This window comes from Enterobacter cloacae complex sp. CARB60, from assembly GCF_036487345.1.
Taxonomy (GTDB): domain Bacteria; phylum Pseudomonadota; class Gammaproteobacteria; order Enterobacterales; family Enterobacteriaceae; genus Enterobacter; species Enterobacter asburiae_D.
In genome coordinates, this window is record NZ_JAZKLC010000002.1 from 3,608,180 (window position 1) to 4,069,552 (window position 461,373).

Annotated in this window: 420 protein-coding genes, 8 tRNA genes, 3 rRNA genes, 1 other RNA gene, 1 pseudogene, 1 riboswitch and 1 other annotated feature (2 of these 435 only partly in view); of the genes and pseudogenes, 179 read left to right on the plus strand and 254 right to left on the minus strand. The window is 55.3% G+C overall.

The genetic code is table 11. The features are described from left to right. From acrA to V4835_RS18425, 6 genes are all read left to right on the plus strand, one after another. Positions 1 to 1,078, plus strand: the 3' portion of a protein-coding gene (gene acrA, locus V4835_RS18400) for a multidrug efflux RND transporter periplasmic adaptor subunit AcrA (protein ID WP_023310601.1). 116 nt of this gene lie to the left of the window's left edge; only the last 1,078 of its 1,194 coding nucleotides appear in the window; the start codon falls outside the window, past its left edge; it ends in the stop codon at positions 1,076 to 1,078. A gap of 22 nt (positions 1,079 to 1,100) precedes the next feature. Beyond that, complete coding sequence (gene acrB / locus V4835_RS18405) at positions 1,101 to 4,247, plus strand: multidrug efflux RND transporter permease subunit AcrB (protein WP_063145542.1); 3,147 nt, start codon at positions 1,101 to 1,103, stop codon at positions 4,245 to 4,247. Positions 4,248 to 4,757: 510 nt separating this feature from the next. Then, positions 4,758 to 5,132 carry an Hha toxicity modulator TomB gene (gene tomB, locus V4835_RS18410; protein ID WP_008499288.1) on the plus strand — a complete coding sequence of 125 codons (375 nt, stop codon included), beginning with the start codon at positions 4,758 to 4,760 and terminating at the stop codon, positions 5,130 to 5,132. Between the two features lie 27 nt (positions 5,133 to 5,159). Then, complete coding sequence (locus V4835_RS18415) at positions 5,160 to 5,378, plus strand: HHA domain-containing protein (RefSeq protein WP_008499287.1); 219 nt, start codon at positions 5,160 to 5,162, stop codon at positions 5,376 to 5,378. 207 nt (positions 5,379 to 5,585) lie between these two features. Next, a complete protein-coding gene (gene maa, locus V4835_RS18420) occupies positions 5,586 to 6,137 on the plus strand; it encodes a maltose O-acetyltransferase (RefSeq protein ID WP_024906845.1) in 552 nt (183 codons plus the stop codon). Between the two features lie 117 nt (positions 6,138 to 6,254). Then, positions 6,255 to 6,722, plus strand: coding sequence for a YlaC family protein (locus tag V4835_RS18425; RefSeq protein WP_063144745.1), 468 nt, complete (start codon positions 6,255 to 6,257; stop codon positions 6,720 to 6,722). On the opposite strand, the gene pdxR is transcribed toward V4835_RS18425, so the two are convergent. After that, the gene (gene pdxR, locus V4835_RS18430) at positions 6,694 to 8,154 is read right to left on the minus strand and encodes a MocR-like pyridoxine biosynthesis transcription factor PdxR (protein WP_331413159.1); all 1,461 of its coding nucleotides are present in this window, start codon (positions 8,152 to 8,154) and stop codon (positions 6,694 to 6,696) included. The two genes, V4835_RS18425 and pdxR, sit on opposite strands and share 29 nt — an antisense overlap. Positions 8,155 to 8,255: 101 nt before the next feature. Here pdxR and V4835_RS18435 point away from each other — a divergent pair, with 101 nt between their 5' ends. After that, the gene (locus tag V4835_RS18435; RefSeq protein ID WP_331413161.1) at positions 8,256 to 8,966 is read left to right on the plus strand and encodes a GNAT family N-acetyltransferase; all 711 of its coding nucleotides are present in this window, start codon (positions 8,256 to 8,258) and stop codon (positions 8,964 to 8,966) included. Here V4835_RS18435 and ykgO read toward each other — a convergent pair. Then, positions 8,963 to 9,103, minus strand: coding sequence for a type B 50S ribosomal protein L36 (gene ykgO / locus V4835_RS18440; RefSeq protein WP_003859006.1), 141 nt, complete (start codon positions 9,101 to 9,103; stop codon positions 8,963 to 8,965). The genes V4835_RS18435 and ykgO overlap by 4 nt on opposite strands. Before the next feature lie 2 nt (positions 9,104 to 9,105). Beyond that, positions 9,106 to 9,366, minus strand: a complete 261-nt coding sequence (locus V4835_RS18445; protein WP_331413163.1) for a type B 50S ribosomal protein L31 — start codon at positions 9,364 to 9,366, stop codon at positions 9,106 to 9,108. 219 nt (positions 9,367 to 9,585) lie between these two features. On the opposite strand from V4835_RS18445, the gene V4835_RS18450 reads away from it, so the two are divergent. Beyond that, the gene (locus V4835_RS18450; RefSeq protein WP_331413164.1) at positions 9,586 to 11,151 is read left to right on the plus strand and encodes an EAL domain-containing protein; all 1,566 of its coding nucleotides are present in this window, start codon (positions 9,586 to 9,588) and stop codon (positions 11,149 to 11,151) included. Here V4835_RS18450 and V4835_RS18455 read toward each other — a convergent pair. Beyond that, the gene (locus tag V4835_RS18455; RefSeq protein WP_024906840.1) at positions 11,144 to 11,416 is read right to left on the minus strand and encodes a metal/formaldehyde-sensitive transcriptional repressor; all 273 of its coding nucleotides are present in this window, start codon (positions 11,414 to 11,416) and stop codon (positions 11,144 to 11,146) included. The genes V4835_RS18450 and V4835_RS18455 overlap by 8 nt on opposite strands. A 133-nt stretch (positions 11,417 to 11,549) precedes the next feature. Here V4835_RS18455 and V4835_RS18460 point away from each other — a divergent pair, with 133 nt between their 5' ends. Continuing rightward, on the plus strand, positions 11,550 to 12,353 hold the full coding sequence (locus V4835_RS18460) for a nickel/cobalt efflux protein RcnA (protein WP_331413165.1): 804 nt from the start codon (positions 11,550 to 11,552) through the stop codon (positions 12,351 to 12,353). Positions 12,354 to 12,391: 38 nt separating this feature from the next. Here V4835_RS18460 and V4835_RS18465 read toward each other — a convergent pair whose 3' ends face one another. The 3 genes from V4835_RS18465 to yczE form a co-directional block, all read right to left on the minus strand. After that, the gene (locus V4835_RS18465; RefSeq protein ID WP_331413166.1) at positions 12,392 to 15,481 is read right to left on the minus strand and encodes a beta-galactosidase; all 3,090 of its coding nucleotides are present in this window, start codon (positions 15,479 to 15,481) and stop codon (positions 12,392 to 12,394) included. 103 nt (positions 15,482 to 15,584) lie between these two features. Further along, positions 15,585 to 16,655, minus strand: coding sequence for a LacI family DNA-binding transcriptional regulator (locus V4835_RS18470; protein WP_331413167.1), 1,071 nt, complete (start codon positions 16,653 to 16,655; stop codon positions 15,585 to 15,587). 76 nt (positions 16,656 to 16,731) lie between these two features. Continuing rightward, positions 16,732 to 17,343 carry a membrane protein YczE gene (gene yczE / locus V4835_RS18475; RefSeq protein ID WP_331413169.1) on the minus strand — a complete coding sequence of 204 codons (612 nt, stop codon included), beginning with the start codon at positions 17,341 to 17,343 and terminating at the stop codon, positions 16,732 to 16,734. Between the two features lie 86 nt (positions 17,344 to 17,429). Here yczE and yczR point away from each other — a divergent pair, with 86 nt between their 5' ends. Further along, positions 17,430 to 18,851 (plus strand): MocR-like transcription factor YczR, encoded by a 1,422-nt coding sequence (gene yczR, locus V4835_RS18480; protein ID WP_331413171.1) that lies wholly within the window; start codon positions 17,430 to 17,432, stop codon positions 18,849 to 18,851. Positions 18,852 to 18,934: 83 nt separating this feature from the next. On the opposite strand, the gene V4835_RS18485 is transcribed toward yczR, so the two are convergent. The 3 genes from V4835_RS18485 to ffs form a co-directional block, all read right to left on the minus strand. Further along, a complete protein-coding gene (locus tag V4835_RS18485; RefSeq protein WP_023334722.1) occupies positions 18,935 to 19,150 on the minus strand; it encodes a hypothetical protein in 216 nt (71 codons plus the stop codon). Further along, entirely contained in the window at positions 19,147 to 19,398 is a 252-nt protein-coding gene (locus V4835_RS18490; protein WP_063144756.1) for a hypothetical protein, read from the minus strand. Before V4835_RS18490 ends, V4835_RS18485 begins: the two co-directional genes overlap by 4 nt. A gap of 261 nt (positions 19,399 to 19,659) precedes the next feature. Further along, an RNA gene (ffs, locus tag V4835_RS18495) (signal recognition particle sRNA small type) lies at positions 19,660 to 19,756 on the minus strand. 118 nt (positions 19,757 to 19,874) lie between these two features. On the opposite strand from ffs, the gene V4835_RS18500 reads away from it, so the two are divergent. Next, the gene (locus V4835_RS18500) at positions 19,875 to 20,237 is read left to right on the plus strand and encodes an MGMT family protein (RefSeq protein WP_442877319.1); all 363 of its coding nucleotides are present in this window, start codon (positions 19,875 to 19,877) and stop codon (positions 20,235 to 20,237) included. A gap of 33 nt (positions 20,238 to 20,270) precedes the next feature. Here V4835_RS18500 and V4835_RS18505 read toward each other — a convergent pair whose 3' ends face one another. Beyond that, positions 20,271 to 20,798, minus strand: a complete 528-nt coding sequence (locus tag V4835_RS18505) for a YbaY family lipoprotein (protein WP_029741632.1) — start codon at positions 20,796 to 20,798, stop codon at positions 20,271 to 20,273. 200 nt (positions 20,799 to 20,998) lie between these two features. Here V4835_RS18505 and tesB point away from each other — a divergent pair, with 200 nt between their 5' ends. Beyond that, complete coding sequence (gene tesB, locus V4835_RS18510) at positions 20,999 to 21,859, plus strand: acyl-CoA thioesterase II (protein ID WP_331413173.1); 861 nt, start codon at positions 20,999 to 21,001, stop codon at positions 21,857 to 21,859. Between the two features lie 191 nt (positions 21,860 to 22,050). Here tesB and amtB read toward each other — a convergent pair whose 3' ends face one another. From amtB to V4835_RS18535, 5 genes are all read right to left on the minus strand, one after another. Next, positions 22,051 to 23,340, minus strand: a complete 1,290-nt coding sequence (gene amtB, locus V4835_RS18515) for an ammonium transporter AmtB (protein WP_063144758.1) — start codon at positions 23,338 to 23,340, stop codon at positions 22,051 to 22,053. Positions 23,341 to 23,375: 35 nt separating this feature from the next. Continuing rightward, entirely contained in the window at positions 23,376 to 23,714 is a 339-nt protein-coding gene (gene glnK, locus V4835_RS18520) for a P-II family nitrogen regulator (protein ID WP_008503304.1), read from the minus strand. Between the two features lie 220 nt (positions 23,715 to 23,934). After that, positions 23,935 to 25,716: a SmdB family multidrug efflux ABC transporter permease/ATP-binding protein gene (locus V4835_RS18525; RefSeq protein ID WP_331413175.1), complete on the minus strand. Its 1,782-nt coding sequence runs from the start codon at positions 25,714 to 25,716 to the stop codon at positions 23,935 to 23,937. Further along, positions 25,709 to 27,481, minus strand: coding sequence for a SmdA family multidrug ABC transporter permease/ATP-binding protein (locus V4835_RS18530; protein ID WP_331413177.1), 1,773 nt, complete (start codon positions 27,479 to 27,481; stop codon positions 25,709 to 25,711). The genes V4835_RS18525 and V4835_RS18530 overlap by 8 nt, the downstream gene beginning before the upstream one ends. Before the next feature lie 30 nt (positions 27,482 to 27,511). Continuing rightward, complete coding sequence (locus tag V4835_RS18535) at positions 27,512 to 27,970, minus strand: Lrp/AsnC family transcriptional regulator (RefSeq protein ID WP_029739897.1); 459 nt, start codon at positions 27,968 to 27,970, stop codon at positions 27,512 to 27,514. Between the two features lie 115 nt (positions 27,971 to 28,085). Between V4835_RS18535 and V4835_RS18540 the strand changes: the two genes are divergently transcribed. Then, on the plus strand, positions 28,086 to 29,132 hold the full coding sequence (locus tag V4835_RS18540; protein WP_331413179.1) for a PLP-dependent cysteine synthase family protein: 1,047 nt from the start codon (positions 28,086 to 28,088) through the stop codon (positions 29,130 to 29,132). A gap of 41 nt (positions 29,133 to 29,173) precedes the next feature. Here V4835_RS18540 and cof read toward each other — a convergent pair whose 3' ends face one another. Next, positions 29,174 to 29,992, minus strand: a complete 819-nt coding sequence (gene cof / locus V4835_RS18545; protein ID WP_331413181.1) for an HMP-PP phosphatase — start codon at positions 29,990 to 29,992, stop codon at positions 29,174 to 29,176. Positions 29,993 to 30,093: 101 nt separating this feature from the next. Between cof and V4835_RS18550 the strand changes: the two genes are divergently transcribed. Both V4835_RS18550 and queC read left to right on the plus strand, forming a co-directional pair. Beyond that, positions 30,094 to 31,794 carry an SgrR family transcriptional regulator gene (locus tag V4835_RS18550; protein WP_331413183.1) on the plus strand — a complete coding sequence of 567 codons (1,701 nt, stop codon included), beginning with the start codon at positions 30,094 to 30,096 and terminating at the stop codon, positions 31,792 to 31,794. Between the two features lie 66 nt (positions 31,795 to 31,860). Further along, complete coding sequence (gene queC, locus V4835_RS18555; RefSeq protein WP_032646166.1) at positions 31,861 to 32,556, plus strand: 7-cyano-7-deazaguanine synthase QueC; 696 nt, start codon at positions 31,861 to 31,863, stop codon at positions 32,554 to 32,556. A gap of 2 nt (positions 32,557 to 32,558) precedes the next feature. Here the strand turns inward: queC and V4835_RS18560 are convergent, their stop codons facing one another. The 11 genes from V4835_RS18560 to bolA all read right to left on the minus strand — a co-directional run bounded on the left by V4835_RS18560 (position 32,559) and on the right by bolA (position 43,639). Further along, positions 32,559 to 32,888 carry an addiction module antidote protein gene (locus tag V4835_RS18560; RefSeq protein WP_024906824.1) on the minus strand — a complete coding sequence of 110 codons (330 nt, stop codon included), beginning with the start codon at positions 32,886 to 32,888 and terminating at the stop codon, positions 32,559 to 32,561. Further along, positions 32,875 to 33,228 carry a type II toxin-antitoxin system RelE/ParE family toxin gene (locus V4835_RS18565; RefSeq protein ID WP_331413185.1) on the minus strand — a complete coding sequence of 118 codons (354 nt, stop codon included), beginning with the start codon at positions 33,226 to 33,228 and terminating at the stop codon, positions 32,875 to 32,877. The genes V4835_RS18560 and V4835_RS18565 overlap by 14 nt, the downstream gene beginning before the upstream one ends. Before the next feature lie 48 nt (positions 33,229 to 33,276). Continuing rightward, positions 33,277 to 33,675 (minus strand): YbgC/FadM family acyl-CoA thioesterase, encoded by a 399-nt coding sequence (locus tag V4835_RS18570; protein WP_024906822.1) that lies wholly within the window; start codon positions 33,673 to 33,675, stop codon positions 33,277 to 33,279. Positions 33,676 to 33,774: 99 nt separating this feature from the next. Further along, positions 33,775 to 34,155, minus strand: a complete 381-nt coding sequence (locus V4835_RS18575) for a helix-hairpin-helix domain-containing protein (protein ID WP_063144767.1) — start codon at positions 34,153 to 34,155, stop codon at positions 33,775 to 33,777. 148 nt (positions 34,156 to 34,303) lie between these two features. Then, complete coding sequence (ppiD, locus tag V4835_RS18580; protein WP_331413187.1) at positions 34,304 to 36,175, minus strand: peptidylprolyl isomerase; 1,872 nt, start codon at positions 36,173 to 36,175, stop codon at positions 34,304 to 34,306. A 212-nt stretch (positions 36,176 to 36,387) separates the two neighbouring features. Beyond that, positions 36,388 to 36,660: a nucleoid-associated protein HU-beta gene (gene hupB / locus V4835_RS18585; RefSeq protein ID WP_002444653.1), complete on the minus strand. Its 273-nt coding sequence runs from the start codon at positions 36,658 to 36,660 to the stop codon at positions 36,388 to 36,390. A gap of 210 nt (positions 36,661 to 36,870) precedes the next feature. Next, positions 36,871 to 39,225 carry an endopeptidase La gene (gene lon / locus V4835_RS18590; RefSeq protein WP_063144769.1) on the minus strand — a complete coding sequence of 785 codons (2,355 nt, stop codon included), beginning with the start codon at positions 39,223 to 39,225 and terminating at the stop codon, positions 36,871 to 36,873. Positions 39,226 to 39,407: 182 nt separating this feature from the next. Further along, positions 39,408 to 40,682: an ATP-dependent protease ATP-binding subunit ClpX gene (gene clpX / locus V4835_RS18595; protein ID WP_023334705.1), complete on the minus strand. Its 1,275-nt coding sequence runs from the start codon at positions 40,680 to 40,682 to the stop codon at positions 39,408 to 39,410. 126 nt (positions 40,683 to 40,808) lie between these two features. Continuing rightward, positions 40,809 to 41,432 (minus strand): ATP-dependent Clp endopeptidase proteolytic subunit ClpP, encoded by a 624-nt coding sequence (clpP, locus tag V4835_RS18600; RefSeq protein ID WP_010428105.1) that lies wholly within the window; start codon positions 41,430 to 41,432, stop codon positions 40,809 to 40,811. Between the two features lie 260 nt (positions 41,433 to 41,692). Next, entirely contained in the window at positions 41,693 to 42,991 is a 1,299-nt protein-coding gene (gene tig, locus V4835_RS18605) for a trigger factor (RefSeq protein ID WP_063144770.1), read from the minus strand. 330 nt (positions 42,992 to 43,321) lie between these two features. Then, positions 43,322 to 43,639: a transcriptional regulator BolA gene (gene bolA, locus V4835_RS18610; protein WP_021241655.1), complete on the minus strand. Its 318-nt coding sequence runs from the start codon at positions 43,637 to 43,639 to the stop codon at positions 43,322 to 43,324. Between the two features lie 305 nt (positions 43,640 to 43,944). Between bolA and V4835_RS18615 the strand changes: the two genes are divergently transcribed. The 8 genes from V4835_RS18615 (at position 43,945) to V4835_RS18650 (ending at position 52,883) form a co-directional block, all read left to right on the plus strand. Continuing rightward, the gene (locus tag V4835_RS18615) at positions 43,945 to 44,523 is read left to right on the plus strand and encodes a lipoprotein (RefSeq protein WP_063144771.1); all 579 of its coding nucleotides are present in this window, start codon (positions 43,945 to 43,947) and stop codon (positions 44,521 to 44,523) included. Between the two features lie 46 nt (positions 44,524 to 44,569). Further along, complete coding sequence (gene ampG / locus V4835_RS18620; RefSeq protein WP_331413190.1) at positions 44,570 to 46,045, plus strand: muropeptide MFS transporter AmpG; 1,476 nt, start codon at positions 44,570 to 44,572, stop codon at positions 46,043 to 46,045. A 478-nt stretch (positions 46,046 to 46,523) separates the two neighbouring features. Continuing rightward, complete coding sequence (gene cyoA, locus V4835_RS18625; RefSeq protein WP_063144773.1) at positions 46,524 to 47,471, plus strand: cytochrome o ubiquinol oxidase subunit II; 948 nt, start codon at positions 46,524 to 46,526, stop codon at positions 47,469 to 47,471. A 16-nt stretch (positions 47,472 to 47,487) separates the two neighbouring features. After that, entirely contained in the window at positions 47,488 to 49,479 is a 1,992-nt protein-coding gene (cyoB, locus tag V4835_RS18630) for a cytochrome o ubiquinol oxidase subunit I (protein ID WP_063144774.1), read from the plus strand. Next, positions 49,469 to 50,083, plus strand: a complete 615-nt coding sequence (locus V4835_RS18635; protein ID WP_023334703.1) for a cytochrome o ubiquinol oxidase subunit III — start codon at positions 49,469 to 49,471, stop codon at positions 50,081 to 50,083. Before cyoB ends, V4835_RS18635 begins: the two co-directional genes overlap by 11 nt. Then, on the plus strand, positions 50,083 to 50,409 hold the full coding sequence (locus V4835_RS18640; protein ID WP_006176899.1) for a cytochrome o ubiquinol oxidase subunit IV: 327 nt from the start codon (positions 50,083 to 50,085) through the stop codon (positions 50,407 to 50,409). The genes V4835_RS18635 and V4835_RS18640 overlap by 1 nt, the downstream gene beginning before the upstream one ends. A gap of 11 nt (positions 50,410 to 50,420) precedes the next feature. Then, positions 50,421 to 51,308 carry a heme o synthase gene (gene cyoE / locus V4835_RS18645; RefSeq protein WP_013095848.1) on the plus strand — a complete coding sequence of 296 codons (888 nt, stop codon included), beginning with the start codon at positions 50,421 to 50,423 and terminating at the stop codon, positions 51,306 to 51,308. A 213-nt stretch (positions 51,309 to 51,521) separates the two neighbouring features. Beyond that, on the plus strand, positions 51,522 to 52,883 hold the full coding sequence (locus V4835_RS18650; protein WP_331413192.1) for an MFS transporter: 1,362 nt from the start codon (positions 51,522 to 51,524) through the stop codon (positions 52,881 to 52,883). Positions 52,884 to 52,914: 31 nt separating this feature from the next. Here the strand turns inward: V4835_RS18650 and V4835_RS18655 are convergent, their stop codons facing one another. Then, entirely contained in the window at positions 52,915 to 53,406 is a 492-nt protein-coding gene (locus V4835_RS18655; protein WP_063144776.1) for a YajQ family cyclic di-GMP-binding protein, read from the minus strand. 121 nt (positions 53,407 to 53,527) lie between these two features. On the opposite strand from V4835_RS18655, the gene panE reads away from it, so the two are divergent. Further along, on the plus strand, positions 53,528 to 54,439 hold the full coding sequence (gene panE / locus V4835_RS18660) for a 2-dehydropantoate 2-reductase (protein WP_063144777.1): 912 nt from the start codon (positions 53,528 to 53,530) through the stop codon (positions 54,437 to 54,439). Continuing rightward, complete coding sequence (gene yajL / locus V4835_RS18665; RefSeq protein ID WP_331413193.1) at positions 54,402 to 54,995, plus strand: protein deglycase YajL; 594 nt, start codon at positions 54,402 to 54,404, stop codon at positions 54,993 to 54,995. Before panE ends, yajL begins: the two co-directional genes overlap by 38 nt. Before the next feature lie 132 nt (positions 54,996 to 55,127). Here yajL and thiI read toward each other — a convergent pair whose 3' ends face one another. Further along, the gene (gene thiI / locus V4835_RS18670) at positions 55,128 to 56,576 is read right to left on the minus strand and encodes a tRNA uracil 4-sulfurtransferase ThiI (RefSeq protein ID WP_198886362.1); all 1,449 of its coding nucleotides are present in this window, start codon (positions 56,574 to 56,576) and stop codon (positions 55,128 to 55,130) included. Between the two features lie 191 nt (positions 56,577 to 56,767). On the opposite strand from thiI, the gene xseB reads away from it, so the two are divergent. The 4 genes from xseB (at position 56,768) to V4835_RS18690 (ending at position 60,836) form a co-directional block, all read left to right on the plus strand. Next, complete coding sequence (gene xseB / locus V4835_RS18675; RefSeq protein WP_008503331.1) at positions 56,768 to 57,010, plus strand: exodeoxyribonuclease VII small subunit; 243 nt, start codon at positions 56,768 to 56,770, stop codon at positions 57,008 to 57,010. Continuing rightward, entirely contained in the window at positions 57,011 to 57,910 is a 900-nt protein-coding gene (ispA, locus tag V4835_RS18680; RefSeq protein WP_045909784.1) for a (2E,6E)-farnesyl diphosphate synthase, read from the plus strand. It abuts the gene before it with no gap. A 24-nt stretch (positions 57,911 to 57,934) separates the two neighbouring features. Continuing rightward, the gene (dxs, locus tag V4835_RS18685; protein WP_331413195.1) at positions 57,935 to 59,797 is read left to right on the plus strand and encodes a 1-deoxy-D-xylulose-5-phosphate synthase; all 1,863 of its coding nucleotides are present in this window, start codon (positions 57,935 to 57,937) and stop codon (positions 59,795 to 59,797) included. Positions 59,798 to 59,861: 64 nt separating this feature from the next. Beyond that, the gene (locus V4835_RS18690) at positions 59,862 to 60,836 is read left to right on the plus strand and encodes an aldo/keto reductase (RefSeq protein ID WP_331413196.1); all 975 of its coding nucleotides are present in this window, start codon (positions 59,862 to 59,864) and stop codon (positions 60,834 to 60,836) included. 101 nt (positions 60,837 to 60,937) lie between these two features. Here V4835_RS18690 and thiL read toward each other — a convergent pair whose 3' ends face one another. From thiL to nrdR, 5 genes are all read right to left on the minus strand, one after another. Then, the gene (thiL, locus tag V4835_RS18695) at positions 60,938 to 61,909 is read right to left on the minus strand and encodes a thiamine-phosphate kinase (RefSeq protein WP_331413197.1); all 972 of its coding nucleotides are present in this window, start codon (positions 61,907 to 61,909) and stop codon (positions 60,938 to 60,940) included. A gap of 77 nt (positions 61,910 to 61,986) precedes the next feature. After that, on the minus strand, positions 61,987 to 62,406 hold the full coding sequence (gene nusB, locus V4835_RS18700; protein ID WP_006809908.1) for a transcription antitermination factor NusB: 420 nt from the start codon (positions 62,404 to 62,406) through the stop codon (positions 61,987 to 61,989). A gap of 21 nt (positions 62,407 to 62,427) precedes the next feature. Beyond that, a complete protein-coding gene (ribH, locus tag V4835_RS18705; protein WP_006176874.1) occupies positions 62,428 to 62,898 on the minus strand; it encodes a 6,7-dimethyl-8-ribityllumazine synthase in 471 nt (156 codons plus the stop codon). An 87-nt stretch (positions 62,899 to 62,985) separates the two neighbouring features. Beyond that, entirely contained in the window at positions 62,986 to 64,089 is a 1,104-nt protein-coding gene (gene ribD / locus V4835_RS18710; protein ID WP_331413199.1) for a bifunctional diaminohydroxyphosphoribosylaminopyrimidine deaminase/5-amino-6-(5-phosphoribosylamino)uracil reductase RibD, read from the minus strand. 4 nt (positions 64,090 to 64,093) lie between these two features. Further along, complete coding sequence (gene nrdR, locus V4835_RS18715) at positions 64,094 to 64,543, minus strand: transcriptional regulator NrdR (RefSeq protein ID WP_014069105.1); 450 nt, start codon at positions 64,541 to 64,543, stop codon at positions 64,094 to 64,096. A 152-nt stretch (positions 64,544 to 64,695) separates the two neighbouring features. On the opposite strand from nrdR, the gene V4835_RS18720 reads away from it, so the two are divergent. Together V4835_RS18720 and V4835_RS18725 are read left to right on the plus strand one after the other, a co-directional pair. Beyond that, complete coding sequence (locus V4835_RS18720; protein ID WP_331413201.1) at positions 64,696 to 65,235, plus strand: DUF3251 domain-containing protein; 540 nt, start codon at positions 64,696 to 64,698, stop codon at positions 65,233 to 65,235. Between the two features lie 267 nt (positions 65,236 to 65,502). Further along, positions 65,503 to 66,387, plus strand: coding sequence for a nucleoside-specific channel-forming protein Tsx (locus tag V4835_RS18725; RefSeq protein WP_025756198.1), 885 nt, complete (start codon positions 65,503 to 65,505; stop codon positions 66,385 to 66,387). A gap of 110 nt (positions 66,388 to 66,497) precedes the next feature. On the opposite strand, the gene V4835_RS18730 is transcribed toward V4835_RS18725, so the two are convergent. The 7 genes from V4835_RS18730 to queA all read right to left on the minus strand — a co-directional run bounded on the left by V4835_RS18730 (position 66,498) and on the right by queA (position 73,164). After that, entirely contained in the window at positions 66,498 to 67,178 is a 681-nt protein-coding gene (locus V4835_RS18730) for a helix-turn-helix transcriptional regulator (RefSeq protein ID WP_047061231.1), read from the minus strand. A 14-nt stretch (positions 67,179 to 67,192) separates the two neighbouring features. Further along, positions 67,193 to 67,558 carry a VOC family protein gene (locus V4835_RS18735; RefSeq protein ID WP_331413203.1) on the minus strand — a complete coding sequence of 122 codons (366 nt, stop codon included), beginning with the start codon at positions 67,556 to 67,558 and terminating at the stop codon, positions 67,193 to 67,195. Between the two features lie 142 nt (positions 67,559 to 67,700). Then, entirely contained in the window at positions 67,701 to 68,672 is a 972-nt protein-coding gene (gene secF, locus V4835_RS18740; protein WP_331413205.1) for a protein translocase subunit SecF, read from the minus strand. A 10-nt stretch (positions 68,673 to 68,682) separates the two neighbouring features. Continuing rightward, the gene (gene secD / locus V4835_RS18745; RefSeq protein WP_072250572.1) at positions 68,683 to 70,530 is read right to left on the minus strand and encodes a protein translocase subunit SecD; all 1,848 of its coding nucleotides are present in this window, start codon (positions 70,528 to 70,530) and stop codon (positions 68,683 to 68,685) included. Between the two features lie 27 nt (positions 70,531 to 70,557). Beyond that, a complete protein-coding gene (gene yajC / locus V4835_RS18750) occupies positions 70,558 to 70,890 on the minus strand; it encodes a preprotein translocase subunit YajC (protein WP_042320789.1) in 333 nt (110 codons plus the stop codon). Positions 70,891 to 70,912: 22 nt separating this feature from the next. Beyond that, on the minus strand, positions 70,913 to 72,040 hold the full coding sequence (tgt, locus tag V4835_RS18755; protein WP_331413208.1) for a tRNA guanosine(34) transglycosylase Tgt: 1,128 nt from the start codon (positions 72,038 to 72,040) through the stop codon (positions 70,913 to 70,915). A 53-nt stretch (positions 72,041 to 72,093) separates the two neighbouring features. Then, a complete protein-coding gene (gene queA / locus V4835_RS18760; RefSeq protein ID WP_063144786.1) occupies positions 72,094 to 73,164 on the minus strand; it encodes a tRNA preQ1(34) S-adenosylmethionine ribosyltransferase-isomerase QueA in 1,071 nt (356 codons plus the stop codon). A gap of 92 nt (positions 73,165 to 73,256) precedes the next feature. On the opposite strand from queA, the gene acpH reads away from it, so the two are divergent. After that, the gene (acpH, locus tag V4835_RS18765) at positions 73,257 to 73,838 is read left to right on the plus strand and encodes an ACP phosphodiesterase (RefSeq protein ID WP_331413209.1); all 582 of its coding nucleotides are present in this window, start codon (positions 73,257 to 73,259) and stop codon (positions 73,836 to 73,838) included. Between the two features lie 127 nt (positions 73,839 to 73,965). Further along, entirely contained in the window at positions 73,966 to 74,568 is a 603-nt protein-coding gene (locus V4835_RS18770; protein ID WP_014168840.1) for a peroxiredoxin, read from the plus strand. A 43-nt stretch (positions 74,569 to 74,611) separates the two neighbouring features. On the opposite strand, the gene V4835_RS18775 is transcribed toward V4835_RS18770, so the two are convergent. The 7 genes from V4835_RS18775 to phoB all read right to left on the minus strand — a co-directional run bounded on the left by V4835_RS18775 (position 74,612) and on the right by phoB (position 85,868). Next, complete coding sequence (locus tag V4835_RS18775; RefSeq protein ID WP_331413210.1) at positions 74,612 to 75,997, minus strand: DUF3999 domain-containing protein; 1,386 nt, start codon at positions 75,995 to 75,997, stop codon at positions 74,612 to 74,614. Continuing rightward, a complete protein-coding gene (locus V4835_RS18780) occupies positions 75,994 to 78,609 on the minus strand; it encodes a DUF2339 domain-containing protein (protein ID WP_331413212.1) in 2,616 nt (871 codons plus the stop codon). Before V4835_RS18780 ends, V4835_RS18775 begins: the two co-directional genes overlap by 4 nt. Before the next feature lie 88 nt (positions 78,610 to 78,697). Next, on the minus strand, positions 78,698 to 80,515 hold the full coding sequence (gene malZ / locus V4835_RS18785; protein ID WP_331413213.1) for a maltodextrin glucosidase: 1,818 nt from the start codon (positions 80,513 to 80,515) through the stop codon (positions 78,698 to 78,700). Between the two features lie 162 nt (positions 80,516 to 80,677). Then, on the minus strand, positions 80,678 to 82,051 hold the full coding sequence (gene proY, locus V4835_RS18790) for a proline-specific permease ProY (RefSeq protein WP_063144791.1): 1,374 nt from the start codon (positions 82,049 to 82,051) through the stop codon (positions 80,678 to 80,680). 81 nt (positions 82,052 to 82,132) lie between these two features. Continuing rightward, positions 82,133 to 83,452 (minus strand): branched-chain amino acid transporter carrier protein BrnQ, encoded by a 1,320-nt coding sequence (gene brnQ, locus V4835_RS18795; RefSeq protein WP_024906795.1) that lies wholly within the window; start codon positions 83,450 to 83,452, stop codon positions 82,133 to 82,135. Positions 83,453 to 83,861: 409 nt separating this feature from the next. Beyond that, entirely contained in the window at positions 83,862 to 85,157 is a 1,296-nt protein-coding gene (phoR, locus tag V4835_RS18800) for a phosphate regulon sensor histidine kinase PhoR (RefSeq protein ID WP_063144792.1), read from the minus strand. Positions 85,158 to 85,178: 21 nt separating this feature from the next. After that, the gene (gene phoB / locus V4835_RS18805; RefSeq protein ID WP_008503265.1) at positions 85,179 to 85,868 is read right to left on the minus strand and encodes a phosphate response regulator transcription factor PhoB; all 690 of its coding nucleotides are present in this window, start codon (positions 85,866 to 85,868) and stop codon (positions 85,179 to 85,181) included. Positions 85,869 to 86,055: 187 nt separating this feature from the next. Here phoB and sbcD point away from each other — a divergent pair, with 187 nt between their 5' ends. Both sbcD and sbcC read left to right on the plus strand, forming a co-directional pair. Further along, positions 86,056 to 87,261, plus strand: coding sequence for an exonuclease subunit SbcD (gene sbcD / locus V4835_RS18810; RefSeq protein ID WP_331413215.1), 1,206 nt, complete (start codon positions 86,056 to 86,058; stop codon positions 87,259 to 87,261). Then, the gene (gene sbcC / locus V4835_RS18815) at positions 87,258 to 90,389 is read left to right on the plus strand and encodes an exonuclease subunit SbcC (protein WP_331413216.1); all 3,132 of its coding nucleotides are present in this window, start codon (positions 87,258 to 87,260) and stop codon (positions 90,387 to 90,389) included. The genes sbcD and sbcC overlap by 4 nt, the downstream gene beginning before the upstream one ends. Before the next feature lie 97 nt (positions 90,390 to 90,486). On the opposite strand, the gene mak is transcribed toward sbcC, so the two are convergent. Then, on the minus strand, positions 90,487 to 91,392 hold the full coding sequence (gene mak, locus V4835_RS18820; RefSeq protein ID WP_331413218.1) for a fructokinase: 906 nt from the start codon (positions 91,390 to 91,392) through the stop codon (positions 90,487 to 90,489). Between the two features lie 123 nt (positions 91,393 to 91,515). Between mak and rdgC the strand changes: the two genes are divergently transcribed. After that, a complete protein-coding gene (gene rdgC, locus V4835_RS18825; protein WP_023310540.1) occupies positions 91,516 to 92,430 on the plus strand; it encodes a recombination-associated protein RdgC in 915 nt (304 codons plus the stop codon). A gap of 49 nt (positions 92,431 to 92,479) precedes the next feature. On the opposite strand, the gene ppnP is transcribed toward rdgC, so the two are convergent. From ppnP to V4835_RS18850, 5 genes are all read right to left on the minus strand, one after another. After that, positions 92,480 to 92,767: a pyrimidine/purine nucleoside phosphorylase gene (ppnP, locus tag V4835_RS18830; protein WP_008503270.1), complete on the minus strand. Its 288-nt coding sequence runs from the start codon at positions 92,765 to 92,767 to the stop codon at positions 92,480 to 92,482. 71 nt (positions 92,768 to 92,838) lie between these two features. Continuing rightward, the gene (locus V4835_RS18835) at positions 92,839 to 93,516 is read right to left on the minus strand and encodes an AroM family protein (protein WP_023334676.1); all 678 of its coding nucleotides are present in this window, start codon (positions 93,514 to 93,516) and stop codon (positions 92,839 to 92,841) included. 237 nt (positions 93,517 to 93,753) lie between these two features. Next, positions 93,754 to 93,945: a protein YaiA gene (yaiA, locus tag V4835_RS18840; RefSeq protein ID WP_023334675.1), complete on the minus strand. Its 192-nt coding sequence runs from the start codon at positions 93,943 to 93,945 to the stop codon at positions 93,754 to 93,756. Positions 93,946 to 93,989: 44 nt separating this feature from the next. Then, positions 93,990 to 94,514, minus strand: coding sequence for a shikimate kinase AroL (gene aroL / locus V4835_RS18845; RefSeq protein WP_032639634.1), 525 nt, complete (start codon positions 94,512 to 94,514; stop codon positions 93,990 to 93,992). A 143-nt stretch (positions 94,515 to 94,657) separates the two neighbouring features. Then, positions 94,658 to 95,116: a YaiI/YqxD family protein gene (locus V4835_RS18850; protein ID WP_010428006.1), complete on the minus strand. Its 459-nt coding sequence runs from the start codon at positions 95,114 to 95,116 to the stop codon at positions 94,658 to 94,660. A gap of 97 nt (positions 95,117 to 95,213) precedes the next feature. Here V4835_RS18850 and proC point away from each other — a divergent pair, with 97 nt between their 5' ends. Further along, the gene (gene proC, locus V4835_RS18855) at positions 95,214 to 96,023 is read left to right on the plus strand and encodes a pyrroline-5-carboxylate reductase (RefSeq protein WP_024906789.1); all 810 of its coding nucleotides are present in this window, start codon (positions 95,214 to 95,216) and stop codon (positions 96,021 to 96,023) included. A 16-nt stretch (positions 96,024 to 96,039) separates the two neighbouring features. Here proC and adrA read toward each other — a convergent pair whose 3' ends face one another. The 6 genes from adrA to V4835_RS18885 all read right to left on the minus strand — a co-directional run bounded on the left by adrA (position 96,040) and on the right by V4835_RS18885 (position 101,707). Beyond that, a complete protein-coding gene (adrA, locus tag V4835_RS18860; RefSeq protein WP_331413221.1) occupies positions 96,040 to 97,143 on the minus strand; it encodes a diguanylate cyclase AdrA in 1,104 nt (367 codons plus the stop codon). 102 nt (positions 97,144 to 97,245) lie between these two features. Further along, on the minus strand, positions 97,246 to 97,566 hold the full coding sequence (psiF, locus tag V4835_RS18865) for a phosphate starvation-inducible protein PsiF (RefSeq protein WP_331413223.1): 321 nt from the start codon (positions 97,564 to 97,566) through the stop codon (positions 97,246 to 97,248). A gap of 89 nt (positions 97,567 to 97,655) precedes the next feature. Beyond that, on the minus strand, positions 97,656 to 99,071 hold the full coding sequence (phoA, locus tag V4835_RS18870) for an alkaline phosphatase (RefSeq protein WP_331413224.1): 1,416 nt from the start codon (positions 99,069 to 99,071) through the stop codon (positions 97,656 to 97,658). A gap of 99 nt (positions 99,072 to 99,170) precedes the next feature. After that, a complete protein-coding gene (gene iraP / locus V4835_RS18875; RefSeq protein ID WP_023293178.1) occupies positions 99,171 to 99,431 on the minus strand; it encodes an anti-adapter protein IraP in 261 nt (86 codons plus the stop codon). Between the two features lie 209 nt (positions 99,432 to 99,640). Continuing rightward, positions 99,641 to 100,855, minus strand: coding sequence for a multidrug efflux MFS transporter (locus V4835_RS18880; protein WP_063144804.1), 1,215 nt, complete (start codon positions 100,853 to 100,855; stop codon positions 99,641 to 99,643). 168 nt (positions 100,856 to 101,023) lie between these two features. Then, positions 101,024 to 101,707, minus strand: coding sequence for an extensin-like domain-containing protein (locus V4835_RS18885; RefSeq protein ID WP_331413226.1), 684 nt, complete (start codon positions 101,705 to 101,707; stop codon positions 101,024 to 101,026). Positions 101,708 to 101,810: 103 nt separating this feature from the next. On the opposite strand from V4835_RS18885, the gene ddlA reads away from it, so the two are divergent. Continuing rightward, positions 101,811 to 102,911, plus strand: coding sequence for a D-alanine--D-alanine ligase (ddlA, locus tag V4835_RS18890; RefSeq protein ID WP_331413228.1), 1,101 nt, complete (start codon positions 101,811 to 101,813; stop codon positions 102,909 to 102,911). Here ddlA and V4835_RS18895 read toward each other — a convergent pair. After that, positions 102,908 to 103,144: a DUF2754 domain-containing protein gene (locus V4835_RS18895; protein WP_252034384.1), complete on the minus strand. Its 237-nt coding sequence runs from the start codon at positions 103,142 to 103,144 to the stop codon at positions 102,908 to 102,910. The two genes, ddlA and V4835_RS18895, sit on opposite strands and share 4 nt — an antisense overlap. Before the next feature lie 249 nt (positions 103,145 to 103,393). Here V4835_RS18895 and V4835_RS18900 point away from each other — a divergent pair, with 249 nt between their 5' ends. Then, a complete protein-coding gene (locus V4835_RS18900) occupies positions 103,394 to 103,693 on the plus strand; it encodes a DUF2755 family protein (RefSeq protein ID WP_008503287.1) in 300 nt (99 codons plus the stop codon). Here V4835_RS18900 and V4835_RS18905 read toward each other — a convergent pair. From V4835_RS18905 to V4835_RS18915, 3 genes are all read right to left on the minus strand, one after another. Next, on the minus strand, positions 103,690 to 104,787 hold the full coding sequence (locus V4835_RS18905; protein WP_331413233.1) for a DUF1615 domain-containing protein: 1,098 nt from the start codon (positions 104,785 to 104,787) through the stop codon (positions 103,690 to 103,692). The genes V4835_RS18900 and V4835_RS18905 overlap by 4 nt on opposite strands. Before the next feature lie 14 nt (positions 104,788 to 104,801). Then, on the minus strand, positions 104,802 to 106,022 hold the full coding sequence (gene sbmA / locus V4835_RS18910; RefSeq protein ID WP_063144808.1) for a peptide antibiotic transporter SbmA: 1,221 nt from the start codon (positions 106,020 to 106,022) through the stop codon (positions 104,802 to 104,804). Between the two features lie 115 nt (positions 106,023 to 106,137). After that, positions 106,138 to 106,671: an isochorismatase family protein gene (locus V4835_RS18915; RefSeq protein ID WP_331413235.1), complete on the minus strand. Its 534-nt coding sequence runs from the start codon at positions 106,669 to 106,671 to the stop codon at positions 106,138 to 106,140. A 203-nt stretch (positions 106,672 to 106,874) separates the two neighbouring features. On the opposite strand from V4835_RS18915, the gene ampH reads away from it, so the two are divergent. Next, positions 106,875 to 108,035, plus strand: coding sequence for a D-alanyl-D-alanine-carboxypeptidase/endopeptidase AmpH (gene ampH, locus V4835_RS18920; protein WP_331413237.1), 1,161 nt, complete (start codon positions 106,875 to 106,877; stop codon positions 108,033 to 108,035). Between the two features lie 2 nt (positions 108,036 to 108,037). Here the strand turns inward: ampH and V4835_RS18925 are convergent, their stop codons facing one another. After that, positions 108,038 to 108,661: a helix-turn-helix domain-containing protein gene (locus V4835_RS18925; RefSeq protein WP_331413239.1), complete on the minus strand. Its 624-nt coding sequence runs from the start codon at positions 108,659 to 108,661 to the stop codon at positions 108,038 to 108,040. A gap of 89 nt (positions 108,662 to 108,750) precedes the next feature. Continuing rightward, the gene (locus tag V4835_RS18930; RefSeq protein WP_331413240.1) at positions 108,751 to 111,525 is read right to left on the minus strand and encodes an autotransporter outer membrane beta-barrel domain-containing protein; all 2,775 of its coding nucleotides are present in this window, start codon (positions 111,523 to 111,525) and stop codon (positions 108,751 to 108,753) included. A 452-nt stretch (positions 111,526 to 111,977) separates the two neighbouring features. Here V4835_RS18930 and hemB point away from each other — a divergent pair, with 452 nt between their 5' ends. Together hemB and V4835_RS18940 are read left to right on the plus strand one after the other, a co-directional pair. Continuing rightward, on the plus strand, positions 111,978 to 112,952 hold the full coding sequence (gene hemB, locus V4835_RS18935; protein WP_024906774.1) for a porphobilinogen synthase: 975 nt from the start codon (positions 111,978 to 111,980) through the stop codon (positions 112,950 to 112,952). Positions 112,953 to 113,079: 127 nt separating this feature from the next. After that, positions 113,080 to 114,780, plus strand: coding sequence for a lysophospholipid acyltransferase family protein (locus tag V4835_RS18940; protein ID WP_331413242.1), 1,701 nt, complete (start codon positions 113,080 to 113,082; stop codon positions 114,778 to 114,780). Between the two features lie 79 nt (positions 114,781 to 114,859). Here the strand turns inward: V4835_RS18940 and tauD are convergent, their stop codons facing one another. The 6 genes from tauD to mmuP form a co-directional block, all read right to left on the minus strand. Further along, positions 114,860 to 115,711 carry a taurine dioxygenase gene (tauD, locus tag V4835_RS18945; RefSeq protein ID WP_331413244.1) on the minus strand — a complete coding sequence of 284 codons (852 nt, stop codon included), beginning with the start codon at positions 115,709 to 115,711 and terminating at the stop codon, positions 114,860 to 114,862. Next, entirely contained in the window at positions 115,708 to 116,535 is an 828-nt protein-coding gene (gene tauC, locus V4835_RS18950; RefSeq protein ID WP_032661617.1) for a taurine ABC transporter permease TauC, read from the minus strand. The genes tauD and tauC overlap by 4 nt, the downstream gene beginning before the upstream one ends. Next, entirely contained in the window at positions 116,532 to 117,299 is a 768-nt protein-coding gene (tauB, locus tag V4835_RS18955) for a taurine ABC transporter ATP-binding subunit (protein WP_029739736.1), read from the minus strand. The genes tauC and tauB overlap by 4 nt, the downstream gene beginning before the upstream one ends. Positions 117,300 to 117,309: 10 nt before the next feature. Beyond that, positions 117,310 to 118,272 carry a taurine ABC transporter substrate-binding protein gene (gene tauA / locus V4835_RS18960; RefSeq protein WP_023293188.1) on the minus strand — a complete coding sequence of 321 codons (963 nt, stop codon included), beginning with the start codon at positions 118,270 to 118,272 and terminating at the stop codon, positions 117,310 to 117,312. A gap of 212 nt (positions 118,273 to 118,484) precedes the next feature. Continuing rightward, positions 118,485 to 119,417 carry a homocysteine S-methyltransferase gene (gene mmuM, locus V4835_RS18965; RefSeq protein WP_331413246.1) on the minus strand — a complete coding sequence of 311 codons (933 nt, stop codon included), beginning with the start codon at positions 119,415 to 119,417 and terminating at the stop codon, positions 118,485 to 118,487. After that, a complete protein-coding gene (mmuP, locus tag V4835_RS18970) occupies positions 119,404 to 120,804 on the minus strand; it encodes an S-methylmethionine permease (protein ID WP_032661626.1) in 1,401 nt (466 codons plus the stop codon). Before mmuP ends, mmuM begins: the two co-directional genes overlap by 14 nt. A 364-nt stretch (positions 120,805 to 121,168) precedes the next feature. Between mmuP and V4835_RS18975 the strand changes: the two genes are divergently transcribed. Next, the gene (locus V4835_RS18975; RefSeq protein WP_029739734.1) at positions 121,169 to 122,278 is read left to right on the plus strand and encodes an AI-2E family transporter; all 1,110 of its coding nucleotides are present in this window, start codon (positions 121,169 to 121,171) and stop codon (positions 122,276 to 122,278) included. 119 nt (positions 122,279 to 122,397) lie between these two features. Then, positions 122,398 to 124,182, plus strand: a complete 1,785-nt coding sequence (locus V4835_RS18980; RefSeq protein WP_331413249.1) for a diguanylate cyclase — start codon at positions 122,398 to 122,400, stop codon at positions 124,180 to 124,182. A gap of 12 nt (positions 124,183 to 124,194) precedes the next feature. On the opposite strand, the gene V4835_RS18985 is transcribed toward V4835_RS18980, so the two are convergent. Continuing rightward, on the minus strand, positions 124,195 to 124,599 hold the full coding sequence (locus V4835_RS18985) for a helix-turn-helix domain-containing protein (RefSeq protein ID WP_331413251.1): 405 nt from the start codon (positions 124,597 to 124,599) through the stop codon (positions 124,195 to 124,197). 123 nt (positions 124,600 to 124,722) lie between these two features. Continuing rightward, the gene (locus V4835_RS18990; protein WP_148245052.1) at positions 124,723 to 125,367 is read right to left on the minus strand and encodes a TetR/AcrR family transcriptional regulator; all 645 of its coding nucleotides are present in this window, start codon (positions 125,365 to 125,367) and stop codon (positions 124,723 to 124,725) included. A 179-nt stretch (positions 125,368 to 125,546) separates the two neighbouring features. On the opposite strand from V4835_RS18990, the gene V4835_RS18995 reads away from it, so the two are divergent. From V4835_RS18995 to catA, 8 genes are all read left to right on the plus strand, one after another. Continuing rightward, on the plus strand, positions 125,547 to 127,043 hold the full coding sequence (locus V4835_RS18995) for an efflux transporter outer membrane subunit (protein ID WP_331413252.1): 1,497 nt from the start codon (positions 125,547 to 125,549) through the stop codon (positions 127,041 to 127,043). Positions 127,044 to 127,092: 49 nt separating this feature from the next. Beyond that, positions 127,093 to 128,235, plus strand: coding sequence for an HlyD family secretion protein (locus V4835_RS19000; protein ID WP_063145266.1), 1,143 nt, complete (start codon positions 127,093 to 127,095; stop codon positions 128,233 to 128,235). A gap of 13 nt (positions 128,236 to 128,248) precedes the next feature. Further along, the gene (locus V4835_RS19005) at positions 128,249 to 129,793 is read left to right on the plus strand and encodes a DHA2 family efflux MFS transporter permease subunit (RefSeq protein ID WP_063145267.1); all 1,545 of its coding nucleotides are present in this window, start codon (positions 128,249 to 128,251) and stop codon (positions 129,791 to 129,793) included. Positions 129,794 to 129,842: 49 nt separating this feature from the next. Beyond that, positions 129,843 to 130,139, plus strand: coding sequence for a hypothetical protein (locus V4835_RS19010; RefSeq protein ID WP_331413253.1), 297 nt, complete (start codon positions 129,843 to 129,845; stop codon positions 130,137 to 130,139). Between the two features lie 99 nt (positions 130,140 to 130,238). Continuing rightward, a complete protein-coding gene (locus tag V4835_RS19015; RefSeq protein ID WP_331413255.1) occupies positions 130,239 to 130,934 on the plus strand; it encodes a potassium channel family protein in 696 nt (231 codons plus the stop codon). A 686-nt stretch (positions 130,935 to 131,620) separates the two neighbouring features. Continuing rightward, positions 131,621 to 132,115, plus strand: a complete 495-nt coding sequence (locus V4835_RS19020; protein WP_063145269.1) for a molybdopterin-dependent oxidoreductase — start codon at positions 131,621 to 131,623, stop codon at positions 132,113 to 132,115. 17 nt (positions 132,116 to 132,132) lie between these two features. After that, complete coding sequence (locus tag V4835_RS19025) at positions 132,133 to 134,064, plus strand: putative bifunctional diguanylate cyclase/phosphodiesterase (RefSeq protein ID WP_331413256.1); 1,932 nt, start codon at positions 132,133 to 132,135, stop codon at positions 134,062 to 134,064. A gap of 63 nt (positions 134,065 to 134,127) precedes the next feature. Next, positions 134,128 to 134,805, plus strand: a complete 678-nt coding sequence (gene catA / locus V4835_RS19030; RefSeq protein WP_331413257.1) for a type A chloramphenicol O-acetyltransferase — start codon at positions 134,128 to 134,130, stop codon at positions 134,803 to 134,805. A 69-nt stretch (positions 134,806 to 134,874) separates the two neighbouring features. Here the strand turns inward: catA and V4835_RS19035 are convergent. The 3 genes from V4835_RS19035 to proB all read right to left on the minus strand — a co-directional run bounded on the left by V4835_RS19035 (position 134,875) and on the right by proB (position 137,430). Beyond that, positions 134,875 to 134,950: transfer RNA gene (locus V4835_RS19035), tRNA-Thr, on the minus strand. 111 nt (positions 134,951 to 135,061) lie between these two features. Beyond that, a complete protein-coding gene (proA, locus tag V4835_RS19040) occupies positions 135,062 to 136,315 on the minus strand; it encodes a glutamate-5-semialdehyde dehydrogenase (RefSeq protein ID WP_331413259.1) in 1,254 nt (417 codons plus the stop codon). 11 nt (positions 136,316 to 136,326) lie between these two features. After that, complete coding sequence (gene proB / locus V4835_RS19045; protein ID WP_008501877.1) at positions 136,327 to 137,430, minus strand: glutamate 5-kinase; 1,104 nt, start codon at positions 137,428 to 137,430, stop codon at positions 136,327 to 136,329. 305 nt (positions 137,431 to 137,735) lie between these two features. Here proB and phoE point away from each other — a divergent pair, with 305 nt between their 5' ends. Beyond that, positions 137,736 to 138,788, plus strand: a complete 1,053-nt coding sequence (gene phoE / locus V4835_RS19050; protein WP_063145510.1) for a phosphoporin PhoE — start codon at positions 137,736 to 137,738, stop codon at positions 138,786 to 138,788. Between the two features lie 141 nt (positions 138,789 to 138,929). Here phoE and V4835_RS19055 read toward each other — a convergent pair whose 3' ends face one another. The 9 genes from V4835_RS19055 to V4835_RS19095 all read right to left on the minus strand — a co-directional run bounded on the left by V4835_RS19055 (position 138,930) and on the right by V4835_RS19095 (position 147,426). Then, positions 138,930 to 140,072, minus strand: coding sequence for an IS481 family transposase (locus tag V4835_RS19055; protein ID WP_442877305.1), 1,143 nt, complete (start codon positions 140,070 to 140,072; stop codon positions 138,930 to 138,932). Positions 140,073 to 140,219: 147 nt separating this feature from the next. Then, the gene (dinB, locus tag V4835_RS19060) at positions 140,220 to 141,278 is read right to left on the minus strand and encodes a DNA polymerase IV (RefSeq protein WP_331413261.1); all 1,059 of its coding nucleotides are present in this window, start codon (positions 141,276 to 141,278) and stop codon (positions 140,220 to 140,222) included. Positions 141,279 to 141,385: 107 nt separating this feature from the next. Next, a complete protein-coding gene (nqrM, locus tag V4835_RS19065) occupies positions 141,386 to 141,589 on the minus strand; it encodes a (Na+)-NQR maturation NqrM (RefSeq protein WP_023615899.1) in 204 nt (67 codons plus the stop codon). Beyond that, on the minus strand, positions 141,589 to 142,812 hold the full coding sequence (gene nqrF / locus V4835_RS19070) for an NADH:ubiquinone reductase (Na(+)-transporting) subunit F (protein ID WP_331413262.1): 1,224 nt from the start codon (positions 142,810 to 142,812) through the stop codon (positions 141,589 to 141,591). The genes nqrM and nqrF overlap by 1 nt, the downstream gene beginning before the upstream one ends. A gap of 10 nt (positions 142,813 to 142,822) precedes the next feature. Continuing rightward, the gene (nqrE, locus tag V4835_RS19075; protein WP_023334613.1) at positions 142,823 to 143,419 is read right to left on the minus strand and encodes an NADH:ubiquinone reductase (Na(+)-transporting) subunit E; all 597 of its coding nucleotides are present in this window, start codon (positions 143,417 to 143,419) and stop codon (positions 142,823 to 142,825) included. Between the two features lie 6 nt (positions 143,420 to 143,425). Next, entirely contained in the window at positions 143,426 to 144,064 is a 639-nt protein-coding gene (locus tag V4835_RS19080; protein ID WP_024909466.1) for an NADH:ubiquinone reductase (Na(+)-transporting) subunit D, read from the minus strand. After that, positions 144,057 to 144,851: a Na(+)-translocating NADH-quinone reductase subunit C gene (locus tag V4835_RS19085; RefSeq protein ID WP_063145504.1), complete on the minus strand. Its 795-nt coding sequence runs from the start codon at positions 144,849 to 144,851 to the stop codon at positions 144,057 to 144,059. Before V4835_RS19085 ends, V4835_RS19080 begins: the two co-directional genes overlap by 8 nt. Next, positions 144,844 to 146,079 carry an NADH:ubiquinone reductase (Na(+)-transporting) subunit B gene (locus V4835_RS19090; protein ID WP_331413265.1) on the minus strand — a complete coding sequence of 412 codons (1,236 nt, stop codon included), beginning with the start codon at positions 146,077 to 146,079 and terminating at the stop codon, positions 144,844 to 144,846. The genes V4835_RS19085 and V4835_RS19090 overlap by 8 nt, the downstream gene beginning before the upstream one ends. A 3-nt stretch (positions 146,080 to 146,082) precedes the next feature. After that, positions 146,083 to 147,426, minus strand: a complete 1,344-nt coding sequence (locus V4835_RS19095; RefSeq protein WP_331413266.1) for a Na(+)-translocating NADH-quinone reductase subunit A — start codon at positions 147,424 to 147,426, stop codon at positions 146,083 to 146,085. A gap of 298 nt (positions 147,427 to 147,724) precedes the next feature. Between V4835_RS19095 and dpaA the strand changes: the two genes are divergently transcribed. Next, on the plus strand, positions 147,725 to 148,465 hold the full coding sequence (dpaA, locus tag V4835_RS19100) for a peptidoglycan meso-diaminopimelic acid protein amidase (RefSeq protein WP_047347357.1): 741 nt from the start codon (positions 147,725 to 147,727) through the stop codon (positions 148,463 to 148,465). On the opposite strand, the gene V4835_RS19105 is transcribed toward dpaA, so the two are convergent. Both V4835_RS19105 and lpcA read right to left on the minus strand, forming a co-directional pair. Further along, positions 148,436 to 149,203: a class II glutamine amidotransferase gene (locus tag V4835_RS19105; protein ID WP_010427885.1), complete on the minus strand. Its 768-nt coding sequence runs from the start codon at positions 149,201 to 149,203 to the stop codon at positions 148,436 to 148,438. The two genes, dpaA and V4835_RS19105, sit on opposite strands and share 30 nt — an antisense overlap. 46 nt (positions 149,204 to 149,249) lie before the next feature. Next, complete coding sequence (gene lpcA / locus V4835_RS19110) at positions 149,250 to 149,828, minus strand: D-sedoheptulose 7-phosphate isomerase (RefSeq protein WP_010427884.1); 579 nt, start codon at positions 149,826 to 149,828, stop codon at positions 149,250 to 149,252. A 239-nt stretch (positions 149,829 to 150,067) separates the two neighbouring features. On the opposite strand from lpcA, the gene fadE reads away from it, so the two are divergent. Next, a complete protein-coding gene (gene fadE, locus V4835_RS19115) occupies positions 150,068 to 152,512 on the plus strand; it encodes an acyl-CoA dehydrogenase FadE (protein WP_029739697.1) in 2,445 nt (814 codons plus the stop codon). Positions 152,513 to 152,620: 108 nt separating this feature from the next. Then, complete coding sequence (locus tag V4835_RS19120) at positions 152,621 to 153,391, plus strand: amidohydrolase (RefSeq protein WP_331413267.1); 771 nt, start codon at positions 152,621 to 152,623, stop codon at positions 153,389 to 153,391. A gap of 69 nt (positions 153,392 to 153,460) precedes the next feature. Here V4835_RS19120 and V4835_RS19125 read toward each other — a convergent pair whose 3' ends face one another. The 9 genes from V4835_RS19125 to dnaQ form a co-directional block, all read right to left on the minus strand. Continuing rightward, positions 153,461 to 155,062 (minus strand): gamma-glutamyltransferase family protein, encoded by a 1,602-nt coding sequence (locus V4835_RS19125; protein WP_331413269.1) that lies wholly within the window; start codon positions 155,060 to 155,062, stop codon positions 153,461 to 153,463. 9 nt (positions 155,063 to 155,071) lie between these two features. Continuing rightward, on the minus strand, positions 155,072 to 155,947 hold the full coding sequence (locus V4835_RS19130) for an ABC transporter permease (RefSeq protein WP_032639545.1): 876 nt from the start codon (positions 155,945 to 155,947) through the stop codon (positions 155,072 to 155,074). 2 nt (positions 155,948 to 155,949) lie between these two features. Beyond that, positions 155,950 to 156,891, minus strand: a complete 942-nt coding sequence (locus V4835_RS19135; RefSeq protein ID WP_015571382.1) for an ABC transporter permease — start codon at positions 156,889 to 156,891, stop codon at positions 155,950 to 155,952. 18 nt (positions 156,892 to 156,909) lie between these two features. Then, positions 156,910 to 158,424, minus strand: coding sequence for an ABC transporter substrate-binding protein (locus tag V4835_RS19140; protein ID WP_029739693.1), 1,515 nt, complete (start codon positions 158,422 to 158,424; stop codon positions 156,910 to 156,912). Positions 158,425 to 158,426: 2 nt separating this feature from the next. Then, positions 158,427 to 159,509, minus strand: coding sequence for an ABC transporter ATP-binding protein (locus V4835_RS19145; protein WP_331413272.1), 1,083 nt, complete (start codon positions 159,507 to 159,509; stop codon positions 158,427 to 158,429). Continuing rightward, positions 159,506 to 160,519, minus strand: a complete 1,014-nt coding sequence (locus tag V4835_RS19150) for an ABC transporter ATP-binding protein (protein ID WP_331413274.1) — start codon at positions 160,517 to 160,519, stop codon at positions 159,506 to 159,508. The genes V4835_RS19145 and V4835_RS19150 overlap by 4 nt, the downstream gene beginning before the upstream one ends. Next, a complete protein-coding gene (locus tag V4835_RS19155) occupies positions 160,516 to 161,235 on the minus strand; it encodes a FadR/GntR family transcriptional regulator (RefSeq protein WP_023334601.1) in 720 nt (239 codons plus the stop codon). The genes V4835_RS19150 and V4835_RS19155 overlap by 4 nt, the downstream gene beginning before the upstream one ends. A 379-nt stretch (positions 161,236 to 161,614) precedes the next feature. Continuing rightward, a tRNA-Asp gene (locus tag V4835_RS19160) sits at positions 161,615 to 161,691 on the minus strand. 132 nt (positions 161,692 to 161,823) lie between these two features. Further along, entirely contained in the window at positions 161,824 to 162,555 is a 732-nt protein-coding gene (gene dnaQ, locus V4835_RS19165) for a DNA polymerase III subunit epsilon (protein WP_029739690.1), read from the minus strand. Positions 162,556 to 162,619: 64 nt separating this feature from the next. Here dnaQ and rnhA point away from each other — a divergent pair, with 64 nt between their 5' ends. Beyond that, positions 162,620 to 163,087 carry a ribonuclease HI gene (gene rnhA, locus V4835_RS19170; protein ID WP_023310485.1) on the plus strand — a complete coding sequence of 156 codons (468 nt, stop codon included), beginning with the start codon at positions 162,620 to 162,622 and terminating at the stop codon, positions 163,085 to 163,087. Here the strand turns inward: rnhA and V4835_RS19175 are convergent. Beyond that, positions 163,084 to 163,803, minus strand: coding sequence for a class I SAM-dependent methyltransferase (locus tag V4835_RS19175; RefSeq protein WP_063145497.1), 720 nt, complete (start codon positions 163,801 to 163,803; stop codon positions 163,084 to 163,086). The genes rnhA and V4835_RS19175 overlap by 4 nt on opposite strands. A gap of 32 nt (positions 163,804 to 163,835) precedes the next feature. On the opposite strand from V4835_RS19175, the gene gloB reads away from it, so the two are divergent. Together gloB and mltD are read left to right on the plus strand one after the other, a co-directional pair. After that, positions 163,836 to 164,594 (plus strand): hydroxyacylglutathione hydrolase, encoded by a 759-nt coding sequence (gloB, locus tag V4835_RS19180; protein WP_331413277.1) that lies wholly within the window; start codon positions 163,836 to 163,838, stop codon positions 164,592 to 164,594. Positions 164,595 to 164,662: 68 nt separating this feature from the next. Continuing rightward, positions 164,663 to 166,027: a murein transglycosylase D gene (mltD, locus tag V4835_RS19185; RefSeq protein WP_063145495.1), complete on the plus strand. Its 1,365-nt coding sequence runs from the start codon at positions 164,663 to 164,665 to the stop codon at positions 166,025 to 166,027. A gap of 52 nt (positions 166,028 to 166,079) precedes the next feature. Here mltD and V4835_RS19190 read toward each other — a convergent pair whose 3' ends face one another. The 3 genes from V4835_RS19190 to V4835_RS19200 form a co-directional block, all read right to left on the minus strand. Then, entirely contained in the window at positions 166,080 to 166,853 is a 774-nt protein-coding gene (locus tag V4835_RS19190) for a class I SAM-dependent methyltransferase (protein WP_331413280.1), read from the minus strand. Between the two features lie 75 nt (positions 166,854 to 166,928). Continuing rightward, on the minus strand, positions 166,929 to 167,729 hold the full coding sequence (locus V4835_RS19195) for an endonuclease/exonuclease/phosphatase family protein (RefSeq protein ID WP_024909448.1): 801 nt from the start codon (positions 167,727 to 167,729) through the stop codon (positions 166,929 to 166,931). 136 nt (positions 167,730 to 167,865) lie between these two features. After that, the gene (locus tag V4835_RS19200) at positions 167,866 to 169,041 is read right to left on the minus strand and encodes an MFS transporter (RefSeq protein WP_331413281.1); all 1,176 of its coding nucleotides are present in this window, start codon (positions 169,039 to 169,041) and stop codon (positions 167,866 to 167,868) included. Between the two features lie 104 nt (positions 169,042 to 169,145). On the opposite strand from V4835_RS19200, the gene yafC reads away from it, so the two are divergent. After that, positions 169,146 to 170,051 carry a DNA-binding transcriptional regulator YafC gene (gene yafC, locus V4835_RS19205; protein WP_063145492.1) on the plus strand — a complete coding sequence of 302 codons (906 nt, stop codon included), beginning with the start codon at positions 169,146 to 169,148 and terminating at the stop codon, positions 170,049 to 170,051. Positions 170,052 to 170,079: 28 nt separating this feature from the next. Here yafC and dkgB read toward each other — a convergent pair whose 3' ends face one another. The 8 genes from dkgB to gmhB form a co-directional block, all read right to left on the minus strand. Beyond that, positions 170,080 to 170,883, minus strand: coding sequence for a 2,5-didehydrogluconate reductase DkgB (gene dkgB / locus V4835_RS19210; RefSeq protein ID WP_331413284.1), 804 nt, complete (start codon positions 170,881 to 170,883; stop codon positions 170,080 to 170,082). Positions 170,884 to 171,043: 160 nt separating this feature from the next. Continuing rightward, positions 171,044 to 171,120: transfer RNA gene (locus tag V4835_RS19215), tRNA-Asp, on the minus strand. Between the two features lie 55 nt (positions 171,121 to 171,175). After that, positions 171,176 to 171,291: ribosomal RNA gene (gene rrf / locus V4835_RS19220) — 5S ribosomal RNA — on the minus strand. 74 nt (positions 171,292 to 171,365) lie between these two features. Beyond that, positions 171,366 to 174,272, minus strand: a 23S ribosomal RNA gene (locus tag V4835_RS19225). A 180-nt stretch (positions 174,273 to 174,452) separates the two neighbouring features. Beyond that, positions 174,453 to 174,528: transfer RNA gene (locus V4835_RS19230), tRNA-Ala, on the minus strand. A gap of 42 nt (positions 174,529 to 174,570) precedes the next feature. Then, positions 174,571 to 174,647, minus strand: a tRNA-Ile gene (locus V4835_RS19235). Between the two features lie 69 nt (positions 174,648 to 174,716). Further along, a 16S ribosomal RNA gene (locus V4835_RS19240) occupies positions 174,717 to 176,256 on the minus strand. Together the 16S, 23S and 5S rRNA genes with 3 tRNA genes alongside form the textbook arrangement of a ribosomal RNA operon. Before the next feature lie 368 nt (positions 176,257 to 176,624). Further along, on the minus strand, positions 176,625 to 177,191 hold the full coding sequence (gene gmhB / locus V4835_RS19245) for a D-glycero-beta-D-manno-heptose 1,7-bisphosphate 7-phosphatase (protein ID WP_063145202.1): 567 nt from the start codon (positions 177,189 to 177,191) through the stop codon (positions 176,625 to 176,627). A 188-nt stretch (positions 177,192 to 177,379) separates the two neighbouring features. Here gmhB and metN point away from each other — a divergent pair, with 188 nt between their 5' ends. From metN to proS, 6 genes are all read left to right on the plus strand, one after another. After that, complete coding sequence (metN, locus tag V4835_RS19250; RefSeq protein WP_023334590.1) at positions 177,380 to 178,411, plus strand: methionine ABC transporter ATP-binding protein MetN; 1,032 nt, start codon at positions 177,380 to 177,382, stop codon at positions 178,409 to 178,411. Then, positions 178,404 to 179,057 carry a methionine ABC transporter permease MetI gene (locus tag V4835_RS19255; RefSeq protein WP_014168730.1) on the plus strand — a complete coding sequence of 218 codons (654 nt, stop codon included), beginning with the start codon at positions 178,404 to 178,406 and terminating at the stop codon, positions 179,055 to 179,057. The genes metN and V4835_RS19255 overlap by 8 nt, the downstream gene beginning before the upstream one ends. A 40-nt stretch (positions 179,058 to 179,097) precedes the next feature. Continuing rightward, positions 179,098 to 179,913, plus strand: coding sequence for a methionine ABC transporter substrate-binding lipoprotein MetQ (gene metQ, locus V4835_RS19260; protein WP_063145201.1), 816 nt, complete (start codon positions 179,098 to 179,100; stop codon positions 179,911 to 179,913). Positions 179,914 to 180,019: 106 nt separating this feature from the next. Continuing rightward, entirely contained in the window at positions 180,020 to 180,424 is a 405-nt protein-coding gene (gene rcsF, locus V4835_RS19265) for an Rcs stress response system protein RcsF (protein WP_008501883.1), read from the plus strand. Continuing rightward, positions 180,421 to 181,128, plus strand: a complete 708-nt coding sequence (gene tsaA, locus V4835_RS19270; RefSeq protein ID WP_063145200.1) for a tRNA (N6-threonylcarbamoyladenosine(37)-N6)-methyltransferase TrmO — start codon at positions 180,421 to 180,423, stop codon at positions 181,126 to 181,128. The genes rcsF and tsaA overlap by 4 nt, the downstream gene beginning before the upstream one ends. 112 nt (positions 181,129 to 181,240) lie before the next feature. After that, positions 181,241 to 182,959, plus strand: a complete 1,719-nt coding sequence (proS, locus tag V4835_RS19275; protein WP_033144681.1) for a proline--tRNA ligase — start codon at positions 181,241 to 181,243, stop codon at positions 182,957 to 182,959. Between the two features lie 47 nt (positions 182,960 to 183,006). On the opposite strand, the gene nlpE is transcribed toward proS, so the two are convergent. Genes nlpE through V4835_RS19290 form a run of 3 tightly spaced genes read right to left on the minus strand, consistent with a single transcriptional unit; the run spans position 183,007 to position 184,704 of the window. Then, the gene (gene nlpE / locus V4835_RS19280; RefSeq protein WP_331413289.1) at positions 183,007 to 183,705 is read right to left on the minus strand and encodes an envelope stress response activation lipoprotein NlpE; all 699 of its coding nucleotides are present in this window, start codon (positions 183,703 to 183,705) and stop codon (positions 183,007 to 183,009) included. Between the two features lie 34 nt (positions 183,706 to 183,739). Then, positions 183,740 to 184,162 carry an alternative ribosome rescue aminoacyl-tRNA hydrolase ArfB gene (gene arfB / locus V4835_RS19285; RefSeq protein WP_032649720.1) on the minus strand — a complete coding sequence of 141 codons (423 nt, stop codon included), beginning with the start codon at positions 184,160 to 184,162 and terminating at the stop codon, positions 183,740 to 183,742. After that, positions 184,159 to 184,704, minus strand: coding sequence for a YaeQ family protein (locus V4835_RS19290; RefSeq protein ID WP_331413291.1), 546 nt, complete (start codon positions 184,702 to 184,704; stop codon positions 184,159 to 184,161). Before V4835_RS19290 ends, arfB begins: the two co-directional genes overlap by 4 nt. 196 nt (positions 184,705 to 184,900) lie before the next feature. Between V4835_RS19290 and V4835_RS19295 the strand changes: the two genes are divergently transcribed. Together V4835_RS19295 and rof are read left to right on the plus strand one after the other, a co-directional pair. Beyond that, positions 184,901 to 185,101: a YaeP family protein gene (locus V4835_RS19295; protein ID WP_032667327.1), complete on the plus strand. Its 201-nt coding sequence runs from the start codon at positions 184,901 to 184,903 to the stop codon at positions 185,099 to 185,101. Then, on the plus strand, positions 185,088 to 185,348 hold the full coding sequence (gene rof / locus V4835_RS19300; RefSeq protein ID WP_047346425.1) for a Rho-binding antiterminator: 261 nt from the start codon (positions 185,088 to 185,090) through the stop codon (positions 185,346 to 185,348). Before V4835_RS19295 ends, rof begins: the two co-directional genes overlap by 14 nt. Before the next feature lie 28 nt (positions 185,349 to 185,376). Here rof and tilS read toward each other — a convergent pair whose 3' ends face one another. From tilS to rpsB, 20 genes are all read right to left on the minus strand, one after another. Further along, positions 185,377 to 186,666: a tRNA lysidine(34) synthetase TilS gene (tilS, locus tag V4835_RS19305; RefSeq protein WP_331413297.1), complete on the minus strand. Its 1,290-nt coding sequence runs from the start codon at positions 186,664 to 186,666 to the stop codon at positions 185,377 to 185,379. Between the two features lie 58 nt (positions 186,667 to 186,724). Further along, positions 186,725 to 187,114 (minus strand): VOC family protein, encoded by a 390-nt coding sequence (locus V4835_RS19310; protein WP_023334583.1) that lies wholly within the window; start codon positions 187,112 to 187,114, stop codon positions 186,725 to 186,727. 65 nt (positions 187,115 to 187,179) lie between these two features. Then, complete coding sequence (locus V4835_RS19315; protein ID WP_331413299.1) at positions 187,180 to 189,312, minus strand: lysine decarboxylase LdcC; 2,133 nt, start codon at positions 189,310 to 189,312, stop codon at positions 187,180 to 187,182. Positions 189,313 to 189,412: 100 nt separating this feature from the next. Next, positions 189,413 to 190,372, minus strand: a complete 960-nt coding sequence (gene accA / locus V4835_RS19320) for an acetyl-CoA carboxylase carboxyl transferase subunit alpha (protein ID WP_008501895.1) — start codon at positions 190,370 to 190,372, stop codon at positions 189,413 to 189,415. A gap of 12 nt (positions 190,373 to 190,384) precedes the next feature. Then, positions 190,385 to 193,867: a DNA polymerase III subunit alpha gene (gene dnaE, locus V4835_RS19325; RefSeq protein ID WP_331413301.1), complete on the minus strand. Its 3,483-nt coding sequence runs from the start codon at positions 193,865 to 193,867 to the stop codon at positions 190,385 to 190,387. Between the two features lie 38 nt (positions 193,868 to 193,905). After that, on the minus strand, positions 193,906 to 194,502 hold the full coding sequence (rnhB, locus tag V4835_RS19330; protein WP_331413302.1) for a ribonuclease HII: 597 nt from the start codon (positions 194,500 to 194,502) through the stop codon (positions 193,906 to 193,908). Continuing rightward, the gene (lpxB, locus tag V4835_RS19335; RefSeq protein WP_121425064.1) at positions 194,499 to 195,647 is read right to left on the minus strand and encodes a lipid-A-disaccharide synthase; all 1,149 of its coding nucleotides are present in this window, start codon (positions 195,645 to 195,647) and stop codon (positions 194,499 to 194,501) included. The genes rnhB and lpxB overlap by 4 nt, the downstream gene beginning before the upstream one ends. Beyond that, positions 195,647 to 196,435 carry an acyl-ACP--UDP-N-acetylglucosamine O-acyltransferase gene (lpxA, locus tag V4835_RS19340; RefSeq protein ID WP_063145192.1) on the minus strand — a complete coding sequence of 263 codons (789 nt, stop codon included), beginning with the start codon at positions 196,433 to 196,435 and terminating at the stop codon, positions 195,647 to 195,649. Before lpxA ends, lpxB begins: the two co-directional genes overlap by 1 nt. A gap of 3 nt (positions 196,436 to 196,438) precedes the next feature. Continuing rightward, positions 196,439 to 196,894: a 3-hydroxyacyl-ACP dehydratase FabZ gene (gene fabZ, locus V4835_RS19345; protein ID WP_010426706.1), complete on the minus strand. Its 456-nt coding sequence runs from the start codon at positions 196,892 to 196,894 to the stop codon at positions 196,439 to 196,441. 102 nt (positions 196,895 to 196,996) lie between these two features. Continuing rightward, complete coding sequence (gene lpxD, locus V4835_RS19350) at positions 196,997 to 198,022, minus strand: UDP-3-O-(3-hydroxymyristoyl)glucosamine N-acyltransferase (RefSeq protein WP_063145191.1); 1,026 nt, start codon at positions 198,020 to 198,022, stop codon at positions 196,997 to 196,999. A 3-nt stretch (positions 198,023 to 198,025) separates the two neighbouring features. Beyond that, entirely contained in the window at positions 198,026 to 198,520 is a 495-nt protein-coding gene (gene skp / locus V4835_RS19355; RefSeq protein WP_331413306.1) for a molecular chaperone Skp, read from the minus strand. Between the two features lie 122 nt (positions 198,521 to 198,642). Beyond that, positions 198,643 to 201,060, minus strand: a complete 2,418-nt coding sequence (gene bamA / locus V4835_RS19360; RefSeq protein WP_331413307.1) for an outer membrane protein assembly factor BamA — start codon at positions 201,058 to 201,060, stop codon at positions 198,643 to 198,645. A gap of 29 nt (positions 201,061 to 201,089) precedes the next feature. Next, complete coding sequence (gene rseP / locus V4835_RS19365; RefSeq protein ID WP_331413308.1) at positions 201,090 to 202,442, minus strand: sigma E protease regulator RseP; 1,353 nt, start codon at positions 202,440 to 202,442, stop codon at positions 201,090 to 201,092. Positions 202,443 to 202,453: 11 nt separating this feature from the next. Continuing rightward, on the minus strand, positions 202,454 to 203,311 hold the full coding sequence (gene cdsA / locus V4835_RS19370) for a phosphatidate cytidylyltransferase (RefSeq protein WP_023310457.1): 858 nt from the start codon (positions 203,309 to 203,311) through the stop codon (positions 202,454 to 202,456). A gap of 12 nt (positions 203,312 to 203,323) precedes the next feature. After that, positions 203,324 to 204,082 carry a (2E,6E)-farnesyl-diphosphate-specific ditrans,polycis-undecaprenyl-diphosphate synthase gene (ispU, locus tag V4835_RS19375; RefSeq protein WP_024907522.1) on the minus strand — a complete coding sequence of 253 codons (759 nt, stop codon included), beginning with the start codon at positions 204,080 to 204,082 and terminating at the stop codon, positions 203,324 to 203,326. 186 nt (positions 204,083 to 204,268) lie between these two features. Beyond that, on the minus strand, positions 204,269 to 205,468 hold the full coding sequence (gene ispC, locus V4835_RS19380; protein WP_331413310.1) for a 1-deoxy-D-xylulose-5-phosphate reductoisomerase: 1,200 nt from the start codon (positions 205,466 to 205,468) through the stop codon (positions 204,269 to 204,271). 95 nt (positions 205,469 to 205,563) lie between these two features. Continuing rightward, entirely contained in the window at positions 205,564 to 206,121 is a 558-nt protein-coding gene (gene frr / locus V4835_RS19385; RefSeq protein ID WP_023334573.1) for a ribosome recycling factor, read from the minus strand. Positions 206,122 to 206,288: 167 nt separating this feature from the next. After that, on the minus strand, positions 206,289 to 207,014 hold the full coding sequence (gene pyrH, locus V4835_RS19390; RefSeq protein WP_047346409.1) for a UMP kinase: 726 nt from the start codon (positions 207,012 to 207,014) through the stop codon (positions 206,289 to 206,291). 150 nt (positions 207,015 to 207,164) lie between these two features. Continuing rightward, entirely contained in the window at positions 207,165 to 208,016 is an 852-nt protein-coding gene (tsf, locus tag V4835_RS19395) for a translation elongation factor Ts (protein ID WP_014882627.1), read from the minus strand. Positions 208,017 to 208,133: 117 nt separating this feature from the next. Beyond that, positions 208,134 to 208,859 carry a 30S ribosomal protein S2 gene (rpsB, locus tag V4835_RS19400; RefSeq protein ID WP_003856207.1) on the minus strand — a complete coding sequence of 242 codons (726 nt, stop codon included), beginning with the start codon at positions 208,857 to 208,859 and terminating at the stop codon, positions 208,134 to 208,136. A 321-nt stretch (positions 208,860 to 209,180) separates the two neighbouring features. Between rpsB and map the strand changes: the two genes are divergently transcribed. The 4 genes from map to V4835_RS19420 all read left to right on the plus strand — a co-directional run bounded on the left by map (position 209,181) and on the right by V4835_RS19420 (position 214,069). Then, entirely contained in the window at positions 209,181 to 209,975 is a 795-nt protein-coding gene (gene map / locus V4835_RS19405; protein ID WP_023310454.1) for a type I methionyl aminopeptidase, read from the plus strand. A 63-nt stretch (positions 209,976 to 210,038) separates the two neighbouring features. Beyond that, entirely contained in the window at positions 210,039 to 212,714 is a 2,676-nt protein-coding gene (gene glnD, locus V4835_RS19410; protein WP_063145186.1) for a bifunctional uridylyltransferase/uridylyl-removing protein GlnD, read from the plus strand. Positions 212,715 to 212,746: 32 nt separating this feature from the next. Next, entirely contained in the window at positions 212,747 to 213,571 is an 825-nt protein-coding gene (gene dapD / locus V4835_RS19415) for a 2,3,4,5-tetrahydropyridine-2,6-dicarboxylate N-succinyltransferase (protein WP_008501915.1), read from the plus strand. Positions 213,572 to 213,682: 111 nt separating this feature from the next. Beyond that, positions 213,683 to 214,069, plus strand: coding sequence for a DUF3461 family protein (locus V4835_RS19420; protein WP_014168696.1), 387 nt, complete (start codon positions 213,683 to 213,685; stop codon positions 214,067 to 214,069). 135 nt (positions 214,070 to 214,204) lie between these two features. Here V4835_RS19420 and cdaR read toward each other — a convergent pair whose 3' ends face one another. From cdaR to dgt, 3 genes are all read right to left on the minus strand, one after another. After that, positions 214,205 to 215,362 carry a DNA-binding transcriptional regulator CdaR gene (gene cdaR, locus V4835_RS19425; RefSeq protein WP_331413313.1) on the minus strand — a complete coding sequence of 386 codons (1,158 nt, stop codon included), beginning with the start codon at positions 215,360 to 215,362 and terminating at the stop codon, positions 214,205 to 214,207. Positions 215,363 to 215,508: 146 nt separating this feature from the next. Further along, positions 215,509 to 216,945: a serine endoprotease DegP gene (gene degP / locus V4835_RS19430; RefSeq protein ID WP_331413314.1), complete on the minus strand. Its 1,437-nt coding sequence runs from the start codon at positions 216,943 to 216,945 to the stop codon at positions 215,509 to 215,511. Positions 216,946 to 217,076: 131 nt separating this feature from the next. Beyond that, complete coding sequence (gene dgt / locus V4835_RS19435; protein ID WP_331413316.1) at positions 217,077 to 218,591, minus strand: dGTPase; 1,515 nt, start codon at positions 218,589 to 218,591, stop codon at positions 217,077 to 217,079. 82 nt (positions 218,592 to 218,673) lie between these two features. Between dgt and mtnN the strand changes: the two genes are divergently transcribed. Genes mtnN through V4835_RS19450 form a run of 3 tightly spaced genes read left to right on the plus strand, consistent with a single transcriptional unit; the run spans position 218,674 to position 220,816 of the window. Further along, positions 218,674 to 219,372 carry a 5'-methylthioadenosine/S-adenosylhomocysteine nucleosidase gene (gene mtnN, locus V4835_RS19440; protein ID WP_014882620.1) on the plus strand — a complete coding sequence of 233 codons (699 nt, stop codon included), beginning with the start codon at positions 218,674 to 218,676 and terminating at the stop codon, positions 219,370 to 219,372. Then, complete coding sequence (gene btuF, locus V4835_RS19445; protein ID WP_331413317.1) at positions 219,365 to 220,165, plus strand: vitamin B12 ABC transporter substrate-binding protein BtuF; 801 nt, start codon at positions 219,365 to 219,367, stop codon at positions 220,163 to 220,165. The genes mtnN and btuF overlap by 8 nt, the downstream gene beginning before the upstream one ends. 27 nt (positions 220,166 to 220,192) lie before the next feature. Beyond that, positions 220,193 to 220,816, plus strand: a complete 624-nt coding sequence (locus tag V4835_RS19450; RefSeq protein ID WP_023334566.1) for a TRIC cation channel family protein — start codon at positions 220,193 to 220,195, stop codon at positions 220,814 to 220,816. A 71-nt stretch (positions 220,817 to 220,887) separates the two neighbouring features. On the opposite strand, the gene erpA is transcribed toward V4835_RS19450, so the two are convergent. Continuing rightward, positions 220,888 to 221,235, minus strand: a complete 348-nt coding sequence (erpA, locus tag V4835_RS19455; protein ID WP_063145182.1) for an iron-sulfur cluster insertion protein ErpA — start codon at positions 221,233 to 221,235, stop codon at positions 220,888 to 220,890. Between the two features lie 79 nt (positions 221,236 to 221,314). After that, positions 221,315 to 222,715 carry a H(+)/Cl(-) exchange transporter ClcA gene (clcA, locus tag V4835_RS19460; RefSeq protein ID WP_331413320.1) on the minus strand — a complete coding sequence of 467 codons (1,401 nt, stop codon included), beginning with the start codon at positions 222,713 to 222,715 and terminating at the stop codon, positions 221,315 to 221,317. A gap of 177 nt (positions 222,716 to 222,892) precedes the next feature. On the opposite strand from clcA, the gene hemL reads away from it, so the two are divergent. Continuing rightward, positions 222,893 to 224,173: a glutamate-1-semialdehyde 2,1-aminomutase gene (gene hemL / locus V4835_RS19465; RefSeq protein ID WP_331413322.1), complete on the plus strand. Its 1,281-nt coding sequence runs from the start codon at positions 222,893 to 222,895 to the stop codon at positions 224,171 to 224,173. Between the two features lie 84 nt (positions 224,174 to 224,257). Here the strand turns inward: hemL and fhuB are convergent, their stop codons facing one another. The 11 genes from fhuB to hrpB form a co-directional block, all read right to left on the minus strand. Then, a complete protein-coding gene (fhuB, locus tag V4835_RS19470) occupies positions 224,258 to 226,240 on the minus strand; it encodes a Fe(3+)-hydroxamate ABC transporter permease FhuB (protein ID WP_331413323.1) in 1,983 nt (660 codons plus the stop codon). Then, positions 226,237 to 227,127 carry a Fe(3+)-hydroxamate ABC transporter substrate-binding protein FhuD gene (gene fhuD, locus V4835_RS19475; protein WP_331413325.1) on the minus strand — a complete coding sequence of 297 codons (891 nt, stop codon included), beginning with the start codon at positions 227,125 to 227,127 and terminating at the stop codon, positions 226,237 to 226,239. Before fhuD ends, fhuB begins: the two co-directional genes overlap by 4 nt. Continuing rightward, entirely contained in the window at positions 227,127 to 227,924 is a 798-nt protein-coding gene (gene fhuC, locus V4835_RS19480) for a Fe3+-hydroxamate ABC transporter ATP-binding protein FhuC (protein WP_063145178.1), read from the minus strand. Before fhuC ends, fhuD begins: the two co-directional genes overlap by 1 nt. A gap of 50 nt (positions 227,925 to 227,974) precedes the next feature. Next, the gene (fhuA, locus tag V4835_RS19485; RefSeq protein ID WP_063145177.1) at positions 227,975 to 230,230 is read right to left on the minus strand and encodes a ferrichrome porin FhuA; all 2,256 of its coding nucleotides are present in this window, start codon (positions 230,228 to 230,230) and stop codon (positions 227,975 to 227,977) included. Between the two features lie 204 nt (positions 230,231 to 230,434). Further along, positions 230,435 to 230,866 (minus strand): fimbrial protein, encoded by a 432-nt coding sequence (locus V4835_RS19490; RefSeq protein ID WP_331413327.1) that lies wholly within the window; start codon positions 230,864 to 230,866, stop codon positions 230,435 to 230,437. Next, positions 230,841 to 231,440, minus strand: a complete 600-nt coding sequence (locus V4835_RS19495; RefSeq protein ID WP_331413328.1) for a hypothetical protein — start codon at positions 231,438 to 231,440, stop codon at positions 230,841 to 230,843. Before V4835_RS19495 ends, V4835_RS19490 begins: the two co-directional genes overlap by 26 nt. A 12-nt stretch (positions 231,441 to 231,452) precedes the next feature. After that, positions 231,453 to 233,930 carry a fimbria/pilus outer membrane usher protein gene (locus V4835_RS19500; protein ID WP_331413329.1) on the minus strand — a complete coding sequence of 826 codons (2,478 nt, stop codon included), beginning with the start codon at positions 233,928 to 233,930 and terminating at the stop codon, positions 231,453 to 231,455. Positions 233,931 to 233,950: 20 nt separating this feature from the next. After that, positions 233,951 to 234,664: a fimbrial biogenesis chaperone gene (locus V4835_RS19505; protein WP_331413330.1), complete on the minus strand. Its 714-nt coding sequence runs from the start codon at positions 234,662 to 234,664 to the stop codon at positions 233,951 to 233,953. A gap of 42 nt (positions 234,665 to 234,706) precedes the next feature. Continuing rightward, a complete protein-coding gene (locus V4835_RS19510; protein WP_331413331.1) occupies positions 234,707 to 235,279 on the minus strand; it encodes a fimbrial protein in 573 nt (190 codons plus the stop codon). A 348-nt stretch (positions 235,280 to 235,627) separates the two neighbouring features. Then, positions 235,628 to 238,153: a bifunctional glycosyl transferase/transpeptidase gene (gene mrcB, locus V4835_RS19515; RefSeq protein ID WP_063145173.1), complete on the minus strand. Its 2,526-nt coding sequence runs from the start codon at positions 238,151 to 238,153 to the stop codon at positions 235,628 to 235,630. 178 nt (positions 238,154 to 238,331) lie between these two features. Further along, positions 238,332 to 240,761 (minus strand): ATP-dependent helicase HrpB, encoded by a 2,430-nt coding sequence (hrpB, locus tag V4835_RS19520; protein WP_331413333.1) that lies wholly within the window; start codon positions 240,759 to 240,761, stop codon positions 238,332 to 238,334. 73 nt (positions 240,762 to 240,834) lie between these two features. On the opposite strand from hrpB, the gene thpR reads away from it, so the two are divergent. From thpR to V4835_RS19600, 16 genes are all read left to right on the plus strand, one after another. Continuing rightward, positions 240,835 to 241,389: an RNA 2',3'-cyclic phosphodiesterase gene (gene thpR / locus V4835_RS19525; protein ID WP_032649754.1), complete on the plus strand. Its 555-nt coding sequence runs from the start codon at positions 240,835 to 240,837 to the stop codon at positions 241,387 to 241,389. Beyond that, positions 241,379 to 242,083: a DNA/RNA nuclease SfsA gene (gene sfsA, locus V4835_RS19530; protein ID WP_193941163.1), complete on the plus strand. Its 705-nt coding sequence runs from the start codon at positions 241,379 to 241,381 to the stop codon at positions 242,081 to 242,083. The genes thpR and sfsA overlap by 11 nt, the downstream gene beginning before the upstream one ends. A gap of 176 nt (positions 242,084 to 242,259) precedes the next feature. Further along, a complete protein-coding gene (gene dksA / locus V4835_RS19535; RefSeq protein ID WP_001155232.1) occupies positions 242,260 to 242,715 on the plus strand; it encodes an RNA polymerase-binding protein DksA in 456 nt (151 codons plus the stop codon). 59 nt (positions 242,716 to 242,774) lie between these two features. Next, the gene (gene gluQRS / locus V4835_RS19540; RefSeq protein ID WP_331413338.1) at positions 242,775 to 243,665 is read left to right on the plus strand and encodes a tRNA glutamyl-Q(34) synthetase GluQRS; all 891 of its coding nucleotides are present in this window, start codon (positions 242,775 to 242,777) and stop codon (positions 243,663 to 243,665) included. Between the two features lie 42 nt (positions 243,666 to 243,707). Beyond that, entirely contained in the window at positions 243,708 to 245,105 is a 1,398-nt protein-coding gene (gene pcnB, locus V4835_RS19545) for a polynucleotide adenylyltransferase PcnB (RefSeq protein WP_074147334.1), read from the plus strand. Next, positions 245,102 to 245,581: a 2-amino-4-hydroxy-6-hydroxymethyldihydropteridine diphosphokinase gene (gene folK / locus V4835_RS19550; protein WP_331413340.1), complete on the plus strand. Its 480-nt coding sequence runs from the start codon at positions 245,102 to 245,104 to the stop codon at positions 245,579 to 245,581. The genes pcnB and folK overlap by 4 nt, the downstream gene beginning before the upstream one ends. Positions 245,582 to 245,704: 123 nt before the next feature. Then, complete coding sequence (gene panB / locus V4835_RS19555; RefSeq protein WP_014882600.1) at positions 245,705 to 246,496, plus strand: 3-methyl-2-oxobutanoate hydroxymethyltransferase; 792 nt, start codon at positions 245,705 to 245,707, stop codon at positions 246,494 to 246,496. Positions 246,497 to 246,507: 11 nt separating this feature from the next. Continuing rightward, positions 246,508 to 247,359: a pantoate--beta-alanine ligase gene (gene panC / locus V4835_RS19560; protein WP_331413341.1), complete on the plus strand. Its 852-nt coding sequence runs from the start codon at positions 246,508 to 246,510 to the stop codon at positions 247,357 to 247,359. Between the two features lie 59 nt (positions 247,360 to 247,418). Then, a complete protein-coding gene (gene panD / locus V4835_RS19565) occupies positions 247,419 to 247,799 on the plus strand; it encodes an aspartate 1-decarboxylase (protein ID WP_063145164.1) in 381 nt (126 codons plus the stop codon). A gap of 327 nt (positions 247,800 to 248,126) precedes the next feature. Beyond that, positions 248,127 to 248,741 carry a fimbrial protein gene (locus tag V4835_RS19570; protein ID WP_331413343.1) on the plus strand — a complete coding sequence of 205 codons (615 nt, stop codon included), beginning with the start codon at positions 248,127 to 248,129 and terminating at the stop codon, positions 248,739 to 248,741. 83 nt (positions 248,742 to 248,824) lie between these two features. Beyond that, on the plus strand, positions 248,825 to 249,568 hold the full coding sequence (locus V4835_RS19575; protein WP_331413345.1) for a fimbrial chaperone: 744 nt from the start codon (positions 248,825 to 248,827) through the stop codon (positions 249,566 to 249,568). An 81-nt stretch (positions 249,569 to 249,649) separates the two neighbouring features. Then, positions 249,650 to 252,244: an outer membrane usher protein gene (locus tag V4835_RS19580; protein ID WP_331413347.1), complete on the plus strand. Its 2,595-nt coding sequence runs from the start codon at positions 249,650 to 249,652 to the stop codon at positions 252,242 to 252,244. 27 nt (positions 252,245 to 252,271) lie between these two features. Next, a complete protein-coding gene (locus V4835_RS19585; RefSeq protein WP_331413348.1) occupies positions 252,272 to 252,856 on the plus strand; it encodes a fimbrial protein in 585 nt (194 codons plus the stop codon). Positions 252,857 to 252,882: 26 nt separating this feature from the next. After that, a complete protein-coding gene (locus V4835_RS19590; protein WP_331413350.1) occupies positions 252,883 to 253,446 on the plus strand; it encodes a fimbrial protein in 564 nt (187 codons plus the stop codon). A 24-nt stretch (positions 253,447 to 253,470) separates the two neighbouring features. Next, a complete protein-coding gene (locus V4835_RS19595) occupies positions 253,471 to 254,076 on the plus strand; it encodes a fimbrial-like protein (protein WP_331413351.1) in 606 nt (201 codons plus the stop codon). Between the two features lie 25 nt (positions 254,077 to 254,101). Further along, positions 254,102 to 255,181: a fimbrial protein gene (locus V4835_RS19600; RefSeq protein ID WP_331413353.1), complete on the plus strand. Its 1,080-nt coding sequence runs from the start codon at positions 254,102 to 254,104 to the stop codon at positions 255,179 to 255,181. 3 nt (positions 255,182 to 255,184) lie between these two features. Here V4835_RS19600 and V4835_RS19605 read toward each other — a convergent pair whose 3' ends face one another. The 4 genes from V4835_RS19605 to V4835_RS19620 all read right to left on the minus strand — a co-directional run bounded on the left by V4835_RS19605 (position 255,185) and on the right by V4835_RS19620 (position 258,733). Further along, on the minus strand, positions 255,185 to 256,432 hold the full coding sequence (locus V4835_RS19605) for a polysaccharide deacetylase family protein (RefSeq protein ID WP_331413354.1): 1,248 nt from the start codon (positions 256,430 to 256,432) through the stop codon (positions 255,185 to 255,187). 62 nt (positions 256,433 to 256,494) lie between these two features. Continuing rightward, entirely contained in the window at positions 256,495 to 256,935 is a 441-nt protein-coding gene (locus V4835_RS19610; protein ID WP_063143373.1) for a PTS sugar transporter subunit IIA, read from the minus strand. A 104-nt stretch (positions 256,936 to 257,039) separates the two neighbouring features. Continuing rightward, positions 257,040 to 257,810, minus strand: coding sequence for an ABC transporter permease (locus V4835_RS19615; protein WP_023334536.1), 771 nt, complete (start codon positions 257,808 to 257,810; stop codon positions 257,040 to 257,042). Next, positions 257,807 to 258,733, minus strand: coding sequence for an ABC transporter ATP-binding protein (locus tag V4835_RS19620; protein ID WP_048974999.1), 927 nt, complete (start codon positions 258,731 to 258,733; stop codon positions 257,807 to 257,809). The genes V4835_RS19615 and V4835_RS19620 overlap by 4 nt, the downstream gene beginning before the upstream one ends. A 107-nt stretch (positions 258,734 to 258,840) precedes the next feature. Between V4835_RS19620 and can the strand changes: the two genes are divergently transcribed. Continuing rightward, the gene (gene can / locus V4835_RS19625; RefSeq protein WP_008501947.1) at positions 258,841 to 259,503 is read left to right on the plus strand and encodes a carbonate dehydratase; all 663 of its coding nucleotides are present in this window, start codon (positions 258,841 to 258,843) and stop codon (positions 259,501 to 259,503) included. Positions 259,504 to 259,603: 100 nt separating this feature from the next. On the opposite strand, the gene hpt is transcribed toward can, so the two are convergent. After that, a complete protein-coding gene (gene hpt / locus V4835_RS19630; protein ID WP_008501948.1) occupies positions 259,604 to 260,140 on the minus strand; it encodes a hypoxanthine phosphoribosyltransferase in 537 nt (178 codons plus the stop codon). A gap of 208 nt (positions 260,141 to 260,348) precedes the next feature. Here hpt and V4835_RS19635 point away from each other — a divergent pair, with 208 nt between their 5' ends. Next, the gene (locus V4835_RS19635; protein ID WP_331413355.1) at positions 260,349 to 262,739 is read left to right on the plus strand and encodes a glucose/quinate/shikimate family membrane-bound PQQ-dependent dehydrogenase; all 2,391 of its coding nucleotides are present in this window, start codon (positions 260,349 to 260,351) and stop codon (positions 262,737 to 262,739) included. Between the two features lie 136 nt (positions 262,740 to 262,875). Here the strand turns inward: V4835_RS19635 and cueO are convergent, their stop codons facing one another. Then, positions 262,876 to 264,444, minus strand: a complete 1,569-nt coding sequence (gene cueO, locus V4835_RS19640) for a multicopper oxidase CueO (protein ID WP_331413356.1) — start codon at positions 264,442 to 264,444, stop codon at positions 262,876 to 262,878. Between the two features lie 145 nt (positions 264,445 to 264,589). Here cueO and V4835_RS19645 point away from each other — a divergent pair, with 145 nt between their 5' ends. The 3 genes from V4835_RS19645 (at position 264,590) to speD (ending at position 266,731) form a co-directional block, all read left to right on the plus strand. After that, positions 264,590 to 264,937, plus strand: coding sequence for a YacC family pilotin-like protein (locus V4835_RS19645; RefSeq protein WP_063143386.1), 348 nt, complete (start codon positions 264,590 to 264,592; stop codon positions 264,935 to 264,937). Positions 264,938 to 265,051: 114 nt separating this feature from the next. Continuing rightward, positions 265,052 to 265,936, plus strand: a complete 885-nt coding sequence (speE, locus tag V4835_RS19650) for a polyamine aminopropyltransferase (RefSeq protein WP_331413357.1) — start codon at positions 265,052 to 265,054, stop codon at positions 265,934 to 265,936. Beyond that, a complete protein-coding gene (gene speD / locus V4835_RS19655) occupies positions 265,937 to 266,731 on the plus strand; it encodes an adenosylmethionine decarboxylase (protein WP_023334531.1) in 795 nt (264 codons plus the stop codon). It abuts the gene before it with no gap. Between the two features lie 31 nt (positions 266,732 to 266,762). On the opposite strand, the gene yacL is transcribed toward speD, so the two are convergent. After that, on the minus strand, positions 266,763 to 267,125 hold the full coding sequence (gene yacL, locus V4835_RS19660) for a protein YacL (protein WP_331413358.1): 363 nt from the start codon (positions 267,123 to 267,125) through the stop codon (positions 266,763 to 266,765). 246 nt (positions 267,126 to 267,371) lie between these two features. After that, entirely contained in the window at positions 267,372 to 269,969 is a 2,598-nt protein-coding gene (gene acnB, locus V4835_RS19665) for a bifunctional aconitate hydratase 2/2-methylisocitrate dehydratase (RefSeq protein WP_331413360.1), read from the minus strand. A gap of 398 nt (positions 269,970 to 270,367) precedes the next feature. Here acnB and V4835_RS19670 point away from each other — a divergent pair, with 398 nt between their 5' ends. Together V4835_RS19670 and V4835_RS19675 are read left to right on the plus strand one after the other, a co-directional pair. Next, a complete protein-coding gene (locus tag V4835_RS19670) occupies positions 270,368 to 271,924 on the plus strand; it encodes a DUF3300 domain-containing protein (RefSeq protein ID WP_331413362.1) in 1,557 nt (518 codons plus the stop codon). A gap of 10 nt (positions 271,925 to 271,934) precedes the next feature. Further along, positions 271,935 to 272,726: a DUF2950 family protein gene (locus tag V4835_RS19675; RefSeq protein WP_331413363.1), complete on the plus strand. Its 792-nt coding sequence runs from the start codon at positions 271,935 to 271,937 to the stop codon at positions 272,724 to 272,726. Between the two features lie 53 nt (positions 272,727 to 272,779). Here V4835_RS19675 and lpdA read toward each other — a convergent pair whose 3' ends face one another. The 4 genes from lpdA to pdhR form a co-directional block, all read right to left on the minus strand. Beyond that, entirely contained in the window at positions 272,780 to 274,204 is a 1,425-nt protein-coding gene (gene lpdA, locus V4835_RS19680) for a dihydrolipoyl dehydrogenase (protein ID WP_003856313.1), read from the minus strand. Positions 274,205 to 274,379: 175 nt separating this feature from the next. Further along, entirely contained in the window at positions 274,380 to 276,269 is a 1,890-nt protein-coding gene (gene aceF, locus V4835_RS19685; protein WP_331413364.1) for a pyruvate dehydrogenase complex dihydrolipoyllysine-residue acetyltransferase, read from the minus strand. Positions 276,270 to 276,283: 14 nt separating this feature from the next. Next, positions 276,284 to 278,947: a pyruvate dehydrogenase (acetyl-transferring), homodimeric type gene (gene aceE, locus V4835_RS19690; RefSeq protein ID WP_331413365.1), complete on the minus strand. Its 2,664-nt coding sequence runs from the start codon at positions 278,945 to 278,947 to the stop codon at positions 276,284 to 276,286. 123 nt (positions 278,948 to 279,070) lie between these two features. Then, entirely contained in the window at positions 279,071 to 279,835 is a 765-nt protein-coding gene (pdhR, locus tag V4835_RS19695; RefSeq protein ID WP_008501960.1) for a pyruvate dehydrogenase complex transcriptional repressor PdhR, read from the minus strand. A gap of 537 nt (positions 279,836 to 280,372) precedes the next feature. Between pdhR and aroP the strand changes: the two genes are divergently transcribed. From aroP to V4835_RS19710, 3 genes are all read left to right on the plus strand, one after another. Beyond that, positions 280,373 to 281,743, plus strand: coding sequence for an aromatic amino acid transporter AroP (gene aroP / locus V4835_RS19700; protein ID WP_063143363.1), 1,371 nt, complete (start codon positions 280,373 to 280,375; stop codon positions 281,741 to 281,743). A gap of 164 nt (positions 281,744 to 281,907) precedes the next feature. Then, positions 281,908 to 283,305, plus strand: a complete 1,398-nt coding sequence (locus tag V4835_RS19705; protein WP_331413366.1) for an MFS transporter — start codon at positions 281,908 to 281,910, stop codon at positions 283,303 to 283,305. 10 nt (positions 283,306 to 283,315) lie between these two features. Beyond that, the gene (locus V4835_RS19710; protein ID WP_063143361.1) at positions 283,316 to 284,266 is read left to right on the plus strand and encodes a glycoside hydrolase family 43 protein; all 951 of its coding nucleotides are present in this window, start codon (positions 283,316 to 283,318) and stop codon (positions 284,264 to 284,266) included. A gap of 18 nt (positions 284,267 to 284,284) precedes the next feature. Here the strand turns inward: V4835_RS19710 and ampE are convergent, their stop codons facing one another. Both ampE and ampD read right to left on the minus strand, forming a co-directional pair. Next, the gene (ampE, locus tag V4835_RS19715; RefSeq protein ID WP_219324507.1) at positions 284,285 to 285,139 is read right to left on the minus strand and encodes a beta-lactamase regulator AmpE; all 855 of its coding nucleotides are present in this window, start codon (positions 285,137 to 285,139) and stop codon (positions 284,285 to 284,287) included. Between the two features lie 9 nt (positions 285,140 to 285,148). Then, complete coding sequence (gene ampD, locus V4835_RS19720) at positions 285,149 to 285,700, minus strand: 1,6-anhydro-N-acetylmuramyl-L-alanine amidase AmpD (RefSeq protein ID WP_331413369.1); 552 nt, start codon at positions 285,698 to 285,700, stop codon at positions 285,149 to 285,151. A gap of 87 nt (positions 285,701 to 285,787) precedes the next feature. Here ampD and nadC point away from each other — a divergent pair, with 87 nt between their 5' ends. Both nadC and V4835_RS24435 read left to right on the plus strand, forming a co-directional pair. Further along, on the plus strand, positions 285,788 to 286,681 hold the full coding sequence (nadC, locus tag V4835_RS19725) for a carboxylating nicotinate-nucleotide diphosphorylase (protein ID WP_331413371.1): 894 nt from the start codon (positions 285,788 to 285,790) through the stop codon (positions 286,679 to 286,681). A gap of 173 nt (positions 286,682 to 286,854) precedes the next feature. Continuing rightward, the gene (locus V4835_RS24435; RefSeq protein ID WP_096150682.1) at positions 286,855 to 286,920 is read left to right on the plus strand and encodes a prepilin-type N-terminal cleavage/methylation domain-containing protein; all 66 of its coding nucleotides are present in this window, start codon (positions 286,855 to 286,857) and stop codon (positions 286,918 to 286,920) included. Between the two features lie 199 nt (positions 286,921 to 287,119). Here the strand turns inward: V4835_RS24435 and V4835_RS19730 are convergent, their stop codons facing one another. Then, positions 287,120 to 287,740: a recombinase family protein gene (locus V4835_RS19730; protein WP_032664618.1), complete on the minus strand. Its 621-nt coding sequence runs from the start codon at positions 287,738 to 287,740 to the stop codon at positions 287,120 to 287,122. 393 nt (positions 287,741 to 288,133) lie between these two features. Here V4835_RS19730 and V4835_RS19735 point away from each other — a divergent pair, with 393 nt between their 5' ends. From V4835_RS19735 to V4835_RS19750, 4 genes are all read left to right on the plus strand, one after another. Continuing rightward, entirely contained in the window at positions 288,134 to 288,937 is an 804-nt protein-coding gene (locus V4835_RS19735) for a hypothetical protein (RefSeq protein WP_094543310.1), read from the plus strand. Further along, positions 288,934 to 289,803: a hypothetical protein gene (locus V4835_RS19740; RefSeq protein ID WP_054176454.1), complete on the plus strand. Its 870-nt coding sequence runs from the start codon at positions 288,934 to 288,936 to the stop codon at positions 289,801 to 289,803. The genes V4835_RS19735 and V4835_RS19740 overlap by 4 nt, the downstream gene beginning before the upstream one ends. A gap of 455 nt (positions 289,804 to 290,258) precedes the next feature. Further along, positions 290,259 to 291,137, plus strand: coding sequence for a retron St85 family effector protein (locus tag V4835_RS19745; RefSeq protein ID WP_046624277.1), 879 nt, complete (start codon positions 290,259 to 290,261; stop codon positions 291,135 to 291,137). Positions 291,138 to 291,445: 308 nt separating this feature from the next. Next, the gene (locus V4835_RS19750; RefSeq protein ID WP_279654422.1) at positions 291,446 to 292,375 is read left to right on the plus strand and encodes a retron St85 family RNA-directed DNA polymerase; all 930 of its coding nucleotides are present in this window, start codon (positions 291,446 to 291,448) and stop codon (positions 292,373 to 292,375) included. A gap of 38 nt (positions 292,376 to 292,413) precedes the next feature. Here the strand turns inward: V4835_RS19750 and V4835_RS19755 are convergent, their stop codons facing one another. The 3 genes from V4835_RS19755 to V4835_RS19765 are packed head-to-tail and all read right to left on the minus strand — an operon-like array spanning position 292,414 to position 293,635. Further along, positions 292,414 to 292,770 carry a hypothetical protein gene (locus tag V4835_RS19755; protein WP_331413377.1) on the minus strand — a complete coding sequence of 119 codons (357 nt, stop codon included), beginning with the start codon at positions 292,768 to 292,770 and terminating at the stop codon, positions 292,414 to 292,416. A 22-nt stretch (positions 292,771 to 292,792) separates the two neighbouring features. Next, the gene (locus V4835_RS19760; RefSeq protein WP_331413378.1) at positions 292,793 to 293,353 is read right to left on the minus strand and encodes a hypothetical protein; all 561 of its coding nucleotides are present in this window, start codon (positions 293,351 to 293,353) and stop codon (positions 292,793 to 292,795) included. 9 nt (positions 293,354 to 293,362) lie between these two features. Further along, positions 293,363 to 293,635 (minus strand): helix-turn-helix domain-containing protein, encoded by a 273-nt coding sequence (locus V4835_RS19765; protein ID WP_331413380.1) that lies wholly within the window; start codon positions 293,633 to 293,635, stop codon positions 293,363 to 293,365. Between the two features lie 102 nt (positions 293,636 to 293,737). Here V4835_RS19765 and V4835_RS19770 point away from each other — a divergent pair, with 102 nt between their 5' ends. After that, the gene (locus V4835_RS19770; RefSeq protein ID WP_052746233.1) at positions 293,738 to 294,352 is read left to right on the plus strand and encodes an XRE family transcriptional regulator; all 615 of its coding nucleotides are present in this window, start codon (positions 293,738 to 293,740) and stop codon (positions 294,350 to 294,352) included. 237 nt (positions 294,353 to 294,589) lie between these two features. On the opposite strand, the gene V4835_RS19775 is transcribed toward V4835_RS19770, so the two are convergent. Together V4835_RS19775 and V4835_RS19780 are read right to left on the minus strand one after the other, a co-directional pair. Further along, positions 294,590 to 295,087: a hypothetical protein gene (locus V4835_RS19775; RefSeq protein ID WP_046624240.1), complete on the minus strand. Its 498-nt coding sequence runs from the start codon at positions 295,085 to 295,087 to the stop codon at positions 294,590 to 294,592. Positions 295,088 to 296,017: 930 nt separating this feature from the next. Further along, a complete protein-coding gene (locus V4835_RS19780; protein WP_199986287.1) occupies positions 296,018 to 297,580 on the minus strand; it encodes a recombinase family protein in 1,563 nt (520 codons plus the stop codon). 40 nt (positions 297,581 to 297,620) lie between these two features. On the opposite strand from V4835_RS19780, the gene ppdD reads away from it, so the two are divergent. The 3 genes from ppdD to hofC are packed head-to-tail and all read left to right on the plus strand — an operon-like array spanning position 297,621 to position 300,589. After that, on the plus strand, positions 297,621 to 298,022 hold the full coding sequence (gene ppdD, locus V4835_RS19785; protein ID WP_331413385.1) for a prepilin peptidase-dependent pilin: 402 nt from the start codon (positions 297,621 to 297,623) through the stop codon (positions 298,020 to 298,022). A gap of 10 nt (positions 298,023 to 298,032) precedes the next feature. Next, positions 298,033 to 299,415: a type II secretion system protein GspE gene (gspE, locus tag V4835_RS19790; protein WP_331413386.1), complete on the plus strand. Its 1,383-nt coding sequence runs from the start codon at positions 298,033 to 298,035 to the stop codon at positions 299,413 to 299,415. Beyond that, positions 299,405 to 300,589, plus strand: coding sequence for a protein transport protein HofC (hofC, locus tag V4835_RS19795; protein ID WP_331413388.1), 1,185 nt, complete (start codon positions 299,405 to 299,407; stop codon positions 300,587 to 300,589). The genes gspE and hofC overlap by 11 nt, the downstream gene beginning before the upstream one ends. 43 nt (positions 300,590 to 300,632) lie before the next feature. On the opposite strand, the gene V4835_RS19800 is transcribed toward hofC, so the two are convergent. Then, positions 300,633 to 301,676, minus strand: a complete 1,044-nt coding sequence (locus V4835_RS19800) for a GMP reductase (protein ID WP_063143355.1) — start codon at positions 301,674 to 301,676, stop codon at positions 300,633 to 300,635. A gap of 228 nt (positions 301,677 to 301,904) precedes the next feature. On the opposite strand from V4835_RS19800, the gene coaE reads away from it, so the two are divergent. The 3 genes from coaE to yacG are packed head-to-tail and all read left to right on the plus strand — an operon-like array spanning position 301,905 to position 303,472. Beyond that, positions 301,905 to 302,525, plus strand: a complete 621-nt coding sequence (coaE, locus tag V4835_RS19805; RefSeq protein WP_331413391.1) for a dephospho-CoA kinase — start codon at positions 301,905 to 301,907, stop codon at positions 302,523 to 302,525. Then, positions 302,525 to 303,268: a cell division protein ZapD gene (zapD, locus tag V4835_RS19810; RefSeq protein ID WP_331413393.1), complete on the plus strand. Its 744-nt coding sequence runs from the start codon at positions 302,525 to 302,527 to the stop codon at positions 303,266 to 303,268. Before coaE ends, zapD begins: the two co-directional genes overlap by 1 nt. Positions 303,269 to 303,277: 9 nt before the next feature. After that, positions 303,278 to 303,472 carry a DNA gyrase inhibitor YacG gene (gene yacG / locus V4835_RS19815; RefSeq protein ID WP_023310404.1) on the plus strand — a complete coding sequence of 65 codons (195 nt, stop codon included), beginning with the start codon at positions 303,278 to 303,280 and terminating at the stop codon, positions 303,470 to 303,472. 34 nt (positions 303,473 to 303,506) lie between these two features. On the opposite strand, the gene mutT is transcribed toward yacG, so the two are convergent. The 23 genes from mutT to leuO form a co-directional block, all read right to left on the minus strand. Beyond that, positions 303,507 to 303,899: an 8-oxo-dGTP diphosphatase MutT gene (mutT, locus tag V4835_RS19820; protein ID WP_023310403.1), complete on the minus strand. Its 393-nt coding sequence runs from the start codon at positions 303,897 to 303,899 to the stop codon at positions 303,507 to 303,509. 57 nt (positions 303,900 to 303,956) lie between these two features. Further along, positions 303,957 to 306,662: a preprotein translocase subunit SecA gene (secA, locus tag V4835_RS19825; protein WP_063143352.1), complete on the minus strand. Its 2,706-nt coding sequence runs from the start codon at positions 306,660 to 306,662 to the stop codon at positions 303,957 to 303,959. 58 nt (positions 306,663 to 306,720) lie between these two features. Continuing rightward, positions 306,721 to 307,224 (minus strand): secA translation cis-regulator SecM, encoded by a 504-nt coding sequence (gene secM, locus V4835_RS19830; protein ID WP_074147218.1) that lies wholly within the window; start codon positions 307,222 to 307,224, stop codon positions 306,721 to 306,723. Between the two features lie 279 nt (positions 307,225 to 307,503). Continuing rightward, positions 307,504 to 308,421 carry a UDP-3-O-acyl-N-acetylglucosamine deacetylase gene (lpxC, locus tag V4835_RS19835; RefSeq protein WP_008501977.1) on the minus strand — a complete coding sequence of 306 codons (918 nt, stop codon included), beginning with the start codon at positions 308,419 to 308,421 and terminating at the stop codon, positions 307,504 to 307,506. Positions 308,422 to 308,522: 101 nt separating this feature from the next. Continuing rightward, complete coding sequence (gene ftsZ, locus V4835_RS19840) at positions 308,523 to 309,674, minus strand: cell division protein FtsZ (RefSeq protein ID WP_008501978.1); 1,152 nt, start codon at positions 309,672 to 309,674, stop codon at positions 308,523 to 308,525. A gap of 63 nt (positions 309,675 to 309,737) precedes the next feature. Then, on the minus strand, positions 309,738 to 310,994 hold the full coding sequence (gene ftsA / locus V4835_RS19845; protein ID WP_023334508.1) for a cell division protein FtsA: 1,257 nt from the start codon (positions 310,992 to 310,994) through the stop codon (positions 309,738 to 309,740). Then, positions 310,991 to 311,833: a cell division protein FtsQ gene (gene ftsQ, locus V4835_RS19850; protein ID WP_023334507.1), complete on the minus strand. Its 843-nt coding sequence runs from the start codon at positions 311,831 to 311,833 to the stop codon at positions 310,991 to 310,993. Before ftsQ ends, ftsA begins: the two co-directional genes overlap by 4 nt. Position 311,834: 1 nt before the next feature. Further along, positions 311,835 to 312,755, minus strand: coding sequence for a D-alanine--D-alanine ligase (locus V4835_RS19855; RefSeq protein ID WP_331413395.1), 921 nt, complete (start codon positions 312,753 to 312,755; stop codon positions 311,835 to 311,837). Further along, complete coding sequence (gene murC / locus V4835_RS19860) at positions 312,748 to 314,223, minus strand: UDP-N-acetylmuramate--L-alanine ligase (protein WP_033144631.1); 1,476 nt, start codon at positions 314,221 to 314,223, stop codon at positions 312,748 to 312,750. Before murC ends, V4835_RS19855 begins: the two co-directional genes overlap by 8 nt. Positions 314,224 to 314,279: 56 nt before the next feature. Next, on the minus strand, positions 314,280 to 315,344 hold the full coding sequence (murG, locus tag V4835_RS19865) for an undecaprenyldiphospho-muramoylpentapeptide beta-N-acetylglucosaminyltransferase (protein WP_023334504.1): 1,065 nt from the start codon (positions 315,342 to 315,344) through the stop codon (positions 314,280 to 314,282). After that, entirely contained in the window at positions 315,341 to 316,585 is a 1,245-nt protein-coding gene (gene ftsW, locus V4835_RS19870; protein WP_023310395.1) for a cell division protein FtsW, read from the minus strand. The genes murG and ftsW overlap by 4 nt, the downstream gene beginning before the upstream one ends. Continuing rightward, positions 316,585 to 317,901, minus strand: coding sequence for a UDP-N-acetylmuramoyl-L-alanine--D-glutamate ligase (gene murD / locus V4835_RS19875; protein ID WP_063143347.1), 1,317 nt, complete (start codon positions 317,899 to 317,901; stop codon positions 316,585 to 316,587). Before murD ends, ftsW begins: the two co-directional genes overlap by 1 nt. A 2-nt stretch (positions 317,902 to 317,903) precedes the next feature. Next, entirely contained in the window at positions 317,904 to 318,986 is a 1,083-nt protein-coding gene (mraY, locus tag V4835_RS19880; RefSeq protein ID WP_008501985.1) for a phospho-N-acetylmuramoyl-pentapeptide-transferase, read from the minus strand. Next, positions 318,980 to 320,338 carry a UDP-N-acetylmuramoyl-tripeptide--D-alanyl-D-alanine ligase gene (gene murF / locus V4835_RS19885; RefSeq protein WP_331413397.1) on the minus strand — a complete coding sequence of 453 codons (1,359 nt, stop codon included), beginning with the start codon at positions 320,336 to 320,338 and terminating at the stop codon, positions 318,980 to 318,982. The genes mraY and murF overlap by 7 nt, the downstream gene beginning before the upstream one ends. Further along, positions 320,335 to 321,822 (minus strand): UDP-N-acetylmuramoyl-L-alanyl-D-glutamate--2,6-diaminopimelate ligase, encoded by a 1,488-nt coding sequence (murE, locus tag V4835_RS19890; RefSeq protein ID WP_331413399.1) that lies wholly within the window; start codon positions 321,820 to 321,822, stop codon positions 320,335 to 320,337. The genes murF and murE overlap by 4 nt, the downstream gene beginning before the upstream one ends. Beyond that, the gene (locus V4835_RS19895) at positions 321,809 to 323,575 is read right to left on the minus strand and encodes a peptidoglycan glycosyltransferase FtsI (protein ID WP_063143344.1); all 1,767 of its coding nucleotides are present in this window, start codon (positions 323,573 to 323,575) and stop codon (positions 321,809 to 321,811) included. Before V4835_RS19895 ends, murE begins: the two co-directional genes overlap by 14 nt. A gap of 15 nt (positions 323,576 to 323,590) precedes the next feature. Next, positions 323,591 to 323,956: a cell division protein FtsL gene (gene ftsL, locus V4835_RS19900; RefSeq protein ID WP_008501989.1), complete on the minus strand. Its 366-nt coding sequence runs from the start codon at positions 323,954 to 323,956 to the stop codon at positions 323,591 to 323,593. Then, positions 323,953 to 324,894: a 16S rRNA (cytosine(1402)-N(4))-methyltransferase RsmH gene (gene rsmH, locus V4835_RS19905; RefSeq protein ID WP_023310390.1), complete on the minus strand. Its 942-nt coding sequence runs from the start codon at positions 324,892 to 324,894 to the stop codon at positions 323,953 to 323,955. The genes ftsL and rsmH overlap by 4 nt, the downstream gene beginning before the upstream one ends. A gap of 2 nt (positions 324,895 to 324,896) precedes the next feature. Next, a complete protein-coding gene (mraZ, locus tag V4835_RS19910; protein WP_021240528.1) occupies positions 324,897 to 325,355 on the minus strand; it encodes a division/cell wall cluster transcriptional repressor MraZ in 459 nt (152 codons plus the stop codon). 600 nt (positions 325,356 to 325,955) lie between these two features. Continuing rightward, complete coding sequence (gene cra, locus V4835_RS19915; RefSeq protein ID WP_008501993.1) at positions 325,956 to 326,963, minus strand: catabolite repressor/activator; 1,008 nt, start codon at positions 326,961 to 326,963, stop codon at positions 325,956 to 325,958. A gap of 179 nt (positions 326,964 to 327,142) precedes the next feature. Next, positions 327,143 to 327,634 (minus strand): acetolactate synthase small subunit, encoded by a 492-nt coding sequence (gene ilvN / locus V4835_RS19920; protein WP_008501994.1) that lies wholly within the window; start codon positions 327,632 to 327,634, stop codon positions 327,143 to 327,145. 1 nt (position 327,635) lies between these two features. Next, positions 327,636 to 329,360 (minus strand): acetolactate synthase 3 large subunit, encoded by a 1,725-nt coding sequence (ilvI, locus tag V4835_RS19925; protein ID WP_331413402.1) that lies wholly within the window; start codon positions 329,358 to 329,360, stop codon positions 327,636 to 327,638. A 380-nt stretch (positions 329,361 to 329,740) separates the two neighbouring features. Further along, on the minus strand, positions 329,741 to 330,703 hold the full coding sequence (gene leuO, locus V4835_RS19930) for a transcriptional regulator LeuO (protein WP_321220992.1): 963 nt from the start codon (positions 330,701 to 330,703) through the stop codon (positions 329,741 to 329,743). Between the two features lie 589 nt (positions 330,704 to 331,292). Here leuO and leuL point away from each other — a divergent pair. The 6 genes from leuL (at position 331,293) to V4835_RS19955 (ending at position 337,207) form a co-directional block, all read left to right on the plus strand. Continuing rightward, positions 331,293 to 331,379, plus strand: a complete 87-nt coding sequence (gene leuL, locus V4835_RS24440) for a leu operon leader peptide (RefSeq protein ID WP_074147213.1) — start codon at positions 331,293 to 331,295, stop codon at positions 331,377 to 331,379. A gap of 91 nt (positions 331,380 to 331,470) precedes the next feature. After that, positions 331,471 to 333,042, plus strand: coding sequence for a 2-isopropylmalate synthase (gene leuA, locus V4835_RS19935; RefSeq protein ID WP_331413403.1), 1,572 nt, complete (start codon positions 331,471 to 331,473; stop codon positions 333,040 to 333,042). Then, positions 333,042 to 334,133 (plus strand): 3-isopropylmalate dehydrogenase, encoded by a 1,092-nt coding sequence (gene leuB / locus V4835_RS19940; RefSeq protein WP_063143340.1) that lies wholly within the window; start codon positions 333,042 to 333,044, stop codon positions 334,131 to 334,133. The genes leuA and leuB overlap by 1 nt, the downstream gene beginning before the upstream one ends. 2 nt (positions 334,134 to 334,135) lie before the next feature. Beyond that, entirely contained in the window at positions 334,136 to 335,536 is a 1,401-nt protein-coding gene (gene leuC / locus V4835_RS19945) for a 3-isopropylmalate dehydratase large subunit (protein WP_331413404.1), read from the plus strand. A gap of 10 nt (positions 335,537 to 335,546) precedes the next feature. Next, the gene (leuD, locus tag V4835_RS19950; protein WP_048989656.1) at positions 335,547 to 336,152 is read left to right on the plus strand and encodes a 3-isopropylmalate dehydratase small subunit; all 606 of its coding nucleotides are present in this window, start codon (positions 335,547 to 335,549) and stop codon (positions 336,150 to 336,152) included. Between the two features lie 164 nt (positions 336,153 to 336,316). After that, complete coding sequence (locus V4835_RS19955; protein ID WP_331413405.1) at positions 336,317 to 337,207, plus strand: cation diffusion facilitator family transporter; 891 nt, start codon at positions 336,317 to 336,319, stop codon at positions 337,205 to 337,207. Between the two features lie 235 nt (positions 337,208 to 337,442). On the opposite strand, the gene V4835_RS19960 is transcribed toward V4835_RS19955, so the two are convergent. Both V4835_RS19960 and sgrT read right to left on the minus strand, forming a co-directional pair. After that, entirely contained in the window at positions 337,443 to 338,621 is a 1,179-nt protein-coding gene (locus tag V4835_RS19960) for a sugar efflux transporter (protein ID WP_331413406.1), read from the minus strand. A 120-nt stretch (positions 338,622 to 338,741) separates the two neighbouring features. Next, entirely contained in the window at positions 338,742 to 338,894 is a 153-nt protein-coding gene (sgrT, locus tag V4835_RS19965; protein WP_023334488.1) for a glucose uptake inhibitor SgrT, read from the minus strand. A gap of 88 nt (positions 338,895 to 338,982) precedes the next feature. On the opposite strand from sgrT, the gene sgrR reads away from it, so the two are divergent. The 4 genes from sgrR (at position 338,983) to thiQ (ending at position 344,061) form a co-directional block, all read left to right on the plus strand. Next, a complete protein-coding gene (gene sgrR, locus V4835_RS19970) occupies positions 338,983 to 340,638 on the plus strand; it encodes an HTH-type transcriptional regulator SgrR (protein ID WP_331413407.1) in 1,656 nt (551 codons plus the stop codon). Positions 340,639 to 340,674: 36 nt separating this feature from the next. Next, positions 340,675 to 340,775, plus strand: a riboswitch (TPP riboswitch). Between the two features lie 31 nt (positions 340,776 to 340,806). Then, a complete protein-coding gene (gene thiB / locus V4835_RS19975; protein WP_331413408.1) occupies positions 340,807 to 341,790 on the plus strand; it encodes a thiamine ABC transporter substrate binding subunit in 984 nt (327 codons plus the stop codon). Beyond that, complete coding sequence (thiP, locus tag V4835_RS19980) at positions 341,766 to 343,376, plus strand: thiamine/thiamine pyrophosphate ABC transporter permease ThiP (RefSeq protein ID WP_331413409.1); 1,611 nt, start codon at positions 341,766 to 341,768, stop codon at positions 343,374 to 343,376. The genes thiB and thiP overlap by 25 nt, the downstream gene beginning before the upstream one ends. Continuing rightward, positions 343,360 to 344,061, plus strand: coding sequence for a thiamine ABC transporter ATP-binding protein ThiQ (gene thiQ, locus V4835_RS19985; protein WP_331413411.1), 702 nt, complete (start codon positions 343,360 to 343,362; stop codon positions 344,059 to 344,061). The genes thiP and thiQ overlap by 17 nt, the downstream gene beginning before the upstream one ends. 138 nt (positions 344,062 to 344,199) lie before the next feature. On the opposite strand, the gene V4835_RS19990 is transcribed toward thiQ, so the two are convergent. Continuing rightward, complete coding sequence (locus V4835_RS19990; protein ID WP_023310374.1) at positions 344,200 to 344,967, minus strand: DedA family protein; 768 nt, start codon at positions 344,965 to 344,967, stop codon at positions 344,200 to 344,202. Between the two features lie 118 nt (positions 344,968 to 345,085). Beyond that, positions 345,086 to 345,931, minus strand: a complete 846-nt coding sequence (araC, locus tag V4835_RS19995) for an arabinose operon transcriptional regulator AraC (protein ID WP_023310373.1) — start codon at positions 345,929 to 345,931, stop codon at positions 345,086 to 345,088. 337 nt (positions 345,932 to 346,268) lie between these two features. Here araC and araB point away from each other — a divergent pair, with 337 nt between their 5' ends. The 6 genes from araB to rluA all read left to right on the plus strand — a co-directional run bounded on the left by araB (position 346,269) and on the right by rluA (position 356,494). Further along, positions 346,269 to 347,978: a ribulokinase gene (gene araB, locus V4835_RS20000; RefSeq protein WP_331413413.1), complete on the plus strand. Its 1,710-nt coding sequence runs from the start codon at positions 346,269 to 346,271 to the stop codon at positions 347,976 to 347,978. Between the two features lie 10 nt (positions 347,979 to 347,988). Beyond that, positions 347,989 to 349,491, plus strand: a complete 1,503-nt coding sequence (gene araA, locus V4835_RS20005; RefSeq protein WP_023310371.1) for an L-arabinose isomerase — start codon at positions 347,989 to 347,991, stop codon at positions 349,489 to 349,491. Positions 349,492 to 349,577: 86 nt separating this feature from the next. Continuing rightward, positions 349,578 to 350,273, plus strand: a complete 696-nt coding sequence (gene araD, locus V4835_RS20010) for an L-ribulose-5-phosphate 4-epimerase (RefSeq protein WP_331413415.1) — start codon at positions 349,578 to 349,580, stop codon at positions 350,271 to 350,273. A gap of 156 nt (positions 350,274 to 350,429) precedes the next feature. Continuing rightward, positions 350,430 to 352,787 (plus strand): DNA polymerase II, encoded by a 2,358-nt coding sequence (gene polB, locus V4835_RS20015; RefSeq protein ID WP_331413417.1) that lies wholly within the window; start codon positions 350,430 to 350,432, stop codon positions 352,785 to 352,787. Between the two features lie 128 nt (positions 352,788 to 352,915). Further along, positions 352,916 to 355,822: an RNA polymerase-associated protein RapA gene (rapA, locus tag V4835_RS20020; RefSeq protein ID WP_331413419.1), complete on the plus strand. Its 2,907-nt coding sequence runs from the start codon at positions 352,916 to 352,918 to the stop codon at positions 355,820 to 355,822. Between the two features lie 12 nt (positions 355,823 to 355,834). Beyond that, positions 355,835 to 356,494: a bifunctional tRNA pseudouridine(32) synthase/23S rRNA pseudouridine(746) synthase RluA gene (gene rluA, locus V4835_RS20025; protein ID WP_008502014.1), complete on the plus strand. Its 660-nt coding sequence runs from the start codon at positions 355,835 to 355,837 to the stop codon at positions 356,492 to 356,494. Positions 356,495 to 356,524: 30 nt separating this feature from the next. On the opposite strand, the gene djlA is transcribed toward rluA, so the two are convergent. Continuing rightward, on the minus strand, positions 356,525 to 357,340 hold the full coding sequence (gene djlA / locus V4835_RS20030; RefSeq protein WP_063143325.1) for a co-chaperone DjlA: 816 nt from the start codon (positions 357,338 to 357,340) through the stop codon (positions 356,525 to 356,527). A gap of 239 nt (positions 357,341 to 357,579) precedes the next feature. Between djlA and lptD the strand changes: the two genes are divergently transcribed. The 6 genes from lptD to apaH are packed head-to-tail and all read left to right on the plus strand — an operon-like array spanning position 357,580 to position 364,309. Beyond that, positions 357,580 to 359,931, plus strand: a complete 2,352-nt coding sequence (gene lptD, locus V4835_RS20035; protein ID WP_331413421.1) for an LPS assembly protein LptD — start codon at positions 357,580 to 357,582, stop codon at positions 359,929 to 359,931. A gap of 53 nt (positions 359,932 to 359,984) precedes the next feature. After that, positions 359,985 to 361,271, plus strand: a complete 1,287-nt coding sequence (gene surA / locus V4835_RS20040) for a peptidylprolyl isomerase SurA (protein ID WP_063143323.1) — start codon at positions 359,985 to 359,987, stop codon at positions 361,269 to 361,271. Then, positions 361,271 to 362,257 (plus strand): 4-hydroxythreonine-4-phosphate dehydrogenase PdxA, encoded by a 987-nt coding sequence (pdxA, locus tag V4835_RS20045; protein ID WP_331413422.1) that lies wholly within the window; start codon positions 361,271 to 361,273, stop codon positions 362,255 to 362,257. The genes surA and pdxA overlap by 1 nt, the downstream gene beginning before the upstream one ends. Beyond that, positions 362,254 to 363,075: a 16S rRNA (adenine(1518)-N(6)/adenine(1519)-N(6))-dimethyltransferase RsmA gene (rsmA, locus tag V4835_RS20050; RefSeq protein WP_023310362.1), complete on the plus strand. Its 822-nt coding sequence runs from the start codon at positions 362,254 to 362,256 to the stop codon at positions 363,073 to 363,075. The genes pdxA and rsmA overlap by 4 nt, the downstream gene beginning before the upstream one ends. Before the next feature lie 3 nt (positions 363,076 to 363,078). Beyond that, a complete protein-coding gene (gene apaG, locus V4835_RS20055) occupies positions 363,079 to 363,456 on the plus strand; it encodes a Co2+/Mg2+ efflux protein ApaG (protein WP_023310361.1) in 378 nt (125 codons plus the stop codon). A 4-nt stretch (positions 363,457 to 363,460) separates the two neighbouring features. Beyond that, positions 363,461 to 364,309, plus strand: a complete 849-nt coding sequence (gene apaH / locus V4835_RS20060) for a bis(5'-nucleosyl)-tetraphosphatase (symmetrical) ApaH (protein ID WP_223562397.1) — start codon at positions 363,461 to 363,463, stop codon at positions 364,307 to 364,309. Positions 364,310 to 364,348: 39 nt separating this feature from the next. Here the strand turns inward: apaH and folA are convergent, their stop codons facing one another. From folA to V4835_RS20125, 13 genes and pseudogenes are all read right to left on the minus strand, one after another. Next, positions 364,349 to 364,828 carry a type 3 dihydrofolate reductase gene (gene folA, locus V4835_RS20065; protein ID WP_008502023.1) on the minus strand — a complete coding sequence of 160 codons (480 nt, stop codon included), beginning with the start codon at positions 364,826 to 364,828 and terminating at the stop codon, positions 364,349 to 364,351. A 114-nt stretch (positions 364,829 to 364,942) separates the two neighbouring features. Then, on the minus strand, positions 364,943 to 366,808 hold the full coding sequence (kefC, locus tag V4835_RS20070) for a glutathione-regulated potassium-efflux system protein KefC (RefSeq protein WP_063143320.1): 1,866 nt from the start codon (positions 366,806 to 366,808) through the stop codon (positions 364,943 to 364,945). After that, the gene (gene kefF / locus V4835_RS20075) at positions 366,801 to 367,331 is read right to left on the minus strand and encodes a glutathione-regulated potassium-efflux system oxidoreductase KefF (RefSeq protein WP_024907429.1); all 531 of its coding nucleotides are present in this window, start codon (positions 367,329 to 367,331) and stop codon (positions 366,801 to 366,803) included. The genes kefC and kefF overlap by 8 nt, the downstream gene beginning before the upstream one ends. Positions 367,332 to 367,434: 103 nt before the next feature. After that, entirely contained in the window at positions 367,435 to 367,668 is a 234-nt protein-coding gene (locus tag V4835_RS20080; RefSeq protein ID WP_023310357.1) for a YgdI/YgdR family lipoprotein, read from the minus strand. Positions 367,669 to 367,807: 139 nt separating this feature from the next. Then, positions 367,808 to 371,032, minus strand: a complete 3,225-nt coding sequence (carB, locus tag V4835_RS20085) for a carbamoyl-phosphate synthase large subunit (protein WP_063143319.1) — start codon at positions 371,030 to 371,032, stop codon at positions 367,808 to 367,810. A gap of 18 nt (positions 371,033 to 371,050) precedes the next feature. Further along, the gene (carA, locus tag V4835_RS20090) at positions 371,051 to 372,199 is read right to left on the minus strand and encodes a glutamine-hydrolyzing carbamoyl-phosphate synthase small subunit (protein ID WP_010427050.1); all 1,149 of its coding nucleotides are present in this window, start codon (positions 372,197 to 372,199) and stop codon (positions 371,051 to 371,053) included. Between the two features lie 453 nt (positions 372,200 to 372,652). Beyond that, entirely contained in the window at positions 372,653 to 373,474 is an 822-nt protein-coding gene (gene dapB / locus V4835_RS20095; protein ID WP_331413424.1) for a 4-hydroxy-tetrahydrodipicolinate reductase, read from the minus strand. 205 nt (positions 373,475 to 373,679) lie between these two features. Beyond that, the gene (ispH, locus tag V4835_RS20100; protein WP_063143317.1) at positions 373,680 to 374,630 is read right to left on the minus strand and encodes a 4-hydroxy-3-methylbut-2-enyl diphosphate reductase; all 951 of its coding nucleotides are present in this window, start codon (positions 374,628 to 374,630) and stop codon (positions 373,680 to 373,682) included. Between the two features lies 1 nt (position 374,631). Then, the gene (gene fkpB, locus V4835_RS20105) at positions 374,632 to 375,081 is read right to left on the minus strand and encodes an FKBP-type peptidyl-prolyl cis-trans isomerase (protein WP_003856450.1); all 450 of its coding nucleotides are present in this window, start codon (positions 375,079 to 375,081) and stop codon (positions 374,632 to 374,634) included. A 117-nt stretch (positions 375,082 to 375,198) separates the two neighbouring features. Beyond that, positions 375,199 to 375,699, minus strand: a complete 501-nt coding sequence (gene lspA, locus V4835_RS20110; RefSeq protein WP_063143316.1) for a signal peptidase II — start codon at positions 375,697 to 375,699, stop codon at positions 375,199 to 375,201. Further along, the gene (gene ileS, locus V4835_RS20115) at positions 375,699 to 378,515 is read right to left on the minus strand and encodes an isoleucine--tRNA ligase (protein ID WP_331413425.1); all 2,817 of its coding nucleotides are present in this window, start codon (positions 378,513 to 378,515) and stop codon (positions 375,699 to 375,701) included. The genes lspA and ileS overlap by 1 nt, the downstream gene beginning before the upstream one ends. Before the next feature lie 45 nt (positions 378,516 to 378,560). Next, positions 378,561 to 379,487, minus strand: a complete 927-nt coding sequence (gene ribF / locus V4835_RS20120; protein WP_032644021.1) for a bifunctional riboflavin kinase/FAD synthetase — start codon at positions 379,485 to 379,487, stop codon at positions 378,561 to 378,563. Positions 379,488 to 379,494: 7 nt separating this feature from the next. Beyond that, positions 379,495 to 379,713 (minus strand): annotated as a pseudogene (locus tag V4835_RS20125) (DUF2575 domain-containing protein). A gap of 101 nt (positions 379,714 to 379,814) precedes the next feature. On the opposite strand from V4835_RS20125, the gene rpsT reads away from it, so the two are divergent. Next, positions 379,815 to 380,078 carry a 30S ribosomal protein S20 gene (gene rpsT / locus V4835_RS20130; RefSeq protein ID WP_003856458.1) on the plus strand — a complete coding sequence of 88 codons (264 nt, stop codon included), beginning with the start codon at positions 379,815 to 379,817 and terminating at the stop codon, positions 380,076 to 380,078. Positions 380,079 to 380,135: 57 nt separating this feature from the next. Here the strand turns inward: rpsT and nhaR are convergent, their stop codons facing one another. The 4 genes from nhaR to dnaK form a co-directional block, all read right to left on the minus strand. Next, the gene (gene nhaR, locus V4835_RS20135; RefSeq protein WP_331413428.1) at positions 380,136 to 381,035 is read right to left on the minus strand and encodes a transcriptional activator NhaR; all 900 of its coding nucleotides are present in this window, start codon (positions 381,033 to 381,035) and stop codon (positions 380,136 to 380,138) included. Positions 381,036 to 381,093: 58 nt separating this feature from the next. Continuing rightward, positions 381,094 to 382,269 (minus strand): Na+/H+ antiporter NhaA, encoded by a 1,176-nt coding sequence (gene nhaA / locus V4835_RS20140; protein WP_331413430.1) that lies wholly within the window; start codon positions 382,267 to 382,269, stop codon positions 381,094 to 381,096. Between the two features lie 172 nt (positions 382,270 to 382,441). Beyond that, on the minus strand, positions 382,442 to 383,587 hold the full coding sequence (dnaJ, locus tag V4835_RS20145) for a molecular chaperone DnaJ (protein WP_023310347.1): 1,146 nt from the start codon (positions 383,585 to 383,587) through the stop codon (positions 382,442 to 382,444). Between the two features lie 87 nt (positions 383,588 to 383,674). Beyond that, the gene (gene dnaK, locus V4835_RS20150) at positions 383,675 to 385,588 is read right to left on the minus strand and encodes a molecular chaperone DnaK (protein ID WP_331413431.1); all 1,914 of its coding nucleotides are present in this window, start codon (positions 385,586 to 385,588) and stop codon (positions 383,675 to 383,677) included. 296 nt (positions 385,589 to 385,884) lie between these two features. Between dnaK and satP the strand changes: the two genes are divergently transcribed. Next, entirely contained in the window at positions 385,885 to 386,451 is a 567-nt protein-coding gene (gene satP / locus V4835_RS20155) for an acetate uptake transporter (protein ID WP_331413433.1), read from the plus strand. Here the strand turns inward: satP and V4835_RS20160 are convergent. From V4835_RS20160 to tal, 3 genes are all read right to left on the minus strand, one after another. Beyond that, complete coding sequence (locus tag V4835_RS20160) at positions 386,428 to 387,750, minus strand: MFS transporter (protein WP_331413435.1); 1,323 nt, start codon at positions 387,748 to 387,750, stop codon at positions 386,428 to 386,430. The two genes, satP and V4835_RS20160, sit on opposite strands and share 24 nt — an antisense overlap. Positions 387,751 to 387,872: 122 nt before the next feature. Further along, positions 387,873 to 388,460 carry a molybdopterin adenylyltransferase gene (gene mog / locus V4835_RS20165; protein ID WP_023310343.1) on the minus strand — a complete coding sequence of 196 codons (588 nt, stop codon included), beginning with the start codon at positions 388,458 to 388,460 and terminating at the stop codon, positions 387,873 to 387,875. A gap of 110 nt (positions 388,461 to 388,570) precedes the next feature. After that, the gene (gene tal, locus V4835_RS20170) at positions 388,571 to 389,524 is read right to left on the minus strand and encodes a transaldolase (RefSeq protein ID WP_023334458.1); all 954 of its coding nucleotides are present in this window, start codon (positions 389,522 to 389,524) and stop codon (positions 388,571 to 388,573) included. A 262-nt stretch (positions 389,525 to 389,786) separates the two neighbouring features. On the opposite strand from tal, the gene V4835_RS20175 reads away from it, so the two are divergent. After that, positions 389,787 to 391,217: an alanine/glycine:cation symporter family protein gene (locus V4835_RS20175; protein ID WP_121932470.1), complete on the plus strand. Its 1,431-nt coding sequence runs from the start codon at positions 389,787 to 389,789 to the stop codon at positions 391,215 to 391,217. Between the two features lie 66 nt (positions 391,218 to 391,283). Beyond that, a complete protein-coding gene (gene yaaA / locus V4835_RS20180) occupies positions 391,284 to 392,054 on the plus strand; it encodes a peroxide stress protein YaaA (RefSeq protein ID WP_331413440.1) in 771 nt (256 codons plus the stop codon). Positions 392,055 to 392,086: 32 nt separating this feature from the next. Here yaaA and V4835_RS20185 read toward each other — a convergent pair whose 3' ends face one another. The 7 genes from V4835_RS20185 to yjjY form a co-directional block, all read right to left on the minus strand. Beyond that, positions 392,087 to 392,389: a DUF2502 domain-containing protein gene (locus tag V4835_RS20185; RefSeq protein WP_331413442.1), complete on the minus strand. Its 303-nt coding sequence runs from the start codon at positions 392,387 to 392,389 to the stop codon at positions 392,087 to 392,089. Positions 392,390 to 392,685: 296 nt separating this feature from the next. Beyond that, on the minus strand, positions 392,686 to 393,972 hold the full coding sequence (gene thrC, locus V4835_RS20190; protein WP_159515485.1) for a threonine synthase: 1,287 nt from the start codon (positions 393,970 to 393,972) through the stop codon (positions 392,686 to 392,688). A gap of 3 nt (positions 393,973 to 393,975) precedes the next feature. Continuing rightward, positions 393,976 to 394,905, minus strand: a complete 930-nt coding sequence (thrB, locus tag V4835_RS20195) for a homoserine kinase (protein ID WP_063143304.1) — start codon at positions 394,903 to 394,905, stop codon at positions 393,976 to 393,978. Position 394,906: 1 nt separating this feature from the next. Then, positions 394,907 to 397,369, minus strand: coding sequence for a bifunctional aspartate kinase/homoserine dehydrogenase I (gene thrA, locus V4835_RS20200; RefSeq protein ID WP_063143303.1), 2,463 nt, complete (start codon positions 397,367 to 397,369; stop codon positions 394,907 to 394,909). A 24-nt stretch (positions 397,370 to 397,393) separates the two neighbouring features. Then, positions 397,394 to 397,511 (minus strand) — a sequence feature (Thr leader region). Further along, positions 397,450 to 397,518 carry a thr operon leader peptide gene (thrL, locus tag V4835_RS20205; RefSeq protein WP_015572623.1) on the minus strand — a complete coding sequence of 23 codons (69 nt, stop codon included), beginning with the start codon at positions 397,516 to 397,518 and terminating at the stop codon, positions 397,450 to 397,452. It overlaps the preceding feature by 62 nt. Positions 397,519 to 397,729: 211 nt before the next feature. Further along, positions 397,730 to 398,416 carry a tRNA/rRNA methyltransferase gene (locus V4835_RS20210; RefSeq protein ID WP_331413446.1) on the minus strand — a complete coding sequence of 229 codons (687 nt, stop codon included), beginning with the start codon at positions 398,414 to 398,416 and terminating at the stop codon, positions 397,730 to 397,732. Positions 398,417 to 398,815: 399 nt separating this feature from the next. After that, positions 398,816 to 398,956 (minus strand): protein YjjY, encoded by a 141-nt coding sequence (gene yjjY / locus V4835_RS20215; protein WP_085928893.1) that lies wholly within the window; start codon positions 398,954 to 398,956, stop codon positions 398,816 to 398,818. A 95-nt stretch (positions 398,957 to 399,051) separates the two neighbouring features. On the opposite strand from yjjY, the gene arcA reads away from it, so the two are divergent. Then, complete coding sequence (arcA, locus tag V4835_RS20220) at positions 399,052 to 399,768, plus strand: two-component system response regulator ArcA (protein ID WP_003856501.1); 717 nt, start codon at positions 399,052 to 399,054, stop codon at positions 399,766 to 399,768. Positions 399,769 to 399,814: 46 nt separating this feature from the next. On the opposite strand, the gene creD is transcribed toward arcA, so the two are convergent. From creD to creA, 4 genes are read right to left on the minus strand one after another with little or no spacing between them, the layout of a single operon-like run. After that, the gene (gene creD, locus V4835_RS20225; RefSeq protein ID WP_331413447.1) at positions 399,815 to 401,167 is read right to left on the minus strand and encodes a cell envelope integrity protein CreD; all 1,353 of its coding nucleotides are present in this window, start codon (positions 401,165 to 401,167) and stop codon (positions 399,815 to 399,817) included. A 56-nt stretch (positions 401,168 to 401,223) separates the two neighbouring features. Further along, positions 401,224 to 402,648, minus strand: coding sequence for a two-component system sensor histidine kinase CreC (creC, locus tag V4835_RS20230; protein ID WP_331413448.1), 1,425 nt, complete (start codon positions 402,646 to 402,648; stop codon positions 401,224 to 401,226). Further along, complete coding sequence (gene creB, locus V4835_RS20235; protein ID WP_024907408.1) at positions 402,648 to 403,337, minus strand: two-component system response regulator CreB; 690 nt, start codon at positions 403,335 to 403,337, stop codon at positions 402,648 to 402,650. The genes creC and creB overlap by 1 nt, the downstream gene beginning before the upstream one ends. Before the next feature lie 14 nt (positions 403,338 to 403,351). Then, the gene (gene creA / locus V4835_RS20240) at positions 403,352 to 403,822 is read right to left on the minus strand and encodes a protein CreA (protein ID WP_032642647.1); all 471 of its coding nucleotides are present in this window, start codon (positions 403,820 to 403,822) and stop codon (positions 403,352 to 403,354) included. A gap of 211 nt (positions 403,823 to 404,033) precedes the next feature. Here creA and robA point away from each other — a divergent pair, with 211 nt between their 5' ends. Beyond that, a complete protein-coding gene (robA, locus tag V4835_RS20245; protein ID WP_063143299.1) occupies positions 404,034 to 404,903 on the plus strand; it encodes an MDR efflux pump AcrAB transcriptional activator RobA in 870 nt (289 codons plus the stop codon). Here robA and gpmB read toward each other — a convergent pair. Next, the gene (gpmB, locus tag V4835_RS20250) at positions 404,900 to 405,547 is read right to left on the minus strand and encodes a 2,3-diphosphoglycerate-dependent phosphoglycerate mutase GpmB (protein ID WP_248227263.1); all 648 of its coding nucleotides are present in this window, start codon (positions 405,545 to 405,547) and stop codon (positions 404,900 to 404,902) included. The genes robA and gpmB overlap by 4 nt on opposite strands. 51 nt (positions 405,548 to 405,598) lie before the next feature. Here gpmB and yjjX point away from each other — a divergent pair, with 51 nt between their 5' ends. Beyond that, complete coding sequence (gene yjjX, locus V4835_RS20255; RefSeq protein ID WP_023334447.1) at positions 405,599 to 406,114, plus strand: inosine/xanthosine triphosphatase; 516 nt, start codon at positions 405,599 to 405,601, stop codon at positions 406,112 to 406,114. Positions 406,115 to 406,141: 27 nt separating this feature from the next. Here yjjX and trpR read toward each other — a convergent pair whose 3' ends face one another. After that, the gene (gene trpR, locus V4835_RS20260) at positions 406,142 to 406,471 is read right to left on the minus strand and encodes a trp operon repressor (RefSeq protein WP_010427104.1); all 330 of its coding nucleotides are present in this window, start codon (positions 406,469 to 406,471) and stop codon (positions 406,142 to 406,144) included. Between the two features lie 55 nt (positions 406,472 to 406,526). After that, a complete protein-coding gene (sltY, locus tag V4835_RS20265) occupies positions 406,527 to 408,464 on the minus strand; it encodes a murein transglycosylase (RefSeq protein WP_331413453.1) in 1,938 nt (645 codons plus the stop codon). 227 nt (positions 408,465 to 408,691) lie between these two features. On the opposite strand from sltY, the gene ettA reads away from it, so the two are divergent. Then, positions 408,692 to 410,359, plus strand: a complete 1,668-nt coding sequence (gene ettA / locus V4835_RS20270; RefSeq protein ID WP_063143296.1) for an energy-dependent translational throttle protein EttA — start codon at positions 408,692 to 408,694, stop codon at positions 410,357 to 410,359. Positions 410,360 to 410,488: 129 nt separating this feature from the next. Here ettA and V4835_RS20275 read toward each other — a convergent pair whose 3' ends face one another. Continuing rightward, the gene (locus V4835_RS20275) at positions 410,489 to 411,388 is read right to left on the minus strand and encodes a LysR family transcriptional regulator (protein ID WP_331413454.1); all 900 of its coding nucleotides are present in this window, start codon (positions 411,386 to 411,388) and stop codon (positions 410,489 to 410,491) included. A 108-nt stretch (positions 411,389 to 411,496) separates the two neighbouring features. Between V4835_RS20275 and V4835_RS20280 the strand changes: the two genes are divergently transcribed. Then, on the plus strand, positions 411,497 to 412,498 hold the full coding sequence (locus V4835_RS20280; RefSeq protein ID WP_331413455.1) for a zinc-binding alcohol dehydrogenase family protein: 1,002 nt from the start codon (positions 411,497 to 411,499) through the stop codon (positions 412,496 to 412,498). 42 nt (positions 412,499 to 412,540) lie between these two features. On the opposite strand, the gene nadR is transcribed toward V4835_RS20280, so the two are convergent. From nadR to serB, 3 genes are all read right to left on the minus strand, one after another. Beyond that, on the minus strand, positions 412,541 to 413,773 hold the full coding sequence (gene nadR, locus V4835_RS20285; RefSeq protein ID WP_015572616.1) for a multifunctional transcriptional regulator/nicotinamide-nucleotide adenylyltransferase/ribosylnicotinamide kinase NadR: 1,233 nt from the start codon (positions 413,771 to 413,773) through the stop codon (positions 412,541 to 412,543). A gap of 37 nt (positions 413,774 to 413,810) precedes the next feature. After that, positions 413,811 to 415,196 carry a DNA repair protein RadA gene (radA, locus tag V4835_RS20290; protein WP_014068810.1) on the minus strand — a complete coding sequence of 462 codons (1,386 nt, stop codon included), beginning with the start codon at positions 415,194 to 415,196 and terminating at the stop codon, positions 413,811 to 413,813. A 74-nt stretch (positions 415,197 to 415,270) separates the two neighbouring features. After that, positions 415,271 to 416,239 (minus strand): phosphoserine phosphatase, encoded by a 969-nt coding sequence (gene serB / locus V4835_RS20295; protein WP_023310325.1) that lies wholly within the window; start codon positions 416,237 to 416,239, stop codon positions 415,271 to 415,273. A 117-nt stretch (positions 416,240 to 416,356) separates the two neighbouring features. Here serB and V4835_RS20300 point away from each other — a divergent pair, with 117 nt between their 5' ends. Together V4835_RS20300 and lplA are read left to right on the plus strand one after the other, a co-directional pair. After that, positions 416,357 to 417,001, plus strand: coding sequence for a YtjB family periplasmic protein (locus V4835_RS20300; protein ID WP_032643995.1), 645 nt, complete (start codon positions 416,357 to 416,359; stop codon positions 416,999 to 417,001). Between the two features lie 39 nt (positions 417,002 to 417,040). After that, on the plus strand, positions 417,041 to 418,057 hold the full coding sequence (gene lplA / locus V4835_RS20305) for a lipoate--protein ligase LplA (protein WP_033144580.1): 1,017 nt from the start codon (positions 417,041 to 417,043) through the stop codon (positions 418,055 to 418,057). Between the two features lie 85 nt (positions 418,058 to 418,142). On the opposite strand, the gene deoD is transcribed toward lplA, so the two are convergent. The 4 genes from deoD to deoC all read right to left on the minus strand — a co-directional run bounded on the left by deoD (position 418,143) and on the right by deoC (position 422,456). Beyond that, positions 418,143 to 418,865: a purine-nucleoside phosphorylase gene (gene deoD / locus V4835_RS20310; protein ID WP_010427122.1), complete on the minus strand. Its 723-nt coding sequence runs from the start codon at positions 418,863 to 418,865 to the stop codon at positions 418,143 to 418,145. 103 nt (positions 418,866 to 418,968) lie between these two features. Beyond that, a complete protein-coding gene (gene deoB / locus V4835_RS20315; protein ID WP_331413457.1) occupies positions 418,969 to 420,192 on the minus strand; it encodes a phosphopentomutase in 1,224 nt (407 codons plus the stop codon). 52 nt (positions 420,193 to 420,244) lie between these two features. Then, entirely contained in the window at positions 420,245 to 421,567 is a 1,323-nt protein-coding gene (gene deoA, locus V4835_RS20320; protein ID WP_063143383.1) for a thymidine phosphorylase, read from the minus strand. A 109-nt stretch (positions 421,568 to 421,676) separates the two neighbouring features. Next, entirely contained in the window at positions 421,677 to 422,456 is a 780-nt protein-coding gene (gene deoC / locus V4835_RS20325; protein ID WP_023310320.1) for a deoxyribose-phosphate aldolase, read from the minus strand. A 262-nt stretch (positions 422,457 to 422,718) separates the two neighbouring features. Between deoC and V4835_RS20330 the strand changes: the two genes are divergently transcribed. Together V4835_RS20330 and V4835_RS20335 are read left to right on the plus strand one after the other, a co-directional pair. Then, positions 422,719 to 424,266, plus strand: coding sequence for a YjjI family glycine radical enzyme (locus tag V4835_RS20330; RefSeq protein ID WP_331413460.1), 1,548 nt, complete (start codon positions 422,719 to 422,721; stop codon positions 424,264 to 424,266). Then, positions 424,241 to 425,101: a YjjW family glycine radical enzyme activase gene (locus tag V4835_RS20335; RefSeq protein ID WP_331413462.1), complete on the plus strand. Its 861-nt coding sequence runs from the start codon at positions 424,241 to 424,243 to the stop codon at positions 425,099 to 425,101. Before V4835_RS20330 ends, V4835_RS20335 begins: the two co-directional genes overlap by 26 nt. Here the strand turns inward: V4835_RS20335 and V4835_RS20340 are convergent. From V4835_RS20340 to V4835_RS20375, 8 genes are all read right to left on the minus strand, one after another. Then, entirely contained in the window at positions 425,096 to 425,878 is a 783-nt protein-coding gene (locus tag V4835_RS20340) for a TatD family hydrolase (protein WP_331413463.1), read from the minus strand. The genes V4835_RS20335 and V4835_RS20340 overlap by 6 nt on opposite strands. Further along, positions 425,875 to 426,927, minus strand: a complete 1,053-nt coding sequence (locus V4835_RS20345) for a patatin-like phospholipase family protein (protein ID WP_331413464.1) — start codon at positions 426,925 to 426,927, stop codon at positions 425,875 to 425,877. The genes V4835_RS20340 and V4835_RS20345 overlap by 4 nt, the downstream gene beginning before the upstream one ends. Positions 426,928 to 427,047: 120 nt before the next feature. Continuing rightward, positions 427,048 to 427,209, minus strand: a complete 162-nt coding sequence (locus tag V4835_RS20350; RefSeq protein ID WP_003856556.1) for a DUF1328 domain-containing protein — start codon at positions 427,207 to 427,209, stop codon at positions 427,048 to 427,050. A gap of 127 nt (positions 427,210 to 427,336) precedes the next feature. Beyond that, positions 427,337 to 427,954, minus strand: a complete 618-nt coding sequence (gene osmY, locus V4835_RS20355; protein WP_039260909.1) for a molecular chaperone OsmY — start codon at positions 427,952 to 427,954, stop codon at positions 427,337 to 427,339. A 299-nt stretch (positions 427,955 to 428,253) separates the two neighbouring features. Then, a complete protein-coding gene (prfC, locus tag V4835_RS20360; RefSeq protein ID WP_063143286.1) occupies positions 428,254 to 429,843 on the minus strand; it encodes a peptide chain release factor 3 in 1,590 nt (529 codons plus the stop codon). 91 nt (positions 429,844 to 429,934) lie between these two features. Beyond that, positions 429,935 to 430,612, minus strand: coding sequence for a pyrimidine 5'-nucleotidase (gene yjjG / locus V4835_RS20365; RefSeq protein WP_331413465.1), 678 nt, complete (start codon positions 430,610 to 430,612; stop codon positions 429,935 to 429,937). Between the two features lie 20 nt (positions 430,613 to 430,632). Beyond that, positions 430,633 to 431,076, minus strand: a complete 444-nt coding sequence (gene rimI, locus V4835_RS20370) for a ribosomal protein S18-alanine N-acetyltransferase (RefSeq protein ID WP_023334424.1) — start codon at positions 431,074 to 431,076, stop codon at positions 430,633 to 430,635. Beyond that, entirely contained in the window at positions 431,045 to 431,458 is a 414-nt protein-coding gene (locus V4835_RS20375) for a DNA polymerase III subunit psi (RefSeq protein WP_331413467.1), read from the minus strand. Before V4835_RS20375 ends, rimI begins: the two co-directional genes overlap by 32 nt. Before the next feature lie 102 nt (positions 431,459 to 431,560). Here V4835_RS20375 and rsmC point away from each other — a divergent pair, with 102 nt between their 5' ends. The 4 genes from rsmC to V4835_RS20395 all read left to right on the plus strand — a co-directional run bounded on the left by rsmC (position 431,561) and on the right by V4835_RS20395 (position 433,082). Further along, positions 431,561 to 432,589 carry a 16S rRNA (guanine(1207)-N(2))-methyltransferase RsmC gene (rsmC, locus tag V4835_RS20380; RefSeq protein WP_029740018.1) on the plus strand — a complete coding sequence of 343 codons (1,029 nt, stop codon included), beginning with the start codon at positions 431,561 to 431,563 and terminating at the stop codon, positions 432,587 to 432,589. Between the two features lie 172 nt (positions 432,590 to 432,761). Then, positions 432,762 to 432,848: transfer RNA gene (locus tag V4835_RS20385), tRNA-Leu, on the plus strand. Positions 432,849 to 432,876: 28 nt separating this feature from the next. Next, positions 432,877 to 432,963, plus strand: a tRNA-Leu gene (locus V4835_RS20390). Positions 432,964 to 432,996: 33 nt separating this feature from the next. Beyond that, positions 432,997 to 433,082: transfer RNA gene (locus tag V4835_RS20395), tRNA-Leu, on the plus strand. Between the two features lie 41 nt (positions 433,083 to 433,123). On the opposite strand, the gene V4835_RS20400 is transcribed toward V4835_RS20395, so the two are convergent. Next, positions 433,124 to 433,393 carry a DUF1435 domain-containing protein gene (locus tag V4835_RS20400; RefSeq protein WP_032660829.1) on the minus strand — a complete coding sequence of 90 codons (270 nt, stop codon included), beginning with the start codon at positions 433,391 to 433,393 and terminating at the stop codon, positions 433,124 to 433,126. 215 nt (positions 433,394 to 433,608) lie between these two features. Between V4835_RS20400 and V4835_RS20405 the strand changes: the two genes are divergently transcribed. After that, complete coding sequence (locus V4835_RS20405) at positions 433,609 to 434,673, plus strand: GGDEF domain-containing protein (RefSeq protein ID WP_331413469.1); 1,065 nt, start codon at positions 433,609 to 433,611, stop codon at positions 434,671 to 434,673. A gap of 94 nt (positions 434,674 to 434,767) precedes the next feature. Next, entirely contained in the window at positions 434,768 to 435,556 is a 789-nt protein-coding gene (gene fhuF, locus V4835_RS20410; protein ID WP_331413470.1) for a siderophore-iron reductase FhuF, read from the plus strand. Positions 435,557 to 435,696: 140 nt separating this feature from the next. Here the strand turns inward: fhuF and V4835_RS20415 are convergent, their stop codons facing one another. Then, positions 435,697 to 437,043, minus strand: coding sequence for a PTS sugar transporter subunit IIC (locus tag V4835_RS20415; protein ID WP_331413471.1), 1,347 nt, complete (start codon positions 437,041 to 437,043; stop codon positions 435,697 to 435,699). A gap of 328 nt (positions 437,044 to 437,371) precedes the next feature. Between V4835_RS20415 and V4835_RS20420 the strand changes: the two genes are divergently transcribed. Continuing rightward, a complete protein-coding gene (locus tag V4835_RS20420) occupies positions 437,372 to 437,830 on the plus strand; it encodes a YbaK/EbsC family protein (protein ID WP_008502085.1) in 459 nt (152 codons plus the stop codon). A gap of 38 nt (positions 437,831 to 437,868) precedes the next feature. Here V4835_RS20420 and bglJ read toward each other — a convergent pair whose 3' ends face one another. Together bglJ and V4835_RS20430 are read right to left on the minus strand one after the other, a co-directional pair. Beyond that, positions 437,869 to 438,504, minus strand: a complete 636-nt coding sequence (gene bglJ / locus V4835_RS20425) for a DNA-binding transcriptional activator BglJ (RefSeq protein WP_331414151.1) — start codon at positions 438,502 to 438,504, stop codon at positions 437,869 to 437,871. Next, entirely contained in the window at positions 438,501 to 439,238 is a 738-nt protein-coding gene (locus V4835_RS20430) for a helix-turn-helix transcriptional regulator (RefSeq protein WP_063143279.1), read from the minus strand. Before V4835_RS20430 ends, bglJ begins: the two co-directional genes overlap by 4 nt. Positions 439,239 to 439,647: 409 nt before the next feature. Here V4835_RS20430 and V4835_RS20435 point away from each other — a divergent pair, with 409 nt between their 5' ends. From V4835_RS20435 to V4835_RS20520, 18 genes are all read left to right on the plus strand, one after another. After that, positions 439,648 to 440,424, plus strand: coding sequence for a threonine/serine ThrE exporter family protein (locus V4835_RS20435; protein WP_121424960.1), 777 nt, complete (start codon positions 439,648 to 439,650; stop codon positions 440,422 to 440,424). Next, positions 440,415 to 440,888 carry a threonine/serine exporter gene (locus tag V4835_RS20440; protein WP_331413472.1) on the plus strand — a complete coding sequence of 158 codons (474 nt, stop codon included), beginning with the start codon at positions 440,415 to 440,417 and terminating at the stop codon, positions 440,886 to 440,888. Before V4835_RS20435 ends, V4835_RS20440 begins: the two co-directional genes overlap by 10 nt. A 68-nt stretch (positions 440,889 to 440,956) precedes the next feature. After that, positions 440,957 to 441,598 (plus strand): TetR family transcriptional regulator, encoded by a 642-nt coding sequence (locus V4835_RS20445; RefSeq protein ID WP_023334413.1) that lies wholly within the window; start codon positions 440,957 to 440,959, stop codon positions 441,596 to 441,598. Between the two features lie 41 nt (positions 441,599 to 441,639). Next, the gene (locus V4835_RS20450; protein WP_121425078.1) at positions 441,640 to 442,092 is read left to right on the plus strand and encodes a MarR family winged helix-turn-helix transcriptional regulator; all 453 of its coding nucleotides are present in this window, start codon (positions 441,640 to 441,642) and stop codon (positions 442,090 to 442,092) included. Between the two features lie 83 nt (positions 442,093 to 442,175). Further along, entirely contained in the window at positions 442,176 to 442,604 is a 429-nt protein-coding gene (locus V4835_RS20455; RefSeq protein WP_010427173.1) for an organic hydroperoxide resistance protein, read from the plus strand. 148 nt (positions 442,605 to 442,752) lie between these two features. Then, positions 442,753 to 443,298 (plus strand): primosomal protein DnaT, encoded by a 546-nt coding sequence (dnaT, locus tag V4835_RS20460; RefSeq protein WP_063143277.1) that lies wholly within the window; start codon positions 442,753 to 442,755, stop codon positions 443,296 to 443,298. Next, complete coding sequence (dnaC, locus tag V4835_RS20465; RefSeq protein WP_023334409.1) at positions 443,295 to 444,032, plus strand: DNA replication protein DnaC; 738 nt, start codon at positions 443,295 to 443,297, stop codon at positions 444,030 to 444,032. The genes dnaT and dnaC overlap by 4 nt, the downstream gene beginning before the upstream one ends. An 84-nt stretch (positions 444,033 to 444,116) precedes the next feature. Further along, a complete protein-coding gene (locus V4835_RS20470) occupies positions 444,117 to 444,599 on the plus strand; it encodes a DUF2501 domain-containing protein (protein WP_121425077.1) in 483 nt (160 codons plus the stop codon). Positions 444,600 to 444,869: 270 nt separating this feature from the next. Then, positions 444,870 to 447,161 (plus strand): phosphatidylglycerol--membrane-oligosaccharide glycerophosphotransferase, encoded by a 2,292-nt coding sequence (opgB, locus tag V4835_RS20475; RefSeq protein ID WP_331413476.1) that lies wholly within the window; start codon positions 444,870 to 444,872, stop codon positions 447,159 to 447,161. 179 nt (positions 447,162 to 447,340) lie between these two features. Then, positions 447,341 to 447,979, plus strand: coding sequence for an EAL domain-containing protein (locus V4835_RS20480; protein WP_063143275.1), 639 nt, complete (start codon positions 447,341 to 447,343; stop codon positions 447,977 to 447,979). After that, entirely contained in the window at positions 447,976 to 448,518 is a 543-nt protein-coding gene (locus V4835_RS20485) for a helix-turn-helix transcriptional regulator (RefSeq protein WP_331413478.1), read from the plus strand. The genes V4835_RS20480 and V4835_RS20485 overlap by 4 nt, the downstream gene beginning before the upstream one ends. 32 nt (positions 448,519 to 448,550) lie before the next feature. Continuing rightward, entirely contained in the window at positions 448,551 to 449,048 is a 498-nt protein-coding gene (locus V4835_RS20490) for a Csu type fimbrial protein (RefSeq protein ID WP_331413479.1), read from the plus strand. Positions 449,049 to 449,050: 2 nt separating this feature from the next. Beyond that, positions 449,051 to 449,827 carry a fimbrial biogenesis chaperone gene (locus tag V4835_RS20495; protein WP_063143272.1) on the plus strand — a complete coding sequence of 259 codons (777 nt, stop codon included), beginning with the start codon at positions 449,051 to 449,053 and terminating at the stop codon, positions 449,825 to 449,827. Continuing rightward, entirely contained in the window at positions 449,748 to 452,039 is a 2,292-nt protein-coding gene (locus tag V4835_RS20500; protein WP_331413481.1) for a fimbria/pilus outer membrane usher protein, read from the plus strand. The genes V4835_RS20495 and V4835_RS20500 overlap by 80 nt, the downstream gene beginning before the upstream one ends. Next, positions 452,030 to 452,986 (plus strand): Csu type fimbrial protein, encoded by a 957-nt coding sequence (locus V4835_RS20505; RefSeq protein ID WP_331413482.1) that lies wholly within the window; start codon positions 452,030 to 452,032, stop codon positions 452,984 to 452,986. The genes V4835_RS20500 and V4835_RS20505 overlap by 10 nt, the downstream gene beginning before the upstream one ends. A gap of 126 nt (positions 452,987 to 453,112) precedes the next feature. Then, positions 453,113 to 453,853, plus strand: a complete 741-nt coding sequence (locus V4835_RS20510) for a winged helix-turn-helix domain-containing protein (protein ID WP_331413483.1) — start codon at positions 453,113 to 453,115, stop codon at positions 453,851 to 453,853. 1 nt (position 453,854) lies between these two features. Further along, entirely contained in the window at positions 453,855 to 454,328 is a 474-nt protein-coding gene (locus V4835_RS20515; protein WP_032660867.1) for a hypothetical protein, read from the plus strand. Positions 454,329 to 454,357: 29 nt separating this feature from the next. Beyond that, positions 454,358 to 454,864: a GNAT family N-acetyltransferase gene (locus tag V4835_RS20520; protein WP_331413484.1), complete on the plus strand. Its 507-nt coding sequence runs from the start codon at positions 454,358 to 454,360 to the stop codon at positions 454,862 to 454,864. 230 nt (positions 454,865 to 455,094) lie between these two features. Here the strand turns inward: V4835_RS20520 and tsr are convergent, their stop codons facing one another. Further along, positions 455,095 to 456,759, minus strand: a complete 1,665-nt coding sequence (gene tsr / locus V4835_RS20525) for a methyl-accepting chemotaxis protein (protein WP_063143380.1) — start codon at positions 456,757 to 456,759, stop codon at positions 455,095 to 455,097. An 83-nt stretch (positions 456,760 to 456,842) separates the two neighbouring features. Then, entirely contained in the window at positions 456,843 to 457,283 is a 441-nt protein-coding gene (gene hpaR, locus V4835_RS20530; protein WP_023334396.1) for a homoprotocatechuate degradation operon regulator HpaR, read from the minus strand. A 271-nt stretch (positions 457,284 to 457,554) separates the two neighbouring features. Here hpaR and hpaG point away from each other — a divergent pair, with 271 nt between their 5' ends. The 4 genes in view from hpaG to V4835_RS20550 are tightly spaced (at most 9 nt apart) and all read left to right on the plus strand, a layout consistent with a single transcriptional unit that may run on beyond the window. Next, positions 457,555 to 458,832, plus strand: a complete 1,278-nt coding sequence (gene hpaG, locus V4835_RS20535) for a 4-hydroxyphenylacetate degradation bifunctional isomerase/decarboxylase (RefSeq protein WP_331413486.1) — start codon at positions 457,555 to 457,557, stop codon at positions 458,830 to 458,832. Beyond that, positions 458,829 to 460,295, plus strand: a complete 1,467-nt coding sequence (gene hpaE / locus V4835_RS20540) for a 5-carboxymethyl-2-hydroxymuconate semialdehyde dehydrogenase (protein ID WP_047367279.1) — start codon at positions 458,829 to 458,831, stop codon at positions 460,293 to 460,295. The genes hpaG and hpaE overlap by 4 nt, the downstream gene beginning before the upstream one ends. A gap of 2 nt (positions 460,296 to 460,297) precedes the next feature. Beyond that, positions 460,298 to 461,149: a 3,4-dihydroxyphenylacetate 2,3-dioxygenase gene (hpaD, locus tag V4835_RS20545; RefSeq protein WP_331413489.1), complete on the plus strand. Its 852-nt coding sequence runs from the start codon at positions 460,298 to 460,300 to the stop codon at positions 461,147 to 461,149. A 9-nt stretch (positions 461,150 to 461,158) separates the two neighbouring features. Continuing rightward, positions 461,159 to 461,373 carry the 5' portion of a 5-carboxymethyl-2-hydroxymuconate Delta-isomerase gene (locus V4835_RS20550; RefSeq protein WP_331413491.1) on the plus strand. The gene runs 166 nt beyond the window's last position, so 215 of the gene's 381 nt are visible here — the first part of the coding sequence; it begins with the start codon at positions 461,159 to 461,161; its stop codon lies beyond the right edge, outside the window.

The window sequence follows — 461,373 nt, forward strand, 5'->3', positions numbered from 1 at the left end:
AGTAGGCGTCGTGACGCTCAAATCTGAACCTCTACAAATCACCACCGAATTACCAGGCCGTACAAATGCTTATCGCATTGCGGAAGTGCGTCCTCAGGTTAGCGGCATTATCCTGAAGCGTAACTTCACCGAAGGTGGTGATGTGAAAGCCGGTGAGTCTCTGTATCAGATTGATCCAGCAACCTATCAGGCATCCTATGAAAGCGCGAAAGGCGACCTGGCAAAAGCGCAAGCCGCCGCCAAAATCGCCCAGCTGACGCTGAACCGCTACCAAAAACTGCTCGGCACTAAGTACATCAGCCAACAGGATTACGATACTGCCCTGGCAGATGCACAGCAGGCTAACGCGGCCGTGGTGGCAGCCAAAGCGGCTGTCGAAACCGCGCGCATTAACCTGGCCTATACCAAAGTGACCTCCCCTATCAGCGGTCGTATTGGTAAGTCTTCCGTCACGGAAGGGGCGCTGGTGCAGAACGGTCAGACCACTGCGCTGGCGACCGTGCAGCAGCTCGATCCGATCTACGTTGACGTGACGCAGTCCAGCAATGATTTCCTGCGCCTGAAACAGGAGCTGGCTAACGGCACCCTGAAACAGGAAAACGGCAAAGCCAAAGTGGAGCTGATTACCAACGACGGTATCAAGTTCCCGCAGGAAGGTACGCTGGAATTCTCTGACGTGACGGTCGACCAGACCACCGGTTCCATCACCTTACGTGCGATTTTCCCGAACCCTGACAAAAATCTGCTGCCAGGTATGTTCGTTCGCGCACGTCTGGAAGAAGGAACGAATCCAACCGCACTTCTGGTTCCACAGCAGGGTGTGACCCGTACGCCACGCGGCGATGCGAGCGCGCTGGTTGTTGGGGCTGATGACAAAGTCGAAACGCGCAATATCACCGCCACCCAGGCGATTGGCGATAAATGGCTGGTGACGGAAGGTCTGAAAGATGGCGATCGCGTGATTGTTACTGGTTTGCAAAAAGTTCGTCCTGGCGCGCAGGTTAAAGCACAGGAAGTGAAATCTGACGATAAACAACAAGCTTCGGCCGCTGGCCAGTCAGAACAAACCAAGTCTTAACTTAAACAGGAGCCGTTAAGACATGCCTAATTTCTTTATCGATCGCCCCATATTTGCGTGGGTGATCGCCATTATCATCATGCTGGCCGGGGGACTTGCGATCCTGAAGCTGCCTGTCGCGCAATATCCAACGATTGCGCCACCGGCGGTGACAATTTCCGCAACCTACCCGGGGGCTGATGCAAAAACGGTGCAGGACACCGTCACCCAGGTTATCGAACAGAACATGAACGGTATCGATAACCTGATGTACATGTCCTCAAACAGTGACTCCACCGGTACAGTGCAGATCACCCTGACCTTCCAGTCAGGTACGGATGCTGACATTGCGCAGGTTCAGGTGCAGAACAAACTGCAGCTGGCAATGCCTTTGCTGCCGCAGGAAGTACAACAGCAGGGTGTGAGCGTCGAGAAATCGTCCAGTAGCTTCCTGATGGTTGTCGGCGTTATCAACACCAACGGCACCATGACGCAGGAGGATATTTCCGACTACGTGGGCGCCAACATGAAGGACGCCATCAGTCGTACTTCCGGTGTGGGTGACGTGCAGCTGTTCGGTTCCCAGTACGCGATGCGTATCTGGATGGATCCGAACAAGCTGAACAACTTCCAGCTGACCCCGGTTGACGTGATCAGCGCGATTAAAGCGCAGAACGCCCAGGTAGCGGCCGGTCAGTTAGGCGGTACACCGCCGGTGAAAGGCCAGCAGCTTAACGCCTCGATCATCGCGCAGACCCGTCTGACCTCTGCCGATGAGTTCAGCAAAATTCTGCTGAAAGTGAATCAGGACGGTTCGCAGGTTCGCCTGCGCGACGTGGCGAAAGTGGAGCTGGGCGGTGAGAACTACGACATCATCGCAAAGTTCAACGGTAAACCGGCTTCCGGTCTGGGTATCAAACTGGCGACAGGCGCTAACGCCCTGGACACCGCCACGGCGATCCGCGCAGAGCTGAAGAAGATGGAACCGTTCTTCCCGTCAGGTCTGAAAATCGTTTACCCATACGACACCACGCCGTTCGTAAAAATCTCGATTCACGAAGTGGTTAAAACGCTGGTTGAGGCGATCATCCTGGTCTTCCTGGTGATGTACCTGTTCCTGCAAAACTTCCGCGCGACGCTTATCCCAACGATTGCCGTGCCGGTTGTTCTGCTCGGGACCTTTGCGATCCTGTCGATATTTGGCTACTCGATAAACACCCTGACGATGTTCGGGATGGTGCTCGCCATCGGCCTGCTGGTGGATGACGCCATCGTGGTCGTGGAGAACGTCGAGCGCGTCATGGCGGAAGAAGGTCTGCCGCCGAAGGAAGCGACCCGTAAATCAATGGGGCAAATCCAGGGCGCGCTGGTCGGTATCGCGATGGTGCTGTCTGCGGTATTTATCCCGATGGCCTTCTTCGGGGGCTCTACCGGTGCGATTTACCGTCAGTTCTCAATTACCATCGTTTCCGCGATGGCGCTGTCGGTGCTGGTGGCGTTGATCCTGACCCCTGCCCTGTGTGCCACCATGCTGAAGCCAATTCAGAAAGGCGGTCACGGCGAGCATAAAGGGTTCTTCGGCTGGTTTAACCGCATGTTTGATAAGAGCACGCACCACTACACCGACAGCGTGGGTAACATCCTGCGCAGCACCGGTCGTTACCTGCTGCTCTATATCATCATCGTGGTGGGCATGGCTTTCCTGTTCGTTCGTCTGCCAAGCTCGTTCCTGCCAGATGAAGACCAGGGCGTGTTCCTGACGATGGCACAGCTTCCGGCGGGTGCCTCGCAAGAGCGTACCCAGAAAGTACTGGATGAAGTGACGGACTACTATCTCACCAAAGAGAAAGACAACGTTGAATCCGTGTTTGCGGTTAACGGCTTTGGCTTTGCGGGTCGTGGTCAGAACACCGGTATTGCCTTCGTTTCTCTGAAAGACTGGTCTGAACGTCCGGGCGAAAAGAACAAGGTTGAAGCCATCACCGGCCGTGCAATGGGCACCTTCTCGCAGATTAAAGATGCGATGGTCTTCGCCTTTAACCTGCCAGCGATTGTTGAACTGGGTACCGCGACCGGCTTCGACTTCCAGCTGATTGACCAGGGCGGCCTGGGCCACGAGAAACTGACGCAGGCGCGTAACCAGCTGTTTGGTGAAGTCGCTAAACACCCTGACCTGCTGGTCGGCGTGCGTCCAAACGGCCTGGAAGATACGCCGCAGTACAAAATCGATATCGATCAGGAGAAAGCCCAGGCGCTGGGCGTATCCATCAGTGACATCAACACCACGCTGGGTGCAGCCTGGGGCGGTAGCTACGTTAACGACTTCATCGACCGCGGTCGCGTGAAGAAAGTGTACGTGATGTCAGAGGCGCAGTACCGTATGTTGCCGAACGATATCAACAACTGGTTCGTGCGCGGCAGCAATGGTCAGATGGTTCCGTTCTCGGCGTTCTCAACGTCACGCTGGGAATACGGTTCACCGCGTCTGGAACGCTATAACGGTCTGCCGTCTATGGAGATCCTGGGTCAGGCAGCGCCGGGCCGAAGCACCGGTGAAGCCATGAACCTGATGGAAGAGCTGGCAAGCAAACTGCCTGCGGGTATCGGCTATGACTGGACCGGTATGTCCTATCAGGAACGTCTGTCCGGTAACCAGGCCCCTGCTCTGTACGCCATTTCACTGATTGTGGTCTTCCTGTGTCTGGCGGCACTGTACGAGAGCTGGTCGATTCCGTTCTCCGTTATGCTGGTGGTTCCACTCGGGGTTATCGGTGCGCTGCTTGCGGCAACGTTCCGTGGACTGACCAACGACGTTTACTTCCAGGTAGGCCTGCTGACAACCATTGGCTTGTCGGCGAAGAACGCGATACTTATCGTTGAATTCGCCAAAGATCTAATGGAGAAAGAAGGCAAAGGCCTTATTGAGGCGACACTTGAGGCGGTTCGTATGCGTCTGCGCCCAATCCTGATGACGTCACTGGCGTTTATCCTCGGCGTACTGCCGCTGGTTATCAGCTCCGGTGCAGGCTCCGGCGCGCAGAACGCAGTAGGTACAGGTGTAATGGGCGGTATGGTTACCGCGACCGTACTGGCTATCTTCTTCGTACCGGTGTTCTTCGTGGTGGTTCGCCGCCGCTTTAGCCGAAAGAATGAAGATGTTGAACACAGTCATTCGGTAGAACCTCACTGATACCGGTTTCACATGATAAAAAGGCCGCATTAGCGGCCTTTTTCATTTTCAGAAAAAATCATAAATTACGCTTATTGTGGTTCTATTTATTTTCTGCCATCTTAAATAGACATATCATAATTAACTGATAACTTAATCGGTGAATTCAGGATTTTTTTAATTTCATTTCCCCGCTTAAGTTATTAGGAATATTCCTAATAAGAACTTCTTACAAAGAGAAGTCTGAATCTGAACTTTTCTCATCATTTTTGCTAAGCCAATGAAACGTAAGGAAGCGATAAAACACCCTTGTTAATTTGGATAAAAAAGTTGAGTCCAGGATGACCCTTTGCGTACATGCTCGCAGTCTGCGGTTTTATTTGTAATTTTTCGTAATAGCGCGATGAAATCCAGCAAGGAGTGGCTTATAGTTAGGTTATCAGGAACACAGCACTCATGTAGCTAAGTCAGTTGTATCCATCCCGACAATGATGTTCGGTGAGTAAGAAATCACTCAGAAGGGGATGCGCTATGGACGAGTACTCGCCAAAAAGGCATGATATCGCGCAGTTGAAATTTCTCTGCGAATCCTTGTACCATGACTGCCTTGCCAACCTTGATGAAAGCAACCATGGCTGGGTAAACGACCCAACGTCTGCCATCAATTTACAGTTGAATGAGCTGATAGAGCATATCGCAACCTTCGCACTTAATTATAAAATTAAGTACAATGAAGATAATAAGCTCATTGAGCAAATTGATGAATACCTGGACGACACCTTTATGTTGTTCAGCAGTTACGGCATTAACGCCCAGGATTTGCAAAAATGGCGTAAATCGGGAAACCGGCTATTCCGCTGTTTCGTCAACGTGAGCAGAGCTAACCCGGTTAGTCTTTCCTGTTAAAATTATTACAATTACTAAGGTGAATTTATGTCTGATAAACCACTCACAAAGATCGATTATTTGATGCGCTTACGACGCTGTCAGTCAATTGACACGCTTGAGCGCGTCATTGAAAAGAATAAATACGAGCTTTCGGATAATGAACTGGCGGTATTTTATTCAGCCGCTGACCATCGTCTTGCTGAGCTAACAATGAATAAACTGTATGACAAGATCCCTACTTCTGTATGGAAATTTGTCCGTTAATCTTTGAAGGGTGTCTGTAGAGTTCTACGCCACGTTTTAAACTGTTTTTACCTATCCCGTTATACTCCCTGCGCCCAGGCCAGGTCTCCGTGTAAACGTGTTTATCAGCAACAATGTTGTGACGCCAGTCACATCGGCTTTTCGGGAACGTTCCCCTTCTGGCCTGTTCCGATTACCCTGCGGTAATCACATCCAGCGAGGTTTCCAATGAGCTTAGAAAAACAGAAAATGATTGCCGGTGAACATTACCGCCCCGGCGATGAGACGTTACGGGCCGACCGACTGCGCGCCCGCCATCTGGTTTACCGCTATAACCACACCGCGCCTGATGAAAAAACAGAACGCCAGAACATTCTGGCGGAACTTCTGGGACAAAGTGAAGGCGCTTATATAGAACCAAGCTTCCGCTGCGACTACGGGTATAACATTTATCTGGGCAAAAACTTTTACGCTAACTTCGACTGCGTAATGCTGGATGTCTGCCCTGTTCATATTGGCGATAACTGTATGCTCGCGCCGGGCGTTCATATTTATACGGCTACCCATCCCCTGGACGCAGAAGAACGGAATAGCGGCGTAGAGTTTGGAAAACCCGTCAGCATTGGCAATAACGTCTGGATTGGTGGCCGGGCGGTCATTAACCCTGGCGTCACCATTGGTGATAATGTGGTGGTGGCCTCCGGCGCCGTCGTGACGAAAGACGTCCCGGCTAACGTCGTGGTTGGCGGCAACCCGGCAAAAATCATTAAAACGCTGTGAGGCTCCGGGGAGCCAACTGTTATGGTCTTTTAGCGCCAGACTGTTACTTCTTTCAGCCTGATGGCTCCCCTAAAATTGGCAGACCCCCTGTATTGTCAACTCTTATGAAGGCAAAAAATGACCGAGATACAGCGCCTGCTTACCGCCACCATCGACGATCTTAATCTCCGCGAAAAGCGCGATAATCGCCCGCGCTTTAGCATTAGTTTTATTCGCAAACATCCTGGACTGTTTGTCGCCATGTATGCCGCCTGGCTGGCGACGCTTATTGTGATGCTGACATCCGAAACGCTGGCGGACTCCGTCTGGCTGCTGGTTGTACTGTTTGTCGTCTTCAACGCCTTTTTCTTTTTCGACGTGAATCCGCGCTACCGTTACGAAGATATCGACGTGCTCGATTTCCGGGTCTGCTACAACGGCGAATGGTACAACACGCGTTACGTGCCAGAGGAGCTGATCGAAAACATCATGCACTCTCCGGCGGTTGAAGCCGGGCAAAAAGAGAAGCTGCAGAAAATGGTCTCCACCAAAGGTCAGCTCTCTTTCTATGACGTCTTTACCCTTTCCCGCCCTGCTGCTGCGTAATTAACGCCTGCAGACGCCGGATCCCCGGCGTAAACTGAGAAGCAGAGGTATTGCCGTAACCTAAAACCAGACCGGTTTGCCCCTGCTTCGCCTCCAGGTAGTACCCGCTCAGTGCAGTGGGTGCCAGCTGAAACGCCCTCGCCTGCTCCACCAGCCTCTGGTCGTCAATACCGTCTATCGCCAGCGTCAGATGCATCCCGCCTTCACCGGCCAGAATACGGTGCGGAGTATGAAGCTCTGCGTCCAGCACTTCCCGCAGCTGGCGGTAGCGCTTACGATAGAGCCGACGCATGGCGGCAAGATGGCGGGCGTAATGACCTTCTTCAATGAACAGCGCCAGGGTACGCTGCTCCGCACGATGCCCACCGCGCAACAGCGAGCCGATGGCCGGGCGAGCCGCTTTCGCCAGCGCTGGCGGTAACACCATGAACCCCATTCTGAGCGACGGAAACAGCGTTTTACTGAACGTCCCCAGATACACAACGGGCGCATTGTTGACCATTCCCAGCATCGCCGGTACGGGCTCACCGGCATAGCGGAACTCGCTGTCGTAATCATCTTCAATGATCCACGCGCTGTGCTGCCGGGCCAGCTCAAGCAGCGCCAGCCGCCGCCGCGCGCTGAGCACGCTCCCGTAAGGGAACTGGTGCGAAGGTGAGGTAAAAATCAGTGAGGGTGCAGGCGCATCCAGACCTTCCCAGCACATTCCCTCGTCATCAACCGGTATTCCCGTCATTGCCAGGCCGGTTTTAACAAACGCACTCTTTGCCCCGCTATAGCCGGGGTTTTCCACCCAGGCGACATCGCCAGGCTCGCTTAACAGCATCGTGCAGAGGTTGACGCCCTCAAGCGCGCCTTCCGTGATAACAATCTGGCTGGCGTCGCAGTCAATACCGCGGGACAGGGCGAGATGCCGGGCAATAGCGGCCCGCAGCGACGGCTCGCCGGCCGGGTCACCATACCCTAGCAGAGCATTTCCCTCCTCCCGCATCACGCGGTCGTACAATCGCCGCCACAGCGGCAGAGGAAAATAGTTGATGGCCGGCGTGCCTGGGGTAAACGCCAGAACAGGTGTGTCCCGGGGCACTGGCGCGGGCAGCAGCCCGACCCGTTTTGCGAGCGTGACGGCTGGGCCCGGCAATGCCCGAGAGACAGAACGATGAGCTAACTGCGCCACCCGCGCTCCCTGGCGATTACGCTGCAAATACCCTTCGAGGGTGAGCTGGTCCAGCGCCGCATTGACGGTATTCCGGGAAAGGGAGAGCTGCCGGGCAAGCGTTCTCGAACCGGAAAGCTGGCTGCCGGATCGTAGCTTTCCGCACAGTATGGCCTCCCGCAAAGCAAGGTAGAGCGCACGCTGGAGCGTCTCTTCCCCGCGTGTTTTCAGGGCTGCATTGAGCAAGGTATAAAATTCATCACCCGGTATATTCATCTCGCCTCCTCGTGGAACCATAAAAACATAGCGCAGTGGTTCTTTTTAAGGAACCAGCAATTCACTAGTCTGAAGCTCTTTTCAACGTCACGGAAATTAAGATGAAGACATTCAATCAGTTCGGACAGCCGGTGGGCGAAGCGCTTACCGACTGGCAACCCCGTCAGCACCCGTCCCGGGTGGTCCTTCAGGGTCACTATTGTCGGCTTGAGCCGCTGCGCGTGGAGCATGCCGACGCGCTGTTCTCAGCGTATTCCCTGGCCGAAGATACCCGCAGCTGGACGTGGCTGCTGCGTGAACCCGATGCCACCGCGGAGGAGTTTGCCGAATGGGTGGCAAGCGTAAGTGAATTATCCGATCCCATCCACTTTACCGTTATGGATAACCGGACCCAGTCCCCCGTCGGGACGCTGTCCCTGATGCGGATCGATCCTAAAAACGGGGTCGTGGAAGTGGGGCACGTTCACTTCTCTCCTCTTTTAAGCCGCACGCCCATGTCGACAGAAGCGCAGTATCTGCTGATGCGTTACGTGTTCGATACCCTGGGCTATCGACGTTATGAATGGAAGTGCAATAGCCTGAACGAACCTTCCCGCAAGGCGGCACTGCGTCTGGGTTTTCAGTTTGAGGGGCGCTTTCGCCAGGCGCTGGTCATAAAAGGCCACAACCGGGATACCGACTGGTTTTCGATACTCGACAAAGAGTGGCCGGCGCTGGCGGGCGCCTTTGAAAGCTGGCTTGCCACCGACAATTTTACTGGCGATGGCAAACAGAAAAGAGCCCTGGAAAGCTGGCGAGAAACGCGCGTCTAGCGTCTTTTTTTACGTCCCTGAACCGCCTTAAAGCGCGGATTGGATTTGCAAATCACGTATAAGCGTCCCTTGCGTTTGACTATCTGGCAATCCGGGTGACGCTGCTTTGCACTGCGTAATGAGTTAAGTACCTGCATGGTTAGCCCCGCTTCGCATTGAGAAAACCGCCAAAACGCTTGCGGAAGCGCGCTGTGCTGCCGTCCGTGGAGAACGTTTTCTGCTTACCGGTATAAAACGGGTGCGATTTTGACGAGACATCAAGGGTGATGTACGGATACGTTTCGCCGTCGAGTTCAATTTCGCGGTCGGTTTTTATGGTTGAGCCAATTTTAAAATATTCATTGGCGCTGGTGTCGTGGAACACCACGGTGCGATAGGTGGGATGGATATCGGGTTTCATCGTAAATCCTTTATGTTTTGTTATAACATAACAAAATAATATCCAGGCCAGGTTGAAAAAAAAACCCCTCTCTTCTGCCGATATTTTCTGGTTTGCCTTAGATAAAATGTAAACCGTGGCACCCACGTGCTATAACTATATCATTTCGCGGTAAAATCTTTCTCTTCAGGCAGGGAACTCAGCGCCCAGGAACGGGCATACGAGGAAGGACACGACAGCATGAAAACCCGACATCTGGTCAGTCTGGTGACTGGCGTACTTATCTTTTCTGTGCTGGTCCCCATTTGCCTGAGCATCTGGCTGGCCCATCGCCAGGCGGAAGATAAATTTGTCGATGCGCTGGAAAACTATGCCTCACGCGTGCTGGTACGAACCGACCGGGTTGTGGATCAGGCAAAAGAAGCGCTCGATCATCTGCAGGCCTTTGAGGGCGTGCCGTGTAGCCCATTGCAATTAAGGGAGATGCGACGCGTCGCTTTCTCGTGGCGATATGTCCAGGAAGTGATTTACATCGACAATCTTCGACCGCTCTGCTCCTCCCTGGAGCAAACCAGTCATGCGGCCCCTTTCCCCCCTCCGATGCGCATTACCGAAGATGGCTACAGCGCCTGGCTGACCACCCAGAACGATCTTGGGTTTAACCGCTACATGGCGGTGCTGGGTAAAGGCCACTACCTTGTCATGGTCGATCCTGCCTCGCTGGTGGACGTGATCCCTTTCGGTGAGATAGCGATTGATGCCGCCCTGGTAGGAAGCACGACGCACCGCATATTCGCCAGCAGCAATAAGCTCGATTCCCACATTCGCGACATGATTCAGGAGCGGGGTGTGAAAACCGTGCAGTACAACGGTTCAATGTACGTCATGAAGTCTGTACCTGAGCTGGGGTTTACCGTCGTCGCGTGGGCAACGCTCAAACCGCTGGCTGAAACCTGGCACCGGCAGCTTCTGTTCTGGTTACCGTTCGGCATGTTGATAAGCCTGCTCGCCGCGCTCTTTGTCCTGCGGATACTGCGCCGTATCCAGTCGCCGCGCAATCGCCTGCTGGACGCCATTAACAGCCGCGATTTTGTGGTTCACTATCAGCCCATCGTGGCGCTGTGTAGCGGAAAAATCGTAGGCGCAGAAGCGCTGACGCGCTGGCCCCAGCCGGACGGAAGCAGTCTGTCGCCTGATATCTTTGTTCCTCTTGCCGAGCAAACGGGGCTCATCTCGCAGCTCACGCAGCTCGTCATCGAAAAGGTGTTTGAAGATATGGGCCACTGGCTGCAACGCCATCCGGATAAGCATATCTCCATTAACCTCGCGCCTGCCGATTTAACCTCCGGCATCCTGCCGCCTCTGCTGAGTCAGCTCCTGAATAAGTGGCAAATCCATCCCCGACAGATCGCCCTTGAGCTCACCGAGCGCGGCTTTGCCGATCCCAAAATTAGCGCACCGGCTATCGCGGCATTCCGGCGCTCGGGCCACCCTGTCTATATTGATGATTTTGGCACGGGCTATTCCAGCCTGAGCTATCTGCAGGATCTGGACGTCGACACGCTAAAAATCGATAAGTCGTTCGTGGATGCGCTGGAATATAAAAACGTGACGCCACATATCATTGAAATAGCGAAGTCGCTGAAGCTGGCGATGGTGGCGGAGGGAGTCGAGACCGCAGGGCAGCTCGCCTGGCTGCACCAACACGGCGTGCAGTACGGGCAGGGGTGGTACTACAGCAAAGCGCTGCCAAAAGCGGAATTTATTCTTTGGGCAGAAAACAACCTCGGCACGCACGCTACTTGAGATAGGATTTGATCACCTGCAACACCACGCCAAGATCGGCTTCACGCTGCGCTTCTTCAGGCTCTTTCACCACATGATCGGTTAAATGCCCTTCGATCACCTGCATCATCATGCCATTTACCGCCCCGCGGATCGCCGCCAGCTGCTGTAACACCTCGGCGCATTCGTGATCGCTGTTGAGCATTTTTTCCAGAGCATTACTCTGCCCCTGAATTTTCTTCAGGCGAGTCAGTAACATTTTCTTGTCGCGAACGGTATGTGACATCTCTGTATCCCTTGTTTTTAGCTTTTAAAGCATATCACGCTCTACTCCCCCTGAGTATTTTCCTACTGGGGGGTAGTATTAGTCTACTGGGGGGGAGTAGTATTTCCGCACGCTTTCCACTCCGGAATTTCCCATGACCGATTTTGCTTCACTCCTTCAGCAGGGCAATGCCTGGCTGTTTGTTCCCAGCGCTATCCTGCTCGGTGCGCTACATGGCCTGGAGCCGGGCCACTCAAAAACAATGATGGCCGCCTTTATCGTGGCCATCCGCGGCACGCTGAAACAGGCGGTACTGCTCGGCCTGGCGGCCACGCTCTCCCATACGGCGGTGGTCTGGCTCGTTGCGATGGCGGGACTGTGGTTTGGTCGGGGCTGGGATGCGCATACGTCCGAACCCTGGTTCCAGCTGATCTCCGGGGTGTTGATCGTTGCGATCGCCCTGTGGATGGCGTGGCGAACCTGGAAAGAGAGCCAACCGCACGATCATCATCACGACCATGACCATGACCACCATCATGATCATCATCACCACGAACACACGCTGATTGAAGAAGAGTGGCAGGACGCCCACCAGCGCGCGCACGCGCAGGATATTAACCGCCGCTTCAGCGGTCAAAATGTCACCACCGGGCAGATCGTGGTGTTTGGCCTGACCGGCGGGCTTATCCCCTGCCCGGCGTCCATCACCGTTCTGCTGATCTGCCTGCAGCTAAAGCATTTCGCCCTCGGCGCGACGCTGGTATTCAGCTTCAGCATCGGTCTGGCGTTAACGCTGGTCGCGTCCGGCGCGATTGCCGCCTTAAGCCTCAAACATGCGACAAAACGCTGGCCCGGGTTTAGCGAATTTTCCCGTAAAGCGCCGTGGATCTCCGCAGCGCTGATTACCGTGGTGGGGATTTACATGAGCCTGCACGGCCTGAACGGCATTCTGGGGTAAGCGTGCGGCCACGCCGTGTGGCCGCATCTCCTGGGCAGTTAAGGGTTCTGCTGCCAGCTGAAGGTATAGCGAAGCTGACGTTTTTGCAGGATGAATTCCGGCGAGACGCTGGGGCTCCAGGAGTCGTCGCCGCCCACGCCCATATGGAATGCATCGAGGTTGAGCCAGCATCCCGGCTCTTCCCGCAGCAGGTGATGATGGGTTGTCTCCCGCAGCTGCTGCTGGCTATAGCGGCTTACCGAGAAATGGAAATGGCCGTTCAGCTGATGCGTTCCCAGCACGAGTTTGCGGGTATCGCAGCGCAAACCATTTTCCGTCGGGAAGATGTACGGCGTGTGCATGGCCCCGAGAGGTAATGTCCAGCGCCCCTGCTGCGCCGCCAGCTTTCTGTCCGGGTAGTTCTCATGCGGCCCCAGCCCCAGCCAGTGAACGTTTTCCGGCGTTTCGGCGAGATGAACGCTCAGGCCAATCCGCGCAGGTTCAGGGATATCAGACGCGATATCGACCTGAATATCGCCATGCAGAACCCCCCGATCGTCCACCCGCCAGACTTTACGACTCAGGAACAGCGCCTTGCCGCGATACTCAAGGACATGCCGGGTTGTGACCACCACCTCGCCTGCGTGCTGCTCAGCCTCACAGTGCAGCACGCGCGAGGTGAGATCGTACATGCCCGCCGCTTTCCAGCGTTCAACCCAGGCATTCGGATCGATCTGCGTCGCTTCACTCACGCCAATGTCGTTGTCCAGCGGCGCGCGGCTGACGTTATCCGTCAGAGGTGAAAGCAGCGTGTCAACGCCATTTCGCCACCATTGGGTCAGGTTTCCGGATGCGCGCTCGAACTGCCAGCGCTGTTGACGATGGGCGATCTCCAGCATGCGATCGCTTTGCGTTAACACCGGCGGCTCGCCAGCCGGGGCTGGCGGAGCAATAAAGAGCGGAGCCGGAAGCGGCCACTGCTCCCACGCGCAGCGATGGTCTGCCGGTGACCACGGCGTTGCCCGCGGCTGGCGCACTTCAACGTTCAGCCAGATCTCACCCGGCCCGGCGTTCAGCTCCGGCAGGGCGATCTCCAGACGCTGAGTGCCTTCAGGCGCCATCGCCAGCGTCACCTCACCCGCAGCGAGCACCTCCCCGTCCCGGGCAACCGTCCAGTTCAGCACTTCGTTATCGGTGTGGCGGAACAGGTAGCCGCTTTGCACCTCAATCACCAGCGGAGAGGTGCTGACCCGCGTAAAGGTAAAGAACTGCTGGGCGCGCTGAGCTTCGTACAGCGCCGGGTGCGGCGTGCGATCGGGGAACACCAGCCCGTTAAGACAGAACTGCCGATCGTTCGGCTTATCGCCGAAGTCTCCGCCGTAGGCCCAGAACGTATTGCCATCTTCGTCCCGTTTCGTCAGGGCCTGATCGACCCAGTCCCAGACAAACCCACCCTGCAGGCGAGGATGGCTGCGAAACGCCTGCCAGTATTTTGCAAACCCGCCGAAGCTATTTCCCATCGCATGAGCGTATTCACAGAGGATCAGCGGACGCGTTTCGTCCGGCATGCCGATCCATTTCTTGATTGACCATTTAGGCACGGCCGGGAACGGCTGATCCCGATCGACCCGGGCGTACATCGGACAAACGATATCGGTCGCCGCCGTGTTCGCGCCGCCGCCTTCATACTGCACCGGACGCGTCGGGTCGGTGGTTTTCAGCCAGCGGTACAGCGCATCGTGAGTCGCGCCGTGGCCCGACTCATTGCCCAGGGACCAGATGATAATCGAGGGATGATTACGATCGCGCTGCACCATGCGGGTCACGCGCTCGCTCATGGCGGGCAGCCAGCGCGGATCGTCAGCAAGGCGGCTCATCGGCACCATGCCGTGCGTTTCGATATTGGCTTCGTCAACGACGTACAGCCCGTAGCGATCGCAAAGCCGGTACCACAGCGGATGGTTCGGGTAGTGCGAACAGCGCACGGCGTTGAAGCTGTGCTGCTTCATGATTTCGATATCGCGACGCATGGTCGCTTCGTCCATCACCTGGCCGTTTTCCGGGTGATGCTCGTGCCGGTTAACTCCGCGGATCAGCAGCGGTTTACCGTTAAGCTTCAGCAGGCCGTTGCTGATTTCAACGCGGCGGAAGCCCACGTCACACGCCTCTATCTCAAGCACCTCACCCTGCGGGTTAAGAAGCGCCATCGTCAGGCGATACAGCTCTGGCGTTTCAGCGCTCCAGAGTGCGGGCTGGTCGACGGGGATCGCTGCCGTTAGCCGCTCGGCCCAGCTGCCGCGCTCGTCAACAATGGCAGACCCCGGCCGTAGGGAAACGCTGGCGCATTTCTCCCCCTTGCGCCACAGGGTAAAGACCACCTCGCCGTCCGCAAAACCATGGCCTGCCAGCGTGACATCAACCTTCAGCACCGCACGGTCCAGCTCCGCATTCAGATCCGTCACGACGTGATAATCGGCAATCTGCGTCTCGGGCTTATGCAGCAAGGTCACATCGCGGAAGATGCCGCTCATGCGCCACATGTCCTGATCTTCCAGATAGCTGCCGTCGCACCAGCGCAATACCATAACCGCCAGGCGGTTCTGTCCGGGGCGTAGTGCCGCCGAGAGGTCAAATTCGACGGGCAACCGGCTGTCCTGGGAATAGCCTATCCACTGCCCGTTGCACCAGAGATGGAACGCCGAGTTCACGCCGTCAAAGATGATGCGGGTCTGCCCGCTCTGAAGCCAGGCGTCATTCACCTCAAATGTGAGCGAGTAACAGCCGGTCGGGTTTTCCTGCGGCACAAAAGGTGGGTTAACGGGGATGGGATAGGTGACATTGGTGTAGACGGGCGTGTCGAATCCCTGCATCTGCCAGTTAGACGGCACGGGCATCGCAACGGCATCCGCGCAATCTTCGGTTACCCATGCCTGAGGAACCTGCTCCGGCGCGGTAAAGTAGCTAAACCGCCATAGTCCGTTGAGAACGTGCCTGCTGACGGATCCGGCGTCATCTCTGGCCGAAGGCTCATTGCGCCAGCTGTGCAGCGGCGCGTGTGCGGCAAGGCGGTTCCACTGGGTAACTACGGGGTTTTCCCAGTCCCGACGGGCCAGGAGGGCGCTGAGGGTCAGCGAGGGGGTGTTAGACATATCAACCTCTTTGCGAAGCGCTCACAATTTTAGTTAACATGCCCTGGCACCCTGCGACGGTAAAGCGCTCAATCGCAGGGTAGCGAGTCAGATCACAAAAGTCTTATTTGCGGGCAAGCTGCTCGGCCAGGAGTGCCAGGCTTCTGAGCTGCTGCGCCAGATCCTCGCGTTCGGCCTGCTGCGGCGCGCGGCGCGCGCTGGAATGACGGGTAACCAGCGTCACCGGCAGCTGAAGCTGCCAGCACGCCTCGTCCCCGGAGGGGGCCAGCAGCCACTCCACGCTGCGTTCGCCCGCCTCGCGAAACGACTGGCGAATGGTCGTCAGCGGCGGAGAAAACCAGGCGCTGTCAGCCGTATCGTCGAACCCAACCACCGATATCTGGCCCGGAACCGCTACCCCTTTTTCCGCGCAGGCGCGCATCACCCCGAGCGCCATTTGATCATTCGCCACCAGAATCGCGTCCGGCAATGTCGACGCAGACAACAGCATATGTCCCTTCTCATATCCGCTGGCCGCGCTCCAGTCACCGCAGGCCACCGCAGCGGCTTCAAGCCCCGCGAATGCCAGAGCGGCTTTCCATCCCGCCAGGCGCGCCCGTGCAGAGACCGAGCTTTCCGGCCCGCTCAGCAGAGCAATGCGCTGATGCCCCAGCGAAAGCAGATGCTCAACGCCCAGATGCGCCCCCTGCTCTGCGTTAAACACGAGGCTGTGTACCTGCGCTGAGGGTGATACATCGAGAAACAGCACCGGAACTGGCGACGCCAGCGCGCTGAGCTCTTCGGCGTGCGGATCGTCCAGCGGCACATTCACCAGCAGCGCCTCCACCCGCTGTGCCAGCAGCGCCTGAAGCGCGGCCTGACACTGCTGGGGTTGCTCCACCATGGAGATAAGGACGCTCGCCCCCTGTTCCGCCGCGCGCGTTTTTACCGCCGACACAATTTGTGAAGGCGCGTGCAGGGCCAGGTCGGTCGTGATGAGACCCAGCGTACGGGTGCGTTTACCCGCCAGCTGCTGTGCCCGAAGGTTTGGAACGTAGTGCAGCTCCGCCATCGCCTGCTGCACCTTTTCTCGCGTGCGGGCAGACACATGTTCCGCGTTGTTAATGACGCGGGAAACGGTCTGATAAGAAACCCCCGCAAGGAGGGCGACATCATAGAGAGTGATAGCTTTCATGCATTCTGGCATCGCGTTTATCGTGCCCCTATTCTGGCACAGCGACGCCGTTAAAACATGTGAGCGCTTCGCAAAATTAAACAACCCGCTCCGGCTGGGGTATTTCCTCAATGCGCGGCTTCTGGCGGAACCAGGGCAGACAGAGCTGAATAAGCGGGCCAATGGTCAGGGCATACAGTACGGTTCCCACCCCAAACGTCCCGCCAAGCACGCACCCAATCAGCAGGACGGAGACTTCAATTGAGGTGCGCACGCTGCGAATGGACCACCCCAGACGGGCATGAATGCCTGTCATCAGGCCGTCGCGCGGGCCAGGCCCGAAGCCGGCGCCGATGTACATGCTGGTCGCAATCGCGTTCATCACGATGCCCGATACCAGGAAAGCGATTCGAACGGGTAACGAATCCAGTTCCGGGATAAGCGCCATGCTGGCGTCCGCCGCCAGACCGATACAAATCACGTTGCTGATCGTGCCAAGGCCCGGCATCTGACGCAGTGGGATCCACAGCAGCAGCACCGCCGCACCGACTAAAATGATTACCGTCCCGATAGTCATCCCCAGCTGCATCCCCACCCCAAGGTGAAAAACATCCCAGGGATCGACACCCAAATCGGAGCGAATAAACATTGCGGTGGAAAGGCCATACAGTCCTAAACCGACATAGAGTTGTAGCAGACGACGTATCATTTTTATCTTCTCCAGTGAACCAGGCTTTCATCCTGACCTAAAATGGCACTATGATTAATGTCCAGTTTTCAAATAGTGGACTGCATATGTCATCACGCCGCTTCGGAAGCCAGTCTCTGGTACGCCTTTTAGGCCACTGGCAGCAAGCCTCATCCCGCACCCCGCTCTGGCGACAGCTGGCCGACGCGCTGCGTCTGTTAATCCTTGATGGACGTCTGGCACTGAATACGCGTCTACCGGGCGAGCGTGAGCTGGCCTCCGCGCTGGACGTAAGCCGGACCACCATCAGCAGCGCCCTCGCCCACCTGCGCGAGGAGGGTTACCTTGAAAGCCGCCACGGCAGCGGGTCACGCGTGCTCCTCCCGGATACGCGCGCCGTTCCCACCCTTTCAGCGGCAAGTGCCGCACTGGATCTCTCTACTGCCGCACTCAATGCCGGACCCGAGATCCACCAGGCTTATGCCCATGCGCTCACGGCCATTACGCAGCATCTCTCGCTGACGGGCTACGATCAGCTTGGGCTGCCGACGCTGCGGGAGGCCATCGCGGCGCGCTATACCGCGCGGGGTCTTCCCACCCGCGCAGACGAAGTGATGGTGGTCAATGGTGCCGTCAGCGGCTTTGCGCTGGTACTGAGGATGATGACCGGGCCGGGGGATCGCGTCGTGGTCGATCACCCCACCTATCCGCTGGCGATTGCCGCCATTCAGGGAGCGCAGTGTCGGCCCGTGGGGGTATCGCTACCGGAAACCGGCTGGGATACGGATGGCTTCGCGGCAACGCTTGCCCAGACGGCGCCGCGCCTGGCGTATCTGATGCCTGATTTTCATAACCCCACCGGGCGCTGTATGGATGTCGCCACCCGTCGGGCCATCACGGATATCGCGGCCCAAACCCGCACGGCGCTGGTGGTGGATGAAACGATGGTGGATCTCTGGTTTGACGCGCCTCCCCCGCCACCGCTGGCCGCCTTTAACCCGCAGGCTACCGTCATCACCTTAGGCTCTGCCGGAAAAAGCTTCTGGGGAGGGCTGCGTCTGGGCTGGATCCGCGCCTCCTCGCGCACTATCGCTACGCTAGCCCAGACGCGGGATACCCTGGATTTAGGCTCGCCGCTGCTGGAACAGCTGGCGATGGAGTGGCTCATTAACAACAGCGAGACGTTTCTGCCCGCACGCCGGAAGATGCTGGCGGAACGACGCGATCGATGCGGTGAACTGTTGCGCGAACATTTTCCGGACTGGAAATTCCATGAAGCGGAAGGCGGGCTCTCTTACTGGATAGAACTCCCGGGCATGCTGGCGACACAGCTTGCCGCGCGGGCTGAGATTCTGGGGATCAATCTGGGGACCGGCACGCGGTTTGGTTTATCTGGCGCGTTTGACCGCTATTTACGGATGCCCTTCTCGCTCGAATCGACAGAGCTTGAACAGGCGTTGCTGAGGATCAAACCGCTATGGCTCGCTCTGAATAAAAACGTGCCATCATTAAAGCGCAGCGTGATCTAATATTAAAATATTTGAAACAGATCATAAAAAATAAAAACTGCTGACTGTCACGGATACAGTCAGCAGTTTTCACCAGTCAGGAGCTAATGCTGAGCAGGAATGGGAAATCCTTTCAGTGAAATAACGAAGCTTTCACCGTCTTTCTTTATTTTCGCGCCGGTATCACACCAGTCAGACGCAATACGAAAGAACTCATCACTTCCGACATTCCAGCCAAGACGTACATGCTTCACGTAGCCTGAACGCAACAGATCGCAGGCCTCTTTGTAGTCACTGGCAGTTGACAGTTGTTGTTTCATTTTCTCTTCTTCAGAAGTTTGCGTAGAGCTTTGATTTCTTTAGGAGTAAAAGGAGAAACACTCTCTTCTTCCGTATGCTGATTATCAATATCCTCTTCCGATACTCCCGCCTCTTCTACTGCTTCGAACGCCAGCAGCAGCAGTTTCTCTGTCGTCACGCTTAAATTCTCGTTATTGTCTTCCGCATAGTGGCGAAGCCTTTCTTTTAGCGCGTCATCAATCTTAACGTTTAATACCGCTGTAGCCATGTTTGTCACTTCCCTTCGGAATAAGTACTTTATTTAATACACGAAGTTAACAATGTTATCCAGATATATATATTTTTGAGACATGGGAGAAAATAACCGTCCAATTATAAAATGACAGTCTATTATTACAGGTTGATGACAATAATATTTCAGTACAATGAAATATATATTGCAGGATATAGGCACAATATTATTGTGGGATAACGGTTTAAGGGGAGAGGTGAAGCTGAAGGATCTTATGAGGCTACAAATGGGTGAGGGCCCTGCCAGCTACATCCCGGCACACACGTCGTCTGCCCTGGCTGCTTCCTTCCGGACCTGACCTGGTGAACAGAGTAGCGTTGCGGGAGAACCAACAGAGCCCCCATTGAGAGCGTTGATAACCAACGCGCTGGCGCATTATCCCTGTGCTAACGCCCAATTGCAAGCGACCAGGAACCGGATGCTGGTTTCTTGCGCAAACAGGCGCAGCAATCATGAAGATCTTCGTTTACCATAGCTTCCAGAAACTCCCCACAGGTGAAGGTATGGACGAACACGACTCCTTTCCACAGCGCGTATGGCAAATCGTGGCCTCAATTCCGGAAGGCTACGTCACCACCTATGGTGATGTCGCACGCCTGGCAGGTTCCCCGCGCGCGGCGCGACAGGTTGGCGGCGTCCTGAAACGGCTGCCGGAAGGAAGTACGTTGCCCTGGCATCGGGTGGTAAATCGTCATGGTGCCATTTCGCTCACCGGGCCGGATCTCCAGCGTCAGCGTCAGGCATTACTTTCAGAAGGGGTGCAGGTGTCAGGGTCGGGTCAGATCGATTTGCAGACGTTTCGCTGGGTATATTGACCCCTCTCCCGGAGGAGAGGGGCAATGCAGACATTACATCTGCGTCGGTGGGGTTGGCAGGGACGGCTGATTGGTCTGCGGTGCGACCGGTACTTCGGTCTGCTGCACCGGCACCAGGTTCAGGTCGACTTTGGTCCCACCGTTGTTAATCGCTTCCTGGACCGTATCGGTGATAAAGACCAGCTTACCGTTGATGGTTACCGCTGCGCTCAGCAGGATACGGGCGTTAGGCTGCACGTCTGACGGGTTATACGGCAACACGAAGCTAAACGGCGCCTGCTTGCCTTCAGTACGAACGGCGCGCTGAGCCACGACTTTCGACGGCGCGTCGGCCAGAGAAGCATCAGACAACGTCACGGTTAATACCGCATCCGGCGGCAACGCAACTTTCTGTTTAATCCAGATGGTACCGGAAACGTTAGGCTGCTGAATGGATTGCTGCGAAAGGGTGTTAATCCCGTTCGGGTCTGCTGCTGGTACCGGCACCTGGGCGCTCTTACCGGCACAGGCGGACAGCGCAACCGCAATAGCTACACCACTTAGCATGGGCACGAGTTTCATCGAAGTCTCCTTATCAATGCACCAGCGGGATCGATCCCATCCGATGTCGTTTCAATCACATAACGTATTCAAGTGTGGCACAGATCACCGATTTATGCCTGAAAACGTGCCGATATTCAGATTATTCTACCCATCGGACCACTTTCATTTCTGCGTTATACTCTGCCTATCTTTCGCTACGGCGTTTATTGAGGACAACTATGAGTCAGGCACTGAACAATCTGCTGACATTACTGAATCTGGAAAAAATTGAGGAAGGACTCTTTCGCGGACAGAGCGAAGATCTCGGCTTACGCCAGGTCTTCGGGGGGCAAGTCGTTGGACAAGCGCTGTACGCAGCAAAGGAGACCGTCCCGGCAGACCGTCTGGTGCATTCGTTCCACAGCTATTTCTTACGCCCTGGCGATAGCGCGAAACCGATCGTGTATGACGTTGAGGTCCTGAGAGACGGCAACAGCTTCAGCGCACGCCGCGTAGCGGCCATTCAGAACGGTAAGCCGATCTTTTATATGACCGCCTCTTTCCAGGCGCCGGAACCCGGCTACGAGCATCAAAAAGTGATGCCGTCGGCACCTGCGCCAGACGATCTCAAATCAGAGACCGATATCGCCCGTGCGCTGGCGCATCTGCTTCCGCCGCAGGTCAAAGAGAAGTTTCTCTGCGATAAACCGCTGGAGATCCGCCCGGTTGAGTTCCATAACCCGATGAAAGGTCACCCCGCCGAGCCGAAGCGCCAGGTCTGGATCCGGGCTAACGGCACCGTGCCTGAGGACTTCCGCGTTCATCAGTATCTGCTGGGCTATGCGTCAGATTTCAACTTCCTGCCGGTGGCGCTGCAGCCGCACGGCGTCGGGTTCCTTGAAAAAGGGATGCAGGTCGCGACGATCGATCACTCCATGTGGTTCCACCGCCCCTTCAATATGAATGAGTGGCTGCTCTACAGCGTGGAGAGTACGTCAGCGTCGAGCGCTCGCGGGTTTGTGCGCGGGGAGTTTTATACCCAGGACGGCGTGCTGGTGGCTTCTACGGTGCAGGAAGGGGTGATGCGTAACAGAGGTTGATGTTGTGCGGCCTGATGCCCTCACCCTGACCCTCTCCCACGGGGAGAGGGAATACACACTAAAAACGGCAACCTAAGGTTGCCGTTTTGCTTTTACCGTGTGCGGCCTGATGCCCTCACCCTGGCCCTCTCCCACGGGGAGAGGGAACAAACACTAAAAACGGCAACCTAAGGTTGCCGTTTTGCTGTTTATTACGCGTTATACGCATTCTCGCCGTGGCTGTTGACGTCCAGACCTTCGCGTTCCTGCTCTTCAGGGACACGCAGACCGACCGTCATGTCCGCCAGTTTGTAGCCAATGAAAGCGACAACGGCAGACCACACAACGGTGAGAGCAATACTTTCCAGCTGAACCAGCAGCTGATGAACCATGGTGACGCCTTCAGCGTAGCCCACACCGCCCAGCGATTTGGCCGCGAAGATACCGGTCATGATACAGCCGACGATGCCGCACACGCCGTGCACGCCAAACACATCACACGGGTCGTCAACGCGCAGCACGCGTTTCAGTGCGGTAACGCCCCACAGACCCGCCAGACCGGACACCAGCCCGACCAGCAGCGCGCCGCCTACGCCGACATAACCACACGCCGGGGTGATGCCAACCAGACCGGCAATGGCACCCGAACAGGCACCCAGCAGAGAAGGTTTACCGCGTACCGCCCACTCGCCAAACACCCAGGAGAGGATTGCACCCGCCGTGGCCACAACGGTGTTCACGAAGGCCAGCGCGGCGATTTCGTTTGCTGCACTCGCTGAGCCGGCGTTGAAGCCAAACCAGCCAAAGTAGAGGATAGCCGTACCGGTAAACACCATCGGCAGGTTGTGCGGTTTAAACGCTTCTTTACCGAAGCCCACGCGTTTGCCAATCAGATAGGCACCCACCAGACCCGCTACCGCGGCGTTGATGTGTACAACGGTACCGCCCGCGAAGTCCAGCGCACCGTGCGTTGCCAGCAGACCGCCACCCCAGACCATGTGGGCAATCGGCACATAGGAGAGCGTCAGCCAGACCACCACGAAGATCAGGACGGCAGAGAAACGAATACGCTCGGCCAGCGCGCCCACAATCAGCCCGACGGTGATACAGGCGAAGGAGCCCTGGAACGCAACATGGATATACTGATAGAAACTGCCCATCAGCGCGGTCAGCTCAATATTTTTCAGCATCACCCAGTCGAAGTTACCAAAGAACGCGTTGCCCGTGCCGAACGCCAGCGAGTAACCGTAAACCACCCACAGCACGCAGACCAGTGCGAACGTCACGGCAACCTGCGTCAGCATGGAGAGAACGTTTTTGCCACGGATCAGGCCGCCGTAGAACAGCGCAATGCCCGGAATGGACATGAACAGCACCAGCGCGGTGCTGATCATCATAAAGGCGTTATCGGCTTTGTCGACCACCGCAGGGGTAGCAGCCAGCGCCAGGCCCGGCAGCAGTGCCAGCGAACCCAGACCCGTTTTGAGTGTTGCTATCTTCATTTTCTCGATCCCTATCACTGTGTGCCAGGAGTTACTTACAGAGCCGCTTCGTCAGATTCGCCGGTACGAATGCGAATGACGCGCTGCAGTTCGGCAACGAAAATTTTGCCGTCGCCAATTTTGCCGGTATAGGCCGCTTTGCTAATGACATCAATGACTTCATCAAGCTGATCGTCAGCAATCGCGACATCAATTTTTACTTTTGGCAGAAAGTTAACGCTGTATTCCGCCCCGCGATAAAGCTCGGCATGACCCTTCTGACGACCAAAGCCTTTCACTTCGGTGACAGTCAGTCCCTGAATACCCATTGAAGACAACGCTTCACGCACGTCTTCGAGTTTGAATGGTTTGATTACAACCGTAACCAGCTTCATAGATCCCCTCCAGTCAGAATTCGGTAATGGCCGCAGCTTACGCAGAAGGTATTGCAAGGGGTGTGCCAGAAATGAAAACGAGGGGGAACAGCGGTGCGATGAGCGTTACGCGGTTCTGCTAAACGCGCAGGTGAAAAAAAACGCACCATGCCGGTGCAGGGTGCGTTTCAGTTTTGCACCAACAGGAATGACTGTTAGCGCGTCGCCTCATTTTAGTGCATCAGGCGCTAAGCGACTCTTCATCGCGCACGCTGGCCGCCAGCTCTTCGCCCGCCAGCTGCAGCTGATACATCTGCCAGTAGCGCCCTTTTGCTTCCAGCAGCTCGCGGTGCGTACCGCGTTCAACGGCCTGCCCGCGATGTAGCACCAGAATGGTGTCCGCCTCGACGATGGTCGAAAGTCGGTGGGCAATCACCACCAGCGTCGTATGGTCGCGTACCGCGTCCAGCGCCTGCTGGATGGCCTGCTCGGTGCCGGAGTCAATACTGGCGGTCGCTTCATCCAGAATCAGTATCTGCGGCGTTTCAATCAGCACCCGCGCCAGCGCCAGGAGCTGCTTTTGCCCGACGGAGAGATTGTTCCCCTGCTCGCCCAGTTTGGTATTGATCCCCTCGCTAAACCCGCGCGCCAGCTCTGCCAGCTGCACTTTTTCCAGCACGTCCCAGACCTGCTCCTGGGTGTAGTCTCGCCCCAGGGTCACGTTGGCGTAGAAGGTATCGGCCATCACGACCGGATCCTGCTGCACCATCGCAACGCCTTTGCGTAACACCGTATGGCTGAGAGACGCGAGCGGGCGTCCGTCGAGGCGGATTTCACCTTGCGTGACCGGGTAATAGCCCATCAACAGGCTGGCAAGCGTGCTCTTACCGCTGCCGGTATGCCCCACCAGCGCCACGAAGCCGCGCGATGGAACGTCGAGCGTGATGTCCTGCAACACCAGCCGGTCTTCGCGATAGGCAAACGAGACGTTATCAAAGGCAATAGTCCCGCTTTGCAGAGGTCGCTCGTCATTGCCGTAGGCCTGGCGCGGCCTGTCCATCAGCTCAAACACGCGCTCACCGGCGACAACCGCCTGTTGCAGCATCGATTGCTGGGTGGTGAGTTCGATCAGCGGCTCGTTAAGGCGTCCCAGGTAGCTAATAAAGGCGTACAGCACGCCCACTTCAATCGTACCGTCTGAGCTCAGGCCAAAGAGCATCAGCAGCCCGCAAAGCACCAGCGCAGAGAAAAGGCTCAGCAGCGGACGCAGCAGAAAACCGTCGAGGCGCAGCGTCTGCATACGCGCCATATAGTGCGAACGGCTGGCTTCGCCCATGCGCTCGCCAAAGCGCGCCTGCTGGCGGAATTGCTGGATGACGCTCATGCCGTTGATCACTTCGTTAAAGCCATCATTGATGTCGGCCAGGTAAGCACGCACCCGACGCACGATTGGCGTGCTGTAGCGCTGATAGATGACCATGACAATCAGCACCGCCGGGAAGATGGTTATTGCCACCAGCGCCATGCGCCAGTTGAGGCTGAACATCGCGACCAGCATTGCGCCAATCAGCGCCGCGCTGCGCAGTACGGTTGCCACCACGGTGACGTACAGATCGCGGATCACCTCGGTATCGTTGGTCACGCGCGAAATCACCTGTCCGACCGGCTGGATATCAAACTCGCTGAGCGGCTGGCGAAGCGCCGCGTCCATCACATCCGTACGCAGCTGCTGAACGACGCCCACGGCTGCACGGTTAAACAGCAGCGACTGAGCATAGTGCAACCCTGCTGCCGTCAGCTGTAAGCCAACGTAGGCCACGCCTAAGCCCGCCACCAGCCCCAGCGGAAGGTAGCTTTTGGCGACCATGTTGTCGATAAAATAGCTGATAAGCAGCGGACCGCTCACCTCAGCAATCGCCGCTATCCAGAGCAAAAGCACGGCCACGGAGAGCGGTTTACGCCACGGCGAGCCGTAGGCCAGCAGACGTTTGAGCGTCGGCCACATCGTTCCGAGCTTACGCATTGGCGGCCTCCTCATTCTGCTCCGGCGCATCGTCCAGCGCCGCTTCAAGCTGCTGATAACGGTACATATCGCGATACCAGCCCGGCTGCTCGGCAAGCGTTTCATGCTGTCCGCGCTGGGCAATGTGCCCGTGCTGCAAGACCAGAATTTCGCTGGCTTCAGTGAGCGCTGACAAACGGTGGGCGCTGATAATCACCGTGCGTCCGTCGCCCCACTGGCGCAGGTTATGCAGAATTTGATGCTCGGTACGGCCGTCCACGGCGGAAAGCGCATCGTCCAGGATCAGGATTTCAGCATTCAGCAGCAGGGCGCGGGCAATAGAGATACGCTGCTTTTGCCCCCCGGACAGCATGACGCCGCGTTCCCCAACTTCCGTGTCGTAGCCCTGCGGCAGACGCAAAATGTCATCATGAACGCTGGCCAAACGCGCCACATGTTCAATCTCTTCCTGCGTCGCCGCAGGGCGTCCCAGGGCAATGTTGTTCGCCACGGTGTCCGAAAATAAGAACGGCGTCTGGCTGACGACCGCCAGACGGCCGCGCCACTCATCCAGCAGCAGTCTGGTCAGGGGAATATCGTGAAAGCGGATATCGCCTTCGGTGACGTCAAAGTGTCGCTGGAGCAGAGAGAGCACGGTACTTTTGCCGGCGCCCGTCGGGCCACAGATGCCGAGCATCTGACCTGGCTGAAGCGTAAAGCTGACGTTCTCCAGTACCGGATGCTCCGTATGCGGATAGATAAACTGCCGGACGTCGACGGTCATGACGCCGCGCCCTTCCGGTACGGCTTCGCTACCGTCAATGACCACCGGCGCTTCGGACAGCATGGCGCGAATGCGGCTATAGGCGGCGCTGCCGCGCTCCACGATGTTAAACATCCAGGCCAGCGCCAGCATCGGCCAGATCATCAGCCCCAGATACATCGCAAAGCTGGTCAATTGCCCCAGGGTCAACGCGCCCTGCACCACCATCCAGCTTCCGCCGCCAATCGCCAGCAGGTTTGCCATGCCAATCGCGATATAAATCGTTGGGTCAAACCGGGCGTCGATACGCGCGACGCGCATATTCTTCGCCCCCGTGTCCGCCGCATCGGCCGCAAACAGTGCAGACTGTCGGTCTTCCAGGCCAAACGCTTTGATCATGCGGATGCTGGTCATGCTCTCCTGGGTGCGATCGTTCAGAGACGAAAACGCCGCCTGCGCCAGCTTAAAGCGCTCGTGCAGCTGTTCACCATAGCGATTGATCGCCAGCGCCATGATCGGCATCGGCAACAGGGCGAGCAGGGTCAACTGCCAGCTGATCTGCGTGGACATCACGATCAGCACCGCACAGCCCATCACCAGCGAGTCCACCAGCGTCAGCACCCCTTCCCCGGCGGCAAAGACCACGCGATCGACGTCATTAGTCGCTCGGGCGATGAGATCCCCTGTGCGATGGCGCAGATAAAATTCGGGATGCTGTCGGCTCAGCTGGCGGTAAAAATCTTCACGCAGCTCAACGGCCAGCTGATAGGACGCACCAAACAGCAGCACGCGCCAGACGTAGCGCAGCAGATAAACAATGACGGCCGTCAGCACCAGCGTGCCGACCCACATCAACACCCGTGCGGTGGTGTAATGCTGTTCGGTGACGCCATCCACGACGTACCCCACCACTTTCGGCGGGATCAGCTGCAGGATGGCAATGATAATAAGCAGGCATACTGCGCCGAGGTAGCGTTGCCACTCCCGACGAAAGTACCAGCTTAGTTGGGCAAATAATCGCACGCGGTTTGTTCCTGAAGGTATTTTACGAAGTTATTCAATTGGTAATGCTGTGGTGTATTTAATCTGTTCCATGGCGAAGCTTGAGGTGACGTCCGACAAACCCGGTACGCTGTTCACCAGCCGCTTGTAGAAATCATCATAGCGCTTCATGTCGGCCACCTGGACGCGCATCAGGTAATCGTACTCTCCGGCCATACGCCAGAAACCGAGCACCTCGGGCATCTCCGACACCTGAGTGACGAAGCGGCAATACCAGTCGCTGCTGTGATGCTGGGTTTTTATCAGCACAAATGCCGTCAGCCCAAGCCCCAGCTTTTCGGGATCTAACAACGCGACGCGCCCCAGAAGAATACCGTCATCTTCCAGCTTCTTAAGGCGCTTCCAGCACGGGGTGGTGGTCAGATTAACGGCATCTGCCAGCGCCTGCAAAGAGAGGGTACAGTCATTTTGCAGCAATGAAAGGAGCTTGCGGTCAATTTTATCTAGCATACCCACCTCACAGAGAAAATTTTTCTCCCTTCATTCTATTTTAAAGGCCAGATAGCAACAATTTTTCCTGTGCTTTTCGCTATGCTAGGCACAAAATGACAAACGGATAACGACGATGAATAGCACCTGGGTTAAACATGCGATCAGCGAAATCAATGCCGACTATCAGCGCTCGGCGGATACGCACCTGATTCGCCTTTCCCTGCCGGGATTTGACGGCATTCAGCTCTATTTGAAAGACGAAAGCACCCATCCTACCGGTAGCCTGAAGCATCGCCTGGCGCGCTCGCTGTTTTTATACGGTTTGTGTAACGGCTGGATCAAAGAAGGCACCACCATCATAGAATCCTCATCCGGTTCAACGGCGGTATCCGAAGCCTATTTTGCCCGCCTGCTGGGCCTGCCGTTTATCGCGGTGATGCCGTCCTGCACCGCAAAACGTAAAATCGAGCAGATCGCATTTTACGGCGGCCGCTGCCACTTTGTGGAAAGCGCCTGCGAAATCTACGCCGCCTCTGAAATGCTGGCCCGTGAGCTGAACGGCCACTATATGGACCAGTTCACCTTCGCCGAGCGCGCGACGGACTGGCGCGGCAATAACAACATTGCCGACAGTATTTTCCGCCAGATGACCCACGAACCGCATCCGGTTCCGTCGTACATCGTCATGAGCGCCGGTACCGGCGGCACGTCAGCCACGATTGGACGCTACATCCGCTGTCAGGGCTACGATACCCAACTGATGGTGGTTGACCCGCAGAACTCCGTGTTTCTCGACTACTGGCAAAACCGCGATGCCGGTCTGCGCAGCCCGGTGGGCAGTAAAATTGAAGGGATTGGCCGCCCGCGCGTGGAGCCCTCTTTCATCCCAGACGTTGTGGATGAGATGATGCGCGTGCCGGATGCCGCCAGCGTGGCAACGGCGCACTGGCTGGAAACGCAGCTGGGCCGCAAAGTGGGCGCATCGACGGGCACCAATATGTGGGGCGCACTGCAGCTTGCCGCACGTATGCGCGAAGAGGGCCGCACCGGGTCCATCGTCACGCTGCTGTGCGACAGCGGCGAGCGTTATCTTGAGACCTACTACAACGCGGAGTGGGTACAGGCCAACATCGGCGATATCGCCCCGTGGAAAGCGCAGATTGCACAGCTTGTGAAATAAAAAAAAGCCAGACCGAAGTCTGGCTTGCTGGAAGGGTCTCACTATTCGGGGGAATACGGGAGGTTGTTGTTGTCCAGCCAATGCGTCAAAAAATGGGACACTGCTTCATTGCGGCAGTGGCCAATAACCGGCAGATGGGGAAGTTCTGCTTTCAGCTGCGCCATCGCATTCCCCATTATCAGACCGCGACCTACGCTACCCAGCATTTCGCGGTCGTTCATGGCGTCACCAAACGCCATACACTCCTGCAGCGTTAAGCCCAGGTGGTCGCTCAATACCGCCAGCGCGGAACCTTTGTTACAGCCCACCGGCAGCACTTCCAGACAATCCACCGCCGAGAAGGTCAGGTGCGCCCGGTCACCCAGCGCCTCATTCAGTTGAATCCTTAAGCGGCACAGATCGTCATGATCGCCGCAGAAGCAAATCTTAGTTACCGCATGGGCGGGGATCCGACGCAGATCGATAAGCTGGTATTTAAAGCCGCTGTAAACATGCGCGTGCAGTAATTCCGGGATTTCGCTTCCGGTAAACCAGCCCCGATCGTTAAAGACGTGGACGCTGGCCTGCGTGTCCCAGGTGCTGTGCAGCACGATATCCGCCACTTCCGGGTTGAGATCCTGCCGGTGCAGCACATCGCCTTCTACGGAGTGAATTCGCGTCCCGTTGCCGGTGATCAGAAAAGCGTCGAGGGAAAATGCCCCCAGCAAATGGCGCATTTCCAGCACATGACGCCCGGTGGCAAACGTCAGGGTGACATTACGCTCGTGCAGGCGCTTCAGCGTGTTCAGGGTTTTTTCCCCTAAACGGTGATTCGGCATTAACAGCGTACCGTCCATATCAAATGCAGCGAGCCGAGCCATGATTACTCCCGAAATGTGATGCGGTTAACTTGTGCATCAGTATCGTGTGAGATATACGGAAGTAATAGTGAATAGATGATAATTATTGTTCCGGGTTTCTTATGCGCCAGCTCAATCGACTCAACCAATATCACCGCCTGTGGCAGCCTTCCCTGGGTGCAACGCAGCAGGTCACCATCAGCGAGCTGGCCGCCCGCTGTTTTTGCAGCGAGCGGCATGTCCGAACGCTGCTGCGTCAGGCCCAGGAGGCGGGCTGGCTGAGCTGGCGAGCGCAGTCTGGCCGCGGTAAGCGGGGTGAGCTGACGTTCCATGTCGCGCCGGAGTCACTGCGCAATGCGATGATGGAGGAGGCGCTGAAGAGCGGGCAGCAGCATAACGCGCTTGAACTGGCCCAGCTTGCCCCCGCAGAATTACGATCGTTGCTGCATCCGTTTTTGGGCGGGCAGTGGCAAAACGACACGCCGACGCTGCGCATCCCCTATTACCGCTCGCTGGATCCGCTTCAGCCGGGTTTTTTACCGGGCCGGGCAGAGCAGCATCTGGCGGGACAGGTATTCTCAGGTTTAACGCGTTTTCACGGCAACAGCAGTGAACCCACGGGCGATCTCGCTCATCACTGGGAGGTATCGCAGGACGGTTTGCGCTGGCATTTCTACATTCGCTCCACGCTGCACTGGCATAACGGCGATAAAATCGAAACCGGACAGCTTCAGCAAAGCCTGGGCGCGCTTTTCGCCTTGCCGGCCCTGCGTAAACTGTTCCAGAGCGTCTTACGCGTTGACGTTACCCATCCTCAGTGTCTGACCTTTACGCTGCACCAGCCGGATTACTGGCTGGCGCACCGCCTGGCCACCTACTGTAGTCGGCTTGCACATCCCGAACAGCCCATGACGGGCAGCGGCCCCTTCAGAGTCAGCGTGTATGAACCGGATCTGGTTCGTCTGGAAAGCCACGAACAGTACCATCTCAGCCATCCGCTGCTTAAGGCCATCGAATACTGGATCACACCGTCGCTGTTTGACTATGGGCTAGGCACCAGCTGTCGCCATCCGGTTCAGATCGCCATTGGCGAGCCGGATGAACTGGAGAGCCTGCGCCTGGTGACAAACAGCACCAGTCTGGGCTTTTGTTATCTCACCCTGAAGCAAAGCCCGCGCCTGAGCGAAATGCAGGCTCGACGACTCATCAACATCATTCATCTCTCGACACTTCTGCACACGCTTCCGCTCAATGAAGGGCTGATTACCCCGACAGAGGAGTTACTCCCCGGCTGGGCGATCCCTCAGTGGCCGGATTTAACACATGTCCCTCTGCCGAAGACATTAACCCTGATTTATCATTTACCGGTTGAGTTACACACGATGGCGCGCCAGCTAAAACAGTACCTTGCACAACACGGCTGCGAGCTTACGGCGATCTTTTACGATGCGAAAACCTGGGACGGGTGCCAGCAACTGGCGGACGCGGACATCATGATGGGCGACAGGCTGATTGGCGAAGCGCCGGAATATACGCTTGAACAGTGGCTGCGCTGTGATGCCCTCTGGCCACACGTTTTAAGTGCGCCGCAATATGCTCATCTGCAGGCCACCCTGGATGCGGTACAGACCCAGGCCGACGAACAGGCCAGACGTGCCGGGCTGAGGGCCATTTTCTCCCGGCTCATGGAAAAGGCGGTGATAACGCCCCTGTTCAATTATCAATACCAGATCAGCGCCCCGCCGGGGGTCAACGGTATACGCCTCAACACCCGCGGCTGGTTTGATTTTACCGAAGCCTGGCTGCCCGCCCCGAAATCGTGAAGAAGCTGGTCGCCGTCGTGGTCAGACGGTAACATAACGTTTTTACCGTAACAGTCGAGATGATTTATGAAACGTGCCGTCGTCGTGTTCAGCGGAGGACAAGACTCTACTACCTGCCTGGTCCAGGCCCTTCATCAGTACGATGAAGTTCACTGTGTCACTTTCGATTATGGCCAGCGTCACCGTGCAGAAATCGACGTTGCCCGTGAACTTGCCCTGAAACTGGGCGCACGCGCGCACAAGGTGCTGGACGTTACGCTGTTAAATGAACTGGCCGTGAGCAGCCTCACCCGGGACAGTATTCCCGTCCCGGACTACGAACCCGATGCCAGCGGCATTCCGAATACCTTCGTGCCGGGCCGTAATATCCTCTTCCTGACCCTGACGGCGATCTACGCCTATCAGGTAAAGGCCGAAGCGGTGATCACGGGCGTGTGCGAGACCGACTTCTCCGGCTACCCGGACTGTCGTGATGAGTTCGTTAAAGCGTTAAACCACGCCGTCAATCTGGGGATGGCGAAAGAGACGCGCTTTGAAACCCCGCTCATGTGGCTGGATAAAGCCGAAACCTGGGCGCTGGCGGACTACTGGGGCAAGCTGGACCTTGTCCGCAGCGAAACGCTCACCTGCTATAACGGTATCAAAGGCGACGGTTGCGGCCAGTGCGCAGCCTGTAATCTTCGCGCTAACGGGCTGAACCACTATCTTGCCGATAAAGTCGGCGTGATGGCCGCGATGCAGAAAAAGACCGGGCTTAAATAAGGCTACTTGACCGTGCTGTCGAACAGTTTCACACCGGCAGCACGGGTGACTTTCATCAGCGTTGTCAGCGTTGGGTTGCCGTTGTCTGATAAGGTTCGGTATAGCTGCTGACGGGACAAACCTGCTTTGGTAGAAATTTCTCCGATACCGCCTCGCGCTTCGATGACCTGACGGAGTGCAATGAGATAGGCAGGGATCCCCTGGTCTTCATAGATCTCTTCCAGTGCTGTTTGCAGATAACGCTGAGCGTAGGAAGGATTCTCTCGCAGCATTTTCACAACAGCATCATGGTGGTTAACGGAGCTCGAATATTTTCGTTCAGCGGCGCTCATTGGAATGTCCTTTTGCTTGATGATCTTTCCAGTAATCTATTGCCAGTTTGATATCTGCTTTTTGGCTCTTTTTGTCGCCACCAATCAGTAACAATAAAACCTGCCGATTCTCTACTGAAAAATAGATTCTGTAGCCGGGGCCACTGTCGACTCGCATCTCCCAAACACCTTCCCTGAGATACCTGTAATCGCCAAAATTACGTTTTATCGCACGGTTAATCCGCATAAGGATCCGGAAAACCATATCCGGATCCTTTCGATTCATTCTGGCAACCCACTCCTCAAACGGTACTTTCCCGTCACGGGTCCGGTAACGTTCAACAACGTAGTCCCTGTCCATTATTCTATCCCTGAAAAATCCTTTTGTCTTTTATAAAAGACAAACTTTCTAAGCGATCATCAACTCCAGCTTTTCCCGCAGCTCCCCTTCCAGCGGCAGCGCTTTCTGCGTTTTCAGATCGATACAGACAAAGGTGATCAGCGCATCAGCCACTACCTGCCCTTCTGGATCGAGCGTCACCACCTGGCTTAACACCCCGCTTTTGCCATTGATCTGTTGCACCTGGCTGGTCACCGTGAGCACATCACCCAGCACGGCCGGACGGCGGTAGTTGATGTTGATATTGACGACCACGAACGCGATGTTGTGCGCGGTCAGCCACTGAAAGCTTTCGCTATTTTCCAGCCCGTCCCAGCGCGCTTCTTCAAGAAACTCAAGATAGCGAGCGTTGTTCACGTGCTGGTAAACGTCGAGATGAAAACCGCGTACTTTGATTTTTGTCTGCATAGCGCAATAGCCTTTACTGTTATTGTAGGATGTGAGGTCATAACTGGTATGACCTCTTTATCCTGGCAAAATTTTGCCGCAGTGCAAGAAATTGCGTAATTACAACGTCAGGTGTGAGAGGTTGCGCTCAACCAGCGCGCTGCCCATGCCCGGCACCTGTTTGAGATCGTCGACCGTTTTGAAAGGACCATACTCTTCGCGGTAGCTGACGATGGCCTGCGCTTTTTTCAGCCCGACACCATTCATCGCGCGTGCCAGATCTTCCGCAGAGGCGGAATTGATACTGACCCGCGTACCATCATCATCCGCATTTTTACCGGCGTCAGTCGCTTTGGTTTGCCCTTGCACCGGCGCTGCCGCGTCGGACTTGCTCTGCGTAGCCTGTGGTTTGGCGGCGGTGGCCGACGCCATCACACCCGCGCTCATCCCGGTGGTGGCAATAGCCAGCGTAATTAACAGTGCTTTGATTCCACATTTCATGCTGTTATCTCCTTGTTTGTTGACAGCCACGTCACGATAGCCGCCAGATAAAACCGGCACAAACAGCAGATTGCAGAAATGGAAAAGGCCGCGAAAGCGGCCTTTAGTTATTGCAGAGCGTTACGAAAATATGCGAGCAGACACGTAATTACTGCTGCTGAGTCATCACATCACCCAGCTTGATTTTGGCTTCTTTACGCAGGTTGCTCATCATGGCTTCGAAGGCAATCTGAGCATTGTTCTGGGTAATCCCCTGAACCATCGCTTTCTTCTGCGCTTCCGGCAGGGTGCCGGCTTTCACTTCATCCAGCGCCAGCAGAACGACGTTACCCTGCGTATCGGTGGTGGTACCGAAGCTTGGCTTGTCCTTCGCAGGCAGAGTCAGACCAAACGCGGCCTGGCTGATTGGATCCTGGCCGGTACGGCTCAGCGTTTTCGCTTCACCGAAGCTCAGGCCAGCCGCTTTCAGCGCGTCTTCTTTACCCGCTTTCAGGTCAGACAGAATCTTCTCAGCATCCAGTTTCGCCTGCTGTTCCGCTTTGTTGTGCTTAACCTGCGCGACAACCTGATCCTTCACTTCCGCCAGCGGTTTGACCGCTTCTGGCTTGTGCTCGCTGACGCGCAACACAAACGCACGATCGCCGTCGACGGTAATGATGTCAGAGTTACTGCCCGGCGTGCCGTTCTCGCCCACCAGACCACCGTTGAAGATGGCATCAGAAACCGGCTTGAAGTTCAGCTCTTCCGGCAGGTTGTCACGACCAAACCAGCCCGTCTCAACCGCCTTCACACCCGCCGCCTGCTCTGCACCTGCCAGAGATTCGTTATCGTTGCTGGCAGCATCGCTCACCTTCTGCTGCAGCGCGTAGTAGGCATCCAGCGCTTTTTCCTGTTTCACTTTCGCCGCGATATCTTCGCGAACGTCAGCCAGCGGCTTGGTTTTCGCCGCGGTGATGTCGTCCAGACGCACGACCAGGAAACCAACGGAAGACTTAATGACGCCTGAAAGCTGGCCTTTCTCTTTCAGACCGGCATTTTTCAGCTCGTCCGGCGTGGTCGCGTCTTCCAGCCAGCCCATATCACCGCCGTTTTTCGCAGAGATAATATCGGTGGATTTGGCTTTCGCAACGGTCGCGAAATCAGCGCCTTTGTTCAGCTCATCCAGTACCGCTTTGGCATCAGCCTCGGTCTTCGTCTGAATTACGCTGTAGCGGTTACGCTGCGGCTGAGTGAACTGATCCTGATGCTGATCGTAGTAAGACTGGATTTCCGCATCAGACGCGTTTTCCTGCAGCGCGGCCGCATCCAGCTTGATGTAGCTCACACGGTACTGCTCTGGAGAAACAAAGGAATTCTTGTTCTGCTCGTACCAGGCGTTAACGTCAGCGTCGCTCACCTGCTGTTTCGCCGCCAGGGCGTTCACATCAATGGTCGCTTCGCGTACAACGCGCTGCTGTGCCACCAGCGCGGCCAGTTCGTCCGTTTCACCTTTGAGCATGAAATCGGTGCCCACAACGGCATTGATGAGCTGCTGGGTGGTCAGCTGGTTACGCAGTGCCTGAGCGTACTGATCGGCCGTCATCCCCATCTGGTTGACGATACTGTTGTAACGCGCGTTGTCGAATTTACCGTTAGACTGGAAGGCCTGAGTGGAGAAGATGGCTTTTTTCACCTGCTCATCACTGATGCCAAGGCCCAGTTTTTTGGCGTACTGATCCAGCAGCGCTTCGTCGATAAGACGGTTCAGTGTCTGTTGGCGCAGGGTCTTCATGTACCCTTCGTTCGCCGCCAGTTCAGAGAATTGGTCGCCCAGCTGTTGCTGCATACGGTTACGTTCACCGGCAAAAGCATTCTCGAACTGACCACGGCTGATTTCCTGGCCATTCACTTTTGCGGCATAGTTTGCGCCACCGCCAATAAGGTAACTGCTCACGCCGGTCAATATGAACGACACGATAATGATACCGAAAATAATCTTGAGCACGAGACTGTTAGCAGCCGTGCGTAAGCTGTCCATCATGGTGTAACAACACTCCGCTGTAGGTGACTGGTTACCTGACGCTGACGGAAAATCCTGCCCGTCGCGCGTGAAGCCGTATTGTGACAAGAAAACGGGGCGATTGTCAGCCCACAACTCGCATAAACTCGCACAAATCAGGTCTGGACAAACAAAAAAGGCACATCAAATGATGCGCCCTTGTACTTTCCGGCTTCCCTGAAACGGGAAAGCAATCAGTTTACTGCGTCTTTCAGCGCTTTACCTGCACGGAAACCCGGCACTTTAGCAGCAGCAATGGTGATCTCTTTACCGGTCTGAGGGTTGCGGCCAGTACGGGCAGCACGCTCTTTAACAGCAAAAGTACCGAAGCCTACCAGTGCAACGTCGTCCCCAGCCTGCAGAGATTCAGTAACAGAAGCAATTAATGCATCTAACGCACGTCCAGCTGCAGCTTTAGAAATATCAGCACCAGCAGCAATTTTGTCAATCAGTTGAGATTTATTCACTGTTCTCTTCCTCTCTTTATAATTTATATCGCGCCTGAATCCTTCACAACGCGACCGCGCAGCAGTTATATCAGGCCTGCCATGACCTTACAACACCCGTTGTTGATGGCTGACCTAATCAGCAATCTAAATTAGCTATACAAAAAAAGGCTGGCAAGTGCGAAATGACTTACCAGCCTTGTTTTTATTGACGCTCTTTGCGCGAGGTCACTATTTTGCGGTTACAACCTGCATTCCGGAGGGTTCATTCTGCAATGCGAGACTGAGAACTTCCTCAATTCGCTTCACAGGATGGATCTGCAGATCGGCAATCACGTTGTCCGGAATCTCTTCCAGATCGCGTTTATTTTCGTAAGGGATCAATACGGTTTTGATCCCACCGCGGTGTGCCGCCAGCAGTTTTTCTTTTAAACCACCGATCGGCAGAACCTGACCACGCAGCGTGATTTCACCGGTCATTGCCACATCGGCACGCACCGGGTTCCCTGTCAGGCAGGAAACCAGAGCGGTACACATGGCAATACCCGCGCTTGGGCCATCTTTCGGCGTCGCCCCTTCCGGAACGTGCACGTGGATGTCGCGTTTTTCGTAGAAGTCAGTGTTGATACCCAGTTTCTCCGCGCGCGCGCGCACCACGGTCAGCGCCGCCTGGATGGATTCCTGCATCACTTCACCCAGCGAGCCGGTGTAGGTCAGCTTGCCTTTGCCCGGCACACAGGCGGTTTCGATGGTCAGCAGATCGCCGCCCACTTCCGTCCATGCCAGGCCGGTCACCTGACCAACGCGGTTTTCATTGTCCGCACGACCGTAGTCAAAGCGCTGAACGCCCAGGTACGCATGCAGATTGTCGCCGTTAATCACAATGTGTTTCAGGCTCTTATCCAGCAGCAGCTGTTTCACCGCTTTACGACACAGTTTGGAGATTTCACGCTCAAGGCTACGCACGCCCGCTTCACGGGTGTAGTAGCGAATGATGCCGATAATCGCGCTGTCCTCGACGGTCAGCTCGTTGGCTTTCAGCGCGTTACGCTCAATCTGTTTCGGCAGAAGGTGCTGCTTAGCGATGTTCAGCTTCTCGTCTTCGGTATAACCGGAGAGACGGATCACTTCCATACGGTCCAGCAGCGGAGCCGGAATGTTCATGGAGTTGGAGGTCGCCACGAACATCACGTCGCTCAGGTCGTAGTCCACTTCCAGATAGTGATCGCTGAACGCCACGTTCTGTTCTGGATCAAGCACTTCCAGCAGTGCAGACGCAGGGTCGCCACGCATGTCCGACGACATCTTGTCGATCTCATCGAGCAGGAACAGCGGGTTTTTAACCCCCACTTTCGCCATCTTCTGGATCAGTTTACCCGGCATAGAACCGATGTAGGTACGGCGGTGACCGCGGATTTCCGCTTCATCGCGTACGCCACCCAGGGCCATACGGATATACTTACGTCCGGTCGCTTTGGCGATGGACTGACCCAGAGAGGTTTTACCCACCCCCGGCGGTCCTACCAGGCACAGAATTGGGCCTTTGATTTTGTTTACACGGCTTTGTACCGCGAGGTACTCAAGAATGCGGTCTTTCACGCGTTCCAGGCCGTAGTGGTCGGTATCCAGGATTTCCTGGGCCTGACGCAGGTCTTTTTTGACCTTGCTGCGGGCGTTCCACGGAACCTGCACCATCCACTCAATGTAGCCGCGTACAACGGTCGCTTCAGCCGACATTGGAGACATCATTTTCAGCTTCTGCAGTTCTGCTTCGGCTTTCTCTTTCGCCTCTTTCGGCATCTTCGCCGCGTCGATCTTACGCTTCAGCGCTTCGTTTTCGTCCGGCGCATCGTCCATCTCGCCCAGTTCTTTCTGAATGGCCTTCATTTGCTCATTCAGATAGTACTCACGCTGAGATTTCTCCATCTGCTTTTTCACGCGGTTGCGAATACGCTTCTCAACCTGCAGCAGATCGATTTCAGACTCCATCATCGCCATCAGGTATTCCAGACGTTCGTTAACGTCGGACATTTCCAGCACGGACTGTTTGTCAGCCAGCTTCAGCGGCATATGTGCAGCGATGGTGTCCGCCAGACGCGCAGGATCGTCGATGCTGTTCAGCGACGTCAGCACTTCTGGTGGGATTTTCTTGTTCAGCTTGATATAGCCTTCAAACTGGCTAATCGCGGTGCGCACCAGCACTTCCTGCTCGCGCTCGTCAAGCTCAGGCGAATCAAGGTACTCTGCCTTCGCAGAGAAGTGCTCGCCATCGTCTGACAGAGTGGTAATACGCGCACGCTGCAGGCCTTCTACCAGCACCTTCACGGTGCCGTCAGGCAGCTTCAGCATCTGCAAAATAGAGGCCACGGTCCCGACGGTGAAAAGATCGTTTACACCCGGCTCATCCGTTGATGCTTCTTTCTGCGCCACCAGCATGATTTTTTTATCATGATCCATGGCGGCTTCGAGGCAACGGATAGATTTTTCCCGCCCTACAAATAAGGGTATGACCATGTGCGGATAAACCACCACATCGCGCAACGGCAATACGGGGATTTCAATGCGTTCAGAACGCTCAGGATTCATAGAGCTCTCTCTTAGTTAGTGTCCGCCAGGTAAGCTGGTCATGTCGCTGTGCTTCACATAACCATTAACATGTATCCAGTATATGGGGATGTTTGCCACACATTCAACGCTATGAATACGGAAAAAGTAAAGGGGAGATAAAATCCCCCCTTTTTGATTAACTGCTTGTATGGTTTGGTGAATTATTCGCCAGATGCCTGCTGTGCTTCCGGTTTGCCGTAAATCAGCAGCGGCTTGGTTTGGCCGCTAATGACGGACTCGTCAATCACCACTTTCTCAACGTCTTCCATCGACGGCAGATCGTACATGGTGTCGAGCAGTGCCGCTTCAACAATGGAACGCAGACCACGGGCACCGGTTTTACGAATCATCGCTTTCTTGGCAATGGCATCCAGCGCTTCGTCGCGGAATTCCAGATCAACACCTTCCAGATTGAACAGCGCCTGATACTGCTTGGTCAGCGCATTTTTCGGCTCTTTCAGGATCTGGATCAGCGCGTCTTCGCTCAGTTCATTCAGCGTTGCCACAACCGGCAGACGGCCGATGAATTCAGGGATCAGACCGAATTTGATCAGATCTTCCGGTTCAACCTGAGACAGCAGTTCGCCTTCGTTCGGTTTTTCGGACGTTGCTTTCACCGTTGCGCCAAAACCAATGCCGGAGCCGGTTTCAACACGATGGGAGATAACTTTATCCAGACCAGCAAACGCACCGCCACAGATGAACAGGATCTTGGAGGTATCAACCTGCAGGAACTCCTGCTGCGGATGCTTACGACCACCCTGTGGCGGAACGGCGGCAACCGTACCTTCGATCAGCTTCAGCAGTGCCTGCTGTACGCCTTCACCGGATACGTCACGGGTAATGGACGGGTTGTCTGATTTACGGGAGATCTTGTCGATCTCATCGATGTAAACAATCCCGCGCTGGGCTTTCTGTACGTCGTAATCGCACTTCTGCAGCAGTTTCTGGATGATGTTTTCGACGTCCTCACCCACATAACCGGCCTCGGTCAGGGTGGTGGCATCCGCCATCGTGAACGGAACATCAAGCAGGCGCGCCAGGGTTTCAGCCAGCAGCGTTTTACCGGAACCGGTTGGGCCGATCAGCAGAATGTTACTTTTACCCAGTTCTACGCCATTGCTGGTGTCGCCGTTACGCAGACGTTTGTAGTGGTTATAAACCGCTACCGCCAGCACTTTCTTGGCCTGCTCCTGTCCGATGACGTAGTCGTCAAGGTGATGACGAATTTCATGCGGCGTTGGCAGCGCGCTGCGCTCACGGTGCGGTGCGACTTCTTTAATCTCTTCGCGGATGATGTCGTTACATAAATCGACACATTCGTCGCAGATATACACGGACGGCCCGGCAATCAGTTTACGCACTTCATGCTGGCTTTTGCCGCAAAAAGAGCAGTACAGCAGTTTGCCCGAACCATCTTTGCGTTTATCTGTCATGAGTCCAAACCTCTTTTTAAGTTCTTTGTGCCGCACATGACGACGCAAATGCCATTCTAAGACGCAAGCTGCAATCAGCAGCGTGCCGCCCTACCTTAGTATAGCGGCACCCTCGCGTCGCGGGCATCAATTACGATGGGTCAACACGGAGTCGACTAAGCCGTACTCAACTGCCTCTGGAGCAGAGAGGAAGCGATCGCGCTCGGTATCGCGCTCGATCTGCTCGAGTGGTTGACCCGTATGCTGCGCCATAAGTTCATTCATGCGCGCTTTTACTTTCAGAATTTCGCGGGCGTGGATTTCGATATCCGTCGCCTGCCCCTGGTAACCGCCCAGCGGCTGGTGAATCATCACGCGGGAATTTGGCAAGCAGAAACGCTTACCTTTCGCGCCTGCTGTTAACAGGAACGCGCCCATTGATGCAGCCTGACCCATACAGATAGTGCTTACATCAGGCTTGATGAATTGCATGGTGTCATAAATGGACATTCCTGCTGTAATCACGCCACCCGGGGAGTTAATGTACAGGTAAATGTCTTTTTCCGGGTTTTCCGCTTCCAGAAACAGCATCTGCGCCACGATCAGGTTAGCCATGTGGTCTTCCACCTGGCCGGTCAGAAAGATAACGCGTTCCTTGAGCAGACGGGAATAGATATCAAAAGAACGCTCACCACGTGAGGTCTGTTCAATAACCATTGGCACCAGAGCCATATGGGGTGCAAAGTTATCTCGTTCGCCACTGTATGACATTTCCGTCTCCTGGATCAAAATTGAAAACACCTGCTGTACTGATTGTAACCTTACGGACGGATTATCAGCCAGTCTCATTCATCATGATTACGTACTTATGGGGTTCACAGTGCCCTATTTCAAGCATAACAACCTTTTGTTGTTACGCTAACACCGAAAGGGCGTTTTAGCACTCTTCCTGGGCTATCGCTGCGATAAAAAAAACCCGCTGCCGCAAGGCAACGGGTTTTCTGTTCAAACTTTAAACCTTTGGGGCGAAATTACGCCTGCTGGTTCATCAGTTCGTTGAAAGAGGTCGCTTTTTCGGTCACTTTCGCTTTCGCCAGTACCGCTTCAACAGCCTGCTCTTCCAGGGCAACGTTGCGCATGTTGTCCATCAGCTCTTTGTTCTTACCGTAGAACTCAACAACTTCTGATGGATCTTCGTATGCAGAAGCCATCTCTTCGATCAGGCCTTTCACACGCTCTTCGTCAGCTTTCAGCTCGTGGGTACGAATCACTTCACCCAGCAGCAGGCCAACAACAACGCGGCGTTTCGCTTGCTCTTCGAACAGCTCGCGTGGCAGTTCCATCGCTTGCTGCTGGTTGCCACCGAAACGCTGTGCAGCCTGACGGCGCAGAACGTCGATTTCGCTGTCGATCAGGGCAGCAGGCACGTCGATTTCGTTGGCTTTCACCAGACCTTCGATCGCCTGAGATTTCACACGGTTACGCACCGCGCCGTTCAGTTCGCGTTCCATATTCTTACGCACTTCGGTACGCAGACCCGCTACGGAACCATCTTCCACGCCGAAACGCTTGATGAATTCTTCAGTCAGTTCTGGCAGTTCGCGCTCTTCAACTTTCTTCAGGTTGATAGCGAACTTCGCTGCTTTCCCTTTCAGGTTTTCAGCGTGGTACTCTTCCGGGAAGGTCACGTCGATGGTGAACTCTTCGCCAGCCTTGTGGCCTTTGATACCGTCTTCGAAGCCTGGGATCATACGACCCTGGCCCATTGCCAGTACGAAGTCAGACGCTTTGCCGCCTTCGAACTCTTCGCCGTCTACAGAACCGGTGAAGTCGATGGTGACACGGTCTTCAGCGTCAACAGCGCCTTCTTTCTCTTTCCAGTTCGCCTGCTGCTTACGCAGGGTATCCAGCATGCCGTCAACGTCTTCGTCAGTCACGGAAACAACTGGTTTTTCAACTTCGATAGATTCCAGACCTTTCAGCTCAACTTCCGGGTACACTTCGAACTCTACGGAGTAGGTGAAGTCTTCGCCCAGTTTGTATTCGCCTGGAACGTAGTTCGGCGCGCCGGCTGGATTGATTTTTTCTTTGATGATCGCATCAATAAAGTTACGGCTCATCAGTTCACCCAGCACATCCTGACGCACGGAAGCGCCATAACGCTGAGCAACAACATTCATTGGTACTTTGCCCTTGCGGAAGCCGTCAATACGTACTTTTTTTGCTACGTTGACCAGCTCGCTTTTCACAGCAGTTTCGATGCTGTCAGCAGCGATAGTAATCGTTACACGGCGGCCAAGGCCTTGAGTGGTTTCAACTGAAACTTGCATCTTGTTACCTCAAAAAAATCACAGTGCTCGGTCAACTCTGAATCTGTCTGTTATACCGGGATGCTCTCTTAGTGCAGATTCACATTCCCTGTCGCCAGAATCATCCCGAAGACATTCAATAAGACGCGGCATTATAGCGGCATCACTTAGGTGAGTCGAGAACGGTTGGGGCATGTTGCTGCGGCTTTTTTCACACTTTAAAGCTATTTTTAGCCTTAAAATCGCACCATCCGCTCAAAACTCAGACAAAACAAAACGGCCCGGAGGCCGTTTTGAGGAAATCTGTAAGCAACATACTGGAAAAGCTCCAGCCGTTGCAAATCCGATTTATCAGGCGATAGTGCCTGCACCGCGACAGGGCGGCGATGCGAAAACCGTATCCTGCAGGCCTTCCCATTCCTTAATGGTGTAGGTATGCAGTGCCAGCGCATGCACGGTCGTGGAGAGTTCTTCCGTCAAGGTGCTGTAGATCAAGCGGTGTCGATTCAGGAAACGTTCTCCCGTGAAGCGATCGCTAACCAGAACCACTTTAAAGTGGCTTTCAGAACCTGCCGGCACGTTATGACGATAGCTTTCGTCGACGACTTCGAGGAACACAGGGTTGAACGCTGCCCTTAATTTATCTTCTATATGCTCACGTATCATCATGAAATTACTCCTCCGACAACGCCAGGATGTCACCCATCCCTTTAAATGTTAGCCGCTTTTACCGTTTCCATTACACCTTGACAACAAATATTTAGCTTTCGTCTGATTTTCTCATTCAAACGAATGAAGTTCACTGTGAGACTCATACGTTTTGTCATACACGGATTGGGAAAAACGGAGAACTGGTCAGTTTTCGGACAAGGCGATGAATTTACATGCGTTGACCACTTCCCCTCGCCGTTGGCGATGTTATGATGGCGACAATTTTTCTCTTTATATGCTTACGATTCGTTGAGAACCCGAAAATGTTAAAAAAACTCTTCTTTCCGTTGGTAGCCCTTTTTATGCTGGCAGGCTGCGCTACCCCGCCAACCACTATTGATGTCTCACCAAAAATCACCCTGCCTCAGCAGGACCCAAGCCTGATGGGCGTCACCGTGAGCATTAACGGTGCCGATCAGCGTCAGGACCAGGCGCTGGCAAAAGTGACCCGCGATAACCAGCAGGTTACCCTCACCGCGTCCCGCGACCTGCGCTTCCTGCTCCAGGAAGTGCTGGAGAAACAGATGACCGCTCGCGGCTACATGATTGGCCCAAGCGGCGCGGTTGATCTGCAGATCATCGTGAACAACCTGTACGCCGACGTGTCTCAGGGCAACGTGCGCTACAACATCGCGACCAAAGCGGATATCGCCATCATTGCCACCGCGAAGAATGGCAACAAGATGAACAAAAACTACCGCGCCAGCTATTCTGTTGAAGGTGCGTTCCAAGCCTCCAACCAGAACATTGCTAACGCCGTTAATAGCGTGCTGACCGACACCATCGCCGATATGGCGCAGGACACCAGCATTCACGACTTCATCAAGCAGAACGCGCGTTAATCCCGCTCGTTGACCCGGTGTATCACCGGGTCAACTTTATAAAAACATGTCCAGCCATTACTTACGCATTTTCCAGCAACCGAAATCAGCGATTCTGCTGATCCTCGGCTTCGCCTCGGGTTTACCCCTCGCACTCACTTCCGGCACGCTTCAGGCGTGGATGACGGTTGAGAACATCGATCTTAAAACGATTGGTTTCTTCTCGCTTGTGGGACAGGCCTATGTCTTTAAGTTCCTGTGGTCTCCGGTCATGGATCGCTATACGCCGCCTTTCCTCGGGCGTCGGCGCGGCTGGTTAGTGATGACGCAGATCCTGCTGCTGCTGGCCATTGCGGCGATGGGTTTTCTTGAACCCACCACGCAGCTTCGCTGGATGGCCGCGCTTGCGGTGGTGATTGCCTTCTGCTCCGCCTCTCAGGATATCGTGTTCGACGCCTGGAAGACGGACGTGTTACCCGCGGAAGAGCGCGGTGCCGGAGCGGCAATCAGCGTGCTGGGCTATCGCCTCGGGATGCTGGTTTCCGGCGGGCTGGCGCTGTGGCTCGCCGACCGTTACCTCGGCTGGCAGGGCATGTACTGGCTAATGGCCGCCCTGCTGATCCCCTGCATTATCGCGACGCTGTTCGCGCCCGAACCGAGTGACATTATCCCGGTTCCCCGCTCGCTGGAGCAGGCCGTCGCCGAACCGCTTCGTGACTTCTTTGGCCGCAACAACGCCTGGCTGATCCTGTTGCTTATCGTCCTTTATAAGCTGGGCGATGCCTTTGCCATGAGCCTGACCACCACCTTCCTGATCCGGGGTGTCGGTTTCGACGCCGGTGAAGTGGGTGTGGTGAATAAAACGCTGGGGCTGTTTGCGACCATCGTCGGCGCGCTTTATGGCGGCGTACTAATGCAGCGCCTGACGCTGTTTCGCGCGCTGCTGATTTTTGGCATCCTTCAGGGCGCCTCTAACGCAGGCTACTGGCTGCTGTCGATTACCGACAAACATACGATCAGCATGGCCGCGGCGGTGTTCTTCGAAAACCTCTGCGGCGGCATGGGCACAGCGGCGTTTGTCGCCCTGCTGATGACCCTGTGCAACAAGTCGTTTTCCGCCACCCAGTTCGCTTTGCTCTCGGCGCTCTCCGCCGTTGGCCGGGTGTACGTTGGCCCGATTGCCGGCTGGTTTGTGGAAGCCCACGGCTGGCCAACATTTTATCTCTTCTCGGTCGTGGCTGCCGTGCCGGGAATTTTATTGCTGCTGGTCTGCCGTCAGACGCTGGAATATACCCAGCGGACAGAACACTTTATGCCGCGCACCGAATATCACCGCGCCTACCGTTTTGCGTTACGTCTGTTAATGGTGGGCTGCGCTGCGCTCGCACTCTGGCTGGTGGTGCTCATTATTAATGCCAGCACGTCACTGGCACTCCCCTTCGAAGCCCTTCTGCTGGACGCTGGTGCCCTGCTGGCTATCGCCGGGATCCTGACCGGGGGTCTGCTCGATTTCATGGCATTGCGTAAAACGCAGATGACCTGAAGAAAAATGCGAAAGGTTATTTCCCGTTGTAATCACTAACCGAAATTATAACGGCGAAATAGCCACCAAGCGCTAAAAAAAATATTTGTTGTTTTGTGCGGGATAGGATTTGGAAATTATTGGCTCCCATTCCAAAACGCTATTTTTCATTAAACGATTCAGCAGGCGAGAGTTTGATTTTTCGTTTTTCAGATGTCTTTTTATTGATAATTAATTGTTAATTTTTTGTTTATTTTCAACAATGGTTATACCAATTGTCCCTTTTAGGGTATGCTTGGGGGTCCTTTCGTTATAAAGCCCACGCCATGCGGCTTCGCTCATAAAAACCGACATAATTTGCAACACTTGTGACACGTGCGGCAGAACCCGGTAACACCTTCCTGACACAGGCCTAATGATGTTTACAGTAATGTAACCTTCCCGTAAAATGCCCGCACACTTTAAACGCCACCAGACTCCGTGGAATTGAGGTCGTTAAATGAGACTCGGGAAATACAATAAAAGTTTGGGATGGTTGTCATTATTCGCGGGCACTGTATTACTCAGTGGCTGCGATTCTGCACTACTAGACCCCAAAGGACAGATTGGACTGGAACAACGTTCACTGATATTGACGGCTTTTGGCCTGATGTTGATTGTGGTTATTCCTGCCATTTTGATGGCTGTTGGTTTCGCCTGGAAGTATCGTGCGAGCAATAAAGATGCGAAGTATAGCCCTAACTGGTCACACTCCAATAAAGTGGAAGCTGTGGTCTGGACGGTACCTATTCTGATCATCCTGTTCCTTGCCGTACTGACCTGGAAAACCACTCACGCACTTGAGCCAAGCAAACCGCTGGTTCACGATGAGAAACCTATTACCATTGAAGTGGTCTCCATGGACTGGAAATGGTTCTTCATCTATCCAGAGCAGGGTATTGCTACCGTGAATGAAATCGCCTTCCCGGCGAACACTCCGGTTCAGTTCAAAGTGACCTCCAACTCCGTAATGAACTCCTTCTTCATCCCACGTCTGGGTAGCCAGATTTACGCGATGGCCGGTATGCAGACCAACCTGCACCTGATCGCGAATGAAGCAGGCACCTATGATGGTATCTCCGCCAGCTATAGCGGCCCGGGCTTCTCAGGTATGAAGTTCAAAGCTATTGCGACGCCGGACCGTGCCGCTTTCGACCAGTGGGTTGAAAAAGCGAAGCAGTCTCCAAACACCATGTCTGACATGGCGGCGTTCGATAAAGTGGCTGCACCTAGCGAATACAACAAGGTGGAGTACTTCTCTAACGTGAAACCCGATTTGTTCAAAGAGGTTGTTGGCAAATTTATGGATCACGGTAAGAGCATGGACATGACCCAGCCTGAAGGCGAGCACAGCGCGCATGAAGGTATGGAAGGCATGGACATGAGCCACGCGGAAACCGCTCACTAAGGGGCCGAGGAAGAAAATGTTCGGAAAATTGACACTGGATGCAGTGCCGTATCACGAACCGATTATCGTGATTACGGTGGCTGCAATTATCATTGGTGGCGCGGCCTTACTGGCCCTGATCACTTACTTCGGTAAGTGGAGCTACCTGTGGAACGAGTGGCTGACTTCGGTTGACCACAAAAAACTCGGTATCATGTACTGCATCGTCGGTATCGTCATGTTAATTCGTGGCTTTGCGGATGCAATCATGATGCGTAGCCAGCAGGCTCTCGCTTCTGCGGGTGAGGCCGGCTTCCTGCCGCCGCACCACTACGATCAGATCTTTACCGCCCACGGCGTTATCATGATCTTCTTCGTGGCGATGCCGCTGGTTATCGGTCTGATGAACGTTGTCGTTCCGCTGCAAATCGGCGCGCGCGACGTGGCGTTCCCGTTCCTGAACAACCTGAGCTTCTGGTTCACGGTTGTCGGCGTTATCCTGGTTAACCTGTCACTGGGTGTGGGCGAATTCGCGCAGACCGGCTGGCTGGCTTACCCGCCGCTGTCAGGAATTGAGTACAGTCCGGGCGTTGGCGTCGACTACTGGATTTGGGCGCTTCAGCTCTCCGGTGTCGGTACTACCCTGACCGGTATCAACTTCTTCGTGACCATTATCAAGATGCGTGCCCCTGGCATGACCATGTTCAAGATGCCGGTATTTACCTGGGCATCTCTGTGCGCCAACATCCTGATTATTGCCTCCTTCCCAATTCTGACCGTCACCGTCGCGCTGCTGACCCTGGACCGCTACCTGGGCACCCATTTCTTCACGAATGATATGGGTGGCAACATGATGATGTACATCAACCTGATTTGGGCCTGGGGTCACCCGGAAGTGTACATTCTGGTTCTGCCTGTATTCGGTGTGTTCTCCGAAATCGCGGCAACCTTCTCGCGTAAACGTCTGTTTGGTTACACCTCTCTGGTGTGGGCAACCGTGTGTATTACCGTTCTGTCGTTCATCGTTTGGCTGCACCACTTCTTCACCATGGGTGCGGGCGCGAACGTAAACGCCTTCTTCGGTATCACCACCATGATTATCGCCATCCCTACCGGGGTGAAGATCTTCAACTGGCTGTTCACCATGTATCAGGGCCGTATCGTGTTCCACTCAGCGATGCTGTGGACCATCGGCTTCATCGTGACCTTCTCCGTAGGTGGGATGACCGGCGTACTGCTGGCGGTACCAGGTGCTGACTTCGTTCTGCACAACAGCCTGTTCCTGATTGCGCACTTCCATAACGTTATCATCGGTGGCGTGGTCTTCGGCTGCTTCGCTGGCGTAACCTACTGGTGGCCAAAAGCGTTCGGCTTCACGCTGAACGAGAAATGGGGTAAACGCGCGTTCTGGTTCTGGATCATCGGCTTCTTCGTCGCATTTATGCCGCTGTACGTGCTGGGCTTCATGGGTATGACCCGTCGTCTGAGCCAGCAGATCGATCCGCAGTTCCACCCAATGCTGATGGTTGCAGCGGGCGGCGCCGTGCTGATTGCCTGTGGTATCGCGTCTCAGCTGATTCAGTTCTACGTGTCTATTCGCGACCGCGACCAGAACCGTGACCTGACCGGTGACCCATGGGGTGGCCGTACGCTGGAGTGGGCAACCTCTTCTCCACCTCCTTTCTATAACTTTGCCATCGTGCCGCAGGTTCATGAACGCGACGCATTCTGGGAAATGAAAGAGAAAGGTGAAGCGTACAAGCAACCTGCTCATTACGAAGAGATCCACATGCCGAAAAACAGCGGTGCGGGCATTGTGATTGCCGCCTTCGCAACGGTATTTGGTTTCGCAATGATCTGGCACATCTGGTGGATGGCGATTGTTGGCTTCGCCGGCATCGTAATCAGCTGGATTGTGAAGAGCTTTGACGAGGACGTGGACTACTACGTACCAGTCCGTGAAGTTGAGAAGCTGGAAAACCAGCATTTCGACGAGATTTCTAAAGCGGGGCTGAAAAATGGCAACTGATACTCTGGCGCACTCAACTGCCCACGCGCATGAACATGCGCACCACGATACAGGACCGACCAAAGTCTTCGGTTTCTGGATCTACCTGATGAGCGACTGCATTCTGTTCTGCTGTCTGTTCGCGACCTATGCCGTTCTGGTGAACGGCACGGCGGGCGGCCCGGCTGGCAAGGACATCTTTGAACTGCCGTTCGTTCTGGTTGAAACCGCACTGCTGTTATTCAGCTCCATCACCTACGGCATGGCGGCTATCGCCATGTACAAAAACAACAAGAGCCAGGTTGTTTCCTGGCTGGCGTTGACCTGGCTGTTTGGTGCTGGATTTATCGGGATGGAAATCTATGAATTCCATCACCTGATTCTGGAAGGTTTCGGTCCGGATCGCAGTGGCTTCCTGTCAGCGTTCTTCGCGCTGGTCGGCACTCACGGTCTGCACGTTACCTCTGGTCTGATCTGGATGGCGGTACTGATGTTCCAGGTATCCCGTCGCGGCCTGACCAGCACTAACCGTACCCGTATCATGTGCCTGAGCCTGTTCTGGCACTTCCTGGACGTGGTATGGATCTGTGTGTTCTCTGTTGTATATCTGATGGGGGCGATGTAATGAGTCATTCAAACGATCATGGCGCTTCCCACGGTAGCGTAAAAACCTACATGACAGGTTTCATCCTGTCGATCATCCTGACGGTGATCCCGTTCTGGATGGTGATGAGCGGTTCTGCGTCTAAGCCGGTTATTCTGGGTGCAATCCTGGTGACCGCGGTGATTCAGATTCTGGTGCATCTGGTTTGCTTCCTGCACATGAACACCAAGTCCGATGAAGGCTGGAATATGACCGCCTTTATCTTTACCGTGATTATCATCGCTATCCTGGTAGTCGGTTCCATCTGGATTATGTGGAACCTCAACTACAACATGATGGTTCACTAAGAGCGGCGAGTATGTTTAAGCAATACCTGCAAGTAACGAAACCAGGCATCATCTTTGGCAACCTGATCTCCGTGATCGGAGGGTTCCTGCTGGCCTCGAAGGGCAGCATTGATTACACCCTCTTTATCTACACGCTGGTCGGTGTGTCACTGGTTGTTGCGTCCGGTTGTGTATTTAACAACTACATCGACATGGATATCGACAAGAAGATGGAAAGGACCAAAAATCGGGTGCTGGTGAAAGGCCTGATCGCCCCTTCCGTCTCGCTGGTGTACGCCACCTTGCTGGGTATTGCTGGCTTTATGCTGCTGTGGTTTGGTGCTAACCCGCTGGCCTGCTGGCTGGGGGTGATGGGGTTCGTGGTGTATGTGGGCGTCTACAGCCTGTATATGAAACGCCACTCCGTCTACGGCACGCTGATTGGTTCTCTCTCCGGCGCTGCGCCGCCGGTGATTGGCTACTGCGCGGTCACGAACGAGTTCGACAGCGGTGCGCTGATCCTGCTGGCTATCTTTAGCCTGTGGCAGATGCCGCACTCCTATGCCATCGCGATTTTCCGCTTTAAGGATTATCAGGCAGCGAACATCCCGGTTCTGCCGGTCGTGAAGGGCATTTCGGTTGCCAAGAACCACATCACGCTGTACATCATCGCCTTTGCTGTAGCAACGCTGATGCTCTCTCTGGGTGGTTACGCCGGGTATAAATATCTGGCGGTAGCGGCCGCGGTGAGCGTCTGGTGGCTCGGTATGGCGCTGCGCGGTTACAAAGTGGAAGATGACAAAGTCTGGGCGCGCAAACTGTTTGTGTTCTCGATTGTTGCCATCACCTCGCTGTCCGTGATGATGTCCGTGGACTTCATGGTGCCAGATTCACACAACCTGCTGACTTACGTCTGGTAAGCGTGCTGAATTGAAAAAGCCAGGTTAATCACCTGGCTTTTTTTTTGCCCGGCGGCGCTACGCTTGCACGGGCCTACGGGATCGGTAGGTCGGGTAAGGCATCGCCGCCACCCGACGCGGTTTTGCACGATGGTAATATCTCTTAAACAAACACCTATTTACCGCAATTAACACCCCGCCTAAACTAGTGCCTGCTTTTGAACTGAGGTGGTAATGAACGATTATAAAATGACGCCAGGCGAGCTACGCGCGACCTGGGGCTTAGGGACTGTCTTCTCGCTACGGATGCTTGGCATGTTTATGGTCCTGCCTGTTCTGACCACGTACGGTATGGCGCTGCAGGGAGCCAGCGAGGCGCTGATTGGGCTCGCGATCGGCATCTACGGTCTGGCGCAGGCGGTATTCCAGATCCCGTTTGGCCTGCTCTCTGACCGGGTGGGTCGAAAGCCGCTGATCGTCGGCGGGCTGCTGGTCTTTGTGCTCGGAAGCGTTATTGCCGCCCTCTCCCACTCCATCTGGGGGATTATTCTCGGCCGCGCCCTGCAGGGTTCCGGCGCGATTGCCGCCGCGGTGATGGCGCTGCTGTCAGACTTAACCCGCGAGCAGAACCGCACCAAAGCGATGGCGTTTATCGGCGTGAGCTTTGGCGTGACGTTTGCGATTGCGATGGTGCTGGGCCCCATCATTACGCACAGGCTGGGTCTGCACGCCCTGTTCTGGATGATTGCCGTGCTGGCGACCCTCGGTATTGCCTTAACCCTGTGGGTCGTGCCGGACAGCAAGAACCACGTTCTGAACCGTGAATCGGGGATGGTAAAAGGCTGCTTCAGCAAAGTGATTGTCGAGCCGCGCCTGCTGAAGCTCAATTTTGGCATTATGTGTCTGCACATCCTGCTAATGTCGACCTTTGTCGCCCTGCCCGGCCAGCTTGCCGCAGCGGGTTTCCCGGCGGCCGAGCACTGGAAAATCTATCTGGTCACGATGCTGATTTCGTTTGTCTCCGTCGTGCCGTTCATCATCTACGCCGAAGTGAAGCGCAAAATGAAGCGCGTCTTCGTGGGCTGCGTGGCGGTACTGCTGGTCGCCGAAATTGTGCTCTGGGGTGCCGGCCCGCACTTCTGGGAACTGATTGCCGGCGTACAGCTGTTCTTCCTGGCCTTTAACCTGATGGAAGCGCTGCTCCCGTCGCTGATCAGCAAAGAGTCCCCCGCCGGGTATAAAGGTACGGCGATGGGCATCTACTCCACCAGCCAGTTTCTCGGCGTGGCGATCGGCGGCTCGCTCGGCGGCTGGGTGGACGGCCTGTTTGATTCACAAACCGTGTTTCTCGCCGGTGCGCTATTGGCGACAGTCTGGCTGCTGGTCGCCAGCACCATGAAAGAGCCGCGCTACGTGAGCAGCCTGCGCGTAGAAATCCCGGATGATGTGGAGATTAGCGATGCGCTGAAACAGCGTCTGGAAGCCAAAGAGGGCGTGACGGACGTGCTCATTGTCCCGGAAGAGCGCAGCGCTTACGTCAAAATAGACAGTAAAATGACCAACCGCTTCGAAGTCGAGCAGGCGCTCAAAGCGTAAAAAAAAGCCCGGTTAAACCGGGCTTTTTATATTAATCGCGGAAGTTTTTAAACTGGAACGGTTGTCCCAGATCGCCGCCGCGGATCAGCGCCATCACGCCCTGCAGGTCGTCACGGGATTTACCCGTCACGCGAATCTCTTCGCCCTGGATCTGCGCCTGCACCTTCAGCTTGCTGTCTTTAATGAGCTTAACGATCTTCTTCTGCACCGCGCTCTCGATGCCCTGCTTCAGCTTGGCTTCAACAAACCAGTTCTTACCGCTGTGCACAAACTCTTCCGGCACGTCCAGAGACGTCCCTTCAATGCCGCGCTTTAACAGCTTGGCGCGCAGAATGTCGAGCAGCTGATTCACCTGGAAATCAGACTCGCTCAGCACCTTAATGGTCTTATTTGCGTCGTTCAGCTCAAACGACGCCTCAACGCCACGAAAATCGAAACGTGACTCAACTTCGCGGGTTGCGTTCTCAACGCCGTTGCGAACTTCCTGGATATCAACTTCGGAAACAATATCGAAAGATGGCATCTTTTCTTCTCCCTTCACTTTTGTTGCGTTGCATAATACCCGCTACGAGGCATAACTCAACAGAAGCTTAGCTGTATAATTAAGCTGTAACACCTGGCGCAGTTGCAGGTGAGGAGGAACAATGAAAATTACGGTGCTCGGATGCGGAGCGCTTGGTCAGCTGTGGCTGACCGCGCTGTGCAAGCACGGACATGAGGTTCAGGGCTGGCTGCGCGTGCCCCAGCCCTATTGCAGTGTAAACCTGATTGGTGAAGACGGAAGCATCTTTAACGAATCCCTCACCGCGAACGATCCTGATTTCCTGGCGCAAAGCGACCTTTTACTGGTGACGCTCAAAGCGTGGCAGGTCTCAGATGCGGTAAAAACGCTGGCCGCGCAGCTCCCCCCCACTTCGCCCATACTGCTGCTGCATAACGGCATGGGGACCCTTGATGAGCTGAAAAGCGTCCCGCAGCCCCTGCTGATGGCGACAACCACGCACGCTGCACGTCGCGACGGCAACATCATCGTGCATGTCGCCAGCGGCGTAACGCATATCGGCCCCGCCAGAACGCAGGATGGCGACTACAGCTATCTGGCCGATGTGCTGCAAAAGGTGCTGCCGGACGTGGCCTGGCACAACAATATTCGCCCTCAGCTGTGGCGTAAGCTTGCGGTAAACTGCGTGATCAATCCGCTGACGGCGCTGTGGGACTGCCCGAACGGGGAGCTGAAAAATCATCCGCAGGACGTTGCGATTTTGTGTGCGGAAGTCGCGGCGGTCGTTGAGCGGGAAGGCCTGCATACCTCGGCAGACGATTTGCGCTGCTATGTCGAGCAGGTCATTGAGAGTACAGCACAAAACATCTCCTCGATGCTGCAGGATGTGCGGGCATTACGCCACACGGAGATCGACTACATCACCGGCTATCTGCTTAAACGCGCCCGCGCGCACGGCATCGCCGTGCCGGAAAACGCCCGTCTGTATGACCTGGTTAAACGTAAGGAGAGTGAATATGAGCGCGTCAGCACTGATCTGTCTCGCCCCTGGTAGCGAAGAGATGGAAGCGGTCACCACCATTGATTTGATGGTGCGCGGCGGCATTAAGGTCACCACCGCCAGCGTCGCCAGCGACGGCAATCTGGAAATCACCTGTTCACGCGGGGTGAAAATCCTCGCGGATGCCCCCCTTGTTCAGGTGGCAGACGGCGATTACGACATCATCGTGCTGCCCGGCGGCTTAAAAGGCGCGGAATGTTTTCGCGACAGCCCGCTACTGGTCGAGACCGTGCGTCAGTTTCATTTATCCGGCCGCATCGTCGCGGCAATCTGTGCCGCCGCCGGAACGGTTCTGATTCCGCACGATATCTTCCCCATCGGCAACATGACCGGCTTCCCGGGGCTGAAAGAGACCATTCCTGAAGAGCATTGGGTGGATAAACGCGTCGTCTGGGACCCGCGCGTCAACCTCCTGACCAGCCAGGGGCCAGGCACCGCGATTGATTTTGGCTTAAAGATTATTGACCTGCTGGTAGGGCGCGAGAAGGCGTACGAAGTGGCGTCATCGCTGGTGATGCCGGCGGGGATTTATAATTACTATGAAGAGTAGTGCATAGAAAAGCCGGGTGGCGCGAGGTAAAAGCAAAACGGCAACCAAAGGTTGCCGTTTTTAATGTTTGCGCCCTCTCCCCGTGGGAGAGGGTCGGGGTGAGGGCATCAGGCCGCACTCCCCGACAAAACGCTACGGGCGATACACCTTCACATTCGCAAAGCCCTGCTCGCGCAGATACAGCGCCTGCAGGCGGCTCATCACTCCTCGCTCGCACCACAGCAGATACGTTTTGCTCTTGTCGAGATCGCCAAATTTCGTGCTCAGCTTGTAGAACGGCAGAGAAACCACCTCAACGCCTTCGACGTTAAGCGGGCTGGCGTCCTGTTCATCAATCGAACGAATATCCACAATCACATCGCTGGCGCCAAAACCGCTGACGGTTTCAACTTCAACGACTTCCTGCTCGGTCTGCTGGGCAATCTCGCGGATATCAATGTTGGAGGCTTCCTCCACCACTTTGTCCAGGATGGCAAAATCGAAGTTCTCTTCTTCCGCTTCGATCTTCGCCTTCACCGCTTTCACCGTTGGGCTTTTTGAGATCACGCCGCAGTATTCCGGCATGGTGCGGGCAAAATCTTCGGTACCGATTTCGCGCGCCAGGTCGATGATGTGCTCTTTGTCGTGGGAGATCAGCGGACGCAGGATCAGGGTATCAGACACGTTGTCGATCAGACGCAGGTTGGTCAGCGTCTGGCTGGAGACCTGGCCCAGCGCTTCGCCGGTGACCAGAGCCTGCACGCCGTAGCGTTCAGCCACTTTGGACGCCGCGCGCACCATCATGCGCTTCAGCACCACGCCCATCTGGCCGTCGTCCACTTTTTCAAGGATTTCGCCGACCACAGGTTCGAAGTTGATCGCCACAAAACGCACGCGGTGGGAGCTGCCGAAGCGGTTCCACAGGTAATGCGCGACCTGACGAACGCCGATTTCGTGCGCCGCGCCGCCCAGATTGAAGAAGCAGTAATGCACGCGGCAGCCGCGACGCATCAGCATATAGCTGGAGACGCCGGAGTCGAAGCCGCCGGAGATCAGGGACAGAACATCTTCCTGAGTCCCGATCGGGAAGCCGCCGATACCTTCATAGCGGCCTTTCACCAGCAGCAGGCGATCGTTTTCGATCTCCAGATTGACGGTCACGTCCGGGTTGGTCAGACGCACGCGCGCAGACTCGACGTGCTGGTTCAAACCGCCGCCAACGTAACGTTCCACTTCAATGGAGCTGAATTCGTGCTTGCCGCGACGCTTCACGCGTACGCAGAAGGTTTTGCCTTCGATCTGGTCGCGATACTGAACCAGCGCTTTCTCGAAGATGTCGTGCATATCGCTGAACGGAACATCTTCCACTTCCAGGATATGGTGGATGCCCGGAATACGGGTCAGGGCGTCGCGAATATCCTGACGTTTGTTTTCGTCTTTCGCACGGACCTCAACGTGGTCCCAGTGGCGCACTACGGCGAGGGTCTCGTCGTAGTGCTTTAATACGTTACGAATGTTCCCGGTGAGAATTTTAATAAAGCGCAAACGCACAGATTGGCTTTTGATGGTGATTTCAGGGAACAATTTAATGATAAACTTCATGGCGGCAATGTTTCTTAGGCAAGCGTATTAAGGCTTGTAATGGAAAAGAGTACAGCAGCCCACACCCGTGGCTGCATCCAGGCGCGCAAGTATACCACCATCGCGCCGCTCCTGTGCACATTGCGCGTTATTTGATAATTGCCCTGAGTCCGTTACCATGTCGGGGCTGAGAATATAAGAGTCAATTCACTATGCCGAAGAAGAACGACGCACCGGCCAGTTTCGAAACTGCGCTGAGTGAACTGGAGCAAATCGTTACCCGTCTTGAGAGCGGCGATCTCCCGCTGGAAGAGGCGCTCAACGAATTCGAGCGCGGCGTGCAGCTGGCGCGCCAGGGGCAGGTCAAACTGCAACAGGCCGAGCAGCGCGTGCAGATCCTGCTTTCCGACAGCGAAGACGCGAAAACCACGCCTTTCACACCGGACGCCGAGTAAATGGATTTTGCCAATGAGCTTCAGGCGCGTGTCGTACGCGCCAACGACGCCCTGCGCCGTTTTATTGCGCCACAGCCTTTTCAGAACACTCCACTGGTTGAAGCCATGCACTATGGCGCACTCTTGGGTGGAAAGCGCCTGCGCCCGTTCCTGGTGTACGCCACGGGCAATATGTTTGGTATCAGCGATAACACGCTGGACGCCCCGGCAGCCGCCGTGGAGTGTATCCACGCCTACTCGCTGATCCACGACGATCTCCCTGCCATGGACGACGACGATTTGCGTCGGGGTCAACCGACCTGCCATATCAAGTTTGGCGAGGCGAATGCCATTCTGGCGGGTGATGCCCTGCAAACGCTGGCGTTCTCAATTCTGAGCGACGCGCCGATGGCGGAAGTGGCTGACCGCGACCGCCTGGCGATGATCTCCGAGCTGGCAATGGCCAGCGGCGTGGCCGGAATGTGCGGCGGACAGGCGCTGGATCTTGAAGCGGAAGGACGTCAGGTTAATCTGGAACAGCTCGAGCGTATTCATCGCCACAAGACAGGGGCGTTGATTCGTTCCGCCGTTCGCCTGGGCGCGCTGAGCGCCGGTGAACAAGGGCGCAAAGCCCTGCCGATTCTGGACAGATACGCAGAAAGTATCGGTCTGGCGTTCCAGGTTCAGGATGACATTCTGGATGTGGTGGGCGATACTGCAACATTGGGTAAACGTCAGGGTGCGGACCAGCAGCTTGGCAAAAGTACCTACCCCGCCCTGCTGGGCCTTGAGCAAGCCCAACGTAAAGCCCGGGATCTTATTGACGATGCCCGCCAGTCGCTAAATCAACTGGCCGCGCAATCGCTGGATACCTCGGCACTGGAAGCGCTAGCGGACTATATAATCCAGCGTGATAAATAAACTATATATCTCGATGAGCCTTTGATGAGTTTTGATATTGCCAAATACCCGACACTGGCGTTAGTTGACTCCACCCAGGAGTTACGTCTGCTGCCGAAAGAGAGCCTGCCGAAGCTGTGCGACGAGCTGCGTCGCTACCTGCTCGACAGCGTAAGCCGCTCCAGCGGCCATTTCGCCTCCGGGCTTGGCACGGTTGAGCTGACCGTGGCGCTGCACTATGTCTATAACACGCCGTTCGATCAGCTCATCTGGGACGTGGGCCACCAGGCCTATCCGCACAAAATTCTGACCGGACGTCGCGATAAAATTGGCACCATTCGCCAGAAAGGCGGCCTGCACCCGTTCCCGTGGCGCGGTGAGAGCGAGTATGACGTGCTGAGCGTCGGTCACTCGTCCACCTCCATTTCTGCGGGCATCGGTATTGCCGTTGCCGCCGAAAAAGAGAACAAGCAGCGCCGCACCGTCTGCGTGATTGGCGACGGTGCCATCACCGCAGGGATGGCCTTCGAAGCCATGAACCATGCGGGCGACATCAAGCCGGACATGCTGGTTATTCTTAACGATAACGAAATGTCGATCTCCGAGAACGTCGGCGCGCTGAACAACCATCTGGCCCAGCTGCTCTCCGGCAAGCTTTACTCCTCGCTGCGTGAAGGCGGCAAGAAAGTCTTCTCCGGCGTACCGCCGATCAAAGAGCTGCTCAAGCGTACCGAAGAACACATCAAAGGCATGGTCGTGCCGGGCACCCTGTTTGAGGAGCTGGGCTTTAACTATATTGGCCCGGTTGACGGCCATGACGTGCTGGGTCTGGTGACCACGCTCAAGAACATGCGCGACCTGAAAGGCCCGCAGTTCCTGCACATCATGACCAAAAAAGGACGTGGCTACGAACCGGCGGAAAAAGATCCGATCACCTTCCACGCGGTACCGAAATTTGACCCGTCCAGCGGCTGTCTGCCAAAAAGCAGCGGCGGCATGCCGAGCTATTCAAAAATCTTCGGCGACTGGCTGTGCGAAACCGCAGCGAAAGACAACAAGCTGATGGCGGTCACCCCGGCCATGCGTGAAGGCTCCGGCATGGTGGAGTTCTCTAAAAAATACCCTGACCAGTATTTTGACGTTGCCATAGCCGAGCAACATGCGGTGACGTTTGCAGCGGGCCTGGCCATTGGCGGCTACAAGCCGGTTGTGGCTATCTATTCCACCTTCCTGCAGCGCGCCTACGATCAGGTGATCCACGACGTGGCGATTCAGAAGCTACCGGTGCTGTTTGCTATCGATCGTGCGGGCATCGTCGGCGCCGACGGCCAGACGCACCAGGGCGCGTTTGACCTGTCGTTCCTGCGCTGTATTCCGGATATGGTTATCATGACGCCAAGCGACGAGAACGAATGTCGTCAGATGCTGTTTACCGGCTACCACTATCAGGATGGCCCAAGCGCCGTTCGCTACCCGCGCGGCAATGCGGTAGGCGTTGAGCTCCAGCCGCTGGAAAAACTGCCGATAGGCAAAGGTCTGGTGAAGCGCCGCGGTGAAAAAGTGGCGATCCTGAACTTCGGCACGCTGATGCCAGAGGCGGCGAAAGCGGCAGAAGCGCTGAATGCCACCCTGGTGGACATGCGCTTTGTGAAACCGCTCGACGACTCTCTGATCCTGAGTATGGCTGAGACGCATGACGTTCTGGTCACGCTGGAAGAAAACGCCATCATGGGCGGCGCGGGCAGCGGCGTGAACGAGGTGCTGATGGCAAATCGTAAAGCCGTGCCGGTGCTGAACCTCGGCCTGCCGGATCATTTCATTCCTCAGGGTACCCAGGATGAAGCCCGTGCGGCTATTGGCCTGGACGCCGCCGGTATCGAAGCCAAAATCCGCGCCTGGCTGGACTGACCCCTTCCCCCTTTTCCGCTCCTGCTATGCTTAAACCTGGTGTTTAAACAGCAGGAGCGGAACCGTGCAATACACAACATTAGGAAAAACGGACCTTAAGGTTTCCCGACTTTGTCTGGGATGCATGACCTTTGGCGAGCCCGATCGGGGAAACCACGCCTGGACCCTGCCGGAAGAGAGCAGCCGTCCGATCATCAAACGCGCCATCGAGGGCGGCATTAAATTCTTTGACACCGCCAACAGCTACTCCGACGGCAGCAGCGAGGAGATTGTCGGTCGCGCCCTGCGCGATTTTGCCCGTCGTGATGACATTGTCGTCGCCACCAAGGTCTACTATCCGGTTGGCGACCTCGCTGAGGGCCTTTCTCGCGCGCAGATCCTGCGCTCCATTGATGACAGCCTCAGACGCCTGAACATGGATTACGTCGACCTGCTGCAAATTCACCGCTGGGATTACAACACGCCAGTCGAGGAGACGCTTGAAGCGCTGAACGACGTGGTCAAAGCCGGTAAAGCACGCTACATCGGCGCGTCGTCTATGCACGCGTCGCAGTTTGCCCAGGCGCTGGATCTCCAGGCGCAGCACGGCTGGGCGCGCTTTGTCACCATGCAGGATCACTACAATCTGATCTATCGTGAAGAAGAGCGCGAGATGCTGCCGCTGTGCCATCAGGAGGGCGTGGCGGTGATCCCGTGGAGCCCGCTGGCGCGCGGCCGCCTGACCCGTCCATGGGGGGAAACCACGGCCCGCCTGGTATCGGATGAAGTGGGAAAAAATCTGTACGAAGGAACAGAGGCCAGCGATGCGCTGATTGCCGAACGCTTAGCCGGGATCGCCGACGATACCGGTGCAACCCGCGCCCAGGTAGCGCTGGCGTGGCTGCTGGGCAAGCGTGGGGTCGCGTCGCCGATTATTGGAACGTCGCGGGAAGAACAGCTGGACGAACTGCTGAATGCGGTGGATATCACGCTGACGCCGGAGCAGATTGCCGAGCTGGAGACGCCGTATCAGCAGCATCCGGTGGTGGGGTTTAAGTAAATACTTGCCGGGTGGCGGCTTCGCCTTACCCGGCCTACGATCGCACCCTATTTGTAGGCCGGGTAAGCGCAGCGCCACCCGGCAATACAGAGCGCACACACTTAGGCGAAGTGATCGTACCCCTTCCAGTCCAGCGTAACGGGCGCACCGTCTTTCACAAACTTCAGCCCTTCGCTTTCCGGCATGATCTGACCGATGCAGGTAAACTTCGCGCCGAGATGCGCTAACGCCACGTCCAGCGTCCCACGGTTGAGCTCAGGCACCGTGAAGCACAGTTCGTAGTCTTCACCGCCGGAGAGCGCCCAGCGCAGCGCCTGCTCAGGCTCCACATGGCGAAGCAGCTGCTCAGACAGCGGGAAAAGATCCAGGTCAACGCGCGCGCCGACGCCGCTGGCCTTCAGGATATGGCCAAGATCGGAGATCAGCCCGTCAGAGAGATCGATAGCCGAGCTTGCCCGCTCGCGCAGCGCCTGGCCGTGCAAAATACGCGGTGTCGGCCGCAGATGGCGCTTCACCAGATACGCCGCATCATCAGCATCTTCAACCGTTAAACGGTTCTGAAGGATTGCCAGCCCTGCCGCGCTGTCGCCCGGCGTACCGGTCACGTAGATCCAGTCACCCGGTTTTGCGCCCGAGCGCTTCAGCGCGCGGCCGAGCGGCACGTAGCCGTGGATCGCCAGCGTCATCGACAGCGGTCCGGCAGTGGTATCACCGCCAATCAGCTGCATATCGTAATAATTCAGCTGTTCAAACAGCGCGTCGCTAAAGGCTTCCAGCCAGGCTTCATCCACCTCTGGCAGGGTCAAAGCCAGCGTCAGCCATGCAGGATCGGCGCCCATTGCCGCCAGATCGCTGACGTTCACCGCCAGCGCTTTATACGCCAGATCGGCAGGATCGATATCGGGCAGGAAATGACGTCCGCACACCAGGGTGTCGGTGCTGATTGCCAGCGTCTGTTTTTCGGGAATATTGAGAAGTGCACAGTCATCGCCAATGCCGGTTTCAACATCAAGACGAGAGGTTCTGACACGGTCGAAATAACGGGCAATCAGGGAAAATTCGCCGCATGCCATACGTTATGCCTCAGCAAATAAAAGAAAAAACCGGAGCCGCACTGCCCGTCAGGCAATGCAGAACTCCGGTTTGCGGATCACTTTTTGTGGGGACGGATCGCAGGTGCTGCTTTATCAAGTACGCCGTTTACAAACTTGTGGCTGTCTTCAGCGCCGAAGGTTTTCGCCAGTTCGATCGCTTCGTTGATGGCCACTTTGTACGGCACATCATCACGTTTAGACAGCTCAAACAGCGCAATACGCAACACTGCTTTTTCTACCTGGCCCAGCTCTTCGAGCAGACGGGACAGATAAGGCTTCATCAGACCATCGAGATACGCGCTATTAGTCGCCACTCCCGACAGCAGTTCACGGAAGTACAGAACGTCAACGTCTTTCACGTCCTGTTCTGACAAGAACTGGTATTCAACATCAGCGATGTCGTTCTGGGACAACTGCCAGGAGTAAAGCGCCTGAACGGCACATTCACGGGCGCGGCGACGAGCAGCAGGTTTCACGGAATTCCCCTTACAAAAAAATCAGGCCTTGATGGCTTTCAATACATTGATCATTTCAAGCGCGGTCAGTGCAGCTTCTGCACCTTTGTTACCGGCTTTGGTGCCAGCACGTTCGATGGCTTGTTCAATACTTTCGGTGGTCAGCACGCCGAACGCGACAGGAATTTCAGCATCCTGCGCAACGTGTGCCAGACCGTTGCTTGCACCGCCCGCAACGTATTCGAAGTGCGCAGTGCCGCCACGAATAACGGTACCCAGCGCAATCACCGCGTCGTATTTACCGGTTTTCGCCAGCGCGCCCGCCGCCAGTGGCAGTTCGTAAGCGCCTGGAACCCAAACAACGGTAATGTTGTCATCTTTAACCTGGCCGATGCGTTTCAGGGCGTCAATCGCACCTTCCAGCAGGCTGTCGTTGATGAAGTTGTTGAAACGCGCAATGGTGATGGCGACGCGAGCGTCCGGGGTAGCTACAGCAGCTTCAATAATGTTCATACTCTTCCTTTACGGGTTCATTTAGCCCCGCAGGGGGGCGGATTTTATCATAATACTTTGCGCACTGCTTCCCTATTTCAGGAGCAATTACGCTGTCGTTAAGTGGAGGCAGACATCCGGACCAACCGGACGAATCTCGCTAAATTTGAGTTGCGGTGCGTCGGCCAGTTTTTCAAGGCCGGGCAGCACAAACAGGCCGCGCGCGTCGTGGCCTAACAGTTTAGGCGCAACGTAGACAATCAGTTCATCCACCAGCCCGGCCTGTAAGAGCGCACCGGCGAGCGTTGGCCCCGCTTCCACCCAGATGCTGTTCACCTGCTGCTTGCCGAGCAGCATCATCAGCACCACCAGATCCAGATGACCGTTATGCTCCGGCACCATAATGCTGCGCACGCCTTCCGGCCATTCGCGCGTATCTTCTTTGGTGCGGGCAATCCAGGTTTCACCCGGCTGCTGGACGATGCGGTGCTCCGGCGTCACCCGGTTCTGGCTATCAATGACAATACGCAGCGGCTGACGCAGGTTCTCCTGCGGGTAAAGCGCCTGGGTATCGGCATTCAGCTCGTCCCAGCGCACGGTCATGGCCGGATCGTCAGCCAGAACGGTTTCACTGCTGGTGAGGATAGCATGGCTTTGCGCGCGCAGACGTTGCACATCGCGCCTTGCCTGTGGAGACGTGATCCACTGGCTTTCGCCGTTTGCCATTGCCGTACGGCCGTCCAGCGAGGCGCCCAGCTTGAGCTGAATATACGGGAACCCTGTGCGCATGCGCTTCAGAAAGCCTTTGTTGATCGCTTCCGCGTCCTGCATCATCAGCCCGTGGCTGACGTCAATGCCTTCCTGCTGCAGGCGATACAGACCGCGTCCGGCCACCTGCGGATTCGGGTCCTGCATTGATGCGACCACGCGTGAAACGCCTGCCGCGATCAGCGCTTCGCAGCACGGCGGCGTACGCCCGTGATGGCTGCAGGGCTCCAGCGTGACGTAGGCTGTGGCACCGCGCGCCTTCTCACCGGCCATGCGCAGCGCATGAACCTCGGCATGCGGCTCGCCGGCGCGATAGTGAAAACCCTCCCCCACGATCTCGCCATCTTTAACGATAACGCACCCGACGTTCGGGTTGGGATGGGTAGTAAAACGACCGCGCTGCGCCAGCTTCATGGCTCTCGCCATGTAAATCTCATCCTGCATGAGCTTAATCCTGTAAGCGGGCGATCTCTTCGCCAAACTCTTTGATGTCTTCGAAGCTGCGGTAGACCGAGGCGAAGCGGATATAGGCGACCTTATCGAGCTTTTTCAGCTGCTCCATTACCAGGTTGCCGATCATTTTGCTTGGCACTTCACGCTCACCCAGGCCACGAAGGTAAGATTTTATGTGGTTTAACGCCGTCTCAACGTCGTCCGCGCTGACGGGACGTTTTTCGAGGGCTTTCAGCATCCCGCTGCGCAGTTTCTCTTCGTTAAACGGCTCGCGCACGTCGTTACTTTTTACCACGCGCGGCATTACCAGCTCTGCAACCTCAAAGGTCGTGAAACGCTCGTTGCACACCAGACACTGCCGACGACGGCGTACGGATGACCCTTCGCCCACAAGACGAGAGTCGATGACTTTGGTATCCACAGCGGAGCAGAATGGGCAATGCATACGGTATCCCTGTTATCCGGTTAACTGATTTTCATTTTACCCTGATCTGGCCTGACAACAAAGGAAGAGCTTTTTGAGACAAAGGATCTATGTCTGACACGATGATGATGGCTACCATTAGGACGATCCGTTATTTCAAGGAAATAAACGCAATGACAAGACGTTACCTGAAAATTTTGCTGGTGGGGAGCCTCTTCACCCTTAGCGCCTGTGCACAGCAAACCGAAGTCCGTCAGATGAAGCAGAGCGTGAATACGCTCAATACGGCGCTGGACAAGCTGAATAAAGAAACGGTGAAGATCACCCAGCAAAACGCGCTGAATGCTAAATCCAGCAGCGGGGTTTATCTCCTGCCAGGCGCGAATACGCCTGCGCGCCTCAATAGTCAGATTGGCACGCTAAAAATGTCCCTGGTGAATGTGGCGGCGAATGCAGATGGTACTCGCGCAACATTACGCATTCAGGGCGAGTCCAACGATCCGCTGCCCGCTTTCAGCGGCACCGTCGAATGGGGCCAGATCCAGGGCACCACTGAGAGCTACCAGGAAGTGAATGTTAACAGTCAGCTGTTCACCGCACCGGCCAGCGTGCTGGCTCCGAGCGATGTTGACATTCCGCTGCAGCTTAACGGACTCACTCCGGAGCAGTTAGGTTTCATCCGCATTCACGATATCCAGCCCGCCGCGCAGTAACCCCTCTTTTAGCGGAGTGCAATGTCACTCCGCTAACATTTACATTTCGTATGGATTGGCAACATAAATGATTGCCGCTACAATCCCGGCCGTTTAAAGTACGCAAACGTGAACGCAATCGATTACGCATGTGAGAGATATGTGAAACAACACATATTTTTGTGAGCAGGGATTCCTATAATAGGCTCCGCAGAAACACGAAATATTTTGATACGCAAATCGCGCATTTTTCACTCCCGGAAGGGAATTTCAATCAGTGGCATGATTATGAAAAAAACATTACTCGCAGCCGGTGCTGTACTGGCACTTTCCTCCTCTTTCACTGTTAACGCAGCGGAAAACGATAAACCACAATACCTCTCCGACTGGTGGCACCAGAGCGTTAACGTGGTTGGCAGCTACCACACGCGCTTCGGACCACAGATCCGCAACGATACCTACCTGGAGTACGAAGCATTCGCCAAGAAAGACTGGTTCGATTTCTACGGCTATATGGATGCCCCGGTATTCTTCGGTGGTAACACCGACGCGAAAGGTATCTGGAACCACGGTTCCCCACTGTTCATGGAAATTGAACCACGCTTCTCTATTGATAAACTGACCGGTACCAGCCTGGCGTTTGGTCCGTTCAAAGAGTGGTACTTCGCGAACAACTACATCTACGACATGGGCCGCAACAAGTCCGGTCGCCAGAGCACCTGGTACATGGGTCTGGGTACGGACATCGATACCGGCCTGCCAATGAGCCTATCTCTGAACGTGTATGCTAAGTACCAGTGGCAGAACTACGGTGCCGCGAACGAAAACGAGTGGGATGGCTACCGTTTCAAAGTGAAATACTTTGTGCCAATTACCCAGCTGTGGGGCGGCAACCTGAGCTATATCGGCTTCACCAACTTTGACTGGGGTTCAGATCTGGGCGACAACGACTTCCGCGACCTGAACGGTAAGAAAGCGCGCACCAACGACTCTATCGCCTCCAGCCACATCCTGGCGCTGAACTACGATCACTGGCACTACTCTGTTGTTGCGCGTTACTGGCACAACGGTGGTCAGTGGAACGACGACGCGAGCCTGAACTTCGGCAACGGCGACTTCAGCGTCCGCTCTACCGGCTGGGGTGGTTACCTGGTTGTGGGTTATAACTTCTAACCTTGTGGTTGATGCCGGGTGGCGGCTACGCCTTACCCGGCCTACAAAACCTGTTGGCCCGTGCAAGCGCAGCGCCGCCGGGCAAAAAAGCCAGCTCAAGAGCTGGCTTTTTACTGCTTAACCTTCCGCAAAAAATCTGCCAGAGACCTGTCCGCACTCTCACTAAACCGCCTCTCCGTTTGCACAATATTGAGGCATCGGTCGAGCCGGAAACAGCGATAATCATCGCGCCGTTCACACCAGGCAGCCAGCAGCCAGCGCTCCCCCCAGAAGAACAGCCCCAGCGGTTGAACCTCACGTTTAGAAAGCTGCCCGGCTTCATCACGATAATGCAGCGCCAGCACGCGCTGGGCGGAAATAGCCTGATGAATCATGTCAAAATCGCTGCGGGAGTGGCTTTGCATGCAAAAGTCCGGGGCGTAGATCCGCGTCTGCTCCGCCTTGCGACGACTCTCCTCGGGCAGGATAGCCAGCACCTTCTCCTGAGCCGACTCCAGCTCGCGCGACAGCGATTCCCCTCCCCAGGTTTTGAGCAGGCGAATCGCGACGATCAGCGCCTCTGACTCCTTATTTGTCAGCATCAGCGGCGGCAGGTCAAAACCCGACATCAGCCGATATCCGCTCCCCGCCTCACCTTCCACCGGCACGCCGGAAAGCGACAGGTCGCGGATATCGCGGTAGACCGTGCGCTCGGACACGCCAAGCCGGTCCGCCAGATGCGCTGCCGTTGTCAGACGCCTGCCCCGCAGGATCTGCACAATCTGAAACAAACGGTCAGCGCGTCGGGTCATATCTTATTCCGCTCTCAGGCAGGTTGATGGAGGCCGACGCGGTTACCCTCGCTGTCGGTAAACAATGCGATCGTGCCAATGCCATGCGGCAGTTCCAGCGGGCCAAACACGCACTCGCCGCCGGCAGAGGCTATGCGATCGAGCGTGGCCGTCAGATTGTCAGTATGCAGGTAAATAATAGCGCCCTGCAAAGACGGTGTAACGCCGTCAAATTTTGCCAGCGCCCCGCCGGTACCCGGATCCTCATGCGGGAAAACGGCCAGCTCCGCGCAGTCCATTTTCTCGCGACGCAGCGCGAGCTGCATCACCGGCTCATAAAATTTGATGGCGCGATCCATATCCGCGACCGGGATTTCAAACCAGTTGATTACGCTTTTCATACATCCTCCTGACTGTTGTTTGGGTTCGAAAAGAGTCTACGACAGGGCTCCTGACAGCATACTGTCAGGAGTGTTTGTCAGGAGCAGATAAAAAAAATCCCGGTCAACAGACCGGGATTTCGATAACGCGCTAAACGTCGCCTTACGGCAGAATGGACGGCTGATCCGCCCCTTCTTTCTCGACTTTCTGCTGGAGCAGGTGCTCGCGCTTCATGCCGAGTTTCAGTGCCAGTGCGGACGCGACGTAGATAGAAGACGCCGTACCGATGGTGACACCAATCAGCATGGTCAGCGAGAAGCCTTCCAGTACCGGGCCACCGAAGAGATAGAGCATCAGGATAACCATTAAGGTCGTTCCGGATGTGATCAAGGTACGGTGCAGCGTCTGGGTCAACGACACGTTAAAGATTTCGTACGGCGTACCGCGACGGATCTTACGGAAGTTTTCACGAATACGGTCAGATACCACGATACTGTCGTTCAGTGAGTAACCGATAACGGACATCAGGGATGCCACAATCGTCAGGTCAATCTCAATATGGAACAGCGACAGTACGCCCATGGTGATCACCACGTCGTGCGCAAGAGCGATAACCACACCAGCCGCCAGGCGCCACTCGAAGCGGAAACCGACGTACACCAGGATGGAGATCAGCGCCACCATCAGCGCCATCGCACCGGTTTGCGCCAGATCCGCGCCCACACTCGGGCCGACGAACTCAATACGCTTCACCGCCGCATTCTGGCTGGTCGATTCGTTGATGACCTTCAGAACCTTGCTACCCAGCTCCTGGCTGCCGTTGGCATCGTGTACCGGCGGCATACGTACCATGATATCGCGGCTGCTGCCGAAGTTCTGCAGCAGCGGCTCTTCAAAGCCCGCTTTCTGCAGCGATTCGCGCATCTGGTCCATATCGATCGGTTTTTCCAGGGAGATTTCAATTACCGTACCACCGGTAAAATCGAGACCCCAGTTAAAGCCTTTCACGCCCATAATGGCGATGGACAGAATCAGCAGAAAACCTGAAATGCCGAAGGCCCAGTAGTCCCAGCGCATAAAGTCCCAGACTTTACGGCCATGGTTTAATTGTTCAACAGTATATTCCTGTGCCACAACGCACTCCTCAGATAGACAGCTTTTTGACGCGCTTGCCGCCATACAGCAGGTTCACGATAGCACGGGTGCCGACAATAGCGGTAAACATCGACGTTGCAACACCGATACCGGTTGTAATCGCAAAGCCTTTGATAGCGCCAGTACCCACTGCATACAGGATAAGAACCTTAATCAGTGTTGTTACGTTCGCATCGAAGATGGAGCTGAACGCCCCTTTGTAGCCTTCTTCAATCGCCTGTTGCACAGAGCGACCGTTGCTCAACTCTTCTTTGATACGTTCGTTTATCAGTACGTTGGCGTCGACCGCCACCGCAAGGGTCAGAACGATACCCGCAATACCCGGCATGGTCAGCGTCGCGCCCGGCAGCAGGGACATGATGCCGATGATCAGCACCAGGTTAGCCAGCAGCGCGGACGTCGCAATCAGACCAAACTTCTTATAGAAGAAGATCATGAAGAGGATGGAGACAACCAGACCGGCCAGACACGCTTCCAGACCCTGCTGGATATTTTGCATACCCAGAGTAGGACCAATGGTACGTTCTTCAACAATCTGAATTGGCGCAATCAGCGCACCGGCACGCAGCAGCAGAGAGAGCTGACGCGCTTCGTTCGGGTTGTTAATACCGGTAATACGGAAGCTGTTACCCAGACGAGACTGGATATTGGCGATGTTAATCACCTCTTCCTCTTTCACCAGTACCGCACGACCGTTTGCATCTTTCTTACCGCTGTCTTTGTACTCCACGAACAGGGTTGCCATCGGTTTGCCGATGTTGTCCTTCGTGAAGTTGGACATGATGTTACCACCCGCGCTGTCGAGCGAGATGTTAACCTGCGGCTGGTTGTATTCGTCCTGGCTGGAAGTGGAGTCGGTGATATGGTCACCGGTCAGGATCACGCGTTTGTACAGCACAACCGGCTGACCTTCGCGGGTCTGTTTCACTTCGGAGTCACCCGGAATACGGCCTGCGGCAGCAGCGGACTGATCGACGTTGGAGTTAACCAGACGGAATTCCAGAGTCGCGGTCGCACCCAGAATCTCTTTCGCACGCGCAGTGTCCTGGATACCCGGCAGTTCTACCACGATACGGTCAGCACCCTGACGCTGTACCAGCGGCTCAGCCACACCCAGCTGGTTTACACGGTTACGCAGAATATTGATGTTCTGCTGAACGGCGTATTCACGCGCTTCGCTCAGACGTGCATCGGTCATTACCGCACGCAGCTGGTTGCTGCCCTGAGAGGTAATCACCAGATCGCGGTGACGCTGAGACAGGTAAGTTACAGCCTGGTCGCGTGCCGCGCTGTCGCGGAACGTGATGCTCAAGCCGTAGTTATCTTCTTTACGCACGGTGGTATAGGCGATGCCTTTCTCACGCAGATCGCTGCGCAGGCTGTCGATATTCTGTTCCTGCAGCTTGCCGAGCGCGGTATCCATATCCACTTCCATCAGGAAGTGAACGCCGCCACGCAGGTCAAGACCCAGTTTCATTGGCTCTGCATTCAGAGCAGCCAGCCAACGCGGAGTTGCAGGAGCAAGGTTAAGCGCCACGACGTATTTATCACCCAGCACGCCCATCAGCGCTTCGCGAGCGCGGAGCTGCGTGTCGGTGGTGTCGAAGCGAGCAAGAATAGCGCCCTCTTCCAGTGCCACAGACTTAGCGGTAATTTTTTCTTCTTGTAACGTTTTCTGGACCTGGATCAGCGTTTGCTCACTGGCGGCGACACCGCGCGCGCCAGTGATTTGAACGGCCGGATCCTCACCATACAGGTTGGGAAGTGCGTACAGCAGGCCGACGATAATCACGACGACCAGCATGATGTACTTCCACAAAGGATAACGGTTTAACACGGCAGTTCCCTTTGGGAAAAGTTGGGATTACAGCGCCTTCATGGTGCCTTTCGGCAGAACGGCAGCTACGAAGTCACGTTTGATAACCACTTCAGTGGTGTCATTCAGGGCGATAGCAATGTAGCCGCTTTCCGCTACTTTGGTCACGCGACCCACCAGGCCACCGTTGGTCAGCACTTCATCGCCTTTCGCGATAGAGTTCATCAGGTTTTTGTGCTCTTTGGTGCGCTTCTGCTGTGGACGCAGGATCATGAAGTAGAAGATCAGACCGAACACAACCAGCATCAGAATCAGAGACATCGGGCTGCCCTGAGAAGGCGCGCCAGTTGCTGCTACCGCATCAGAAATAAAAAAGCTCATTCAAATTCCCTCATTATTAAAATTAATCAACGTTCAAAGGTGGGACATCCCGGCCCTGACGTTGGTAGAAATCGGTCACGAAGCCCTCTAATTTACCCTCTTCGATAGCCTTACGTAAACCAGCCATTAAGCGCTGATAATAACGAAGATTATGAATGGTATTGAGACGCGCACCTAAAATCTCGTTGCAACGATCGAGATGATGCAGATACGCGCGAGAATAATTGCGACAGGTATAGCAATCGCACTCGGCATCAAGCGGACTGGTGTCACTTTTATGCTTCGCGTTACGGATTTTCACCACGCCATCGGTAACAAACAGATGACCGTTACGCGCGTTGCGGGTTGGCATGACGCAGTCGAACATATCGATGCCGCGGCGTACGCCTTCAACCAGATCTTCTGGTTTACCCACGCCCATCAGGTAACGGGGTTTATCCGCCGGGATTTGCGGGCAGACATGTTCCAGAATGCGGTGCATGTCTTCCTTCGGTTCACCCACAGCCAAACCGCCGACAGCGTAGCCATCAAAACCTATCTCTACCAGACCTTTAACAGAGATATCGCGTAAATCTTCGTAAACGCTGCCCTGGATAATGCCGAACAGCGCATTTTTGTTCTGCAGGGAGTCAAAACGGTCGCGGCTACGCTTCGCCCAGCGCAGAGACATCTCCATGGAGCGTTTCGCGTAGTCCCAGTCCGCCGGGTACGGCGTACATTCGTCGAAGATCATTACGATGTCGGAGCCGAGGTCATACTGGATTTCCATCGATTTTTCGGGATCGAGGAAAATAGGATCGCCGTTGATCGGGTTACGGAAGTGTACGCCCTGCTCGGTGATCTTGCGGATATCGCCCAGGCTGAAGACCTGGAAACCGCCGGAATCGGTGAGGATTGGACCTTTCCACTGCATGAAATCATGGAGATCGCCGTGAAGCTTCATGATCTCCTGACCCGGGCGCAGCCACAGGTGGAAGGTGTTGCCGAGGATAATCTGTGCGCCAGTGGCTTCTACTTCTTCCGGCGTCATCCCTTTTACGGTGCCGTACGTGCCCACAGGCATAAACGCGGGGGTTTCCACCACGCCGCGATCAAACACCAGGCGACCGCGACGCGCGCGGCCATCGGTGGTATCGAGTTCAAATTTCATTTTTTCTCCGACGTCAGAAAAACAGTCCAACGTTGTAAAACGGTGCCGCGGACTTATTCCCCGACACGCTCATTCAAAGCCAGCGGATTGTACGTGATAAACATCGCGTCCCCGTAGCTAAAAAAGCGATATTTTTGTTCTACCGCAGACTTGTAGGCGTTCATCGTATGCTGATAACCGGCAAACGCGGAAACCAGCATAATCAGCGTCGATTCAGGCAGATGGAAGTTGGTCACCAGCGCGTCAATCACCTTGTACTGATAGCCCGGGTAGATAAAGATCTGCGTATCGCCAAAGAACGGCTCGATAAGACCGTTTTTCGCCGCCTGCGCGGCGCTCTCGAGTGAGCGCACGGACGTCGTACCGACCGCCACGACGCGGCTACCGCGCGCTTTCGCCGCCAGCACCGCGTCCACCACATCCTGAGGCACTTCGGCATACTCAGAGTGCATGATGTGATCTTCAATGCTATCCACGCGCACCGGCTGGAAGGTCCCCGCGCCGACGTGCAGCGTCACGAACGCCATCTCCACGCCCTTCGCACGCAGTTTTTCCAGCAGCGGCTCATCAAAATGCAGGCCCGCGGTCGGCGCAGCGACGGCCCCCGGCTTCTGGCTGTAGACGGTCTGGTACAGCTCGCGGTCGGCCTCTTCGTCCGGACGCTCAATATACGGCGGCAGCGGCATGTGGCCGATGGCGTTCAGGATATCGAGCACCGTGCGCTCGTCATCAAACTCCACCTCGAACAGCGCGTCGTGGCGCGCGGTCATGGTCGCTTTGATGCTCTCATCATCGCCCAGCAGCAGTTCAGCGCCCGGCTTCGGTGCCTTAGACGCGCGAATATGTGCCAGAATACGTTTATCATCGAGCATACGTTCGACCAGCACTTCAATCTTACCGCCGCTGGCTTTACGGCCAAACAGGCGCGCCGGGATCACGCGGGTATTGTTAAAGACCAGCAGATCGCCAGGGTTGAGCTTGTCGAGCAAATCGGTGAAAGTACCGTGCGTCAGCTCGCCCGTTGGCCCATCCAGTGACAGTAAGCGACAGCTGCTGCGCTCAGGCATGGGATAGTGAGCAATCAGGGATTCAGGTAGTTCAAAAGAGAAATCGGCGACGCGCATGACGTATACTCGTGACTTAAAAACAGGCGGCATAGTCTAGTGCTCACACCCTTTTGCTGCAACAACTAGCCGCCCCCGGACAAATAAAACGCATGAATTTTCTCGCTCACCTGCATCTCGCTCACCTCGCTGACAGCTCCCTGTCCGGCAATTTGCTGGCCGATTTCGTACGCGGCAACCCCGCTGAGGACTACTCCCCTGAGGTTGTCGACGGCATTTTCATGCATCGCCGCATCGACGTGCTGACGGATAAGCTGCCGGAAGTGACGGAAGCCAAAGCGTGGTTTCGCCCTGAAACGCGCCGCGTTGCGCCGATCACGCTCGACGTGATGTGGGACCACTTTCTGTCGCGCCACTGGGAACAGCTGTCGCCGGAGATGCCCTTGCCGGATTTTGTGCGCTATGCCCGCCAGCAGGTGTCGATCATCCTGCCCAACTCGCCGCCGCGCTTTGTGAATCTGAATAACTACCTGTGGTCGGAACGCTGGCTGGAGCGCTATCGCGAGATGGACTTCATCCAGAACGTGCTGAACGGGATGGCGAGCCGTCGCCCGCGCCTGGATGCGCTGCGGGATTCCTGGTATGACCTGGATGAACATTATGATGCGCTGGAAACGCGTTTCTGGCAGTTTTACCCGCGCATGATGACCCAGGCGAAAAGTAAACAGCTCTGACAGATTTCTCATTGATAGGTAAAAGCTGGCGGAACGATTGTCACCACCTCTTTGTCTTATCCCTGAACACTCTCTATACTGGCTCGCGTTGCGTTCCAAATAACCTTAGTATCTACAGGAGAATCATATGGTTCTGGTAACTCGTCCGGCTCCGGATTTTACAGCTGCAGCAGTTCTGGGCAACGGTGAAATCGTTGAAAACTTCAACTTCAAACAGCACACCAACGGTAAAGCGACCGTTCTGTTCTTCTGGCCAATGGACTTCACTTTCGTTTGCCCATCTGAGCTGATCGCATTCGACAAACGTTATGAAGAATTCCAGAAGCGTGGCGTAGAAGTTGTTGGCGTCTCCTTCGACTCTGAATTTGTACACAACGCATGGCGTAACACCCCTGTCGACAAAGGCGGCATCGGTGCTGTGAAATACGCAATGGTTGCGGACATCAAACGCGAAATCCAGCAGGCTTACGGTATCGAACATCCGGACGCTGGCGTTGCGCTGCGTGGTTCCTTCCTGATCGACGCAAACGGCATCGTTCGTCACCAGGTTGTGAACGATCTGCCGCTGGGTCGTAACATCGACGAAATGCTGCGCATGGTTGACGCGCTGCAGTTCCACGAAGAGCACGGCGAAGTGTGCCCGGCTCAGTGGGAAAAAGGTAAAGAAGGCATGAACGCGTCTCCGGACGGCGTGGCTAAATACCTGTCTGAGAACGTATCCAGCCTGTAATCGGCACGGTTTACGAAAAAGGCCCGCTTATGCGGGCCTTTTTTTATGCCTTACGCTGCGTCTCTCGCCAGATACGCCAGGCCATGCCCGCCAGCAGAACCACGCCCGCAATCAGCACGCCCCACACCAGCAGCGTGTTCATCCTGCTCTCCCGCTCGGCCGCAGAGGTGGCCGTCAGACGCCCCTCGCCGCCTAATGCGACATCATCCAGAATGTTGGCCTGCGGCAGGGTCGCCATATCATAGGTTTTACGCAGGTCGGCCGGGATCAGCATGCCGGGCTCCACGCTGGCAGGCTTTGCGGCACCGTTGCCCCAGGCGAGCACGTACGGCGCTTTCCCCTGCGCGTTGAACACCAGATCGTAGCGGTCGCGATGTCCCGTCACGCTCGGCAGGTATTCTGGCAGACGCGCATTCAGCGTCGTGATTTTCACCGCCTGCACCAGGCCCCCGTTAAGCGAAACCGGCGGCGACGTTTTTCCCTCAAGACGGTAAAGGACCTCTTTTTTCAGGGGGTGCCATGCGTCTTTTTCCGTACTCCGCCACGCTATCTCCACGGGAAGGACGCCATCGCCATTCAGCGAGATGCTGACAGCACTCAGCGGCTGCGGGCGCGCCCAGTGCCACTGCGCTTCGCTTGTCGATAGCTGCTCCCCTTCCCCCTCAAGGTCGACCGCTTCCGGGGCCGCCTGGGCAGGTGCGCTAATTGCGTTTACGCCGGTCAAGGTTATCCCCTGGCTCTGCGCGTTCAGCACCACCATGAGATAGCGATTCGCATCGGGAGATAAAACCGTATCGGTATCGATCCGATCGAGCTTAAGACGATCCTGGCCGCTGACGGCGTCCAGCAATGGCATATCCTCGCGCAGCGTATACCAGCGCTTAAGATCCTCGCTGTAATAGACCGACGCCGTTCCCTGCCACGGCGTCTGAGGGGTATTCCAGAGCAGCTGCAGCTGGGATATGGCGATCTCTCCCGTCGCCTGCTCCGGCAGGGTCAGCAGATAATGTTGCCCGGCTGCGGCGGCTTTTTGCCCCTCCAGCACAATTTCAACGCCGTTTCGGGAACGGAGCAGGATCTTATCGCTATCACCGGCATCTGAGGCAGCCGCAAGCGGCGAGGCGTCCAGCGGGAAGAGGCGCAGCGCGGTGGATTGCACTGGCGCCTGCGGGCGCGCCGCGCTGACCAGGCTGAAGGGAACCGGCTCGCCCGACTGGTTAAAAACGCGGACATCATGCAGATCTGGCGACGTGCTTTGCTCATAGACGGCGAGCGGCAGCATCACCCGATACCACTGGGAAGGAACAGACGTATCGAGTGAAAGACCAAAAGCATAGTCCCGGGGCGATTCCGTTTGTCCCTCGTCGCAGAACGCCGGGCCGGAAAGCGCCAGCAGCGCGGTACACGCTACCGCTTTCATCCATTTCATTTTTCATCTCCTGTTTTGGGCGGTAGCGGTGAGAAATACCCCACGATCAGAACCAGTATCGCCACGCCGATAAACGCCACCGCGCGGGACAAACCGCCTCCGCCCGCGCTGTCCACCAGCATCAGTTTAACCATCACCACGCCCAGCAGCGCGGCACCGCAGAGCCACTCCTGCCGGGAAGCCCGACGGGTGGCATGGATCATGACCACCAGCGCGATCAGCATCCAGAACAGGGCAAAACTGGTCTGGATAAGCCGCGAATCCCACAGCGATGCCACATTCCAGGCCACGTCGCCGTACCAGGCCAGGGCGCGCATCAGCGCACCGTTCAGCCACCAGAAGCCAAACGCCATCATCGCGACGGCAGGCCACGGTCGGGCCTGCGAGAGCCACGCCGGGTAGTAGCGATCCACAGCCCGATAAAAGACGACCAGCCCCAGCAGCGCGAACGCCGCGCCTTCCTCAAGCGGGTTTACCAGCGGCAGCCAGGTCTGACGATAGACCACGCCGTCCTGGAAATTGGTCACCACCAGCAATACCAGCAGCGCCACGACTACGGGGATCGGTGCCAGGCAGGCGTAGAGCGCAGGCCACTCCCGGAACGGCCACCCGCGACGCCGTACGGCTGCAGAGAGCGCCATAATTACCCCGCCGCCTGCAGCCATCGCTAATCCGCTGCCCCAGGCCGCCATGCCCCACGGCAACGACCGGGAAAACCAGTAAAGCTCAGCGGCCAGCGCCAGCAAAATCATCCAGAACAGCGACAAATGCAGCCCCATCGCGATGCGCGGCAGGAGTTTTTCACCGTCGCGCCGCAACAGCATCAGCGCGGCAGGAAGCGCAACGCACCAGGCCAGATTTGACCACCCGGCGGCAACAATCTGCTGGTGCCAGAGCTGATAACCCACCATCAGCAGCATAACCGGCCACAGCAGCCATTTGCTGGCATCCAGCTCCCGCCACGCCAGACGAGCAGCCACCTGCCGCCAGCCCCAGACCGACGCCGCCGTCAGCGCCAGCACGCCCGCCAGAATGGGTAATTCCTTCGTCAGCACCAGCCGCGATGCGCCCAATAGCGCCACGAGCCAGAACAGCAGCCCGCCTGCCAGCAGCGCCCGGCTGACCGGCAGAAAGAGAGTCCGCCACAGCCAGGCCGCAGCCAGCCAGCAAAGGCTGAGAATGGAGAAGATCAGCAGCAGGCTCAGCGACGTAACGCCGTTCGTTTGCGCCCACAACGCGCTGCCGAGCGCCAGCACCAGCAGCGCCGTGCCGCTATAGCTCATGCGACGCTGCTGCTGCTGCACGCCCAGCCAGAGGATACCCAGCCCCTCCAGCGCCCAGGCCATCGCCGTCCAGCGCGCCGACAGCGCCAGCGGAATGGCGAGCGTAGCGAACCCGCCGCCGATGGCCAGCGCCGCCAGGACCAGCGGTCGTCCGAGGGAGGGATAGCGCCGCAGCGCAAGGAACGCGAGGGTAAGATAAAATGCGCCGTATCCCAGCGCGCTCAGGGCCGGGCCATATTCCCAGTGCCGGGTCATGCCGTACTGCATTCCGAAACCGATCAGCGGCGGGGCAAACAGCAGCACGCCGTCAATAATCTGCTTCCCTTTCTCCTGCGCCCGCAGCGACAGCGCCACGCTCAGGACGCCGAATATCAGCGTATTGGCAATCAGGAACAGCTGACAGACCCAATAGTCTTCAGTCTGGTAGTCATTCAGCCCCCACAGGCCGCCCACGCCGAACGTAAACAGCAGCCCGAGCAGATTCAACTCGCGCCAGTGCTGCCAGATGCTGATAGCGAGAATGCCGATGGAAAGCAGGAGATAGAAAGAGAACAGCGCCACAAAGCTGCCGCCCCCGGTGGACAACAGCAGCGGCGCAAGATACCCGCCGAGGCTCGCCAGCATGGCGAGGCTCAGCGCCTTCTGCAGCACCGCCAGCCCGACGCTCGCCGCGCATATCACCACCAGAAGCGCAAAGGCCAGCGTCATCGGCAGCATTTGCCAGAGCCGAAATGCGCCAAATACCGTGAGGTAGAGTACGCCGGTCGCCCCGCCCTGGAGGATCAGCGCATAGACACGCTGCCTGTGCCGCAGCCGCCACCCGACCGCCAGCAGAACGATGGCAAACAGCGCCGTTGCCACGAGGCGCAGCTCAAGCGGGAACAGGGAGTGTTCAACGGTATAACGCAGCAGGAATGAAAGACCGAGGAAGAGCAGCAGGATCCCAAGCTTCGCCAGCGGATTACCCTGCATGAACCAGCGCATCAGCGACGTCAGTATGCCGCCAAAGGCAGAAGGCTGTTTTGCCGCAGGCACCATGGCCGGGGCGGGTTCTGCCACGGCAGCGGGGGTATCGGGGCGCCAGGGGTCGACAGGCGCGGGAGCGTCCTCAACCGCAGGCGCGGTCACAGCCACCGGTGCGGTGGCCTGCACCGGCTCCGGCGCGCTTTCAGGCACGCCGCGCTGCTCAAGCGCCTCAATGCGCTGGCGTAGCCGGGCGATCTCCTGTCGCGCCGCCGTACTTCGATTAAAGCCTATAACCGCAAGCACGGGTGCCACCACCAGCGCAAAAACCAGGAACAAACAGCCAAGGATGTAAAGCTCGTCCATGTTTCCACCTTCACCGTAAACGATCCGTTAAGATTGACACAAATAGTTGCATTTGCGCCATCTTAAAAGGTGGAAACATTAGCAGGTCTTAGCTGCCGGACCAGATCGTCGCGGATACCGCAGGCAGCGCCAGCACGCCGTCCTGTACCGTTGCCTTGCCCTCTTTATTCTTCCACATAGCCACTTTAAGCAGCGGTGAATCATCCAGCACCACTTCGCAGGCTTCACCCCGGTTAATCGCCACCAGCACGCGCTGCTGGTTATAGACGCGAGCAAACACCACCACGTTATCGTGGGCGTACACCACCTGACAGCCGCCGTAGCGCAGGGCGAGACTCTGCTTGCGCAGCTTCGCCAGCCGCTGATACAGGCTGAACAGCACCTTGTCATGTTTCGCAGGCTCCCACGGGAAGGTTTTGCGGCAGAACGGATCGTTGTTGCCGTCCAGCCCCACTTCGTCGCCATAATAGATGCACGGCACGCCCGGCCAGGTGAAGAGCCAGGTCACCGCCAGCGGCAGACGCGCCACATCCTTGCCGAGCAGGGATTTAAAGCGGGCGGTATCGTGGCTATCGAGCTGGTTAAACATCCGCAGCTGCTGCTGATGAGACAGACCGGCGCGATAGTTCTCCATCCACGCCATGCAGGTTTCAGCGTCGATATGATTCGGATCGTAGGAGATATCGGTGTTAGCGAGGAATCCCCACAGCGGGAAGGTAAAGCCGCGATAGTTCATCGCCGCATCTTCCGCATCGTTCTGCAGCCACTGGCGCGCGTCGCCAAAGTGTTCGCCAAAGACGAACGCCTCCGGCTGGGCGACTTTTGCCGAGCGCGCGATCCCGGCGACGTGCTGAAGGTTATTCCGCGCCCCGCCCGCTTCGCCGAGCATATGCACCACGTCCAGGCGCCAGCCGTCCATATTCCACGGCGCCTTCAGCCAGTGGCGCACGATGCTGTCTTCGCCGCCGTAGATTTCATTCACGAGCGTTGGCGACTGGAAATCCAGCTTCGGCAGGCTGGCGTAACCCAGCCAGTCCAGCGCGCGGCCCTCTTCGTTAAAGCTGTACCAGTCGCGCTGCGGCGAGTCCGGGTTATGACATGCCCCGCCCATCGACTGATTATGGCGGTCAAACCAGGCGTGGGAATCCCCGCTGTGGTTGAACACGCCGTCAAGAATCAGGCGCATGCCTTCGTTTTGGGTATTCTTACGCAGGCGCAGCAGCGCCTCGTCACCGCCAAACTGCGCGTCAACGTGGCGATAATCTTCGGTATCGTATTTGTGCACACTCGGGGCTTTAAACACCGGGTTGAGATACAGCGCCGTCACGCCGAGATTTTTCAGGTACGGCAGCTTTTCGCTGATGCCGTCGAGATCGCCGCCGTAAAACGTCGAGCCGCCCGCCTGCGCGGTTAACGGATCGTCCCACGCTTTCAGGATAATGTCATGGCCCGCCGCATGGTGGTGATAGATCTTATCCTGGTCAGCGGTGCGCTTTTCGCTGCGCGCAAAACGGTCCGGGAAAATCTGGTAAAAGACCTGATCGTTAACCCACTGCGGGCCGTTATCCGGGTAATCGACCGCAAACTGCTCCAGCCGTGCGGGTGGGAAACGGCTAAACCCCTGCGGGGTAAACCACAGCTGGCGGTTATTCCACAGCAGTTTGAAGCTATATCGGCGGCGCGGCTGTCCGCTGCTCAGGTCGATATTCGCACGCCACGCCGTGATCCCCGGCTGCGGCTGGCTGCGCAGCTTGTGCATTTTCAGCCCGGTCTCTTCGTTATCTATTTCGGCGCGGAGCGTCACGCGTTCAGGCTGATTTTCCCCCGCCAGCCAGAGCGTAATCACAAGGTTGTCTTTGTTTTGCTTAACAAATGGGGCAACCGGAAGGTGCCAGGCATTTAACATCACGAATCCCCTTTGATGAAATTGACGTCACCTTGCCACAGGGTGGTTAAGGATAGCTCATCACGTTCGGGATTATTGGGGGAGGAGAAAGGAGGAGTAGGCATCAGTGCGGCCTGATGCCCTCACCCCAACCCTCTCCCACAGGGAGAGGGAGAAAAAAGATTACTGTGCTTCCGCCAGCTGACGGTCACGGCGGCATTTAAACACCCAGCCCACCAGCAGCAGGACGATCCACGCGCAGCCCACGTACAGGGAAATGCGGGTATCCGGATGGTAGCCAATCAGGCCAATGATAAACACCAGGAAGATCAGCCCGACGACGGTGGTTGCCACCCCGCCCGGTACTTTGAACTTCAGCGCTTTCGCCTCGTCCGGCGACAGACGGCGGCGGAAGGCAATCTGCGACAGCAGGATCATAATCCACACCCACACCGTCGCGAAGGTCGCCAGCGATGCAATCACCAGGAAGACGTTTTCCGGCATGATGTAGTTCAGGTAAACCGAGAACAGCAGCGCCACGGTCATGACCACGACGGTCACCCACGGCGTGCCGCGGCGTGAGGTTTTGGCGAACACCTTCGGCGCGCTGCCCTGCTCCGCCATGCCGTGGAGCATACGGCCCACGCCAAACACGTCACTGTTAATCGCGGAAAGCGACGCGGTGAGCACCACAAAGTTCAAAATGCTGGCCGCAAACGCAATGCCCATATGCTGGAAGGTCAGCACAAACGGGCTACCGTTGGTGCCCACCTGATTCCACGGGTAGATGGACATAATCACGAACAGCGTACCCACGTAGAACACCAGAATACGCATCGGCACCGAGTTGATGGCGCGCGGAATGGACTTCTCCGGATCTTTCGCTTCCCCGGCGGTGATACCGATAATCTCGATACCGCCGTAGGCGAACATCACCATCTGCAGCGACATGACCATCCCAAGCCAGCCGTTGCTGAAGAAGCCACCATTGCTCCAGAGGTTATGGATGCCGGTCGGCTGACCGCCGTTACCGATACCCCAGATGATGATGCCGAAACCGGCGAGGATCATGATGATGATGGTGGCGACCTTGAAGAAGGAGAACCAGAATTCCAGCTCGCCGAACACCTTCACGCTCATCAGGTTAACGGCGCAGATGATCAGCACCACGCTCAGCACCCATATCCAGTGCGGCACCGCCGGGAACCAGACGCCCATATAGATGCCAAAGGCCGTCACGTCGGCAATCGCCACAATCAGGATTTCAAAGCAGTAGGTCCAGCCGGTGATAAACCCGGCCAGCGGGCCGAGGTTTTCCTGCGCGTAGCGGGAGAATGAGCTGGCGGACGGGTTGTGAACCGACATTTCGCCGAGAGCGCGCATGATGATATACGCCGCCACGCCGCCGATGATGTACGCCAGCAGAACGCTGGGACCGGCCATTTTGATGGCATCTGCCGAGCCATAAAAAAGACCGGTGCCGATAGCAGAGCCCAGCGCCATAAAGCGGATGTGGCGCGTGCTCAATCCACGTTTAAGTTTGTTAGTGCTTTCCATTTAAATCTTGCCATTCAACACGAAAAAAACAAAAAACCACGGGGCCTTAAGCCCCGTGGTTAAACAGTTTGTTGCCGTTGATTAATGAGCGTTCGATGCGACCTGACGCCCTGCAGCACGGTCCCAGATAATGGCCAGAACCAGTGCAACAACGGTAGGCATCAGCCAGGCCAGACCCTGCTCAGACAGCGGCAGACGCTGTGTCCATGCCGGCAGTATGTGCGCGAAAGCTGATGCTTTAATCCCGTCAAGGATACCAAAAATCAGGCTGATAAACATGGCTGGCGCAATAATTCGTGAAGAGTTGTTCCACCACGGGCGAGTAAAGCTCAGCACCACCAGCACGATACACGGCGGATAAATCGCCGTCAGCACCGGAATAGAGACCTGAATCAGGTGGCTCAGACCGAGGTTTGACACCGCCATAGAGAAGATGCCGAGGATAAACACCAGGGTGCGGTAAGAGAGCGGCAGATACTGTGCAAAGAACTCTGCGCAGGCGCAGGTCAGGCCAACCGCGGTGACCAGACAGGCCAGGAAGATGAGTGCCGCCAGCAGCATACTGCCCGCACCGCCGAAGGTGTGCTGAACGTAGGCGTGCAGGATAGCCGCACCGTTAGCGTTCTGATCGACCAGCATGGCGCTGTCGGAGCCCAGACGGAACAGCGCCAGATACAGCAGCGTCAGACCCACGCCGGCCATCAGGCCAGCCCAGATGGTATAGCGGGTCAGCAGACGCGCTTCGGTCACACCGCGGGAACGCGCGGCGTTAACGATAACGATACCAAACACCATCGCGCCCAGCGTATCCATCGTCAGGTAGCCGTTCACAAAGCCGTTAGAGAAGGCGGCGTTTTTATAGGCATCCATCGCGTCGCTAATCGGGCCTGCGGGCCAGACGATGGCCGCTACCGCCAGAACAATCAGCGCCACAATTTTCAGCGGAGCCAGGAAGTTACCCACGGTATCCAGCAGCTTGCCCGGATAGAGGGAAACCAGAATCACGATCGCGAAGTAGATCAGGCTGTAAATAAACAGCGGCATCGCACCGTCACCGGTCAGGGGAGCAATACCCACTTCGAAGGACACGGTTGCCGTACGCGGGGTCGCAAACAGCGGGCCAACGGCCAGATAGCAGACGGTTGCCAGCAGAACGCCCGCCACTTTGCCAATCGGGGTGCTGAGGCTATCCACGCCGCCGCCGACTTTCGCCAGCGCGACGACGGTCAGTACCGGTAGACCCACGGCAGTAATCAGGAAACCAAACGCGGCGGTCCAGACGTGTTCACCCGCCTGTAAGCCAACCATTGGAGGAAAAATGATGTTGCCTGCGCCAACGAACAGCGCAAATGTCATAAAGCCCAGCGCGATGATGTCACGCGATTTTAAGTGATGGGTCATAAAAACTTACTGCCTGTGGATGTGGTGTTGAAAACATTGAGATTTTCGATATCCCTCACGGGACGATACAGCCGAAAATTTACTCAATTTCAGCGGGAAATGCTCCCGTCCTGGCGTGGAGAAGAATAGTTTTTCGATTTACCACGCAAATACAGTCGGTCTGACAGTATCTGGGGGGCAATTTAAACGCTTATAACGTTTAAAGGCAAGGTGGGATCGCAAAACCAGAACAATATGCCATCATGAAAATACGCACTAGCACAATACGCTATTTATAAGAAAAACCCATGGCTAATCATGCGAACAAAAAACAGCCAGCCGTATAAAATTCATCCGCGTTTCGCTTGACTGCAAAGCAAACGGGCCAGCAGACGCTGACCCGTGGAAAGGTAAAATGACACACCTGCCGTCAGGCGATCTTTTTGGCAATTAATCGTTCCGGGATCACGAAACTGAAGCGGGTTCCTTTACCCAGCGTACTCTGGATATCGAGACGGCTTTCATGGTGATTTACCGCGTGTTTAACAATCGCCAGCCCCAGGCCGCTTCCCCCGGTCTGCCGGGATCGCGCTTTATCCACACGGTAAAAACGCTCGGTCAGACGCGGAATATGCTCAGGCGCGATCCCCGGACCGTTGTCTTCCACGCTAAACTCCGCCCCCGTTGGGGTATGGTGCCAGCGCACCACGATATCCGTCCCCTCCGGCGTATGATTTACCGCGTTATACACCAGGTTGGAAATGGCGCTACGCAGTTGATCTTCGCTGCCCAGCACCTTCAGCGTGTTGTCGACCTCAAAGGTCAGGTGATGCTTTTTGTGGCTTAACGTCTGCGCTTCACGCTCAACGACCCGCAGCATCATCGGGACATCAATGGTCTCATTTAGCGCAAGCGTTGGCGCCGCTTCAATCTTCGATAGCGTCAGCAGCTGCTTCACCAGCCCTTCCATCCTGTGCGTTTGCTCGCGCATGGTGTGCAGCGCTTTTTCACGCGGCGCGCCTTCAAGCGTTTGCTCCTGCATCATCTCCAGGTAGCCCTGAAGCACGGTCAACGGGGTACGCAGTTCGTGACTAACGTTGGCGAAGAAGTTGCGACGCGCCCCTTCCAGCTGGTGCATCTGGGTGACATCGCGCGCCACCATCAGCCACTGCTTATCGCTGTAGGGCATCACGCGAATTTCCAGATGGCGACCATTGTTGAGCTTCAGATTATGCGGGCGGGTAAAATCACGCGTTTTCAGATACTGCGTGAACTCGGGATAGCGCAGAAGGTTGAGGATATTCTGACCATTATCGTCGGGCCAGCGCAGGCCCAGCAGCTGTTGTGCAAGGCCGTTACACCAGAAAATTGTCCCTTCTTCGGTCGTCAGAATAACGGCATCCGGCAGCGACTCTGCACCGCTGCGAAAACGCTTAATCAGGCTTCCCAGCTCGCGGCGACGCTTTTTATTACGCATCTGCATCTGATGCAGACCGTACAGCAGCGGCTCCCAGCTGCCGCTTCCCGGCGGCGGCGTCATGCTTCGGTCAACCCACAGCCACCAGGAGAGGCGCAGCAGGTTCCAGAAGTGCCAGATCAGCAGCCCGGTGACCGACGCCAGCAGAAACCACGGCAGGTGTCCAAGAAAGGCCCCCAGAAGGAAGGCCGGAATACAGCATAAGATCAGTTCAAAGACGAGCCTTTTCCATGACAGACGTTCCAGCACGCGTCACACTCCTGTCATTGTTCAGAAACGGGTAGAAAAACGATAACCCGTGCCGCGGACCGTCTGCACCATGCGATCGTGGCCGCTCAGTTCCAGCGCTTTTCGCAGGCGGCGAATATGTACGTCAACCGTCCGGTCTTCGACATACACGTTAGTTCCCCAGACGTTATTCAGCAACTGCTCGCGGCTGTACACGCGTTCCGGGTGGGTCATAAAGAAGTGCAGGAGTTTAAATTCGGTAGGCCCCATGTCGAGGGGATTTTCACCGGTCATCACGCGGTGTGAGGTGGGGTCAAGGCTCAGCCCCTGCATCTCTATCACCTCTTCCACCGCCATCGGCGAAATACGGCGCATCACGGCTTTAATGCGGGCAACCAGCTCTTTTGGGGAGAACGGTTTAGTAATGTAATCGTCCGCGCCGGTCTCCAGACCGCGAACGCGATCCTCTTCTTCTCCGCGCGCCGTGAGCATCACAACCGGGATGTCGCGGGTCAGCGCCTCGCGCTTCAGGTGTTTGATAAACTGCAGTCCGGAGCCGCCGGGCAACATCCAGTCCAGCAGAATCAGATCGGGCCAGGGTTCATTCAGCTGGTTCACTGCGCTGTCATAATCTTCCGCTTCAACCGGCTGGAAGCCGTTTTGCTCGAGCACGAAGCACACCATTTCACGAATTGGAGCTTCATCTTCTACGACCAGAATACGTCTCGCCATACTTTGCCCTGTCTTATCTTATTTAAGTTACAAGTTTGTAATTCGGCGCCATTATGCGTCAGATTTATGACAGATTTATGAAAAACAGTACCATGATAACGGGCAAACCGTTGTTTTATTACAGCGGTTATTTTCCCGTCTCTGAAGGTTTATAATCCTGCTTTCTCTTTTTTGCCACGGATCAGCTATGCGCATACTTCACACCTCGGACTGGCATCTGGGTCAAAATTTTTACAGCAAAAGCCGTGCGGCTGAACATGAAGCCTTCCTGAACTGGCTGCTGGAAACGGCCCGGACGCACGAGGTGGACGCGATTATTGTGGCGGGTGACATCTTTGATACCGGCTCGCCCCCCAGCTATGCGCGTGAACTGTATAACCGCTTCGTGGTGAATCTGCAGCAAACCGGCTGTCATCTGGTGATTGTCGCCGGTAACCACGATTCCGTCGCGACGCTCAATGAATCCCGCGACATCCTGGCATTTCTCAATACCACCGTCGTCGCCAGCGCCGGGCACGCCCCGCAGATCCTAAAAAAACGCGACGGCACGCCGGGGGCGGTGCTGTGTCCCATTCCGTTTTTGCGTCCGCGCGATATTGTGCAAAGCCAGGCGGGACTTTCCGGCGGCGAAAAGCAACAGCATCTGTTACAGGCCATCACCGACTATTATCACCAGCAGCATGCCGATGCCTGCGCCCTGCGCGGCGACCGGCCGATTCCGGTGATTGCGACCGGGCATCTCACCACCGTCGGGGCCAGTAAAAGTGACGCCGTACGTGACATCTATATCGGTACGCTGGATGCTTTCCCGGCTCCGAACTTCCCGCCAGCCGACTACATTGCGCTCGGACACATTCACCGGGCGCAGATCGTCGGCGGCAGCGAGCACATCCGCTACTGCGGCTCGCCTGTTTCGCTCAGCTTTGACGAGACGGGCAAGGCCAAATCCGTCCATCTGGTGAGCTTCTCCGAGGGAAAACTCTGCGCCGTCGAAACGCTGGAGGTGCCCGTCACCCAGCCGCTGGCGGTGCTAAAGGGCGATCTCGACGCCATTACCGCCCAGCTTGAGCAGTGGCGCGGCGCGGCGCTTAACCCGCCCGTCTGGCTGGATATCGAAATCACCACCGATGACTACCTGCACGATATGCAGCGTAAAATTCAGGCGCTGACGGAAGATTTGCCTGTCGAAGTCTTACTGGTACGCCGCTGTCGCGAGCAGCGCGAGAAAATTCTGTTAAGCGCTCAACGGGAAACGCTCAGTGAGCTGCGGGTTGAAGAGGTGTTTGAACGCAGGCTCTCGCAGGAGGAAATTGACGACGCGAAGCGCGCAAGGCTCAGCGAACTGTTCAGCCATACCCTGCATGCGCTCAATGATGAGGAAGAAAACGCATGAAAATTTTGAGCCTGCGCCTGAAAAATCTCAACTCCCTCAAGGGCGAGTGGAAAATTGACTTTACCTCGGAGCCGTTTGCCAGCAACGGTCTGTTTGCCATCACCGGCGCGACCGGGGCAGGTAAAACCACCCTGCTTGACGCCATCTGTCTGGCGCTTTATCACGAAACGCCGCGACTGCAGAAGGTTTCTCAGGCGCAAAACGACCTGATGACGCGCGACACCGCCGAGTGCCTGGCGGAAGTGGAGTTCGAGGTAAAAGGCACCGCCTATCGCGCCTTCTGGAGCCAGAACCGCGCGCGCAACCAGCCGGACGGGAACCTGCAGGCGCCGCGCGTGGAGCTGGCGCGCTGCGAAGATGGCAAAATCCTCGCCGACAAAGTGACGGATAAACTGGAGCAAACCGCTGCGCTCACCGGGCTGGACTATGGCCGCTTTACCCGCTCCATGCTGCTCTCACAGGGGCAGTTTGCCGCCTTCCTTAATGCCAAACCGAGCGATCGCGCCGAGCTGCTGGAAGAGCTGACCGGCACCGAGATCTACGGCCAGATTTCCGCCATGGTGTTTGAAAAACACAAAGCCGCCCGCAGCGTGCTTGAAAAATGCGAGGCGCAGGCGGCGGGCGTCGTGCTGTTGAGCGAAGAGCAACAGCAGCAGTTGCAGCAAAGTTTGCAGGCACTTACTGACGAAGAGAAAACCCTGCTGGTTCAGCAGCAAAGCCAGCAGAAAGATTTTCAGTGGCTTACGCGCCATGACGAGCTCGTGCTTGAGCAACAGCGCGTCACCACGATGCAGCAGCAGGCGCAGCAGGCGCTGACAAACGCTGCGCCAGAGCTGGCAAAGCTCCAGCTCGCTCTGCCCGCCGCCCAGCTTCGACCGCTTTGGGAGCACCAGCAGGAGCAGACCGCCCGTCTGACGCAAACCCAGCAGCGAATTATCGAAGTAAATACTCGCTTACAAGCCAAAACCGCACTGCGCGCGCGGATCCGTCATACCGCCCAGCGGAATCATGAGCAGCTTCAGACCGAACTGACGGCGCTGGCGCAGTGGCTGGCGGAGCACGAGCGCTATCGCCTGCTGGGGCAGGAGATTGCCGGCTGGCGTGCCCAGCTCTCGCAGCTTAACCGCGATAAAACGCAGTTAGCCTCGCTTGCTGCGAAGATGAGTGAATTACGCAACAGGCTGGCTGAGATGCCGGAAAATGCGCTGACCCTGACGGCGGATGAGGTCAGCGCGGCCATGGAGCAACAGTCCCGGTCACGCACGCTGCGCCAGCGGCTAACGTCGCTGCATGCCCGCTATCAGCCGCTGCAAAAGCGCCTGCACCAGAGCGTTGAAAGCGTGCAGAAGGCCCAGGCCGATCAACATAAACTCAATGAAACGCTGACGCTCCGCCGCCAGCAGTACAAAGAGAAACACCAGCACTTTCTGGACCTGAAGGCCCTGTGCGAACGTGAAGCGACGATTAAAGACCTGGAAAGCTATCGTTCCCGGCTTGAGGCAGGCAAACCCTGTCCGCTGTGCGGCTCCAGCGAGCACCCCGCCGTTGAGCAATACCTGTCGCTTGAGTTGACGGATAACCAGCGCCGCCGCGATGCCCTGGAAAAAGAGGTCGCCGCGCTTAAAGAGGAAGGCCTGCTGGTACTGGGACAGGTTAATGCCCTGACTCAGCAGATCCAGCGCGAGACGGACGAAGCGCAGACTCTCTCTCAGGAAGAGCAAGCACTCACTAAAGAGTGGCAGGAAGCCTGCGCGTCCCTGAACATCGCGTTGAATATTCAGGAAGATATCACGCCATGGATGAACGAGCAGGAACAGTACGAGCGCCAGCTTTATCAGCTCAGCCAGCGTCTGACCCTGCAAAACCAGCTGAACGAGCAGGAAGTGCAGGAGCGGCAGTATCAGCAGCAGTTGACGGCCGCACGCCAGGCGCTGGAACACACCCTGCTCTCGCTATCGCTTAACGTACCTGAAGACGGTAATGAAGCCGCCTGGCTCCACGCCCGCGAAGCGGAATTCGCGCAGTGGCAGGAGAAACAAACCCAGCACGGCGTGCTTCTGGAACGCATAAACGCTCTCAAGCCGCTGCTCGACACGCTTCCGGAAACGCACAGCGAAGAGGCCGAACCGGCCATTCCGGACGGCTGGCGCGACGTGCACGACGAATGCGTGTCGCTACAGAGCCAGCTCACCGCGCAGCAGCAGCAGGAAACGCTGGAGCAAGAGCGCCTGCAGCAGTCGCAGACGCAGTTCACCGCGGCGCTCTCAGCGAGCTGCTTTGCCGATCGGGAGGCGTTCCTTGCCGCGCTGCTGGATGACGACGCTATTCGCCACCTCGAACAGCTGAAACAGTCGCTGGAAAGCCAGATACAGCAGGCCGCGGCCCTTTCCGGACAGGCTAACCAGCAGCTGCAGGCTCATCTGGCGCTGCGGCCGGAAGGGCTCGACGCCGATGCTCCTGCGCTGCAAAGCCAGCTGCAGCAGCTGGCGCAACGGCTTCGCGAGAACACGACGCATCAGGGCGAGATCCGCCAGCAGCTCAAGCAGGACAGCGATAACCGTCAGCACCAGCTGGCGTTGATGCAGCAAATTGAAGAGGCCGCGCGCCAGGCGGACGACTGGGGTTATCTGAACGCGCTGATCGGCTCCAGCACCGGCGACAAGTTCCGTAAGTTCGCGCAGGGGCTGACGCTGGACAATCTTGTCTGGCTTGCTAACCAGCAGCTTAACCGTCTGCACGGGCGCTATTTGTTACAGCGCAAGGCCAGCGACGCGCTGGAGCTGGAAGTGGTCGATACGTGGCAGGCGGACGCGGTTCGCGACACCCGCACGCTCTCGGGCGGTGAGAGCTTCCTGGTCAGCCTGGCGCTGGCGCTGGCGCTTTCCGACCTGGTGAGTCATAAGACGCGGATCGACTCCCTGTTCCTGGATGAAGGGTTCGGCACGCTCGACAGTGAAACGCTGGATACCGCGCTGGATGCGCTCGACGCGCTGAACGCCACCGGGAAAACCATCGGCGTGATCAGCCACGTAGAGGCGATGAAAGAGCGCATTCCGGTGCAGATCAAGGTGAAGAAGATCAACGGGCTGGGGTACAGCAGGCTGGACAAGGTATTTGCGGTGGAATAAATGGGGGTGGGTGCGGTCTGATGCCCTCACCCTAGCCCTCTCCCACAGGGAGAGGGTAAAAACATCAAAAACGGCAACGCAAGTTGCCGTTTTGCGTTTATTCCGGCCACAGCCACGCCGCGCCGCGCACGCCGCTGGAGTCACCGTGGACGGCTTTGCGGATCGGGGTTTCACACTCGCCGCCGAAGACCCACTGTTTCACCAGGTTCGGTACCGTGGCGTACAGCCGGTCAACGTTGCTCATGCCGCCGCCGAGCACAATCACGTCCGGATCGAGAATATTCACCACGTGCGCCAGGGATTTCGCCAGCCGCATTTCGTAGCGGCTAAGGGCCAGTTCGGCGACAGGATCCTGCTCGTCGACCAGACGCATAATCTCGTTGCCCTTGAGCGGCTGGCCGCTCAGACGGTGGTAGTCGGTCGCGAAACCGGTGCCGGAGATAAACGTCTCAATACAGCCTTGCTTTCCGCAGTAGCACGGCACCTCAGCGCGGTATTTAAGCTCATCTTCATCCATCCACGGCAGCGGGTTGTGTCCCCATTCGCCCGCCGTGCCGTTGCCGCCGATATGGGCGCGCCCGCCGAGCGCCACGCCCGCGCCGCAGCCGGTACCGACGATCACGGCAAACACGGTCTGGGCACCGGCCGCCGCGCCGTCGATGGCCTCAGAGACCGCCAGGCAGTTGGCGTCGTTGGCCAGACGCACTTCCCGGTTCAGACGCTGGCTCAAATCTTTATCAAACGGCTGACCGTTGAGCCAGGTGGAGTTCGCATTTTTAACCACCCCGGTATACGGCGAGATCGACCCTGGGATCCCCATCCCGACGCTGCCGGTTTGCCCTGTCGCCTGCTCGGCCATCTCAACCAGTCTGGCAATCGTCTCGATAGTCTGGTGATAATCATCACGCGGCGTCGGCAGACGATGACGAAACAGCTGCTCCCCCTGCTCGCTCAGTGCGATGACTTCTGTTTTGGTGCCGCCCAAATCGATCCCAATACGCACAAGACTCTCCTCATTATTTTGATTATCAACAGAGTAGAAGCACGCTTCCCGATTAGCAATGCAAGCGATGCGACAATTCGTTATCATGCCCGCTGATTTAACGACAAGGCCGTGGAAATTATCATGCTGTGGTTCAAAAATTTGATGGTTTACCGTCTCAGCCGCGACGTTTCGCTGCGTGCAGAAGAGATGGAAAAACAGTTAGCCGCTTATACCTTTTCCCCTTGCGGTAGCCAGGATATGGCGAAAACCGGTTGGGTTCCGCCAATGGGTTCACAAAGCGATGCACTGACCCACGCCAGCAGCACGGGTCAAATCATCGTCTGCGCCCGTAAAGAAGAGAAAATCCTGCCGACGCCGGTGGTTAAGCAGGCGCTCGAAGCGAAAATTTTCAAGCTGGAAGCCGAACAGGGACGCAAGCTGAAAAAGACCGAAAAAGATTCGCTGAAAGACGAAGTGCTGCACTCCCTGCTGCCGCGCGCCTTCAGCCGCTTCAGCCAGACCATGATGTGGATCGACACCGTCAACGGGCTGATCATGGTGGACTGCGCCAGCGCCAAGAAAGCAGAAGATACGCTGGCCCTGCTGCGCAAAAGCATCGGCTCTTTACCGGTCGTTCCGCTGGCGCTTGAAACGCCGATCGAGCTGACGCTGACAGAATGGGTACGCAGCGGCGCAGCGGCGCAGGGTTTCCAGATCCTTGATGAAGCCGAGCTGAAAGCCCTGCTGGAAGATGGCGGCGTGATCCGCGCGAAGAAGCAGGATCTGGTGAGCGACGAGATCGCCGTACACATCGAAGCGGGTAAAGTGGTCACTAAACTGGCGCTCGACTGGCAGCAGCGTATTCAGTTCGTGATGTGCGACGACGGCTCCGTGAAGCGGCTGAAGTTCTGCGACGAGCTGCGCGATCAGAACGAAGATATCGACAGGGAAGATTACGCCCAGCGTTTTGACGCGGACTTCATCCTGATGACCGGCGAGCTGGCCGCGTTGATTCAGAATCTGGTGGAAGGTCTCGGCGGCGAAGCGCAGAGATAACAGGCAAAACGCAGGCCGGGTAAGCGTTAGCGCCACCCGGCTTATTTTTTTATTTCAGGTAGCGGCACAGATATGAGGTGGGTTCAGCCACCTGCAAATGAAATTCGCTGTGGCCAGGGACATTGAAAACTTGCCCGGCAGCGTAAACTTTCCATTCCGTTTCACCCGGCAGTAAGACGTTCAGCGCCCCGCTGACGACCGTCATTTCTTCAGCTTCCGCCGTGCCAAAGGTGTATTCCCCTTCCGCCATTACGCCGACACTGGCGCGACCAGTGCTGCTGCTGGTAAAACCAATGGATTTCACTTTACCGGAAAAGTATTCGTTACTTTGAAGCATGAACTGGCCCTTATATTTATAGATAAAAATTCACTATAGGGGCCATGCTCATCACCTGTCACGCAAAATCATTACATGAGGAGTTCCGAGGCCAGACGAGCCATCAGAACGTTGGATAACAGCACGGGCACATCCAGCGCTTTTTGCAGCAAGTCACGATGATGCTGATGGAAACCCAGGCAGTCCAGGATCAAGACGTCCGCCCCTCTCTCAAGCAGTTCCTTCCCGGCAGCAATGAGCTTGGCCTCACTGTCCCAGAACGGATTTGCCAGCGCATACAAGGGCACTTTTTCCAGCACCTGCCATTTTGCCTCCTGGTTATCCATGAGTTCCTCAATGGGAACAATCACCCCCACCTGATGACCGTCAACAATAGAGGCCACCAGCGGTGGAATGATTCGCATCGGCTCCAGCAAAATCGCATTACGCGCCGTAAGCCCCTTAATGGGTGCGGTACTCATCAGCAAAATAACGTCGTAACCTTGATTATCGAGCACTTCTATCACGCCCTGCAGCGAGCGCTCGATTTTCTGGCGTGAAACGTGCGCCAGTTTACCGTCACTTAATAACGTCGCCAGGGGATCCTCCCCCGCCTCGACAGCGTAGTCTTCCATGACCTCTTCCCGACTCATCTTCCCCAGCAGGCTGAGATGCGTTATCTGTTGTTCAGATACATGCTCGGTTAAGAGCGGTAACACTTCGCTTACAGGGACCACACCAATAGTGAGGATCGCCAACGTTGCCTTCATTTTTATCGCCTTCCATTACTCCACCATCGTGTACACAGGTACAGGCTCACTACGCTGCACAGTTCATTTTTTCAACAAAACAGCACCAAGCGTAGCAGGTGATCCCGACATCGAAATGTAAAGATCGCCTGCCGATACCGGAGTTACTTGTAATAACTAAATATTAACTCCTGCTTAACTTTCTCGATGAGTAAAAAGTGTGATTCAGGCACGATATTGGAGCGTTTAGGAAAACATTCAGGTTATATCGGGATCTTCGTAGCGCCGTTTTGCGTCCAGCGCTTCCTGTTCAGTCTCGTGTTCACTGATCAGCGAGTCCGGTTTGGGGTGATCGGCACGCAGTTGATACCAGGTCACGGTATGGCCCGTATGGCCTTTTTCGACGGTAACAATGCGCGCTTCACGCGGATAGGGGGGTCTGGTTGGCATAGCTCATCCTTTTTTTATGTCTGAGCTATAAGTATAGACGCCGGTTAGCTGGCACAAGCCAAACGCAGGGCGGTAATAATCTGAATCACAACGTCTTCGGGAGAGGCTGACGCATCCACCACGTGGTGAGCCGCTTCGCGGTATAACGCATCGCGTTCGGCCAGCACTTCACTCACCTCTTCGTTGAGCGGCCTGGAGGTCAGCGCAGGACGCTGCCCCTCTTCTGGAAAAGCTTCCAGACGCCCTACCAGAGCCGACACCGGCGCGCTGAGGTAAATCACAATCCCCTTTTCGCGCATAAAGTGACGATTACATTCCGCCAGAACAATGCCACCTCCGGTCGCGATCACGGCAGAAGGGGTAGTGACCGCCTTCAGCGCGGCGGTTTCGCGTGCGCGAAAGCTCTCCCATCCCTCTTGCTCAACGATCTCAGCGATGGTTTTTCCGGCCTCGGTTTGCAGCCAGTGGTCGGTATCAACAAACTGGCGATGACACACGCGTGCCAGCTCCAGGCCAACGGTGGTTTTCCCACAGCCGCGGGGGCCAACTAAAAAGATGGGTTGGGTCATGCCAGGTGTTCCCCTTGATGCCGAATGGCTGAAGAGTGTAAAGAAATAATTGCAGAAGATGTTGCGATTACTTTACTGCAAAGCGGTACGGGATGACAACCCTGTGGAGGCCACACTGTACCACAAATTGACAATAATTATCATTACGCTGTGCGGCGCTTCACTTCCAGCAGCCATTTATCCAGCTCGGCAGCAAACTGCTGGCGATCGCGCTGGGACAGGCTGTCCGGTCCACCGGTCTGCACGCCGCTGGCCCGCATCGTATCCATAAAATCGCGCATGGTGAGCTTCTCGCGAATGGTCGAAGGCGAGTAACGCTCCCCGCGCGGATTGAGCGCCGCCGCCCCTTTCTCCAGCACTTCAGCGGCCAGCGGAATATCCGCCGTGATCACCAGATCCTCTGCGCTACACAGGCGAACAATTTCGTTATCCGCCACGTCGAATCCGGCCGGCACGCGCAAGGAGCGGATGAACCGCGAAGGCGGTACGCGAATATTCTGGTTCGCCACCAGCGTCAGCGGCATCTGAACGCGCTCGGCGGCGCGAAATAAAATCTCTTTAATCACATTCGGACACGCGTCCGCATCTACCCAAATCGCCATATTGTCTCCCCATAATGACTCTGTCGACTATTGTCGCCTGCATTTCGTTGTTAAGCTATCAATCAGAGAAAACAACGCATAATGACGGAGAATCGTGATGGACAAGAAAATCGGGTTTATCGGCTGCGGTAACATGGGCAAAGCCATCCTGGGCGGTCTGATCGCCAGCGGGCAGGTGCTGCCGGGTCAGATCTGGGTCTATACCCCGTCACCGGACAAGGTCGCCGCGTTGCGCGATCAATACGGGATCAACGCTGCCGAAAGCGCGCAGGAAGTGGCCCAGGTCGCCGATATCGTCTTTGGCGCCGTCAAGCCGAACATCATGATCAAAGTGCTGAGCGATATTACCTCCAGCCTGAATAAAGAGACGCTGGTCGTGTCGATTGCCGCGGGCGTTACGCTCGACCAGCTGGCGCGCGCGCTGGGTCACGATCGTAAAATCGTCCGCGCGATGCCGAACACTCCGTCGCTGGTCAACGCCGGCATGACCTCCGTCACGCCTAACGCGCTGGTGACCACGGAAGAAGTGGCCGATGTGCTGAACATTTTCCGCTGCTTCGGTGAAGCTGAAGTGATTGCCGAATCCATGATCCATCCGGTGGTCGGCGTGAGTGGCTCAGCCCCTGCCTATGTTTTCATGTTTTTAGAAGCGATGGCGGATGCCGCCGTGCTTGGCGGAATGCCGCGCGCGCAGGCGTATAAGTTCGCCGCGCAGGCCGTTATGGGCTCCGCCAAAATGGTGCTGGAAACCGGCAAACACCCGGGTGAACTGAAAGACATGGTCTGCTCCCCGGGCGGTACCACCATCGAAGCGGTACGGGTGCTGGAAGAGCGCGGATTCCGCTCGGCGGTCATTGAAGCGATGGCAAAATGCATGGAAAAATCAGAGAAGCTGAGTAAATCCTGATCCTCGCCGTCGGGCGTCAGGCCGCCACTTCGGTGCGGCCGCGCCCGGCATTTTTCGCCTTGTACAGCGCCACGTCAGCCGCCTTCAGCCATTCCCGATAGTGTCCAAACTGCGGTCCCCAGGGGGCAACGCCGACGCTGATGCGCAGCGCTTCTTTTGGCGCGCATGGTAACGTCAGCTTTTCCAGCCGCTCATGCAAACGCGACATCACGGCGATGGCGCTTTCCGCCGCTGTCTGCGACATAATCACCGCAAACTCATCCCCACCAAACCGTCCGATCGCATCGCCTGACCGTACTGACCGCTGGAGCTGACGCGTAATGGCAACGATCGCCTCGTCGCCCACGTCGTGCCCCCAGGTGTCGTTGATGTTTTTAAAGTGGTCGATATCAATCAGCAGTATCGTGGCGGTGCCGTGGTCGCGCCGACAGTGCTCAAATTCATTTCGCAGCAGCATTTCCCAGTGTCGGCGGTTAAAGACCCCGGTCATGCCGTCGCGGGTGCTCATCATTTCCAGCCGCCGCTTGTGCTCCGCAAGCCTGACGGCGGTGCGGTGGCTAAGCCAGGCAAACAGCATGGGATAAAGCATGAGTACGGGCAGCGTTAGGCCCCACTCCACAGGGTCGGGGTTGAAGACGGCCACCTTCCCGACGAGTGGCAGGGTCACCAGCGCAGACAGCAGCGTCAACGCTATCCCCGGAATAAACAGACGACAGCCGCCGGAGCCCATCATATTCATCCCCACCATCATCACCAGCGCTGCCGTGGGTAGCGCATTCATCCCCATCACGCCGATCCAGAGCCCGGCAATAATGGCATCGATTTTAAGATTGAAAATTTCCTGCTGATGAGGTGAAGCGGCACGGCAGGATAGCTGCCAGGCGAAATGGGGCCAGACGAACGACCACCCCACCAGTAAAAGCCACCAGCCGCCGGGTAAAAAATGGGTGACCAGCATCCCTGCAATCGGAAAAAACATCGCCGCCAGCCCGACGGCGCGCGCCAGCCGAACTCGCCGGGAAAACTGAATGCCGGCGCGGTAAGGGTCATCCTGAGAAAGGGTTAAATTCCACTCTTCCCGAATGCGCTTTTTGTTGTAATACGTTTCATCATTCATCATTTTTGGGAATATTCTGAAACAATTTCCCAAATTATAGAGAGGAGGTCTGCGGGGAAAGTATGAAATTTCGGGTGAGCCGCCGAAGCCGCTCACCCGTTAGAACTACACTTTTTTCTTCAGGCAGGCACTCATGAACTTGTTGCGGTCGTCCCCTTTCAGGGACTGCTCGGTCGCTTTCGCATTACACTCGCGCATTTTTTGCTGCTGCGGCGTCAGGCTTTTTTCAGCGGGCTTCGAGGCGCCGTTTTTAAGGCAGTCGCTCATGTAGGTCTTGCGGGCATCTCCCTTCAGACTCTGAGACGTCGCCTGTTGATTACAGGTGGTCATACGCTGTTGTTGCGGCGTTAGCGTCTTCTCTTCCGCGTTCGCCGATGCGACCAGGAACAGGCCGGAGAGCAGAGTAACCAGTAATGTTGTTTTCATTGCACCATCCTTTTGTGAACATTCCCTGTAAGTCTGGTTCGTGACGGGAAAAAAACCACCCGGCAGATGTGATTTCCGCCGGGGTTTTATCATTTAAGACCCAGCGCCGCCTTCATGGTGTAGAACAGATCGGTTTGATCGGTCAGGCCTACCACGTTTGCCGCGTGCGGGCCGTAGGCTGCAATGCGCAGCTGGGTGCCGGTGTGCTCCATGGACTCTTCTTCAGAGTTGCCGTAGCTCAACACCATAACGGCGCCATCTTTGGTATTCAGCGCCTGCGTCAGGCCCGGGGCTTTGGTATCTGCCGGGATGATCTGGCTGGCGTGGGCATGGTCCGCGGTGACGATCACCAGGGTGTTGCCGTCTTTTTTCGCGAACTCAAGCGCCTTCTGCACCGCTTCGTCCAGATCGACGGTTTCGCCAATCTGGCCGCACGGATTCGCCGCATGATCCTGCTTATCGATCGATGCGCCTTCCACCTGCAGGAAGAACCCTTTTTCGCTCTTGCTCAGCAGAGAGATCGCTTTATCGGTCATCGCCGCCAGCGTCGGTACGCTGTCAGTGCGTTTCGGGTTAGGCGTACAGGTTACGGCAGGTTTATCAATATTGCCGTGATATGAGGCTTTTGGTCCTTCCCAGCGCACGGGCATGTTGCCGTCGGAGAACAGCCCCAGCAGCGGTTTGTCCTGGCTCGCCTCGGTTATCGCCGCCAGAGAACTGGCATCACTCACCAGCTGATAGCCGCGAGCCTGCGCCTGCTCGCGCAGCGTTTTGCCCTGCCACTCGCCCGCCGTCGCGGTTTCGGCGAAGGTTTTCGCGCCGCCGCCCAGGGTCACGTCAGGACGCGCGTTCAGCAGCTGTTCCGTAATCGAACCTTTGCCGCCTTTTTCCAGCGCGTTCGTTGGGCATTTTTCGCTGGTCACTGACGGGCCGTAGCATTTACGCGAGGTCACGTGCGCCACCAGTGCCGCAGGCGTTGCGTCCTGAAGCTCAGCGGTAGAGACGTTGCCGGTCGCCAGGCCTGCCGCTTTCGCCATCTCCAGAAGGGTTTGATGATCTTGTTCGTGAATATCCACACCCAGCGCGCCATTATAGGTTTTCACGCCGGTGGACCACGCCGTGGCAGAGGCCGCGGAGTCCGTCACGTAATCGGGTTTGCCGGTTTTTTTATCCAGCGCGTAATGGGTATATTGTCCGGTCAGCGGTAATGCGTCGATACCTTTAAAAAAACCGCCCGCCCCCTCGGCGTAATTTCGCGCCGCCGTGATTTCGGAATCGCCCATTCCATCGCCAATAAGCAGAATAATATTTTTCGCTGGCTTATCATTCAGCGAAGCGCGAATAGCGGCGGTTTGATCTTCTGATAAACGGCGTGCGCCGCCGGGCTGGGTGATATCCCCTTTTGCCGCGCGATTATCCAGCACGCTGGTATGAGCAGTATCGGCATAAATGGCGGGGGTAATTAACAGGGGAAGTAATGCGATGAAAAGTGCGCTCTGTTTCAATTTATTTTCTCCATGTACAAATACATAAAAATAAAAACAGAGCGACTATAGGCATCCTGCATGACAATTCTATGACACGTCGTTACGTCCTGTGACGGTTTAGCTGCGCGGATGCCTTAACAGCTTCTTTACGTACTGGTGGAGCATCTCGGCATCCTCAACCGGGACCTGCGATTCAGGCCTGACGCTCTCCAGCGCGCCTTCCACGCTCTCAATCAACGCCTGTTGATCGGTTTTCGCCATTTGTCGCAGCAGCGCGGTGACCACAATTTCCAGCGCTTCGACCTGGGCAACCAGCTCTTTTGACTCTTCTTCCTTTTGTGCCAGCTTGACCAGCAATTCAGCAATGAGATTTTTCATCGTGCCAGTTCCTTTTTCAGTTTTGTCTGAAGTTAGCATTCTGAATCCATAATGCAAAGAGAAGAAATTTATTACGGTATGCAAAAGTGACGCAGGAATGAAAATAAAGGTCCGTCGCGGTGAGCGAAACGTTTTTCTATAAAAAACGCCGCATTTTGTTATATAAAAATGCGGCTACTATAAGAATATATAATACATCAGCGAAACGATTATCTCGCCGACTTAGCCTCCGCCATTTGTCTGCGGCGGCGCAGCGCAATAGCCAGTTGGATAATATTGATTAAAACGACAATCGCCGTAGCCGCAAATACCCAACGAAAACCGGCCATCGCGGAAACGGATGCGCCAATAAGCGGACCGGCAACATTCCCCAGATACATAAATGACTGGTTATATCCAAAAATACGCCCCGTCACCTGGTCGCTGGAATATTTAACCAGCAGGGTCTGTACCGCAGGCAGCATTGCGCCATCAGCAAACCCGAGCAGAAATCGCAATACGCCAAGCTGAAGCGGAGAGGTGACAAACGACATCGCGAAGAAGAGCACGACCGCAAAGATCAGCGTCGCCATCAGGATGCGCGCCGTACCGATCCTGTCACCCAGTTTTCCCAGACGCGGCGCGGAAATCAGGGCGGATACGCCAGGCACGGCGGCAATCATGCCGCTCAGAAAAGCGATATTTGTGCTCTCCGGCTCCATCGACTTGATAAACAGCGCCAGAATCGGACCGACCGAACCGTTACAGAGCTGGATCACCATGGTGGTCACAAACAGGCTGATCATCAGTCCCGGATAGGGCAGCGAGGCGAAGACGGCCCTGCCGCTCAGGCGTTCAGATTTACCGATCACCGGGCGACCTCCCTCTTTGATAAGAAAGAGCGTGACCAGAAAGCTGACCACCAGCAGGATCGCGGTGATGATAAATACCGCGCGCAGCCCGACGTGGTCCGCCAGAAAGCCGCCCAGCAGCGGACCGCCGATGACGCCGCTGATCTGCGCCGTGGAGAGCGTACTCAGCGCCCAGCCGCTACGCTCGCGCGGCACCTGAGAGGCGACCAGCGCCATGGCATTCGGAATGTACCCGGACGTCAGCCCCATCACCGCGCGCAGGAAAAACAGCTGCCAGACGTTGGTGGCGAAGGCCTGCAGCAGAATGGCGATTGCCATCCCGAGCGAGGCGCGCAGCAGCATCAGTTTTCGGCCTTTTCGATCCGCCAGGCTGCCCCACATTGGTGACACGATGGCAGAGACCAGGAACGTGACGCTGAACGTCAGACCGGACCACATGGAGAGCGCTTCATGCGAAGTCACCCCCAGCTGCGAGACGTACAGCGGCAGAAACGGCAGGATCTGGCTAATGGCCAGCCCGGTGAAGAAGCAGCCGAACCAGACCGAGATGAGATTAACTTTCCAGGATTCCATAAAGAAATAGTCTTCATTTTTAGGCGAATTCGCCTACAGATTAGCAAGTTACGCGTTTTGACGTCGCACCAGAGATGCGGCCTGCCTGACTTTGGTGTTTTATCTTCCCAGTCATCATATCTGTGAAATAAGTCACAATTCATCCATTTTCTGGCGGAATATTATGCTTCAGCGGCAGAGCCCAAAACCGCGCATCCCCAGATGAAAGTGGTTGGCATGCGCCGCGTTATACTCCGGCCCCAAGCCGTTCCCGTAGTAGCCGCAGCTTGCCGCCAGCAGTACCTTCAGCCATGGCTGCGTTGTTGCCGCCTTCCAGCCGTTCAGTACCGTGACGCGTTCCCCGTTCGCCAGCCGAAAAGCGGCGATATCCAGCGCTTCCGCCGTGGCATGTTCACTGCGTCGCGCGTCAGGGCGGTGGTAAATATTGCGGCAGGCATAGCTGCCGAGGTGATCGATGCGCGCCAGGTCGCTGCCCGTATAGCGTTTTGTCAGCGGCCGGGCCTGCTGGCTGATGAACAGCGCAGAGCCGAGCGCCAGCGGGCAGCTGGCAAGAAAGCTGCTGTTGAGGCCGACCGGGCCGAAGTCACGCACGCGCACAACGTTGTTAAGCGGACACGCGCCGCCGCTGTCAGCCACCGGCTGGGTGCGGATGAGATCTCTTTGGTTAGCCTGCGACAGCAGGCTCGCGCACGCCTCGGGGGTTAAGCGCCGAAGCTTATACTGGGTGATTCGGCCCGGCGGGTCGTCAAGGGTAAGCGGCATGAAAGGGTTGTAGTAAGACGGCAACCAGCGGTAACCCGCCGTTGCAACGGCCACAATAATCAAAACGGTCAGCAGCGTTTTTCCTTTCACTCTCCCCCCTCAACATTCCCCAAAACATTATGGCAGAAGGCCGCGAAACCCGCCGGGCATCGTGGTATGTTATTGGCTTTTCGTCAGACTGGAAGAGAGTGAGATGGCTAAGCAGCGCGTAGGTATTGTCTTTGGGGGAAAATCAGCGGAACACGAAGTGTCATTGCAATCGGCCAAAAATATCGTTGATGCGATCGATAAAAGCCGTTTCGACGTGGTGCTGCTGGGCATTGATAAACAGGGTCAGTGGCACGTTAACGATGCCAGCCAGTATCTGCTGAATGCTCACGATCCGGCACACATCGCCCTAAATCCTTCAGAAGTGAGCGTCGCCACCGTACCCGGCGTCGTGAAGGGACAGCTTATCGACGCCGGCAACGCGCAGGCACTCGCCCAGATCGACGTTGTCTTCCCCATCGTTCACGGCACTCTGGGGGAAGATGGTTCCCTGCAGGGAATGCTGCGCATGGCCAACCTGCCGTTCGTCGGCTCGGACGTCCTCGGCTCTGCCGCGTGCATGGACAAAGACGTCACCAAACGCCTGCTGCGCGATGCCGGGCTGAACATTGCGCCATTCGTGACCCTCACCCGCGCCAACCGCGACACACACAGCTTCGCGCAGGTTAGCGGAGAGCTGGGTCTGCCGCTGTTTGTGAAGCCTGCAAACCAGGGCTCCTCCGTGGGCGTCAGCAAGGTCACCAGCGAAGCAGAGTTCACGCAGGCCGTCCGTCTGGCGTTTGAGTTTGACCATAAAGTGGTGGTTGAGCAGGGCATCAAAGGCCGTGAAATTGAGTGCGCCGTGCTGGGCAACGATTTCCCACAGGCGAGCACCTGCGGCGAAGTGGTGTTAAACAGCGACTTCTACTCGTACGACACCAAATACATTGATGACAAAGGCGCGCAGGTTGTCGTTCCTGCGGATATCGATCCGGCGATTAACGATAAGATCCGGGCGATCGCCATTCGCGCTTATCAGACGCTCGGCTGCTGCGGCATGGCGCGCGTGGATGTGTTCCTGACGCCGGAAAACGAGGTGGTGATCAATGAAATCAACACGCTGCCGGGGTTCACTAACATCAGCATGTATCCGAAACTGTGGCAGGCGAGCGGCCTGAGCTACCCGGAATTGATCACCCGCCTGATCGAACTGGCGCTGGAGCGTCACGCCGCCGACAGCGCGCTTAAAAGTTCCGTAAACGGTTAATCGGCGCGCTTCGCCGGTTCCGCCTCATCCGCTGTCGTCTCTTCAGGACGACGGCGGATAATCAACCCCGCCAGCCAGAAGCTTATCACCCAGGTCACCAGCCCGACGGCATACGTTTGCCACCCTTTTGCTTCAAATCCCAGCAGGCCCACGACACCGTTAAGAATAAAGATAAGCCCAATAGCAAAGGCGTAGTAGTGCCAGTCACGGCGTAGTTTGGACGTGAGCTTCATAGCAACTCCGGCAGGAAAAAAAGACATCCTCTCACAGTTTTTCGGCCAGGTCTGTGGCAGATACGGAAATTCTGAAACGCGACGCAATTTCACTTAAGCGATCAAATTGTGACGTGCTGCAGAAATCGACAATCCAGGAGGAATCCGGCGCGTAAATTACCACGATTCTGATATTGACAAATGCGATGACCTGTCAAACTCACCCTGTAAGACGCGTATTAAAACAGAGTGATACCACGGGAGGTCAACATGGCTGACTTTACATTGTCGAAACCGATTTTTGGCGGCAAACCAAAAACCTCCACGGCAGGTAATATTGCTTATGCCCTGTTTGTCCTGTTCTGCTTCTGGGCTGGCTCACAGCTGCTCAATATGCTGGTCCATGCGCCAGGCGTTTATGAACACCTGATGCAGGTACAGGATAACGGACGCCCGCGAGTTGAGATTGGCTTTGGTGTCAGCACCCTGTTCGGCCTGATTCCCTTCCTCGCGGGATGTATGATTCTGGGCGTTGTAGCGTTAGTGCTGCGCTTTCGCCGTCGCCGTTAAAGCCCCATACAGCGAGCCCGGCGATCGTCCACGCGTTTTGCGAACCATGCGGTGGTCAGGTTACGCGTGATCTTCGGGCTTTCCAGCTGGATCCCCGGCAGGATAGCCCTCGGTAACGCTTTCCCACTCTTTTTCTCTGCAAGCGCAAACACCTTCTTGTACAGATCCGTTTTCTCGAATGCCAGGCTGTCGCCTTTCTCAAGCTGACTGCGAATGTCGCTGTTGCTCAAGCCAAGCGTGGTCGATAATTTCCGGACTGCCAGCTCGGTGCTTCCCGCCTCGCTGCTGCCGTAAGCGATGAGATCCCCGTCCAGCGCCAGCTTGACGCCGCTTGCGCGGCTGACCGCACTCTGGAATGCCGCATTACGGCTGGCATACCAGCCCGCGTTAAAGTCGGCAAAACGGTACAGCGGCTCACTGTAGTTCGCCGGATAGTTCAGCAGATGATAGGTGCCGAACCACAGCCCGCCGCGCAGGGAGAAGACCTCCTGGCGCACCGTACCGTCGATTTTCCACGGGTAGCCGTCGGTATGCTTCTCCGCGAACGCAATGCTCACCTGAATCGGGCCACCGGTGTGTACCGGGTTCAGTGAGCCAAACAGCTTCTGCCCCATCGGGACCATACTGATGAAATCATCAAAGATGGCGCTAAGCTGTTTTTCGGTTTTTACCGCATCCAGCCGTTCGCTGTAGCTTTTGCCGTTCGGCGAGGTGATTTTAAGCGCGGTATGCACGAGGAACACCGGGATATGCATGGATTCCGCGCGGCGGTCGATCTCTTTCCAGGCAATTTTGTTCAGACCCGGCACCACCGGGTCTGACTGGTACATCGACTCCTGCTGCGCGACCGCCAGCACCGAGCAGATGTTCTCCTCGGTCGGCGCGATCTTTTGGCTTTCAAAGGTTTTTGCCAGCGCATCTGCCCACGCGTTGCGATCCTTCACGCTGGCGGGCATTTTCTGCCGCACAACGCTTGCCACATCGACGGGCTTCTCCCCCTTTTTGAGCGGAGCGGCCCCTTTTTCGGCACAGCCTGCCAGCACAAGAGCGGCCAGCAAGGACAACGGTAACGCGCGCGGTACGGCAAAAGACATAGCAACTTCCTGTATTAGCTAAATGTGTTGGTGACTTCCTGCAGGTCACGATCGTCCAGCTCACGTTCAAAACTGCGTAAACGTTTATAGATAGACATCAGTTCTACCAGGGTGGTCCAGGAGCTGATCAGGTACTGGAACGACCCACGGACCTGACCGAAAACGTTGGTGATCTGCGTCATCAGACCAAGCGTAATCGTACCCGCAACAATCGACGGGAACAGCAGGAACAAACCGAAAACATTATCCACCTGCAGATACAAAATACGGGCAATGTTGAAATACATATAGTGGAAGTAGAGTCGGAAGTAGTTACGACGCACGGCGCCAAACAGCTCGCGGACGGTCGGCGGCGAGGCGCGGTTGGCATCATCTTCGCCATAAACCAGCTCTTTACGGTAAGCGGCTTCCACGCGTTGATTTTTAAACTCCAGACCCGGCAGCTTGATCCCCACCACCGCCAGCAGGCCCGTCCCCATCAGCGACCAGACGATCGCGGCAATCACCAGACCATACGGAAGATGACCAACAATCGGCAGATCCGGCACGTGCGCAGAGAGCGTCACCAGCACGGGCAGGAAGGCGATCAGCGTCATGATGGCGTTGATAAAGCTTACGCCCATGTCTTCAAGGGTGGAGGCAAAACGCATGGTGTCTTCCTGCACACGCTGCGCGGCGCCTTCGATATGGCGCAGGTGCTGCCAGTGCGCCATATAATGTTCGTTCATTGCGGTACGCCAGCGGAAAACGTAGTGGCTGACGAAGAAGTTGTTCATCACGCCGATAATCACCGCAATCAGGGCGATACCGAGGAAGATCCCGACTTCATGGTAGAACTGGTTGATGGTGACCTTATGCGGCGAGCTCAGCGCGGTCTGGATCAGATCGTAGAACGGCGCATACCAGGCGTTAACCGCCACGCCCACCTCCACGAGGAACCAGGTCACAAAGATAATCAGCGATGTGCCGAGGATAGACCAGTACTGCCAGCGGTGCGGAGAATAAACAAACCAGAACAGCGCAAACAGCCCCACGCATACCATGTAGTAGGCATAAAACAGCAGATAGCTCAGCGACCAGAAGCGCGCGGCGCTAATCGGTACATCGCCCGTTGCCCCCATGATGCGCGTCAGCCATGCGCCGCCGCCCGCCTGCCAGAAAATGACAGCGATGAGTGCCCAAATAAATGCCGACAGGAAAAAAGGCCCCGGCTTTGGGAAAAAAGACTTAAACATAATGCTTCCTTCTTGTTGTTATGGCTGTTGCTGTGCACAACACGTTACCACACGAAAAACCTGCCCGAGCCAGCCTCCCGGCTCGGGCAAAAAGGTCAGACCCGAGGGTTGATTATTAGTTCGCTTTCCAGTTTTCGAGAATTGTTTCGGTGCGTTTCACTGCGAGAGGATTCGCCGGCGCGATGAAGTTACGCCAGACGTCGTTATGGTGGTTAATCACGATCTGCGCATCTGCCGCCGGGCGATTGGCGGTAGTATGGGCATCTTCCGCCACGGTGATGTGATACCCCCGGCTGACGCCGTTCTTAACCGTCGCGTCAACGCAGTAATCGGTGGCGCAGCCGCAGATAACAAACTCGCGAATGCCCCGCTCACGCAGCAGCGCCTCAAGCGCGGTGTTATAGAAGGCATCGCAGGCGGTTTTGGTCACGTAAAGCGCGTCAGCAGGCTGATGGAGTTCAGGCAGTAGCGCAAACCCTTCACTTCCCTCTTCCAGGCCCCCGGCCTCGGTATGCTGAATAAAAATCACCTTGTCGGCTGCCTGCGTAAGCTGGTTGATCAGAGAGACACACTTTTCGCGCTGATGACGAGGGGTTTCAAATACCCCGTTCTGCATATCGACAACCATAACCACACGCTTCTCAGACATACCGTTCTCCGTAAGATTGAGTGACACTGGTGCCTATCATAAGCCCGATGTCACAAAATGGGAGATGGCTCGTAAGTAAATTGTTTATATTTACCCATGGTTACGTTTTTCTCGCTATCGTTATGCAATCGGAGCATTGCGCGGTACCGATTAGTAGTATAAATACCCATTACTTTCCTCATTCACTTCATGGATGCTTTTCGTTGAAACGTTGTCTGCTCTCTTTTGCCGCGCTGTGTGCGGTGAGCTTTTCTACCGCCCAGGCAGCCCAACCGCTGACGGCGCCCGTTTTAGCTTCAGATATTGCCGATCGCTACGCGAACCTTATCTATTACGGCAGCGGCGCGACCGGGATGGCGATGGTCGTCATCGACGGCAACCAGCGTGTGTTCCGCAGCTTTGGCGAAACGCGCCCGGGAAGTAACATTCACCCGCAGCTGGATTCCGTTATCCGCATTGCATCCTTAACCAAGCTAATGACCAGCGAAATGCTGGTGAAACTGCTTGACCAGGGCGTGGTAAAACTCGACGACCCGCTCAGCAAATATGCGCCGCCGGGCGCCCGGGTTCCGACCTACCAGGGAACGCCGATCCGGCTTGTGAACCTTGCTACCCACACCAGCGCCCTGCCGCGCGAGCAGCCAGGCGGGGCGGCGCATCGTGACGTATTTGTCTGGCCAACGCGGGACCAGCGCTGGAGCTATCTGAGCACCGCCACGCTGAAGGCGGCTCCGGGTTCGCAGGCCTCTTATTCAAACCTGGCCTTTGACCTGCTGGCGGACGCCCTTTCAACGGCGTCTGGTAAACCCTACACGCAGCTGTTTGAAGAGCAGATAACCCGTCCGCTTGGTATGAAAGACACCACTTTTACCCCGTCCCCGGATCAGTGCCGTCGCCTGATGGTGGCGGAGAAAGGCGCTAGCCCCTGTAATAACACGCTCGCGGCCGTGGGCAGCGGCGGGGTCTATTCCACGCCTGGCGACATGATGCGCTGGATGCAGCAGTTCCTTTCCTCAGATTTCTACGCTCGCACCAGCCAGGCCGATCGCATGCAGACTCTGATTTATCAGCGTACTCAGCTGCACCGCGTCATCGGCATGGACGTGCCGGGTAAAGCCGATGCGCTCGGCATGGGGTGGGTCTATATGGCGCCGAAAAATGGCCGTCCGGGTATTATTCAGAAAACCGGCGGCGGCGGTGGATTCATCACCTATATAGCCATGATCCCGCAGTCAAACGTGGGCGCGTTTGTGGTGGTCACCCGCTCCCCGCATACGCGTTTCGTCAATATGAGTGATGGGATTAATAACCTGGTGGCAGAACTGAGCGCCAATAAAGCCCAGGTGCTCACCGCGTCTAACTGATCTTAATATTCCGTGGGCAAGCGGTTGATGCTGACCAGCTTGCCCCGGCTCATATTGATGTAGTTACCTTGCCGCAGGGCAGCGAGAACCTCAGCAACCACTGAACGCGAAATACGCGTGCTTTGTTGAATATGATTCATCACACCAATTTTTGAGCGCAGCGTTTCATCCCACTCCGCCATATTCAGCAGCATGGCGCGGATCTGGTGATAGGAATTATTCCCCACCAGCTGCATATCGCGTTTCTCAAGGATGTAGTTTATCCAGGATAACCAACCGAAGGCCTCTTTCCATAGCGCGTTCTGCTGTATAAGTTGACGGGTGGTTTCAGTGGACAAATAAAAGCCCGTACAGGATGTTTTAGCTACCACCCTATATTCCTGACTATGATTAATCATCACGGTGGACAGCCCCAAAATAAAAGGCGCTGTTGCGATACCCACAAGCAGTTCATCTGAACAACGATAGATTTCGATTATACCGGTTTGTAATACGGTCGTGCGGGGATCATGACACTCACCTGATGTAATTAATTGTTGTGGAGCAGATTTAAAAGGGGTACTGGCTGATTTCAAACACTGTTCGAGCCGGCTTAATTCAGAAAGCGGTTTCGCATTAACGTTCATGCAGACCTCAAGGCATCCGTATTTGTCGGTTCAATATTATTTTTACTTACGTATATAAAAAGCGGGGGATATACCCCCCGCTTTATTCATTACCAGGTATATTTCACACCCAGGTTTGCGCCCCAGTTCTGGTCAACGTCGCCGCCGCCCAGATAAGTGGCATCAGTATACGCACTGAAGTTCTTCGTGAAGCTGAACTGGGTGCCCAGCCCTACCCGCACAGCGGAGCCTTTCACACCGTTATCAATGCTGTCACCGTTAATGTCGGCATTGTTATCGGCATCGTCATAAACGTAGGCCAGTTTGAAGTAAGGCGTCAGAGCCTGATCGCCGCCGTAGTTGAAGGTGTAACCCGCATCAACACCGAGTTCATAACGCAGGCTATCGTAAGATTGCCCATCCATGCGCATGTCATTGCTGAGACGATAATCATCGCCAGACTGGAACAGGCCAGACACGGCTGCGTATGGTGTGACATAGCCGGACAGGTTTGGTTTCCAGTCATAGCCCAGCTTCAGCCCAAAACCAACTGCGTCATTGGTGGTGTTGCCGTCAACATACTGACCGTTGCTCATGTTAGCAGAGAGATCGCTGTTGAAGCGGGTGTAGCTCAGGGAGCTGTCGAGGAACAGATCGTTCATGAACTTCGCCGACGCGTAGATCATCGCCGTCTGGCTGTCCTGATCGACCTGACCGGTACGATCGCTGATATCACCCTTCGCGAAACCTGCTGCACCACCGACGAGCCACTTCGCATTATTACCGTCAATCTGCGTATCCAGACCAACCATAATGCCGCTCACGTCCTGATCGTAGCTAATAACGCCATTGTCGCCGTCGAAGTTACCGCCGAAGTAGCTCACCCACGCTCCGCCGTTATCCGCCAGGCCGTGACGGCTGTTGGTCAGACGCGTACCTACGGTATCCTGCTGCAGATTCCAGATGTTGGTGTTGGCAGATGGGATGCTCAGCGCCATATTGGCGTAGTCGGTCAGCGTTTTCTGCTGGAGGACTACGGCGTCACCCTGCTGCTGCGCCTGGTAGGTGTAAGCACCTAAGTCGGCTTTGTTTGCGGCAGTAAAGCTGGCTGTGGTATCCGCGTTATTGTCATAGATGCGGACGATCTCTTTGTTTTTGTAATCGGCGACGGAACCGGCACCGGTCGCATCATCGATGCGCACCTTGTAGTTACCTGCAACGTCACCGTTCACTGACAGATGGCCATCAGAATTAATCGCCACAACGCCGTAGTCGTAATCGGTATTGTACTTATCGTTGGTGATATAGCGTGCGTTGTTCAGATCGCTGTTCAGCACGTAATCACGGCTTGCCACGTTCAGCACGCCGCCGTCGGTCAGCACCATGTTGTGCGTATCAACCTGACCCAGCCCCAGCGCCAGCTCGGCACCGTTGTCTACGGTAATAGTGTTGGCATACAGTCCGGCCGTTTCTTCCGTCAGTGCCGCACGGCTATAGCTGTCCAGATACAGATGGTCGGTCGCCACACCACCGCTGTCACCGATATTCAATGATGAGGCATTGGTCAGGGTGATGGTATCCGCCAGCAGGCCAGAGTTTTCAACATTGACCTGCGACTGATTATTCACCGTCAGCGCGTCGATGTTGGAGACTTTACGGGTATCCCACTCGGAACCGTTATCCAGCGCCACGTTGAACAGACCGCTCTGATAAACCTCTTCGCCCGCAACGTGACCGTTGGTGTCGAAGGTAGAATCAGGCCAGATGCTATTCGGGGACAATGAGCGCCAGTCTACGTTGCTGTAGCCCTGGCCATACATCTGCGCAGTGCTGATAGCTTCAACGCTGGACTGCGCTGCACCGACCCACTTACTTCCATTGGTCAGTGTGACATCCAGTTTATCAGTGCCATCCCAGCCGTTGGTGGTCGGGTTATAGACACCGTCTTCTGTGGTGTCCGTTGCCGGGTCGCCATTCTCGAAGAAGTTGTTATCAAAAGTGCTGGAGAAAAGAATGTCACCCGTTACGGTGGAGTGATCGAAGGTGGCGGTGGTCTGCATGGCGTTATCAGACGCGCTGGCAGCCACGATCAGCGCCGCGTCATCCGCAGCCGTGGCGTTGGTTTCACCGTAGTCGCTCGGCCTGGCTGTTTGACCATAGAAACCGCTGGTGCCCAGATCGCTGTATGCGCCGGAGGTCAGCACGGAGTCTTTCACCACCAGAGTATCGGTAAAGATGTTGCTGTTATTGGCAACGCCTTCAACACCGTCATACGGGGTATTATCCCGCTCCTGGTAACCCTGCGTCAGCGTGATACCGGCAACGTGGGCGTTATTCTGAATCACGATATCAGACTCGACATCCAGCGTAATGGCGTTACCCAGAGCGTAGGTATCCTGATAATGGGTTTCGGTAGTGTCACCATTCACAACGTCATAAGCATAATGCTCGTAGGTGTCATTGATGGTGCTGTTATCTACCGTCAGGCTGAAACGGTCATACTGCGTATGTGCAGTACCATCCGTCTCCGTGCCATCTGCACACGTCGTGGCCATACACTTAGACGTGATCATGCCGTTGATGGTGCTGTTGGAAATACTCAACGCATTCGCCCGACCATTAACGCCATCATCCAGATAGTATGTTGAAATAACACCGTTTACCGTGGATTTGTTAATCACCGGATAAATATCACCATCATGGGTGGCATCCGAGTAATCCCAGTCTGCATAACCATAATACCAGGGGGTAGAGGCGGTATTATCATATCCAAACGTATTATACGTCGTGCCGGAAATATCCTTCGCATTAGCCTGAGAAGCGATAGCCAGGGTGCAGGCTAATGCAAGTTGAGATACAACCAGTTTCTTTTTCCATGTTTGCATTGGGTCATCCCTCCTCAGGGACGTAAGCAAGTTTGTCCATCAAATCATTTTGCAATGTTTAATTGCGGAGGGAATTATGCAGTTTCATTTCGAAAAGGTTCAATGAATGATTCTATTAAGTCCGAATCCAGACAACTCGCGTTCAAAAAACGAAACAATAGCATTCACTGAGAACTAATATTATAAAATCAGCGCATTGCAATATTATTTTCACTGCCCTTCGAAATATAATTAAAAATAATAGATCATTTATAATGATAGATTCCATTCAATTCAAAACCGCCGCCAATATTTCACGCCATCTAAAAAGCCACCATTAATTCTATAATATAGACATTTTATGCGGCTTGTTTTGGCGTAATTCGCAAAATCAAAATGCCCAATTTCGTAAAACACCCCTCTTCACTTTCATGTACACTAGTCCTCTTTGTTCCACAAACATCAGGCATACCATGACCGATTTAATTGCACGTCCCCGCCGCCTGCGCAAGTCACCTGCACTGCGCGCTATGTTTGAAGAGACAACCCTGACCTTAAACGATCTGGTGTTGCCGATTTTTGTCGAAGAAGAGATCGATGACTACAAAGCCATCGAAGCCATGCCGGGCGTCATGCGCATTCCGGAGAAGTATCTGGCGCGTGAAATTGAACGCATCGCCAACGCGGGCATCCGCTCGGTGATGACCTTCGGCATCTCTCACCATACCGACGCCACCGGCAGCGACGCGTGGAAAGAAGATGGCCTCGTCGCACGCATGTCCCGCATCTGCAAAGAAACCGTGCCGGAAATGATCGTCATGTCCGATACCTGCTTCTGCGAATACACCTCACACGGTCACTGCGGCGTGCTGTGCGATCACGGCGTGGATAACGATGCCACCCTGCTGAACCTTGGCAAGCAGGCTGTGGTCGCTGCCGCTGCGGGTGCGGACTTCATCGCGCCTTCTGCCGCGATGGACGGACAGGTTCAGGCGATTCGTCAGGCGCTGGACGCGGCGGGCTTTACCGACACCGCCATCATGTCTTACTCCACCAAATTCGCCTCCTCCTTCTACGGCCCGTTCCGTGAAGCGGCGGGCACGGCGCTGAAAGGCGATCGTAAAACCTATCAGATGAACCCGCTTAACCGTCGGGAAGCGATTCGTGAATCACTGCTTGATGAAGCCCAGGGCGCAGACTGCCTGATGGTAAAACCAGCGGGCGCGTATCTTGATATCCTGCGCGACATCCGCGAGCGCACCGAGCTGCCGCTGGGCGCTTACCAGGTCAGCGGCGAGTACGCGATGATCAAATTTGCCGCGCTGGCCGGTGCTATTGACGAAGAGAAAGTGGTCCTCGAAAGCCTTGGCGCCATCAAACGCGCAGGCGCGGATCTGATCTTCAGCTACTTCGCGCTGGATCTGGCCGAGAAGAAAATTCTGCGTTAATCCGCTTTTGCGCCGGGTGGCGGCTTCGCCTTACCCGGCCTGCTCTCTGCGCTAATCTTCACCAAACTGCAATACAACCGACATCTGCTCCTTCTACTGTCTTCGCAAGACGGCAGGAGGAGTAACCATGTTTAGCCTCGATAGCGTTCTCGACGATCTTTGGCCTCAGGCGAGGCCTGCACCCTGGCAAAAAAGTCTGTTAAAAAGACTGTTTTACGAAGACGAATTTCAGCAATTTGCCGCAGCACACCGCCACCTGAAAGGACTGGATATGGTGGAGCAAGTTCTGGAACACCTTGATATTCTCTGCACCGTTTCCGCCCGCGATCTCGAACAAATCCCCGAACATGGCCCGCTGGTCATTATTGCTAACCACCCGACGGGTACGCTGGACGGGCTGGCGCTGATGTACGCCGTCTCCCGCGTGCGGCGCGACGTTAAAGTCGTCACCAACCGGATGCTGACCCACCTTGAGCCCCTCAGCTCGCTGTTTATTCCGGTGGACAATATGGGCGGCAGGACGGCGAAATCGTCGCTGGTGCAGATGGAACAGCATCTGCAAAACTCGGGCGTGCTGATCTTCTTCCCGGCTGGAGAAGTTTCCCGCCCCACGCGCAAGGGCATTCGCGACAAAAAGTGGCACTCTGGCTTTATCAAACTCGCCAGCAAGCTGCGCGCCCCGCTGCTGCCGGTACATATTCAGGCGCATAACAGCCTGCTCTTCTATGCCAGCACGCTGGTCTCCCCGACGCTGTCGATGCTGTTGCTCATGCAGCAGATGTTCCGCCGCCGCCATAGCCAGCTGCCGATTAAAATCGGCCAGCAGATTGCGTGGCATCACTGGCATAGCGCCACCCTTTCGTCGCGTGAGATGGCCGAGCAGTGTCGTCAGCACGTGATGCGTCTTGGCAAGGGTGTGCCTGGCGTCTTTAAAACCCAGTGCGCCATTGCCCGTCCGGAAGACCGGGCCACCCTGAAACGCGCGCTGGCGCAGGCCGAATGTCTGGGCAATACCAGCGACGGTAAATCCATCTATCTTTGGCAGCGCAACGGTCAGGAAGACGCTCCGCTGCTGCGCGAGCTGGGCCGCCTGCGCGAGATTGCCTTTCGTGCGGTGGAGGAAGGGAGCGGCAAGCGCCGGGACACCGACTGCTACGATGATGATTATCTGCACCTGATCCTGTGGGATGATGAGGATCTGGAGATCGTCGGTGCGTATCGCTTTATGCCGACAGCAAAACAGATTGAACGTCGCGGTCTGGAAGGGCTGTACAGCTATAGCCTGTTCCACTACGACGACAAAATGCAGGACGTGCTGGAACACGGTATTGAACTGGGGCGCAGCTTTATTCAGCCGCGCTACTGGGGACGTCGCGGCCTGGATTATTTATGGTCTGGGATTGGTGCGTATCTCGCCCGCTATCCGCACTACCGCTACCTGTTTGGCCCGGTCTCGATTTCCGGCGGCTTACCGCCTGCCGCGCGGGATCTGCTGGTGGCCTTTTACCGCCTGTGGTTCCCGGCGACGCATCCGCTGGCCGCGTCACGTCAGCCGTATCCCGCATCGCTGCCGGACGTGCTCGCGCAGTTTGGCGGCGTGGATTACGTGGACGATCTGACAAAGCTGAAATCCCTGCTCGGCAATCTGGGCTGCGGCATTCCGCCGCTCTACAAGCAGTATTCCGAGCTTTGCGAGCCCGGCGGCGTACAGTTTATTGATTTTGGCAGCGACCCGGCGTTTAACGACTGCGTCGACGGGCTGGTGCTGGTGGATTTGTGTTACCTGAAGACGAACCGCTATCAGCGGTATATTGAGGCGCACCTTTAACCCCGTTGCCCGGTGGCGCTACGCTTACCGGGCCTACAATGGAACGTAGGCCGGGTAAGGCAACGCCGCCACCCGGCAATCAAGGCGCACGGTAAAACGGTTTATCCCCCAAAATCGTCGCCCGCTGCATAATCCGGCGCTGCGGCAGATAGTCCGCATTGGCATAGTGCTGCGTTACGCGGTTATCCCAAATCGCCAGGTCATTCTCCTGCCAGCACCAGCGCACCTGAAACTCTGGCTTAGTGATATGCGCGAACAGGAATCCCAGCAGCGCCTCACTCTCTTTCTCGGACACGTCCACAATGCGCGTCGTGAACCCTTCGTTTACGAACAGCGCCTGCTTGCCCGTGACCGGATGGGTGCGCACCACCGGGTGCAGCAGCGGAGGATGCTTCGCAACCGCCTCCTGCCAGCGCTGATGCTCCTCTTCACTCTTGCGGTACTTGTACTCCTGGAACGATTTTTTGAAGTCGTGCTCCGCCCGCAGCCCGCTCAGCAGCGTCCGGAACGGCGCGGAGAGCGCTTCATACGCCGCAATCCCGCTGGTCCACAGCGTATCGCCTCCGGTTTCCGGCAGCAGCTTCGCCGCCAGAATCGCCCCGGCGGGCGGCGTCTCGATAAAGGTCACGTCGGTGTGCCAGTTGTCGTTATCCGGCGGGTTATCGTTGTGGGTGTCCAGAACGATGATCTCCTCCACCCCTTCCGCATGCGGATAGACGGGGTGGATATGCAGATCGCCAAAGCGCAGGGCCAGCGCGCGCTGCTGCTGCGGGGTGATCGCCTGTTCGCGCAGGAATACGACCTGATGGCGCAGCACCGCGTGGTACAGCTGCTCGAACTGGTTATCGCTCAGCGGACGGGTCACATCCAGGCCCGACACCTGCGCGCCAATGTACGGCCCCAGCGGGGTAATGGTCAGACGTTCACTCATTGTATTTCTCCATGCCAGGGCGTCAGGCGGCGCTGTAACGCGCGCAGCCCCAGTTCTAATCCAAAGGCGATCGCGGCGATCACCGCGATCCCTGCCAGCACCACGTCAGTCGCCAGGAACTCTCCCGCCGACTGCACCATAAATCCAAGGCCGCGCGTGGCTGCAATCAGCTCTGCCGCCACCAGCGTGGACCAGCCCACGCCGAGGCCGATGCGCAGGCCGGTTAAAATCTCCGGCAGTGCGCCCGGTAAAATCACGAACAGCAGCACCTGCGTGCGGCTGGCTCCCAGCGACTGCGCCGCGCGGATCCGCACCTGCTGGGCGCTCTTCACGCCCGCCAGCGCCGACATGGCAACCGGGGCGAAAATCGCCAGATAAATCAGCAGGATTTTTGACGTTTCGCCGATGCCGAACCAGATCACCATCAGCGGCAGATAGGCCAGCGGCGGCACCGGACGGTAAAGCTCAATCAGCGGGTCGAGGATGCCGCGCACCGTCGGGCTCAGCCCCATCGCAATGCCCACGGGAATGCCGATGATGACGGCAGCCAGAAGCGCCACCAGAATACGCGCCAGACTTGCACCTAAGTGCTGCCAGAGCGTGGCATCCATAAAGCCCTGCGGCCCGGCGATGGTAATGAGTTTGGCCAGCACCTGTCCCGGCGGCGGCAGAAACAGCGGGCTGACCCACTGCTGGGCGGCAACCGCCCACCACACCGCCAGCAGCACCAGCAGCGTGCCGACGCTCAAGGTGATTTGGCGCGAGAAAGGCCAGCGCAGCGCCAGACGCGCGCGGCGCGTTTTTTCACTGAAGACGATGCTCATGAGAAAGCCTCCCGTTGTTCAAACACGCGGCTTAAGACGTATTCACGCTGTTCGATAAACAGCGGATCGGATTTAATGCTGCGCACGGGTTCTCCCGCGACGTAGCGGCGGGCGAAATCCAGCGGCAAACGCTCCAGCACGCGGCCCGGCCCCGGCGAGAGCAGTACCAGCTCCGTCGCCATAAACACCGCCTCTTCGATATCGTGGGTAATCAACAGCACCTGCTTGCCCGTCTCATGCCACAGGCGCAGCAGCAGGGTTTGCATCTGCTCGCGGGTGAAGGCATCCAGCGCCCCGAACGGCTCGTCCAGCAGCAACAGCTGCGGATTCGCTGCCAGCGCGCGGGCAATACCTACGCGCTGCCGCTGGCCGCCGGAGAGCTGCCAGATAAAGCGTTTTTCCGCCCCTTCCAGCCCCACTTTTTTCAGCATCGTTCGCGCCGTTTCCAGCCGCTGTTCGCGATTGATGCCCGCAAGCTGCAGTCCAAACGCCACGTTTTCCTGCACGTTGCGCCAGGGGAGCAATCCTTCGTTCTGGAAGACCACGCCGCGCTCGGCGCCCGGGCCTTCCACCTTTTTGCCTTCCAGTTGAATGGTGCCATGCTGATAAGGGACAAACCCGGCGATCAGATTCAGCAGCGTGGTTTTTCCGCACCCGGACGGGCCCAGCACCACCAGCAGTTCACCGCTGTCCAGCGTCAGGTTGATGTCCTCCAGCGCGGGCTTACCACCGTAATCGGCGTACAGGTTCGTAATATTCAGCATGGCGGACTCCTTATTTCACAAAACGATCGGTCACGTACTGGCTGTAATCCGCTGCCACCGCAGGCACTTTGCCCTGCTCTTTCAGGAAGGTGGCGGTATCCACAATCGCTTTGTTCACCGGGCCGGTCAGCTGCTGCACCTGCTGCGCGGGCGTCAGATAGGTATTGCCTTTCACCAGCCCCGGCACGTCCGCTTCCGGCACGCCGCTCAGGCGGGAGAGTTTTTCCAGGTTGGCGGGCTGCTTCAGCCATTCATCCGGGTTAGAGATGTACGGCTGCTGGGCGTCAATCGCGCTTTTCGCGAAGGCTTTCACCACCTCAGGATGTTTCTCGGCAAAGTCTTTGCGCACGACCCACACGTCGAGGGTTGGCGCGCCCCACTGGCCCACTTTTTCAGAGTCGGTCAGCACGGTGCCGTCTTTTTCCAGCTCGTTCACTGCCGGTGCCCACACATAGGCCCCGTCAATATCCCCGCGCTGCCAGGCGGCGATAATCGCCGGCGGCTGCAGGTTGATAATTTGTACCTGACCCGGCTTGATGCCCCAGTGCTTCAGCGCCGCCAGCAGGCTGTAGTGGGTGGTGGAGATAAACGGTACGGCGATACGTTTGCCGATCAGGTCTTCCGGTTTGGTGATGTTCTTCTTCACCACCAGCGCTTCTGAGTTACCGAGCTGCGAGGCGAGCAGGAAAACCTCGATCGGCACCTGCTGGCTGGCCGCAACCGCCAGCGGGCTGGATCCGATATTGCCGATCTGCACGTCGCCGGAGGCTAACGCCCGCACGACGGACGCCCCGCTGTCGAACTTGCGCCAGTCGACTTTCGCGCCGCTCTCTTTGGCAAAGGTGTTGTCCGCCTGCGCGACTTTCGCCGGTTCCGCAGAGGTTTGATACGCGACGGTGACGTCCACCGCCTGCGCCTGAAATGCCCACAGCGCCAGTGCGCCGAGTAGTGTGATTCGCGATGAAATTGCCATAGTGCCTGCTCCCCTTGTTGTTATGAGGGCAGTATTTCCGGCGCGGGAATTTTGATAAAGGAATAAAAATGAATCGCTCATAACGATTCGTTTTTAGATAAAAAGCGGGAAAGGATAGTTGATTTTGTGCGGTTCATTTTTTCCCTCTCCCCGTGGGAGAGGGTCAGCGATCCGTAGGCCGGGTAAGGCGTAGCCGCCACCCGGCAAAGCACTCAGCGCCGCGCGTTAAGCTCAGCAATGTCTTTCGGCGTGGTCCGACAGCATCCGCCAATCAGCTTAGCCCCGGCAGCCAGCCACTGCGGCAGATACCCTGCCAGCGTCTCGCACGCTTCACCGTGGTGGTGCCAGGTTTTGGTTACCGCGTCATAATGCTCGCCCGAGTTCGGGTAAACCACCAGCGGCAGCGACGTCAGGCTTTGCAGATGCTTCAGCGCCGCCGTGGTGTTTTCCAGAGCGATGCAGTTAACGCCCAGCGCGACAACGTGCGGAGAGTTTGCCAGCTCGCTGACCACGTCACGCAGCGGCGTACCGTCGCTCAGGTGCTCGCTGTCGCGTAGGGTAAACGAGAACCACGCCCGGGCGCGGGGATATTCAGACAGCAGCGCCGCCAGCGCCTTAATCTCGGCAAACGAAGGCAGCGTTTCGCAGGCCAGCAGGTCAGCGCCCGCATCCAGCAGCGCTTCCACGCGCGGGCGGTGGAAGGTAGTGAATTCTTCCGCACCGCGCACGTAGTCGCCGCGATACTCTGAGCCATCCGCCAGATACGCGCCGTACGGCCCAACGGATCCCGCCACCAGCAGCGTGCCCGCATGCGGGTTTTCAGCCAGATATGCTTCGCGCGCCTTACGCGCCAGCTCCACGCTTTTACCGATCAGCGCGCGGGACTGGGCTTCGTCCAGTCCGCGCGCCGCAAACCCCGCAGGCGTGGCCTGATAGCTGGCGGTGATCGCCACCTGCGCGCCCGCGCGATAGTAATCGAGATGCACTTCGCGAATAAGTTCCGGGTTTTCCATCAGTACTTTGGCAGACCAGAGGCTGTCTGCCAGGTTACAGCCGCGCGCTTCCAGCTCCGTCGCCATCGCGCCATCCAGCACCACAAACGGCTGCTTTTCAAGGAGGGCGGTAAGCGGATTATTCTGCGACATGTTCGGGCTCCTGCGATGTCATATTTCGGGTCAGGTAGTACGCACCATAACACAGGGCGACAAACGGAAGCCCGCAATAAAGGGCAATGCGCTGGCTTGGGTCAAACCACAGGCCGACACAGGCCACCACGCAGAGGATAAAACCGAGCACCGGTACCAGCGGATACCACGGCGCACGGTACTGCAGCGCAGAGAGCGGCTGTCCGGACTGCAGATGGCGACGACGGAAAACGAAGTGCGACGCGCAGATGCTGATCCAGACCGCCACCACCGCAAACCCGGAAATCGCCGAGAGCGCGACAAACACCGTGTCCGGCGCCACGACGCTTGAGAACAGCGCCAGCACGCCGCCGAGCATAGAAACCGAAAGCGCCGTCAGCGGCACGCCGTTTTTGTTCACGCGGGCAAAGCAGCGCGGCAGCGTTTTCTCATTCGAAAGCGACCACAGCATGCGCCCGGAGGCATACAGACCCGAATTCGCCGCCGAGAGGATCGCCGTCAGGATCACGAAGTTAACGATATCTGCCGCGTAAGGAATACCGACCTTTTCAAACACCAGCACGAACGGGCTCTTTTCCACGCCCGCCTGCTGCATCGGGATAAGCGCCGCCAGCACAAATACGGTACCAATAAAGAAGATAATGAGGCGCGCAATGGTGGTGCGGATCGCAACCGGAATCACCTTGTGCGGATTTTCGGTTTCCCCCGCCGCGATGCCGATAAGCTCGGTGCCGGAGAAGGCAAAGTTCACCGCCACCATGGTCATCAGGATCGGCAGGCCGCCGTGCGGGAACCAGCCTTCGGCGGTGATATTGCTTAAGCCCGGCGCGGGTGAACCGTCCTGCATCGGGATAAAGCCAAAGACCGCCGCGCCGCCAAGGATAATAAAGGCAATAATGGTGATGACTTTCACCAGGGAGAACCAGAACTCGCCTTCAGCAAAAAAGCGCGTCGAGATGACGTTCAGGCCAAAAATCACCGCGCAGAAGACCACGCACCAGGCCCAGACGGGCACCTGCGGGAACCAGTACTGCATACAAAAGCCCGCGGCGGTGAAGCTCGAGCCGAGCGCCACCGTCCAGGTGAGCCAGTAGAGCCACGCCACGGTGTAGCCCGTCGCCGGGCCAAGATAGCGGGCGGCATAGACGTGGAACGCGCCAGTTTCCGGCATCGCCACGGAAAGCTCGCCCAGACACTGCATCACCAGCCAGACCACCAGCGCGCCTATCAGGTACGCCAGCAGCGTGCCCGCCGCCCCGGTCGTGGAAATGATGTAGCCGGTATTGAAGAATAACCCTGTCCCAATCACGCCACCCAGCGAGAGCATAATCAGGTGGCGCGTTTTCATGGTGCGCTTAAGCTGCCCATTTTCTTGTTGTGTTTGCATATTACCTTCTATACGTATGGACATCTAAACATCCAAAGAAGGTGTGTTATACCGCGATTGTTAATAAAAAGCTAGATGACCAGACGCAGACGGGCGCGCCGCGCGCTGAGTCTGGGGTGGGTTGTGAGGATCACATAGAGAATTGGACGCCAGGCCATAAGCACCTCCGCAAGCAGATACTTACAGCATGGTGCGGGAAGAGGCGATCTTCGGTCAGTCGAAAGTGGTATCCGTGAAGAGCGGATTCATACCGCAACACCGTCCACAGGACGGTTAAGGCGCAGCCGCCACCCGGCGCAAGGGCTGGTAATTCTCACAATCGGTTCTATAGTCGACACAGTTTCTTAGTAACCAGGACTGACTGATGCGCTTTAACGGACTGACCAAAGGTTTCTTTATCTTTATTCTTGCCCTCGTGACCTGGGCCTTCTTCGACGTGCTGTCGCCCTACTTCTCCGCGATACTGTGGGCCGCTATTCTGACCGTCATCTTCAACCCGGTAAAAAACAGGCTGCGCGCCGCGCTGGGGGATCGCAACGGGCTTGCCTCGCTGTTGACCATTGGCATTATCTGCCTGATCGTCTTTATCCCGTTGATGGTGATCCTCTCCTCGCTCGCCATTGAGCTGAACATGGTGTACACGAAGCTCCAGGAGAACAACACCCAGTTTCCGGAAGTGGTGGCGAGCATCTTCAACCATCTGCCTGACTGGGCCAGCGGCTTCCTGGCGGATCACAACCTGACCAACGCGGCGCAGATCCAGAAAAAACTCTCTGATGTCGCGCTGCAGGGCGGACAGTATCTCGCCGGCAGCGCGTTTCTGATTGGCAAAGGAACGTTTGGCTTTGCGATTAGCTTCGGCATCATGCTTTATCTGCTGTTCTTCCTGCTGAAAGACGGCCCGTATCTGGTACGCCAAATCCTCGACTCCCTGCCATTGTCTGATTTCGCCAAGCAGCACCTGTTCGCCAAATTCGTCGGCGTGTCGCGCGCCACGGTAAAAGGTACGGCGGCGGTGGCAGTGGTTCAGGGCATACTCGGCGGGATTGCGTTTGCGATTGCGGGTATTGACGGCAGCGTGCTCTGGGGCGCGCTGATGGCCTTCCTCTCGCTGGTGCCCGCCATCGGCTCGGCGATTGTCTGGGTGCCCGCCGCCATCTTCCTGTTCGCCACCCACCAGCTGTGGCAAGGGCTGTTTATTGTCGGCTTCTTCGTGATTATCGTCGGGCTGGTGGACAATATTCTGCGCCCGCTGCTGGTGGGGAAAGACACCAAAATGCCGGACTACCTGATCCTGATCTCCACCCTCGGCGGCATGGAGCTGTACGGCATTAACGGCTTTGTGATTGGGCCGCTCATTGCCGCGCTGTTTATCGCCTGCTGGAACCTCTTCTCAGGGCGCGATCACGAAGGTAACGCCGAAGAGCTGGACCCCGACTTCATCGAAGAAGGAAAAAATCCTCCAGAATTGTGAGGATGTGACGATATAGACCACACCAGGCGGCGCTGTGCCGCCTTTTTTTTCGCCTTAAATCAAACGTTTTCTATAATTTGAAGAACGCTGTCCTCTTCATGTCGTAAAAGGATCATCAGGTGCGAATCGCGACGATAACAAACTGGGCCTATGGTGCCACGGTCTGCCTGACCATCGCCTCCGGCATCATCATGCTGATGGCGTCCAGTGCTGACACTGCTGAACGTCAGGCCGTTGAACAACGCCAGCGTTTTGATGCGCTTACTGAAGATATCGAAACCGATGCCTGGGCACAGTCCGATTTAGCACGCCTCTACGTCATCAAAAAAGATCCGCAAACGTTAAAGGAATACAGCCAGTCCGAGAATAACCTGAAGAGCGTTGAACTCCGGCTTGAAAAACTGCGGGACAACGGCGCGTCGGATGATGAGCTGTCCCTGCTGCGCGAGGGCATAAAAATTATCGATGAACTGCAGGACGAGCAGCAGACGGCACTAACGAGCGCGGCGCAGGGAGAAGATGCGCAGGCCGTTGCCCTGCTCTACGGTGCGCCCTATGAGCAGGAGCTGGAGCGCGCGCAGAACCAGATCGATCACTTCCGCCAGATACTCGACAAACGCGTCATCGCCTCCGTTCAGGAGGCGACAAAAAAATCGAAAGCGCTACGTACGGCCTCTGAGCTGATGGTCGGTCTGACCGCCCTGCTGTTCCTGTTTGTTCTCGGTTTTATATTAAAGCGCCGCGTGCTGCGTCCCGTGGTGCGCCTGAGCGACGTGGTACACCGCCTGGCGTCCCAGGATTACGCGGTTGAAACGCCTAATTTCAACCAGATTGATGAGATTGGCGATATGGCGCAGGCCATTCGCATCTTCCGTGAAAACGGCCTTGCGCGACAGCGTCTGGAAAGAGAGCGCGATGCCGACTGGGCCATCCGCGAGCTGCTGGCGCGCATGACCCAGCGCCTGCAGGGATGTGAGAACTTTAACGACGTGATTAACGTGGCGGAGCTGTTTGCCCCCAATATCGCGCCGGGGATCGCGGGCCGGCTCTACATTCTTGACCGCGATCCGTGGCAGATGCGCAGCGTCGCGCAATGGCTTTCACCCATCGGTGAAGAGACGACGTTCCATCCGGACGAGTGCTGGGCCGTGCGCCGCGGGCAGAGCCACCCGCCGGTAAACGGTGAGCCGGATATCGCCTGCTACCATCTTCCGGCCTCCCAGGCGGAAAGTTCCCTGTGCGTGCCGCTTATCGCCCAGGGCGAGGCCATTGGCCTGCTCTCTTTCCAGAACATCACGGCGGACAACGCCCCTTCCCGCGCGTATCTGGAACTGATGGCCGAAGCGCTCGGGCTGGCGCTGGCTAACCAACGCCTGCGCGACGCGCTGCTGGAAAAAGCCTTGTTCGACCCGCTCACCGGCCTGCGTAATCGTCATCATCTGGAAGATACCCTGCAAACCCAAACGGCACAGGCGATGCGCACCGGCGTGCCGTTAAGCTGCATGATGATCGATATTGACCACTTCAAGAGCATTAACGACCGGTTTGGTCATGAAGCGGGCGATCTGGTGATCAAAAGCGTGGCGTCGATTGTTCAGCGGGCCGCCCATGACAACGGGCTGGCATTCCGCTACGGGGGCGAGGAGTTTCTGGTGCTGCTTTCCGGTGCCGATGAAGCCGGAGCGTACGCCTGCGCGCAGAAGATTTACAACGGCGTGCATGAGCTGTCGCTTCGCTACGGGCTGACCGAGATTGGGCCGGTAGACGTGTCGATTGGCATTGCCAGCTACCCGCAACATGCCCAGACTGATAACCTGCTGCGCGCCGCGGATGTGGCCTTGTACCGGGCGAAAGAGCTGGGCCGCGCGCGGATTGTGAGTTTTGGGATGCTGGAGGCGGGTTAGCGGATTATCGCTTTACTCGCGCGTCACCTCAGTAATCAATATCGACAATCCATTCATGTAGTGACTTTTTTTAGCCTGCTCGCGGTATTTGGTTGGGGAGAGTCCATATTGATTCGAGAACGCTCTGCTGAACGTTGACGGCTCCTCGTAGCCTAACATCGTGAATATATCTGAAACAGAGAGCTGCGTATGTCTAAGCATATGCGCGGCTTTTTCAAGTTTCCGGCTTCGAATATAGAGGCCTATACTTATGCCACACTCCTGGCGAAAGTTCCGCTGAATGTAAGCCAATGAATAACCGGATTTCCGTGCCACATCTAAAACGGTAATGGGCCGATATAAATTCGAGTCAATCCAGTGAGTAAGGGACTTAATTACAGCTTCACGATCTTTTAAAAGAGTAAACTTTATACACATAAGTATCCACGAAATTTTATTTACAAGAAGGCCGCTGGCAAAGTCATCCAATGACAATTGAAATAAATATTTCCCAAAAGAAAAATCACCCTAATAATAGGGTGAAGGAACGCTTATTGTATTTTAGAAAGATGTCTTTGCAACATCCTCACTTTTTTCAGGACCATACAGTTTCATAAACGCATTAACGGAGGCCTGCGCTTTCATAACGATTTCACTTTCGTCAGGCTGATCCTTTCTTGCTTTCAAAAGCAAGGGTTCCAGTATGTCTGCCTGGAGAAGAGATCGAAAATACTCGGCCGCCAGCACAGGATCATCTTTTCTTAAGATGTTTTGATTCATTAAATCGGTAAAAAGCGCTGAAACATTTGAACGCAGCTTTTGCATTCGCGCATAATATAATTCTCCGATACCCGACCTTCCGGCCTCGGAAATCATTAATCTTTGCAGATCCACAATATCCGGAGAGCAAATATAACGTAAAAAGGCAACGGCAAATTGCTCGATAACCAGCTGTGGTGATTTTCTGAAAAGGCGCACCTGCCCTGCAGTTTCAATAGTCATGCTTTTTATATACTGTTCAGTTTCTGAAGACATGCATTCTACAAATAGCTCTTCTTTCGAAGAAAAGTGACTGTAAATTGTCGATTTTGAGCCACCAACAATCGCGTTAATCTCCGAGATAGACGTGGCATCAAATCCCTTTTGTCGAAACAGCCCGGATGCGACCTCCAGGATCTGTTGCCGTTTAAGCGCTCTTTTATCCATATGTTTCCTCGTTAGTTTAGGTGTCTGGCCGGAGCCAACACTTTTTGTTCTCTGATTTCGGAATCACGTCTGGTAGTAGGGTTTGTAATCGTACTGACGAGTACATTTTCATTTGACGGCGCTCAGAAGTCAAGATATAAAGTGTACCGTACTGTACGGTACTGTATTTGGACTTCTCTATGAACAGCATGACGAGCGTACTGATGAAAGGTTTTCAGGAGACACTCCCGAGGTGTCGTATTTCCGGTTTAACCCGGTCCAGCATAGTAATGGGCTGTGTTGTCATTTCCGCCATCAGTATGAGCGGATGCGCCATAATCCCCGATCTTGGCACCCCACCGTCTATGAAGACGGTCTCACAACTTAAAAGCGATCAAAGTTTCCCGCATCAGAACGGCCAGTGGCCGAAAGATTACTGGTGGAAGAAATACGGTGACGAGCAGCTCAACGGGCTGATTGATGACGCGCTTAAAAATTCCCCCACGCTTAACATCGCTGAAGCTCGCGTGAGACAAGCGCAGGCGATGACGCAAAGTGCGAGCGGTTCGCTTTTCCCTGAGGTCACCGCAAACGCCAGCTTTATGCGGGACAAAATGAGTTACAACTATGTGACGCCTGAAAGCGCAACGCCTCAAAACTGGAACAGCTACGGGCGTACCACGCTTGATATGAGCTGGGAAATAGATTTTTGGGGTAAAAACCGCGCCGCGCTCGCGGCTGCAACGTCAGGCGAAATGGCGGCGGTAGCGGAAGAAGCACAGACAAGACTGGTGCTCTCTTCTTCTATTGTTACCGTTTACGCGGAGCTGGCGCATTTATACACCGTTCGCGAAACGCTTAACGATACCCTCACGATACGAACCAGTACGCTCGCGTTGTTCCAGCAACGACATGACGCGGGGCTTGAAGATTTATCCAGCCTTCAACAGGTTGAGACGCGTCAACTCAACGCAAAAGCAAATCTGGTGGCAATAGATGAAGCTATTGCGATCAAAAAACATGAGCTCGCTGCACTGGTCGGTGATGGGCCTGACAGATCGCTGGCGATAACCGCGCCTAAGGCAACGCTTTTAGCGCATGAGGAACTTCCTCCCAATATTGCGCTGGATTTGATTGGTCGACGTCCTGATATTGTCGCGGCACGTTTACGCGCAGAGGCTGCAGCAGAGCAAATCAAGCAGAAAAAAGCCGGTTTTTACCCCAGCGTTCATCTGGTTGCCTTTGCCGGATTCCAGTCACTGGGAATTAATAACCTTACCCGGAGTGGCTCAGCAATTGGCAGTTTTGGCCCGGCCATATCGCTGCCAATATTTAATACGCAAAAGCTACAGGGTGATTTGAAATACGCCAGCGGTGAATATGACATAGCGGTGCAAGTTTATAACGACACGTTAACGAATGCACTTCGGGAAGTGAGCGATGCGCTCACCAGCAGAGCCTCTCTGAAAGACGAGATGCTTTATTCTCAGGGTGCAGTCACGTCGGCAGAAAAAGCATATTCGCTCACCAAACAAAGATATGAAGGAAAGGTTGCTGACTATCTCGACGTCTTGTCCTCGGAAGATGAGCTGGTCGCGGCCCGCAGAAAATTAGCCGATGTAAATTCCCGTGCCTTTACGATTGACGTCGCATTAGCGCGTGCATTGGGCGGTGGATATACCTCGAGCAAACAGTGATTTTTTAACACCAGGTTAATAACTAAATAGTGGAAAGAAAGGAAATAAAATGAGTCATTCTGCAGCTATTGAAAATCAAAATATTGAATCATCCGATATCAAAAAGAAAAAAAGAAAACGTTTATTCTCTTATCTTGCATTAAGCATCGCGCTGGCTGGCGCAGGCTCGTTCGTCTATTGGGAATTAGTGGGTTCCCGATATGTTGAAACCGATAACGCCTATACCGATGTTGAGTCTGCTCAGCTCTCTTCCGCAATCACCGGTACGGTAAGTGCCATCCTGGTCACGGATTCTCAGGTGGTAAAAAAAGGCGATGTTCTGATCCAGCTGGATCCTACTGACGCAGAGTTAGCCCTTAATCAGGCGGAAGCAAACCTGAACCTGTCCATTCGGCGGGTAAATGGATATAAGGCCACCGACACAAAACTCGGCGCTGAAGTTGTGGCGAATGAAAAAGAACAAAAACGCCTGCTGGCCCAGGTGGATGCCGCAAACGCTGACTTCCAGCGCGCGACGGTTGACCTCAAGCGACGCGAAGCGTTAATGCAGACGGGCGCGATTTCAGGCGACGAACTGACGCGTATTCAAAACGTTTATGCTTCCGCACTGGCAAACCTGAATGCCGCTAAAGCCGCCGTGGCGCAAGCGGATGCAGCGAGACAGGCGGCGGTGGGTGCAAGACAGGCGAATGCCGTGATGATTGAGGATGCAAATACCGAGACCAACCCTGAAGTTGCTCTCGCCAGAGCGAAGCGCGATCAGGCCAGACTGGATCTGGAAAGAACCGTGATCCGTTCGCCAGTTGATGGCGTGGTTGCTCGTCGCCAGGTCGAGCTTGGACAGCGTGTCCAGCCTTCCACGCCGTTATTGTCCGTGGTGCCGGTACAGCAAATTCACGTCAATGCCAACTTCAAGGAAGTTCAGCTCCAGCATGTGAAAGTGGGACAGAAGGTGGAACTGGTGAGCGATCTGTATGGCGACAACGTTCCTTTCCATGGAACGGTAGAAGGCTTTGATGGCGGCACCGGCGCAGCGTTTTCAATTATTCCTGCGCAGAACGCAACGGGTAACTGGATTAAGGTTGTTCAGCGTTTGCCCGTACGCATCAAACTCAATGCTGATGAGCTTGCAGCACATCCGTTGCGGGTTGGTCTGTCCATGAAAGCGACAGTTAACTTAAAAAGTGAATAACGGAAACCAGGCCATGTCTACATTAGTTATCGATAATGAGCCGCCTTCGCTGAAAGGCGGTATGTTATGGATTGGTGCCCTGGTACTTGCAATGGCTAACTTTTTAGCTGTGCTCAACATGACCATTGCAAACGTCACTCAACCCAACATGGCTGGCGCCCTGGGCGCAGGAACCAGCCAGGGAACGTGGATCATCACGGCCTATGCCGTGGCTGAAGCCATTACGGTACCGCTATCAGGATGGTTAACCACACGTTTCGGCGGCGTGCGCGTTTTCTGCGTTTCCGTGTTCATGTTTGGCATTTTTTCTTTGCTTTGCGGCCTTTCCACCTCGCTGGGAATGCTGCTGCTGATGAGGGTGTTTCAGGGCATGGCGGGAGGCCCCCTGATGGCCTTATCACAAACGTTACTGCTGCGTATTTTCCCGAAAGAAAAATCCATGCAGGCGACGGGATTATGGGCGATGACAACATTGCTCGCGCCCGTAATAGGCCCGGTACTGGGCGGATGGATTTGCGATCATTACAGCTGGTCGTGGGTGTTTATCATCAACGTTCCGATGGCCATCGCTTTCGCATTGGTCGCGTGGTCAGTACTGAAAATCTTCGAAGATACGCTGGTTAATAACTCTATTGATATCGTTGGGTTTATTTTATTGGTTATCTGGGTGGGTGCACTGCAGATCATGCTGGATGAAGGGAAAGACCTTGACTGGTTTGCCTCAGAAGAAATTTGGGTTCTGGCGATTGTGGCCTGTATCGGCTTTTTAAGTTTCTGCATCTGGGAGCTGACCGCCGATCATCCGATTGTCGATATCAGAGTTTTTCGCCATCGCGGTTTTTCGGCCAGCATGTTTGTTCTCGCACTCGCGTTTGGATGTTTTTTTGGTCTGAATGTCCTCACGCCGTTGTGGCTACAATATAACTTAGGGTATACAACAACATGGGCAGGGATTGTGGTTGCCTGGGGCGGACTGCTGCAGGTGGTATTTTCTCCGGTTGCCGCTAACCTCTCCAACAAAATCGATCCGCGCATTCTTATTTTCTTTGGCTGCGCCTGGCTGGGTCTCGACACCTTCTGGCGATCCTATGCGACGACCGATATGGACTACTGGTCCATCTGTGTCCCTTTGTTATTCATGGGCGTTGGCATGCCGTTGTACTACGTCCCGATTACGGGGCTTGCAATGGGCTCTGTAGATGAAACGGAAATGGCTTCAGCAGCGGGCTTAATGAACTTTGTTCGAACGTTATCGGGTGCGTTTGCTACATCGCTCGTGACGACATCATGGCAGGACCAGCGCTATATAGCACATGACAAACTGGCGTCCGTCGTCGACCCAACTGGCGATCTTTCGCATTACATCAGTTCAGCACCTCAGCAAGGTGGGCAATTTGTGCGCGAGCTTTTTGACAAGATGGTTAACAGCCAGAGCATGATGCTTTCGACCAATAATCTGATGATGTCGATCGGCGTGATATTTTTTATCGCTGCATTTGCGATTGCATTAGCACCGAAACCTTCGCGCGTGGTCGATGCCGCTTCAGTAGGACACTAATATTTATTCAGCACAAGGACGTGAGTATCATAAAAACAGAGAAAATCTGATGGACAGTAAATCATACACGCCGGGCAGCCGGGATATTCTGTATAAGAAAATATTCCTTTCAATTTCCGAAATGAAATACCTGGAAAGGGAAATTAAAAAATTCAGCTGGTTAGAACGCACGTTGTTAAGAAAAAAAGAGTTCTCTACAATGCAATATCACAAAAATAAATGTGACAGCAACTTCTTTAGATTTATCAACAGCGGACAGGACAACCAGAATACGTTAGTTCATATCCTTGAACAATTACCTGAGAATCATCCTGACCGAACATGGCTGACGGGCTTCCTGCTTTGACCCCATTAGGACAGTAACGTAATAAACTGCAAGCCGTTTCCCGGCCGATTAACATTCCGGATGTGACATATATAAAAACGCTAAATTCAGGTTAACATCATGAAAATGAGTGACTTTCAATTTCCAATTGAAAAGAATAGCGATTATAAGGATGTTTGTCTCACCATTCTTCTAATACTGCAGGTATTAACCATTTTTATCATTTCACCCGTTACGGAGAGCGAGCATAAAAACTATCACTGGCTAAACAATGCATTGTTCTCAGCGATGGCCTTAATTTCGGTATTCATTGTTTCTAAGGATATAAAAAGGTATCTGGCTATTCTCAGCTTTTCTTTTTGCCTGGTCGGGTTGGTCGTTGGGTCAACAACGACCACGCATAAAACCACAGGGGTATTGGTTCTTCTGTCAGGGATTTTTTTCTGTCTCAATGTTAGCTGGATTGTGGCAAAACAGGTTTTTGATGAGGGTGTTGTGACGCTTCATCGCATCCGCGGCGCCATGGTTATCTATCTAAACATATCCCTTTTGTTTGCGCTGCTGGACTGTTTGCTGGTGGGATTCATACCTGACGCATATACAGGAATACCGGGCGGAAATTCAGTTGAAACGATGCTTTACTTCAGCCTGACCACGTTAACAACCCTTGGCTATGGAGATATTCTGGCAATTCATCCTGTTGCACGTAATCTGGCGATGCTTGAAGCGGTGATGGGTCAATTTTATATGGGAACAATGATCGCTATTTTAGTCGGTTTACATATTGCACAGAGGACTCCTGCGTCGAAAAAGTAAATAAATGCTCTTTTTAACATGCCGGATATATATCATTTTGATGGCAGGAAAAAAGTGGACGCTTCCCAGTGGAAGAAGCGTCCAAAAATCAGGCAATTATTCAGACACAGATTGAAACCGTAAACTGACGATCTCATCGATAATATCTCACAACCCCTTCTGTTCATTATTTACATTTTCTGCCATCGCATAAGAAAAAACTCACCCCGCAGGCGGTCACCTTTTTAGCGCGTTTGATGGCCTGGGCAAAACGGCAGAATAGTATTCGTCCCGTCAGGAACAGCATACCCGATCCCTTCTCGCTCGGGATGAGCAAATTTTGTACAGACTGAGAGTGCCAGCCGCGTCACTTCAACGGGTCAAAACCCACGAAGGGCTGGTACTGAGCGTTTGCACACTCGTCGTTTTCATCATCGGTAAAATCAGTGGTATGAGATAATAACAATCAATAAAAGCGATCGTTTTTTAAACACACGAGAGCTTATGCAAGCAGCTTTAGCTTTTCTCAAAAAGTTAAGCATCCCTGAACTGCCAAACATCCTGCCATCACCACAGCTTAAGCCACTGATTTTATTGCACTTACATCAATAAAAACGCTAAAAGGCCTTGCTACTCAACAAAATATATAAACTAGTGTGATATCTAAATTATAATTCTTATACTTCTGTTAAAAAGTGGAGGCCAAAATGCGATTAACCCTACTGCTGTTATGCTGTCTGGTACAAAGTGTAACCTGGGCTGGCGATCTGCCAAAACCAGTTGGTAAACCCATTTTAACGATTTACGGTAATATAGAAAATACGAATGAAAATGGAAAAGCAGTGTTTGATCTCGCCAGCCTTGAAAAACTGGGCATGGTGAGTTTCGAGACAACATCCCCCTGGTATAATGGACGTACTAAGTTTGAGGGTGTTCCAATGAAAAAACTGATGGATTATGTGGGTGCAAAAGGTACTAACATTAATGTTATTGCGCTTAATGATTACTCTACCGTGATCCCTCTCAGTGACTTCAAAAAATACAACGCCATACTTGCCTTAAAGGTCAATGGCGAATATATGCGCATCCGCGATAAAGGTCCATCATTCATTGTATACCCCTATGACAGTCTTCCTGAGTTGAATAATCAGATTTATTACTCGCGATCAGCATGGCAGGTTAGCAAAATGAAGATTGAGTAGCAGTTCAGGAGAACATAATGAACAGGATACTGGTTGGTATCATTTTTTCTCTTTTTATCACGACAGGATATATTGCATTTCTTGTTTACGATCGTCAGCAGGAATTGCAAAAACTGACTCAATACACTGAGTCCTGGTCCGTGGCACAACTGGTATCAGAGTATTACCGTTTTGAATCATGGCTTGGTCTATACGCAACCGATACCGATGACGTTACGATAGACCAGGTCCGCATGCGCCTCGAAATTATGCTTAGTCAGGGCGATTTAATGAAGGGGGGAGATTTAGGTCGCTATATTGACAGCGATAAAGCGCACCAAGAGCTCGCTTTACGCTTAGAGCAGATACTGAACTATCTGGATAGCCATCTTGAAAATATGAGCCATCCAGAGTTACAGGCATACCTGAAAAATATGCATGTGCTCGATGCGCCGCTTAGCCAGCTCTCTGCAACGGCATTAACGAAAGATATTAACACGGTTAACGAATCCAACCATAAAATACAGATCCTTTACTATATTTATTCGGCACTTTCATTACTTCTGGTGATATTAAGCTTTATTCTTGGTTTCTTAATGATCTACCAGAATAAAAACATTCTCAAAGCGCACATGCAGGTTAAAAGCCTTGCTGACGAGCTTCAGAAATCAAAAGAAACGCTGCAAATTCAAAACTCGAAGCTGGAGTATGATGTTTATCATGACTCCCTCACCGGCATGAAAAACCGCCTTTTCTTCTGGGACGATCTCAACAAAATTAATCTTCAGGCCGATAAAAACCACATCCCCGTCACGGTGATGTTATTTGATTTAGACCGGTTCAAAGAGGTCAACGATACCTATGGCCATGATGCCGGAGATTTGCTGTTGAATCAGGTATCCAGACGACTCACCTCAATGAGCAGCGCCACGGATACATTTTACCGTTTGGGCGGAGACGAGTTTGCCCTTCTGTCCAGTGGCCTCACCGAAACAGCAGCCGTTTCGCGCGCCAAAGAAATTAGCGAACATATCAGCCAGCCCTATACGATTAATAACCAGCTGATAAAAATCGCCACCTGTGTGGGTATCGTTTTATCTGATAATGAGCGGCGCTCTGATTATCTTTATAAATTTGCCGATCTGGCGCTCTACGAAGCCAAAAAAGAGGGTTCACAGCAGATAAAAGTCTTCCGTCAGTGGATGCTGCAAAAGCTGCAGGAAAGCAGAACCCTTGAACATGATATGGCACTGGCGATCGATAACCATGAATTCGTTGTTTATTACCAGCCTATTGTCGATTCATTCAGCAATGAAATTTACGGCTATGAAGCGCTTATTCGCTGGATACACCCGGTGAAGGGGATACTTTCACCTGATTACTTTATTTCTGTCGCTGAAAAAACGGGGATGATCAATCAGATCGGTAAAAATGTGCTTGAGCTTGCCTGCAGGGAAGCAGTTTCCTGGGCCATTCCGGCAAGGATCTCTGTGAACGTCTCACCCGTTCAGCTGGGCACGAAATCATTTACGACGATGGTACAGTCCATCCTGAAGGAGACAGGACTTCCGGCCAGCCGACTTGAGTTAGAAGTTACGGAGTCTTCGCTCTTCAGTGACAGCAATACGCCCCTCACTATTCTCAAAAAGCTCAGAACGCTGGGTGTAAAAATTTCTATCGATGATTTCGGAACGGGTTATTCATCGCTCTCACGACTGAGCGAACTGAATTTTGATAAAATTAAAATCGACAAGTCCTTTGTGAACCCGATATCCACGCAGGATGATGCCCTTAATATCGTTAAATTGATAACTGGCATGGCGAAGAGCCTCAATATGAGGGTCATTGCGGAAGGTGTGGAAACCGAAGCGCAGCTTGAACGTCTTCAGGCGCTTGGCTGCGATCTCGTGCAGGGATACCTGTTCGGAAAACCACAGGCTGAGATTGACAGGAAGATTAGATACGGTTGAAATGGTTGCGCGGCTTTTGCTGGCCCAAAACCCTTTAGGCGATTGATAATCAAAGGTTATAAAATGAAAAAAACAGTCCCAGACTACACGCCTGTTGATTTATCTCGTTGGGCCAGGAAGGAGCATTTTGAGGTATTCCAGTCATTTGCTGAATGTACAATAAACCAAACGGTTCTGATCGACATTACCGCGCTGCGAAAACATATCAAAGAGGTCGGCTGGAAGTTTTATCCGACGATTATTTTCCTCCTTTCTAAAATCATGAACCGGCATTCGGAATTCCGTATGGCCATGAAGGACAATGAGCTTGTCATATGGAATGAAATCCATCCAAGCTATACCATTTTTCATCCTGAAACGGAGACGTTTTCGTCACTGTGGAGCCACTTCGACGGCAATATTCAGCACTTCCAGAATACGTATGCGGAAGATGTTGCACGCTATGGCAATAACATTTCTTACTGGCCGAAGGAAGAGTCCCGAGAAAATGTCTTTTTTGTATCGTCTATTCCCTGGGTAACGTTTACTAACTTTACGATGAACATTGCGCACATGAAGAACTTCTTTTCTCCTATGTTCACGTTTGGAAAATACTACGAGCAGGATGGAAAAGTGTTGTTGCCTATGGCGGTACAGGTACATCACTCGGTGTGCGATGGTTTCCATGTGGCAAGGATGTTTAATGAGTTGCAGGAGATGTGTGATGGTTTGTCGGAGTTGTCGTGGGAATGTAATGGCTGATGTGCAATAAATTTCGTTGACGAAGAATAAAGGTTGTTTATTTGATTGTCAGAAGACTGCGTTAAAAGATGGTGCCGATAATAGGAGTCGAACCTACGACCTTCGCATTACGAATGCGCTGCTCTACCAACTGAGCTATATCGGCCCTGAGAGGCCGGTTACGAGTGTAACCACGGGGCAAAAGGTTAGATCTATCCGGGTGATGCGTCAATGCCCTTTTGAATCAAACGGCTATTTTTGCATCACCCGTGATTATTTACGCACGAATCGTATCGTCACCGAAGCCGATCCACTTGTACGTGGTCAGCGCTTCCAGCCCCATCGGACCGCGCGCGTGCAGTTTCTGCGTGCTGACTGCCACCTCTGCGCCGAGGCCGAACTGGCCGCCGTCGGTGAAGCGCGTTGAGGCATTCACATAGACCGCAGAGGAATCCACCTCGTTCACGAAGCGATCGGCATTGCGCAGGGTGCGCGTCAGGATCGCGTCAGAATGCTGCGTGCCGTGTTCACGGATGTGCGCAATGGCGTCGTCAAGGTCGGTAACGATTTTCACGTTCAGATCCAGTGACAGGAACTCATCGTCGTACTGCTCCGCTTTGACGGGAACAACGTTAGCCGGGCCTTCCTGAAGCAGTGCGAGCGCGTTGGCGTCAGCATGCAGCGTCACGCCGCTCTCTGCCATCTGTTTGCTCAGGGCCGGCAGGAAGGTGTTCGCAATATCCTGATGCACCAGCAGCGTTTCTACGGTGTTACAGGTGCTTGGACGCTGGGTTTTCGCGTTAACGATAATCTTCAGCGCCGGTTCAACCTCAGCGCTGTCGTCGACCACGATATGGCACACGCCGATACCGCCGGTGATCACCGGAATCGTCGACTGCTCGCGGCACAGTTTGTGCAGGCCCGCGCCACCGCGTGGGATCAGCATGTCGATGTATTTGTCCATGCGCAGCATTTCGTTGACCAGCGCGCGGTCTGGGCTCTCGATCGCCTGTACGGCACCCGCCGGTAAGCCACACTCTTCCAGCGCCTGCTGAATGACTTTCACCGTCGCGGCGTTGGTGCGCCATGTCTCTTTGCCACCGCGCAGAATAGCGGCGTTACCGGTTTTCAGGCACAGAGACGCGACATCCACCGTCACGTTTGGACGGGCTTCATAAATAACGCCGATAACGCCGAGCGGCACGCGGCGGCGCTCCAGGCGTAAACCGCTGTCGAGCAGCCCGCCGTCGATCACCTGCCCTACCGGGTCGGCAAGATTGCAGACCTGACGCACATCGTCGGCGATGCCTTTCAGGCGTGCCGGCGTCAGCGCCAGACGGTCGAGCATCGCTTCGCTCAAACCGTTACGACGCGCTTCCAGTAAATCCTGCTCGTTGGCGAGCAAAATCTCCTGGGACTGTGATTCCAGATAATCAGCGATTTTTTCCAGCACGCGGTTTTTCTCGCGGCTGGAAAGGAGCGCCAGTTTGTAAGAGGCAGCCTTCGCGGCTGCGCCCATTTTTTCCAGCATGTTCTGGCTCCTTAACGAATAATCATGTCATCGCGATGTACGGCAACCGGGCCATATTCATAGCCCAGAATGGCGTCGATCTGCTGTGAGTGGTGACCCGCTATGCGGCGCAGGGCATCGCTGTTATAACGGCTTACGCCGTGGGCGATGTCGCGGCCTTCGAGGTTACGGATACGGATCACTTCACCACGGGAGAAGTTGCCTGTCACGCTTTTAATTCCTTTAGGAAGTAATGAACTTCCTCGTTCCAGAATCGCGGCGGTTGCCCCTTCATCGACGACGAGTTCGCCAGCAGGAGGCGCGCCAAATATCCAGCGCTTGCGGTTTTCCAGTGGGGATTCCTGGGCGTGGAAGCGAGTACCGACGGAGATGCCTTCCATCACGTCACCAATCACGCCAGGGCGGCTGCCCGCAGCAATGATGGTGTCGATACCGGCGCGGCACGCCACGTCAGCGGCCTGCAGCTTGGTCCCCATGCCGCCCGTTCCGAGGCCTGAAACGCTGTCACCGGCGATGGCGCGCAGCGCATCGTCGATACCGTGCACGTCGGTAATCAGCTCGGCTTCTGGGTTGGAGCGCGGATCGGCGGTGAACAGACCCTGCTGATCGGTCAGAAGCAGTAATTTATCGGCTCCGGCCAGAATCGCGGCCAGCGCTGAAAGGTTATCGTTATCACCCACTTTGATTTCAGCGGTAGCAACGGCATCGTTCTCGTTAATGACCGGAACAATATTGTTGTCCAGCAGCGCGCGCAGAGTATCGCGGGCGTTCAGGAAGCGCTCTCTGTCTTCCATATCCGCACGCGTCAGCAACATCTGCCCGACGTGGATGCCATAGATGGAGAACAACTGTTCCCAGAGTTGAATGAGTCGGCTTTGCCCCACGGCGGCCAGCAGCTGCTTGGAAGCGATCGTCGCGGGGAGTTCGGGGTAACCCAGGTGTTCACGCCCGGCGGCAATCGCCCCGGAGGTCACAATCACAATACGATGCCCTGCGGCATGTAACTGAGCGCACTGACGTACAAGCTCAACAATGTGGGCGCGATTTAGGCGGCGCGATCCGCCTGTTAAAACACTGGTACCGAGTTTTACCACCAGCGTCTGGCTGTCACTCATGATTCTCTGCCGTTCAACGATAAGGGAAAGTAATGTCGAACGAACGTTTTAACAGGAGTCAGCCCCGTTGCCAACTGCCTTAGCACATCGCGAAACACTTTGTTGCGCGGGATCAGGAAGCCTAGCGGGAAAGTTTGACACTTTTATTACCAAAATAATAAATCACAGTTTTTTAAAATTATTCTTAGTTTGTCATAAAAGTTTCATTCCAAAACGATAAAACCCTTCCTGTTTTTTCACGGGACTTAAGCATGAGCTTATCGTCCAGCGAATTTTTTTAGCGCGTTTATAAGACAGGACCGAAAATGAAAAAGAGCACTCTGGCATTAATGGTTATGGGCGTAGTGGCTTCTGCATCCGTTCACGCAGCTGAAGTTTATAATAAAGATGGTAATAAGCTGGACGTGTACGGCAAAGTGAAAGCCATGCACTATATCAGTGATGATGACACCAAAGATGGCGATCAGACTTACGTTCGTTTTGGTTTTAAAGGCGAAACACAGATTAACGATCAGCTGACGGGCTATGGCCGTTGGGAATCTGAATTTGCAGGTAACAAAGCTGAGAGCGACTCCTCTCAGAAGACACGTCTGGCGTTCGCTGGCCTGAAACTGAAAAACTTTGGTTCACTGGATTACGGTCGTAACCTGGGTGCCCTGTATGACGTCGAAGCATGGACCGATATGTTCCCTGAGTTCGGCGGCGACTCTTCCGCGCAGACCGATAACTTCATGACCAAGCGTGCTACTGGCCTTGCGACCTACCGCAACACCGACTTCTTCGGCGCGGTTGACGGTCTGGACATGACGCTGCAGTATCAGGGGAAAAACGAAAACCGTGACGCCAAGAAACAGAACGGTGACGGTTTTGGTACCTCTCTGACCTATGACTTCGGCGGCAGCGATTTCGCCGTCAGCGGCGCCTACACCAACTCTGACCGCACCAATGCTCAGAACCTGCTGGCGCGTGGCCAGGGCCAGAAAGCAGAAGCCTGGGCAACCGGTCTGAAATATGACGCGAACGATATTTATCTGGCAGCAATGTATTCTGAAACTCGCAATATGACGCCAATTTCCGGCGGGTTTGCAAATAAAGCGCAGAACTTTGAAGTTGTCGCACAATATCAATTCGACTTTGGTCTACGCCCGTCCCTGGGTTATGTCCAGTCTAAAGGCAAAGATATCGAAGGTATTGGTGACGAAGATCTGGTGAAATATATTGACGTTGGCGCGACCTATTACTTCAACAAAAATATGTCCACTTTTGTTGATTATAAAATCAACCAGATTGACGACAAAAATAAACTGGGCGTGAGCAGCGATGACATCGTTGCCGTGGGTATGACCTACCAGTTCTGATGATGCGAAATAAAAAAAACCGGCTTAATGCCGGTTTTTTTGTCGGGAATTAATGCGGTCTGGTGCCCTCACCCCGGCCCTCTCCCACTGTACGGTCCGGGGACATGGTAGACAGGTGTTCGGGGACATGGTGAACACTTTTTAACATCCTTTACCCATGGTGATCGACTTTTTCTTCAGGTCGATCACCCCCACTTTCGTGCTGTACCACCACACCTCATAGCTGCCGTCTTCCTGCATCTCCTTCAGCCCGACCCGTTCTCCCCTGAACGCCTTGCCTGCGCTCAGGCTTACCCCTTTCACGCTCAGCTTTCCGCTGATATCCACTTTCCTTACCATCACGCCCTCGTCATATTCCGGAGGCGTTGTGCTGCCGCTGTACTGCCGCGCTGACGGCTGATACCGCGAGCCCGGTACCGCCATATCCAGCGCCTCGTGCGGGCGTTCAAGGTTGTACACCGTGCGCCAGTGGTCGAAGGCGCGCTGCAGCTCACCGCTGTCTGCGAACCATTTTCCCTGCAGCACCTCTGCCTTCAGGCTGCGGTGAAAACGCTCCAGCTTGTCCTGCGTCTGCGGATGATAAGGCCGGGAGTGCCCCACCCGGATACCGTGGCGCATCAGCCACAGCTCCAGCGCCGTCCAGGTGCCGGTGGTGTCTCCCCACGGTGAGCCGTTGTCCATCGTCATCCGGTCCGGCAGGCCATAACGCTCAAACACGCTGACCAGCTGCTGCTGCACGGTCTCGCGCCGTTCATCGGTACAGTGCGCCAGGCACAGGGAAAAACGGAAGTAGTCGTCCAGCAGGGTGAGCGGATGGCAGCGGCCCCCGCCAAAGGGAAAGTGGCCCTTAAAATCCATCTGCCAGAGGCGGTTCGGCACATCGTGTTCGAACCGTCCCGTGGGGGGAATGCCCGGTGAAGCGCCCGGCAGCAGGCCATGGCGGGCCATCAGGTTATGGACGGTGCTGAAGGCGGGCATGGTGTGCCCCTGGTCTTCTAGCCAGCGCTTAATCTTGCGGGCGCCCCAGCGTTCATGGCGCTCATGGGCCATGCGCAGCAGGGCGGTGATGTCGTCAGATGAGCGGTTCGGGGAATGGTGCGGTATGCGGGGCCGGTCCTGAAGGCCGGATGGGCCTTCCTGAGCCCAGCGCTGAAGCCACTTGTAGGCGGTGGCAGGTGAAATGCCGAAGCGACGGCAGAGGGAACGGATGTTCGCCCCGTCCTGCGAGGCGAGCAAAACAAACTCGGTACGTAATGACATGGTATCTCTCGCATCCCAGGGCATAAGCGACTCCATAAACGGGTTCTTATGCCTTAGTGGTAAGTGTCTACCATGTCCCCGAACAAGTGTTCACTATGTCCCCGGACCGTACACTCCCAAAGGGAGAGGGTGAAAAACGTAGGCCCGGTAAGCGTAGCGCACCGGGCTTTTTTACAATCCTAATACCAGCTGCCGCTCTAACTGCGGATCCAGCAGCGTGACGTGCAATCCCACCAGCCTTACTCCTCGCCCGCCTCGTCTTTCTTCCCATGCCTTTTTCGCCGTCGCGATAAGATCGTCTTTATTCAGACGCGGCCAGACGTGTTCCTGCGTGGTCTGCTGGAAGTCGTTGAATTTTAATTTGATACCCTGACGGGCAATCAGCAGGTCCGGCTTCACCTTGCTTAATCGTCGTTCCAGCTCAGGATAAAGCTGTTCCGTGATAATGATTTCGCATTCGGACCAGTCATGAATATCTTCAATGAGGGTGCGCTCAACGCCGACGGATTTCCGTAGCCGCTCGCTGTTCACATCGCGATCGTCAATCCCCTGGCTGCGCTCCCACAGCACGCGGCCAAACTTCCCGAAGCGCTTGAGCAGCATGGCGAGATCGCTTCGCTGCACGTCTTCGCAGGTCCGTAACCCCATGCTTTCCAGCTTAGCGGCGGAAACTTTCCCCACGCCGGGGATTTTGCCAAGCGGCAGCGTTTTTAAAAATGCAGGCACCTCTTCCGGCGTGATGACGTACTGGCCGTTGGGCTTATTTAAATCAGAGGCAATTTTGGCGAGGAATTTAACGGGCGCGACGCCCGCAGACGCCGTCAGATTCAGCTCGTTGAAAATCGTCTGGCGGATCTCCTGAGCCATCAGCGTGGCGGAGCCGTGGCAGTGCACGCTGTCGGTCACATCCAGATAGGCTTCGTCCAGCGACAGCGGCTCTATCAGAGAGGTATAGCGGGAGAAGATTTCCCGAATATGAAGGGAAGCCTCTTTATAGGCTTCAAACCGGCCCGGCAGAAGCGTGAGATGAGGGCAAAGCTTTAAGGCCATCGCCGTCGGCATCGCGCTGCGCACGCCAAATTTGCGCGCAGGATAGTTGGCGGTGCTGATGACACCACGCTGAACGCGGCTGCCGCCAATGGCGATGGGAATATCCCGCAGCGCCGGGTTGTCACGCATCTCCACTGCGGCAAAAAAGCAGTCCATATCGACATGGATTATTTTGCGCATAGTAAGCCCTCACTCATTACTGGATAAGTATACAGTAAACAAATGAGTATTGAGAAGAGTACGTAGGAATTGTCGGGTGGCGGCTTCGCCTTACCCGACCTACCGGACTAGATAATGCGCTGCTGCTCGCGGGCCATTCTTTTTTTCCGCGCATCGCACGGCTCCGGGCAGTCGCAGACCTTTTCCATCCCAATGGAGGAAATACCGCCGCAACTGCCCTGAATGCTTTTCCGCTTAACGATCCAGCCTAACGACATGCCGAAAATAACAAGCACAAAAACCACAAAGGTTGCCAGAAACGTCAGCATCATTAGCCTCCAAAATCATCGAGCATGATGTTCTCATCTTCAACGCCGAGATCTTTCAGCATCTTAATCACGGCGGCGTTCATCATCGGTGGCCCACACATATAGAACTCGCAGTCCTCGGGCGCCGGGTGCTGCTTGAGGTAGTTTTCATACAGCACGTTGTGGATGAACCCCGTGTAGCCCGTCCAGTTATCTTCCGGCTGCGGATCGGAAAGCGCAACGTGGAAGGAAAAGTTCGGGTTTTCACGCGCCAGCTGTTCAAACTCATCATCATAGAACATCTCGCGCAGCGAGCGCGCCCCGTACCAGAAGCTGATCTTACGCTGGCTCCCCAGCCGCTTCAGCTGGTCAAAGATATGCGAGCGCATCGGGGCCATACCGGCACCGCCGCCGATAAAGACCATTTCCGCGTCGGTATCTTTCGCGAAGAACTCCCCAAACGGACCGGAGATGGTCACCTTATCTCCCGGCTTCAGAGACCAGATGTATGACGACATTACGCCCGGCGGCGCGTCCGGCACATTCGGTGGCGGCGTGGCGATACGCACGTTGAGCATGATAATGCCCTTCTCTTCCGGGTAGTTGGCCATCGAGTAGGCGCGCAGCGTCGGCTCTTTCACCTCCGACACAAAGCGGAAGAGATTGAATTTGTCCCAGTCGGCGCGGTATTCATCCGGCACGTCGAAGTCCGCATAGGCCACGGTATGCTCAGGACACTCAATCTGAATGTATCCCCCGGCGCGGAACGGAACATCTTCCCCTCCCGGCACCCGCAGCTTCAGCTCTTTAATAAAGGTGGCTTTGTTATCATTAGAGATAACCTCGCACTCCCATTTTTTAACGCCGAAGATCTCTTCCGGCAGCTCAATCTTCATGTCCTGACGCACCGCGACCTGACAGGCCAGACGGCAGCCCTCTTTTGCCTCGCGTTTCGTGATGTGCGCCAGCTCGGTGGGAAGGATATCGCCACCGCCCTCTTTTACCGTCACGCGGCACTGCCCGCAGGAGCCGCCGCCGCCGCAGGCTGAGGAGACAAAAATCCCGTTGCCGGAGAGCGTATTCAGCAGCTTGTCCCCCGCAGGCGTGCGGATCTGATTCTGCGGGTCGTCGTTAATATCAATCACCACGTCACCGGAATTCACCAGCTTCGCGCGCGCCGCCAGAATTAATCCTGACAGCACCAGTACAATCAGCGTGAACATCACCACGCCAAGGATAATTTCCATCTGTTAGCCCTTATAGCTGCACACCGGAGAAGGACATAAAGCCCAGCGCCATCAGCCCGGTGGTGATAAAGGTGATCCCTAAGCCGCGCAGCCCTGCGGGCACGTTGGCATATTTCATTTTTTCGCGGATCCCCGCCATGGTGACAATCGCCAGCATCCAGCCGATGCCGGAACCAAACCCGTACACTACGGATTCACTGAAGTTGTAATCACGCTGAACCATAAACGAGACGCCGCCAAAGATGGCGCAGTTCACCGCGATCAGCGGCAGGAAGATCCCCAGCGCGTTGTACAGCGACGGGAAGTACTTATCGAGGATCATCTCGAGTATTTGCACCAGCGCCGCGATCACCCCGATAAAGGTGATGAAGTTCAGGAAGCTGAGATCGACCCCTTCCACCAGCGCGCCGTCCCGCAGCACAAAGTTGTACACCAGATTGTTAATCGGAACCGAAAGCCCCAACACAACGGTGACCGCCACGCCCAGGCCAAATGCCGTGGAGACCTTTTTAGACACGGCAAGGAACGTACACATGCCGAGGAAAAACGCGAGCGCCATGTTTTCAACAAACACCGCGCGCACAAACAAACTCAGGTAATGAGCCATCGTCGGTTACTCCTTTTCCTGCTGTTCTGGTTTCAACGTACGAATCAGCCAGATCAACAAACCGATAATGAAAAATGCGCTAGGGGCCAGCAGGAACAGGCCGTTTGGCAGATACCAGCCGCCGTTTTGCACCGTGTCCAGCACCGTGATGCCAAACAGCTTGCCGCTGCCAATCAGCTCTCGCAGGAACCCCACGGTCAGCAGGATCGCGCCGTAGCCCAGGCCGTTGCCGATACCGTCCATAAAGCTCGCCAGCGGCGGCATTTTCATGGCGTAGGCTTCCGCACGCCCCATCACGATACAGTTGGTGATGATCAGCCCGACAAACACCGAGAGCTGTTTAGAGGTTTCGTAGGCGAAGGCGCGCAGCAGCTGATCGACCACGATCACCAGCGAGGCGATGATCGCCATCTGCACGATGATCCTCACGCTGTTGGGAATGTGGTGGCGGATCATCGAGATAAACATGCTGGAGAACGCCGTAACCAGCGTGACCGCCAGCGTCATTACCACCGCCGTTTCCAGTTTGGTCGTTACCGCCAGGGCCGAACAGACCCCCAGCACCTGCAGCGTGATCGGGTTATTGGCGAGCAGTGGGCCAATGAGTACCTTTTTGACTTCTTTCAGTTCACCGGTATCAGCCATTGTTCAGCGCTCCTTCACGTACGTTTTTCAGGAAAGGACCAAAGCCCAGCTCGCCCATCCAGAAATCAAAGCTGTGCTGCACGCCTTTTGAGGTGAGCGTGGCGCCGGAGAGCCCGTCAACGGCGTAGTCGTCACCGGGACGTGCCGCCCCTTTCATCACCTTCAGCGCAGGCAGACCGTTATCGTCGAGCACTTTCTTACCGACAAACTGTGCCCGCCAGTTAGGGTTCTCAACTTCGCCACCCAGCCCCGGCGTTTCGCCCTGGTCGTAATACGTAATACCTTTGACCGTGCGGCCATCGGTATCCAGTGCCACAAAGGCGTACATCATTGACCACAGCCCGTTACCGTAGATCGGGAGCACCACTTCCTGAATGCGTTTTTGGGGATCGCGAACCAGATAGATTTCGGCCAGGTTACTGCGACGCTTAATCCCGGCGGGATCTTGCGATGCCTCCAGCGTCACGCTCATCTGCGGATCTTTCAGCGCCAGCGCCTGGTTGAATGTTGCCGGGTCTTTATCCAGCAGTTCACCCGTTTTTAAATCCACCAGACGCGCCGAAATACGTTCAGCAAAGACGGCCGAAACGTCGTCTGCGCTCATTCCTTCCTGCATCAGCCCGGCCACGGCCAGGATGTTGCGCTGTTTATCCAGCGCGCGTTGCTCCTGCTGCAGAGGTTTTAACCCCACGGCAGAACCAGCCACGACGATGGAACAGACCAGACAGAGCACCAGCACCACCAGCAGCGTTTTGCTGATGCTATCGTTATTTTTAACTTCAGCCACGCGCCTTCCTCCGTTTGATATTGGCCCGCACCACCAGGTAATCGAAGAGCGGCGCAAACAGGTTGGCAAACAGAATGGCCAGCATCATCCCTTCCGGATACGCCGGGTTGACCACGCGGATCAGAACACACATCGCGCCAATGAGTACGCCATAGCTCCATTTACCTTTGTCAGTAAACGAGGCCGAGACGGGGTCCGTCGCCATGAACATCATGCCGAACGCGAAGCCACCCAGCACCAGATGCCAGTACCAGGGCATGGAGAACATCGGGTTGGTGGTCGAACCGATAACGTTGAACAGGGTCGCGGTCAGCACCATACCGATCATCACGCCCGCAACAATCCGCCAGGAGGCCACACGACCGAAAAGAATGATCGCCCCGCCAAGCAAAATCATCAGCGTTGAGACTTCCCCGATGGAGCCCGGAATGTTGCCAATGAAGGCATCAAACCAGGTGACAGGCTGACCCGTCGCGTTGTTAACCAGCGTTTCGCCACCGTGTGCTGCCCACTGTGAAAGCGGCGTCGCGCCGGAAAAACCGTCTGCCGCCGTCCAGACCAGGTCGCCCGAGATTTGCGCCGGATACGCAAAGAACAGAAACGCACGTCCCGCCAGCGCCGGGTTGAGGAAGTTCCGCCCGGTGCCGCCGAAGATCTCTTTGGCAATCACCACGCCGAAACTGATGCCCAGCGCCGCCTGCCAGAGCGGCAGCGTCGGGGGAACAATCAGGGCAAACAGAATAGAGGTCACGAAGAAGCCTTCGTTGATCTCATGTTTACGGATGATGGCAAACAGCACTTCCCAGAAGCCGCCCACGATAAAGACCGTGATGTAAATCGGCAGGAAGAAAACCGCGCCCAGCGTCATCATGCTCAGCCAGCCCGCGTCTGCAGCGAAACTTACCCCTAGCGACTGCGCCAGACGGTAGTGCCAGTCGGACTGGATGACCTGCGCCAGCTGCGGTGCATCGTACATATGGTGCAGCGCCGGAAGGGTCTGCAGGCCGACGTTGTACATTCCCCAGAACATCGCCGGGAAGACCGCAAACCACACCAGGATCATCATCCGCTTAAGGTCGATGGCGTCACGAACGTGCGCCGCCCCTTTCGTCACCAGACCCGGCGTGTAGAAAATGGTCGCCGTTGCTTCATACAGCGGGTAGTACTTTTTGAGCTTCCCTTCGGTAAAGTGCGGCTCAATTTTTTCAAAGAGGTGTTTTAAGCCCATCGGTTATCCTTCCTGCTCAATGCGGGTTAACACCTCGCGCAATACCGGTCCAAATTCGTATTTGCCCGGGCAGACATAGGTACAGAGCGCCAGATCTTCTTCGTCAAGCTCCAGACAGCCCAGCGCCTGCGCGCTGTCGGTATCACCGGCGAGCAGATCGCGCAGCAGCATGGTCGGCAGAATATCCAGCGGCATGACGCGCTCGTAGTTACCAATCGGGACCATGGCGCGCTCGCCACCGTGCGTGCTGGTCGAAAAGCTAAACAGCTTATTACGCAGGAAGTGGCCCAGCGTGGTTCGGGTGACGGAGTATTTTTCCGCACCGGGCAGAACCCAGCCGAACAGCTCTTTCTCACGCCCCTCCTGCACAATGCTCACCTGCAAATGGAAACGTCCCAGGTACGCGTGCGCATTGGCAGCATGGCGTCCGCTGAGGACCGAACCGGAAATCAGGCGGTTTTCACCCTCTTTCGTTTCGCCCACCAGCAGTTCATTGATGTCTGCGCCCAGCAGCGTCTTCACCAGACGCGGGTTTGCAGCCTGCGGCCCACCGACGGCGACGATCCGTTCAGCGCAGAGTTCACCCGTAGTAAAAAGCTTACCGATGGCGATAACGTCCTGATAATTAAGATGCCAGACCCGCTTAGTCAGGCTCACCGGCTCAAGGAAATGGATGTGCGTCCCGACCAGACCCGCCGGATGTGGGCCAGCAAACTCATTAAACGTGACCTGCCCCTGCGGATGCCCGCCAAGCTTGCCGCCGCTGGCCTGGCAAACGTGGACTTTCCCGGACGTGAGGCGGGTTAAAACGGTCAGTCCGGCATCGAAGGCTTTGCGCTGCGCCAGGATAACCGGCTGTGGGTCCACGCTGAGCGGGTTGGTGTCGATTGCCGTGACGAAAATCGCGGCCGGTTCCGTGCCCGGAACTGGGGATTTGCTGAAGGGACGCGTACGAAGCGCGGTCCATAAACCGGACGCCAGCAGTTGAGCCTGAACGGCGTCGCGGTTCAGCGACGCGAGGTCTGCCGCGTCGTAATGGGCGAATTCACGCTGCTCATCGCCTTCAATGCGGATCACCACCGACTGCAGAACGCGCCGTTCGCCGCGGTTGATCGCCACAACGGTGCCGCTCGCGGGTGCCGTGAACATCACGCCGGGATTTTTTTTGTCCTCGAAGAGCGCCTGTCCTTTGATAACGAGATCGCCCTCCTGTACCAGCATTGAAGGACGCATTCCCAGGTAGTCGTCGCCCAAAATGGCGACATGACGGACGCTTGCGCCTGTCGAAACGTGCTGCACTGGCACGCCTGCAATCGGCAGATTAAGTCCTTTTTTGATTTTAAACATGTGGTTAGCAGGTTTCCATGAACAACAATCCAGTGGGCGCGAAGTGTAGCATTTTCCCCTTCTCGCGGGCAGGGAATCCGCCGTCGCGCGCGCCAAATTGCGAGCTAATGCGCAAAGTTCCTGGAGCCAACGCAATTTTGATGGTTTATAAAGTCAAACTAATTTGTAAACTCACCGCCCGGCTCTTGCGAAAATCTATAGCGGTGCTAATGTGAGCGCTCCTAACAGAATAATCTGATTTCGGGTCTCTTTTGCCGTCCTGGCAAGTTGGTCATGGTTTTATCAAGGAACTAGTAGTATGCGTAAAATCGCATTGTTCATTGCGATGCTTCTGATTCCGTGCATGTCGTTTGCCGGACTGCTCAGCAGTAATAGCTCAACGACGCCGGTCAGCAAGGAATATAAACAGCAGTTAATGGGATCGCCGGTTTATATTCAAATCTTCAAGGAAGAACGCACTCTCGATCTGTTTGTGAAAATGGGCGAGACATATCAGCTGCTTGATAGTTACAAAATTTGTAACTACTCCGGTGGGCTGGGGCCAAAACAGCGTCAGGGCGATTTCAAAAGTCCAGAAGGGTTCTACAACGTTCAGCGCAGCCAGCTCAAGCCTGACAGCCGCTTCTATAAAGCCATTAACATCGGCTTCCCGAATGCCTATGACCGTGCACACGGTTATGAAGGTAAATATCTGATGATCCACGGTGCCTGCGTGTCTATCGGCTGTTATGCGATGACCGACTCCGGCATTGATGAGATTTTCCAGTTCGTGACGGGCGCGCTGGTCTTTGGGCAGCCTAACGTACAGGTCAGCATCTATCCGTTCCGCATGACGGACGCCAACATGACGCGTCACAAGTACTCATACTACGCGGATTTCTGGAAACAGCTGAAGCCGGGTTACGACTACTTTGAACAGACCCACAAGCCACCGGTGGTCTCTATCGTAGATGGCCGTTACGTGGTCAGCAAACCGCTGAGCCACGAAGTCGTCCATCCACAGCTGGCGTCAAATTACACGGTCCCCGAGACAAAATAGCACCCACTCGCCTGGCATAATCTTTTGCCAGGTTTCGTTGCCCGTCAGCGGCTGCGTTGCGATAACAGTGACCACATCGTTCGGTGTGGTCTCCTTCTGAAAGTCTATTTCCACATCCTGATCCAGCAGCGTCGCCACGCCAAACGGCGCGCGGCGGGTGATCCAGAACAGATTCGTCGAGCAGAACGCCATCACATAGCGGCCGTCAGAGAGCAGCATGTTGAACACGCCTTTTTCACGCAGTTCAGACGCCAGCGTCGCGATGTATTTGAATACGGCGGCCATGTTGCCGGGCGTGCGGGGATAGCGCTCCGTCAGCTTGTGCAGCAGCCAGCAGAAGGCTTTTTCGCTGTCCGTTTCGCCTACCGGGCGGAAATTTCCCGTCTCCAGCGACTTATAGCCCGTAAGCTGCCCGTTGTGCGCGTAGGTCCAGTTACGACCCCACAGTTCACGGGTAAACGGATGGGTATTTTCCAGCGCCACTTCGCCACGGTTAGCCTGACGGATGTGGGCGATCACCGAGCGGGACTTGATGGGGTAGTCCTGCACCAGTTTGGCAATCGGCGAGTTAAAGCTGGGCTGTGGATCTTTGAACGTGCGACACCCTTTGCCTTCGTAGAAGGTGATGCCCCAGCCGTCTTTATGCGGCCCGGTCCCTCCACCGCGCTGCACCAGCCCGGTGAAACTAAAGCAGATATCGGTTGGCACATTGGCGCTCATCCCGAGCAGTTCGCACATACGTCACCTCCACAACAGCGGGGGCAAGAGTGCCCCCAGCGAAGTCTTACTTAACCATCTCTTTTTCGATCAGTTGAATCAGGATGTGGATCACTTTGATGTGAATTTCCTGAATACGGTCAGCATAACCGAAGTGCGGAACGCGAATTTCGACATCCGCTGTACCGTCCATCTTACCGCCATCTTTACCGGTCAGGGTGATGACTTTCATCCCTTTTTCACGCGCGGCGGCGATCGCTTTGATCACGTTGCCGGAGTTGCCGGAGGTAGAAATCCCCAGCAGCACGTCGCCTTCGCGGCCTACCGCTTCAACGTAGCGGGAGAAGATGTGGTCGTAACCGAAGTCGTTGCCTACGCAGGAGATGTGGCTCACGTCGGAAATCGCAATCGCCGGGTAGCCCGGGCGGTTTTCGCGATAGCGTCCGGTCAGCTCTTCTGCGAAGTGCATAGCGTCACAGTGGGAACCGCCGTTACCGCAGGAGAGCACTTTGCCACCGGCTTTGAAGCTGTCGGCCAGCAGGACCGCTGCGCGCTGAATAGCGTGAATATTGGCATCATCTTTCAGAAAGTTCGCCAGCGTTTCCGCCGCTTCGTTCAGTTCGTTACGAATAAGATCCTGGTACATGAGGATAATCCTTCAGTATTGATGAAATAACACAGTGGAGTGTACCGGATAGCGGGAAAAGCGAGAAGCTAAAGCCATGCGAATCGTCCGGCGTTTTGATTTTTCGTGCCGGCTAAAACACGAACAATGTGAACCAGGTTGTAATTATTTTGTAAACACATTGCTAAAGGAATTCACATCAACTACAACCATATCATCACAAGTGGTCAGACCTCCTACAAGAAAGGGAGCTTTTCTTTATGATGATTTTGAGCATTCTCGCAACCGTTGTTCTGCTCGGTGTGCTGTTCTATCACCGCGTAAGTTTATTCCTGAGCAGCCTGATTCTTCTGGCCTGGACCGCTGCGCTTGGCGTCGCAGGCCTCTGGAACATCTGGCTTTTAGTCCCTCTTGCCATCATTCTTCTGCCGTTTAACCTGGCACCAATGCGTAAATCAATGATCTCTGCGCCGGTGTTCAAAGGCTTCCGCAAAGTGATGCCGCCAATGTCGCGTACCGAGAAAGAAGCGATTGACGCGGGCACCACCTGGTGGGAAGGCGACCTGTTCCAGGGCAACCCGGACTGGAAAAAGCTGCATAACTATCCGCAGCCGCGCCTGACCGCTGAAGAACAGGCCTTTATTGACGGCCCGGTGGAAGAAGCGTGCCGTATGGCGAACGACTTTGCCATCACCCATGAAATGGCCGACCTGCCGCCAGAGCTGTGGGCGTATCTGAAAGAACATCGCTTCTTCGCGATGATTATCAAGAAAGAGTACGGCGGTCTGGAGTTCTCCGCTTACGCTCAGGCTCGCGTCCTGCAAAAGCTGGCGGGCGTCTCCGGGATCCTGGCGATTACCGTTGGCGTGCCTAACTCCTTAGGCCCGGGCGAACTGCTGCAGCATTACGGTACCGAAGAGCAGAAAGATCACTATCTGCCGCGTCTGGCACGCGGTCAGGAAATCCCTTGCTTCGCGCTGACCAGCCCGGAAGCAGGCTCCGATGCGGGCGCGATCCCGGATACCGGCGTGGTCTGCATGGGCGAATGGCAGGGCGAACAGGTACTGGGCATGCGCCTGACCTGGAACAAGCGTTATATCACCCTGGCGCCAATCGCCACCGTGCTGGGTCTGGCCTTTAAGCTCTCTGACCCTGAAAAACTGCTGGGCGGTGAAGAAGATCTGGGCATTACCTGTGCGCTGATCCCAACCTCTACCCCAGGCGTTGAAATTGGTCGTCGTCACTTCCCGCTGAACGTGCCGTTCCAGAACGGTCCAACCCGCGGGCAGGATATTTTTGTGCCGATTGACTACATCATCGGCGGTCCGAAAATGGCCGGTCAGGGCTGGCGTATGCTGGTGGAATGTCTGTCTGTGGGCCGCGGCATTACCCTGCCGTCGAACTCAACCGGCGGTCTGAAGTCGGTCGCGATGGGGATTGGCGCGTACGCTCACATCCGCCGTCAGTTCAAAATCTCCATCGGCAAGATGGAAGGTATCGAAGAGCCGCTGGCGCGTATCGCGGGCAACGCCTACGTGATGGATGCCGCTGCTTCTCTGATTACCTACGGCATCATGCTGGGCGAAAAACCGGCCGTGCTGTCCGCGATTGTGAAGTACCACTGTACCCACCGCGCGCAGCAGTCGATCATTGACGCAATGGATATCGCAGGCGGTAAAGGCATTATGCTCGGCGAAGGCAACTTCCTGGCGCGCGGCTATCAGGGCGCACCGATTGCCATCACCGTGGAAGGGGCAAACATCCTGACCCGCAGCATGATGATCTTCGGTCAGGGCGCAATTCGCTGCCATCCGTACGTGCTGGAAGAGATGGCCGCCGCGCAGAACAACGACGTGGATGCTTTCGATAAGCTGCTGTTCAAACATATCGGTCACGTGGGCAGCAACAAGGTGCGCAGCTTCTGGCTGGGCCTGACGCGCGGTCTTACCAGCGCGACGCCGACCGGCGATGCCACCAAACGTTATTATCAGCATCTGAATCGACTGAGCGCCAACCTGGCTCTGCTGTCAGATGTTTCCATGGCGGTGCTGGGCGGTAGCCTGAAGCGTCGCGAGCGTATCTCCGCTCGTCTGGGTGATGTGCTGAGCCAGATCTTCCTGGCCTCTGCGGTCCTGAAGCGCTACGACGACGAAGGCCGTCAGGAAGCGGATCTGCCGCTGGTGCACTGGGGCGTTCAGGATGCGATGTATCAGGCTGAACAGGCGATTGACGACCTGCTGGCGAACTTCCCGAACCGCTTCGTGGCGGGCGCTCTGCGCGCGGTGATCTTCCCGACCGGTCGTCACCACCTGGCGCCGTCCGACAAGCTGGACCACAAGGTGGCGAAGATCCTGCAGGTACCGAGCGCAACCCGCTCCCGTATCGGTCGTGGTCAGTATCTGACGCCGACGCCGCATAACCCGGTGGGTCTGCTGGAAGAGGCGCTGCTGGACGTGATGGCTGCCGATCCGATTCACCAGAAGATCTGTAAACAGCTGGGCAAAAACCTGCCGTTTACCCGTCTGGACGAACTGGCAAAACAGGCGCTCGCCGGTGGCATTATCAATAAAGATGAAGCCGCTCTGCTGGTGAAAGCCGAAGAGAGCCGTCTGCGCAGTATTAACGTGGATGATTTCGAGCCGGACGAGCTGGCAACGCAGCCGGTAAAGCTGCCGGAGAAGCACCGCAAGCCTGAAGCCGCGTAACGCGTTTCGCTCTGACAAACCCCGCCCTGAGCGGGGTTTTTTATTGCCACATTTTCTCGTAATGACGTGCTACAGTGTCAAAAAGCGGTCTTTTGAGGAGTCTGTATCGTGCCTGGTTTGAAGATTTCGATTTTGCAGCAACCTTTAGTGTGGATGGATGGCCCCGCCAACCTGCGCCACTTTGATCGTCAACTGGAAGAGATTACCGGGCGTGATGTGATTGTCCTGCCGGAGATGTTCACGACCGGCTTCGCCATGGAAGCGGCACAACAGTCAATGCCGCAGGATGAGGTAGTGGCCTGGATGCATGCCAAAGCGCAGCAGACCAACGCGCTGATTGCGGGCAGCGCTGCGCTGAAAACGGAGCGCGGGCCGGTGAACCGCTTCCTGCTGGTGGAGCCGGAAGGGAAAGTGCATTTTTACGATAAGCGCCACCTGTTCCGCATGGCGGATGAGCATCATCACTATGAAGCGGGTCACGAGCGCGTGGTGTTCGAGTGGCGCGGCTGGCGTATTCTGCCGCTGGTCTGCTACGACCTGCGCTTCCCGGTGTGGTCGCGCAACCGCAACGATTACGACCTGGCGCTGTATGTCGCCAACTGGCCTGCGCCGCGCTCCCTGCACTGGCAGTCGCTGCTGGTAGCGCGCGCGATTGAGAACCAGGCGTACGTGGTGGGCTGTAACCGCGTGGGAACGGACGGCAACGGACATCACTACCGCGGCGACAGCCGGGTGGTGAATCCGCAGGGCGAGATTATTGCCACCGCCGAGCCGCATCAGGCGACGCGCATTGATGCCGAGCTGTCCTTGACGGCTTTGAAGGAGTACCGGGAGAAGTTTCCGGCGTGGCAGGATGCGGATCCGTTTAGCATTGGGTGAAAAAAAGCCGGGTGGCGGCTACGCCTTACCCGGCCTACAAAAGCACAGCGCAGCGCCACCGGGCGTTAATTAACTCACCAGCGCCTGCCCGTCTTTGCGGCTTTCCGTCGCGGCCACGTAGTGCCCTTCCGGCAGACGGTAAATCACCTGCGCCCCACCAAAGTTGTAATCCTGAAGCGGATCTTCCACCACGATCTGATGCCCGCGCTCGCGCAGCGCGGCGATGGTATTGCGATCGAACGTCGATTCAACGATCACCTCCCTGCCCTGCACCACGCGCCAGCGCGGGGCGTCGATTGCCGCCTGAGGGTTTTGCCCGTGCAGCATAATGCGCAGCGCCATCTGCATGTGCCCCTGCGCCTGCATCGGGCCGCCCATCACGCCAAAGGACATCAGCGGCTGGCCGTTGCCGTCCATCGCAAAGCCCGGAATGATGGTGTGGAACGGACGCTTGCTGCCCGCCAGCGCGTTCGGGTGATTGGGATCCAGCACAAACCCGCAGCCCCGGTTTTGCAGGCTGATCCCCGTATCCGGCACCACGATGCCTGAACCGAAACCCATATAGTTGGACTGAATAAACGAGACCATCATCCCGCTGGCGTCGGCGGTGCTGATGTAGACCGTGCCGCTCTGCGTCGGGGAACCGTAGACAAAATCAGAAGCCTTATCGTGATCGATAAGTGCCGCGCGCGACTTCAGATAAGGGTCGCTCAGCAGCTCTTTTGCCGCGAACGCCATGTGTTCTTCATCCGCCACGTAGCGGTCGAGATCCGCCAGCGCCAGCTTCATCGCCTCGATGGACAGGTGCAGGGACTGCACGGAATCCGGGTGATGCTTCTCAATACCGCACTGCTCCAGAATGCCGAGCGCAATCAGCGTGGCGATCCCCTGGCCGTTTGGCGGAAGCTCCTGCACCGAGCCGCCCGCGAAGTCGCGCGACAGCAGCTCTACCCAGTCCACACGATGGTTTGCCAGATCTTCAGCCGTCAGGTGCGCGCCGTGTTCTTTGGCAAAAGCAGCGATTTTCTGCGCCAGCTCGCCGCGGTAAAAAGCGTCGCCATTGGTGCGGGCAATCAGCTCCAGCGAGTTCGCCTGCGCCGGGTTACGGAAGATCTCCCCCACGCGCGGGGCGCGGCCTTCCGGTGCGAAGCAGGCGCTAAAGCCCGGCTGATCTTTCAGCTTGCTATAGCCGCGCTGCCAGAGATGGCCGATCAGCGGGGAGACCGGGAAACCGTTGCGCGCGTAGTCAATGGCAGGCTGCGCCAGCGTGGTCAGCGGCAGCGTGCCGAAGCGTTCCGCCAGCGCCACCCAGCCGGATACCGCACCCGGCACGGTCACCGCGTCCCAGCCAATTTCCGGCACCGCCGTTTTACCGGCAAACAGATCCGCATGCCAGCTGGCCGGCGAGCGACCGGACGCGTTGAGGCCGTGCAGCTTTTCGCCGTCCCAGACGATGGCAAAGGCATCGCTGCCGATCCCATTGCCGGTCGGCTCAACCACCGTCAGCGCCATTGCGGTGGCAATGGCCGCATCCACGGCATTGCCTCCCAGCTGCAGCATCTTCATTCCCGCCTGTGCCGCCAGCGGCTGTGAGGTCGCCACGGCGTTATAGCCCATCATCGGCGGGCGGCGTGAATCATAACCGGACGTAAAATCAAGCGCTTTGGTCATCATGACTCCTTAGTCGTGGCGCGGATCGAGCGCATCGCGCAGCCCGTCGCCGAGTAAATTAAAGCCCTGCACGGCGAGGAAAATCGCCACGCCGGGGAACACGGACATCCACGGCGCCTGCTCAAGAAACCCTTTCGCGGTGTTGAGCATGGAGCCCCAGGACGGATTGGGCGGCTGCTGCCCCAGCCCCAAAAACGACAGGCTGGCTTCGGCGATAATCGCCGAGGCAATCGCCAGCGTGGCCTGGACCAGGATCGGCGACATCACGTTTGGCAGGACGTATTTGATGATGATCCAGCGATCCGGCAGGCCAATAGCCCGCGCGCCGTCGATGTACTCTTCGTTGCGAATGGCGATCACCTGCCCGCGCGTCAGGCGGGCGAAGATCGGCATCGCCGAAAGACCGATGGCGATCATCGCGTTGGTCAGGCTCGGGCCCAAAAACGCTCCCAGCGCGATCGCCATGATCAGGAACGGACAGGCCAGCAGCGCCTCAATAAACCGCGAGATCACCCCGTCCCACATCTTCTGGAAGTAGCCCGCCACCAGCCCCAGCGGCACGCCGATGACCACCGCGATAACGACCGACATACAGCCCGCCATCAGCGAGGTGCGAGCCCCCCAGATAATGCGGGATAAAATGTCGCGCCCCAGCTCGTCGGTGCCGAACCAGTACATCGCCGACGGCGCTTTTCTCACTGCCAGGAAGTTGGCTTTCACCGGGTCGAACGGGGCGATCCACGGCGCCAGCAGCGCCACCAGCACGAAGAACCCCACCACCACCGCGCCAATGACCGCGCTTTTATTGCCGAGGAATTTCTTCAGCACGCGGTTCTGCGCGCGCGGCAGCGCGGGCGTAACGGTTTGCGTCGTCAGTTCCGCCATGGTTAACCTCGCATTTTCGGGTTGATAAGGACGTAGAGCACGTCGGCCAGCAGGTTGAGCATCAGGAAGCCAATCGCCACGATCAGCACCACGCCCTGCACCACCGCGTAGTCACGGTTAAATACCGAGTCGACGATCATCTTGCCAAAGCCCGGAATGGTGAAGACCTGCTCGGTCAGCACCGCCCCGCCCAGCAGCTCGCCGAACAGCAGCGTGGTGAGGGTGATCACCGGCACCAGCGCGTTGCGAAACGCGTGCTTCAGGATCACCGCCTTCGGCAGCAGCCCCTTAGCCCGCGCGGTGCGGATGTAATCCGCTTTCAGGACCGCAATCATCGACGCGCGAGTGTGGCGCATCAGCGTTGCCGCGAGGCCGGTTCCGAGCACGGACGCGGGCAGCAGCAGCGTGCGCAGGTTCTGGATCGGATCTTCACTGAACGGCACGTAGCCGGACGCGGGCAGCCACTGCAGGTTCACCGAGAAGACCAGAATCAGCAGGATCCCCAGCCAGAAGTGCGGGATCGAGATCCCCGAGATCGCCACGAAGTTCGCCCCGTGATCGACCCAGCTGTTTTTGTTCACCGCCGCGAGGATCCCCATGCTGATGCCAAACACCAGCGCGATAATCATCGCCAGCAGCGACAGCTCCAGCGTGACCGGCAGCTTGCTGGCAATCAGCTGCGTCACCGGTTCGTGCGTGCGTAAGGAGACGCCCAGATCGCCCTGCAGCGCGCGCGTCAGCCAGTGGAAATACTGCACGGGGATCGGTGCATCAAGGTTAAGCTCCGCTCGCAGCTGGGCGATGACCGCCGGATCGCGCTCCTCGCCTGCCATGGCGATCAGCGGGTCGCCGGGCAGCAGCTTTTGCAGCCCGAAGACCATCATGCTCACCAGCAATAGCGTCGGGACGGCCAGCAGCAGACGTTTGCAAATCAGTTCCAGCATGGGTTCTCCTCAGGACGTTTATTTCGCCAGCGTCAAACCCGCCAGACGCACGATGCCGTCCGGGTACGGCTTAAAGCCCTGCACGCTTTTGTTCAGGCCGAAAATGCGCGGCTCGAAGTAGAGGTAAGCAATTGGCATGTCGGTTTGCAGCTGCTTCACCACCTTGTCGTACAGCGGCTGGCGTGCGGCCTGATCGGTGCTCTGGCGCGCCTGGGTCAGCCATTCGTCAACCTGCGCGTTGCTGTAGCGGCCGTCGTTAAGGGTGCCTTTGCTGTTGATAAAGCCGTAGATGCTGCCGTCCGGATCCGGGCGACCCGACCAGCCGGAAAAGCTCAGCTGATAGTCACCACTCTGCTGGCGATCGAGCAGCGTGGCGAATTCGGTCATCTGCAGGTTCAGGTTAAATCCGGCCTCAGCGACCATCGCCTGCAGCACCTGCCCCACCTGCTGCGAGGTTGGGTTGTTCGGCACCAGCAGGTTGACGGTCAGCGGCGCGGTGACGCCTGCCGCTTTCAGCAGCGCTTTGGCTTTGTCGACGTCACGCGGCGGGACCGGCAGGTTAACGTGATACGGGCTGACCGGTGAAAACGCCTGGTTGGCTGGGGTGTAGAGCCCTTCAAAGACCACCTGGTTTAACGCATCGCGGTCGATGGCCTGAGAAAACGCCTCGCGCACGCGGGCGTCCTTGAAGGGATCGTTCGCCGGCACCTTGCCGTTGTTGATGTTGAAGGTGATGCCCTGATAGCCCAGGCCGGTTACCTTCGCCAGCGCCAGCTTGCTGTCGGCTTCGACGGTTTTAACGTCGCTGGCGGCGATGCCTTCGGTCAGGTCAAGATCGCCCGCGCGCAGGTTCGCAAGGCGCACGGAGGCATCCGGGATCGGCAGGTAGATGATTTTGTCGAAGTGGTAGGCGTCTTTGTTCCAGTAGTTGTCGAAGCGGGTCAGAACGATGCGGTCCTGGGACACGCGGCTGTCGAATTTGTACGGGCCGGAGCAGACCGGATGGGCGGCAAAGTCAGGCTTTTTCGCCGCCTCGGGTGCCATCATTGCGCCCGCGCGGTCGGTGAGCTGCATCAGCAGCGCGGCATCGGGCGTTTTCAGGTGCAGTGCAATCTGCATCGGGCCGGTGACCTCGACCGATTCAACGGAGGAGATCTCGCTCTTACGCAGAGAGCCTTTCAGGGTCAGGGCGCGGTCGAGGTTGTATTTTGCCGCGGCGGCATCGAATTTCTCACCGTCGTGAAAGGTGACGCCTTCGCGCAGATTGAGCGTCAGGGTTTTACCGTCCTCACTCCACGCCCAGTCTTTAGCCAGCCCGGGGACGACCTTCAGGTTTTCATCCACGTCCACCAGCCTGTCGCACAGGGAGGCAAACACGAAGCGGCCATAGTAGGTGCGCGCCAGATGCGGGTCGAGCATGTCCGGGTCAGCGCCCAGGCCGATTCGCAGCACGCTTTCAGAATGGGCGGGCAGCGCCGCGCCAAGCAACATAACACTTCCCAGTACGGTCAAAAGAGAATTACGCATTGTCATTATCATGAGTTCCTTGAAGGAAGGGACGAGTGAGTGGCCGCGTGTTCAAACAGCGCGCGGCGGCGCAGAAAAGCGGCGGATGGTGGCGCTATCTGGATAACGCCGCGATCGCGGTTGATCTCCTGCCAGCGATGACAGGCAACCTGACGCCCGCCGTCGAGCACCTGATTGATCGGCTCGACCTGGCGGCATTCATCGGTGACGTACGGGCAGCGGGTGTGGAAACGGCAGCCGGACGGCGGGCTGGCCGGGTTGGGCAGATCCCCCTGCAGCAGCGGCGCATCTCGCTCAACGCCTGGCTGCATCTGCGGCGCCGAGGCGATCAGCGCCTGGGTATAGGGGTGCAGCGGCGCGTCAAAAATCTCATCCACGGTGGCAAGCTCGACGATTTGCCCAAGGTACATGACCGCCACGCGGTCGCTCATATGGCGGATCACCGCCAGACCGTGCGCGACAATCACCATCGTCAGACCAAGCTGGTGCTTCAGGCTTTCCAGCAGGTTGACCACCTGCGCCTGGACGGACACGTCCAGCGCGGATACCGGCTCATCCCCCAGCAGCAGCTTCGGCCCTGAAGCCAGCGCGCGCGCAATGCCGATACGCTGGCGCTGTCCGCCGGAAAATTCGTGCGGATAGCGTCCGGCCCAGGCGGCAGGCAGGCCAACGGTTTTAAGCAGCTCGGCAACGCGGTACTGACGGTCCGCTTTTTTCATGTTCTGATGCAGCCACAGCGGCTCCCCGACGATCTGCTCCACCGTCATGCGCGGGTTCAGCGAGGCGAAGGGATCCTGGAAGATAATCTGCAGCTCGCGCCGGAGCTGGTTCAGTCGGGCACCGGAGGCGTCGGTGATCTCCTCCCCCTGGTAAAACACGCGCCCTTCGCTGGCGGCCAGCAGGCGCAGCAGCAGACGACCGAGCGTAGATTTTCCGGAGCCGGACTCGCCGACGATTGCCAGCGTTTCGCCCGGCATCACGGCAAGCGAAACGCGATCGACCGCCATGACAAACCGTGCCGGAGTAAAGAGTTTTTTGGGGCCGGGGAAAAGCTTGCTGAGGTCACGGGCTTCAAGGATGGGCGTGGTCATGCGATTTCTCCCAGGGCAATGTGCTGTTCGAGCGGCACGCGGAAGCAGGCGACCTGATGGCCCGCGCCGAGCGTGGTGAGCTGCGGTTTTTCATCATGGCAGCGCGACTGCGCAAACGGACAGCGGGTGGCAAAACGGCAGCCTTTCGGCATATATTCCGGGAGCGGGACCGCGCCGGGAATGGTGGAGAGCTGGCCCTTGCGTGCGCCAAGAGAAGGAATCGAGCCCATCAGACCGATGGTGTAAGGGTGCTGCGGGTCGGCGAATATCGCCTCCACGCTGCCCTGCTCCACCACCTGCCCGGCATACATCACGGCGACCTGCTGGGCGACTTCTGCCACCACGCCTAAATCGTGGGTAATCATCAGCACCGCCGTGCCGGTTTCCTCTTTTAAGGTGTTGAGCAAGGCGAGGATTTGCGCCTGGATGGTGACGTCGAGCGCAGTGGTCGGCTCGTCGGCAATCAGCAGTTTGGGATGGTTAATCAGCGCCATCGCAATCATCACGCGCTGGCGCATGCCGCCGGAAAGCTGGTGGGGATACGCTTTCAGGCGCATCTCTGCCGCCGGGATCTGTACCTTCTCGAGGATCTGCAGCGCGACCTTCATCGCCTCTGCGCGCGAGACGTTCTGGTGTCGCATAACCGCTTCGCTAAGCTGATCGCCCAGCGTGAACGCCGGATTGAGCGAGGTCATCGGCTCCTGGAAAATCATCGCCAGCTCGCTGCCGCGCAGATCGGCATATTCGCGCGGTGAGAGCTTTCGCAGGTCGTGGCGGCGAAACTGCATCTCACCGCTAACAATCTGCGCGCTGGCGGGCAGTAACCCCATCAGCGCCAGTGAGGTAATACTTTTCCCGCAGCCGGACTCACCCACCAGCGCCAGCGTTTCGCCCGCCCTGACGGTCAGAGAAATACCATCAAGCACGCTAGCCGGCGAGCCAGCAAACGTAACGTTGAGGTTTTGCACTCGCAATACGGGCGTAGCGTCCTTAAAGGGTATTGTCGTCATGGCGTGAAGTCGTCCTCGAGGTGGATCGCCTGAATCAGGGCGGTTTGCAGGCTGAGCAGGTGTTCGCGCATGGCGGCCGCGGCTTCATTAGGCTGGCGATGGATAATCGCAGACATGATCTTATGGTGGTGGTCGTTATAGCTGTCGACACGTTCGGGGGTGCGTGCCAGCTCGCGCAGATGCTGCCAGCCCGGTTCACGCCGCACGGCATCAATGGCATCAAACAGGCCGAGCATCAGACGGTTGCCCGCCGCCTCGGCAATCGCCCGGTGAAAGGCGCTATCCCAGAGTTCATTGAGATCGCGGTCGTCCGGGCTGACCTTGTCGATGCGTTCCAGCATGCGCTGCATGAGCGCGAGATTTTCCCTGGTGGCACGCAGTGCCGCAAGCCGGGCTAAGCCGGGTTCGAGCTGTAGACGAGCTTCCATCACTTCCAGAAGGTTGGTCTGCTGAACCAATCCCTGAAGGGCCAGCGGTTCAACAGGTGCCGCCGGGCCGATAAAGGTCCCTTTGCCCTGCTTACGCCAGATGCGCCCCTCTTCTTCCAGCACGTCCAGCGCACGACGCACTTCACGTCGTCCTACGCCGAGAGTGTCCGACAGCTCACGTTCCGTGGGCAGCGGTATGCCTGGTGTTGACTCATGCTGGTTGATAAGCCCGCGCAGTTGCTCAAGCGCGGTGCTGGAATTTGCCAGAAACCGTGACGGTTTTTCCATATTGGTTCGCTCGCTTTCATCATTGCTTTATTTTTATTAACGATAAGTTATTGATATGGAATGAAGCTTATCGTGCTAATGATTAAGCAATAACCAAACCAATACTTAATTGGTTCGGTGTTTTTTTGGAAAGCGGGAGATAACCAAATGATTCTGCGTGAATTATTTTTACAGAAAGACACATTCTGACTGAGGTCTGAAGAGAGGAGTGGTGGTGAAATGCACAATTTCAGTGCAAATAACGCACTACATTCGTGCAATTGTTAAATAATTGCACCGCAAACATTAACTTTTTGTTAACGATAGATGAGGAGATAGGATTACAGAATCCTGAAACGACGAAGGCCTGAATCATTTCTGATTCAGGCCTTCTGAATAGTGGCGGAACGGACGGGACTCGAACCCGCGACCCCCTGCGTGACAGGCAGGTATTCTAACCGACTGAACTACCGCTCCACTGTTCCCGTTTGGGGAACGAGGCGCATATTACGGCGCGCCTCCGATCTCGTCAACGCTTTTTCTCACGTTTTGAATCGTTTGCTGCAAAAATCGCCCAAACGATGATTTTACAGGCATTCCGGCGTTTTTTCAGGCGCGCCACATACAGCTGCCGCCCTTCTTCTGGACCAGATCAAGCCGGGATTCGTGGTTAAGGAGCTCTTCATCGCTGGCTAAAACAACCCGCAACCGGCTTGCCTGACGGACAACACGCTGAATGCCCGCTTCGCCTTGCGTCTGCTGGGATTCATTTTCCATACTGAACTTCATTGACGTCTGCCCGCCGGTCATCGTCAGATAGACATCCGCCAGGATCTGGGCATCGAGCAACGCCCCGTGGAGCGTTCGCTTGGTGTTGTCTATCTCGTAGCGCGAGCAGAGCGCATCAAGGCTGTTACGCTTGCCGGGAAACATCTTCCTTGCCAGCGCCAGGCTGTCCGTCACCTTACAGAAGGTGTTCGTCTTCGGGATATCGCGATTAAGCTTGCTGAATTCATAATCCATAAAGCCGATATCGAACGATGCGTTATGGATGACAAGTTCGGCACCCTTGATATATTCCAGGAACTCGTCAGCGACATCCGCAAAAGTCGGCTTATCCAGCAAGAACTCATCGGCAATCCCGTGAACGCCGAACGCTTCCGGATCCACCAGCCGATCGGGTTTGAGGTAGACGTGGAAGTTGTTCCCCGTAAGACGACGATTCACCACTTCAACGGCGCCGATCTCGATGATCTTATGCCCTTCGTAGTGCGCGCCGATCTGGTTCATACCGGTGGTTTCGGTATCGAGGACAATCTGGCGAGTAATTGCAGTGCTCATAGCGGTCATTTATGTCAGACTTATCGTTTAACTGAACGTTTCGAATACAGGAAGTCTACCAGAGATGCGTAAACAGGTAGAAATTTTCACCGATGGATCTTGTCTCGGTAACCCAGGACCCGGCGGCTACGGCGCGATTATGCGCTATCGCCAGCACGAAAAAACCTTTAGCGAAGGCTATTTTCTGACCACCAACAACCGAATGGAGTTGATGGCGGCCATCGTGGCGCTGGAGGCGTTAAAAGAACATTGTGACGTGGTGCTAAGCACCGACAGCCAGTACGTGCGCCAGGGGATCACCCAGTGGATCCACAACTGGAAAAAACGCGGCTGGAAAACTGCCGATAAGAAGCCGGTCAAGAACGTCGATCTCTGGAAACGTCTTGATGCTGCGCTGGGCCAACACCAGATTAAGTGGGAGTGGGTTAAAGGCCACGCAGGCCACCCGGAAAACGAACGCTGCGACGAGCTGGCGCGCGCTGCGGCATCCAATCCCGCTCATGAAGATGCGGGCTATCAGCCCGACGCCTAATCGGTTTTTTTGTACTGCCGCGTGGCACCCACGGTCTGGCGGATGGGCGTTTTCGACTTGCTCTGCTTCATAGGATTCAGCGTAAGGGGAATGGTTCGCTTACGCGCGACGATAAACTGCAAACAGCCCAACGCCGGGAGATGAGTGCTCAGTACCACGCCCCCCTGCCGCGCCCAGGGCAGTACCTGAAAACCGCCGTAGCAGAGCACTTCAAAGTTCAGCAGCGAAAGCCAGTCGAGCTGGCGCATCATGGTGAACATCCGGCTGTTGTAAGGTGGAGTCCGGCGTAGCACCGGTACCAGCTTACGCAGGCCCATCAGGCTTAGCGGATTGAATCCGCTCAGTACCAGCCAGCCGTCATCAATCAGCACGCGATCGGCTTCGCGAAGCAGACGATGCGGGTCGCTGCACCAGGGCAGCGTGTGGGCGAGCAAACACGCATCGACGGATTTTTCCGCAAACGGCAGATGCAACGGGTCTGCTTTTACCTGAACCGGCGATCCGCCGAGAGAGACGTTGACCTGATGCGAGATAGCGCAGCTTTCGGTATTGATTTCCGCGCTGAGATTGCCAATCTTAAGCAGGTGAAAGCCATACATTTTCGCAAGCCAGGGCTTCAGCTGTTGTTCTAACGCTTCGCGATAGTATTCACCCCAGGGCAATTCCGCCCAACGTTCCGGTGCTGCGACAGTCAGAGGTATCCTTGCCGGTTTCATCAAAACACCCGCCACGCTATAAGAGGTAATGTATGAATCTTATCAGTATTCCAGCCTTTGAGGACAATTACATCTGGGTTTTGGTTGACGACGATCGTCGATGCGTCATTGTCGATCCCGGAGAATCGGGCCCTGTTCTGCGCGCAATAAAAGAGAACGGCTGGCAGCCAGAAGCCATTCTGTTGACGCATCACCATCACGATCATACTGGCGGCGTGCCTGAACTGCGCGCCCATTTTCCGTATCTGGTGGTTTACGGACCGGCAGAGGCACAAGATAAGGGAATCACGCAAGTAGTCGAAGAAGGCGAAACTATCCTCATACGCGAGTGGGAGTTTTCCGTATTTGCTACACCAGGTCACACTTTGGGACATCTGTGTTTCTACAGTAAGCCTTATATTTTTTGCGGCGATACGCTGTTCTCCGGCGGTTGCGGAAGACTGTTTGAAGGTACGCCAGCTCAAATGCACCAGTCTTTACAGAAGATTAACGCACTGCCCGATGAAACAATCATTTGTTGCGCACATGAGTATACATTAGGAAATATGAAGTTTGCTGTGAGCCTCTTACCCGAGGATCGAGCGATTCAGGATTATTATCACAAAGTGAAGGAGTTACGTGCAAAAAACCAAAAAACACTACCCGTAATTCTGAAAAACGAGCGCCAAATTAATTTATTTTTACGAACAGATGATATTGATTTAATTAATAAAATTAACCAAGAAACAAATTTGCAACAACCAGAACAGCGATTTGCATGGTTAAGGTCAAAGAAAGATAACTTCAGATAATTGCGGGTTGCCTTTTCAAAATTTCGCCGTTATCATCGCTCGTCTTTTAAGCAACTATTGACACACACATGAAGGCAAAAGCGATATTACTCGCCTCTGTCCTGCTTGTAGGTTGCCAGTCTCAGAACGGCAGCAACGTACAACAGCACGCACAGAGCCTTTCTGCGGCTGGTCAAGGGGAAGCAGGGAAGTTTGCAAGTTCGGCGCGCTGGATGGACGATGGAACATCATTCGCGCAGGATCAAGACTTGTGGACCTCTATTGGCGACGAGCTAAAGATGGGAATTCCGGAAAATACCCGGATTCGCGAACAGAAACAGAAGTATTTAAGTAATAAGAGCTATCTCCACGATGTAACTTTGCGGGCAGAGCCGTATATGTACTGGATAGCCGGGCAAGTTAAGAAACGTAACATGCCTATGGAGCTGGTACTCCTACCCATAGTGGAGAGCGCTTTTGACCCACACGCGACGTCTGGCGCCAATGCCGCAGGCATTTGGCAGATCATTCCGAGCACCGGGCGAAACTATGGTCTGAAACAGACCCGCAACTATGATGCGCGTCGCGATGTTGTCGCTTCAACGACAGCCGCTCTCGACATGATGCAACGTCTGAACAAGATGTTTGACGGCGACTGGCTGTTAACGGTCGCAGCGTATAATAGTGGCGAAGGTCGTGTACTGAAGGCAATGAAAGCGAATAAAGCACGGGGTAAATCCACCGATTTTTGGTCGCTCTCACTGCCACAGGAAACAAAGATTTACGTACCGAAAATGCTGGCATTGAGCGATATTCTCAAGAACAGCAAGCGTTACGGTGTACAACTGCCAACACCAGACGAAAGTCGTGCACTGGCGCGTGTTCGCCTCAGCAATCCAGTTGATATTCAACAGGTCGCTGATATGACGGGTATGTCGGTAAGTAAATTGAAAACCTTTAATGCTGGCGTTAAGGGCTCAACCCTGGGGGCAAGTGGCCCGCAGTATGTAATGGTTCCGCAGAAACATGCTGATCAGTTACGTGAGTCTTTAGCTTCTGGTGAAATCGCCGCCGTTCAGTCAACGCTGATCGCGGATGCATCATCAGTTAACAGCCGCAGCTATAAGGTTCGTTCAGGTGATACGCTTTCGGGCATTGCGTCACGTCTTGGCGTGAATGCGAAAGATCTGCAGCAGTGGAATAATCTGCGCAGCTCCGGCTTGAAAGTGGGTCAGACTCTGACGGTAGGTGCAGGTAGCAGCGCACAGCGTCTCGCCAGCAACAGCGATAGCATTACCTATCGCGTGCGCAAGGGCGATTCACTGTCCAGTATCGCAAAACGACACGGCGTAAACATCAAGGATGTGATGCGCTGGAACAATGATACTGACAATCTGAAACCTGGCGACCAGCTGACGCTGTTTGTGAAGAACAGCGCTACGCCAGACTCCTGATAGCACGATCGAAAGATAAAAAGGCACCGATTCCCCTCGGTGCCTTTTTTGTTTATCCCGCTTTTTGCGCTTCAGCCATGATGGTATCGCTGGTAAACGAGCCGTCGTCCTGCAGTTCAAAGTATGCCTTTACCTCCGCGGACGCACTCTCCTGATACAGCCTGATCGCCTGGCTTAATGCTTCCGGGGTGCGCATACGCGCGATCCACGAGCTGAACTCCAGCGGTAAGCGGTCGGTACTCAACGCGCGCGCGATCAGCCCCGCTTCAGTGATAAATGACAACCACTCTCCGCTGGCGTAGTTTTGCACGTGCGAGGTATCGCGCAGCGCTTCAACCGTCTGCAGCCAGATATTGCGCACCGGATGTCCAGGGGACATCACATCCATAATAATGAAGATGCCACCCGGCTTAAGAACACGTTTGACTTCGCGTAATGCCTGGCCGACATCATGCCAGTGGTGCGCGGAGTAACGGCTGATAACCACCTCAAACGACGCATCATCAAAAGGTAAGGATTCGGCGTAGCCCTGGCGCGTATCAATGTTGTCCAGCCCCTTCGCTTTCGCCGCCTCGGCAACGACGTCCAGCATCTGGCTGGATAAGTCATACGCGGTAACGTGCGCGACCTGCTGCGCAGCCGTAAAGCTTGCATGCCCTGCCCCGCAGCCTAAATCCAGCACGTGCGCCTGCGGGAACGCCGCCAGACGCTCGCCGAGACGCACCAGATCGCGGCCAGAAGCATGCACGGCGCTGCTCAGATAGGCACTTGCCTGAGAACCAAACTGTTTTTCTACGTTGTCATGATGGGAGCGTGTTGTTGTCATCGTACTGTCCTTTGTGAGTGAAAAATAAAGGGCAGCACCCGCGCAGGCCTGCCCCACGGCAGACCTGACACACCATTATTTATCAGGTTTGCCGGGACTGAATTCGACTAGTAGAGGGTTATGATCCGAGGCGCGCGTCACCAGAACAGAGGCGTCGTGCACGCTCAAACCACGATAGAAGACAAAATCGAGAGGACGACCAAAGGCTTTTTTGCGCTGGTCATCGCTAAAACGAACTTCACGCAGCGACATTTCGCGCGCAAAGCGATACAGCGCATTCATGCGCGGACGACTCCAGGCATTGAAATCGCCTGCCATAATGATGGGGCCGCTGTGATGGGCAATCTGATCGCCAATCGGAAGTAACTGCTTACTGTAGACATCCACGCCCAGGCTGAAATTGACCGCATGGATGTTCACGACCATCAGCATTCGGGTATCCGGCAGCGGATAGACCGTTACCAGCGCCGATTTCGCCAGACGCAGGATAGGCTCACGCTCGCGCAGAGGACAGCAATAGACCGGATGTGCTGCTGAAAGTGTCATCACACCTGAAGGGTGTTGTGGCAGCACAAATGCAGGCACCTGGTCGGCGGCAAGATAGTTCGTGGTGGCAAACCGTACCAGCTCAGGGGTGGTTTGCGCCTCCTGGAGCAGAACCAGGTGGGCATCTTTTCCAAAATTCTTGAGTACCGATAACCACTCGGCACGCTGCTGCTTAAAGATATTCCACACCAGTACACGGATTTTCTCATCGCTGCTTAACGGTGTGCCGGCGGGTAATGCCTGGCTTATGCTCGCAAATGACCCCGGAGGCAAGATCCTCTCCGCGGGCATTCCGGCAACATAACGCATGGCATAGGTATTTTTTCGCACTTTTGGAAACAGCCTCTGTAACATGAACCAGCCCGGAAAAAGGACTGGTTCTAATGTTATAGGGACTTTAGGTCATACTTTCAACGCAATTTCTGAGAAACCGCTTTCCAGTTTTGTAAGCAAGCACTTACTGATGTTAACCCAGCGCGACGCGAGCAGGTTTATCAAGGCGCCCGCTCAGGCCAATCAGCAGGAAGGCCACCAGGACAATCACCGCGCCAATCCACGGGGTCTGGGTTAATCCAACATGCGCTACGGTTTGTCCGCCAATGATGGAGCCCAGCGCGATGCCAATATTAAATGCGGCAATATTCAGACCCGATGCCACATCCACCGCATTTGGCGTATAGAGCTCGGCTTTCTGGACAACGTAAACCTGAAGCCCGGGCACATTACCAAAGGCAAAGATCCCCATAACCAGCACCGTGACCAGCGCGGCGTAGTGTACCGAAGCCGTGAACTGGAAAATCATCAGCAGAACAACCAGGGCGGCGAAGATGAATTTCAGCGCCGGTACGGCACCGTGCTTATCTGCAAGCTTGCCGCCCCAGATATTGCCAAGGGCAACGGAAATACCGTATCCCAGCAAAATCCAGCTCACGGCATTAGGGGAAAAGCCCGCCAGGTCCTGCATCATCGGCGCCAGGAAGGTGAAGGCGGTGAATACGCCACCATAGCCCAGTGCCGTAACCGCGTAGATGATCAGCAAACGCGGATGCGTGAGCACCTTCAGCTGATCGCGCAGGCTCGCGCTCGCCCGGCCCGGAATATTCGACGGTACCAGCAGCAGGCTGGTCACCAGGGCGATGACACCCAGCAAGGAGACGGCCAGGAACGTTTCGCGCCAGCCGAAGTGTTGTCCGATAAACGTTCCCAGCGGTACGCCCGTAACGAGTGCGACGGTCAGCCCACCAAACATGATCGCAATGGCTGAAGCCGCTTTCTCTTTGGGTACCAGGCTGGTTGCAATAGTGGAACCAATTGAGAAGAACACACCGTGTGCAAGGCCGGTCAACAGACGGGCAATCACCAGCGTGGTGTAGTCCGGTGCCTGCCAGGCCAGAATGTTGCCGGCGGTGAACAGCACCATCAGCGCGACTAACAGCTGCTTACGCGGAAAACGCCCGGTCAGGGCCGTCAGCACGGGCGCACCGACGGCGACGCCCAGAGCGTAGATGGAAACCAACAGCCCAGCAGAGGGTAACGAGATCGCAAGCTGGTTAGCAATAGTGGGAACCAGCCCCACGATAACAAATTCGGTCGTGCCAATTGCAAAGGCACTGATCGTCAGGGCAAGTAGCGCCAGTGGCATAAAATACTCCGTATCATCAGGATTAAGATGACAGGCAGTATGCGCCAGTGCTTAAATAACAAAAATGGTCAAAATATCAATAGAATTTTGCAGGTGGTGCAACAATGAAAGCAACATCGGAAGAGCTGACAATATTCGTCGCCGTCGTTGAAAGCGGCAGCTTTAGCCGCGCGGCCGAACAGCTGGGACAGGCTAATTCGGCCATCAGCCGCTCGGTAAAAAAACTGGAGATGAAGCTGGGGGTGAGTCTGCTCAACCGAACGACGCGGCAGCTGAGCCTGACGGAAGAAGGAGAGCGTTATTTCCGCCGCGTGCAGTCGGTACTGCAGGAGATGGCCGCAGCGGAGACGGAGATTATGGAGACCCGCAGCACGCCGCGTGGATTGCTGCGCATTGATGCAGCCACGCCGGTGGTGCTTCACTTTCTGATGCCGCTGATTAAACCTTTCCGAGAGCGCTATCCGGAGATGACTCTCTCGCTGGTCTCCTCAGAGACGTTTATTAACCTCATCGAGCGAAAAGTGGATGTGGCTATACGGGCGGGAACCCTGACAGATTCAAGCTTGCGTGCCCGCCCTCTGTTTGCCAGCTACCGCAAAATTATCGCATCACCAGACTATATTGCTGAGCATGGTAAACCGGAGACGGTAGAAGAATTGAAGCAGCATCTGTGCCTTGGCTTTACGGAGCCTGTTTCGCTGAACACCTGGCCTGTCGCCTGTCATGATGGTCAACTTCATGAAATTACCTGCGGATTATCGTCTAACAGCGGGGAAACGCTGAAGCAGCTGTGCCTTACCGGGAATGGCATCGCCTGTTTGTCGGATTACATGATTGATAAAGAAATTGCGCGCGGTGAGCTCGTGGAATTAATGGCCGATAAGCGTCTGCCGGTAGAGATGCCTTTTAGCGCGGTGTATTACAGTGACAGAGCGGTAAGCACGCGCATCCGGGCCTTTATTGACTTCCTGAGTGAACATATAAAAACAGCTCCCGAAGGAGCTGTGTGAGGGTTTAGAGTACAGAGGGGGGTTAATATCAATCCCAGTCAGGCGCTAAACCTTCCGGGCTTACCAGGCGATCGTTGCACTCGAGTGCTGCGATCGCTTTTTTATCGTCAGCATCCAGACGAAGATCCGTTGCTAACAGGTTGCTGGCCAGGTTTTCACGCTTAGTTGATGATGGGATCACGGCATAACCTTCACCCATTGCCCATGCCAGAATCACCTGCGCAGCAGTGGCGTTATGTTTCTCTGCGATACGCGTAATTACTTCATCTTTCAGTGCTTTACCGTAGGCCAGCGTCATGTATGAAGTGATGTGGATCCCGTGCTGTTTTGCCCAGTCCACGACTTTGCGGTTTTGCAGGTATGGAGACAGCTCAATCTGGTTGGTCGCAATATTTTCTGCGCCAACAGCGACAATGGCTTTTTCCATCAGCGGAATGGTGAAGTTGGAGATCCCAATTTCGCGGGTTAAGCCCTGCTTTTTCGCTTCCAGCAGCGCCTGCATGAATTCTTCTACTGAGACGGCATCATTCGGTGATGGCCAGTGGATCAGAGTCAGATCTACGTAATCAGTACGCAGTTTTTTCAGGCTCTCTTTCAGGCTAGGGATCAGCTTATCTTTGCTGAGATTCTCAATCCAGATTTTCGTAGTGATAAACAGTTCGTTACGCGGCACACCGCTCTCTTCGAGGGCTTGTCCAACGGCAGCTTCGTTTTCATAGATCTGTGCCGTATCAACTGCATGATAGCCCAGTTCGAGTGCGGTTTTAACTGATGCGATAACAACGTCGTCTTTCAGGCGGAAGGTGCCCAGACCAAATGCAGGGAGAGTCATAATATTCCTCAATCGTTATGTTCGTAAACTGAGGAAGATTATCGCTGGCCTTGTTATAGAGAAAAAGAGCGCAAAACGCAGAGGATTTTTGCTAATTTCGCAATAATTAAACGTCAGATAAGAAAAAAGCCCTGAGCGTTAGCTCAGGGCTTTTAATAAGTGGCGGAACGGACGGGACTCGAACCCGCGACCCCCTGCGTGACAGGCAGGTATTCTAACCGACTGAACTACCGCTCCACCGAAGACTGCTGTAACCACCGGATTTATGCACCGGCTTACTACTTAATTTGATGCCTGGCAGTTCCCTACTCTCACATGGGGAGACCCCACACTACCATCGGCGCTACGGCGTTTCACTTCTGAGTTCGGCATGGGGTCAGGTGGGACCACCGCGCTAAAGCCGCCAGGCAAATTCTGTTAAATCTGTATCAGGCTGAAATTGATCGTCTGTCTCTCGTCCGCCGAAACAGCTTCGGCGTTGTAAGGTTAAGCCTCACGGTTCATTAGTATCGGTTAGCTCAACGCATCGCTGCGCTTACACACCCGACCTATCAACGTCGTAGTCTTCAACGTTCCTTCAGGACTCTCAAGGAGTCAGGGAGAACTCATCTCGGGGCAAGTTTCGTGCTTAGATGCTTTCAGCACTTATCTTTTCCGCATTTAGCTACCGGGCAATGCCATTGGCATGACAACCCGAACACCAGTGATGCGTCCACTCCGGTCCTCTCGTACTAGGAGCAGCCCCCCCTCAATTCTCCAGCGCCCACGGCAGATAGGGACCGAACTGTCTCACGACGTTCTAAACCCAGCTCGCGTACCACTTTAAATGGCGAACAGCCATACCCTTGGGACCTACTTCAGCCCCAGGATGTGATGAGCCGACATCGAGGTGCCAAACACCGCCGTCGATATGAACTCTTGGGCGGTATCAGCCTGTTATCCCCGGAGTACCTTTTATCCGTTGAGCGATGGCCCTTCCATTCAGAACCACCGGATCACTATGACCTGCTTTCGCACCTGCTCGAGCCGTCACTCTCGCAGTCAAGCTAGCTTATGCCATTGCACTAACCTCCTGATGTCCGACCAGGATTAGCTAACCTTCGTGCTCCTCCGTTACTCTTTGGGAGGAGACCGCCCCAGTCAAACTACCCACCAGACACTGTCCGCAACCCGGATTACGGGTCTACGTTAGAACACCAGCCATTAAAGGGTGGTATTTCAAGGTCGGCTCCACGCAGACTGGCGTCCACGCTTCAAAGCCTCCCACCTATCCTACACATCAAGGACCAGTGTTCAGTGTCAAGCTATAGTAAAGGTTCACGGGGTCTTTCCGTCTTGCCGCGGGTACACTGCATCTTCACAGCGAGTTCAATTTCACTGAGTCTCGGGTGGAGACAGCCTGGCCATCATTACGCCATTCGTGCAGGTCGGAACTTACCCGACAAGGAATTTCGCTACCTTAGGACCGTTATAGTTACGGCCGCCGTTTACCGGGGCTTCGATCAAGAGCTTCGCGTTGCCGCTAACCCCATCAATTAACCTTCCGGCACCGGGCAGGCGTCACACCGTATACGTCCACTTTCGTGTTTGCACAGTGCTGTGTTTTTAATAAACAGTTGCAGCCAGCTGGTATCTTCGACTGATTTCAGCTCCACCCGCAGGGGCTTCACCTACATATCAGCGTGCCTTCTCCCGAAGTTACGGCACCATTTTGCCTAGTTCCTTCACCCGAGTTCTCTCAAGCGCCTTGGTATTCTCTACCTGACCACCTGTGTCGGTTTGGGGTACGATTTCGTGTTACCTGATGCTTAGAGGCTTTTCCTGGAAGCAGGGCATTTGTTACTTCAGCACCGTAGTGCCTCGTCATCACACCTCAGCGTTAGAAGAGTTCCGGATTTACCTAAAACTCCCGCCTACATGCTTAAACCGGGACAACCGTCGCCCGGCTAACATAGCCTTCTCCGTCCCCCCTTCGCAGTAACACCAAGTACAGGAATATTAACCTGTTTCCCATCGACTACGCCTTTCGGCCTCGCCTTAGGGGTCGACTCACCCTGCCCCGATTAACGTTGGACAGGAACCCTTGGTCTTCCGGCGTGCGGGCTTTTCACCCGCATTATCGTTACTTATGTCAGCATTCGCACTTCTGATACCTCCAGCACCCCTCACAGGACACCTTCAACGGCTTACAGAACGCTCCCCTACCCAACAACGCATAAGCGTCGCTGCCGCAGCTTCGGTGCATGGTTTAGCCCCGTTACATCTTCCGCGCAGGCCGACTCGACCAGTGAGCTATTACGCTTTCTTTAAATGATGGCTGCTTCTAAGCCAACATCCTGGCTGTCTGTGCCTTCCCACATCGTTTCCCACTTAACCATGACTTTGGGACCTTAGCTGGCGGTCTGGGTTGTTTCCCTCTTCACGACGGACGTTAGCACCCGCCGTGTGTCTCCCGTGATAACATTCTTCGGTATTCGTAGTTTGCATCGGGTTGGTAAGCCGGGATGGCCCCCTAGCCGAAACAGTGCTCTACCCCCGAAGATGAGTTCACGAGGCGCTACCTAAATAGCTTTCGGGGAGAACCAGCTATCTCCCGGTTTGATTGGCCTTTCACCCCCAGCCACAAGTCATCCGCTAATTTTTCAACATTAGTCGGTTCGGTCCTCCAGTTAGTGTTACCCAACCTTCAACCTGCCCATGGCTAGATCACCGGGTTTCGGGTCTATACCCTGCAACTTAACGCCCAGTTAAGACTCGGTTTCCCTTCGGCTCCCCTATACGGTTAACCTTGCTACAGAATATAAGTCGCTGACCCATTATACAAAAGGTACGCAGTCACACCACGAAGGTGCTCCCACTGCTTGTACGTACACGGTTTCAGGTTCTTTTTCACTCCCCTCGCCGGGGTTCTTTTCGCCTTTCCCTCACGGTACTGGTTCACTATCGGTCAGTCAGGAGTATTTAGCCTTGGAGGATGGTCCCCCCATATTCAGACAGGATACCACGTGTCCCGCCCTACTCTTCGAGTTCACAGCCTGTGTGCTTTCGTGTACGGGACTGTCACCCTGTACCGTGCGACTTTCCAGACGCTTCCACTAACACACAAGCTGATTCAGACTCTGGGCTGCTCCCCGTTCGCTCGCCGCTACTGGGGGAATCTCGGTTGATTTCTTTTCCTCGGGGTACTTAGATGTTTCAGTTCCCCCGGTTCGCCTCGTTAACCTATGTATTCAGTTAACGATAGTGCAACGAATTGCACTGGGTTTCCCCATTCGGACATCGCCGGGTCAAAGGTTCATATCACCTCGCCGGCGCTTTTCGCAGATTAGCACGTCCTTCATCGCCTCTGACTGCCAGGGCATCCACCGTGTACGCTTAGTCGCTTAACCTCACAACCCGAAGATGTTTCTTTCGATTCATCATCAAATTGCGAAAATTTGAGAGACTCGAACACACATAACATGTGTGTCGTTTCAATTTTCAGCTTGATCCAGATTTTTAAAGAGCAAAACTTCGCAGTGCACCTTTTCAGGTTCACTCTGAAGTTTTCTTGTGTTCGCAGTAAAAGATGGTGGAGCTATGCGGGATCGAACCGCAGACCTCCTGCGTGCAAAGCAGGCGCTCTCCCAGCTGAGCTATAGCCCCATCGTTTTTAATCTCTGTACCGCTCATCCTTTAAAAGGAGTTTGGTAGGCCTGAGTGGACTTGAACCACCGACCTCACCCTTATCAGGGGTGCGCTCTAACCACCTGAGCTACAAGCCTGCAGAGATTTTTACTGCTGTTTTTCATCAGACAATCTGTGTGAGCACTACAAAGGCAGGTTCTTTAAGGTAAGGAGGTGATCCAACCGCAGGTTCCCCTACGGTTACCTTGTTACGACTTCACCCCAGTCATGAATTACAAAGTGGTAAGCGCCCTCCCGAAGGTTAAGCTACCTACTTCTTTTGCAACCCACTCCCATGGTGTGACGGGCGGTGTGTACAAGGCCCGGGAACGTATTCACCGTAGCATTCTGATCTACGATTACTAGCGATTCCGACTTCATGGAGTCGAGTTGCAGACTCCAATCCGGACTACGACGCACTTTATGAGGTCCGCTTGCTCTCGCGAGGTCGCTTCTCTTTGTATGCGCCATTGTAGCACGTGTGTAGCCCTACTCGTAAGGGCCATGATGACTTGACGTCATCCCCACCTTCCTCCAGTTTATCACTGGCAGTCTCCTTTGAGTTCCCGGCCGAACCGCTGGCAACAAAGGATAAGGGTTGCGCTCGTTGCGGGACTTAACCCAACATTTCACAACACGAGCTGACGACAGCCATGCAGCACCTGTCTCAGAGTTCCCGAAGGCACCAATCCATCTCTGGAAAGTTCTCTGGATGTCAAGAGTAGGTAAGGTTCTTCGCGTTGCATCGAATTAAACCACATGCTCCACCGCTTGTGCGGGCCCCCGTCAATTCATTTGAGTTTTAACCTTGCGGCCGTACTCCCCAGGCGGTCGACTTAACGCGTTAGCTCCGGAAGCCACTCCTCAAGGGAACAACCTCCAAGTCGACATCGTTTACGGCGTGGACTACCAGGGTATCTAATCCTGTTTGCTCCCCACGCTTTCGCACCTGAGCGTCAGTCTTTGTCCAGGGGGCCGCCTTCGCCACCGGTATTCCTCCAGATCTCTACGCATTTCACCGCTACACCTGGAATTCTACCCCCCTCTACAAGACTCTAGCCTGCCAGTTTCGAATGCAGTTCCCAGGTTGAGCCCGGGGATTTCACATCCGACTTGACAGACCGCCTGCGTGCGCTTTACGCCCAGTAATTCCGATTAACGCTTGCACCCTCCGTATTACCGCGGCTGCTGGCACGGAGTTAGCCGGTGCTTCTTCTGCGGGTAACGTCAATTGCTGAGGTTATTAACCTCAACACCTTCCTCCCCGCTGAAAGTACTTTACAACCCGAAGGCCTTCTTCATACACGCGGCATGGCTGCATCAGGCTTGCGCCCATTGTGCAATATTCCCCACTGCTGCCTCCCGTAGGAGTCTGGACCGTGTCTCAGTTCCAGTGTGGCTGGTCATCCTCTCAGACCAGCTAGGGATCGTCGCCTAGGTGAGCCGTTACCCCACCTACTAGCTAATCCCATCTGGGCACATCTGATGGCAAGAGGCCCGAAGGTCCCCCTCTTTGGTCTTGCGACATTATGCGGTATTAGCTACCGTTTCCAGTAGTTATCCCCCTCCATCAGGCAGTTTCCCAGACATTACTCACCCGTCCGCCGCTCGTCACCCAGGAGCAAGCTCCCTGTGCTACCGCTCGACTTGCATGTGTTAGGCCTGCCGCCAGCGTTCAATCTGAGCCATGATCAAACTCTTCAATTTAAGTTTGATGCTCGTGAATTAAACTTCGTAATGAATTACGTATGTTCACTCAGAGACTTGGTATTCATTTTTCGTCTTGCGACGTTAAGAATCCATGTCACTTTGAGTGCCCACACAGATTGTCTGATAAATTGTTAAAGAGCAGTGCAACGCGGCTTTCGCTCACCGTTGCGAGGTGGCGTATATTACGCTTTCCTCTTTCAGAGTCAACCCGTTATTTCAGGATTTTTTCTCTTCAACCGACCGGGTTGTTTGTGAAGTGATTCACATGTTCCGTGTCGATGGAGGCGCATTATAGGGGGCCGCAGAGGAATGACAAGCGGAAAAATGCATTTTTATTTCAACCGCTCATCTTTTCACCAAAAAGGCTATTTTTGGTGCTTTTTAATCTCTTTTGGCAGATCGGCCAGGCTATTAATCACCCAATCCGCTGCATTTTCTGCTTCTGGCGTCACTGGCTTACCGGTGCGAACTAATATTTTGGTCCCTACACCCGCGGCAGCGGCTGCCTGCATATCTTCCAGTTTGTCGCCCACCATATAAGAAGCAGCCATATCGATATGCAGGAACTCCTGCGCAGAGATGAACATCCCCGGATGCGGCTTACGGCAGTCACAGGTCTGACGATACTCTTCTACTGTTCCCTGCGGGTGGTGCGGACAATAGTAGATACCGTCGAGATCCACGCCGCGGTCGGCCAGCGACCAGTCCATCCATTCCGTCAGCGTCTCGAACTGCGCTTCGGTGAATTTACCGCGAGCAATACCGGACTGGTTCGTCACCACCACCAGCGCATAGCCCATCTCTTTCAGCTGGCGCATGGCATCTATTACGCCCTCGATAAACTCGAACTCATCAATCTCATGGACATAACCGTGATCCACATTAATAGTGCCGTCACGATCGAGAAAAATTGCGGGTACTGATTTTGCCACCGGTTTGCTCCTGAAAAAGGCATGTTCGACTAGTATCTCATGAATCACAGCGCAATAAAGTGCTCATCGTACAGAGTTGGATTGATTTAGACGTCTGGATGCCTTAACATCCGTTTTGTTTACGGTCATCACCCGTATCTGGCAGAAGAAAATGCCACGGCTAACTTACATACGATAAAAATAATCTAATGATTAAACTTTCCAATATCACCAAAGTGTTCCAGCAGGGGAACCGAACCATTCAGGCGCTGAACAACGTCAGCCTGCATGTTCCTGCTGGTCAAATTTATGGCGTCATTGGCGCATCGGGTGCAGGTAAAAGCACGCTGATTCGTTGTGTTAACCTGCTTGAGCGCCCAACCCAGGGCAGCGTAGAAGTTGGCGGCCAGGAACTTACCGCTCTCTCAGAAAAAGAACTCACCAAAGCGCGTCGTCAGATTGGCATGATCTTCCAGCACTTTAACCTGCTGGCCTCCCGCACCGTGTTCGGCAACGTTGCCTTACCGCTTGAGCTGGATAACACGCCAAAAGAAGAAGTGAAGCGTCGCGTTACCGAGCTGCTCGACCTTGTGGGTCTGGGCGACAAACATGATAGCTACCCGGCAAATCTGTCCGGTGGGCAAAAACAGCGTGTGGCCATTGCACGCGCGCTGGCAAGCAATCCTAAGGTACTGCTGTGTGATGAAGCCACCAGCGCACTGGATCCGGCAACCACGCGTTCGATTCTGGAACTGCTGAAAGACATTAACCGTCGCCTGGGCCTGACGATCCTCCTTATTACGCACGAGATGGACGTGGTGAAACGCATCTGTGACTGCGTGGCGGTCATCAGCAACGGTGAGCTGATCGAGCAGGACACGGTAAGTGAAGTGTTCTCGCATCCGAAGACGCCGCTGGCGCAGCAGTTCATCCAGTCCACGCTGCATCTGGATATCCCGGAAGATTATCTGGAACGCCTGAAAACCGAACCGACGGCAGACAGCGTCCCGATGCTGCGCATGGAGTTCACCGGTCAGTCCGTTGACGCCCCCCTGCTTTCCGAAACCGCGCGTCGCTTTAACGTGAACAACAACATTATCAGCGCGCAGATGGATTACGCCGGTGGCGTGAAGTTCGGCATCATGCTGACAGAAATGCACGGCACGCAAGAAGAAACCCAGGCCGCGATTGCCTGGCTGCAAGAACACCACGTAAAAGTAGAGGTACTGGGTTATGTCTGAGCCGATGATGTGGCTGCTGGTTCGCGGCGTTTGGGAAACGCTGGCAATGACCTTTGTCTCTGGCTTCTTTGGTTTTGTGATTGGCCTGCCGGTCGGCGTATTGCTGTACGTGACGCGTCCTGGTCAAATCATTGAGAACGCGAAACTGTACCGTACGCTCTCTGCGCTGGTGAACATCTTCCGTTCTATTCCCTTCATTATTCTGCTGGTGTGGATGATTCCGTTTACCCGCGTAATCGTCGGTACGTCTATCGGTCTGCAGGCGGCCATCGTTCCGTTGACCGTGGGGGCTGCGCCGTTTATCGCCCGTATGGTGGAAAACGCCCTGCTGGAGATCCCGACAGGTCTGATTGAAGCTTCCCGTGCAATGGGCGCAACGCCGATGCAGATCGTGCGCAAAGTCCTGCTCCCGGAAGCACTGCCGGGCCTGGTGAACGCGGCAACCATCACGCTCATCACGCTGGTCGGTTATTCCGCAATGGGTGGTGCAGTTGGCGCTGGCGGTTTAGGTCAGATTGGTTACCAGTACGGCTATATTGGATATAACGCTACCGTGATGAATACCGTTCTGGTATTGCTGGTTGTTCTGGTTTATTTAATCCAGTTCTCTGGCGATCGCATCGTCCGGACCGTTACTCACAAATAACGTTACACACAACACAAACTCGACGAGTTAAGGATAAAACATGGCGTTTAAATTAAAGACCTTTGCAGCAGTAGGCGCGCTGATCGGCTCTCTGGCACTGGTGGGCTGCGGTCAGGACGAAAAAGATCCAAACCACATTAAAGTGGGCGTTATCGTGGGTGCAGAACAACAGGTTGCTGAAGTTGCTCAGAAAGTGGCAAAAGAGAAGTATGGCCTGGACGTTGAGCTGGTGACCTTCAACGATTACGTTCTGCCGAACGAAGCGCTGAGCAAAGGCGATATCGACGCCAACGCCTTCCAGCACAAACCATACCTGGACCAGCAGATCAAAGACCGTGGCTATAAACTGGTAGGTGTCGGTAACACCTTCGTTTATCCAATTGCTGGTTACTCTAAAAAAATCAAATCGCTCGACGAGCTGCAGCCTGGCTCTCAGGTCGCTATTCCAAACGACCCAACTAACCTTGGCCGTTCCCTGCTGCTGCTGCAGAAAGTGGGCCTGATCAAACTGAAAGACGGTGTTGGCCTGCTGCCAACCGTGCTGGACGTTACCGAAAACCCGAAAAATCTGAAACTGGTTGAGCTGGAGGCACCACAGCTGCCACGCTCTCTGGACGATGCACAGATTGCTCTGGCGGTTATCAACACCACTTATGCGAGCCAGATTGGCCTGACCCCTGCGAAAGACGGTATCTTCGTTGAAGATAAAGACTCCCCGTACGTTAACCTGATCGTGACTCGCGAAGACAACAAAGACGCGGAAAACGTGAAGAAATTCGTTCAGGCTTATCAGTCTGATGAAGTTTACCAGGAAGCCAACAAAGTGTTTAACGGCGGCGCTGTTAAAGGCTGGTAATCTCACCTCAGTGTAATATCATCAGGACGGGCTTATGCCCGTCTTGTCATTTGTGCAGTCAACTGATTCAATATCTGACGTTTTGATTATCCATTGAGGAACTATTATGCGTGCTTTACCGATCTGTCTTTTAGCACTCATGCTGAGCGGCTGTTCTATGCTAAGCAGATCTCCCGTTGAACCTGTTCAAAGCACGGCAACCCCGCCAAAAACCGAGCCTGCGAAACCGAAAGTGGTTCGCCCTGCGCCGGTTCGCATTATCACGAAAGCAGACGAACTCGTCGGTAAACCGTTCCGTGAACTGGGCGAAGTGAGCGGCGAATCCTGCCAGGCGACCAACCAGGACTCACCACCGAATATTCCGACAGCGCGTAAACGTATGCAGATTAATGCTGCAAAAATGAAGGCCAACGCGGTCCTGCTGCACAGCTGTGAAGTCACCAGCGGCACGCCGGGCTGCTACCGTCAGGCGGTTTGCATCGGTTCTGCGCTGAACATCACGGCGAAATGAGTGCATTTCAGTTCGAGCAGATAGGCGTTATCCACTCTCCTTATAAAGAGAAGTTCGCCGTCCCCCGCCAGCCCGGTCTTGTGACCAGCGGAAGCGGTGAGCTTCACCTGATTGCGCCTTACAATCAGGCCGATGCGGTACGCGGGCTCGAGGCTTTCAGCCATTTATGGGTGGTGTTCGTGTTTCACCAGACGATGGAAGGCGGCTGGCGTCCGACCGTGCGCCCTCCTCGTCTTGGCGGAAATGCGAGAATGGGCGTGTTTGCGACTCGCTCGACCTTCCGCCCAAACCCGGTTGGAATGTCGCTGGTTGAACTGAAAGGTATACGTTGCCAGAAAGATCGGGTGATACTGGAGTTAGGTAGCCTGGACCTGGTAGACGGCACGCCGGTAATCGACATCAAACCCTATTTGCCCTTCGCCGAAGCCCTCCCTGACGCGCGTGCAAGCTATGCTCAGGACGCACCGCAGGCGGACATGCCTGTTTATTTTACGCCTGAGATAACCGCGCAGCTCGGTCAACTGGAGAAACGCTATCCTCGCTTACGGGATTTCATCACTGAAGTTCTGGCACAGGACCCTCGTCCGGCCTACCGTAAAGAAGAGGAAGCAGGAAAATCGTACGCCGTCTGGCTGCTCGATTTTAACGTTCGCTGGCGCGTTACCGGGGCAGGTTTTGAAGTGTTTGCCCTTGAACCCAGGTAATTTTGTTCTCCTCTCTTTTGGCATCTTTGCCACACTGGTAAACTAAACCACTTTTTTTGTGTCAGGCTGGTGTTTCAGCCTGTTCCAATCGTCGAAATGGAACCGTAACAACATGCGTACTAGCCAATATCTGCTCTCCACTCTGAAGGAGACGCCTGCCGACGCCGAAGTGATCAGCCATCAGCTGATGCTGCGCGCCGGGATGATCCGCAAGCTGGCCTCCGGGTTATATACCTGGCTGCCGACCGGCGTGCGCGTCCTGAAAAAAGTCGAAAACATCGTGCGTGAAGAGATGAACAACGCCGGTGCTATCGAGGTGTCCATGCCTGTGGTTCAGCCCGCTGACCTGTGGCAGGAGAGTGGCCGTTGGGAACAATATGGTCCTGAACTGCTGCGCTTCGTCGATCGCGGCGAGCGTCCGTTCGTTCTCGGCCCAACGCATGAAGAAGTCATTACCGACCTGATTCGTAATGAGCTGAGCTCTTACAAACAGCTGCCGCTGAACTTCTTCCAGATCCAGACCAAGTTCCGTGACGAAGTTCGCCCACGTTTCGGCGTCATGCGCTCTCGCGAATTCCTGATGAAAGATGCCTACTCTTTCCATACCTCTCAGGAATCACTGCAAGAGACTTACGACGCAATGTATGCGGCATACAGCAAAATCTTCTCCCGCATGGGTCTGGATTTCCGTGCTGTGCAGGCTGATACCGGCTCCATCGGCGGTAGCGCATCCCATGAGTTCCAGGTACTGGCACAGAGCGGAGAAGACGATGTGATCTTCTCTGACTCTTCAGACTACGCGGCGAACATCGAATTTGCAGAAGCGCTGGCACCAAAAGAACCACGCGGCGCGGCAACGCAAGAGATGACGCTGGTTGATACGCCAAACGCGAAAACCATCGCCGAGCTGGTTGAGCAGTTCAATCTGCCAGTCGAAAAAACCGTGAAAACGCTGCTGGTGAAATCCACCGAAGGTAGCGCTTACCCGCTAGTTGCCCTGCTGGTGCGTGGCGATCATGAGCTGAACGAAGTAAAAGCCGAGAAACTGCCGCAGGTAGCCAGCCCGCTGACGTTCGCAACGGAAGCGGAAATCCGCGCCGTGGTGAATGCGGGTCCAGGTTCACTGGGTCCAGTCAATCTGCCGGTGCCGGTTGTTATTGACCGCACGGTTGCTGCAATGAGCGACTTCTCTGCAGGTGCGAACATCGACGGTAAACATTACTTCGGCATCAACTGGGATCGCGACGTGGCGACGCCGGAAGTGGCTGACATCCGTAACGTGGTTGCAGGCGATCCAAGCCCGGACGGTCAGGGTACCCTGATGATTAAGCGCGGCATCGAAGTCGGCCACATCTTCCAGCTGGGCGATAAATACTCTCGCGCGCTGAACGCTGCTGTTCAGGGTGAAGATGGCCGTAACCAGATCCTGACCATGGGTTGCTACGGTATCGGGGTGACGCGCGTGGTGGCTGCGGCGATTGAGCAGAACTATGACGAGCGCGGCATCGTCTGGCCGGACAATATTGCGCCGTTCCAGGTGGCTATTCTGCCAATGAACATGCACAAGTCTTACCGCGTGCAGGAGCTGGCCGAGAAGCTGTATGCCGAGCTGCGCGCTCAGGGAATCGAAGTGCTGATGGATGACCGTAAAGAGCGTCCGGGCGTGATGTTTGCCGATATGGAACTGATCGGTATCCCGCACACCGTCGTCATCGGCGACCGCAACCTCGACAGCGATGAGATTGAATACAAATACCGTCGCAGCGGCGAAAAACAGATGATCAAGACCGGCGACATTCTTGATTACCTGGTGAAAGCCATCAAAGGCTAAACAAAAAACCCCGCTCAGGCGGGGTTTTTTAATGGCTCAACGTCAGCTTATTTACTGTTACAGTCTTTGCCCGCGACAAACTTCGCGTCTTTATCTGCCACCAGCGTTTTCACCATCTCTCCGCTATCCGGGTTTGGCTCCAGCGTAAAGTGACCGTCAACCGTCAGCAATACCGGCTTGCTGTCATTGCCGCGTGCCACAGCGTAATCACGTTCAAGCTGCGCATTGTTTGCCACGCTGACCTTCCTGCCGGTTGCGCAGTCGGTAAAGATCGCCGCATCCGCCATATAGAAGTACATCCCCCGCATTGCCATTGGCGTTGCAGGCAGGGCCGCTTTCACCGGGGCTAGCGTGTAGTTGAACTGGGATTGAATAGGGTTACCTTCGCGGTCGAGCATCTCCATGCTGTCACCTTTAGGACGGAACCAGGTTTTCTCACCGGAGGTATCCGTCAGGACCAGCTTCTCCGCCGTACGCGCCCATGTTCCATAAGTCGCAAAAGAAGAAGGCTCTTTAGCGCCCTGATAGCGCTGATTCATCACCCAGGTGCCATCTTTTTGCAGGAACAGAGACGTTTCAATACCTTCGCAGTCTGCGCAAGGCAATACGCCGCGCCAGCTTTGCTGCATCGGTTTTAATTCTTCCGTTTGCGTGGGTTGTAAAACCTGCGTTTCAGAGCGGTTGTTACACCCGAAAAGCGCAAACAGCGTACTCACTGCCAGCGCTGACCATAATACTTTTTTCACAATGAATTCCTTATGAAAAGTGTGTTCCCTATCGTCACTCTGTCGGGCGACGAACTTTACCGCGTAATGCTTTCACTGTGGATTTTTGGGCCTTCGAGGACAACCGACGCTCTTTCGATGCGCGGGTTGGCCGCGTTGCCCGGCGGCTTTTTTGTACTGCCGTTAACTCTTTGATGACCGCCACCAGCCTGGCTATCGCCGCTTCCCGGTTGAGCTCCTGGCTGCGGTATTCCTGAGCTTTGATCACAATCACGCCATCGCTGGTAATAAGGTGATGACTGGCGGCGAGCAGACTTTCTTTATAATACTCTGGCAGGCTTGAGGCCCGAATGTCAAAACGCAAATGGATAGCCGTCGACGCCTTGTTGACATGTTGCCCACCAGCCCCCTGCGCACGAATGGCGGTGATTTCCAGCTCGTTGTCAGGAATGCTGACGTTTCGGGACAAGACGATCATGACGCGGGTTGCCACGCCGTTAAATGAATTTCCAGATTATTCTGAGAATCAGAGAGCCAGATTACGCCATCCTGAATCGTCGCCTGCAAAACCATGGTCCGGCTGGCAAAGTCGCTCAACTGCGCCAGCTGCTCATCATCCAGATACCAGACCGTGAGATTTTTAAACTGTCCGCACTTGCTCTTGTTTTGCTGCCACCAGATCTCCGCAGCGCGCTGATTATAGGCGAATAAGGCCACTTTAGCGGACTGGGTGCAGGCCTTCTTAATTCTGCGCTCGTCCGGCAGTCCAAGTTCGATCCACAAATCGATACCCAGATGATCGTTGCGCAGCCAGGCTTCAGGCTCGTCTTCTGCGCTTAACCCACGGGTAAACTGCAAACGCTCGTCGGCATACTTAATCCACGCCAGCAGGCGCAGCATCATGCGCTCCTGGGTTTCAGAGGGGTGGCGTGCCAGAGTAAGCGACGCGTCCAGGAACTGGTTGCGATCCAGATCGGCCACATTGACCACTGCTTTATAAATTGTCGCTTTCAGCGCCATGAGAGAACTCCATTCGAATCAGGCGCACATTGTAGCGAAAACCGCGGCAAAAGGCTGTTACTGGGTGTTAAATACACCACTATCAAGGCTCTGATATTGCTTAAATGAGTATGGTATAGTCACCTTGCTAAACCGAGTTTATCTTCGTAGGCTTAATGATATCTCACAGTAAGTCAGTGCGCTGGCGGGAGGGGATGTGAATAATTATTGTGAGTTAATTCGCAAACGGTATGCGGAAATCGCCAGCGGAGATCTGGGGTATGTCCCGGACGCGTTGGGCTGTGTATTGAAGGTGCTTAATGAAGTGGCCTCCGATGAGGGCCTTTCAGAGTCGGTCAGGGAAAAAGCAGCGTATGCTGCGGCGAATTTACTGGTGAGCGATTATGTCGATGAATGAAACTTATCAACCCATCAATTGTGATGACTATGACAACCTCGAACTCGCCTGCCAGCATCACTTAATACTGACGCTGGAGCTAAAAGATGGCGAAGTGTTGAAGGGGAAAGCCAGCGATCTGGTTTCACGTAAGAATGTGGAATATCTGATAGTGGAAGATGCCGGTGCAACGCGTGAGCTGCGTCTGGACAAAATAGCCAGCTTCAGCCACCCGCAAATCGGCACCGTCGTGGTAAGCGAATCCTGATGACACTAACGGGCAGCCTGGCTGCCCGTTACGCTTTCTGCCACTCAAAACGGACACCCTCTTTTGACCACCCCTCTTCCGTAATGAAAATCCCTGCCGCAGCGATAGGCGTTTCACCGTAGAACAGTAGCGGCGTGGTGTCGCGCAGCCACGGCGGCACGTTACACTCTTGCCATATTTTCTTCAGCTTCCGCCCCCCGTTGCGCCCGACGATATGCAGCATACCACCGGCCTTAAAGCGCACGGTGACCGGTTCACCGGGCTTCGGCAGCCGCACGTGACCAGACGGCAGGAGAGAGACGCGTCCTGCCTCACAGGGCAATATCAGCGGTGCGTCAGGAGAAAGCCAGTCGAGCACCACATCGGTCAGTGAGGGCGTGGATTTTATCCACCAGAGTTCCCCTTTATACCGTCTAACCTCAAATCCGTTCAGGTGGACGCATGGGGAAGCATCATCCCGTGCCAGGGCGACTTCGTCCCAGATACGGCTCAGCATCGCCCGCGACGGCATCGCGGCGCGATGAGAGGCCAGCCAGCGTCGTAACAGCGCGGCGCGACGTACCGGGCTCATAGCTATCATCGGTGCGATCGCTAACGCCCCGTCAGCAGAAATGAGTCCAGCTAGCTCGTCGCTCAACAGCTCATCCAGCAGCGATTCCTGTTCGGCACACAGCATGGCGCTTCTTGCCGTCGCGTCGGCGAAATGCGGCCAGCGGTCGCCTAAAAGCGGGAGGACGCGCAGGCGCAGGAAGTTACGGTCATAGCCGTCATCCTGGTTACTCTCATCTTCGATCCAGCTCAGCTGATGTTCTCGCGCCCAGGCTTCCAGTGAGGCACGCGTCTCGCCAAGCAGCGGACGCAGTAACGTTGTGCCGGCAAATTCAGAACGCGCCGGCATGGCAGAAAGCCCCGCCGGCCCGCTGCCCCGCTTAAGCGCCAGCAGAAAGGTTTCACACTGATCGTCCAGATGCTGGGCCGTGACCAGCGCTTCTCCAGTACGTAATGCCCCGGCAAACGCGGCATAGCGGGCTTTACGCGCCTGCGCCTCGATGCCCAGTCCTTCCTCCGCAAGCGTAACGCGCTCAACGCGGAGCGGGATCGCCCACGCCGCACACAAGGCTTCACAGTGCGCCACCCACTCCTCTGCGTGGGGACTTAATCCGTGGTGGATGTGTATAGCCCGAAGCTGGACGTCAGGTTCCCGATCGCGCCAGCACTTAAGGCGATGCAGCAACACGGTGGAATCCAGTCCACCGCTAAACCCCACCAGCAGCTGGCGGTACGGTGAAACGGCTTGTGCGATAGCGGGTAAGGTCATAGGAGATTACACATAAAAAATGCCCGAACTGAGCGGGCATTATCACACAGGACAACCATTACTGCTGATAAAGCTCCAGCGGCAGGCCGTCTGGGTCGTTGAAAAAGGTAAAGCGCTTGTCGGTGAAGGGATCGACGCGAATCGCTTCGCACGTCACGCCGTGCGCTTCCAGATGTTTGACGGCGCTATCCAGGTCATCGACGCTAAAGGCAAGATGACGCAGGCCACAGGCTTCCGGGCGGGACGGACGCGCAGGCGGAAAAGGAAAAGAGAACAGCTCAATCACATATTGCCCGTTTAACGCCAGGTCGCCCTTCCAGGAGTCACGCTCCTCGCGGTAGGCCTCGCTCATGAGCGTAAAGCCCAGGATGTCGCAGTAGAAGGCCTTACTTTTCGCGTAATCGGTCGCAATGATCGCAATATGATGAACAGCTTTTAAACCCAGCATAGCTTCTCCTTTTTATGATGCCTGAACGTTACAACCGAAAACCCGCGCCTGGCAAGCGGTCACCCTTATTTTAGGACTCGCACCCAGTAAACGCCGTTCTCGTCGCGCTTCGCACCGTGGATATCGGTCTCAAAGCCCGGATAATGGCGCCCGACAGAGCAGAGCATCAGCAGGAAATCGAGCACGGCCCGACTCTCTTCGGTAATCATCTCTCCCGGCATCAGGAGCGGTACGCCCGGCGGGTAAGGCAGGATCATGTTAGCCGATACGCGCCCGACCAGGTTTTCCAGCTCGACGGTTTCGACCTCCCCTTTCACCTGGCGCTGCCACGCCTTGTGCGGGGTAAACTTCATCTCCGGTAAGACATCGAACGCCTGAAGCATCAGACGCGGCAGATCGTGCTGACGGATCAGCCTGTGGATCCCCTGGGCCAGATCCTGAATGCGCATATTACGGTAGAAGTCGGGATCCTCCGCGTAGAGATCCGGGAGCATATTCTTCACCCGCAGGTTGAGATCGTAGGCGCGCTTAAACTCCATCAGCCCGCGCAACAACCCCATCGCCCGGGTTTTATCAATGCCAATACTGAACAGGAACAGCAGGTTATAGGGACCGGTTTTCTCCACTACCACGCCACGTTCATCAAGGAATTTCGCCACCAGCGCGGCCGGAATGCCCTCATCGCCCATCCTGCCCTGCTCATCCATGCCCGGCGTCAGGATCGTCACTTTGACCGGGTCGAGGAACATATGGTCGCTATCGGCATCCCGGAAGCCATGCCAGTCTTCGCCGGGCGAGACGGGCCAGCATTCGGCTTCATCAATCTCTTCCGGCTGCCAGATATCAAAGAACCAGCCGTCGGCTTCATCTTTCAGCCGCTGAACCTCTTTGCGGAAATGCAGCGCGCGCTCCACCGAACGATTGATGAGGCGTTTGCCCGGATTGCCGCGCAGCATCGCCGCGGCCGTTTCGATGGAGGCCACCAGCGGATAGCTCGGTGAGGTGGTGGTATGCATCATAAAGGCTTCGTTGAACGTGTCTTCGTCGTACTCGCCTTTGATGTGAATAAGCGAAGCCTGGGAAAACGCCGCCAGCATTTTATGCGTCGACTGCGTTTCGAAGAACACTTTACCCGGCACGCGTTCACCGCTCATGCCGCTTTTACCGGCGTAAATCGGGTGGAAGTTGGTATACGGCACCCATGCGGAGTCGAAGTGGATCGACGGCACGTCCAGCGTCTTTTTGATCCAGTCCGTGTTGTACAGCAGACCGTCATAGGTCGAGTTGGTGATCACCGCATGGACAGGCCAGCTTGCGCCGGGAACTGCCGCGACCTTGCTTTCAATAGCGTCATGGGTGAACTCCCGGCGCGGAATGCCGCCAAGAATACCGAGCGCGTTACGCGTCGGTGACAGCCAGATCGGTACGACGTCGCTCATCATCAGCAAGTGTGCCAGCGATTTATGGCAGTTACGGTCAATCAGCAGGGTGCTGCCAGCGGGCGCAGCGTACATCCCGACGATTTTGTTCGAGGTCGAGGTGCCGTTGGTCACCATATAGCTCTGCTCGGCGCCAAAGGTGCGGGCGATATACTCTTCAGCTTCCAGATGCGGGCCGGTGTGATCCAGCAAAGAGCCTAATTCGGTGACTGAAATCGACACGTCCGCTTTCAGCGTGTTGCCACCAAAGAAATCATAGAACAGGCAGCCCACCGGGCTTTTTTGATAAGCCGTTCCCGCCATATGACCCGGCGTACAGAAGGTATATTTACCCTCCTTCACGTAGGTGAAAAGCGCCCGGGTAAACGGTGGCGTAATGTTATCGAGGTACTCACCGGTATATTGCTGAATTCGGGTCGCAATATCTTCCGCCACGCCGAGGGAATATTCAAAAAACCACAGCGCCATACGCATATCATTGGCGCTGACGTCCATGGTGGAGTGGGTATTAATAAATGCGTACAGCGGGAGGTATTCGTTCAGCTTGTTGATATCGCTGCACAGGTCGAGATCGTATTCGTCCCAGTCGAAGATCACGCCGCAGATACGCGGGTTATGCTCGATGAACTTCAGCAGGTCGGCGCTGTTGTGCGGCCAGATTAGCTGATACCCGCGCGACTGCAGGGCTTGCTCCAGCTCCTTAATTGGCTCATCTTTATAAAAGACGCCGTGTGGCCCCATAATGGCAATGATATTCATGGGCTTCCTCCTTAAAAAACATTAGCTAAGCATAGCCCGGCTAAACCGCAGGTATAAAAAAAGCCGCAACAGTGTGCGGCTTTTCAGATAATTGTGAAGCTTACGCGTAACCGTAGGTCATCAGACGCTGGTAACGGCGGTTGAGCAGATCTTCTTTGCTCAGCACGTCCAGATCCGCCAGGTCAGCCAGCAGCTGCGCTTTCAGAGAAGCCGCCATCACTTCCGGCTTACGATGCGCACCACCCAGCGGTTCCGGGATGATGGAATCGATCAGCTTAAGCTCTTTCAGGCGTGGCGCAATGATGCCCATTGCTTCTGCAGCCAGCGGCGCTTTGTCGGCGCTTTTCCACAGAATGGACGCGCAGCCTTCCGGGGAGATAACGGAATAGGTGCTGTACTGCAGCATATTCACTTTATCGCCCACGCCAATCGCCAGCGCACCGCCGGAACCACCCTCGCCGATAACGGTACAGATGACCGGCACCTTCAGACGAGACATCTCGCGCAGGTTGCGCGCGATAGCTTCAGACTGACCGCGCTCTTCCGCGCCCACGCCAGGGTATGCACCCGGGGTGTCGATGAAGGTGATGATTGGCATATTGAAACGCTCAGCCATCTCCATCAGACGCAGGGCCTTACGGTAGCCTTCTGGTGCTGGCATACCAAAGTTACGACGGATTTTCTCTTTGGTTTCACGACCTTTCTGATGACCAATGATCATCACCGGGCGTCCGTCCAGACGCGCGATGCCGCCAACGATAGCTTTATCGTCCGCGTATGCGCGATCGCCTGCCAGTTCGTCAAATTCGTCAAACGCCAGGCGGACATAATCCAGGGTGTACGGACGCTGTGGATGGCGAGCCAGCTGGGCCACCTGCCATGCGCCGAGATCGGCAAAGATTTTGCGCGTCAGCTCTACGCTTTTCTCGCGCAGACGATGCACTTCTTCGTCGATGTTAATATCCAGTTTTTCATCCTGACGGCTTACCGCTGTCAGAGAATCGATTTTCGCTTCCAGCTCAGCAATCGGCTGTTCGAAATCAAGGAAATTCAGACTCATAGTATTCCTGTATTAGTCAAACTCCAGTTCCACCTGCTCCGAACCAATGAGGCCACGGAGATCGTTCAGTAAACGATCGCTCGGAGAGACACGCCACGTTGCACCAAAGCGCAACCGCGCACGTGCATCCGCCCTCTGATAGTAGAGATGTACTGGAATTGTCCCCGAGCGGTGGGGTTCCAGAGACTGACGGAGTCGGTTTAAAAGCTGGTCATCAATTTGCCTGTCCGTCAGCGAGATAGCAAGCCCGCGAGCATATTTTTCCCGGGCTTCGTCAATGTCCATCACTTCGCGGGCGGTCATTTTAAGCCCCCCGCTGAAGTCATCAAAGCTGACCTGTCCGCTGACGATAAGTATGCGGTCTTTTTCCAGCAATTGCTGGTATTTATCCAGCGCGTCGGTGAACAACATCACCTCCAGACGCCCGGAACGGTCATCCAACGTACAGATGCCGATACGATTGCCGCGCTTGGTGACCATAACCCTTGCGGCAATCACGAGCCCCGCAGCCGTGGTGATTTTACCACGTTCTGTCGGATGCATGTCTTTAAGCCTGTGGCCGCCGACATAGCGCTCAATTTCTTTGATGTATTGGTTGATCGGGTGCCCCGTCAGGTACAAGCCTAACGTCTCACGCTCCCCATCCAGTACCACCTGTTCTGGCCACGGCTGGCAGTTGGAATAAGATTGCTCGATCTGCTCTGGCTCTTCCGCCAGCACCCCGAACATATCCGCCTGACCAATGGCTTCCGCTTTTGCATGCTGATCCGCCGCTTTCAGCGCGTCGCCGAGAGAGTTCATCAGCGCGGCGCGGTGCGGCCCCAGCCTGTCAAACGCGCCGGACATGATCAGTTTTTCCAGTACGCGACGGTTGAGTTTTTTGGTGTCGGTACGGGCGCAGAGATCGAACAGCTCGCGGAAATACCCGCCGTTGTTACGCGCCTCAATGATCGCCTCGATCGGACCTTCACCCACGCCTTTGATCGCGCCGATCCCGTAAACGATCTCTCCGTCGTCGTTAACGTGGAAATGGTAGAGGCCTGAGTTAATATCCGGCGGCAGGATCTTAAGCCCCATGCGCCAGCACTCGTCCACCAGGCCCACCACCTTCTCGGTGTTGTCCATATCGGCCGTCATTACCGCCGCCATAAATTCGGCAGGATAGTGTGCTTTCAGCCACAGCGTTTGATACGACACCAAAGCATAGGCGGCGGAGTGGGATTTGTTAAATCCGTACCCGGCGAATTTCTCCACCAGGTCAAAGATCTTAATCGCCAGTTCACCGTCAATGCCGTTTTTTCTCGCGCCTTCTTCGAAAGTGCCTCGCTGCTTGGCCATCTCTTCCGGCTTTTTCTTACCCATCGCACGACGCAGCATATCCGCGCCGCCGAGGGTATAGCCGGAAAGCACCTGGGCAATCTGCATGACCTGTTCCTGATACAGGATGATGCCGTAGGTTGGCTCCAGTACCGGCTTCAGGCTTTCATGCTGCCACTGAACGTCCGGGTAAGAAATCTCTTCGCGCCCGTGCTTACGGTCGATAAAGTTATCTACCATCCCTGACTGCAGAGGGCCCGGACGGAACAGGGCAACCAGTGCGATCATATCTTCGAAGCAGTCGGGCTGCAGACGTTTAATCAGATCTTTCATGCCGCGCGATTCAAGCTGGAAGACCGCGGTGGTCTCCGAGCGCTGCAGCATGTCGAAACTTTTCTTGTCATCCAGCGGGATGGCGGCAATGTCTATCGGCTCAAGGCCCTGCTTCTCCCGGCGCGGGTTGATCATCTTCAGCGCCCAGTCGATGATCGTCAGCGTACGCAGGCCGAGGAAGTCAAACTTCACCAGCCCGGCGTATTCCACGTCGTTCTTATCAAACTGAGTAACCGGATGTTCACCCGCTTCATCGCAGTAGAGCGGCGCGAAGTCGGTAATTTTGGTCGGCGCGATAACCACGCCTCCCGCATGCTTACCGGCGTTACGCGTGACGCCTTCCAGCTTGCGCGCCATGTCGATCAGTGCTTTAACTTCTTCGTCGGCTTCGTAGATTTCCGGCAGCTGAGGCTCGGCTTCAAACGCTTTTGCCAGCGTCATGCCCGGATCGGGCGGCACCAGCTTAGAAATACGATCGACAAACCCGTACGGGTGGCCCAGCACGCGGCCAACGTCACGGATAACCGCTTTCGCCGCCATCGTACCGAACGTAATAATCTGCGATACCGCATCACGGCCGTACATATCGGCGACGTGCTCGATCACCTGATCGCGTTTCTCCATGCAGAAGTCGACGTCAAAATCGGGCATGGAAACACGTTCCGGGTTGAGGAAACGTTCGAACAGCAGGTCGAATTCCAGCGGATCGAGGTCGGTAATTTTAAGCGCATAGGCCACAAGCGATCCTGCACCGGAGCCACGCCCCGGTCCGACCGGTACGCCGTTATCCTTCGACCACTGGATAAACTCCATGACGATCAGGAAGTAGCCCGGGAAGCCCATCTGGTTGATCACCTGGAGTTCAATATCCAGGCGTTCATCGTACGGCGGACGCTTCTCTTTGCGAACGGCCTCATCCGGGAACAGAAATTCCAGACGCTCTTCCAGACCTTCTTTTGATTTTGCGACCAGGAAATCTTCCGTGGTCATATCACCCGTCGGGAACTGCGGCAGGAAGTATTCGCCGAGGCGGACGGTAACGTTACAGCGCTTGGCGATCTCTACGCTGTTTTCCAGCGCTTCAGGAATATCGGAGAAGAGTTCACACATCTCCTCCTCGCTGCGCATGTACTGTTGAGCGGAGTAATTACGCGGCCGTTTGGGATCGTCCAGCGTGAAGCCATCGTGGATCGCCACGCGAATTTCGTGAGCGTCAAAATCCCCCGGCTCGAGGAAGCGCACATCGTTTGTCGCGACGACGGGCAGCCCGCGTTCTTCCGCAAGTGCGACCGCCGCATGCAGATAGCTCTCTTCGTCCTGCCGACCGGTGCGGATCAGCTCCAGATAATAACGATCCGGGAAGTGCTCTTCATAGAACGAGACGCATTGATCCACCAGCGCGCTATTGCCGCGCAGCAGGCATTTGCCGACATCCCCCATACGGCCGCCCGAGATCAGCAGCAGCCCTTCGTTCAGCTCAGCCAGCCAGTCCCTGTCGATCCACGGGCCCAGCGCACCGTATCCGCGCTGATAGGCTTTTGAGATAAGCAGAGTAAGGTTTTGATAGCCCGCGTTGTTCATCGCCAGCACGGAGATTTGCGTCAATTCATCGCCGACGAGATCGCTTTGCACATGAAAATCTGCGCCGACGATAGGCTTCATCCCCGCGCCGTGTGCCGTTCCGTAGAACTTCACCAGGCCACACAGGTTGGTAAAATCGGTGATCGCCAGCGCGGGCATGCCAAGGGAGGCCGCCTTTTTTACCAGCGGCCCGGTCTTCGCCAGCCCATCGATCATGGAGTAGTCGCTATGCACCCGCAGGTGTACGAAACGTGGTTCAGCCATCTTCAGATTCCGCGTTACTTAATTGCTTGCGTATTGATTCAGGACACCCGTCCCAGAGCGCGTTTCACCGGGGCAAAGCTGCGACGGTGGTGCTCGGTTGCGCCATGTTCAGCCAGCCTTTCCAGATGGAAAGGTGTGGGATACCCCTTATGCTGGGCGAAACCATACTGAGGGTAAGTGAGGTCCAGCGCGGCCATTTCAGCGTCGCGCGTCACTTTGGCAATAATAGAAGCTGCGCTAATTTCTGCGACCCGACTATCGCCTTTGACGACCGCCATTGAAGGCATGGGCAATGCAGGACAGCGGTTGCCGTCAATCAGGACATATTCCGGGGAAATTTTCAAACCCGCTACTGCACGCTGCATCGCCAGCATCGTGGCATGCAAAATATTCAGCTCGTCTATTTCATGCGGTTCAGCGCGCCCCAGGCTCCAGGCCAGCGCCTTCTCCTGAATCTCACCAAACAGCGCCAGCCGGCGCTTTTCAGACAATTTTTTTGAGTCGTTCAGCCCGATAATCGGGCGAGCCGGATCGAGGATCACCGCGGCGGTCACCACGGCCCCGACTAACGGGCCACGACCCACTTCGTCCACGCCCGCCACAAGGCGAGTGTGAGGATAAACAAATTCCATCATTTTGCTAGCTCCAGCACCGCATCCGCCGCTTGCTCATCGGCATTACAGCGGATCAGTTGATGCAGTTCGCGGAAGGTATCGTGCATCTGGTGGCTGGTCTTGCCGTCGGCGAGCAGCGGCAGCAGGGCATCGGCAAGCGCCTGCGGCTGGCACTCATCCTGCAACAGCTCTTTCACCAGCTCGCGCCCGGCAAGCAGGTTTGGCAGGGAGACATAATCCGTTTTCACCAGACGTTTTGCCAGCCAGAAGGTGAACGGCTTCATGCGATAACCGACCACCATCGGGCATTTCGCCAGCATACACTCCAGCGCCGCCGTGCCGGAGGCCAGCAGCGCGGCATCACTCGCATACATCGCCTCCCGCCCTTTGCCGTCCAGAAGACGGACGTGAAGATCCGGGGCAACTTCCGCTTTGATGCGCTCAAACTGCTCGCGGCGTTTGGCATTCACCAGCGGAACAACCACTTCAAGATCGGGATAGGTCTGGCGAAGAATTTGCGCTGTTTTAAGGAAATCGGCGCTCAGCATCTCCACTTCTGCACCACGACTGCCTGGCAGCAGTGCCAGACAGTGCACATCATGCGGGATGCCCAGCGCGTCGCGCGCCGCGTTTTTATCCGGATCCAATGGCATCGCATCCGCCATGGTATGACCGATAAAACGGCACGGAACATTAAATCTGTCGTAAAACGCTTTTTCGAAAGGCAGGAAAGCCAGCACCAGGTTGGTGGACCGTCCGATTTTGAAAACGCGTTTCTGTCGCCACGCCCAAACGGACGGACTGACGTAGTGAATGGTTTTAATGCCCTGCTTTTTCAGATTCCCTTCGAGGGTAATGTTGAAATCAGGTGCATCGATACCGACAAACACATCGGGTTTGAGTTCGGTAAAGCGGCGGGTGAGATCGGCACGGATGTGCAGCAAACGGCGTAGCCGTCCCAGCACCTCAACGATGCCCATCACGGCCAGCTCTTCCATTTCATACCAGGCTTCACAGCCTTCGGCCTGCATCAGCGGGCCAGCAACGCCAACAAAGCGAGCATTGGGTACACGCGCCTTAAGCGCGCGGATGAGACCGGCACCAAGAATATCGCCGGAGGTTTCTCCGGCGACCAGGGCTATCGTAAGCGGACGACTGTCGACCATTAACGAATCAGACCCCTTGTTGAACGGTCAAAGAACTCCATGAACGCGTTCACTTCCGGGTGCTTATTCGCCAGCTCGGCAATTTCCGGCTTCGCCTCTTCCAGCGTTTTACCGCTACGGTACAGCTGTTTGTACGCGTTGCGGATGGCAGTAATCGCTTCGCGACTAAAACCACGACGCTTGAGGCCTTCGATGTTCACGCCAAACGGCGTGGCATGGTTGCCCTGCGCAATCACATACGGTGGAACGTCCTGCGCCACACCGGAGCATCCGCCAACCATCACGTGCGCACCAATGATGCAGAACTGATGGACTGCGGTCATCCCGCCAATAATTGCGAAGTCATCAACCGATACGTGTCCTGCCAGCGTTGCGTTGTTGGCAAGAATACAGCGGTCACCCACGGTACAGTCGTGCGCGATATGCGCATTAACCATAAACAGGTTATCGCTGCCCACCTTCGTCAACCCACCACCTTGTACTGTTCCACGATGAATGGTGACGCTTTCGCGAATACGGTTACGATCGCCAATTTCCAGACGGGTCGACTCACCAGCATATTTCAGATCCTGGTTAACTTCGCCGATGGAGGCGAACTGATAGATCTCGTTATTGCAGCCAATGGTCGTGTGACCATTCACGACAACGTGAGATTTCAGTACTGTACCCTCACCAATTTCGACATGGGGTCCAACAATACAAAACGGGCCAATGTGGACGTTAGCGCCAATGATGGCACCCGTTTCCACAATAGCAGTAGGATGAATAAAGGCGGATTTATCAATCACGTATCAGGACTCCCGGCTACGAGCACACATCATCGTCGCTTCGCAAACAACTTTGCCGTCAACCAGCGCTACGCCTTTGAAGCGAGTCAGGCCACGACGCGTTTTTTCAAAAGTGACTTCCATGATCATCTGATCACCAGGCACGACAGGGCGCTTAAAGCGCGCTTCATCAATACCCGCGAAGTAATACAGCTCACCTGGCTCCAGTTTGCCGACGCTTTTAAACGCCAGAATACCGGTAGCCTGAGCCATCGCTTCCAGAATCAACACACCCGGGAAGATAGGCTTACCAGGGAAGTGGCCCTGGAAGAACGGCTCGTTCACGGAAACATTTTTCACTGCGCGCAGAAAACGACCTTCTTCAAAATCCAGCACACGGTCTACCAGCAGAAACGGGTAACGGTGCGGCAGAAGTTCTAAAATCTCTTCAATATGCAGAGTATGAGTGTCAGTAGTCAAAATACTCTTCCTGTCAAAATATACTGATAACAATAATAACACGGCCTGCCGGTTTATTAGAAAGCCGACAGGCCGGGAAAAATAGCGTTAAACGGATGACGCTTAATCTTGTTGATCGATTTTGCGCTCAAGAGACTTGAGGCGCTTGCTCATATCATCAATGTTCATCACCAGAGCTGCTGTTTTACGCCACACCTTGTTGGGCTGAAGCGGAATGCCTGAGGAATAGACGCCAGGTTCAGTGATAGGACGCATTACCATGCCCATACCCGTCACAGTCACCTTGTCGCATATTTCCATATGGCCATTAATCACGCTCGCGCCGCCAATCATGCAATAACGGCCAATTTTCAGGCTGCCTGCCATGATGACGCCACCCGCAACCGCGGTATTGTCGCCAATCACGACGTTATGCGCAATCTGGCACTGGTTATCGATGATAACACCATTGCCAATGATCGTGTCGTCAAGCGCGCCACGGTCAATGGTGGTACAGGCGCCGATCTCTACGCGATCGCCAATAATAACGCGACCAAGCTGCGGGATCTTAACCCAGTTACCGCGATCGTTAGCGTAACCAAAGCCATCAGAACCAATCACGGTGCTGGACTGGACGAGGCAATTTTCGCCAATTTCAACGTCATGATAAACGGACACGTTGGCCCATAAACGGGTCCCGGCGCCGATTTTCGTATTTTTCCCAACGAAGCAGCCTGGGCCAATGACGACGTTATCGCCCAGCACAACGCCGGATTCGATAACCGCATTCGCGCCAACGGCGACGTTGCTACCCAGCCTGGCCGTCGCATCAATCGCTGCACTGGCAGCAATATTCTGGGCCGGCTGCGGCGTGGTATCGAGAATTTGAGCCATGCGTGCATACGTCAGGTAGGGGTTTTTCACTACCAGCGCGCTTACAGTGGCAAATGGAAGATCGTCCTGCGTCAGTACAACAGCTGACGCCTGGCATTGAGCCAGTTGCTCACGGTACTTAGGGCTTACCATGAAGGTAATCGTGCCAGCTTTAGCAGATTGCATGGACGCAACAGCGGTGATGACGATATCGCCATCACCGTGTAATTCTGCATCCAACTGCTGAGCTAAATCAGCCAGTCGAATTGAAGGCATTACTTATTTAACCTGTTTCAGAACGTCAGCGGTGATGTCTTTAACATCGCTGCCGTTGAAAGCTACAGCGTTCGCATCAACAACCAGATCGATGCTCTGATCGGCAGCCACTGCTTTAACAGCGGACTGAATGCGAGTCACCAGCTTGCCGCGTTCTTCGTTAGAACGACGCTGACGATCCTGCTCGAAAGCCTGCGCTTTCTGGGAGAACGCCTGGCGCTGAGCCATTACGTCTTTTTCCAGCTTGCTGCGGTCGCTTGCTTTCATGGTAGAACCATCACGCTGCAGACGCTGCATTTTGGACTGAAGATCGTTTTCCATACCCTGCAGTTCGCTTGCACGGCCTTTGAATTCGTTTTCCAGAGTCGCAGAAACACCTGTTTTCTGTGCAACCTGCTGGAACAAATTACCCATGTTGACGATTGCAATTTTGTCTGCTGCCTGAGCAGAAGTTGCCATCGCTAAACCGAGACCTGCAGCTAATAACCACTTTTTCACAATTAACTCCTTACCATCCCATTGGCACCAGAAGGTACCGTTCTTTGCGTGGCAAGGCGACCGTGTTACCGATCGCCAGTTGTCAGCGCTACACTGCCAACGCATTCCATTGCAGCGGATTATTACCAGGTTTTACCAATGTTAAACTGGAATTGCTCCGCTTTGTCTCCATCGTATTTCTTAAACGGCTGGGCGTAGGAGAAGACCAACGGCCCCAGCGGTGACATCCATTGTAATGCGATACCGGCAGACATGCGAATATTGCTCGGATCGCTGTAGTCTGGAACGCCAGCTGCACGCATCTGGGCAGTGTTTTCCCAGTTGGTATCCCACACCGTACCGGCATCCCAGAAGAAGGATGTACGCACGGAGTTAGCGTATTTATCACTGATAAACGGCGTTGGCGTGATGAACTCCAGGCTTGCAACGGCCATAGCGTTACCACCGACTGCATCATCAGAGCTACAGACTTCGGATGAGGAAGACTTATTACAGTTATCTTTGTCGTTCCCGCCGTAGTAAACCGCTTTCGGACCAATGTTATTGGACTGGAAGCCACGTACGGTGCTGGAACCACCGGCATAGAAGTTTTCATAGAACGGCATCTCTTTGCCGCCTAAGCCATCGCCATAGCCCCAACGGGTACGACCCAGAACCACCCACTTATGATCGTCATCGATCGGGAAGTAGGACGTGGTATCCAGCGTGAGCTTATAGAACTCGTTATCGGAACCCGGAACGGTCACTTTACCGTTCAGGTTGACGCGAGAACCTTCCGTTGGGAAGTAGCCACGGTCGAGACGGTTATAGGTCCAGCCGTAGTTGAAGGTGAAGTCATCCGCAGCGAAACCGTTGTTATCACTAGTTGTACTCGCTGACTGGCCGATAGAGTCCAGATAACGCCACATCGCCACCTGCGGTTGCATGTTGGACAGGTCGTTATGCACGTAACCTAAGCCCGCGCGCAGGGTGTTGTATTCGTTAACCGGGAAGCCAAGCGTACCGTCTACACCGTAACTCTTGTTGGTGTATGAGGACAGGTCCGCGTCGTCTGCTTTAAAGTCGTTATAGAAGATACGACCGCCCAGGCTCACACCGTCTACGGTGAAGTATGGGTTAGTCACAGAGAACTCAGAGTAGGTCTGGTAGTCGTTTTTGGTGCCGTTAATACCGACAGAGTAACCCGTACCCAGCCAGTTATCCTGCTGCACGCCGACCTGGAAGCTAACGCCGCTTTCAGTACCGTAGCCTACACCGAAGTTGAAGCTACCGGTGTTGCGCTCTTTCACCTTATAAACGACATCAACCTGATCCGGGCTGCCCGGTACGCGCTGGGTATCGGTATCCACCGTTTCAAAATAGCCCAGACGGTTCAGACGCTCTTTACCCTGATCAACGAGATCACTACCCAACCATGCGCCTTCCATCTGACGCATTTCGCGGCGCAGAACGGAATCTTTGGAGGTGTCGTTACCGACGAAGCGGATCTTACGCACGTAGAAACGGTTGCCCGCATCAACATTCACGTGCAGCTTAACGGTTTTATCCGCATCGTTGATTTCCGGCTGAGTCTGTACGCGCGGATAGGCATAACCATAGCGGCCGAGCAGCTTCTTAATGCTGTCTTCCATTTTGGTTACCTTGGAACCGCTATACAGGTCGCCTGGCTGAATTTTGGTCAGCGATTCGATTTCAGCAGAATGCCCCGCCAGGTTACCACTCACCTCAACACCCGAAAGCTTGTACTGCTCGCCTTCAGTGATGTTGACCGTAATGTAGATCCCTTTCTTGTCCGGCGTCAGGCTCACCTGAGTCGAGTCGATGTTGAAACGCGCATAGCCACGATCGAGATAGTAGCTGCGCAGGGTTTCAAGGTCGCCCGCCAGTTTCTGTTTCTGGTATTTGCGATCGCCTACCACGTTCCACCATGGCACTTCGTCGCGCAGCTGGAAGGTGGAGATCAGTTCGTCGGTGCTGAACGCGTGGTTGCCGACAATGTTGATCTGCTGGATCTTCGCAGAAACACCTTCCTGGAAGACCAGCTTCAGGTCAACACGGTTGCGCGGCAGCGGAGTGACAACCGCTTTCACGCTGGCGCTGTATTTACCGACGCTGTAGTAGAAGTCTTCCAGACCTTTTTCAATGTCTGAAAGGGTTGTGCGGTCCAGGGATTCACCCACACGAACACCGGATGCTTCAAGGTTCTGCTTGAGCATGTCATCTTTCACCGACTTGTTACCGGAGAAAGTGATACTGGCAATCGTTGGACGTTCTTTTACCTGTACCAGCAGCGTATCACCATCGCGCAGGACGCGGACATCCTCAAAGTTGCCGGTGGCAAACAGAGCACGGATGGTGTTACTGATATCATCATCATTAACCGTATCGCCGGGGCGTACAGGCATACTGAGGAGGGCCGCACCAACGGCGACACGCTGGAGGCCTTCGAAATGAATGTCTTTCACTACGAACCCGTCAGCACCGTATACGGTGGCGCTGCTAAACAGCAGCGACGCTATGAGCAACTTTTTCATCGCCATCGTTATTATGCGTTCTTCCTAACACTCTCTTACAACCGAGAGAAATCATTGAAAAGTGCAAGCCCCATTAACAGCACCAGCAAAATCGAGCCAATGCGATAACTAAAGTCTTGAACTCGCTCGGATACCGGTCCGCCTTTTAGCTTTTCAATCGCTAAAAACAGCAGATGACCCCCGTCTAAAACGGGAAGCGGGAACAGGTTGATTATCCCAAGGTTCACGCTAATGAGCGCGAGGAACATGAAATAGTAAATCACCCCGAATTCCGCTGACATCCCAGCCCCCTGAGCAATCGAAATTGGCCCACTGAGGTTGTTCAGTTTCACATCACCGGTTATCAATTTCCCCAACATGTTGACCGTCAGCTTCATCAGTTGCCATGTTTTATCCGTGGCTTCAAGGATGGCGCTGAACGGCCCATACTGGCGTATTGTCTTGTACTCATCTGGCAGCGGGATCACTTTTGGCACAACGCCTGCGAACCCTTCTGCCTTTTTGCCGACCGACTTCGTATCCGGGATCAGCGTCAGCGAAAGCGGACTGCCTTGCCTTTCAACTTCCAGCGCGAGAGACGTTCCCGGATTATCGCGCACCAGAGTAACAAAGGTCATCCACTCTGTTAATCGTTGACCATCGACTTTAACGATCCTGTCGCCCGCTTGCAAACCCGCTTTGCTCGCCGCCGAATTTGCCTGTACTTCGGCCAATACCGGCTCGATCTGCGCACCGCGTGGACGAATGCCCAGCGCAGCGACGGGATCTTCTTTGTCTGGCTCGAAACGCCAGTGACGTAAATCGAGTACTTTGTCCTGACGCGTATCTGAACCAAACGGCGATACGCTGATGGTGGTCTGCGGATCGCCGATTTTGGCTACCAGTTGCAGTCGCACGGCATCCCAATCAGGGGTTTCGATGCCATCAATCGCTTTAAGTTCCATCCCGGATGTAATTTGCGCACTCGCCGCGATGGAGTTGGGGGCAATTTCTCCCACCACCGGACGCACGCCAGGGACGCCGATGATAAACACCAGCCAGTAAGCGAAAATCGCAAAGATGAAGTTGGCTACCGGTCCGGCAGCAATGATGGCGGCGCGTTGTCCAACGGTTTTATTGTTGAATGCGCTGTGTCGCAGCTCAGGAGCGACAGGCTCGACGCGTTCGTCGAGCATTTTGACGTAGCCGCCCAGCGGGATAAGGGCGATGACAAATTCTGTGCCGTGACGGTCGGTGCGCGTCCAGAGTGACTTACCAAAACCGATGGAAAACCGCTCTACGCGCACGCCACAGCGGCGAGCAACCCAGAAATGGCCAAATTCATGCACGGTAATCAGTACACCCAGTGCAACAATGAACGCCGCCAGATTCCAGAGAATGCTCAGCATAAAACCTTCCGTTAAATCGTCCCGAATACCAGTAAAAGCAAACACGCAAACACTGGAACAGCCGCTGTCAGGCTATCAATGCGATCCAGTATACCGCCATGCCCTGGAATCAGGTGTCCGCTGTCCTTAATCCCTGCTTCACGCTTAAACATACTTTCGGTTAAATCACCGAGCACGGAGGCAAGCGCAGCAAAAATCGAGCACACCAGCAGTATTGACGGTGCCACTTCAAGATTCGCCCAGACGCCGTAGCCCCAGGAGATGATCGCTGCCGTAAACAGGCCGCCGATGAATCCTTGCCAGGTTTTGCCCGGGGAAACCTTCGGTGCCAGCTTATGTTTGCCAAACAGTTTACCAAACATATAGGCCCCGGAGTCAGCCCCCCAGACCAGAATCATCACATAAAGCAGCCAGATCGCACCGCTGTAGTGGTTTTCGTCGTAGTGCCAGGCGCGCAGCGCAACCATACCCCAGAAAAAAGGAATAATTGTGAGCAAACCAAAAATCAGTCGCAGCACTTTTGAATTACGCCATAACGCCGCGGAACCTGGATAAAAAAGAACCAGCAACAGCGCGGCAACCCACCAGGCCAACGATATCCACAAGGAACCGGCAACCAGGGGTTGATGAATATCATGATGATATTCAGGCAACGTAAACAGCATTATGGCCAGGATAAAGCCACAAAGTACCGCAAGCCATACTCGCTGAGTGCGCGAGGTAAAGCCGCTAAACTGTCCCCACTCCCACGCGGCGAGCATGCACACCACCAGCGTGACAATAGCGAATCCCACCGGGGGCAGTAAAAACAGCGCCGCAATGACAATGGGTATTAATACAAAAGCGGAAATCAGGCGATACTTCAGCAAAAGCTACCCCCATCAGGCTTTGTCGCCACCAGGCTCGGTGCCGCCGAAACGACGCTCTCGATTGGCAAAGGCATGCAGCGCACCTTCAAAGTCTTGTTCATCAAAATCGGGCCAAAGAACATCCGTAAAGTAAAGTTCGGCATAGGCAATTTGCCATATCAAAAAGTTACTTATGCGATGTTCCCCCCCTGTCCTAATTACCAAATCCACAGGTGCCTGTTCATTCATGCAGATTTGCTTGCTCAGCGCCTCTTCATCAATTTGGTCGGGTCTCAACAGCCCTTCCTGAACCTGTTCGGCCAGATGCCGAACGCCCTGGATAATATCCCAGCGTCCGCCGTAATTCGCCGCAATATTCAGCGTCAGACCGGTATTATTTTCCGTCAGCGCTTCTGCTTTGCGAATCCGTTCCTGCAAACGTGAGTTAAAACGACTGGTATCGCCAATGATACGCAGGCGGACGTTGTGGCGGTGCAGGCTTTTTACTTCGCTGTCTAGCGCCCACACAAACAATTCCATCAACGCAGTCACTTCCTGCAGAGGTCGATTCCAGTTTTCACTGCTAAAAGCATAGAGCGTTAACGCATCAATGCCGTTGTTGGCGGCAAAAGAAACGGCGCGGCGAACGGATTTCGCCCCCGCTTTATGCCCAAAGGCTCGTATCTTCCCTTGTCTTTTCGCCCAGCGGCCATTGCCATCCATAATGATTGCTACATGACGGCAGCCATGAGCTGGCAAATTTTCGCTTATTGGTTGATTCGCAGACAACATAACGCGTTTTTTGTCCCTGAAAAGGATTTAACGGTACTCAGGAATACTGAAGCCTATACATAAAAAAGCCGTGTCAAACCACGGCTCACCTGACCACATTAAGTCAAATACCTGCGATCAGGTGGCGCAGACTATATCACTGAAGCCCAACGCTAACAAATAGCACGACGACTAGTGCTTGCTTTATCACCAGCTTGCGAGACGTGTCACCTGTTCGCGCGCAATATTACGCGCAGCTGCATCCACCGCCAGCACCTCTTCCACGCTTTGTGGTTCGCGCAAATCCATCATCTCCAGTACCGATAAATTTAACGACGCGATATCGGTAAAACGAATTTGCTGATTCAGAAATGCCTCAACGGTAATTTCATTGGCTGCATTAAGTGCTGTCGTTGCCGCCTGCCCCTGGTCAAAGGCATTCATCGCAAGCTTCAGACAAGGATAGCGGTCGTAGTCTGGTTCACTGAACGTCAGGGAACTTAGCTTGCAGAAATCAAGCGGCTTCACGCCGGATTTCACTCGATTTGGCCACGCCATTGAATGGGCAATCGGCGTACGCATATCCGGTTCGCCCAGCTGTGCCAGCACGCTGCCATCCTGATAACGCACCATCGAGTGAATCACCGATTGCGGGTGAATCAGTACTTCCATCTGTTTCGCTGACGCATTAAACAGCCAGCGCGCTTCAATGTATTCCAGACCTTTGTTCATCATGGTGGCAGAATCAACGGAGATTTTACGCCCCATCGACCAGTTCGGATGACGGCACGCCTGATCCGGCGTCATGGCGCGCAGTTCAGACAGTGGCGTTTCACGGAACGGGCCACCAGACCCGGTAAGCAGAATAGACACTACGCCATTCTGCTCCAGGTCAGCGTACCCCAGGTTCTGTTGAAAAGGTTGCGGTAAACTCTGAAAAATCGCGTTGTGCTCGCTGTCGACCGGCAAAAGACGCGCGCCGCGCTGCTTCACCGCATCCATAAACAGGCGTCCGCATGTGACCAGCGACTCTTTATTGGCCAGCAGAACATCCTTACCGGCATCAATCGCGGCAAGCGTGGGCAATAATCCTGCCGCCCCGACGATAGCCGCCATCACCTGCTCCACCTCATCCAGCGCAGCCATCTCGCAGGCCGCCTGTTGGCCACTCATTACCTGGGTTCGGCTGCCCTGTTCAAGCAGCTGTGCTTTCAGCAGACGCGCGCTCTCTTCGTCATCCATTACCGCATAGCGGGGCGCAAACTCCAGGCACTGCTCGACCATTCGCTGCACATTCTTACCGGCCACCAGCGCTGTCACGGTGTAAAGTTCAGGATTATGGCGAACAACGTCGAGAGTGCTGCAACCGATAGAGCCGGTTGAGCCGAGGAGTGTTAAATGCTTCATGAGATGCCCGAAAAAAGTTAGACCAGATAAAAGCAAAACGCCGCCAGCAAGACCCGAAGTTCCCCTGAACGGCGTTTATCAGTGTACGACAGAAATCAGAACTGCATCAGTTCCGCTTCTTTATCTGCCAGCGCCGCATCAATTTTCTTGATGGCAGCGTCAGTCATTTTCTGAATGTCGTCCTGAGAACGACGATCGTCATCTTCACTGATCTCTTTTTCTTTCAGCAGCGCTTTTACTTTATCGTTCGCGTCGCGACGGACGTTACGCACGGATACACGACCCTGCTCAGCTTCGCCACGAACCACTTTGATCAGATCTTTACGACGCTCTTCCGTCAGTGGAGGCAGTGGAACGCGGATGTCAGCGCCCGCAGAGCTTGGGTTCAGACCGAGGTCAGAGGCCATGATCGCTTTCTCAACGGCCGGGCTCATAGAACGATCGAACACGTTGATTTTCAGCGTACGGGTATCTTCTACCGTTACGCTCGCCAGCTGACGCAGAGGGGTTGGCGTACCGTAGTATTCTACGATGATGCCATCCAGCAGGCTTGGGGAAGCACGGCCAGTACGGATTTTGCTGATTTGTGTTTTGAACGCTTCTACGCATTTTTCCATGCGTACTTCAGCATCTTTTCTGATGTCGTTAATCACGTTACGGATCCTTGAAAACTTGTCTCAGGCAGACTATCCGCCAGCACAGCGCTACAGGTGTGCTAATTATAGTCGCGTTTAATTCATGACAGCGCCAAAGGCGCGTCCGGGTAAGATACCACTACAAAATAAAGCGGAATCTTACCTCTATTTATCGTCAACGGAAATTATTCCGTGATCAAAGTGCCTTCTTTTTCACCCATGACCACGCGACGCAGTGCGCCAGGTTTGTTCATATTGAAGACACGGATCGGCAGTTTGTGGTCGCGAGCCAGCGTGAAGGCGGCAAGATCCATCACTTTCAGCTCTTTATCCAGCACTTCATTATAGGACAGCTGATCGTACATGGTGGCAGAAGGATCTTTTGCCGGGTCGGCAGTAAACACGCCGTCTACTTTGGTCGCTTTCAGTACCACGTCGGCTTCGATCTCGATACCGCGCAGGCAGGCAGCGGAATCGGTCGTAAAGAACGGGTTACCCGTACCGGCGGAGAGGATCACCACGCGGTTGTTACGCAGCAGGCTGATGGCTTCTGCCCAGCTGTAGTTATCGCATACGCCATTCAGTGGAATCGCGGACATCAGACGGGCGTTAACATAAGCGCGATGCAGCGCGTCACGCATTGCCAGGCCATTCATAACGGTTGCCAGCATACCCATGTGGTCACCCACAACGCGGTTCATCCCCGCTTTCGCCAGACCAGCACCACGGAAAAGGTTGCCACCGCCAATGACCACGCCAACCTGGATACCCAGTTCGACCAGTTCTTTGATTTCCTGTGCCATGCGATCAAGGATGCTTGCGTCAATACCGAAGCCTTCCGATCCCTGCAGCGCTTCGCCACTCAGCTTAAGCAGAATGCGTTTGTACACGGGTTTTGCATTGGTAGCCATGTTTCTTTCCTGAGACTGTCAACGATTAAGATGGGGGTTAATTCTGGCGACATGATATGCCGCAAATCAGCACAGCGATACTGGAGCCTGTCTGATTTCCTGTGACGGGTGACAAAAAGAAGCCGCCCTCAGGCGGCTCCTTTTCAATCATTAAGACTGCTTGGACATTGCAGCAACTTCTGCTGCGAAGTCAGTCTCAACTTTCTCGATGCCTTCGCCCACTTCGAAGCGGATGAAGCCAGTTACGTCAGCGTTGTGCTCTTTCAGCAGCTGAGCAACAGACTTGCTTGGGTCCATTACGAATGGCTGGCCAGTCAGAGAAACTTCGCCGGTGAATTTCTTCATGCGGCCTTCAACCATTTTCTCTGCGATTTCTTTTGGCTTACCAGACTGCATCGCGATGTCCAGCTGAACCTGGTACTCTTTCTCTACCACTTCAGCAGACACGTCTTCTGGCTTAACGAATTCTGGTTTGCTTGCAGCGATGTGCATAGCCAGCTGTTTAACCAGCTCTTCGTCAGCGCCTTTAGCCGCAACCAGAACACCGATACGTGCACCGTGCTGGTAAGAGCCCAGAACGTCGCCTTCCAGAGAAGATACGCGACGGATGTTGATGTTCTCACCGATTTTAGCAACCAGCGCAACACGTTCTTCTTCGAACTGTGCTTTCAGAACTTCAACGTCAGTGATTTTACCAGCAACAGCTGCGTCCAGAACTTTGTTAGCAAATGCCTGGAAACCGCCATCTTTAGCAACGAAGTCAGTCTGGCAGTTAACTTCCAGAATGATGCCGTAGTTGCCGTCGATCTTAGTGATGATCACGCCGTCAGCAGCAACGTTGCCTGCTTTTTTAGCTGCTTTGATCGCACCGGATTTACGCATGTTTTCGATTGCCAGCTCGATGTCGCCGTTCGCTTCAGTCAGCGCTTTTTTGCAATCCATCATGCCTGCGCCAGTACGCTCGCGCAGCTCTTTTACCAGGGATGCGGTAATTTCAGCCATTCTTAAATCCTCGGGAGATGTGAACTGCCCGGCCGGGGGCCAAACAGTGTAAATTGAAAAAAGGGGCCGGTAATGGGCCCCTATTCATACACGGTACTAATAAGGGGTAAAACCTTATTATTCAGCTTCTACGAAGCTTTCTTCCGCCTGAGAAGCCAGATCCTGGGAACGGCCTTCACGAACGGTAGCAGCTACAGCGCTCAGGTACAGGCTAACAGCACGGATTGCGTCGTCGTTACCCGGGATAACGAAGTCAACACCGTCCGGATCGGAGTTGGTATCAACGATAGCGAATACCGGGATACCCAGGTTGTTAGCTTCTTTGATTGCGATGTGCTCGTGGTCTGCATCGATTACGAACAGCGCGTCTGGCAGGCCGCCCATATCTTTGATACCGCCCAGGCTGTTTTCCAGCTTGTCCAGTTCACGAGTGCGCATCAGCGCTTCTTTCTTAGTCAGCTTGTCGAAAGTACCGTCCTGAGACTGGGTTTCCAGATCTTTCAGGCGCTTGATGGACTGACGAACAGTTTTCCAGTTGGTCAGCATGCCGCCCAACCAGCGATGGTTCACGAAGAACTGGTCGCAGCTGTTAGCAGCATCTTTCACAGCTTCGCTTGCAGCGCGCTTAGTACCAACGAACAGAATCTTACCTTTACGGGAAGAGATCTTGTTCAGCTCAGCCAGGGCTTCGTTGAACATTGGTACAGTTTTCTCAAGGTTGATGATGTGAACTTTGTTACGCGCGCCGAAGATGAAAGGCTTCATTTTCGGGTTCCAGTAACGGGTCTGGTGACCAAAGTGAACACCAGCCTTGAGCATGTCGCGCATGGAAACAGTTGCCATGTTTAAAACCTCTATATTGAAAGTTGGGGTTATGCCTCCACGTATCCCATATTACCGACCCCGAAGGGCACCCCGGAATATGTGCCGATACGTGTGTGTTGTTACACAAAGTGAGATTTGTCGCTTCCGTCCAGCCTGTGTATCTGAAATGGATCGGAAGTCCGGCGCGCTTTATACCACAAAACACGACCAGAAACCAACAGTTGTTGGCGGAGTGTGCTGTTAATGATTCTCAATTTGGCACGGGGTGTGCCTGACTGATACCATTGACGACACTTAGACTAGTATTGTCGAAAAAATCGACACCGATGGACAGATTACATGGCTATCTCTATTAAGACACCTGAAGAAATTGAAAAGATGCGCGTCGCCGGTCGTCTGGCCGCGGAAGTGCTGGAAATGATCGAGCCGTTCGTGAAGCCGGGCGTCAGCACCGGTGAACTGGACCGTATCTGTAACGACTATATCGTGAACGAGCAGCACGCGGTTTCCGCCTGCCTCGGCTACCACGGTTTCCCGAAATCCGTGTGCATCTCTATTAATGAAGTGGTTTGCCACGGCATCCCTGATGATGAAAAACTGCTGAAAGATGGCGACATCGTCAACATCGACGTGACCGTCATTAAAGATGAGTACCACGGTGACACCTCAAAAATGTTCATCGTTGGCAAGCCGACTATTCTCGGCGAGCGTCTGTGCAAAGTAACGCAAGAGAGCCTCTACCTGGCGCTGAAAATGGTTAAGCCGGGTATTCGCCTGCGTACCATCGGTGCGGCAATCCAGAAGTTTGTGGAAGCAGAAGGTTTCTCCGTGGTGCGCGAGTACTGCGGTCACGGCATTGGTCGCGTCTTCCATGAAGAACCGCAGGTCCTGCACTATGATGCAGATGACGGCGGCGTGGTGCTGCAAAAAGGCATGACCTTTACCATTGAGCCGATGGTCAACGCGGGTGACTACCGCATCCGTACCATGAAAGACGGCTGGACGGTGAAAACCAAAGACAGAAGCTTGTCTGCGCAGTACGAGCATACTATTGTGGTAACAGACAACGGCTGCGAAATTATGACGTTGCGCAAGGATGACACCATCCCGGCGATACTGACGCACGATGAATGATAAAAAAGCCGGCAAATGCCGGCTTTTTTAATGGCTATAGCTTTTTCTTATGGGTGGCGCACGATGAGTAATCTTTTACCCGAACAGTATGCTAACACAGCACTTCCCACCCTTCCCGACCAGCCCGATAACCCGGGCGTCTGGCCGTCGCACGAGCTGACCTGCGCGCATATTAAAGCCCATATGGATGTTTTCCATCGCTGGCTGGGCAGCGCGTTCGACGCAGGCGTGTCGGCCGAGCAGCTCATTGAAGCGCGCACCGAATTTATCGACCAGCTGCTGCAGCGCCTGTGGATCGATTACGGGTTTGGGCAAATCAGTGATGTTGCGCTGGTTGCCGTCGGGGGCTATGGCCGCGGTGAGCTTCATCCGCTTTCCGATATCGATCTTCTGATCTTAAGCCGCAAAAAGCTCCCGGACGAACAGGCGCAAAAAATTGGCGAACTGCTGACGCTGCTCTGGGACGTGAAGCTGGAAGTCGGCCACAGCGTGCGCACCCTGGAAGAGTGTCTGCTGGAAGGGTTATCGGACCTGACCGTCGCCACCAACCTGATTGAAACCCGCCTGCTGATTGGCGACGTCGCGTTGTTTCTGGAGCTGCAAAAACACATCTTCAGCGACGGCTTCTGGCCGTCAGAGAAGTTCTTCGCCGCGAAGGTCGAGGAGCAAAACCAGCGCCACCAGCGCTACCACGGCACCAGCTATAATCTTGAGCCCGATATTAAAAGCAGCCCCGGCGGCCTTCGCGACATCCACACCCTGCAGTGGGTCGCCCGCCGTCATTTTGGCGCCACCTCGATGGACGAGATGGTCGGCTTCGGCTTCTTAACCGAGGCAGAGCGTAACGAGCTTAACGAGTGCCTGCACCTGCTGTGGCGCATCCGATTTGCCCTGCATCTGGAAGTCACCCGCTACGATAACCGTCTGCTGTTTGACCGCCAGCTCAGCGTGGCCCAGCGCCTGAATTATCAGGGCGAAGGCAACGAGCCGGTTGAGCACATGATGAAAGATTTTTTCCGCGTCACCCGCCGGGTGACCGAGCTGAATCAGATGCTGTTGCAGCTGTTCGACGAGGCCATTCTGGCCCTGACGGCGGACGAGAAACCGCGCCCGATTGATGACGAATTCCAGCTGCGCGGCACGCTTATCGATCTGCGCGACGAAACGCTGTTTATCCGCGAGCCGGAAGCGATTCTGCGGATGTTCTATACCATGGTGCGCAACAGCACCATCACCGGGATCTACTCCACCACCCTGCGCCATCTGCGCCATGCGCGCCGTCATCTGACGCAGCCGCTGTGCTATATCCCGGAAGCCCGCTCGCTGTTCCTGAGCATGCTCCGTCACCCGGGCGCCGTCAGCCGCGGGCTGCTGCCGATGCACCGCCACAGCGTGCTGTGGGCCTATATGCCGCAGTGGTCGCACATTGTCGGGCAAATGCAGTTCGATCTGTTCCACGCCTACACGGTGGATGAACACACGATCCGCGTGATGCTCAAGCTTGAAAGCTTTGCGAAAGAAGAGACGCGCTCCCGCCATCCGCTGTGCGTGGAGCTCTGGCCGCGCCTGACCCATCCGGAACTGATCCTGATTGCCGCCCTGTTCCACGATATCGCCAAAGGTCGCGGCGGTGACCATTCGGTGCTGGGCGCGCAGGACGTGCTGAAGTTTGCCGAGCTGCACGGCCTGAACTCGCGTGAAACGCAGCTGGTGGCCTGGCTTGTGCGCCACCATCTGCTGATGTCGGTCACCGCGCAGCGTCGTGACATTCAGGATCCTGAAGTGATCAAGCAGTTCGCGGAAGTGGTTCAGACGGAAAACCGCCTGCGGTATCTGGTCTGCCTGACGGTGGCCGATATCTGCGCCACCAACGAAACGCTGTGGAACAGCTGGAAGCAGAGCCTGCTGCGCGAGCTGTACTTCGCGACCGAAAAACAGCTGCGTCGCGGGATGCAAAACACTCCGGACATGCGCGAGCGCGTGCGTCATCACCAGATCCAGGCGCTGGCGCTGCTGCGGATGGACAACATTGATGAAGAGGCGCTGCATCAGATTTGGGCCCGCTGCCGTGCCAACTATTTTGTCCGCCACAGCCCAAACCAGCTTGCGTGGCACGCGCGGCACCTGCTGAAACACGATCTGTCCCAGCCGATGATCCTCCTGAGCCCGCAGGCCACCCGCGGCGGGACGGAGATTTTCATCTGGAGCCCGGACCGACCTTATCTGTTTGCTGCGGTCTGCGCCGAGCTGGACAGGCGTAACCTGAGCGTTCACGACGCGCAGATTTTCACCACCCGCGACGGCATGGCGATGGACACCTTTATCGTGCTCGAGCCGGACGGCAGCCCGCTCTCGTCGGACAGGCATGAAGGGATACGTTTTGGTCTGGAACAGGCGATTACCCAGCGCAGCTGGCAGCCCCCGCAGCCGCGTCGCCAGCCGGCAAAATTGCGCCACTTTACCGTCGATACCGAGGTCAATTTCCTGCCGACCCACACCGATCGTAAATCGTTCCTGGAGCTGATCGCGCTCGACCAGCCGGGACTGCTCGCCCGCGTCGGCCAGGTTTTTGCCGATCTGGGAATTTCGCTCCACGGGGCCCGAATTACAACGATTGGCGAGCGAGTAGAAGATTTATTTATAATCGCGACAGCGGACCGGCGTGCCCTTAATAATGACCTGCAGCTTGAAGTGCAACAACGGTTGACAGCAGCCCTCAATCCAAACGATAAAGGGTGATATGTTTTTTAGTGAAATGGAAAGAGTAAACAATGCAGCAGTTACAGAACGTTATTGAGTCCGCTTTTGAGCGTCGCGCCGAGATTACCCCGGCAAATGTGGATACCGTGACCCGTGAAGCGGTAAACCAGGTGATTTCCCTTCTGGATTCCGGCGCGCTGCGCGTGGCAGAAAAAATCGACGGTCAGTGGGTCACTCATCAATGGCTGAAGAAAGCCGTGCTGCTCTCTTTCCGTATCAACGATAACCAGGTTATCGACGGAGCTGAAAGCCGCTACTTCGATAAAGTCCCTATGAAATTCGCTGACTACGATGAAGCGCGTTTCCAGAAAGAAGGCTTCCGCGTGGTACCGCCTGCGGCAGTACGTCAGGGCGCATTCATCGCACGCAACACCGTGCTGATGCCATCCTACGTGAACATCGGTGCCTACGTTGACGAAGGCACCATGGTTGACACCTGGGCGACTGTCGGTTCATGCGCGCAGATCGGTAAAAACGTTCACCTGTCCGGCGGCGTGGGCATCGGTGGTGTTCTGGAGCCACTGCAGGCTAACCCGACCATCATCGAAGACAACTGCTTCATCGGCGCGCGCTCTGAAGTGGTTGAAGGCGTGATCGTTGAAGAAGGCTCCGTGATCTCCATGGGCGTTTACATCGGTCAGAGCACCCGTATTTACGACCGTGAAACCGGCGAAGTTCACTATGGTCGCGTTCCGGCGGGCTCCGTGGTGGTTTCCGGCAACCTGCCGTCAAAAGATGGCAAATACAGCCTGTACTGTGCGGTTATCGTGAAGAAAGTGGATGCGAAAACGCGCGGTAAAGTGGGCATCAACGAATTGCTGCGCACCATCGATTAATCGGGTATAACAAAAAGCGGGGGCAACCCCGCTTTTTTTATATCTGAGGGTGGCGAAAATAGATTTTTTCGTTAATTATTCAAAGGTTATGTTGAGATCAAGGGTACCGCTATGTACGATAATCTGAAAAGTCTGGGCATTACCAATCCTGATGAAATTGATCGTTATAGCCTCCGTCAGGAAGCCAATAACGATATTTTGAAAATCTATTTTCACAAGGACAAAGGAGAGTTTTTCGCCAAAAGCGTGAAGTTTAAATATCCACGCCAGCGTAAGACCGTTGTCGCTGACGGTGTAGGACAGGGATACAAAGAAGTACAGGAAATCAGCCCTAACCTGCGCTATGTGATCGATGAACTCGATCAGATCTGCCAGCGCGACCGCACCGAAGTCGATCTCAAGCGTAAGATCCTTGACGATCTGCGTCACCTTGAAAGCGTAGTAACGAATAAGATCAGCGAGATTGAAGCAGATCTTGAGAAATTAACGCGGAAATAAAAGCAAAACGGCAATCCTTGATTGCCGTTTTTAATGTTTGCGCCCTCTCCCCGTGGGAGAGGGATGCGGTGAGGGCACCAGACCGCACTCAGCATGTAGGCCGGGTAAGACGAAGCCGCCACCCGGCAAACAGCATCATCTCTGCTCGTCCAGCTGCAGCGCCACATACAGCAGCAGCCTGTCGTCAAAATTCCCCAGGTCCAGCCCCGTCAGCTCTGAAATCCGGTTTAACCGATACTCCAGGGTATTGCGGTGAATAAACAGCGCCTTCGAGGTCGCCAGCGGCTGCACGTTATGGCGAAACCACGCCTGCAGCGTCCGGCGCAGCAGGCCGTTGTTGTCCATGGCTTTCAGACGCGCTAATGGCCGCGCCAGCTCATTGGCCTGCCAGCCCCCGCGCAGGCTGTCGAGCAGCACCGGAAGCATCAGATCCTGATAGAAATAACTGCGGCTCTCCGGCATCCGCTGCTTGCCCACCATCATGGTGGTGCGCGCGGTCCGCCAGGAGCGGGCGATACTGCCCGGCCCGGTAAAGTAGTTGCCCAGCGCAACGCGAAAACGCAGCTGACCATTCTCCTTCATCCGGGAGATCAGCAGCTCCACGCGACGACGATGATCTTCGGCATCCCAGCGGCCGAACGCATTGAGCGCGGGTTTGAGCACCACCATCTCCGTCAGAGAAACGATCGCCACCAGGTTATCGCGCTCCGGCGTCGCCAGCGCGTTTTGCAGCTGCTGCAGTTCGGCCATCGCGCTGTCTACGCCAAGCTGGCCGCTGTCGACCTCAATGACCGCCACCACGCGCGGCTGGTTCAGATCGATCCCCAGACGCTGCGCCCATTCGCTGAGCGCAGGCGTATGCTCCTCCGCCTGAATAAGGTTCATCACCAGCTCTTCACGCAGGCGGCTGTCCTGGGCAAGCAGGTGCAACAGGCGCGACTGCTCCAGCATCATCTCTGCCGTCATACAGACCAGCTCACCGTATTTACGCAAGGACTCCGGCTCGCCGGTCAGGCCGATTACCCCCACAATCTCGCCTTCAAGGCGCAGCGGTAAATTGATGCCCTGACGGACGCCGTGCAAATGTTTCGCTACCGCATCGTCGATATCCACGACCCGCCCCTGGGAAAGCACCAGCAGCGCACCTTCGTGCAATTCCCCAATACGCTCGCGATCGCCGCTGCCAATAATGCGTCCGCGGGCATCCATCACGTTGATATTGGTATCAATGATGCGCATGGTGCGCGCCACGATGTCCTGCGCCATTTTGGTATCAAGATGCCAGCCAGCCATATAACCCTCCCGTGAGCAGTGCTCAAGCATAGGGAAGTTCAGCGACGGCTGCATTGTGCGAATGCACAAAGAGAGAGGGAGAAGTATGGAGTTGTGGCAAGAATCACAGAAAAGAGAAAGCCCCTGCGAACAGGGGCTTTAGAGGATTACTGCATCAGCAGATAAAGAGAGGTATCACCACGCTGGATATTCAGCGCCAGCACGGAAGGCTTGCTGTCGAGGATCTTGCGCAGTTCAGCGATGTTTTTCACTGGCTGCTGGTTAGCGCCCATGATCACATCACCTTTTTTCAGACCGATACGGGCTGCCGGTGAATTCGCCTTCACGTTGTTCACCACCACGCCTTTGTCTGCGCCTTTATTGCTCATCTCGGCACCTTCAATACCGCTGAAGATGGTGCTGGAATCCACCTGATTCTGACTGCTCTGCTGCAGCTCCAGGCTCACGTTAACCGGCTTACCGTCGCGCAGCAGGCCGAGGGTCACTTTGCTACCAATTGGCATTGAGCCCACTTCGGCACGCAGAGCGGCAAAGCTGCTGATCGGCTTACCGTTCAGAGAGGTGATCACATCCCCCGCTTTAATGCCCGCTTTTGCGGCAGAGGAATTCGGCATCACCTGGCTGACGAACGCCCCGCGCTGGGCGTCAACTTTCATCGCCTTAGCCAGCTCGGAGTTCAGCTCGGTCCCGAGGATACCCAGCTCGCCGCGTTTCACCTGGCCATACTGCACCATCTGTGCGGTCAGGTTTTTCACCATGTTACTTGGGATAGCAAAGCCGATCCCAATGTTGCCGCCGTCCGGTGCCAGGATCGCTGTGTTAATACCGATCAGCTCACCGTTCAGGTTCACCAGCGCACCGCCGGAGTTACCGCGGTTGATCGCCGCATCCGTCTGGATGAAGTTTTCGTAGTTTTCCGCGTTCAGGCCGCTACGACCCAGCGCAGAGACGATACCCGAGGTCACGGTTTCACCCAGACCGAACGGGTTACCGATCGCCACGGTGTAGTCGCCCACGCGCAGCGCGTCGGAGTCGGCAATTTTAATCGCCGTCAGTTTTTTCGGATCCTGGATCTGGATCAGCGCGATGTCGGAGCGCGGGTCTTTACCCACCACTTTGGCGTCGAACTTACGGCCATCGCTCAGCTGAACCTTAATGCTGTTAGCGTTATCAACCACGTGGTTGTTGGTGACGACATAGCCTTTCGCCGCATCAATAATCACACCCGAGCCAAGCGCCATGAATTTCTGCTGCTGGCCGCCGCCCTGGCTGTCATCCCCGGCACCGCCGCCCTGACAGAACGGTGAACTCTGGAATGGCGAACCGTCCTGGCAGAACGGCGAGTTATCACCGAAGAACTGCTGGAAGTTACGCGGCATGCGCGGCGTATTGACGGTCGTGCTGCCCTCAACGTTAATACTCACCACCGATGGCATCACTTTTTCGAGCATCGGTGCCAGGCTTGGCATCTGCTGCGCGGTTGCTGCCGATGACGCGGTCTCGGCTGCAGTAGCAGTCAGAGGAGACAGCGCTAAACCTAAACTCAGAGCCAGTGCACTCATTGCTAATGTGGTTTTTTTCATGTTTCTCAATCTCGATTTACAGGTAACGCAAAATTGCTGTGTAACTCAGATTCGTTTTATACCGCTTAGTTCCGGCGATAAGTTTATGGAAAAGGTAAAAATTTATTGGCCGTCTTTACAAAACTCCGGAATTATTCCACCGCCATCAGCTTGCGGTATTCATCCCAGGCATACAAATCCGTCATGCCGCTGATATAGTCCTGGATAAGACGGCAGCGATAATAATATTCCATCACCGGCCATTGGGAAGAATGGCGATCTAGCTTGCCAATCGCTTCGACATACGCCAGACGATGCCGGGTAGAGAGTTTCTGATAAAGCCGCGATTCGATAGGTATTCTGCGCACGCGCTCGTGTTCCACCAGCTCGCTGAACTCGTCGACCGACAGCTGGAGCAACGGGGAATAAATTTCCAGTAACCCACTGATTACCCGATAGCCCTGCAGTTCCAGCTGCTCGACATCCGGATGGCTAAATACATGCCGCATCGCCACATGTTTATAAAGCTCAAGAAGCTGGCTGAAACTGCTGTCATCTTCCAGCAGCGCATGGTTGAATTCTCCGCTGAAGATGAGCGGTAAATTATCAATAAAGCGCGACGCCGCATACGGCACCAGTTTATTTAATGTATTGACCCGCAAATACATAAAGAACTGGTCTTCCGTACTGCGGCTTAATGTATTTGAGCGCGATTTTTCCCAGGCATTTTCGACAACCTGCGAAAAGAGCGAGCCTTTTTCATGGGTACCCCAGGCCGCATAAAGATGCTGATAAAGCTCCTCGACGCTGAAGATTCTTTTCTCAACGGCATCTTCCAGATCGGCCACGCAATAGGAAATATCATCGGCGGCTTCCATAATCCAGGTCAATGGAAAGCGGCCATTTGGCGTCAATGAAAGTTCTTTACGTAGCCGTTCAATATAGGCCTCTTCGGAAAGGTAATAGCCCGGTTTTTTCATTAAATAACTGTGGGACGCGGGCGTATCCCCCATCCACCACGCGGGGCGGGTATATTTCAGAATGCAGCCGACCTGTGCCCAGGTGAGGTTCATGCGCATCAGGGAATGGACCAGCCGGATCCCCTGCGCGTTGCCCTCGAAGTGACACAAATCCTGGCGCACTTTGCGACGCAGATCGTTCAGCCCCTCTTCACCTTCACGCAGGCGTAAATCGCGTACGATGCAGCGGTCATCGCTGAGGGGCTGGCTTACCGCATCCGAAGGATAAAGCCGCTGCTTAAACCAGTCGTTGATCGCCGCCTCGCCGAAATGCCCAAAAGGCGGGTTGCCGATGTCATGCATCAGGCAGGCCATCTCAACGATGCTCTCGAAGGGCCCCGTCAGTTCGTCCAGACCATAGGTTTCCAGTAAACGCTGCTCTTTGAGACGGCTCAAAATCTCTTTGGCAATGTAGCGTCCGACCTGCTGCACTTCCATGGAGTGGGTTAAGCGGGTGCGCACCGCGGCGTTACGCTCCAGCGGGAACACCTGGGTCTTTTGCTGTAAACGCCGGATAGCGGGCGAGTTAATAATCCTCCCGCGATCGCTCTCGAAGATACGCAGGATCTCATGTTCGCTCTTGTCGCCCTGCGGCGAACGGAAACGTCGGTGCCAGTTAATTTTGGTGCGAAAATCGATTGGTGACATGTGCTCCCCCGCGTGAGAATGCGTTTCCCCTTAACCGCATGATAGACTATGCATCTTAACAAGGCACATCGCGAGTAAATCTATGAAAATCGGCATTATTGGTGCAATGGAAGAAGAAGTTACGCTGCTGCGTGACAAAATTGAGAACCGTCAGACGCTCTCTCTTGGTGGTTGTGAGATCTACACCGGCCAGCTGAACGGCGTTGACGTGGCTCTGCTGAAATCAGGCATCGGTAAAGTGGCTGCTGCGCTGGGTGCAACCCTGCTGCTTGAGCGCTGCAAGCCGGACGTGATCGTGAATACCGGCTCTGCGGGCGGCCTGGCGCCGACGCTGAAAGTGGGGGATATCGTTGTCTCCGACGAAGCGCGTTACCACGATGCCGACGTCACCGCATTCGGTTACGAGTACGGTCAGCTCCCGGGCTGCCCTGCTGGTTTTAAAGCTGACGACAAGCTGATTGCGGCGGCAGAGACCTGCATCGCAGAACTCAACCTCAACGCGGTACGCGGTCTGATTGTCAGCGGCGATGCCTTCATCAACGGCTCCGTTGGGCTGGCGAAAATCCGTCATAACTTCCCTCAGGCGGTTGCCGTTGAGATGGAAGCGACCGCGATCGCTCATGTTTGCCATAACTTCAGCGTACCGTTCGTGGTGGTTCGCGCCATCTCCGACGTGGCTGACCAGCAGTCCCACATCAGCTTCGACGAGTTCCTGACCGTTGCGGCAAAACAGTCCACCGTGATGGTGGAACGCCTGGTGCAGAATCTGGCACGTGGCTAAACATACCGTCAGGGCGCTGGCCGCCCTGCTTCTTCTCACACCGCTGTGGCTCTATGCTGTACCGCGTGTGATTACGCTCTCTCCCGCGAATACGGAACTGGCGTTTGCCGCCGGGATCACGCCAGTTGGCGTGAGTAGCTATTCGGATTACCCACCGCAAGCCGCGGATATTGAACAAGTGGCAACCTGGCAGGGGATGAACCTTGAGCGCATCGTGGCGCTTAAACCGGATCTCGTGCTGGCCTGGCGTGGCGGCAACGCCGAGCGGCAGGTCAACCAGCTCACCTCGCTTGGCATAAAAGTGATGTGGATTGATGCCGTCAGCATTGAGCAGGTCGCTCAGGAGCTACGCGCCCTTGCACCCTATAGCCCTACGCCCAAAAAAGCCGAGGCTGCGGCGAAACAGATGCTGAGCGACTATGCCGCGCTAAAATCCCGATACGATACCCCTGTTAAAAAGCGCATCTTCCTGCAGTTTGGCAGCCAGCCGCTGTTCACCACCGGAAAAGGGTCGATTCAGAACCAGGTGCTTGAAGTCTGCGGCGGTGAAAATATCTTTGCTGCCAGCCGGGTGCCGTGGCCTCAGGTCAGCCGTGAACAGGTCCTGGCGCGCCAGCCGCAGGCCATTGTCGTGGTCGGAAATGCGAGCGAAATTCCTAAAATCGAACAATTCTGGCAAAGGCAGCTAAAAATTCCGGTGATCCCGCTCAACAGCGACTGGTTTGAACGCGCCAGCCCGCGTATTATCCTCGCCGCAAAACAGCTCTGTGCCGCGCTGGCAGAGAGTCACTAACATAAGACCCTTTTCGAGGATTTAACGATGCTCGTTTATTGGCTGGATATTCTTGGCACAGCCGTTTTTGCTATCTCCGGCGTTTTACTCGCCGGAAAACTACGCATGGATCCGTTTGGCGTGCTGGTGCTGGGCGTGGTGACCGCCGTTGGTGGCGGGACTATCCGCGATATGGCGCTGGCGAATGGCCCGGTGTTTTGGGTGAAAGATCCGACCGATCTGGTGGTCGCGATGGTCACCTGCCTGTTAACCATTGTGCTGGTTCGCCAGCCGCGCAGATTACCAAAATGGATATTGCCGGTGCTGGATGCCGTGGGTCTGGCCGTGTTTGTCGGTATTGGCGTCAATAAGGCGTTTAATGCGGGCACCGGTCCGATGGTGGCAATCTGCATGGGCGTATTGACCGGCGTGGGCGGCGGGATCATTCGCGACATTCTGGCGCGTGAAGTGCCGATGATCCTGCGTACTGAAATTTACGCAACGGCCTGCATTGTGGGCGGGATCGTTCACGCGACCGCGTACTACACCTTTGCCCTCCCGCTGGAAAATGCCGCGATGCTGGGGATGGTCGTGACGCTGGTGATACGTTTAGCGGCGATACGCTGGCACCTGAAGCTGCCGACGTTTGCGCTGGATGAGAATGGCAGGTAAATGCAAAACGGTAACCACCAGGTTACCGTTTTTAGCGTTTTGCCGGGGTGAGGGCATCAGCCCGCACCCGCTTAAATACTGAACGAAGAACCACACCCGCAGGTGCTTGTCGCATTCGGGTTGGTCACCACAAAGCGCGAACCTTCCAGACCTTCAGTGTAATCCACCGAACCACCCACCAGATACTGCAGGCTCATCGGGTCAACCACCAGCGCGACGCCCTGTTTCTCGATAGTCATATCGCCATCGTTAACCTGATCGTCAAAGGTAAAACCATACTGGAAGCCGCTGCAGCCGCCACCGGTAATATAGACACGCAGTTTCAGATCCGGATTGTCTTCGTCAGCAATCAGGACTTTCACTTTTTTGGCTGCTGCTTCGGTAAATTCGAGCGGTACAGCTACTACGTCATCACTCATCTTATGCTCCCATGAATACTGCTATTGGGTAAAATTCACCCAATTCTTTATCTCATTATCTAATACCCTGGTAATTCATTCAAGTATTCTGCGTGGCGGCCCGCTCAGCCTCTTGTTTTGCCAGGGTACGCGCAAGGATGGTGGAGTATAGCGGTTTTCCACCCAGGAACTGGGCCAATAGTGTCGCGCCGAGACAGGTAATGATCATTGGCAAAATGAGCTGGTAATTGTCCGTCATCTCCAGCACCAGCACGATCCCGGTCAACGGCGCACGCAGGGATGCGGCCAGCAGCGCCCCCATTCCGGCGATGGCAAAGGTCCCGGCGTCAAGATGATAGGCGGGAAACCCCGCTTCAGCCGCCATGCCAAACGCGGTGCCCAGCAATGTCCCCAGCGCCAGCATCGGGGCGAAAATCCCACCGGGCGCGCCGGAGGAGAAGCACAGCACCGTCGTGATGACTCTTGAAATAAACATAAACAGCAGCAGACCCACGCTGAAATTCCCCGCCGCCGCAATGGGAATCAGCCCGAACCCGCCGCCTGCGGCATTCGGCTCAATAAACCCGAGTACGCCACACATTCCGCCCAGCAGACCGCCCATCAGCACCCATTTCGTGGTGTTCCCGCCGTGAATGCGCTGGAACATATCCTGAGCGCGCAGGATAAAGGTGTTAAACAGCGGCCCCACCACGCCAAAAATCATGCCGAGGATCAGGTAAAGCCACAGGGTATTGACCGGCACGTTGGTCAGTTTACCCACCTCAATGACCGCGCCCTCGCCATTAAAGATGCGAAACACGATGCTCGACATAATAACGCCGGTAAACACCGCTTTAATCGAGATCAGGTTGTAGCGAAACTGCGCGCGCATCTCTTCGATGATAAACAAAATGCCCGCCAGCGGCGCGTTAAACGCGGCTGAAAGCCCCGCCGCCGCGCCGGTTGCCAGCAGCGTATGGCGCGCTTCGGCGCTTCGCATCCGAAAGAGATCGCCCACCATGCGGCCGACGTTCCCCCCCAGCTGTACCGTGGGCCCTTCCCGGCCAAGTACCATGCCCGCGCCCAACGTACCCATGCCGCCGATGAATTTAACCGGAATCACCCGCCACCAGCGCACCGGACGCAGCTCCTCCAGCGCACCTTCAATTTCCGGGATGCCCGATCCACCCGCCTCCGGCGCGAATTTACGCACCAGAAAATACCCCACCATGGCAAACAGCGCAGACAGCCCGAATGCCCACACCCAGACCAGCCATTCGCTATCGGCGAAACCGGCCACGGTGCCCACTCGCCAGTTGAGTACGGCATTAACCGCTTTTTCAAACGCCACGCCAATCAGACCCGCGAGAGTCCCCACCACGGCAGCGGCCAGCAGGATCGCCAGCGGCGTTTTATCGCGATTGAGCAGCCGCCGAATACTGATTCGGTGCTGGGCGCGCGTAAACTGTTGTTCTTCAAAAGACGGAGAATCTGATTTCATGTCCTGTTCTTATTCGTCACACAAAAAGCCGCGAGGATTTTACCAGAGACAGTCGCGCCGTCCCGTGAAAAATCCTTAACAATTGTTTATGCATTAATGGGGCAAAAATTTCATAACCTTCCCCGAATCACTTAGAATAGTGGGCTTAATCATTTTATACGAACCAGGAACGACGCCATGAGCAAGTCTGAAAACCTCTACAGTGCAGCCCGCGAGCTTATTCCGGGTGGCGTGAACTCACCTGTGCGCGCCTTCACCGGCGTGGGCGGTACGCCGCTGTTTATCGAACGTGCTGACGGCGCGTATCTGTATGATGTCGATGGCAAAGCCTATATCGATTATGTGGGTTCCTGGGGCCCGATGGTGCTGGGCCACAACCACCCGGCGATTCGTAACGCGGTAATCGAAGCCGCCCAGCGCGGCCTGAGCTTCGGCGCGCCAACCGAAATGGAAGTGAAAATGGCGGAGCTGGTGACCGAACTGGTGCCCACCATGGACATGGTACGCATGGTGAACTCCGGTACCGAAGCCACCATGAGCGCCATCCGCCTGGCACGCGGCTTCACTGGCCGTGACAAGATCATCAAGTTTGAAGGCTGCTACCACGGCCATGCAGACTGCCTGCTGGTGAAAGCCGGTTCCGGCGCGCTGACGCTTGGCCAGCCAAACTCACCTGGCGTACCGGCAGATTTCGCGAAGCACACCCTGACCTGCACCTACAACGATCTTGCTACCGTTCGCGCGGCGTTCGAGCAGTATCCGCAGGAGATCGCCTGCATCATCGTTGAGCCGGTTGCGGGCAACATGAACTGCATCCCACCGCAGCCCGAGTTCCTGCCGGGCCTGCGCGCCCTGTGCGATGAGTTCGGCGCGCTGCTGATCATCGATGAAGTGATGACCGGCTTCCGCGTAGCGCTGGCGGGTGCCCAGTCTTACTACGGCGTTGAGCCGGACCTGACCTGCCTCGGTAAAATCATCGGCGGCGGTATGCCTGTGGGTGCATTCGGTGGGCGTAAGGACGTGATGGAAGCCCTGGCGCCAACCGGCCCGGTTTACCAGGCGGGCACGCTCTCCGGTAACCCTATCGCCATGGCTGCGGGCTTTGCCTGCCTGACCGAAGTGGCTCAGCCGGGTATTCACGAAACCCTGACCGACCTGACGACGCGGCTGGCAAACGGTCTGCTGGAAGCCGCAGAAGAGGCCGGCATCCCTCTGGTGGTTAACCACGTGGGCGGCATGTTCGGGATTTTCTTCACCGATGCGAAAACCGTGACCTGCTATCAGGACGTGGTGAAGTGCGACGTTGAACGCTTCAAGCGCTTCTTCCACCTGATGCTGGAAGAAGGCGTGTACCTGGCGCCTTCCGCGTTCGAAGCGGGCTTTATGTCCGTGGCGCACAGCGAAGAAGATATCAACAACACCATCGACGCGGCGCGTAAGGTGTTTGCGAAGCTCTAAGGGCATTGCCGGGTGGCGCTAACGCTTACCCGGCCTACGATGTTCTCCCTCTCCCCGTGGGAGAGGGTATCAGGCCGCACCTGACTACCGGCTCTGCTTTCTCAACAGATAAATAAAGTACGGCGCACCGATAAAGGTCGACAGCAGACCCGCCGGGATCTGATACGGGAACAGCACCATTCTTCCGCACCAGTCCGCGAACACCAGCATCACCCCGCCCGTCAGGGCCGACATCACGATATGCGGCATCGTCCGGCGGAATCCCATCATTCTGGCAATGTGCGGCGCCATTAATCCGACAAAACTCAGCGGCCCAATCGTCAGGGTTGCCACAGCCGTCAGGCACGCCGCCAGCAGCAGCAAGGCCACACGGGCTGGCGTCAGCGCCATTCCCACCGCACGTGCGGTTTCACCGCCAAGCGGCAGAATGGTCATCCAGCGGCGGCACAGCGGCACCATCGCCAGCAGCACGAGCATCACCATCCCGGACCAGATTACCTGGCTGCCGGTGGCGTTGTACGTCGAGCCGGAAATCCAGGTCAGGATCTTCGCCATACGCGGATCGCCGCTGGCCTGCAGCATCATCAGCAGCATCGTAAATGCGGTACTGAGCGCCATCCCGGCCAGCAGCATGCGGTGCGGCGAAAACCCGCCGCGACCGGCGGCTATCAGGATAATCATCAGCGTGGCTGCCGCGCCGATACTGCCGGCAGGCATCAGCCAGCCAAACGCATTGCCCGGCACAAAGAACAGCATCAGCACCACGCCAAAGGCGGCGCCAGAGCTGATCCCAAGCACTTCAGGGCTCGCCATCGGGTTGCCGGTCAGACGCTGAATAATGCACCCCGCCACCGCCAGCATTACCCCTGCGATCAGCGCAGCGAAGATACGCGGCCAGCGCCACTGCAGCAGTTCATTGAGTAAATCACCCGTTGCCCAGTGCCAGCCCGAGGCATCGCGTCCGAATGAGAGCGCCGCGAACGAGGCAATCATCAGTACCGCCAGACCGGCAAGGCTAAACCACAGAACCGACTGACGTTCAGCGTAAACTTTATCGCCCGCGTCCATCGCCGGCGCGCTCATGCTGCGCAGGCGCGGGAGCAGCCACAGCAGCAGCGGCGCCCCGATAAGCGCGGTCACAGAGCCGGTGGATACTTCCCTCCAGACCTGCGCCAGCCAGAGAATAAGCTGATCGGAAAGCCAGAGGATCAGCGCCCCAATCAGCGGTGCCAGCATCAGACGCGTCAGTAAACGACGCGCCCCGAGCATTTTCGCCAGCAGTGGCGCAAACAGGCCAATAAACCCGATGATGCCGACCGCGTTCACCAGCAGGGCACTCAATACAATCGCCAGCGTCAGCGCCGCCAGGCGAGCCAGCGACAGCGCCAGCCCCAGGTTACGCGCCACGCCATCATCCAGCCCCATAAGCGTCAGGGGACGCAAGAGCAGCAGCGTCAACACAACACCGCCAGCCAGCTGCGGCCACAGGCGCTGCACAATGCTCCAGTCGGTCTGGGTGAGCGTGCCGGTACTCCACAGGAACATGCTTTGCAGCTGATCGTGGTGGAACAGCACCAGCAGCTGGTTAATCGCGCCACAGTAGAGGCTCACCACCAGCCCGGCCAGGATAAGCGTTACCGGAGAAAGGCGCTTGCCCCAGGCCACGCCAAAGACCAGCGCGCCCACCGCGCACGCCCCCGCGAGTGCCGCAAACTGCGAGGTTAACGCTCCCGGCAGCGCCCACAGCGTGGTGATGGTGATCCCAAGCTGTGCGCCGGTCGCGACGCCGAGCGTGGTTGGCTCTGCCAGCGGGTTACGCAAAACCTGCTGGAACAGCACGCCAACCAGCCCTAAACCGGCGCCGACTAAAAGGGAGATCGCCAGACGCGGCAGCAGGCTGTAGTGGAACAGCATCTGCTGAATATTGTCGATATCCGGCGAGGCCAGAGCGGCCCCCCACTGCGCGCGGGGTAATGCCGTCGAGAGGTTGAACCCGGTTAATACCAGCGCAACCAAAAAAATCAGGGATAACAGCAGCGCCGGGAAGCGGGCGATACGCGTACTCATGCTTTACCTCCCAGGGCGTTATCCAGCACGCGGGCAAAATGCATGGCCGACAGCGTCGCACCGTAGAACCAGACCGCCGGGGCGCGCTGGAAGCGCTGCTCGCGCACAAACGGCATCGCCTGCCAGAGCGGAGTCGCCATCAGGGTTTGCATGTCGCGTTCGTTGCCGTGATCGAAGCACAGCACGTCGACGTCGCGAAACGCCGCCAGACGATCGATACCCACGGCAGTACTTCCCCAGAACGTCATCTCCCCTTCCCAGGCGTTGCGAATGCCGAAGCTGTCGAGCACTTCCTGGAAAAGACAGTTTTTACCGAAGACCAGCATATGGCGGGCATCCAGCAGCGTCACCATCAGCAGCGGACGATCGCCCCGGTTGGCAAAGCGTGGCTTCAGGGAGTCGATCAGGGCATCAAATTCGTCGAGATGCTTTTTGGCCTCGACCTCTCGGTTGAGGAAACGCGCCATCTCGTTAATCGAGTTTTTCGCCATAGCCAGCGGTTTTTTACCGTCACTGAAGGCGAATCCACGTCCTGGCGCAATGCGCGCCATGATCTCCTCTGACGGACCATAGCCCGCTGACCAGAACATGAACGAGGGTTTCATCTGGGTGAGCAGTTCAAGGTTTGGCTCCGTACGCAGGCCGATGTCGATCACCGAGTCCGGCAGCTTCGGCTCGTTCACCCAGAGGTTATAGTTAGGAATGTCCGCTACGCCATAGGGCGTGACGCCAAGCGCCATCATCAGCTCGACCGGCAGCCACTCCAGGGCCACAATACGGTGCGGATCGACGGCGGCGGCACGCGCCGTATTCATTTTTAACAGCAGCGGTGAGAGCGCCATCGCCGTCAGCAGGCGACGGCGGCTAATGCGAGCGTTATCCAGCATCAGTAGACAAAGCTCACCGGTGCAGCCCCGGCCGGGTGAGGCAGAATACCCATCGGAATACCGTAAATATGTTCCAGCGTTTCGCTGCGCATCAGCTCAGACGGTGTGCCCTGGGCAATCATCTCGCCCCCGCGCAGCGCGACGAGGTAGTCACAATAACGCGCGGCCATGTTGATATCGTGCAGGACCGCAATGACCGTCAGACCACGCTGCTGGCTCAGGCGATGCACCAGCGCCAGGACGTCGACCTGATGCGCAATATCCAGCGCTGAGGTCGGTTCATCCAGCAGCAGACAGCGGCTGTCCTGCGCCACCAGCATCGCAATCCACGCGCGCTGACGTTCGCCGCCGGACAGACTATCCACCAGACGGTGCGCCAGCGGCTTTAGCCCGACCAGCGCAATTGCCTCTTCCACTTTCTCTCTGTCGGCGACGCCGAAGCGCCCAAGCGCCCCGTGCCACGGATAACGCCCAATCGCCACCAGCTCACGCACCGTCATCCCTTCCGCCTGCGGCAGCTGCTGCGGCAGATAGGCCACTTTGCGGGCAAAGGCTTTACTGCTCCAGCTCTCCAGCGGTTGGTCATCCAGCAGAATATCGCCTTCTGAAGGCGGCTGATGGCGCCCCAGCATCTTGAGCAGCGTGGATTTACCGGAACCGTTGTGACCAATCAGGCCCGTCACTTTACCGGCAGGGAACGTCAGAGAGAGCGGATGCAGCAGCGTGCGCCCGGGTACGCGAAAGGAGAGATGGTTGAGCGTAAAGGTGGTGTCGGGTTGCGTTTGAATATCCTGCATATCAGCCAACTTAAATAAAAAGGGCACGGCGAACCGTGCCCGAAGAGAGATTAGAAGCGGAAGGTCGCGGTGGCAACAACCTGACGTTCAGCACCCCAGAAGCAGCCGTAGGTATTGAAGCAGCTGGCAACGTACTCGCGATCGAACAGGTTGTTCACATGCAGCGCCACGTTTGAGCCCGCCATGCCAACGCGTGCCAGATCGTATCTGACCAGCGCATCGACAACGGTGTAGCTGCCCACCTTGAAGGAGTTCGCCGGATCGCCATAGCTTGAACCCGTGTAACGCACGCCGGTACCCAGCGTCAGACCAGACAGCGCACCGTCAAACAGGGTGTAATCGCCCCACAGCGATGCCATGTGTTTTGGCACCTGAGCTGGCGTGTTGCCTTTGTAGGTGGTGTCCGTGGTGTATTCCGCATCGGTATAGGTATAAGAACCCACCAGGTTAACGCTCGCAGACAGAGCCGCCTTCGCTTCCACCTCTACGCCACGCGCGCGGATTTCACCGCCCTGAACCGAGAAGAAGGAGCCCGCCGGGTCCGCCATCAGGTTGTTGGTTTTGGTCAGCTGGTACAACGCGCCGGTGACGACGATCGGACGATCGTTCGGCACGTATTTCACGCCCGCTTCGTACTGTTTGCCTTTAGACGGCGCGAACAGCTTGCCCTGGGCATCGCTCTGCGAAGCCGGTTCAAACGATTCGCTGTAGCTAAAGTACGGGGTTACGCCGTTATCAAACAGATAGTTAACGCCACCGCGCCAGGTGAACTGGGTATCATCACGTTTGGAGGTGGTGTTCGTCACGCGGTTGTAGGATTCCTGATCGGCCCAGTCATAACGACCGCCCAGGGTTACCAGGACTTTGTCCCACTCAATCTGATCCTGAGCGTAAACGCCGGTCTGTTTTTGCTTGTTCAACACCTGATAGGCACCTGACGGTCCAGGATGTGAACCGAAATCGAAATCGCTACGATCGAGGTTATAGATATCAGATGGCGCAACGGAACCGGCATAACCGAACCACGAGTCGATGTCATTACGCATGCGCATGAAATCCACACCCGTCAGCAGAGTATGATCGAGTGAACCCGTCGCGAACTTGCTCTGCAACTGCGTATCAACAGTAAAGTTTTCCAGCTTCTCGTTATCGATCACATACTGGCGAGTCAGCGTATGACCCCACTGCGACTGAGGAACGCTCGCGCAAGGGCTGGATGCCGGATTACTCGAATAGAGCGGATCGGAACACATACCGTAGCCGTAAACGCTGTTTTGCGAGGTCTTATTCTGCGCATAGCGCAGGTTCTGACGCACGGTAAAGGTATCGTTGAACTCGTGGTCGACGCTGTATCCCACCATTTTCTGGTTACGGGAATAGGTATTGTTCTTCGCGCCTTCGTTGAAGTTCGTCGGCAGACGATCGCCGTTCGGCAGCGGATCAACCGTCCCCTCTTTTGGCAGCCAGCCGTAATAACCCGTTTCAGGCTCGTTCTGGAAGTAGGAGAGGAACGTGAAGGTGGTTTTGTCATCCGGACGCCAGGAGAAAGATGGCGCGATGGCGTAACGCTGCTCGCCCTTACCTTCCTGCTGGGAATTATTTGAACGTGCCACACCCGTTAAGCGGTAAGAGTAAACGCCGTCATCGTCAATTGCATCGCTAAAGTCGAACCCGGTCTGGAACAGGCTGTCCGTGCCGACTTTGAACTGGATCTCTTTCAGCGGCTCGGTTGTTGGGCGCTTACTGACCATGTTCAGCAAACCGCCTGGGCTGCTTTTACCGTACAGAACGGAAACCGGACCGCGCAAGATCTCGGCGCGCTCCAGCATATAAGGATCAATCACCGCGTCGTTATAGAAGTTCCCCTGCATTTTCATGCCGTCGAGGTAGTTATTCTGCGTCTGACCATCCGCCGCAAAGCCGCGAATAATCAAATAGTCATAGGTATTAGACGCACCGCGCGTGCCTACCGCAACGCCCGGCGTGTAGCTTAGGGCTTCTTTCACCGAGCGCGGCTGATGCAGCGCCATCTCTTCGGCCGTGACCACAGAAATAGACTGAGGAACTTTTTGAATCGGGGTATCCGTTTTGGTCCCGGTCGCGGATTGCCTTGCGGCGATAGTCGCAGCAGGCCCCCAGGCGCTTTCCTGCGCCGCAGGTGCTGCTGTTACCGTAATGGTTTCTTCTTTTTTCGGGGCTTCGGCCGCATGTCCATAAGCAGACATGCCGGCAACCGCTGTGGCGACAACGACCGCGATTTTACGTCGCGACGTGTTAATAGGCTGAGCTGTATTGAAAAGCGCCATGTTGTTCTCTGATGGAAAAGTGAATGATAACGTAAACGAGAATTATTATTATGAGCGCCAGAATAATATGCGAAACGCTGGTTGCATAGCAAGCAGTAAGCGGCCCTACAAGATTTAAGGGTTTAAGAATTAACCAGATGAAAAGAGAGGGTTAATGAGGTTAGCGAAATGTTCGCTAAAGCCCGCCGAAACGGGCTGAGAGGATTAACGGTAAAACACCTCGAACGTGGCGACGGAATCGACTTTGCCCGCTTTAACCTCCCCCGTTTTGACGTAGCGCGCCTTGAGGGGGATTTCGACGGGAACCTTGTCCTGCGTACTGGTTATCGCCGTGTAGTTCTGGTCAAACTGTAGCACCGTATTGTTCTTATCGAGAATTTGGATGCCGACACCTGCGGCGGCGGAATCTCCGGTTGCGATACCTAGAATATTGCCGTTCGTCACTCCGGTAGAACCGGCGCTGGTGAACTGATAATCAACTTTCGTTCCCGCAGCACAATCGGTTATTTCAATCTTAAAACGGCTGTCAGTCAGTATGTCGGAATACTGCCCGTCGAAATCACGGGTATTGACGGTCTTCAGCGGAACATAAATGTTACGGTCTACCAGATTACAGGTGTTGGTGGTGATGCGCACGCTGGTGGGGGGAATACCGCATTTCGCCAATCACCGTGTTGCCCAGAATATCCACCGACGTTAACAGCGAGGTATCCAGGTCACCATCCTGAATATCGCCTGTTACCACCAGTTGCGCAGCTGCGCGAAACGTCGATTTACTCTGCGAAGAACCATGTGTTGATCCCACATAGTGCATAGGACGTGTAAGATTCTCTTCGAGATAGCTGGGAAACTGCTCGGTTGACGAAGCCGAACGGATGCCAATGCCCGGCACGTTGGTTTGATATACCCCAGGTAAAACATCTTCGCGCGCGTCATCATCTGACAGCGCCAGATACCCGCGCCGAATATACTCATCTCCGTTGCAGTCTATTAACACCTCTTTACTTTCAACGCTGGCATCGTAAATCACGGTGCCGACCGGCGTGTCGGGGGCAATAATAATCACCGGAGGAAGTTGAAACGTCACCACGGCATCCACGTCAGCTTTGCCGTTAAAGGTACAGCCTGCCCGGGCCAGATGGAAAAATGCGCCCGTAAGCAAGAGCAGCGCCGATAAAAGAAACGTTTTAACTGAACATCGCTGACTCATGGAATACCTCTGTTAATGGCAGTTAACCGTTGCGTTGACGATCCCCGCAGACCCCTCTGTAGGGACGTCCAGCGTCCCCTCGCATTGTTGGCCGCCCTCTTCTCCCCACTGCACGCTAAACGTCGTTTTGCCGTGTATGCCTGTCAGGTAAACCTCACCGTCATCCCCGACGATGGCAGTGGAGTTATCCAGCGCCACCAACGCGCCAAACGGAACGGGCTTACCCGCGTAGCGCAAGGTCACCAGGGCTCGCCGTCCAACGCGCGCATCAAACGTGGCATGCATCGCTGCGCCTTTCGTGGGGACAAGATCCTTCGTTGCCGCTTCGATATCGATATCTTCCCGCTCTTGCGTATTTACCGTGATGGCGTTGTGCCGGTAGGCCGTCAGGGAGGGAACAATCGCATTGCCAAATGCATCGGTATAAATTCCACGCCCGTTCTGAACTTTAACGTTGTCGCCATCCTTGATATGGACAATCGCGAAAGCATCGCGCACAGGCTGCCCCAGCGTCACACCATGCTCGTGGGCAACGATCGCCCCCTGCGCGCTGTAGTTCCACTGTCGATTATCGCCGCCGTAGCTGTAGCCCATCCCCACCTCACCGGAAGCCCCACGGTAACGCCCGGACAGGCTGCCGCCGTAGCCCGTGTTCTGATTGGCATAGGTCTGCTGAAGGTTGTAGCTCAGCTTATTGTCCTCCAGCGCGGTACCGCCGAGCCCGACCTGATGCGAGACATACCCACCGCTGGCGGTGTTAGCGCTGTAGGTTGCCCAGGCATCAGGCAGCCACTTTGAGAACGGAATGTTGACCGTCAACGCCATTTGCCGGTCGGTATCGGCGTTCGGCGTGCGGGTCAGGTTATAGCTTATCGACCAGGTAATATCGCGCCAGCTGGAGCTCAACCCTGCGCTGACGCTACGCTCATGGCCGTCCATGTCCCAGTAATCCTGCTGATAGCCGTTGAGATACGCCGAGCCCCAGTCTGAAATGCGCTGGGAAAGATTTAGCTGCATACGGCTACGGCGGTTGTTGGTTCTGCGGTAGGTATAAATACCGTCGTCGATCTCGCTGTCTCGCCGATCGATAGCCTCCTGAAAGGTATAAAACCCTGAGGTAGAGTAGCGGTAGCTTGCAAGCGTGACGGTCGTATCCGTGTCAGGGATATCTTTTGAGTACTGTGCCCGCCACGATAATCCGCTGGCATCGTCACGCCCGTCATCAAACGCAGTACGCGCAGCCGTGAGATCGACAGAAGCGGAGCCGAAGTGCCCCAGATCGGCACCAAGCCCCAGCAGCAGCGCACGATACAGCGACGCTCCCAGCGCGCCGGTATAAACCGTCACGCCGTAAGGCAATCCATAGATAGCCGTACCTTGCGCAAAGGTGGGTTCATCTTCACCTTCGTTACCGCGATAGCGGCCTGCTGCCAGCGAATACTTAAAACCGCCTTCTCGCTGCAATACCGGTACCGACGCGCTAGCCTGAATGAAGCTGTGCTCGCTGCCATCCGCCTCTTCGACGGTGACTTCCAGATCGGCTCCGGAAGTCACCTGGCTTAAGTCGCGGATCTCAAAAGGCCCCGGCGAGACGTTTGTTTGATAAATGGTGTAGCCATTTTGCTTGATGGTGACTTTCGCGTCGCTATTCGCAATACCGCGCACAACAGGCGCAAAGCCTTGCTGGCTGGCGGGCAGCATCGCGGTGTCCGTTTCCAGCTTCACGCCGGTCATCTGGACGCTGTCAAAAAGCTCGCCATTGGTATACGTCTGACCCATCTCCAGCTGGCTTTTCAACGTTTTGATATCACGTTGTAAAGTACTGGCGATGGCCTCCCAGCCGGAAGCGTCGCTCCAGGTGCTGTTATTGCGCAGTCGCCACGCGCCAAGATTCACCCCCGACGCCAGACCAAGCCAGGTTGAAGACGTGTTGCCCGAGCTATAGTGCTGCTGAGAACCGCTGAGCTGATAGCTTGTCCAGGCGGCAGGCGCGCCGTCATCCCAGAATTTCGGGTTAATCGCTCCGGCGGCGGCGCGATCGCGGTAGATCTGCGGAATGACCAGCTTCAGGGTCTGGTTATCTTGATCGTAATCGTAGCGTGCATTTTCAATGAAATGAGAGATATCCCGAACGTAAGCCTCGTCGCCCAGTTCTTTCAAATCCGGGATCGTGTCGACTTTCACGCCGTATTCCCGCAGGTCCGCTTTGGTGAGCTCCGGCAGGAGATGCTGTTTGTCGTCAGAAAGCACATAGGTGAGCGTACGTATATCCAGCACGTCCCGATCCCACACGATCGTCGTAGGGTAGCTCCCCGCAAGTAACCCGTTATCACTTATGAAGTTTTTGAGCGTGGCGGTATTTTCGAGAGGAGTATCCAGTTCAAGGATCCGCAGGTTGAATTCGTCATCCGCACTGACAGGCTGGATCGCGGCGAGCAGCGCCAGCGCGATCCCGGACAGTACCTGTTTGTGATGTAAAGATGACGACATAACTTACCAACATGATCGATTTAAAGGGCCTGCTTGCGTTGAGGAGTCTGGGCGCCGAAATCATTGATAGCCGTCCAGGTGACCGCGCCATTTGCCGCTTTTGGTATCGCGAAACTCTGCTTGCTAAACGGTGCAACCATCATTGAAATGGCACCCGGCGTAGTTTTGGTCTCTTTGACCGGTACACTTTTCCCGCCAACGGCCAGTTCGCCAAAAGAGACGTAAAAAGGCGTGGGGTTGTTTGCGACGAGCGAGTCACCCTGACGCTGGAACGTGATTTTTTCATAGGCCCCCAGCGCATCGGCTTCCTTCAGCTGAGCGGGACGCCAGAAAAGCTTCAGGCGCGTTTTCATTGCGAACTGCAGCGTGTTTTTCTCTTTCAGCTCGGGCGAGAGTGCAGAGACGGATTTCACGTTCGCCAGAAACAGTGATTCGCGGTCTGCCGGCAGGCTGTTTTTATCACCGGTGAAAATAACGTGTAACAGCGTCTGACGATTTTCCTGCAACTTATAGACAGGCGGCGTAATAATAAAAGGGGCTTTTGCATCATTGGGATAACTGACCCAGCTTTGCACCAGATAACGCGTATGAGGATCTTTATTTTTAAGCGCGATTTGTATTTCAGATTTATTCGATGGATAAATAATTCGCGTCCCACCGAGAACAACGCTTGCCTGCACTGAACAGCAAGAGATAATTAAACAACCACATAACAACTTAAATAACGTCTTCATACAGCGTTCCAGAAGGCAGCCTTTCAGGCTGCCAGTCATTGTTTAGCGATAGACAACCTCAAATGTGGCTGAGGAGGAGTAATGACCCGCGGTTGGCGCGGTATCACCGACCTGAATCACTTTCGCGGTGTAGTTAAAGACAGAAGCCGCTGCGCCGGTCGCATCGTTAGCCACGTCGGTACCGGCATCCGGTACTGAACCGTCGAAGACCACATCGCCTTTGGCACCGTTATCGTTGCTGACAATAATGCCAACGTTAGTGGCGTTGCCTGCGCCGGAGAGATCGTTCTTCAAACGCTTGTACGCAGCGTCTGTTGTTGTGCCGCTGAACTTGAGGTTCAGTTTGGCGACCAGCGGGTCACATTTTTGCACTTCAATCTTAAAAGCGTTAGACGTCCCGACCTGACCGTCGATGCCAAAATCTGAAGGATAAGTATCTGCGAATGTGACGGTGGATGTATTGTTCCCTGTACCATCAACATTGATCTCGCATGTATCCGCCACAATTTTTCCGGCGAAATTTACCGTACCTGAATCATTCGCCGCAAAGGCCGGCAGCGACAAAGCCGCCATAATACTTCCGGCCAATAAAGAAGAAATAATTGTCTTATTCATAACAACATCCTTATATATGGTTATAACGGAATCCATTCCTAGGAAAAATACTTTTCGCCAGAATGCTCTGTAAAATTTGATATCACTTAGGCACGGGATTTCATTAATAAGAACATCCCATGAGGAAAGTGAAATTCATGAGTTCAATTACATCAGATTATTCTTTATCGTGTCCAGCAGGCTGGTGAGTAAAATAGCCTAAAGAGACGCCAACACACTGAATAACATAATAAACTTCGCACATTAATAATTCTTAATTAGAAATTTACTAAAATTAAAATAAGAACAAATGTAAAGATAAAAAAAAAGCCGCTTATCACTAAGCGGCTTTACTATTCAGGAAACTAATCAGTTTCCGCCAAACATGTCCTTAATCCAGCCGGCTACGCCATCGCTGTCTTTCTTCTCATTCTGCTGCTGCGGCTGTTGCTGCTGCGGCTGCTGTGGCTGAGAAGACTGATCGAACGGATTGCCCGTCGGCTGTTCAGGCTGGTTTTGCTGGCACAGCGAGTCCGGGTTGGCCGTCCAGACCGGCAGGGTACGCATCCCGCCGCCGCAGACAAAGTTACCGGAACTGTCCACGCCCATATCCACGATATCTTCCGGCGCAACCAGGTTCAGCGGCACCGGGGACTGATTGGCCAGATAGCGCTGGTAAATCGACATCGCCCCGCTCGCCCCGTACAGTTTGGTCGGCTGGTTGTTGTCGCGCCCTACCCAGGTGATCACCACTTCACGACCGTCGATACCGGCAAACCAGGTATCGACGTTGTTGTTGGTGGTCCCGGTTTTACCCGCCAGATGCAGACCCGGATACTTCGCACCCAGCTGACGCCCGGTACCGCGCTGCACAACCTGCTGCATCGTCCACAGCGTCATATAGGCGGCCTGAGCAGGAACGGCACGCTCCGCCTGCGGGAAGCTCTGATACAGCACGGATCCGTCTTCGGCAATCACCGAACGCAGGGCAGACAGCGGTGCGCGGTTGCCCCCGCTGGCAATGGTCTGGAATGCCTGGGCGACTTCGATCGGCGTCAGGTTAAGCGCGCCGAGGATCATCGCCGGCACCGGGTGCAGCTGATCTTTCGACACGCCCAGCTTTTGCCAGGTATCGACAATCGCTGGCAGTCCCAGCGACATGCCCAGGTTCACCGTCGGCACGTTCATGGAGCGCGTTAACGCATCCACTAACATCACCTGGCCGCTGAACTGTTTATCATCGTTCTGCGGTGACCAGACCTGGCCGTTAGGCTGGCGCAGGGAGATCGGCGCATCCGCAATCCAGGTATTCAGGCGATACTGGTTTGGCTGACTCAGGGCAGTAAGGTAGGTTGCCGGTTTTGCCAGAGAGCCGATTGAGCGACGTGCCTGCATGGCGCGGTTGTAGCCTGCATACTGCGGCTCGGCACCGCCCACCATGGCGCGAACTTCGCCGGAGTTACGGTCAACCACCACCATCGCGGTTTCAAGATCGGAGAGCTTACGCTGCTTCTTCAGCGCCGGAATGCCTTCCACCGCCGCTTTTTCTGCCGCATCCTGCGCAACGGAGTCAAAGGTGGTGAAGATCTTCACGCCGGAGAGATCTTTGACCTTATCGCCAAGCTTGCTTTGCAGCTCCTGACGCACCAGCTGCATAAACGCAGGCTGAGGCGAAATCACGCCGCCGCGCGGCTGAACGCCAAGCGGACGCGCGCTCAGCATGTCGTACAGCTCCTGGTCAATCACCTGCTGTTGCTGCAGCAGACGCAGAACGAGGTTACGACGCTCCAGCGCCAGTTTCGGGTTACGCCACGGGTTATAAATGGACGCACCTTTCACCATGCCCACCAGCAGCGCCTGCTGGTCCAGGCTCAGCTCTTCCACCGGACGACCAAAGTAGTACAGGCTCGCCAGCGGGAAACCGCGGATTTCGTTATCGCCGCTCTGGCCGAGGTACACCTCGTTCATGTACAGCTCAAGGATACGATCCTTGCTGTAGCGCGCATCCATCAGCACGGCCATGTAGGCTTCGTTCGCTTTACGCCAGTAAGAACGTTCGCTGGAGAGGAACAGGTTCTTCACCAGCTGCTGAGTCAGCGTACTCGCCCCCTGCACGGTGCGACCGGCAGTCAGGTTAGCCAGCACCGCACGACCAATCGAGTAGAGGCTGATGCCATCGTGCTCGTAGAAGTGACGGTCTTCGGTTGCCAGCAGGGTATCGACCAGCAGATCCGGGAAGCCGTTACGCGCGACGAACAGGCGCTGCTCGCCGTTTGCCGACGAAAGCATGGTGATCAGGCGCGGATCGAGACGGAAGAAACCGAACTGACGGTTGTTATCCATGTTCTCGATGGTGTCCAGACGATCGCCGTCAAAGGTCAGACGCGCGCGCACCTGCCCCTCTTTGCTGTCCGGGAAATCAAACGGACGGCGGATCATCTCAATGCTGTTTGACTGCACGGTAAATTCGCCAGGCCGCGTCATTTTTGACACCTGACGATACTGGGTGGCTTCCAGCAGTTTAACCATCTCGTTCTTAGTGATGGACATATCTGGCTCAAGGTTCACCATACGGCCATATACTGCCGCAGGTAACTGCCAGACTTTACCGTCGATACGGCTGCGGATCTTCTGATCCAGATACACGCCGTAAATCGCCATCAGCACAACAAAAACAATAAACAGCTTCAGCAGCAGCCAGAACCAGCCGCGCTTGCCCCGAGGCTTACGCCCTTTGCCTTTTCCATTACGCGGCATCGGTTCTTCATCCTCATAATCGTCTTCATAGTCATCGTCATAGTCCTCATCTCTGAGGCGACGACGGCTTACCTTTTCTTTCGCCGGACGCGTGGGTTTTCCCTTACGTCCTATTGGCTCGCGGTCATTCCCCGCCATGCTTTTTCTCCGCAACTTTCAGGCGCAAAGGCCAGATTTTCTTTTCTTTCACAGGCCTGTGAAAGAAGAAATCTCTCAAAATAAACAGCAAGACTTTCCTGTCAGGAAAGTCTTTAGTGTTTTCTCCCTCTCCCCGTGGGAGAGGGCTGGGGTGAGGGCATCAGGCCGCACTCCCCTTTCACGAATATTTCTTCGTTCGCCGCGTCGGCGCCGTATTCGCCGGATCGTCCGGCCAGACATGCTTGGGATATCGCCCCTTCATCTCTTTTTGCACTTCACGGTAGCTTCCCGCCCAGAACGCCCCCAAATCTCGGGTGATTTGTAATGGACGATGCGCAGGGGACAGCAGCTCAAGCACTAACGGCACGCGTCCTTCCGCAATGGACGGCGTGGTGGCCTCACCAAACATCTCCTGCATCCGAACCGCCAGCGCCGGTGGATTATCCTCATGATAACGGATGGCAATCCGGCTTCCGGTCGGCACAGTGTAATGCCCAGGCAGTTCACTATCCAGACGTTGACGTAATGACCAGTCCAGTAAATTCTGTAACGCTGTCTTAACATCAAGCGCCTTAAGGGCTCGCAGGGAGTGCACGCCGCTCATTTGGGGCAGTAACCAGTGCTCAAGCGTAGCAAGCAGCGTCTCATCATCCACCGCAGGCCAACCGTATTCCGGTAGCCACTTCGCGGCGCAGTGCAGACGAATGCGGTACTGCTCGGCTTCCGGCGTCCAGTTCAGGGCGCTCAGCCCCTTTTCCCGAATGCCGTTCAGCATGGCCTGATGGAGCTCTTCTTCCGACGGTTTCGCCAGCGGCTTCGTCCCTAACGTCAACTTTCCAATCTGGCTGCGACGAAACGCCTTCAGCGTACCCTGGGCGTCATCCCATTCCACGGTATCAGATTGCTGAAGCAGCTGCGGACAGGCACGCGTCAGGGCGTCAATCTCTACGGCAATCGCCTGCAGGATACGCGCATCCGGTGAATGACTGCCCTGAAGCAACAGTGGGGCAATCAGCCATTCGTGACGCGTCAGCGCATCATCGCTGTCCAGCATCGCCCCCATGCCGTTTGCCAGCTGGTAGCGACCGTCCAGCCCGCGCCGGCGCGCAATCCTGTCCGGGAAGGCCTGTGCCAGCAGGAAGGCAATCTTATCGCTGTCAGGCGATCCTCCCCGGCTATGCAGGCGTTTGCACAACTGCTGCGCCCGCTGCTGCCAGTTCCCCTGACTGCGCGAAAACGCCTGCCCCAGATCGCTGCTGCCGCCGCGAGGCGGCTCCTCAAGAATAGCCGCCAGTTTTGTCGCCGTGGCAATTTCATCATCCCCTTGCGCGGCCACCAGCATCGCGGCCAGACGCGGATCGTTGCCCAGCGCCGCCATTTTCTGGCCGCGCGCCGTCAAACGCTCGCCTTCCAGCGCGCCAAGCTGGGTCAGCAGGGTGCGCGCAGCGGTGAGGTTCACGACGGGCGGAGGATTAAGCCAGGTGAGCTGTTCAGGGTTCGGGCAGCCCCACTGCAGCAGATCCATCACCAGGCCAGACAAATCACTTTGTAAAATTTCCGGCGTGCTTTGCTGTGCTGCGCGTTCAGCCTGTTCCGCGCTGGTCAAATGCAGGCAGATACCCGGCTCAAGACGCCCCGCACGGCCCGCGCGCTGCACCATCGACGCCTGGCTAATGCGCTGCGTCAGGAGTTTAGTCAGCCCGGTACGCGGGTCAAAGCTTGCCACCCTCTCCTGCGCGCTATCCACCACCAGACGAATGCCTTCGATGGTCAAACTGGTTTCAGCAATGTTGGTTGCCAGCACCACCTTGCGCTGCCCCACCGGGGCTGGAAGGATGGCTTTACGCTGATCCTGTAGCGACAACGCGCCGTAGAGCGGGCAAAGCAGCACATCGCCGCCTACGCGGGTAGAAAGCTGCTCCTGCACGCGCTGGATTTCACCGACGCCCGGCAAAAACAGCAGCAGGGAACCGGGCTCCTGGCGCAGCAGCTCAGCGGTGGCAATGGCGACGGCCTCGTCAAAACGCTGATGGGGGGGAAGCGGTTGATAGCGGCGTTCAACCGGAAACGCCCGCCCCTCTGAGCTGATGACCGGCGCATCGGGTAATGCCTGTTGTAGCCGCTCGTTATCCAGCGTGGCCGACATGATAAGCAGACGGAGATCGTCGCGCAGTCCCTGCTGCACGTCCAGCAACAGGGCGAGGGCCAGATCCGCCTGCAGGCTGCGCTCGTGAAATTCATCCAGGATCACCAGCCCGACGCCGTTCAGCTCCGGATCGTTTTGCAGCATTCGGGTGAGAATGCCCTCGGTGACCACTTCAAGACGCGTGGTCGGGCCAACGCAGGTCTCGGCACGCATCCTGTAACCTACCGTTTCGCCCGGTTTTTCATTCAGCAGTTCCGCCAGGCGCTGCGCCACGTTGCGCGCGGCCAGCCTGCGCGGCTCCAGCAGGATAATTTTCCCGCTGATATTTCCGTCTTTCAGAATCTGCAGCGGCAGCCAGGTGGACTTGCCCGCGCCCGTAGGGGCATTCAGCAAAACCTGCGGGGCATGGTGTAAGGCAGCGAGTAGCTCAGGAAGGACAACGGCGACCGGCAATGAGGACACTAACAGCTCCAGAGGGTTAACATTAGTCGGCGTACATTGTAGCATCGGCGCATATCATTACCGAGTCCTCCGTATGCCTGAGTCGAAACGGCTGTTTTTTGCCATTGAATTGCCCACCGCGATACAGCGTCAAATTGTTCGCTGGCGCGCCGATCGCTTCCCGCCGGAGGCAGGCCGCCCTGTCGCGGCGGCCAACCTGCACCTGACGCTGGCCTTTTTGGGCGACGTGAGTGCCGAAAAGCAGCGGGCATTAGCCGCAATGGCCGGACGTATCGCCCAGCCGGAATTTACGCTGCACCTCGACGACGCGGGTCAGTGGCTGCGTTCGCGCGTGGTCTGGCTGGGCACGCGCCAGCCACCGCGCGGATTATTGCAGCTGGCGAATATGCTGCGCGCGCAGGCGGCGCGCAGCGGCTGTTATCAGAGCCCACAGCCGTTTCATCCACATATCACGCTGCTGCGCGATGCCGGTCAGGCCGTTGCCATCCCGCCGCCGGGTTTTCACTGGGCCTTTCCGGTCAACGGATTTGCGCTTTACGAATCCGTCTTTGCACAGGGACGCACCCGCTATACGCCGTTACAGCGCTGGACGCTGGGCAACACCGAAAGGAATTCTGATGAAGTTTAGTCCTCCCCTGCAGCACGCTACGCTTATCCAACGCTACAAACGCTTCCTCGCCGACGTGATCACCCCCGAAGGGGTACAGCTCACCCTGCACTGCCCCAATACCGGTGCTATGACGGGCTGTGCGACGCCGGGTGACAGGGTCTGGTATTCCACCTCAGAAAATACTAAACGCAAATATGCCCATACCTGGGAAATGACCGAAACCCAAAATGGGGCATTTATTTGCGTTAACACCCTGCGCGCAAATCAACTGGTTAAGGAAGCACTGACCCATGGCACAATTCCTGAACTGGTAGGATATGGCACGCATAAAAGTGAAGTGAAATATGGCGATGAAGGCAGCAGAATTGACTTCATGTTACAGGCGGAAGACAGGCCGGAGTGCTATATTGAAGTGAAATCAGTGACGTTAGCGGAACAGGAAAATGGCTACTTCCCGGATGCGGTAACGCTACGTGGCCAGAAGCATCTGCGAGAGCTAATGAGTGTTGCGGCGGCGGGCAAACGCGCCGTATTGCTGTTTGCGGTGTTGCATTCAGCCATTGAACGTTTCTCCCCTGCCCGCCATATTGATCCTAAATACGCGCAATTGTTGAATGAGGCACAAAAGCAGGGGGTAGAGGTTTTCGCTTATAAAGCGGAACTTTCTGCCGATAATATGACTCTGAGATCCTCTCTTCCCATTGTCTTATAAGGGATTAGACGATTGACGATTAAGTGTTCTGGCCGCGTGCGCAAATACGCTTTTCCTCACAGGCTTGTCAAGTGTTACGTTTAGATAATTGCCATCCGGAAAAGCATCTGCTATTTATAGCGACCTGATTTTTCCCCCAACACGGGGATCGATAGTGCGTGTTAAGGAGAAGCAACATGCAAGAAGGGCAAAACCGTAAAACATCGTCCCTGAGTATTCTCGCCATCGCTGGGGTGGAGCCGTATCAAGAGAAGCCGGGCGAAGAGTATATGAACGAAGCCCAGCTGTCGCACTTCAAGCGTATTCTTGAAGCATGGCGTAATCAACTCAGGGATGAAGTCGATCGCACCGTTACTCATATGCAGGATGAAGCTGCTAACTTCCCGGACCCGGTAGACCGTGCCGCTCAGGAAGAAGAGTTCAGCCTCGAACTGCGTAACCGTGACCGCGAACGCAAACTGATCAAAAAGATCGAGAAAACGCTGAAAAAAGTCGAAGACGAAGATTTTGGCTACTGCGAATCCTGCGGTGTTGAAATCGGCATTCGTCGCCTGGAAGCGCGTCCAACCGCCGATCTGTGCATCGACTGTAAAACGCTGGCCGAAATCCGCGAAAAACAGATGGCCGGTTAATACCAGCGCTGTTTACACACTCCAAAGGCGGGAGTCTCTCCCGCCTTGTTACTGTTGATATGTCTGAATCACACTATATAGGGCGCTTCGCGCCATCTCCTTCCGGTGAATTACACTTCGGCTCATTAATTGCCGCGCTCGGCAGCTACCTGCAGGCTCGCGCCCGCCTGGGAAAATGGCTCGTACGCATTGAAGATATTGACCCTCCACGTGAAGTTCCCGGTGCTGCAGAGACGATTCTGCGTCAGCTGGAACATTACGGTCTTCACTGGGATGACGAGGTGCTCTGGCAGTCAAAACGTCACGAGGCTTATCGGGAACGTCTGGACTGGCTTCGCGATCGGGGGCTGTCCTATAACTGCACCTGCACCCGCGCGCGTATCCAGAGCGTGGGTGGCGTCTATGACGGCCACTGCCGCACGCTCAACCATCCCCCGGAAAATGCCGCCGTGCGTATACGGCAGCGTTCCCCGGTGACGCGCTTTACCGACCTCCTCTCCGGTGAGATTCATGCCGATGAACGCCTGGCGCGCGAGGATTTTATTATTCACCGCCGTGATGGTCTGTTTGCCTATAACCTGGCGGTGGTCGTCGACGATCGTTTTCAGGGCGTGACGGAAATTGTGCGCGGAGCAGACCTGGTCGAACCGACCGTGCGACAAATATCGCTCTATCACCAGTTTGGCTGGACGGCACCGGACTACATTCATCTGCCGCTGGCGGTCAATGCACAGGGCTTTAAACTGTCAAAGCAGAATCACGCCCCGGCCCTGCCAGACGGCGATCCGCGTCCTGTTTTGATCGACGCGCTGCGATTTCTCAACCAGAATGTAACCAACGAATGGCAGGATCTGCGTATTGACGAACTGCTGAAAATGGCCGTTGCCAACTGGACGCTCGCGGCAGTGCCAAAAATCCAGCATTCTCAAATGCGTTGCGCTGAGCTATGATTAGCCGCTTTTTTCATAACAAAACACACTACGAGGTGTACCATTTTTACCCGAGTCGCTAATTTTTGCCGTAAAGTGCTAAGCCGCGAAGAGAGCATGGCGAACGATGCTATTGCACAGCCACACATGTCGGTTATTCCGCGTGAGCAGCACACTATTTCCCGCAAAGATATCAGTGAAAATGCCCTCAAGGTGCTCTATCGTCTGAATAAAGCGGGCTACGAGGCCTACCTCGTGGGCGGTGGAGTGCGTGATTTACTGCTGGGCAAAAAACCAAAAGATTTCGACGTGACGACCAGCGCCACGCCTGAGCAGGTGCGCAAATTATTCCGTAACTGCCGTCTCGTTGGCCGCCGTTTCCGTCTGGCTCACGTGATGTTTGGCCCGGAAATTATCGAAGTGGCGACCTTCCGTGGCCACCACGAAGCGGGCGTATCAGATCGCACGACGTCCCAGCAGGGTCAGAACGGCATGCTGCTGCGTGATAACATCTTCGGTTCCATCGAAGAAGATGCCCAGCGCCGCGATTTCACCATCAACAGCCTTTACTACAGCGTGGCGGATTTCACCGTCCGCGATTACGTCGGCGGCATGCAGGACCTGAAAGAAGGTCTGATCCGTCTGATTGGCACGCCGGAAACGCGCTATCGTGAAGATCCCGTGCGTATGCTGCGCGCCGTGCGTTTCGCCGCCAAGCTTGATATGCGCATCAGCCCGGAAACGGCAGAGCCGATTCCGCGCCTGGCGACGCTGATCAACGACGTGCCGCCTGCCCGTCTGTTTGAAGAGGCGCTGAAGCTGCTTCAGGCCGGCCACGGCTTTGAAACCTATAACCTGCTGCGCGAATACAACCTGTTCCAGCCGCTGTTCCCGACCATTACCCGCTACTTCACCGAAAGCGGTGACAGCCCAATGGAGCGGATGATTGCGCAGGTGCTGAAAAATACCGATACCCGTATTCGCAACGACATGCGCGTCAATCCGGCGTTCCTGTTTGCGGCAATGTTCTGGTATCCGCTGCTGGAAACGGCCCAGCGCATTACCCAGGAAAGCGGGCTCGCCTATTATGATGCCTTCGCGCTGGCCGCAAACGACGTGCTGGACGAAGGGTGCCGTACGCTCGCTATTCCGAAACGTATTACCACGCTGGTGCGCGACATCTGGCAGCTTCAGCTGCGCATGTCCCGTCGTCAGGGCAAACGCGCCTGGAAGCTGATGGAGCATCCAAAATTCCGCGCCGCCTTCGATCTGCTGTCGCTGCGTGCTGAAATTGAACGCAATCAGGAGCTGCAGCGCCTGACGCAGTGGTGGGCCGAATTCCAGGTTTCCGCCCCGCCGGAGCAAAAAGATATGCTTACCGGGCTGGATGAAGAGCCGGAACCGCGTCGCCGCCATCGTCGTCCGCGCAAACGCGCGCCACGTCGTGAAGGGACGGCATGACCCTCGCGTACATCGCCATCGGCAGCAATTTAGCCTCTCCGCTGGAGCAGGTTAACGCTGCCGTACAGGCGCTGGGCGAGATCCCGCAGAGTCGGATCGTGGCGGTTTCCTCCTTCTACCGCACCCCGCCGCTGGGTCCGCAGGATCAGCCTGATTATCTCAATGCCGCCGTGGTGCTTGAAACCGCTCTTCCTGCCGAAACGCTGCTGGATAACACCCAGCGCATCGAACTGCAGCAGGGCCGCGTGCGTAAAGCCGAGCGCTGGGGACCGCGCACGCTGGACCTCGACATTATGCTGTTTGGTCACGAGACCATTAACACTGAACGCCTCACCGTTCCGCATTACGACATGAAAAATCGGGGGTTTATGCTCTGGCCGCTCTTTGAAGTCGCCCCCGATCTCATCTTCCCGGACGGCACCTCGCTTAAGTCCATTCTGGACAGCCTCAACGCGGAAAGACCCGCCCGCTGGTGATCTGGTTTCCCAGCCGATTAGCCTCAAATTAATTGTGGCTAATCGGTTGCCTAAAATCATTGTTCCCTCGAATGTTACTGTTAGAATGCGCAAAGATTCGCTTTTGGGCTATCAGGAAACAGTATGAAACCAACCACCATCTCCTTACTGCAGAAATGCAAACAGGAAAAAAAACGCTTCGCCACCATCACCGCGTATGACTACAGCTTCGCCAAACTCTTTGCCGAAGAGGGTATCAACGTCATGCTGGTCGGAGATTCGTTAGGGATGACGGTACAAGGACATGATTCCACCCTGCCGGTCACGGTTGAGGATATCGCTTACCATACCCGCGCCGTGCGCCGTGGCGCCCCAGCCTGCCTGCTGCTCTCCGATCTGCCGTTTATGGCCTATGCCACGCCAGAGCAGGCATTTGAAAACGCGGCAGCGGTGATGCGCGCCGGGGCCAATATGGTCAAAATTGAAGGCGGCGCCTGGCTGGTAGATACGGTGAAGATGCTCACCGAACGCGCCGTGCCGGTGTGCGGCCATTTGGGTCTGACGCCGCAGTCCGTCAACATCTTTGGTGGCTATAAGGTGCAGGGCCGCGGTGACGCCGCCCAAACGCTGTTTGATGATGCCCTGGCGCTGGAAGCCGCAGGCGCGCAGCTGCTGGTGCTGGAGTGCGTGCCGGTTGAGCTGGCGAAGCGTATTACTGAGGCACTGTCCATTCCGGTGATTGGTATTGGCGCGGGCAACGTGACCGACGGTCAGATTCTGGTGATGCACGACGCCTTTGGTATCACCGGCGGGCATATTCCGAAGTTTGCCAAAAATTTCCTCACCGAAGCGGGCGACATGCGCGCTGCGGTCAGGCAGTATATTGCCGACGTTGAATCCGGTGTTTACCCGGGTGAAGAACACAGTTTCCATTAAGGAGTCTCGTTGTGCTAATCATTGAAACCCTGCCGCTGCTGCGCCAGCATATCCGTCGTGCGCGTCAGGAAGGTAAACGTATCGCACTGGTCCCGACCATGGGCAACCTGCATGACGGCCATATGAAGCTGGTCGATGAAGCAAGAGCCCGTGCAGATATCGTGGTGGTCAGTATCTTCGTTAACCCGATGCAGTTTGACCGCGCCGACGATCTGGCACGCTATCCGCGCACCCTGCAGGAAGATTGCGAGAAGCTCAAAAAACGTCATGCGGATATTGTCTTCTCTCCGGCACCGTCGGACGTGTATCCGCAGGGTACGGAAGAGGCCACTTACGTTGACGTACCGGGCATTTCCACCATGCTGGAAGGCGCAAGCCGTCCGGGTCATTTCCGCGGCGTGTCGACCATCGTTAGCAAGCTGTTCAACCTGGTGCAGCCGGACGTTGCCTGCTTCGGTGAGAAAGATTTCCAGCAGCTGGCGCTGATCCGCAAGATGGTCGCCGACATGGGTTACGACATTGAGATCGTCGGTGTGCCCATTGTGCGTGCTAAAGACGGTCTCGCACTCAGCTCCCGGAATGGCTATTTGACCGCTGAACAGCGTAAAATTGCACCAGGACTCAGCAAAGTCATGAATATAATGGCAGAACAACTTCTGGCAAAAGAGCTGACCGCAGAAGAGATTATCGCCCTTGCCGAGCAGGCTCTGAACGATAAAGGTCTTCGCGCTGACGATGTGCAAATTCGAGACGCCGACACGCTGCTGGAGCTTACAGAGAGCAGCAAACGCGCGGTCATTCTGGTGGCGGCATGGCTGGGCCAGGCGCGTCTAATCGACAATAAAGTGGTTGAGCTGGCGTAGTATTCTTACCCTCCCCTCTTACGAGAGGGGCTAACGCATCATGATTAAAGGTAAACGTAATGATTCGCAAAATGCTGCAAGGTAAACTTCACCGTGTGAAAGTCACCCAGGCCGACCTGCACTATGAAGGCTCCTGCGCCATTGACCAGGATTTTCTCGACGCGGCGGGCATCCTTGAAAACGAAGCGATTGATATCTGGAACGTGAATAACGGCAAGCGCTTCTCTACCTACGCGATTGCCGCCGAGCGCGGGTCTAAAATCATCTCCGTTAACGGCGCGGCAGCACACTGCGCGGACGTGGGTGATATCGTCATCATCGCCAGCTTTGTGATGATGTCCGATGAGGAAGCGCGCCGCTGGCAGCCAAAGGTTGCCTACTTTGAAGGCGACAATGAAATGAAACGCCTGGCGAAAGCTATTCCGGTTCAGGTTGCCTAACCCTTTCTTGCTTATCATTATATTACCCGAGACATAACTTCGGGTAATATAATACATAAGGCCAACAAATTAATAAGCCAAACAAATACAAATTAATTATAACTCCCTCCCCCTGTTAATTCCGCCCCACCAAAATTAAAAAAACCTTCATTATCATTAACCTATAATAAACATCTTTTCTTAAGAACTGTTTAAGTATTTCTAATGGATGTCGCCGTTTCATAAATCTCATGCATCATTTAGAATCCCCTTCCCGAAACATTAGTTCGGAAAGAACATAGAATTACAAATGTTCAATTTTCAGCATTCATAAATATGGATATTAAAATGTCTTTTAATAAATTAGGTTTGGCAACAGTAGTAGCAATGGTTCTGAGTACAGGTTCTGCAATGGCAGCTGATCCAATTCCTTCCGACACGGGCACTATTACTTTCCACGGTATGGTTTCTAACAATACCTGTAAAGTATCTCTGGATCAGAAAATCGGCCAGGATGGTAATGATTTCGACGTTAACCTGGCTACCGTATTTGTAAAAGATTTCAGCTCTCCATTAGGCGCAACCAGCACCCTGGGTGAAAAGAAATTCGCTCTGACACTGACTGGCTGCGATCCTCAGACTGTTAAGAAAGCTTCTGCACAGTTCGATTCCTGGGCGGGCTCTTCTTCCACTTCCGGCGGTCTGCTGGTTCCACCAACAAACATCCAGGGTGCTGCTAAAAACGTCAACCTGGTTCTGTCAAACGATGGCAACTCCGCTACCGATCAGATCAAATTCGATCAGACTAACAACACTCAGAAAGCAACAGTGGATGCAACTGGAGCAGGCGCACTTTACTACCGCGTAGCTTACACCCAAGGCCAGAGCTGGGATGCAACAAATAACCCAGTATCTGCTGGTATTGTTCAGGCGCAAGCTGCTTTCACTATGATCTACGAATAATTAAGAACATAGTTTAAAAGCATGATTCATCCCCTGACATCCGTCGGGGGATTATTGATATCATTCCAACAGGAAGTGGAAAAATGTTCAGCACGTCATTTTATAAGGGATTAAAAGTCGCTTGCCTCACTACTGCAGTATTTGCATCATTCCAGGCAAGCGCAGATATCGTTATTTCTGGCACCCGTATTGTTTATCAGCAATCGCAGAAAGATGTTATTGTATCTTTAGATAACCGCGGTAAAAAACCGTTATTGGTACAATCATGGCTCGATGATGGTCGTGATGACACCAATCCACAAGAATTAAAATTACCGTTTATTATTACTCCCCCCGTATCCAGAATTGATCCACAAAAAGGTCAATCTGTTCGTATTTCTTATTTGGGCGGAGCATTACCACAAGATCGCGAGTCTTTATTCTGGTTCAACGTGCTTGAAATCCCACCAAAATCAAAAGTAAAAGATGGTGAAAGCCCAAACCAGCTCCAACTGGCGTTTCGCACACGTATTAAACTCTTTTTCCGTCCAGACGGCCTGAAAGGCACTCCTGGCGATGCTGCATCTAAAGTAACGTGGTCGCAGCAAAAACAAGGTAATACTTATAACCTTGTTGCTCATAACAACTCACCTTATAACGTATCTATTTCGAACGTAACGTTGAAGTCAGCAGATAAAACTTATCAGGTTAATCATAAATCTATTTTACCATTTAGCACACAAGCCATGCAGGTAAAAGGGTTAAATACCACAGTTGTTGGTTCTGTATCTTACGAAACCATTAATGACAATGGTGGCTCTGATACTTTCGAAGCCAAAGTGAATTAATAACCAAAACGCAACCATATTATAAATATAAAACGTTTGAATGCTGCGAAGCATTCGAACGGCGACTTGTCTGGATGAAGCATGCTATTTCAACGTTCACTCTTATGCCTCGCAATCTGTGCAGCATTCCCTCTGTATGCCAGCGAGAATGGAAAAAAAAATGTAGACACCGCTTCCGAATCAGAATCGGCCATTGAATTTAATGACCAATTTCTTATCGATAATGGTGGCAGTATCAACGTTGAGCGTTACGCTTACGGTAACCCAATTTTGCCAGGTACTTACCGTGTAAAAGTGAATTTGAATGGCAATTCAAAATCCACGGTTGAGATGACATTTAATGATAATAAAACGCCACGTGCTTCTGCGTGTCTGACAAAACTCATCTTGTCTCAATCGGGTATAGATACCAGCAAATTAGGTGATGACATCAAGAACGATGAAGCGTCCTGTGTGGATATTAAGAAATATTACCCAGGTGCTTCTGCGAATTTTGATACTAGTAAGCAGGAAATGGATCTTCACTTCCCGCAGATCTATGTGCTTAAACTTCCGGCAGGATATGTCGACCCCTCTTTATGGGATGAAGGCGTTCCCGCAGGATTGCTCTCATACGATCTCAACACATGGCACAGCGAATCAAACGGAACAAACTCTGATACCGCCTATGCCGGATTGCGCTATGGCCTGAACATGGGAGCCTGGCGTTTACGTTCTCGCGGCAGCATGAACTGGGATAGCGACAACGGTTCACACTATTCAAGTCAGGATATTTACCTACAGCGAGACATTACACCGCTTAACGCACAGATAGTCATGGGTGATTCCTACACGCGTGGCGACACCTTTGACTCGGTGAGCCTGCGTGGTGCGCGTATGTTTAACGATGACCGCATGCTGCCGCAAGGTGCTACTGGCTATGCGCCCGTGATTCGCGGTGTAGCAAACAGCAATGCTAAAGTTAGCGTAATGCAAAGTGGTAACAAGATTTACGAAACCACCGTTCCTCCGGGTGCTTTTGAGATCAATGACCTCAGTACAACAGGCTATGGCAATGATTTGATTGTAACCGTAGAGGAAGCTGATGGAAGTAAACGGACGTTTACCGTTCCGTTCTCCTCGGTAACGCAAATGCTCCGCCCTGGCTCCAGCCGCTGGGATGTGGGTTTGGGTGAGCTGAACGATGATTCGCTGCACGACAAACCAAAGGTTGGTTACGCAACCTATGCGTATGGACTGAATAATACCTTTACCAGTTATGTTGGCGCGCAATATACAGATATGGATTTCTACGCTGGCCTGCTTGGCCTGGCAATGAACACCCGTATTGGTGCGTTTGCATTCGACGTGACTCAGTCTTATGCCGATATAGAGGGGCTGGACACGCTTAAAGGACAGAGTTATCGACTGACCTTTAGCAAAATGCTGGAAGCGACCAACACCTCGCTGAACGTGGCAGCCTATCGATTCTCAACAGAAGATTATCTCAGCCTGAATGATGCCGCCTCTTTGCAGGACAGTATTCATCACCGGGAATACGGCAATCGTTCCTATGACAGCAATGCTCAACTTTATGCTGACTATCAGCGTACCAAAAATCAGGTACAGGTAAGTCTGAGTCAGCCGTTGAATGTAAACGGTGACGAGTACGGTTCTCTCTATATAAGCGGTACCTGGCAGGATTACTGGAACGATAGCAGTTCAACCTCCGACTATAACGTGGGCTACAACAATAGCTTTGCCTACGGAAGCTACAGCGTTTCACTCCAACGTACCTATAGCGAATCGGGTGAACAGGATGACAGTGTTTACGTCAACCTCAGCATTCCGTTCAGCGTTTTTGATAAAGACCGCATGCAGTCTGGTGGGTTTAATAACGTCAACATGAGCCTGCGCTCCGATCTAAAAGGCGGTACCAGCTTCAACTCTACCGCGAGCGGTAACACCAAAAACAGTGACGTGAATTACTCCGTCAGTGCTTCCTCAAGTGGAGGAAACTACGGCAATCTAAACCAGATTAGTGGTTTTAGTTCCTGGAACAGTCCATACGGTCCTCTGGGTGTCTCCGCGTCCTTTAGCGATGACAACAGTAAGCAATATTCTGCGAGTTACAACGGCGGGATGGTTGTTCACTCTGGGGGCGTTGTATTTACGCAAGGCAGTATTGGCGAAACGGACTCACTGGCGTTGGTAAAAGCGAGTGGCGCGACGGGTGCTCGCCTGGGTTATGGTCAGAGCCGGATTAATAGCTCAGGCTACGGAATTATGCCGTATATGTCCGCCTACAGAGAAAACCGGGTATCAATTGATATCAGTACCCTCGAAGCGGATGTCGAAATTAAAAATACAAGCGCAGTTGCGGTGCCCCGCAATGGCTCAGTTGTATTAGTGAATTTTGAAACAGACGAAGGTCGTTCACTTGTACTGGAATTACAGCGTTCTGATAACGGCTTTATTCCGTTGGGTGCAGACGTTCTGAATGAAAAAAACGAACCTATCGGAACAGTAGGCCAGGCTGGGCAAGCATATGTACGCGGCGTAGAAGATAAAGGTGCACTTCGAGTGGTATGGGGAAATGAAAGCAGGAGTTCTTGCACCGTGCATTATCAGATTCCAGCAAATGCCAGGAAAGCGGGCCTCACCACCATTCTGAACAATCAACTGTGCCAAATGTAATCGTTTCGATAACAAGGAAATATATCCATGGGAAATAATATGAAGAAACAACGCGGCGGTTATTCATTAATCGCATTGGCAATGTTAGCGATGTCGGGATCTGCTGCGGCAACCGATCTCAACGTTAACTTCACGGCCAATATTCGCGAAACGACCTGTGATATGAAACTGGTTGGTGCCGTTGGTGATGATACTAAGCAAACATTAACTATTGGTGATGGTAACGGCCAGGTGCGTCTCGACAGCATCAAAGCAGGTACCGCAACGGGTAGTTTTAAACTTGCGATTACTGAATGTCCAGAAAGCCTGAAATCCCTTAAAACCACCATCAAAGGTACACCATCAGGTGATCTTCCTACAGCCATAGTTAACTCTATTACGGCATCATCGGGAGGAGGAGATTTTACAGCTGTAAGTATCTCTCGTGCATCAGCACCTACAACCTGGTTCACGATAAACTCTACAACCGACGCTGAGCGTCTGGTCTGGAGTACGGACGAAATTAAAAATAAAGAAGTTCCTCTTCTCGCCACAATTCGAGAAACCCAGTCTAATAAAGCTACAGCAGGTTCATTCCTGGCCGTTGCAACTTTCGAATTTACCTATGAATAATTTGCGTTGAGCAACGGAGCACAATCATGAACTTTAACTTTGCTTTTATTGCCCTGTCCGTTTCAGCCACCTTATTCGCTGGTATGGCAAATGCAACCATTTCTGGTGTAACGAGTGCTGAACTGACCATCAAAACTCAAATCACCACAGGCACTTGTCAGGCAACCACACAAGACGGAGCGGGTACAACTACCAGCACAGTGGCATTTGGCGATACATTTAAATCCGATCTGGTGAACAAAACCCGTGTTGAACCGCTGACTATTAAGCTCACTAACTGCTCAGGAGTAAGTAAAGCTACCGTTCAGGCAAAACCAGGTTCTGGTGGAGTCTGTAGCGGAGACAGTGCTGATGGTGACTCATATTCCGGCGGGTTGAATACGGGCTTCGAAATCTGGTCAGGTGAAGTAGATAGTGGCGTGTTGATGTCGTGTAAGACACCACCAGCAGCGCAAGAAGTCACCATTACTTCAGGTGCAGGACAATTCCCGATGAAGTCTCGTATCGTTGTTGCTAAAGGAAAAACTATCTCCGATGTAGGTACCGGTGCAGTGACAGCACCAGTCACCTTTGTCGTGACTTACCCATAATTTTCTTCAGTAAAGAGTATACACATGCGCCAATTACCGTTTTTATTACGCCAGCCCGGTCTTGTGTTGCTAGCGGGGCTGGCTATTATGACCCTGCCTGGCGTAAGCCAGGCAAGCTCTGGGCTCGACGTTAATCTTACAGCCAATATTGTTAATAGCACCTGTAAATTAAGCGTTGAAAATGGAGGAGAAATATATCTCCCCAACGTTATGCGCAGTTGGTTTTATAATTCAGATGGAAGCGACCGCTTTACTCCTACCGATGAAGCAGGCGGCACACCTTTTAGCATCCACGTCGATGATTGCTATGGAGATAGCAGCAGCACGGCTAAAAAACTGAATTTTAGCTTTTCTCCACAATCTGGTTTCTGGCCTGGGCAAAACCAGGTATTTAAAAGCGACGAGACGGCCGCCGGGGCGGCAAAAAACGTCGGTGTGGTTGTTTTTTCGAGTGCAAAAAAAACTAACGTTTTAAACAGTGATGGTACGTCAAAAGTCGTATATGACGTGACCGGTCAAGGTACTGCATTTTTAACGGATTATCAGTTCTATGCCCGATATCAGAATATTGGAATAGTTTCTGGTGGTATCGTTACCAGTAAAGTGCGGGTTGACGTCACTTACGAATAATAAACAGAACAGGAAAAGGATGAGAATGTTCAACGCCTTGAGACAGAGTTTCAATTTTAAATTCCCAATGGCATTTGCCATTACGAGTTTATTATTACTCATGAGCCAGACATGCTGGGCTGGTGAGTGCCGAATGAATGATGGATATGGCGGCACAACCACATTGATTAATTCCGAATACTCAGGTGGTACGATACGTCTTCCCCCACCGGGTAATTATATCAGTGAGCTGTTTACCGTTAACCTGACGCCTGGCATTCAGGCCAAATGTGGTGCAGGAAACGATGGTTATGACCTCATGTCACAAACAAACCCGAGCTTGCTAGTGGGAAGCCATTATCACGAGGCTATGTTTGAAACAAATATTCCTGGAATCCATTATTCCGTAAGAGTCCACACTGACGAAAACGATGGCGGCAAGGGAGCCTATTTCGGAATGAATACTACGGGTTGGGTCAACGTTTCTCCGTCTCAGAATTCAGACCCCTGGGATGGGAAATGGATTAACACGTCAGTTCATATTTTTATTGATGATGGTTACATAGGTAATCCGAATAAAGAAACCGTAATAAAACCGAAAGCAGGAACCTTGGGTAAAATGTCGATTGGCGATCCAACTGATAGCAATAACCAGCCATGGACATTTGTTGTTAATGAGAATTCATTCCAGATTCCAATTGTTCTTCCAACCTGCGACACTGCAATACTATCAAATGGCACTAACACTGTTGACCTGGGAGAATATTATGTTTCAGATATCAAGAATAATCGGGTTAAGGATGTTCCTTTTTCCATTAATTTGGATAACTGCACCAGCGTAGCAAAATTTACGACCAAACTCACCACGACAAAATTAACCGGAACTAAGAATGACCTTCTGGGGAACACCCTGTCGTCCGGAGCTGAGGGGGCTGGCGTGAAAATAATGTATAACGGGACGTCCCAACTCATGCCGAATAACCCTAGCTCAACATATGTCATAACGGATTACTCCACGCCTGGTTCACAGCAAATTAATTATGTTGCCCAGCTGGTAGCCAATGGCAGTACAGTGAAGCCGGGCTCGTTTAAAGCCACAGGTGTGTTTACCCTCTCTTACGATTAACCCTCATCCCTGCGGCTGATTACTGATCAGCCGCGACATCGTCTCCAGCGAATCCGTTCTTAAGATATACAGGCGCTTCAGCAAGAACGGATTATCCCCCGGCTTCACCTTCCCTTTCACCGTCGTTACCGCCAGATGAAAACCGGCGTCGTTCGCGGCTTTTATTGCTTTAGTGTCGTAACCGCCGAATGGATAAGAGAGATACAGCACGCGCGGGTTGAACTGCGCCAGCGCCCGGCGCGAGCGTTCAAAATCGAACAGGATCACGTGATAGCTGCGGCTCAGTAAAATCGGGTGCTTATTGCCGTCCACGCGGTGCAGAAAATGCGTGTGGGACTGGATATCAAACACATCCTGTATGCCCTTAATCTCCGACACGCTCATAAACTGCAGCGATTTAGGGTCCCACTTCTGCGGATGCCCCTTGATGCGCGATGAAATGATAAACGCCGTGGCGTTAAAGCCATACTCCTTCAACACGGGATAGGCGTAGCGGCTTACCGATTTCAGGCCATCATCAAACGTGATCACGACTGCTTTCGCGGGCAGGTTCATTTTGTTACGCACGTACCCTTCGAGCTGGTACATCGTCAGGGTGGTATAGCCCTGATCGCGTAACCACGCCATCTGGTTGTTGAACGCGCGTACGCTTGTCGTCGTGGACGTATGTCGAAAACGGGTGTTCTCTTCATCACGCAAAATATGATGGTAGGTCAGAATCGGAAGTCCGTTATCTTCCTGTGCATCCAGGCTGCTGATCCACGCCAGACGGTTGCCGATGCGGATCTGGAACCAGGTCTGATTCAGGCGGTCTTTCAGTTTGTTCAGGATCGGATAGCGCAGATTGGCGCTTAACGTGCCGAACGGTGCGCTACCGCTGGAAGGCGCGTTATACACCGGCGTGTCTTTCCAGGTAATCAGGTTCTGATTGCTCAGGGGCTTATTGAGATCCCCGAGGCTGTCTTCGACGCGCTGTTTCCCCTGAACCGGCTCCAGATGCCCCTTATCGATAAAACCCGTGCCAAAACCGAAGCGAAATTCGTAGTAGTCCGCCGCCGCGGGCACAACGGCCAGGATCTGCCCGGCGCGCACGTTACCCACGTTGATCACGCCGTTCCCCACCTGCGCCCAGATCGCCGCATCTTCGGTGGTTTGCATATACTGGGCTGGCAGCGTTTGCTGGCTGAGTAAACTGGCTGAGCTGACGCCGGGAATGAGCATCAATAGCAAGAAAAGAATACGCGGTAGCATGGTGTCTTAATCGGTGCGGGAAACTGCCGCTATTGTAACAAATGAGACATCAATACCAACGTTTAATTCTTATACAGGTCGTGGAGCAGGACGAAGGGAGGATTTTTTTGCTGCTGATGCCACAAGCTGCTGACGCCAGGCACGCCCTGCGCCACGATGGCATGGCGAAACTCAGCGCTGCTTAATGATTCACGCTGTGGATACATTAACGCCAGCAGGGCGAAGTTGATCCCCGAGATGACTTCACAGCACGCATGTTTATGGCTCAGCAAAGCGGCTACACGGTAAGGCGCCGCGCCCGATTTGTCGGTCAAAAAAATCACGCCATCGCCGGTGTCGGTTTCATGCAGGGCATCACACATCATTCGACTGAGCATATTGGTGCTCAACCCGCGCCAGTAATTTACCGCCCGGCACTGCGCCAGCGGGCCAAATTTGGCTTCAAGCTTATCCAGCATTTCCTGCGCCTGTTCATCGTGGCAGGTGATTACCCATCCCAGCATAACTCTCTCCTTAGCAGGCAAGTAGTTTAGCGGAGTGAAGGTTAGCTTTCGGTGATAACTGTCAAAGAAAATGCCCGGCAAACAGAATGTCGCCGGGCAAAAGATTAGCTGCGCAGACCGCGTCCGCGCTGGATCAGATACCAGCACAGCAGGTAGAAGGCGATGATGAATACCACCAGCACCGCCACCGTGGTAAACAGCGGCACGTCAGTGATGCCGAGGAAACCAAAGCGGAAGCCGCTGATCATATAAACAATCGGGTTCAGGTGCGACAGCGCCTGCCAGAACGGTGGCAGCAGCGTCAGGGAGTAGAACACCCCGCCGAGATAGGTCAGCGGCGTCAGCACGAAGGTCGGGATCAGGCTGATGTCATCAAACGTTTTGGCGAACACGGCGTTCAGCAGACCGGCCAGAGAGAACAGGATCGCCGTCAGGAGCAGCGTCAAAGCGACAAACAGCCACGAGTGGACCTGGAACGGCACGAAGAACAGCGAAATCGCCGTGACCAGGATCCCCACGCACAGCCCGCGCGCCACGCCGCCGCCGACATAACCCGCGATAATGACGTGCGTCGGCACCGGGGCCACCAGCAGCTCTTCAATATTACGCTGGAACTTGGCGCTGAAGAATGACGACGCCACGTTGGCATAGGCGTTGGTGATCACCGCCATCATAATCAGGCCCGGCACGATAAACTGCATATAGGTAAAACCGTGCATCTCACCAATCCGGGAACCAATCAGGTTACCGAAGATAATGAAATAGAGCGTCATCGTGATGACCGGCGGCACCAGGGTTTGCACCCAGATCCGCATAAAGCGGTTAATCTCTTTCGCCCAGATGCTTTTCAGCGCGACCCAGTAAAGATGCGTCATGCCTTGTCTCCTTGTTTGTCATGTACCAGAGAGACAAACAGCTCTTCCAGTCGGTTCGCTTTGTTACGCATACTTAAGACCTGAATCCCCTGCGCGCTCAGCTGCGAGAACACGCTGTTGATCCCCTGCTCGCGCAGCACTTCCACTTCCAGCGTCGAGGTATCCACCAGACGGTAGTTGTACCCTTCAAGTTTTGGCAGCGCGCTTTTTGCCGCCAGATCGAGAATGAAGGTTTCTGATTTCAGCTTGGAGAGCAGATTCTTCATCGAGGTGTTTTCCACCAGCTCGCCGTGCTGAATGATGCCGATGTTGCGGCACAGCATTTCAGCCTCTTCAAGGTAGTGGGTGGTCAGAATAATGGTGGTGCCTTTGTCGTTGAGATCCTTCAGGAAGCCCCACATAGAACGACGAAGTTCGATATCGACACCCGCTGTCGGTTCATCGAGGATCAGCAGCTTTGGCTCGTGCATCAGCGCACGGGCGATCATCAGGCGGCGCTTCATCCCGCCGGACAACATGCGCGCACGTTCGTTACGCTTTTCCCACAGGTCGAGCTGCTTGAGGTATTTTTCGCTACGCTCCAGGGCCTCTTTGCGCTCAACGCCGTAATAACCCGCCTGGTTAACGACAATTTGCTGCACCGTCTCGAACGGGTTGAAGTTGAACTCCTGCGGAACCAGCCCCAGTTGGCGCTTGGCGTTCACCACATCTTTTTGCAGGTCATACCCAAAGACGCTCACCCGGCCGGACGTTTTATTGACCAGCGAGCTGATAATCCCAATGGTGGTCGATTTCCCCGCCCCGTTCGGCCCCAGAAGCGCGTAAAAATCGCCGGCCTCTACTTTAAGATCTATTCCGCGTAGCGCCTGAACGCCACCCGAATAGGTTTTTTTAAGCTGCTCAAGCTCCAGTGCAATTGCCATGAAATTAACTTACCTTCAGTTCTTACACACGTCGTGTGGTTTCATTAAAAGTCGGGTTACCCTATAGTAGCGCAACGCAATAACTCGGTTACAGGTCGCTAACCTCCATGAACAACATAGATACACTCATCAGCAATAATGCACTATGGTCAAAAATGCTGGTGGAGGAAGACCCCGGATTTTTTGGAAAACTCGCGCAGGCTCAGAACCCACGCTTTCTCTGGATTGGATGTTCCGACAGCCGCGTACCGGCGGAGCGCCTGACCGGCCTTGAACCCGGCGAACTGTTTGTTCACCGTAATGTCGCCAATCTCGTGATTCACACCGATCTCAACTGTCTTTCTGTTGTTCAGTATGCCGTGGACGTTCTGCAAGTCGAGCACATCATCATTTGCGGCCATTACGGCTGCGGCGGCGTGCAGGCGGCGGTTGAAAACACGGAGCTGGGGCTCATTGATAACTGGCTACTGCACATCCGCGATATCTGGTTCAAACATAGCTCACTGCTGGGCGAAATGCCGCAGGAGCGTCGCATGGATACCCTTTGCGAACTCAACGTGATGGAGCAGGTGTATAACCTGGGCCACTCAACGATCATGCAATCAGCGTGGAAACGCGGGCAGAAGGTCTCTATCCACGGCTGGGCGTACGGTATTCACGATGGTCTGCTGCGCAATCTGGAAGTGACCGCCACCAACCGCGAAACGCTGGAGCAGCGTTACCGTTCGGGGATTGCCAACCTTCAGCTTAAGCACGTCAATCATAAATAAGTGCCCGTTAAAAAGCCGGGTGGCGGCTACGCCTTACCCGGCCTACATGTGCCCATTCGTAGGCCCGGATCGCTGCGCGCCACCGGGCAACAAACAGCAACTACTCGTCCAGCAATACCACTTTCCCAACATACGGCAGATGACGATAGCGCTGCGCGTAGTCAATGCCGTAACCGACGACGAATTCGTCCGGAATCGAGAAACCCACGAACTCTACCGGCACCTGCACTTCACGACGGTCAGGTTTATCCAGCAGCGTACAAATCGCCAGAGATTTTGGCTCACGCAGGCTCAGGATCTCGCGCACTTTTGACAGCGTGTTGCCGGAGTCAATAATGTCTTCAACGATCAACACATCTTTGCCACGAATATCTTCATCCAGGTCTTTCAGGATTTTCACATCACGGGTGGTGGACATGCCGCTGCCGTAGCTGGAAGCGGTCATAAAATCGACCTCATGGGGCACATGCACTTCACGGCACAGGTCTGCCATGAACATGAAAGAGCCGCGCAACAGACCGACCAGCACCATTTCGCTGCCGCTGTCCTTGTAATGTTCGGTGATTTGACGACCCAGTTCGGCGATACGCGCTTTGATCTCGGCTTCCGGGATCATCACTTCAACAGTATGTTTCATATTACTAACCAAATGATTTTAATGAAAATCTTTCAATGCAGGTGAATTTATTTCCGGCATCGATACGCAAGCCAGCCATTATATCAGCAAATGGATAAGCCTGGCGTATGAGTTATAAAAAGCAAATATTGTGATTCCGATCACACTTGTTAATACCTATAATTAGTTGCTAGCAAATTATTAACAAAAACTGACGAGTACACTTTCTATGGCTGAAACAAACTCTAAACAGCCGCGTCTACTGGTGACATTAACAGCCGCGTTCGCAGCCTTCTGCGCGCTGTATCTGTTAATCGGTGGCGTCTGGCTGGTCGCTTTAGGCGGCTCCTGGTACTACCCAATTGCGGGTCTGGTTATGGTTGCCGTAACCGTCCTGCTGTTGCGTAGAAAACAATCTGCACTGTGGCTGTATGCCGCACTCCTTCTTGCCACCATGATCTGGGGCGTCTGGGAAGTCGGTTTTGACTTCTGGGCACTGACGCCGCGCAGCGACATCCTGGTCTTCTTTGGTATCTGGCTGATCCTGCCGTTCGTGTGGCGTCGCCTGATTGTGCCTTCCAGCGGTGCTGTGGCGGGCCTGGTTGTTGCCCTGCTGATTACCGGCGGCATTTTGACCTGGGCCGGTTTTAATGACCCACAGGAGATCAACGGTACGCTGAACGCGGAATCTACGCCTGCTGCGGCTATCTCGCAGGTGGCGGACGGCGACTGGCCTGCGTATGGTCGTAACCAGGAAGGTCAACGCTACTCTCCGCTGAAGCAGATCAACGCGGACAACGTTAAGAACCTGAAAGAAGCCTGGGTATTCCGTACCGGCGACCTGAAGATGCCGAACGATCCGGGCGAGCTGACCAACGAAGTGACGCCAATTAAGGTCGGCAACATGCTCTACCTATGTACGGCGCACCAGCGTCTGTTCGCGCTCGACGCGGCCACCGGTAAAGAGAAATGGCACTTCGATCCGCAGCTGAACTCTAACCCGTCCTTCCAGCACGTCACCTGCCGTGGCGTCTCTTACCACGAAGCGCGCGCCGAGAATGCCAGCCCGGAAGTCATCGCCGACTGTCCTCGCCGCATCATGCTGCCGGTGAACGATGGCCGTCTGTTCGCCATCAATGCCGAAACGGGCAAGCTGTGCGAAACCTTTGCCAACAAAGGTATCCTGAACCTGCAGACCAACATGCCGGACACCACGCCGGGTCTGTATGAGCCAACCTCACCGCCAATCATCACTGATAAAACCATCGTGATTGCCGGTTCGGTAACGGATAACTTCTCCACGCGTGAAACCTCCGGCGTCATCCGCGGTTTCGACGTAAACACCGGTAAACTGCTGTGGGCCTTTGACCCGGGCGCGAAAGATCCAAACGCGATCCCGTCGGACGAGCACACCTTTACCTTTAACTCGCCGAACTCCTGGGCACCGGCGGCGTATGACGCGAAGCTGGACCTGGTCTACCTGCCGATGGGTGTGACCACGCCGGATATCTGGGGCGGTAACCGCACGCCGGAGCAGGAGCGTTATGCGAGCGCTATCGTGGCGCTGAACGCGACCACCGGTAAGCTGGCGTGGAGCTACCAGACCGTCCATCACGATCTGTGGGATATGGATATGCCGTCCCAGCCGACGCTGGCGGACATTACCGTTGACGGCAAAACCGTGCCGGTGATTTACGCTCCGGCCAAGACGGGCAACATCTTCGTCCTGGATCGCAGCAACGGTAAGCTGGTTGTGCCAGCACCGGAAAAACCGGTTCCGCAGGGCGCGGCGAAAGGCGATTACGTCAGCAAAACCCAGCCGTTCTCTGACCTGAGCTTCCGTCCGAAGAAAGACCTCAGCGGTGCAGACATGTGGGGTGCCACCATGTTTGACCAGCTGGTGTGCCGCGTGATGTTCCACCAGCTGCGCTATGAAGGCATCTTCACGCCGCCGTCTGAGCAGGGCACGCTGGTCTTCCCGGGTAACCTGGGGATGTTCGAGTGGGGCGGGATCTCCGTCGACCCGAACCGTCAGGTGGCGATTGCCAACCCAATGGCGCTGCCGTTCGTTTCCCGTCTGATCCCACGCGGTCCGGGCAACCCAATGGAGCAGCCGAAAGATGCGAAAGGCAGCGGTACCGAAGCCGGCATTCAGCCGCAGTACGGCGTACCGTTTGGCGTGACGCTGAACCCGTTCCTGTCTCCGTTTGGTCTGCCGTGTAAACAGCCTGCCTGGGGTTATATCTCCGGTCTGGATCTGAAAACTAACCAGATCGTATGGAAAAAACGTATTGGTACACCGCAGGACAGCATGCCGTTCCCGATGCCGGTTCCGGTGCCGTTCAATATGGGTATGCCAATGCTGGGTGGCCCAATTTCCACCGCCGGTAACGTGCTGTTCATCGCGGCAACCGCAGATAACTACCTGCGCGCGTACAACATGACCAACGGTGAAAAACTGTGGCAGGGCCGTCTGCCGGCCGGTGGACAGGCCACGCCGATGACCTATGAAGTGAATGGCAAGCAGTACGTTGTCATCTCTGCGGGCGGTCACGGTTCGTTTGGCACGAAGATGGGCGACTACATCGTCGCGTATGCGTTGCCTGACGAAAACAAGTAACTGAAAAAGCCGGGTGGCGGCTACGCCTTACCCGGCCTACGGAAAGATGCAAAACGGCAACCTTGGTTGCCGTTTTTGTGTTTGTTACCTCTCCCCGTGGGAGAGGGCCAGGGTGAGGGCATCAGGCCGCACTGTTTTAAACAGTGAAACCGAGCATCATCCCCGTATCCTCATGCTCCAGCAGGTGGCAGTGCGCCATATAGGCAAACTCCTTCGGCGCGTCGTGGTCAAACTTCACCAGCACCTCGCTGACGCCGCCTTCCACTTTCACCGTATCTTTCCAGCCCGCGCGGTGCGCATCCGGCGCTTTGCCGTTCTCAGAAAGAATGCGGAACTGGGTACCGTGGATGTGGAACGGGTGCAGCATCATGTCCCCTTCGCCTGAAATCACCCAGCGCTCAAACTGCCCTTTCGCGGCAGCAAACATCGGCGTGTTCATGTCGAACGCTTTGCCGTTGATCGTATTGGCGTTGTGGAAATCAAAGCCGTGATCGCCGTGATTCATGTTCCCCATGCCGCCCATTTTGCCGTGGTCCATATTCATGTGGCCCATCATCTGCCCGTGGCGCATCCCCGCCATCGCCTTATCGCCATATTTCGCCATCAGCGCCTGCATGCCCATCATATCGAGCATCGGGTTCATGGAGAGCTGCAGCTTGCGTTGCGTAAGCCCGTCAAGCGACGGGAGTGCTGGCAGCGTGGTTAACGTATCAGGCAGCGTGCCGGAAGCGGCCACCAGCAATGGCTGAATACGCAGCACCGGATGCGGCTTATCAAACGGTGCGACCGCCATCCCCATCTGGCTAACCGGCAGCGTTACGAGGTCAAACGGCTTGCCGTCGCTGATATCCACCAGCACCTCAAAGCGTTCCCCCATGAGCATCGGCAGCTCGCTCACCTTCACCGGCTCCGGCAGCAGGCCGCCGTCGCTCGCTACCACGTACAGCGGCCGTTTATCGCTGGTGGCGAAATTGAGCGAGCGTGCGTTACAGCCGTTGAGCAGGCGCAGGCGCAGCCAGCCTTTCGGCGCCGCGTACTGCGGGTAGATAGCGCCGTTGGTCAGCAGCGTGTCGCCAAACCAGCCTACCGCCGCACTCATCACGTCCAGCTGGTAGTCAATTTGCCCGTCAGCGTTGAATTTCTTGTCCTGCACAATCACCGGAACGTCATCGATGCCCCACTGTTTCGGCAGGCGCAGCAGACGGCTTTCGTCGTCTTCAATCAGCACCAGCCCCGCCAGTCCCATAGCCACCTGATGGCCCGTTTTGCCATGCTGATGCGGGTGGAACCAGCAGGTCGCCGCGCGCTGGTCAGGCGTAAAGGTGACGCTGCGCGTGCCGCCCGCTTTGATTACGCCCTGCGGCCCACCGTCCACCTCGCCCGGCACTTCCAGCCCGTGCCAGTGCAGCGTCGTCTCTTCGGCGAGCGTGTTGTGGATATCCACCGTCACCGCTTTCCCTTTACGTAGCTGAAGCGCCGGACCGAGCAAATTGCCGTTATAGCCCCACGTCGTGGCGTTGTGCGCGCCAAACATCGTTTTACCGGCCTGAACCACAAGCTGGATACGGCTGCGGGCGTCAGCGGTCAGTAAGTCAGGAATGGGTAAGGCAGGCCTGTCAGCCGCGAAAACCGCGCGGCTCCAGAGAGGTAATGCGCTGGCAGCCCCCAGCACAGCGGAATATTTTAAAAAATCACGACGTTGCATGTTCATTTCCTTATTTCCAGCAGGCGATCTTTTGAGCATAAACCCTCCCCTTACCGGAAGGTCAAGTCAAGCGGCAATAATAAAGATCGTCGCACCGGCATCAAGTATGCTAACGTTAATTTTCCGTGAAGAAGTGGTAGAAGCAATGAAGACGTTTTTCAGGACAATTTTGTTCGGTAGCCTGATGGCAATGTGTGCGAACAGCTATGCGCTAAGTGAAAATGAAGCGGAAGATATGGCCGATTTAACGGCGGTTTTTGTATTCCTGAAAAATGATTGTGGCTACCAGAATTTACCCAACGGGCAAATTCGCCGCGCGCTGGTCTTTTTTGCCCAGCAAAACCAGTGGGATCTCAGCAACTACGACAGCTTCGACATGAAGGCGCTCGGCGAAGACAGCTACCGTGACTTAAGCGGTATTGGTATTCCCACTGTCAAAAAATGCAAAGCGCTGGCTCGTGATTCACTCAGCCTGCTCGCCTACGTGAAATAACCTTCCCGACGCCCCCTGTTGAACCTCTGACCGTGCAACCACGGTTAGAGTTAGCTATCATGTTTCGCTCATTTTTTGTGAGCGTAATGGATGTTTACACAGGAGGAGTTCGCTATGGCCGACCACACGTTGTGGCATGAAACACTGCATGACCAGTTTGGTCAGTATTTTGCCGTTGATAACGTGCTCTATCATGAGAAAACCGATCACCAGGATCTGATCATCTTCGAGAATGCCGCCTTTGGCCGCGTCATGGCGCTGGACGGCGTCGTGCAAACGACCGAGCGAGATGAGTTTATCTATCATGAGATGATGACCCACGTCCCGCTGCTGGCGCACGGTCACGCGAAGCATGTCCTGATTATCGGCGGTGGCGACGGCGCAATGCTGCGTGAAGTTTCCCGCCATCGTTCCATTGAAACCATCACCATGGTGGAAATCGATGCGGGCGTCGTCTCTTTCTGCCGCCAGTACCTGCCCAACCACAACGCCGGTAGCTATGACGATCCGCGCTTTAGCCTGGTGATTGACGACGGCGTTAACTTTGTTAACCAGACCTCGCAGACCTTTGACGTTATTATCTCCGACTGCACCGACCCTATCGGCCCCGGCGCGTCGCTGTTTACCTCCTCCTTCTACGAAGGCTGCAAGCGCTGCCTGAACCCGGGCGGGATCTTCGTCGCACAAAATGGCGTCTGCTTCCTGCAGCAGGATGAGGCGCTCGACAGCCATCGTAAGCTAAGCACCTATTTCGATGATGTCAGCTTCTATCAGGCGGCTATTCCGACGTACTACGGCGGGATCATGACCTTTGCCTGGGCGACGGATAACGACGTATTACGTCATCTCTCCACCGAAATTATTCAGGCCCGCTTCCATCAGGCCCGCTTCCATCAGGCCGGTCTTCAGTGCCGATACTACAATCCGGCAATTCACACCGCAGCGTTTGCCCTGCCGCAGTACCTGCAGGACGCATTATCCACTAAGGGGGTGAGCTAATTGAAAAAGCTTAAACTGCATGGCTTTAACAACCTGACGAAAAGCCTGAGTTTTTGTATTTACGATATCTGCTATGCCAAAACAGCGGAAGAACGCGATGGTTACATCGCCTATATAGACGAACTCTACAACGCCAACCGTCTGACCGAGATCCTGTCAGAAACCTGTTCCATTATCGGCGCAAACATCCTGAACATCGCCCGGCAGGATTATGAACCCCAGGGCGCCAGCGTGACCATACTGGTCAGCGAAGAGCCGGTCGATCCTAAGCTTATAGACAAAACGGAACATCCGGGCCCGCTGCCGGAAGTGGTTGTTGCCCACCTTGATAAAAGCCATATCTGCGTCCATACCTACCCGGAGAGTCACCCGGAAGGTGGGCTGTGTACGTTCCGCGCCGATATCGAAGTGTCGACCTGCGGCGTGATTTCCCCGCTGAACGCGCTGAACTATTTAATCCACCAGTTGGAATCGGACATCGTCACCATTGACTATCGCGTGCGTGGTTTTACCCGTGATATCAACGGCATGAAGCACTTCATCGACCATGAGATTAACTCTATTCAGAACTTTATGTCCGACGACATGAAATCGCTGTACGACATGATGGACGTGAACGTGTATCAGGAAAACATCTTCCATACCAAGATGTTACTGAAGGAATTCGACCTTAAGCACTATATGTTCCACACGAAGCCGGAAGATTTGAGCGAAGAAGAGCGTAAGGCGATTACTGACCTGCTCTGGAAAGAGATGCGCGAGATCTACTACGGCCGTAATATTCCGGCCGTGTAAACGTAAACCGGAGCAGGGATGCTCCGGTCTGTTATTTCTGTTTCATGAAGTCGCGGTATGCGTTCACTACCTGAAGGAAGTCTTCCACGCCGCACATCGACAGGCTCTCTTCGTCGTAGTAGCTCATTCCCTCTTCCATCTCATCGCCTGAAAACTCGAGCTGGTTGGCGCGCACCATCACCTCTTCACCGTCCATCCACAGCGTGTATTCATGCCCGGCGCGCTGCCAGGAGCGTTCACTGCCTTTCACCGTATTTGCCGCCTGTTCAACCTCATCAAGAAGTGCGAGATTATCTTTCACCTCTTCGTTAAACCAGTGTCCAACGGCTTCGTGGCCCATCGACATACGCACTTTCACCACTCCGGTGATGTCGCGCAGAAATTCGTAATCCATAGTGTTTTCCTCTGCAAAGCCATTAGGGTAATTATCGCAGCAGCGAGGAAGAAAAAAAGCGTGAGAGGTGGGAGGAATGAAAATAAAAAAACCCACCGACGTTGCGATGGGTTTTGTAGGCCCGGTAAGCGAAGCGCCACCGGGCAATGGGTCAGGTGCGGAGCGGCCTGATGCCCTCACCCCGTCCCTCTCCCACGGGAGAGGGTGCAAACACTAAAAACCGTCTCTATGAGACGGTTTTGCTGTTTATACCGCGGTCTGGAAGATAACCCCGTCGGCCTTCTCGGTGTACTGAGAGAGCTGGTCGAAGTTCAGATAGCGATAGGTATCCACCGCAGTCTTATCCACCTGAGCCACAAAGGTCTGGTACTCTTCCGGCGTTGGCAGTTTGCCGATCAGCGCCGCAACCGCCGCCAGCTCCGCAGAGGCCAGGAAGACGTTCGCACCGGTACCTAAACGGTTCGGGAAGTTACGGGTAGAGGTGGAGACCACCGTCGCACCGTCGGCTACGCGCGCCTGGTTGCCCATGCACAGGGAACAGCCAGGGATTTCGATACGCGCACCGCTCTTACCAAACACGCTGTAGTAGCCCTCTTCGGTCAGCTGAGCCGCGTCCATACGGGTTGGCGGCGCCACCCACAGACGGGTTGGCAGCTGGCCTTTGTGGGTATCCAGCAGCTTACCGGCAGCACGGAAGTGACCGATGTTGGTCATGCAGGAGCCGATAAACACTTCGTCGATCTTCTCGCCCTGAACCTCAGACAGCGGACGCGCGTCGTCCGGATCGTTCGGTGCACACAGGATTGGCTCTTTGATATCCGCCAGATCGATGTCGATCACCGCCGCGTAGTCTGCGTCAGCATCGGCTTCCAGCAGCTGCGGATCGGCCAGCCATTTTTCCATGCCCTGGATACGACGCTCGAGCGTACGACGGTCGCCGTAGCCTTCTGCAATCATCCACTTCAGCAGCACGATGTTAGAGCTCAGATACTCAATAATCGGCTCTTTGTTCAGCTTGATGGTACAGCCCGCCGCAGAACGCTCGGCGGAGGCATCGGTCAGCTCGAACGCCTGCTCAACTTTCAGATCCGGCAGACCTTCAATTTCCAGGATGCGGCCAGAGAAGATGTTTTTCTTCCCTTTCTTCTCAACGGTCAGCAGGCCCTGTTTAATCGCATACAGCGGGATCGCGTGAACCAGGTCGCGCAGGGTGATACCCGGCTGCATTTTACCTTTGAAGCGCACCAGCACCGATTCCGGCATATCCAGCGGCATCACGCCGGTCGCAGCAGCAAACGCCACCAGACCAGAGCCCGCCGGGAAGGAGATACCGATTGGGAAACGGGTATGGGAGTCACCGCCGGTACCCACGGTATCCGGCAGCAGCATGCGGTTCAGCCAGGAGTGGATGACGCCGTCACCCGGACGCAGGGACACGCCGCCGCGGTTCATGATGAAGTCTGGCAGCGTGTGGTGCGTGGTCACGTCAACCGGCTTCGGATAGGCCGCCGTGTGGCAGAAGGACTGCATTACCAGGTCAGACGAGAAGCCCAGGCACGCCAAGTCTTTCAGTTCGTCACGGGTCATTGGGCCAGTGGTATCCTGAGAGCCCACGGAGGTCATCTTCGGTTCGCAGTATGCGCCCGGACGCACGCCGGCGACGCCGCATGCGCGACCGACCATTTTCTGCGCCAGAGAGTAGCCGCGGCTGCTTTCCGCCACGTCTTTCGCCTGACGGAAAACGTCGGAGTGCGGCAGACCCAGCGCTTCACGCGCTTTGGTGGTCAGGCCACGACCGATGATCAGCGGAATACGGCCACCGGCGCGCACTTCGTCGATCAGCACGTCGGTTTTCAGCTCGAAGCTTGCCAGCAGTTCGTTGGTCTCGTGGTTACGCACTTCGCCTTTGAACGGATAGACGTCAATCACGTCGCCCATGTTCAGGTTATTCACGTCGACTTCGATTGGCAGTGCGCCCGCATCTTCCATGGTGTTGAAGAAGATCGGTGCAATTTTACCGCCGAGGCACAGGCCGCCGCCGCGCTTGTTCGGCACGTGAGGGATGTCGTCGCCCATGAACCACAGCACGGAGTTGGTTGCGGACTTACGGGAAGAACCGGTACCCACAACGTCGCCCACGTAGGCCAGCGGGTAACCTTTCTCCTGCAGGGCTTCGATCTGTTTGATTGGACCGACGCTGCCCGGCTGATCCGGCTCAATACCTTCACGGGCGTTTTTCAGCATCGCCAGGGCGTGCAGAGGGATATCCGGGCGAGACCACGCGTCCGGTGCCGGAGAGAGGTCATCGGTGTTGGTTTCACCGGTCACTTTAAAGACGGTAACGGTGATTTTTTCAGCCAGAGCAGGACGGTTCAGGAACCATTCGGCATCAGCCCAGGACTGCATCACCTGCTTCGCATAGACGTTGCCTGCTTTGGCTTTTTCTTCTACATCGTAGAAGTTATCGAACATCAGCAGCGTGGAAGAGAGCGCTTTAGCGGCAATCGGTGCCAGCTTGTCGTTGTCCAGCGCGTCAATCAGCGGATGAATGTTGTAACCACCCTGCATGGTGCCGAGCAGTTCAATGGCTTTTTCAGGAGTAACCAGTGGGGAGGTGGCTTCGCCTTTGGCGATAGCAGCAAGGAATCCGGCTTTTACGTAGGCAGCTTCATCTACGCCAGGCGGTACGCGGTTGATCAGCAGATCTAACAGGAATTCTTCTTCGCCCTTGGGCGGGTTCTTCAGCAGCTCGACGAGCGCGGCCATTTGGGTTGCATCTAAAGGTTTGGGTACAATTCCCTCGGCGGCACGTTCTGCTACGTGCTTACGGTATTCTTCTAGCACGACGGTTCTCCTCGCTCTCATTGTCATATGCGGCGGGCGTTCTCTTCACGCTCCTGTGAGACAGCAGTTTGTAGGGTAAATGCCCGATACCGCGTCGGGCAGCATAGCAGGATTTCTACACAGTGTTAATCCGTTTACAAAAAGCAACATTAAAAAATTTGCTGAATCGTTAAGCATGGTGTAGCGACGACTTAGGGCATCGTTATGCGGTTTCTTATGCACCGTGACGCTTCAGTTTTTTCTCCATCAGATATAATTGTGTAATAAATGCACACACTCTTTATCCGGATGTACCGGACGCTTCCCAATAAAAGTCAAAACAGTAAAAGACGGGTGAATAATACTCACGCCAACCGTAACGCCTCACGGCACAGCGCTTGTCTCGTTGGAGTCATTTTATGAAGTTGCCCTTAAAGCCACATCTGCTCGTCCTTCTGTGCAGTGCCGGGCTGTTTGCCGCCTCAGGCGTGATGTTTGTCAAAGGCCGCGCCACGGAGCCCGCTGCGCCGGCTCCCGTCGCACAACAACCGGCTGCACCTGCGCCTGCCGCAGCCCTGCCCGCCCCTGTTGTCGCGCCAACCTACACTGCCGCGCAAATCGATCAATGGGTTGCTCCCATCGCGCTCTACCCGGATGCCCTGCTGTCGCAAATTTTAATGGCGTCGACCTATCCGGCCAACGTGATCCAGGCGGCGCAGTGGTCCAAAGACAACCCTAAAATGGAAGGAGACGCCGCGATTCAGGCCGTTGCCAGCCAGCCCTGGGATCCCAGCGTAAAATCGCTGGTCGCGTTTCCTCAGCTTATGTCCCTGATGGGTGAAAACCCGCCGTGGGTACAAAATCTGGGTGATGCGTTTCTCGCGCAGCCGAAGGACGTGATGGATTCCGTTCAGCGCCTGCGCGCGCTGGCGCAGAAGACCGGCGCTTTACAATCCACGCCTCAGCAGACGGTCACCACCGTGACAAAACCGGCCCCAGCGAAAACCAGCACCACTGAGACAACGACAGCCACGACGTCCGCGCCCGCCCCAACGGTAATCAAAATTGAATCTGCCGATCCGCAGGTGGTTTACGTCCCTACCTATAACCCCAATACGGTTTACGGGACCTGGCCAAACACCGCCTATCCGCCCACCTATCTCCCGCCTACACCCGGGGAGCAGTTTGGCAACAGCTTCGTAAACGGTTTAGGCTTCAGCCTGGGCGTTGCCACAACCTATGCCATCTTCAGCAACATCGACTGGGATGATGACGATGACTGGGATCATCACCATGGCGACGGGGATAATCACGGCGGCTATAACCGCAACGGTGATAACAATATCAATATCAACGTTGAGAACTTCAATAAAATCAGCGGACAGCGTCTGACGGACGCCAACCGCACCTGGCAGCACAACCCGGCCTATCGGGAAGGCGTGCCCTACCCGACTAACCAGCTCAACTCTCGCTTCCACTCCACCAGCACGGCGACAGGGCTCAGCTCAACGCAGCAAAAACCGGTTAACCGCGATAGCCAGCGTCAGGCCGCGCTGAGCCAGATGGAAAAATCCACGGGCAAAACCTTCCCCCAAACGGCGCGCACCGGAACGAAAGATGTGCAGCGTCAGGCCTCAAGCGAACAGCTGAAGCAGATTTCGCAGCGCAACAACTACCGTGGCTACGACACCAAACCGCAGACGGCGAAGCGGAGCACCGCGCAGCAGCGAGAAAACCGCCAGACCACCGCGCAGAGACAAGAGAAGCGGGCTTCGCAGCCCGCGCAGCAACGCTCTCTCCAGCAGCGAAACAGTCAGCCGCGGGCCAATGCGCTGAGCGGTAACGACAGCCGCTCCGCGAACTGGCAGGCGCAGCAGCAGCGCGGTGCGCAAAGCAGACAGCTCGCTGCCCGCCAGCAGCAGCCGCGTCAGGCATCTGGTGGACGTAGTGAACGCCGTGAAATTCGACATCGCTAAGGGAACCGACATGAAAAGTAAACTACTCAGTGGAATGGTGTTGTTCATGCTTTCGGCCTCGGTGATGGCGCAGCAGTCCTTTAGCACACCCGATCGGGCAACCGATGCGCTGACCAAAGCCATTAGTGAGCAAAATGAGAGCGCGATGACCAACCTGCTTGGAGAAAACTGGCGCGATTTTCTGCCCCCTGAAGGCGTTGATCCGGATGCGGTCGACCGCTTCCTGCGCGACTGGAACGTCCGTCACAACACGGTTGTCGAAGGGGATACGGCGCATCTGGTTGTCGGAGACAGCGGCTGGCAGCTTCCCATCCCGGTGATCAAAACCGCTGCCGGCTGGCAGTTCGATATCAAAGAAGGGGCTGAAGAGATCCTGACCCGCGAAATTGGGCGTAACGAGCTCGCCGCCATTGAAGCCTTACATGCCTATGTTGATGCACAGCAAAGCTATTTTGCGATGAACCAGACATACGCGCAGAAGATTGTCAGCTCGAAAGGCAAAAAAGACGGTTTGTACTGGCCAGCCTCGCCCGGCGAAGCGCCCAGCCCCCTCGGCCCGGCGTTTAGCCCGAAAGAGCCAGGTACCGGCTATCACGGCTATCGCTTTCGAATTCTGCCGGATAATCACGGTTTCGCGATGGTTGCCTGGCCGGTCAGCTATGGTCAGACGGGCGTAATGAGCTTTGTGATAAACCAGGATGACAAGGTGTACCAGTCCGATCTCGGCAGCGATTCAGAGCAAAAAGCCCAGGCGCTAGCCGCCTATAGCCCTGATAAAACCTGGCAGCCGGTGGCACCCTAAACGCAGCGCATAAAAAAAGCGGCCTATGGCCGCTTTTTTTTATCTGAAGAAACTTATTTCTTCTTCGCTTTCGCGTTTGGCAGGTCGGTGATGCTGCCTTCAAACACTTCTGCCGCCAGGCCAACAGACTCGTGCAGAGTCGGGTGAGCGTGGATGGTCAGCGCGATGTCTTCAGCGTCGCAGCCCATTTCGATAGCCAGACCGATTTCACCCAGCAGCTCGCCGCCGTTGGTACCGACAATCGCACCACCGATAACGCGGTGAGTCTCTTTGTCGAAGATCAGTTTGGTCATACCGTCAGCGCAGTCGGACGCGATAGCACGGCCAGAAGCAGCCCACGGGAAGGTGGCGGTTTCGTAGCTGATGCCTTTCTCTTTCGCTTCTTTCTCGGTCAGACCCACCCATGCCACTTCTGGCTCGGTATACGCGATAGATGGGATGACTTTCGGATCGAAGTAGTGCTTCATGCCGGCGATAACTTCAGCGGCAACGTGACCTTCGTGAACACCTTTGTGTGCCAGCATTGGCTGACCGACGATATCGCCGATAGCAAAGATGTGCGGCACGTTAGTGCGCAGCTGTTTGTCAACGCGGATAAAGCCACGGTCGTCCACTTCCACGCCAGCTTTGCCCGCGTCGAGGTTTTTACCGTTCGGCACACGGCCGATAGCCACCAGCACGGCGTCGTAACGCTGTGGTTCGGATGGGGCTTTTTTGCCTTCCATGGAAACGTAAATACCGTCTTCTTTCGCTTCAACGGCAGTCACTTTGGTTTCCAGCATCAGGTTGAATTTTTTGCTGATGCGTTTGGTGAAGACTTTAACGATGTCTTTGTCAGCGGCCGGGATAACCTGGTCGAACATTTCAACCACGTCGATCTCTGAACCCAGCGCATGGTACACGGTACCCATTTCCAGACCGATGATACCGCCGCCCATGACCAGCAGACGCTTAGGAACGGTTTTCAGCTCCAGTGCATCGGTGGAATCCCACACGCGTGGATCTTCATGCGGAATGAATGGCAGTTCGATTGGGCGAGAGCCTGCCGCGATGATCGCGTTGTCGAAGTTGATCACGGTTTTGCCGTTTTCACCTTCCACTTCCAGGGTGTTCGCACCGGTGAATTTACCCAGACCGTTTACCACTTTTACCTTACGGCCTTTGGCCATACCCGCCAGACCGCCGGTCAGCTGAGTGATAACTTTCTCTTTCCAGGTACGAATTTTGTCGATATCGGTTTTCGGCTCGCCGAAGACGATACCGTGTTCAGCCAGCGCTTTGGCTTCTTCGATAACTTTCGCTACGTGCAGCAGCGCTTTAGAAGGGATACAGCCGACGTTCAGACAAACACCGCCGAGGGTGCTGTAACGTTCTACGATGACGGTTTCCAGACCTAAATCCGCTGCGCGGAATGCTGCGGAGTAACCTGCTGGGCCTGCCCCAAGTACTACGACCTGAGTTTTGATTTCTGTGCTCATCATGACCTCTTAATTTATACCCGTCGTCCACCGGGTCGTTCTATCCGCCCGCAGTTTACAAAATTGTTAACAATTTTGAAACAACAAACGGCTCACGAATTGTCGCTTTCGCCAATAACCTCACAAACTCCATGAGATTATCAGAAAAAAGCCGGCCGATTGGCCGGCTTTTCGATTACATCACCAGGCGGCGAATGTCGCTCAGGGTGTTGTTGATGATGGTGATGAAGCGCGCACCATCAGCACCGTCGATCACGCGGTGGTCGAAGGACAGAGAGATTGGCATCATCAGACGCGGCACGAACTCTTTGCCATTCCACACTGGCTCCATCGCGGACTTGGACACACCGAGGATAGCCACTTCCGGCGCGTTCACGATCGGCGCGAAGTGGGTGGTACCCAGGCCGCCGATGCTGGAGATAGTGAAGCAGCCGCCCTGCATTTCGCCGGCAGTCAGCTTACCATCACGCGCTTTCTTGGAGATCACGGTCAGTTCACGGGACAGCTCAGTGATGCTCTTCTTGTTCACGTCTTTGAAGACCGGAACAACCAGACCATTTGGCGTATCAACCGCAACACCGATGTTGATGTATTTCTTCAGCGTCAGCTTCTGACCGTCTTCGGACAGGGAGCTGTTGAAGCGCGGCATCTGCTCAAGGGCAGCGGCAACGGCTTTCATGATGAAGACGACTGGGGTGAATTTCACGTCCAGTTTGCGCTTCTCAGCTTCGGCGTTCTGCTGTTTGCGGAACGCTTCCAGATCGGTGATATCGGTTTTGTCGAAGTGCGTAACGTGCGGGATCATCACCCAGTTACGGCTCAGGTTAGCACCAGAGATTTTCTGGATGCGGCCCAGCTCCACTTCTTCGATTTCGCCGAACTTGCTGAAGTCCACTTTCGGCCATGGCAGCATGCCCGGGATACCGCCGCCAGCGGCTGCAGAAGGTGCAGCTTCGGCGCGTTTCACCGCGTCTTTCACGTAGGTCTGAACGTCTTCGCGCAGGATACGACCCTTACGGCCGGTCCCTTTCACTTTCGCCAGGTTTACACCGAATTCGCGCGCCAGGCGACGAATCAGCGGGGTAGCGTGGACGTAAGCGTCGTTTTCAGCGAACTCAGATTTTTCTGCTTTAGCAGCAGGGGCAGCGGCTGGTTTAGCAGCCTGAGCCGGTGCAGCAGCAGGTGCTGGAGCGGCAGCCGGAGCTGCGGCAGGCGCAGCGCCTTCCACTTCGAAGACCATGATCAGAGAGCCGGTAGACACTTTGTCGCCGGTGCTGATTTTGATCTCTTTAACGGTGCCCGCGAACGGCGCAGGCACTTCCATGGAAGCCTTGTCGCCTTCAACGGTGATCAGTGACTGTTCAGCGGCAACTTTGTCGCCCACTTTCACCATCACTTCGGTCACTTCAACTTCGTCACCGCCGATGTCCGGTACGTTAACGTCTTTCGCGCCGCCAGCAGCTGCTGGTGCAGCAGCCGGAGCCGGAGCAGCGGCCTGCGCTGGCGCGGCGGCAGGCGCAGCACCCGCCACTTCGAAGACCATGATCAGGGAGCCGGTAGACACTTTGTCGCCGGTGTTGATCTTGATCTCTTTAACGGTACCGGCGAACGGAGCTGGCACTTCCATAGAGGCTTTGTCGCCTTCTACGGTGATCAGTGACTGCTCGGCCGCAACGGTGTCGCCCACTTTCACCAGGATTTCAGTGACTTCAACTTCGTCACCGCCGATGTCAGGCACGTTGACTTCTTTCGCGCTCGCGGCAGCTGCTGGAGCAGCGGCAGCCGGAGCGGCTTTCTTCTCTTCCTGCGCAGGTGCAGCAGCTGCTGCACCGTCGGCGGAATCGAAAATCATGATCAGTTTGCCGGTCTCGGTTTTATCGCCAACAGAGACTTTGATCTCTTTAACGATGCCAGCCTGAGGAGACGGGACTTCCATAGAGGCTTTGTCGCCTTCTACGGTGATCAGCGACTGTTCAGCTTCAACTTTGTCGCCTACTTTGACCAGGATCTCGGTGATTTCAACTTCATCAGCCCCGATGTCCGGTACATTGATTTCGATAGCCATTATTCTTTTACCTCTTACGCCAGACGCGGGTTAACTTTTTCTGCATCGATGTTGAATTTGGTGATTGCGTCCGCAACCACTTTCTTATCGATTTCGCCACGTTTAGCCAGTTCGCCCAGTGCTGCTACAACCACGTAAGAAGCATCAACTTCGAAGTGGTGACGCAGGTTTTCGCGGCTGTCAGAACGACCGAAGCCGTCAGTACCCAGAACGCGATAATCATCAGCTGGAACGTAAGTACGAACCTGCTCTGCGAACAGTTTCATATAGTCAGTAGACGCCACCGCTGGCGCGTCGTTCATCACCTGAGCGATGTACGGAACGCGTGGGGTTTCCATTGGGTGCAGCATGTTCCAACGCTCACAATCCTGGCCGTCGCGCGCCAGTTCAGTGAAGGAAGTCACAGAGTACACATCGGAACCCACACCGTAGTCTTTCGCCAGGATCTGTGCCGCTTCACGTACGTGACGCAGGATAGAACCGGAGCCCAGCAGCTGAACTTTACCTTTGCGACCTTCGAGGGTTTCGAGTTTGTAGATACCTTTACGGATACCTTCCTCGGCACCTGCTGGCATTGCCGGCATGTGGTAGTTTTCGTTCAGGGTGGTGATGTAGTAGTAAATGTTCTCTTGCGCTTCACCGTACATGCGCTGCAGACCGTCATGCATGATGACTGCCACTTCGTACGCGTAAGACGGGTCGTAAGAGATACAGTTAGGGATAGTCAGAGACTGAATGTGGCTGTGGCCATCTTCGTGCTGCAGACCTTCACCGTTCAGGGTCGTACGACCGGAGGTACCGCCTACCAGGAAGCCGCGAGCCTGCTGGTCGCCTGCCTGCCAGCACAGGTCACCGATACGCTGGAACCCGAACATGGAGTAGTAAATGTAGAACGGGATCATCGGCAGGTTGTTGGTGCTGTAAGAGGTCGCAGCAGCCAGCCAGGATGCGCCTGCGCCCAGCTCGTTGATACCTTCCTGCAGGATCTGACCTTTCTCGTCTTCTTTGTAGTATGCAACCTGCTCACGGTCCTGCGGGGTGTACTGCTGGCCGTTCGGGCTGTAGATACCGATCTGACGGAACAGACCTTCCATACCGAAAGTACGCGCTTCGTCGGCGATGATTGGAACCAGGCGATCTTTGATCGACTTGTTCTTCAGCATCACGTTCAGGGCACGAACGAAAGCGATAGTGGTAGAGATCTCTTTGTTCTGCTCTTCCAGCAGCTGAGAGAAATCTTCCAGCGCTGGCAGTTCCAGCTTCTCGGTGAAGTTTGGCTGACGAGCCGGCAGGTAGCCTTTCAGCGCCTGACGACGTTCGTGCAGGTACTTGTGCTCTTCAGAGCCTTCCGGGAAGGTGATGTAAGACAGGTTTTCTACCTGCTCATCGGTCACTGGAACGTTGAAACGGTCGCGGATATAACGCACGCCGTCCATGTTCATTTTCTTAACCTGGTGAGCGATGTTTTTACCTTCTGCGGTATCACCCATGCCGTAACCTTTGATGGTGTGGGCCAGGATTACAGTCGCTTTACCTTTGGTTTCACGCGCTTTTTTCAGTGCAGCGTAGACTTTCTTCGGATCGTGACCACCGCGGTTCAGAGCCCAGATCTGCTCGTCAGTCCAGTCTGCAACCAGTGCTGCGGTTTCAGGGTATTTGCCGAAGAAGTGCTCGCGAACGTAGGCACCGTCTTTGGATTTGAAGGTCTGGTAGTCGCCGTCAACGGTTTCGTTCATCAGCTGGATCAGCTTACCGCTGGTGTCTTTACGCAGCAGCTCATCCCAACGACCGCCCCACATGACCTTGATCACGTTCCAGCCAGCACCCGCGAAGATGCCTTCCAGTTCGTTGATGATCTTGCCGTTGCCGGTTACCGGACCATCCAGACGCTGCAGGTTACAGTTGATGATGAAGCACAGGTTGTCCAGCTTCTCACGGGTAGCGATGGTGATCGCACCTTTGGATTCTGGCTCATCCATTTCGCCGTCGCCCAGGAAGGCGTAAACGGTCTGCTCAGAGGTGTCTTTCAGACCACGGTGTTCCAGATATTTCAGGAATTTAGCCTGATAGATCGCACCGATTGGACCCAGACCCATAGATACGGTCGGGAACTGCCAGAATTCAGGCATCAGTTTAGGGTGCGGGTAAGAAGACAGACCTTTACCGTGAACTTCCTGACGGAAGTTGTTCATCTGCTCTTCAGTCAGACGACCTTCCAGGAATGCACGTGCATAGATGCCCGGAGAGATGTGGCCCTGGAAGTACACCAGATCGCCGCCGTCTTTCTCGTTCGCTGCACGGAAGAAGTGGTTGAAGCACACTTCGTAAACGGTCGCAGAAGACTGGAAGGACGCCATGTGGCCACCCAGTTCCAGGTCTTTCTTGGATGCGCGCAGAACGGTCATGATGGCGTTCCAGCGGATTGCAGAACGGATACGACGTTCCAGATCCAGATTGCCCGGGTATTCCGGTTCGTCTTCGACGGCAATCGTGTTTACGTAGTTGCTAGCCCCTGCACCTGAAGCAACCTTCACACCGCCTTTGCGGGCTTCAGAAAGCAGCTGATCAATCAGATACTGAGCGCGCTCAACACCTTCTTCACGGATGACCGATTCGATCGCCTGTAGCCAGTCGCGAGTTTCGATCGGATCCACGTCATTTTGGAGACGTTCTGACATGGGGGTATTCCTTATCTATCTAATACGTTGATTTGTCTGGAACCTGTCCCATTGTGCTCTTGGGCAAGAACACAATAAGACAGGTTCTGCGTTTAGTTGCCGCGCTCTAAAAGTACCTGGCGCTTAATCCTTTCGTTGCTGTATGCGGCGTAATGAACGTTCGCGACGCGATTGTTCACGGCTGCGGTCCAGCAAGATTTCCTCAATGAAAGCCAGATGTCGGTGCGACGCTTCGCGCGCCTGCTCCGGTTCCCCGGCCATTATCGCCTCGAATACTCGGGTGCGATGGTTGCTTACCAGTGGGAGCATGTCCCGACGGGCATACAACAATTCAAAATTCTGACGAACGTTCTGGGCCAGCATGGGCTCCATGCAGCGTAGCAGATGGAGGAGCACCACGTTGTGGGCCGCTTCGGTGACGGCGATTTGATACTGGACGACGGCGCTGGACTCGGCGTCTAAATCGCCGGACTGCTGTGCCCGTTCAATGGCCTGATGCAGCTCGCGGATACGCACGCGATCTTCATCAGTGCTGCGAAGGGCGGCGTAATAGGCCGCAATACCTTCAAGCGCGTGACGGGTCTCAAGCAGGTCAAACTGGGATTCTGGGTGGTCAGAGAGAAGTTCTACCAGCGGATCGCTGAAGCTCTGCCACAGGCTGTTTTGCACAAAGGTTCCGCCGCCCTGGCGACGAAGCAGCAAGCCCTTTGCTTCGAGACGTTGAATCGCCTCACGCAGAGAGGGACGTGAAACGTCGAACTGTTTTGCCAGCTCGCGTTCTGGCGGAAGTTTCTCACCCGGGCGCAGAGTCCCTTCGAGGATTAAAAACTCCAGCTGCTGCTCAATCACATCAGATAGTTTTGGTTGGCGAATTTTGCTGTAGGCCATATTCCCTGTCTTACGCCTTTTTGCCCGGAGTCAATTGGTCTTACCAATTTCTATTTCGTATCGCTAAAGTAACAAAGTATTCACCTTCTGTCCATATTGGTTTTGATTGAAATCAGTAAACCCTGCACATTTTAACAACCTTACAGAAATAACGTTTCAGAAATGTAACTTTGCACAAATGAGTTGATTACTCCTTAAGAGGGAGTTTTAACCATAATGAAACGAGGGTTTTTACAATCTGAAGCGATTCAACAACGCAAATAATGAAAATTCGCCCACTTATGGCGCATTTCTATTCTATAGGTTGGGTTAGTACGAATAAGCGGGCCGATTTACAAATGCTTTCTTTTAATTCAAGTCGTCATCACCCTTTCATAAAGCAGGTGCATTCGCAGGCGCTTACCACTATTCTTGCGCTTACGGAAGTCATCTCCGCTTTTTTCGGTCTCGTTAACCGTAAAGAAATAAATACAGAATATGGATTTTCATAATTACACACGCACAGCGTGAACATAACAACCACACACGAGGTTTCAAATGGAAGCTCAACAGCACGGCGATCAGCTAAAGCGCGGGCTTAAAAACCGCCATATACAGCTCATCGCACTGGGCGGTGCGATTGGTACCGGCCTCTTTCTGGGCAGCGCATCCGTTATCCAGTCAGCCGGTCCCGGCATTATTTTGGGTTACGCGATAGCCGGTTTCATTGCCTTTCTGATTATGCGCCAGCTGGGTGAAATGGTCGTTGAAGAGCCGGTCGCAGGCTCCTTCAGCCACTTTGCCTATAAATACTGGGGCAGCTTTGCCGGTTTCGCATCGGGCTGGAACTACTGGGTGCTGTACGTGCTGGTTGCCATGGCCGAGCTTACTGCCGTCGGGAAATACATTCAGTTCTGGTATCCCGAAATCCCAACCTGGGCCTCCGCTGCGGCTTTCTTCGTCATTATTAACGCCATTAACCTGACCAACGTAAAAGTGTTCGGGGAAATGGAGTTCTGGTTTGCCATCATCAAGGTCATTGCCGTAGTGGCGATGATTATCTTTGGCGGCTGGCTGCTGTTCAGCGGCAACGGCGGCCCGCAGGCAACCGTGCGCAACCTCTGGGAACAGGGCGGCTTCCTGCCTCACGGCATGACCGGCCTGGTGATGATGATGGCTATCATTATGTTCTCCTTCGGCGGTCTGGAGCTGGTGGGCATCACCGCCGCGGAAGCCGACAACCCGGAGCAGAGCATTCCAAAAGCCACCAACCAGGTTATCTACCGTATCCTGATCTTCTATGTGGGCTCGCTGGCCGTACTGCTCTCCCTGCTGCCGTGGACGCGCGTGACCGCTGACACCAGCCCGTTTGTGCTGATCTTCCACGAGCTGGGCGATACCTTTGTAGCAAACGCACTCAACGTGGTTGTTCTGACCGCAGCGCTCTCCGTTTACAACAGCTGCGTATACTGCAACAGCCGCATGCTGTTCGGCCTGGCCCAGCAGGGTAACGCGCCAAAAGCGCTGCTCAACGTCGATAAGCGCGGCGTGCCGGTAAACACGATTCTTGTTTCGGCGGTCGTGACCGCGCTGTGCGTGCTCATTAACTACCTGGCACCGGAATCGGCGTTTGGCCTGCTGATGGCGCTGGTGGTCTCTGCTCTGGTGATTAACTGGGCGATGATCAGCCTGGCGCACATCAAGTTCCGCCGCGCCAAGCAGCAGCAGGGCGTCACCACGCGCTTCCCTGCCCTGCTTTACCCGCTGGGTAACTGGGTGTGCCTGGTATTCATGGCGGCCGTGCTGGTGATCATGCTGATCACGCCGGGCATGGCGATTTCCGTCTACCTGATCCCGGTCTGGATTGCGATCCTTGGTGTGGGCTATCTCTTCAGTCAGAAAAGCCGTAATGCCATGAAGGCCCACTAAGCCTCTCTCCGCGGCGCCTGCTTTTGCGGGTGCCGCGCGTTGTTACCTTCCTCACACTTTCACGCTCACAGCGCATTTATCCATATCACCGCCCTGATACTGCAACGCATATATTCCTTTGCCAGCGAATAATTCTCTCCATACCGTAAACCGGAGAGCTGTCGATGAATAACAACACACTGTCAGTAAAAGAAAAGATCGGCTATGGGATGGGCGACGCGGGATGCAACATCATCTTCGGCGCCATCATGCTGTTTGTTAACTATTTTCATACGGATATTTTTGGCCTGGCGCCGGCGCTGGTTGGCGTGCTGCTGCTGTCCGTCCGCGTGATTGACGCCGTAACGGACCCGATCATGGGCGCGATTGCCGACCGTACCCGCAGTAAATATGGCCGGTTTCGTCCATGGCTGCTGTGGATCGCCTTCCCCTACGCGCTGTTCAGCATCCTGATGTTCACCACGCCGGAGTGGAGCTATAACAGCAAAGTTATCTATGCGTTCGTCACCTACTTCCTGCTCTCTTTGACCTATACGGCAATCAACATCCCCTACTGCTCGTTAGGCGGGGTGATCACCAACGATCCAAAAGAACGCGTGGCCTGCCAGTCGTATCGCTTCGTGCTGGTCGGCATCGCCACGCTGCTGCTCTCATTAACGCTGCTGCCGATGGCCGACTGGTTTGGCGGGGATAACAAAGCCAAAGGCTACCAGATGGCGATGACCGTGCTGGCGCTGATTGGAACCTGTATGTTCCTGTTCTGCTTCGCCACCGTGCGCGAGCGCGTACGCCCGGCGGTACAGACCAACGACGAACTGAAAAACGATCTGAAAGACGTGTGGAAGAACGACCAGTGGGTACGCATTCTGCTCCTGACCCTGTGCAACGTCTGCCCGGGCTTTATCCGCATGGCGGCCACCATGTATTACGTCACCTGGGTGATGGGCCAGAGCACCCACTTCGCCACGCTGTTTATCAGCCTGGGCGTAGTCGGCATGATGCTCGGCAGCGTGCTGGCAAAAGTGCTGACTGACCGCTGGTGTAAGCTGAAAGTCTTCTTCTGGACCAATATTGTGCTGGCGATTTTCTCAACCGCCTTTTATTTCTTCGATCCGAAAGCCACCGTCACCATCGTGGTGCTCTACTTCCTGCTGAACATCCTGCACCAGATCCCGTCTCCGCTGCACTGGTCGCTGATGGCCGACGTGGACGACTACGGCGAGTGGAAAACCGGGAAGCGCATTACCGGGATCAGCTTCTCCGGCAATATCTTCTTCCTCAAGCTGGGGCTGGCGATTGCCGGGGCGATGGTCGGCTTCCTGCTCTCCTGGTACGGTTATGACGCGGGCGCAAAAGCGCAAAGCGCGGACGCCATTAACGGGATCGTGCTGCTGTTTACCGTTATTCCCGGCGTTGGATACTTAATTACCGCGGGCGTGGTACGGCTGCTGAAGGTTGATCGTGAAACCATGAAGCAGATCCAGTTCGATCTCGAGAAGCGTCGCGCTAACTACCGCGAGCTGAATGATTTACAGGAACTCAAAGCCGCTGAGACAAAATAAGGAAAGCCGAATGCAAACCTGGCCAAACCCGTTTATCGAACAACGCGCCGATCCGTACATTTTACGCCATGAGGGGCAGTACTATTTTATCGCCTCCGTGCCGCAGTACGACAGGCTGGCGATCCGCCGCGCAGAGTCGCTGGAAGGTTTACGTAATGCTGAAGAAGTGGTGGTCTGGCGCAAACCCGACACCGGCCCGATGAGCCAGCTGATCTGGGCGCCGGAGCTGCATCACATTGACGGCAAGTGGTACATCTATTTTGCCGCGACGCACACCCAGGCGCTCGACGCGCTCGGGATGTTCCAGCACCGTATGTTCGCTATTGAATGTGCTGAAGGCGATCCGCTCACCGGCGCGTGGGTGGAAAAAGGGCAGATCAAAACGCCTTTCGATACCTTCGCCCTGGACGCCACCACCTTTGTTCATCAGGGGAAACGCTGGTATCTGTGGGCGCAAAAAGCGCCGGATATCACCGGCAACTCCAATCTTTATCTGTGCGAAATGGAGAACCCCTGGACGCTGAAAGGCGAGCCGGTGATGCTCAGCAAGCCGGAGTATGACTGGGAGTGTCGCGGTTTTTGGGTCAACGAAGGCCCGGCGGTACTGATTCACGGCGATAAGCTGTTTATCAGCTATTCCGCCAGCGCCACCGACGAGAACTACTGCATGGGGCTACTGTGGATAGACCTGAATGCCGATCCGCAAAACCCGGCAAACTGGCACAAATCCCCGCGCCCGGTCTTCGTCACCAGCTACGAGAACCGCCAGTTCGGCCCGGGACACAACAGCTTTACGCAAACGCCGGAAGGGGAAGATGTGCTGGTGTATCACGCGCGTAATTACACCGAAATTGAGGGCGACCCGCTGTACGACCCGAACCGCCATACCCGCCTGAAGCTTGTCCGCTGGAATGAAAACGGGATGCCTGATTTCGGCATCCCGCCCGCGGATACGCTGTAGTCTTTGCGGCGCGCTGGCTTACACCAGCGTGCCGTAAATAGTCAGCAGTGCCACGATCACCACCACCACAAACGACGTTTTCTTCGCCATGGAGACAGCGGCTTTCGGTGTTACAATTTTGTCGGTATGCGGCTCACGCGCCAGCGAGAACTGCGCCAGACGCGTTAGCACCTGGTACTGCGACGTATGGCGATCGGCAAGAGACGCGAACCAAGCGGGCAGCGCTTTTTCACCGTGACCAATTAACGCGTACACCACGCCCACCAGACGCACCGGAAGCCAGTCGAGCACGTGCAGGATGGCATCAATGCCGGACTGCAGGCGTTCGTGCGGCGTCAGATAACGGGCAAGCCAGGTCTGCCAGGCGCGCAGGAACGCATATCCCATCAGCAGTACCGGCCCCCACGGGCCGCCCACCACGAACCAGAACAGCGGCGCAAGATAGTAGCGGAAGTTAATCCACAGCAGCGCGTTTTGCAGCTCGCGCAGAAACTCGCGCTCGTCGCAGTCCGGCGGCACGCCGTGGATCATGGTCAGTTCGCTCGCCATGGCACCGCGCGCATGGGCATCGTCACGGGAGGCGGCTTTCAGGTACGCGTGATAGTGCAAACGCACCTTGCCCGCACCAATGCACAGCACGCCGAGCAGGATCCACACCACCAGCAGCGGCACGTTGAAAAACAGCCCGTACAGCGAGCGCAGGAGCAGGAACGTAATGACCATCACCCCTGCCATCATCAGCAGCGTACGCAGCATAGAAAAGTGCTTAATCCGGCGGAAAAACACCTCCAGCCGGTGATCCAGATGCCAGTGTTCGCCGAGCTTGAACAGGCGTTCAGCGATGATAACCAGCAGCATGGTAAACAACGTCATGGTATCTCCTTATTCTGACGACGCGGCGAGCATGGTGCGAAACCGGGGCCAGTCAAAGGCCGGACCGGGATCGGTTTTTCTCTCCGGGGCGATATCACTGTGTCCCGTGATATTTTCGGCGATAGCCGGGTAGAGCCCAATAAGCGTGCGGGTCACAGCCGCAAGCTGTTGATACTGTGCATCGGTGTAGGGCGTCGTATCCGTGCCCTCCAGTTCAATCCCGATAGAAAAATCGTTGCACCGTTCGCGCCCTTGATACATCGACACCCCGGCATGCCAGGCGCGCTTATCAAAGGGAACATACTGGACCACTTCACCATCGCGACGAATCAGGCAGTGAGCCGATACGCGCAGATGTGCAATTTCAGCAAAGAAGGGATGAGCATCGGGATCTATCGTTCCCGTGAATAACGCATCGATCCACGGGCCGCCAAATTCACCCGGCGGGAGACTAATATTATGAACCACCAGCAGTGTGGGCTTTTCATCCTCCGGGCGGCAATCGTGGTGCGGCGAGGGCACATGCCGCGCATCCACCAGCCATCCGTTTTCTAACAACATGCTGGAACTCCTTCTGTATGGTGCAATGACTCGGTTCAGAGTAGCATGTTTCAATATTATGATTCGTTACCAATTTGGAGTTTTATCATGCCGCCTCGCCGCTACAACCCCGACCACCGACGTGAAGCGCTTCTGGAACGTATTAGTATGGATATTCCGTCAAGCGTCTCCCATGCTTTGAAAGAAGATCTGGGCGGTGACGTTAACGCTGATAAGGATATTACCGCACAATTATTGCCAAAAGAGACACGCTCGCACGCGGTCATTATCACCCGTGAAGACGGCGTCTTTTGCGGCAAGCGTTGGGTTGAAGAGGTCTTTACCCAGCTGGCGGGCGATGACGTGCAGGTGACATGGCATGTTGAAGACGGCGATGCAGTCACGGCCAACCAGCCGCTGTTCGAACTGGACGGACCTTCCCGCGTCTTGCTGACCGGCGAACGTACCGCGCTCAATTTTGTACAAACGCTCTCAGGAGTGGCCAGTGAAGTGCGTCGCTACGTTGACCTGCTGGCCGGTACCCGAACCCAGCTGCTGGATACCCGCAAAACGCTGCCGGGCCTGCGCACCGCGCTGAAGTATGCCGTACTCTGCGGCGGCGGCGCAAACCATCGCCTGGGCTTATCCGACGCCTTCCTGATTAAAGAGAACCACATTATTGCCTCTGGCTCCGTGCGTCAGGCGGTTGAGAAAGCCTTCTGGCTGCACCCGGATGTGCCTGTTGAGGTGGAAGTCGAAAGCCTGGAAGAGCTGGAGCAGGCGATTAAGGCCGGGGCCGATATCATCATGCTCGATAACTTCGAAACAGAGCAGATGCGCGAGGCGGTAAAACTGACAAACGGCCGGGCTCAGCTTGAAGTGTCCGGGAACGTCACTTTCGAAACGATCCGTGAATTCGCCGAAACCGGCGTAGATTACATCTCCGTCGGCGCGCTGACCAAACACGTTCGCGCCCTCGACCTCTCAATGCGCTTCAAGTAACGCATTCTCCCCTCTCCACCAGAGAGGGGAATTTCAGCCCCGCTCGCAGATCCGCTGTGCTTCCCTGCAACACTGAATAAATTCTCTGAAGACCCCTTCCCGTTCCCTTTTTTGCCCCTCGTTTCTGCTCTTTCCCGCTGACAAAGTAGCGCTACTTTGCATAAGGAGCAGATATGGACAGACAACAAGGATTCACACTCATCGAGCTGATGGTGATTATCAACAGTAAATTACTGTAATAATTAAACGCAGAAACAATATTTAACATGTTGATTATAATGAAATAAAAAAGAGGCTATAAAGCCCCTTCATAAAGTAGTATCAAGATATCGAAAGGATTCAGGAAACAAAGCCCTGTGAACCCTCTTCCTTTGCCCCTTGCCGCTATATCAGTTCTCAATGCTGCCAGTACTGACACTCTCAGCCGATTGTTAGCTACTAACCTTTTGTCAGAGGTGTATTTTTCGCCACTTTCGCAATGGTAGCTCTAGAGCAACCGATTAACGCCTGAATTTTGTTCCAGCTTTTTCCGTCAGACAGTAATTCTTGTACTTTATTGTGTAGACTCTCATCTACCGGGCGGCCTCGATACTTTTTCTCATTTTTGGCCTTTTCAATACCCTGCATTTGCCGTCTGCGGCGATCTTCGTAGTCTTTGCGGCTGATTGCCGCCAACATATCCAGCATCATTGAATTCATTGCTTCAAACATACGGGCGGTGAATTCGTCCTGAACATTTAAAAGCTGGTGGCTTGTGGGTAAATCCAACGACACGACTCTGATCCCCTTAGACTCAATAAGCCCTCGAAGGGTTTTCCAATCCTCACCAGTAAGGCGGCTGATTCGGTCAATTTGCTCACAAAGCAAAATGTCACCACGTTCTGCTATTTCCAAAAGCAGGAATAACTGAGGGCGTTGCAGGCTTGCACCTGATTCATTCTCTTTGAAGTACTTTGATACCTTCAGATCATGTGAATGGGCAAATGCCTCTAACTCATTAAAGGCTCTGCCTGCATCCTGCTCCTTCGTCGAAGCTCGAAGATAACCCCAAACTCTCATGACACACCCCATCGGTCTGTTTTATGTGGTTCATTATATTTGGTTCATTTTAAGTTGTAAAGTTAATTTAATGAACCAGCCTTGCTGGTGGTCTGGATTGGTCTGCTTGATGTATACTTATTCGACACCAAGTTAATGGTGGATAAGCCTTCATTAGCAATTGATTGCCTCCGAAAATCTAGAACCAGAGTATGGTTAGCGAAAAGCGGAAGTGTAGCGTTACCAGCTAAGACAACTAACATAGAAATGGCGACTGAAGTCGCAGCAATTCACATCATGCTCAGGAAAGACTCATGTATGCACTACTAGATTTGCTGGTGAAATCAACAGTACGTTAGATTTGCATTTTCACTCTAGAATTTCAGTCATCTTTTCGGGGTTATGGATAATTGAATGCACACTTCGATTGAAGTACTCAGCCAAGCAAGTTTCAAGTCGGTACTCGGCAGACCAAATGAAGGCCAAATGGCCTTGACGCTTTTATGCCTTGTTGATTGGCCTGACGGAGTGCAAAGGCAATCATATGTAAAAATATTTACTAGGGAAGAAAGCATTGGTGTCTTCAACGAAGTTCTTGGATACCTGCTTACCAAATCAAATGATCTTCCTGTAGCCCCAAAAGCAGGCATATTGATATTGCCCGATGGTGTCATTGATTCAATTGACAAGCCCGTATCGCCAATTGCCTTTGTTAGCTCCAAGGTTACCGGACATTCTCCGGCTAGCTATTACAACATTGGTGATATGATTAAATTTGAGAGTCTTAGAAGGATTCTTGATGGATGGGAAAAGTTACATAAAACGATCGCTTTTGATGAGTGGGTCGCAAACCAAGATAGAAATTTAGGGAACTTGATCATTGATTCGCACAACCAAGTCACCCTTATTGACCACAGTAATATGCCTGTAGATCTCATGTGGTCTCCTGAAGACTTAGCCATAACTATCAACCCAGTCAATAAGTTAGAAATTGCCCTCCGAGCCGTGCCAACCCTTCCTCAAAAAATGGATATAGTAAATGGAGCTAACGGACAAACTGAAGCATTGGATATCGTAATAGCAGAGATTGCTTATTGGTGTGACAGGCTTCTGAATCCGCAAGCAAAAGATTGTTTATTGGAATTTTTGAGTCAACGTGCAGTTTTTTCAAAAGAAAGATTAAGCAGAAGGCTTGGCGTACTGGCGGGGGTCGCGTGATTAACTTTGATTCTATCCTAAATGAGCATTCACATCAGCCAATTGTTAAAGGTGAATGGTTTACAATTCAGTGGTGCCCTGATGTTGCCACAGGAGAAAAACTTAATATAGGTGTATGTTTTAAAGATAGTTTTGGAGGGGTATTTGTACAAACTCTTGAGTATTTTGATAGGATTTCTTGCTTATACTCTCATGGCATGATATTTCACCTTAAGTTGGCTTGTGAAGTAGCTAGGGAGATAGTACTTTCAGGGGAAGTATTTTTATCAAATCAATGCCAGAATTTAACTTTTAAAAACAATGGATATGCTCAAGGTGAATCAGCAGACGACATAGTATCTTCTCTGTTTTCAAATGTTGTTCCTTTATCGGTAAAAGTGACAAAAAAGAGAGAGAAAGTTTATACTCCAATTTCAAGAGATCGCCTTTACAATATAATGGATGGCTACCTCAAACAACACCTTGAATACGAAGAATATTTTGAAATGCGAGACCCATCCCCTTTAAAAAGAATTACACTGGGCCAACAATCGCAAACAATTTATCTTCCTTACAAAGCCAAGACCTCGCTCGGAACAATAGCATCAGCAGCCTATTCTGATGAAAATTTAGCCAAGTGTCATTTGTATGATGCACAAAGAGACATCTCGTTAGCTTTGAATAACTACGATGAGTATAAGTGTGGAGCGATTTTCATATTGTCTCCAAACAATGACCTCAAAGTAGACAAACGCGATCAAGTAGATTTAGAGATTGATAAGTTTTGTTGGTACTTGAAAACACAAGCTATAGAAACCGAAGTTGATAGTGACCCACATAGTTTATCCGACAGAGCAATCCATTGGTATCGTAGGAAGGCTGCGTGATAATATTCTTAGTTCACAAGAAAACCGTCCTTTTGGCGGTTTTTTGTGCCGAGAATATTCAAGATTTCCAATCATTGATTTTTAATCAATGCTTGGTCGGTGAAAAGTTCGTTACTGAGATCTGAGTACACGGCATTTGGTCGGCGAGGTTGAACCTAATCAGACGAACGAGATTTTAAATCGTGCAGAAAAATACTGACTGTACTTTTATCTCAGTAAACGATCCCTTTAACTTTTCCCTGAAAAAAGATAAGAACAACCCTCACTTTTTCTTCCTCTAAACTAGTAGTAATTCTAACGCTAGACTCATAGTGAGCAACAATCGTATCACACTGATACATATGACATTTCACTCCATAACAAGCAACTTACCCACAAAATTCATGATGCATTAGTACTCGATCTATAATAGGATATACAGTTACTTACGAGGAATGCCATTGTTAGGAATAAAGATGAAACTTCCCAGACAAAGCATCATTAACAGATTCCCAGATTTGCATATTCATCAAACCATCGATGAAATTAGAGAACTCTTAACAAATGGATTTGATGATTCCCAAAAAACAATTTTTTTATGTGGGAAAGATAAATCTGACAAAAAAAGCCTTCGATACAAATTCTCAACTTTTCTTTCACAAGAGAAAGGTATTACTCTTACCTATCCAGAAGATTTGTTTGAGGATCTCCTTGAAGGTCAAGGAAAAAATAGCCTGCTATCTCTTGAAACGCAGCTTGCAGACTCTGTTGATCTGATAGTTCTTATACCTGAAAGTCCAGGTTCTTTCGCAGAGTTAGGTGCTTTTTCTATGGATAAGGCCTTAGCAGAAAAAATGCTAGTTATGAGGATGGGAGAATTCAAGTCAGGTAAAAGTTTTATAAATCATGGTCCTGTAAGGCTAGTCAGAACTCATGGTGGGGAAATTTTTGACATCCCAAAAAACTTTGATGAAAAGAATCCTGCACATGTAAAAACAGTACTTGGAAAAATCAAACAAACACTACCAAGTGGACGAAAGAAGAAAGAACTAGATAATATATTATTATATTCAAAACATGTTCTTCTTTTGATCTATCTTTTTGATGATTTGAATTTGCGTTCCGTGTACAAAACCATGGAATTGATAATGAATAGAAAATTCGAAAATCGAGACAACATTGCATGTAAAGCTGCAACACATTCACTCATAAGAGCAGGAATGATTAACCAGCAAGAAGGGTTATTCACCATAACTCAAGTCGGTTATGATGCAATAATTAATAGTTTCCATCTGAAATCATCACTCACTGAGCTAAGAACAAAAATCATGAATAAACAATATGCTAGACACTGATTAAGTTTCATCATAAAATTCTCGGGTGTGCTAGTTTTTAAGCAGGTGGCTTACTAGTCAGCTAGTTAAGTCCACAGTGGATGGAGAGTCTCTCCGTTCCCGCAGTTCATCACAGAGACAGCGTGATGATCGAGTCCCCCAACTCCCGCCCGCCGTGATTTGGGGGACTCGTACATCCGCCTTACGGAAGGATAATGAACATCCATACCTTCACAGGTATGTCTGTTCATCCTCCTTCCCCGCTGTAGTCGTTAAAAACTAGCACACAATTTCAGATAGAAATTACATCTCTGCTATGATGAAATAAAATGAATACTCATCAAGGAAAGTACACCCAGCAACTGTTATCTCTCCCTATTCTTGAGAATGTGGACGACTTATCACAATCCCTCAGACTTCCTAAAGAAGTTATATCCAAGTTTAGCTTCAATAATGATAGATACTATCACCGTATTGAAATGGAAAAAAAATCTGGTGGTATTCGTCACATCGAAAGCCCACTAAAAGAATTAAAAGCAATACAAAGATGGGTGTTACGATATATTTTAGATAAATTATCTCCTTCATCTTACGCGAAAGGCTTTGTTAGGAAAAAATCTATTCTTGACAATGCTAAACCGCATGAAGGAAATCAATATGTATTGAATCTTGATCTGAAAGATTTTTTTACCACTGTACAAGCATCGCATGTATATACATTGTTTAAGAACATAGGATACAACAATAACATAGCCTTTATACTTACCTCTTTTTGTACCAAAAGTGGGTATTTGCCCCAAGGAGCACCAACTTCTCCTGCTTTATCGAATCTTGTTTGCTTAAGACTTGATCACCGTATATCTACTTATTGTAAAAAACGTGCTCTGACATATACACGTTATGCTGATGACCTTTGTATATCAGGTAATAAGATACTAATCTTACAGAAGGCATCTTACTTAATAAAAGATATCATTTGTGACGAAGGGTTTACTATAAACGCCAAAAAAGAAAAGTTCTTAGGTCCAAAGGTACGAAGAGAAGTTACAGGTTTAACTGTCACCCCTAAGATCACGATCAGTAAAAAGAATTATTGTCTCTATAGAAAAAGAATCTATGATCTTGTAAGGACAGGAACTCCAAACAAGCATGAAATAATAAAAGGAATATTATCTTTTGTCAGAAGTATCGATAAAGATAAAGGAAAAAAACTTTCTGTATTCTATCAGAACCAAATTACTCTCATTGCAGATAGTTAAAATCAATGAGGCCAAACTGATGGCCTCATTACTTACGGTCAGTTGAGGCGATTTAGTACCATATACTCTGGCTGGCACATACTCCCCCGTTCCCCTAACCAGTAATAATCCAGATCGGCGACATGCACATTGAGTCTCGAATCTACACGATTAATCTGTAATCGTAGACCTACAGTATCTTTGTAGGGCAAGCCTGATTTAACAACATATTTGTATTTAACCCCGATTTCTTCTTCAAAAGATATGAGATAAGGAGTGATTTGCTTTTGGATTTCTTTCAGACAAATAACTTCATTGCCAACAGTAAAGGGCGTTTCAGTTTTACCGTCAGGAATAGTAGCCGCAATTGTGGCTGATGGGAGTAACATTAACAGTACTGATAATGCTCTTTTCATCTATTCTTTCCCTTGAATAAAATCATTGTTTAGAACAAATTTTTGTAATCGTTGCATTATGGTTAAATTCAACATCAATTACTTTTATAGTGCTATCATTCAGTACTGATACAAAATAGTTACTTGATGAATTCCCGTACTTCCGAGAACCGTCTGATGCGATTTCGTTGAATTCAGCAGTATACACACTATCTTTATCACCTGGAATTGGCATTCGACTGATCAACTTATCATCTGAGATTGTATATTCAACTAAAATACCTTTATCTGAATAGTAACCAGAATCGCGTTTAGTTCCCTGTCGAGTTTGTGTTATTGCATCGAACTTATCACATTTATAAACATTGGTTTTGGCCTTTTCAGTATTGTCAGCCGTTGAAGCCTTTGCATCAGTACTTTTATCTTGTGAAACAACCCCTGCCCCAATCCCAATAGATACCATAAAAGCAATGAAACTCATTGATAAGGATGTAATCAACGCTCTGATCTTTCCATGGCCTCTATTTCTACTACGATTTGAAACTTTCTTATAACAAAGTACCGAAATTGCTGTGCAGATAATGAAAACGATCAATCCAGACATACATTCTCCTCAGATTTCATTTACGTTAAGTTTCTCATAGCGTTCAGGCCAGATCGTTCTAACGGGTACACCGATAAAATCGGCAATAATTCGCTCACCTTTCGGCCAATGTCGCTCAAGTACGTTGTAAAGTGTTCTTTCATGTAAACCGCTATCTCTGGATAGCTGTGCCAACGTTCCTCCTCGCTTCTTGATAGCTGCCAAGATATCGGCCCTATGCCAGTTCTCAGTACTAGCATTTTGCTCCTTTATCTGAGATTCTGACTTGTTGTGAATACTCATAATGACCACTCATTACTAACATTAAGAACATGATTGATCATTAAAAGGAATTCGTCAAATAAAAATGAGGAACAAAGTTCCTTTTAATGTGGTGGGTTGTGCATGGCTGGCAAAAAAGAAAGCGTTGAACAGTTCAGCGAAAGGTTAAAATCGATAGTACCTTCTGGTTCAGGGCGAGATTTCGCCAAAAAAGCAGGCATAGGGTACAGTACTGTCCACAATTATCTACAAGCTGTATCAAGCCCTACGCTTGAGAATCTTGTGCTTCTCGCTAAAGCTGGTGGCGTGTCGGTTGAATGGCTGGCTACTGGAAAAGAGTTTTCAAAATCGGCAAACACAGACCAAGCCGAAGAACTGTTGAAAATTCCTTTTATTGATAGAGATGATTTCCTTTTACTGGATTCAGGTGTTTTCCCTGATTTACAGGAAAAGGCCAAGTCTCTTGCTGCATTACGGGTCAGTACAGATGTAATGGAACCTACATTCTTAGTTGACAGTATTTTACTTATTGATCAACAACATAAGCAGTTAAAAGACGGTAAAGTGGTAGTACTCCACAAAGAAGGAAGCTACCTGTATAAGCGGGTGCAGGTAGTCCCTGATGGATACAATTTAAGCAGTGATAACACCAAATACAGTGCAATGATCGTCAATCAGGATTCACTATCCTCCTTTGATGTGCTGGGGGAAGTACTGATAGTATTGAATCATTTGTAGTCTGTGAGTCTGTGCCTACGAAGCCCTTTATACGTTCTCAATGTAATTCTGAGGCGATTTTCTATCGATGGCATGGGTTGCACTACTTCTTGGTTCAATCGCCGCTAGCAGCTTCCTATGCAATTTTATGAATCGGAATCAGGACGCTGCTTTGCGTGGTTCCCATTAGGCGAGTACTGACAATACTTTTAGTTCGAGGGATATAATTTAACCCTAAGTAATCAGGGGCAAGTGATCTTACCTCGATTCGAACTTATCAAAGAACTTCATGCGTTCTTCGCCTTTGTAGTCAAAACCTTGAGATTTAATCAGTTCTTTAAGTTCAGCACTGATGTTACCTGTTTTTTTGATCTCGTACATTTTCCCATCAACGGTAACATTAATGATTTCTCTTTGATTAGTACTTCTTACAGTACCGGACTTTGCCTTGCCATTTTTAATACCTAAAGAAGCAAGCAGAGCAGCCTTTACTGATTCATCTAAATGCAAAATCTGTTGCTTGATATCATCAACTTTACTTGCATCAAGCTCCTTCTTGTACTCGTGAGCAACAAGAGAAAGATTTCTTGATACACGATTCAACTGATCAATGAATTCATGAGGATTTTCTTTAAAAAGTTTATCAAACTCAGCTTTACAATCAGTTAACTTGAAGTTCTTCCCAGCAGTCCTTTCAATCAACTTCTTGTAGTCAGTATTTGCAAGATCATGCACAACATCAGTGTTTTTGCTCATTACACTCCCCTATCAATTATCAGTCATATACAAACCTATCATGAGATTACTTCATTCATAAAAAAACAACAAGAAGTTCATAGCAGAAACATTGATCATATTTTATTAAAGAATATCAAGTACTAACTTCGTTAGCACTCTCTAAAGTATGTTAAAGTACTTCGCTTGCTATCGCCGCTTGTATTTCAACATACTTATTCGCTTTGCTTCGTTTAACACGATCTATCCTGACGAGATTTGTTGAGAAATTTCATCCCCCCACTCGGGGGATGAAAACAATAAAAAAGTACACGAATTGTGTACTTGATTTATTCTGACGATGATAGTCATCGAAATATTGTATTGCGATTTACTCAAATTTTAGACGGATCAATACCATCTAAAGCTATGAGTACGGAAGCGGGTTGCTCTGTATTCTCCCATATCGCAGTTCATATGCAACGGTCCGTGCTTTAAACATAACACGACTTAGTACTGAGTCTATACAATCAAACCAATACTTGTTTCTTTAAATTTTGGATGGTTCTATACTATATAAAATCCATCGCATTGTTTTAAAGAAACTCCCTTAACAAATTACTCAGGTGCGAACCTATATGTCTATCTAGAAAGTACTTATCTGTTTATTGTACTTTTTTATTGTGCCGCATTGCCGTAACTCCTGCGTTCCTTAGTATTTGGTATCGGATTAACGCTCGGGAAATTGGTACGGGTCTCATTTGCACATCGAACTGCTTGAACTTCTCAACTGCCATCTACATTTTCGATAGGATCAGGTTTTTAATCATTAGTACTTCAGTACTATCAAGCAGAGTTTTACATCTATATTATACCACATTATTTTAATTCGTTTCATTTATTTTATAATACGACAATGTATTTACTACAACATTATACCATATAAGTAAATTTTATTTCACTAATAATAGTTTAATCATTATTAATTAAGTACTCAATTGATTTTAGATCATCATTTTGCACTGCCATAAAAACAACCTCTCCTGTCTTACTATTAATTACCATAGCTTGTTTCTCATTAACGCCGACATAACTCACAACCAGCATGATAGTATTATCATAACGCTTCATTTTTATATTTTTAATAACACGCTTAACCTTTACATTAAAATCAAGCCTTAACTTTGTATTTTTTGGGTCTAGCAAATCATCAGTATATGAATCTTTTAGATCATTAAAAGTTTCGTAGCCAATATTTGATTGTTTCAGTATAGTAATTTCATTTCGGATCTCACTAATACGACGTTGAATGTTTTTCAGTATACGCCTATCATTAGGGTCAGGTATGTCTTCTTTTTCAAGATCAGCTAGAATTTCATTGCTGTATTTTTCATTAGAAACTAACTCCATTGAAAGATAGTTTATTTTAACCTGTATGTCATTATCATCACTTCTCAACATAGAGAAGTCAAAATTCCTGAGATGTTCTAGTAACGCATTCTCTACAATCTTGTACTTAAAACCTCTCTCTTTACATTTATCTATTTTTACAAGGCTTCCGCCACATCGAAAATATGTATCACCTTTTTTATCAACACTGTTAACTTGCACATATCTTCCACAATTCATACATATGCATAAACCTGCAAATAAATTATTTGCCTTTACATTTATCTTCCCTAATGGGTTTCTTTGCTTTCTTAAATCATTAACCGCTTCAAATAATTCTGGTTCAACAACGACAGGGTAGATAGACATACCATCTAAAATTTTACGCCCTGTAGAATTAAACCTACCTATAAGCCTCTGATCTTTAATTATTTTCATTAAGTGATTGATTGTTGGTTCTCTTTCATTTATCTGCATTCCTCTCTTTTTTAGCTCATCACGGATTGCTGCAGGCCCAAACCCGTCAGCATACATTTTAAAAATAAGATTGTACTTTTCTGACTCACCTTTTTTTAATACATATTTGTTGTTTTTTACTTCAATCCAGGATGGCACGCGATGAGTTAAAACAGACGTTCCGTCGATGGTGTTTTTTATTCTTTCATCCCAATTTTTAATACTTAAACGAGCTTTGCGTTTACTTTCATTATGTGCTCGCTGTAAGCCGCCTGAAATAATATTCAGATCACTATATTGGTGATGTATCATTTCTGTTTCCACCTCATGGATATCGCATCCTGCATTAATCAGACTCAAGAACAACCCTGCTGCTCGGTTCGGTGCGGCTCTACTAAAACGGTCAAGGTTTTCAATGACTAATACGGAATTAGTGATCTTCTTCTGTAACACATCATCTATAAAGGTTTTCAGTACAGAACCATCTTCGATATTTTTTCCGCTATACGCAGACACACCTTCAGCATACAACCAACTTATGTCCCCCAACTCATAGCCACGGTTATGTTGAGAATCATCGTATGCAGCAACGTAATCTCGCAGCATTTCTTGCTGTCTCGACATACCATAGCCATCTTTAGCTTGTCCTCTCGAACTGACGCGAGCATAGCAATACACCGCTTTTTTCATTTAATTTTCCTAAGATCACAACAGTAATAAGCAGTATATCATGGTGGTCATTGGCATCATTGCGATTCTCAGCGCCATCGGCGTTCCCGCCTATCAGAACTACCTGCGCAAGGCGGCGCTGACCGATATGCTGCAAACCTTTGTTCCCTACCGTACGGCCATTGAGCTTTGCGCGCTAGATCACGGTGGCGTGGAGAGCTGCGATGCCGGCAGTAACGGTATCCCTTCCCCCACCACGACACGCTACGTTTCAGGAATGAGCGTGGCGAAAGGGATCGTAACCTTAACAGGACAGGAGAGTCTTAACGGGCTGACGGTAACCATGACGCCACGGTGGAGCGACGGCAACGGTATGACGGGCTGGACGCGCGACTGCAGCATCAGTGCTGACAGCGCCCTGAAACAGGCCTGCGAAGACGTTTTCCGCTTCGACAACAACTGAGGAGCGGATAATGAATACCGATCAACTCGTAGCGCTTTGCCTGCGCCATCAGGCTCTGCTGCTCACCAGCGACAGTGACATGGTCAGCATCGCCGTCGTGGGCAGCCCCGCGGCTGAACTGATGGAGGCGCTGCGCTTCGCGACCCAGAAACGGATTGATATTGAGTGCTGGAGCGCTGAGCGCATGGAAAAACACCGGCAGCTAACGTCACAATCGCATCTGCCCGTTGTTTCGCAAACGCACTCAACGGTGGATATTCTCAACCACACGCTGCAGCAGGCAATCAACCAACGCGCCTCCGACATTCATATCGAACCGATGGAGCACGCGTGCCAGATCCGTTTACGCATCGACGGGGTTCTTTGCCCCCAGCCTCCGCTTTCCGCCTCGCTGGCAAGCCTGTTCAGCGCACGTTTAAAAGTGCTGGGTAACCTGGATATTGCAGAACGCCGTTTACCGCAGGACGGCCAGTTTACGATTGAGCTGGCAAACGCGCCGGTCTCGTTTCGGATCGCGACGCTTCCCTGCAGCGGCGGCGAGAAAATTGTGCTGCGTCTGCTGCATCAGGTTCAGCAGGCCCTTGAGCCAAACGCGCTTGGCATGAGTGCTGAACAGCTGGCCAGTTTTAATGAGATCCTCCACCAGCCGCAGGGGCTGATTCTGGTCACCGGCCCTACCGGCAGCGGTAAAACCGTGACGCTGTACAGCGCGCTGCAGGCGCGTAACACCCCTGACGTGAACATCTGTAGCGTGGAGGATCCCATTGAGATCCCCCTTGCGGGATTAAACCAGACGCAGATTAATCCCCGGGCGGGTTTAACATTCCAGAGCGTGCTGCGGGCGCTGCTGCGTCAGGATCCAGACATCATTATGGTCGGCGAAATCCGTGACGGCGAAACGGCAGACATTGCCATTAATGCCGCCCAGACTGGGCATCTGGTGCTGTCAACGCTGCACACTAACTCGACGACGGAAACCCTGGTTCGCCTGGAGCAGATGGGCGTCGCGCGCTGGATGATATCTTCCGCGCTGTCGATGGTGATTGCCCAGCGTCTGGTCCGGCGTCTGTGCCCACATTGTCGTCGGGAAGCCAGCGAGCATGCTGAGCTGCCGCGCGCCGTATGGTCCAGACCGCTTCCACGCTGGCAGCCCATCGGCTGCGACCGTTGCTATCACGGTTATTATGGCCGCGTGGCCATTTTTGAAGTACTCGCGATCGACAATGCCCTGCGGCAGGCCATTGCCAGCGGGGCGGGAACAGAAGTGATAGAGGCGAGCGCCCGGCAGGCGGGAATGATTTCTCTTTTTGAGCACGGCTGCATGGCCGTCGAACAAGGGCTGACCACGCTCGAAGAGCTGGTGCGCGTCCTGGGCATGCCCGATGGCTGCTAATCGGCTCTGGCGCTGGCGAGCGCTCACCCAGGAAGGAGAACCCCGAAGCGGGACGCTCTGGGCCACAGACCGCAATGCCGCCTACACCAGGCTGATGCGCAGCAACCTCCATCCTCTGACGCTAACCCGATGCGCTCAGCGACACCGCTTGCGGCCACATCACTGCTACGAGATGTTTCGCCAGCTCGCAACGCTTCTGCAGGCCGGGCTGACATTGTCCCACAGCCTGCAGATGCTGGCAGAACAGCATCCGTTAAAACCGTGGCAGGCGCTGCTGCAAAGCATTGCCGATGAACTCAGTGAGGGAGCCCCCTTTTCTGAGTCGCTAAAAAAGTGGCCAGCCGTTTTTAGCCCGCTGCATGTCTCGATGGTGAAAACCGGTGAGCTTACAGGGAAGCTGGAGGAGTGCTGTCGCCAGCTCGCGCAGCAGCAAAAAGCGCAGCAGCAGCTCAGTGCGAAGGTGAGAAAGGCGCTGCGCTACCCGGCGATCGTCCTGTCGCTGGCCGTACTCGTGGTGCTGGCGATGGTCACCCTGGTCTTGCCCGAGTTTGCCGCTATCTACAAAACGTTTAACACTCCGCTTCCACTGCTGACGCAAATGGTCATGGGGATGGCCGCATTTATGCAGTCATATGCCCTTGCATTGTTCACCGCGTTATTAGCGCCCTTAGCCGCCGCCTGGGCTCTGCGACAGAACCCTCGCGGGCAGCGCATGCTGATGCACACGCCCGTGTTGGGCGCACTGGCAAAAGGTCAAAAACTGGGACACATCTTTACCGTGCTGTCGCTCACGCAGCAGGCCGGCATCCCGTTTTTACAGGGACTGGAGAGTGCGGAGGAGACCGTTGAAAGTCGCTACTGGCGGGGAATACTGTGCAGCGTTCGGGAGGAGATTGAAAAAGGCCTCCCCGTCTGGTCATCCTTTCAGAAAGCGGCCATCTTCACCCCGCTGTGTATCCAGCTTTTACGCACCGGCGAAATGTCAGGCGCGCTGGACGTCATGCTGGCAAACCTTGCCCGGCATCACACGGAACAGACCTTTCAACGGGCAGATAATCTGGCGGCACTTCTCGAGCCAGTGCTTCTGATTGTGACAGGGATCATTATCGGCACGCTGGTAGTGGCAATGTACCTGCCGATTTTCCATCTGGGGGATGCGATGAGCGCGGGCTAGTGCAGAACAGTGCTGGCGCACGGACATGCGCCAGCCGAAGCCATTACAGGCTATTGAATACGCGGTTTTCCTGTTCCTGAACGCGAATAAACGTTGTACGTTTCGTCAGCTCTTTCAGGCGGGATGCCCCAACGTATGTGCAGGCCGAGCGCAGACCGCCGAGGATATCGCGTGCGGTGTATTCAACCGGGCCGCGCAGAGGCAGCTTCACGGTTTTGCCTTCTGCCGCACGGTATTTTGCCACGCCACCGACGTGACGGGTCATCGCGGATTCAGAGCTCATGCCGTAGAACAGCATAAATTTCTCGCCGTTCTCTTCAACAACGGTACCACCGCTCTCCTCGTGGCCTGCCAGCATACCGCCGAGCATCACGAAGTCCGCGCCGCCGCCGAAGGCTTTCGCAACATCGCCCGGCGTGGTACAACCGCCATCGCTGATGATCTGGCCGCCCAGACCGTGCGCCGCGTCGGCGCATTCAATGACTGCGGAAAGCTGCGGATAACCGACGCCGGTTTTGACGCGTGTCGTGCACACGGAGCCCGGGCCAATACCTACTTTCACGATATCTGCACCGGAGAGGATCAGCTCTTCACACATTTCACCGGTCACCACGTTGCCCGCGATGATGGTTTTCGTCGGCCAGGCCTCACGCGCCTTGCTGACGAACTGCACGAAGTGCTCGGAGTAACCGTTCGCCACGTCAATACAGACGAAGTTGAGTGCCGGGTTAGCATTCAGGATCTGTTTGGTCTTCTCGAAATCCGCATCGGAGGTACCGGTGGAGACCATCACATGTTTCACCACGTCAGCGGACGCGGACGCAACAAACGCGTTCCACTCTTCAGTGCTGTAATGTTTGTGAACGGCGGTGAGAATGTCGAACTGTGCCAGGGCAGTTGCCATCTCAAAGGTTCCCACAGTATCCATGTTGGCAGCGATGATCGGCACGCCAGACCAGGTCTGACCGGAATGCTTAAAGGTGAATTGACGTTCGAGTTCAACGTCTGAGCGACTTTTCAGTGTAGAGCGTTTAGGGCGGATAAGAACGTCTTTGAAACCTAACTTCAGATCTTCTTCGATACGCATGTGCGGATTCCTGGGGTTAGAGGCAAATATGTTAAAAGCACAACTCCAGTGACGTTATCATACGCACTAATACCTGCTCCGCAAGACTGCGAAATTCTCTTTTTTTACGCTACAATCCTATAAATTTACCTGGTAAAAAGCCGGTAAACGGGGCTAAACAGTTGCTGGCGCACCTTAGAATTTTAATCAACTGATTTTAATAATGAATAATTCCCAGGATTTGATTTAATGGGGTATATCGTCGCATTAACCGGCGGCATCGGTAGTGGTAAAAGTACCGTTGCGGACGCTTTTTCTCGTTTGGGTATCACGATTATTGATGCCGATATCATTGCCCGCCAGGTGGTAGAGCCCAATACACCCGCGCTAAAGGCCATCGCAGAACATTTTGGTCAGGCCATCATCAATACCGATGGCACACTGAATCGCCGTCAGCTTCGCGAATGCATTTTTTCCGATTCTGCGGAAAAAGTCTGGCTTAATGCCCTGCTCCACCCCATCATCCACCAGGAAACTCAGCGTCAGATAGCCGCAGCCCGCTCGCCCTATGTCTTGTGGGTGGTTCCGCTACTGGTTGAAAATCAGCTGCATATGAAAGCCGATCGGGTGCTGGTGATTGATGTCTCTCCCGAAACGCAAATCCAGCGAACCATGACGCGCGATCGCGTCTCGCGGGAGCATGCTGAACAAATTCTTGCCGCTCAGGCTACGCGCGCTCAGCGCCTTGCCGTGGCGGATGATGTCATTGATAATAACGGCGCACCAGATGCCATTGCATCGGATGTTGCCCGTCTGCACGCGCAGTATCTGTCGTTCGCCGCGCAGGCCGTTGCACAGGAAAAACCATAATGTCGACACACATCCTTTTTGAGCATCCGCTCAACGAAAAAATGCGCACCTGGCTGCGTATCGAATTCCTTATTCAACAACTTTCACAACATCTGCCTGTTAACGATCATGCCACGGCGCTGCACTTCTTCCGCAACGTAGGCGATCTGCTGGATGTGATTGAACGCGGTGATGTCCGCACAGAATTACTCAAAGAGCTGGAGCGCCAGCAGCGTAAGTTGCAGGCATGGACAGAAGTTCCCGGCGTAGATCAGAGCCGTATCGACGCGCTCCGCCAGCAGTTGAAAAGCAATAGCACCATCCTGATGGCCGCGCCGCGCGTCGGGCAGTTTTTGCGTGAAGACCGCCTGATTGGCCTGGTGCGCCAGCGCCTGAGCATCCCTGGCGGCTGCTGTAGCTTCGACCTGCCGACGCTGCATATGTGGCTACATATGCCACAGGCGCAGCGTGACGCGCAGGTGAACAGCTGGCTGGCAAGCCTGGAGCCAATGCACCAGACGCTGTCGCTGATCCTCGATCTGATCCGTAACTCTGCGCCGTTCCGCAAGCAAACCAGCCTGAATGGTTTCTTCCAGGATAACGGTGATGATGCCGATCTTCTGCGTCTCAATCTGTCTCTTGGCGAACAGCTTTACCCACAGATTTCCGGGCATAAGAGCCGCTTTGCGATTCGCTTTATGCCGCTGGACAGTGAAAATGGCACCGTGCCGGAACGTCTCGATTTTGAACTGGCCTGTTGTTAAGGAGTGCCGATGTCTGATGTCACCACCGTAAGCTGCCCAACCTGTGGCAAAACCGTTGTCTGGGGCGAAGTGAGTCCGTTCCGCCCATTCTGCTGCAAGCGCTGTCAGCTCATTGACCTGGGCGAATGGGCGGCGGAAGAGAAACGCATTCCAAGCGAAGGCGATCTCTCGGACAGCGATGACTGGAGTGAAACCCAGCAGTAACCTGTAAAGCCTGCTGGCGCTTCGCTTAGCAGGCCTACGGTTGTGCGACTAACCGCAGGATCACGGGCTCATTAGCTGGCGGGAATTTTTCGGCATCACTTGCCTGGAGTTCCACCCAGTTACCCGGCTGTCCCTCTTTTCCCCAGGGTTCACCTTCCCAGTTTTCCACCAGCCAGAACCACAGCGTGATGTGCCTGTCCGGAAACTGGTACTCAAGCTTATCAAACAGCGTTGCGCCAAGCGGAGTGATCCCCACCTCTTCCTGAAGCTCCCGAACCAGCGCCTCTTCCGGCGTTTCACCTGACTCGATTTTACCACCCGGAAACTCCCACTTGTTCGCCATATGGGCGTCGGCAGCGCGCTGGGTGATGAAGATTTGGTTTTGCGGGTTGCGAATAATCCCGACGGCAATTTGCAGTATTTTCATATTGTCACTTCCATAAAAAAGGCGCAGATATCTGCGCCTTTTTGGTTTTTTATGTACTTAGCTCAGACGGCCGTGGCACGCCTTGTACTTTTTACCGGAACCACACGGGCACGGATCGTTACGACCCACTTTACGATCGCCGGTCTGCGCGGCGATCGCCGCTGCGGCTTCGCTGTCGTCGGTCTGATGACTCAGCTGTTGCATTTGTGCCAGACGCTCGGCTTCTTCACGACGCTGCTGCTCCATCGCTTCCACTTCTTCTGGCATACGCACCTGAACCTTGCTCAGGGTGCTGATCACTTCGTACTTCAGTGACTCCAGCATAGCGGCAAACATGGAGAAGGATTCACGCTTGTATTCCTGCTTCGGATCTTTCTGCGCATAGCCACGCAGGTGGATACCCTGACGCAGGTAGTCCATCGCCGCCAGGTGCTCTTTCCACAGGGAGTCCAGCGTCTGCAGCATCACGCCTTTTTCGAAGTGACGCATCATCTCAGCACCAACGACTTCTTCCTTACGCTTGTAGACGTCCAGCGCGGTTTCAAAGATACGTTCACGCAGGGTCTCTTCGTGCAGCTCAGGCTCTTTGTCCAGCCACTCTTTGATTGGCAGCTCAAGGTCAAAGTCATTTTTCAGACGTTCCTGCAGGCCTTCGATATCCCACATCTCTTCCAGAGACTGCGGTGGAATATGCGCGTCGATGGTGGCTTTAAACACATCTTCACGAATGCTGTTGATGGTTTCGCTCACGTCGGACACGTCCAGCAGTTCGTTACGCTGGGTGTAGATTGCACGACGCTGATCGTTAGCCACATCATCATATTCCAGCAGCTGCTTACGAATATCAAAGTTGCGGCTTTCCACTTTACGCTGCGCGTTAGCGATCGCTTTAGTCACCCACGGGTGCTCAATGGCTTCGCCAGGCTTCATCCCCAGCTTGCGCATCATGCCGGACACGCGGTCGGAGGCAAAAATACGCATCAGCGCATCTTCCATCGACAGGTAGAAGCGGGATGAACCGGCATCACCCTGACGACCCGCACGGCCACGCAGCTGGTTATCGATACGACGGGATTCATGACGCTCTGTACCGATGATGTGCAGACCGCCGGAAGCCAGAACGGCGTCATGACGAACCTGCCAGTCGGCTTTGATCTGGGCAATCTGTTCTGGCGTTGGGTTTTCCAGCTCCGCCACTTCAGCCTGCCAGCTACCGCCCAGCATAATATCGGTACCACGACCCGCCATGTTGGTGGCGATGGTCACGGCAGCCGGATAACCCGCCTGCGCAACAATGTCCGCTTCTTTGGCGTGGAATTTGGCGTTAAGAACGTTGTGTTTGATGCCCGCTTTCGTCAGCTCGTGCGAAACCACTTCAGATTTCTCGATGGAGATGGTCCCCACCAGAACCGGCTGGCCATTGGCAGTACGGTCGCGAATATCTTCGATGATTGCCTGAATTTTTTCCGCTTCGGTCATGTACACCAGGTCCGGCATATCCTTACGGATCATCGGACGGTTGGTTGGAACAACCACGGTATCCAGCTTGTAGATAGAGCTGAATTCAAACGCTTCGGTATCAGCAGTACCGGTCATGCCCGCCAGCTTCTCGTACAGACGGAAGTAGTTCTGGAAGGTGATAGACGCCAGCGTCTGGTTTTCATTCTGAATATCCACACCTTCTTTGGCTTCCACAGCCTGGTGCAGACCGTCAGACCAGCGACGTCCCTGCATGGTACGGCCGGTGTGTTCATCGACGATGATCACTTCGCCGTCTTTTACGATGTAATCGACGTCGCGAGTGAACAGCGCGTGGGCGCGCAGTGCAGCGGTCACGTGGTGCATCAGCATGATGTTGCTTGGGGAGTACAGGGACTCGCCCTCTTCCATGATGCCTTCAGCGACCAGCAGCTCTTCAATTTTCACCAGACCGCGTTCGGTCAGGTTCACCTGACGCGCTTTTTCATCTACGGAGAAGTGGCCTTCACCCTGGAAGGTATCCGAGTCCTCTTTCTCCTGACGCAGCAGGTGTGGAATGATTTTGTCGACTTTACGGTACATCTCGGAGCTGTCTTCAGCCGGGCCGGAGATGATCAGCGGGGTACGCGCTTCATCGATCAGGATGGAGTCCACCTCATCCACCAGCGCATAGTGCAGTTTACGCTGTACGCGCTCTTCCGGGCTGAACGCCATGTTGTCACGCAGGTAGTCGAAGCCGTATTCGTTGTTGGTGCCGTAGGTGATGTCCGCGTTATACGCTTCGCGCTTTGCTGGCGCAGGCAGGCCGGACATGTTGATGCCGACGGTCATACCGAGGAATTCGAACAGTGGGCGGTTGTTTTCGGCGTCACGCTGCGCCAGATAGTCGTTGACGGTAACGACGTGAACGCCTTTACCGGTTAGCGCGTTCAGGTAAGCAGGCAGCGTTGCGGTCAGGGTTTTACCTTCACCGGTACGCATTTCCGCGATGCAGCGCTCGTTAAGCACCATACCACCCAGCAGCTGAACGTCGAAGTGACGCATGCCGAATACGCGCTTACTTGCTTCACGCACGACAGCAAACGCTTCCGGGATCAGGCTTTCTAAGGTTTCGCCTTTTTCGAGACGCGCACGGAATTCCGCCGTTTTCGCTTTCAGCTCGTCATCAGAGAGCTTCTCCATCGCCGGTTCCATACCGTTGATGACGGTAACAGCTTTGCGCATACGGCGCAGGGTACGATCGTTACGACTACCAAAAACTTTAGTTAACAATTTGATTAGCATAATAAATTCTCAAACGCCCCAGAGTGGGCAGATAAATTAAGGTATTGAAAAAGTTAATTTAGCTGAGGCGTTGCGGCCCGGCGCGAATGCCGTGGGCCTGGCTAATCCAGGTTGAAACAGAGAATGAAACCGGTGAAACCAACGCACGTTGCGTCGTCTGGCGAACCATGACCGGCGGCTGGCTGTCCTGCGTGAGCAGCGCGTTGAGCGTGTCCAGCAGGGCAAGATGCTGAGCCTGCACCGGCAGCGTCTCTTCCGCAACAGGCATGGCCTGCGGCGCCATCGCGAAGGACAGATGGCGGATAACCGTGCGGATAGCGTGCTGGTGCCAGTAATCGACCGAGAAGTTTGGGCGGCGGTTGGCTTCAAGCCACGCGAGGTTAGTAAAGTTAACCCGCGTGTTGAGATCGTGTTTAGTGGTAGAGGTTTTTGCGGGCGTCGCCGCTTCGGCACTGTTGCAGAGCGCAGGCAAGCCGAAACTCGCCGCGACCATCCCTAATAAGAGATGCGGCCAGAAGTAACGTCTGCCAAATTGTCGCCAGCGCGTCAGTATTCCGCTCACCTGCTCCACCCAATAAGCCAGCCTTGCAGAGGCTGAGTTCAGTTATTCTTTTTAGCGCCCAGATAGTATCACTAAAGCCAATATACATCAGCAGGAATGAGGTGTCGCCGCGGGGAAAAACGGTCAAGAATGCAGCTAACGCACACATTTTCTGCGTAAGACAAACGAGAGATGACGCTGGGGCAAACGAAGAAGGGTAAAAATAAAAACGACTGGTCTTCCTGGTCGGAGAGAGTACCAGGTTAACCAGTCGATTTTTTTACGAAACGGTTTGAACCGTTACGCCAGAACCATGCTTGGTGCTTTGAAAGCCAGCGGCAGTTCAGCTTCGTCTTCGAAGGTCACATATTCCCAGGCTTCCTGTTTTGCCAGGACGGCCTGCAACAGTTTGTTGTTCAGCGCATGACCGGATTTGAACGCGGTAAATGCACCAATGATGTTGTGACCACACATGAACAGGTCGCCGATAGCATCCAGCATTTTGTGACGAACGAATTCATCTTCGAAACGCAGGCCGTCTTCGTTCAGTACGCGATAATCGTCAACAACGATGGCACAATCGAAGCTGCCGCCCAGGCACAGGCCGCGGGACTGCAGATATTCGATATCACGCATGAAGCCAAATGTACGGGCTCGGCTGATCTGGCGCATAAACGCATCGGCAGAGAAGTTCATCGCATAGCGTTGGGTGCTGGAGTCAATCGCCGGATGGTTAAAGTCGATGGTAAAGTCCAACGAGAAACCATTGTACGGTTTGAATTCAGCCCATTTGTCGCCATCTTCGACGCGAACGGTCTCTTTGATGCGTACAAATTTCTTCGCGCAGTTCAGTTCTTCGATGCCAGCATCCAGCAACAGATAGACGAACGGTGCAGCACTGCCATCCATAATCGGGATTTCTGGCGCATCGACTTCAACAATAATGTTGTCAATACCCAGACCCGCCAGGGCGGCGTTCAGGTGCTCTACGGTAGAAATCCGCACGTCATGCTCGTTCACCAGACAAGTACAGAGCATAGTATCACGCACAGATTTGGCATCGGCCGGAAAATCTACCGGTGGATTCAAGTCGGTGCGACGATAGATGACCCCGGTATTGGCCGGCGCAGGGCGTAACGTCAGCGTGACTTTCTTGCCGGTATGTAAACCGACACCAGTCGCCTGAACGATACGTTTAAGTGTCCTTTGTTTGATCATCGTATAATCTCGCCAAATTAACTATCCAACCGAGAGTGTATATCACTAACGGTGGGCCAGTTTAGCACAAAGAGCGCAAATCCCCTAATTCCAGCCAATTCTTAGTCAGCTTGCTTACGCAGGAACGCCGGGATATCCAGATAATCTGGCTCTTTCGCCGTTTGCGGCGTTGGGTCGTTCACCACTTTTGCGGCCGGTTTCTGCTCCTGAGTCAGAGGAGACATACCGTGCTGCTGGTAACGATCCATTACCGGTTGCTGAGTCTGCTTGTTGGTCACTAAGGTGATCTCAGGACGTTTGTCCATACCGATACCAGTCGCAACAACCGTCACACGCAGCTCGTCGTTCATTTCTGGGTCAAGGGAAGTACCGATTACCACGGTAGCGTTGTCAGAGGCGAACGCACGGATAGTGTTACCCACGGTTTCGAACTCATCCAGACGCAGGTCAAAGCCAGCGGTAATGTTGACCAGCACGCCGCGCGCACCAGACAGATCGATATCTTCCAGCAGTGGAGAAGAGATAGCCATTTCAGCTGCTTCTTCTGCACGATCTTCACCGCTCGCCACGCCAGAGCCCATCATCGCGTAGCCCATTTCGGACATCACGGTGCGAACGTCTGCAAAGTCAACGTTCATCAGGCCAGGACGGGTAATCAGTTCAGCGATACCCTGAACCGCGCCTTTCAGCACGTCGTTTGCTGCACCGAATGCGTCCAGCAGGGAGATGCCGCGACCCAGAACTTTCAACAGCTTGTCGTTCGGGATGGTGATCAGCGAGTCCACATGCTTGGACAGCTCGGTGATACCCTGCTCCGCGAAGGCCATACGCTTCTTGCCTTCAAAGTTGAAAGGCTTGGTCACGACAGCAACGGTCAGGATACCTAAATCTTTTGCCACTTCTGCCACAACAGGTGCTGCGCCGGTACCGGTACCGCCACCCATACCTGCTGCGATGAAGACCATGTCCGCACCTTCCAGTGCAGCGCGCAGCGCTTCACGATCTTCTTCAGCCGCATTGCGACCGACTTCCGGGTTAGCCCCTGCTCCCAGCCCTTTGGTGATACCACCGCCGATCTGGATAGTCTGGCCTACAGCTGTCTTACGCAGTGCCTGCGCATCGGTGTTAACTGCGAAGAATTCAACACCTTCAATGCGTTCACGCACCATATGCTCTACGGCGTTACCGCCGCCGCCACCGACGCCGATGACTTTAATCACCGCGTCGTTGGTCAGTTCCATAGGTTCAAACATAATTTCTCTCTCCGTTGTGCCTGTCGCCCGAGACCGCTAATTCTCTCCGGTCTCTTAAAAAAATTAAAACTCTTTTCGCAACCAGTTGTTCAGCCGTTTGACCCACGACCCCACTGAGACGCGTTTTTCCACTTCTGCTTCACCACTGAGATGAGATTCCTTCCCGTAGTGGAGCAGGCCCACAGCCGTTGAATAATACGGCTCCTGAGCATAATCCGTTAAACCGGTGATATTCAGCGGCGCACCGATACGCACCTGCGTATGGAACACGCGCTGAGCACAGGCCGCAAGACCTTCAATTTGCGCTGCACCGCCGGTTAATACAATCCCCGCCGCAAGATGATGTTTAACACCCTGCTGACGAAGCTGTTCCTGTAACTGTAAAATCTCTTCGTTGACCAGGTTGAGCAGCTCGGTATAGCGCGGCTCAATCACCTCTGCCAACGTCTGGCGCTGCAGGCTACGCGGTGGACGACCACCGACGCTCGGCACTTCAACGCTCTCATCTTTGCCAACGATAGACCCCAGCGCACAGCCGTGGCGCACTTTAATCGCTTCTGCATCGCTCGGCGGCGTACCAAAAGCGTAAGCAATATCGCTGGTCACAACGTTCCCGGCATAAGGGATCACTTTGGTGTGGCGCAACGCACCGCCGGTATACACGGCGATATCCATTGTACCACCACCAATATCGACCACACAGACACCCAGTTCACGTTCATCTTCGGTCAGCACGGAATAACTTGCCGCCAGACCCGCGAAAATAAGTTGGTCAACTTTCAGGCCACAACGTTCAACGGCTTTTACAATGTTCTTCGCCATATCGTTGTGACATGTGATCAGGTGCACTTTTGCCTGCATACGTACGCCAGAAAGACCGACCGGGTTCTTGATTCCTTCCTGGTAGTCAATCGCATATTCCTGCGGGATGACATGCAGCACGCGATGTTCGTCGCGGACACGCACGGATTTCGCCGTGTGCACGACGTTTTCAACGTCTTCCTGCGTCACTTCTTCTTCGGAAATCGGCACCATACCAATTTCGTTCTGGCAGCTAATGTGCTTACCAGAAAGGGCCAGATAGACAGAAGAAATCTGGCAATCTGCCATCAATTCAGCCTGATCGATGGCGCGCTGAACGCATTTCACCACCGATTCAAGATCGTTAACCCCACCTTTATCCATACCACGGGACGGGCAACTGCCTACGCCAATGATATTGACCATACCGTCGGGCAGAACTTCCCCTACTAAAGCGGCAACCTTCGCGGTGCCAATCTCCAGTCCAACTACCAGTTTTCTGTCCGTCGCCTTGATCATTGTTGTTCTGCCTGTACCTGTGCCTGATTCTGTTGCTGATTAGGTTCCTCGACCGGAGCCGGTACCCAACCGACTGCTGCGCCTGAGTCATAGCGCAAATCAACGTAGCTTATCCGTTTGCCGTCAGTCTGTGCCTGCTGCTGTAAAACCGGGTAAAGTTCGACAAAACGCGCCAGACGCTTCATTGTGTCGCCGCGTCCCAGGTTGAGCTTAATGCCGTTCGTTAACGTCAGCTGCCAGGAACGGCGCGCCGTCATGGCTGCATCTTTTAACGTAAACCTGTCCTTCGCCAGCACCTGACCCATTTCGCGAAAACCTTGTAACACTTCGTTTTCGCTGCCTTCAGGGCCATACAACATCGGTAAATTTTGCTTGTTGACACGATCGGCCGGGACGCTGAAGGAATTTCCGTCTACGTCAACCATGTGCTGATCATTCCAACGCGCAATGGGCACATATTCAACCAGATGAATCTTCAATTCATCAGGCCATTGCTTTCTTACGCTCGCCTGTTTTATCCATGGCAGACGTTCTATCTGGCTCTGGATAATATTGACGTCCTGCGTCATAAAGGTGCCAGGCGAGCCCAGCGCCAGTATTGACTGACGAATATCGTCGTTACGCGTGTAGTGACGCTCACCGGTAACCACCAGCTTAGAAAGCGGTAACCGCTGCGCATCTTCCATCCAGCCCAGGACCATCCAGCCGCTGATAAACACGGTGCACAGCACCCCGAGCAGGAAAATGATGCCTGCAAGACGCGTTCCATTACTGCGGCGTGAAGAGGTGTATTCGTCCTCGTCATCGCGGTTGCGCGTGTTCAATGCAGCCTGAGACATATCAGCCCGCCTGGTCCAGAATGCGTACGACTAACTGCGAGAAACTCATCCCCGCCTGACGCGCGGCCATCGGCACAAGGCTGTGGCTGGTCATTCCCGGAGAGGTATTGGCTTCCAGCAGATAAAATTGTCCATCACTGTCCTGCATCACGTCGATGCGTCCCCAGCCGCGGCAACCCAGAACATGCCAGGCTTTAAGCACCAGGGACTGTAAATCTGCTTCACGCTCAGCTTCAAGACCACAAGGGCAGAAATATTGCGTCTCATCAGAGAGATACTTCGCCTCATAATCATAGAAGGTTCCGGCCGGTTGGATACGGATTGACGGTAAAATTTCTTCGCCAAGCATCGCGACGGTAAATTCCGGCCCGCTGAGCCATTTTTCAATCAGAACTTCTTCATCATGTTGAAATGCCAGTGCTAAAGCGGACGAAAGATCTTCAGCTTTGTCGACTTTGGACATTCCCACGCTGGAGCCTTCCCGGCTGGGCTTTACAATAACCGGTAAGCCCAGTTCAGCAATGCGTGCATTAACGCTATCCGGCAGGCCCAATTCAAATTCGCGACGCGTCAGCGCAACCCATGGCGCAACGGGTAACCCCGCGCCCTGCCACAGAAGCTTGCTGCGCAGTTTATCCATAGAGATAGCGGAGGCCATCACGCCGCTGCCGGTGTACGGCATGCCGATCAAATCCAGAAGCCCCTGCAGGGTGCCGTCTTCACCGCCACGACCATGCAAAGCGATAAAGACTTTATCGAAGCCCATGGCTTTCAATTGCGTCACGTCGACCTCTTTTGGGTCGACCAGGTGCGCATTGACGCCACCTTCACGCAGGCCCGCCAGCACGGCCGCGCCGGAATTCAGGGAAACCTCGCGCTCGGCGGAGGTGCCGCCAGACAGGACAGCAATCTTATCAGCCATGATGCTCATCCTCCTGGGTTTGCGGCTTCAGTTTGATTTCAGCTAAGGTACGGGCGATTTTGCCGATATTTCCCGCGCCCTGAATCAGAATCAAATCGTTACCTGTCAGGACCGGAGCCAGAATTTCCGCCACCTGTGCAGGGTCAGAAACCAGAATAGGGTCAACTTTACCGCGCCCACGGATGGTGCGGCACAGAGAACGGCTGTCGGCTCCTGGAATCGGCGTCTCGCCTGCGGCATACACATCCAGCATTAACAGGGTGTCTACCTGTGACAGGACGCTGGCGAAATCGTCATACAGATCGCGCGTACGCGTGAAGCGGTGCGGCTGGAAGACCATCACCAGATTTTTGTCAGGCCAGCCTGCACGTGCGGCTTTAATGGTGGCGTCAACTTCGGTCGGATGGTGGCCGTAGTCGTCCACCAGCATCGCTGTGCCGGCTTTACCGTTCACGGCGTCCAGCGGGAATTCACCGAGGAAGTCGAAGCGACGGCCGGTGCCCTGGAAGCTTTCCAGCGCGCGCAGAATCGCATCATCGTCAATGCCTTCTTCCGTCGCAACGGCCACTGCCGCTGCGGCATTGAGGGCGTTATGGCGACCTGGCGCATTCAGCGTGACGTGCAGCAGCTCTTTGTCCTGACGCGCCAGCGTGAAGTGTCCCTGCGCGCCAATCTGTTTGTACTCTTCCACGCGGACGTCAGCGTCTTCGCTGAAGCCGTAAGTGGTGATTTGACGACCCACGCGTGGCAGCAGCTCGCGGATAACCGGATCGTCTACGCACATCACCGCGCGTCCATAGAACGGCAGATTGTGCAGGAAGTTGATGAAGGTCTGCTTTAAGTTCTCGAAGTCGCCCTGGTAGGTATCCATATGGTCAGCTTCGATGTTAGTGACAATCGCCACCATCGGCTGCAGGTGCAGGAACGACGCGTCGCTCTCATCCGCTTCAGCAATCAGATAACGACTGTGGCCCAGACGCGCATGTACGCCTGCGGCTTTGACCAGACCGCCGTTGACGAACGTCGGGTCGAGACCCGCTTCCGCATAAATACTGGAGACCATCGCCGTGGTCGTGGTTTTACCGTGGGTCCCGGCAATGGCGATGCCGTGACGGAAACGCATCAGTTCCGCCAGCATTTCTGCACGACGGATCACCGGAATGCGCGCTTCGTGCGCGGCAACGATTTCCGGGTTGTCAGAGGAGATGGCGCTCGAGACCACCACCACGCTCGCATCGCGCACGTTTTCCGGACGATGGTTGAAATAGATAGTCGCCCCAAGCGACGCCAGCTGCTGCGTAACAGGGTTTGGCGCCAGGTCAGACCCGCTGATCTGATAGCCTTCGTTAGCTAACACTTCGGCAATACCGCCCATGCCAGCACCACCGATGCCAACAAAGTGAATGTGCCGGACGCGACGCATCTCGGGCACGATTGAACGCAGTTTTGCCAGTTGTTGTGTATTCATTCTCTAAACGCCATCGACTACTTAAAATTCGTGCAGCGCAACACGCGCTGCGAGGGTTAAGCCTGGGCTGCCAGGCTCACTTCTTTTGCCACCCGTTCCGTCGCATCAGGGATAGCGGCCGCGCGCGCGCGTTGCGCCATCTCCAGCAGTGCGTCTCTGTTCCAGCCCGCCAGGGTGGTGGCGACCGCGTCGGCGGTAAATTGTGGCTGCTCAAATATCTTCGCGGCACCGGCTTTCTCAAGCGGGAGCGCATTCCAGTACTGCTGTCTGTCTTTGTGCTGGAACGGCACAAACAGGGCCGGCAGACCGGCGGCGGCGATCTCGCTCACCGTCAGCGCACCTGAACGACAGACCACGACATCGGCCCAGGCATACGCTGCCGCCATGTCGTCGATAAACTCTGTGACTTTATGCTGCGGCTGACCTTCGTCTGCGTAAGCCTGCTCAACGGTCTGCTGAGCGCCTTTTCCGCTCTGGTGCCAGATCGTCACGGCGTCCCCCAGCTTTGCGGCTACCTGCGGCATCGTCTGGTTTAAGATACGCGCGCCCTGAGAGCCGCCGACGACCAGTACACGAACCGGCCCTTCACGGCCCGTCAGGCGAGCGTCCGGCAGCGGCAGCGCCAGCACGTCCACACGCACCGGGTTACCCACCACGTCCGCTTTCGGGAACGCGCCGGGAAACGCCTGCATAACTTTGGTGGCGATTTTCGCCAGCCATTTGTTGGTCAGACCGGCAATACCGTTCTGCTCATGCAGCACGACGGGAATACCTAACGACCACGCCGCCAGCCCGCCAGGACCCGAGACATAGCCGCCCATGCCCAGCACCACATCGGGCTTAAAGCGCTTCATGATGGTGCGAGCCTGACGCCAGGCGTTAAAAATACGCACCGGTGCCAGCAGCATTGCCTTGAGGCCTTTGCCCCGAAGGCCGGAAATACGAATAAAGTCGATCTCGATACCGTGCTTCGGTACCAGATCGGCTTCCATGCGGTCTGCGGTTCCCAGCCAGCGTACCTGCCAGCCCTGATCCATTAAATGGTGCGCAACCGCCAGTCCCGGGAACACGTGTCCGCCGGTACCGCCTGCCATCACCATTAACCGCTTCGGTTGATTCATCGTGAACCTCGTGTAAACGCCTGGGCTTTTTCCAGACGCGTTTCATAATCTATGCGCAACAAAAACATGATGGCTGTCGACATGATCAACAGACTCGAACCACCATAACTGATCAACGGCAACGTCAGACCTTTGGTCGGCAGCATACCCGCTGCGGCCCCGACGTTAACCAATGCCTGGAAGCTAAACCAGATACCAATTGAGCAGGCTAAGAATCCTGAGAAGCGGTGATCGATCTCCAGCGCTTTCCGGCCGATAGACATGGCGCGGAAAGCGACGAAGAATACCATTAATAGCGCTAATACCACACCGATATAACCCAGTTCTTCCGCAATAATGGAGAAGATGAAGTCAGTGTGCGCTTCCGGTAAATACTCCAGTTTCTGTACCGAGTTACCCAGACCCTGCCCCCAGACTTCACCGCGACCAAAGGCCATCAGCGACTGCGTCAGCTGGTAACCGCTGCCGAACGGATCTTCCCACGGGTTCCAGAACGAGGTCACACGGCGAATACGGTAAGGCTCGGCGAGGATCAGCAGCACAACCGCCGAAATCCCCATCCCGATGATAGCGATGAACTGCCACAGCTTCGCGCCCGCCAGGAACAGCATGGCCAGGGTGGTAACGAACAGCACGACAACGGTACCGAGGTCAGGCTGCGCCAGCAGTAATACCGCCAGCACCAGAATCACACCCATCGGTTTTAAGAAGCCGCGCAGGTTGTTACGCACTTCATCTACCTTACGCACCAGGTAGTTAGCCAGGTAGCAGAACAGGGAAAGCTTGGTAAATTCCGCAGGCTGAATACGCAGCGGGCCAAAGGCGATCCAGCGCGATGCCCCGTTAACAGAGCTCCCCACCACCAGTACGATCAGCAGCATAATAATCGAGGCGATCAGCATCGCCGTACTGTGCCGCTGCCAGAACTCCATCGGCAGACGCAAGGTCACCAGCGCCAGACAAAACGCCAGGATGATGTAAAGACCATCACGCTTGGCAAACAGGAAAGGATCGTTCGCCAGACGCTGTCCGACAGGCATTGAGGCTGACGTCACCATAATAAAGCCAACCGCCGCCAGCCCCATTGTGAGCCAGAACAGCGTGCGATCGTACATGACAAGGCTGTCGTTATCTTTTTGACGAGAGCCCATCACCCAGCCTTTGAGCGCCGCAAACACCCATGCCAGGATCCCAAATCCTGGCAGGCGCGGCATTTTCAGGCGAGGGAGAGATAAACGCATCAGCCTAACTCCTTCGCCAGTCGGGTAAAGACATCACCACGCTGTTCGAAATTCTTGAATTGATCGAGGCTGGCACAGGCCGGAGAGAGCAGCACCATATCGCCAGGCTTCACGCGAGGAGCAATCAGGCGCATCGCCTGTTCCATGGTTTCGGTTTGCTCGGCAACGTCAGGGCGCAGTTCAGCCAGCTCGCTGCCGTCACGGCCGAAGCAGTAAAGACGGACGTTATCACCGGAGAGATACGGCTTCAGGGAGGAGAAATCAGCGGATTTACCGTCGCCGCCCAGCAGCAAATGCAGCGTGCCGTCGACGTGCAGGCCGTTCAGCGCGGCCTCCGTGCTTCCCACGTTGGTCGCTTTGGAGTCGTTGATCCAGCGCACGCCGTTGTGCTCCAGCGCCAGCTGGAAACGGTGTGCCAGGCCAGAAAACGTGGTTAACGCTTTCAGGCTGGAGGAGCGCGGCAGACCTACTGCATCCGCCAGCGCCAGCGCCGCAAGGGCATTGGTATAGTTGTGCTGACCTGTGAGCTTCATCTCTTTCACGTTCAGCACTTTCTCACCCTTCACGCGCAGCCAGGTTTCGCCCAGCTGGCGGTTCAGGTGGTAATCACCCATCGTGATACCGAAGCTGATACAGCGATCGTCTGCACCGCGTACGGGCATGGTCAGCGCGTCATCGGCGTTAACAACGCAGACTTTGGCATTTTCATAAACGCGCAGCTTGGCGGCACGGTACTGCTGCAGGCCAAATGGATACCGGTCCATATGATCTTCAGTCACGTTGAGGATCGTCGCAGCCGCAGCGTGCAGGCTGGAGGTCGTTTCCAGCTGGAAGCTGGAAAGCTCGAGAACATACAGCTCGCAGCCTTTGTCCAGCAGCATCAGAGCAGGTAAGCCAATGTTACCGCCAACGCCGACGTTCTTGCCCGCCGCTTTCGCCATTTCACCCACCAGGGTGGTGACGGTACTTTTACCGTTAGAACCGGTAATGGCGATAACGGGCGCCTGCGCTTCGCGGCAGAACAGCTCGATATCGCCGACAATCTCAACGCCCGCATCCGCGGCAGCGCTCAGCGAAGGATGCGCTAGCGCCATACCCGGGCTGGCGACAATCAGATCGGCTGCCAGCAGCCAGTCATCATTCAGACCACCAAGGTGGCGTTCAACCTGTTCCGGCAGTTTGTCCAGACCCGGCGGAGAGACACGCGTATCCATCACGCGTGGCGTCACGCCGCGTGCGAGGAAAAAGTCCACGCAGGAGAGCCCAGTGAGGCCCAACCCGATGATAACGACTTTTTTGCCCTGGTAATCTGCCATGATTAACGTACCTTCAGCGTTGCCAGGCCAATCAGCACCAGCATCAGCGAAATAATCCAGAAGCGCACAATCACGCGCGGCTCCGGCCAGCCTTTCAGTTCATAGTGGTGGTGGATCGGCGCCATACGGAAGATGCGCTGACCGCGCAGCTTGAACGAACCGACCTGCAAAATCACCGACAGGGTTTCAACCACAAACACGCCGCCCATGATCACCAGCAGGAACTCCTGACGCAGCAGTACGGCGATAATGCCGAGCGCACCGCCCAATGCCAGAGAGCCGACGTCACCCATAAAGACCTGCGCCGGATAGGTGTTGAACCACAGGAAGCCCAGCCCCGCGCCGACTATCGCCGTACAGACGATCACCAGCTCACCCGCGTGACGCAGATAAGGGATGTGCAGATAGTTCGCAAAGTTCATGTTACCGGTCGCCCACGCCACCAGCGCAAAACCGGCGGCCACAAAGACGGTTGGCATAATGGCCAGGCCATCCAGACCGTCGGTCAGGTTAACGGCGTTGCCGGTACCAACAATCACAAAGTAGGCCAGCAGGATGTAGAACAGCCCCAGCTGTGGCATCACGTCCTTAAAGAACGGCACGACCAGCTCGGTGGCTGGCGTGTCTTTTCCGGCCAGATACAGCGCGAAGGCCACGCCCAGCGCGATCACCGACATCCAGAAATATTTCCAGCGCGCGATCAGGCCCTTAGTATCTTTACGAACGACTTTGCGGTAATCATCAACAAAACCGATGATCCCGTAACCCACCAGTACCGTCAGAACGCACCAGACGTACGGGTTGGAGGGATACGCCCACAGCAGCACGGAAACGACGATGGCGGTCAGGATCATGATCCCGCCCATGGTCGGCGTGCCGCGCTTGCTGAAGTGCGATTCCGGACCGTCGTTACGTACAACCTGGCCGAAAGAGAGTTTTTGCAGACGGGCAATCATGCGCGGGCCCATCCACAACGAGATGAACAGCGCAGTCAGCAGGCTGACGATGGCGCGAAACGTCAGATAGGAAAAGACGTTAAAGCCTGAATAATATTTGACCAAATGTTCGGCCAGCCAAACTAACATGTCCCGTTCTCCTGTAATGCGTGCACAACCTCTTCCATGGCGGCACTACGTGAACCTTTCACTAACACAGTCACAATTTGTTTTTCTGTAATTAACGCCTTAAGGCGCTCTATCAACGCGGTTTTGTCAGCAAAATGCTCGCCAACGCCGCTGGCATGGCTAATCGCCTGGCTCAGTTTTCCTGCGCTCAGCACGCAGTCCAGCCCCGCCGCTTTCGCCGCTTCACCGACCTGGGTATGGCAGGCTTCACTTTCGTCGCCCAGCTCTGCCATATCGCCAACCACCATGATGCGGTAGCCCGGCATTTCAGATAACACCTGCACCGCCGCCGTCATCGAGCCAACGTTCGCGTTGTAGGAGTCATCCAGCAGCAGCTTGTTTTCTGAAAGCTGAATCGAGAACAGGCGTCCCGGTACGGCTTTCAGGTTCGCCAGCCCGGTTTTAATCGCTTCATGCGACGCGCCCACCGCCGTCGACAGCGCCGCCGCCGCAAGCGCATTGGCGATGTTATGGCGACCCGGCAGTGGCAGCAGCACCTCTACGCCACCCGTTGGGGTGGTGAGGGTGAACTCCGTGCCGTGCGACGTCACATGGATATTGGTCGCGGTAAAATCACTGTTGGCCGCATTCGGCGAGAAGCGCCAGGTTTTGCGCGAACCAATGATGCTCTGCCAGTTCAGCCAGTCGTTGTTGTCGGCGTTCAGGATGGCGATACCGTCATCCGGCAGACCGGTGTAAATCTCACCTTTGGCTTTCGCTACGCCTTCCAGCGAGCCAAAGCCTTCCAGATGCGCAGCCGCGAGGTTATTCACCAGCGCGGCTTCCGGGCGAGTCAGGCTCACGGTCCAGGCGATTTCGCCCTGGTGGTTTGCCCCTAACTCGATCACCGCAAATTCATGTTCTTTGGTCAGGCGGAGTAATGTCATCGGCACGCCGATGTCATTATTGAGGTTGCCCGCGGTATAAAGCGTATTGCCGCACTGGCTGAGGATCGCCGCCGTCATCTCTTTCACCGACGTCTTTCCTGATGATCCTGTCAAGGCGACAACGCGAGTAGGAACCTGCTGGCGAACCCAGGCGGCCAACTCACCGAACGCGAGACGCGTATCTTTCACCACAATTTGCGGCAGATCGATATCGAGCTTGCGGCTGACCAGCAGCGCACCGGCGCCGTTCTCTTTGGCCTGTTCAGCAAAATCATGCGCGTCAAAACGCTCGCCTTTCAGCGCCACAAACAGACAGCCTGCGGTGATTTTGCGGGTGTCCGTCGTAACGGCATCAATCGTCAGGTCTTGCCCGTGCAGGTCGCCCTGCAGGATGGCAGCGGCCTGGCTTAAGGTGATGCTAATCATGCCACGACTCCCAGCAGACGTGCTGCCGTTACGCGATCCGAGTAGTCCAGACGGCGGTTGCCAACGATCTGATAATCTTCATGGCCTTTACCCGCCAGCAGGACAACATCATTCTCCCGCGCCTGCATGATGGTGTTCGTCACGGCTTCCGCACGGCCTTCCACCACGCGAGCGCGGCCCACGTCCAGCATGCCCGCCAGAATGTCATTGATGATGGCGCGCGGCTCTTCCGTACGCGGGTTGTCATCGGTGACTACCGGAATATCTGCGAACTGCTCGGCAATAGCCCCCATCAGCGGGCGTTTGCCTTTATCGCGATCGCCGCCGCAGCCAAACACGCACCAGAGCTTCCCTGTGCAGTGCAGGCGCGCCGCTTCCAGCGCTTTTTCCAGCGCATCCGGCGTGTGGGCATAATCAACCACAACGGTCGGCTTGCCCGGCGCGCTGAACACTTCCATACGGCCGCAAACCGGCTGCAAACGCGCTGAGGTTTTCAGCAGGTCAGCCATCGGATAACCCAGCGCCAGCAGCGTTGCCAGCGCCAGCAGCAGGTTGCTGACGTTGAAGGCGCCCATCAGGCGGCTTTCGATTTCGCCTTCACCCCAGGAAGAGGCAAAGCGGATTGTTGCCCCGCTGTCGTGATAATTCACCGCAACCGCCTTCAGCCAGCGGCCGTGGCAGTTCGGATTAATATGGTCTTCCATCGACACCGCAACCGCATCCGGCAGCTTCGCCAGCCAGCGGCGGCCCACTTCGTCGTCGGCATTGATGATGGCTTGTCCGTAATGGTGAGTAGAGAACAGCAGCCATTTCGCGGCTTCGTAATGCTCCATATCACCATGATAATCAAGATGATCGCGGCTCAAATTGGTAAACACTGAAGCGGCAAATTTCAGCGCCGCGACGCGGTGCTGTACCAGACCGTGGGAAGAGACTTCCATTGCAGCAAAGGTTGCCCCCTGCCCTGCCAGACCGGCAAGCACATGCTGTACGTCTACCGCCGAGCCGGTGGTGTTTTCCGTCGGGCTCACTTTGCCGAGCAGTCCGTTACCCACGGTCCCCATCACCGCACCGGTTTCACCCAGCAGCTGGGCCCACTGCGCCATCAGCTGCGTGGTGGTGGTTTTACCGTTGGTACCCGTCACGCCAACCAGGCGCAGCTGGTCGGAAGGTTCGTGATAAAAACGCCCCGCCAGCGCGGAAAGACGCTCGTTTAACTGGCTGAGATAGATAACCGGCACCCCGTGCATTTCACGGATCTCACCGTCGGTTGCCTCATCTTTGGCCTCAGCAATAATGGCAGCCACACCTTGCGCAATCGCCTGCGGGATATAACGACGCCCGTCCGCCTGATGACCAACCACCGCCACAAAAAGATCGCCAGAAGCAGCCACGCGGCTGTCCAGTACCATCTCTCGCAGTGCTCGCTCCGGTGCATTTGGCACCCACGGAGCGAGAAGGTCGCGCAAATTACGATCTGCCACCTGTACCCTCGCCTTGATTAATTACAAATTCACTTTTTTCGCCCGTCGCCAGCGCATCCGGTTCAATGTTCATGGTGCGTAACACGCCGCCCATGATAGCCCCGAACACAGGCGCGGAGACGGCGCCGCCGTAGTATTTACCCGCCTGTGGATCGTTTATGACGACCACCAGCGCAAAACGCGGATTGCTTGCAGGCGCAACGCCTGCGGTATAGGCAATGTATTTGTTGATATAGCGGCCGTCCGGCCCTACTTTTTTCGCCGTACCGGTCTTGATGGCGATGCGATAACCTTTGATTGCCGCCTTCACGCCGCCGCCGCCGGGCAGCGCCACGCTTTCCATCATATGAACAACAGTACGGACGGTCGATTCCGGGAAGATACGCTCACCGGGAACCGGTGGATCAACTTTGGTAATCGACAGCGGACGATAAACGCCATAGCTGCCGATCGTTGCGTAGACTCGCGCTAACTGTAACGGTGTCACCATTAGCCCGTAGCCGAAAGAGAAGGTGGCCCTCTCTATGTCAGACCACCGTTGTTTTTGAGGATATAAGCCACTGCGTTCTCCGACCAACCCCAAATTGGTCGCCTTTCCAAGCCCAAAACGTGAGTAAGTCTCTACTAACGCTGAGGACGGCATCGCTAACGCCAGCTTTGAAACACCGACGTTACTCGACTTCTGTAACACCCCGGTCAGGGTCAATTCGCTGTAGCGCGCCACGTCTTTGATTTCGTGACCGTTAATTCGGTAAGGAATGGTATTCAGTACGGTGTTTTCATTGACGATACCGCGCTGAAGTGCAGTCATGACCACCATCGGCTTAACGGTCGAACCCGGTTCGAACACGTCGGTGATGGTGCGGTTACGCATAACATCCTTCTGCGTACCGGTAAGATTGTTAGGGTTGTAGGACGGGCTATTGGCCATCGCCAGCACTTCACCCGTGCTGACATCAACTAACACAGCGCTGCCCGATTCCGCTTTGTTAAAGGCCACGGCGTTGTTCAGCTCGCGGTAAACCAGCGCCTGTAAGCGCTCATCGATACTCAGCGCAAGGTTGTGTGCGGCCTGGCTGTCCGTTGAGGAAATATCCTCGATCACGCGACCGTAGCGGTCTTTACGCACAATGCGTTCGCCGGGCTGGCCGGTCAGCCATTTATCAAAGCTCTTTTCAACGCCCTCAATCCCCTGGCTATCCACGTTAGTGAAGCCAATGAGGTGAGCGGTTACTTCGCCGGAAGGATAATAACGACGGGATTCTTCCCGCAGATGGATCCCCGGCAGCTTCAATTTTTTGATGTAGTCCGCCATGTCAGGGTTCACCTGACGCGCCAGATAGATAAAACGCCCTCTCGGATTCGTATTCACGCGTGAAGCTAACTGGTCCAGCGGCATCTTCAGCGCGTCCGCAAGGGCCTTCCAGCGGTTATCAAGCGTGATACCGCCAGCATCATGCAGTTCTTTCGGATCGGCCCAGATAGCCTTCACCGGCACGCTCACCGCCAGCGGACGACCCGAGCGGTCGGTAATCATCCCACGGGACGTTGACACTTCCTGGACGCGCAGAGAGCGCATATCGCCCTGGCGTACCAGCATGTCAGGAGCGACGATTTGTAGCCAGGCCACGCGTCCCAGCAGGAAACCCAGCGCCAGTAAAATGCAGCCGCAAAGCAACGCAAAACGCCAACTGATAAAGTTGGCCTGTTCTTCCTGACGTTTTGGTTTTAGCGTTTTTGCCGCTGCTTTCATGCGTCGCGTTTTCCCTTATTTTTGTACTACGATATTTTCCTGCGAAGGATCAACATGCTGCAGCTGCAGCTTTTCCGTTGCGATCCGTTCAACCCGGCTGTGATCGCCGAGCGCGTTTTCTTCAAGGATCAAATTTCGCCATTCAATATCCAGCGCATCGCGTTCCAGTACCATCTGCTCGCGTTGCGCAGTCAATAAACGTGTATGGTGGGCGGTGGTCACCACCGTAACTGCCGTGACAATGATGCAAATGAACAGACAGAGTGGCAGTTTCCCAAACCGCAAAAGATCGTCGCCGATCACGCCAGGCAAGGCATGGCGCTCGTTGCTTCCTAACGAATCCTTAACTTTGCTTAGGGTCTCTGTCACTCTGCCGATCATGCGTTCGTCCTCTCTGCAACACGCAGCACTGAACTACGGGCGCGTGGATTCTCTGCCACTTCTTCTTCGCCCGGCATCAACTTGCCTAATGCTCGCAACTGACGGCCACCCAGCTTCCTGAGTTGTTCTTCCGTCATCGGCAGCCCCGCTGGTACCTGTGGACCGCGGCTTTGTTCACGCATAAAGCGTTTCACAATACGGTCTTCCAGCGAATGGAAGCTGATGATGGATAACCGCCCACCCGGGGCCAGCACGTCGAGCGAGCTTTTTAGCGCCAGCTCTATTTCCTCCAGTTCACTGTTTACCCAGATGCGAACCGCCTGGAAGGTACGGGTCGCGGGATGTTTGTGCTTATCCTTCACCGGCGTCGCCGCCGCGATCACTTCGGCCAACTCTTTGGTGCGGGTCATTGGCTCAATGCGATTGCGCTCAACGATGGCGCGCGCAATACGTTTGCCAAAGCGCTCTTCGCCGAACGTTTTGATGACCCATGCAATATCGGCTTCGTCAGCGGTCTGTAACCACTCAGCGGCAGACTGACCGCGCGTCGGGTCCATCCGCATGTCCAGCGGGCCATCTCGCATAAAGGAGAAACCACGTTCAGCGTCATCAAGTTGAGGTGAAGAGACGCCAAGATCGAGAAGAATCCCGTCGATCTTGCCCGTCAGGCCGCGCTCAGCGACATATTCCGCGAGCGCAGAGAAAGGTCCATGCACGATGGAAAAGCGTGGGTCATTGATGGTCTGTGCAACGGCAATAGCCTGCGGATCGCGATCGATTGCCAGCAGGCGTCCTTCCTCTCCAAGCTGGGAGAGAATCAAACGCGAGTGACCACCGCGACCAAACGTGCCATCAATGTAGATGCCATCCGGACGAATATTCAGGCCGTTAACGGCCTCGTCCAGTAACACCGTTTTGTGTTTATAATTTTCCATCATATTTATAGAGACAAGTCCTGCAGCCGTTCCGATAATGTCGCGGAATCAGACTGCTCAGCGTCGATATCTTCCTTGACCTGTTGATACCAAGTCGTTTCATCCCACAGTTCAAACTTGTTGAACTGCCCGACCAGCATCACTTCTTTGGTCAGACCGGCATGTTGCCGCAACACAGGGGCAATCAGTAATCGCCCTGCGTTATCCATCTGACATTCACTGGCATGTCCCAATAACAGCCGCTGCACGCGGCGTTCCTGCGGGTTCATGCTCGACAGTCGCGACAGCTTTTGCTCAATAATTTCCCATTCAGGCAAGGGGTAAAGCAGCAGGCAGGGGGAGTTAATGTCAATGGTGCAAACCATTTGACCCGCAGCGTTCTCAATCAGCTGGTCGCGGTATCGGGTTGGTACCGATAAACGCCCTTTGCTGTCGAGATTGACTAACGTAGCTCCACGGAACATGCCAGTCTCACCCCTCCTCACCACTTTAACCCACAAATTCCCACCTAAAGGAGTTTACGGAGCGAGGGAAAAGCTTGTCAAGCCAGGACTCTCCCTATAAGGACTCGAAAGCCCTCTATTTACAGAGATAAACAGTCCTGGTTAATAACTGCACAACTGGCGAGGCAAAATTAACGTTATGAATATTTGTAAGAAAAAAACCGAATATGCACACTAGCGTTAAAGCTCACTCAATATCATCGCAGATAAATATAAAGTGTCAGTTTGCGACGCGGGCAGCATTTTATGACAGATTCTCAGGGGATAACAGCGCCAGATTCACCCAGGCACACGGTAAGCGCGGCGGTTGCCACGTAAGCTGGCAAAGGAGGAGGAAAAACGTCTGAATATTCATCGACCGAAGAGGGTTTGTAACAAAATAATACAAAGAGTACTGTTTAAAATCGCCCTGACGTTCTTTAAAAGGACAATTTAAAAGCCAGAATGAATTAAGAAAAATAGGTGATTATGATCCCCCAAGAATTATCCTAATTTCTCTCCGGGAATTATCTGCACGAATTAACACAACAAAATGGGGCAGATTTCGCCGCCCCGGTCATTTCATTTTTGGCGGCTTAAAATTCCGCGATGGTAGAGATTACGTTTGATACGCGTCAGGCCCGGCTTCGGCTTGCGCGGCTCATCCAGGCTTGCCAGCACAATCTCAAGCACGCGTTCAGCGACATCGCGGTGACGCTGTGCTACCGCCAGCACCGGGCACTGGAGGAAGTCGAGCAGCTCGTTATCCCCGAATGTGGCAATCGCCAGGTCGGAAGGCAGTTTACCTTCACGGCGTAAGGTCACATCCATAACGCCCTGCAAGAGGGCAAACGAGGTGGTGAACAGCGCCTGAGGCATCGGATGCGTTTCCAGCCATTTCTCGAACAGCTGCGCCGCGGCTTCACGCTCGTAGCTGTTAGCATAAAGGTAGTGAACCTCGCGCGGATCGTCTTTCCAGGCGGTTCTGAACCCCTGCTCACGCAGGAAGCTCACGGAAAGCTCGGGCAACGCGCCAAGATACAGCACCGTTTCAGCGGGGAATGTTCTCAGCTCTGCGGCCAGCATTTCTGCATCATCCTGATCCGCACCCACGACGCTGGTGAAATGCTCGCGATCGAGCGCGCGATCCAGCGCAACGATTGGGAACGGGTCGTTCGCCCAGCGCTGGTAGAACGGATGCTCTGGCGGCAAGGAGGTCGACACGATGATGGCATCCACCTGGCGCTGGAGAAGATGCTCAATGCAGCGCATCTCGTTGTCGGGCTGGTCTTCCGAGCAGGCAATCAGCAGTTGATAGCCGCGCTGGCGCGCCTGCCGTTCAAGATAGTTGGCGATACGGGTATAGCTGGTGTTTTCCAGGTCAGGGATCACCAGACCTATAGAGCGGGTACGCCCGGCACGCAGACCGGCAGCGACAGCATTCGGATGGTAGTTATGCTCACGAACCACCGCCATAACTTTTTCAACGGTCTTATCGCTGACACGGTACTGCTTTGCTTTACCGTTAATCACATAGCTGGCCGTTGTTCGTGACACGCCGGCTAGCCGGGCGATTTCATCCAGTTTCACAATTGCCCCTTAAAAAAAGAAAAGAGTCCATGGCCCTGTCAAGGTTATGGTTAAATCTTTTAACATCTAAACGCAGAAAAGCCTTCGCGGCAACCGCTTTTATCTGCGTTGTCGGCTGATTACGCAAAAAAAAGCCCGGCTTTGGTGACCGGGCAGAAAGAGGCGAACCTTTTTGACAACTAACGCATGATTTTCTCGCCGCGTGACAGACCCACTACACCCGATCTCGCCACCTCGACAATTTTTGCGACGTCCCGCACGGACGCCAGGAAAGCATCCAGCTTGTCGCTTGTCCCTACCAGCTGAACCGTATAAAGAGAAGGCGTGACGTCGATAATTTGTCCGCGGAAAATATCCGCATTGCGTTTGACTTCCTCACGCCCGTATCCACTGGCCTGGATTTTCACCAGCATGACCTCACGTTCAACGTAGGCACCCTGCCCCAGCTCGCTCACGCGCAGTACGTCGACCAGCTTATGCAGCTGTTTCTCAATCTGCTCAAGCACTTTGGCATCGCCGACGGTTTGGATCGTCATGCGCGACAGCGTGGGGTCTTCCGTCGGGGCAACGGTCAGGCTTTCAATGTTATAGCCGCGCTGCGCAAAAAGGCCAATGACGCGCGACAGTGCGCCAGACTCGTTTTCCAGTAAAACAGATAATATCCGGCGCATATCAGGTTCTCTCCGTTTTGCTTAACCACATTTCATCCATACCACCACCACGAATATGCATCGGATAAACGTGCTCGGTTCCATCAACAATCACGTCCATAAAGACGAGGCGGTTGTTTTTAACGTGCTCAAGCGCTTGTGCGAGCTTCGTTTCCAGCTCGGCCGGATCGGTCACCCGCATGCCTACATGGCCGTAAGCTTCAGCAAGACGAACAAAGTCCGGCAGCGATTTCATGTAGGACTGAGAATGACGGCCAGAGTAAATCATATCCTGCCACTGCTTCACCATACCGAGATACCCGTTATTCAGGTTCAGCACCAGTACCGGCAGTTCATACTGCAGTGCGGTAGACAGCTCCTGAATGTTCATCTGAATACTGCCATCTCCGGTCACGCAGACGACGGTTTCATTCGGCAGCGCCAGCTTCACGCCCAGCGCGGCAGGCAGACCAAAGCCCATCGTTCCTAAACCACCGGAGTTGATCCAGCGTCGCGGTTTATCAAACGGGTAATACAGGGCGGCGAACATCTGGTGCTGCCCCACGTCTGAGGTCACGTAAGCCTCACCTTTCGTCAGTCGCCACACCGCTTCGATGACCGCCTGCGGCTTAATGCTTTCACCTTGCGTGTCATATTTCAGGCACTGGCGCGCGCGCCACTGTTCAATCTGCTGCCACCAGTCGCGGATCTCATCCAGCGGTTGGGTTGCACTCTCCTGGGCCAGCAGGTCCAGCATTTGCTCCAGAACCTGACGGGCATCGCCGACGATCGGCACATCAGCCGACACCGTTTTTGAAATTGACGTCGGATCGATATCAATGTGCAGCACGGTGGCGTTCGGGCAATACTTCGCCAGGTTGTTGGTGGTGCGATCGTCAAAGCGCACGCCGACAGCAAAGATGACATCGGAATGATGCATCGTCATGTTGGCTTCATAGGTACCGTGCATACCCAGCATCCCCAGCGCCTGACGATGGGTGGCAGGAAACGCCCCCAGCCCCATCAGTGACGATGCAACAGGCAGGTTAAGCTTTTCAATCAGTTCACGAAGCTGGACTTCGCAGGCAGAGTTGATCGCCCCGCCACCGACATAGACCACCGGTTTTTTGGCCGCCAGCAGCGTTTGCAACGCTCGCTTGATCTGGCCTTTATGCCCCTGCGTTGTTGGGTTATAAGAGCGCATGCTGACTGATTCGGGCCATACATAGGGCAGCTTGTTTGCCGGGTTCAGGATATCTTTAGGCAGATCGACCACCACCGGTCCGGGACGTCCGCTCGCCGCCAGCCAGAAGGCTTTTTTCAGTACGCCGGGAATGTCTTCTGTTTGCTTGACCAGGAAGCTGTGCTTCACAACGGGACGCGAAATCCCGACCATGTCGCACTCCTGAAACGCATCGTAGCCAATCAGTGAGGTTGCCACCTGCCCGGAGAGGATCACCAGCGGGATAGAGTCCATATAGGCCGTCGCAATGCCGGTAATGGCGTTTGTCGCGCCGGGGCCGGACGTGACTAATACCACGCCCACTTCACCCGTCGCACGCGCCAGGCCGTCAGCCATGTGCACTGCCGCCTGCTCGTGACGTACCAGGACATGGTCAATGCCCCCTACCGTATGCAGCGCATCATAAATATCGAGGACCGCGCCGCCAGGATAGCCGAACACTTGCTTTACGCCCTGATCGATCAGCGACCGAACGACCATTTCCGCGCCAGACAACATCTCCATGCTTTGCCTCCAGGCATTTTGTTATAGACGGACTGCCGAATTCATTTCCGCACCGTCTTACGATTGGGATAAACCAATCTTATATATTGCAGAGTGTTCTTTACCTTAACCGCTCGTTATGAGGCAGGCAATTAGCAAACCCGGGGAGATAAACGGCGCGTAAAGCAGAAAAAGCAGCCGTTAACAGAAGATATGGTTAATTCCTCTGGGAATAGAGGATGGGGTGATGAATCATCGCTGAAAAGCGCGACAATGCAGGAAATCATCTATTTTTGCGTGCTGGAGAGTAGCCCGAAAAAAAGCGCGACAGAACAAAATAGCAATTATCTAAAAGAATTCAGGATAAATCACATAAACCAATGCGATTTACCCTGAGGCGTTTACCGGCGACAGATGCCAACCAGCAACTCTTCCATCCACTGATGTCCTTTATCCCGACCCGCAGCTTCATGCCAGGAAAGATAACAGGTACGGCTATTTAGCTTGAGCGGCAGAGGCAAAATTTGCAGATTTAAAGGGTCAGAAAACTCTTCTGCCAGCCAGCGCGGCGCAATCGCCACCAGTTGCGTCTGGGAGACCACATTTAATACGCTAACCATGGCCATGCCCTGATAAGCCACGCTCGCCTGTTTATCCGCAGTGTCATACCACGGCAGGCTAAAGGACGCATATCTGTCGAGTGCCACAACGGCGTGCTGCTCGTTATAAACATCGCTTTCTCGCAGCGGAGAATTCAGGCGCGGATGTTTTTTACTGGCGACCAGAACCATTTCATCTTTAAACAGCGGCACGCAGGAAAATTCTGGGCGACGGAACTCTTCATATCCCAGAACGAATTCGATCTCCTGATAGCGTAACTGATGTTCCGTGTTTTGATTCAGAGATGATTTAAATACCAGATTGATATTGGGTGCGATCTCTTCAACTTTATTATAAATAATCGACGTTAAATAATTATCTAATGGGCTACAGACGCAAAGATGGAATACGCGCTCGCTGCTTAAGGGTTCAAAGCCCGAGCCGGGCAGCTCGTTTTGTACCAGCTGCAACGCCTGGCGGATGGAGCCAAACAGCTGAAATGCGCGCGCCGTAGGCTGGATCCCTCTCCCGTAGCGAACAAATAACTCGTCGTTAAACATGATTTTAAGTCTGGCGACGGCATTACTCACGGCAGGTTGTGACATCCCCAACGTGTGGGCCGCGCGGGTGATATTCTGTTCCTGCATGACAGCATCAAACACCGTCAGAAGATTAAGATCCACCGTCCGTAACTGCGGTTTAATCCCATCAGTAGCTTGAGGTTGTTTAATATTATTTTCTGGCACTTCTGACTCCACTGTCACGCTACACTCCCTTTGCCATCGTAGGGTAATAATCTTGAGAAATATGATTTATCATGCAAATACGATCAGCGAAAGAGAATTATTTAAAATTCGGAATATATAAAGACTCTATATTAACGAAAATTAATGAGCGCAAATGATATGTTTGACTTTAGGGTTTGAATGAAACCATAAACCAAACAAATACACAATTGCCATCAGGTTAATGATGACTTAAGTATTATTAAACTGTTATTGCTTTCGGCCTACAGTTAGTTAACAACCTGTTATCTGCGCTCGCTTTTCAACGTTTTGGAATAGATTCACTGCATTTATAACTTAATGATATCTAAACCCTTTAAGCACAAAACATTCTCCCCAGGACATTTCACTCATTTTTAAACAATTATATTTATTTGTTTCTGCAACTCTTTTCTTAAGTCCAAAATTAGACAATTAGTCGGGTCGAGGAAGCTAAAACCAGCACAATTAGCTAAAGTGAATATCCTGTTGATTCCGTCTGTCGGGCCCGTTTTCATCGTCAGGGGTTGACATGAACGGCCGTATCCAGTACCACTAAAAGCATATTGAATTTAACGGAGCACGATTCATGACTCGCACCATTCGTTTCACCGGTCTACTACTACTAAACGCATTCACTGTGCGCGGTAGACTGGCGGGCGAAATTCAGCGTTGAATCGTCACCAGTAAGACTAAAAACCCGCGCCACTGCGCGGGTTTTTTTATGCTCGTAGCAAGGCGCCCTAAGACTGACAAGGACCTAACCCATGAGCCAGCAAGTCATTATTTTCGATACTACTTTACGTGACGGTGAACAAGCATTACAGGCGAGCCTGAGTGTAAAAGAGAAACTGCAGATCGCGCTGGCTCTCGAACGTATGGGTGTCGACGTGATGGAGGTCGGTTTCCCGGTCTCGTCTCCGGGTGATTTCGAATCCGTCCAGACTATAGCTCGCACCATTAAAAACAGCCGCGTGTGTGCCCTGGCGCGCTGCGTAGAGAAAGACATCGACGTTGCTGCCGAGTCATTGAAAGTCGCCGAAGCGTTCCGTATCCACACCTTTATTGCGACCTCGCCTATGCACATCGCAACCAAGCTGCGCAGCACGCTGGATGAGGTGATTGAGCGCGCGGTCTACATGGTTAAGCGCGCACGCAACTACACCGATGACGTTGAATTCTCCTGTGAAGATGCGGGCCGTACGCCAATCGAAGATCTGGCGCGCGTCGTGGAAGCCGCCATCAACGCGGGCGCGAAAACCATCAACATCCCGGACACCGTCGGCTACACCATGCCGTTTGAGTTCTCCAACATCATCACCGGTCTGTATGACCGCGTACCGAATATTGATAAGGCAATTATCTCCGTCCACACCCACGATGATTTGGGTCTGGCCGTGGGTAACGCCATCGCCGCCGTCCACGCCGGGGCGCGCCAGGTAGAAGGCGCGATGAACGGTATCGGCGAACGCGCGGGCAACTGTTCGCTGGAAGAAGTGATCATGGCGATCAAAGTGCGCAAAGACATTATGAATGTGAATACGCGCATTAATCACAATGAAATCTGGCGCACCAGCCAGACCGTCAGCCAGATTTGCAACATGCCCATTCCGGCTAACAAAGCTATTGTCGGCACCGGTGCCTTCGCGCACTCCTCCGGTATTCACCAGGATGGCGTCCTGAAGAACCGCGAAAACTACGAAATCATGACCCCGGAATCCATCGGCCTGAATCAGGTGCAGTTGAACCTGACCTCCCGTTCCGGCCGCGCGGCGGTTAAGCACCGTATGGAAGAGATGGGCTATAAGGACAGCGATTACAACATGGATCAGCTGTACGACGCGTTCCTGAAACTGGCCGACAAAAAAGGTCAGGTGTTCGACTATGACCTGGAAGCGCTGGCCTTTATTAACAAGCAGCAGGAAGAGCCAGAGCACTTCCGTCTGGATTACTTCAACGTGCAGTCAGGCTCCAGCAACATCGCCACCGCCTCGGTCAAACTGGCCTGCGGTGATGAAATTAAAGCAGAGGCCGCGAACGGTAACGGCCCTGTCGATGCCATCTACCAGGCGATTAACCGCGTCACCGAATACGACGTTGAGCTGGTGAAGTATGACCTGACGGCCAAGGGCCACGGCAAAGATGCACTGGGTCAGGTCGACATTGTTGTTACCTACAACGGCCGCCGCTTCCACGGCGTGGGCCTGGCGACCGATATCGTTGAATCCTCCGCCAAAGCGATGGTGCACGTTCTGAACAACATCTGGCGCGCCGCCGAAGTCGAAAAAGAGTTGCAACGCAAAGCTCAGAATAAAGAGAACAACAAGGAAACCGTGTAATGTCGAAGAATTACCATATTGCTGTGTTACCGGGCGACGGTATTGGTCCGGAAGTGATGGCACAAGCGCTGAAAGTACTGGAAGCCGTTCGCGTGCGTTTTGCGATGAAAATCACCACCAGCCACTACGACGTGGGCGGTATTGCGATTGATAACCACGGTACGCCACTGCCGAAAGCGACCGTGGAAGGCTGTGAAAATGCCGATGCCGTGCTGTTTGGTTCCGTCGGTGGCCCGAAATGGGAACACCTGCCGCCAGCCGAGCAGCCAGAGCGCGGCGCGCTGCTGCCGCTGCGTAAACATTTCAAGCTGTTCAGCAACCTGCGTCCGGCGAAGCTGTATCAGGGTCTGGAAGAGTTCTGCCCGCTGCGCGCGGATATCGCCGCCAACGGTTTCGACATTCTGTGCGTGCGTGAACTGACCGGCGGGATCTATTTCGGTCAGCCAAAAGGGCGCGAAGGCAGCGGACAACACGAGAAAGCGTTCGACACTGAGGTGTATCACCGTTTCGAAATCGAACGTATCGCCCACATCGCGTTCGAGTCGGCGCGTAAACGCCGCCATAAAGTGACCTCTATTGATAAAGCGAACGTGCTGCAGTCTTCCATTTTGTGGCGCGAGATCGTCAGTGAAGTGGCTAAGCAGTACCCTGACGTCGCGCTGTCGCACATGTACATCGACAACGCGACCATGCAGCTGATTAAGGATCCGTCCCAGTTTGACGTGCTGCTGTGCTCCAACCTGTTCGGCGATATCCTCTCTGACGAGTGCGCGATGATCACCGGCTCCATGGGCATGCTGCCCTCCGCAAGCCTGAATGAAGAAGGCTTTGGTCTGTACGAGCCTGCGGGCGGCTCCGCGCCGGATATCGCAGGCAAAAATATTGCTAACCCGATTGCGCAGATCCTCTCCCTGGCCCTGCTGCTGCGCTACAGCTTGGATGCAGGCGATGCGGCAACCGCAATTGAGAACGCCATTAACCGGGCGTTAGAAGAAGGCGTCCGTACCGGTGATTTAGCACGCGGCACGGCGGCAGTCAGTACCGATGAAATGGGCGACATTATTGCCCGCTATGTCGCTGAAGGGGTGTAATCATGGCTAAGACGTTATATGAAAAGTTGTTTGATGCGCACGTTGTTTACGAGGCACCAAACGAAACCCCGCTGCTGTACATTGATCGTCATCTGGTACACGAAGTGACCTCACCTCAGGCATTTGACGGCCTGCGGGCGCACAAGCGCCCGGTACGTCAGCCGGGTAAAACCTTCGCGACGATGGATCACAACGTTTCCACCCAGACCAAGGACATTAATGCCTCGGGTGAGATGGCGCGTATCCAGATGCAGGAGCTGATTAAGAACTGCAACGAGTTTGGCGTTGAGCTGTACGATCTGAACCACCCGTATCAGGGCATCGTCCACGTGATGGGGCCTGAGCAAGGGATCACCCTGCCGGGCATGACCATCGTCTGCGGTGACTCCCATACCGCGACCCACGGCGCGTTTGGCGCGCTGGCGTTCGGGATTGGCACTTCCGAAGTGGAACACGTGCTGGCAACGCAGACCCTGAAACAGGGCCGCGCCAAAACCATGAAGATTGAAGTGAAGGGTAAAGCCGCACCGGGTATTACCGCAAAAGACATCGTGCTGGCCATCATCGGTAAAACCGGCAGCGCGGGCGGCACCGGTCATGTTGTTGAATTCTGCGGTGAAGCCATCCAGGCGCTGAGCATGGAGGGGCGCATGACCCTGTGCAATATGGCCATTGAGATGGGCGCAAAAGCCGGTCTGGTCGCCCCGGACGACACCACCTTTAACTATGTGAAGGGTCGTCTGCACGCGCCGAAAGGTCAGAATTTTGACGACGCGGTCGCGTACTGGAAAACCCTGAAAACCGACGATGGGGCAACGTTTGATACCGTTGTCACGCTGCAGGCTGAAGAGATTGCGCCTCAGGTGACCTGGGGCACCAACCCGGGTCAGGTGATTTCCGTCAACGACGCCATTCCCGATCCGGCCTCCTTCACCGATCCGGTCGAGCGCGCCAGTGCGGAAAAAGCGCTGGCCTATATGGGGCTGAAGCCCGGCGTGCCGTTGACCGATGTCGCCATTGATAAGGTCTTTATCGGTTCCTGCACCAACTCCCGTATCGAAGATTTGCGTGCCGCCGCCGAGATTGCCAAAGGCCGTAAAGTGGCACCGGGCGTTCAGGCGCTGGTGGTTCCAGGCTCAGGTCCGGTTAAGGCCCAGGCTGAAGCAGAAGGTCTGGATAAGATCTTCATTGAAGCAGGCTTCGAATGGCGTCTGCCTGGCTGCTCCATGTGTCTGGCCATGAACAACGATCGCCTGAATCCGGGTGAGCGCTGCGCCTCTACCAGCAACCGTAACTTTGAAGGCCGTCAGGGCCGCGGTGGGCGCACCCATCTGGTCAGCCCGGCAATGGCCGCCGCTGCGGCAGTCACCGGCCATTTCGCCGATATTCGCAGCCTGAAATAAGGAGACAATCATGGCAGAGAAATTTACCCAACATACGGGCCGTGTTGTCCCGCTGGACGCCGCTAACGTCGATACTGACGCTATTATTCCGAAACAGTTTCTGCAGAAGGTGACGCGTACCGGTTTTGGCGCACATCTGTTTAACGACTGGCGATTCCTGGACGATAAGGGCGAAGTGCCTAATCCGGAATTTGTTCTGAACTTCCCGGAATATAAAGGCGCCTCCATTTTGCTGGCGCGGGAAAACTTTGGCTGCGGCTCATCCCGTGAACACGCGCCGTGGGCGCTCACCGACTACGGGTTTAAAGTGGTTATTGCCCCAAGCTTCGCGGATATTTTTTACGGCAACAGCTTCAACAACCAGCTGCTGCCGGTGACGCTGAGCGATGAACAGGTCGATGAATTGTTCGCGCTGGTTAAGGCAAATCCGGGCATTTCGTTTGAAGTGGATCTGGAAGCCGAAGTGGTGAAAGCCGGGGATAAGACCTACAGCTTCAGCATTGATGCCTTCCGCCGTCACTGCATGCTGAACGGTCTGGACAGCATTGGTTTAACTCTCCAGCACGAAGCGGCGATTGCCACTTACGAACAAAAACAACCCGCATTTATGAAATAATCCTCCGGCCTGCAGTGCACTCTGCAGGCCGCGTTTTATCCCGGCACCCAATCTTCCTTCTGTAAATACTTCGCAAACTCAGCCAATAATGACGTTATATTTAATGTCAATTTAATGTTCCCTGCTCAGAATAATCGCTCAATCAGCTGGTAGCGGGAATTATCATGGAAAAGAAAAAGGGCAATGAGTCTCATATCCGTTCTGAGGAAATACAAAAATGCACAATAGTGAGCGTGATAACAAATAGTTTACTCACCGGCTTTCAGATAGTTGCAGGAATATTCTCCGGCTCACAGGGATTAATTGCTGATGGGATTCATTCTCTTTCCGATTTATCCTCTGACTTTGTCGTTTTGATTGCGAATAAAAAGAGTCAGAAAGCCTCTGATATCGATCATCATTACGGTCATCTGCGTTTCGAAAACGGTGCAAAGCTCATTATTGGCGCTATTCTGCTGCTTGTGGGCGTTGGGATGCTCTGGTCCGCAGGGAATAAACTGCTTCACCCCGAGACGCATCAGCTGGTGAAAGGGGCTGCTTTGTGGGTGGCGATACTGGCGCTGGTGGTGAAGGAAAGCCTGTTCAGATACATGTTTGCCACAGGAAAACGTATTCAGTCCTCGCTGCTGATAGCCAATGCCTGGCATGCCCGTTCTGACGCCGCCTCGTCAGTGGTTGTCGCCATCGGTATTGCCGGGAATTTAGTGGGTTTTCACGCGATGGACCTGATTGCGGCCCTGATTGTTGGGATATTTATCGCCCATATGGGCTACAAATTCTCTGCCGATGCCCTGCACGACCTGATGGACCGTTCGCTTGAGCCCGAGCTGGAGCACGACATCAAAACGTGTCTTCTCTCAACCGAGGGCGTCACCGGACTCCATGATTTAAAAACCCGCAAGATGGGCGATTTAGCCCTTGTCGATGTCCATCTGGAAGTGAACGGCGAACTAAGCGTAAAAGAAGGGCATCAGATTGCCGTCAATGCCAGAAACAACGTGATGAAAAAATTCAATGTACTGAACGTGATGACGCATATTGATCCTGCCCACTAATCGGAACGCATAAATACAGTGTGACGCAAGCGATCGTTAAGGTTTCGTCCGTCACGGAATCCGCCTTACATTTGCATAAATTCCTGACGGTCTTTATTGAGACATATTTCTGGGCACACGGTTTCATGGGCCTCGTTCATATGTACCTGACGCTACGCGCGCAGCGTAAATATCAGTATTCAGAGTAAACGGTTAGCAGAGCCCGGCATTTCCGGGCTCCGTTTCATTCATGCAATCACACGTCTTTTACGCGGCAGGTCAGCAGAAGCGTCACGACAGAGATCGCCGCAATCATCCAGTAGACAGACGCATGCCCGTAGCTTTGCGCCAGCGTCCCCTGAATCACGCCTGCCAGAATCACCCCGGTTGAAATACTGTTGGTAAAAAGCGTGGTCGCCGAGCCTGCGCGACCGGGCATGAGATCCTGAAACCAGAGCATGCCGATCCCGGCGACAATCCCAATAAACACGGCGTTAAACAGCTGCAGCGCCAGCAACGCTTCACGCGAATGGAAAAGGATCAGCCCCGCGTAGAACAGCACCCCGGCCGCCACGGCGACGATCATCATCCGACGCTTTCCAAAGCGCTTAACGTAGTAACCCGCCAGAATCATCGCCGGAATTTCCAGCCCGGCGGCGGTCCCCATTAAGATCCCCGCAAGCTTGTCCGGCAGGCCCAGATCGCTGCTGATCCACAGCGGCATATCGATGATGTACATGGTGTTGCAGGTCCACATCAGCGTGGAGGCAATAAACAGCATGCGGACGTTTTTGTCCTGCCAGCCGCTCACCTGGATGACAGGTTTATCCGTCGCCTGTTCGACGCGCGCCACGGACGGCAGCGCGAAGGCAATCAATACCAGACTGATGACAAAAATCCCGGCGGCGATGGAGAACATGGCGGTAAAGCCGTAGTTCAACGCCAGCATGAAAGCCAGCGGTGGGCCAATGACCCACGCCAGCGAGAGCTGGGCACGCATCACCGAGCTGAACATCACCACTTCCCGAGCCGAGTTATCCGCATATTCACGGGCCAGCGCGAACAGCTGCGGCATGGCGGTGTTCGCCAGCGACGCCAGCAGCACGCCGCAGGTAATGAGCGTCAGATAATGACGGTTGAAGGCAAAGAGCAGCGCGTTGCCCACGGCCATGGCGCAGCAAAAGAGGATCAGCCTGCGGCGATCGCCCTGGCTGTCCGATCGTTTCGCCAGCGCGAGGCTGACCAGGATCCCGGCAATGGCGTTGACGGTATAAAACAGGCCAACCCAAAACGGCGGTGCCCCCACCTCGCGGCTGAGAAACAGGCTCAGCGTCGGCGCCTGCAGCGCCCCCGCCACGCCCATCATAAAGGCCACCAGCATAAAAGCGGCATAAACGCCGTTCAGGCGTCGCCCCATCGTCATCAACCAGAGCATGCGCAAGTCCTTGTGAAAGCGAATCGAAATTGGGTGAAAGAATAAACGAAAAAAGCCAGCAAAAACATTTTGCTGGCGGGTGATTAGCACCAATACTCAGTCACACATGATCGAGGCGAGTTAGCGGGAAGAGGTCGGTGTTGTAACGTCCCACTGCATCAATTCTTCTAACGTTTTCAGCCGTTGCTCTGCACACCGGCGGGCCAGCCAGGACGATCCCTTTGTCGCTGAAAAGTACTGCTGATAAAACTGACGTGCGGTAGACCTCTTCATAATTTACCTCCTCACTTCATCGAGGAGAATTATTGGCCTAATATAGGGATAAATAAATTGCTGGTTTTTTGTCAGGAGTTCCCCTTTTATGCCTTCCGGTCGTCTGCAACAACAGTTTATCCGCCTCTGGCAGTGCTGCGAGGGGCAATCGCAGGAGACCACGCTCAACGAGCTGGCTGACCTGCTTAGCTGTTCCCGCCGCCATATGCGCACGCTGCTCAACACCATGCAGCAACAGGGTTGGTTAAGCTGGGAGGCGGAGGCGGGACGCGGCAAGCGCTCGCGACTGACCTTTCTCTATACCGGGCTGGCGTTGCAGCAGCAGCGTGCGGAAGACCTGCTCGAGCAGGACCGCATCGATCAGCTGGTACAGCTGGTGGGCGACAAAGCCGCCGTGCGCCAGATGCTGGTTTCCCATCTCGGGCGAAGCTTTCGTCAGGGCCGACACATCCTGCGGGTGCTCTACTATCGCCCAATGAAAAATCTGTTGCCCGGCACGGCCTTACGCCGCTCTGAAACCCACATGGCCCGGCAAATCTTCAGCGGCCTGACGCGAATAAATGAGGAAAACGGGGAACTGGAAGCGGATATCGCGCACCACTGGCAGCAGGTTTCCCCGCTTCACTGGCGCTTCTTCTTACGCCCCGGCATCCACTTTCACCACGGCCGCGAGCTGGAAATGCACGACGTCATCGCCTCTCTGGAACGCGTCCGCAAGCTCCCGCTCTACTCGCATATCTCCCGCATCCACTCCCCCACGGCCTGGACGCTGGATATCGAGCTGTCGCAGCAGGATAAATGGCTTCCCTGGCTGCTGGGCTATGTGCCGTCGATGATTTTGCCCGGCGAGTGGGAATCGTTGAACAACTTTGCCAGCCAGCCGATTGGCACCGGGCCTTACTCCGTGTCCCGCAATAACAGCAACCAGCTGAAAATCCGCGCGTTCGACGACTACTTTGGCTATCGGGCGCTGATCGACGAAGTGAACGTGTGGGTATTACCGGATCTCAATGAAGAGCTGAGCGCCGGCCTAACGCTTGAAGGCCCCACCACGGGAGAAAAGGCCGTGGAAAGTCGCCTTGAAGAGGGATGTTACTATCTCCTCTTTGACCGCCGCACCCACCGTGGGGCAAACCAGGCCGTCCGCAAGTGGATCAGCCACGTTTTGTCCCCTTCCAATCTGATCTACCATGCGGAAGAGCAGTACCAGACATACTGGTTCCCGGCGTATGGCCTGCTTCCGCGCTGGCACCACGCCCGCCCGGTGCACTGCGACAAACCCGCAGGGCTGGAGTCCATCACCCTGACCTACTACCGCGAGCACGTCGAGCATCGTTTTATCGCCAGAATCATGACCCGACTGCTGGCAGCCGAGGGGGTCACGTTAGACGTCAGGGAAGTGGACTATGACGAATGGCATCAGGGTGAGATCGCCAGTGATATCTGGCTCAACAGCGCCAACTTTACCCTGCCGCTCGATTTTTCCCTTTTCTCGCATCTGTATGAAGTGCCTCTCATTCAGCACTGCATCGACCGTGACTGGCAGCAGGATGCCGCCCAGTGGCGTGCGGGAGAAATGAATCTTGCTGCGTGGTGCCAGCAGCTGCTGGCCGAGCAATCGATCGTACCGTTGATCCACCACTGGCTGATGATCCAGGGCCAGCGCAGCATGCGCGGCCTGCGGATGAATACTCTGGGCTGGTTTGATTTTAAATCCGCCTGGTTTGCGCCGCCGGAGCCATAACGCTTTCGTAATATTCACCAAATCATTACAATAGCGCCGTTCTCAACGGGGTGCTGCATCACAGATGTGCGCTGAGATAATACCCGTCGAACCTGATCCGGATAACGCCGGCGAAGGGATTTGAGGCTGTCGCTCAAAATCCTTTGCCACTCAACTTTGAGGTGCAAAGTGTTAAAAAAAGTTCTCCCCCTGCTGGCGCTGTTTGCGCTGCCTGCTTTTGCGAAGCCCGTCCTGACGGTCTACACCTATGACTCCTTCTCTGCCGACTGGGGCCCTGGCCCGGTAGTCAAAAAAGCCTTTGAAGCTGACTGTAACTGCGAGCTGAAGTTCGTGGCGCTGGAAGATGGCGTGTCGCTGCTTAACCGTCTGCGCATGGAAGGGAAAAACAGCAAGGCCGACGTGGTGCTCGGGCTGGATAACAACCTGCTGGAAGCCGCCTCGCAAACCAAACTGTTTGCCAAAAGCGGCGTAGCGGCAGATGCCGTTAACGTGCCGGGCGGCTGGAAAAACGACACCTTTGTGCCGTTCGACTATGGCTATTTTGCTTTTGTTTACGACAAAAATAAGCTGAAAAACCCGCCAAAGAGCCTGAAAGAGCTGGTCGAAAGTGACCAGAAGTGGCGCGTGATTTATGAAGATCCGCGTACCAGCACGCCGGGTCTGGGCCTGCTGCTGTGGATGCAAAAGGTCTACGGGGATAAAGCACCGGAAGCGTGGCAGAAACTGGCCGCCAAAACCGTCACCGTGACCAAGGGCTGGAGCGAAGCCTATGGCCTGTTCCTGAAAGGCGAAAGCGATCTGGTGCTGAGCTACACCACTTCGCCGGCCTACCACATTATCGCCGAGAAGAAAGATAACTATGCTGCCGCTGGTTTCGCTGAAGGGCACTATCTGCAGGTGGAAGTCGCCGCGCGTACCGCCGCCAGCAAACAGCCGGAGCTGGCCGAGAAGTTCCTGAAGTTCATGGTTTCACCGGCGTTCCAGAATGCGATTCCCGCAGGCAACTGGATGTATCCGGTCACTAACGTTGCGCTGCCCGCCGGTTTCGAGCAGTTGACCAAACCAACAGCCTCGCTGGAGTTTACGCCGCAGCAGGTCGCCGCGCAGCGTGCAGCATGGGTAAGTGAATGGCAACGCGCCGTCAGCCATTGATTCCCGGCTGGTTACTTCCCGGGCTGCTCGCCGCCATAGTGATGGTAGTGGTCAGCCTGGGGGCTTTTCTTGCACTGTGGTTCAACGCGCCAGAGAGTGACCTGCTCGCCCTCTGGCACGACAGCTACCTCTGGCACGTTATCCGGTTCTCCTTCTGGCAGGCATCTCTCTCTGCCCTGCTGTCGACGATCCCGGCCATTTTTCTGGCGCGCGCACTGTATCGGCGGCGTTTTCCCGGCAGGCTGGCACTGCTGCGCCTGTGCGCCATGACGCTGATCCTGCCCGTGCTGGTGGCGGTATTTGGTATTCTGAGCGTTTACGGTCGCCAGGGCTGGCTGGCTTCGCTGTTCGGTCTGCTTGGTCTGGAATGGTCATTCTCGCCTTACGGACTGCAGGGCATTTTGCTGGCGCACGTATTTTTCAATATGCCGATGGCAACGCGCCTCTTCCTGCAGGCGCTGGAAAACATTCCCGGGGAACAGCGTCAGGTTGCCGCCCAGCTCGGCATGCGCGGCGTGTCGTTCTTCCGCTTTGTCGAATGGCCGTGGCTGCGCCGCCAGATCCCGCCCGTCGCGGCGTTAATCTTCATGCTCTGCTTTGCCAGCTTTGCCACCGTGCTGTCGCTCGGCGGCGGGCCGCAGGCCACCACCATTGAGCTGGCGATTTACCAGGCGCTAAGTTACGACTACGATCCCGGTCGTGCCGCGCTGCTGGCGATGGTGCAGATGGCGTGCTGCCTTGCGCTGGTGCTGCTGAGCCAGCGGCTGAGTAAAGCCATTCCCGCTGGCAGCAATCAAATAACCGGCTGGCGCGATCCGCAGGACAGCCTGCACAGCCGCGTCACCGATTTTATCCTGATTGCGCTGGCGCTCCTGCTTCTGCTGCCGCCGCTGATGGCCGTTATCGTTGACGGACTGAACCTCAATCTCATGTCCGTCCTGCAACAGCCGGTCCTCTGGCAGGCCACCTGGACCTCGCTGCGTATCGCCCTGGCGGCTGGGTTACTGTGCGTCATGCTGACCATGATGCTGCTGTGGAGCAGCCGTGAACTCTATGCCCGGCAGGCCCAAAAGGCCGGACAGGCGCTGGAGCTGACGGGGATGCTCATTCTGGCGATGCCGGGCATCGTGCTGGCGACGGGCTTCTTTTTACTGTTCAACAGCACCATCGGCCTGCCGGAAAGGGCCGATGGCATCGTGATTTTCACCAACGCCCTGATGGCCATTCCCTACGCGCTCAAAGTGCTGGAAAACCCGATGCGCGACGTCAACAGCCGCTACGGTTTGCTGTGCCAGTCGCTGGGCATGCAGGGCTGGCAGCGGCTGAAGGTGGTCGAACTCCGCGCGCTAAAACGTCCGCTGGCGCAGGCGCTGGCGTTTGCCTGCGTGCTGTCGATTGGGGATTTTGGCGTGGTGGCTCTCTTTGGCAATGACGATTTCCGCACGCTGCCATACTGGCTCTATCAGCAGATCGGCTCTTATCGCAGTCAGGACGGCGCGGTCACCGCGCTGTTACTGCTGCTGCTGTGCTTTGCCTTATTTACCGCTATCGAAAAACTTCCGGGGCGTGATGTTAAAACTGACTGATGTAACCTGGCTTTACCAGCATCTGCCGATGCGCTTCACGCTCTCCGTGCGTCAGGGGGAGATGATCGCCATACTTGGCCCAAGCGGCGCGGGAAAAAGCACGCTGCTTAATTTAATTGCGGGTTTTCTGCAGCCGGCAAGCGGCGCGATCGTCATTGAAAATCACGATCATACCCACACGCCGCCCGCAAAACGTCCGGTCTCAATGCTGTTTCAGGAAAACAACCTCTTTACCCACCTGACGGTGCGGCAAAACATCGCGCTGGGAATGCATCCGGGACTCAGGCTGAACGATGCCCAGCGCCAGAAGCTGGAGATCATTGCCGCACAGATGGGGATCGCTGAGTTCATCGACAGGCTGCCGGGCGAGCTTTCCGGCGGCCAGCGTCAGCGCGTGGCGCTGGCGCGTTGTCTGGTGCGCGAGCAGCCGATCCTGCTGCTGGATGAGCCGTTCTCGGCGCTCGATCCCGCGCTGCGCCAGGAGATGCTGGCGCTGGTGCAGGACGTCTGTCAGCGCCAGCAGCTGACGATGCTGATGGTGTCGCACAGTATTGAGGATGCCGCGCGGATTGCGCCGCGATCGGTGGTGATTGCCGAAGGGCGTATTTTGTGGGATGGAAGTACAGAAGAACTGCTGAGTGGTAGAGCGGGTGCGTCTTCGCTGTTGGGCATTCGTGCGGTCTGATGCCCTCACCCTGACCCTCTCCCACGGGGAGAGGGTACAAACATCAAAAACGGCAACCCTGGTTGCCGTTTTGCTTTTACCTTGTGCGGTCTGATGCCCTCATCCTGCCCCTCTCCCACGGGGAGAGGAAAATAGTCCTTAACGGCTGACCACTTTTAATAAAATTTCGCCGTACACCGGCATCAGCGGGTGACGAATCAGCGCGACCAGGGCTACCACGGCCACACCCAGCGTCAGCGGGGCCAGCCAGAGCAGACGAGTGCGCGGGAGATAGCGCGTCAGGCGATCGACACTGGCTTTAGCGCTGCGCCACAGCCGCCAGCAGAGCCATGCCGCCAGCCACAGCAGCACCGCCGTGCCCAGCAGCAGCCATTTAAACTCGCCGCTTTGCATACCGTCAGGAATATCAATGGCAGCACCCGCGAGGATCCCCGGCAGGAAGTAGAACGGCGGCCAGAAAACGCAGCCGATAATGTTCGGCACCACGAATTTCGCGACGGGCAGATCCAACATTCCCGCCACCATCGGCACCAGCGGACGCGTTGGCCCGACAAAGCGGCCGACGAGGATGGTAAACATGCTGTGCTGGTGCAGCGCATGCTCGGTTTTATCCAGCAAGGCTTTGTTCTTTTTCATAAACGACCAGCGGTGCAGCGGCTTCTTAAAGCGCCAGCCCAGCCAGAAGGAGATCCAGTCGCCAAGCAGGCAGCCGATAATCCCGGCCAGCCACGCCTGCCAGAAATTAACCTCGCCGCTGCCAATCAGCGCCCCAAGCCCTGCCATCATCACGGTACCGGGCAGGATCAGCCCAACCAGCGCCAGCGACTCCAGAAACGCCACCAGCGCCACGGCGATGAGCGAGTACATAACGGACTGGGTAATAAAGTGTTCCAGCAATGCCTGCATAACTATTCCGGTCAGAAAAAGAATCAGCGATTCTGCTTAGCGCCCCGCACCGCGTCAAGGCATCAATTGTCTGAATAGTTTACAAGATGCTCCTGAAGTTCACCTGAATGTTTACCGTTTATTCACATCCCGCGCGGAATTCACTCGGGCTGGCGCCGGTGCATTTTTTAAATACCCGGGAGAAATAGAGCTGATCTTCAAAGCCTACGTTACGCCCCACGGTGGCGATGGGCATCCGGGTGGTGCTGAGCAATAGTTTCGCCTGGCTGATGCGCTGATCCTCACGCCAGCTCAAAACGCTGACGCCCAGCTGCTGGCGGAACAGATGCGACAGCCGCGACGGCGACAGGCAGACGTGCTGGGCAACGCTGGCGATATCAAACTGGCTATCAGCCAGGTGGTCGCTGATGTACTGGCAGGCGTCGCGCACGCGGTTATCCAGCGGCGGGTTAAGCGACTCGTTGATCGCTTCCATCCGTCGCAGAAGCAGCTGTTCGAGCAGGTTAATCGCCAGCAGTTCAGCGTAACGCCCCCCGGCCTGTCCTGCCTCAATAATCTGCGCAAAAAGCTCGCGAAACTGCGCCAGATGAACCTCATCCGGGCGATAAAAACCGGTGTGCGCAAAAATAGCCGGCCAGGAAAGCCACTCCTGCCAGTAGGCGCGCGGGCGGAAGTAGACCCACTGGTGATACCACTCTTTGGCATCCGGATGACGGCCATAGTGGTGGATCTCCCCCGGCGGGAACAGCAGGATATCGCCGGGGCGGCAGACAAACTGCTGGTCACCGTTCTTGATGATCCCTTCCCCTCGCACGGTCAGGTTGAGGATATACCCTTTCATCCCGAGCGGTCGGTCGACGTAAAAGTCGAGATATCCCTCAGCCTCGATAGGGGTCAGTCCCGCCACAAGGTGCGCGTTAAACGAGTATCCCGGCAGCAGGGGATCGTTTTGCGTTTCGGCCATAGATTCAGTTCTCCCAAGGGTCCTGAAGGAAACCAATTGTCCATATCACTAAAAGCAGCTTAAAAATGGCCCGCGAAAAGATCCAAAAAGCATCACGCCGCTTTTACGTCCGCCATGTTTCAGCCTTCCCCCCTGATTTCTCCGCCAGAGCAGGCAGATAACCAGTAACAAAAGTGTCTATAAGTGCGGCAGAAATGTCCACATTGAATATTTGCACGGCGTCACACTTTCCGTTGTAACAGCAATTTAATCCATAAGATTAGCGGATCCTGCCTGACGACTTTTGTCCCCAGTCTCTAATGTTCTTCCATACCTGTTTTTTCGATGGAGCAACACCATGGCAATTGCGATTGGCCTCGATTTTGGCAGCGATTCAGTTCGCGCGCTGGCAGTGGACTGTACGTCCGGCCAGGAGATAGCAACCAGCGTTGAGTGGTACCCGCGCTGGCAAGAGGGGCGCTACTGTGATGCGCCGAACAACCAGTTCCGCCACCACCCGCGTGACTATATCGAGTCGATGGAAGCGGCGATTAAAACCGTCCTGGCTGAACTGACTGACGCCCAGCGAGCTGAGATTGTCGGCATTGGCGTCGACAGCACCGGCTCCACGCCTGCCCCTGTGGATGCCGAAGGCCGCGTGCTGGCGCTGCGCCCGGAGTTCGCCGACAACCCGAACGCCATGTTCGTGCTGTGGAAAGACCACACCGCCGTGGAAGAGGCCGAAGCCATCACCCGCCTGTGCCATCAGCCGGGCAAAACGGACTACTCGCGCTACATCGGCGGGATTTACTCCAGCGAATGGTTCTGGGCTAAGATCCTCCACGTCACCCGTGCCGACGCCGCCGTCGCACAGGCTGCGGCGTCATGGGTTGAGCTGTGCGACTGGGTGCCTGCCCTGCTCTCCGGCACCACGCGCCCGCAGGATATCCGCCGCGGTCGCTGCAGCGCCGGGCATAAATCCCTGTGGCATGAAGGCTGGGGCGGACTGCCTCCGGCCGCGTTCTTCGATGAGCTCGACCCGATCCTCAACAAGAACCTGACATACCCGCTGTTTACCGACACCTTCACCGCCGATATTCCGGTCGGCACCCTCTGCGAAGAGTGGGCGACGCGTCTCGGCCTGCCGCAGAACGTGGCGATCTCCGGCGGCGCCTTTGACTGCCATATGGGCGCCGTGGGCGCGGGCGCGCAGCCAAACACGCTGGTCAAAGTTATCGGCACCTCCACCTGCGACATCCTGACGGCGGATAAAGCCACCGTCGGCGACCGCGCGGTGAAAGGCATCTGCGGCCAGGTGGACGGCAGCGTGGTGCCGGACTTTATCGGCCTCGAAGCCGGTCAGTCCGCGTTTGGCGATATCTACGCCTGGTTTGGCCGCGTCCTCGGCTGGCCGCTGGATCGGCTAGCGGCAGCGCATCCTGAACTGAAAACCCAGATCGCCGAGAGCAAAAAGCAGCTTCTGCCGCAGCTCACCGAAGCCTGGGCAAAAAATCCGTCTCTCGAACACCTGCCGGTGGTGCTGGACTGGTTTAACGGTCGCCGCACGCCGTTTGCCAACCAGCGTCTGAAAGGGGTGATTACCGACCTCAACCTGGCGACCGACGCGCCTGCGCTGTTCGGCGGTCTGATTGCCGCAACGGCCTTCGGTGCCCGCGCCATTATGGAGTGCTTCACCGAGCAGGGCATCGACGTGAACAACGTGATGGCGCTGGGCGGCATCGCCCGTAAAAACCCGGTGATCATGCAGGCCTGCTGCGACGTGCTGAACCGTCCGCTGCAGATTGTGGCCTCCGATCAGTGCTGCGCGCTGGGCGCGGCGATTTTTGCTGCCGTGGCCGCAGGCGTTCATGCGGATATCCCGACCGCGCAGCAGCATATGGCGAGCGCCGTTGAAAATACGCTCCAGCCGCGCGCCCAGCAAGCACAACGCTTTGAACAGCTTTATCAGCGCTACCAGCAATGGGCAAAAAGCGCCGAACTTCACTATCTCCCTGTCGCCGCCCCGGCCAAAAGCACCGCGGACACTACGGCAACCCTGACCCATTAAGGACACGATGATGACCATTTTTAATAACTATGAAGTGTGGTTTGTGATTGGCAGCCAGCATCTGTACGGACCGGAAGCGCTGCAGCAGGTGACGAAACACGCGGAGCACGTCGTTAACGCGCTGAACGCGGAAGCTAAACTGCCGTGCAAACTGGTGCTGAAACCGCTGGGCACAACGCCGGACGAAATCACTCACATCTGCCGCGACGCCAACTACGACGATAAATGCGCCGGTCTGGTGGTGTGGCTGCACACCTTCTCCCCCGCCAAAATGTGGATCAACGGTCTGTCTATCCTCAACAAACCGCTGCTGCAGTTCCATACCCAGTTCAACGCCTCCCTGCCGTGGGACAGCATCGACATGGACTTTATGAACCTGAACCAGACCGCGCACGGCGGCCGCGAGTTCGGCTTCATCGGCGCGCGTATGCGTCAGCAGCACGCGGTGGTCACCGGCCACTGGCAGGATGGCAAAGCGCAACAACGTATCGGCTCCTGGATGCGTCAGGCCGTCTCTAAGCAGGACACCCGCCACCTGAAAGTGGTGCGTTTCGGTGACAACATGCGTGAAGTGGCGGTCACTGACGGCGACAAAGTGGCCGCACAGATCAAGTTCGGCTTCTCCGTGAATACCTGGGCCGTGGGCGACCTGGTGCAGGTGGTGAATGAAATTAGCGATGGCGACGTGAGCGCGCTGGTGGACGAGTACGAGAGCAGCTACCGCCTGACGCCTGCGGCACAAATTAACGGCGACAAGCGCCAGAACGTGCTGGACGCGGCGCGCATCGAGCTGGGCATGAAGCGCTTCCTGGAACAGGGCGGCTTCCACGCCTTTACCACCACCTTTGAAGACCTCCACGGCCTGAAACAGCTGCCGGGCCTGGCGGTACAGCGTCTGATGCAGCAGGGCTATGGCTTTGCGGGCGAGGGCGACTGGAAAACTGCCGCTCTGCTTCGCATCATGAAGGTGATGTCGACCGGTCTGCAGGGCGGCACCTCCTTTATGGAGGACTACACCTACCACTTCGAAAACGGTAACGACCTGGTGCTCGGCTCCCACATGCTGGAAGTGTGTCCTACGATCGCCGTCGAAGAGAAACCGATCCTCGACGTGCAGTACCTCGGCATCGGCGGTAAAGCCGATCCGGCGCGTCTGATCTTCAACACCCGCACCGGCCCGGCCATCAACGCCAGCCTGATCGACCTCGGCGATCGTTTCCGCCTGCTGGTGAACTGCGTCGATGCCGTTGAAACGCCGCACTCCCTGCCGAAACTGCCGGTCGCCAACGCCCTGTGGAAAGCGCAGCCTGACCTGCCAACCGCCTCAGAGGCCTGGATCCTGGCCGGCGGCGCGCACCACACGGTGTTCAGCCACGCGCTGGATCTCAACGACATGCGTCAGTTCGCCGAGCTGCACGACATCGAACTGACCGTGATTGATAACGACACCCGCCTGCCCGCCTTCAAAGACGCGCTGCGCTGGAACGAAGTCTATTACGGTTCAAAACGCTAAGCCCTGAATGCCCGGTGGCACTGCGTTTACCGGGCCTACGGTTCCGTAGGCCGGATAAGCGAAGCGCCATCCGGCAGGAGACAACTATGTTAGACGATCTCAAACGTCAGGTGCTCGAAGCCAACCTGGCGCTGCCGAAACATAATCTGGTGACCCTGACCTGGGGCAACGTCAGCGCCGTTGACCGGGAAAAAGGCGTGTTCGTGATTAAGCCTTCCGGCGTGGATTACGCGGTGATGACCGCAGACGATATGGTCGTTGTCAGCCTCGAGACCGGCGAAGTGGTGGAAGGTAAGAAAAAACCGTCCTCCGATACGCCGACTCACCGCCTGCTCTACCGGTCATTCCCGACCATCGGCGGCATTGTGCATACCCATTCGCGCCATGCGACCATCTGGGCGCAGGCGGGCCAGTCCATCCCGGCAACCGGCACCACCCACGCGGACTACTTTTACGGCACCATTCCCTGCACGCGTCTGATGACCGATGCGGAGATCGGCGGTGAGTACGAGTGGGAAACGGGTAACGTGATTGTTGAAACCTTCGAAAAACAGGGGATCGACGCGGCGCAAATGCCCGGCGTGCTGGTGCACTCCCACGGCCCGTTCGCCTGGGGGAAAAACGCAGAAGACGCGGTACATAACGCCATCGTGCTCGAAGAGGTCGCCTATATGGGGATCTTCTGTCGCCAGCTGGCGCCGCAGCTGCCGGATATGCAGCAAACCCTGCTGGATAAGCATTACCTGCGCAAGCACGGCGCGAAAGCGTATTACGGGCAGTAGCTCATCGCCCGGTGGCGCTGCGCTTACCGGGCCTACGGAACCTGTAGGCCGGATAAGCGCAGCGCCATCCGGCAAAACCAGCACTGTATAAAACCCCAGCAAACCCACCTTAACCAGGCTATAATCAGGCCTGGTTTTGTTTTATGGGATAACGGCGTGGCGCAGGCGCAAGAAGGTTTTTTACTGACCCGACACTGGCGGGATACCCCTCAGGGCACCGAGGTCGCGTTCTGGCTGGCAACCGATAACGGTCCGCTGCACGTTACGCTGCCCCCACAGGAATCCGTGGCCTTTATTCCTGAAGCCCACGTCGAGAAGGTGAAGCAGCTGCTGCGCGGCGAAAACGGCTGGCGCATCACCCCGCTTGAGCTGAAAGATTTCCACCGCCAGCCGGTTTACGGCCTCTACTGTCGCGCCCATCGCCAGCAGATGCGCTATGAAAAGCTGCTGCGAGAAGCAGGCGTGACGCTTTACGAAGCCGATATCCGACCACCGGAACGCTTCCTGATGGAGCGGTTCATCACCGCCCCCGTCTGGGTCGACGGCACCGCGCAGAGCGGCAGCCTCGTTAACGCGCGCCTGAAGCCTAACCCACACTATCGCCCACCGCTGAAGTGGGTCTCCCTGGATATCGAAACCACCCGTCACGGCGAGCTGTACTGCATTGGCCTGGAAGGTTGCGGCGATCGGGTTGTCTATATGCTCGGGCCGCCGAATGGCGATGCGTCCGCGCTGGATTTCCGGCTTGAGTACGTCAGCAGCCGCCCGCAGCTGCTGGAGAAGCTTAACCAGTGGTTTGCCGACTACGATCCCGATGTTCTGATCGGCTGGAACGTGGTGCAGTTCGACCTGCGCGTTCTGCAAAAACACGCCGAGCGCTACCGCATCCCGCTGATGCTGGGGCGCGGAAACAGCGAGCTGGAATGGCGCGAACACGGTTTTAAGAACGGCGTTTTCTTCGCGCAGGCTAACGGTCGCCTGATTATCGACGGCATCGAGGCGCTAAAATCCGCCTTCTGGAACTTCTCTTCATTCTCCCTGGAAGCCGTCGCGCAGGAGCTACTTGGCGAGGGTAAGTCCATCGACAATCCCTGGGATAGAATGGACGAGATCGACCGGCGCTTTAACGAAGATAAACCCGCGCTCGCCACCTATAACCTGAAAGACTGCGAGCTGGTCACGCAGATATTCCACAAAACCGAGATTATGCCGTTTCTGCTGGAGCGCGCGACGGTGAACGGCCTGGCTGTCGACAGGCACGGCGGTTCGGTAGCCGCGTTCGGCCATCTTTACATTCCCCGCATGCACCGCGTGGGATATGTCGCCCCCAACCTCGGGGACGTACCGCCGCAGGCAAGCCCCGGCGGCTATGTCATGGACTCCCGACCAGGATTGTATGACTCCGTTCTGGTCCTGGATTACAAAAGCCTGTACCCGTCGATCATCCGCACCTTCCTGATCGATCCCGTCGGGCTGGTTGAGGGCATGGCCCAGCCGGATGATGAGCACAGCACCGAAGGCTTCCTCGGCGCACGCTTCTCGCGGGAAAAACACTGTCTGCCTGAAATCGTGGGAAACATCTGGCACGGGCGCGACGAAGCCAAGCGCCACGGCAATAAGCCGTTATCACAGGCGCTGAAAATCATCATGAACGCCTTTTACGGCGTGCTGGGCACCAGCGCCTGCCGCTTCTTTGACCCGCGCCTCGCCTCCTCGATCACCATGCGCGGGCACGAGATTATGCGCCAAACCAAAGCGCTGATTGAGTCCCGGGGCTATGACGTCATCTACGGCGACACGGACTCCACCTTTGTGTGGCTTAAGGGCACGCATTCAGAAGAGGACGCCGCACAAATCGGCAAAGCGCTGGTCGCCTTCGTGAACGACTGGTGGCAGGAACATTTGCAGAAAGAGCGGTTAGCCAGCGCGCTGGAGCTGGAATTTGAAACCCATTTCGCCCGCTTTTTAATGCCCACCATTCGCGGTACCGATCAGGGCAGCAAGAAGCGCTACGCCGGGCTGATTCAGGAAGGCGACGCGCAGCGGATGGTGTTTAAAGGGCTGGAAACGGTGCGCACAGACTGGACGCCGCTGGCGCAGCAGTTCCAGCAGACGCTCTATCTGCGGGTGTTCCGCAATGAGCCGTATCAGGACTACGTGCGCGAGACGATAGCCAGCCTGATGGCGGGCGAACTTGACGCGCAGCTGGTGTACCGCAAGCGCCTGCGCCGTCCGCTGGCGGAGTACCAGCGCAACGTTCCTCCACACGTACGCGCCGCGCGCCTGGCGGATGAAGAAAACGTACGCCGCGGCCGCGCGCCGCAGTATCAAAACCGGGGGACCATCAAATACGTCTGGACCACTAGCGGCCCGGAACCCGTGGATTATCAGCATTCGCCTCTGGATTACGAACACTATCTGACGCGTCAGCTTCAGCCGGTTGCCGACGGAATTTTGCCCTTCATCGACGATGATTTTGCTACACTAGTGACAGGACAACTTGGCCTATTTTGACGCGTGACGAAATGGCTGCCATCCAGTACCATAGCGCCCTTTCCATTCCCGGACCCATTTTTCGATGACCGTCTTTTTTGACGGGGGTCGAACTATTGCCTGCAATTAAAGATTAGAGCCGAACAACTATGCCTTTTACACTTGGTCAACGCTGGATCAGCGATACAGAAAGCGAACTTGGATTAGGAACCGTCGTAGCAATCGATACGCGTATGGTTACCCTCCTCTTCCCGGCCACCGGTGAAAACCGTCTTTACGCTCGCAATGACTCCCCTGTAACCCGCGTGATGTTTAATCCGGGTGACACCGTGACCAGCCATGACGGCTGGCAGCTCAAGATTGAAGACGTAAAAGAAGAGAATGGACTGCTCGCCTACATCGGGACTCGCCTGGACACCGACGAGGCCAATGTCATCCTGCGTGAAGTGCTGCTCGACAGCAAGCTGGTGTTCAGTAAGCCGCAGGACCGCCTGTTTGCCGGGCAAATCGACCGTATGGATCGCTTCTCGCTGCGCTATCGCGCGCGTAAGTTCCAGAGTGAACAGTACCGCATGCCGTGGAGCGGCCTGCGCGGCCAGCGCACCAGCCTGATCCCTCACCAGCTGAACATCGCCCATGACGTGGGCCGTCGTCACGCGCCGCGCGTGCTGCTGGCAGATGAAGTGGGCCTGGGTAAAACCATCGAAGCGGGCATGATCCTGCATCAACAGCTGCTTTCCGGGGCTGCCGAACGCGTGCTGATTGTGGTGCCAGAAACCCTGCAGCACCAGTGGCTGGTTGAGATGCTGCGCCGCTTTAACCTGCGTTTCTCTCTGTTCGATGACGAACGCTATGCCGAAGCGCAGCACGATACCGACAACCCGTTTGAAACCGAACAGCTGGTCATTTGCTCCCTGGACTTCGTGCGCCGCAGCAAGCAGCGTCTTGAGCACCTGTGCGATGCCGAGTGGGACATTATGGTCGTTGACGAAGCGCACCATCTGGTCTGGAGCGAAGACGCGCCGAGCCGCGAATACATGGCTATCGAGCAGCTTGCCGAGCGCGTGCCCGGCGTCCTGCTGCTGACCGCAACGCCGGAGCAGCTGGGTCTGGAAAGCCACTTCGCCCGCTTGCGCCTGCTCGATCCAAACCGTTTCCACGACTTTGAGCAGTTCGTGGAAGAACAGAATAACTACCGTCCGGTCGCGGATGCCGTCGCTATGCTGCTGGCGGGCAAGCGTCTTTCAAACGACGAACTCAACACCCTGAGCGATCTGATTGGCGAGCAGGATATCGAGCCGCTTTTGCAGGCTGCGAACAGCGAGAGCGACAACGCGGAATCCGCGCGTAAAGAGCTGATCGACATGCTGATGGACCGCCACGGCACCAGCCGCGTGCTGTTCCGAAACACCCGTAACGGCGTCAAAGGCTTCCCGAAACGCGAGCTGCACACCATCAAGCTGCCGCTGCCGACGCAGTATCAGACGGCGATTAAAGTCTCCGGCATTATGGGTGCGCGCAAAACCCAGGAAGAGCGCGCCCGCGACATGCTTTATCCGGAACAAATCTACCAGGAATTTGAAGGCGATACCGGCACCTGGTGGAACTTCGATCCGCGCGTGGAGTGGCTGATGGGCTACCTGACCGCGCACCGTTCCCAGAAAGTGCTGGTGATCTGCGCCAAAGCGGCCACCGCGCTGCAGCTGGAGCAGGTCCTGCGCGAGCGCGAAGGTATTCGTGCCGCCGTGTTCCACGAAGGCATGTCCATCGTCGAGCGCGACCGCGCCGCGGCGTGGTTCGGGGAAGAGGACAGCGGCGCACAGGTTCTGCTGTGCTCGGAAATCGGCTCTGAAGGCCGTAACTTCCAGTTCGCCAGCAACCTGGTGATGTTCGATCTGCCGTTTAACCCGGATCTGCTGGAGCAGCGTATCGGCCGTCTGGATCGTATCGGTCAGGCGCATGATATTCAGATCCACGTGCCATATCTGGAAAAAACCGCGCAGTCCGTGCTGGTACGCTGGTTCCACGAAGGTCTGGACGCGTTTGAACACACCTGCCCGACAGGCCGCACCATTTACGATCGGGTGCATGGCGATCTGATCGGCTACCTGGCCGCGCCGGAAAACGCGGAAGGGTTTGATGAGCTGATCAAGTCCTGCCGTGAGCAGCACGACGCGCTGAAAGCGCAGCTGGAGCAGGGCCGCGACCGTCTGCTGGAGATCCACTCCAACGGCGGTGAAAAAGCGCAGGCGCTTGCCGAAAGCATTGAAGAACAAGATGATGACACCAGTCTGATCGGCTTCTCCATGAACCTGTTCGACATCGTCGGCATCAACCAGGACGATCGTGGCGAGAACCTGATTGTCCTGACCCCGTCCGATCACATGCTGGTTCCGGATTTCCCGGGCCTGCCGGAAGATGGCTGTACCATCACCTTCGAACGTGATGTGGCGCTGTCCCGCGAAGACGCCCAGTTTATCACCTGGGAACACCCGCTGATCCGCAACGGTCTGGATCTGATCCTGTCCGGCGATACCGGCAGCAGCACCATCTCCCTGTTGAAAAACAAGGCGCTGCCGGTGGGTACCCTGCTGGTGGAGCTGATCTACGTTGTGGAAGCGCAGGCGCCGAAACAGCTGCAGCTCACCCGCTTCCTGCCGCCAACGCCTGTCCGCCTGCTGCTGGACAAAAACGGCACGAACCTGGCGGGACAGGTTGAATTCGAGAGTTTCAACCGACAGCTGAGCGCGGTAAACCGCCATACGGGCAGCAAGCTGGTCAACGCGGTACAGCAGGACGTGCACGCCATTCTGCAACTGGGCGAAACCCAGATTGAAAAAGCAGCCAGAACGCTGATTGACGCCGCGCGCAGCGAAGCCGATGAGAAACTGTCTGCGGAGCTGTCCCGTCTGGAAGCGTTAAAAGCAGTCAACCCGAACATCCGTGACGACGAGCTGGCGGCGATTGAGAGCAACCGTCAGCAGGTGCTGGAAAGCCTGAATCAGGCGAGCTGGCGTCTGGATGCCCTGCGTCTTATCGTTGTGACGCATCAGTAAACGGAGCGCAAGATGGTGATGGAGCCTTACAATCCGCCGCAGGATCCCTGGCTGGTCATTCTGTATCAGGATGAACACATTATGGTGGTCAACAAGCCCAGCGGCCTGTTGTCCGTGCCGGGGCGTCTGGACGAGCACAAAGACAGCGTGATGACGCGTATCCAGCGCGATTATCCGCAGGCGGAGTCCGTCCATCGCCTGGATATGGCCACTAGCGGCGTGATTGTGGTGGCGCTGAATAAAGCGGCGGAACGCGAGTTAAAGCGCCAGTTCCGCGAGCGCGAGCCGAAAAAGCAGTATGTCGCCCGCGTCTGGGGCCACCCCGCGCAGGCGGAAGGGCTGGTGGATTTACCGCTGATCTGTGACTGGCCGAACCGGCCTAAGCAGAAGGTGTGTTATGAAACCGGCAAGGCCGCGCAGACCGAGTATGAAGTGCTGGAGTACGCGCCGGATAATACCGCGCGCGTCCTGCTTAAGCCGATTACCGGACGTTCACACCAGCTGCGCGTGCATATGCTTGCCCTGGGTCATCCGATTCTGGGCGACCGCTTTTACGCGCCGCCTGAAGCGCTGGCCTTAGCGCCACGCCTGCAGCTGCACGCGCAGACGCTCACCATCACCCATCCGGCCTTTGGTAACGCGATGACGTTTAAAGCCCCGGTGGACTTCTAAAAAAAAAGCCCGACACCGTCGGGCTTTTTCTTATTTGAAACCTTTCTTCTCTTTAATGAGCTCGTACGCCTTCTGGATTTCCTGCGCTTTTTGCTTCGCCATCTCCATCATTTCCGGCGGCAAGCCTTTCGCGACCAGTTTGTCCGGATGATGCTCGCTCATGAGCTTACGATAGGCACGTTTAATCGTGGTCTGATCGTCAGAGGGCTTTACGCCAAGCACGTTGCAGGCATCTTCCAGCGTCGGACCACGCTGCGCCTGCTGCCAGGCTCCGCCGGACGACTGCTGGTGATAGCCGCCGCCAAACTGCGCCCCGCCCTGCATCATGCGCAGAAACTGGTCGAACTGCATACGGGAGATGCCCAGCTCTTCCGCAATGACGTACAGTACATCACGTTCATTAGGGTGAAGCGAACCGTCGGCGAAGGCCGCCTGGATTTGAATTTCCAGAAACATCCGAATTAAATCAAAACGTCCAAAACAGATGCTGCGGAACTGACGCATTTTTTCGCGAAGCGGATAATTATCCGCTTTACCGATGCGAAACGCATTTTGTGCTGCCAGACGGGAGTCGCCGTGCAGGTTCATGCGATCCATAAAAACGCTGGCAATCTGAATATCGGCTTCTGTGACACGCCCTTTGGATTTGGTTAAGTGCCCCATGACCTCAAAGGTGGTGGAGAAAAAGAGTGACTGACGCTCGCGCTGATTGGCAAACCAGGCCATTTTGCGGCTGCGCGCCTTATCAAACATATGGCCGATAATAAGCCCAAGCACAATCCCCCAGAACCCGGCTCCCATGATGATGGCGAACACAACGCCGATTATTTTACCCCAATACTGCATATACTCCCCGGATAGTCATATTCCTGGCCGACGCAACGTCATCATCACTGTGTTCAAGTCACGGTCAATTGAAGGACATCGCCTATAATTTGCTTTATCATACTCGTCATTCGATAGCGAGCCTAACACTCTGGCACGCAAACGGGCAGGATTAACGCTGGTACTGCGCAGATGAGTAAGATAGTCTCTGAGCGTTTATAAGCCGTAGCCACTGATGACGGAACAATAAAATACAACGTATGAAAAAACGTATCCCCACCCTCCTGGCCACAATGATTGGCACCGCCCTGTACAGTCAACAGGGGTTGGCGGCCGATCTCGCCTCGCAATGTATGCTTGGCGTCCCAAGTTATAATCGCCCACTGGTGAGTGGCGATACAAATAGCTTGCCGGTAACCATTACTGCCGACAGTTCGAAAGGGACTTACCCTGACAATGCCACGTTTACGGGCAATGTTGATATTAACCAGGGCAATAGCCGCCTGCAGGCAGATGAAGTGCAGTTACACCAGAAGCAGCCGGAAGGTGCGGCCGAGCCGGTACGAACGGTGGATGCGCTGGGTAATGTGCACTATGACGACAATCAGGTCATCCTGAAAGGTCCGAAAGCCTGGTCAAACCTGAATACCAAAGATACTAACGTCTGGAAAGGTGATTACCAGATGGTGGGTCGCCAGGGGCGCGGTGACGCGGACCTGATGAAACAGCGCGGTGAAAACCGCTATACGATCCTGGAAAACGGTACGTTCACGTCATGTCTGCCGGGTTCAAATACCTGGAGCGTGGTCGGGAGTGAGGTTATCCATGACCGCGAAGAACAGGTCGCAGAGATCTGGAACGCCCGCTTCAAGCTGGGTCCGGTGCCGATATTTTACAGCCCTTATCTGCAGCTTCCCGTGGGTGACAAACGTCGCTCCGGTTTCCTGATCCCGAATGCCAAATACAGCACGTCGAACTACTTTGAGTTCTACCTGCCGTATTACTGGAACATCGCGCCAAACATGGATGCGACGATTACGCCGCACTATATCCACAAGCGCGGCAACATCATGTGGGAGAACGAGTTCCGCTATCTGACCCACGCCGGTGCGGGTCTGATGGAGCTGGACTATCTGCCGTCAGATAAAGTCTTCCAGGACGAGCATCCGACCGAAGGCGATAAACACCGCTGGTTATTCTACTGGCAGCATGCCGGGGTGATGGATCAGGTGTGGCGCTTTAATGTTGACTACACCAAAGTTAGCGATTCGTCTTATTTTAATGACTTCTCGTCCAAATACGGCTCGAGTACCGATGGCTATGCCACGCAGAAATTCAGCGTAGGCTATGCGGTACAGAATTTTGACGCGACCGTCTCGACCAAGCAATTCCAGGTATTTTCTGACCAGTCCACGCCTACGTATGGCGCAGAGCCACAGCTGGACGTTAACTGGTATCAGAATGATGTGGGTCCATTCGACACTCACGTCTACGCTCAGGCGGTGCATTTCGTTAACACGGATTCGGACATGCCTGAAGCCACGCGAGTTCACCTTGAGCCGACGGTCAATCTGCCATGGTCTAACGACTGGGCAAGCCTGAATACCGAAGCCAAGCTGATGGCGACACACTATCAGCAAAAAAATGTTGATAACTACAACGCAACAAACAATACGCATCTGGCAGAGTCGGTCAACCGCACGCTCCCGCAGTTCAAAATGGACGGCAAGCTCATCTTCGAGCGTGATATGGCCCTGTTGGCGGATGGTTATACCCAGACGCTCGAACCGCGTATGCAGTATCTGTACGTGCCGTACCGCGATCAGAGCAAGATTCAGAACTACGACTCTTCTTTACTCCAGTCTGACTACAGCGGCCTGTTCCGTGACCGTACTTACGGCGGTCTTGACCGCATCGCATCCGCTAACCAGTTAACGACCGGCGTCACAACCCGTGTTTATGATGATGCCGCCGTTGAACGTTTTAACGTTTCTGTTGGTCAAATCTACTATTTCACCGAGTCACGCACCGGTGATGACAACATTAACTGGGAGAAAGATAACAAAACGGGATCGCTGGTTTGGGCGGGAGATACTTACTGGCGTATGACTGACCGCTGGGGTCTGCGCGGTGGTGTGCAATATGACACTCGACTCGATAATATTGCGACAAGTAGCGCTGCTATTGAGTACCGCCGTGATGAAGACCGTATGGTGCAGTTGACGTATCGTTACGCCAGCCCGGAATATATTCAGGCAACATTGCCATCTTATGCTGGCTCAGAACGCTATAAAGATGGTATTTCGCAGGTGGGTGGTGCAGCAAGTTGGCCAATCGCCGACCGGTGGTCAATCGTAGGCGCTTACTACTTTGACACTAACGCCAATAAACCTGCTGACCAGATGGTGGGTCTGCAATATAACTCCTGCTGTTACGCGCTGCGTGTCGGCTACGAACGCAAACTTAACGGCTGGGATACTCAAAACAATCAGAGCAAATACGATAACGTGATTGGCTTTAACTTCGAGTTACGCGGCCTGAGTTCCAACTACGGTCTGGGTACGCAGAAAATGCTGCGCTCGAATATTCTGCCGTACCGTAGCGCCTTGTAATGTGCTTGATTTGCAACGTAATCCGCTTTGCGGTTAATTGAAATGGAAAAAGTATGAAGAACTGGAAAACGCTGCTGCTCGGTGTCGCTATGGTTGCGAATACCAGCTTCGCGGCCCCCCAGGTTGTTGATAAAGTCGCTGCTGTGGTTAACAACGGCGTCGTGCTTGAAAGTGACGTTGACGGTCTGATGAAATCGGTGAAGCTCAATTCGGGCGAAGCCGGTCAACAGCTCCCGGATGACGCCACGCTGCGCCACCAGATCCTGGAGCGTCTGATCATGGATCAGATCGTTCTGCAGATGGGGCAGAAAATGGGTGTGAAGGTCACTGACGAGCAGCTCGATCAGGCGATCGCTAACATCGCGAAGCAGAACAATATGTCTTTAGATCAGATGCGCAGCCGTCTGGCCTATGACGGCATCAGCTACGCCACCTACCGTAACCAGATCCGTAAAGAGATGCTGATTTCGGAAGTGCGTAACAACGAAGTACGTCGCCGCGTCACCATCCTGCCTCAGGAAGTGGACGCGCTGGCAAAACAGGTGGGTAACCAGAACGATGCGAGCACAGAGCTGAACCTGAGCCACATCCTGATCCCACTGCCAGAGAACCCAACGTCCGATCAGGCTGCGGAAGCAGAAAGCCAGGCGCGTTCTATTGTTGAACAGGCGCGTAACGGCGGCGACTTTGGCAAGCTGGCAATCACCTACTCCGCTGACCAACAGGCGCTGAAAGGCGGCCAGATGGGCTGGGGACGTATTCAGGAGCTGCCATCCATCTTTGCTCAGGCGCTGAGCACGGCGAAGAAAGGGGATATCGTTGGTCCTATCCGTTCAGGCGTGGGCTTCCACATTCTGAAGGTGAACGATCTCCGCGGCCAGAGCCAAAATATCTCCGTCACCGAAGTTCACGCTCGCCACATTCTTCTGAAACCGTCACCGATCATGACTGACGATCAGGCGCGTGCGAAGCTGGAACAGATCGCTGCAGATATTAAGAGCGGTAAAACCTCGTTTGCGAAGGCCGCAAAAGAGTTCTCTCAGGATCCAGGCTCTGCTAACCAGGGCGGCGATCTGGGCTGGGCAGCTGCGGATATTTACGATCCTGCCTTCCGCGACGCGTTGATGAAGCTGAACAAAGGCCAGATCAGCACGCCGGTCCACTCTTCGTTTGGCTGGCATCTGATCGAGCTGATGGACACCCGTAACGTTGATAAAACGGATGCGGCACAAAAAGACAGAGCCTACCGTATGCTGTTTAACCGTAAGTTCTCAGAAGAAGCAGCAACCTGGATGCAGGAACAACGCGCCAGTGCTTACGTGAAAGTTCTGAGCAACTAATGAAACAGCATCGTGTTGTTATCACGCCCGGCGAACCCGCCGGGATTGGGCCTGACCTCGTCGTCCAGCTCGCCCAGCGCAGCTGGCCGGTAGAACTGGTTGTCTGCGCCGATGCAACACTGTTACAAGACCGGGCAACGCTGCTCGGTCTGCCTTTAACGCTCATCCCTTACGTTGAAGGCCAACAGCCTGCACCGCAGCAAGCCGGTACGCTGACCCTTCTTTCAGTTCCCCTTCGTACGCCGGTCATCCCGGGCCAGCTCAGCACGGAAAACGGCCACTATGTCGTTGAAACCCTGGCGCGCGCCTGCGACGGTTGCCTGAAGGGCGAATTTGCCGCCCTGATTACCGGCCCCGTCCACAAAGGCGTCATCAACGAAGCGGGCATACCGTTTACCGGGCATACGGAGTTCTTCGAAGCGCGCTCGCACAGCCCGAAAGTGGTGATGATGCTGGCGACGGAGGAGATGCGCGTTGCGCTGGTGACAACCCATCTGCCGATCAAAGCCATTCCTGATGCGATCACCCCTGAACTCCTGCGCGAGATCGTCGGGATTTTGCACCACGATCTGCAGACAAAATTTGGGATCGCGCAGCCGCACGTGCTGGTCTGCGGCCTGAATCCGCACGCCGGAGAAGGCGGGCATATGGGCACTGAAGAGATCGACACCATTATTCCGGTGCTCAACGAAATGCGGGCGAAGGGGATGAACCTCAGCGGGCCGCTGCCTGCGGATACCCTTTTCCAGCCGAAATACCTGGATAACGCCGACGCCGTGCTCGCGATGTACCACGATCAGGGCCTGCCCGTGCTAAAATACCAGGGCTTTGGCCGCGGGGTGAATATCACCCTCGGTTTACCCTTTATTCGAACGTCCGTTGACCACGGTACTGCGCTGGATCTGGCAGGCCAGGGGAAAGCGGATGTCGGCAGTTTTATTACGGCGCTTAATCTCGCCATCAAAATGATTGTTAATACTCAATGACTAATAGAGTCCATCAGGGCCACTTAGCCCGCAAACGTTTCGGGCAAAACTTCCTTAACGATCAGTTCGTGATCGAAAGCATTGTCTCGGCTATTAATCCGCAAAAAGGTCAGGCTATGGTCGAAATCGGCCCGGGCCTTGCCGCGCTGACCGAACCGGTAGGCGAACGCCTCGACGAGCTGACCGTCATCGAACTGGACCGCGATCTGGCCGCACGCCTGCAAACGCACCCGTTCCTCGGGCCGAAGCTGACCATCTATCAGCAGGACGCCATGACCATGAACTTTGGCGAACTGTCGGAAAAAATGGGCCAGCCGCTGCGCGTCTTCGGCAACCTGCCGTACAACATCTCCACGCCGCTCATGTTCCACCTCTTTAGCTATACTGATGCCATTGCCGACATGCACTTCATGTTGCAAAAAGAGGTTGTTAACCGTCTGGTTGCAGGCCCGAACAGTAAAGCGTATGGTCGTTTAAGCGTGATGGCACAATATTACTGCAACGTGATCCCGGTACTCGAAGTACCGCCGTCAGCGTTCACACCACCACCGAAAGTGGATTCAGCGGTTGTGCGCCTTGTGCCGCACAAAACGAAACCGTACCCGGTTAAAGATCTGCGCGTACTGAGCCGCATTACCACAGAAGCCTTTAACCAGCGCCGTAAAACGATCCGTAACAGCCTGAGCAATTCGTTTACCGTTGAGGTGTTAGCCGAGCTGGGGATCGACCCGGCAATGCGTGCGGAGAACATTTCCGTAGAGCAGTACTGCAAGCTGGCTAATTACATCAGCGATAATGCGCCGCCGAAGGAGAGTTAAGCCATGATTGATTCGCCCCGCGTATGTGTCCATGTACAAAGCGTCTATGTTGAATCGCAGTCCTCCCCGGACGAAGAACGTTTTGTTTTCGCTTACACCGTGACCATTCGCAATCTGGGGCGGATGCCCGTGCAGCTGCGCGGGCGCTACTGGCTTATCACTAACGGCAATGGCCGCGAAATCGAAGTTCAGGGCGAAGGTGTGGTCGGTGAGCAGCCCCATATCGCCCCTGGCGAAGAGTACCAGTACACCAGCGGCGCGGTGATTGAAACGCCGATGGGTACCATGCAAGGCCATTATGAAATGGTCGACGTCGATGGCAATGATTTCCGCGTTGCCATTCCTGTGTTCCGTCTCGCCGTAACCACACTCATTCATTAATCTAATGTCTACATATCTGATTGGCGACGTTCACGGTTGCTACGATGAACTGATCGCATTGTTAAAACAGGTCGACTTCACGCCAGGACAGGACACGCTCTGGCTGACGGGCGATTTAGTCGCGCGTGGCCCCGGCTCCCTTGAAGTATTACGTTTCGTCAAATCGCTGGGCGACAGCGTGCGCATGGTGTTGGGCAATCACGATCTGCATCTGCTGGCGGTTTTCGCCGGGATCAGCCGCAACAAACCTAAAGATCGCCTCACCCCACTGCTGGATGCGCCGGACGCGGACGATCTGATTAACTGGCTGCGCCGTCAGCCCCTTCTGCAGATCGACGAAGAGAAGAAGCTGGTCATGGCGCATGCCGGGATCACCCCACAATGGGATCTTGAGACGGCGAAAACCTGCGCGCGTGACGTTGAAGCGGTGCTGGCGAGCGACTCCTATCCTTTCTTCCTCGATGCCATGTACGGCGATATGCCGAACCACTGGAGCGAGGAGCTCAGCGGTCTGGCCCGCCTGCGCTTTATCACCAACGCGTTCACCCGCATGCGTTTCTGCTTCCCGAACGGACAGCTGGACATGTATTCGAAAGAGACGCCGGAAAGCGCGCCCGCTCCGCTGAAACCGTGGTTTGCCATTCCGGGGCCGGTGACCAGCGAGTACAGCGTGGTCTTTGGTCACTGGGCTGCACTGGAAGGAAAAGGAACACCGGAAGGGATCTATGGTCTGGATACCGGATGCTGCTGGGGCGGAGACTTAACCTGCTTACGCTGGGAAGATAAAGCTTACTTTGTGCAGCCGTCCAACCGACAGCTGGACTTAGGAGAAAGTGAGGCCGTCGCCTCCTGATACGTTATTCCCTCTCCCGGCCGGGAGAGGGAAAATGACTTAACGACGTTCCAGAATCTCGAAGCAGTAGCTGTGGGAGTTCTGTGCATCCGCGTCGTGGAATTCGCTGAATACCGATTCCCACTCGTCCGGATCGTAGTCCGGGAAATGGGTATCCCCTTCCACTTCTGCATCAATATGGGTCAGATACAGCTTCTGCGCTTTTGGCAGGAACTGCTCGTACACGCGTCCACCGCCAATCACCATGATCTCTTCGGCATTGCCGCACGCAGCAATCGCCTCGTCTACTGATTTTACCCATTCGACGCGATCGTCAGTGCCCGGCTGGCTGCTGATAACGATATTCTTACGGCCCGGCAATGGACGACCAATCGACTCCCAGGTCAGGCGGCCCATCACTACCGGCTTGTTTAACGTAGTACGTTTAAACCATGCGAGATCGGCAGGCAGGTTCCACGGCATGGCATTTTCCATACCGATAACGCGGTCCACCGCCAGCGCTGCAATCAGACTGATCATTGAAAATTTCCCGGATGCAAAAAATTGCCGCCACTATACGGAAAGCTTAATCTTTCGTCGACTGGCGGCAGGGTAAAGATAAAGAAATTTTTTATTATTGCTGGCAACTCCACTTCACGCGGAAGGTTTACTCTCGGGTTCGTCAGCCGGATCGCCGGTATGCTTGCCCTCTTCCGTGCCCTGCCAGCCATGGCGCTGGGTAAGCGACAGGTGGTTACGGTCCTCGTTAATGATTTCCGTCAGCATCGCGCTGGTGCGTTTAAACACCGCCGCGCGCTCGGTGGCCGTACTGCCGGCCATCGCCGCCATCTCTTCAACCATCTCGGTATTAAAGCGGCGGAACAGGTCCGCCCGTTCGCGCGCTTCATACGCGCCGAGTCCCAGATTTTCCAGCGCCATGCGGCCAGACTTCAGCGCACCTTCGAAGGTTTCACGCTCCGGGGCGTCTACGCCCGCCTGCCGCAGCCGGATGTAGTGATCCACATCGCGCGCGCGGGAGATAATAGTCAGCGCCGGGAAATGTTCTTTTACCAGCTCCACCATCTGCATGCTGGTTTCAGGATCGTCAATGGCGTTAATCAATACCTCGGCTTTTGCCGCCCCGGCGGATTCCAGTAGATCGACGCGGGTCGCATCCCCGTAAAACACCTTCATATCAAATTTACGCAGGGTATCGACATGGTCGGGATCGTGATCGAGGATGACCATTTTCACCCCGCTGGAGAGCAATAAACGCCCGACGATCTGCCCATAGCGACCAAATCCGGCGATGATGACGCGCGGCTGCTCCTCGTCAATCTCATCGGCTTCGCGCTCCTGCTCGCTGTCCGATTTTTCCAGGCGCGTCAGCACCACCAGCAATACAGGCGTCGCCGCCATCGACAGTGCGACCGCCAGCGTCAGCGCTTTCGCCCACTCGGGGTCGAGCACGTTTGCCATCTGCGCGGCGCCAAAGACCACGAACGCAAATTCACTCCCCTGCCCCAGCAGCACGGCAAACCAGCGGCGCTGCCTGCCCGGCACGTTCAGTGGACGCGCAATCAACCACAGCATCACCATTTTAATGACCAGGAAGCCGACCAGCAGAATGACGATCCGCAGCGGATGCGTCACCAGCGTGCCGAAGTCGACGGACATCCCGACGCCGATGAAAAACAGCCCCAGCAGCAGCCCTTTGAACGGCTCGATATCGCTTTCCAGCGCGTGACGGTATTCAGAACTCGCCAGCAGAACGCCTGCGAGGAACGCCCCCATCGCCATCGACAGCCCGGCTTCCTCCAGCAGCAGACCGAAGCCAAACACCAGGAACAGCGCCACGGCGCTGAACACTTCGCGCAGGCCAGAACGGGCAACAAACCGCAGCAGCGGGCGGGTCACGTAGCGGCCAAGCAGCACCACCAGCGCCAGTGCGCCCGCCACCTTCAGCGCCGACAGCGCGAAAGCGCCCAGCGTGGTAGAGGAACCGCTGGCCGCCAGCAGCGGGATCATCGCCACCAGCGGGATAGCGGCAATGTCCTGGAACAGCAGCACCGAGAACGCGCTGCGTCCCATCTGGGATACCGTCAGATTTCGCTCGTTCATCGCCTGCATGGCAATGGCCGTTGAAGAGAGCGCCAGCGTCATGCCGATCAGCTCTGCCACTTTCCAGTCCATACCCAACAGGATGCAGAACCCGCCCAGCAGCAGGCCGCAGGCCACCATCTGCAGAGCCCCGCCGCCAAATACCGAGGCGCGAAGCTTCCACAACCGCTGCGGGTCGAGCTCCAGGCCAATCACAAACAGCATCAGCACCACGCCGATTTCAGCGAAATGGAGAATCGCCTCTGCATCCGTGACCAGTCGAAAGCCCCACGGCCCAATGACGCAGCCCGCAATCAGGTAGCCGAGAACAGAGCCCAGCCCCAGGCGTACCGCCACGGGCACAATCAGCGCCGCCGCGCCGAGGTAAATCAGCGCCTGTATCAGCGTATGGCTATCCATGGTGCGCCTCCTGCCACTCAAGTAAGCGTTGTTTATAATGACGAGCCTGCGCCTGCAGCGTTTCATCGTCGCAAACAAACGTGCAGTGCATCGCAAACGGCGGGAGCCAGTTCAGACCGCAATAGAGCGCAGTCGCCTGCAGCGGCTGCGCCAGGACGTCAAAACCCGGGAAGGAACCGATATCAAAATGGCTTTCCCCTCCGCCGGTAGTGACCGCCCACATCAGGCTTTTTCCTTTTAGCGCATTGCCGTTGTGACCATACGCCCAGCCGTGGGAGAAGACTTTATCAATCCACAGTTTCAGGAGAGGGGGCGTGCTGTACCACTGCATGGGATGCTGCCAGATAATCAGATCGGCACGGGAAAGCGCCTCCTGTTCGGCGGCGATATCAATATTAAAATCGGGATAGAGTTGATAGAGGGAACGTATCTCTACGTTATCAAGCGTCCTTACCTGCTCAAGCATCCGCTTATTCGCATGCGAGTGCTGCGGATAAGGATGGGCATAAATTATCAGAATCATTGATTAGCCTGTTGTTACTGCTTTCTTTTAACAAAAGAGTGTAGTCAGTAATTCAACAGGCTAATAGTGAATATTATTGACGGGCTTACGTCAGAATTCTGAATTAGTTATCCAGCTCGCCCATGGATTTCACCTGGTCACGGTTGATCTGCTCGGTTTGACCGGTTTCGGCGTTTTTGTACGACACCAGACCGGTATCGTCATCCACCTGCGGTTTGCCGTCGGTGACAATGGTTTTGCCATCGGTGGTTTTTACGGCCTGATTAGACGAACAGCCCGCAACGGTAAACATTGTGGTGGCAGCCAGAACGGAAGCGATCAGTAATTTATTTTGCATGGTGTTTTCCCCTGCTCTCAGTTGAATTTCGTTATCGACCTAACCATTTTAGGTTAACTGACTGAAAGCGGATGAAAAACCAGAAGGTTCTGAAGATGGGGAGAATGCCCGGCAGCCGAACGGCACCGGGCATTTTTGCTTACTTGCTAATCTGCGCGTGCATTTCCTGCACCGAAATCACCTTCTCGGTGGCATCCGCGTTCAGCGCCATGGCCGTTGCGAAACCGCCGTTCAGGGTGGTGTCGTAGTGCACTTTGTACTGCAGCGCGCTGCGGCGAATCAGCTTGGAGTCTTCGATCGCCTGGCGGCCTGCGGTGGTGTTGATGATGTAGGTGTATTCGCCATTCTTGATACGATCCTGAATGTGCGGACGACCTTCATGCACCTTGTTCACCAGACGCGGGTTGATACCGGCTTCGCCCAGCACAATCGCCGTACCGTGGGTTGCATCCAGCTCGAAGCCCTGTTTCAGCAGCTTGGCGGCCAGGTCAACCACGCGCTCTTTGTCGCCTTCACGAACGGAGAGCAGCGCACGGCCTGATTTTCTCATGGTAGAGCTACTGCCCAGCTGCGCCTTCGCGAACGCTTCTGCGAAGGTGCGACCCACGCCCATCACTTCCCCGGTAGAGCGCATTTCTGGCCCTAACAGCGGGTCAACGCCCGGGAATTTGTTGAACGGCAGCACCACTTCTTTCACCGAGTAGTACGGTGGAATGATCTCTTTGGTCACGCCCTGCTGCGCAAGCGTCTGGCCCGCCATCACGCGCGCCGCCACTTTCGCCAGCGGTACGCCGGTGGCTTTGGAGACGAACGGTACGGTACGTGCCGCGCGCGGGTTAACTTCAATCAGGTAGACTTCGTTGTCTTTCACCGCGAACTGGACGTTCATCAGACCGCGCACCTGCAGCTCGAAGGCCAGCTTCTGCACCTGCTGGCGCATCACGTCCTGAATTTCCTGGCTCAGGGTGTACGCTGGCAGAGAACAGGCTGAGTCACCGGAGTGTACGCCCGCCTGCTCGATGTGCTCCATGATGCCGCCAATCAGCACCATTTCGCCGTCGCAGATGGCGTCAACGTCCACTTCTACCGCGTCGTCGAGGAAGCGGTCGAGCAGCACTGGCGCATCGTTCGACACGCTCACCGCGGTCTGGAAGTAGCGACGCAGGTCGACTTCGTCATACACAATTTCCATCGCGCGGCCGCCCAGCACGTAGGAAGGACGCACCACCAGCGGGTAGCCAATCTCTTTCGCCTTCTCAACGGCCATCTCAATGGCGGTGACGGTGGCGTTCGCCGGCTGTTTCAGCTTCAGACGGTCAACCGCCTGCTGGAAACGCTCGCGGTCTTCCGCACGGTCAATCGCGTCCGGGCTGGTGCCGATAACCGGCACGCCTGCTGCTTCCAGCGCGCGCGCCAGCTTCAGCGGGGTCTGGCCGCCGTACTGCACGATAACGCCTTTTGGCTTCTCGATGCGCACGATTTCCAGCACGTCTTCCAGCGTCACCGGCTCGAAGTAGAGGCGGTCAGAGGTGTCGTAGTCGGTCGATACGGTTTCCGGGTTACAGTTGACCATGATGGTCTCGTAACCGTCTTCACGCAGCGCCAGGGAGGCGTGTACGCAGCAGTAGTCGAACTCGATGCCCTGGCCGATACGGTTTGGACCGCCGCCCAGTACCATAATCTTGTCGCGGTCGACGGACGGGTTCGCTTCGCACTCGTCTTCATAGGTGGAGTACATGTAGGCGGTGTCGGTCGAGAATTCAGCCGCACAGGTGTCCACGCGCTTGTAGACCGGGTGCAGGTCGTACTGGTCGCGCAGCTTGCGGATTTCTGCTTCGCGCACGCCCGCCAGCTTAGCCAGACGCGCATCGGCGAAGCCTTTACGCTTCAGCACGCGCAGGAAGTCAGCGTCCAGGCCGGTGATGCCCAGCTCAGCCACCTGCTCTTCCAGACGCACCAGCTCTTCAATCTGCACCAGGAACCAGCGGTCGATGTTGGTCAGGTTGAACACGCCATCGACGGACAGGCCCGCGCGGAAGGCATCGGCGATGTACCAGATACGCTCTGCGCCCGCGTCTTTCAGCTCGCGGCGAATTTTCGTCAGCGCTTCCGGGTCGTCCAGGCTCACTTTCGGGTCGAAGCCGGTCGCGCCCACTTCGAGGCCGCGCAGCGCTTTCTGCAGGGATTCCTGCTGCGTGCGGCCAATCGCCATCACTTCACCGACAGATTTCATCTGGGTGGTCAGACGGTCGTTCGCGCCCGCGAATTTCTCGAAGTTGAAGCGAGGAATTTTGGTGACAACGTAGTCGATTGACGGCTCGAAGGACGCAGGCGTGCGGCCACCGGTGATGTCGTTCATCAGCTCGTCGAGGGTGTAACCCACCGCCAGCTTCGCCGCCACTTTCGCAATCGGGAAGCCGGTCGCTTTAGAGGCCAGCGCGGAGGAACGGGACACGCGCGGGTTCATTTCGATAACAATCAGACGGCCGGTTTTCGGGTTAACGGAGAACTGCACGTTAGAACCGCCGGTTTCCACGCCGATTTCACGCAGTACCGCCATCGAGGCGTTACGCATGATTTGATACTCTTTGTCGGTCAGGGTCTGGGCTGGCGCAACGGTGATGGAGTCGCCTGTGTGTATACCCATCGCATCGAAGTTTTCGATGGAGCAGACGATGATGCAGTTGTCGTTTTTATCACGCACCACTTCCATCTCGTACTCTTTCCAGCCAATCAGCGATTCATCAATCAGCAGCTCTTTGGTTGGGGAGAGATCCAGACCGCGTTCGCAAATCTCTTCGAACTCTTCGCGGTTGTAGGCGATGCCGCCGCCGGTGCCGCCCATGGTGAACGATGGACGGATGATGCACGGATAGCCCACGTCAGCCGCGACGGCCAGCGCTTCTTCCATATTGTGTGCGATACCGGAACGCGCGGTGTCGAGGCCGATTTTCTTCATCGCTACGTCGAAGCGGCGACGGTCTTCTGCTTTATCAATCGCGTCGGCGGTCGCACCAATCATGGTCACGCCGAACTCGGCCAGCACGCCCTGACGCTCCAGCTCCAGCGCACAGTTTAGCGCCGTCTGGCCGCCCATGGTTGGCAGCACCGCGTCCGGACGCTCTTTCTCGATGATTTTACGCACCACTTCCCAGTGAATCGGCTCGATGTAGGTTGCATCGGCCATTTCCGGGTCGGTCATGATGGTTGCCGGGTTAGAGTTCACCAGGATTACGCGGTAACCCTCTTCACGCAGGGCTTTACATGCCTGCGCGCCGGAGTAGTCAAATTCGCAGGCCTGGCCGATGACGATCGGGCCAGCGCCAAGGATCAGGATGCTTTTTATGTCTGTACGTTTTGGCATTGTCTTCTCGGCTCCTGATTATTTAGCGGTCTTACGGTATTGCTCGATAAGTTCGATGAAGTGATCGAACAGCGGCGCGGCGTCGTGTGGGCCCGGGCTGGCTTCCGGGTGACCCTGGAAGCTGAACGCTGGCTTATCGGTGCGATGAATCCCCTGCAGGGTGCCATCGAACAGCGACTTATGGGTCACGCGCAGGTTAGCCGGCATCGAGGCTTCATCGACGGCAAAGCCGTGGTTCTGCGCGGTGATCATCACCGTGTTGTTATCGATGTCTTTCACCGGGTGGTTACCACCGTGGTGGCCGAACTTCATCTTAACGGTGTTCGCACCGCTCGCCAGCGCCAGCAGCTGATGGCCGAGGCAGATGCCGAATACCGGGATGTCGGTTTCCAGGAAGGACTTGATGGCGGCGATGGCGTAATCGCACGGTGCCGGGTCACCTGGACCGTTGGACAGGAAAATACCGTCCGGATTCATCTTCAGCACGTCTTCTGCAGAGGTCTGTGCCGGCACCACCGTCAGGCGGCAGCCGCGGTCAACCAGCATGCGCAGGATGTTGCGCTTGGCGCCGAAATCGTAGGCCACCACGTGGAACGGCAGCTCGCTCTCTTTTTTCGCTTCCGGCAGGTCGCCTTCCAGCGTCCAGCTACCCTGGGTCCAGCTGTAGGCTTCTGCGGTCGTTACTTCTTTCGCCAGGTCCATGCCGTTCAGGCCCGGGAAGGCTTTCGCTTTTTCCAGCGCCAGCGTCGCATCGAGGTTATCGCCCGCGATGATGCAGCCGTTTTGTGCACCCTTCTCGCGCAGCAGACGCGTTAACTTACGGGTATCGATATCGGCAATCGCCACGATGTTATGGCGTTTCAGGTAAGAAGAGAGGTCTTCGGTATTGCGGAAGTTGCTGGCAATCAGCGGCAGGTCGCGGATGACCAGGCCTTGCGCATGTACCTGAGAAGATTCTTCGTCAGCAGCATTGGTGCCGACATTGCCGATATGAGGATAAGTAAGAGTAACGATTTGGCGAGAATAGGAAGGATCAGTGAGGATTTCTTGATAACCGGTCATTGAAGTATTGAAAACGACTTCCCCAACCGCCGAACCCGTTGCCCCTATGGCCCGACCGATAAACTGGGTTCCGTCTTCCAGAACCAATAGCGCTGACTTAATCAAAACACCCTCCAGAGAATATTCACTCACTTTATTTGCATATTAATTCATAGCATGTCATGGATCAATGCAAATGTGTTGCCAGCGGATTTTTGGCAAACGGCGGCATTCTGGGGATTTGGTGGGTAAAAGTCAACTTAAAACGGATATTTTGTTTAGTCTTTTGCAGTCCTGGAGAGAGGAATGCGGCTTAAGCGACAAAAAGATCAGGTAAATCACTGCGGAAAACGCTTGCGCGCCTGGTTTAATAAAAAATAATGCGATGGAGCTTAATAAAGTGGACCAAATGGTCAAAATTTACATTTCAGCAACGTTAAAACGCAGCAATAGATAGATATTTATGGCTTTAAATCAAAATACACAATGAAACAGACAAAATAAAAGGGCAATAAAATATTGCCCTATGCAATCAAACAATTACGACTGCAATAACCACATCACGATGGGTAATAATGCTTATAAATTGTTGAGATCGAGCACATCTCGCATATCAAAAAGGCCATCTTTCTTGTTTTTCAGCCACAAAGCGGAACGTACGGCGCCGTTGGCGAACGTCATTCGGCTGGAGGCTTTATGCGTAATTTCGACGCGTTCACCAATATCGGCGAACATCGCCGTGTGTTCGCCGACGATGTCACCCGCTCGCACGGTTGCAAAGCCAATGGTGCCCGGCACGCGTTCGCCGGTGTAACCTTCGCGGGTGTAGACCGCGCAGTCTTTTAAATCTTTATCAAGTGCATGGGCAATCGCTTCGCCCATCGCCAGCGCCGTGCCTGATGGCGCATCAACTTTGTAACGGTGGTGAGCTTCGACGATCTCGATATCGGTATAGTTGCCCATCACCTTCGCAGCCTTCTCCAGCAGCTTCAGCATGACGTTCACGCCCACGCTGAAGTTTGCGGCGAAGACAATCGCAATCTCTTTTGATGCATCCTGAATAGCCTGCTTACCCGCATCGTCAAAACCGGTGGTGCCGATCACCATCCCCTTGCCGTGCTGGCGACAAAACGCCAGGTGCGTGAGCGTCCCTTCCGGGCGGGTAAAATCGATGAAGACATCGAAGTCCTCTTGTACCGCTTCCAGGCTGCTTTGCACGGTAACGCCCGTGTGGCCTGCGCCTGCCAGCTCACCGGCATCGGTCCCCAGAAGCGAAGAACCTTCACGCTCCAGGGCCGCGCCAAGCGCGACGCCATCCATCTGAAGTGCCGCCTGAATAAGCTGACGGCCCATACGTCCACCCGCGCCCGCAATGGCGACGCGGATCTGTGCATCATGCATAGTTATTCTCTTACGTTAAAATGATGTAAACCGTTTTCAGATTAACCAGCCTTGAGAAGCACTGCCAACTGAAAACACCGATAATTAGAATTTAACGTGAAACCGACTTAAATATCAGTAAAAGACATGATTTTGTCGTCACGATAAAGTAACGGGTAAAAAAAAGGCCAGCACAGGAGGTGCTGGCCTTTCATCAGAAAAAGGACTATTCGACTTCGCGGGCGTCGATGCGCAGTTCTTTCGGGACTTCGAAAACGATGTTCTCTTCACGTCCTTCCAGCGGCACCGCTTCGCCACCGCCCAGCTCCTGCAGACGGGAAATGACGTTCTGTACCAGAATATCTGGCGCAGACGCCCCGGCCGTCACGCCGACACAGGCCGCGTGCTTAACCCACGCTTCCTGAATATCCGACGCGTCATCAATCAGGAAAGCCATTTTACCCATGCGTTGCGCCAGTTCGGCCAGACGGTTGGAGTTAGAGGAGTTTTTGGAGCCGACCACCAGCACCACGTCCGCCTGTTCAGCCAGCGCGCGCACCGCTTCCTGACGGTTAGTGGTCGCGTAGCAGATATCATCCTTACGTGGACCGACGATTTTCGGGAAGCGCTGACGCAGGGCGTCAATCACGTCTGAGGTATCGTCTACGGAGAGCGTCGTCTGGGTCATAAACGACAGGCGGGCTTCATTTTTCACGTTCAGCGTAAAGACATCTTCAGGCGACTCGACCAGATACATGCCCCCTTCCGGGTTACTGTACTGGCCCATGGTGCCTTCTACCTCCGGATGACCGGCATGGCCAATCAGAATCGACTCTTCACCGCGACGGCTGGCGCGCGCCACTTCCATATGCACTTTTGTCACCAAAGGACAGGTGGCATCGAATACGGTCAGATCGCGGCTTTTCGCCTCGTTGCGTACCGCCTGCGAGACGCCGTGCGCGGAGAAGATAAGGATCGCACCGTCCGGCACTTCGCCGATCTGCTCAATAAAGATAGCGCCGCGCTCGCGCAGGCTGTCGACCACGTAGCGGTTATGCACCACTTCGTGACGCACATAAATCGGCGCGCCGTAAATCTCCAGCGCGTTTTCAACAATGCTGATAGCGCGGTCTACACCGGCGCAAAAGCCGCGCGGGTTAGCCAACAGGATCTGCATTTCAGGCCTCCAGTGCAGGATCGATTTCCAGCACTTCAACATCAAAATGAACGGTACGCCCGGCGAGCGGATGGTTGAAATCAACGGTAATCGAGTCGCCGTTGATTTCGCGGATCACGCCAGGCATTTCGCTGCCGTCCATAGCGGTAAAGAGCATAATCGCCCCGATTTCCGGTTCACCCGCGTCCATAAACTCGCGGCGCGAGAAATACTGGATCAGGTCCGGGCTTGGCACGCCAAACGCGGCATCCGGCTCCAGCGAAAAGGCTTTTTTCTCACCCTCTTTCAGACCGAGAAGCTGCTGCTCAAGACCTTCAGACAGCGAGGTATCCCCGAGGCGAAACAGGGCCGGTTTGCCGTTGTTGCGGGTGGATTCGGCCGTGGAGCCGTCATCCAGCTTCAGCGTGAAGTGAACGAGAACCGCGCTGTTGCTCTGTACGGATTTAGACATGCAAATTGCTCGCTTGTTTTGGGTCACCTGTTGCCCGGTGGCGCTGCGCTTACCGGGCCTACGGGAGGCCACAAATTCTGTAGGCCGGGTAAGCGCAGCGCCACCCGGCATTGACAATTAAGCCTGCTCTTTCGCGGCCGGTTTCGGCAAGAAGCCTTCCAGCACGATTAACGCGGCGCCTACGCAAATTGCGGTGTCTGCCAGGTTAAAGGTCGCGAAGTGCCAGTCGCCGACGTAGAAGTCGATCATATCGACCACAAAGCCGTGCCACAGGCGGTCAAACAGGTTGCCCAGCGCGCCGCCAATGATCAGCGCGTAGGCGATGTTATTCAGCTTTTGCGTGGCCTTCGAGCGGTACATCAGCACCGCCAGGATCACGCAGATACCGAGAGCGATACCCGCAAAGAACCAGCGCTGCCAGCCACCGCTGTCGGCAAGGAAACTAAACGCTGCGCCGTAGTTGCGCGCGTAGTGCAGGTTAAGCGACGGGAACAGCGGGACCGTATCCCCCAGAGCGAAATTCTGGAGGATCAGGAACTTGCTGCCCAGATCGATAATCAGCACCACCACAACCAGCCACAGCCAGCGCAGTCCTGTTGAACAGAGAGTTTTACTCATCAGGCAAACTTACGTTTTTCGCCGTCACCGGCGACGTTGCTTACACAGCGTCCGCAGATGTCTGCGTGTTCCGCCACCTGGCCAACATCGGTGGTGTAATGCCAGCAGCGCGGGCATTTCTCACCGTCGGCTTTGCTCAGCGCGACTTTCAGTCCTTTGAGCAGTTCGCTCTGCTGAGCATCAGCAGAAGCATCGGCATAATCCGCAACTTTCGCACCGGAGGTCAACAGGACAAATCGCAATTCATCGCCCAGCGCCGTCAGCTTCGCCGCCAGCTCCGGTTCGGCGTACAGGGTGACTGCCGCTTCCAGAGAGCCGCCGACTTTCTTGTCTGCACGCGCCTGCTCGATAACCTTGTTCACTTCGCCACGCACTTTCAGCAGTTCGTCCCAGAAGGCATCGTTCATCGCTTCGGTGCTGGAGAGATCGAACAGACCTTCGTACCACTCGCCCGTGAAGACATACTTCTCACGGTCGCCCGGCAGGTAGCCCCAGATTTCATCCGCGGTGAAGGACATGATCGGCGCCATCCAGCGCACCAGCGCTTCTGCGATGTGGAACAGCGCGGTCTGGCAGCTACGACGCGCCACGCTGTCCGCTTTCGCGGTGTACTGGCGGTCTTTGATGATGTCGAGGTAGAACGAGCCCATCTCGATGGAGCAGAAGCGCATCAGGCGCTGCACCACTTCGTGGAAGTCGTAAGACTCATAGGCTTTCAGGATATCGTCCTGCGCCGCTTTCGCGCAGCCTACCGCCCAGCGGTCCAGCACCACCATCTCTTCCGGTTTCACCATGTCTTTTGCCGGATCGAACCCGTTCAGGTTCGCCAGCAGGAAGCGCGCGGTGTTACGGATACGACGATAGCTGTCGGCGGCACGCTTCAGGATCTCGTCAGACACCGCCATTTCGCCGGTGTAGTCGGTGGAAGCCACCCACAGACGCAGAATGTCTGCACCCAGCTTGTTCATCACATCCTGCGGAGAAACGGTGTTACCGATAGATTTGGACATCTTACGGCCCTGACCATCCACGGTGAAGCCGTGAGTCAGTACCTGACGGTAAGGCGCTTTACCCTTCATGGCGGTGGAGATCATCAGCGATGACATGAACCAGCCGCGGTGTTGGTCAGACCCTTCCAGATACATATCGGCAGCGTGACCGGCAAACTCCGGACGCACGTCAACCACGGAGGAGTGGGTAGACCCGGAGTCGAACCACACGTCCAGGGTATCCGGCACTTTCTCGTAGCTGTCTGCGTCAGCGCCCAGGATGTCGCGGGAGTCGAGATCCCACCACGCCTGAATGCCGTCAACTTCGACGCGCTTCGCCACTTCTTCCATCAGTTCCAGGGTGTTCGGGTGCAGCTCCTGCGTCTCTTTATGTACGAACAGAGACATCGGCACGCCCCAGGTACGCTGACGGGAGATACACCAGTCAGGACGGTTAGCCACCATGGATTCAATACGCGCCTGGCCCCAGTCAGGGATCCACTGCACGCCTTTGATCTCTTTCAGAGACTGCTCGCGCAGGCCTTTCTGATCCATGCTGATGAACCACTGCGGGGTCGCACGGAAGATGATCGGGGTCTTGTGACGCCAGCAGCACGGATAGCTGTGCTGCATTTTTTCAACGTGCAGTAGCGCGCCGCTGGTGCGCAGCATGTCGACGATGATGTCGTTCGCTTTGAAGACGTTGATACCGTCCAGCGCCGGGTAGGTGCCAGGCAGGTAAGAGCCGTCCGGGCCAACCGGGTTAGCAATTTCCAGACCGTACTTCAGGCTGATGTTGTAGTCGTCAGGGCCGTGGCCACCGGCGGTATGTACCGCACCGGTACCCGCTTCCAGCGTAACGTGGTCGCCCAGGATCGCCGGAACGTCGAAGTCCAGGAACGGGTGTTTGAAGCGCATCAGCTCCAGCGCATCACCTTTCACAGTGCCCAGCACGGTGTAGTCGCTGATATGCGCGCGCTTCAGCACGCTCTCAACCAGATCTTTCGCCAGGATAACCGCCTGACCTTCAACCTGAACCAGCGCGTATTCGAACTCACCGGACAGGGAGATCGCGCGGTTGGCTGGCAGGGTCCACGGGGTGGTGGTCCAGATAACCAGCGAGATTGGGCCGTTAACGGACGACACGCCAAATTTGGCCTTCACCGCATCCTGATCGACGGCATGGAACGCCACGTCAATAGATGGAGAGGTTTTGTCGTAATACTCCACTTCCGCTTCTGCCAGCGCAGAGCGGCAGTCCACGCACCAGTGCACCGGCTTAGCGCCTTTGTGCAGGTGGCCGTTACCGATGATTTTACCCAGCGCACGGATGATGTTGGCTTCAGTTTTGAAGTCCATGGTCAGGTACGGGTGCGACCAGTCGCCCAGCACGCCCAGACGGATGAAGTCAGCGCGCTGACCGTCAACCTGCGTCGCGGCGTATTCGCGGCACTTCGCACGGAACTCGGCGGCGGTGAACTTCTCACCCGGCTTGCCGAACTCCTGCTCTACTTTCAGCTCGATTGGCAGACCGTGGCAGTCCCAGCCCGGAACGTAAGGCGAGTCATATCCCGTGAGGCCTTTGGACTTCACGATAATGTCTTTCAGAATCTTGTTAACCGAGTGACCAATATGAATGCTGCCATTCGCATATGGAGGGCCATCATGCAGAATGAAGGATTTTTTGCCTTTTTTGGCTGCACGAATGATGCCGTACAGGTCATCATCGGTCCAACGCGCCAGCATTCCCGGTTCGCGCTTGGCGAGATCGCCGCGCATCGGGAACCCTGTTTCCGGCAAATTCAGGGTTGATTTATAGTCACTCATCAGATTCTCGGTTCCGTATTTATCACGTAGGCAGTTAAGCCGGGTTCAAAGCCCAAAAAACTCGCGGGCCGTCAATTCATCTCGCGCAATTTGCGCTTTTAGTTCATCCAGCGAACCAAATCGCTGCTCGTTGCGTATTTTTTTACGCAGTATCACATCTATATGGCGACCATACAGGTCCATTACAACGTCCAGCAGGTGCACTTCTAGCTGTTGACGCACACCGGCGACGGTCGGACGCGTGCCAATGTTGGCGACGCCGTAAAACGGCTTATCGCCCAGTCCTGCCACTTCCACCGCATACACCCCTTTAACCGGGGAAACCTGACGACGCAGCGGTATATTCGCCGTCGGGAAGCCTATCGTGCGGCCCAGCGCATCGCCATGGACCACGCGGCCAGAGATAGTGAACGGATGCCCCAGCAGGGTTTCCGCCGTATCCAGTTCGTCATCGGCCAGCGCCCGACGAACCGCCGTGCTGCTGACGCGCACGCCGCCTTCGCAGAAGGTCATCGCGCTGGTGACGTCAAATCCGTACTCCAGACCAGCCTTCTGTAATAGCAAGAAATCGCCCTGACGACCAGCGCCAAAGCGGAAATCATCGCCCACGGCGAGAAACTGCACGCCAAGACGCTTAACCAGAAGGTCGCTGACGAAATTTTGTGCTGTCAGTGCGGCAAAGCGACGGTCGAAACGCACACACAATACATAGTCAACGCCGGACTCCGCCAGATAGCGCAACTTCTCGCGCAGGCGGGTGAGGCGGGCGGGAGATTTATCGCCCGCGAACAGCTCCAGCGGCTGCGGCTCGAAAATCATCACTACAACGGGCAGGCCACGGGCCTCCCCTTCTTTACGCAATCCCTGCAACAGCGCCTGATGACCACGATGCACGCCGTCGAAATTACCAATGGTCAGCACGCACCCGTGTGGCGCGCTGCTGAGATTATGTATGCCGCGTATCAGCTTCATGTCTGGCTCAAAACAGTGAAAATCGCCAAAGTATACCTTGTACAGCGGTTAAGGTTAACCGGCGATTGTTCGCGCAAAACAGAAAGCCGTAATGATTTCATCAGGCTGACCTTTCGCAGCGAAAAAATCTGCTCGTGAACTGCGATTTTTATGCCGAAAGGCTGTATTCAGGGAAGACAAGCTGGTAGAATCCTGCGCCATCACTACGTAACGTAGCGTCGCTAATTAACGGCGCTTATTTGCACAAATCCATTGACAAAAGAAGGCAAAGAGGGCATATTCCTCGGCCTTTGAATTGTCCACATAGAACATATTTGGGAGTTGGACTTGGCTAATATCAAATCAGCTAAGAAACGTGCCGTTCAGTCTGAAAAGGCTCGTAAGCACAACGCAAGCCGTCGCTCTATGATGCGTACTTTCATCAAGAAAGTATACGCAGCAATCGAAGCTGGCGACAAAGCTGCAGCGCAGAACGCATTTAACGAAATGCAACCAATCGTGGATCGTCAGGCTGCTAAAGGTCTGATCCACAAAAACAAAGCAGCGCGTCATAAAGCAAACCTGACCGCGCAGATCAACAAACTGGCTTAATCGCTACTTGTTGTTGCTTGTTTAAAGAACCCGCTTAACGCGGGTTTTTTTATGCCTTCAGATTGCCGGTGGCGTAAACAGCGCCGCGTAGTCACGGTTACAGATTCGCTGTACCGCCGGGTGCTGAATCATCCTTTCGGCAAATATGGCGTGATACTCCTCCATCACGTTATCCACTCTGCCTATCTCCGTAATCTTATCGTCCGAATAGAGATCGTGCGCGTACAGCGTCGGCGCAACGAAGATCGCGTTATGCGCTTCGCCAAAGGCTTTCATCAGCGCCGCATCGTCGAACTCACCGAGGATTTCTACCTTTAGCCCCTGCGAGTTAAACCAGATCAGCAGCTTGCGTCCGAGCATGGAACGCCTTCCGGGCACCAGCAGGCGGCGCTCTTCAAGGCACGCGGGGAACGGTTTTTCCGGCGGCGGGTTAATGCACCAGAAGCTGACGCCGCATTCGCCAATCTTCACCGAGAACAGCCCTTCCTGCTGGGTGGAGTCAATCGGGCAGTCCGAGATAATCATGTCCAGCTTGTGCTGGCTCAGCTGTTCCAGCAGCATCTCGTGGGTGGATTCAAAGCAGCGCAGATGGATTTGCTCATCTTCTACCACCGCCGCATCCAGCACGCCGCTCACCAGCCGTTTCGACAGCGCATCCGCCACGCCCACGTCAAAGAGCAGGTTCGACTCTTTGCGGTAGTTGACGATATCCAGCATCTCCTGGCTCAGGGTGAACATTTTGTCCGCATAGCGAAACACCAGCTCGCCCAGTTCGCTGGGTTCAATACCGCGCCCTTTACGCTTGAACAGCTTGCCCTGCAGGCGCTCTTCCAGGGCCTTGATTTGCCCGGTGATGGTTTGCGGCGTCAGGTAGAGCGCCTCTGCCGCCCCCACCACCGAGCCCTGTTTATAGACGTGCCAGAAGTAGTAAAGATGGTTGTAATTTAAATGAGACATCGCGTCTTCTCTCCCTGAGTGTGTATCGGGAGAAGGATCGCCTCCTCCCGGTGTTCCGTTATGCCTGGACGGCCTGTCCGGACAATTTCACCTTCAACAAGGTATAACCGATTACCGCAGCCAATAATGACCCGATAAGAATGCCGAGTTTAGCCCAGACGATAAGCTCAGGCGCATGCGCACCAAACGCCAGCGTCGAGATAAAGATCGACATCGTAAACCCGATGCCACACAGCACGCCGACGGCCATAATCTGCTTAAACGTGGTGCCGTGCGGCAAAGACGCCAGCTTCAGCTTCGTCGCCAGCCAGCAGAAGAGGCTAATGCCCAGCGGCTTACCGATAAACAGCCCGGCAATAATGCCCAGTGGCAGCACGGACGTCAGCCCGTCCAGCGTCACGCCGCCGAGGGAAACGCCCGCGTTGGCGAACGCAAACAGCGGCAGGATCATAAAGGCGACCCACGGGTGCAGCACATGCTCCAGCTGTTTGGCAGGCGACTTGCCGTCCTGCAGCTTAAGCGGCACGAAGAAGCCGACGATCACACCAGCCAGCGTAGCGTGCACGCCCGATTTCAGCACCGCCGTCCACAGCACCATCCCCACCAGGATATAGATACCGATGCGGCGAACATTGAAGACGTTCAACAGCGCCAGCACCGCAATCGCCCCAGCGGCCACGCTCAGGGACAGGATCGACAGATCGCTGGTGTAGAACAGCGCGATAATCACAATGGCGCCCAGGTCATCGATGATCGCCAGCGCCATCAGGAAGATTTTCAGGGCCACCGGCACGCGGCTTCCCAGCAGTGCCAGCACTCCGAGCGCAAAGGCGATATCCGTCGCAGCCGGGATCGCCCAGCCGTGACGTGCAATCGGATCCTGCCAGGTGAACGCCAGGAAGAGCAGCGCCGGCACCACCATCCCACCGAGGGCGGCAATCACCGGAAACGCCGCGCGCTGGCGGCTGGCAAGCGAGCCCAGTACCAGCTCACGCTTAACCTCAAGCCCGACGAGCAGGAAGAACACCGCCATCAGCGCATCGTTGATCCACAGCAGCATGTTCTTGTTAATTTCGAGCGCGCCGACCTTCAGCTCAACGGGCGTTTCCAGAAATGCATGGTAGAGTTCCTGCGTGATGCCAAGGTTAGCCAGCACCATCGCGGCCGCAGCGGCAATAATCAGGATCACGCCGCCGGACGCCTCACTGCTAAAAAAACGGTGTAGTAATTTCACTTTAATTCTCTCTGTTACAACAATACCTCGATAAAACCATAATACCAAGCCAGATAGCTCGGAAAAAACAGATTAATATTGAGTATAGATTCAGTTTTACCGAGCAATACCCATAAATAGAAAAAGCCCGGAATCGCTTCCGGGCCTTTACGGATGAAAACCTGCGAACAGATTAACGGGTCAAATCATCGAAGAATTTTTTGACGCCATCGAAGAAGCTTTTGGAACGCGGGCTGTTTTTCTCACCCGTCGGGCCGCCAAAGCTCTCCTGCAGCTCTTTCAGCAGCTGTTTCTGCTTGTCGTTCAGGCCAACCGGCGTTTCCACGACGACGCGGCACAGCAGGTCACCCTGCGCACCACCGCGAACGGATTTAACGCCTTTCCCGCGCATGCGGAACAGCTTACCGGTCTGGGTTTCGCCAGGCACTTTCAGGTTCACGCGACCATCCAGCGTCGGTACTTCGATTTCACCGCCCAGTGCCGCCATCGCGAAGTTGATCGGCACTTCGCAGTACAGGTTATTACCTTCACGCTCGAAGATAGCGTGCTGTTTCACCTGCACCTGAACGTACAGATCGCCTGCCGGCGCGCCGTGCTCCCCTGCTTCACCTTCACCCGCCAGACGGATGCGGTCGCCCGTATCGACGCCAGCCGGGATTTTAACGGACAGGGTCTTGGTTTTCTCAACGCGACCGTGGCCGTGGCATTTGGTGCACGGATCTTTAATCAGCGTACCGCGACCGTGACAGTGAGGACAGGCCTGCTGTACCGCGAAGAAGCCCTGACGCATCTGTACCTGACCAGAGCCGTGACAGGTTGGACAGGTCTGAGGCTGCGTACCCGCTTTCGCGCCGCTGCCGTGGCAAACGTCACACTCTTCCAGCGTCGGAATACGGATCTCTTTGGTGACACCGCGAACGGCCTCTTCCAGCGTCAGCTCCATGTTGTAGCGCAGGTCCGCGCCGCGCGCCGCGCGCTGACGACCACGGCCGCCGCCGAAGATGTCGCCAAATACATCGCCAAAGATATCGCTGAAGTCAGCGCCGCCACCAAAGCCGCCGCCACCGAATCCACCGCCGCCCATGCCGCCCTGTTCAAAGGCTGCGTGACCGTACTGGTCATAGGCCGCACGTTTTTGTGCATCGGTCAGGACTTCGTAGGCTTCTTTGATCTCTTTAAATTTGGCTTCAGCCTCTTTGTCACCCTGGTTACGGTCCGGGTGGAATTTCATGGCCAGGCGCTTATACGCCTTTTTGATTTCACGCTCTTCCGCAGTTTTCGGAACGCCTAAAATCTCGTAATAGTCTTGCTTTGCCATTGGTTTTTTTAAGCCCCTTAACATGCGAGCACGGGCGTGGAGAGTTCTCCTACGCCCGTGCCGATTAATTACCCTGCATCAGGGCGATTATTTTTTATCTTTAACTTCTTCGAACTCAGCGTCGACAACGTCGTCGTCTTTCGCGTTGTTCGCTGAAGCGTCAGCGCCCGCCTGCTGTTGAGCGTGCTGCTGCTGAGCGATTTCCATCAGCTTCTGAGAAGCCTGCGCCAGTTCCTGCATCTTCGCTTCGATGGCCGCTTTGTCTTCACCTTTCAGTGAGGATTCCAGCGCACTCAGTGCAGCTTCGATAGCAGTTTTGTCTTCCGCTGGCAGTTTATCGCCCGCTTCTTCAACCTGCTTACGGGTGCTGTGCAGCAGATGGTCACCCTGGTTACGGGTCTGAACCAGCTCTTCGAACTTACGGTCGGATTCCGCGTTAGCTTCGGCATCGCGAACCATTTTTTCGATTTCCGCTTCGTTCAGGCCAGAAGATGCCTTGATGGTGATCTTCTGCTCTTTACCGCTGTTTTTGTCTTTCGCAGACACGTGCAGGATACCGTCAGCATCGATGTCGAAGGTCACTTCGATCTGCGGCATGCCGCGCGGTGCCGGGTTAATACCGTCCAGGTTGAACTGACCCAGAGATTTGTTATCCGCCGCACGCTTACGCTCACCCTGAATCACATGGATGGTTACCGCAGACTGGTTGTCTTCAGCGGTAGAGAACACCTGGCTGTGTTTCGTTGGGATGGTGGTGTTTTTGTTGATGAGCGCAGTCATCACACCGCCCATGGTTTCGATACCCAGAGACAGCGGGGTAACGTCCAGCAGCAGTACGTCTTTCACTTCACCGGTCAGTACGCCACCCTGAACCGCAGCGCCGATTGCGACCGCTTCGTCCGGGTTAACGTCTTTACGTGGCTCTTTACCAAAGAACTCAGCCACTTTCTTCTGAACCATTGGCATACGGGTCTGACCACCGACCAGGATAACGTCCTGGATATCGGATACGGACAGGCCAGCGTCCTGCAGAGCAACTTTCAGCGGCTCGATAGAACGGTTCACCAGGTCTTCTACCAGGCTTTCCAGTTTCGCACGGGTCACTTTAATGTTCATGTGTTTAGGACCGGTCGCGTCTGCAGTGATGTACGGCAGGTTCACGTCGGTCTGCTGAGCGGAAGACAGCTCGATCTTCGCTTTCTCAGCGGCTTCTTTCAGGCGCTGCATAGCCAGCGGGTCGTTACGCAGGTCAATGCCCTGATCTTTCTTGAACTCGTCAACGAGGTAGTTGATCAGACGGGTATCGAAGTCTTCACCACCCAGGTGGGTATCACCGTTGGTTGCCAGAACTTCGAAGGTTTTTTCGCCGTCAACTTCGTCGATTTCGATAATAGAGATATCGAAGGTACCACCACCCAGGTCGTAAACCGCGATAGTACGGTTGCCAACTTCTTTATCCAGACCGTAAGCCAGTGCAGCAGCGGTTGGTTCGTTGATGATACGTTTTACTTCCAGACCTGCGATACGGCCAGCATCTTTGGTTGCCTGACGCTGAGCATCGTTGAAGTAGGCAGGTACGGTGATAACAGCTTCAGTTACCGGCTCACCCAGGTAATCTTCAGCGGTTTTCTTCATTTTTTTCAGCACTTCAGCAGAAATCTGCGGTGGTGCAGTTTTAGCGCCTTTCACATCAAGCCATGCATCGCCGTTATCTGCCGCGATGATTTTGTAAGGCATGATGGAAACGTCACGCTGAACTTCTTCGTCCTGGAAGCGGCGACCGATCAGGCGTTTAATCGCAAACAGGGTGTTTTGCGGGTTTGTCACTGCCTGACGTTTAGCCGGCTGACCAACCAGAGTTTCACCATCCTGGGTATAAGCAATGATAGAAGGCGTGGTGCGATCGCCCTCGGCGTTCTCCAGCACGCGTGCAGTAGTGCCATCCATAATCGCTACACAAGAGTTGGTAGTACCCAGGTCGATACCAATAATTTTACCCATCTAAACGTCTCCACTAAAAATTCAGTCAACATGTGGTTGTGTACCTGTAATAAGGGCAGAACGTGCTTTTTCAACTGCCCAGATTTGATTTTTTTCAGGTCCACACACTGCGGTTGACTACAAGATGGGGTCGCGACGGCATCCATCAAGGGGCAAGCATAAAAAAAATTTTAATTTCACCCTGATGAGATCATAGACGCCATCGATTGCGGCCATTATGATGCCGCGCCCAGTCAGGGAGAACTGACGCGGGTTTAACCATTTCACCATATTAATGATGATTTTTTTGAGGACTTATGGGCAACACTAAGTTGGCTAATCCGGCTCCGCTGGGCCTGATGGGTTTTGGCATGACCACTATCCTGCTGAACCTGCACAATATCGGGATGTTCCCGATGGATGGCATCATCCTGGCGATGGGCATTTTTTACGGCGGTATCGCGCAAATCTTCGCGGGCCTGCTGGAATATAAGAAAGGCAACACCTTCGGCTTAACCGCCTTCACCTCTTACGGTTCTTTCTGGCTGACGCTGGTTGCCATTCTGCTGCTGCCTAAAATGGGCATGGCAGACGCGGCAAACGCTCATTTCCTGGGCGTTTACCTGGGTCTGTGGGGCGTCTTCACCCTGTTCATGTTCTTCGGTACCCTGAAAGGTAACCGCATGCTGCAGTTCGTTTTCCTGAGCCTGACCGTACTGTTCGCCCTGCTGGCGATTGGTCACCTGCTGGATAACGAAGGCATCGTTCATGTTGCAGGCTGGATTGGTCTGGTTTGCGGCGCAAGCGCTATCTACCTCGCAATGGGTGAAGTGCTGAACGAGCAGTTTGACCGCACCATTCTACCGATTGGTGAAAAACACTGATCCCTCTGTCGTGCCCGCCCCGCGGGCCCGACATCCCCCCGCCTGACGCAGCCAAAATCCTAATACCAGCCCCATCAGCGAGAGCGCGAGTACATACCAGGCTGGCGCCATCGGCGACACGCCCATCAGCACGGTGACGGCAATTGGCGTCAGCCCGCCGAAAATGGCATATGAGACGTTGTAAGAGAACGAGATCCCGGTGAAACGAACTTCCGGCGGGAAAGCTCGCACCATGACGTAAGGCACAGCACCCACGACGCCCACGCACAGCCCTACCACGCCGTACAGCAGGAACAGCTGTTCAGGATGGCTGCCCGCCAGGTGATAAAACGCCCAGCTTGATGCGGCCAGTAACACGCTGCCGACGATAAAGGTAATGCTGGCACCGAAACGATCTGCCGCCAGCCCAGCGGCCAGACAGCCAAAGCAGAGCATGATTGTCGCGATACTGTTCGCCTGTAGCGTCACGGCAGGGGCGAAACCGTACTGCTTTTGCAGCCACACCGGGGACATCAGTATTACCACCACAATGCCCGCCGAGAGCAGCCAGGTGAGCAGCATCGACACCACTACCGCTTTTTTATGGCGTACAACGACCGCCTTCACCGGCAGCTCCTGCGCCAGCGCTTTGCGCTGCTGCATCTCGAGGAAAATCGGCGTCTCCTGCAGCCAGCGGCGCAGGTACATCGCGACCAGACCAAACGCCCCGCCCAGCAGGAACGGAATACGCCAGCCCCAGTCGTGCACGGCCTGCTGCGTCATGCTGGTATTCACAATCGTTGCGACCACCGAGCCGAGCAGGATTCCGACGGTCAGCCCCGCCGTTAGGGTTCCGCAGGCGATACCAATGCGGCGCGCCGGAACATGCTCCGCGACAAACACCCACGCGCCCGGCACTTCACCGCCAATCGCCGCCCCCTGAAGGACGCGCATCAGCAGCAGCAGCAGCGGAGCAAGGATGCCCATCGAGGCATAGGTGGGCAGCAGACCAATGGCCAGCGTGGGTACGGCCATCAGCAGGATGCTAAGGGTAAACATCTTCTTGCGCCCGACCAGATCGCCAAAGTGGGCCATGATAATGCCGCCCAGCGGACGCGCCAGATACCCGGCGGCAAAAATGCCGAAGGTTTGCACCTGACGCAGCCATTCCGGGATATCCGCCGGGAAGAAGAGTTCTCCCACCACGGCGGCGAAGAAGACGAAGATGATAAAGTCGTAAAACTCCAGCGCGCCGCCTAGGGCCGCGAGCGTGAGGGTTTTGTAGTCCTGTCGATTCAGAGGTCGGGTGTTATGTGACATAGCGAACCATTATGCGTGTGTTGTGGATTTATTTTTACAGCAATCGTAAAGAAAAAATTACTATACCGTAAAAGCTTTACCACGCTATCGCCGCTTCAGCTAATGTCACATATTGATTAATTTCAGGAGATTGTTTCGCGACGTGCGTTTTTCGGACGAAAAGCTGCTACCACTTTCTCATCGGTTTCCACATAGGGACCGTCAAGCAGCTGTATACAATATGGTACACTTGCAAAGATGCCGTGAACGAGGACGCTGCCATCTTCTGCTTTCAGCCCTTCCAGCGTCTCTTTAATCGATTTCGGCTGCCCCGGCAGATTCAGGATCAACGCCTGCTTGCGGATCACCCCCACCTGGCGGGAAAGAATGGCCGTCGGAACAAAGTGTAGACTGATCTGGCGCATCTGTTCGCCGAAGCCCGGCATTTCACGATCGGCGATAGCCAGCGTTGCGTCAGGCGTCACGTCGCGGCGGGCAGGCCCCGTTCCCCCGGTGGTCAGCACCAGGTGGCAGCTCATCTCATCCACCAGCTCGCAAAGCGTCTGCTCGATGATCGGCTGTTCGTCAGGGATCAGGCGGGTCTGAATGTCAAAGGGGGTGGTCAGCGCGCTGCCAAGCCACTCTTCCAGTGCGGGGATGCCTTTATCCTGGTAAACACCGCTGGAGGCGCGGTCAGAAATCGACACTAAGCCGATGCGTAAGGTATTCATATCCATTCCATTCAAAAAGTACTGATTAAAGGGAATGATACACGCAGAGAGGAAATTCAGACAGAGGCGGGGGTAAGACGCGTGACCGGGAGCCCGGTCACGCAGAATGATTACAGCAGGTCGCCGATCATTTTTTCCAGTTTGCCCTGGTCAACAGCAAACTTACGGATACCGTCCGCCAGTTTGTCTACCGCCATTGGATCCTGGTTGTGCTGCCACAGGAACTCGGATTCAGTGATGCGCTCTGGGCGTGCTTTCACTTCACCGGTGTAAGACAGTTTACGCTCCAGGGTACCTTCGCTTTCAGCCAGCTCTTTCAGCAGTGCAGGCGCGATGGTCAGGCGGTCACAGCCAGCCAGCTCAATGATTTCACCGACGTTACGGAAGCTTGCGCCCATAACCACAGTCTCATAGCCGTGCTGTTTGTAGTATTCGTAGATTTCAGTCACAGAAACCACGCCTGGATCTTCAGCCGGTGCGTACTCTTTCTTATCGGTGTTGGCTTTGTACCAGTCCAGAATACGGCCCACGAACGGAGAAATCAGGTATACGCCTGCTTCTGCACATGCACGCGCCTGCGCGAAGGAGAACAGCAGGGTCAGGTTACAGTTGATACCGTCTTTTTCCAGCTGCTCTGCCGCGCGGATACCCTGCCAGGTAGAAGCCAGTTTGATCAGGATACGGTCGTTGCTGATGCCAGCGTCGTTGTACATTTTGATCAGACGTTTCGCTTTGGCGATAGACGCTTCGGTGTCGTAGGAGAGACGCGCATCCACTTCGGTAGAGATACGGCCAGGAACCAGCTTCAGGATTTCCAGACCGATGTTCACTGCCAGTTTGTCGGTGGCATCCACAACCTGCTGCGCGCGGTCGTTGCTCTGTGCTTTCGCCCAGGTCACTGCGTCGTCAATCAGTTTGCGATACTCAGGGATCTGTGCGGCGTTAAGGATCAGAGAAGGGTTAGTTGTGGCATCCTGCGGCTGGTACAGCTTCATTGCCGCGATATCTCCGGTGTCAGCTACGACAGTGGTGAACTGACGAAGGGAGGTCAATTTATCCGTCATGATAGTGTTTCTCTTTTAACGTGCCCTGGATAATTCACGCTACCGACAGCATGCCTGCAGCGGAAAAATGACAGGTTTACTTGTTAGGGGGATGTAACCGGTCTGCCCTGATGATAACACGACGGAGGGGTAGCGCAACCGCAGACAGTGCGCTTAGGCAGAGTATGGTAAACTCGGAAGATTAACAGGCTGCTAAGCAACAGCATGCCCAATCAGTGGTAGCGCTTACATATTCACGTTGGCATCAACAAGAGGGACGTTAATGCCTGATTTCTTTTTCTTTATTAACGAAGTCCTCTGGGGTTCGATAATGATTTACCTGCTTCTGGGAGCAGGTATTTGGTTCACGCTACGCAGTGGGTTTATCCAGTTTCGTTATATTCGCAAGTTTGGCAGAAGTCTGAAAAACAGCGTTACGCCCCAGCCGGGCGGATTAACGTCGTTCCAGGCACTCTGTACCAGCCTGGCGGCACGGCTCGGCAGCGGCAATCTGGCGGGCGTTGCGCTGGCCATCAGCGCGGGCGGGCCAGGCGCGGTCTTCTGGATGTGGGTGACGGCGCTACTCGGAATGGCCACCTCCTTTGCCGAAAGTTCGCTCGCCCAGCTTTATAAAGAAAAAGATAAAAACGGTCAGTTTCGCGGTGGTCCGGCCTGGTACATGGCGCGTGGCTTAGGGATGCGCTGGATGGGCGTCCTGTTCTCGCTTTTTTTACTGCTCGCGTACGGTCTTATTTTTAATACCGTCCAGGCAAATTCTGTCGCCAATGCCCTGAGCTACGCCTTCTCCTGCCCGGAGTGGGTCGCTGGTATTGCTTTAGCCCTCGTCGTTCTGCTCACCATTTCTGCCGGTCTTAAGGGCATCGCCCGCCTGATGCAGTGGCTGGTTCCCATTATGGCGCTGCTCTGGGTTGCCGCGAGTCTGTTCGTCGCCGCACTACATATCGACCTGGTGCCGGGCGTGATTGCGACCATCGTCAAAAGCGCTTTTGGCTGGCGCGAGGTGGCCTCCGGGGCGCTGGGCTACACCTTCAGCCAGGCGCTGATGGCGGGTTTTCAGCGGGGTATGTTCTCCAATGAAGCCGGTATGGGGTCAACCCCCAACGCGGCAGCCGCCGCCTCTTCCTGGCCCCCGCACCCGGCCGCACAGGGCATTGTGCAGATGATTGGCGTCTTCACCGATACCATTATCATCTGTTCCGCCAGCGCCATGATTTTGCTGCTGGCAGGCCCCGTACCGCATTCGTCGGGAACCGCCGGGATACAGCTTCTCCAGCAGGCGCTGGTGAACCTGACCGGCGGCTGGGGTGCAGGGTTTGTCTCGCTCATCCTGATCCTGTTTGCCTTCAGCTCAATAGTGGTGAATTACCTCTACGCCGAAAATAACCTTATTTTCCTGAAGCTCGACTCCCGCGCTGCAATCGGAACCCTGCGCCTGGGGGTTATACTGATGGTGATAGCAGGCTCCCTGCTCAGTATGCCGCTGGTCTGGCAGCTGGCCGATATCATTATGGCGCTGATGGCGATCACTAACCTCACGGCGATCCTGCTGCTCTCGCCCGTTGTGACCCTGATTGCCAGAGACTATCTGCGTCAGCGCAAACTCGGCGTTCCGCCGGTATTTGATCCCGCCCGCTATCCCGACATTAAGGCGCAGCTTGCCCCCGGCACGTGGGATGATTTGCCGCGGCAATAACAGCTATCGATCAATTCAGGGCGATTTTTTGCTAAAGTCGCTCTAAATTTCCTGCAAGGACTGGATATGCTGATTCTGATTTCACCTGCAAAAACGCTCGACTACCAGAGCCCGCTCGCCACCGAGCGCTATACCCAGCCTGAACTGCTGGACTACTCGCAACAGCTGATCCGCGAAGCGCGTAAGCTCTCTGCGCCGCAAATCGCCTCGCTGATGAGCATCAGCGACAAGCTGGCCGATCTTAACGCGACCCGCTTTCACGAGTGGCACCCGGATTTCACCCCGGCTAACGCCCGTCAGGCGATTCTGGCGTTTAAAGGCGATGTCTATACCGGCCTGCAGGCGGAAGATTTTAGCGAAGCCGATTTCGATTTTGCCCAGCAGCATCTGCGCATGCTGTCGGGCCTGTACGGCGTACTGCGCCCGCTGGACCTGATGCAGCCGTATCGTCTGGAGATGGGTATTCGCCTGGAAAACGCCCAGGGCAAAGACCTGTATCATTTCTGGGGCGATATCATTACCGACAAGCTGAACGCGGCGCTGCGCGCTCAGGGCGATAACGTGGTGATTAACCTGGCATCCGACGAATACTACAAGTCCGTGAAGCCGAAAAAGCTGGATGCGGAGATTATCAAACCGGTCTTCCTCGACGAGAAGAACGGCAAGTTCAAGGTGATCAGCTTCTACGCCAAGAAAGCGCGCGGCCTGATGAGCCGCTACATCATCCAGAACCGCCTGACGAAGCCGGAGCAGCTGACCGCCTTTAACAGCGAAGGCTATTTCTTTGACGAGGCGTCGTCAGGGAAAGGCGAGCTGGTGTTTAAGCGCCAGCAGTAAAAACAAACCCCGCCAGCAGGCGGGGTTTTGCATTAATGGTGTTTCCAGTCCGGGCCGCGATCGTCGCGGTGGTCATCGTGGTGATGGTCATCATGGCGATTGTCATGTTTACGATGCTCATCATGTGGACGCCAGTGGTTATCACGCCAGTCATAGTGCGCTTTCCACCAGTCGTGGTCGCGCCAGCGGCCGCCGTCCCAGTAATGCCCGTTGTTATCCTGGTCGCCAATCTGCAGTTTTACCGCAGGTACGAGGGTAATTTCAGATGCCTGAACCGCCATGGGGGCGACCAGCATCAGTGATAGCGCGATGAGTACAGGTTTCAGTGTAGACACAGGTGACTCCTTATTCTTCTTGCCCAACGTGGGCCGATGTAAGGAGATTACGCGAGGGGAACGGGGGATGTTATTCTCTGCAATCCTAAACGCTAAGTGACCGCATTTATTGGGAATTTCTGCTTTTTTCCTGCTTTATTTCTCCTTAATTTCTTCACAAAAAAGCCGGGTGGCGGCTACGCCTTACCCGGCCTCGGTTGAGTGCTGCTGTTGCCGGGTGGCGCTTCGCCTTACCGGGCCTACGATGAGTGCGTCGTTGTAGGCCCGGTAAGGCGAAGCCGCCACCGGGCAAAAAATCACGCTCGAGCCATCATCAGCTTACGCAGCGCGGCAAAGTCTGCCGGCAGTTCATGAGACAGCAGCGGCAGGTCGGCACGCTCGGCCAGCTCTTTCGGCAGCGGCAGCGTTTCGCCCAGGATCGCTTCCACGCTCTCTTTGAACTTCGCCGGATGCGCGGTGCCCAGGAACAGGCCGTATTCACCCGGGTTAAGCTGGTCGCGCAGCGCGCGGTAGGCAATCGCCGCGTGCGGTTCAGAGGTATACCCCACCGCCTTCAGCTCGCGCATGGTCGCTTTGGTGGTTTCATCCGTCACCGCGGCGTAGCCCAGGTCACCCAGACGCCAGATTTTACGGCGGAACAGCTCTTCCACGCGCGGCCAGTTGTTCGGCTGCGACACATCCATCGCATTAGAGAGCGTCGCCTGCGTGGCGTTCGGCGCCCACTTCCCGTCTTTCAGGAAGCGCGGCACGGTGTCGTTGGCGTTGGTGGCGGCGATAAAGCGTTTCACCGGCAGACCCAGGGATTTCGCCAGCAGGCCCGCCGTCAGGTCACCGAAGTTACCGCTCGGCACGGAGATCACCAGCTGGTTGCGCGCTTCCTGCGGCAGCTGCGCCACCGCTTCGAAGTAGTAGCAGATCTGCGCCAGCAGACGGCTGATGTTGATGGAGTTGGCGGAGTTCAGACCCAGGGCCACCTTCAGCTCTTCGTCGTCGAAGGCCTGCTTGACCAGCGCCTGGCAGGCATCAAAATCGCCGTCAATTGCCACGGTTTCAATGTTGCCGCCGAGCGTACAGAACAGTTTTTCCTGCAGCGGGCTGATTTTGCCTTTCGGATAGAGGATCACCACGCGGACGTTTTTCAGGCCGTAGAACGCGTGTGCCACCGCCGCCCCGGTATCGCCGGAGGTTGCGGTCAGGATGGTCACCGGTTTGTCGCCGCTGATGTGGGTCAGCATCTGCGCCATAAAGCGGCCGCCGAAGTCTTTAAACGCCAGGGTTGGGCCGTGGAACAGCTCCAGGCAGCCAACGTCAGGCTCAACCTGCTTCACCGGCGCCGGGAAAGCGAAGGCCGCACGCACGCGCTCTTCCAGCAGCTCCTGCGGGATTTCGTCACCGATAAACGCCGACAGAATTTTGGTGCTGCGGGTGACAAAGTCCTGCTTCAGCAGCTCGTCGATGTCGGTCAGCTGAAATTCCGGCAGGTCATGCGGGAAGAACAGCCCCTGGTTTTTGCCCAGCCCCTGAGTTACCGCCTGCGCGAAGCTGACCTGCTCGTTATGATCTTTAAGGTTATAGAGTTTCATTAATTATCCCAGTACTCGTGCGCCAGCCGTGTCCAGACGGCAAATATGAACAAAGCCTTCCTGATTTTGCAGGTAGTGTTTAGAGAGCCAGTCCGCCACGCGCTGCGCGGTGTCAGGCTTGTCGCACAGGGCGAACAGCGTCGGGCCGGAGCCAGAGATGCCGCACGCCTGCGCGCCGATATCCATCGCTGCCTGTCGCGCCTCGTTAAAGCCAGGCAGCAGCTTCGTGCGGTACGGCTCGGCAATGACGTCCTTCATCAGTTTGGCCGCCAGCTGCGGCTGACGGGTATAGCAGGCGTGGATAAAGCCCGCCAGATGACGTCCGTGGGCGATACAGTCCTGACGACGATACTGCGCGGGCAGGATCGCACGCGCTTCCGCGGTAGAGACCTTAATGCCCGGATAGGCCAGCACCCACAGCCACTCATCAAACCCTGGCACCTGCTGGCTGATGATGCCATTTTCTTCGATCATCAGCTGCATGCCGCCGAGGAAGCACGGCGCCACGTTGTCATAGTGAATACTGCCGGAGATGCGCCCTTCCAGCTCGCCCATTAACCCCAGCAGGCGGTTGTTGTTCAGCGGCTTGCCGCAGTGCTCGTTCATCGCCACCAGCGCGGCGACCACCGAGCAGGCGCTGGAACCCAGTCCCGAGCCAATCGGCATGCTTTTTTCCAGCGTCATGGCGACCGGCACGTTTTTACCAATTTCCTGACAGAAGCGTTCCCAGCACTGATAGACGATATTTTCGCGCGGCTCGGACGGCAGTTTGCTGGCGAAGCGGCCCACGTTATTCAGGCTGAAGCTGTCTGCCGCTTCCACTGTGACCGTATCGCCCAGCAGCGAACCATCCACCGGCGTCACCGCCGCACCCAGCACGTCAAATCCGACGCTCATATTCGCGCTGGAAGCCGGGGCATAAACTTTGACCATGTTAAACTCCTAACTTCCATGACAGGGTACGCAGCAGATCGGCAAACACACCCGCCGCAGTAACATCGTTCCCTGCGCCATAGCCGCGAAGCACCAGCGGCAGTGGCTGATAATAGTGGCTGTAAAACGCGAGGGCGTTTTCGCCGTTTTTGACTTTGTACAGCGGGTCGTTGCCATCCACTTCGGCAATCTTCACCCGGCACACGCCATCTTCTTCAATGTTGCCAACATAGCGCAATACCTTACCTTCATCACGGGCTTTCGCAACGCGCGCGGCAAAAGCGTCGTCAAGCTGCGGCAAATTCGCCATAAAGGCGCTGACGTCACCGCCGTCATCAAATTCTGCCGGCAGTACAGGCTCAATCACGATATCCGAAAGCTCAAGCTCACGGCCCGTTTCACGCACGAGGATCAGCAGCTTGCGCGCCACGTCCATACCGGAAAGGTCGTCACGCGGATCTGGCTCGGTATAGCCCAGCTCGCGCGCGGCGCGGGTCGCTTCCGACAGGCTCATCCCTTCATCCAGCTTGCCAAAGATAAATGACAGCGAGCCGGAGAGAATGCCGGAGAAACGCTGCAGTTCATCGCCCGCGTTGAGCAGGTTTTGCAGGTTCTCGATAACCGGCAGCCCCGCGCCCACGTTGGTGTCGTACAGGAACTTGCGGCGCGACTTGCTCGCCGCCAGGCGCAGCTGGTGATAGTAATCCATCGACGAGGTGTTGGCCTTTTTGTTCGGCGTCACCACGTGGAAACCTTCGCGCAGGAAGTCGGCGTACTGGTCGGCCACCGCCTGGTTCGAGGTACAGTCGACAATCACCGGGTTAAGCAGGTGGTACTCTTTCACCAGACGGATCAGACGGCCCAGGTTGAACGGCTCTTTCGCCTCGTTCATCTCGGCCTGCCAGTTCTCCAGGTTCAGACCGTGAACGTTGGTCAGCAGCGCTCTGGAGTTGGCAATCCCGCAGACGCGCAGATCGATATGTTTCTTCTTCAGCCATTCCTGCTGACGCTTTACCTGCTCCAGCAGCGCGCCGCCCACGCCGCCCACGCCAATCAGGAACAGCTCGATGACCTGATCGGTGTTGAACAGCATCTGGTGAACCACGCGCACGCCGGTGGTCGCGTCATCGTTGTCCACGACAACAGAAATTGAACGCTCAGACGAGCCCTGGGCAATCGCCACGATATTGATATTGGCGCGCGCCAGCGCGGCGAAGAACTTGGCCGAGATACCGCGCAGCGTGCGCATGCCGTCGCCGACCACAGAGATGATCGCCAGACGCTCCTGAATGGAGAGCGGCTCCAGCAGCTCTTCTTTCAGCTCCAGATAGAACTCTTCCTCCAGCGCGCGTCGGGCGCGCAGGCAGTCGGCCTGGGGCACGCAGAAGCTGATGCTGTATTCGGAAGAGGACTGGGTGATCAGCACCACCGAGATACCGTTGCGGGACATGGCCGCAAACACGCGCGCCGCCATGCCGACCATCCCTTTCATTCCCGGACCGGATACGCTGAACATCGCCATGTTGTTGAGGTTGGAGATGCCTTTCACCGGCAGACCGTCCTCATCGGTACTCGCGCCAATCAGCGTACCCGGCGCCTGCGGGTTACCGGTGTTTTTAATCAGGCAAGGGATCTGGAACTGGGCAATCGGGGAGATGGTACGCGGGTGAAGCACTTTGGCGCCGAAGTAGGAAAGCTCCATCGCTTCCTGGTACGACATCGACTTCAGCAGCCTGGCATCGGGTACCTGGCGCGGGTCGCAGGTATAAACGCCGTCGACGTCAGTCCAGATCTCACAACAGTCCGCGCGTAAACAGGCGGCCAGCACGGCGGCGGAGTAGTCGGAGCCGTTACGGCCCAGCACCACCAGCTCGCCCTTCTCGTTACCGGCGGTGAAGCCTGCCATCAGGATCATGTGGTCAGCGGGAATTTTGCTTGCGGCGATACGGCGGGTTGATTCGGCAATATCAACGGTGGATTCGAGGTAGTGGCCCACCGCCAGCAGTTTTTCAACCGGGTCAATTACGGTCACGCTATGGCCGCGCGCTTCCAGCACGCCCGCCATGATGGCGATAGAGAGTTTTTCGCCCCGGCAAATCAGCGCCGCGTTGATGCTGTCCGGGCACTGGCCGAGGAGGCTGATGCCGTGCAGGACGTGTTTGATTTGCGCGAATTCCTGCTCAACGAAGGACTTCAGCTGAGCGTGCGGGAAGCCAGGCAGCGCCTCTGCCAGCCCTTGCAGTAAGTCAGCAAAGATACGCTCTGCGTCGCTGATGTTCGGGAGTGCATCCTGACCACCGATGGTTTTTTCAATCATCGCCACCAGATGGTTCGTGATTTTTGCCGGGGCAGAGAGCACGGTCGCAACCTGCCCCTGCCTGGCGTTGCTTTCCAGGATATCGGCAACACGCAGAAAACGTTCTGCATTTGCCACTGATGTACCGCCGAACTTCAACACTCGCATGGTTCTACCTCGTTTCCTTTAGCCGAAAAAAAAGCCCGCACTGTCTAGGTGCGGGCTTTTTTTGGTTTTTCCTGTACGCGTCAGCCCGCATCGTTACCTGTGGTAATGATGATGGTTGTAGTAATGGTGGTGATGCTGATGCGTTTCATGGATGTTGTGTACTCTGTCATTATTATCTGTCTGTGCTGTATTCTTTTAGGGTTAAAGGATCGGGCACCTTAAGTCAACGAATTTTTAATTTGATCACAATTCGGGAGACTCTCACGTCCCGCTGCTTGCAGATTTATTTTCATCCGATTCGCCCAATAGCAACCCTTCTGGACAGACTTATTCGCCATAGTAAAAACTTATGACAGTATTTTACTCGGCCAATTTTTTTTCAATATCGTGCAGCAAACGGTGCAGCATTGCGGTGTCCCGCTGCTCAAGACGCCCCAAACGCTGCTGCAGCCAGTCAGCCATTTTTTGATCGTCCGCCACTCCCAGCTGAGACAACAGCTGCTCGACGCGCGCCCGCAGCGCAGCCAGCTGATTTTCATTTGCCCCTTCTGCCGGAGGCTGGGGGATTTGTATTAGGGGGGCTAATTGATAGCAGTAGACCATGACCGCCTGGCCTAAATTCAGGGAGGGATAATCGGCTACCATCGGCGCACCGGTAAGCACGTCCGCCAGCTCCAGCTCTTCGTTGGTTAATCCGGAATCCTCGCGACCAAACACCAGTGCGGCTTTATCCAGCCACTGGCTTTTCTCGCTCAGCATCGGCACCAGCTCCGCTGGCGTGGCATAGTAATGGAACTTCGCCCGGCTGCGCGCGGTAGTCGCAACGGTAAAAGAGATGTCGTGCAGCGCATCAGCCAGCGTCGCGTAAGTGGTTATATTATCGAGAATATCCCCTGAACCATGTGCCACCCAACGTGCCGCAGGCTCCAGGTGGGCCGTGCTGTCCACGATACGTAAATCGGTAAAACCCATGGTCTTCATGGCACGCGCGGCAGCGCCTATATTTTCGGCTCTGGCTGGGGCGACCAGTACAATCGACAGATGCATTTATGCTCTCTTTTTAATCAGTTAGCGGGTAAAAATGTGATGCGCTTCAACATATTACGCAGCGCGAATTTACAAAATTGCAACACAAATCACCGAAATAGCGTTTCATAACAAATTAAAAACGCTAAACTATTCTGTGCCTGAACAATCAGTTAGAATGTTAACAGAACACTATTATCCCTATGTTTTATAATGATAATAGTGATATGAATACTCTATTCTGATAGGATTCACTTCGTTTATAAATCAATGCCCGCAACTAGTTGGTTTATTGAAAAATTGTGACAAAGGCTAGCATTCGGCTACGATGATTTCATCAAACTGTTAACGTGCTACAATTGAACTTGATATATGTCAACGAAGCGTAGTTTTATTGGGTGTCTGGTGTCACTTAGCCTGTTATGTTGCTGTTAAAATGGTTAGGATGACAGCCGTTTTTGACACTGTCGGGTCCAAAGGGAAAGTACCCAAGACCAAGCTAATGATGTTGTTGACGTTGATGGAAAGTGCATCAAGAACGCAATTACGTACTTTAGTCACGTTAAGCCGATCATGTTAATTTGCGACATGCATCAGGCAGGTCAGGGACTTTTGTACTTCCTGTTTCGATTTAGTTGGCAATTTAGGTAGCAAACATGCAGACCCCGCACATTCTTATCGTTGAAGACGAGTTGGTAACACGCAACACGTTAAAGAGCATTTTCGAAGCAGAAGGCTACGATGTCTTTGAAGCGACCGATGGCGCAGAGATGCATCAGATCCTTTCTGAAAATGATATCAACCTGGTGATCATGGATATTAACCTGCCGGGCAAAAACGGTCTTCTTCTGGCGCGCGAACTGCGCGAGCAGGCGAACGTCGCGTTAATGTTCCTGACGGGCCGTGATAACGAAGTTGATAAAATTCTTGGCCTGGAAATCGGTGCGGATGACTACATCACCAAGCCGTTCAATCCTCGCGAGTTAACCATTCGTGCACGCAACCTGCTGTCCCGCACCATGAACCTGGGTACGGTCAGCGAAGAGCGTCGTAGCGTAGATAGCTACAAATTCAACGGCTGGGAACTTGATATCAATAGCCGTTCGCTGATTAGCCCGAACGGTGAGCAGTATAAACTGCCGCGCAGTGAATTCCGCGCGATGCTGCACTTCTGCGAAAACCCGGGCAAAATTCAGTCCCGTGCAGAGCTGCTGAAGAAAATGACCGGCCGTGAGCTGAAGCCGCACGACCGTACCGTAGACGTGACCATCCGTCGTATTCGTAAGCATTTCGAATCTACGCCAGATACGCCGGAAATTATCGCCACGATCCACGGCGAAGGGTACCGTTTCTGCGGTGACCTGCAGGAGTAATCCCGCAGTTAACGCATTAAAAAACGGCGCATTTGCGCCGTTTTTTTTATTTCCAGATCCGCATCGAATCGTCATCCGGTGCTGCGGGTGGCTCAGGTCGCTTCGGCTGAGAGAGCGAGTACCAGTCGAAATGCCGGGTCAGGTACATCACGGCGAACAGCGCCAGCGCGAGAACCGCTGACCCCAACAGCAGCGCGCTATCCTCCGAGCGCAGCAGGAACCACATCACCACGTCCAGCCCGAGCAGCGCCAGCACAAACAGCCCGCTGCGCTTCCAGCTTTTCAGCACGGCCTGCAGGTACATTCCGTTCATCGCTGCGCCAACCAGGCTTGCAACAACCCAGGCTGGCGTAAACCCGACGTGTTCAGACAGCGCCAGCAGCACCAGATAGAACAGGACCAGCGACAGCCCCACCAGCAGATACTGCATCGGGTGAAGGCGTAATCCGGTTAAGGTTTCGAAGACAAAGAAGGCCATAAACGTCAGCGCAATCAGCAAAATGGCGTACTTGATCGCCCGGTCAGTCAGCTGATACTGGTCGGCTGGCGTGGCTACCGTGACGCTAAAGGCCGGGAGTGCCTCCCACTCCGGCGACTCCTTGGCGTAGAACCAGCTTTCAAGGTTATTTGCAAACCAGCTGCTCTGCCAGTTCGCCTGGAAACCAGACTCGCCAATCTGATGCTTAACAGGGAGATAATCGCCCATAAAGCCCGGGTGCGGCCAGTTGCTGTTGAGGGTCATTTCGCTATTACGCCCTACCGGCACCACCGCAAAACTGCCGGTTCCCGCCAGGCTGAGGGACATCTCAAGCGCAAACGTTTTGGCTTCCAGCGCTTTGTCGGTCAGCGGGATGTGGATCCCTGCAAGCGCCCCGTAGACGCCTGAGCCGGGCTCCACGCTTAGCGTCTCACCGTTGATTTTAGAGATACTGACCGTGCCAATGCCCCGCGCGTCGCCAACGCCCGTCACGATAAACGGCTGCCCTGTCGCGATCGTTTCTCCTTTCAGCTGCTTCAGCTCGTCGGTATTAAACTGCGCTTTTATCTTCAGGTCAGTGTTCCAGATTTGCCCGTCGTAGATGCCAATATTGCGGGACTCCACGCGCTGGTTACCTTCCACAACCAGAGATTCCGGCAGAATGAAATGCATATAGCTTTTCTTGTACTCGACCTTCTTCTCGTCCTCTATCTTGTAAAAGATCTCCGTCATCGGAATCGCAATCATCGGACCGACCAGCTTTTGCGGTCCGCTGGTACTCTGGCGAAGCGTATTTTCGACATCGTTGCGGTAGCTCTCCCGCTCTGATATCAGATTACTGACCATAAAAAGCGGGACTAACAGCAGCAGGATGCACCCCAGCAGGGTGCTTACTTTCCAGAACAGGGGGGATTTCATCATTACGTCTCCTTTGTGATGAGGAGAGCGTAACCAGGCCATGTGGGGTCAGTTTGAAGTTATGTGAAGGGACGGTGAAGTATCAGCGTGGCCATCACGCCGCCTTCATCACGATTACGCAATGTAATCTCTCCCTGATGCAGACGCGCCACCTCCTGGACAAACGCCAGCCCGAGCCCGCTGCTCTTCAATCCGTTCTCGCGCGGCAGGGAATAAAAGCGCTCAAAAATACGCCCCAGCGCGTAATCCGGGATCCCGCTTCCGCTGTCGGTGACGAGAAGCTGTATCTGCCCCTGCTCTTCCCGGGCCGCCAGTTCAATGGCGCCGCCCTGAGGCGTAAAATCGATAGCGTTATCCAGCAAGTTACCAAGCGCCTGCTCGAGCAGGTCGGGATCGCCTTCAACATGAAGCGAAGCGGGCTGGAGGGTCAGCCCAATCTCTTTTGCCGCCAGCACCGCCGAGCGCGCGTCGGCAAGACGCGTAAACAGCAGATCGACGCGGACAGTCTGAGGCGTAATCTCGACCCGATTTTCAAGCCGCGCCTGGGTGAGCAGTTTTTCAACCAGCGACTGCATGCGCGCGTTTTGCACCAGAATATTATCGATAAACCGTGCGGCCACCTGCGGCGGCGGCTGCTCGGCGAGAATTTCCGCCGCGCCGCGTATGGCGGCGATGGGGCTTTTCAGCTCGTGGGTCAGCGCATGGACGTAGTGTTCAATGTAGTTTTTCCCTTCCAGGCGAATGCGCATATTCTCCAGCGCCAGGGCCAGCTTGTGCAGTTCGCTACTGCCAGGATTAGGCAGCGGGAGAGGCGTATCGGTGGTCACCGAGTCGGCATAGCGCGATAACGTACTGATAGAACGATTGATCCACCAGGCGACGAGAAGACCGATAAGCAGGGCAATGCCGAGCAGCGCCCCGCCTGCCCACAGGATCCTTCGCTCGCTGCGATGGATAACCGGTGCCATCGCGCTGTTAGGTTTCCCGACCGACAGCACGCCGATAATCTTGCCATGCTCCACAACCGGCGCGGCAACATACATCACCGTGCTTTCCGGATCGTCGGGATGGCTTTGAGTACTGCGCGCGCCGTATTCGCCGCGAAGCGTCAGCCAGACATCGTTCCAGCGCGAGTAATCTTGCCCCACGGCCAGACCGGCGGAATCAAATACCACTCTGCCCTGCGCATCGGTCATGTAGACGTGATACTCGTTACGCACTTTATGAATCCCGCCGATATTGGCGCGGAAGGGGCGCTGATGAAGCTGAGAAAAGGCCTGCGCCAGTTTGCCCTGCTGCGCATGACCCGAAAGCAAATCATCACGTCCGATTTCAGCCAGCAGGGTCGCGGTGTCGATCAACGTGCCCTCGGTTGCCCTGCGCACGCCGGGCTTTACTTCCTGAACAAAGATCGACAGCACAAACCACGCGGCGATGGCCACGATCAGGAAGTATCCCAGCAATAGCCGCATCCCAATGCGCATCAGTAAAGGCCCAGACTGTAGCCCATACCGCGATGGGTGCTGATGGGTGACAGTTCCTCGTTCACCGCCCGCAGCTTGGCGCGCAGGGTTTTGATGTGGGTGTCCACGGTACGGTCGAAGCTGTCGCCGTCTTCACCCCACACCTTGTCCATGAGCTGCTGACGAGAAAAGACCCGCCCGGGGGCCTGCAACAAGGTTTTGAGCAGCAAGAATTCGTAGCGGGTCAGAGGCAATGCTTCCCCGCACCAGCTGATTCGCGCGGCAGGCTCGTTCAGCTCAAACTGCCCGATACGCAACGTTTCTGATGGCGCGGCGGATTTTTGCATGCGCCGTAAAATCGTCCTTACCCGGGCGCAGACTTCACGAGGTGAGAAAGGTTTCGCAACGTAGTCATCAGCGCCCATTTCCAGGCCAAGCAGCTTGTCTACCTCATCACTGCGCGCCGTCAGAAACAGCACGGGCAGTGAGGGATGCTGCGCCAGCAGCTGGCGGCAAAGCTCAAATCCACTGATGTCCGGCAGCCCGACGTCCAGAATGGCGAGCGCCGGAACCTGCCGCCGCGCCTCCTCCAGCACGGGTAAACCACGTTCAAACGCCTTTACCGCGAATCCTTCCTGCTGAAGCATGTAGATCAGCGTATCGGCGATACTGGTTTCGTCTTCAACCAGCCAGACCACAGGTTGTTGCATGGTTCATCCCTGAATTAATGCCACGGCATAATCGGCACCGCGCTGATGGCGTTTTTCGGCGAGCCTTCCACCACTTTGTCAGAATAGGCAAGGTAAGCCAGGGTGTTGCGTTTGGCATCATAGAAACGCACCACCTGGAGCTTTTTAAACACCAGCGAGGTCCGTTTCTGGAATACCACGTCGCCCTGCGCTTTACCGTTTTTAATTTTATCGCTCAACTCAACCGGCCCCACCTGCTGACAGGAAATCGCCGCATCGGAGGTATCTTCCGCCAGTCCCAGCCCGCCTTTGATACCGCCCGTTTTCGCGCGGCTGACGTAGCAGGTGACGTTTTTCACGTCCGGATCGTCAAACGCCTCCACCACGATTTTGTGGTCTGGGCCAAACATTTTGAACACGGTATCGACGGAGCCAATCTGTTCTGCCTGCGCCGCGCGCCCGACCATCAGCATCAACGCGGTGAAGATCAAAGTCTTGTATTTCATATTGTTACCATTCTTTAAAATTACACTGAGCGATTATTCAACACTTTAGACAAAAATGTAGCAAGATCACAGGATTAGAATATATCTGCCTGTAATGTGCTCTAAAAAGCATGAATGCGCAAAAAAAACACTGAATGCTAAAACATCAAAAAATGCTATTATCCGCTAACCTGTTATCAGGCACCTGCTGTTTTAAGGATGAGGATAGTATATGGATCAGGCTGGAATTATTCGCGACCTGCTCACCTGGCTGGAAGGTCATCTCGACCAGCCTTTGTCACTGGATAATGTGGCGGCTAAAGCAGGCTATTCCAAGTGGCATCTGCAAAGGATGTTCAAGGATGTCACCGGTCATGCTATCGGGGCCTATATTCGCGCACGTCGTTTATCAAAATCTGCGGTGGCATTGCGGCTGACCGCGCGGCCGATTCTGGATATTGCCCTGCAATATCGTTTCGATTCGCAGCAGACCTTCACCCGCGCCTTTAAAAAACAGTTCTCGTTGACGCCAGCGCTATATCGTCGCTCGCCTGACTGGAGCTCGTTTGGCATGCGTCCGCCGCTGCGTCTGGGCGAATTCGCGATGCCGAAATACGACTTTATTACACTGCCGGAAACCCATCTCATCGGTACGACGCAGAGCTACTCCTGTTCACTGGAGCAGATTTCTGAGTTCCGTCATCAGATGCGCGTCCAGTTCTGGCGCGACTTCCTGAGCCACGCACCGGCGATCCCGCCAATCCTGTATGGCCTCAACGAAACGCACCCAAGCCAGGAAAAAGACGACGAGCAGGAGGTGTTCTACACCACCGCGCTGACGCCTGAGATGGCCAATGGGTATATTCAGGGTTCGAAGCCTGTCGTGCTGGAAGGCGGCGAATACGTGATGTTCGCCTATGAAGGGCTGGGAACGGGGGTTCAGGAGTTTATCCTGACCGTTTACGGAACCTGCATGCCGATGCTGAATCTGAATCGCCGTAAAGGTCAGGACATTGAGCGCTACTACCCGGCGCAGGATGCCAAACCGGAAGAAGGCCCCATCAATCTGCGTATGGAATTCTTGATTCCAATACGTCGTTAACGCTGCAGTTCGTCAAGCGCAGGGGCATCAAGATGCGAAATGTCCCCTGCCATCTCCACTACCCAGCCCGACGCCAGCCACGCGCTTTCCTGGTAATCAATTCGGGAAATGGAGCAGTTGCGCAGACGCAAACGGCGCTCAGCGTAAGCCGGCAACCCCAGAATGGTGCTCACCAGGCAACCCAACGCAATCCCGTGACTCACCAGCAGCGGACGGCTTCCCGCCGGGAGCTTCAGGCATTCCGCCAGTGCGGCATGCATGCGCACGCTCAGCTCCTGCATGGATTCCCCTTCAGGAATACGGCCATCTTCGGTGCCGTTCACCAGCGTGCGGCGCCAGCCTTCCTCCGTTTCCGTCAGCGTATCGATATGGCGTTTTTCCAGCACGCCCATATCCAGCTCGCGCAGGCGCGGCTCCAGCGTGACGTCACAGCCGCAGGCATCTGCGATGATGCGCGCCGTCTGCTGTGTGCGACCTAAATCGCTGGTAATCACGTGGGTAATGCCCAGCGTTCTGGCGCGCTCTGCCACCTGCCAAGCTTGCTGCACGCCCTTCTCAGTGAGAGGACTGTCTGACTGGCCTTGAATACGTCGCTCGGCGTTCCACTGCGTTTCACCGTGGCGAACAAGGTATACCTGTAACATGCTTTTTTTCCGTTATACTGCGATGAGTTTTTTTTTGAATCGAGCTTAATTATGCACCATGTTGTCTCTGCTACCACTAATCCTGCCAAAATTCAGGCAATTCTAAGGGCATTTGACGAGATCTTCGGCGCAGGATCCTGCCATATTGAGGCCATCGGCGTCGAGAGCGGCGTACCTGAACAGCCGTTTGGCAGCGAGGAAACGCGCGCTGGCGCACGAAATCGCGTGGCAAACGCTAAAGCCGCGGCACCGAATGCGGACTTTTGGGTAGCGATTGAAGCAGGTATCGACGAAGGCGCAACCTTTAGCTGGGTGGTCATTGAAAGCCGCGAGCAGCGCGGTGAAGCGCGTTCGGCCACCCTGCCGCTGCCGGAGATCATTCTGGAAAAAGTCCGTGCGGGTGAAGCGCTCGGGCCGGTGATGTCGCAGTACACCGGCATCGATGAGATTGGTCGTAAAGAAGGGGCGATTGGCGTCTTTACCGCAGGCGCGCTGACGCGTTCTGGCGTTTATCACCAGGCGGTGATTTTGGCGTTAAGCCCGTTCCATAACGCGATTTATCGGTAAGTTTGTAGGCCGGATAAGGCGTAGCCGTCATCCGGCGTTTTTCAGCAATACCGCTTCCAGCCACTGGCGCAGCTCAACCGGTGCCGACTTCAGGCTGTTCGAGCCGCGGGTGATCGTTGCAATACCCGCGCCAAGCTCATTTTTCAGCTCGCGCTGGCTCATCTCGCCGCGCAGCAACTCTTCAATGATCCGCACGCGCGTGCCCAGCGCCTCGCGCTCGTCCGGCGTGAGCATCAGCTGCATGAGGGGCAAGTGCAAATCCTGCTCGTAAGACTGGCGAAGCAGCTCCACAAAACGAAGCCACTCCTGATGACGTTGTTCGGCCATTGCCGAGGAATACGGGGAATGCTGGGTCATGTTATGCTGCCTCTTGTACTCATTAGCGAGTACAGCATAACACAACCCGCGCCGTTCAGTAACGTCTCTGCCACTCGGCATCGCTCATCAGGGTATCTTTCTGCCCCATGAAGTAGCGATAGTAGGCGTCATAGGCCAGCACGTTCTTCACGTAACCGCGCGTTTCCGAGAACGGGATGCTCTCGACAAACGCCACGGCGTCGATGCGTCCAGCGCTATTGCCGAGCCAGGTACGCACGCGTCCAGGCCCCGCGTTATACGCCGCCGAAGAGAAGATGCGGTTATTGCCGAACTGCTGATACACGTACTGGAGATAGCTGGTACCGATGTTGATATTGGTATCCGGATCTAACAGCTGTGACGGGCTGCTGTACCCCGGAATATTAAACATCTTCACCGTGTGCGTCGCCGTGCCCGGCATGATTTGCATCAGGCCGCTGGCACCCACCGGGGAACGGACTTTCGGGTTCCAGGCGCTCTCCTGACGGGCAATCGCCATCGCGTAGCTTTGCGGGATATCTTTGCCGCTGGTATAGCGATCGAAGAGATCTTTGTACGCCAGCGGGAAACGCTCTTCGAGATGATCCCAGAGCTTGCCGGCGATCGTCGCCTGCACGCTGAGATCCCACCAGCGATTATCGAACGCGTAGCGGGCAAGCTGAGCTTTCTCGTCGGTGGTGCGGCTGGTCACCAGATTCGCCCACTCGCTGCGCGCGGTGTTATCCATATTCCAGTACATCAGCTCGCGAACGCGCGCCATTTCAGGCCCCTGCGTCAGCGTCGGGTTCGCGTTAGCGGGCGCTTTATCAATGCGGAAGGTGTACTCCTCGCCCAGACGCTGCGCGGCGGCCATCGGGTAAAACCCGCGCTGCTGCATCAGCGTATGGAGGATCTCTTTGGCCTCATCATCACGACCGCGCTCCATCAGCAGATCGGCCTGCCAGTAGCGCCATTCGTCTTTCTCTTTGGCCTCCATTGGCAACCGCGCGAGCCAGGTGTTCAGCCCACGGCGATCGCCCGTGCCCAGCGCCATGCGCACGCGGCGTTCCACCAGCGACGTGGAGTTCGAGCGCATAATGGCATCGTCACGCCAGCGCGCCTGTTCATCGGTTACATCCGTGCCCATCAGTCGCCACGCCACGATGTCGCGCAGCTCCTGGGTTTGCTCCTCATTGAGCTGCTGCGCCTGCACCAGCTGCGGGATCATCAGCCGCGCGTTTTCCACATCGTCACGCGCCACGCTGGCAAAGGCCACCGCCGCCATCTGGCGGGTAAAATCGGTCGCGCCCGTACTGCGGGCAAAGGTCAGCACGCTGTTCGGATCGTTAGCCAGCGAGATAACCGCGGTGGAGATCGTCTGGTAATCGGACGGCATCTGCCCCGCCAGCGTGGTCACCAGACGCGTGTTACCGGCTTTCATCGCCAGACGGATGCGCTCAAGGTAGGACAGCGGATCCTGCTTGCCGGAAGCGCGCCATGCGCCGAACAGGGAATCACAGGCGTTCGGCTGGTTTTTCCCGGTCAGCCAGAGCTCTTTCGCCCCGGCCCAGGCCTCTTCCTGCTGGCCGGTTGCCCATTTCGCGTAGTAATAGTTACACTGGGCTTCGGTGGCGTTCGGCTTTTCAGGGCTAAACGCCAGCAGTCCGCGCCAGTCTTCGCGACGCGCCAGCTCATTCACAAAGCGAGACTGGAGATTTCGGGCAGGCGGCAGGGTCGGGTTCGCCTGAATGAAGTTATTCACGGTGACGGTAGGCTGGTTCATCAGATCGTCCGTAATCTGGCGATACTCCAGATACGGATACAGCGGATAATCCTTTAGCGTCGGCATCAGCGCCTGTACGGTATCCATCTGCTTGTTGTCCCACGCCTGTTTAATCTGGGCGTAGCGGTTACGTTGTTCATCCAGTGAATCGGCATGCACCGCCTGGCTTACCGCCATTACGCATACGCTGGCAGCCAGCAGACGCCAGACCACCCGTTTGGCTTTTTCCACAAGCTCTTCCTCATTGTTTTTTCGTCAATTGCAGCGTCTTGCCACGTCAAAGTCTAATTAACTTATGCTAACCAGGCATCCTTCAACGCGCCACGTCATGGACACTTTTTTACCTTTCTTGCGCGTTTTAACACTCCCGACGTTCCTGGCTGGGATTAGGACGTGAAAAAGGCTACACTTCGAGGCTGAAATTCCTTCTCATTACGATAAAAGAGGCGAAGTCCAACGTGGCTCAATTCGTTTATACCATGCATCGTGTCGGCAAAGTTGTCCCGCCGAAACGTCATATTCTTAAAAATATCTCGCTGAGCTTCTTCCCGGGCGCAAAAATCGGTGTTCTGGGTCTCAACGGTGCCGGTAAGTCCACCCTGCTGCGCATCATGGCCGGGATTGATACAGACATCGAAGGTGAAGCCCGTCCGCAGCCTGGCATCAAGATTGGTTACCTGCCGCAGGAACCTCAGCTGAACCCGGAACACACCGTTCGCGAATCCGTTGAAGAAGCGGTTTCCGAAGTGGTTAACGCGCTGAAAGGTCTGGATGAAGTGTATGCCAAATACGCCGAGCCGGATGCGGACTTCGACAAGCTGGCCGCGCAGCAGGGCAAGTATGAAGAGATCATCCAGGCACACGACGGTCACAACCTGAACGTGCAGCTGGAGCGCGCGGCTGATGCCCTGCGTCTGCCGGACTGGGATGCAAAAGTTGAGAAGCTCTCCGGGGGTGAACGCCGCCGCGTGGCGCTGTGCCGCCTGCTGCTGGAAAAACCAGACATGCTGCTGCTCGACGAACCGACCAACCACCTGGATGCGGAATCCGTGGCATGGCTGGAGCGCTTCCTGCACGACTTCGAAGGCACCGTTGTGGCGATCACCCACGACCGTTACTTCCTCGACAACGTCGCTGGCTGGATCCTGGAGCTGGACCGCGGCGAAGGTATTCCGTGGGAAGGCAACTACTCCTCCTGGCTGGAGCAGAAAGATCAGCGTCTGGCGCAGGAAGCTTCTCAGGAAGCGGCCCGTCGCAAGTCTATCGAGAAAGAGCTGGAGTGGGTTCGTCAGGGTGCGAAAGGCCGTCAGTCTAAGGGCAAAGCCCGTCTGGCACGCTTCGAAGAGCTGAACAACACCGAATACCAGAAACGTAACGAAACCAACGAACTGTTTATTCCGCCTGGAGCACGTCTGGGGGATAAAGTGGTTGAAGTTACCAACCTGCGTAAGTCCTACGGCGACCGTCTGCTGATCGACGACCTGACCTTCTCCGTACCGAAAGGCGCTATCGTCGGGATCATCGGTCCGAACGGCGCGGGTAAATCAACCCTGTTCCGCATGATGTCCGGTCAGGAACAGCCTGACAGCGGCTCTATCACCCTGGGTGAAACCGTGAAGCTGGCCTCCGTTGACCAGTTCCGTGACGCGATGGATAACAGCAAAACCGTGTGGGAAGAAGTGTCCGGCGGTCTGGATATCATGCGTATCGGCAACACCGAGATGCCAAGCCGCGCCTATGTTGGCCGCTTCAACTTCAAAGGCACCGACCAGGGCAAACGCGTGGGCGAGCTGTCCGGCGGCGAGCGCGGTCGTCTGCACCTGGCGAAGCTGCTGCAGGTGGGCGGCAACGTTCTGCTGCTTGATGAACCAACAAACGACCTGGACATTGAAACCCTGCGCGCGCTGGAAAACGCCCTGCTGGAGTTCCCGGGCTGCGCGATGGTTATCTCGCACGACCGCTGGTTCCTGGACCGTATCGCGACCCACATCCTGGACTATCAGGACGAAGGTAAAGTGGAGTTCTTCGAAGGTAACTTCACCGAATACGAAGAGTACAAGAAACGCACGCTGGGCGCCGACGCGCTGGAGCCGAAGCGTATTAAGTACAAGCGTATTGCGAAATAAAAGCAAAACGGCAACTTCGGTTGCCGTTTTTTATGTTTGTACCCTCTCCCAGTGGGCTGAGGGTCAGGGTGAGGGCATCAGGCCGCACACTTTGTAGGCCGGGTAAGGCGAAGCCGCCACCCGGCTTTTTTATTTGCCCACGTAATACCGCTTCACCTCATCAAACTGCATCGCAAACTCGATATAGCTCATTAGCGCAGGCGAATTCAGCTTGCGGCTCGGGTAGGCCAGCCAGAGATCGTTGCCTTCAACGTTCCACTCCGGCAGCACCTTCACCAGCGCACCCTTTTCGATCTTATCTTCCAGCAGAAACGCGGGTAATAGCGTGATCCCCGCACCGGCAATCGCACATTCGCGGGCGTAGACCAGATTATCGGTCATGTGCGCGTTATCCGGCAGGTAGCGGTAATCCTCACTCTCGCTTCGCAGAAGCCACTCTGACCACGCCCGGTGCGTAATGCAGCGGTGATCCACCAGCTGACGGGGATGAATTAACGGCTCCCGACGCGCCAGATAGTCCGGCGAGGCCAGCATGTAACGCGGGCAATGCCCGATCATCCGGCCAATCAGGGAGGAGTCCTGCGGCTTGCCGGTGCGCAGCGCCACGTCAAAACCGGCCTCGATCAGATCCACCACGTCATCAGAGATCGACACATCCAGCGAAACGTCAGGATAGCGAAGCTGGAACTCGGCGTTCATATGCGCCAGCAGCGTCGCCCCAATCCCTGCCGGACAGGTGATCCGCAGCCGCCCGCTGGGGTTTTCGCGCAGCCGCTGAATGGCATACTCCGCCCGCTCGCTGGCCGCCAGCATCTCACGACAGTGCACCAGATAGTGCTCGCCCGCAAATGTCAGGCTGATCCTGCGCGTGGTGCGGTTGAGCAGGCGGATCCCCACCTGCTGCTCAAGCAGGCTAATCCGCTGGCTAACGCTGGATTTCGGCAGTTCGGCCTTCTGAGCGGCAGCGGTAAAGCTGCCCATCTCCGCCACCAGCGCGAACAGCGCCATATCCTGCAGCTGTTTAAACATGATTGTTCATCCTGTACGAACGCTGAGTTCTTGATTGTCCATCTTATCATGCAGCTGGCCACTTAATAGACTAGCCTCAACAAAACGCATTCCATTGAGGAGCACACCATGTCTGTTAAAGCCATCTCCGTTAACCCAGAAAATCCGTCCACCTTCATTGAAATCACCCCGCCGATGCCGCAGCCCGGCGAGTACGATCTGCTGGTAGAGGTGAAGGCCGTCTCCGTTAACCCGGTCGATACCAAAGTCCACGCGGGCATTGCCAGGAACGGGCTGAACGCGCCGCGCATTCTCGGGTGGGATGCAAGCGGGATCGTCAAAGCCGTTGGAGCTGGCGTCACCGGATTCAAACCGGGAGATGAAGTGTGGTACGCGGGCGACATCACCCGCCCGGGCAGCAACACCACGCATCAGCTGATCGACGCGCGCATTGTCGGGCACAAGCCTGCCAGCCTCGGCTGGGCGGCTGCCGCTGCACTGCCTTTGACCGCGCTTACAGCGTGGGAAGGTCTGTTTGAACGGCTGAACATTCAGGATGCCGGGGCGGACAAAACGCTGCTGATCATCGGCGGCGCGGGCGGCGTGGGATCGCTGGCGATCCCGTTTGCGAAGCACAACAGCAAGGTGAAGATCGTCGCAACCGCTTCCCGAGAAGATTCCGCCCGGTGGTGCCGCGATCGCGGGGCTGACGTTGTCGTCAACTACCGCGACCTGAAAGGCGAGCTGGCGAAACACGGGCTTACCTTTGTGGATTACATTTTCATCCTCAACGACACCGACGGGCACTGGGATGCGGTCAGCGAACTGATTGCGCCGCAGGGGCATATCTGCTCTATCGTCGAGAATGAACGTCCGCTGAACCAGGACAAGCTGAAGTCCAAATCCGCCGCCCTGCACTGGGAATTTATGTATACCCGCAGCATGTACCAGACGGCGGATATGGCGCGTCAGGGTGAGATCCTCAATGAGGTGGCGAAGCTGGTGGATAACGGCGTGGTGGAAAGTTCGCTGAGTGAAACGCTGCGCGGGCTGAGCGTGGAAAGCATTACCGAGGCGCACCGTAAGGTGTTGGACGGGCATATGCGGGGGAAAGTGGTGGTTGAGTTCTGAGTGGGTTGATGCCCTCTCCCTGTGGGAGAGGGAGGTTAACGCTTAACCCTGCTCCCCCATCATCTCCTTCACCAGCTCGACGCAGCGCAGGAAACGGGAGTCGTAGTCCGACTCTTCCACATGCACAAACTCAACGTTGTTTTCATTGAGCATCTCCACCAGCATGGTCTGAAACTCTCGCCTGTCCACGGAGCTGCCGAGGCTGCGCATGCCGTCAGCGACCCACGGAGTGTTGTTCTCCAGCAGGATCACCAGGTCAAAGCGGTATTCGTCAATCAGCGCCTGCACGAACGGGTGCTCGCGCCCCTCGTATTTTTTACAGAACGCCTGCGTGGTGACGAAATCGGTATCAATAAACGCCACTTTGTTGGCGTATTTCACCGCAAAATCAATGTACTGGGCGTGTCCGAGCGCAATTTTGTCATAGTCGGAATACTGCAGCGCCATCTCGTCGCCGCCGAGGTGCGAGAAGACATAATCGCGGCCATACTCCCACGCGCTGGTGGTGTTGAAGATGTTCGCCAGCTTGTTGACCAGCGTTGATTTACCGCTCGACTCGCCGCCCAGGATCGCAACGGTGCGCACAAAGAACGGCTTCACTTCGGTCGGAATGTAATCCCAGTAGCGGAACGGGTTTTCGCGGATCTGCGCCCCGCTGATGTTCATAAAGGTGCGTTTCGGATCGATCAGCACCGTCTCGATGCCCAGATGCTCGCGGAACTGCGGCGCGTCGGACTCTTCAGAGGTGTAGATCCAGTTCGGCGCAATGCCCTTCTCTTCCATAAACGCTTTGATGCCGTTGCTCCACACGTCCCAGCCGTGCGGATACGGCTCCATGCCCTCTTCGTTAAAGGCATGAATACGAATGTTTTTCTGATACTTAAAGGTCTGGAGCAGCCAGCGCAGGCGGTCCGGCACGGTCGGCTGCTGCGACATGGCGCTGTCTTCAAACAGCTGACGGTCGCGGGTTTCGTCATAGCCCATGATGATGTGCAGCTCGTCAACCTGGCTACAGGCGCGCTGGATCAGATAGATATGCCCGGTATGCAGCGGGTAAAACTTGCCGAACACCACGCCGATGTTCTTTTGCATACGCGGGAATTCCAGCCCCAGAAAGCGGTGCAACGCTTCCAGCTTCTGCGCGCTGGGGCTTTTGATTTTGGCGTTCAGCAGCTGGCTCAGGTAGCCTTTGGTCATGCCGCTGGCGTCCGCCACCTGCTGCAGCGTGCAGCCCTTCTGGCGGATTGCGGTCTTGATGTAGTCAAATGATGACATAAATTACGGTGCCTCCTGCAAAATCAAATTTACGTAATTATAAGTCGTCAAAGACATTTAACGCATCTGCGAGTTTCTTCACGCCAAATACCTGCATCCCTTCCGGGATTTTTTTCGGCACGTTGGCGGCGGGAACGATCGCCCGGCGGAAGCCGTGTTTTGCTGCCTCGGAGATACGCTCCTGACCGCTGGGCACCGGACGGATCTCCCCGGCGAGGCCCACTTCGCCGAAGACGACCAGATCCTGCGGCAGCGGTCTGTCGCGCAGACTGGAGACCATCGCCAGCAGCAGCGCCAGGTCTGCGCTGGTTTCAGTGACTTTGACGCCGCCGACCACGTTAACGAAGACGTCCTGATCCGCCATCTGCAGCCCGCCGTGACGGTGCAGCACCGCCAGCAGGATCGCCAGACGGTTCTGTTCCAGGCCGACCGCCACGCGCCGCGGGTTGCCCATCATCGACACGTCCACCAGCGCCTGAATTTCGACAAGCAGCGGGCGCGTCCCTTCCCACAGCACCATCACCGAACTGCCGGAGGTGATCTCATCGCCACGGCTCAGGAAGATGGCCGACGGGTTGCTGACTTCGCGCAGCCCCTGTTCGGTCATGGCAAATACGCCCAGTTCGTTCACCGCGCCAAAGCGGTTCTTATGGCTACGCAGGGTACGGAAACGGGAATCCGCGTCGCCGTCGAGCATCACGGAGCAGTCGATACAGTGTTCAAGCACCTTCGGCCCCGCCAGCGAGCCGTCTTTGGTCACGTGGCCGACCATCACAATCGCCACGCCGCGCGTTTTGGCAAAGCGCGTCAGATAAGCCGCGGTTTCACGCACCTGCGCGACGCTGCCCGGCGAGGACTGAATGTCCGCCATGTGCATCACCTGGATGGAGTCGATCACCATCAGCTTCGGCTGCTCTTCTTCGGCGATCATGCAGATCTGCTCGATGCTGGTTTCGGAGAGCATGTTCAGGTTGCCGGTCGGCAGGCCCAGACGGTGCGCGCGCATTGCCACCTGCTGCAGTGATTCTTCGCCCGTGACGTACAGGGTTTTCATCTGTTCGGCGAGCTTGCAGAGCGTTTGCAGCAGCAGGGTCGATTTCCCCGCGCCCGGGTTACCGCCGATCAGAATTGCGCTGCCCGGCACCACGCCGCCGCCGAGCACGCGGTCAAACTCTTTGAACCCGGTGGAGAAGCGCGGCAGCTCTTCGAGGCTGATGTCCGAGAGTTTTTGCACCTTCGCCACGCCCGCGTTACCGGCATAGCCGCTCAGGCGCTCGTTGCGGGCTACGCTCGGCGAAGCCGCCACACCACGCACTTCGGTGATGGTGTTCCAGGCATGGCAGGCGCTGCATTGCCCCTGCCAGCGCGGATAATCCGCACCACATTCATTACAGACAAATGCGCGTTTTGGAGCTTTCGCCACGGTTTACCTCGTTATTTCTGTGCGGCCTGCGTGCCGGGCGGCGCTTACGCTTACCCGGCCTACAAAGCAGACCGTTATTTCTGATTAATGCTGCCGGAGAGAATGCAGAACACCCCCATCAGGTCAGCGTGACGGATAGTGACTTCCGTCTTTTCATTCACTTTTGGCTTGGCGTGGTAGGCAATGCCCAGCCCGGCCGCTTTGATCATCGGCAGGTCATTCGCGCCGTCCCCGATGGCGACGGTCTGGACAACCGGAATTTCATATTTTTCCGCCAGACGCGTCAGCGTATTGGCTTTGTACTGGGCATCTACAATATCGCCGATCACCTGGCCGGTCAGCTTGCCGTCCATGATCTCCAGCTCATTGGCTACCACGGTGGTCAGGTGCAGTTTCTCCCGCAGATAATCCGCGAAGAAGGTGAAGCCACCGGAGGCGATCGCCACTTTCCAGCCGAGGGACTGCAGCTTCAGCACCAGCTGCGTCAGCCCTGGCATCAGCGGCAGCACGTCGCGCACCTGGCGCAGAATATTGGCATCGGCCCCTTTCAGAGTCGCCACGCGCTGTCGCAGGCTGGCGGTAAAGTCCAGCTCGCCGCGCATCGCACGCTCGGTGACTTCCGCTACCAGCTCGCCGCTGCCCGCCAGCTTCGCAATCTCGTCAATACACTCGATCTGAATGGCGGTAGAGTCCATGTCCATGACCAGCAGGCCAGGGGTTTTCAGGTGTGGAATTTTACCCAGCGGCGCGACGTCCAGCCCGGCGTCATGCGCCAGACGCGTTGCGCGCTGCGTCAGGGAACCCGCAAGGCGAATAACCTGGTAGTCTTCCACGCACCATGCGGCGACGATGACCATCGCCGCACCCAGCTTGCTTTGATACTGGGTCAGGCGTTGCTTATCCAGACCGCGTCCGTAGAGGAGCCAGCCGCTACGACCGGCGTGGTAATCCAGAGGCATCACCTCATCGCCACTTAAAGAGAGCGGCAATCCTGGCCATAAAGAGACATCCGTTGGCAGGTCACACCAGGTAATGTTCGGCATTAAAGCTCCTGTAATTTCGTTCGCGCCGGAAGGTTGCAGAGGGAAAATAACGCATGAGGCTACCCTGTAACCATCACTTCTGGCAACATTAAGCCGTAAATTTTCAGCAGGTGGAATATGGCTCGCGCAAAACTGAAATTCCGGCTTCATCGCGCCGTGATTGTCCTTTCCTGTCTCGCACTATTAGTTGTGCTGATGCAAGGGGCATCGTGGTTTAGCCAGAACCATCAACGACAACGCAACCCGCAGTTTGAAGAACTGGCCCGCACGCTGGCGCGCCAGGTGACGCTCAACGTGGCGCCGTCCATGCGTACCGAAACGCCGGACGATAAGCGGATAGGCCAGGTTTTACGCCTGCTCACGGAGAACAGCCGCATTCTTGATGCCGGCGTCTATGATGAGCAAGGCAACCTGATTGCCCGCGCGGGCGAGCACGTCGACGTGCGCGACAGGCTGGCGCTGGACGGTAAAAAAGCCGGGGGCTATTTTAACCAGCAGATCGTCGAACCTATTCAGGGGAAGAATGGCCCGCTGGGCTATCTGCGCCTGACTCTCGATACCCACACCCTGCCCACTGAAGCCAAACAGGTCGATAATACCACCAATATTCTGCGCCTGATGCTGCTGCTTTCACTCGCCATCGGCGTAGTGCTGGCACGCACCCTGCTTAGGGGCAAGCGCTCGCGCTGGCAGCAATCCCCGTTCCTGCTGACCGCCAGCCGGTCGGTCCCCGAAGACGAAGAGAGCGAGAAGAAAGAATAGTGATAAAGTAGGCGAACGATTCGGAAAAGGAACTTTGCCATGACGACGTTACGCCTGCTTATCTCTGACTCTTACGATCCCTGGTTTAATCTCGCGGTAGAAGAGTGCATCTTCCGCCAGATGCCCGCTACCCAGCGCGTACTGTTTCTCTGGCGTAACGCCGATACGGTGGTCATTGGCCGCGCGCAAAACCCGTGGAAAGAGTGCAATACGCGACGCATGGAAGAGGATAACGTCCGTCTCGCGCGCCGCAGCAGCGGCGGCGGCGCGGTGTTTCACGATCTGGGCAACACCTGCTTTACCTTTATGGCGGGCAAACCGGAATACGACAAAACCATCTCTACTTCTATTGTCCTCAATGCGCTGAATTCACTCGGCGTCACGGCTGAAGCCTCCGGACGTAACGATCTGGTGGTGAAAACCCCCGAGGGCGACCGGAAGGTATCCGGCTCCGCCTACCGCGAAACGATGGATCGCGGCTTCCACCACGGCACCCTGCTGCTGAACGCCGATCTGAGCCGTCTGGCTAACTACCTGAATCCTGATAAGAAAAAGCTCCAGGCTAAAGGGATTACCTCCGTGCGCGGACGCGTGGCGAATCTGGTGGAGCTGCTGCCGGGAATTACCCACGAGCAGATTTGCGATGCGATCCGTGACGCGTTTTTTGAACATTACGGCGAGCGCGTGGAAGCGGAAGTGATTTCCCCTGACAAAACCCCGGACCTGCCTAACTTCGCGGAAACCTTTGCCCGCCAGAGCAGCTGGGAGTGGAACTTCGGTCAGGCTCCTGCGTTTTCTCACCTGCTGGACGAGCGTTTTACCTGGGGCGGCGTGGAGCTGCATTTTGACGTGGAGAAAGGCCATATCACCCGCACGCAGGTGTTTACCGATAGCCTGAACCCGGCACCGTTAGAGGCGCTGGCGGCACGTTTGCAGGGCTGTTTGTACCGGGCGGATATGCTGCAGCAGGAATGCGACGCGTTGATTGGGGATTTTCCGGAGCAGGAAAAAGAGCTGCGGGAGCTGTCGGCGTGGATTGCGCAGGCCGTGCGCTAGTAAAAAAGCCCGCTGGCGCTGCGCTTAGCGGGCCTACAAAACCGTAGGCCGGGTCAGGCGAAGCCGCCACCCGGCACAACAGCGCTTACTCTTTATCGCCCAGCAGAACGGATTCCAGCGCGATTTTGATCATGTCGTTGAAGGTAGTCTGACGCTCGGCAGCGGTGGTCTGCTCGTGGGTACGGATGTGGTCAGACACGGTGCAGATGGTCAGCGCTTTCGCACCGAACTCAGCCGCGACGCCGTAGATACCCGCCGCTTCCATTTCCACGCCCAGAATGCCGTATTTTTCCATCACGTCGAACATCTCGCCGCCGTCCGGTGCATAGAACAGGTCAGCAGAGAAGATGTTACCCACGCGCGCTTCAACGCCCAGCGCTTTTGCCGCGTCAACCGCGTCACGCACCATGCCGAAGTCAGCAATCGCCGCGAAGTCATGGTCTTTAAAACGCATGCGGTTAACTTTGGAATCGGTGCAGGCACCCATACCGATAACGATGTCGCGCAGCTTAACGTCCATGCGCACCGCGCCGCAGGAGCCCACGCGGATGATTTTCTTCACGCCGAAGTCGGTAATCAGCTCTTTGGTATAGATGGAGCAGGATGGGATACCCATGCCGTGGCCCATCACGGAGATTTTGCGGCCTTTGTAGGTACCGGTGAAGCCCAGCATGCCGCGAACGTTGTTCACTTCACGCACGTCTTCGAGGAAGGTTTCAGCAATGTGCTTCGCGCGCAGCGGGTCGCCCGGCATCAATACGACGTCAGCGAAATCACCCATTTCTGCATTAATGTGAGGAGTTGCCATCTTCAGTTCCTTTTCATTTGAATTTTTTGCCCGGTGGCGCTTCGCTTACCGGGCCTACGGTTTTGTAGGCCGGGTAAGGCGCAGCCGCCACCCGGCAATGACATCAGAACATGGCCTTGCCATATTCCATGTCAGACGTACCAAAGTATTTCGCGATAGTCTGGCCGATGTCCGCGAAGGTTTCACGGTGACCGAGCGAGCCCGGCTTCACTTTCGGGCCGTACACCAGCACCGGAATGTGCTCACGGGTATGGTCGGTACCGGTCCAGGTTGGGTCACAGCCGTGGTCCGCGGTCAGGATCAGAATGTCATCTTCACCCACCAGTTCCATCAGCTCCGGCAGACGGCGGTCGAACAGTTCCAGACCGGCCGCATAGCCTGCGACGTCGCGACGGTGGCCCCAGGAGGAGTCGAAGTCCACGAAGTTGGTGAAGACAATGGTCTTGTCGCCCGCTTCTTTCATCTCTTTGATGGTGGCATCGAACAGCGCATCCAGACCGGTGGCTTTCACTTTTTTGGTGATGCCGCAGTTGGCGTAGATATCCGCGATTTTACCCACGGAAACCACGTGGCCGTCTTTCTCTTCAACCAGCTTCTGCAGCACGGTTGGCGCCGGTGGCTCAACGGCCAGGTCGTGACGGTTACCGGTACGCTGGAAGCTACCCGCTTTGTCGCCGATAAACGGACGCGCGATCACGCGGCCAATGTTGTAGCCGCCTTCGGTCAGCTCTTCACGGGCGATTTCGCACAGCTCGTAGAGTTTATCCAGGCCGTAAGTCTCTTCGTGGCAGGCAATCTGGAACACGGAGTCAGCAGAGGTGTAGAAAATCGGCTTGCCGGTTTTCATGTGCTCTTCGCCGAGCTCGTCCAGAATCACGGTACCGGAAGAGTGGCAGTTGCCGAGGTAGCCCGGCAGGTTGGCGCGCTTCACCAGCTTATCGAGCAGCTCCTGCGGGAAGCTGTTCTCATGATCGGAGAAATAACCCCAGTCAAACAGTACCGGCACACCGGCGATTTCCCAGTGTCCAGACGGGGTGTCTTTACCGGAAGAGAGCTCGTGTGCCCAGCCGTAGGCACCCACCACTTCCGCGTTGCCGTCCATACCGGCTGCGATTTTACCGGTAGAACCTTCATGCGCTTTCACCAGACCGAGGCGGGTCAGGTTGGGTAGAGTCAGAGGGCCTTTACGACCGTTGTCCGCTTCGCCTTTCGCACAGGCTTCCGCGATGTGACCCATGGTATCGGAACCCACGTCACCAAAACGTTCTGCATCTTCGGTTGCGCCGATGCCGAATGAGTCCAGCACCATAATAAATGCACGTTTCATAATTGTTCTCCGTACGTAGTGCTTAAAAATGATTGATCAGATCAGTATACCGCTATTCGGTGATACGGCGATAGACGGTCGGTGTGGTTTCCGGCGCTTTATCGTCAAGCGCAATGGCCGCCTTCACCGCTTTAGCCGCTTCCTGCCAGCTGGCTTCGTCTTTCGCGTGGATCACCGCCAGCGGACGTTGACCGTCAACGCTGTCGCCCAGACGGGCCATATCGGTAAAGCCGACGCTGTAATCAATGGTGTCCGATGCCTGACGGCGGCCGCCGCCCATCGAGACCACCGCCATGCCGAGGGCACGGGTGTCCATTGCGGAAACGAAGCCTTCGCTATCGGCATATACCGCTTTGCTGAGCGTCGCGGTTGGCAGGTATTTCGCGTAATTCTCGACGAAATCGGTCGGGCCTTTCTGCGCCGCAACCATACGCCCGAAGATTTCCGCCGCTTTGCCGTTGTCCAGCACCGCCTGCAGTTTCGCGCGCGCTTCTGCATCGTCTTTGGCCAGCTTGCCGGAGATCAGCATCTCAACGCACAGCGCCATGGTGACGTCGAACAGGCGCGGATTACGGTATTCGCCGGTGAGGAACTGTACCGCCTCACGCACTTCAACCGCGTTACCGGCGCTGGAGGCCAGTACCTGGTTCATGTCGGTGAGCAGCGCGGTGGTGCGCACGCCTGCGCCGTTGGAGACGCCAACGATCGCTTCGGCAAGCGCCGCAGAAAGTTCATAGGTCGGCATAAACGCGCCGCTGCCCACCTTCACGTCCATCACCAGCGCGTCCAGGCCTTCTGCCAGCTTCTTCGCCAGGATAGAGGCGGTGATCAGCGGGATGGAGTCAACGGTCGCGGTGATATCGCGGGTCGCATAGAAACGCTTGTCTGCCGGAGCAAGAGAGCTGGTCTGGCCGATAATCGCCACACCAACGTCTTTAATAATGTCGCGGAAGCGGTTGTCATCCGGGAAGATATCGAAGCCCGGAATGGCTTCCAGTTTGTCGAGCGTACCGCCGGTGTGGCCCAGGCCGCGTCCGGAGATCATCGGGATGTAACCGCCGCAGGCTGCCACCATGGGGCCAAGCATCAGAGACGTCACGTCGCCCACGCCGCCGGTTGAGTGTTTATCCACAATCGGGCCGTTAAGGTTGAGGCTTTTCCAGTCCAGAACGGTTCCTGAATCTCGCATCGCCATGGTCAGCGACACGCGCTCAGGCATCGACATATCGTGGAAGAAAATGGTCATCGCCAGAGCCGCAATCTGCCCTTCTGAGACGGTGTTATCACGAATGCCGTTGATGAAGAAGCGGATCTCTTCATCGCTTAATGCATGACCATCACGTTTTTTACGAATAATTTCTTGTGCGAGAAACACGGTAACCTCCATGCGGAATCGGGGGAGTTGTGGCGGGTGGCGCTACGCTTACCCGCCCTACGATCCTGTAGGCCGGATAAGCGAAGCGTCATCCGGCATTGTCTGGCAATCAGTAGCTGCTTGCGCTCTTACCGTCGCCGTGACCCAGCGCCTTCAGCAGGCTTGCCAGCAGGCTGGACGCGCCGAAGCGGTAGTGACGGGAATCAGCCCAGTCGGCGCCAAACAGCTCGTCGGCAATCGCCAGGAACTGCTGCGCGTCTTCAGCGGTACGCACCCCGCCCGCAGGTTTGAAACCAACGGTTTTGGATACGCCCATGTCGCGGATCACTTCCATCATGATGCGCGCGCTTTCTGGGGTCGCATTCACCGGCACTTTACCGGTAGAGGTTTTAATGAAATCCGCACCGGCTTTGATGGAGATTTCAGACGCTTTACGAATCAGCGCCTCTTCTTTCAGCTCGCCGGTTTCGATGATCACTTTCAGCAGCACGTTTGCCGCCGCGCAGGCGTCTTTACAGGCTTTCACCAGGTCAAAACCAACCTGCTCGTTGCCGGCGATCAGCGCGCGGTACGGGAACACCACGTCAACTTCGTCTGCGCCGTAAGCAATCGCCGCGCGGGTTTCTGCCAGCGCAATCTCGATATCATCGTTGCCATGCGGGAAGTTAGTTACGGTTGCAATGCGCACGTCCGGCGTACCCTGCTCTTTCAGCGTCTTACGGGCAATCGGGATAAAGCGCGGGTAGATACAGATGGCTGCGGTGTTACCCACCGGCGTTTTCGCCTGATGGCACAGGGCGATGACTTTTTCATTGGTGTCGTCATCGTTCAGGGTGGTCAGGTCCATCAGTTTCAACGCGCGCAGGCTGCTTGCAGTTAAATCGGTCATAACATTCTCCAACGGCAGTGCCGTATAAATTTTACCTTGCGGGTCTGTGAGTATTCTAACATTCACCCGCATCCACACTTCGACATTCATCACAGTTAATGAAAACTGCGTACAAATTTGCATTACTGTAATGAGATCTTCTTCAAACTTTAGCGCGTAAATTGTCGACTAAAGCAGCGATACCCCCTGTCGGATCAAAAGCACCGACAGGCTGGCTTCCTACAATCCGTTCATCATCCGCAGAACACTCAAGGAAGCGAATATGCCTCACTCCAGCCCCGACGCCCTGCAACAACGTTGCCAGCACATTGTGACAAGCCCGGTGTTAACCCCGGAACAAAAACGTCATTTTCTGGCGCTGGAAGCGGAAAACAACCTGCCTTATCCGGCACTTCCTGAGGCCGCGCGAGCCGCGCTGGACGAGGGGGTTATCTGCGACATGTTCGAAGGCCACGCGCCTTACAAACCCCGTTACGTTCTGCCGGATTACGCAAAATTCTTAGCTAACGGTTCAGAATGGCTGGAGCTGGAAGGGGCGAAAGATCTCGACGACGCCCTCTCGCTGTTAACCATCCTCTACCATCATGTTCCGTCCGTCACATCGATGCCGGTCTATCTCGGTCAGCTTGATGCGATATTAACTCCATATGTTAGAATTCTAACACAAGAAGAGATTGATAGCCGAGTAAAACGTTTCTGGCGCTATCTCGACCGTACGCTACCTGATGCGTTTATGCACGCCAACATCGGGCCTGCTGACGGCCCCGTCACCCGCGCCATTCTGCGTGCCGACGCAGAGCTGAAGCAGGTCGCGCCGAACCTGACCTTTATCTACGATCCCGATATCACTCCGGACAACCTGCTGCTTGAGGTGGCAAAAAACATATGTGAATGCAGCAAACCGCATATTTCTAATGGCCCGATGAATGATAAAATTTTCACAAAAGGCCGTTATGGCGTGGTGAGTTGTTACAACTCCCTGCCGCTTGCAGGCGGCGGCAGCACCCTGGTGCGCCTTAACCTCAAAGCCATTGCTGAACGCAGCACATCCATTGAAGACTTCTTCACCCGCACGCTTCCGCACTACTGCCAGCAGCAAATTGCCATCATCGATGCACGCTGCGGTTTCCTTTACGGGCAATCTGGCTTCTTTGAGAATAGCTTCCTGGTAAAAGAGGGGCTGATTGATGCCGATCGGTTTGTGCCAATGTTTGGCATGTACGGCCTGGCGGAAGCGGTAAACGCGCTCTGTGAGAAAGCAGGAATAGCGGGACGCTACGGAAAGGACGAACAGGCCAACGCGCTGGGCTATCGCATCAGCGAACAGCTTGCGGCGTTTGTGGAAAACACGCCGGTGAAACACGGCTGGAAGCAGCGCGCGATGCTTCACGCGCAGTCGGGGATCAGCTCCGATTCGGGCACCACGCCGGGCGCGCGTCTGCCCTACGGCGACGAGCCGGATCCCATCAGCCATCTGCTGGCCGTTGCACCGCACCACAAACATTATCACTCCGGAATCAGCGATATTCTCACCCTGGAGGAGACAGTTAAACGCAACCCGCAGGCGGTGGTTCAGCTGTGCCTGGGCGCGTTCAGGGCGGGTATGCGTGAGTTTACCGCTAACGTAGCGGGTAACGATCTGGTCCGCGTGACCGGTTATATGGTTCGCTTGTCAGATCTGGAAAAATACAGGGAAGCCGGATCGCGCACCAATACCACGTGGCTGGGTGAAGAGGCCGCACGCAATACCCGTATTCTGGAACGTCAGCCGCGCGTGATTAGCCATGAACAGCAGATGCGCTTTAGTTAGTCAGGTCATTCCTTTTTCCTGCGTGGACGGGCCGGGCAGCCGCCTGGCCCTGTTCCTGCAGGGCTGCAACCTGCGCTGTAAAACCTGTCACAACCCGTGGACGATCGGCCGCTGCAACGACTGCGGGGACTGCGTGCCCCACTGCCCGCACGACGCGCTGACCATTCAGGCCGGACGCGTCTGGTGGCAGGAGAGCGACTGCCAGCAGTGCGACACCTGTCTGCACCTGTGCCAGCAGCAGGCAACGCCTATGGCGTACCGCCTGAGCGTGGAGGAGATCCTCGTGCAGGTCCGCAAATCCGCACCGTTTATTGAAGGCATCACCGCGAGCGGCGGCGAAGCCACAACGCAACTGCCGTTTTTAGTGACGCTATTCTCAGCGATCAAAGCCGATCCTGCCCTGTGTCACCTGACCTGTCTTGTTGACAGCAACGGTCTGTTAAGTGAAACCGGCTGGCAAAAGCTGCTGCCGGTACTGGATGGCGCGATGCTGGATCTGAAGGCGTGGGGGAACGAGCATCACCGCTTCCTGACCGGGCGCGAAAACCCGCAGATTAAGCAGAGCATCCGCTGGCTGGCCGATCGTCACCGTTTGACGGAACTCCGCCTGCTGGTTATTCCGGAGCAGTGTGATTACCTGGAAAATCTTAAACCGCTAACGGCCTTTATCCACGGGCTTGGGAATGTGCCGGTGCGCATCAACGCATTTCATGCGCATGGCGTTTACGGTGAGGCGGCCTCATGGCGCAGCGCCACGCCCGAGGACGTTGAACCGCTGGCGCTGGCGCTGGAAAAACAGAAGATAACGGTGATCCGTCCGGCGCTTTACCTATAGCGTGATGCCAAATACCGAACGGGTGTTCTCAAGCAGCGCGTCGGCAATCACCTCTTCAGGCTCCTTTCGCAGTTCACACAGGGTGGTAAACACGCGCGCCGCCTGTTCCGGACGATTCGGCTGGCCCTGAAAACCATTCAGCGGCATATCCGGCGCGTCGGTTTCCAGCAGAAGCGCCGACAGCGGCAGCTGGGCCATCACGTCCCGGGTTTTACTGGCACGCGGATAAGTGATGGTGCCACCGACGCCGATTTTATAGCCCAGCTCGATAAACCGCTGCGCCTGCTGCAGGCTGCCGGAGAAACCGTGCACTACGCCCCTGCGCGGCAGATCGATGCGCTTCAGGTGCATCGCCAGCTTATCGTGCGTGCGTCTTGAATGGAGGATCACCGGCAGATCGTGGCGCTTCGCCAGCCTGAGCTGCGCGTCGAGGATCGTCTGCTGGCGCTCAAACTGCGGATCCTCGCGATAAAGATCGAGGCCGATCTCACCGATGGCGACAAGCTTGTCTCCTGCGGTCCGCACTACCTCATCAAGCCTCTCAATGTGCTCATCAAGATGCCGCTCAATCACAATCGGATGCAGGCCGAGCGCGGCATAGAGCGCGGGGTGCCGCATGGAAAGATCCAGCACCCGGGAAAAATAGGTCGCTTCCACTGACGGCACAATGATGGCCTGAACGCCTGCCTCGGCAGCTCTCGCAATACTTTGCGCTTCATCTCCCGTAAACGGCGGGAAATCAAAGTGGCAGTGGGTATCGACAAAGCGGTGCGTCACGCCAGATCCTCGTTATCCAGTAAAGCGTCATTCGCCTGCGGAATATCCACCAGCGGCATCGTCAGGGCGTCGTTGGCGACAATCGCAGGGGGCATAATAATGCGTTTATGGCGATGAAGCGGCGGTTGCTCCGCCAGCATTTTCCCCACCGTCGCCAGGAAATAGCGCCCGCACAGCCGCCCCGTTTTGTAATCCATGCGCAGCGCAGGAACGCGGCTGCCCAGGGCCATGCTCAGCAGCGGCTTAGGCGGATAGATTTCAAAAATACGCAGCTTACCCGGCGGTTTTTCAATGAAGCGCTGCATCGCGCCGTAGGTGGTTTCATGCTGCTTCGCGATGTTCACCAGCGGCTGCAGGCTGCTGTCGCCCAACCAGCGCTCCATACGTTTAAACCACTGGGGCGTGTAATACATTTGCGACGGTACGGTACGGATCACCACAATGGTTTTCGCCCCGCGCCGGGCGGCTTCCTGCACCGGCACCGCGTCACTGATCCCCCCGTCCAAGTAGCTAATGCCGTCCAGCAGGGCGCCGGTACGATAAAAGCCGGGGATCGCGCTGGAGGCGCGGATGATGTCCAGCCAGTTCTCCTTCTGAGGAGAAAAATAGCCCGGTGAATAATCATCGCCCCGGCTGGCGCACATCCAGAACTCTTTGCCGCTATCAAACAGACGGGAGGCAGTATCCATGGCCAGCGGCATCTGGCTGGAGGTCGCTTCCAGCAGCCAGTCGAGATCGATCAGGTTGCCGCCGCGCACAAAGCGCACCGGGTTAAAAAATTCTTTCGCCGTGGTGTAGCGCATAATGACCTTTCGCGCGTAGCCGGGCTGGTTACAGACATAGGCAGAGAGGTTCTGCGCCCCGGCAGAGGTGCCGAAGTAAAGGTCAAACGGGTTGAACTGCGCGCGCATAAATTCATCCAGCACGCCAGCGGTGAAAATGCCGCGCTGTCCTCCACCTTCGCAGACCAGCGCGAGTTGACCTGCGAGAAACGGTTTTAACGTCAGCGGCGCAATATTGCCGAGCGTAACGGGAATTCGTTGCCCCACCTCTGCTTTCCTGTTTTGATTATTTTATAACACCACAGTAACGCACCCGACCTGTTACGCAAATAAGAAAAAGCCAGTCACAGCGACTGGCTTTTTTTTGTTGAAGGAATATTGCGTTTGCTACGGACGTCTACGACCCGTAAACAGGCTGACCAGGAACAGAATAATACCCACAACGAAGACAATTTTAGCTGCCCATGCCGCTGTACCTGCCAGTCCACCAAAGCCCAATGCGGCGGCAATTAACGCGATAACCAGAAATATAATGCCCCAACGAAACATAAGCTTCTCCTTTACCATAGTTAATGTCGGCCGCTAAACGTGAGCGCTCAGGTCACTCACCGGCGTTCTTCCAGAGTCGTTCTTATTTCGCCCGCTGGTGTTAGCCAGACGGGCGAATGGTCCAGATTTACTTCGTTTTCAGATCGTTTTTAACGCTTTTCACACCGTCAATCGCTTTCGCGATGGACTCGGCACGTTCACTTTGCGCCTGCGAATCTACCGTACCGGAAAGCTGAACCACACCATCGGTGGTTTCTACTTTCACCTTACGGGACGGCACGATGTCATCAGCTAAAAGTTTAGCTTTGATTTCGCTGGTGGTGGCGGCATCACCGGCATAACCTTTCACCGACGCGTTTTTACCGTCACGTACGTGCAGCTTATCGCTGACGGAGGCAACACCTTCGACGCCCTTCGCCACTTTCACCGCCTGTTCGGCCTGAGCCTGGCTTTCCACGAAGCCGCTCAGCGTGACCACTTTCTTGTCGGTCTTAACGGAAATATCGGTGCTTTTGATGGCTTCATCATCCACCAGTGCGGCTTTCACTTTTGCTGTGATTGAGCTGTCATCCATGAAGTTGCCGACTTTATTCATAGAGCTATCGATTTTTTGCCCTGCGTTATCGGCCGTGGACTGTGCTTTATCCATTGTGCTGCTTTCCGCCAGAGCGGAACCGCTCACCAGAACGCTACCCAGGGTTACAGCCAGCAGAGTTTTCGAAATCTTCAGTCTTGTCATATTCATCGATCTATTCCTGTGTTTACCCGTTATTCGGGCTACATACTTCCTTAGTAGTTTTATATATTGCGAATAAACACGCGGGTAAAATGGACAACCTAAAGTCATGCATTGAACAGTTAATTTATCCATGCCCGGTGTTAAACACTGAGTTAAATATAGATCACTCTCACAGAGCCGCTTTCAGAATTGGGTAAAAAACGCGCGAATAGCGTGAAATTGCGTTGAATTAAGAACATTCCGCAAGGGATTAATAAGACAGGAATTAAAGAAGAGCACGGCGGCAGCCGTGCTCTGAGAGGGGATTAGTGCTCGCGGGTTTTACGGAACTGAACGTCAGGATAACGTTCCTGGGTCAGGTTCAGGTTCACCATGGTTGGCGCGATATAGGTCAGGTTATCGCCGCCATCCAGCGCCAGCTGAATTTCGTTCTTACGCTTAAATTCTTCGAATTTCTTCACGTCAGAACACTCAACCCAGCGCGCGGTCGCGACGTTCACAGACTCGTAAATCGCTTCCACGTTGTACTCGCTCTTCAGACGTGCAACAACCACGTCGAACTGCAGCACACCGACTGCGCCCACGATCAGATCGTTGTTCGCGATTGGGCGGAACACCTGGACGGCGCCCTCCTCGGAGAGCTGAACCAGGCCTTTCAGCAGCTGTTTCTGCTTCAGCGGATCGCGCAGACGAATACGACGGAACAGCTCCGGTGCGAAGTTCGGAATACCGGTGAACTTCATCATTTCACCCTGAGTGAAGGTATCACCGATCTGAATAGTGCCGTGGTTGTGCAGACCGATGATGTCGCCCGGATACGCCTCTTCAACGTGCGAACGGTCGCCCGCCATAAAGGTCAGCGCGTCGGAAATCACCACGTCTTTACCGGTACGCACCTGGCGCAGCTTCATGCCCTTTTCATACTTACCGGACACCACGCGCATAAAGGCCACGCGGTCGCGGTGTTTCGGGTCCATGTTGGCCTGAATTTTGAACACGAAGCCGGTAAATTTCTCTTCCTGCGCTTCCACTTCACGGGTGTCGGTTTTACGCGGCATCGGACGCGGCGCCCACTCCACCAGACCGTCCAGCATGTGGTCAACGCCGAAGTTACCCAGCGCGGTACCGAAGAAGACCGGAGTAATTTCGCCAGCCAGGAACAGCTCTTTATCAAACTCGTGAGAGGCGCCTTTAACCAGCTCCAGCTCGTCGCGCAGCTGCGCGGCCAGCTCTTCGCCGACTGCCACGTCCAGCTCAGGGTTATCCAGACCTTTCACCACGCGGACTTCCTGAATGGTGTGGCCTTTACCGGTCTGATACAGGTAGGTTTCGTCTTTATAGAGGTGATATACCCCTTTGAACAGCTTACCGCAGCCAATTGGCCAGGTGATGGGCGCACAGGCGATTTTCAGCTCGCTTTCCACTTCGTCCATCACTTCCATCGGGTCACGGATGTCACGGTCGAGTTTGTTCATAAAGGTGAGGATCGGCGTATCGCGCAGACGGGTAACTTCCATCAGCTTACGGGTCCTGTCTTCTACACCTTTCGCGGCGTCGATCACCATCAGACAGCAGTCCACCGCCGTCAGGGTACGGTAGGTATCTTCGGAGAAGTCTTCGTGGCCCGGGGTGTCCAGCAGGTTCACCAGGCAGTCGTGATACGGGAACTGCATCACGGAGGTGGTAATCGAAATACCACGCTGCTTTTCCATCTCCATCCAGTCAGATTTTGCATGCTGGCTGGAGCCACGGCCTTTAACGGTACCCGCAGTCTGGATCGCCTGTCCGAACAGCAACACCTTCTCGGTGATGGTCGTTTTACCGGCATCCGGGTGCGAGATAATGGCAAAAGTGCGGCGCTTGGCCACCTCTTGCAGATAAGGAGACAACGTCATAATTAAATCTTCTTTTATAAGCGCGGCAGCACGCCACGCATCATGGAATACAAAATTGCGGCTATTTTACCCATCAACGGGGGGCAGGCAATCATTGTTTACACAGGAGTTGCTCCAGTTCGTTCAACGACGTTACGGTCCAGGTCGGCTCAATGCCTTCAGGCTTCACGCGGCCATGCGCATTGAGCCAGACGGTCGACAGACCGGCATTCATGCCGCCCAGAATATCTGACTCTGCCGTATCACCCACCATCAGTACGCGATCGCGGTCAGGATCGCCGGCCTGCGCCAGCGCATAATCGAAAATACGCGGATCCGGTTTAGGCACACCCACCTCTTCCGAGATCACCAGCGCGTCAAAATGATCGCGCAGGCCGGTGCGCTCGAGGCGGATCTGCTGCAGGGCGGTAAAACCGTTGGTGATGATCCCCAGTTTCGCCTTGCCTTTCAACGCATTCAGCAGGGAAACCGCACCCGGCAGTGGCGCACAGATATCGGCCATCGCGTTCAGGAACGCCTCGTTTAGCGTACCCGGACTGACCTTTAAGCGTTCCGCCCAAACGTCAAAGCGCTGGTGCTGAAGTTGTAACGCGGTGATGGCACCGTTCTGGTAATCCACCCACAGCGGCTTGTTTACCGCCTGATAGTCCTGAAAATCTTCAGCGGTGAAGGTCACGCTATAGTCGAGAAACATCCGCTGCAGACCGCCGAACGAATCGAACGTAAACAGCGTTTCGTCGGCATCAAAGAAAATCCAGTCCCATTTCATCGTTACAACCTTATTTTTTATTATCCAATCGGCAGAGCCATTATGATGGCGTCTTCACGTCCCTCTGCGGTGGGGTAGTAGTTACGGCGGATTGTCGCCTCGTTAAAGCCTAAGCTTTCATAGAGCGCGATGGCGGCGACATTCGACGCGCGCACCTCCAGCCACAGGGTGAAAACGTCACGGGTTTCGAGCTCACGGATGAGGTGCTCGAGCAGTTCTCTTCCCAGCCCACGGCGCTGGAACGCGGGATCAACCGCGATATTAAACAGCGTCGCTTCATCAAGAACAACCTGCGTAATCGCGAAGGCGGCCATGGTGCCGTCAACGTCCAGGCGGTAGTTCAGGTACCGTTCACCCTGATTGCTGGCGAAGGTTTTTTCGCTCCACGGAAACGCGTGGGCGCGTGTTTCAATCGCAAACGCGGTGGTCAGGTCAGGCGTCGTGAGGGAAGAAATCGTGTTCATATTCGCAGATTTGTTGCCATAGCGCGCTGCGCGCTTTTGAGTTGGCTTTCAGTTCGTCCAGCGCTGGCGTGGAGATCTGGCTCCCCTGGAGGGGGATCTCGTTTGTCTCTCCGATACGCCAGCTGTTACAGCGGCTATCAGGAGGAAGCATCGCGACACGCTCTGGCGTCAGCTGTAAAACCTGGTCGGCCGTCATCTTCAGGCTGCGAAGGACATCATCGATCAGGGGTTCATTCAGGGCAGGCAGTTCTTCCGCCACCATCACCAGGCGTACGTGCGCAGGGATGGAAATGGCGATTTCGCCCTGCAACGCCGTCGGGCGACGCAAAGCCCACTGGGTAATGCCCAGCTGCTGCAACTGCCAGTCTCGTCGGGATGTCATAGGGAAAACTCCTGTCTCTCAGGCGCGCAAATATAGCAAATGTGTCGAAAGTGCGCCATCTACCTACTATAATCCCCGCCTGAGTTTATTGAGGAACAATTCATGTCTGCATTTACCCCGGCAAGTGAAGTCTTGCTGCGTCACAGTGATGATTTCGAAGAAAGCCGTATTCTGTTTGCCGGAGATATGCAGGATGACCTGCCTGCGCGTTTCGACTGTGCTGAAAGCCGTGCCCACACCCAATACTACCACCACTGGCAGGTGCTGAGCCGCCAGATGGGCGAGCGCGCGCGCTTTAGCCTGGTGGCGGAGCAGAGCGACATCGCCGACTGCGATACGCTGATTTACTACTGGCCGAAGAACAAACCGGAAGCCCAGTTCCAGCTGATGAACCTGCTCTCCCTGCTGCCGGTCGGCTGCGATATTTTCGTGGTAGGTGAGAACCGCAGCGGCGTGCGCAGCGCTGAACAGATGCTGGAAGGCTACGCGCCGCTGAATAAAGTCGACAGCGCTCGCCGCTGTGGTCTGTACCATGGCCGTCTGGAAAAACAGACCACGTTCGATCCACAGGCTTACTGGGACGAGTACCAGCTTGACGGCCTGACCATCAAAACCCTGCCGGGCGTGTTCAGCCGTGACGCGCTGGATACGGGCAGCAAGCTGCTGCTCTCCACCCTGACGCCGCACACCAAAGGCAAAGTGCTGGACGTCGGCTGCGGCGCGGGCGTGCTCTCTACCGTGCTCGCCAGCCATTCACCAAAAGTGCGCTTAACCCTGTGTGACGTAAGTGCCCCGGCGGTAGAAGCCAGCCGCGCAACGCTTGCCGCAAACGGCATTGAAGGCGAGGTGATTGCCAGCAACGTCTTCTCTGACGTCACCGGTCGCTTCGACATGATTATCTCCAACCCGCCGTTCCACGACGGTATGGAAACCAGCCTTGAAGCGGCACAAACGCTGATCCGTGGCGCAACCCGTCACCTTAACAGCGGCGGCGAGCTGCGTATTGTCGCAAACGCCTTCCTGGCGTACCCGAAAGTGCTCGACGAAACCTTCGGCTTCCACGAAGTGATCGCCCAGACCGGCCGCTTTAAGGTCTATCGTACCGTGATGACGCGTCAGGCCAAAAAGTAATCTCCACTCCTGCAGGCCGGATAAGCGCAATCACCATCCGGCAAGCAGGCGTCTCCGTTCCGGCCATTTTTGCAGCAATCAATAAAAGGTGAGCACTTTTCAGTTGACGTAAAGCTGAAAACATCTAGAATGCGCCTCCGTGGTTACGATACTTTTACAGTGTCGATGGTATGCGAAGGTGGCGGAATTGGTAGACGCGCTAGCTTCAGGTGTTAGTGTCCTTACGGATGTGGGGGTTCGAGTCCCCCCCCTCGCACCATAAATCACAATGATATTGCTCGCACTGGGCGAAGGTGGCGGAATTGGTAGACGCGCTAGCTTCAGGTGTTAGTGTCCTTACGGATGTGGGGGTTCGAGTCCCCCCCCTCGCACCAACGAGGCGATATCAACAATAGTAAGATGACTGTGCGAAGGTGGCGGAATTGGTAGACGCGCTAGCTTCAGGTGTTAGTGTCCTTAGGATGTGGGGGTTCGAGTCCCCCCCCTCGCACCAATTATCTTACATCCCTTCTGAAGTTCCTCTTGTTTTCCCTGTTATTTCAAACTCATCAGTATCACCAGAATTCCACTGACCAGTGCTACGCAGGATGGCAGTAAAACAAAGTGGCGTAGCTGCTTATGCCAGATCATGCCTGACGTCACTAACAGTCCTGACACAATGATCGCTTTCCAGGTATCAAGGGAGAGATCGGCAAACATCAAACCGCCGAGAATGGCTCCCGGTAGCAATACCCCCCAACCACTTCCCAGCGCCCTGTTCAACATGATCTGCCCTCTCACAACGATAATGATAACCAATATCATATGACAGAGATTATCATTTGTCAGCTGAATGAATCAAAATCCATCGACCTTTACCTTTCCCGTAATGACAGGAATTGCCTAAGGTGATAAATTGCACACCTGTTAACAACATCTAAAGATTTTCTGATAATTACTCTTTGAGTTTTTTGCATATTTTATTGCGAAACAACACCTACTTATTTGTTTTAATTAAATTTTAATAAAAACGCACGACTATGACATCACAATCCTGGCGGTCTTTGGTTCACAGAAAATATCAATTGTCGTTACGTTTGTTTTTATTTCTGAACGCAACCTCGGCAGTGTTCTCGGTAACAAACCCGCTCAATTCCGTACGCCTGTTATCTGCCCCACTTATTGCTATTTTCTCCATCAGCACAGGGCTGTTCGTCTGGCACTGGAGAAAGCGCGCGCGGAAGATAAATATTCCTGTTGTTTCAGGGATCTTCGGTATTTTATGGGCCTGGCAAATTGTGTCGAAATTCGCCTTAATTTCCCACGACCATGCGACGTATTTGTTAATTGCCCTGTTAACGGTGCTTTTTATCGGAACGCTGGCATTCGCCAGTAATATCAAAGCATTTACGCTGCACTCATTGCCCACCTTTATTGTCTGCCTGTGGCTAAGCGATCACGATATATGGCTGAGAATGACCTATTCTTTCGCACTTCCTGTGGTGGCAATTGCTATTCATAACATTTTGCAAAGACGTAACGATCGTTTCGCTCAGGAATTGCTCTCTCGCCTGTTGGAAGAACGAGAAACCCTTACCGATCTCAGCATGATGGACCCGCTTACCGGGCTCTATAATCGTCGCGGCCTGCAAAGCCGTCTGGAGAACCTGCCGACGGTAGAAAATGGCGAGCACTTTGTCCTGCTGATGGATATCGACCACTTCAAAGCCTATAACGACCATTATGGCCATATGATGGGCGACCAGGCGCTGAAGCGCGTCTCTGCGGCAATCCGCGACGCCGTGCGTTCTCGCGATATTGTGGCGCGTTTTGGCGGGGAAGAGTTTATGGTGCTGCTGACCAATATTTCACTCGAACATGCTCGCCTGACGGCCGAGCGGATCCGCCAGAAAGTCTACGATTTGAAAATCCCACATCTCTTTAACGAGAGCGTCGCGACAAACGTCACCATCAGTATTGGTATTGCCATTTTCGAGGATGAAGACGTGGAAGGCGCGCTGGAAAAAGCGGACAAAGCCCTCTACGAAGCAAAGCATATGGGGCGCAATAACATTCTGTTGAGTGAAGAGCTGCAGACGGCGTAAACATCACGGCGTGTCACCAGGACAAAAGTCTTGCCATTGGTATGAGCAATAGTTAGGATTGGCAATCATTATCATTTAGATTTCTATCTATACTATGGCCACGCATACCGCACACATCGTCGAACCCCTCCTCTGGCGAGCGCCCCTCACCAGCGGGAATGCTTCGCTTGCGGATGCCATACGGGACAAGATTGCAGAGACGCGCGCCCACCTGCTGGACTTTATCCGACTTGATGAAGCGCACCCGAACCACGCCATGACGCTCTCAGAGTGGCGCCAACCGGCAAAACTGCAATCGCTGCTGGCCACCTATTCCGACCATATCTATCGCAATCAGCCCACCCTTATGCGGGAAAATAAACCTCTGCTCTCACTCTGGGCGCAGTGGTATATCGGGCTGATGGTGCCTCCCCTCATGCTGGCGCTGTTAACGCAGAAGAGCATGCTGGAACTCTCGCCGGATAACTTCCACGTCGAGTTTCACGAAACCGGGCGCGCAGCCTGCTTCTGGATCGATCTTCACGAAGACCAGAACGCGGAACGCCTGACGGCTCAGGAACGAATGGAGCGGCTTATCACGCAGGCCCTGATCCCGGTGGTGGAAGCGCTTGAAGCGACGGGAGAGATTAATGGGAAGCTTATCTGGAGCAATACGGGCTATTTAATCCACTGGTATTTAACGGAAATGAAGCCTCTGCTTGGTGATGAGAACGTTGACGCCCTGCGTCAGTCCTGTTTCTTTGCAAAACAGCTTTCCGATGGCCGTGACAACCCGTTATTCCGTACCGTCGTGCTCCGCGATGGGCTTCTGGTTCGCCGCACATGCTGCCAGCGCTACCGCCTGCCGGATGTTAAGCAGTGCGGTGATTGCACGCTCAAGTAGTGCAGTGAATTGCCCGGTGGCGCTTCGCTTACCGGGCCTACAAACACTGGCCCGGCCTGATGCCCTCACCCTGACCCTCTCCCACAGGGAGAGGGAACAAACACTAAAAACGGCAACTCATGTTGCCGTTTTGCTTTTACCTAGGCCACCTGCTGATTTTCCTCTTCCGCGTTACGCTGCGCTTCTTCCGCTTCCTGCTCCAGCAGCTGCTTCTCGTACACTTTGAAGAACGGGTAGTAGATGATTGCCGATACGCAGGCCAGAACCACAACCAGAATAGCCGCGCGGAAATCCCAGCCCAGAGCCCACGCTGCGCCTATCGGCGCCGGTGCCGTCCAGGGGACCACAGAGATGACGCGGCCAATCAGGTCAAACGTCATCGCCGCCCAGGCCAGCACGGCATTTACCATCGGTGCCAGCAGGAACGGAATAAAGAACACCGGGTTCATCACAATCGGCGTACCGAAAATGACGGGTTCGTTGATGTTAAAGAAGCTGGGTACCACGCTCAAACGCCCGATAGAGCGTAAATGCGCTGAACGGCTACGCAGATAGCAAATCACCAGCCCCATCGTGGCGCCCGACCCGCCAATCACGATAAAGAACGTCCAGAACGCCTCCATAAAAATATGCGGCAGAGGCTGGCTGGCGGCCAGCGCGGTCTGGTTAGCGCCAAGGTTAGTCAGCCAGAACATCTGCAGCATCCCGGAGACGATGGCGGCTCCGTGGATCCCGGCGAACCACAGCAGATGGCCAATCAATACGGCCAGCAGGATCGCAGGCAGAGAATCCGCTGCGGAAACCAGAGGTTTAAAGACCGACATAATGGCCTGCGGGATCAGCATGCCAAACTGAGACTGAATGACCAGGCTCAGGGGATAGAGCGTTAACACCACCACCAACACCGGGATCAGCAGATCAAAAGAGTTTTTGATCATCGGAGGAACCTGGTCCGGCAGGCGAATACCGATGTTATGCGCCTTGAGGAAACGCATCATCTCAACGCAGTAGATCGCCACCAGAATCGCGGTAAAAATACCCGTCCCACCCAGGCTGTCGACAGGAAGCGTGCCTTTGGTTTTCGGAGCCGCGACCAGCAGAAACGCCATCAGCGATAGCATGGCGCACATAAACGGGTCTAACTGGTGCGATTTGACATAGTGTTTGCCAAGGTTATAGGCAATGGCCGCACAGATATAAATGGACATAATGCCCATCGTCATATCAAACGGCGTCAGGATCTGGCCTTCAAACTGCTTCGCCATATCCAGCCAGGCGCGGGCAAAACCCCAGGTGGTATCAGGCGAAAAAGGTGGGTAAGCGAACACTAACAAAAATGAACCCACAATCATAAATGGCATCGCGGAGATGAACCCATCACGAATAGCCATGACATGACGCTGGGAAGAGATCCGCCCGGCAATTGGGCTCACGTAATTTTCAACGAAACGGAATATCAGGTTAAACGCAGCATGGTTGGCAGACATGGCAGATCTCCTGTCAGACGTTTGTTACGGGCACTTTCGCGCCGCACGTTGTTCCATAAATCAGCTTCACAACCTTGCTGGCTTGTGTACCAGTGGTACTGCTCAGACGAAATGGTTTCATAATTTGCTCTTATTATTGGATACAGGGAACGTTACGTACTCAGTATTAATCGACGCATCACGCTCTGCAACCGGTTACTGTAACCGGTTTCTGTGAATGTGAAGAGGATCCAGAAATCAGCCGTTCGGGATATTTGTTACGTAAGAGATATTTACAGAGCATAAATTCTTATGACAGATTACGCAGGATATTTGTCAGGAGGAAACAATGAGTTTGCAGTCTGTACAGCAGTTTTTTGCCGACAACGCGCCAGATATAGACGTAATTGAACTTAGCCAGAGTACCGCTACCGTTGCGTTGGCTGCTGCCGCCCATCGTGTTGAACCGGGACAAATCGCCAAGACCTTGTCATTAAAGGTGAAAAATGAGGTGATACTGGTGGTGGCTAAAGGCGATGCGCGCCTGGATAACAAAAAGCTGAAAGACACTTTTGGTGCGAAAGCGCGCATGCTCAGCAGTGATGAAGTGGTGACCATCACCGGTCATCCCGTTGGCGGCGTGTGCCCGTTCGGGCTGGAAAACCCGCTCGCGGTTTACTGCGATATCTCATTAAAGCAGTACGCCGAAGTCCTGCCCGCCGCAGGCGCAATTCATAGTGCCGTGCGTATTTCACCTGACAGAATGGCAGAGCTGACTTCCGCAAAGTGGGTTGATGTTTGCATCTGATTGATGCGCCAGAGCCTGTCTGGCGCATAACTGGCAGGTTATAAAAAGGTCGGCTTGCTGAGTGCCGAACTTCGCGGTTCTCTTGCCGGAAGGTGAGTAATAATATCCGCCGCATCGAGCAACCCGACGTCAGAATTCCCCCCCAGCTTCACCATCGCATTAAACTTATGCGCCCGAATGGTCTTAATATTGCGTTCAAGCTGCGCCGCGATTTGAGGAATAGAATAGCCGCAGGACATATAACGCAATATTGCCCGTTCCGTTGGGCTTAACATCCTGTTTTGACTCCGGTACCAGTGATTCATCATATTGTCATTGATGCGCACCGTTTCACTCAACAACACCATGAGTTCCTGCTGCAGGTGCTCAAGCATCAGCGATTTACTGACCACACCGTGAAGGCGTGACGGCGAAAGATGGCTAATTAACCGTGCTTCCGTCTCATCAGCGACCAGGATAATGCGCTGGATATGACCATGCGTAAATGCGAGATCCCGCAGGTGCGCCAGACAGTTACGACGTTCCTCTCGCGCATCGGAAAGTGAATAGATCAGCGAGAAAAAATTGACGTGCTGAAGTGCTTTCTTAAAACTGTCAAACTCGCTAAACAGATGCAGCTGATAATGATTCAGGCCGGGCATAGCAAAAAGATGCTGTAGCCCAACAGCACTCATCGTGCAATTTTCGACGATGGCGATATGTCTTGTTGAATCGGTTTTTTCCATTCCTCGAACTCTCCATAGGCTGACATCAAATTCAGCTCTCTCATTCCCTGCGTACTGTTGATCCAGGCGTACATATCGGCATTACTGCGTAATGACAGCCGTCGCATCGCACTGTTTTTCTGCGCACTGATGGTTTTATTGCTCTTCTTGAGCAATGTGGCGATTTGGTTAATCCCCCATCCTTTACCTAACAGACGCAGTACCTTACGTTCAGAGTGCGTGAGCGCGATAACGTGTTCGTCTTCATCCTCCGTACTTTGAGGTTCCGGGGTTAATAACGTCTGGCTTATTCGCTCTGCCCGCTCGCTACCTGCCCGAATAGCATTAACCACGCCTTCAATAGGCTCCATATCAGACAGCAACGTACTTTCCGGGCGCATAAGCAACTCAACCGCAATAGGGTAAAGCGGCCGCGAGACTAAAAAGATCCAGTGAATGTCCCGGTATTGATTCAGTAAACCGTAATACTCTTCGAGGGTACCCCGAGGATTCCTGTATTCACCTGAAATATCGGCAATGATGACATCCGCACGGCGTAACTGGAGCAGCGTTAGCTCCTGCAGTGAGCGGCAATAGGTCAATTCAAAATCCGGAAAATGGCGAGCCATCAAGCCCCCTAACCCGTTTTGCATCACGGGTATCCGGCTAATGACAACGCCGTGCTTACCATGCAATGACAACATAGACCCTCCGTGTCCATTCTTCATTTGATGAGTAACGTTAAAACGCATCAATGTATGAGTATTTTCGTCCCTGAGTGTAAAACTGATTAATACAAGCAGAAGATGAGATATGTTCTTAGTTTAAGAAATGCCTAAAACAGCGGTAATATCTCATAAAGCGCAAATAAATTTAATTGCGGAGCCATTAAAATAACGACAATATAAAATTAGAATAACTAAATACAAAAATTCTATATTTCCATATTAATAATTCACCGCACTGATAAATTAATCCAATATCCTTTCGCGATACGGGCTGAAACTGTTTGCATAAACCTTGATCTGGCCCACAGCAAGAGGCACTGCACTTTGTGCTAAAAATAATCACTATGGGCCAACCGGCAACTTTCCATCTTCTTCAGGACAATACATGCAGGCAGATCGGTCAACGCAGCGTGCTATCACGCGGCTATGTATTCAGTGCGGTCTTTTTCTGCTCCAGCACGGCGCGGAAAGCGCGCTGGTTGAGGAGCTTTCCACCCGGCTGGGTGTGGCGCTGGGTATGGATAGCGTTGAAAGCGCGATCTCATCCAACGCCATTGTGCTGACCACGATCAAAGACGGTCAGTGCCTGACCTCCACCCGCAAAAACCATGACCGCGGCATTAACATGCATGTCGTGACCGAAGTGCAGCACATCGTGATCCTCGCTGAACACAAGCTTCTCGATCTCCATGAAATTGAAAAGCGGTTCAACCAAATTAAGCCATTACGTTATCCGCGCTGGCTTGTCGTGTTGATGGTAGGCCTGTCATGCGCCTGCTTTTGCAAGCTCAATAAAGGCGGCTGGGACGGTGCGATCGTCACCTTTTTTGCCAGCAGTATCGCCATGTATGTTCGCCAGATGCTGACGCACCGGCAGCTGCATCCGCAGATTAACTTCTGCATTACCGCGTTTGTCGCCACTACGGTTTCCGGCCTGCTTCTGCGCCTGCCGCAGTTTGCTAACACCCCGACGATTGCTATGGCAGCCAGCGTGCTTCTGCTGGTCCCGGGCTTTCCGTTGATCAATGCCGTCGCCGACATGTTTAAAGGGCACATCAATACCGGCCTGGCACGCTGGGCTATTGCAAGCCTGCTGACGCTGGCGACCTGCATCGGCGTGGTTATGGCTATGACACTCTGGGGGTTACGCGGATGGGCGTGATAGATTTTCTGCTGGCGCTGGCACAGGACATGCTTCTGGCCGCCATTCCTGCCGTCGGCTTTGCGATGGTATTTAACGTTCCGCAACGCGCCCTACCGTGGTGTGCGCTGCTGGGCGCGATTGGCCATGGCTCGCGAATGGCGATGATGACCGCGGGTTTTAACATCGAATGGTCAACGTTCATGGCTTCTATGCTTGTCGGCAGTATCGGCATCCAGTGGTCGCGCTGGTATCTGGCGCATCCCAAAGTATTCACCGTCGCCGCCGTGATCCCGATGTTCCCGGGCATATCTGCGTATACGGCGATGATTTCCGCGGTGAAAATCAGCCATTTTGGCTACACCGAGCCTCAGATGATCCTCCTCCTGAGCAACTTTCTTAAGGCGTCATCCATCGTCGGCGCGCTCTCTATCGGGCTATCGATCCCCGGACTGTGGCTGTACCGCAAACGCCCACGCGTTTGATATTTGTGTTATTTCGCTGCCATGGAGATAATCCTTCTGGTCCGTTTGGTGAAAAATAAGGAAAGGATGTGGCTAACCCTGGCAGCGAACACCCCGAGCACGGCGAAGAATCCAGCCTGAAAGAGAAAATTTTTCAGAGCGCCATCGCGCTTTTTGCCGAGTATGGATTGAACGGTGCCCGCATGGAGCAGATCGCGGAGAAAGCGGGTACCACCAAACGCATGGTGGTTTACCATTTTAAGAATAAAGAGAATCTCTATCTCCTGGTACTGGAACACGTTTACACCCAGATTCGCGCCAGTGAAAAAGCGCTAAGCCTGGCGGGAATGCCCCCCGTCGAAGCGCTAGTCGACCTGGTTGAAGCCACCTTTGACTATCATGCCGACCATCCAGACTACATCCGGATTATCTGCATGGAAAACATGCAGCGTGGCCGCTTTATGCAGCAGTCGAGCTATCTTCGCCAGGTCAACCGCAGCGCGCTCGACCTGCTGGAGGAGATCCTGCGCCGGGGCAAAGAAAAACAGCTCTTCAGCCAGACGGTCGACGCCCGCGATCTTCACCGCCTGATAAGCAGCTTCAGCTTTCACTACGTTGCCAACAGCTACACCTTCACGCTCCTGTTCGAAGACGGTGCGGACGAACAGGCCCAGCGCCAGCACTACCGCAAAATGGCCGTTCAGGTAGCGCTCCGCTACACCTGCCCATAAAATTGCTTGCAATTAAATCGCGCACTATCTATATTCATTTCATGAACGCGAAAACGAACGATGCAACCGCTGCGCTCAAGCTGGATAACCAGCTCTGCTTTGCCCTCTATTCGGCAAATCTGGCGCTTAATAAGCTGTACCGGCAACTGCTGGCACCGCTGAACCTGACTTACCCGCAATATCTGGTGATGCTGGTGCTGTGGGAGCAGGATGACATGACGGTGTCGGACATCGGCGAGCGGCTGTTTCTGGACTCTGCGACCCTGACGCCGCTGTTGAAGCGGCTGGAAAGTGCCGGGTTAATCAACCGTCACCGTTCCCGCAAAGACGAACGACAGGTCGCCGTCACCCTGAGCGAAGCGGGACGTGAACTGCAGCAGCAGGCATTGGGTATCCCCCATGCGGTGGGTTGCGCAGCGCAGTGTGATACCGACACCCTGCTGGCGCTCAAACAGCAGCTTGAATTTTTGCGACAACAGCTACACCGCGCGTAAGGCTATACTTTACGAGTGATTATTACCCATATATATCGCACGCTATTTAATAGCACACATTAAAACAAAATGAGGAACCTGCCATGTCTTTAGAAAAAGTTGTTTATACCGCCAAAGCCAAAGCAACCGGTGGCCGTGACGGTCGTGCCACCTCTTCCGATGGCGTACTGGACGTAAAACTGGGCGTACCAAAAGAGATGGGCGGCATGGGGGGAGAAGTGACGAACCCTGAGCAGCTGTTTGCCGCGGGCTACTCTGCCTGCTTCCTGGGCGCGATGAAGTTTGTGGCGGCGCGCGACAAATTTGCCCTGCCAAAAGAGGCCTTTATTGAAGGCGAAGTGGGTATTGGCCCGCTGCCAACCGGTTTTGGTATCGAAGCGAAACTGAACATCCACGTTGAGGGTATGGATCCCGCAGAAGCCAAAAAGCTGGTCGATGCGGCGCACATTGTTTGCCCGTACTCTAACGCGACCCGCGGCAATATCGACGTGACCCTGAATATCATCGCGTGATAAATGCCTGATGGCGCTGCGCTTATCAGGCCTACGACTGTAGCCCCGGTAAGCACAGCGCCACCGGGGAAATCCCCTCCTTCCCTTTCTCCTCTCTGTGCTACCATAAGCCCATATCACGCCCGTAGTAATCAGTAGAGTAAGCGTTATGTCCTCCAGAATTCTGACCACCAGCATTGCTGGCATTGATGCCTTTATGCGCGACCCACGCGGTGTGTTGACCCACGCCGAAGGCGGCACGGTTGCGGTTTTTGCCGACAACGCGCCGGCGTTTTACGCAATCACGCCGGAACGTCTGGCACAGCTTCTGGAGATCGAAGCGCAATTGTCACGCCCGGCGAGCGATGTCGCGCTGGACAACCAGTTCTTTGATGAGCCGGTCAACGTTCCCGTCACCGTTCCGATGGGAAAATTTGCCCTGTACGCGGGCTGGCAGCCGGATGCGGATTTTCAGCGGCAGGCGGCGCTGTGGGGCATTGCGTTAACCCAACCGGCCACCGCGGAAGAGCTTGCCGCGTTTACCGCCTGGTGGCAGGCGGAAGGTAAAGTCTTTACCCACATTCAGTGGCAGCAAAAGCTTGCGCGTCATCTTCAAATTACCCGCGCCGGCAACAACGGCCAGCCCAAACGCGATATCAACGCGTTTTCAGAACCGGATAAACAGATCCCCAGCGGATTCCGAGGTGCGAAATGAAGAATGTCGGCGACCTGATGAAACGTCTGCAAAAAATGATGCCTGCCAACGTGAAGCCCGCTTTCACCACGGGTGAAGAGCTGCTGGCGTGGCAAAAAGAGCAAGGTGAAATCCGCGCTGCCGCGCTCGCCAGGGAAAACCGGGCGATGAAAATGCAGCGCACCTTTAACCGCTCCGGTATCCGTCCCCTGCACCAGAACTGCTCGTTCGATAACTATAAAGTCGAAACCAACGGACAGATGAACGCCCTGGCCGCCGCCCGTCAGTACGTGGATGAATTCGACGGCAATATCGCCAGCTTTATCTTTAGCGGCAAGCCGGGCACCGGAAAAAACCACCTTGCAGCCGCTATCTGCAACGAGCTGCTTCTGCGGGGTAAATCAGTTCTTATCATCACCGTGGCCGATATCATGTCTGCGATGAAAGACACCTTCAGCAACCGCGAAACCAGCGAAGAACAGCTGCTTAACGATCTGAGCAATGTGGATTTGCTGGTCATCGACGAGATTGGCGTTCAGACGGAATCCCGCTACGAAAAAGTGATCATCAACCAGATTGTCGATCGCCGCTCCTCGTCCAAACGCCCCACCGGCATGCTGACGAACCACAATATCGACGAGATGACCCGCCTGCTGGGGGAACGCGTCATGGACCGCATGAAGCTGGGTAACAGTCTTTACGTCATTTTTGACTGGGAAAGTTACCGCAGCCGCGTCACCGGCAAAGAGTATTAAGACAGTTCCAGGAATCGCTGGCCGGGCACAGGTATATACTGGAACCCTTTCCGGCCCAAAACGGACCTTTTTGAGAGAGCCATGATGAAAAAACAGATTCTAATCAGCACCTTTTTAGGCGCGCTGCTGGTGACCGGCGCGGCGCAAGCGGCGTCCTGGCAGGAGTCCCTGTCAAGCGCAGCAAATGAGCTGACCAAAGAGAGCAGCAGCTCTCAGGGCGGACTCTCCGCCTCCTCCCTCACCAGCCTGCTGGGCAACAGCTCCCAGAGCCTCAGCGCGGGCACGATGAACAATGCGGCGGGTATTCTGGAATATTGCGCGAAGCAAAAGCTGGCCTCCGTGACCGACGCGCAAAACGTGAAAAACCAGGTGCTGGGTAAACTGGGTCTGGATACCCAGGAGCAGAAAGCGGACACCAACTATATGGACGGCATTCAGGGCCTGCTTAACGCGCAAAACGGCCAGCAGCTTAACCTGAGCACCCTCGGCAACTCTTCTCTGGCAAAACAGGTGAAAACCAAAGCCTGCGATCTGGTGCTGAAACAAGGCGTTAATTTCCTCTCCTGATCCATCCCATTTTCTGCCACAACACGCCGCGTTTAATGCGATAGTCTTGCAGCGCGGCGCTAAACGAGCGTTTTTCCCACCTGCCACCGTCTCAGCGTCCGTTTGTCAGGATGTGTCCATCTTCATAAAAACGATTTTCTAAACCAAATCCTAACAACAGCACACTTTCGTGACACTAAAATTGCAGCTTAACGACATCGCAATTACATTGTATGACCCAAAAAATAAACAGTTAGCCAGCGAATCATCTGGCGTCATGAGGATATGCTGTTGTCTGAATTTATGTCTCTTATCCTTTTTCTGGCTTCTGTCGGCGTTTACGCCTGGAAAGCCGGCCGTCACACCTGGTGGTTTATCGCCACGCTGGTGGTGCTCGGCATTTTTATTATTTTAAACATTACCTTATACGCCAGCGATTACTTTACCGGTGACGGCATTAACGATGCGGTGCTCTACACGCTGACGAACAGCCTGACGGGCGCGGGTGTGGGCAAGTACATTCTTCCGGGGCTCGGCCTTATCGTCGCGCTGGTGACGATTTTTGGCGCGCTGGCCTGGGTGCTGCGTCGACGTCGCCATCATCCTCATCATCATGGCTACAGCCTGCTGGCGTTATTCCTGGCGCTGGCCTCCGTCGACGCCAGCCCGGCGTTCCATCAGATCACCGAGCTGGTGAAATCCCAGTCGCGCGACGGCGATCCTGATTTCGTGGCTTACTATAAAGAACCGTCGAAAACGATCGCTAACCCGAAGCTCAACCTGGTCTACATCTACGGTGAAAGCCTGGAACGCACGTACTTTGATAACGATGCCTTCCCGAACCTGACGCCAGATCTGGGTGCGCTGAAAAATGAAGGTCTTGATTTCAGCCACACCATGCAGCTGCCCGGTACGGATTACACGATTGCCGGGATGGTTGCCTCCCAGTGCGGTATCCCGCTGTTCGCGCCTTTTGAAGGTAACGCCTCAGCCTCGATGTCGACGTTCTTCCCGCAGAATATTTGCCTCGGCGATATCCTGAAAAACTCCGGCTACGAAAACTATTTTATGCAGGGGGCAAACCTGCGCTTTGCCGGAAAAGACGTGTTCCTGAAATCCCACGGTTTTGACCACCTGTATGGCTCAGAAGAGTTAAAAACGACGGTTGCCGATCCGAGCTACCGTAACGACTGGGGCTTCTATGACGATACGGTACTCGACGAAACCTGGAAGAAATTCGAGGAGCTTTCCCGCGCGGGCAAGCGCTTCTCCCTCTTTGCGCTGACGGTGGATACCCACCACCCGGACGGGTTCGTCTCACGCAGCTGCAAGCGCAAAAGCTATGATGTGGACGGCAAAAACAACAAGTCTTTCAGCGCCGTTACCTGCAGCCAGGAGCACATTGCCGCGCTGGTCGAAAAAATCAAAGCCTCGCCCTGGTTTAAAAACACCGTCATCGTCGTCTCGTCTGACCATCTGGCGATGAAAAACAGCGCCTGGGATCAGCTCAACAAGCAGGATCGCAGCAATCTGTTCTTCGTCCTGCGCGGCGACCAGCCGCAGCAGGAGGTAATTGCCACCAAACGCAACTCCATGGATAACGGCGCAACCGTGCTGGACATTCTGGGCGGCGACAACTTTATTGGCCTGGGCCGAAGCACGCTGTCGGGGCAATCCCTGTCGGAAGTGTTCCTCAACATGAAGGAAAAAATCCTCGCCTGGAAGCCAGACATCATCCGCCTGTGGAACTTCCCGAAAGAGATGAAGGACTTCACCGTCGATCGGGATAAAAACACGATTGCCTTCTCGGGCAGCAACTTCCGTCTGCCGCTGCTGGTGCGCGTGTCGGAGGGTCGCGTTGAGCCGCTGCCGGAAAGCGAGTATTCCGCGCCGCTGCGCTATCAGCTGGCTGATTTTTCGCCACGCGATAATTTCGTCTGGGTCGACCGGTGCTACAAAATGGGCCAGCTCTGGTCGCAGACGCTGGCGCTCTCTACCGACTGGTGCGTCTCTCAGGGCCAGCTTGGCGGGGAGCAAACCGTTCAGCACGTGGATAAAGCCCAGTGGAAAGGCAAAACCGCGTTTAAAGATACGGTGATTGATACCGCGCGCTATCAGCACAACATCGACATGCTGAAAATCAGCGATAACGATATTCGCTACAAAGCGGACAGCTTTATCTTTAACGTGGCTGGCGCGCCGGAAGAGGTGAAGCAGTTTAGCGGCATCTCGCGTCCGGAGTCCTGGGGACGCTGGTCAAACGCGCAGCTGGGCAACGAGGTGAAAATTGAGTACACCCACCCGCTGCCGGAACAATTCGACTTGGTGATCACCGCCAGAGCGTATGGCCCTAATGCTAACAGGCCCGTACCGGTGCGCGTGGGCGATCGCGAGCAGACGCTGACGCTCGGGAACGACATGTCCACGCACACGCTGCATTTTGAGAACCCATCGCGCAGCAATACGCTGGTGATTGTGCCGCCAGACCCGCAGTCGACGAATGAAGGGAATATCCTTGGACACTCACCGCGCGAGATCGGGATTGGCATGGTAGAAATCAAAATTGTCAGTACAGAAGGCTAACGCGCGCTTGCCCGGCATTCTGCCGGGCACTTATGAAAATAAATAATTCTATATAAACATTATAAATTAGATGAAAACACTTTATATAAGCCATTTTAATTTATAAATATCCCGCCAAAAGACAAATTCATAACATGTGCAGCTCCATGAATCACCACGGAGCATTACGCACTTTTATCATGCTAACCGGCTATAAGTTCGAATCCATCCGGGCACTGCGCAGCGAAAATGTGATTGCCTGGGAGGTATTGTCCACGGCAAAGCCCCACGTCGATCTTGAAGACTACTTTGGCTCGATGCCCTCGACGCAGCGTAAGGCGCACTTCTTTGCGCAGCTTCGTCATGCCATGTTTTGCGAGGAGGGCGACAAGTATTATCTCAACGCAACGTCGGATTTGCTGCTGGAAACGGACTTCCTCGACAGGCTAAAAGCAGAGACCCCCTGCCCGGAGAGGCTTGCTATCGAGGTCACCGACCTCCATACGCTGGTACAGCTCGACGACACGCAAAGCCGGGCTCTGCGGAGATGCATCTCAACGCTCCATCAGTGGGGGATCGAAGTGTGGGCTGACGATGTCTGCGAAGACATTCTTCCCGATCTTATGACCAGCCAGATCCGCTTCTGCGGCGTCAAAATTGATAAACATACCTTCTGGAGCGGACGCACCGAGCAGGCGAAGTTCCTGCATCTCACCCGCCAGTGCAAGCGCGTCGCCAGCAAGGTGCTGATAGAAGGCATCGAAACCGCAGGGGATTTCGCGCTGGCCCGCGCCAGCGTGGCCGACTACGGCCAGGGCTATCTGTGGGGCAAAAAATGACGCCCTTCATTCCTAATGCTGGCTATCAGGTCATCGTTCTGAGCGACAATGCTTTTTTATGGCTTGGCCTCCATTCGATGATTTCGGCGGCCGTGACACCCTGTCCTGAGATGTATTGGATCAACAGCGTTGATCCGCACGGGCTTACCCGCCTGCGGGAACGGCTGCTCGGCACGCCCGCCGCACAGAACTGGCTGATTTTTACCGATGCGGCCTGGGTCAGCGACATAAACGCCTGGCTGCACAGCGAGCGGGTCAGAGTGGTCGCGGACAACCTGTCTCTTGCGCAGCTGAGCCACTGTTTTAGCGACACGACATTTTCCTTTGAAAACGCCGCCACGCTCTCGTATCAGGAGATGCGGGTTTGCATGCTGTTACATAAAGGATTCAGCCCGGTTCGCATCGCAAAAATTCTCAATAAGTCACCTAAAACGATCTACACCCACAAGCGTAACGCGATGAACAAATTTTGCTGTCACAGCCTGGCGGAATTCCATCGAAAACTCTGCCTGCTGGACGCTCAGTCATTCTCTTTGTAATTGCACTGTTACTCACGTCAGGAAATAAGATCATGAAAATTATCACCACTGCTGTATGTTGTTCCGCTCTCCTGCTTCCTGCCGCCGCGATCGCCGCAGACAGTACCGCAAGCGCGACGATGCACGTCTCACTTGAGGTCGTGAAGTCATGCACCCTCAAAGCCAACGACCTCAATTTCGCGCGCCACGGCTCGGATGAATCGAGTGAAATCCAGGCCAGCACGCAGGTCGATATCGTCTGTACCAACGGGACCCCGTTCACTCTCTCCGCCACCAGCAGCGACAGCAGCGAGAACGGCACCTTCTGGCTGAAGCCGGAAAACGGCGAAACGGGCGCACAGAAGATTGCCTGGAAACTCTTTGCTGACGAAGGCAAACAGACCCAAATCACCAGCACCGATGGGCTAACCGACACCGGCAACGGTCAGGAGCAGAAAGAGACGCTCTTTGGCGTGATTGACGCAGGCGCCCTGACGACCGCACAGGCAGGAGCCTACAGCGACGACATCACCTTAAACCTGGTGTACTGATCGTGCGTCGTTATCTTCCCTGCCTCATTCTGTGGCTCATGATGCTAACGCTGCTGTCCCGCTACGCGCTGGCCGCCACGCTGCAGGTGGCGCCCGTCACGCTCGATCTGCAAAGCGGTCAAAGAGCGACGGCGGTCACCCTCACCAACAGTGGAAAAGCGGCCATTCATGCGCAAATTCGGGTGTACGAATGGACCCAGAAAAACGGTCAGGATGTCTTAGTCGCCACCAATGAGGTCGTCAGCAGCCCGGCGATGACCGCGCTGGCGCCGGGCCAGCAGCAGCTGGTGCGCATTATCGTCATGCAGCCTGGCATCCGTGCACAGGAGCAAAGTTACCGGCTGGTCATCGACGAACTGCCGGACGCCACGTCCCGTACCGCCAATCCCACGGCGGTGCACTTCCTGCTGCGCTATTCGATTCCGGTATTCATTGCCGGAACCCAGAATACCCCCGTCGACCACGATGCCCTGAGCTGTGAACAGGCGGACAGCCCGGCGACAATCCGCTGCTATAACGCCGGAAAAAGTCATATTCGCCTCAGCCATCTTGAGGCCCTGACGGCCAGTGGGCAGGTTGCGGGCTCGATTAAAGGACTGGCGGGCTATGTACTGCCGGGACAGACCGCTCTTGTGAAACTTAAGCAAGCGTCACGCCATACGCTCAGCGCGTTACGCGTCTACCTCAACGATGACCACCATGCCAGCCAGATACCCCTGCGCCCGCTCGCTTCTCGCGCTCCTGCTTTGGCTACCGCTGATGCTGTCAGCCCGCACTGAAGGTACCGCCGACACCGTACAATGGCTTGCCATCACCGTGAATCACGCCCCGCGAGGGGATCTGTGGGCCTGTCGGGTGGTGGACGATGCGCTGTGGATTAGCGACAGCGACATCAAAAAACTGGGGCTCCGCGCCCCGGACGATCGCGGCGGATGGGTAAACCTGACGGCCCTGCCGGGCCTGAAGGTTGATATCGACCTGCTTGCCCAGCAGGTGTCGATTATGGCCGAGGCAGAGGCGCTCGAGGGCCAGCAGCATCTGACGTTCGAAAAATCGTCCCCGCAGTACGCCTATCCTGAGGCCCAGCCCATCAGCGCGTTTACGCTCGGCTACGCCCTCTACGCCAGCGATGCACAGGGTAAACGCCAGCTGAATGCCCAGACCCAGCTGACCGCATCTGGGGTGCTGCCCGGAACGTTCAGCAGCAGTTTTTCAAGCCATGCCGGAGAGGAAAACAGCGCCGGTCGACCTGCCCACACGCGTCTCGAAACCCGCTGGCAGAGGGACAACACCGATTCGCTGACCACTCTGGCGCTGGGCGACAGCATCACCACCGGCACCCGCTGGAGCCGGCAGGTGCGCTTTGGCGGGCTGCACTGGGCGCGTAATTTTGAGCTCGATCCGCAGCTCAATACTGAACCGCGCAGCCGCTACAGCGACACGGCCGTGCTGCCTTCCACGGTCGATTTGTATATCGACGGCCTTAAGCAGAGCAGCCAGCGCGTGACGCCGGGGGCGTTTACGCTGGATACTCTGCCGGCCTTCACCGGGAGCGGGCAGGCGCAGGTTGTCATTACCGACATCAACGGCCAGCGTCGCACCGTACAGCTCGACGTGTACGGCGCACCGGGAATGCTGGCCGAAGGGCTCAGCAGCGGCTCGCTGGATATCGGCTGGATGCGGCAAAACTACGCCCAGCGTTCCGACGACTATGCCGCGTCGCCGATGCTCGACGCCGGCTGGCGCTATGGGGTCAATAACCACCTGACGCTGGCGCTGCATACGGAGCAGCAGCGCAAACTGCGTAATCTCGGGACAGGCGTTGACTGGTTGATATCCCCCGACGCAGGCATTATCAGCCAGCACGTCGCGGCGAGCGACAGCCCCTACGGTCAGGGAATGCAGTGGGGCCTTGGCTGGCAGTGGAACGGCGGCGGGACGGGCATTTCTGCCAGCACTGTCCGTACCGATGCCGCTTTCGCCGATAATGCCCGCATGAGCGGTGCCGTGCCCGTCAGGCGCAGCGATAGCGTGTGGCTAAGCCATTCATTCTCCCGCGTCGGTACGCCAGGCGTGGGCTGGGTACAACAAGAAATTCAGGGTAACAAACAACGCTATCTCAATGCCTCCTGGTCCGTTTTTTTACCGGCGCATCTCTCCGCCACGCTGAGCTATACCCGCTCGTTTACGGACGCGTCGAGCAACGTTCAGCTTATGCTCTCTCTGCCGCTGGGCCGCCAGGACACCCTCTCACTCCAGGCCAGCCAGGACTCCCCGCGCATGGACTATCGCCATCAGCCCGACGACCAGACCGGCGGCTGGTCATGGCAGCTGGGGCAAAGCGTTGGCGAACGCCGGGAAAAGTATGCTGACGTGGGCTATCTGGGTCACGCCGGAGAGTGGCATGTGGGGCTGGAGCAAGGCGCTAACGTGGGCAATCAGTATGCCTCAGCCGAAGGCAGCCTGACGCTGCTGGATAATAGCCTGCACGCCCTGCGCTACAGCGAGCAGGGCCTGGCACTGGTCTCAACGCGCGGTATCGGGCACGTACCGGTGATGCTGGAAAACCGCCCGGCCGGTGAAACGGATGAGGACGGGTATCTCCTGCTGACCGACCTGCCGCGTTACCACAACAGCAAAGTCAGCATTGACCCGCTCGATCTGCCTGCCGATGTGATTGCTCCCGTCACCGACATGCATGCCAGACCGGGCAACAGCAGCGCGGTCAAAGTCGATTTTAACGTCCATCACGCCGTCACGGTTCAGGCCAGACTGGTCGACAGCCACCGCAGGCCGCTCCCGCTGGGCAGCGTCGTGTCAACGCCGCAGGGTGCCACCATCGTGGGACGCGACGGTTTTATCTGGCTTGAAGATCCGCCCCTGCCGGGTGAACTGGTGGTGAAGGCCGGTGAGGGAGAGTGCCGGGTCACGCTTCCGGCGCCGCGTACCGCGTCATCTATACAGAATATCGGAGAACAACTGTGTCATTAAGAACGCCGTTATTATTGCTGCTCGTCCTGTCCGTGAAGGCGATGGCGGCAGCCTGTTGGATAACCTCCACGCCCGCCATTAACTTTGGCAACGTCGTGGCGGGCAATACCACCTCCGTCAACACCGAGGTAAAATTTAGCTGCCAGGCCGACAACGAGGGCAGGACGGAATATATCAACGTCTGCCTGAGCAGCGTAGACGCCCCGCCCTTTGAGATGATCTCGCCGGGGGACCAGGAGGGGAAACAGTACACCCTCCTCTTCCGCCTGCTTAACGGCGCTGCGCGCGCTCAGGAGCTGGGGCCTGCCAGCAGCGGGAACCTGATTCAGCAGACCCTGGCCGCGGAAAGCAATGCCAACGTCAGCGGTACCTTTCCGCTTATCGCTACCATTCCGGCAGGGCAAAGCCAGCTTCCGGCATACCACTATTACAACTACAACATGAATCTGCGCATCGCCTGGCACAGCGCCATGCGTCAGGATGCGCTGCAAAACTGCTCGGACGGTTCCGCAGAGGGGGAGCAGGTGCAGGGCGGCACCAACGCGCAGGCCGAAATCAGCCAGGGATGCTACATCGAGCGCGTGACACCGCTCAACTTCGGCACCCTGACCAGCACCGCGACCCTGCGCCCGACGCGATCCTCCGCCACCCTCACCACGCGCTGTCCGTCCGGAACCGCGTTCACCCTTGCCATGGGCAAAGGCAACCATGCCAGCGGTAATCAGCGACAGCTCTGCAACAACGAGGGCCAGTGCCTGCGCTACGGGCTCTGGCAGGATGAGGCGGCCACGCAACGCTGGGGGGATCAAAGCAGCGGCGATGCGCTGCAGGTCACCAATCCCGCTGGCGGCACCCAGAACTTCACGGTTTACGGCGAGGTCCCGGCGCAGCCGCTAACCGGTACCGGGGAATTTATTGATGACGTGATTATCACGCTGACTTATTAAACCACCCGAAATCCTGTCTGGATCAATGTTATCGGTAACAGTGGCGTTAAAATAGCCAGCAGTGCTGCCCGGAAGGCGTAAACCTTCTCTTTTTATTTGTTATCTCTGTCTGTATTACAACAACTTATGAAATACCTGCTTGCTGACGCCATCGTCTATAACGACGAGGACGGTTCTGTTTCTCTTATTAATGCGCCGGATGAGGATGCGCAGATCCTCACCTGTACGGCCAATACCATCCTGAGGCTGCTGGTTCAGCATCATGGGAACGTGATCGAACGGGAAACCTTTCTCCAGGAAGTCTGGGATCGGCGAGGGCTCCAGGGGTCTAACAACTCCTTAAACCAGTACATCAGCATTCTGCGCAAGATGCTGGCGACCCTGCTTCCCGACGAGCTGTTTATCGTTACCGTACCGAAAACAGGCTTTATGCTCAGCGCAGACGTCACGGTCACCCCGCTTGAGGAGGCCCCAGCGACCGCCGAAACGGCGAAACCTGCATGGCGCGTTCGCCCGGAATGGCTGTTCTGCGGCGCACTCACGCTGGTCGTCGTTGCGCTATGCATCTGGATCGCGCTCATCAAGCCAGAAAACGCGCAGAGGGAGATCCACCTGCTGACGCATATCGGCACCTGTCCGGTCTACACCTTTACGCCGCTGGCGGACGTGTTCCATGAGAAGGCGATTGGGCTGGCGCAGACGCTTCAGCAGGACGGCCATCTTCCGTGCCTGAAAAATTCCATCTTCTACATGCACATTCAGAGAACGCTTTTCTACGGCCACGAAGGGCGGCTGGTACTCTCCCAATGTTCTCTCACGCGGGGTAAAGCCAGCGCCTGTCGTACGCTTTACTATTACGAGTGGTGATATGAGACACAAAAAAGTTTGGCTAATTCTGATCCTGAACCTGCTGCTGCTGGGCGCCGCGCTGGCCTGGTACTTCCACACGCCCCCGCTCTCGGTGGCCTGCGATGGAAACCTGACCTTCTCCGACAGGCGCGACAGCCACGATTTCACCTTTGACGGCGAGATCATTATGCGTTTTCATCCCGACAAAACGGGATACATCACGCTAAACGGCAGCGTGGTGAATGCGCCGCGCAGCTGGGAGGTTTCCCGCCAGGAGATGTTTAAATGGCGTCACGTGGAGGGCGAACTGTATGAAATTGTCATTCAAAAAGTGGAGCGTTTTAGCCACGATGCCATGCCGCCCGGGGTCTTTGAGAAGTACGTCGCGGGCCTGACGCTGGGCAATAAAAGGCTGCTGACGATTGAGCGCACGCCGGAAGACGCGCTGGTGATCAGCAATTTTTACTCGCCGGTGCTGGTCTGCTCGGAATAATGTCGACGGGTCAGGCTATACTTGCCGCCATGCACATTCATATTCGCCCCACTACCCCTAACGACGTTACTGCCCTGCCCGCCATTGAACGCGCGGCGGGTCAGCGATTTCGTGAAGACCCCGAATTCGCCTGGCTTGCCGACGGTGAGGTCATTTCCGCTGAGCAGCATCTTGAGTATGCCGAACGTGGGCTAAGCTGGCTGGCGCTGGTGAACGACCGCCCCGCAGGGTTTATCCTCACCGAAGCACATTCTTCGTCGCTGTTTATCGTGGAGCTTTCGGTCGATCTGGACTGGCAGGGAAACGGAATGGGTCGGCAGCTCATCGCCCGTGCGGCTGACCATGCCCGCGGGCTGGGGCTGGCGTCGCTAACGTTGACGACGTTTCGGGACGTCGTGTGGAATGCGCCTTTCTATGCAAAGCTGGGGTTTGAATACGTTACTGAACTCACGCCTGAACTGCGTGAAAAACGTGAAGAAGAAGCAGCGCACGGCTTAGCGTATAACTCCCGCTGCGCCATGCGTCTGCCGCTTTGATATCGCCCGGTGGCGCTTCGCTTACCGGGCCTACAAAACCCTGAACCGTAGGCCGGGTAAGGCGCAGCCGCCACCCGGCAAAAACCACGAACCGTAGGCCGGGTAAGGCGCACCCGCCACCCGGCAAAAACAACGAACCGTAGGCCGGGTAAGGCGAAGCCGCCACCCGGCAAAAACCACGAACCGTAGGCCGGGTAAGGCGCAGCCGCCACCCGGCACAACGCGCAGAGTTAGAACGTTTCCCAGTTATCGCCTGAATCGGCCGTCGCGGTTTTACGCGCCATCACCGGCGTGGAAACCGCTTTAGCCGCAGCGAGTTCGCGCGCTTTCATCTGCTCCTGCTGAATGCGGAACACCGCCACGGCCTGCGTCAGACGGCTCGCCTGCTCTTCCAGCGCGGCCGCCGCTGCGGCAGATTCCTCAACCAGCGAGGCGTTCTGCTGGGTCACGCGATCCATCTCCGCTACCGCCAGACCCACCTGGTCGATACCGCGGCTCTGCTCGTCAGACGCAGAGGCGATTTCACCCATGATGTCCGTTACGCGGGTCACCGCGCTCACGATCTCACCCATGGTTTCACCGGCGCTTTCTACCAGCGTCGAGCCCACTTCTACGCGGCCCACGGAGTCTTCAATCAGGCTCTTGATCTCACGAGCCGCCTGGGCGCTGCGCTGGGCCAGGTTACGCACTTCACCTGCCACCACCGCAAACCCACGGCCCTGCTCGCCCGCACGCGCCGCTTCTACCGCCGCGTTCAGTGCCAGAATGTTGGTCTGGAAAGCAATGCCGTCGATCACGCTGATAATGTCGGCAATTTTCTGCGAACTGCCCGCGATATCGCGCATGGTCTGCACCACGTTATCCACCACTTTGCCGCCTTTCTGCGCGGTTTCAGAGGCGCTCAGCGCAAGATGGCTCGCCTGACGGGCGTTTTCGGCGTTCTGCTTAACGGTCGCCGTCAGCTGCTCCATGCTGGCCGCGGTCTCTTCCAGGGAAGCGGCCTGCTGTTCAGTACGGGAGGAGAGGTCGTTATTGCCCATCGCAATTTCGCTCGCGCCGCTGTAGATCGCGTTGGCGCCGTTACGCACGTCGCCAACGGTACGCACCAGCTCACCCTGCATATGACGCAGCGAGTCGGCCAGTTCACCCATCTCGTTGGTGCCCTGAACCTCAATGCGCTTCACCAGGTCGCCGCTGGCGATATGACGAATGTTGTCGATCAGACGATTCAGCGGAGAGATCAGCGTCTGCTTGATGTTGAGCCAGACGGCCACGATCACCACCAGCACGGCAATCAGGACGCTGATCAGCACCCAGATAGCCTGACTGTAAGAGCTGTTACTGTCTTTGACCGCCGTTTCGTACAGCTTGTCGTTCTGCTGCAGGTAGCTCACGTACTGCTTCTCAAAACCGTCCTGATAGCTCTGGGTCGGCTGGTCGAAGAAGGCGTTGATTTTGCCTGCCCCCAGCAGCTGAATCAGCTCCGCCAGCGCGCCGTGGTAAATATCATAGTTACGCTTGATCTCCATGGCATCCGCATCGCTTTGACGCGGATCGCGCGGCAGGGCTTCGTAGGCAGCCCAGTTCTTTTCCGCCTGTTTCAGAGACGTAGACGCGATTTGCATCAAATCGTTAACGGTCGCGCCGCTGCCGATATTGCTCTGATCCATCATGTAGCGGATACCCGCACGGTTCAGGGTGTTACGGGTTTGCAGCAACGCGACCCAGCTGGCGTTCAGCGTGGATTGTTGCTGGCGAATAGTTTGCAGGACGGTGAAATTCTCTTTGTCATTCTTAAGGGCATTAAAGAAAAGACCACCGGATGTGAGTTGTAAAAGGCCAAATATCGCTAAAACCAGCATTAAGCTGGTGACAATCTTGATACGGTTTAACATGTTTTCTCTTTCCTCAGACAGATACAGAATTTTCGGCCTGGAAAGGGAAAACTTTACGAAAATCATCCTGGAATTTGTGGTTTTTACTCTTCTTCCCGCGCTGCGTTATGCCGGTTTCCGAGTTCAATAAACTCTTCCAGCAGCGCCGTCAGCTGTTTCATCTTCTCCGGCGTGTATTCCGCCTCAATTTGCTGATACGCCTCTTCGACCTGCGCCTGGGCGTGTTCATACAGCGCATTCCCCTCTTTAGTCAGCGACACGTACAGCTTGCGCTGGTCGTTCACCGGCTTTAAGCGCAGCACCAGGCCGTCGCGCTCCATGCGCGTCAGGATGCCGGTCAGGCTCGGGCGCAAAATGCAGGTGCGAAACGCCAGATCGTGAAAATCCATCGACGGATGTTCAGCCAGCACCCGCACAATGCGCCACTGCTGCTCGGTCAGATTATGGCGCTTCACAATCGGACGGAAGTACGACATCGCCGCTTCCCGCGCCTGCAGCAGCGCGATGGTTAATGAATCATGCATAGCCTCTCCCCTTCACATCATTAACAAGTAAACAATCACAAAAAGATGCTTTTATAAACAACATGTTTTCCGTCAAAAAGTCTAACAGAAATCAGTCAATTTCATTAACACGATGATTTACCTATAAATAAAACCAATAATGTAAATTTATTGTTATTCATATCACAAATTTTTCACTTCTGATTGCGAAATAAACAGCAAAAGCATAAAACCATATCATTAACATATTAATGAAATCGCAACCCGGACCGCCGGGGTGAGGAGTATGTGAATGAAAGGTACCGTTTTTGCCGTCGCCCTCAACCATCAAAGCCAGCGTGAAGCCTGGCGTGAGGCGTTTGAAAAAGCCCCCTACAGCACGCCGCCGAAAACAGCGGTGTGGTTTATCAAGCCGCATAACACGGTGATTCGAGCGGGCGAGCCGATCCCCTTCCCGCAGGGGGAAACGGTGCTGAGCGGTGCGACGGTGGCGCTGGTCGTCGGCAAAAAAGCCAGCAAAGTCAGCGCAGAAAACGCGGCGGACTACATCGCCGGATACGCGCTGGCCAACGAAGTGAGCCTGCCGGAAGAGAGCTTCTACCGCCCGGCCATCAAGGCCAAATGCCGGGACGGATTTTGCCCGCTCGGCGAACTGGTCGCCGTTGATAGCGTGGATAACCTGACCATCATCACCGAGATCAACGGCCGCGAAGCGGACCACTGGAACACGGCCGATCTTCAGCGCAGCGCTGCCGAACTGCTGAGCGCCCTGAGCGAGTTCGCCACCCTCAATCCCGGCGATGCGATATTGCTCGGTACCCCGCAAAGCCGCGTTGAGATCCGCCCGGGCGATCGCGTGCGTATTCTGGCGGCAGGTTTTCCGCCGCTGGAAAACCCGGTGGTGGATGAGCGCAACGTCACTCTCGCGCACCACACGCCGCCGCACGCCACGCTGTTTGCCCTCGGCCTGAACTATGCCGATCACGCCAGCGAGCTGGACTTCAAGCCGCCCACCGAGCCGCTGGTATTTATCAAAGCGCCGAATACCTTCAACGGCGACAGCCAGACGTCGGTGCGCCCGAACAATATCGAATACATGCATTACGAAGCGGAGCTGGTGGTGGTCATCGGTAAAACCGCGCGTAAGGTCAGCGAAGCCGAGGCGATGGACTATGTTGCGGGCTATACGGTCTGCAACGACTACGCCATCCGCGACTACCTGGAAAACTACTATCGCCCGAATCTGCGGGTAAAAAGCCGCGACGGGCTGACGCCCATTTCCCCCCACATCGTGCCGAAATCGGCGATTCCCGACCCGCACAACCTCGCCCTGCGCACCTTCGTCAACGGCGAGCTGCGCCAGGAAGGCACCACGGCAGATCTGATCTTCAGCATTCCTTTCCTGATTGCGTACCTGAGCGATTTTATGACCCTGCAGCCGGGCGACATGATTGCCACCGGCACGCCGAAAGGGCTGTCCGACGTGGTGCCGGGCGATGAGGTGGTGGTGGAAGTGGAGGGCGTGGGACGTCTGGTGAACCGAATTGTCAGCGAGGAGACTGCAAAATGAAAAAGATTAACCACTGGATCAACGGTAAAAACGTCGCGGGAAGCGAGTACTTCCACACCACCAACCCGGCCTCCGGCGAGGTATTAGCGGAAGTCGCCTCCGGCGGTGAAGCTGAAATTCACCAGGCCGTCGCCGCCGCCAAAGAGGCGTTCCCGAAGTGGGCTAACCTGCCGATGAAGGAGCGCGCGCGCCTGATGCGTCGTCTGGGCGATCTCATCGACCAGAACGTGCCCGAGATCGCCGCCATGGAAACCGCCGACACCGGCCTGCCGATCCACCAGACCAAAAACGTGCTCATTCCGCGCGCCTCGCACAACTTCGAGTTCTTCGCCGAGGTGTGCCAGCAGATGAACGGCAAAACCTACCCGGTCGACGACAAGATGCTCAACTACACCCTGGTGCAGCCGGTGGGCGTCTGCGCGCTGGTGTCGCCGTGGAACGTGCCGTTCATGACCGCTACCTGGAAGGTCGCGCCGTGCCTGGCACTCGGGAACACCGCGGTGCTGAAGATGTCTGAACTCTCCCCGCTGACCGCTGACCGTCTGGGCGAGCTGGCGCTGGAGGCGGGCATTCCGGCCGGCGTGCTGAACGTGGTGCAGGGCTACGGCGCGACGGCGGGCGACGCGCTGGTGCGCCATCACGACGTGCGCGCCGTCTCCTTCACCGGCGGCACCGCCACCGGGCGCAACATCATGAAAAACGCCGGGCTGAAGAAATACTCCATGGAGCTGGGCGGCAAATCCCCGGTGCTGATTTTTGAAGATGCCGACATCGAGCGCGCGCTGGACGCCGCCCTGTTCACCATCTTCTCCATCAACGGCGAGCGCTGCACCGCGGGCTCGCGCATCTTTATCCAGCAGAGCATCTACCCGGAATTCGTGAAGCGCTTTGCCGAGCGCGCCAACCGCCTGCGCGTGGGCGACCCGACCGATCCGAACACCCAGATTGGCGCGCTCATCAGCCAACAGCACTGGGAGAAGGTTTCCGGCTACATCCGTCTCGGCATTGAAGAAGGCGCAACCCTGCTGGCGGGCGGCCCGGACAAACCAACCGATCTGCCTGCGCACCTGAAGGGCGGCAACTTCCTGCGACCAACCGTGCTGGCGGACGTCGATAACCGCATGCGCGTGGCGCAGGAGGAGATCTTCGGGCCGGTGGCCTGCCTGCTGCCGTTTAAGGACGAAGCGGAAGGTCTGCGCCTGGCGAATGACGTGGAGTACGGGCTGGCGTCGTACATCTGGACACAGGACGTCAGCAAAGTGCTGCGCCTGGCGCGCAGCATCGAAGCCGGGATGGTGTTCGTGAACACCCAGAACGTGCGCGACCTGCGCCAGCCGTTTGGCGGCGTGAAGGCCTCAGGCACCGGCCGCGAGGGCGGTGAGTACAGCTTCGAGGTGTTCGCGGAGATGAAGAACGTCTGCATCTCCATGGGCGACCATCCGATTCCAAAGTGGGGGATCTGATCATGGGTAAATTAGCGCTAGCGGCAAAAATCACTCACGTTCCGTCGATGTACCTCTCCGAGCTGCCGGGGAAAAACCACGGCTGCCGCCAGTCGGCCATCGACGGGCATAAAGAGATCAGCAAGCGCTGCCGCGAGCTGGGCGTGGACACCATCATCGTGTTCGACACCCACTGGCTGGTGAACAGCGCGTACCACATCAACTGTGCGGACCATTTTGCGGGCGTCTACACCAGCAACGAGCTGCCGCACTTTATCCGCGACATGACCTACGACTACGACGGCAACCCGGCGCTCGGCCAGCTGATCGCCGACGAGGCGGTGAAGCTCGGCGTGCGCGCCAAAGCGCACAACATCCAGAGCCTCAAGCTGGAGTACGGCACGCTGGTGCCGATGCGCTACATGAACGCGGATAAACACTTCAAGGTGATCTCCATCTCGGCGTTCTGCACGGTTCACGACTTCGCCGACAGCCGCAGGCTGGGCGAGGCCATCGTCAGCGCCATTGAAAAATACGACGGCACCGTGGCGGTGCTCGCCAGCGGCTCGCTGTCGCACCGCTTTATCGACGACCAGCGCGCGGAAGAAGGGATGAACAGCTATACCCGCGAGTTTGACCGTCAGATGGACGAGCGCGTGGTGAAGCTGTGGCGCGAAGGCCAGTTCAAAGAGTTTTGCAGCATGCTGCCGGAATACGCCGACTACTGCTACGGCGAGGGCAACATGCACGACACGGTGATGCTGCTGGGGATGCTCGGCTGGGACCAGTACGACGGCAAGGTGGAGTTCCTCACCGAGCTGTTCGCCAGCTCCGGTACCGGCCAGGTTAACGCCGTTTTCCCGCTGCCCGCGTAAGGAGCCATCATGCCGCACTTTATTGCTGAATGCACCGACAACATCCGCGAGCAGGCCGACCTGCCTGGGCTGTTCGCCAAAGTGAACGAGGCGCTCGCCGCCACGGGCATCTTCCCCATCGGCGGTATCCGCAGCCGCGCCCACTGGCTGGACACCTGGCAGATGGCCGACGGCAGGCACGATTACGCCTTTGTGCATATGACGCTGAAGATTGGTTCCGGGCG

What these genes read in the sequence shown, in the direction of transcription:
- yczR (WP_331413171.1), top strand. Translation starts at nt 17,430, where the DNA reads ATGTCATCACGCCGCTTCGGAAGCCAGTCTCTGGTACGCCTTTTAGGC.
- mutT (WP_023310403.1), bottom strand. Translation starts at nt 303,899, where the DNA reads ATGAAAATACTGCAAATTGCCGTCGGGATTATTCGCAACCCGCAAAAC.
- V4835_RS19670 (WP_331413362.1), top strand. Translation starts at nt 270,368, where the DNA reads ATGAAGTTGCCCTTAAAGCCACATCTGCTCGTCCTTCTGTGCAGTGCC.
- tauB (WP_029739736.1), bottom strand. Translation starts at nt 117,299, where the DNA reads ATGCTGAATATTACGAACCTGTACGCCGATTACGGTGGTAAGCCCGCG.
- V4835_RS18725 (WP_025756198.1), top strand. Translation starts at nt 65,503, where the DNA reads ATGAAAAAAACATTACTCGCAGCCGGTGCTGTACTGGCACTTTCCTCC.
- yjjX (WP_023334447.1), top strand. Translation starts at nt 405,599, where the DNA reads ATGCACCATGTTGTCTCTGCTACCACTAATCCTGCCAAAATTCAGGCA.
- V4835_RS19145 (WP_331413272.1), bottom strand. Translation starts at nt 159,509, where the DNA reads ATGACCACGCCCATCCTTGAAGCCCGTGACCTCAGCAAGCTTTTCCCC.
- V4835_RS20300 (WP_032643995.1), top strand. Translation starts at nt 416,357, where the DNA reads ATGGCTCGCGCAAAACTGAAATTCCGGCTTCATCGCGCCGTGATTGTC.
- xseB (WP_008503331.1), top strand. Translation starts at nt 56,768, where the DNA reads ATGCCGAAGAAGAACGACGCACCGGCCAGTTTCGAAACTGCGCTGAGT.
- thrC (WP_159515485.1), bottom strand. Translation starts at nt 393,972, where the DNA reads ATGAAACTCTATAACCTTAAAGATCATAACGAGCAGGTCAGCTTCGCG.
- V4835_RS18455 (WP_024906840.1), bottom strand. Translation starts at nt 11,416, where the DNA reads ATGTCACATACCGTTCGCGACAAGAAAATGTTACTGACTCGCCTGAAG.
- proY (WP_063144791.1), bottom strand. Translation starts at nt 82,051, where the DNA reads ATGGAAAGCACTAACAAACTTAAACGTGGATTGAGCACGCGCCACATC.
- V4835_RS19310 (WP_023334583.1), bottom strand. Translation starts at nt 187,114, where the DNA reads ATGCTGGGTTTAAAAGCTGTTCATCATATTGCGATCATTGCGACCGAT.
- hpaD (WP_331413489.1), top strand. Translation starts at nt 460,298, where the DNA reads ATGGGTAAATTAGCGCTAGCGGCAAAAATCACTCACGTTCCGTCGATG.
- ileS (WP_331413425.1), bottom strand. Translation starts at nt 378,515, where the DNA reads ATGAGTGACTATAAATCAACCCTGAATTTGCCGGAAACAGGGTTCCCG.
- V4835_RS19760 (WP_331413378.1), bottom strand. Translation starts at nt 293,353, where the DNA reads ATGTCTGGATTGATCGTTTTCATTATCTGCACAGCAATTTCGGTACTT.
- V4835_RS19135 (WP_015571382.1), bottom strand. Translation starts at nt 156,891, where the DNA reads ATGCTGGAACTGATTTGCAAACGTCTGCTGCTGGCCGTCCCGACGCTA.
- V4835_RS18425 (WP_063144745.1), top strand. Translation starts at nt 6,255, where the DNA reads ATGACCGAGATACAGCGCCTGCTTACCGCCACCATCGACGATCTTAAT.
- deoC (WP_023310320.1), bottom strand. Translation starts at nt 422,456, where the DNA reads ATGACCGATTTAACTGCAAGCAGCCTGCGCGCGTTGAAACTGATGGAC.
- V4835_RS19015 (WP_331413255.1), top strand. Translation starts at nt 130,239, where the DNA reads ATGAAAATGAGTGACTTTCAATTTCCAATTGAAAAGAATAGCGATTAT.
- V4835_RS20375 (WP_331413467.1), bottom strand. Translation starts at nt 431,458, where the DNA reads ATGACATCCCGACGAGACTGGCAGTTGCAGCAGCTGGGCATTACCCAG.
- V4835_RS19025 (WP_331413256.1), top strand. Translation starts at nt 132,133, where the DNA reads ATGAACAGGATACTGGTTGGTATCATTTTTTCTCTTTTTATCACGACA.
- V4835_RS18880 (WP_063144804.1), bottom strand. Translation starts at nt 100,855, where the DNA reads ATGGAATCCTGGAAAGTTAATCTCATCTCGGTCTGGTTCGGCTGCTTC.
- aceF (WP_331413364.1), bottom strand. Translation starts at nt 276,269, where the DNA reads ATGGCTATCGAAATCAATGTACCGGACATCGGGGCTGATGAAGTTGAA.
- ftsA (WP_023334508.1), bottom strand. Translation starts at nt 310,994, where the DNA reads ATGATCAAGGCGACGGACAGAAAACTGGTAGTTGGACTGGAGATTGGC.
- satP (WP_331413433.1), top strand. Translation starts at nt 385,885, where the DNA reads ATGGGCAACACTAAGTTGGCTAATCCGGCTCCGCTGGGCCTGATGGGT.
- lspA (WP_063143316.1), bottom strand. Translation starts at nt 375,699, where the DNA reads ATGAGTAAAACTCTCTGTTCAACAGGACTGCGCTGGCTGTGGCTGGTT.
- rapA (WP_331413419.1), top strand. Translation starts at nt 352,916, where the DNA reads ATGCCTTTTACACTTGGTCAACGCTGGATCAGCGATACAGAAAGCGAA.
- V4835_RS20335 (WP_331413462.1), top strand. Translation starts at nt 424,241, where the DNA reads ATGAACAGCAGATGCGCTTTAGTTAGTCAGGTCATTCCTTTTTCCTGC.
- V4835_RS18975 (WP_029739734.1), top strand. Translation starts at nt 121,169, where the DNA reads ATGCGCTTTAACGGACTGACCAAAGGTTTCTTTATCTTTATTCTTGCC.
- V4835_RS19730 (WP_032664618.1), bottom strand. Translation starts at nt 287,740, where the DNA reads ATGAGAGTTTGGGGTTATCTTCGAGCTTCGACGAAGGAGCAGGATGCA.
- dnaK (WP_331413431.1), bottom strand. Translation starts at nt 385,588, where the DNA reads ATGGGTAAAATTATTGGTATCGACCTGGGTACTACCAACTCTTGTGTA.
- lptD (WP_331413421.1), top strand. Translation starts at nt 357,580, where the DNA reads ATGAAAAAACGTATCCCCACCCTCCTGGCCACAATGATTGGCACCGCC.
- V4835_RS19595 (WP_331413351.1), top strand. Translation starts at nt 253,471, where the DNA reads ATGCGCCAATTACCGTTTTTATTACGCCAGCCCGGTCTTGTGTTGCTA.
- V4835_RS19005 (WP_063145267.1), top strand. Translation starts at nt 128,249, where the DNA reads ATGTCTACATTAGTTATCGATAATGAGCCGCCTTCGCTGAAAGGCGGT.
- amtB (WP_063144758.1), bottom strand. Translation starts at nt 23,340, where the DNA reads ATGAAGATAGCAACACTCAAAACGGGTCTGGGTTCGCTGGCACTGCTG.
- queC (WP_032646166.1), top strand. Translation starts at nt 31,861, where the DNA reads ATGAAACGTGCCGTCGTCGTGTTCAGCGGAGGACAAGACTCTACTACC.
- sfsA (WP_193941163.1), top strand. Translation starts at nt 241,379, where the DNA reads ATGAAGTTTAGTCCTCCCCTGCAGCACGCTACGCTTATCCAACGCTAC.
- rnhA (WP_023310485.1), top strand. Translation starts at nt 162,620, where the DNA reads ATGCGTAAACAGGTAGAAATTTTCACCGATGGATCTTGTCTCGGTAAC.
- V4835_RS19505 (WP_331413330.1), bottom strand. Translation starts at nt 234,664, where the DNA reads ATGAAGACGTTATTTAAGTTGTTATGTGGTTGTTTAATTATCTCTTGC.
- dxs (WP_331413195.1), top strand. Translation starts at nt 57,935, where the DNA reads ATGAGTTTTGATATTGCCAAATACCCGACACTGGCGTTAGTTGACTCC.
- dapB (WP_331413424.1), bottom strand. Translation starts at nt 373,474, where the DNA reads ATGCATGATGCACAGATCCGCGTCGCCATTGCGGGCGCGGGTGGACGT.
- thiL (WP_331413197.1), bottom strand. Translation starts at nt 61,909, where the DNA reads ATGGCATGCGGCGAATTTTCCCTGATTGCCCGTTATTTCGACCGTGTC.
- V4835_RS19770 (WP_052746233.1), top strand. Translation starts at nt 293,738, where the DNA reads ATGGCTGGCAAAAAAGAAAGCGTTGAACAGTTCAGCGAAAGGTTAAAA.
- lpxD (WP_063145191.1), bottom strand. Translation starts at nt 198,022, where the DNA reads ATGCCTTCAATTCGACTGGCTGATTTAGCTCAGCAGTTGGATGCAGAA.
- V4835_RS19955 (WP_331413405.1), top strand. Translation starts at nt 336,317, where the DNA reads ATGGAAAAGAAAAAGGGCAATGAGTCTCATATCCGTTCTGAGGAAATA.
- V4835_RS18835 (WP_023334676.1), bottom strand. Translation starts at nt 93,516, where the DNA reads ATGAAGGCAACGTTGGCGATCCTCACTATTGGTGTGGTCCCTGTAAGC.
- ppnP (WP_008503270.1), bottom strand. Translation starts at nt 92,767, where the DNA reads ATGCTTCAAAGTAACGAATACTTTTCCGGTAAAGTGAAATCCATTGGT.
- V4835_RS19500 (WP_331413329.1), bottom strand. Translation starts at nt 233,930, where the DNA reads ATGTCGTCATCTTTACATCACAAACAGGTACTGTCCGGGATCGCGCTG.
- metN (WP_023334590.1), top strand. Translation starts at nt 177,380, where the DNA reads ATGATTAAACTTTCCAATATCACCAAAGTGTTCCAGCAGGGGAACCGA.
- rsmA (WP_023310362.1), top strand. Translation starts at nt 362,254, where the DNA reads ATGACTAATAGAGTCCATCAGGGCCACTTAGCCCGCAAACGTTTCGGG.
- gspE (WP_331413386.1), top strand. Translation starts at nt 298,033, where the DNA reads ATGAATACCGATCAACTCGTAGCGCTTTGCCTGCGCCATCAGGCTCTG.
- pdhR (WP_008501960.1), bottom strand. Translation starts at nt 279,835, where the DNA reads ATGGCCTACAGCAAAATTCGCCAACCAAAACTATCTGATGTGATTGAG.
- pyrH (WP_047346409.1), bottom strand. Translation starts at nt 207,014, where the DNA reads ATGGCTACCAATGCAAAACCCGTGTACAAACGCATTCTGCTTAAGCTG.
- cof (WP_331413181.1), bottom strand. Translation starts at nt 29,992, where the DNA reads ATGGCTCGGCTCGCTGCATTTGATATGGACGGTACGCTGTTAATGCCG.
- nqrF (WP_331413262.1), bottom strand. Translation starts at nt 142,812, where the DNA reads ATGGAAATTATCCTTGGCGTGGTGATGTTCACGCTGATTGTACTGGTG.
- leuA (WP_331413403.1), top strand. Translation starts at nt 331,471, where the DNA reads ATGAGCCAGCAAGTCATTATTTTCGATACTACTTTACGTGACGGTGAA.
- apaH (WP_223562397.1), top strand. Translation starts at nt 363,461, where the DNA reads ATGTCTACATATCTGATTGGCGACGTTCACGGTTGCTACGATGAACTG.
- bglJ (WP_331414151.1), bottom strand. Translation starts at nt 438,504, where the DNA reads ATGAGTGCTGTTGGGCTACAGCATCTTTTTGCTATGCCCGGCCTGAAT.
- fhuB (WP_331413323.1), bottom strand. Translation starts at nt 226,240, where the DNA reads ATGAGTACGCGTATCGCCCGCTTCCCGGCGCTGCTGTTATCCCTGATT.
- V4835_RS20415 (WP_331413471.1), bottom strand. Translation starts at nt 437,043, where the DNA reads ATGTCTGCCAACCATGCTGCGTTTAACCTGATATTCCGTTTCGTTGAA.
- V4835_RS18940 (WP_331413242.1), top strand. Translation starts at nt 113,080, where the DNA reads ATGTTTAGCCTCGATAGCGTTCTCGACGATCTTTGGCCTCAGGCGAGG.
- ppiD (WP_331413187.1), bottom strand. Translation starts at nt 36,175, where the DNA reads ATGATGGACAGCTTACGCACGGCTGCTAACAGTCTCGTGCTCAAGATT.
- rsmH (WP_023310390.1), bottom strand. Translation starts at nt 324,894, where the DNA reads ATGATGGAAAATTATAAACACAAAACGGTGTTACTGGACGAGGCCGTT.
- V4835_RS20480 (WP_063143275.1), top strand. Translation starts at nt 447,341, where the DNA reads ATGCTAACCGGCTATAAGTTCGAATCCATCCGGGCACTGCGCAGCGAA.
- folK (WP_331413340.1), top strand. Translation starts at nt 245,102, where the DNA reads ATGACCCTCGCGTACATCGCCATCGGCAGCAATTTAGCCTCTCCGCTG.
- cyoE (WP_013095848.1), top strand. Translation starts at nt 50,421, where the DNA reads ATGTTTAAGCAATACCTGCAAGTAACGAAACCAGGCATCATCTTTGGC.
- murF (WP_331413397.1), bottom strand. Translation starts at nt 320,338, where the DNA reads ATGATTAGCATCACCTTAAGCCAGGCCGCTGCCATCCTGCAGGGCGAC.
- lpxC (WP_008501977.1), bottom strand. Translation starts at nt 308,421, where the DNA reads ATGATCAAACAAAGGACACTTAAACGTATCGTTCAGGCGACTGGTGTC.
- yacL (WP_331413358.1), bottom strand. Translation starts at nt 267,125, where the DNA reads ATGGATTACGAATTTCTGCGCGACATCACCGGAGTGGTGAAAGTGCGT.
- yajL (WP_331413193.1), top strand. Translation starts at nt 54,402, where the DNA reads ATGAGCGCGTCAGCACTGATCTGTCTCGCCCCTGGTAGCGAAGAGATG.
- V4835_RS18995 (WP_331413252.1), top strand. Translation starts at nt 125,547, where the DNA reads ATGAACAGCATGACGAGCGTACTGATGAAAGGTTTTCAGGAGACACTC.
- sbcC (WP_331413216.1), top strand. Translation starts at nt 87,258, where the DNA reads ATGAAAATTTTGAGCCTGCGCCTGAAAAATCTCAACTCCCTCAAGGGC.
- tgt (WP_331413208.1), bottom strand. Translation starts at nt 72,040, where the DNA reads ATGAAATTTGAACTCGATACCACCGATGGCCGCGCGCGTCGCGGTCGC.
- V4835_RS20515 (WP_032660867.1), top strand. Translation starts at nt 453,855, where the DNA reads ATGAGACACAAAAAAGTTTGGCTAATTCTGATCCTGAACCTGCTGCTG.
- arcA (WP_003856501.1), top strand. Translation starts at nt 399,052, where the DNA reads ATGCAGACCCCGCACATTCTTATCGTTGAAGACGAGTTGGTAACACGC.
- pdxA (WP_331413422.1), top strand. Translation starts at nt 361,271, where the DNA reads ATGAAACAGCATCGTGTTGTTATCACGCCCGGCGAACCCGCCGGGATT.
- proS (WP_033144681.1), top strand. Translation starts at nt 181,241, where the DNA reads ATGCGTACTAGCCAATATCTGCTCTCCACTCTGAAGGAGACGCCTGCC.
- panB (WP_014882600.1), top strand. Translation starts at nt 245,705, where the DNA reads ATGAAACCAACCACCATCTCCTTACTGCAGAAATGCAAACAGGAAAAA.
- V4835_RS19990 (WP_023310374.1), bottom strand. Translation starts at nt 344,967, where the DNA reads ATGCAGGCATTGCTGGAACACTTTATTACCCAGTCCGTTATGTACTCG.
- V4835_RS19510 (WP_331413331.1), bottom strand. Translation starts at nt 235,279, where the DNA reads ATGAATAAGACAATTATTTCTTCTTTATTGGCCGGAAGTATTATGGCG.
- V4835_RS18490 (WP_063144756.1), bottom strand. Translation starts at nt 19,398, where the DNA reads ATGGCTACAGCGGTATTAAACGTTAAGATTGATGACGCGCTAAAAGAA.
- dnaT (WP_063143277.1), top strand. Translation starts at nt 442,753, where the DNA reads ATGTCCTCCAGAATTCTGACCACCAGCATTGCTGGCATTGATGCCTTT.
- V4835_RS18525 (WP_331413175.1), bottom strand. Translation starts at nt 25,716, where the DNA reads ATGCGTAAGCTCGGAACGATGTGGCCGACGCTCAAACGTCTGCTGGCC.
- lon (WP_063144769.1), bottom strand. Translation starts at nt 39,225, where the DNA reads ATGAATCCTGAGCGTTCTGAACGCATTGAAATCCCCGTATTGCCGTTG.
- hpaG (WP_331413486.1), top strand. Translation starts at nt 457,555, where the DNA reads ATGAAAGGTACCGTTTTTGCCGTCGCCCTCAACCATCAAAGCCAGCGT.
- V4835_RS19745 (WP_046624277.1), top strand. Translation starts at nt 290,259, where the DNA reads ATGAAACTTCCCAGACAAAGCATCATTAACAGATTCCCAGATTTGCAT.
- cueO (WP_331413356.1), bottom strand. Translation starts at nt 264,444, where the DNA reads ATGCAACGTCGTGATTTTTTAAAATATTCCGCTGTGCTGGGGGCTGCC.
- V4835_RS18550 (WP_331413183.1), top strand. Translation starts at nt 30,094, where the DNA reads ATGCGCCAGCTCAATCGACTCAACCAATATCACCGCCTGTGGCAGCCT.
- araA (WP_023310371.1), top strand. Translation starts at nt 347,989, where the DNA reads ATGACCATTTTTAATAACTATGAAGTGTGGTTTGTGATTGGCAGCCAG.
- V4835_RS19495 (WP_331413328.1), bottom strand. Translation starts at nt 231,440, where the DNA reads ATGAGTCAGCGATGTTCAGTTAAAACGTTTCTTTTATCGGCGCTGCTC.
- ribF (WP_032644021.1), bottom strand. Translation starts at nt 379,487, where the DNA reads ATGAAGCTGATACGCGGCATACATAATCTCAGCAGCGCGCCACACGGG.
- V4835_RS18540 (WP_331413179.1), top strand. Translation starts at nt 28,086, where the DNA reads ATGAATAGCACCTGGGTTAAACATGCGATCAGCGAAATCAATGCCGAC.
- V4835_RS19610 (WP_063143373.1), bottom strand. Translation starts at nt 256,935, where the DNA reads ATGCTGGGATGGGTAATCACCTGCCACGATGAACAGGCGCAGGAAATG.
- rseP (WP_331413308.1), bottom strand. Translation starts at nt 202,442, where the DNA reads ATGCTGAGCATTCTCTGGAATCTGGCGGCGTTCATTGTTGCACTGGGT.
- V4835_RS19585 (WP_331413348.1), top strand. Translation starts at nt 252,272, where the DNA reads ATGGGAAATAATATGAAGAAACAACGCGGCGGTTATTCATTAATCGCA.
- creC (WP_331413448.1), bottom strand. Translation starts at nt 402,648, where the DNA reads ATGCGCATTGGGATGCGGCTATTGCTGGGATACTTCCTGATCGTGGCC.
- V4835_RS18575 (WP_063144767.1), bottom strand. Translation starts at nt 34,155, where the DNA reads ATGAAATGTGGAATCAAAGCACTGTTAATTACGCTGGCTATTGCCACC.
- phoB (WP_008503265.1), bottom strand. Translation starts at nt 85,868, where the DNA reads ATGGCGAGACGTATTCTGGTCGTAGAAGATGAAGCTCCAATTCGTGAA.
- V4835_RS18650 (WP_331413192.1), top strand. Translation starts at nt 51,522, where the DNA reads ATGAACGATTATAAAATGACGCCAGGCGAGCTACGCGCGACCTGGGGC.
- V4835_RS20440 (WP_331413472.1), top strand. Translation starts at nt 440,415, where the DNA reads ATGGGCGTGATAGATTTTCTGCTGGCGCTGGCACAGGACATGCTTCTG.
- dpaA (WP_047347357.1), top strand. Translation starts at nt 147,725, where the DNA reads ATGCGTAAAATCGCATTGTTCATTGCGATGCTTCTGATTCCGTGCATG.
- V4835_RS19675 (WP_331413363.1), top strand. Translation starts at nt 271,935, where the DNA reads ATGAAAAGTAAACTACTCAGTGGAATGGTGTTGTTCATGCTTTCGGCC.
- bolA (WP_021241655.1), bottom strand. Translation starts at nt 43,639, where the DNA reads ATGATGATACGTGAGCATATAGAAGATAAATTAAGGGCAGCGTTCAAC.
- V4835_RS18485 (WP_023334722.1), bottom strand. Translation starts at nt 19,150, where the DNA reads ATGAAACAACAACTGTCAACTGCCAGTGACTACAAAGAGGCCTGCGAT.
- serB (WP_023310325.1), bottom strand. Translation starts at nt 416,239, where the DNA reads ATGCCGAACATTACCTGGTGTGACCTGCCAACGGATGTCTCTTTATGG.
- folA (WP_008502023.1), bottom strand. Translation starts at nt 364,828, where the DNA reads ATGATCAGTCTGATTGCAGCGCTGGCGGTGGACCGCGTTATCGGTATG.
- coaE (WP_331413391.1), top strand. Translation starts at nt 301,905, where the DNA reads ATGGGGTATATCGTCGCATTAACCGGCGGCATCGGTAGTGGTAAAAGT.
- V4835_RS19780 (WP_199986287.1), bottom strand. Translation starts at nt 297,580, where the DNA reads ATGAAAAAAGCGGTGTATTGCTATGCTCGCGTCAGTTCGAGAGGACAA.
- ispC (WP_331413310.1), bottom strand. Translation starts at nt 205,468, where the DNA reads ATGAAGCATTTAACACTCCTCGGCTCAACCGGCTCTATCGGTTGCAGC.
- cyoA (WP_063144773.1), top strand. Translation starts at nt 46,524, where the DNA reads ATGAGACTCGGGAAATACAATAAAAGTTTGGGATGGTTGTCATTATTC.
- fadE (WP_029739697.1), top strand. Translation starts at nt 150,068, where the DNA reads ATGATGATTTTGAGCATTCTCGCAACCGTTGTTCTGCTCGGTGTGCTG.
- hpaR (WP_023334396.1), bottom strand. Translation starts at nt 457,283, where the DNA reads ATGCATGATTCATTAACCATCGCGCTGCTGCAGGCGCGGGAAGCGGCG.
- murD (WP_063143347.1), bottom strand. Translation starts at nt 317,901, where the DNA reads ATGGCAGATTACCAGGGCAAAAAAGTCGTTATCATCGGGTTGGGCCTC.
- V4835_RS20210 (WP_331413446.1), bottom strand. Translation starts at nt 398,416, where the DNA reads ATGCATCTGTCGATTGTACTGGTCGCCCCAGCCAGAGCCGAAAATATA.
- lpxB (WP_121425064.1), bottom strand. Translation starts at nt 195,647, where the DNA reads ATGGTCGACAGTCGTCCGCTTACGATAGCCCTGGTCGCCGGAGAAACC.
- trpR (WP_010427104.1), bottom strand. Translation starts at nt 406,471, where the DNA reads ATGACCCAGCATTCCCCGTATTCCTCGGCAATGGCCGAACAACGTCAT.
- creB (WP_024907408.1), bottom strand. Translation starts at nt 403,337, where the DNA reads ATGCAACAACCTGTGGTCTGGCTGGTTGAAGACGAAACCAGTATCGCC.
- tal (WP_023334458.1), bottom strand. Translation starts at nt 389,524, where the DNA reads ATGACGGATAAATTGACCTCCCTTCGTCAGTTCACCACTGTCGTAGCT.
- nqrE (WP_023334613.1), bottom strand. Translation starts at nt 143,419, where the DNA reads ATGGCTCATTACCTGAGTTTGTTTGTGCGCGCGGTGTTTGTTGAAAAC.
- V4835_RS19010 (WP_331413253.1), top strand. Translation starts at nt 129,843, where the DNA reads ATGGACAGTAAATCATACACGCCGGGCAGCCGGGATATTCTGTATAAG.
- V4835_RS20420 (WP_008502085.1), top strand. Translation starts at nt 437,372, where the DNA reads ATGAGTTTGCAGTCTGTACAGCAGTTTTTTGCCGACAACGCGCCAGAT.
- yacG (WP_023310404.1), top strand. Translation starts at nt 303,278, where the DNA reads ATGTCTGATGTCACCACCGTAAGCTGCCCAACCTGTGGCAAAACCGTT.
- catA (WP_331413257.1), top strand. Translation starts at nt 134,128, where the DNA reads ATGAAAAAAACAGTCCCAGACTACACGCCTGTTGATTTATCTCGTTGG.
- yafC (WP_063145492.1), top strand. Translation starts at nt 169,146, where the DNA reads ATGAAAGCAACATCGGAAGAGCTGACAATATTCGTCGCCGTCGTTGAA.
- tauC (WP_032661617.1), bottom strand. Translation starts at nt 116,535, where the DNA reads ATGAGCATCGTCTTCAGTGAAAAAACGCGCCGCGCGCGTCTGGCGCTG.
- dkgB (WP_331413284.1), bottom strand. Translation starts at nt 170,883, where the DNA reads ATGACTCTCCCTGCATTTGGTCTGGGCACCTTCCGCCTGAAAGACGAC.
- V4835_RS20435 (WP_121424960.1), top strand. Translation starts at nt 439,648, where the DNA reads ATGCAGGCAGATCGGTCAACGCAGCGTGCTATCACGCGGCTATGTATT.
- nadR (WP_015572616.1), bottom strand. Translation starts at nt 413,773, where the DNA reads ATGTCATCATTTGACTACATCAAGACCGCAATCCGCCAGAAGGGCTGC.
- rimI (WP_023334424.1), bottom strand. Translation starts at nt 431,076, where the DNA reads ATGAACACGATTTCTTCCCTCACGACGCCTGACCTGACCACCGCGTTT.
- V4835_RS18635 (WP_023334703.1), top strand. Translation starts at nt 49,469, where the DNA reads ATGGCAACTGATACTCTGGCGCACTCAACTGCCCACGCGCATGAACAT.
- lpdA (WP_003856313.1), bottom strand. Translation starts at nt 274,204, where the DNA reads ATGAGCACAGAAATCAAAACTCAGGTCGTAGTACTTGGGGCAGGCCCA.
- panD (WP_063145164.1), top strand. Translation starts at nt 247,419, where the DNA reads ATGATTCGCAAAATGCTGCAAGGTAAACTTCACCGTGTGAAAGTCACC.
- ispA (WP_045909784.1), top strand. Translation starts at nt 57,011, where the DNA reads ATGGATTTTGCCAATGAGCTTCAGGCGCGTGTCGTACGCGCCAACGAC.
- nadC (WP_331413371.1), top strand. Translation starts at nt 285,788, where the DNA reads ATGCCGCCTCGCCGCTACAACCCCGACCACCGACGTGAAGCGCTTCTG.
- ispU (WP_024907522.1), bottom strand. Translation starts at nt 204,082, where the DNA reads ATGTTGTCTGCGAATCAACCAATAAGCGAAAATTTGCCAGCTCATGGC.
- acrB (WP_063145542.1), top strand. Translation starts at nt 1,101, where the DNA reads ATGCCTAATTTCTTTATCGATCGCCCCATATTTGCGTGGGTGATCGCC.
- V4835_RS19090 (WP_331413265.1), bottom strand. Translation starts at nt 146,079, where the DNA reads ATGGGCTTAAAACACCTCTTTGAAAAAATTGAGCCGCACTTTACCGAA.
- dnaJ (WP_023310347.1), bottom strand. Translation starts at nt 383,587, where the DNA reads ATGGCAAAGCAAGACTATTACGAGATTTTAGGCGTTCCGAAAACTGCG.
- V4835_RS20405 (WP_331413469.1), top strand. Translation starts at nt 433,609, where the DNA reads ATGACATCACAATCCTGGCGGTCTTTGGTTCACAGAAAATATCAATTG.
- leuD (WP_048989656.1), top strand. Translation starts at nt 335,547, where the DNA reads ATGGCAGAGAAATTTACCCAACATACGGGCCGTGTTGTCCCGCTGGAC.
- V4835_RS20490 (WP_331413479.1), top strand. Translation starts at nt 448,551, where the DNA reads ATGAAAATTATCACCACTGCTGTATGTTGTTCCGCTCTCCTGCTTCCT.
- dinB (WP_331413261.1), bottom strand. Translation starts at nt 141,278, where the DNA reads ATGCGCAAAATAATCCATGTCGATATGGACTGCTTTTTTGCCGCAGTG.
- dnaC (WP_023334409.1), top strand. Translation starts at nt 443,295, where the DNA reads ATGAAGAATGTCGGCGACCTGATGAAACGTCTGCAAAAAATGATGCCT.
- tauD (WP_331413244.1), bottom strand. Translation starts at nt 115,711, where the DNA reads ATGAGTGAACGTCTGACCATTACCCCGCTGGGGCCGTACATTGGCGCG.
- can (WP_008501947.1), top strand. Translation starts at nt 258,841, where the DNA reads ATGAACAACATAGATACACTCATCAGCAATAATGCACTATGGTCAAAA.
- V4835_RS19705 (WP_331413366.1), top strand. Translation starts at nt 281,908, where the DNA reads ATGAATAACAACACACTGTCAGTAAAAGAAAAGATCGGCTATGGGATG.
- fhuC (WP_063145178.1), bottom strand. Translation starts at nt 227,924, where the DNA reads ATGCAGGATATTCAAACGCAACCCGACACCACCTTTACGCTCAACCAT.
- V4835_RS20485 (WP_331413478.1), top strand. Translation starts at nt 447,976, where the DNA reads ATGACGCCCTTCATTCCTAATGCTGGCTATCAGGTCATCGTTCTGAGC.
- V4835_RS18570 (WP_024906822.1), bottom strand. Translation starts at nt 33,675, where the DNA reads ATGCAGACAAAAATCAAAGTACGCGGTTTTCATCTCGACGTTTACCAG.
- pdxR (WP_331413159.1), bottom strand. Translation starts at nt 8,154, where the DNA reads ATGAATATACCGGGTGATGAATTTTATACCTTGCTCAATGCAGCCCTG.
- yaiA (WP_023334675.1), bottom strand. Translation starts at nt 93,945, where the DNA reads ATGCCAACCAGACCCCCCTATCCGCGTGAAGCGCGCATTGTTACCGTC.
- aroP (WP_063143363.1), top strand. Translation starts at nt 280,373, where the DNA reads ATGGAAGCTCAACAGCACGGCGATCAGCTAAAGCGCGGGCTTAAAAAC.
- hemB (WP_024906774.1), top strand. Translation starts at nt 111,978, where the DNA reads ATGACCGATTTAATTGCACGTCCCCGCCGCCTGCGCAAGTCACCTGCA.
- ykgO (WP_003859006.1), bottom strand. Translation starts at nt 9,103, where the DNA reads ATGCAGGTACTTAACTCATTACGCAGTGCAAAGCAGCGTCACCCGGAT.
- mraY (WP_008501985.1), bottom strand. Translation starts at nt 318,986, where the DNA reads ATGTTAGTTTGGCTGGCCGAACATTTGGTCAAATATTATTCAGGCTTT.
- V4835_RS20430 (WP_063143279.1), bottom strand. Translation starts at nt 439,238, where the DNA reads ATGTTGTCATTGCATGGTAAGCACGGCGTTGTCATTAGCCGGATACCC.
- lpcA (WP_010427884.1), bottom strand. Translation starts at nt 149,828, where the DNA reads ATGTACCAGGATCTTATTCGTAACGAACTGAACGAAGCGGCGGAAACG.
- V4835_RS19570 (WP_331413343.1), top strand. Translation starts at nt 248,127, where the DNA reads ATGTCTTTTAATAAATTAGGTTTGGCAACAGTAGTAGCAATGGTTCTG.
- ampD (WP_331413369.1), bottom strand. Translation starts at nt 285,700, where the DNA reads ATGTTGTTAGAAAACGGATGGCTGGTGGATGCGCGGCATGTGCCCTCG.
- ppdD (WP_331413385.1), top strand. Translation starts at nt 297,621, where the DNA reads ATGGTGGTCATTGGCATCATTGCGATTCTCAGCGCCATCGGCGTTCCC.
- clpX (WP_023334705.1), bottom strand. Translation starts at nt 40,682, where the DNA reads ATGACAGATAAACGCAAAGATGGTTCGGGCAAACTGCTGTACTGCTCT.
- rnhB (WP_331413302.1), bottom strand. Translation starts at nt 194,502, where the DNA reads ATGATGGAATTTGTTTATCCTCACACTCGCCTTGTGGCGGGCGTGGAC.
- gloB (WP_331413277.1), top strand. Translation starts at nt 163,836, where the DNA reads ATGAATCTTATCAGTATTCCAGCCTTTGAGGACAATTACATCTGGGTT.
- leuB (WP_063143340.1), top strand. Translation starts at nt 333,042, where the DNA reads ATGTCGAAGAATTACCATATTGCTGTGTTACCGGGCGACGGTATTGGT.
- thrA (WP_063143303.1), bottom strand. Translation starts at nt 397,369, where the DNA reads ATGCGAGTGTTGAAGTTCGGCGGTACATCAGTGGCAAATGCAGAACGT.
- malZ (WP_331413213.1), bottom strand. Translation starts at nt 80,515, where the DNA reads ATGTTAAATGCCTGGCACCTTCCGGTTGCCCCATTTGTTAAGCAAAAC.
- V4835_RS19800 (WP_063143355.1), bottom strand. Translation starts at nt 301,676, where the DNA reads ATGCGTATCGAAGAAGATCTGAAGTTAGGTTTCAAAGACGTTCTTATC.
- V4835_RS18505 (WP_029741632.1), bottom strand. Translation starts at nt 20,798, where the DNA reads ATGAAACTCGTGCCCATGCTAAGTGGTGTAGCTATTGCGGTTGCGCTG.
- cyoB (WP_063144774.1), top strand. Translation starts at nt 47,488, where the DNA reads ATGTTCGGAAAATTGACACTGGATGCAGTGCCGTATCACGAACCGATT.
- V4835_RS19155 (WP_023334601.1), bottom strand. Translation starts at nt 161,235, where the DNA reads ATGGAAAAACCGTCACGGTTTCTGGCAAATTCCAGCACCGCGCTTGAG.
- thiP (WP_331413409.1), top strand. Translation starts at nt 341,766, where the DNA reads ATGGCAACGCGCCGTCAGCCATTGATTCCCGGCTGGTTACTTCCCGGG.
- V4835_RS20080 (WP_023310357.1), bottom strand. Translation starts at nt 367,668, where the DNA reads ATGCAAAATAAATTACTGATCGCTTCCGTTCTGGCTGCCACCACAATG.
- psiF (WP_331413223.1), bottom strand. Translation starts at nt 97,566, where the DNA reads ATGAAAACAACATTACTGGTTACTCTGCTCTCCGGCCTGTTCCTGGTC.
- V4835_RS19095 (WP_331413266.1), bottom strand. Translation starts at nt 147,426, where the DNA reads ATGTTTAAAATCAAAAAAGGACTTAATCTGCCGATTGCAGGCGTGCCA.
- araB (WP_331413413.1), top strand. Translation starts at nt 346,269, where the DNA reads ATGGCAATTGCGATTGGCCTCGATTTTGGCAGCGATTCAGTTCGCGCG.
- glnD (WP_063145186.1), top strand. Translation starts at nt 210,039, where the DNA reads ATGAGTAATCTTTTACCCGAACAGTATGCTAACACAGCACTTCCCACC.
- fkpB (WP_003856450.1), bottom strand. Translation starts at nt 375,081, where the DNA reads ATGTCTAAATCCGTACAGAGCAACAGCGCGGTTCTCGTTCACTTCACG.
- gpmB (WP_248227263.1), bottom strand. Translation starts at nt 405,547, where the DNA reads ATGTTACAGGTATACCTTGTTCGCCACGGTGAAACGCAGTGGAACGCC.
- ilvI (WP_331413402.1), bottom strand. Translation starts at nt 329,360, where the DNA reads ATGGAGATGTTGTCTGGCGCGGAAATGGTCGTTCGGTCGCTGATCGAT.
- speE (WP_331413357.1), top strand. Translation starts at nt 265,052, where the DNA reads ATGGCCGACCACACGTTGTGGCATGAAACACTGCATGACCAGTTTGGT.
- mtnN (WP_014882620.1), top strand. Translation starts at nt 218,674, where the DNA reads ATGAAAATCGGCATTATTGGTGCAATGGAAGAAGAAGTTACGCTGCTG.
- carB (WP_063143319.1), bottom strand. Translation starts at nt 371,032, where the DNA reads ATGCCAAAACGTACAGACATAAAAAGCATCCTGATCCTTGGCGCTGGC.
- V4835_RS18720 (WP_331413201.1), top strand. Translation starts at nt 64,696, where the DNA reads ATGACAAGACGTTACCTGAAAATTTTGCTGGTGGGGAGCCTCTTCACC.
- V4835_RS19575 (WP_331413345.1), top strand. Translation starts at nt 248,825, where the DNA reads ATGTTCAGCACGTCATTTTATAAGGGATTAAAAGTCGCTTGCCTCACT.
- ftsL (WP_008501989.1), bottom strand. Translation starts at nt 323,956, where the DNA reads ATGATCGGCAGAGTGACAGAGACCCTAAGCAAAGTTAAGGATTCGTTA.
- hpaE (WP_047367279.1), top strand. Translation starts at nt 458,829, where the DNA reads ATGAAAAAGATTAACCACTGGATCAACGGTAAAAACGTCGCGGGAAGC.
- metQ (WP_063145201.1), top strand. Translation starts at nt 179,098, where the DNA reads ATGGCGTTTAAATTAAAGACCTTTGCAGCAGTAGGCGCGCTGATCGGC.
- osmY (WP_039260909.1), bottom strand. Translation starts at nt 427,954, where the DNA reads ATGAATATGACAAGACTGAAGATTTCGAAAACTCTGCTGGCTGTAACC.
- V4835_RS19055 (WP_442877305.1), bottom strand. Translation starts at nt 140,072, where the DNA reads ATGCCCTGGGATGCGAGAGATACCATGTCATTACGTACCGAGTTTGTT.
- V4835_RS20500 (WP_331413481.1), top strand. Translation starts at nt 449,748, where the DNA reads ATGCCAGCCAGATACCCCTGCGCCCGCTCGCTTCTCGCGCTCCTGCTT.
- tesB (WP_331413173.1), top strand. Translation starts at nt 20,999, where the DNA reads ATGAGTCAGGCACTGAACAATCTGCTGACATTACTGAATCTGGAAAAA.
- tauA (WP_023293188.1), bottom strand. Translation starts at nt 118,272, where the DNA reads ATGGCAATTTCATCGCGAATCACACTACTCGGCGCACTGGCGCTGTGG.
- V4835_RS20455 (WP_010427173.1), top strand. Translation starts at nt 442,176, where the DNA reads ATGTCTTTAGAAAAAGTTGTTTATACCGCCAAAGCCAAAGCAACCGGT.
- ribD (WP_331413199.1), bottom strand. Translation starts at nt 64,089, where the DNA reads ATGCAGGATGAGATTTACATGGCGAGAGCCATGAAGCTGGCGCAGCGC.
- V4835_RS19615 (WP_023334536.1), bottom strand. Translation starts at nt 257,810, where the DNA reads ATGACGCATCTTTACTGGGTCGCGCTGAAAAGCATCTGGGCGAAAGAG.
- mmuP (WP_032661626.1), bottom strand. Translation starts at nt 120,804, where the DNA reads ATGCAAACACAACAAGAAAATGGGCAGCTTAAGCGCACCATGAAAACG.
- acpH (WP_331413209.1), top strand. Translation starts at nt 73,257, where the DNA reads ATGAATTTTCTCGCTCACCTGCATCTCGCTCACCTCGCTGACAGCTCC.
- tsr (WP_063143380.1), bottom strand. Translation starts at nt 456,759, where the DNA reads ATGTTAAACCGTATCAAGATTGTCACCAGCTTAATGCTGGTTTTAGCG.
- dapD (WP_008501915.1), top strand. Translation starts at nt 212,747, where the DNA reads ATGCAGCAGTTACAGAACGTTATTGAGTCCGCTTTTGAGCGTCGCGCC.
- map (WP_023310454.1), top strand. Translation starts at nt 209,181, where the DNA reads ATGGCTATCTCTATTAAGACACCTGAAGAAATTGAAAAGATGCGCGTC.
- nqrM (WP_023615899.1), bottom strand. Translation starts at nt 141,589, where the DNA reads ATGATGCTGACGTTTCTGGCAACCTTTGTGGTTTTTGTGCTTGTTATT.
- V4835_RS19755 (WP_331413377.1), bottom strand. Translation starts at nt 292,770, where the DNA reads ATGAAAAGAGCATTATCAGTACTGTTAATGTTACTCCCATCAGCCACA.
- robA (WP_063143299.1), top strand. Translation starts at nt 404,034, where the DNA reads ATGGATCAGGCTGGAATTATTCGCGACCTGCTCACCTGGCTGGAAGGT.
- ampG (WP_331413190.1), top strand. Translation starts at nt 44,570, where the DNA reads ATGTCCAGCCATTACTTACGCATTTTCCAGCAACCGAAATCAGCGATT.
- thrB (WP_063143304.1), bottom strand. Translation starts at nt 394,905, where the DNA reads ATGGTCAAAGTTTATGCCCCGGCTTCCAGCGCGAATATGAGCGTCGGA.
- V4835_RS19750 (WP_279654422.1), top strand. Translation starts at nt 291,446, where the DNA reads ATGAATACTCATCAAGGAAAGTACACCCAGCAACTGTTATCTCTCCCT.
- V4835_RS18470 (WP_331413167.1), bottom strand. Translation starts at nt 16,655, where the DNA reads ATGAAAGCTATCACTCTCTATGATGTCGCCCTCCTTGCGGGGGTTTCT.
- mraZ (WP_021240528.1), bottom strand. Translation starts at nt 325,355, where the DNA reads ATGTTCCGTGGAGCTACGTTAGTCAATCTCGACAGCAAAGGGCGTTTA.
- V4835_RS18775 (WP_331413210.1), bottom strand. Translation starts at nt 75,997, where the DNA reads ATGAAATGGATGAAAGCGGTAGCGTGTACCGCGCTGCTGGCGCTTTCC.
- V4835_RS20520 (WP_331413484.1), top strand. Translation starts at nt 454,358, where the DNA reads ATGCACATTCATATTCGCCCCACTACCCCTAACGACGTTACTGCCCTG.
- hofC (WP_331413388.1), top strand. Translation starts at nt 299,405, where the DNA reads ATGGCTGCTAATCGGCTCTGGCGCTGGCGAGCGCTCACCCAGGAAGGA.
- tilS (WP_331413297.1), bottom strand. Translation starts at nt 186,666, where the DNA reads ATGACCTTACCCGCTATCGCACAAGCCGTTTCACCGTACCGCCAGCTG.
- V4835_RS20400 (WP_032660829.1), bottom strand. Translation starts at nt 433,393, where the DNA reads ATGATATTGGTTATCATTATCGTTGTGAGAGGGCAGATCATGTTGAAC.
- phoE (WP_063145510.1), top strand. Translation starts at nt 137,736, where the DNA reads ATGAAAAAGAGCACTCTGGCATTAATGGTTATGGGCGTAGTGGCTTCT.
- V4835_RS20510 (WP_331413483.1), top strand. Translation starts at nt 453,113, where the DNA reads ATGAAATACCTGCTTGCTGACGCCATCGTCTATAACGACGAGGACGGT.
- araC (WP_023310373.1), bottom strand. Translation starts at nt 345,931, where the DNA reads ATGGCCGAAACGCAAAACGATCCCCTGCTGCCGGGATACTCGTTTAAC.
- mmuM (WP_331413246.1), bottom strand. Translation starts at nt 119,417, where the DNA reads ATGTCGCAGAATAATCCGCTTACCGCCCTCCTTGAAAAGCAGCCGTTT.
- thiI (WP_198886362.1), bottom strand. Translation starts at nt 56,576, where the DNA reads ATGAAGTTTATCATTAAATTGTTCCCTGAAATCACCATCAAAAGCCAA.
- V4835_RS19855 (WP_331413395.1), bottom strand. Translation starts at nt 312,755, where the DNA reads ATGGCTGATAAGATTGCTGTCCTGTCTGGCGGCACCTCCGCCGAGCGC.
- hpt (WP_008501948.1), bottom strand. Translation starts at nt 260,140, where the DNA reads ATGAAACATACTGTTGAAGTGATGATCCCGGAAGCCGAGATCAAAGCG.
- V4835_RS19635 (WP_331413355.1), top strand. Translation starts at nt 260,349, where the DNA reads ATGGCTGAAACAAACTCTAAACAGCCGCGTCTACTGGTGACATTAACA.
- V4835_RS19960 (WP_331413406.1), bottom strand. Translation starts at nt 338,621, where the DNA reads ATGCTCTGGTTGATGACGATGGGGCGACGCCTGAACGGCGTTTATGCC.
- leuC (WP_331413404.1), top strand. Translation starts at nt 334,136, where the DNA reads ATGGCTAAGACGTTATATGAAAAGTTGTTTGATGCGCACGTTGTTTAC.
- sbmA (WP_063144808.1), bottom strand. Translation starts at nt 106,022, where the DNA reads ATGTTTAAGTCTTTTTTCCCAAAGCCGGGGCCTTTTTTCCTGTCGGCA.
- ftsW (WP_023310395.1), bottom strand. Translation starts at nt 316,585, where the DNA reads ATGCGTTTATCTCTCCCTCGCCTGAAAATGCCGCGCCTGCCAGGATTT.
- V4835_RS18780 (WP_331413212.1), bottom strand. Translation starts at nt 78,609, where the DNA reads ATGGACGAGCTTTACATCCTTGGCTGTTTGTTCCTGGTTTTTGCGCTG.
- djlA (WP_063143325.1), bottom strand. Translation starts at nt 357,340, where the DNA reads ATGCAGTATTGGGGTAAAATAATCGGCGTTGTGTTCGCCATCATCATG.
- sgrT (WP_023334488.1), bottom strand. Translation starts at nt 338,894, where the DNA reads ATGAAGAGGTCTACCGCACGTCAGTTTTATCAGCAGTACTTTTCAGCG.
- V4835_RS19290 (WP_331413291.1), bottom strand. Translation starts at nt 184,704, where the DNA reads ATGGCGCTGAAAGCGACAATTTATAAAGCAGTGGTCAATGTGGCCGAT.
- brnQ (WP_024906795.1), bottom strand. Translation starts at nt 83,452, where the DNA reads ATGACCCATCACTTAAAATCGCGTGACATCATCGCGCTGGGCTTTATG.
- glnK (WP_008503304.1), bottom strand. Translation starts at nt 23,714, where the DNA reads ATGAAGCTGGTTACGGTTGTAATCAAACCATTCAAACTCGAAGACGTG.
- V4835_RS19605 (WP_331413354.1), bottom strand. Translation starts at nt 256,432, where the DNA reads ATGCTACCGCGTATTCTTTTCTTGCTATTGATGCTCATTCCCGGCGTC.
- kefF (WP_024907429.1), bottom strand. Translation starts at nt 367,331, where the DNA reads ATGATTCTGATAATTTATGCCCATCCTTATCCGCAGCACTCGCATGCG.
- queA (WP_063144786.1), bottom strand. Translation starts at nt 73,164, where the DNA reads ATGCGCGTCGCCGATTTCTCTTTTGAACTACCTGAATCCCTGATTGCT.
- V4835_RS19420 (WP_014168696.1), top strand. Translation starts at nt 213,683, where the DNA reads ATGTACGATAATCTGAAAAGTCTGGGCATTACCAATCCTGATGAAATT.
- gluQRS (WP_331413338.1), top strand. Translation starts at nt 242,775, where the DNA reads ATGTCTGAATCACACTATATAGGGCGCTTCGCGCCATCTCCTTCCGGT.
- V4835_RS20330 (WP_331413460.1), top strand. Translation starts at nt 422,719, where the DNA reads ATGCCTCACTCCAGCCCCGACGCCCTGCAACAACGTTGCCAGCACATT.
- V4835_RS19580 (WP_331413347.1), top strand. Translation starts at nt 249,650, where the DNA reads ATGCTATTTCAACGTTCACTCTTATGCCTCGCAATCTGTGCAGCATTC.
- V4835_RS19645 (WP_063143386.1), top strand. Translation starts at nt 264,590, where the DNA reads ATGAAGACGTTTTTCAGGACAATTTTGTTCGGTAGCCTGATGGCAATG.
- ftsZ (WP_008501978.1), bottom strand. Translation starts at nt 309,674, where the DNA reads ATGTTTGAACCTATGGAACTGACCAACGACGCGGTGATTAAAGTCATC.
- V4835_RS19775 (WP_046624240.1), bottom strand. Translation starts at nt 295,087, where the DNA reads ATGAGCAAAAACACTGATGTTGTGCATGATCTTGCAAATACTGACTAC.
- V4835_RS18640 (WP_006176899.1), top strand. Translation starts at nt 50,083, where the DNA reads ATGAGTCATTCAAACGATCATGGCGCTTCCCACGGTAGCGTAAAAACC.
- iraP (WP_023293178.1), bottom strand. Translation starts at nt 99,431, where the DNA reads ATGAAAAATCTCATTGCTGAATTGCTGGTCAAGCTGGCACAAAAGGAA.
- ribH (WP_006176874.1), bottom strand. Translation starts at nt 62,898, where the DNA reads ATGAACATTATTGAAGCTGCTGTAGCTACCCCGGACGCTCGCGTCGCC.
- V4835_RS19315 (WP_331413299.1), bottom strand. Translation starts at nt 189,312, where the DNA reads ATGAATATCATTGCCATTATGGGGCCACACGGCGTCTTTTATAAAGAT.
- hemL (WP_331413322.1), top strand. Translation starts at nt 222,893, where the DNA reads ATGAGCAAGTCTGAAAACCTCTACAGTGCAGCCCGCGAGCTTATTCCG.
- V4835_RS18985 (WP_331413251.1), bottom strand. Translation starts at nt 124,599, where the DNA reads ATGTGTATAAAGTTTACTCTTTTAAAAGATCGTGAAGCTGTAATTAAG.
- tig (WP_063144770.1), bottom strand. Translation starts at nt 42,991, where the DNA reads ATGCAAGTTTCAGTTGAAACCACTCAAGGCCTTGGCCGCCGTGTAACG.
- thiQ (WP_331413411.1), top strand. Translation starts at nt 343,360, where the DNA reads ATGTTAAAACTGACTGATGTAACCTGGCTTTACCAGCATCTGCCGATG.
- tsf (WP_014882627.1), bottom strand. Translation starts at nt 208,016, where the DNA reads ATGGCTGAAATTACCGCATCCCTGGTAAAAGAGCTGCGCGAGCGTACT.
- V4835_RS19255 (WP_014168730.1), top strand. Translation starts at nt 178,404, where the DNA reads ATGTCTGAGCCGATGATGTGGCTGCTGGTTCGCGGCGTTTGGGAAACG.
- proC (WP_024906789.1), top strand. Translation starts at nt 95,214, where the DNA reads ATGGACAAGAAAATCGGGTTTATCGGCTGCGGTAACATGGGCAAAGCC.
- creA (WP_032642647.1), bottom strand. Translation starts at nt 403,822, where the DNA reads ATGAAATACAAGACTTTGATCTTCACCGCGTTGATGCTGATGGTCGGG.
- rdgC (WP_023310540.1), top strand. Translation starts at nt 91,516, where the DNA reads ATGCTGTGGTTCAAAAATTTGATGGTTTACCGTCTCAGCCGCGACGTT.
- tsaA (WP_063145200.1), top strand. Translation starts at nt 180,421, where the DNA reads ATGAGTGCATTTCAGTTCGAGCAGATAGGCGTTATCCACTCTCCTTAT.
- fhuD (WP_331413325.1), bottom strand. Translation starts at nt 227,127, where the DNA reads ATGCTGGATAACGCTCGCATTAGCCGCCGTCGCCTGCTGACGGCGATG.
- surA (WP_063143323.1), top strand. Translation starts at nt 359,985, where the DNA reads ATGAAGAACTGGAAAACGCTGCTGCTCGGTGTCGCTATGGTTGCGAAT.
- mog (WP_023310343.1), bottom strand. Translation starts at nt 388,460, where the DNA reads ATGAATACCTTACGCATCGGCTTAGTGTCGATTTCTGACCGCGCCTCC.
- V4835_RS19200 (WP_331413281.1), bottom strand. Translation starts at nt 169,041, where the DNA reads ATGCCACTGGCGCTACTTGCCCTGACGATCAGTGCCTTTGCAATTGGC.
- yjjG (WP_331413465.1), bottom strand. Translation starts at nt 430,612, where the DNA reads ATGAAATGGGACTGGATTTTCTTTGATGCCGACGAAACGCTGTTTACG.
- V4835_RS18460 (WP_331413165.1), top strand. Translation starts at nt 11,550, where the DNA reads ATGACCGATTTTGCTTCACTCCTTCAGCAGGGCAATGCCTGGCTGTTT.
- proB (WP_008501877.1), bottom strand. Translation starts at nt 137,430, where the DNA reads ATGAGTGACAGCCAGACGCTGGTGGTAAAACTCGGTACCAGTGTTTTA.
- nhaR (WP_331413428.1), bottom strand. Translation starts at nt 381,035, where the DNA reads ATGTCTCATTTAAATTACAACCATCTTTACTACTTCTGGCACGTCTAT.
- rpsB (WP_003856207.1), bottom strand. Translation starts at nt 208,859, where the DNA reads ATGGCAACTGTTTCCATGCGCGACATGCTCAAGGCTGGTGTTCACTTT.
- V4835_RS20280 (WP_331413455.1), top strand. Translation starts at nt 411,497, where the DNA reads ATGTCTGTTAAAGCCATCTCCGTTAACCCAGAAAATCCGTCCACCTTC.
- ilvN (WP_008501994.1), bottom strand. Translation starts at nt 327,634, where the DNA reads ATGCGCCGGATATTATCTGTTTTACTGGAAAACGAGTCTGGCGCACTG.
- sgrR (WP_331413407.1), top strand. Translation starts at nt 338,983, where the DNA reads ATGCCTTCCGGTCGTCTGCAACAACAGTTTATCCGCCTCTGGCAGTGC.
- V4835_RS18655 (WP_063144776.1), bottom strand. Translation starts at nt 53,406, where the DNA reads ATGCCATCTTTCGATATTGTTTCCGAAGTTGATATCCAGGAAGTTCGC.
- murC (WP_033144631.1), bottom strand. Translation starts at nt 314,223, where the DNA reads ATGAATACACAACAACTGGCAAAACTGCGTTCAATCGTGCCCGAGATG.
- V4835_RS20275 (WP_331413454.1), bottom strand. Translation starts at nt 411,388, where the DNA reads ATGTTTAAACAGCTGCAGGATATGGCGCTGTTCGCGCTGGTGGCGGAG.
- V4835_RS18900 (WP_008503287.1), top strand. Translation starts at nt 103,394, where the DNA reads ATGGCTGACTTTACATTGTCGAAACCGATTTTTGGCGGCAAACCAAAA.
- V4835_RS19735 (WP_094543310.1), top strand. Translation starts at nt 288,134, where the DNA reads ATGCACACTTCGATTGAAGTACTCAGCCAAGCAAGTTTCAAGTCGGTA.
- V4835_RS18415 (WP_008499287.1), top strand. Translation starts at nt 5,160, where the DNA reads ATGTCTGATAAACCACTCACAAAGATCGATTATTTGATGCGCTTACGA.
- V4835_RS20160 (WP_331413435.1), bottom strand. Translation starts at nt 387,750, where the DNA reads ATGTCACATAACACCCGACCTCTGAATCGACAGGACTACAAAACCCTC.
- fhuF (WP_331413470.1), top strand. Translation starts at nt 434,768, where the DNA reads ATGGCCACGCATACCGCACACATCGTCGAACCCCTCCTCTGGCGAGCG.
- sbcD (WP_331413215.1), top strand. Translation starts at nt 86,056, where the DNA reads ATGCGCATACTTCACACCTCGGACTGGCATCTGGGTCAAAATTTTTAC.
- ampE (WP_219324507.1), bottom strand. Translation starts at nt 285,139, where the DNA reads ATGACGTTGTTTACCATGCTGCTGGTTATCATCGCTGAACGCCTGTTC.
- V4835_RS18850 (WP_010428006.1), bottom strand. Translation starts at nt 95,116, where the DNA reads ATGGCGATTTGGGTAGATGCGGACGCGTGTCCGAATGTGATTAAAGAG.
- apaG (WP_023310361.1), top strand. Translation starts at nt 363,079, where the DNA reads ATGATTGATTCGCCCCGCGTATGTGTCCATGTACAAAGCGTCTATGTT.
- fhuA (WP_063145177.1), bottom strand. Translation starts at nt 230,230, where the DNA reads ATGGCGCTTTTCAATACAGCTCAGCCTATTAACACGTCGCGACGTAAA.
- maa (WP_024906845.1), top strand. Translation starts at nt 5,586, where the DNA reads ATGAGCTTAGAAAAACAGAAAATGATTGCCGGTGAACATTACCGCCCC.
- V4835_RS18925 (WP_331413239.1), bottom strand. Translation starts at nt 108,661, where the DNA reads ATGAACGTTAATGCGAAACCGCTTTCTGAATTAAGCCGGCTCGAACAG.
- zapD (WP_331413393.1), top strand. Translation starts at nt 302,525, where the DNA reads ATGTCGACACACATCCTTTTTGAGCATCCGCTCAACGAAAAAATGCGC.
- V4835_RS19125 (WP_331413269.1), bottom strand. Translation starts at nt 155,062, where the DNA reads ATGACCAAAGCGCTTGATTTTACGTCCGGTTATGATTCACGCCGCCCG.
- deoD (WP_010427122.1), bottom strand. Translation starts at nt 418,865, where the DNA reads ATGGCAACTCCTCACATTAATGCAGAAATGGGTGATTTCGCTGACGTC.
- accA (WP_008501895.1), bottom strand. Translation starts at nt 190,372, where the DNA reads ATGAGTCTGAATTTCCTTGATTTCGAACAGCCGATTGCTGAGCTGGAA.
- V4835_RS19150 (WP_331413274.1), bottom strand. Translation starts at nt 160,519, where the DNA reads ATGACGACAATACCCTTTAAGGACGCTACGCCCGTATTGCGAGTGCAA.
- aroL (WP_032639634.1), bottom strand. Translation starts at nt 94,514, where the DNA reads ATGACCCAACCCATCTTTTTAGTTGGCCCCCGCGGCTGTGGGAAAACC.
- ispH (WP_063143317.1), bottom strand. Translation starts at nt 374,630, where the DNA reads ATGCAGATCCTGTTGGCTAACCCGCGCGGCTTTTGCGCCGGTGTAGAC.
- ddlA (WP_331413228.1), top strand. Translation starts at nt 101,811, where the DNA reads ATGGCTAAGCAGCGCGTAGGTATTGTCTTTGGGGGAAAATCAGCGGAA.
- secA (WP_063143352.1), bottom strand. Translation starts at nt 306,662, where the DNA reads ATGCTAATCAAATTGTTAACTAAAGTTTTTGGTAGTCGTAACGATCGT.
- V4835_RS19020 (WP_063145269.1), top strand. Translation starts at nt 131,621, where the DNA reads ATGCGATTAACCCTACTGCTGTTATGCTGTCTGGTACAAAGTGTAACC.
- rcsF (WP_008501883.1), top strand. Translation starts at nt 180,020, where the DNA reads ATGCGTGCTTTACCGATCTGTCTTTTAGCACTCATGCTGAGCGGCTGT.
- nrdR (WP_014069105.1), bottom strand. Translation starts at nt 64,543, where the DNA reads ATGCATTGCCCATTCTGCTCCGCTGTGGATACCAAAGTCATCGACTCT.
- V4835_RS18500 (WP_442877319.1), top strand. Translation starts at nt 19,875, where the DNA reads ATGAAGATCTTCGTTTACCATAGCTTCCAGAAACTCCCCACAGGTGAA.
- bamA (WP_331413307.1), bottom strand. Translation starts at nt 201,060, where the DNA reads ATGGCGATGAAAAAGTTGCTCATAGCGTCGCTGCTGTTTAGCAGCGCC.
- clpP (WP_010428105.1), bottom strand. Translation starts at nt 41,432, where the DNA reads ATGTCATACAGTGGCGAACGAGATAACTTTGCACCCCATATGGCTCTG.
- tomB (WP_008499288.1), top strand. Translation starts at nt 4,758, where the DNA reads ATGGACGAGTACTCGCCAAAAAGGCATGATATCGCGCAGTTGAAATTT.
- dksA (WP_001155232.1), top strand. Translation starts at nt 242,260, where the DNA reads ATGCAAGAAGGGCAAAACCGTAAAACATCGTCCCTGAGTATTCTCGCC.
- V4835_RS19175 (WP_063145497.1), bottom strand. Translation starts at nt 163,803, where the DNA reads ATGAAACCGGCAAGGATACCTCTGACTGTCGCAGCACCGGAACGTTGG.
- V4835_RS19140 (WP_029739693.1), bottom strand. Translation starts at nt 158,424, where the DNA reads ATGACAATGCGTAATTCTCTTTTGACCGTACTGGGAAGTGTTATGTTG.
- V4835_RS19620 (WP_048974999.1), bottom strand. Translation starts at nt 258,733, where the DNA reads ATGGCAATTGCACTGGAGCTTGAGCAGCTTAAAAAAACCTATTCGGGT.
- V4835_RS19130 (WP_032639545.1), bottom strand. Translation starts at nt 155,947, where the DNA reads ATGGCGGAACTGACGACGCAAACCGTTACGCCCGCGCTGCCGCGCGCG.
- V4835_RS18465 (WP_331413166.1), bottom strand. Translation starts at nt 15,481, where the DNA reads ATGTCTAACACCCCCTCGCTGACCCTCAGCGCCCTCCTGGCCCGTCGG.
- V4835_RS20470 (WP_121425077.1), top strand. Translation starts at nt 444,117, where the DNA reads ATGAAAAAACAGATTCTAATCAGCACCTTTTTAGGCGCGCTGCTGGTG.
- V4835_RS19450 (WP_023334566.1), top strand. Translation starts at nt 220,193, where the DNA reads ATGCTCGTTTATTGGCTGGATATTCTTGGCACAGCCGTTTTTGCTATC.
- prfC (WP_063143286.1), bottom strand. Translation starts at nt 429,843, where the DNA reads ATGACGTTGTCTCCTTATCTGCAAGAGGTGGCCAAGCGCCGCACTTTT.
- V4835_RS18615 (WP_063144771.1), top strand. Translation starts at nt 43,945, where the DNA reads ATGTTAAAAAAACTCTTCTTTCCGTTGGTAGCCCTTTTTATGCTGGCA.
- deoB (WP_331413457.1), bottom strand. Translation starts at nt 420,192, where the DNA reads ATGAAACGTGCATTTATTATGGTGCTGGACTCATTCGGCATCGGCGCA.
- V4835_RS19895 (WP_063143344.1), bottom strand. Translation starts at nt 323,575, where the DNA reads ATGAAAGCAGCGGCAAAAACGCTAAAACCAAAACGTCAGGAAGAACAG.
- thpR (WP_032649754.1), top strand. Translation starts at nt 240,835, where the DNA reads ATGCCTGAGTCGAAACGGCTGTTTTTTGCCATTGAATTGCCCACCGCG.
- mrcB (WP_063145173.1), bottom strand. Translation starts at nt 238,153, where the DNA reads ATGGCGGGGAATGACCGCGAGCCAATAGGACGTAAGGGAAAACCCACG.
- V4835_RS18930 (WP_331413240.1), bottom strand. Translation starts at nt 111,525, where the DNA reads ATGCAAACATGGAAAAAGAAACTGGTTGTATCTCAACTTGCATTAGCC.
- arfB (WP_032649720.1), bottom strand. Translation starts at nt 184,162, where the DNA reads ATGATCGTCTTGTCCCGAAACGTCAGCATTCCTGACAACGAGCTGGAA.
- panE (WP_063144777.1), top strand. Translation starts at nt 53,528, where the DNA reads ATGAAAATTACGGTGCTCGGATGCGGAGCGCTTGGTCAGCTGTGGCTG.
- V4835_RS18565 (WP_331413185.1), bottom strand. Translation starts at nt 33,228, where the DNA reads ATGGACAGGGACTACGTTGTTGAACGTTACCGGACCCGTGACGGGAAA.
- V4835_RS18445 (WP_331413163.1), bottom strand. Translation starts at nt 9,366, where the DNA reads ATGAAACCCGATATCCATCCCACCTATCGCACCGTGGTGTTCCACGAC.
- murG (WP_023334504.1), bottom strand. Translation starts at nt 315,344, where the DNA reads ATGAATCAACCGAAGCGGTTAATGGTGATGGCAGGCGGTACCGGCGGA.
- dnaE (WP_331413301.1), bottom strand. Translation starts at nt 193,867, where the DNA reads ATGGCTGAACCACGTTTCGTACACCTGCGGGTGCATAGCGACTACTCC.
- V4835_RS18450 (WP_331413164.1), top strand. Translation starts at nt 9,586, where the DNA reads ATGAAAACCCGACATCTGGTCAGTCTGGTGACTGGCGTACTTATCTTT.
- V4835_RS18560 (WP_024906824.1), bottom strand. Translation starts at nt 32,888, where the DNA reads ATGAGCGCCGCTGAACGAAAATATTCGAGCTCCGTTAACCACCATGAT.
- degP (WP_331413314.1), bottom strand. Translation starts at nt 216,945, where the DNA reads ATGAAAAAAACCACATTAGCAATGAGTGCACTGGCTCTGAGTTTAGGT.
- V4835_RS19765 (WP_331413380.1), bottom strand. Translation starts at nt 293,635, where the DNA reads ATGAGTATTCACAACAAGTCAGAATCTCAGATAAAGGAGCAAAATGCT.
- mltD (WP_063145495.1), top strand. Translation starts at nt 164,663, where the DNA reads ATGAAGGCAAAAGCGATATTACTCGCCTCTGTCCTGCTTGTAGGTTGC.
- V4835_RS18990 (WP_148245052.1), bottom strand. Translation starts at nt 125,367, where the DNA reads ATGGATAAAAGAGCGCTTAAACGGCAACAGATCCTGGAGGTCGCATCC.
- proA (WP_331413259.1), bottom strand. Translation starts at nt 136,315, where the DNA reads ATGCTGGAAAAAATGGGCGCAGCCGCGAAGGCTGCCTCTTACAAACTG.
- V4835_RS20175 (WP_121932470.1), top strand. Translation starts at nt 389,787, where the DNA reads ATGCCTGATTTCTTTTTCTTTATTAACGAAGTCCTCTGGGGTTCGATA.
- V4835_RS18435 (WP_331413161.1), top strand. Translation starts at nt 8,256, where the DNA reads ATGAAGACATTCAATCAGTTCGGACAGCCGGTGGGCGAAGCGCTTACC.
- V4835_RS19000 (WP_063145266.1), top strand. Translation starts at nt 127,093, where the DNA reads ATGAGTCATTCTGCAGCTATTGAAAATCAAAATATTGAATCATCCGAT.
- V4835_RS18915 (WP_331413235.1), bottom strand. Translation starts at nt 106,671, where the DNA reads ATGTCTGAGAAGCGTGTGGTTATGGTTGTCGATATGCAGAACGGGGTA.
- aceE (WP_331413365.1), bottom strand. Translation starts at nt 278,947, where the DNA reads ATGTCAGAACGTCTCCAAAATGACGTGGATCCGATCGAAACTCGCGAC.
- dgt (WP_331413316.1), bottom strand. Translation starts at nt 218,591, where the DNA reads ATGTCACCAATCGATTTTCGCACCAAAATTAACTGGCACCGACGTTTC.
- ftsQ (WP_023334507.1), bottom strand. Translation starts at nt 311,833, where the DNA reads ATGTCTCAGGCTGCATTGAACACGCGCAACCGCGATGACGAGGACGAA.
- V4835_RS19590 (WP_331413350.1), top strand. Translation starts at nt 252,883, where the DNA reads ATGAACTTTAACTTTGCTTTTATTGCCCTGTCCGTTTCAGCCACCTTA.
- cdaR (WP_331413313.1), bottom strand. Translation starts at nt 215,362, where the DNA reads ATGGCTGGCTGGCATCTTGATACCAAAATGGCGCAGGACATCGTGGCG.
- V4835_RS18535 (WP_029739897.1), bottom strand. Translation starts at nt 27,970, where the DNA reads ATGCTAGATAAAATTGACCGCAAGCTCCTTTCATTGCTGCAAAATGAC.
- V4835_RS20350 (WP_003856556.1), bottom strand. Translation starts at nt 427,209, where the DNA reads ATGTTTCGTTGGGGCATTATATTTCTGGTTATCGCGTTAATTGCCGCC.
- V4835_RS18895 (WP_252034384.1), bottom strand. Translation starts at nt 103,144, where the DNA reads ATGAAGCTCACGTCCAAACTACGCCGTGACTGGCACTACTACGCCTTT.
- V4835_RS18770 (WP_014168840.1), top strand. Translation starts at nt 73,966, where the DNA reads ATGGTTCTGGTAACTCGTCCGGCTCCGGATTTTACAGCTGCAGCAGTT.
- V4835_RS20450 (WP_121425078.1), top strand. Translation starts at nt 441,640, where the DNA reads ATGAACGCGAAAACGAACGATGCAACCGCTGCGCTCAAGCTGGATAAC.
- dnaQ (WP_029739690.1), bottom strand. Translation starts at nt 162,555, where the DNA reads ATGAGCACTGCAATTACTCGCCAGATTGTCCTCGATACCGAAACCACC.
- V4835_RS19080 (WP_024909466.1), bottom strand. Translation starts at nt 144,064, where the DNA reads ATGGCTGATACCGGTGAACTGAAAGAAGTCAAAAAGGTACTCATTGGC.
- yczE (WP_331413169.1), bottom strand. Translation starts at nt 17,343, where the DNA reads ATGATACGTCGTCTGCTACAACTCTATGTCGGTTTAGGACTGTATGGC.
- kefC (WP_063143320.1), bottom strand. Translation starts at nt 366,808, where the DNA reads ATGGATAGCCATACGCTGATACAGGCGCTGATTTACCTCGGCGCGGCG.
- rof (WP_047346425.1), top strand. Translation starts at nt 185,088, where the DNA reads ATGTCGATGAATGAAACTTATCAACCCATCAATTGTGATGACTATGAC.
- araD (WP_331413415.1), top strand. Translation starts at nt 349,578, where the DNA reads ATGTTAGACGATCTCAAACGTCAGGTGCTCGAAGCCAACCTGGCGCTG.
- yaaA (WP_331413440.1), top strand. Translation starts at nt 391,284, where the DNA reads ATGCTGATTCTGATTTCACCTGCAAAAACGCTCGACTACCAGAGCCCG.
- leuL (WP_074147213.1), top strand. Translation starts at nt 331,293, where the DNA reads ATGACTCGCACCATTCGTTTCACCGGTCTACTACTACTAAACGCATTC.
- rluA (WP_008502014.1), top strand. Translation starts at nt 355,835, where the DNA reads ATGGTGATGGAGCCTTACAATCCGCCGCAGGATCCCTGGCTGGTCATT.
- V4835_RS19600 (WP_331413353.1), top strand. Translation starts at nt 254,102, where the DNA reads ATGTTCAACGCCTTGAGACAGAGTTTCAATTTTAAATTCCCAATGGCA.
- lplA (WP_033144580.1), top strand. Translation starts at nt 417,041, where the DNA reads ATGACGACGTTACGCCTGCTTATCTCTGACTCTTACGATCCCTGGTTT.
- V4835_RS18730 (WP_047061231.1), bottom strand. Translation starts at nt 67,178, where the DNA reads ATGACCCGACGCGCTGACCGTTTGTTTCAGATTGTGCAGATCCTGCGG.
- adrA (WP_331413221.1), bottom strand. Translation starts at nt 97,143, where the DNA reads ATGATGAATGATGAAACGTATTACAACAAAAAGCGCATTCGGGAAGAG.
- creD (WP_331413447.1), bottom strand. Translation starts at nt 401,167, where the DNA reads ATGATGAAATCCCCCCTGTTCTGGAAAGTAAGCACCCTGCTGGGGTGC.
- V4835_RS19105 (WP_010427885.1), bottom strand. Translation starts at nt 149,203, where the DNA reads ATGTGCGAACTGCTCGGGATGAGCGCCAATGTGCCAACCGATATCTGC.
- rsmC (WP_029740018.1), top strand. Translation starts at nt 431,561, where the DNA reads ATGTCTGCATTTACCCCGGCAAGTGAAGTCTTGCTGCGTCACAGTGAT.
- V4835_RS18735 (WP_331413203.1), bottom strand. Translation starts at nt 67,558, where the DNA reads ATGAAAAGCGTAATCAACTGGTTTGAAATCCCGGTCGCGGATATGGAT.
- V4835_RS19710 (WP_063143361.1), top strand. Translation starts at nt 283,316, where the DNA reads ATGCAAACCTGGCCAAACCCGTTTATCGAACAACGCGCCGATCCGTAC.
- erpA (WP_063145182.1), bottom strand. Translation starts at nt 221,235, where the DNA reads ATGAGTGATGACGTAGTAGCTGTACCGCTCGAATTTACCGAAGCAGCA.
- clcA (WP_331413320.1), bottom strand. Translation starts at nt 222,715, where the DNA reads ATGAAATCAGATTCTCCGTCTTTTGAAGAACAACAGTTTACGCGCGCC.
- V4835_RS19190 (WP_331413280.1), bottom strand. Translation starts at nt 166,853, where the DNA reads ATGACAACAACACGCTCCCATCATGACAACGTAGAAAAACAGTTTGGT.
- yajC (WP_042320789.1), bottom strand. Translation starts at nt 70,890, where the DNA reads ATGAGCTTTTTTATTTCTGATGCGGTAGCAGCAACTGGCGCGCCTTCT.
- V4835_RS18905 (WP_331413233.1), bottom strand. Translation starts at nt 104,787, where the DNA reads ATGTCTTTTGCCGTACCGCGCGCGTTACCGTTGTCCTTGCTGGCCGCT.